394 protein-coding genes, 8 tRNA genes and 6 pseudogenes (1 of these 408 cut by a window edge) are annotated in these 427,946 nt (G+C 31.3%); 150 read left to right on the plus strand and 258 right to left on the minus strand.

The window, feature by feature from the left end; all coding sequences use genetic code 11:
* Together SM9_RS09500 and SM9_RS09505 are read left to right on the plus strand one after the other, a co-directional pair.
* Positions 1–187: the end of an AAA family ATPase gene (locus tag SM9_RS09500; protein WP_058739912.1), read on the plus strand. Its footprint begins 932 nt before the window's first position; the window shows 187 of its 1,119 coding nt (coding positions 933–1,119); its start codon lies off the left edge, out of view; its stop codon occupies positions 185–187.
* Positions 184–873 (plus strand): DUF4013 domain-containing protein, encoded by a 690-nt coding sequence (locus SM9_RS09505; protein ID WP_058739913.1) that lies wholly within the window; start codon positions 184–186, stop codon positions 871–873. The genes SM9_RS09500 and SM9_RS09505 overlap by 4 nt, the downstream gene beginning before the upstream one ends.
* Here the strand turns inward: SM9_RS09505 and hemA are convergent.
* From hemA to SM9_RS09520, 3 genes are read right to left on the minus strand one after another with little or no spacing between them, the layout of a single operon-like run.
* Positions 863–2,065: a glutamyl-tRNA reductase gene (gene hemA, locus SM9_RS09510; RefSeq protein WP_058739914.1), complete on the minus strand. Its 1,203-nt coding sequence runs from the start codon at positions 2,063–2,065 to the stop codon at positions 863–865. The genes SM9_RS09505 and hemA overlap by 11 nt on opposite strands.
* Positions 2,055–2,684 carry a precorrin-2 dehydrogenase/sirohydrochlorin ferrochelatase family protein gene (locus SM9_RS09515; protein ID WP_058739915.1) on the minus strand — a complete coding sequence of 210 codons (630 nt, stop codon included), beginning with the start codon at positions 2,682–2,684 and terminating at the stop codon, positions 2,055–2,057. Before SM9_RS09515 ends, hemA begins: the two co-directional genes overlap by 11 nt.
* Before the next feature lies 1 nt (position 2,685).
* Positions 2,686–3,168 (minus strand): methanogenesis marker 9 domain-containing protein, encoded by a 483-nt coding sequence (locus SM9_RS09520; protein WP_058739916.1) that lies wholly within the window; start codon positions 3,166–3,168, stop codon positions 2,686–2,688.
* A 150-nt stretch (positions 3,169–3,318) separates the two neighbouring features.
* On the opposite strand from SM9_RS09520, the gene SM9_RS09525 reads away from it, so the two are divergent.
* The gene (locus SM9_RS09525) at positions 3,319–3,756 is read left to right on the plus strand and encodes a hypothetical protein (RefSeq protein ID WP_058739917.1); all 438 of its coding nucleotides are present in this window, start codon (positions 3,319–3,321) and stop codon (positions 3,754–3,756) included.
* Entirely contained in the window at positions 3,756–4,421 is a 666-nt protein-coding gene (locus tag SM9_RS09530) for a M48 family metallopeptidase (protein WP_058739918.1), read from the plus strand. Before SM9_RS09525 ends, SM9_RS09530 begins: the two co-directional genes overlap by 1 nt.
* A gap of 10 nt (positions 4,422–4,431) precedes the next feature.
* Here SM9_RS09530 and atwA read toward each other — a convergent pair whose 3' ends face one another.
* From atwA to SM9_RS09585, 11 genes are all read right to left on the minus strand, one after another.
* Entirely contained in the window at positions 4,432–6,033 is a 1,602-nt protein-coding gene (gene atwA, locus SM9_RS09535; RefSeq protein WP_058739919.1) for a methyl coenzyme M reductase system, component A2, read from the minus strand.
* A 64-nt stretch (positions 6,034–6,097) separates the two neighbouring features.
* On the minus strand, positions 6,098–6,808 hold the full coding sequence (locus tag SM9_RS09540; RefSeq protein WP_058739920.1) for an MJ0144 family RNA dihydrouridine synthase-like protein: 711 nt from the start codon (positions 6,806–6,808) through the stop codon (positions 6,098–6,100).
* Between the two features lie 32 nt (positions 6,809–6,840).
* Positions 6,841–7,602 carry a GTP cyclohydrolase III gene (locus SM9_RS09545; RefSeq protein WP_058739921.1) on the minus strand — a complete coding sequence of 254 codons (762 nt, stop codon included), beginning with the start codon at positions 7,600–7,602 and terminating at the stop codon, positions 6,841–6,843.
* Between the two features lie 17 nt (positions 7,603–7,619).
* Positions 7,620–8,525: a 2-phospho-L-lactate transferase gene (cofD, locus tag SM9_RS12200; RefSeq protein ID WP_058739922.1), complete on the minus strand. Its 906-nt coding sequence runs from the start codon at positions 8,523–8,525 to the stop codon at positions 7,620–7,622.
* Between the two features lie 6 nt (positions 8,526–8,531).
* Complete coding sequence (locus tag SM9_RS12205) at positions 8,532–9,296, minus strand: coenzyme F420-0:L-glutamate ligase (RefSeq protein ID WP_058739923.1); 765 nt, start codon at positions 9,294–9,296, stop codon at positions 8,532–8,534.
* A 25-nt stretch (positions 9,297–9,321) separates the two neighbouring features.
* A complete protein-coding gene (locus SM9_RS09560; RefSeq protein ID WP_058739924.1) occupies positions 9,322–9,948 on the minus strand; it encodes an IMP cyclohydrolase in 627 nt (208 codons plus the stop codon).
* A gap of 14 nt (positions 9,949–9,962) precedes the next feature.
* The gene (locus tag SM9_RS09565) at positions 9,963–10,373 is read right to left on the minus strand and encodes an ExbD/TolR family protein (RefSeq protein ID WP_058739925.1); all 411 of its coding nucleotides are present in this window, start codon (positions 10,371–10,373) and stop codon (positions 9,963–9,965) included.
* A 9-nt stretch (positions 10,374–10,382) separates the two neighbouring features.
* Entirely contained in the window at positions 10,383–11,222 is an 840-nt protein-coding gene (locus SM9_RS09570) for a MotA/TolQ/ExbB proton channel family protein (RefSeq protein ID WP_058739926.1), read from the minus strand.
* An 87-nt stretch (positions 11,223–11,309) separates the two neighbouring features.
* Positions 11,310–11,945 (minus strand): ribonuclease HII, encoded by a 636-nt coding sequence (gene rnhB, locus SM9_RS09575; RefSeq protein WP_058739927.1) that lies wholly within the window; start codon positions 11,943–11,945, stop codon positions 11,310–11,312.
* A 41-nt stretch (positions 11,946–11,986) separates the two neighbouring features.
* Complete coding sequence (locus SM9_RS09580; protein WP_058739928.1) at positions 11,987–13,060, minus strand: rod shape-determining protein; 1,074 nt, start codon at positions 13,058–13,060, stop codon at positions 11,987–11,989.
* A gap of 2 nt (positions 13,061–13,062) precedes the next feature.
* Positions 13,063–13,701, minus strand: coding sequence for a hypothetical protein (locus SM9_RS09585; RefSeq protein ID WP_058739929.1), 639 nt, complete (start codon positions 13,699–13,701; stop codon positions 13,063–13,065).
* Positions 13,702–14,168: 467 nt separating this feature from the next.
* Here SM9_RS09585 and SM9_RS09590 point away from each other — a divergent pair, with 467 nt between their 5' ends.
* From SM9_RS09590 to SM9_RS09600, 3 genes are read left to right on the plus strand one after another with little or no spacing between them, the layout of a single operon-like run.
* Complete coding sequence (locus SM9_RS09590) at positions 14,169–15,329, plus strand: DUF515 domain-containing protein (protein WP_058739930.1); 1,161 nt, start codon at positions 14,169–14,171, stop codon at positions 15,327–15,329.
* Between the two features lie 36 nt (positions 15,330–15,365).
* On the plus strand, positions 15,366–16,088 hold the full coding sequence (locus tag SM9_RS09595; protein ID WP_058739931.1) for a class E sortase: 723 nt from the start codon (positions 15,366–15,368) through the stop codon (positions 16,086–16,088).
* Positions 16,089–16,442, plus strand: coding sequence for a dihydroneopterin aldolase family protein (locus tag SM9_RS09600; RefSeq protein ID WP_058739932.1), 354 nt, complete (start codon positions 16,089–16,091; stop codon positions 16,440–16,442).
* Here SM9_RS09600 and mfnA read toward each other — a convergent pair.
* Positions 16,439–17,599 carry a tyrosine decarboxylase MfnA gene (gene mfnA / locus SM9_RS09605; protein WP_058739933.1) on the minus strand — a complete coding sequence of 387 codons (1,161 nt, stop codon included), beginning with the start codon at positions 17,597–17,599 and terminating at the stop codon, positions 16,439–16,441. The genes SM9_RS09600 and mfnA overlap by 4 nt on opposite strands.
* Positions 17,600–17,648: 49 nt before the next feature.
* Positions 17,649–19,925: a phosphoenolpyruvate synthase gene (gene ppsA / locus SM9_RS09610; RefSeq protein ID WP_058739934.1), complete on the minus strand. Its 2,277-nt coding sequence runs from the start codon at positions 19,923–19,925 to the stop codon at positions 17,649–17,651.
* A gap of 585 nt (positions 19,926–20,510) precedes the next feature.
* Between ppsA and SM9_RS09615 the strand changes: the two genes are divergently transcribed.
* The 3 genes from SM9_RS09615 (at position 20,511) to SM9_RS09625 (ending at position 24,935) form a co-directional block, all read left to right on the plus strand.
* Positions 20,511–22,007, plus strand: coding sequence for a transposase (locus tag SM9_RS09615; protein WP_058739935.1), 1,497 nt, complete (start codon positions 20,511–20,513; stop codon positions 22,005–22,007).
* A gap of 126 nt (positions 22,008–22,133) precedes the next feature.
* Positions 22,134–23,357: a nucleotide sugar dehydrogenase gene (locus tag SM9_RS09620; RefSeq protein ID WP_058739936.1), complete on the plus strand. Its 1,224-nt coding sequence runs from the start codon at positions 22,134–22,136 to the stop codon at positions 23,355–23,357.
* Between the two features lie 363 nt (positions 23,358–23,720).
* Positions 23,721–24,935 (plus strand): coenzyme F420-0:L-glutamate ligase, encoded by a 1,215-nt coding sequence (locus SM9_RS09625; protein WP_232299122.1) that lies wholly within the window; start codon positions 23,721–23,723, stop codon positions 24,933–24,935.
* Between the two features lie 200 nt (positions 24,936–25,135).
* On the opposite strand, the gene metK is transcribed toward SM9_RS09625, so the two are convergent.
* The 3 genes from metK to SM9_RS09640 form a co-directional block, all read right to left on the minus strand.
* Positions 25,136–26,308: a methionine adenosyltransferase gene (gene metK, locus SM9_RS09630; RefSeq protein WP_058739938.1), complete on the minus strand. Its 1,173-nt coding sequence runs from the start codon at positions 26,306–26,308 to the stop codon at positions 25,136–25,138.
* 16 nt (positions 26,309–26,324) lie between these two features.
* On the minus strand, positions 26,325–27,575 hold the full coding sequence (locus tag SM9_RS09635) for an adenosylhomocysteinase (RefSeq protein WP_058739939.1): 1,251 nt from the start codon (positions 27,573–27,575) through the stop codon (positions 26,325–26,327).
* Between the two features lie 177 nt (positions 27,576–27,752).
* A complete protein-coding gene (locus SM9_RS09640; protein ID WP_058739940.1) occupies positions 27,753–29,057 on the minus strand; it encodes a UDP-glucose dehydrogenase family protein in 1,305 nt (434 codons plus the stop codon).
* Positions 29,058–29,125: 68 nt separating this feature from the next.
* Here SM9_RS09640 and SM9_RS09645 point away from each other — a divergent pair, with 68 nt between their 5' ends.
* On the plus strand, positions 29,126–29,734 hold the full coding sequence (locus SM9_RS09645; RefSeq protein ID WP_058739941.1) for a CatB-related O-acetyltransferase: 609 nt from the start codon (positions 29,126–29,128) through the stop codon (positions 29,732–29,734).
* Positions 29,735–29,736: 2 nt separating this feature from the next.
* Here SM9_RS09645 and rfbB (SM9_RS09650) read toward each other — a convergent pair whose 3' ends face one another.
* From rfbB (SM9_RS09650) to SM9_RS09685, 8 genes are all read right to left on the minus strand, one after another.
* Entirely contained in the window at positions 29,737–30,744 is a 1,008-nt protein-coding gene (rfbB, locus tag SM9_RS09650) for a dTDP-glucose 4,6-dehydratase (RefSeq protein WP_058739942.1), read from the minus strand.
* Positions 30,745–30,757: 13 nt separating this feature from the next.
* Positions 30,758–31,315: a dTDP-4-dehydrorhamnose 3,5-epimerase gene (gene rfbC, locus SM9_RS09655; RefSeq protein WP_058739943.1), complete on the minus strand. Its 558-nt coding sequence runs from the start codon at positions 31,313–31,315 to the stop codon at positions 30,758–30,760.
* 6 nt (positions 31,316–31,321) lie between these two features.
* On the minus strand, positions 31,322–32,188 hold the full coding sequence (rfbA, locus tag SM9_RS09660) for a glucose-1-phosphate thymidylyltransferase RfbA (RefSeq protein ID WP_058739944.1): 867 nt from the start codon (positions 32,186–32,188) through the stop codon (positions 31,322–31,324).
* A 243-nt stretch (positions 32,189–32,431) separates the two neighbouring features.
* On the minus strand, positions 32,432–33,376 hold the full coding sequence (locus tag SM9_RS09665) for a class I SAM-dependent methyltransferase (RefSeq protein WP_058739945.1): 945 nt from the start codon (positions 33,374–33,376) through the stop codon (positions 32,432–32,434).
* The gene (locus SM9_RS09670; RefSeq protein ID WP_157064725.1) at positions 33,373–34,782 is read right to left on the minus strand and encodes an alginate O-acetyltransferase AlgX-related protein; all 1,410 of its coding nucleotides are present in this window, start codon (positions 34,780–34,782) and stop codon (positions 33,373–33,375) included. The genes SM9_RS09665 and SM9_RS09670 overlap by 4 nt, the downstream gene beginning before the upstream one ends.
* 99 nt (positions 34,783–34,881) lie before the next feature.
* Entirely contained in the window at positions 34,882–35,484 is a 603-nt protein-coding gene (locus SM9_RS09675) for a class I SAM-dependent methyltransferase (RefSeq protein WP_058739947.1), read from the minus strand.
* A 28-nt stretch (positions 35,485–35,512) separates the two neighbouring features.
* Positions 35,513–36,901: a class I SAM-dependent methyltransferase gene (locus tag SM9_RS11765; RefSeq protein WP_198144372.1), complete on the minus strand. Its 1,389-nt coding sequence runs from the start codon at positions 36,899–36,901 to the stop codon at positions 35,513–35,515.
* A 93-nt stretch (positions 36,902–36,994) separates the two neighbouring features.
* On the minus strand, positions 36,995–42,307 hold the full coding sequence (locus SM9_RS09685) for a glycosyltransferase (RefSeq protein WP_058739948.1): 5,313 nt from the start codon (positions 42,305–42,307) through the stop codon (positions 36,995–36,997).
* 242 nt (positions 42,308–42,549) lie between these two features.
* Between SM9_RS09685 and SM9_RS09690 the strand changes: the two genes are divergently transcribed.
* Entirely contained in the window at positions 42,550–44,205 is a 1,656-nt protein-coding gene (locus SM9_RS09690; protein WP_058739949.1) for a glycosyltransferase family 4 protein, read from the plus strand.
* A gap of 16 nt (positions 44,206–44,221) precedes the next feature.
* Positions 44,222–45,628, plus strand: a complete 1,407-nt coding sequence (locus SM9_RS09695) for a glycosyltransferase (protein ID WP_058739950.1) — start codon at positions 44,222–44,224, stop codon at positions 45,626–45,628.
* A gap of 192 nt (positions 45,629–45,820) precedes the next feature.
* Here SM9_RS09695 and SM9_RS09700 read toward each other — a convergent pair whose 3' ends face one another.
* Entirely contained in the window at positions 45,821–46,333 is a 513-nt protein-coding gene (locus SM9_RS09700; RefSeq protein WP_058739951.1) for a hypothetical protein, read from the minus strand.
* Positions 46,334–46,342: 9 nt separating this feature from the next.
* The gene (locus tag SM9_RS09705; RefSeq protein ID WP_058739952.1) at positions 46,343–46,954 is read right to left on the minus strand and encodes a methyltransferase domain-containing protein; all 612 of its coding nucleotides are present in this window, start codon (positions 46,952–46,954) and stop codon (positions 46,343–46,345) included.
* A gap of 598 nt (positions 46,955–47,552) precedes the next feature.
* Here SM9_RS09705 and SM9_RS09710 point away from each other — a divergent pair.
* Complete coding sequence (locus SM9_RS09710; protein WP_058739953.1) at positions 47,553–48,914, plus strand: transposase; 1,362 nt, start codon at positions 47,553–47,555, stop codon at positions 48,912–48,914.
* A 369-nt stretch (positions 48,915–49,283) separates the two neighbouring features.
* Here the strand turns inward: SM9_RS09710 and SM9_RS09715 are convergent, their stop codons facing one another.
* The 4 genes from SM9_RS09715 to SM9_RS12215 form a co-directional block, all read right to left on the minus strand.
* On the minus strand, positions 49,284–49,610 hold the full coding sequence (locus SM9_RS09715; protein WP_198144374.1) for a transposase: 327 nt from the start codon (positions 49,608–49,610) through the stop codon (positions 49,284–49,286).
* A 287-nt stretch (positions 49,611–49,897) separates the two neighbouring features.
* Positions 49,898–50,104: a hypothetical protein gene (locus SM9_RS09720; protein ID WP_157064726.1), complete on the minus strand. Its 207-nt coding sequence runs from the start codon at positions 50,102–50,104 to the stop codon at positions 49,898–49,900.
* Between the two features lie 20 nt (positions 50,105–50,124).
* Entirely contained in the window at positions 50,125–50,334 is a 210-nt protein-coding gene (locus SM9_RS12210; protein WP_198144376.1) for a hypothetical protein, read from the minus strand.
* A gap of 41 nt (positions 50,335–50,375) precedes the next feature.
* Positions 50,376–50,732, minus strand: coding sequence for a hypothetical protein (locus SM9_RS12215; protein ID WP_058739957.1), 357 nt, complete (start codon positions 50,730–50,732; stop codon positions 50,376–50,378).
* A gap of 399 nt (positions 50,733–51,131) precedes the next feature.
* Between SM9_RS12215 and SM9_RS09735 the strand changes: the two genes are divergently transcribed.
* Positions 51,132–52,079, plus strand: a complete 948-nt coding sequence (locus SM9_RS09735) for a methyltransferase domain-containing protein (RefSeq protein ID WP_058739958.1) — start codon at positions 51,132–51,134, stop codon at positions 52,077–52,079.
* A gap of 325 nt (positions 52,080–52,404) precedes the next feature.
* Here the strand turns inward: SM9_RS09735 and SM9_RS09740 are convergent, their stop codons facing one another.
* Positions 52,405–52,641 (minus strand): hypothetical protein, encoded by a 237-nt coding sequence (locus SM9_RS09740; protein WP_232299123.1) that lies wholly within the window; start codon positions 52,639–52,641, stop codon positions 52,405–52,407.
* A gap of 933 nt (positions 52,642–53,574) precedes the next feature.
* Here SM9_RS09740 and SM9_RS12075 point away from each other — a divergent pair.
* Positions 53,575–53,842, plus strand: a pseudogene (locus SM9_RS12075) (IS5/IS1182 family transposase); the annotation flags it as partial.
* 17 nt (positions 53,843–53,859) lie between these two features.
* Here the strand turns inward: SM9_RS12075 and SM9_RS09750 are convergent.
* The 3 genes from SM9_RS09750 to SM9_RS12080 all read right to left on the minus strand — a co-directional run bounded on the left by SM9_RS09750 (position 53,860) and on the right by SM9_RS12080 (position 55,372).
* On the minus strand, positions 53,860–54,084 hold the full coding sequence (locus SM9_RS09750; protein ID WP_058739959.1) for a hypothetical protein: 225 nt from the start codon (positions 54,082–54,084) through the stop codon (positions 53,860–53,862).
* A 169-nt stretch (positions 54,085–54,253) separates the two neighbouring features.
* A complete protein-coding gene (locus SM9_RS09755) occupies positions 54,254–54,499 on the minus strand; it encodes a hypothetical protein (RefSeq protein WP_058739960.1) in 246 nt (81 codons plus the stop codon).
* Between the two features lie 729 nt (positions 54,500–55,228).
* A complete protein-coding gene (locus SM9_RS12080; RefSeq protein ID WP_157064727.1) occupies positions 55,229–55,372 on the minus strand; it encodes a hypothetical protein in 144 nt (47 codons plus the stop codon).
* Between the two features lie 334 nt (positions 55,373–55,706).
* Here SM9_RS12080 and SM9_RS11775 point away from each other — a divergent pair.
* Positions 55,707–55,984, plus strand: a pseudogene (locus SM9_RS11775) (transposase); the annotation flags it as partial.
* A gap of 303 nt (positions 55,985–56,287) precedes the next feature.
* Here the strand turns inward: SM9_RS11775 and SM9_RS09760 are convergent.
* From SM9_RS09760 to SM9_RS09775, 4 genes are all read right to left on the minus strand, one after another.
* Positions 56,288–56,896 carry a methyltransferase domain-containing protein gene (locus SM9_RS09760; protein WP_058739961.1) on the minus strand — a complete coding sequence of 203 codons (609 nt, stop codon included), beginning with the start codon at positions 56,894–56,896 and terminating at the stop codon, positions 56,288–56,290.
* Between the two features lie 15 nt (positions 56,897–56,911).
* Positions 56,912–57,427: a class I SAM-dependent methyltransferase gene (locus SM9_RS09765; protein ID WP_058739962.1), complete on the minus strand. Its 516-nt coding sequence runs from the start codon at positions 57,425–57,427 to the stop codon at positions 56,912–56,914.
* Between the two features lie 138 nt (positions 57,428–57,565).
* On the minus strand, positions 57,566–58,363 hold the full coding sequence (locus SM9_RS09770) for a transposase (RefSeq protein ID WP_058739963.1): 798 nt from the start codon (positions 58,361–58,363) through the stop codon (positions 57,566–57,568).
* A gap of 107 nt (positions 58,364–58,470) precedes the next feature.
* On the minus strand, positions 58,471–58,872 hold the full coding sequence (locus SM9_RS09775; protein WP_058739964.1) for a hypothetical protein: 402 nt from the start codon (positions 58,870–58,872) through the stop codon (positions 58,471–58,473).
* 572 nt (positions 58,873–59,444) lie between these two features.
* On the opposite strand from SM9_RS09775, the pseudogene SM9_RS11780 reads away from it, so the two are divergent.
* Positions 59,445–60,461, plus strand: a pseudogene (locus tag SM9_RS11780) (ISNCY-like element ISM1 family transposase); the annotation flags it as partial.
* A 566-nt stretch (positions 60,462–61,027) separates the two neighbouring features.
* Here SM9_RS11780 and SM9_RS09790 read toward each other — a convergent pair.
* The 6 genes from SM9_RS09790 to SM9_RS09815 are packed head-to-tail and all read right to left on the minus strand — an operon-like array spanning position 61,028 to position 72,256.
* Complete coding sequence (locus SM9_RS09790; RefSeq protein WP_058739965.1) at positions 61,028–63,226, minus strand: glycosyltransferase family 2 protein; 2,199 nt, start codon at positions 63,224–63,226, stop codon at positions 61,028–61,030.
* Positions 63,213–65,465 (minus strand): glycosyltransferase family 2 protein, encoded by a 2,253-nt coding sequence (locus SM9_RS09795; RefSeq protein ID WP_058739966.1) that lies wholly within the window; start codon positions 65,463–65,465, stop codon positions 63,213–63,215. Before SM9_RS09795 ends, SM9_RS09790 begins: the two co-directional genes overlap by 14 nt.
* Positions 65,466–65,471: 6 nt before the next feature.
* Positions 65,472–66,800, minus strand: a complete 1,329-nt coding sequence (locus tag SM9_RS09800; protein WP_058739967.1) for a glycosyltransferase family 2 protein — start codon at positions 66,798–66,800, stop codon at positions 65,472–65,474.
* Between the two features lie 10 nt (positions 66,801–66,810).
* Positions 66,811–67,617, minus strand: a complete 807-nt coding sequence (locus SM9_RS09805; protein WP_058739968.1) for an LbetaH domain-containing protein — start codon at positions 67,615–67,617, stop codon at positions 66,811–66,813.
* 14 nt (positions 67,618–67,631) lie between these two features.
* A complete protein-coding gene (locus tag SM9_RS09810; RefSeq protein ID WP_058739969.1) occupies positions 67,632–68,660 on the minus strand; it encodes an FkbM family methyltransferase in 1,029 nt (342 codons plus the stop codon).
* A complete protein-coding gene (locus SM9_RS09815) occupies positions 68,657–72,256 on the minus strand; it encodes a bifunctional glycosyltransferase/CDP-glycerol:glycerophosphate glycerophosphotransferase (protein ID WP_058739970.1) in 3,600 nt (1,199 codons plus the stop codon). The genes SM9_RS09810 and SM9_RS09815 overlap by 4 nt, the downstream gene beginning before the upstream one ends.
* A 162-nt stretch (positions 72,257–72,418) precedes the next feature.
* On the opposite strand from SM9_RS09815, the gene SM9_RS12225 reads away from it, so the two are divergent.
* The 6 genes from SM9_RS12225 to SM9_RS09840 all read left to right on the plus strand — a co-directional run bounded on the left by SM9_RS12225 (position 72,419) and on the right by SM9_RS09840 (position 75,507).
* On the plus strand, positions 72,419–72,709 hold the full coding sequence (locus SM9_RS12225; RefSeq protein ID WP_058739971.1) for a hypothetical protein: 291 nt from the start codon (positions 72,419–72,421) through the stop codon (positions 72,707–72,709).
* A 262-nt stretch (positions 72,710–72,971) separates the two neighbouring features.
* Entirely contained in the window at positions 72,972–73,115 is a 144-nt protein-coding gene (locus SM9_RS12085) for a hypothetical protein (protein ID WP_157064727.1), read from the plus strand.
* 402 nt (positions 73,116–73,517) lie between these two features.
* Positions 73,518–73,742 (plus strand): hypothetical protein, encoded by a 225-nt coding sequence (locus SM9_RS12090; protein WP_157064728.1) that lies wholly within the window; start codon positions 73,518–73,520, stop codon positions 73,740–73,742.
* Between the two features lie 100 nt (positions 73,743–73,842).
* Positions 73,843–74,088: a hypothetical protein gene (locus SM9_RS09825; protein WP_058739960.1), complete on the plus strand. Its 246-nt coding sequence runs from the start codon at positions 73,843–73,845 to the stop codon at positions 74,086–74,088.
* A gap of 303 nt (positions 74,089–74,391) precedes the next feature.
* Positions 74,392–75,105 carry a hypothetical protein gene (locus SM9_RS12430; RefSeq protein ID WP_232299124.1) on the plus strand — a complete coding sequence of 238 codons (714 nt, stop codon included), beginning with the start codon at positions 74,392–74,394 and terminating at the stop codon, positions 75,103–75,105.
* A gap of 69 nt (positions 75,106–75,174) precedes the next feature.
* The gene (locus SM9_RS09840) at positions 75,175–75,507 is read left to right on the plus strand and encodes a hypothetical protein (protein WP_058739972.1); all 333 of its coding nucleotides are present in this window, start codon (positions 75,175–75,177) and stop codon (positions 75,505–75,507) included.
* A 9-nt stretch (positions 75,508–75,516) separates the two neighbouring features.
* On the opposite strand, the gene SM9_RS11785 is transcribed toward SM9_RS09840, so the two are convergent.
* From SM9_RS11785 to rplJ, 3 genes are all read right to left on the minus strand, one after another.
* Positions 75,517–76,872 carry an ABC transporter ATP-binding protein gene (locus SM9_RS11785; protein ID WP_232299125.1) on the minus strand — a complete coding sequence of 452 codons (1,356 nt, stop codon included), beginning with the start codon at positions 76,870–76,872 and terminating at the stop codon, positions 75,517–75,519.
* 16 nt (positions 76,873–76,888) lie between these two features.
* Positions 76,889–77,656, minus strand: a complete 768-nt coding sequence (locus tag SM9_RS09850; protein WP_058739973.1) for an ABC transporter permease — start codon at positions 77,654–77,656, stop codon at positions 76,889–76,891.
* A gap of 78 nt (positions 77,657–77,734) precedes the next feature.
* A complete protein-coding gene (gene rplJ, locus SM9_RS09855; protein WP_058739974.1) occupies positions 77,735–78,217 on the minus strand; it encodes a 50S ribosomal protein L16 in 483 nt (160 codons plus the stop codon).
* A gap of 290 nt (positions 78,218–78,507) precedes the next feature.
* Here rplJ and SM9_RS09860 point away from each other — a divergent pair, with 290 nt between their 5' ends.
* Entirely contained in the window at positions 78,508–78,735 is a 228-nt protein-coding gene (locus SM9_RS09860; protein ID WP_058739975.1) for a KEOPS complex subunit Pcc1, read from the plus strand.
* Between the two features lie 196 nt (positions 78,736–78,931).
* Here the strand turns inward: SM9_RS09860 and SM9_RS12555 are convergent.
* Positions 78,932–80,155, minus strand: a pseudogene (locus SM9_RS12555) (IS4 family transposase).
* 429 nt (positions 80,156–80,584) lie between these two features.
* Here SM9_RS12555 and SM9_RS09875 point away from each other — a divergent pair.
* Together SM9_RS09875 and SM9_RS09880 are read left to right on the plus strand one after the other, a co-directional pair.
* A complete protein-coding gene (locus SM9_RS09875) occupies positions 80,585–80,809 on the plus strand; it encodes a KEOPS complex subunit Pcc1 (RefSeq protein WP_058739978.1) in 225 nt (74 codons plus the stop codon).
* Positions 80,810–81,761: 952 nt separating this feature from the next.
* Positions 81,762–82,856 (plus strand): LIM domain-containing protein, encoded by a 1,095-nt coding sequence (locus tag SM9_RS09880; RefSeq protein ID WP_058739979.1) that lies wholly within the window; start codon positions 81,762–81,764, stop codon positions 82,854–82,856.
* Here the strand turns inward: SM9_RS09880 and SM9_RS09885 are convergent.
* Positions 82,850–83,914 carry a nucleotidyltransferase family protein gene (locus tag SM9_RS09885; RefSeq protein ID WP_058739980.1) on the minus strand — a complete coding sequence of 355 codons (1,065 nt, stop codon included), beginning with the start codon at positions 83,912–83,914 and terminating at the stop codon, positions 82,850–82,852. The genes SM9_RS09880 and SM9_RS09885 overlap by 7 nt on opposite strands.
* A 180-nt stretch (positions 83,915–84,094) precedes the next feature.
* On the opposite strand from SM9_RS09885, the gene SM9_RS09890 reads away from it, so the two are divergent.
* The 5 genes from SM9_RS09890 (at position 84,095) to SM9_RS09905 (ending at position 88,621) form a co-directional block, all read left to right on the plus strand.
* Entirely contained in the window at positions 84,095–84,331 is a 237-nt protein-coding gene (locus SM9_RS09890; protein WP_058739981.1) for a DUF4062 domain-containing protein, read from the plus strand.
* 240 nt (positions 84,332–84,571) lie between these two features.
* Complete coding sequence (locus SM9_RS09895) at positions 84,572–85,540, plus strand: ATP-binding protein (protein ID WP_083495898.1); 969 nt, start codon at positions 84,572–84,574, stop codon at positions 85,538–85,540.
* 437 nt (positions 85,541–85,977) lie between these two features.
* A complete protein-coding gene (locus SM9_RS09900) occupies positions 85,978–87,219 on the plus strand; it encodes a dihydroorotase (RefSeq protein ID WP_058739982.1) in 1,242 nt (413 codons plus the stop codon).
* Positions 87,220–87,386: 167 nt separating this feature from the next.
* The gene (locus SM9_RS12435; protein ID WP_269744786.1) at positions 87,387–87,650 is read left to right on the plus strand and encodes an AAA family ATPase; all 264 of its coding nucleotides are present in this window, start codon (positions 87,387–87,389) and stop codon (positions 87,648–87,650) included.
* Positions 87,647–88,621 carry an ATP-binding protein gene (locus tag SM9_RS09905; RefSeq protein ID WP_269744787.1) on the plus strand — a complete coding sequence of 325 codons (975 nt, stop codon included), beginning with the start codon at positions 87,647–87,649 and terminating at the stop codon, positions 88,619–88,621. The genes SM9_RS12435 and SM9_RS09905 overlap by 4 nt, the downstream gene beginning before the upstream one ends.
* 31 nt (positions 88,622–88,652) lie before the next feature.
* On the opposite strand, the gene SM9_RS09910 is transcribed toward SM9_RS09905, so the two are convergent.
* From SM9_RS09910 to mcrB, 22 genes are all read right to left on the minus strand, one after another.
* On the minus strand, positions 88,653–89,891 hold the full coding sequence (locus SM9_RS09910; protein WP_058739983.1) for a 4Fe-4S binding protein: 1,239 nt from the start codon (positions 89,889–89,891) through the stop codon (positions 88,653–88,655).
* 20 nt (positions 89,892–89,911) lie between these two features.
* Positions 89,912–91,339 carry a Ni/Fe hydrogenase subunit alpha gene (locus tag SM9_RS09915; RefSeq protein WP_058739984.1) on the minus strand — a complete coding sequence of 476 codons (1,428 nt, stop codon included), beginning with the start codon at positions 91,337–91,339 and terminating at the stop codon, positions 89,912–89,914.
* Between the two features lies 1 nt (position 91,340).
* Positions 91,341–92,267: an NADH-quinone oxidoreductase subunit B family protein gene (locus SM9_RS09920; protein WP_058739985.1), complete on the minus strand. Its 927-nt coding sequence runs from the start codon at positions 92,265–92,267 to the stop codon at positions 91,341–91,343.
* A gap of 16 nt (positions 92,268–92,283) precedes the next feature.
* The gene (locus SM9_RS09925; RefSeq protein ID WP_058739986.1) at positions 92,284–92,709 is read right to left on the minus strand and encodes a hydrogenase iron-sulfur subunit; all 426 of its coding nucleotides are present in this window, start codon (positions 92,707–92,709) and stop codon (positions 92,284–92,286) included.
* A 297-nt stretch (positions 92,710–93,006) separates the two neighbouring features.
* Positions 93,007–94,257, minus strand: a complete 1,251-nt coding sequence (locus SM9_RS09930; protein ID WP_058740352.1) for a SufB/SufD family protein — start codon at positions 94,255–94,257, stop codon at positions 93,007–93,009.
* Positions 94,226–94,981, minus strand: coding sequence for an ABC transporter ATP-binding protein (locus tag SM9_RS09935; protein WP_058739987.1), 756 nt, complete (start codon positions 94,979–94,981; stop codon positions 94,226–94,228). Before SM9_RS09935 ends, SM9_RS09930 begins: the two co-directional genes overlap by 32 nt.
* Before the next feature lie 75 nt (positions 94,982–95,056).
* Positions 95,057–95,323, minus strand: coding sequence for a PRC-barrel domain-containing protein (locus SM9_RS09940; RefSeq protein WP_058739988.1), 267 nt, complete (start codon positions 95,321–95,323; stop codon positions 95,057–95,059).
* A gap of 59 nt (positions 95,324–95,382) precedes the next feature.
* Complete coding sequence (locus SM9_RS09945) at positions 95,383–95,973, minus strand: NTP transferase domain-containing protein (protein WP_058739989.1); 591 nt, start codon at positions 95,971–95,973, stop codon at positions 95,383–95,385.
* Between the two features lie 9 nt (positions 95,974–95,982).
* Positions 95,983–97,452 (minus strand): methanogenesis marker 14 protein, encoded by a 1,470-nt coding sequence (locus SM9_RS09950; RefSeq protein WP_058739990.1) that lies wholly within the window; start codon positions 97,450–97,452, stop codon positions 95,983–95,985.
* A 140-nt stretch (positions 97,453–97,592) separates the two neighbouring features.
* Positions 97,593–98,525 carry a tetrahydromethanopterin S-methyltransferase subunit H gene (gene mtrH / locus SM9_RS09955; RefSeq protein ID WP_058739991.1) on the minus strand — a complete coding sequence of 311 codons (933 nt, stop codon included), beginning with the start codon at positions 98,523–98,525 and terminating at the stop codon, positions 97,593–97,595.
* Positions 98,526–98,537: 12 nt separating this feature from the next.
* Positions 98,538–98,789: a tetrahydromethanopterin S-methyltransferase subunit MtrG gene (gene mtrG, locus SM9_RS09960; RefSeq protein WP_058739992.1), complete on the minus strand. Its 252-nt coding sequence runs from the start codon at positions 98,787–98,789 to the stop codon at positions 98,538–98,540.
* Between the two features lie 10 nt (positions 98,790–98,799).
* Positions 98,800–99,006 carry a tetrahydromethanopterin S-methyltransferase subunit F gene (locus SM9_RS09965; protein ID WP_058739993.1) on the minus strand — a complete coding sequence of 69 codons (207 nt, stop codon included), beginning with the start codon at positions 99,004–99,006 and terminating at the stop codon, positions 98,800–98,802.
* Between the two features lie 13 nt (positions 99,007–99,019).
* Positions 99,020–99,733, minus strand: coding sequence for a tetrahydromethanopterin S-methyltransferase subunit A (mtrA, locus tag SM9_RS09970; RefSeq protein ID WP_058739994.1), 714 nt, complete (start codon positions 99,731–99,733; stop codon positions 99,020–99,022).
* Positions 99,734–100,051 carry a tetrahydromethanopterin S-methyltransferase subunit MtrB gene (mtrB, locus tag SM9_RS09975; protein WP_058739995.1) on the minus strand — a complete coding sequence of 106 codons (318 nt, stop codon included), beginning with the start codon at positions 100,049–100,051 and terminating at the stop codon, positions 99,734–99,736.
* 12 nt (positions 100,052–100,063) lie between these two features.
* Positions 100,064–100,879: a tetrahydromethanopterin S-methyltransferase subunit MtrC gene (gene mtrC, locus SM9_RS09980; protein ID WP_083495899.1), complete on the minus strand. Its 816-nt coding sequence runs from the start codon at positions 100,877–100,879 to the stop codon at positions 100,064–100,066.
* Between the two features lies 1 nt (position 100,880).
* Complete coding sequence (mtrD, locus tag SM9_RS09985) at positions 100,881–101,582, minus strand: tetrahydromethanopterin S-methyltransferase subunit D (RefSeq protein ID WP_058739996.1); 702 nt, start codon at positions 101,580–101,582, stop codon at positions 100,881–100,883.
* A gap of 13 nt (positions 101,583–101,595) precedes the next feature.
* The gene (gene mtrE, locus SM9_RS09990; protein ID WP_058739997.1) at positions 101,596–102,489 is read right to left on the minus strand and encodes a tetrahydromethanopterin S-methyltransferase subunit E; all 894 of its coding nucleotides are present in this window, start codon (positions 102,487–102,489) and stop codon (positions 101,596–101,598) included.
* A 253-nt stretch (positions 102,490–102,742) separates the two neighbouring features.
* Entirely contained in the window at positions 102,743–104,398 is a 1,656-nt protein-coding gene (gene mcrA / locus SM9_RS09995; RefSeq protein WP_058739998.1) for a coenzyme-B sulfoethylthiotransferase subunit alpha, read from the minus strand.
* Positions 104,399–104,403: 5 nt separating this feature from the next.
* Complete coding sequence (gene mcrG, locus SM9_RS10000; RefSeq protein WP_058739999.1) at positions 104,404–105,162, minus strand: coenzyme-B sulfoethylthiotransferase subunit gamma; 759 nt, start codon at positions 105,160–105,162, stop codon at positions 104,404–104,406.
* A 2-nt stretch (positions 105,163–105,164) separates the two neighbouring features.
* The gene (gene mcrC, locus SM9_RS10005; protein ID WP_058740000.1) at positions 105,165–105,764 is read right to left on the minus strand and encodes a methyl-coenzyme M reductase I operon protein C; all 600 of its coding nucleotides are present in this window, start codon (positions 105,762–105,764) and stop codon (positions 105,165–105,167) included.
* 1 nt (position 105,765) lies between these two features.
* A complete protein-coding gene (gene mcrD, locus SM9_RS10010) occupies positions 105,766–106,221 on the minus strand; it encodes a methyl-coenzyme M reductase operon protein D (protein ID WP_058740001.1) in 456 nt (151 codons plus the stop codon).
* A 33-nt stretch (positions 106,222–106,254) separates the two neighbouring features.
* On the minus strand, positions 106,255–107,586 hold the full coding sequence (mcrB, locus tag SM9_RS10015) for a coenzyme-B sulfoethylthiotransferase subunit beta (protein WP_058740002.1): 1,332 nt from the start codon (positions 107,584–107,586) through the stop codon (positions 106,255–106,257).
* Positions 107,587–108,060: 474 nt separating this feature from the next.
* Here mcrB and mmp10 point away from each other — a divergent pair, with 474 nt between their 5' ends.
* Positions 108,061–109,305 (plus strand): methyl coenzyme M reductase-arginine methyltransferase Mmp10, encoded by a 1,245-nt coding sequence (mmp10, locus tag SM9_RS10020; protein WP_058740003.1) that lies wholly within the window; start codon positions 108,061–108,063, stop codon positions 109,303–109,305.
* 8 nt (positions 109,306–109,313) lie between these two features.
* On the opposite strand, the gene SM9_RS10025 is transcribed toward mmp10, so the two are convergent.
* Positions 109,314–110,237 (minus strand): methanogenesis marker 7 protein, encoded by a 924-nt coding sequence (locus SM9_RS10025; protein ID WP_058740004.1) that lies wholly within the window; start codon positions 110,235–110,237, stop codon positions 109,314–109,316.
* A gap of 51 nt (positions 110,238–110,288) precedes the next feature.
* Positions 110,289–110,807: a hypothetical protein gene (locus SM9_RS10030; protein WP_058740005.1), complete on the minus strand. Its 519-nt coding sequence runs from the start codon at positions 110,805–110,807 to the stop codon at positions 110,289–110,291.
* Positions 110,808–110,847: 40 nt separating this feature from the next.
* Between SM9_RS10030 and comB the strand changes: the two genes are divergently transcribed.
* The 5 genes from comB (at position 110,848) to SM9_RS10055 (ending at position 115,360) form a co-directional block, all read left to right on the plus strand.
* Positions 110,848–111,540 (plus strand): 2-phosphosulfolactate phosphatase, encoded by a 693-nt coding sequence (gene comB, locus SM9_RS10035; protein WP_058740006.1) that lies wholly within the window; start codon positions 110,848–110,850, stop codon positions 111,538–111,540.
* 51 nt (positions 111,541–111,591) lie between these two features.
* The gene (locus SM9_RS10040; RefSeq protein ID WP_058740007.1) at positions 111,592–112,752 is read left to right on the plus strand and encodes a TraB/GumN family protein; all 1,161 of its coding nucleotides are present in this window, start codon (positions 111,592–111,594) and stop codon (positions 112,750–112,752) included.
* A gap of 103 nt (positions 112,753–112,855) precedes the next feature.
* A complete protein-coding gene (locus SM9_RS10045) occupies positions 112,856–113,068 on the plus strand; it encodes a DUF1922 domain-containing protein (protein WP_058740008.1) in 213 nt (70 codons plus the stop codon).
* Between the two features lie 17 nt (positions 113,069–113,085).
* Positions 113,086–114,411 (plus strand): hemolysin family protein, encoded by a 1,326-nt coding sequence (locus tag SM9_RS10050; protein ID WP_058740009.1) that lies wholly within the window; start codon positions 113,086–113,088, stop codon positions 114,409–114,411.
* A gap of 1 nt (position 114,412) precedes the next feature.
* On the plus strand, positions 114,413–115,360 hold the full coding sequence (locus SM9_RS10055; protein WP_058740010.1) for a calcium/sodium antiporter: 948 nt from the start codon (positions 114,413–114,415) through the stop codon (positions 115,358–115,360).
* Here SM9_RS10055 and SM9_RS10060 read toward each other — a convergent pair.
* Positions 115,319–116,194 carry a TIGR00269 family protein gene (locus tag SM9_RS10060; RefSeq protein WP_058740011.1) on the minus strand — a complete coding sequence of 292 codons (876 nt, stop codon included), beginning with the start codon at positions 116,192–116,194 and terminating at the stop codon, positions 115,319–115,321. The genes SM9_RS10055 and SM9_RS10060 overlap by 42 nt on opposite strands.
* A gap of 49 nt (positions 116,195–116,243) precedes the next feature.
* Between SM9_RS10060 and SM9_RS10065 the strand changes: the two genes are divergently transcribed.
* A complete protein-coding gene (locus tag SM9_RS10065; RefSeq protein WP_058740012.1) occupies positions 116,244–116,549 on the plus strand; it encodes an MTH1187 family thiamine-binding protein in 306 nt (101 codons plus the stop codon).
* 17 nt (positions 116,550–116,566) lie between these two features.
* On the opposite strand, the gene SM9_RS10070 is transcribed toward SM9_RS10065, so the two are convergent.
* On the minus strand, positions 116,567–117,673 hold the full coding sequence (locus SM9_RS10070) for a DegT/DnrJ/EryC1/StrS family aminotransferase (RefSeq protein WP_058740013.1): 1,107 nt from the start codon (positions 117,671–117,673) through the stop codon (positions 116,567–116,569).
* 81 nt (positions 117,674–117,754) lie between these two features.
* On the opposite strand from SM9_RS10070, the gene SM9_RS10075 reads away from it, so the two are divergent.
* The 5 genes from SM9_RS10075 to cofG all read left to right on the plus strand — a co-directional run bounded on the left by SM9_RS10075 (position 117,755) and on the right by cofG (position 122,310).
* Positions 117,755–118,918, plus strand: a complete 1,164-nt coding sequence (locus SM9_RS10075) for a tRNA (guanine(10)-N(2))-dimethyltransferase (RefSeq protein ID WP_058740014.1) — start codon at positions 117,755–117,757, stop codon at positions 118,916–118,918.
* 194 nt (positions 118,919–119,112) lie between these two features.
* On the plus strand, positions 119,113–119,589 hold the full coding sequence (locus SM9_RS10080; protein WP_058740015.1) for an Lrp/AsnC family transcriptional regulator: 477 nt from the start codon (positions 119,113–119,115) through the stop codon (positions 119,587–119,589).
* Positions 119,590–119,817: 228 nt separating this feature from the next.
* Positions 119,818–120,756 (plus strand): GTP cyclohydrolase MptA, encoded by a 939-nt coding sequence (gene mptA, locus SM9_RS10085; protein WP_058740354.1) that lies wholly within the window; start codon positions 119,818–119,820, stop codon positions 120,754–120,756.
* 12 nt (positions 120,757–120,768) lie between these two features.
* Positions 120,769–121,209, plus strand: a complete 441-nt coding sequence (locus tag SM9_RS10090; RefSeq protein WP_058740016.1) for a DUF2120 family protein — start codon at positions 120,769–120,771, stop codon at positions 121,207–121,209.
* A 3-nt stretch (positions 121,210–121,212) separates the two neighbouring features.
* Entirely contained in the window at positions 121,213–122,310 is a 1,098-nt protein-coding gene (gene cofG / locus SM9_RS10095; RefSeq protein WP_058740017.1) for a 7,8-didemethyl-8-hydroxy-5-deazariboflavin synthase subunit CofG, read from the plus strand.
* On the opposite strand, the gene SM9_RS10100 is transcribed toward cofG, so the two are convergent.
* Positions 122,288–123,010 (minus strand): class I SAM-dependent methyltransferase, encoded by a 723-nt coding sequence (locus SM9_RS10100; RefSeq protein WP_058740018.1) that lies wholly within the window; start codon positions 123,008–123,010, stop codon positions 122,288–122,290. The two genes, cofG and SM9_RS10100, sit on opposite strands and share 23 nt — an antisense overlap.
* 255 nt (positions 123,011–123,265) lie before the next feature.
* Here SM9_RS10100 and psmB point away from each other — a divergent pair, with 255 nt between their 5' ends.
* The 5 genes from psmB to SM9_RS10125 all read left to right on the plus strand — a co-directional run bounded on the left by psmB (position 123,266) and on the right by SM9_RS10125 (position 128,433).
* Positions 123,266–123,880 (plus strand): archaeal proteasome endopeptidase complex subunit beta, encoded by a 615-nt coding sequence (psmB, locus tag SM9_RS10105; RefSeq protein WP_058740019.1) that lies wholly within the window; start codon positions 123,266–123,268, stop codon positions 123,878–123,880.
* Positions 123,881–124,014: 134 nt separating this feature from the next.
* On the plus strand, positions 124,015–125,928 hold the full coding sequence (locus SM9_RS10110; protein WP_058740020.1) for a beta-CASP ribonuclease aCPSF1: 1,914 nt from the start codon (positions 124,015–124,017) through the stop codon (positions 125,926–125,928).
* A gap of 78 nt (positions 125,929–126,006) precedes the next feature.
* Positions 126,007–127,026 (plus strand): phosphoribosylformylglycinamidine cyclo-ligase, encoded by a 1,020-nt coding sequence (gene purM / locus SM9_RS10115; protein ID WP_058740021.1) that lies wholly within the window; start codon positions 126,007–126,009, stop codon positions 127,024–127,026.
* A gap of 10 nt (positions 127,027–127,036) precedes the next feature.
* Positions 127,037–128,068 carry an L-sulfolactate dehydrogenase gene (comC, locus tag SM9_RS10120; protein ID WP_058740022.1) on the plus strand — a complete coding sequence of 344 codons (1,032 nt, stop codon included), beginning with the start codon at positions 127,037–127,039 and terminating at the stop codon, positions 128,066–128,068.
* Between the two features lie 89 nt (positions 128,069–128,157).
* Entirely contained in the window at positions 128,158–128,433 is a 276-nt protein-coding gene (locus SM9_RS10125) for a hypothetical protein (RefSeq protein WP_232299126.1), read from the plus strand.
* Positions 128,434–128,454: 21 nt separating this feature from the next.
* Here the strand turns inward: SM9_RS10125 and SM9_RS10130 are convergent, their stop codons facing one another.
* The 5 genes from SM9_RS10130 to SM9_RS10150 form a co-directional block, all read right to left on the minus strand.
* Positions 128,455–130,239 carry a DNA-directed DNA polymerase gene (locus SM9_RS10130; protein WP_058740024.1) on the minus strand — a complete coding sequence of 595 codons (1,785 nt, stop codon included), beginning with the start codon at positions 130,237–130,239 and terminating at the stop codon, positions 128,455–128,457.
* Positions 130,239–131,252, minus strand: a complete 1,014-nt coding sequence (locus SM9_RS10135) for an AI-2E family transporter (protein ID WP_058740025.1) — start codon at positions 131,250–131,252, stop codon at positions 130,239–130,241. The genes SM9_RS10130 and SM9_RS10135 overlap by 1 nt, the downstream gene beginning before the upstream one ends.
* A 10-nt stretch (positions 131,253–131,262) precedes the next feature.
* Positions 131,263–132,048: a dihydroorotate dehydrogenase electron transfer subunit gene (locus SM9_RS10140; RefSeq protein ID WP_058740026.1), complete on the minus strand. Its 786-nt coding sequence runs from the start codon at positions 132,046–132,048 to the stop codon at positions 131,263–131,265.
* 1 nt (position 132,049) lies between these two features.
* Entirely contained in the window at positions 132,050–132,961 is a 912-nt protein-coding gene (locus SM9_RS10145) for a dihydroorotate dehydrogenase (RefSeq protein ID WP_058740027.1), read from the minus strand.
* Between the two features lie 97 nt (positions 132,962–133,058).
* The gene (locus SM9_RS10150) at positions 133,059–133,592 is read right to left on the minus strand and encodes a hypothetical protein (RefSeq protein ID WP_058740028.1); all 534 of its coding nucleotides are present in this window, start codon (positions 133,590–133,592) and stop codon (positions 133,059–133,061) included.
* 80 nt (positions 133,593–133,672) lie between these two features.
* On the opposite strand from SM9_RS10150, the gene SM9_RS10155 reads away from it, so the two are divergent.
* Both SM9_RS10155 and SM9_RS10160 read left to right on the plus strand, forming a co-directional pair.
* A complete protein-coding gene (locus SM9_RS10155; protein WP_058740029.1) occupies positions 133,673–134,806 on the plus strand; it encodes an NOP5/NOP56 family protein in 1,134 nt (377 codons plus the stop codon).
* Between the two features lie 3 nt (positions 134,807–134,809).
* Entirely contained in the window at positions 134,810–135,451 is a 642-nt protein-coding gene (locus tag SM9_RS10160) for a fibrillarin-like rRNA/tRNA 2'-O-methyltransferase (protein WP_058740030.1), read from the plus strand.
* Positions 135,452–136,053: 602 nt separating this feature from the next.
* On the opposite strand, the gene SM9_RS10165 is transcribed toward SM9_RS10160, so the two are convergent.
* From SM9_RS10165 to SM9_RS10210, 10 genes are read right to left on the minus strand one after another with little or no spacing between them, the layout of a single operon-like run.
* Entirely contained in the window at positions 136,054–136,677 is a 624-nt protein-coding gene (locus tag SM9_RS10165; RefSeq protein ID WP_058740031.1) for a phosphopantothenoylcysteine decarboxylase domain-containing protein, read from the minus strand.
* A 32-nt stretch (positions 136,678–136,709) separates the two neighbouring features.
* A complete protein-coding gene (locus SM9_RS10170) occupies positions 136,710–137,219 on the minus strand; it encodes a flavoprotein (RefSeq protein ID WP_058740032.1) in 510 nt (169 codons plus the stop codon).
* A gap of 22 nt (positions 137,220–137,241) precedes the next feature.
* A complete protein-coding gene (locus SM9_RS10175) occupies positions 137,242–137,814 on the minus strand; it encodes a PsbP-related protein (RefSeq protein ID WP_058740033.1) in 573 nt (190 codons plus the stop codon).
* Positions 137,815–137,835: 21 nt separating this feature from the next.
* The gene (locus tag SM9_RS10180; protein ID WP_058740034.1) at positions 137,836–138,537 is read right to left on the minus strand and encodes a hypothetical protein; all 702 of its coding nucleotides are present in this window, start codon (positions 138,535–138,537) and stop codon (positions 137,836–137,838) included.
* 58 nt (positions 138,538–138,595) lie between these two features.
* Positions 138,596–139,405 carry a prephenate dehydratase gene (gene pheA, locus SM9_RS10185; protein WP_058740035.1) on the minus strand — a complete coding sequence of 270 codons (810 nt, stop codon included), beginning with the start codon at positions 139,403–139,405 and terminating at the stop codon, positions 138,596–138,598.
* A 49-nt stretch (positions 139,406–139,454) separates the two neighbouring features.
* The gene (locus SM9_RS10190) at positions 139,455–140,255 is read right to left on the minus strand and encodes a CBS domain-containing protein (RefSeq protein ID WP_058740036.1); all 801 of its coding nucleotides are present in this window, start codon (positions 140,253–140,255) and stop codon (positions 139,455–139,457) included.
* A 22-nt stretch (positions 140,256–140,277) separates the two neighbouring features.
* On the minus strand, positions 140,278–141,144 hold the full coding sequence (locus tag SM9_RS10195) for a CBS domain-containing protein (RefSeq protein ID WP_083495900.1): 867 nt from the start codon (positions 141,142–141,144) through the stop codon (positions 140,278–140,280).
* Positions 141,145–141,188: 44 nt separating this feature from the next.
* On the minus strand, positions 141,189–141,887 hold the full coding sequence (locus SM9_RS10200; RefSeq protein WP_058740038.1) for a 7-carboxy-7-deazaguanine synthase QueE: 699 nt from the start codon (positions 141,885–141,887) through the stop codon (positions 141,189–141,191).
* A gap of 2 nt (positions 141,888–141,889) precedes the next feature.
* A complete protein-coding gene (locus tag SM9_RS10205; RefSeq protein WP_058740039.1) occupies positions 141,890–142,411 on the minus strand; it encodes a 6-carboxytetrahydropterin synthase in 522 nt (173 codons plus the stop codon).
* Entirely contained in the window at positions 142,408–142,995 is a 588-nt protein-coding gene (locus SM9_RS10210) for a DUF366 family protein (RefSeq protein WP_058740040.1), read from the minus strand. The genes SM9_RS10205 and SM9_RS10210 overlap by 4 nt, the downstream gene beginning before the upstream one ends.
* Before the next feature lie 274 nt (positions 142,996–143,269).
* On the opposite strand from SM9_RS10210, the gene SM9_RS10215 reads away from it, so the two are divergent.
* Complete coding sequence (locus SM9_RS10215) at positions 143,270–144,340, plus strand: hypothetical protein (RefSeq protein WP_058740041.1); 1,071 nt, start codon at positions 143,270–143,272, stop codon at positions 144,338–144,340.
* Positions 144,341–144,539: 199 nt separating this feature from the next.
* The gene (gene cas4, locus SM9_RS10220) at positions 144,540–145,292 is read left to right on the plus strand and encodes a CRISPR-associated protein Cas4 (protein ID WP_232299127.1); all 753 of its coding nucleotides are present in this window, start codon (positions 144,540–144,542) and stop codon (positions 145,290–145,292) included.
* Positions 145,293–145,311: 19 nt separating this feature from the next.
* Here cas4 and SM9_RS10225 read toward each other — a convergent pair whose 3' ends face one another.
* The 20 genes from SM9_RS10225 to SM9_RS10320 all read right to left on the minus strand — a co-directional run bounded on the left by SM9_RS10225 (position 145,312) and on the right by SM9_RS10320 (position 157,558).
* Entirely contained in the window at positions 145,312–145,995 is a 684-nt protein-coding gene (locus SM9_RS10225) for an amino acid ABC transporter ATP-binding protein (RefSeq protein WP_058740043.1), read from the minus strand.
* Between the two features lie 10 nt (positions 145,996–146,005).
* The gene (locus tag SM9_RS10230; RefSeq protein WP_058740044.1) at positions 146,006–146,656 is read right to left on the minus strand and encodes an amino acid ABC transporter permease; all 651 of its coding nucleotides are present in this window, start codon (positions 146,654–146,656) and stop codon (positions 146,006–146,008) included.
* Between the two features lie 25 nt (positions 146,657–146,681).
* Entirely contained in the window at positions 146,682–147,518 is an 837-nt protein-coding gene (locus SM9_RS10235; RefSeq protein WP_058740045.1) for an amino acid ABC transporter substrate-binding protein, read from the minus strand.
* A 177-nt stretch (positions 147,519–147,695) separates the two neighbouring features.
* The gene (locus SM9_RS10240; RefSeq protein WP_058740046.1) at positions 147,696–148,355 is read right to left on the minus strand and encodes a DUF5612 domain-containing protein; all 660 of its coding nucleotides are present in this window, start codon (positions 148,353–148,355) and stop codon (positions 147,696–147,698) included.
* Entirely contained in the window at positions 148,348–148,611 is a 264-nt protein-coding gene (locus SM9_RS10245; RefSeq protein ID WP_058740047.1) for an energy-converting hydrogenase B subunit P, read from the minus strand. The genes SM9_RS10240 and SM9_RS10245 overlap by 8 nt, the downstream gene beginning before the upstream one ends.
* 11 nt (positions 148,612–148,622) lie before the next feature.
* Positions 148,623–149,621, minus strand: coding sequence for a respiratory chain complex I subunit 1 family protein (locus tag SM9_RS10250; protein ID WP_058740048.1), 999 nt, complete (start codon positions 149,619–149,621; stop codon positions 148,623–148,625).
* 4 nt (positions 149,622–149,625) lie between these two features.
* Positions 149,626–150,753: a hydrogenase large subunit gene (locus tag SM9_RS10255; protein ID WP_058740049.1), complete on the minus strand. Its 1,128-nt coding sequence runs from the start codon at positions 150,751–150,753 to the stop codon at positions 149,626–149,628.
* 8 nt (positions 150,754–150,761) lie between these two features.
* Complete coding sequence (locus SM9_RS10260; protein WP_058740050.1) at positions 150,762–151,208, minus strand: NADH-quinone oxidoreductase subunit B family protein; 447 nt, start codon at positions 151,206–151,208, stop codon at positions 150,762–150,764.
* Positions 151,209–151,700: a 4Fe-4S binding protein gene (locus tag SM9_RS10265; protein WP_058740051.1), complete on the minus strand. Its 492-nt coding sequence runs from the start codon at positions 151,698–151,700 to the stop codon at positions 151,209–151,211.
* The gene (locus SM9_RS10270; protein ID WP_058740052.1) at positions 151,701–153,101 is read right to left on the minus strand and encodes a 4Fe-4S binding protein; all 1,401 of its coding nucleotides are present in this window, start codon (positions 153,099–153,101) and stop codon (positions 151,701–151,703) included.
* Between the two features lie 11 nt (positions 153,102–153,112).
* Positions 153,113–153,364 (minus strand): hypothetical protein, encoded by a 252-nt coding sequence (locus SM9_RS10275; RefSeq protein ID WP_058740053.1) that lies wholly within the window; start codon positions 153,362–153,364, stop codon positions 153,113–153,115.
* Positions 153,361–153,834, minus strand: coding sequence for an MnhB domain-containing protein (locus SM9_RS10280; protein WP_058740054.1), 474 nt, complete (start codon positions 153,832–153,834; stop codon positions 153,361–153,363). Before SM9_RS10280 ends, SM9_RS10275 begins: the two co-directional genes overlap by 4 nt.
* Entirely contained in the window at positions 153,831–154,106 is a 276-nt protein-coding gene (locus tag SM9_RS10285; RefSeq protein ID WP_058740055.1) for a hypothetical protein, read from the minus strand. Before SM9_RS10285 ends, SM9_RS10280 begins: the two co-directional genes overlap by 4 nt.
* Complete coding sequence (locus tag SM9_RS10290) at positions 154,099–154,434, minus strand: hypothetical protein (RefSeq protein ID WP_058740056.1); 336 nt, start codon at positions 154,432–154,434, stop codon at positions 154,099–154,101. The genes SM9_RS10285 and SM9_RS10290 overlap by 8 nt, the downstream gene beginning before the upstream one ends.
* Complete coding sequence (gene ehbF / locus SM9_RS10295; RefSeq protein ID WP_058740057.1) at positions 154,431–155,888, minus strand: energy conserving hydrogenase EhbF; 1,458 nt, start codon at positions 155,886–155,888, stop codon at positions 154,431–154,433. The genes SM9_RS10290 and ehbF overlap by 4 nt, the downstream gene beginning before the upstream one ends.
* Positions 155,881–156,267, minus strand: a complete 387-nt coding sequence (locus SM9_RS10300; RefSeq protein WP_083495901.1) for a cation:proton antiporter subunit C — start codon at positions 156,265–156,267, stop codon at positions 155,881–155,883. Before SM9_RS10300 ends, ehbF begins: the two co-directional genes overlap by 8 nt.
* Entirely contained in the window at positions 156,267–156,500 is a 234-nt protein-coding gene (locus tag SM9_RS10305) for a DUF4040 domain-containing protein (RefSeq protein WP_058740059.1), read from the minus strand. Before SM9_RS10305 ends, SM9_RS10300 begins: the two co-directional genes overlap by 1 nt.
* A 1-nt stretch (position 156,501) precedes the next feature.
* Positions 156,502–156,930: a cation:proton antiporter gene (locus SM9_RS10310; RefSeq protein ID WP_058740060.1), complete on the minus strand. Its 429-nt coding sequence runs from the start codon at positions 156,928–156,930 to the stop codon at positions 156,502–156,504.
* Complete coding sequence (locus SM9_RS10315) at positions 156,927–157,190, minus strand: monovalent cation/H+ antiporter complex subunit F (RefSeq protein WP_058740061.1); 264 nt, start codon at positions 157,188–157,190, stop codon at positions 156,927–156,929. The genes SM9_RS10310 and SM9_RS10315 overlap by 4 nt, the downstream gene beginning before the upstream one ends.
* 53 nt (positions 157,191–157,243) lie before the next feature.
* Positions 157,244–157,558: a monovalent cation/H+ antiporter subunit E gene (locus tag SM9_RS10320; protein ID WP_058740062.1), complete on the minus strand. Its 315-nt coding sequence runs from the start codon at positions 157,556–157,558 to the stop codon at positions 157,244–157,246.
* A 379-nt stretch (positions 157,559–157,937) separates the two neighbouring features.
* Between SM9_RS10320 and SM9_RS10325 the strand changes: the two genes are divergently transcribed.
* The 5 genes from SM9_RS10325 to SM9_RS10340 all read left to right on the plus strand — a co-directional run bounded on the left by SM9_RS10325 (position 157,938) and on the right by SM9_RS10340 (position 163,095).
* A complete protein-coding gene (locus SM9_RS10325) occupies positions 157,938–158,156 on the plus strand; it encodes a hypothetical protein (protein ID WP_058740063.1) in 219 nt (72 codons plus the stop codon).
* 43 nt (positions 158,157–158,199) lie between these two features.
* Positions 158,200–158,364, plus strand: coding sequence for a hypothetical protein (locus SM9_RS12095; RefSeq protein WP_157064729.1), 165 nt, complete (start codon positions 158,200–158,202; stop codon positions 158,362–158,364).
* 495 nt (positions 158,365–158,859) lie between these two features.
* Positions 158,860–160,350, plus strand: coding sequence for a group II intron reverse transcriptase/maturase (gene ltrA / locus SM9_RS10330; RefSeq protein ID WP_232299202.1), 1,491 nt, complete (start codon positions 158,860–158,862; stop codon positions 160,348–160,350).
* A 462-nt stretch (positions 160,351–160,812) separates the two neighbouring features.
* Complete coding sequence (locus SM9_RS10335) at positions 160,813–161,952, plus strand: RNA-guided endonuclease InsQ/TnpB family protein (RefSeq protein WP_058740065.1); 1,140 nt, start codon at positions 160,813–160,815, stop codon at positions 161,950–161,952.
* Between the two features lie 174 nt (positions 161,953–162,126).
* Positions 162,127–163,095: an arsenic resistance protein gene (locus SM9_RS10340; protein ID WP_058740066.1), complete on the plus strand. Its 969-nt coding sequence runs from the start codon at positions 162,127–162,129 to the stop codon at positions 163,093–163,095.
* Here SM9_RS10340 and SM9_RS10345 read toward each other — a convergent pair.
* Together SM9_RS10345 and SM9_RS10350 are read right to left on the minus strand one after the other, a co-directional pair.
* A complete protein-coding gene (locus SM9_RS10345; RefSeq protein WP_058740067.1) occupies positions 163,085–163,405 on the minus strand; it encodes a DMT family transporter in 321 nt (106 codons plus the stop codon). The two genes, SM9_RS10340 and SM9_RS10345, sit on opposite strands and share 11 nt — an antisense overlap.
* An 18-nt stretch (positions 163,406–163,423) precedes the next feature.
* Positions 163,424–164,125, minus strand: a complete 702-nt coding sequence (locus SM9_RS10350) for a metal-dependent hydrolase (RefSeq protein WP_058740068.1) — start codon at positions 164,123–164,125, stop codon at positions 163,424–163,426.
* Between the two features lie 178 nt (positions 164,126–164,303).
* Here SM9_RS10350 and SM9_RS10355 point away from each other — a divergent pair, with 178 nt between their 5' ends.
* Positions 164,304–165,332 (plus strand): LytS/YhcK type 5TM receptor domain-containing protein, encoded by a 1,029-nt coding sequence (locus SM9_RS10355; protein ID WP_058740069.1) that lies wholly within the window; start codon positions 164,304–164,306, stop codon positions 165,330–165,332.
* Here SM9_RS10355 and SM9_RS10360 read toward each other — a convergent pair.
* Positions 165,317–166,057, minus strand: a complete 741-nt coding sequence (locus SM9_RS10360) for a M14 family metallopeptidase (protein ID WP_058740070.1) — start codon at positions 166,055–166,057, stop codon at positions 165,317–165,319. The genes SM9_RS10355 and SM9_RS10360 overlap by 16 nt on opposite strands.
* A 52-nt stretch (positions 166,058–166,109) precedes the next feature.
* Here SM9_RS10360 and SM9_RS10365 point away from each other — a divergent pair, with 52 nt between their 5' ends.
* Complete coding sequence (locus SM9_RS10365) at positions 166,110–168,029, plus strand: IGHMBP2 family helicase (protein WP_058740071.1); 1,920 nt, start codon at positions 166,110–166,112, stop codon at positions 168,027–168,029.
* A 264-nt stretch (positions 168,030–168,293) separates the two neighbouring features.
* Complete coding sequence (locus SM9_RS10370; protein WP_058740072.1) at positions 168,294–169,469, plus strand: argininosuccinate synthase; 1,176 nt, start codon at positions 168,294–168,296, stop codon at positions 169,467–169,469.
* A gap of 16 nt (positions 169,470–169,485) precedes the next feature.
* Here the strand turns inward: SM9_RS10370 and SM9_RS10375 are convergent, their stop codons facing one another.
* A complete protein-coding gene (locus SM9_RS10375) occupies positions 169,486–171,129 on the minus strand; it encodes a helicase C-terminal domain-containing protein (protein WP_058740073.1) in 1,644 nt (547 codons plus the stop codon).
* Between the two features lie 64 nt (positions 171,130–171,193).
* Between SM9_RS10375 and SM9_RS10380 the strand changes: the two genes are divergently transcribed.
* Positions 171,194–171,898 (plus strand): NAD-dependent protein deacylase, encoded by a 705-nt coding sequence (locus SM9_RS10380; protein ID WP_058740074.1) that lies wholly within the window; start codon positions 171,194–171,196, stop codon positions 171,896–171,898.
* On the opposite strand, the gene sfsA is transcribed toward SM9_RS10380, so the two are convergent.
* Both sfsA and SM9_RS10390 read right to left on the minus strand, forming a co-directional pair.
* A complete protein-coding gene (gene sfsA, locus SM9_RS10385; RefSeq protein ID WP_058740075.1) occupies positions 171,884–172,576 on the minus strand; it encodes a DNA/RNA nuclease SfsA in 693 nt (230 codons plus the stop codon). The genes SM9_RS10380 and sfsA overlap by 15 nt on opposite strands.
* A complete protein-coding gene (locus SM9_RS10390) occupies positions 172,563–174,083 on the minus strand; it encodes a bifunctional ADP-dependent NAD(P)H-hydrate dehydratase/NAD(P)H-hydrate epimerase (protein ID WP_058740076.1) in 1,521 nt (506 codons plus the stop codon). Before SM9_RS10390 ends, sfsA begins: the two co-directional genes overlap by 14 nt.
* A gap of 69 nt (positions 174,084–174,152) precedes the next feature.
* On the opposite strand from SM9_RS10390, the gene SM9_RS10395 reads away from it, so the two are divergent.
* Positions 174,153–175,289: an NAD-binding protein gene (locus SM9_RS10395; protein ID WP_058740077.1), complete on the plus strand. Its 1,137-nt coding sequence runs from the start codon at positions 174,153–174,155 to the stop codon at positions 175,287–175,289.
* Between the two features lie 5 nt (positions 175,290–175,294).
* Here the strand turns inward: SM9_RS10395 and fhcD are convergent, their stop codons facing one another.
* Both fhcD and SM9_RS10405 read right to left on the minus strand, forming a co-directional pair.
* The gene (fhcD, locus tag SM9_RS10400; protein WP_058740078.1) at positions 175,295–176,179 is read right to left on the minus strand and encodes a formylmethanofuran--tetrahydromethanopterin N-formyltransferase; all 885 of its coding nucleotides are present in this window, start codon (positions 176,177–176,179) and stop codon (positions 175,295–175,297) included.
* An 81-nt stretch (positions 176,180–176,260) separates the two neighbouring features.
* Positions 176,261–177,313 carry a UPF0104 family protein gene (locus SM9_RS10405; RefSeq protein ID WP_058740079.1) on the minus strand — a complete coding sequence of 351 codons (1,053 nt, stop codon included), beginning with the start codon at positions 177,311–177,313 and terminating at the stop codon, positions 176,261–176,263.
* A 78-nt stretch (positions 177,314–177,391) separates the two neighbouring features.
* On the opposite strand from SM9_RS10405, the gene SM9_RS10410 reads away from it, so the two are divergent.
* The gene (locus SM9_RS10410) at positions 177,392–178,825 is read left to right on the plus strand and encodes a TrkH family potassium uptake protein (RefSeq protein ID WP_058740080.1); all 1,434 of its coding nucleotides are present in this window, start codon (positions 177,392–177,394) and stop codon (positions 178,823–178,825) included.
* A gap of 54 nt (positions 178,826–178,879) precedes the next feature.
* Positions 178,880–179,530, plus strand: a complete 651-nt coding sequence (locus SM9_RS10415) for a potassium channel family protein (RefSeq protein ID WP_058740081.1) — start codon at positions 178,880–178,882, stop codon at positions 179,528–179,530.
* On the opposite strand, the gene SM9_RS10420 is transcribed toward SM9_RS10415, so the two are convergent.
* The 8 genes from SM9_RS10420 to SM9_RS10450 all read right to left on the minus strand — a co-directional run bounded on the left by SM9_RS10420 (position 179,531) and on the right by SM9_RS10450 (position 181,326).
* Positions 179,531–180,139, minus strand: a complete 609-nt coding sequence (locus SM9_RS10420) for an MBL fold metallo-hydrolase (protein ID WP_058740082.1) — start codon at positions 180,137–180,139, stop codon at positions 179,531–179,533.
* Between the two features lie 46 nt (positions 180,140–180,185).
* Positions 180,186–180,333 (minus strand) — tRNA-Trp (locus SM9_RS12100).
* A 49-nt stretch (positions 180,334–180,382) separates the two neighbouring features.
* The gene (gene hjc / locus SM9_RS10425) at positions 180,383–180,793 is read right to left on the minus strand and encodes a Holliday junction resolvase Hjc (RefSeq protein ID WP_058740355.1); all 411 of its coding nucleotides are present in this window, start codon (positions 180,791–180,793) and stop codon (positions 180,383–180,385) included.
* Between the two features lie 29 nt (positions 180,794–180,822).
* Positions 180,823–180,898, minus strand: a tRNA-His gene (locus SM9_RS10430).
* 37 nt (positions 180,899–180,935) lie between these two features.
* Positions 180,936–181,018 (minus strand) — tRNA-Leu (locus SM9_RS10435).
* 53 nt (positions 181,019–181,071) lie between these two features.
* Positions 181,072–181,146: transfer RNA gene (locus SM9_RS10440), tRNA-Glu, on the minus strand.
* Positions 181,147–181,173: 27 nt separating this feature from the next.
* Positions 181,174–181,247, minus strand: a tRNA-Ile gene (locus SM9_RS10445).
* 6 nt (positions 181,248–181,253) lie between these two features.
* Positions 181,254–181,326, minus strand: a tRNA-Asn gene (locus tag SM9_RS10450).
* A 206-nt stretch (positions 181,327–181,532) separates the two neighbouring features.
* On the opposite strand from SM9_RS10450, the gene SM9_RS10455 reads away from it, so the two are divergent.
* The 5 genes from SM9_RS10455 to SM9_RS10475 all read left to right on the plus strand — a co-directional run bounded on the left by SM9_RS10455 (position 181,533) and on the right by SM9_RS10475 (position 187,684).
* Positions 181,533–182,513 carry a radical SAM protein gene (locus tag SM9_RS10455; RefSeq protein ID WP_058740083.1) on the plus strand — a complete coding sequence of 327 codons (981 nt, stop codon included), beginning with the start codon at positions 181,533–181,535 and terminating at the stop codon, positions 182,511–182,513.
* A gap of 111 nt (positions 182,514–182,624) precedes the next feature.
* Complete coding sequence (gatB, locus tag SM9_RS10460) at positions 182,625–183,974, plus strand: Asp-tRNA(Asn)/Glu-tRNA(Gln) amidotransferase subunit GatB (RefSeq protein WP_058740084.1); 1,350 nt, start codon at positions 182,625–182,627, stop codon at positions 183,972–183,974.
* A 12-nt stretch (positions 183,975–183,986) separates the two neighbouring features.
* Positions 183,987–184,790: a CBS domain-containing ParB/RepB/Spo0J family partition protein gene (locus SM9_RS10465; RefSeq protein ID WP_058740085.1), complete on the plus strand. Its 804-nt coding sequence runs from the start codon at positions 183,987–183,989 to the stop codon at positions 184,788–184,790.
* Entirely contained in the window at positions 184,780–185,070 is a 291-nt protein-coding gene (gene hisE, locus SM9_RS10470) for a phosphoribosyl-ATP diphosphatase (RefSeq protein ID WP_058740086.1), read from the plus strand. Before SM9_RS10465 ends, hisE begins: the two co-directional genes overlap by 11 nt.
* Before the next feature lie 22 nt (positions 185,071–185,092).
* Positions 185,093–187,684 carry a bifunctional glycosyltransferase/CDP-glycerol:glycerophosphate glycerophosphotransferase gene (locus tag SM9_RS10475; RefSeq protein WP_083495903.1) on the plus strand — a complete coding sequence of 864 codons (2,592 nt, stop codon included), beginning with the start codon at positions 185,093–185,095 and terminating at the stop codon, positions 187,682–187,684.
* Here the strand turns inward: SM9_RS10475 and SM9_RS10480 are convergent.
* Together SM9_RS10480 and larB are read right to left on the minus strand one after the other, a co-directional pair.
* Positions 187,671–188,210 carry a GNAT family N-acetyltransferase gene (locus SM9_RS10480; RefSeq protein WP_058740087.1) on the minus strand — a complete coding sequence of 180 codons (540 nt, stop codon included), beginning with the start codon at positions 188,208–188,210 and terminating at the stop codon, positions 187,671–187,673. The genes SM9_RS10475 and SM9_RS10480 overlap by 14 nt on opposite strands.
* Position 188,211: 1 nt before the next feature.
* Positions 188,212–188,976, minus strand: coding sequence for a nickel pincer cofactor biosynthesis protein LarB (larB, locus tag SM9_RS10485; RefSeq protein WP_058740357.1), 765 nt, complete (start codon positions 188,974–188,976; stop codon positions 188,212–188,214).
* A gap of 67 nt (positions 188,977–189,043) precedes the next feature.
* On the opposite strand from larB, the gene hypF reads away from it, so the two are divergent.
* Positions 189,044–191,275: a carbamoyltransferase HypF gene (gene hypF, locus SM9_RS10490; protein WP_058740088.1), complete on the plus strand. Its 2,232-nt coding sequence runs from the start codon at positions 189,044–189,046 to the stop codon at positions 191,273–191,275.
* Positions 191,276–191,327: 52 nt separating this feature from the next.
* Here the strand turns inward: hypF and SM9_RS10495 are convergent, their stop codons facing one another.
* A complete protein-coding gene (locus SM9_RS10495; RefSeq protein WP_083495904.1) occupies positions 191,328–191,900 on the minus strand; it encodes an ArsR/SmtB family transcription factor in 573 nt (190 codons plus the stop codon).
* A 158-nt stretch (positions 191,901–192,058) separates the two neighbouring features.
* On the opposite strand from SM9_RS10495, the gene SM9_RS10500 reads away from it, so the two are divergent.
* Complete coding sequence (locus SM9_RS10500; protein ID WP_058740089.1) at positions 192,059–192,280, plus strand: hypothetical protein; 222 nt, start codon at positions 192,059–192,061, stop codon at positions 192,278–192,280.
* Between the two features lie 59 nt (positions 192,281–192,339).
* Here the strand turns inward: SM9_RS10500 and SM9_RS10505 are convergent, their stop codons facing one another.
* The gene (locus tag SM9_RS10505) at positions 192,340–193,548 is read right to left on the minus strand and encodes an RNA-guided endonuclease TnpB family protein (RefSeq protein WP_058740090.1); all 1,209 of its coding nucleotides are present in this window, start codon (positions 193,546–193,548) and stop codon (positions 192,340–192,342) included.
* A gap of 323 nt (positions 193,549–193,871) precedes the next feature.
* Here SM9_RS10505 and SM9_RS10510 point away from each other — a divergent pair, with 323 nt between their 5' ends.
* The 5 genes from SM9_RS10510 (at position 193,872) to dnaJ (ending at position 198,688) form a co-directional block, all read left to right on the plus strand.
* The gene (locus SM9_RS10510) at positions 193,872–194,135 is read left to right on the plus strand and encodes a hypothetical protein (RefSeq protein WP_058740091.1); all 264 of its coding nucleotides are present in this window, start codon (positions 193,872–193,874) and stop codon (positions 194,133–194,135) included.
* Between the two features lie 227 nt (positions 194,136–194,362).
* Complete coding sequence (locus tag SM9_RS10515) at positions 194,363–194,608, plus strand: hypothetical protein (RefSeq protein ID WP_058740092.1); 246 nt, start codon at positions 194,363–194,365, stop codon at positions 194,606–194,608.
* Between the two features lie 327 nt (positions 194,609–194,935).
* Entirely contained in the window at positions 194,936–195,487 is a 552-nt protein-coding gene (locus tag SM9_RS10520; protein WP_058740093.1) for a nucleotide exchange factor GrpE, read from the plus strand.
* A 46-nt stretch (positions 195,488–195,533) separates the two neighbouring features.
* On the plus strand, positions 195,534–197,417 hold the full coding sequence (gene dnaK / locus SM9_RS10525) for a molecular chaperone DnaK (RefSeq protein ID WP_058740094.1): 1,884 nt from the start codon (positions 195,534–195,536) through the stop codon (positions 197,415–197,417).
* Between the two features lie 128 nt (positions 197,418–197,545).
* Entirely contained in the window at positions 197,546–198,688 is a 1,143-nt protein-coding gene (gene dnaJ, locus SM9_RS10530) for a molecular chaperone DnaJ (RefSeq protein WP_058740095.1), read from the plus strand.
* 515 nt (positions 198,689–199,203) lie between these two features.
* On the opposite strand, the gene SM9_RS10535 is transcribed toward dnaJ, so the two are convergent.
* The 3 genes from SM9_RS10535 to SM9_RS10545 form a co-directional block, all read right to left on the minus strand.
* Complete coding sequence (locus tag SM9_RS10535; protein WP_157064731.1) at positions 199,204–199,431, minus strand: hypothetical protein; 228 nt, start codon at positions 199,429–199,431, stop codon at positions 199,204–199,206.
* Between the two features lie 647 nt (positions 199,432–200,078).
* Positions 200,079–202,529, minus strand: a complete 2,451-nt coding sequence (locus SM9_RS10540; protein ID WP_157064732.1) for a right-handed parallel beta-helix repeat-containing protein — start codon at positions 202,527–202,529, stop codon at positions 200,079–200,081.
* A 118-nt stretch (positions 202,530–202,647) separates the two neighbouring features.
* A complete protein-coding gene (locus SM9_RS10545; protein ID WP_058740098.1) occupies positions 202,648–208,419 on the minus strand; it encodes an Ig-like domain repeat protein in 5,772 nt (1,923 codons plus the stop codon).
* Between the two features lie 167 nt (positions 208,420–208,586).
* Here SM9_RS10545 and SM9_RS10550 point away from each other — a divergent pair, with 167 nt between their 5' ends.
* The 3 genes from SM9_RS10550 to SM9_RS10555 all read left to right on the plus strand — a co-directional run bounded on the left by SM9_RS10550 (position 208,587) and on the right by SM9_RS10555 (position 216,062).
* Entirely contained in the window at positions 208,587–215,495 is a 6,909-nt protein-coding gene (locus SM9_RS10550; RefSeq protein WP_058740099.1) for an Ig-like domain repeat protein, read from the plus strand.
* Between the two features lie 220 nt (positions 215,496–215,715).
* Positions 215,716–215,841 (plus strand): hypothetical protein, encoded by a 126-nt coding sequence (locus SM9_RS12535; RefSeq protein WP_269744788.1) that lies wholly within the window; start codon positions 215,716–215,718, stop codon positions 215,839–215,841.
* Positions 215,842–215,864: 23 nt separating this feature from the next.
* Positions 215,865–216,062 carry a hypothetical protein gene (locus tag SM9_RS10555; protein WP_058740100.1) on the plus strand — a complete coding sequence of 66 codons (198 nt, stop codon included), beginning with the start codon at positions 215,865–215,867 and terminating at the stop codon, positions 216,060–216,062.
* 91 nt (positions 216,063–216,153) lie between these two features.
* Here the strand turns inward: SM9_RS10555 and SM9_RS10560 are convergent, their stop codons facing one another.
* Positions 216,154–217,605, minus strand: a complete 1,452-nt coding sequence (locus SM9_RS10560) for a sodium-dependent transporter (protein WP_058740101.1) — start codon at positions 217,603–217,605, stop codon at positions 216,154–216,156.
* Positions 217,606–217,708: 103 nt separating this feature from the next.
* On the opposite strand from SM9_RS10560, the gene SM9_RS10565 reads away from it, so the two are divergent.
* Positions 217,709–218,086 carry a DUF4258 domain-containing protein gene (locus SM9_RS10565; protein ID WP_058740359.1) on the plus strand — a complete coding sequence of 126 codons (378 nt, stop codon included), beginning with the start codon at positions 217,709–217,711 and terminating at the stop codon, positions 218,084–218,086.
* A gap of 1 nt (position 218,087) precedes the next feature.
* Complete coding sequence (locus SM9_RS10570; RefSeq protein WP_058740102.1) at positions 218,088–218,777, plus strand: nitroreductase family protein; 690 nt, start codon at positions 218,088–218,090, stop codon at positions 218,775–218,777.
* 7 nt (positions 218,778–218,784) lie between these two features.
* Here the strand turns inward: SM9_RS10570 and SM9_RS10575 are convergent, their stop codons facing one another.
* The 21 genes and pseudogenes from SM9_RS10575 to SM9_RS10670 form a co-directional block, all read right to left on the minus strand.
* Positions 218,785–219,870 carry a CapA family protein gene (locus tag SM9_RS10575; RefSeq protein ID WP_058740103.1) on the minus strand — a complete coding sequence of 362 codons (1,086 nt, stop codon included), beginning with the start codon at positions 219,868–219,870 and terminating at the stop codon, positions 218,785–218,787.
* A gap of 3 nt (positions 219,871–219,873) precedes the next feature.
* Positions 219,874–221,418: a signal recognition particle-docking protein FtsY gene (ftsY, locus tag SM9_RS10580; protein ID WP_394326125.1), complete on the minus strand. Its 1,545-nt coding sequence runs from the start codon at positions 221,416–221,418 to the stop codon at positions 219,874–219,876.
* Between the two features lie 296 nt (positions 221,419–221,714).
* On the minus strand, positions 221,715–224,462 hold the full coding sequence (locus SM9_RS10585; RefSeq protein ID WP_058740105.1) for a hypothetical protein: 2,748 nt from the start codon (positions 224,460–224,462) through the stop codon (positions 221,715–221,717).
* Between the two features lie 69 nt (positions 224,463–224,531).
* Positions 224,532–226,793, minus strand: a complete 2,262-nt coding sequence (locus SM9_RS10590) for a collagen binding domain-containing protein (RefSeq protein ID WP_232299129.1) — start codon at positions 226,791–226,793, stop codon at positions 224,532–224,534.
* 134 nt (positions 226,794–226,927) lie between these two features.
* Complete coding sequence (pfdA, locus tag SM9_RS10595; RefSeq protein WP_058740107.1) at positions 226,928–227,359, minus strand: prefoldin subunit alpha; 432 nt, start codon at positions 227,357–227,359, stop codon at positions 226,928–226,930.
* 22 nt (positions 227,360–227,381) lie between these two features.
* Positions 227,382–227,606 (minus strand): 50S ribosomal protein L18Ae, encoded by a 225-nt coding sequence (gene rpl18a, locus SM9_RS10600; RefSeq protein ID WP_058740108.1) that lies wholly within the window; start codon positions 227,604–227,606, stop codon positions 227,382–227,384.
* A gap of 20 nt (positions 227,607–227,626) precedes the next feature.
* Positions 227,627–228,298 (minus strand): translation initiation factor IF-6, encoded by a 672-nt coding sequence (locus SM9_RS10605; protein ID WP_058740109.1) that lies wholly within the window; start codon positions 228,296–228,298, stop codon positions 227,627–227,629.
* 42 nt (positions 228,299–228,340) lie between these two features.
* A complete protein-coding gene (locus SM9_RS10610; RefSeq protein ID WP_058740110.1) occupies positions 228,341–228,586 on the minus strand; it encodes a 50S ribosomal protein L31e in 246 nt (81 codons plus the stop codon).
* An 11-nt stretch (positions 228,587–228,597) separates the two neighbouring features.
* Positions 228,598–228,753 (minus strand): 50S ribosomal protein L39e, encoded by a 156-nt coding sequence (locus SM9_RS10615; protein ID WP_004032463.1) that lies wholly within the window; start codon positions 228,751–228,753, stop codon positions 228,598–228,600.
* 29 nt (positions 228,754–228,782) lie between these two features.
* The gene (locus tag SM9_RS10620) at positions 228,783–229,364 is read right to left on the minus strand and encodes a DUF7411 family protein (RefSeq protein ID WP_058740111.1); all 582 of its coding nucleotides are present in this window, start codon (positions 229,362–229,364) and stop codon (positions 228,783–228,785) included.
* 5 nt (positions 229,365–229,369) lie between these two features.
* Entirely contained in the window at positions 229,370–229,735 is a 366-nt protein-coding gene (locus tag SM9_RS10625) for a DNA-binding protein (RefSeq protein WP_058740112.1), read from the minus strand.
* Between the two features lie 334 nt (positions 229,736–230,069).
* A pseudogene (locus SM9_RS10630) lies at positions 230,070–230,504 on the minus strand (30S ribosomal protein S19e); the annotation flags it as partial.
* A 98-nt stretch (positions 230,505–230,602) separates the two neighbouring features.
* Entirely contained in the window at positions 230,603–230,860 is a 258-nt protein-coding gene (locus SM9_RS10635) for a YhbY family RNA-binding protein (RefSeq protein WP_058740113.1), read from the minus strand.
* Positions 230,829–231,194 carry a ribonuclease P protein component 4 gene (locus SM9_RS10640; protein ID WP_058740114.1) on the minus strand — a complete coding sequence of 122 codons (366 nt, stop codon included), beginning with the start codon at positions 231,192–231,194 and terminating at the stop codon, positions 230,829–230,831. Before SM9_RS10640 ends, SM9_RS10635 begins: the two co-directional genes overlap by 32 nt.
* 305 nt (positions 231,195–231,499) lie before the next feature.
* Entirely contained in the window at positions 231,500–232,042 is a 543-nt protein-coding gene (locus SM9_RS10645; protein WP_058740115.1) for an adenylate kinase family protein, read from the minus strand.
* Positions 232,043–232,049: 7 nt separating this feature from the next.
* The gene (locus SM9_RS10650; RefSeq protein ID WP_058740116.1) at positions 232,050–233,144 is read right to left on the minus strand and encodes an OBG GTPase family GTP-binding protein; all 1,095 of its coding nucleotides are present in this window, start codon (positions 233,142–233,144) and stop codon (positions 232,050–232,052) included.
* A gap of 57 nt (positions 233,145–233,201) precedes the next feature.
* Positions 233,202–235,928, minus strand: a complete 2,727-nt coding sequence (locus SM9_RS10655; RefSeq protein WP_058740117.1) for an STT3 domain-containing protein — start codon at positions 235,926–235,928, stop codon at positions 233,202–233,204.
* A gap of 355 nt (positions 235,929–236,283) precedes the next feature.
* Positions 236,284–238,443, minus strand: a complete 2,160-nt coding sequence (gene topA, locus SM9_RS10660; RefSeq protein WP_058740118.1) for a DNA topoisomerase I — start codon at positions 238,441–238,443, stop codon at positions 236,284–236,286.
* Positions 238,444–238,608: 165 nt separating this feature from the next.
* Complete coding sequence (locus tag SM9_RS12230) at positions 238,609–238,755, minus strand: hypothetical protein (protein ID WP_198144379.1); 147 nt, start codon at positions 238,753–238,755, stop codon at positions 238,609–238,611.
* A gap of 43 nt (positions 238,756–238,798) precedes the next feature.
* Complete coding sequence (gene serB, locus SM9_RS10665; RefSeq protein ID WP_058740119.1) at positions 238,799–240,403, minus strand: phosphoserine phosphatase SerB; 1,605 nt, start codon at positions 240,401–240,403, stop codon at positions 238,799–238,801.
* Between the two features lie 12 nt (positions 240,404–240,415).
* Positions 240,416–240,961, minus strand: a complete 546-nt coding sequence (locus SM9_RS10670) for a TATA-box-binding protein (RefSeq protein ID WP_058740120.1) — start codon at positions 240,959–240,961, stop codon at positions 240,416–240,418.
* A gap of 180 nt (positions 240,962–241,141) precedes the next feature.
* On the opposite strand from SM9_RS10670, the gene cyaB reads away from it, so the two are divergent.
* From cyaB to fen, 5 genes are read left to right on the plus strand one after another with little or no spacing between them, the layout of a single operon-like run.
* Positions 241,142–241,684: a class IV adenylate cyclase gene (gene cyaB / locus SM9_RS10675; protein ID WP_058740121.1), complete on the plus strand. Its 543-nt coding sequence runs from the start codon at positions 241,142–241,144 to the stop codon at positions 241,682–241,684.
* Positions 241,685–241,735: 51 nt separating this feature from the next.
* Positions 241,736–242,905 (plus strand): homocitrate synthase family protein, encoded by a 1,170-nt coding sequence (locus SM9_RS10680; RefSeq protein ID WP_058740122.1) that lies wholly within the window; start codon positions 241,736–241,738, stop codon positions 242,903–242,905.
* A 9-nt stretch (positions 242,906–242,914) separates the two neighbouring features.
* Complete coding sequence (gene hacA, locus SM9_RS10685; protein WP_058740123.1) at positions 242,915–244,171, plus strand: homoaconitase large subunit; 1,257 nt, start codon at positions 242,915–242,917, stop codon at positions 244,169–244,171.
* A 5-nt stretch (positions 244,172–244,176) separates the two neighbouring features.
* Positions 244,177–244,740: a chorismate--pyruvate lyase family protein gene (locus SM9_RS10690; protein WP_058740124.1), complete on the plus strand. Its 564-nt coding sequence runs from the start codon at positions 244,177–244,179 to the stop codon at positions 244,738–244,740.
* 9 nt (positions 244,741–244,749) lie between these two features.
* Positions 244,750–245,733, plus strand: coding sequence for a flap endonuclease-1 (fen, locus tag SM9_RS10695; RefSeq protein WP_058740125.1), 984 nt, complete (start codon positions 244,750–244,752; stop codon positions 245,731–245,733).
* Here the strand turns inward: fen and SM9_RS10700 are convergent.
* Positions 245,730–246,380: a DUF2119 domain-containing protein gene (locus tag SM9_RS10700; protein ID WP_058740126.1), complete on the minus strand. Its 651-nt coding sequence runs from the start codon at positions 246,378–246,380 to the stop codon at positions 245,730–245,732. The two genes, fen and SM9_RS10700, sit on opposite strands and share 4 nt — an antisense overlap.
* Before the next feature lie 22 nt (positions 246,381–246,402).
* Positions 246,403–247,653 carry an adenosylhomocysteinase gene (locus SM9_RS10705; RefSeq protein WP_058740127.1) on the minus strand — a complete coding sequence of 417 codons (1,251 nt, stop codon included), beginning with the start codon at positions 247,651–247,653 and terminating at the stop codon, positions 246,403–246,405.
* A 165-nt stretch (positions 247,654–247,818) separates the two neighbouring features.
* Here SM9_RS10705 and SM9_RS10710 point away from each other — a divergent pair.
* The 5 genes from SM9_RS10710 (at position 247,819) to SM9_RS10730 (ending at position 253,331) form a co-directional block, all read left to right on the plus strand.
* A tRNA-Met gene (locus SM9_RS10710) sits at positions 247,819–247,929 on the plus strand.
* Positions 247,930–248,046: 117 nt separating this feature from the next.
* A complete protein-coding gene (locus SM9_RS10715; RefSeq protein WP_058740128.1) occupies positions 248,047–249,213 on the plus strand; it encodes an aldo/keto reductase in 1,167 nt (388 codons plus the stop codon).
* A 9-nt stretch (positions 249,214–249,222) separates the two neighbouring features.
* Positions 249,223–249,978, plus strand: coding sequence for a HesA/MoeB/ThiF family protein (locus tag SM9_RS10720; RefSeq protein ID WP_058740129.1), 756 nt, complete (start codon positions 249,223–249,225; stop codon positions 249,976–249,978).
* Positions 249,979–250,206: 228 nt separating this feature from the next.
* Positions 250,207–251,562 carry a type I glutamate--ammonia ligase gene (gene glnA / locus SM9_RS10725; protein WP_058740130.1) on the plus strand — a complete coding sequence of 452 codons (1,356 nt, stop codon included), beginning with the start codon at positions 250,207–250,209 and terminating at the stop codon, positions 251,560–251,562.
* An 86-nt stretch (positions 251,563–251,648) separates the two neighbouring features.
* Entirely contained in the window at positions 251,649–253,331 is a 1,683-nt protein-coding gene (locus SM9_RS10730; protein ID WP_058740131.1) for a DUF128 domain-containing protein, read from the plus strand.
* Position 253,332: 1 nt separating this feature from the next.
* On the opposite strand, the gene SM9_RS10735 is transcribed toward SM9_RS10730, so the two are convergent.
* The 9 genes from SM9_RS10735 to SM9_RS10775 all read right to left on the minus strand — a co-directional run bounded on the left by SM9_RS10735 (position 253,333) and on the right by SM9_RS10775 (position 260,408).
* Positions 253,333–253,626, minus strand: a complete 294-nt coding sequence (locus tag SM9_RS10735; protein WP_058740132.1) for a DUF2097 domain-containing protein — start codon at positions 253,624–253,626, stop codon at positions 253,333–253,335.
* Between the two features lie 96 nt (positions 253,627–253,722).
* Positions 253,723–254,016: a DUF2097 domain-containing protein gene (locus SM9_RS10740; protein WP_058740133.1), complete on the minus strand. Its 294-nt coding sequence runs from the start codon at positions 254,014–254,016 to the stop codon at positions 253,723–253,725.
* A 43-nt stretch (positions 254,017–254,059) separates the two neighbouring features.
* Positions 254,060–254,935, minus strand: coding sequence for a formylmethanofuran dehydrogenase subunit C (locus SM9_RS10745; RefSeq protein ID WP_058740134.1), 876 nt, complete (start codon positions 254,933–254,935; stop codon positions 254,060–254,062).
* A 5-nt stretch (positions 254,936–254,940) separates the two neighbouring features.
* Positions 254,941–256,653: a formylmethanofuran dehydrogenase subunit A gene (locus SM9_RS10750; RefSeq protein WP_083495932.1), complete on the minus strand. Its 1,713-nt coding sequence runs from the start codon at positions 256,651–256,653 to the stop codon at positions 254,941–254,943.
* A gap of 7 nt (positions 256,654–256,660) precedes the next feature.
* Positions 256,661–258,037 (minus strand): formylmethanofuran dehydrogenase subunit B, encoded by a 1,377-nt coding sequence (locus tag SM9_RS10755; RefSeq protein ID WP_058740136.1) that lies wholly within the window; start codon positions 258,035–258,037, stop codon positions 256,661–256,663.
* Positions 258,027–258,596, minus strand: a complete 570-nt coding sequence (locus SM9_RS10760) for a molybdopterin dinucleotide binding domain-containing protein (RefSeq protein WP_058740360.1) — start codon at positions 258,594–258,596, stop codon at positions 258,027–258,029. The genes SM9_RS10755 and SM9_RS10760 overlap by 11 nt, the downstream gene beginning before the upstream one ends.
* A gap of 11 nt (positions 258,597–258,607) precedes the next feature.
* Positions 258,608–258,838, minus strand: coding sequence for an ATP-binding protein (locus tag SM9_RS10765; RefSeq protein ID WP_058740137.1), 231 nt, complete (start codon positions 258,836–258,838; stop codon positions 258,608–258,610).
* 8 nt (positions 258,839–258,846) lie between these two features.
* Positions 258,847–259,944: a tungsten-dependent formylmethanofuran dehydrogenase subunit FwdF gene (gene fwdF, locus SM9_RS10770; protein WP_058740138.1), complete on the minus strand. Its 1,098-nt coding sequence runs from the start codon at positions 259,942–259,944 to the stop codon at positions 258,847–258,849.
* Between the two features lie 2 nt (positions 259,945–259,946).
* Positions 259,947–260,408, minus strand: a complete 462-nt coding sequence (locus SM9_RS10775) for a 4Fe-4S binding protein (RefSeq protein WP_083495906.1) — start codon at positions 260,406–260,408, stop codon at positions 259,947–259,949.
* Between the two features lie 399 nt (positions 260,409–260,807).
* Between SM9_RS10775 and mobB the strand changes: the two genes are divergently transcribed.
* Together mobB and moaA are read left to right on the plus strand one after the other, a co-directional pair.
* Positions 260,808–261,842: a molybdopterin-guanine dinucleotide biosynthesis protein B gene (mobB, locus tag SM9_RS10780; RefSeq protein WP_058740140.1), complete on the plus strand. Its 1,035-nt coding sequence runs from the start codon at positions 260,808–260,810 to the stop codon at positions 261,840–261,842.
* A gap of 2 nt (positions 261,843–261,844) precedes the next feature.
* Positions 261,845–262,777, plus strand: a complete 933-nt coding sequence (gene moaA / locus SM9_RS10785; protein ID WP_058740141.1) for a GTP 3',8-cyclase MoaA — start codon at positions 261,845–261,847, stop codon at positions 262,775–262,777.
* Here moaA and SM9_RS10790 read toward each other — a convergent pair.
* The 5 genes from SM9_RS10790 to SM9_RS10810 all read right to left on the minus strand — a co-directional run bounded on the left by SM9_RS10790 (position 262,774) and on the right by SM9_RS10810 (position 269,314).
* On the minus strand, positions 262,774–263,841 hold the full coding sequence (locus tag SM9_RS10790; protein WP_058740142.1) for an acyltransferase: 1,068 nt from the start codon (positions 263,839–263,841) through the stop codon (positions 262,774–262,776). The genes moaA and SM9_RS10790 overlap by 4 nt on opposite strands.
* A 67-nt stretch (positions 263,842–263,908) precedes the next feature.
* The gene (locus SM9_RS10795; protein ID WP_058740143.1) at positions 263,909–265,117 is read right to left on the minus strand and encodes a Coenzyme F420 hydrogenase/dehydrogenase, beta subunit C-terminal domain; all 1,209 of its coding nucleotides are present in this window, start codon (positions 265,115–265,117) and stop codon (positions 263,909–263,911) included.
* A 17-nt stretch (positions 265,118–265,134) separates the two neighbouring features.
* Positions 265,135–267,300: a formate dehydrogenase subunit alpha gene (gene fdhF / locus SM9_RS10800; protein WP_083495907.1), complete on the minus strand. Its 2,166-nt coding sequence runs from the start codon at positions 267,298–267,300 to the stop codon at positions 265,135–265,137.
* A gap of 76 nt (positions 267,301–267,376) precedes the next feature.
* Positions 267,377–268,168 (minus strand): formate/nitrite transporter family protein, encoded by a 792-nt coding sequence (locus tag SM9_RS10805; RefSeq protein WP_058740144.1) that lies wholly within the window; start codon positions 268,166–268,168, stop codon positions 267,377–267,379.
* 573 nt (positions 268,169–268,741) lie between these two features.
* Positions 268,742–269,314: an FmdE family protein gene (locus SM9_RS10810; RefSeq protein WP_058740145.1), complete on the minus strand. Its 573-nt coding sequence runs from the start codon at positions 269,312–269,314 to the stop codon at positions 268,742–268,744.
* 105 nt (positions 269,315–269,419) lie between these two features.
* On the opposite strand from SM9_RS10810, the gene fdhD reads away from it, so the two are divergent.
* Positions 269,420–270,169, plus strand: a complete 750-nt coding sequence (fdhD, locus tag SM9_RS10815) for a formate dehydrogenase accessory sulfurtransferase FdhD (protein ID WP_157064734.1) — start codon at positions 269,420–269,422, stop codon at positions 270,167–270,169.
* Positions 270,170–270,171: 2 nt separating this feature from the next.
* Here the strand turns inward: fdhD and hxlB are convergent, their stop codons facing one another.
* Complete coding sequence (gene hxlB, locus SM9_RS10820; protein ID WP_058740147.1) at positions 270,172–270,762, minus strand: 6-phospho-3-hexuloisomerase; 591 nt, start codon at positions 270,760–270,762, stop codon at positions 270,172–270,174.
* Positions 270,763–270,819: 57 nt separating this feature from the next.
* Here hxlB and SM9_RS10825 point away from each other — a divergent pair, with 57 nt between their 5' ends.
* The 7 genes from SM9_RS10825 to SM9_RS10855 all read left to right on the plus strand — a co-directional run bounded on the left by SM9_RS10825 (position 270,820) and on the right by SM9_RS10855 (position 279,723).
* Positions 270,820–271,689, plus strand: a complete 870-nt coding sequence (locus SM9_RS10825) for a LysR family transcriptional regulator (RefSeq protein WP_058740148.1) — start codon at positions 270,820–270,822, stop codon at positions 271,687–271,689.
* A 152-nt stretch (positions 271,690–271,841) separates the two neighbouring features.
* Entirely contained in the window at positions 271,842–272,756 is a 915-nt protein-coding gene (locus SM9_RS10830) for a carbohydrate kinase family protein (protein ID WP_058740149.1), read from the plus strand.
* Between the two features lie 73 nt (positions 272,757–272,829).
* On the plus strand, positions 272,830–273,654 hold the full coding sequence (locus SM9_RS10835) for an SPL family radical SAM protein (protein ID WP_232299130.1): 825 nt from the start codon (positions 272,830–272,832) through the stop codon (positions 273,652–273,654).
* A 141-nt stretch (positions 273,655–273,795) separates the two neighbouring features.
* Positions 273,796–275,094, plus strand: a complete 1,299-nt coding sequence (thiC, locus tag SM9_RS10840; RefSeq protein WP_058740150.1) for a phosphomethylpyrimidine synthase — start codon at positions 273,796–273,798, stop codon at positions 275,092–275,094.
* Positions 275,095–275,180: 86 nt separating this feature from the next.
* The gene (locus tag SM9_RS10845; protein WP_058740151.1) at positions 275,181–276,359 is read left to right on the plus strand and encodes a proteasome-activating nucleotidase; all 1,179 of its coding nucleotides are present in this window, start codon (positions 275,181–275,183) and stop codon (positions 276,357–276,359) included.
* Positions 276,360–276,445: 86 nt separating this feature from the next.
* Positions 276,446–278,029, plus strand: a complete 1,584-nt coding sequence (lysS, locus tag SM9_RS10850) for a lysine--tRNA ligase (protein WP_058740152.1) — start codon at positions 276,446–276,448, stop codon at positions 278,027–278,029.
* Between the two features lie 56 nt (positions 278,030–278,085).
* Complete coding sequence (locus SM9_RS10855) at positions 278,086–279,723, plus strand: hypothetical protein (RefSeq protein ID WP_058740153.1); 1,638 nt, start codon at positions 278,086–278,088, stop codon at positions 279,721–279,723.
* 443 nt (positions 279,724–280,166) lie between these two features.
* On the opposite strand, the gene SM9_RS10860 is transcribed toward SM9_RS10855, so the two are convergent.
* Entirely contained in the window at positions 280,167–280,784 is a 618-nt protein-coding gene (locus SM9_RS10860; protein ID WP_058740154.1) for a hypothetical protein, read from the minus strand.
* 975 nt (positions 280,785–281,759) lie between these two features.
* Between SM9_RS10860 and SM9_RS10865 the strand changes: the two genes are divergently transcribed.
* From SM9_RS10865 to SM9_RS10870, 3 genes are all read left to right on the plus strand, one after another.
* A complete protein-coding gene (locus SM9_RS10865; protein WP_058740155.1) occupies positions 281,760–282,068 on the plus strand; it encodes a zinc ribbon domain-containing protein in 309 nt (102 codons plus the stop codon).
* Complete coding sequence (locus SM9_RS12105) at positions 282,059–282,235, plus strand: hypothetical protein (protein WP_157064735.1); 177 nt, start codon at positions 282,059–282,061, stop codon at positions 282,233–282,235. Before SM9_RS10865 ends, SM9_RS12105 begins: the two co-directional genes overlap by 10 nt.
* Positions 282,236–282,394: 159 nt before the next feature.
* Entirely contained in the window at positions 282,395–282,661 is a 267-nt protein-coding gene (locus tag SM9_RS10870) for a hypothetical protein (protein WP_058740156.1), read from the plus strand.
* Between the two features lie 2 nt (positions 282,662–282,663).
* On the opposite strand, the gene SM9_RS12110 is transcribed toward SM9_RS10870, so the two are convergent.
* The 5 genes from SM9_RS12110 to SM9_RS10890 form a co-directional block, all read right to left on the minus strand.
* Positions 282,664–282,822 (minus strand): hypothetical protein, encoded by a 159-nt coding sequence (locus SM9_RS12110; protein ID WP_157064736.1) that lies wholly within the window; start codon positions 282,820–282,822, stop codon positions 282,664–282,666.
* Between the two features lie 61 nt (positions 282,823–282,883).
* Complete coding sequence (locus tag SM9_RS10875; protein ID WP_058740157.1) at positions 282,884–283,339, minus strand: hypothetical protein; 456 nt, start codon at positions 283,337–283,339, stop codon at positions 282,884–282,886.
* An 82-nt stretch (positions 283,340–283,421) separates the two neighbouring features.
* Complete coding sequence (locus SM9_RS10880) at positions 283,422–283,814, minus strand: hypothetical protein (RefSeq protein WP_058740158.1); 393 nt, start codon at positions 283,812–283,814, stop codon at positions 283,422–283,424.
* Entirely contained in the window at positions 283,792–284,283 is a 492-nt protein-coding gene (locus tag SM9_RS10885; protein WP_058740159.1) for a nucleoside deaminase, read from the minus strand. The genes SM9_RS10880 and SM9_RS10885 overlap by 23 nt, the downstream gene beginning before the upstream one ends.
* A gap of 38 nt (positions 284,284–284,321) precedes the next feature.
* The gene (locus tag SM9_RS10890; RefSeq protein WP_232299131.1) at positions 284,322–285,401 is read right to left on the minus strand and encodes a hypothetical protein; all 1,080 of its coding nucleotides are present in this window, start codon (positions 285,399–285,401) and stop codon (positions 284,322–284,324) included.
* A 216-nt stretch (positions 285,402–285,617) separates the two neighbouring features.
* Between SM9_RS10890 and polC the strand changes: the two genes are divergently transcribed.
* The 9 genes from polC (at position 285,618) to SM9_RS10935 (ending at position 295,239) form a co-directional block, all read left to right on the plus strand.
* Positions 285,618–288,914 (plus strand): DNA polymerase II large subunit, encoded by a 3,297-nt coding sequence (gene polC / locus SM9_RS10895; protein ID WP_058740160.1) that lies wholly within the window; start codon positions 285,618–285,620, stop codon positions 288,912–288,914.
* Between the two features lie 212 nt (positions 288,915–289,126).
* Entirely contained in the window at positions 289,127–291,445 is a 2,319-nt protein-coding gene (gene nrdD, locus SM9_RS10900) for an anaerobic ribonucleoside-triphosphate reductase (protein ID WP_058740161.1), read from the plus strand.
* Positions 291,446–291,563: 118 nt separating this feature from the next.
* Positions 291,564–291,833, plus strand: a complete 270-nt coding sequence (locus SM9_RS10905; protein ID WP_058740162.1) for a DUF7557 family protein — start codon at positions 291,564–291,566, stop codon at positions 291,831–291,833.
* Positions 291,823–292,029, plus strand: coding sequence for a type II toxin-antitoxin system RelE family toxin (locus SM9_RS10910; protein ID WP_058740163.1), 207 nt, complete (start codon positions 291,823–291,825; stop codon positions 292,027–292,029). The genes SM9_RS10905 and SM9_RS10910 overlap by 11 nt, the downstream gene beginning before the upstream one ends.
* A gap of 356 nt (positions 292,030–292,385) precedes the next feature.
* Entirely contained in the window at positions 292,386–292,676 is a 291-nt protein-coding gene (locus SM9_RS10915) for a 50S ribosomal protein L21e (protein ID WP_058740164.1), read from the plus strand.
* A 5-nt stretch (positions 292,677–292,681) separates the two neighbouring features.
* Positions 292,682–293,026, plus strand: a complete 345-nt coding sequence (locus SM9_RS10920) for an RNA polymerase Rpb4 family protein (RefSeq protein WP_058740165.1) — start codon at positions 292,682–292,684, stop codon at positions 293,024–293,026.
* A 111-nt stretch (positions 293,027–293,137) separates the two neighbouring features.
* Positions 293,138–293,773 (plus strand): DUF655 domain-containing protein, encoded by a 636-nt coding sequence (locus SM9_RS10925; protein WP_058740166.1) that lies wholly within the window; start codon positions 293,138–293,140, stop codon positions 293,771–293,773.
* A 10-nt stretch (positions 293,774–293,783) separates the two neighbouring features.
* On the plus strand, positions 293,784–294,656 hold the full coding sequence (rsmA, locus tag SM9_RS10930) for a 16S rRNA (adenine(1518)-N(6)/adenine(1519)-N(6))-dimethyltransferase RsmA (RefSeq protein ID WP_058740167.1): 873 nt from the start codon (positions 293,784–293,786) through the stop codon (positions 294,654–294,656).
* A gap of 1 nt (position 294,657) precedes the next feature.
* Positions 294,658–295,239: a HemK2/MTQ2 family protein methyltransferase gene (locus SM9_RS10935; RefSeq protein WP_058740168.1), complete on the plus strand. Its 582-nt coding sequence runs from the start codon at positions 294,658–294,660 to the stop codon at positions 295,237–295,239.
* Between the two features lie 20 nt (positions 295,240–295,259).
* On the opposite strand, the gene dapF is transcribed toward SM9_RS10935, so the two are convergent.
* Together dapF and lysA are read right to left on the minus strand one after the other, a co-directional pair.
* Entirely contained in the window at positions 295,260–296,120 is an 861-nt protein-coding gene (gene dapF, locus SM9_RS10940; protein ID WP_058740169.1) for a diaminopimelate epimerase, read from the minus strand.
* Positions 296,121–296,128: 8 nt separating this feature from the next.
* A complete protein-coding gene (lysA, locus tag SM9_RS10945) occupies positions 296,129–297,412 on the minus strand; it encodes a diaminopimelate decarboxylase (RefSeq protein ID WP_058740170.1) in 1,284 nt (427 codons plus the stop codon).
* Between the two features lie 132 nt (positions 297,413–297,544).
* Here lysA and SM9_RS10950 point away from each other — a divergent pair, with 132 nt between their 5' ends.
* Positions 297,545–297,949: an NUDIX hydrolase gene (locus SM9_RS10950; protein WP_058740171.1), complete on the plus strand. Its 405-nt coding sequence runs from the start codon at positions 297,545–297,547 to the stop codon at positions 297,947–297,949.
* Here the strand turns inward: SM9_RS10950 and SM9_RS10955 are convergent.
* The gene (locus SM9_RS10955) at positions 297,946–299,112 is read right to left on the minus strand and encodes an aspartate aminotransferase family protein (RefSeq protein WP_058740172.1); all 1,167 of its coding nucleotides are present in this window, start codon (positions 299,110–299,112) and stop codon (positions 297,946–297,948) included. The genes SM9_RS10950 and SM9_RS10955 overlap by 4 nt on opposite strands.
* Positions 299,113–299,176: 64 nt before the next feature.
* Between SM9_RS10955 and SM9_RS10960 the strand changes: the two genes are divergently transcribed.
* Positions 299,177–299,608 (plus strand): peptidylprolyl isomerase, encoded by a 432-nt coding sequence (locus tag SM9_RS10960; protein WP_058740173.1) that lies wholly within the window; start codon positions 299,177–299,179, stop codon positions 299,606–299,608.
* Positions 299,609–299,697: 89 nt separating this feature from the next.
* Here SM9_RS10960 and SM9_RS10965 read toward each other — a convergent pair whose 3' ends face one another.
* The 9 genes from SM9_RS10965 to SM9_RS11005 all read right to left on the minus strand — a co-directional run bounded on the left by SM9_RS10965 (position 299,698) and on the right by SM9_RS11005 (position 314,616).
* On the minus strand, positions 299,698–304,974 hold the full coding sequence (locus tag SM9_RS10965; RefSeq protein WP_058740174.1) for a right-handed parallel beta-helix repeat-containing protein: 5,277 nt from the start codon (positions 304,972–304,974) through the stop codon (positions 299,698–299,700).
* A 45-nt stretch (positions 304,975–305,019) separates the two neighbouring features.
* A complete protein-coding gene (locus SM9_RS10970) occupies positions 305,020–307,974 on the minus strand; it encodes a carboxypeptidase-like regulatory domain-containing protein (protein WP_058740175.1) in 2,955 nt (984 codons plus the stop codon).
* Between the two features lie 158 nt (positions 307,975–308,132).
* The gene (locus SM9_RS10975) at positions 308,133–309,494 is read right to left on the minus strand and encodes an MFS transporter (protein WP_232299132.1); all 1,362 of its coding nucleotides are present in this window, start codon (positions 309,492–309,494) and stop codon (positions 308,133–308,135) included.
* Positions 309,495–309,566: 72 nt separating this feature from the next.
* The gene (locus SM9_RS10980; RefSeq protein WP_058740177.1) at positions 309,567–310,472 is read right to left on the minus strand and encodes a DNA glycosylase; all 906 of its coding nucleotides are present in this window, start codon (positions 310,470–310,472) and stop codon (positions 309,567–309,569) included.
* A complete protein-coding gene (hisF, locus tag SM9_RS10985) occupies positions 310,469–311,293 on the minus strand; it encodes an imidazole glycerol phosphate synthase subunit HisF (protein ID WP_058740178.1) in 825 nt (274 codons plus the stop codon). Before hisF ends, SM9_RS10980 begins: the two co-directional genes overlap by 4 nt.
* Before the next feature lie 48 nt (positions 311,294–311,341).
* The gene (locus SM9_RS10990; protein WP_058740179.1) at positions 311,342–311,503 is read right to left on the minus strand and encodes a preprotein translocase subunit Sec61beta; all 162 of its coding nucleotides are present in this window, start codon (positions 311,501–311,503) and stop codon (positions 311,342–311,344) included.
* A 94-nt stretch (positions 311,504–311,597) separates the two neighbouring features.
* Positions 311,598–312,065 carry a cyclic pyranopterin monophosphate synthase MoaC gene (gene moaC / locus SM9_RS10995; protein WP_058740180.1) on the minus strand — a complete coding sequence of 156 codons (468 nt, stop codon included), beginning with the start codon at positions 312,063–312,065 and terminating at the stop codon, positions 311,598–311,600.
* A gap of 9 nt (positions 312,066–312,074) precedes the next feature.
* The gene (locus SM9_RS11000; RefSeq protein ID WP_058740181.1) at positions 312,075–313,268 is read right to left on the minus strand and encodes a tRNA pseudouridine(54/55) synthase Pus10; all 1,194 of its coding nucleotides are present in this window, start codon (positions 313,266–313,268) and stop codon (positions 312,075–312,077) included.
* 7 nt (positions 313,269–313,275) lie between these two features.
* The gene (locus tag SM9_RS11005; RefSeq protein ID WP_058740182.1) at positions 313,276–314,616 is read right to left on the minus strand and encodes a signal recognition particle protein Srp54; all 1,341 of its coding nucleotides are present in this window, start codon (positions 314,614–314,616) and stop codon (positions 313,276–313,278) included.
* An 82-nt stretch (positions 314,617–314,698) separates the two neighbouring features.
* Between SM9_RS11005 and hpt the strand changes: the two genes are divergently transcribed.
* The 8 genes from hpt to SM9_RS11045 all read left to right on the plus strand — a co-directional run bounded on the left by hpt (position 314,699) and on the right by SM9_RS11045 (position 319,125).
* Positions 314,699–315,268: a hypoxanthine/guanine phosphoribosyltransferase gene (gene hpt / locus SM9_RS11010; protein ID WP_058740183.1), complete on the plus strand. Its 570-nt coding sequence runs from the start codon at positions 314,699–314,701 to the stop codon at positions 315,266–315,268.
* A gap of 1 nt (position 315,269) precedes the next feature.
* Positions 315,270–316,268 carry a diphthamide biosynthesis enzyme Dph2 gene (gene dph2 / locus SM9_RS11015; protein ID WP_058740184.1) on the plus strand — a complete coding sequence of 333 codons (999 nt, stop codon included), beginning with the start codon at positions 315,270–315,272 and terminating at the stop codon, positions 316,266–316,268.
* A 76-nt stretch (positions 316,269–316,344) separates the two neighbouring features.
* Positions 316,345–316,914 (plus strand): exosome complex RNA-binding protein Csl4, encoded by a 570-nt coding sequence (locus SM9_RS11020; RefSeq protein ID WP_058740185.1) that lies wholly within the window; start codon positions 316,345–316,347, stop codon positions 316,912–316,914.
* Between the two features lie 15 nt (positions 316,915–316,929).
* Positions 316,930–317,205: a DNA-directed RNA polymerase subunit L gene (locus tag SM9_RS11025; protein ID WP_058740186.1), complete on the plus strand. Its 276-nt coding sequence runs from the start codon at positions 316,930–316,932 to the stop codon at positions 317,203–317,205.
* 33 nt (positions 317,206–317,238) lie between these two features.
* Positions 317,239–317,655, plus strand: a complete 417-nt coding sequence (locus SM9_RS11030) for an NUDIX domain-containing protein (protein WP_058740187.1) — start codon at positions 317,239–317,241, stop codon at positions 317,653–317,655.
* A gap of 85 nt (positions 317,656–317,740) precedes the next feature.
* Positions 317,741–318,052 carry a transcription factor S gene (locus SM9_RS11035; protein ID WP_058740188.1) on the plus strand — a complete coding sequence of 104 codons (312 nt, stop codon included), beginning with the start codon at positions 317,741–317,743 and terminating at the stop codon, positions 318,050–318,052.
* An 11-nt stretch (positions 318,053–318,063) separates the two neighbouring features.
* Positions 318,064–319,041, plus strand: a complete 978-nt coding sequence (locus SM9_RS11040) for a hypothetical protein (protein ID WP_058740189.1) — start codon at positions 318,064–318,066, stop codon at positions 319,039–319,041.
* Between the two features lie 10 nt (positions 319,042–319,051).
* Positions 319,052–319,125, plus strand: a tRNA-Arg gene (locus SM9_RS11045).
* Between the two features lie 17 nt (positions 319,126–319,142).
* On the opposite strand, the gene SM9_RS11050 is transcribed toward SM9_RS11045, so the two are convergent.
* On the minus strand, positions 319,143–320,972 hold the full coding sequence (locus SM9_RS11050; RefSeq protein WP_058740190.1) for a helicase C-terminal domain-containing protein: 1,830 nt from the start codon (positions 320,970–320,972) through the stop codon (positions 319,143–319,145).
* 76 nt (positions 320,973–321,048) lie between these two features.
* Between SM9_RS11050 and cobI the strand changes: the two genes are divergently transcribed.
* Positions 321,049–321,750: a precorrin-2 C(20)-methyltransferase gene (gene cobI, locus SM9_RS11055; RefSeq protein WP_058740191.1), complete on the plus strand. Its 702-nt coding sequence runs from the start codon at positions 321,049–321,051 to the stop codon at positions 321,748–321,750.
* Here cobI and SM9_RS11060 read toward each other — a convergent pair.
* Positions 321,747–322,517, minus strand: a complete 771-nt coding sequence (locus tag SM9_RS11060; protein ID WP_058740192.1) for a V4R domain-containing protein — start codon at positions 322,515–322,517, stop codon at positions 321,747–321,749. The two genes, cobI and SM9_RS11060, sit on opposite strands and share 4 nt — an antisense overlap.
* A 235-nt stretch (positions 322,518–322,752) precedes the next feature.
* On the opposite strand from SM9_RS11060, the gene SM9_RS11065 reads away from it, so the two are divergent.
* Together SM9_RS11065 and SM9_RS11070 are read left to right on the plus strand one after the other, a co-directional pair.
* Positions 322,753–323,979, plus strand: a complete 1,227-nt coding sequence (locus SM9_RS11065; protein WP_058740193.1) for an FprA family A-type flavoprotein — start codon at positions 322,753–322,755, stop codon at positions 323,977–323,979.
* A 24-nt stretch (positions 323,980–324,003) separates the two neighbouring features.
* Complete coding sequence (locus SM9_RS11070; protein WP_058740194.1) at positions 324,004–324,417, plus strand: ferritin-like domain-containing protein; 414 nt, start codon at positions 324,004–324,006, stop codon at positions 324,415–324,417.
* 70 nt (positions 324,418–324,487) lie between these two features.
* Here SM9_RS11070 and SM9_RS11075 read toward each other — a convergent pair whose 3' ends face one another.
* The 7 genes from SM9_RS11075 to ileS all read right to left on the minus strand — a co-directional run bounded on the left by SM9_RS11075 (position 324,488) and on the right by ileS (position 334,137).
* Positions 324,488–324,916, minus strand: a complete 429-nt coding sequence (locus SM9_RS11075; RefSeq protein WP_058740195.1) for a hypothetical protein — start codon at positions 324,914–324,916, stop codon at positions 324,488–324,490.
* Between the two features lie 5 nt (positions 324,917–324,921).
* Positions 324,922–325,392 (minus strand): hypothetical protein, encoded by a 471-nt coding sequence (locus SM9_RS11080; protein WP_058740196.1) that lies wholly within the window; start codon positions 325,390–325,392, stop codon positions 324,922–324,924.
* Positions 325,393–325,917: 525 nt separating this feature from the next.
* Complete coding sequence (locus SM9_RS11085; protein WP_058740197.1) at positions 325,918–326,190, minus strand: hypothetical protein; 273 nt, start codon at positions 326,188–326,190, stop codon at positions 325,918–325,920.
* A gap of 169 nt (positions 326,191–326,359) precedes the next feature.
* Complete coding sequence (locus tag SM9_RS11090; RefSeq protein ID WP_058740198.1) at positions 326,360–327,493, minus strand: site-2 protease family protein; 1,134 nt, start codon at positions 327,491–327,493, stop codon at positions 326,360–326,362.
* A 16-nt stretch (positions 327,494–327,509) separates the two neighbouring features.
* Positions 327,510–328,727 (minus strand): molybdopterin molybdotransferase MoeA, encoded by a 1,218-nt coding sequence (locus SM9_RS11095; RefSeq protein WP_058740199.1) that lies wholly within the window; start codon positions 328,725–328,727, stop codon positions 327,510–327,512.
* 21 nt (positions 328,728–328,748) lie between these two features.
* On the minus strand, positions 328,749–330,887 hold the full coding sequence (gene purL, locus SM9_RS11100) for a phosphoribosylformylglycinamidine synthase subunit PurL (RefSeq protein ID WP_058740200.1): 2,139 nt from the start codon (positions 330,885–330,887) through the stop codon (positions 328,749–328,751).
* A gap of 10 nt (positions 330,888–330,897) precedes the next feature.
* Positions 330,898–334,137, minus strand: a complete 3,240-nt coding sequence (ileS, locus tag SM9_RS11105) for an isoleucine--tRNA ligase (RefSeq protein WP_058740201.1) — start codon at positions 334,135–334,137, stop codon at positions 330,898–330,900.
* A gap of 223 nt (positions 334,138–334,360) precedes the next feature.
* Here ileS and SM9_RS11110 point away from each other — a divergent pair, with 223 nt between their 5' ends.
* Positions 334,361–335,029, plus strand: a complete 669-nt coding sequence (locus SM9_RS11110) for a DsbA family oxidoreductase (RefSeq protein ID WP_058740202.1) — start codon at positions 334,361–334,363, stop codon at positions 335,027–335,029.
* 230 nt (positions 335,030–335,259) lie between these two features.
* Complete coding sequence (locus tag SM9_RS11115) at positions 335,260–335,559, plus strand: DUF192 domain-containing protein (protein ID WP_058740203.1); 300 nt, start codon at positions 335,260–335,262, stop codon at positions 335,557–335,559.
* Here SM9_RS11115 and SM9_RS11120 read toward each other — a convergent pair.
* The 20 genes from SM9_RS11120 to SM9_RS11220 all read right to left on the minus strand — a co-directional run bounded on the left by SM9_RS11120 (position 335,545) and on the right by SM9_RS11220 (position 359,626).
* Positions 335,545–336,237, minus strand: coding sequence for a dihydromethanopterin reductase (acceptor) (locus SM9_RS11120; RefSeq protein WP_058740204.1), 693 nt, complete (start codon positions 336,235–336,237; stop codon positions 335,545–335,547). The two genes, SM9_RS11115 and SM9_RS11120, sit on opposite strands and share 15 nt — an antisense overlap.
* A gap of 6 nt (positions 336,238–336,243) precedes the next feature.
* A complete protein-coding gene (gene glyA / locus SM9_RS11125) occupies positions 336,244–337,512 on the minus strand; it encodes a serine hydroxymethyltransferase (protein ID WP_058740205.1) in 1,269 nt (422 codons plus the stop codon).
* A gap of 84 nt (positions 337,513–337,596) precedes the next feature.
* Complete coding sequence (locus SM9_RS11130; protein WP_083495908.1) at positions 337,597–338,721, minus strand: MFS transporter; 1,125 nt, start codon at positions 338,719–338,721, stop codon at positions 337,597–337,599.
* Between the two features lie 117 nt (positions 338,722–338,838).
* Positions 338,839–340,827 carry a CoB--CoM heterodisulfide reductase iron-sulfur subunit A family protein gene (locus SM9_RS11140; RefSeq protein ID WP_058740208.1) on the minus strand — a complete coding sequence of 663 codons (1,989 nt, stop codon included), beginning with the start codon at positions 340,825–340,827 and terminating at the stop codon, positions 338,839–338,841.
* Positions 340,828–341,082: 255 nt separating this feature from the next.
* The gene (locus SM9_RS11145) at positions 341,083–341,988 is read right to left on the minus strand and encodes an AEC family transporter (RefSeq protein WP_058740209.1); all 906 of its coding nucleotides are present in this window, start codon (positions 341,986–341,988) and stop codon (positions 341,083–341,085) included.
* 62 nt (positions 341,989–342,050) lie between these two features.
* Positions 342,051–342,986 (minus strand): DNA repair and recombination protein RadA, encoded by a 936-nt coding sequence (gene radA, locus SM9_RS11150; RefSeq protein ID WP_058740210.1) that lies wholly within the window; start codon positions 342,984–342,986, stop codon positions 342,051–342,053.
* 21 nt (positions 342,987–343,007) lie between these two features.
* On the minus strand, positions 343,008–345,617 hold the full coding sequence (locus SM9_RS11155) for an OB-fold nucleic acid binding domain-containing protein (RefSeq protein ID WP_232299133.1): 2,610 nt from the start codon (positions 345,615–345,617) through the stop codon (positions 343,008–343,010).
* A 148-nt stretch (positions 345,618–345,765) separates the two neighbouring features.
* Positions 345,766–347,169, minus strand: coding sequence for an undecaprenyl-phosphate glucose phosphotransferase (locus SM9_RS11160; protein WP_058740211.1), 1,404 nt, complete (start codon positions 347,167–347,169; stop codon positions 345,766–345,768).
* 50 nt (positions 347,170–347,219) lie between these two features.
* Positions 347,220–348,077 (minus strand): glycosyltransferase family 2 protein, encoded by an 858-nt coding sequence (locus SM9_RS11165; RefSeq protein ID WP_058740212.1) that lies wholly within the window; start codon positions 348,075–348,077, stop codon positions 347,220–347,222.
* A 6-nt stretch (positions 348,078–348,083) separates the two neighbouring features.
* A complete protein-coding gene (locus tag SM9_RS11170) occupies positions 348,084–349,040 on the minus strand; it encodes a glycosyltransferase family 2 protein (protein WP_058740364.1) in 957 nt (318 codons plus the stop codon).
* Between the two features lie 5 nt (positions 349,041–349,045).
* Positions 349,046–350,002 carry a glycosyltransferase family 2 protein gene (locus tag SM9_RS11175; protein WP_058740213.1) on the minus strand — a complete coding sequence of 319 codons (957 nt, stop codon included), beginning with the start codon at positions 350,000–350,002 and terminating at the stop codon, positions 349,046–349,048.
* A complete protein-coding gene (locus SM9_RS11180; RefSeq protein ID WP_058740214.1) occupies positions 349,989–351,080 on the minus strand; it encodes a CDP-glycerol glycerophosphotransferase family protein in 1,092 nt (363 codons plus the stop codon). Before SM9_RS11180 ends, SM9_RS11175 begins: the two co-directional genes overlap by 14 nt.
* A 4-nt stretch (positions 351,081–351,084) precedes the next feature.
* Complete coding sequence (locus tag SM9_RS11185; RefSeq protein WP_058740215.1) at positions 351,085–352,131, minus strand: glycosyltransferase family 2 protein; 1,047 nt, start codon at positions 352,129–352,131, stop codon at positions 351,085–351,087.
* A 1-nt stretch (position 352,132) separates the two neighbouring features.
* Positions 352,133–353,182 carry a glycosyltransferase family 2 protein gene (locus SM9_RS11190; protein ID WP_058740216.1) on the minus strand — a complete coding sequence of 350 codons (1,050 nt, stop codon included), beginning with the start codon at positions 353,180–353,182 and terminating at the stop codon, positions 352,133–352,135.
* Position 353,183: 1 nt separating this feature from the next.
* Positions 353,184–354,767, minus strand: a complete 1,584-nt coding sequence (locus tag SM9_RS11195) for a glycosyltransferase (protein WP_058740217.1) — start codon at positions 354,765–354,767, stop codon at positions 353,184–353,186.
* Complete coding sequence (locus tag SM9_RS11200) at positions 354,757–356,349, minus strand: glycosyltransferase family 2 protein (protein ID WP_058740218.1); 1,593 nt, start codon at positions 356,347–356,349, stop codon at positions 354,757–354,759. Before SM9_RS11200 ends, SM9_RS11195 begins: the two co-directional genes overlap by 11 nt.
* Complete coding sequence (locus tag SM9_RS11205) at positions 356,350–357,381, minus strand: glycosyltransferase domain-containing protein (protein WP_058740219.1); 1,032 nt, start codon at positions 357,379–357,381, stop codon at positions 356,350–356,352.
* A 74-nt stretch (positions 357,382–357,455) separates the two neighbouring features.
* Positions 357,456–357,734: a hypothetical protein gene (locus SM9_RS11210; RefSeq protein ID WP_394326118.1), complete on the minus strand. Its 279-nt coding sequence runs from the start codon at positions 357,732–357,734 to the stop codon at positions 357,456–357,458.
* Between the two features lie 4 nt (positions 357,735–357,738).
* Positions 357,739–358,008, minus strand: a complete 270-nt coding sequence (locus SM9_RS11215; protein ID WP_058740221.1) for a hypothetical protein — start codon at positions 358,006–358,008, stop codon at positions 357,739–357,741.
* A 91-nt stretch (positions 358,009–358,099) separates the two neighbouring features.
* A complete protein-coding gene (locus SM9_RS11220) occupies positions 358,100–359,626 on the minus strand; it encodes a glycosyltransferase (RefSeq protein ID WP_058740222.1) in 1,527 nt (508 codons plus the stop codon).
* Between the two features lie 48 nt (positions 359,627–359,674).
* On the opposite strand from SM9_RS11220, the gene SM9_RS11225 reads away from it, so the two are divergent.
* Positions 359,675–360,775, plus strand: a complete 1,101-nt coding sequence (locus SM9_RS11225; RefSeq protein ID WP_058740223.1) for a glycosyltransferase family 2 protein — start codon at positions 359,675–359,677, stop codon at positions 360,773–360,775.
* Here the strand turns inward: SM9_RS11225 and SM9_RS11230 are convergent.
* The 12 genes from SM9_RS11230 to rfbD all read right to left on the minus strand — a co-directional run bounded on the left by SM9_RS11230 (position 360,772) and on the right by rfbD (position 374,218).
* Positions 360,772–363,342, minus strand: a complete 2,571-nt coding sequence (locus tag SM9_RS11230) for a glycosyltransferase domain-containing protein (RefSeq protein WP_058740224.1) — start codon at positions 363,340–363,342, stop codon at positions 360,772–360,774. The genes SM9_RS11225 and SM9_RS11230 overlap by 4 nt on opposite strands.
* A gap of 4 nt (positions 363,343–363,346) precedes the next feature.
* Entirely contained in the window at positions 363,347–364,882 is a 1,536-nt protein-coding gene (locus tag SM9_RS11235) for a glycosyltransferase family 2 protein (protein ID WP_058740225.1), read from the minus strand.
* 7 nt (positions 364,883–364,889) lie between these two features.
* Entirely contained in the window at positions 364,890–366,314 is a 1,425-nt protein-coding gene (locus SM9_RS11240; protein ID WP_058740226.1) for a glycosyltransferase family 2 protein, read from the minus strand.
* Positions 366,311–367,444 (minus strand): glycosyltransferase family 2 protein, encoded by a 1,134-nt coding sequence (locus SM9_RS11245; protein WP_058740365.1) that lies wholly within the window; start codon positions 367,442–367,444, stop codon positions 366,311–366,313. Before SM9_RS11245 ends, SM9_RS11240 begins: the two co-directional genes overlap by 4 nt.
* A gap of 11 nt (positions 367,445–367,455) precedes the next feature.
* Positions 367,456–368,463 carry a dTDP-glucose 4,6-dehydratase gene (gene rfbB / locus SM9_RS11250; RefSeq protein WP_058740227.1) on the minus strand — a complete coding sequence of 336 codons (1,008 nt, stop codon included), beginning with the start codon at positions 368,461–368,463 and terminating at the stop codon, positions 367,456–367,458.
* A gap of 12 nt (positions 368,464–368,475) precedes the next feature.
* On the minus strand, positions 368,476–369,033 hold the full coding sequence (rfbC, locus tag SM9_RS11255) for a dTDP-4-dehydrorhamnose 3,5-epimerase (protein WP_058740228.1): 558 nt from the start codon (positions 369,031–369,033) through the stop codon (positions 368,476–368,478).
* A gap of 6 nt (positions 369,034–369,039) precedes the next feature.
* On the minus strand, positions 369,040–369,906 hold the full coding sequence (gene rfbA, locus SM9_RS11260; protein WP_058740229.1) for a glucose-1-phosphate thymidylyltransferase RfbA: 867 nt from the start codon (positions 369,904–369,906) through the stop codon (positions 369,040–369,042).
* 144 nt (positions 369,907–370,050) lie between these two features.
* The gene (locus tag SM9_RS11265) at positions 370,051–371,820 is read right to left on the minus strand and encodes an ABC transporter ATP-binding protein (RefSeq protein ID WP_058740230.1); all 1,770 of its coding nucleotides are present in this window, start codon (positions 371,818–371,820) and stop codon (positions 370,051–370,053) included.
* Positions 371,821–371,832: 12 nt separating this feature from the next.
* On the minus strand, positions 371,833–372,618 hold the full coding sequence (locus tag SM9_RS11270) for an ABC transporter permease (protein ID WP_058740231.1): 786 nt from the start codon (positions 372,616–372,618) through the stop codon (positions 371,833–371,835).
* Between the two features lie 85 nt (positions 372,619–372,703).
* Positions 372,704–372,940 (minus strand): barstar family protein, encoded by a 237-nt coding sequence (locus tag SM9_RS11275; RefSeq protein ID WP_058740232.1) that lies wholly within the window; start codon positions 372,938–372,940, stop codon positions 372,704–372,706.
* 3 nt (positions 372,941–372,943) lie between these two features.
* A complete protein-coding gene (locus SM9_RS11280) occupies positions 372,944–373,369 on the minus strand; it encodes a ribonuclease domain-containing protein (RefSeq protein ID WP_058740233.1) in 426 nt (141 codons plus the stop codon).
* A 9-nt stretch (positions 373,370–373,378) separates the two neighbouring features.
* Positions 373,379–374,218 (minus strand): dTDP-4-dehydrorhamnose reductase, encoded by an 840-nt coding sequence (rfbD, locus tag SM9_RS11285; RefSeq protein WP_058740234.1) that lies wholly within the window; start codon positions 374,216–374,218, stop codon positions 373,379–373,381.
* Positions 374,219–374,293: 75 nt separating this feature from the next.
* Here rfbD and SM9_RS11290 point away from each other — a divergent pair, with 75 nt between their 5' ends.
* Positions 374,294–375,526 (plus strand): nucleotide sugar dehydrogenase, encoded by a 1,233-nt coding sequence (locus SM9_RS11290; RefSeq protein WP_058740235.1) that lies wholly within the window; start codon positions 374,294–374,296, stop codon positions 375,524–375,526.
* On the opposite strand, the gene SM9_RS11295 is transcribed toward SM9_RS11290, so the two are convergent.
* Both SM9_RS11295 and SM9_RS11300 read right to left on the minus strand, forming a co-directional pair.
* Complete coding sequence (locus SM9_RS11295; protein WP_058740236.1) at positions 375,516–376,694, minus strand: DUF2264 domain-containing protein; 1,179 nt, start codon at positions 376,692–376,694, stop codon at positions 375,516–375,518. The two genes, SM9_RS11290 and SM9_RS11295, sit on opposite strands and share 11 nt — an antisense overlap.
* Before the next feature lie 9 nt (positions 376,695–376,703).
* Positions 376,704–377,912, minus strand: coding sequence for a DUF2264 domain-containing protein (locus tag SM9_RS11300; protein ID WP_058740237.1), 1,209 nt, complete (start codon positions 377,910–377,912; stop codon positions 376,704–376,706).
* A gap of 195 nt (positions 377,913–378,107) precedes the next feature.
* Between SM9_RS11300 and hacA (SM9_RS11305) the strand changes: the two genes are divergently transcribed.
* The 6 genes from hacA (SM9_RS11305) (at position 378,108) to mmp11 (ending at position 384,690) form a co-directional block, all read left to right on the plus strand.
* Entirely contained in the window at positions 378,108–379,355 is a 1,248-nt protein-coding gene (gene hacA, locus SM9_RS11305) for a homoaconitase large subunit (RefSeq protein ID WP_058740238.1), read from the plus strand.
* Positions 379,356–379,360: 5 nt separating this feature from the next.
* Positions 379,361–379,843 carry a 3-isopropylmalate dehydratase small subunit gene (locus SM9_RS11310; protein WP_058740239.1) on the plus strand — a complete coding sequence of 161 codons (483 nt, stop codon included), beginning with the start codon at positions 379,361–379,363 and terminating at the stop codon, positions 379,841–379,843.
* Entirely contained in the window at positions 379,815–380,828 is a 1,014-nt protein-coding gene (locus SM9_RS11315) for an isocitrate/isopropylmalate family dehydrogenase (RefSeq protein ID WP_058740240.1), read from the plus strand. Before SM9_RS11310 ends, SM9_RS11315 begins: the two co-directional genes overlap by 29 nt.
* 4 nt (positions 380,829–380,832) lie before the next feature.
* Complete coding sequence (locus SM9_RS11320) at positions 380,833–383,160, plus strand: glycosyltransferase (RefSeq protein WP_058740241.1); 2,328 nt, start codon at positions 380,833–380,835, stop codon at positions 383,158–383,160.
* 165 nt (positions 383,161–383,325) lie between these two features.
* Entirely contained in the window at positions 383,326–383,742 is a 417-nt protein-coding gene (ribH, locus tag SM9_RS11325) for a 6,7-dimethyl-8-ribityllumazine synthase (RefSeq protein WP_058740242.1), read from the plus strand.
* A gap of 9 nt (positions 383,743–383,751) precedes the next feature.
* A complete protein-coding gene (gene mmp11 / locus SM9_RS11330) occupies positions 383,752–384,690 on the plus strand; it encodes a methanogenesis marker protein 11 (RefSeq protein ID WP_058740243.1) in 939 nt (312 codons plus the stop codon).
* A gap of 27 nt (positions 384,691–384,717) precedes the next feature.
* Here the strand turns inward: mmp11 and SM9_RS11335 are convergent, their stop codons facing one another.
* The 5 genes and pseudogenes from SM9_RS11335 to SM9_RS11350 all read right to left on the minus strand — a co-directional run bounded on the left by SM9_RS11335 (position 384,718) and on the right by SM9_RS11350 (position 399,144).
* Entirely contained in the window at positions 384,718–386,427 is a 1,710-nt protein-coding gene (locus tag SM9_RS11335) for a glycosyltransferase (RefSeq protein ID WP_058740244.1), read from the minus strand.
* Between the two features lie 79 nt (positions 386,428–386,506).
* The gene (locus tag SM9_RS11340; RefSeq protein ID WP_058740245.1) at positions 386,507–391,996 is read right to left on the minus strand and encodes a C1 family peptidase; all 5,490 of its coding nucleotides are present in this window, start codon (positions 391,994–391,996) and stop codon (positions 386,507–386,509) included.
* A gap of 86 nt (positions 391,997–392,082) precedes the next feature.
* A pseudogene (locus SM9_RS11790) lies at positions 392,083–392,675 on the minus strand (ISNCY-like element ISM1 family transposase); the annotation flags it as partial.
* 108 nt (positions 392,676–392,783) lie between these two features.
* Positions 392,784–394,511 (minus strand): hypothetical protein, encoded by a 1,728-nt coding sequence (locus SM9_RS11345; protein WP_198144381.1) that lies wholly within the window; start codon positions 394,509–394,511, stop codon positions 392,784–392,786.
* 463 nt (positions 394,512–394,974) lie between these two features.
* A complete protein-coding gene (locus tag SM9_RS11350) occupies positions 394,975–399,144 on the minus strand; it encodes an Ig-like domain repeat protein (RefSeq protein WP_198144383.1) in 4,170 nt (1,389 codons plus the stop codon).
* A 211-nt stretch (positions 399,145–399,355) separates the two neighbouring features.
* Here SM9_RS11350 and SM9_RS11355 point away from each other — a divergent pair, with 211 nt between their 5' ends.
* Together SM9_RS11355 and SM9_RS11360 are read left to right on the plus strand one after the other, a co-directional pair.
* Positions 399,356–400,369: a putative glycoside hydrolase gene (locus tag SM9_RS11355; RefSeq protein ID WP_058740248.1), complete on the plus strand. Its 1,014-nt coding sequence runs from the start codon at positions 399,356–399,358 to the stop codon at positions 400,367–400,369.
* Positions 400,370–400,506: 137 nt separating this feature from the next.
* On the plus strand, positions 400,507–402,657 hold the full coding sequence (locus SM9_RS11360; RefSeq protein ID WP_058740249.1) for a Tex family protein: 2,151 nt from the start codon (positions 400,507–400,509) through the stop codon (positions 402,655–402,657).
* Positions 402,658–403,058: 401 nt separating this feature from the next.
* Here the strand turns inward: SM9_RS11360 and SM9_RS11365 are convergent, their stop codons facing one another.
* Both SM9_RS11365 and SM9_RS11370 read right to left on the minus strand, forming a co-directional pair.
* Complete coding sequence (locus SM9_RS11365) at positions 403,059–403,505, minus strand: transposase (RefSeq protein WP_232299136.1); 447 nt, start codon at positions 403,503–403,505, stop codon at positions 403,059–403,061.
* Between the two features lie 287 nt (positions 403,506–403,792).
* Positions 403,793–404,254, minus strand: a complete 462-nt coding sequence (locus tag SM9_RS11370) for a helix-turn-helix domain-containing protein (protein ID WP_058740251.1) — start codon at positions 404,252–404,254, stop codon at positions 403,793–403,795.
* A gap of 333 nt (positions 404,255–404,587) precedes the next feature.
* Between SM9_RS11370 and SM9_RS11375 the strand changes: the two genes are divergently transcribed.
* From SM9_RS11375 to SM9_RS11395, 5 genes are all read left to right on the plus strand, one after another.
* A complete protein-coding gene (locus SM9_RS11375; protein ID WP_058740252.1) occupies positions 404,588–405,670 on the plus strand; it encodes an acyltransferase in 1,083 nt (360 codons plus the stop codon).
* The gene (locus SM9_RS11380) at positions 405,667–407,160 is read left to right on the plus strand and encodes a DUF2142 domain-containing protein (protein ID WP_058740253.1); all 1,494 of its coding nucleotides are present in this window, start codon (positions 405,667–405,669) and stop codon (positions 407,158–407,160) included. Before SM9_RS11375 ends, SM9_RS11380 begins: the two co-directional genes overlap by 4 nt.
* A 123-nt stretch (positions 407,161–407,283) precedes the next feature.
* Positions 407,284–407,712, plus strand: coding sequence for a GtrA family protein (locus tag SM9_RS11385; RefSeq protein ID WP_058740254.1), 429 nt, complete (start codon positions 407,284–407,286; stop codon positions 407,710–407,712).
* A 104-nt stretch (positions 407,713–407,816) separates the two neighbouring features.
* The gene (purE, locus tag SM9_RS11390; protein WP_058740255.1) at positions 407,817–408,836 is read left to right on the plus strand and encodes a 5-(carboxyamino)imidazole ribonucleotide mutase; all 1,020 of its coding nucleotides are present in this window, start codon (positions 407,817–407,819) and stop codon (positions 408,834–408,836) included.
* Between the two features lie 8 nt (positions 408,837–408,844).
* Positions 408,845–410,101 (plus strand): UbiD family decarboxylase, encoded by a 1,257-nt coding sequence (locus SM9_RS11395; RefSeq protein WP_058740256.1) that lies wholly within the window; start codon positions 408,845–408,847, stop codon positions 410,099–410,101.
* 2 nt (positions 410,102–410,103) lie between these two features.
* Here SM9_RS11395 and amrS read toward each other — a convergent pair whose 3' ends face one another.
* From amrS to SM9_RS11430, 7 genes are all read right to left on the minus strand, one after another.
* On the minus strand, positions 410,104–410,976 hold the full coding sequence (gene amrS, locus SM9_RS11400) for an AmmeMemoRadiSam system radical SAM enzyme (protein WP_083495910.1): 873 nt from the start codon (positions 410,974–410,976) through the stop codon (positions 410,104–410,106).
* Positions 410,966–411,880 carry a thiamine-phosphate kinase gene (gene thiL / locus SM9_RS11405; protein WP_058740257.1) on the minus strand — a complete coding sequence of 305 codons (915 nt, stop codon included), beginning with the start codon at positions 411,878–411,880 and terminating at the stop codon, positions 410,966–410,968. The genes amrS and thiL overlap by 11 nt, the downstream gene beginning before the upstream one ends.
* A gap of 81 nt (positions 411,881–411,961) precedes the next feature.
* On the minus strand, positions 411,962–413,545 hold the full coding sequence (locus tag SM9_RS11410) for a hypothetical protein (RefSeq protein ID WP_058740258.1): 1,584 nt from the start codon (positions 413,543–413,545) through the stop codon (positions 411,962–411,964).
* A 423-nt stretch (positions 413,546–413,968) separates the two neighbouring features.
* Entirely contained in the window at positions 413,969–414,178 is a 210-nt protein-coding gene (locus tag SM9_RS11415) for a hypothetical protein (protein WP_058740259.1), read from the minus strand.
* Between the two features lie 204 nt (positions 414,179–414,382).
* On the minus strand, positions 414,383–414,871 hold the full coding sequence (gene cfbA, locus SM9_RS11420; RefSeq protein ID WP_058740260.1) for a sirohydrochlorin nickelochelatase: 489 nt from the start codon (positions 414,869–414,871) through the stop codon (positions 414,383–414,385).
* A gap of 87 nt (positions 414,872–414,958) precedes the next feature.
* Positions 414,959–415,861, minus strand: coding sequence for a sirohydrochlorin nickelochelatase (gene cfbA / locus SM9_RS11425; protein ID WP_058740261.1), 903 nt, complete (start codon positions 415,859–415,861; stop codon positions 414,959–414,961).
* 91 nt (positions 415,862–415,952) lie between these two features.
* The gene (locus SM9_RS11430) at positions 415,953–416,351 is read right to left on the minus strand and encodes a Zn-ribbon domain-containing OB-fold protein (protein ID WP_058740262.1); all 399 of its coding nucleotides are present in this window, start codon (positions 416,349–416,351) and stop codon (positions 415,953–415,955) included.
* Positions 416,352–416,501: 150 nt separating this feature from the next.
* On the opposite strand from SM9_RS11430, the gene SM9_RS11435 reads away from it, so the two are divergent.
* Together SM9_RS11435 and SM9_RS11440 are read left to right on the plus strand one after the other, a co-directional pair.
* A complete protein-coding gene (locus SM9_RS11435; RefSeq protein WP_058740263.1) occupies positions 416,502–417,452 on the plus strand; it encodes a hypothetical protein in 951 nt (316 codons plus the stop codon).
* The gene (locus tag SM9_RS11440; protein WP_058740264.1) at positions 417,445–418,320 is read left to right on the plus strand and encodes a hypothetical protein; all 876 of its coding nucleotides are present in this window, start codon (positions 417,445–417,447) and stop codon (positions 418,318–418,320) included. Before SM9_RS11435 ends, SM9_RS11440 begins: the two co-directional genes overlap by 8 nt.
* On the opposite strand, the gene SM9_RS11445 is transcribed toward SM9_RS11440, so the two are convergent.
* The 4 genes from SM9_RS11445 to SM9_RS11460 are packed head-to-tail and all read right to left on the minus strand — an operon-like array spanning position 418,317 to position 421,805.
* Positions 418,317–419,573, minus strand: coding sequence for a magnesium transporter (locus SM9_RS11445; RefSeq protein ID WP_058740265.1), 1,257 nt, complete (start codon positions 419,571–419,573; stop codon positions 418,317–418,319). The genes SM9_RS11440 and SM9_RS11445 overlap by 4 nt on opposite strands.
* A 41-nt stretch (positions 419,574–419,614) precedes the next feature.
* Positions 419,615–420,214 carry a potassium channel family protein gene (locus SM9_RS11450; protein WP_058740266.1) on the minus strand — a complete coding sequence of 200 codons (600 nt, stop codon included), beginning with the start codon at positions 420,212–420,214 and terminating at the stop codon, positions 419,615–419,617.
* 10 nt (positions 420,215–420,224) lie between these two features.
* Positions 420,225–421,298 carry a precorrin-3B C(17)-methyltransferase gene (gene cobJ / locus SM9_RS11455; RefSeq protein ID WP_058740267.1) on the minus strand — a complete coding sequence of 358 codons (1,074 nt, stop codon included), beginning with the start codon at positions 421,296–421,298 and terminating at the stop codon, positions 420,225–420,227.
* Between the two features lie 9 nt (positions 421,299–421,307).
* Entirely contained in the window at positions 421,308–421,805 is a 498-nt protein-coding gene (locus tag SM9_RS11460; protein WP_058740268.1) for a hypothetical protein, read from the minus strand.
* A 183-nt stretch (positions 421,806–421,988) separates the two neighbouring features.
* On the opposite strand from SM9_RS11460, the gene SM9_RS11465 reads away from it, so the two are divergent.
* Together SM9_RS11465 and SM9_RS11470 are read left to right on the plus strand one after the other, a co-directional pair.
* Complete coding sequence (locus SM9_RS11465; RefSeq protein WP_058740269.1) at positions 421,989–423,611, plus strand: DNA-directed DNA polymerase II small subunit; 1,623 nt, start codon at positions 421,989–421,991, stop codon at positions 423,609–423,611.
* Positions 423,612–423,620: 9 nt separating this feature from the next.
* Complete coding sequence (locus SM9_RS11470) at positions 423,621–424,196, plus strand: class II aldolase/adducin family protein (protein WP_058740270.1); 576 nt, start codon at positions 423,621–423,623, stop codon at positions 424,194–424,196.
* Here SM9_RS11470 and SM9_RS11475 read toward each other — a convergent pair.
* Positions 424,189–424,356, minus strand: a complete 168-nt coding sequence (locus SM9_RS11475; protein WP_058740271.1) for a hypothetical protein — start codon at positions 424,354–424,356, stop codon at positions 424,189–424,191. The genes SM9_RS11470 and SM9_RS11475 overlap by 8 nt on opposite strands.
* Before the next feature lie 144 nt (positions 424,357–424,500).
* Between SM9_RS11475 and SM9_RS11480 the strand changes: the two genes are divergently transcribed.
* A complete protein-coding gene (locus SM9_RS11480) occupies positions 424,501–424,749 on the plus strand; it encodes a UPF0147 family protein (RefSeq protein WP_058740272.1) in 249 nt (82 codons plus the stop codon).
* A 17-nt stretch (positions 424,750–424,766) separates the two neighbouring features.
* Here SM9_RS11480 and SM9_RS11485 read toward each other — a convergent pair whose 3' ends face one another.
* Positions 424,767–425,780, minus strand: a complete 1,014-nt coding sequence (locus SM9_RS11485; RefSeq protein ID WP_058740273.1) for a cobalt-precorrin 5A hydrolase — start codon at positions 425,778–425,780, stop codon at positions 424,767–424,769.
* On the minus strand, positions 425,777–426,751 hold the full coding sequence (locus tag SM9_RS11490) for a cobalamin biosynthesis protein (RefSeq protein WP_083495911.1): 975 nt from the start codon (positions 426,749–426,751) through the stop codon (positions 425,777–425,779). The genes SM9_RS11485 and SM9_RS11490 overlap by 4 nt, the downstream gene beginning before the upstream one ends.
* 68 nt (positions 426,752–426,819) lie before the next feature.
* On the opposite strand from SM9_RS11490, the gene SM9_RS11495 reads away from it, so the two are divergent.
* Positions 426,820–427,311: a DUF2299 domain-containing protein gene (locus tag SM9_RS11495; protein ID WP_058740274.1), complete on the plus strand. Its 492-nt coding sequence runs from the start codon at positions 426,820–426,822 to the stop codon at positions 427,309–427,311.
* The last annotated feature ends 635 nt before the right edge of the window (positions 427,312–427,946 follow it).

A 427,946-nucleotide genomic window follows, 5' to 3' on the forward strand; every position in this document is an offset into this window, starting at 1 on the left:
GAATATTGGGAAATTAGTTAAATTATCTAAAAATATGTCCGGAAGAGACATTAAAGAAAAGATACTTAAAACCGCACTCCATCATGCAATAGCTAATGATAAAGATATTGTTGATATGAGTGATATTGATTATGCTTTTGAATCAAGTAAAATCCGAACAGAAAATATAAAAGGAATGTTTGAATGAATTTATACGATAATGTTCACAATGCATTTAAATTTACCATAAAAAACTGGAAAGTCATTATATTATTGGGAATAATATTAAGTATTGGTGCTTCACTAACAGAAATGAAAACTGATAATTCAATTTTATTAACAATATCAATAATAATATCAACAATATTATTATTTTTTGAAGAATCATATCGTTATAAGATAATTGAAAATACTATTATGGGCGATAACAACCCACCTAAACCTGAATTTAATACTAGATTTTTAAAAGAAGGGATGATTGAATCTTCCATTTTGTTCATTTATACAGTCATTGCATTAGTAATATCCCAATTAATAGACATGATTAGTGATTTTTCAATCCAAACAATTTTATCTATTTTAGGAATTATAATATTTTTTTCAGTTATCGCATCAGGCATTAACAAAGCTCTGCATGACGGTAAATTTAAATCTGCATTCAACTTAATTGAAATATTTGCATTTTATAAAAATATAGGATTTAAAAATGCATTATTTTTAATTATTACCGGAACAATAAGTTATACATTAATTATAGAATGTGTCTTTGATTTTGGTAATTTAAATTTAACTGGTTTTATAGATATTATAATATCATTCTTTTTAAGTCCAATACTATTAGTGTTCCTGACCAGATTAATGGCTCTTTTTGGAAGAGAAGCCGTTAATGATTAAAATCAAATATATACTCTGCTGAGTTTAAAACATCCTTTTTATCTTCACATGCGGCGTTTTTTAAATTTTGTGAAATGTCAAAAAATATTTTATTCACAATGGAATTTGTTAAATTATTTAAAATTTTACTACTACCATCTACATCAGACAACTTTGAAGATGCTTTTTTTGTTTCACGTTGTCTTATTTCTTCCATAGACATTCTTAAACTAGATAGTAAATCTTCAACTTCCATTATTTTAAATGAATCTTTAAGTAAATGATATTCTTCGTTGATGATAATTTCGGCTTCATCGAATTCTTTCACACGAAGTTTTGTGTTATAATCCGCAATTTCGCGCAAATCATCAATATTAAACAGTTTAACATCCAATTCCTTAACATCATCAGAAATATCTCGAGGATTAGCAATATCAACCATCATTAAATCAGAATTAGTCAAACCAATATTTTCAAGCCTTTGTTTAGTTATTATTGAATGAGGTGCACTCGTAGCACTTATGACCAAATCAGCAGTTCTTAAATATTCATCGAGCTGTGAAAACAAAATTGCAGTTCCATCCAAATCCTCTGCAAGTTCAACTGCAACATAATAAGTCCTATTAGCTACAAAAATTGCATTCAAATCCTTTTCAGCAAGTGCTTTAGCTACCAATTTACCCATTTTTCCAGCACCAATGACCAGAACAGATTTACCTTTTAAATCACCCAAATGAGATTCTGCCAAATCAACAGCTGCAGAACCGATTGAAACAGAACCCTTATTGATATTGGTTTTATTCCTAACAACCTGCCCCACATGAATAGCTTTTGTAAAAATTAAGTCAAGAGATTTTCCGCAGTGGCGTTCCTTTGTAGCTTTAGCCTTGGAATCCTTTACCTGTCCCAATATCTGGTCTTCACCGACAATCATTGATTCCAGACCAGAGGTCATACGAAGCAAATGCATAACAGACGCATCACCATATTCAATTATAATGCTTTGATTTTCATGAGAAAGCAGATCATCATCCGGTGAAATATAATCATTGTGAATATAATATTCCTTACGATTGCAGGTGGAAATTTCAACATATTCATTGATGGAATACTTTTCCTGCAATTCATCAAATAAATCATCGATTTGTTTTGAAATATTCTCCATTGATTGAATATCTGCAATTTTATGGTCAACTCTTAAATTAAGTATCATCAAAATCCCCCTGTATTAACTCAAAAATAACTGATTTTGCTTCATCAATTTTTCTAGATTTAATTAATTCCTGAATCTCTTCATTTTCAAAAATTTCATATAAATAATCCCGTCTGTCCTTTTGATTGGAAACATATTCCTTTAAAAGTGAACGTGAATAATCCTGCAGTTCAATTTCTAAAATATCATCTTCAGTGATGATTGATTGTATTCTTTTTCTTAGTTGTTTTGCCATCAATGGACTTTTGCCATTGGTAAAAATAGAAATTTCAATATCTCCAATATTAAAACTTGTTGGAACAATTATATCCCCATTATCCGGAAAATCAGCACGATTTACTAATTTATCTTTAGATATATCTGCAACATAATCAGACAATTTTCTATCACCGCTTGCTATTACAACCAAATCTGACCAATCAACCAAATCATCCACATCATCAGTGGAATATAATTCAGCCCCATTTTTGGACAGTTCTTCATTGATTGAATTACCTGCAAGTTTTACAATTGCCCCATGATTTAAAAATTTATTTGCTCTTCTGGTTGCAACTTCACCAGTACCTAAAATAAATACTTTCAAAGCTGAAGTTTTTAAATAAAGAGCAGTCCAATCCATTTTAATCAGAATCTTGTAATGATTTTGCCTTAAGAACACTGACCGCTTTTCTCAAGTCATTATTACAATCAGTTAACACATTCATAGCTTCAAGTTTTGAAATGTTGAATGTTTCGGCAAGAGCTTCGGCTTTTGCATCCGGTGCTGGCTTTTGAACACCAATCAACTTTTCTGCAAGTTCTTTTTTCAAATCCAAATACTCATCATAACTCATTCCCATATTTCTTAAGGTCATATCCCTTAATGGACAAGGTTTAGATGGTTTGCAACACCAAATTAATGAGCCAAAACAAGTGCCTGCTCCTTCGCCCAATCTTGTATTTTTGCCAAATTCTGTTTTAATTTGAATATATTCCTGAGGAGTTAAGTTTACCTCCTCCAATGCATTTAAAACAGGACATGGCTTTACAGGAGGACAGCAGAAAGCAAGTCCCCTTATATCTCCACCTCTACATATATGAGATGGTGCATCTTCCCAAGTCATAATAATTCTCCATAAAAATATAATATTTTAATTTATCTTAATGGCAATATATAATACTTTGTAAAAATTGACCTGATTTAAGCAATCTTTTACTTTTGCAAAAATTACTATTATATATGGAAAACATATATTATTTTTGGAGATTATTTTATGAAATTATGGAATCCTGTTGCATTTTTTATTAGCTTAATTATGAGTATTGTAATGGCTTTAATCTTTTCATACCCTCAGGGAATGCCTGTTTGGTTATGTTTTGCATTATGGCCCGTGAGATGGCCTGTGGCATACTTTTTTGCTAACTTCATTTGTAATCCTTTAGGATTTAAACTGGCCGTTAAAGTTTTTAACTTTGATCCTCAAAAGGAATATGGTATCTGGAACCCTGTTCCATTCTTCATTAGCATGCAGATGAGTTTTATCATCCCCTTAATCTTTGCTGCAGGATTTGGAGGAATGAGCTTTGATGCATTCATCTATATGTGGCCAGTAAGATGGTTTGTAGCATACTGTTTAATTAACTTCATTGTTAGAAAGCTTGCATTTAAATTAGCAATTAAAGTATTCAATTATAATCCTGAGGCACATTAATGGAAATAAACGGAATAAACATTACAGTTCAAAGAAAAAATATCAAAAACATGTACCTTCGAGTGCTTCCGCCCGAAGGTAGTGTAAAAATTTCAGCGCCTTATTTTATAAGCGATGATGCAATAATCGAGTTTGTAAATTCCAGAATGGATTGGATTTTAGACAAGCAAGCTAAAATTAAAAATAAGGAGTATATTCCACCTTTAAAGTATGTAAACGGTGAAAAACACATGCTTTGGGGTGATGAATATAATCTGCAGTTAATATCCAATAACATCAAAACCGCTTTTGTAAAAGAAAATACTCTATATTTGCCCGTTTCAAAAAGAAGCAAACAAAAAAATCGCCAAAAGACCTTAGAAGACTTTTACAGAATAGAACTTCAAAAGGAAATAGCCAACATTTATGACAAGTGTACGGGAATTGTTGGAATGGAACCCTATGAAGTTAAGATTCGTAAAATGAAAAACTGGGGCAACTGCAAGCAAAACAAAATTATTACTCTTAACTTAAATTTAGCAAAAAAGCCTAAAATCTGTTTAGAATACGTTTTTATTCATGAATTATGTCATTTGATTGAATTCAATCATTCAAAAAATTTTAAAATACTGATGGATAAGAATTGCCCTAATTGGCGTGAAATAAAAAAAATATTGAATAGTTAAAAGAGAATAATTATCCTCTTTTAAGCATGTCTTCTTTTTCGTCCGGAGTGAGTTGATTAACGATATCTTCAGGAGTACCAATATCCAACAATTTTCCTCCTCTCATTAAAGCAGCCCTATCACAAACATCCAATACAAAGTCCATATCGTGAGAAATAATAATAAATGTTTGTTCTAATTCAGTACGTGCTTTTAATATTGAATCTGTAACAACTACACGAGTAATCGGATCCATTGTTCCTGTAGGTTCATCCAATACAATAAGCTTAGGTTCCTTGATTAATACCTGCGCAAGAGCTACCCTATGTTTTTCTCCCACACTTAACTCATCAGGATGCTTATCCAAAATGGATGTTGCAGTTGATTCATCAAATCCTACAGTAGTCAATGCATGAATTGCTTTGATTTTACCGAACTCTGCAGGAAGTTCTAAACTGATAGCATCAGTCAAGTTTCCTAAAATAGTTCTATGAGGATATAAGGAATATTCCTGGTGCAATAATCCGATATATGGCATGATACGTCCACGGTTAAGAGGTCCCACCTTTGTCATGTCAACCCATTCATCTTCACCAAGCCTGATTTCAATTTTACCGCTGCTTGGATCAGTCAGACCCATCAACATTCTTGTCGTGGTAGTCTTACCTGAACCGCTTAAACCTACAATACCGAATATTTCCTCTTTGTTAATGGTTAAGGTTACACCGTCAACAGCCTTGATAACTCCTCTTTCAATAGAGTAGTAATGTTTTTTAACGTCTTCCAATACAACTTCAGGTTCACCGAATTCTGGAATCTCCGGTTTTTCCGGAACAGGAACAGTGGCCATAAAGTTGTCTACAACAGTTTGTGGTTCCCCTTCCTCTTTGATTTCACCATTTTCAAACCATACAACCTTATCTGCAAGTTCTGTCATGACTTCTGGCCAGTGTGAAGTAATCAGCATTGTGATTCCTTCATCCTTTACACCTTCTTTTAAGGTATTGTGAAGTTTTACTGCAGTTTGTGGGTCTAGTGTACCTGTCGGTTCATCTGCTAAAAACATCATTGGGTCTTTAGCAAGCTGTCTTGCAAGCACAACTCTCTGTTTTTCCCCACCACTTAAATCACGTGCAATGTGTGTAATACGATGGTTCATTTGAACCATTTCTAATAAATCTAATGCTTTGTAGAGGCCTTCTTCATAATCGATTCCATCACCCATAGCTCTCATTACATTTTCAATTACAGTTTCTTCATCATATAATGCAAAGTTACGTTGCAACATGATGGAAATTCTTCTTTTTATCGCAGCGAATAATTTTCTGTCACAATTAAAGAAATCAACTTCCTGAACTGAAAGATCACATCCGCAACTGCATTTTTCACCATCTTTTGATGGCGGTTCAATAGTCAAACAGTTAGGACATACTGCAACATTCATTAACACTTTACCGGAATCTGGCTTATAATCAAGTGTTCCTCTGAGCATGTTGATTAAAACAGATTTTCCACTTCCACTACGACCTAAAATACCTAAGGTCTCTCCCTCATCAATTGTTAAGTTAATATCCTTTAAAACATCAACACCATTAAAAGATTTTGTAATGTTTTTAAGAGTTATAAAATTCATTGAACATCACCTATTGTATATACTAATAATAGTTTTAATTTTAAATATTAATAAGACTTTTGTTTTAAAAATTAGCAATATCAAAATTTAATGTTCCGGAAATTACTCCACGAGCTATTGAAAACCCATAAACTCCAGATCGATACATTTTTCTTATTTTTTCAGGAGAATCAATTGAATTATTTCCAATAACTTTAATATTCGTATTATTACAAACATTTTCCAGCAATTTCCAGTCTGCATCAAAAACATTGGGATCCATTGCGTCCAAATGCAGGTAATCTGCGCCGGCACTTTCTATTGCCCTTGCAATTTCTAATGTATCAATTCCTTCAACATTTGCACGTATCTTCACAGACACTTCACTTTCTGCATCATCAACAATTTTAGAGATAAAATCAACCAAATCAGGCCTTTTTAACATCTCCTGACCACAACCAATAGAAGTTATTTCTTCTTGACGGCAATGACAGTTTATTTCTATAATATCCAAATTATTTATTTTTGAAGCTTCAATTATTGGTTGGGGGATTGTTGAACGTACATTAGCACTGACCACCACATCAGGATGAACTTCCTTTATCAGATTTACTTCATTTTCTATATGGGGAATGATTTCATCCAGTTCAAAGTGAAATTCCTTTCTTCCCCTTTCAATGATTTTTTGAGATGCTTCTATAGTTTTTTCATCCAAACTATATCCGCCTAAAGTAACCGCATCAAAACCATATGGAATAACCTTGTTTAAGAACTTTGAATCCGTTATTCCTGCCATTGGTGCAACTACTTTTATTTAAAACACCCCAATCAGTATTCTTTTTCTACTACCCAAGTCCAAGGTTCATTATCACGTTCGCGTATTTCTTCAAGACCAATATCCGCCATATATGCTGCATCTTCGGCATTCTTGCCTCTTCCGATTCCGGCCTTAAGACCGATACCAATCTCTTCATCAATTTCAACCAGCATATCCTTAATCTCTTCTTCACTTAATCCGTTACATGGAGACATGAAGTTATCTCCACCAATGAAAAATAATAATGCTCCTTTTTTAATTAATTTAGTCATCAAGTAATGTTGAGCTTTATTGACCATGAAACTTGTATCAAAAGCAGATTCTATATCAGTTAAAGTTTCAGTTACACTATTAATATCAATATGTGCAGCTTGAACAAAGCTGTCTTCTTCAGAAACCAAACTATCAATAGCTAGAATTTCTTTTCTTTTTGAAGATTGTGCTCCGCCTTCTTTTTGAAGTGCAATAGTAGCTAATCTTTGAGCCTCATGAGGAGTTTCTGCAGCTCCAACACCCATACTTATAGTTATTGGATATCTGTTTCTGATTGATCTTTGAATTCTTAAATGATCCTCTTCATCCAAACCGTTTGAAATAGCTAGCAAATTGTCAAACCTTGTGAAAAAAACTAAACCTTTTTTATTTCCAAAATGATTATTCAAGTCTGCAAATAAATTTGCTTGTAACATTTGTAAATCTGATTCAGTACGTGGTCTTGGAGTCACTGTCCATGGACCATAATTGTCAATTTGTATCAAAGTCATTTGTATCATTACATTACCGCCTATTATTATACGATGCTATCCAAAATTTTTTTAGCCAAATTAATTTTAGCATCTGAACTATTCATTATAGTATTTGTAATTATTACTTTATTAATAATTTCGATTAAATTTTCTTTCAAATTTTCATCTTGTTCATCAATAACCAAAACATCTAAAAATTCCTGATACAATTTTGCAACACCAACTGATGAAACTTCAATATCCAAAGCTTTCATAAATTTGGATGCTGGTCCTGAAACTGAGTCATTTCCAATTATTGGTGAAACCGCAACAACAAAAGTATCTTTTAAAGCTTCTTTTACACCATCAAGAGAAAGTATTGGCAATATTGAAGTTATTGGATTTGATGGTCCAATTATTACCGCCTCGGAATTTTTGATTGCATCAATTACACCGTCAGCCGGTTTGACCTTTGAAAAAACAACATCCTTCACTTCAGGTTCTGACTGATGTTTAATTAAAAAATCGTGGAATTCCAATTCACCAATATCAGTTACAATTTTAATTTCAGAATTTTCATTGCTCATTGGAATAATTTTAGAATTAATACCCATATGTTTCGCTTGAATATTAACACTTTCTTCAAGCGAATGATTTTGCATCAATAGAGTCTTTTGTATTTTGGTAGCTCTGTCAATATCACCTATTCTAAGCAACTCTGGAGATGATAATTCTGCAAGTCTTTTATTGGTGATAAACGTATCGCCCTTAACGCCATACCATGTCTCGTCATTAATCATGTCAGCCATTGTGTATAAGACAGTATCAATGTCTGCAGACACATAAACTCCTGAAAAATAATCATTTTCCAAAGTATTAACTATGATAGACAAATCTTTAGTGTCAACAACTTCCTTAATTCCCTGTAACAATTTTGGAGTACCCGTCCCTCCAGATAAAACAGTGATCATAATAAACTACCTTCTAAATACATCAAATTCTTTTGGTCTGAGCAAAGGCCTAATATCTGAATCGGTTTTTCTTAAATGATTAAAAGCACTGAACCCAGAAATAATAACCACAGGAAGGCCCTCATCAGCCTGACCCATAATTAATGAAGCGGCACTAGCCAATTCATCAGCCGTTGCAATTTCTGTTGTTTCAAGTTCACGCCCATACAAATCTTTTTCACCAACTCTAACCCATAAAGGATTGATACCGCTGCATCCGATGGCAGTGCCTATTGCACCGATACGAAATGCTCTTCCCTGAGTATCAGTTATAATAACAGCCAAATCCTTTTCAAATTCAGATTCCAAAAATTCACGAATTTCTCTCGCTGATTGGTCAGGGTTTTCGGGAACTGGAGTTGCAAGACCATCTTCAACATTGGACTCATCAATTGCGGCATTTGCACAGACAAAACCCTGTTTTGTTTCGGTTACAATAAAATTTGGTCCGACTTCAACTATTTCCGTTGAATTTTGTAAAATTACTTCAACCAATTTAGGATCTTTTTTACAGATTTTTGCAACTTCCACAGCCTTATCAGATGGAACAATATCATCCAATTTAATAATGTTTCCTTCAGCCTTTGAAATTAATGTCTCAGCAATTAAAATAATATCCCCATCACATAAATCATAATCAGAATTTAAAATAGCTTCTTTAATTATTTTGGAAATATCATCACCAGATTTAACTAAAGGAATACCTTCTAAGCCAATTAACTTAATTTCCATAGTATCATCTTAAAAAAATAAAAAATTATGGATTATGAACTGCTATAGTCCATTCTCCATCAAAAACAGTAGCACAGGATGTTACCGGTTTTTTATAATTCGCAAAAGTGCCTTCATCAAAAATAAATTTGGCAGCTTCCTGAGAGGTCTTTGCTGAAAATTCAACAGAATCATGAACCTGACTGCCGTAAGTTGATATGAATACGGCTTCCCCATAAGGCACTTCTTCAACCAACAATTTTTTATCGTTAGCAATTCCAACATAACAAGCATATTCATCCTTTTTGTTTGTAGATGTTACAACACCTGCAATACGTGGAGTATGATAATCATCCTTTTCATAGTCCATAGTTAGTAAAGAATATGCTATTGCATCCTTGATATTCATTCCCAAAGATATTTTATCTGCAATTACATCAGTATGGGATCCATTTGATACAATCGCAGTATCACGAACAATACGCAGGCTATTGTAAGTGATATATGTATTTTCATAAATATCCTTTTCAAAACCTTCCTTTGGAACAACAGCTGCCCTATTATCAAATTTTATGCATTGCCTATTCGGAAATGACCTACTAGACACTCTGTATGCTGCAAAAGGTTTTCCATCACTATTCATTCCTATTGACAATATTCTACCAGTATACATACAATCTCTCCCTATTAGACTTTTGGACGTTGAACTGCTTGATCTGGAGAAATTCCATTAGGAGTATTGATGATAATTTCACCAGGTTTAATCGATATCTGTCCCTCATCCATAACCTTCGCCTGAACTCCAACAGCACCGCCGCTAATGGCATCTGAACGGTCAACACCATTAACAGTAACCTTATGCAAATTAGCAACAGGCACAATATAATACTCAGCATTACCTGATGTATCAGTTACATTAGGTTTACCGGTTGCACCACTGTCTGTAGCATCCATTGGTGCATCCACAGCTGAAAAATTACTAGTAACAACTAGAAAAATCATTATTGTAAATAAAATATCAATAAATGGAACTAAATTAATATTCGGTTTTTGATTATCCAAAAACCTTTTTTTATAAGATTTAACATCAATTGACATATCAACCACTTATTGTCTCAATTTACTTTCAGTAATTTCTGCATTCACATTACATTTTTCTAAAATAATATTAGAAATACTCTTATCCAACATACTCGGTTTAAATGAAACCTTGATATTTGCATAAGGATCTGAAATCAATCTTGTATTGACAACACCTTCTGCTTCCTGAAGTGCTGAAACAGCACATTCAACATTAGCTTCCACCCTAACTTTTACGACAGCAAAACCCCAGTTGGTCATTTTTGTAGCAAGCTCAATCTTATCCATTTCAGCTTCAATGAGACCTTGGATATAAGTATATAACGGTAAAAGAATAATAACAACCAAAAGACCCATAATGGTAGTGGTAAGTGCTACATAAATACCTTCAGCCATAGCAGCTGAGTTAGGGTTAACACCCAATGATTTGAAAGTCATCCAGATACCAATAACGGTACCGATTAACCCGATGAAAGGAGCTAGTTCAGTAATAGTTTTAATAGTGCTTAAACCTTTAGTCATTTTAGCAACTTCAACAATAAAGATTTGTTCCATACTTTCTTCAACTTCAGTTTTGTTCTTATAACCAATTTTTAAAGTTTCTGAAATAATCCTGGAAACAGGATTTTTAAATCTGTTAATTTGTTTTAGCGCTTCCACTGCACCTCCTCTTTCCATGGATGCAGTTACAACACCAAATATTTCAGTGGTGTCTACACGACTAATTTTTCTAAGATACGCAATTTTTCTAAGAGCGATAATAAGACCATAAATACCTATAAAAAGGATAATATATGTAATAATTCCTCCCTGAGTAAATATATCCATTATCCCATTAAAAACTGGCGTAATATATTCCATAACCATATTTTTCCTCTATATAAATTATATTAAAATAATCATTTATAAGAATAATATATTATTTCATATACTTAAAAATAGCTATTTATAAAATTAGATTAAAGTGGTTTGAACATCCTTAAGCTTTGCAACAGTTGACCATGACTTGCGAACAAAGACGGGCATTTCGTTATAGGTATAATTTGATAGAAATTTTTTTGTTGTTGGATCTGAAGGATATCCTGAGCCAATTCCACCAACATCTTCAAAGCATTTGTTGATTTCGGCGATTGCCTCATCCCTTGTTTGTTTTGCAATGATTGATGCTGCGCTTACTTCAATGTATTTGTCATCAGCCTTGTGTTCAGCTTTTACATGCTTTCCGGTTGCTCTTTGAAGCTTGTCCTGAAACCTTTGAGGCTTAACATCAACTGCATCAACAATAGCTTCATCAAAATCAAGTTTTTGAATAAGTTCCTGCATTCCTTTGCGCTCAATTTCATTTAAATTAACACCCTTAGCTCTTAAATTATCAATATCCTGTGCAGAATATACTACAGTATCAAAAACAAACATCTTTTTAAGTTTACGGGCCAGAACTTCCCTTCTTTGAGGAGTTAATTTTTTTGAGTCCTTGACACCCATATTGTCCAAAATAGCTTCCTTGCGTTTGTCAATTACAACGCCAGCAATAACAAGCGGGCCTAAAACAGAACCGCGTCCCGCCTCATCAATGCCTAAAATATCCATATTATCAAAAAAAAGTAAAAAAAAGAAATAATTTATTGGAATTATTTCATAGCTCTTAAACGTACTTCCGGTTCTAATGCAAGTGGTTCTGCTGCAACAATAGCAGTTCCTTTTGCAACCACAGTCATTGGATCGTCAGATATTTCGATTGGAATGGAAATTTCATCAAAAATTCTTTCTTTGATACCGCGAAGTCTTGAACTTCCACCAACTGCAACAGAGTTATTGTATACACCCATCATTAATTCCGGAGATAATCTTTCTAAAACTACATTCAAACCATCAATGATATCTTGCATGAATGGTTCTACTGCATCCGCCACGAGCATTGAGTCAATGACAACTTTTTTAGGCCTGTTAGTTTCTAGGGATTTTCCAATTACTTCTACGCTTAAGTTTTCAAGTTGTTCTGAACAGTGTACCATACCAACTTCCATTTTTGCAGATTCCGCATCATGAATACCAATTGCTACATCGTATTTTTCTGCTACAAGTTCGACAATCTTATTGTCGATGTCATCTCCACCACATCTAACGGTTTCTATATCATTAATACCACCGAGAGAAATGATAACAATATCAGTTGAACCTGCTCCGATATCAACAACCATTGTACCGTTTGGTTCAGCTATAGGAAGTCCGGCACCAATAGCTGCTGCAAGACCTTCACTAATAACAAGAATGTTTTGTGCACCTGCTTTTCTTCCAATTTCTTCAGCTGCATTCTTTTCCACTTCAGATGCGTCACCAGGAATACCAATAACTATTCTTCCAACACTTTCGCCTTCATTGATACCAATTTGCATTGCTTTAATGAGTAAAGCTTGTGCCTGTACAACGTTTTCAATTACACCTTTTTTAAGTGGTCTTACTGCAAGAATATCTTCAGGAGTTCTTCCCAACATTTTTTTAGCTTCTTCACCAACAGCTAAAACTTCACTTGGATCATCTTTTTTAACTGCAACAACTGATGGAATTTGGTATAAATCAAATTTATCGCCTGATGGTTTGGCTATAACAGTGTTTAAAGTTCCCAAATCTATCCCTAAACTATTACTAATAACTCTGGTATCAACAACTTCTTGTTCTTCCTCATCATTTCCGAAAATATTCATGACTAATCCTCCGTTATAATATCTTTAAAATCTATAACAAATATTTTATTAGATGTAGCAATACTTTGAACCTTTTCAACGTCTTCATCATTTTCTACTGAAATAAGTATTGTTGACAAAACAACCTCATTTGCATTATAAAATGGTTTTAAAGCAGATTTAATAAAACCGGGTAGTTTAACATCATCATTTATATCAACATCAATGAATCCTGTAGTTTGAGATTCCTGCAAAATCGCAAATGGAATTCTTGACTTTTCTATAACTGATACAGAATCCCTTATTGTATCATCAGGCGCAACAAAAGCCATTAGTTTGGAGCCTTCATTCAAGTAGAAGTGTGAAACCTTAATAAATGCTCCTCCCTTGGAAATGGAAACTCTGCCAAATTCTTCAATCTTTCGAGAGTTACCGTAAAGCATGATAAAATCAAACTTTTTACTTAATTTGCCTTCCTTTAATACAACATGTTCTCTGAATAGAATTTTTACGCTATTTTTGGATGCTATGGCCTTATAAGCTATATCATCTATCAAACCGACATTGCCTGCAACAATACACCATATATTATCATCAATTTTATCTTCATCAGAAGTAATCCTTGCTGCTTGTCTGAGAATGCGTATATTATCTTCTATCATCTAACTACTCACAATTATATTAATATAAGTTCCAAATACTTTTAATCAATAGTTAAATTAATTAAAAAACCCGATTTAGCTTTGAAAAAAATCGCTGAAATAAGGCACTATTAATTAAGGTCTAACAATATTAAATTACTTTAAATTATTATATATATTTTATCTTTAATTGAAATTTTTTTAATTTTTAAAGCAATATTTGGCAGCCCAATCAATTTTTTTAACTTGATAAAAATTACTTATTTTATAAAAAATAACCAAATATTAGTCAAAATAATTTAAATAAGTAATTATAATCTTTTATATAAGTTAAACTTAATAATCACAAGATTAATAATAATATTAAAGCTTTTTAGAAATTTTTTATAAAATTATTAAAAAAGCTTCCTAAGTATTTGGATACCTATCACAGCATTACCTCTTTAATCCAAATACTTAGTTTTTATTAAAGTTAATGAGGGTTTAGTATGATAAAACCAGACAAACCGAATTATCCGAAAGGATTCGGCGAACTTGATGATTTAAAAAATAATGAAATTCCAAGACCGAAACCAAAACAAGAAAAAGAATTAACAGCGATTGAAGTCTTCAACAATAAATTAGGTTCATTATTCAAAAACAGAAAATCTGAGGATATCAGTGATGAGAAAAAAAGAAAAATCGGAAAGATTATCACAACAATAATCATCCTGACACTAATAATTTCAGCATATTATTTTATTATTTATGAACCGACACAGCAGGAACTTAATGAAGCGAAAACCTCAAAATTAAATGAACTGCATTCCCTCTACAAAGGCCCAATGGCAGATGCAGGAAATGTTTATACATTAGAATCCAAAATAAATGATGCTAATAACATTTATGAAGTTCAATCAATAAACATTGTCAAGCTTGCAACAACGGACTGGAAAAAATTCCATATTAAAAGCATTCATGAAAATACAGATCAGTTTAACCGGACAATGGCAGTTTATGAAAATAATTCAAGAAACACAATAATGCCTGCCAGTGAAGCAATAGACTTTGTAAATTCAAACAATGTTGAAAAGTTATCTGAAGTCATATTTGAAAAGCCAAATACAGTATCAGTCCCGATAATGGTATCCCGCCTGCAGGCAGGAGCCGGACTTGTAAGCGTCGGAAGCATTGTTGACATCTACAAAAACAACAATGATACTTTCAATGACTCAGCAGATACGAACAAAAGCGAGGCCGATGTCAGTGGATGTACTGTATTATCAATAATGAGATACGAAGACAATGGCGAAATAGATTCACAATATTCTAAAGGAAATACAATTGTGGAAGGAAACAACACTAATCCAAATGAAAATACACAAACTTTTACTTCAAATGTTTTGGAGATGCTTAAAGGAGCAATTATTAAAGGATATGATGAAAAAACTACAATGGACATGTTAAAGGATTATGGTATTAAGCTATCAAATTATGAAAGACAGATTAACCTTGGAGATTTGGATGCGGAATATATGCTTTTAATCGAAGTACCGCAAGACAAGGTATCTTTTATAATAAATAATATGGACAGCATTGTCCTGACAATACCAACTACAAAAGCACCGTCATGGATGTCCACTGAAATCAATTCAACATATGCCGGATAGAAAAATTATATTAATAAAATTAACAAAAATGATACTATGGCAAAATCAGTTATTTCAACAGTTATTGTAATCATATGTATTATAATAATAGGTTTATATGCAGCAGGAGAAGTTAATTATTTTTCACAAAAAACCGTGAGTGAGAAAAATATAACCTCTCCAGTAGTATTGATTGAAAAAGTAGGAATTAATGAGAAAATAAATAATGTTAGTTTATCACAGGGAGTAATGCTTGATGAAAAATCAGGCATCCCAACACAGGGCGATGTTGTGCTGTTTGGACATAGAACACTTCAGGGCTCACCATTCCTAAGATTAAATGAAGTGAATAATGGAGATACCATAACATTGGAATGGCCGGGAATCGGTGAAGTCAAATATAGCGTAACGAACAAAAAGATAGTACCTGCAACATATAAATTGGAAACCAATCAAAGCGGAAACCATATTTTGTTGATTACTTGTGACCCAATTGGTTCTACAGAAAACAGATTGATTATTGAAGGTGAACAAACAAATGTTAGTGGAGTGAATGAAAAAATCATTTCAGACAATCCGCAGCAATCCAATGCATTTATAATTACAGGAATATTCTCGATTATTGGTCTTATAATATCATTTATTTATCCAAAGGACTCCAGACCTTATATTTTAGCCACTGTATTAATAATAACAATAATGCTTGTGTATTTCTGCTTTAATCCGATGTCTTCACAGTTTATTTATGACAATATTATCATTTTGAATGGTGGAATTTAAATGGACGTTAATGAAAAGTATTTCTCAAACATAACTTCCCGTGAAAGGGCAATATTTGAAGGTGGAATCAGCATGGGTGCACTATTCCATCAATTTGTTGGAACACCAGTCAATATCAAAACAAAAGAAGGATTGGAAAGAACAATCGAAGAGTCATTTAAACTTCAGCCGGCAATTGAGGATGTTGAAGTCAAAATCAACTTAAATGACAATACTGGCTTTGATTATATTTCACTTTCCGGAGATATGCTTGATGTTAGAATACATACTGTAGTGGATGACGTTAAAGCAATAATCAGAATAGAGTATATTGAAGAGTTGAATTATCCTTTAATGTATGTTGAAGAAATTTAGAATAACTCTTCCAAATCATTTAAAAATTCTTCTAAATGAGTTTTAGTTACATGGTTCATCAGAACAATCCTGATTGCTTTTGGACAGTTTGCAACTGAAACTTTCCACCCATTTATTTTTTCTAATTCTTTTGATAATTCATCCGGACTTTTTTTAGGATGGTTAAAAGCAACAATATTCAATTCGGGCTCGACTATAACATCATAACCTATTTTTTCAAGAGATTCTTTTAAAAAGAGAGTGTTTTGCATCAGTTGGTCTGCAAGTTCAGCATAACCGGAACGACCGAAATATTTTAAAAGTGCATATGTTGCAACAGTTGATGCTCCAAGTCTAGTTCCAACAATTGTTGATTGAGTTTTTACAGTCAAATATGGAGAATCTACTGCCATAACTTCAAGATATTCTTTTTTTCTAAAGATTATTCCTCCTGCAGGAATCGGTGCAAGACCCATTTTATGAGGATCTACTGTTATTGAACAGACTCCAGGAAGCTTAAAGTCAAACTCTGGAAAATCATAGCCAATATCCTTTAAAAAAGGTATTGAAAAGCCACCGAATGCAGCATCAACATGAAAATAGATATTGTTTTCATAAGCAATTTGAGATATTTCTTCAATTGGATCGATCAGTCCCAATTCAGTTGTACCAGCAATTGCTACAATCGCAACAGTATTATCAGTAATTTTATTTTTAACAGATTTAACATCGATTTTATAATTTTCATCCAAATCCGCTTCAATGATTTTCAGATTCATCATGTCCGCTGCCTTTTTAAATGAAAAATGAGCTGATCTTGGAAGGATTATTTCACCATTTTTAATTCCTTTATATTTTCTTGCATGATTTCTTGCAGCCCTTACAGCCATAATATTGGCTTCAGTTCCGCCAGTTACAATATTTCCATAAGCATTATCCAAGTTCAACAATTTACCAATGATTTTAATTGTTTTGTCTTCCGTGGCTTTTGTTCCCTTAAAAAGACCTGGATCTCCAAGGTTGCTGTCAAGAAATTTAGTGTAAACTTCCTTTGCAAAAGGATGTGCTTCTGTACACATTGATCCTAAAATACGGCCACTGGAATATTTTAAATCTTCATTTTGAATTGAATCCAATTCTTTTAAAATTTCATCTTTATCTATTGGCAAATCATTCATAAAATCATCTATTAATAATTAAAATTAAAAAAAGAAAAAAAGAAAAAATTTATTCTAGACGCTTACGGGCAGCTTCTAAAATAATTTTTTGTTCAGCTCTAGCTACGGTTTTTCTAACTTCAGCTACAGCATCAGCATTGGAACTAACAGAGGTAATTCCAAATTTAACGAGTTTTTCAACTATGTGTGGAACACTACCTGCTTGACCACAGATACTGCATGTTACACCTGCTTCAGCACATTTCTTAATAGTTCTTTCTATTAATTTCATTACTGCAGGGTGTTCTTCAGTATAGTGTTTAGCTACGAATTCATTGTTTCTGTCAACTGCAAGAGTGTATTGGGTTAAGTCATTAGTTCCTAAACTTACAAAGTCAACTCCAATAGCCAAGTAGTCTTCAATAGTCAATGCAGCTGCTGGGATTTCAACCATCATACCAAAGTCAACATCCTTGTGAGGTTCAAGGCCTACTTCAGAACATAATGCCTTAGCCTGGATTAATTCAGATGGGCTTTGTGATAATGGAATCATAATACCAATGTTTGTGTATCCTTGTTCGTGTAATTTTTTAATAGCTTTGAATTCACATTTAAGGATTTCAGGTTGATCCAATTCTCTCCTGATACCTCTCCAACCAAGCATTGGGTTGTGTTCTTCAGGTTCGTTTTCTCCACCTTCCAAGGTAATGAATTCATCTGTTGGTGCATCCAATGTTCTGTACCATACAGGTTTTGGATAGAATGCATCAGCTACAATCTGTACGTTTTCAGCAATTGTATTAATCAATTCATCTTCTTTACCGTCAGCGATGAATTTTCCAGGGTGAATTCCTGCAGTTAACATCAAGTGTTCGGTTCTTAAAAGTCCGACACCATCTGCACCTGTTGCTGCTGCACGTTCTGCTGCTTCAGGCATACTTACATTTGCTTTAACTTCAGTTACAGTTAAGATTGGTGCTTCAGCTGCTACTGCAGTTGCTTGAGGAGCTTCTTCTTCAACTTTTTTAATTCCTTCAAATACTAATCCTTTTTTACCGTCCAAGGTAACTCCAGTATTTTCTTTTAATGTTTTTGTAGCATCTCCGGTTCCTACAACACAAGGAATACCTAATTCACGGGAAATGATTGAAGCGTGACAGGTTACTCCACCTTCATCTGTTATGATACCGCTTGCCCTTCTCATAGCAGGCACCATATCAGGAGTGGTCATTGTTGTAACCATTACATCTCCTTCTTCGATTTTGTCTAATTCATCGATGTCTAAAACAATTTTTACATTACCTGTTGCGATACCTGGACTTGCACCTAAACCTCTAACGAGAACTTCACCTTCAACTCCAGCATCATCATCTGCTGCAGGAGCATCGCCGTCTAAGGTAGTGATTGGTCTAGCCTGGAGAAGGAATAGGTTATCTCTTTCAAATGCCCATTCGGTATCCATTGGTTCGCCGTAGTGAGCTTGCACTCTTTTACCCATTTCAGTCAATTCAATGAGTTCGTCATCAGATAAAACACGTTCCATTCTTAAGTTTTCAGGAACATTGACTTTTACACTGGTTCCGCTTTCATCATTAGTGTACATTACTTTCTTATCAGAAATGGTTACATTGATTATTTCATTGTTGGTTTTGTCAACCTGATAGTTATCAGGAGTTACATCTCCAGACACTACTGCTTCACCAAGACCCCATGATCCTTCGATTAAAGCAATTTCTTCACCGGTTGATGGGTTTACGGTAAACATTACACCAGCTTTATCTGCAATAGCCATTTTTTGAACAACAACAGCAATCAATACTTTTGAGTGTTCAAAGTTGTTTTCTTCACGGTAGAAAATAGCTCTTGCTTCAAATAATGATGCCCAACATTTTCTGATGTATTCGATTACTTCTTCATCACCACTTACGTGTAAGAAAGTATCTTGCTGACCTGCAAATGAAGCTTCAGGTAAATCTTCAGCGGTTGCTGATGATCTGATAGCCACATCAGTGTCATCTTCGCCTACTCTTTGACAGAGCTGATTGTAAGCTTCTTTAATAAACATTACCATATCCTCTGGAATAGGAGTTTCAATAATGATAGATTTAATTTCTTCAGCTGCAGATTGAAGAGCTTTTGTATCATTGATATCAATTTGATCTAGGATATCTAAAACTTTATCATTAATTCCAGAGTCTTCCATGAATTTTTCATAAGTTTCTGCTGTTACTACAAAACCCGGCGGGACAGGGATGCCTGCTTGAGTGAGTTCACCCAAATTAGCTCCTTTACCACCTGCAATTCCAATATCAGACTTATTTAAATCTTCAAATTTTTGTACGTACATGAAATATAACCTCTTGGTTTATAAAAATTGAAAAAGTTAAAACTTAGTCAATAATACTATTATTTTTAATTTCTATATTTAAAATACTTTGTTATGTTATTTTCAATTAAGAAATAGGATGAAAAAAAGTTATTGAATAGTTAAAGAAATGGTTGATTAAAATTGCATTAGTTATTATTGTTGCTATTATATTTTATCATTACTTGAATTTAAGTATATTTGTAAATAAAAAAAGAAAAAAATTTAGATAATATATGCATGTAATTAAGAACATTGTGATATTTCAAATCCATGCCCATAAAAAATAACATTTTCCCATAAATTTAAAACTATTTATAAGGGTGTCCGCCAAAATTAATTTTTGAATTTTGTGCAAAAAAATTTTAGCATTATTTTATACTATTTTTTAAATATTTTAATTCATTATTCTTAAATTTTAATTTTATATATTAAATTTTTGTTTTATTTGTTTTTAATTAATTATGAGTTTTTGTTTTGGATTTAACTGTTTTTTAAATAGTTAAGTTTATATACTTTGTTATACATATTTTATATTAGGTATAAGTTATTTTGGTGTTGTTGTTTATGGTTAAAAGAAAATTTGACAAGAATCAGACAAAATTAGGCATTAAGACATTAGATTGGAATGTTCCGAAGGATCATATTTCTCGTTTTGTCGTTGATTTTATTGAAGATGTTTTTCCTCTTTTGGAAATTGATGAACCTAAGAAAAAGAAAAGAAGAGAGCCTTTACCTCTAGATTCAATGTTAAAATTGCTTGTTTATGCTAAAATCCAGCATATTGATAGAACATCCATAATTGCGGATATGGCAAGGTACCATGATATTTTTAGGTTCGTTTGTGACGATATTAGACCATCTGAACGTTCAATTCAAAGGTATCGAAGAGAATACGGTCGTTATTTCGAAGTATTATTACAAATGACATTGAAAAAGGCATTTGATGAAGGTTTTACGGAATTTAATCACGTTGCTATTGATGGAACCATCAAAAAAGCATATAATTCCAACAACAACACAATCTCCAAAAAAGAAACCAAAATATTGGTTGATTACTACGAAGGACGCCCAGTTAGTCCTGAAAGCCTTGAAAAACTCCATAAACCTGCCCAAAGAATATTGGAAAAAAAGGACATGAGTGATGAAGATAAATTAGAACTATTGTATGGAATAGAAACACAATTCACATTCACAGGACAAGATAGAATACCAGTAAACGATATTGAAGCACGTTTTATGAAAGGAAAGAAAGGAAATTACATGGTTGCCTACAATATCCAATCTGCAGTCGATTACGACACCAAACTAATCTGCGCAATAAACGTCACACAAAGCCCAACAGACCATTATGAACTACCAGCAATCGCTAAAAAAGCAATACAAAACGTAAACACCAAACCAAAATACATAAGCGCAGATACAATATATTTAAATCAAATATCACTATCATACCTAGCAGATGAAAAAATAGAAGGATTAATACCAACAAGAAAACAATCAAAAGAAAAAATAGGAAAATTAAACGAAAATCCATACCATAAAGACCACTTTGAATACGATTATGAACAAGATGCATTTAAATGCCCAGAAAACCAATACTTACATTTCTACGCGAAATACACAGAACCACACAAAGATTCAAAAAAACCAGACAAAGTAAAAAGGATATACAACAATTACAATGCATGTAAAAACTGTAATGCACGAACAAAATGCTGTGCATCCTCACAAACACACAAAACAATCACAGAATACGGTTCAGAATTACAAAAAGCAATGAACCACAAAATGGAAAAACAAAAATATAAAGACGAATACGCAAAAAGATCAAGCGTTGAAGGACCATTCGGAATATTCAAAGAACAATTCCAAATAGAAAAAGAAGTAGTCGTCGGAATGATAAAAACAGAAGAAAGAATAAACCTAGATGCATTAGCATACAATCTAATCAGATTATACAACATAAAACAAGAAATAGAAAATACAACGGAAGATTTAGAAGATTTCTGTGAAAGTACATCCATTAAAAATCAATTACAACTCACAGCAACCATATTCTAAAAAAATAGGGTTCAAAACTAAAATTTAATTTTGGCGGACACCCATAAATATTAAAAAAATTAAATAAATACACATTTATATAAAAATATTCAGTTAAAATAAGTAAAACAAAAAAGAGGTTTAAAAATGAAAATCACAGTTGCAGGTGTTGGATATGTGGGACTTTCACTTGCTGTTTTACTTGCTCAAAAACATGAAGTTACAGCAATTACAACAACAGAATCAAAAGCAGAAAAACTTAATCAGTTCATTAGCCCTATTCAGGATGATGAAATAGAAAGATTTTTTAAAGAAGCTCGTGAAGGCAAACGTGAACTTAATCTTTATACAACCACCGACAAAGAAGCAGCATATAAAAGTGCAGAACTTGTTATTATAGCCACCCCAACGAATTATGATGATGTTAACCATTTCTTTGATACATCTGCTGTTGAAGATGCTATAGAATGGACCCTAAAAGTAAATCCTGATGTTTTAATGGTTATCAAATCAACAATTCCTGTTGGATATACTGAATCTGTTCGTGAAAAGTATGGGGTTAATAATATTATATTCTCTCCAGAATTCCTTCGTGAGTCAAAAGCGCTTTATGACAATCTCCACCCGAGCAGAATAGTCGTTGGATGCGATGATGAACAAAAAGAAGAAGGACAGATGTTTGCAGATTTACTTCTTGAAGGTGCAAGAGAAGAAGAAAAAAGAGCAGGAGTTACCGAACAGGACATTCCAATATTATTAGCTCATTTAACAGAAGCTGAAGCTATCAAGCTTTTTGCTAATACCTATCTTGCAGTAAGGGTGAGCTATTTTAATGAACTTGATACATATGCCCAGACCAAAGGCCTGGATACTCAGATGATTATAGATGGTGTCTGTATGGATCCACGTATTGGCGGACACTATAACAATCCATCATTTGGATATGGGGGATACTGCTTGCCTAAAGATACAAAACAGCTATTGGCAAACTATAAGGATGTTCCACAGACCATGATAAAAGCTGTTGTGAGCTCTAATGTGGTGCGTAAGGATTTCATTGCAAATCAGATTATTTCAAGAAATCCGAAAACAGTTGGAGTTTATAGACTCACTATGAAAAGTAATAGTGACAATTTCCGTGCATCTGCTATACAGGACGTTATGAAAAGCATAAGGGCAGAAGGAATTCCAATAATTATTTATGAACCAACATTAGATGATGGAAGTGAATTCTTCAGATCTGAAGTTGTAAATGATATTGACCGTTTCAAGAGTGAAAGTGATGTAATTCTTGCAAATCGTTTTGACTCAGACATACTTGGTGATGTTGAAGATAAGGTATATACAAGAGACCTATTTAGAAGAGATTGATAAAAATAATCTTTTTCAAACTGTGCTTAATTAATTAAGCACATTTTTTTGATTTTTATATGAACCATTTATTATATTACACAATTAACTTTAAAAGACAACCCCTGAATTAATCATTATTAGAATATTAAAAAATTAATTAGAGAATACAATTTTCAAGCAAAAATGACAACAGTCATGAAATTAATCATTAAATTATATAAATAATTTATTTTTTATTTTTAATATGAAAAAATAATGTATTCTAAATTTATAAAAAATTTAAATTCAGAATAATAAAATATATCACCCACATTATTTTTAGAAATAAAAAGCGAAGTAAATTTTTAAGTTTATATAATTTAAATTATAAAAACTAAATAGGTGAATCCAAGATTTGAGGAGTTATCAAAAATGAGAAATGTTGGTACTGTTGTACGTGGAATAAGGACACCTATTATTAAAGAAAACGACGATTTAGCAAGCATAGTCATTGATTCATTAATGGCTGCAAAAGAAAGTGAAGGATTCGAATTTAAAGACAAGGACATTGTTGCAATCACAGAAGCCGTTGTAGGAATTTCAGAAGGAAACTACGTAACCGTAGACGACATCGCAGAGGATTTAAAGGACAAATTCCCATCCAAAAAAATCGGTGTTGTAAACCCTATTTTAAGCAGGAACAGATTTTCAATAGTCCTTAAAGGTATTGCAAGAGGAATGGACAAAATCACATTATTAACATCATTTCCCGCAGACGAAGTTGGAAACGGCATATTAGACGAAAGAATTTTAGATGAAAGCAAATTCAACCTCGCAAGCGTAATATCCGAGAAAGAATACTATGAAACATTCGGTTCATGGATACACCCATTTACCGGAATCAACATGATCGACTTCTACAAGGAACTGATTGAAAGCGAAGACTGTGAAGTGGAATTCGTATTCTCCAATGACATAAAAACCATCCTAGATTACACAAATGATGTTTTAACCTGTGACATTCACACAAGAGAAAAAAGCACAAAATTATTAAAAGAAAAAGGAGCTAACGTTTACGGCCTCCACCAGGTATTAACAGAACCTATCGGAGATTCCGGATCCAATCCAGATTACGGACTTTTAGGATCAAACAAGGCAACCGAAGAAAAATTAAAACTATTCCCAAAAACCGGTGATGAACTGGTAATGGAAGTGCAAAAAAGACTAATCGATTTAACAGGAAAACAAATCGAAGTAATGGTTTATGGTGACGGAGCATTCAAAGACCCTGTAGGACACATCTGGGAGCTAGCAGACCCGGTAGTCTCACCAGCACACACACCAGGACTCGTAGGAACTCCAAACGAAATCAAACTAAAATATGTTTCAGACAATAAGTTCGCAGACCTAAAAGGAGACGAACTAAAAGAAGCAATAAAAAAAGAAATTAAACATAAAGACAAAGACCTGACTGGACAAATGATTACAGAAGGAACCACACCAAGAGTACTGACCGATTTAATCGGATCATTATGCGACCTCACAAGCGGTTCCGGAGACAAAGGAACACCAGTCATATTCATACAAGGATACTTTGACAATTTAGCAAACGACTAAATTTTCTAAAAAAAATCCTTTAATTTATTTTTTTTAAACACCACAATATAAATTAAATTTAACAGCCAAACATCAAAAATTTAATTTTAATAGCTAAAACATTAAAAATAGAAAAACTAAATCAATCATTGAATAAAAAAATATGAAAACCATCTACATAAAAAAAAGATAAAAAAAGAGACTTACTTTAAAAGTAAGCTTTATTGTTTAATGTATTTTTTCAAGTCTTCAACTTTGTCTGTTTTTTCCCATGGAAGACCTTCAATACCGAAGTGTCCGTATTTAGCGGTTTGTTTGTATTGAGTGTCTCTTAAACCTAAGGTTTCGATGATTCCGTCCGGAGTTAATCTGAAGTTTTCACGAACGATTTCTTCCATTTTTTTGGTTGTTTCAACACCAGTTCCGAAAGTGTCCACCATAACAGAAGTTGGCTCTGCAACACCGATTGCATAGGACAATTGAATTTCACATTTTTCAGCAAGTCCGCTTGCTACGATATTTTTAGCGATGTATCTTGCCATGTAGCATGCGCTTCTGTCTACTTTAGTGCAGTCTTTTCCGGAAAATGCTCCTCCACCATGTCTTGCATATCCACCATAGGTGTCTACAATGATTTTACGTCCGGTAAGACCTGCATCTCCATGAGGACCACCGATTTCGAACTTACCTGTTGGATTGATATGTTCTTTGGTGTTTTCTGTCATCAATTCCTGTGGAATTACTGCTTTGAATAATTTTTCGCGAATGTCTTCTTTTAATCCTTCCTGATTTTCAGACATTGACTCGTCATGCTGGGTTGACAATACAACAGCATCCAAGGAAATCACATTTCCTTTTTCATCATAGTTAACAGAGACTTGAGCTTTTCCATCAGGTCTTAAGTATGGAATTTCACCAGATTCCCTAAGTTCAGTCAATTTATTAGTTAATTTACGTGCCAAATCAATCGGGAAAGGCATCAATGAATCAGTCTCATTGGTTGCATAACCAAACATCATACCCTGATCTCCTGCACCGGTTTCATCTTCACCACGATCAACACCCTGATTAATATCAGGAGACTGTGAATGAAGCATGTTTACAACTTCACATTTATGACCATCAAATTCCAAATCAGGATTATCATAACCGATTTCAATGATAGTATCTCTAATAATTTTTTCAATATCATCATCAGATAACTGAGCAGTTGAAGTTATCTCACCAAATACCATACAGAAATCAGTTGTCACACAAGTCTCACAAGCAACATGTGAATTCTTATCCTGTGCCATGTATGCATCCAATATAGCATCAGAAATAATATCTGCAACCTTATCCGGATGTCCTTGAGTTACAGACTCAGAAGTAAAAGTTCTATAAATTTCACTCATTTATTTCACCTAAATTTTATGTTCCTTCTTGCCAGTTTGCCATGTAAGCTTTTTGTTTGTCTGTTAATGAGTCGATTTCAATGTCCATTGCTTGTAGTTTTAAGCTTGCTACATTGTAGTCGATTTCATCAGGTGCTTTGGTTACACCGACAGGTAAATCATTTTCAAGAATGTGTTTTGCGGATAGTGCTTGTACTGCAAAACTCATGTCCATGATTTCAGCAGGATGTCCTTGTCCACGTGCTGCAGATAAGTTTACTAAACGACCGTCTGCGAGCAAGTAGATTTTTCTTCCATCTTTAGTTGTAAACTCTTCGATACTTTCTCTTACTTCTTTTACTTCGGTTGAGATTGCTTCGAGGTCTTGTCTGTTGATTTCTACATTGAAGTGTCCGGAGTTTGCAAGCATGCATCCGTTTTTCATGTATTTAAAGTCATCACCAGAGATGATATCAGCGTTACCGGTTACAGTAATGATTAAGTCTGCTTGTTTTACTGCTTCTCTTATGGTCATTACTCTGTATCCGTCCATTCTTGCTTCTAATGCTCTGATTGGGTCGACTTCTGTTACGATTACGTCTGCTCCGAGTCCTGCTGCTCTGAGTGCGAGTCCTCTTCCGCACCATCCGTATCCGCAGACTACGACGGTTTTTCCTGCAATTACCATGTTAGTGGTTCCCATTATTGCGTCAAAGCTTGATTGACCAGTTCCGTAACGGTTATCGAATAAGTATTTGGTGTATGCGTCGTTTACTGCGATTACTGGGAATTTTAATGCGCCGTCTGCATGCATTGCCTGTAATCTATGTACTCCAGTTGTGGTTTCTTCACATGCTCCTTTGATGTGGCTTAGCAATTCTGTTCTTTCGTTGTGAAGTACCATAATCATGTCTGCTCCGTCATCGATGATTATGTCCGGTTTGTGGTCTAATACCATGTTAATGGTTTGGTAGTATTCTTCATCATCTTGTTCTCTCCAACCGTAAACATTTAATCCTAAGTCTGCAGCTCCAGCTACAGCATCATCATGAGTGGATAATGGGTTACAACCAGTCATTGCAACTTCAGCTCCACCAGCCATTAAAGTTAAACCTAAATTAATTGTCTTAGGTTCTAAGTGTAAACATGATCCAATAGTAATTCCTTTGAAAGGTCGAGTTTCCAAATATTCTTCTTTAATGTGTTCTAAAACAGGCATGTGTTTTTGAACCCATTCAATCTTTCTGACACCCTCAGGTGCAAGAGACATATCTTTAACTTTACTCATAAATAAATACCTCCAAAATAAAAAAATAGTTGTATATTTAATATATAATCAACCTATGAATACATTAATTTTTAAATTAAATAAAAGTATGCATTAATTATTTTAAATATATTTTCAATAACTTTAAAAAAATGTGAGAATTATTAGGAATATGAATCCCCCACTTATTGTAAACAATTAGCAACCAATTTGGAAAAGTTCAAATCCTTCATCTTCAATACGCTTAGAATAAATATTTCTCCCATCAAAAATAATTTTTTGATTTAATCTTTTTGAAAGTTCATCTAAATCCAAACTTCTAAATTCTTTCCATTCAGTTATTAATATTAATGCATCAGCATTATCCAACGCGTCATATTTTGATGAAGTAAAATCAATATTTTCATCATCAATTTCTCTTTTAAATGTTTCAATAGCCTTAGAATCATATGCTTTAATTTTTGCTCCCCTTTTTAAAAGTTCGCTGACAATAGTGATTGAAGGAGCACATCTAACATCATCAGTTTGGGGTTTGAATGCAAGTCCCCAAATAGCAAAGGTTAAATCACTCAAATCAGGACCAAATCTATTAATTATTTTATCAATAATAACCATTTTTTGAGTTTCGTTAACTTCATCGACCATAGACAATATCCTTGGAATATAACCTTTTTCAACTGAAGTATTAATTAAACCTTTAACATCTTTTGGAAAACAAGACCCCCCATAACCACAACCGGCATAAATAAACTTATATCCAATGCGCTTATCAGAACCAATACCTAAACGAACAGATTGTACATTAGCCCCTGTTTTTTCACAAATATTAGCTATTTCATTCATGAAAGATATTTTAGTTGCAAGCATTGCATTAGCAACATATTTAGTCATTTCGGCACTTTTTACATCCATAAAAATAAAACGGTCATGATTTGCAACAAAAGGTTCATATAATTCTTTTAAAACATTTGCCACTTTTTCATCTTCAGTCCCAATAATAACTCTATCAGGATGTAAACAGTCTTCAATTGCAACACCTTCCTTTAAAAATTCAGGATTTGAAGCAATATCAATATTAACGTTATTTAATTTATTTTCATTAATAATCTTTTTAACTTCAAAACCCGTACCTACAGGAACAGTAGACTTAGTGACAATTAAAGAATCTTTAGAAATAACCTCCGCAATTTGATTTGCAACAACATAAACAAAATCTAAATTAACACTACCATCATCTGCTTGAGGAGTACCTACAGCAATAAAAATGATATTTGAATTATCCAAAGCTTCTTTTAAATCTGTTGTAAAAAATAAATTATTTTTAGCTTGGTTATCAATAACCATTGTAGCTAAATGAGGTTCATAAATAGGAATAATGCCTTTTTTTAAGTTTTCAATTTTATCTTCATCAATATCCACACAATAAACTTTATTACCCATTTCAGCAAAACAAGTCCCAGTTACGAGTCCAACATAACCCGTTCCAATAACAGTCAAATTCATAATAGTATTTATGTGTTTAAATTATAAATAATTTTAGAAAATAATACTTGAAAAAATATGGTGATAAAATGAATGAAAATGAAAATAAGGTATTCTTTGAATCAGAAATTGACGAACTAATTGAATTAAAAGAAAAATTACATGAAAAATTTGAAAATATTAGCGAAAATGTGACTATAGGAGATTATACTTATGGTAACTTCGAAATAAGGGAATGGGATGATAAAACAAAATTAAACATTGGAAAATTTTGTTCAATAGCAAATGGAGTTATTTTTTTATTAGGTGGAGAGCATAGAAGTGATTTTATAACAACATACCCATTTAATGCATTATTAAAAAATTTTGAGTATATAGAAGGACATCCACATACAAAAGGAGATATAACTATTGGAAATGATGTATGGATTGGTAGTGAAGCAAAAATACTTTCAGGAGTTACAATTAATGATGGTTCTATAATTGGTGCTAATTCAATTGTGACAAAAGATGTCCCACCATATTCCATAGTTGCAGGAAATCCTGCAATTATAATAAAATACCGATTTGAAGAAGAAACAATTGAAAAATTACTTAAAATAAAGTGGTGGGATTTTGATGAAAAAGAAATTATAAATATAATACCATTATTACAATCAGAAGATATAAGCGAATTAATTAAAAGATATGGAAAATAATTTTATTTATTTCCATACATCTTTTCATAGTATTGTTGGTATTGGCCGCTTTTGACCTGATCCATCCAATCCTGATTATCAAGATACCATTGAATTGTTTCTTTAATTCCAGTTTCAAAGGTATATTTTGGTTCCCAACCAAGTTCATTGCGGATTTTATCAGCATCAATAGCATAACGGCGGTCGTGACCAAGACGGTCTGCAACAAACTCAATCAATGATTCATCTTTTCCTAATGCTTCAAGAATCAATTTTACAATTTGAATATTCTGTCTTTCGTTGTGCCCACCAATATTATAAACTTCACCAAGTTTTCCTTCATGCAAAACAAGATCTATAGCCTGGCAGTGGTCATATACATGCAACCAGTCACGAATGTTTTTACCGTCACCATAAATCGGTAATTTCTTATCTTCAAGCGCATTGGAAATCATTAAAGGTATTAACTTTTCAGGGAACTGATAAGGACCATAATTATTAGAACAGCGTGTAATATTTACAGGTAAATCAAAAGTCTCAAAGTATGCTCTTGTAATCAAGTCTCCACCAGCTTTGGAAGCAGAATAAGGACTATTAGGTTGTAAAGGAGTAGTTTCACAAAAATAACCTGTTTCGCCTAATGTTCCGTAAACCTCATCTGTTGAAATTTGAATGTATTTTTCAACACCAAATTCTTTTGCAGCATTTAACAAAACCTGAGTACCTAAAACATTTGACTTAATGAAAATCTCAGGATCAGTGATACTTCTGTCAACATGACTTTCAGCTGCAAAATTAATAACAAAATCAGATTTAGAAACCAAATCATCAACAAGTTCCTTATCGCGAATATCACCTTTAACAAAAGAGTAATTATCCATATCTTCAATATCTTTCAAATTCTCCAGGTTACCGCAATAAGTCAAAGCATCTAAATTAATAATATCATAATCGCAATACTTATCCAACATGTATTTGACAAAATTGCTTCCAATAAAACCTGCTCCACCAGTAATTAAAATAGTACTCATAAATATCTCACCATTAGTATTTGATTTGTGATTCTGCAAATGTTGGCCATTTTTCATCCTTTTCAGAAAATATCAACTCATCAATATCATCAATAGGCCAGTCAATACCAATATCAGGATCATTCCAAATAATTCCACCCTCATCATCACCATGATAAAATTCAGTACATTTGTATGCAAACTCAGCCTCATCAGACAAAACTACAAAACCATGAGCAAAACAAGGAGGAATATACAACTGCTTCTTATTCTCATCAGACAAAATAGCACCAAACCACTTACCATAAGTAGGAGAATCAGCTCTTAAATCAACACCAACATCAAACACTTCCCCTTTCAACACACGAACTAACTTACCCTGAGGATACTTTAACTGCAAATGAAGACCTCTTAAAACTCCTTTTGATGAAGAAGACTGATTATCCTGAACAAAAGTCAAATCATAACCCGCATCCTTAAAATCATTCTCATTATAAGTCTCCATAAAATAACCACGATTATCACCAAAAACCGCAGGCTCCACCAAAAACATACCTTCAATATCACACTCAGTAAATTTAAATTGACCCATAAATAATCACCTTTCCGCTAAACCAAATAAATATTGTCCATAATCAGTTTTCTTAAGCTCTTCAGCGGTTTCAAGTAATTGTTCTTTTGAAATATATCCTTTAAGAAAAGCAATTTCCTCAAGACAAGCAATGTATAAACTTTGTCTTTTTTGAACCGTTTCAATAAAATTAGCAGCTTCCAAAAGACCAGCATGAGTTCCAGTATCCAGCCAAGCCATTCCACGACCCAAAAGCTCAACTTTAAGCTTTCCACGATTCAAATACTCCTCATTAACAGAAGTGATTTCAACTTCACCCCTATCAGAAGGTTTAACATTTTTCGCAATCTCAATTACATCATTATCATAAAAATACAAACCCGGCACAATATAATTAGACTTTGGTTTTTCAGGCTTTTCCTCAACAGACAAAACATTCCAATCATCATCAAACTCAACAACACCAAAAGCTTCAGGATTATTAGTGTAATAACCAAAAATAACAGCACCCTCTTCAAGACTAGTTGCATGCTCTAAAATCTCAGAAAACCTATGGCCATGGAAAATATTATCCCCAAGAATCAAAGCAACATTATCATCACCAATAAAGTCCTCACCAACAATAAAAGCCTCAGCAAGACCATTAGGATGCTTCTGAACAGCATACTCAAAACTAATACCCAAAGAAGACCCATCACCCAACAAATCCCTATACATAGGCAAATCACGAGGAGTGGAAATAATCAAAATCTCCTTAATTCCAGCAAGCATAAGGACAGAAACCGGGTAATAAATCATAGGCTTATCATATAATGGCAACAACTGCTTAGAAACGGCTTTAGTAATAGGATACAAACGAGTTCCAGAACCACCAGCAAGTACAATACCTTTCATGAAAATCCACCTCACATACAATAAATAATTTTAACAAAAAATATTTGCTAAGTACTCTTATGAACTACATCATAAATTAATGTTTTCATAATTGTTTTTGAATTTTCAATGCAAAGATTTTTTTGAATTATATCTCCATATATGATTAACTCATATAAAACTATGAATCAAAATTTTTATCCATCTTAAGAATCCCATATATCTCACCAAAAAAATATTAATAATCATAACTCAAACCAATATTTAAAATTTTTTTATATCATTTATTTTTTTCTTTAGTTGAATATTTTCATAAATAATATGTCTAGCATCAAACTCAAATCTGTTCTTTTGAATGTTTTCACATATCTCATGAATATTATTAATTTGGATTTTTCTAAGTTCAATATCTTCTTTAATAAACTTATTCAATTCAAAAATTAAACCAAAAGTATTATCAAAATGAGCAGTTGGATAAAAAGCACTGAGCGTAAATGGAATTAAATTAAATTTAAACAAATTTTCTATAATTTTTAAAAAGGATATATCTGTGAAAACCCAAAGATGACCATCAAAAATATGATTATTAAAATCATTCACATAATTTGAATAATTATCTAAACAGGCTTTAACATTAGGATTTGGATATTGATCCAACTCTTTATTCCAAAAAATTATGGGATTATTAACATTAACCGAATCAATCATACTATCCAATACCAATCGTGGAGTATTAATTTCATCACCTCTTAAATACATATCAAATAAATCTGCAAATGATGAATTTTCTCGAAAATGATCAAATGTAAATTCTTTATTTGGAAGCAATAAACAAAGTTTGCCATTATCAGATAGTATTTTACTTATATCTATCAAATGTTGTATTGGATCTGGAACATGCTCTAAAACATGACTAGAAAATACATAATCAAATTTTTCGCCACTATCTTTAAATGTATCCTCATAAGATTCTTTAATAACATAATCAATATCAACAATACTATTAATAAATTCTTCATTAGAATTATACGATGAATATATACTTTTAACATCCTCAGTACTATTTATATCAGCATAATATACATTAAAATCAGATTTATGAAAAAAAGGTTTATTTAATGGACCAATTTCTAAAATTTTTCCATCATTTTTAATTTCATTTTTCATCCGATCATGTGCACGAACATCTAATGATAAATTGTTGTTCATAAACTATCACCAAAAATATTAATATTACTCCAAAAATATATTTTTTTGTTTTTTACCCAATCAGGAGTTGCTAAATTATCAATAAATCTTTCAACTCTTGCTTCTATAATAACATCAGGATTAATAAATTTTATTAAATTTTCATCAACAGTTGCATGGTCCCAACATAAAAATATATCTCGATAATAAAATGAAAAATACCATTTTAATAAATCAAAAGTTGAATCCCTAAATATTAATACAGATTTATCTGAGAAACTATATGGATTATACCAATGAAATGATTCTCGTTTATGATAAAATTTAAACTTATCGGGGATGGGAATGGAACTAAGAACAAGAGGTTTTAAAACTAAATTAAATTTCTCAGTAGGAATATTTTTAAGTTCCAATTGCTCTTTTTTTGAATATGACCAATTTTTATCCGAAAGTAAATCACTATCCCAAAATTCATTAATTTCTTTAACATTTGTGTCTAAAAGATTATTCCATGCCCCCATAGTTAATTTTTTATCCATATGATTTAAAAATTTAAATGAAAGAACATGACCTCCAAAATAATTAATATGAGTATCAAATTTAAAATAATGAAGATGATTTAAATAATCTTTAAAATCTATAATTTCTTTAACAGAATCCACATTACGTTTAATTTTATCAAAATGGAATGGAAGAAAATCTTTACATACTATACTTTTATCAGGAATGCAAAAAAAGAAGTACTCAATACCATTATCTTCAAATAATTCCTTTTTAAAATAATATTCCTCTAAAAAATGTGATTTATTAAATTTATTTTCATAAGTAAAATCAAAATGTTGTCTAATCTCATTATTTTCATCATTGATTAAGAATAAATAATTATCTTTACCCTTTAAGCAAAGTTTAAGATTTTGAGATAAAATTTCATCTATTGAAAAATTTTTAGTTAATACATTAGAAGAATCATATTTTAAATAAAAAATAAATGGATTAATATTAAAATTTTGTATATTAGGATTTTGACTTAAATAATAATTAGTATCAAAATTCGGATTAGGATTAAAACCTTTATGAACACCAACCTCTAAAAAATGAATAATCGGATTAACATCACTATCCAAACCATATTTTTCACAATAATACTCAGAATCAAAAAGATTTGAATTTAATATAATTAAATAATCTTCAACATCTTGAATATTTGAAAAATTCATATTAAATATTTCCTCAATAGATAAAAATTTAGTTAATCTATGTTCATCTAATCCATATTTAATATAATGAACAAAAGGATTAATGTTCTTCTCGTATATGTCAGGATATCTATTACAATAAAAATTAGTATCAAAATTCGGATTAGGATTAAAACCTTTATGAACACCAACCTCTAAAAAATGAATAATCGGATTAACATCACTATCCAAACCATATTTTTCACAATAATACTCAGAATCAAAAAGATTTGATTCATTTATAATTTTATAATCCTCAGAAAAATTCATAAAAACACAACTCATTTAATATTAATCAATATATTCATCCAAATTATTTAACTTATACTCTATATTATTTACTTTTTTTTCTAAATAATCACTGTTAAAATTAAGAATGCCCTTCTTCTTACAAACTAAACAATTATCAAACCAAGGTTTCGCATTTTCATTAATTGATATATGTAAAATGTCAAAATTTACATATTCAGCAATAGCTTTCATACCATTTTCATTAAATCTATAACCATCAAATCCAGAATCCCCATGTTTTGGACCATTACTTGGAACAATAATACAACAAAATCCTCCCGGCTTTAAAATTCTATCAATTTCATCCATAATAATCCAAAAAAAAGCCAAATGCTCAAATAATTGACCAGAAATTACTACATCATATGAACTATCAGGTATTTCATCCCAATGATAAATATTATTCACAAGAATATCAACATTATCCCCCGGATTAAAATCCAATCCAACATAATTCCAATTAAGTTTATCAAATAAAAATCGATAATTATAATTATTTCCAGAATTATCTAATGATCCAACATCCAAAATATTAATATTATCAAAATCATTCAAAAACTTATTTTTAAACCAATTCATTTTATCCATAGAAGATTTATGCATTTTAACACCACTATTAAAATAAACTAAATTAATTCCACAATTTACCTCTTACTTTAAATAAAAAACGTTTAATAGAAAATTTATCATTTACATTATCATTCTCTAGAGATAATTTATTAATATATTCTTTTTGATTATTATTCTCAATCCTATATTGAGATATTGACGCTTTAAGAGAATTAATAGACTTAATTAACATATTATTTTGTTCAAGCAAGTTTAAATAATCGTTCAATAAACTAACTTTTTCTCCATTTAATTTTTTATTTTCATTATATAAAATTACTTTAGTTTGAGTTAAAATATTATTCCTATTTAATAATTTTTCATTCTCCATAGATAACCCATCACATTTATCTAGCAAAACACACTTAGATTTAACTAAATCAACATTACGATTAGCCAACTTCTCATTTTCATCAACTAAATCATTATATTTATTTAACAAATCATTATTAGAATTAACTAAATCAACAATACGATTAGCCAACTTCTCATTTTCATCAACTAAATCATCACGTTGATTTAATACAATTTGCCTAGACTTAACCAAAGAAGAATTAATATTATTTAAAGTTTTATTAGTTTCCATAAGATTATTATTTTCATCAATAAATTTGATTTTTTCTTGAGTTAATTCTTTATTTAATAAAACAATAGAACTTTCTAATTCTGAAATTTTATCCATAGATAATATCATATTTCTCAAATAACTTTTTTCTAATAGAAAAGTAATATCACTTTTTTCAATTATATTATTTATTTTAGATTTTAAACTTGATTCATTTGGATAAATAATTCCCAATCCATTAAAAGCCATAATAGTAGAAAAAGATAAATCATTTTTAGATTCATGTAAAAAATCCTCAATGGCAGTCAAAACCCCATTTTTAGCACCATTTTCATAAATTGCATTATTTAAATTACAGTTTAATCCTCCTTTTTCTAATAATTCCGGTGTATCTGGTAACATGCCTTTTTTAGCATACTCATGCAAAAATTCTTTAGGAATTGTTTTGGGATTATAATAAAGATCACGCCTACCATATGGCCATCCCACATCATGTAAAATAATAATTGGAAATTTTTTCCCAATGAATTTTTTTTCAATTAATTTGAGTTCATTATATACAGTATACCAATTATGATCCCCATCAATTAATATTACATCATAATCATTAATTTCTTGAAGACAATTTAAACTTAAATCTTTAATTAATTTAAAATGGTCCCCATATTGATTTGAAAATTTATTTTCATCAAAAAGAGGGTGGGGATCAATTGTAATTAAATAAGAATTATTTTTAATACAATAACTCAAAATTTTTTCAGTGTTGATTCCATCTTCAGAACCTATTTCAACAATATTTTTAGGTTTTAACTCTTTAAATAAAGGTAAAACAATAATTTCCCACATACGTCGCATAAATATCACATTTAATCCTATTAAAACTATTAATCATAGGTTTTATCAAATAGAAATTATATAAAGTAAAAAAAATCTATTTAATCAATCCCCCCAATCAAAAATATTCTTATCTGCAATGTTATAAACAAAGGCATCTGAAATATGATAAATCTTTAAACATTTAACATATCGAATATAATCAGATAAAATATTAGATAAAGACAAATCTTCAAAAGAATTATTAACATCAAATTGGAATGAATCCAATACTTCAGATTTTAAATAAACACAGAATAAAGGTGCCCAATTTAATTCTAAGATTTTTCCATCATGATAATTTTCCATATTTATAATATTATCATAAAATATTGATGGCGTAATATCACATTTAAAATATGGATTAGCATATGGAACATGAGATTTAATATTTTTATCACCATCAGGCAAAATTTGCTGAGAAACAATCATACCAGAATCTGAAAGTTCATAAGCATATTTTTGCATGAATTCAATAGCCCCTTCCGTTAAAACTGCGTTAACATCCAATATTAATAAATCGAAGTTAACATCATGCAACCCCTGAAGTTTAGTAAACAAAGATGATTCATCAAAATCATCATCAACCAAAGATAAAACTTCTATACTATTATTCAATTCAAGATAATCCAAATATTCTTTTATAGAAGTATTTAAATCATTATCAATAACAACAATATCCAACATATCATCCAAATTTAATTTAAATAACCTATTAATTGCTTCATGAATATCGATTAAAGATTTAATATTATGAAGTATAACTTTAATTTTTTTATTTAATTGATAATAAGGCTTCTTAATAATCATGTTATTATTATGAATATTATGAGCATAATTTTTAAATAATTCCATCATTTTTTCATGATTTTTAGAAGAATAATCACTAATTCTATTTTTTGCGGCATCAAAATAATATTTTGAAAGAATAAAAGGAACAGAATATATTTTAAAATAATTAGAAATTTTTAAAACAAAATCCCAATCAACTAAACGATTTAAAGACTCGTTAAATCCACCCAACCTATTATACACTGTTTTCTTATGAGCAAGACAATTTAAATCTATATAATTTCCATTTAACAATAACGATTTATTAAATGATCCAAATCTAACTGCAAAAGGAGAATCGCCAAGATTCCTATAAAGAAATTGTCCAGAATAAATAGCATCAGCATCAGGTAATTCTAAAAAAGCACCCATAACAGCATCAATATAATTATATTCCCACTCATTATCAGAATCCAAATATAATATATAATCTCCATTAGCTTTACTCAAACCAATATTACGAGCAGCAGAAGAGCCACCATTAATTTTACTACATATAACTTTTACACGATCATCAGAAATAGATTTTAATACATCAACAGTATCATCAGTACTTGCATCATCAACGATAATTAATTCAAGATTTTTATATGATTGATTTAAAACTGTGCTGACAGCATTAAGAACAATATCCGCACGATTATAAACAGGCATGATAATAGAAACCAATGGTTTAAACTCATTATTTTGAGATTTATTTTTTAAATAATTAGCAATATTATCCATGATTAAAAAACATCTATTTTCATATTCTGTAAAAGGAGCATGAATTATTGGAGAAAGATATGAATTAACTAAAAATTGACTGAAATTTAGAATTGAATCATTTTTAATTTCAGAATTTAAAAACGGTTTATCATCAATAATTTCTTTAGATGAATTATCACCAGAAATTGAATAAAGTTCTGAAAAACAACGAGTAATATTAATAATCATATTTTTTATATTTTCATCAGGATAATGAAGTTTTCTTATAATCTCATAATATTTTTCTGACGAAAACAAATTGAAAAGCCCAGAATAAGAATACTGATTAAAATACATAGGAATATCATATGTATGATAATATTCATTAACTAAAGAACCAAAATTATTACTATCCAAAAGAACAGGAACACACATCTCCTTAGATTGGAAAATTACATCATAAAAACCTGAAAATTTATTAATAAGCACAACAAAATCCGGATTAATATCATGAGAAATATTTGAAAAGCGATTAATATCAAATAATCCATGATAAACACCATACTCATCCAAATTTGAATTATCTGATAAGAAATGCAAATCCAAATAATTATTTAAATCTTCTTTTTTAAGATTATCGATTAATTTGATGCCTATTTCATCAATATCCCCAACAAATAATAATGTTAAACTAATATTATCCTTATTAAATATATCAATAAGTTTATTATTTAATTTTGGAAAATCAATATATTTTACTACACCATTAGAATTATTTAAAAAGGGATTATAATCCATAGATTCATTTTTATCTATTATCAGATTAGAGTTACTTAATAATTCAGAAACATTAACCTGCCAATTACTCCAAATATTCCTAAAAATATTACTATTACACTTTTTGAAATCACAATGAATAAAACAAGAATTTCCATTAAAAGGACATATTAGATAATCATTATTACAATTTAATACCCGATTAATATTAAGCAAGTTACTAATATCCAATAAATCAAAAGAGTTATTTTTAAAATTAATTATATGAATAATATTGATATTTAATAAAAATAATATATTAAAATAAAAATCTCTAAATAGTTCATTTCTCAATTCATTATTTTCAATATTTAATTTTAAATCCCATTTTTGAATTAAATTAAAGTTATCCCAAAGTTTAAAACCATCACCATTAGAAGTTAAGAAATAACAATCATAATATAACAAAGAATAATAACCCATGTAATCTTTAAAAGAACAAAATTCTTCCTCAGTCAATATATATAGTATTCTATTAGACAAAGTATAATCTCTTTTATCCAAAATTGCCAAATCCAAATCACGTTTGAAATCCTCATAAACAGAAGATTTTAAAAATTTATTCAATTTTAATTCAGAACAAAAATCATTAACATGATTATCAAATAAATGATAGTTATCTTCAAAAAATACATTATCATGATAAATATAAGTAGAATCATCAATAACATGAAGACCTTTATGAATTGGTAAATAACAAGAACTATTCTTTGAATCAAAAACAAAAAACTTTTTATTGAATAAGAATTCTTTAGAAAAATTAAACTTAACATAAATACAAAAAGCATCTGAAATTGAAGAATATATTAAATCATGATTTGAAGATTTTCTTAAAAAAGTATTAATTCCATTGGTCACCAGCATATAATCATTATAATCAGATGCCTCTGAAAATGGAAAAATATCACTCATAAAATTAGAACATGGTGAAACAAAACCAATTTTTTGATTAGAATATGCTTTAACAATTAGTTTTGTTAACCAATTATAAGAAACTTCAGTATATGAATTTAACAAGACAAAATCACTATTTAAACCCAAAATGAATTCATCAATATCCTCAAATAAAATATCATCATTACTATAAATTATTTCTATATTTTCTTTAAATAATAACTCACAATCATTAAATTCTTTTTCAAACAAATTTTTATCTATAAAAATTATTAAATTAAATGAATTAAAAGTATTATTAAAAATAGATTCAATACAATCAAAAATTTTATCAGAATAATTATGAATAGGCAATATAATATATACATCATTATTTAAATTATCAATAATTCTGGAAATATCCTCATTTAAAAATTGATTATTTGAAAATGACCAGCAATTTGTCTTTAATCCCTTTTCTTTTCCAATTAAAAAATAATGGGTCAGAGGATTCCACAATTTTGTATCAACTAAATATTTAGTAGTATAATATTTATTTGAAAAACTAATTGAAGGATTTCTATAGTCAGTATAATAACCATATTTAGAATAATGATAAATTGGATTTAAATTTGCATCACGAACATCTTGATTTGTAGATAAATAATATTCAGAATCCAATAAATCAGATTTTTTAATAATGAATTCATTGATTTCGAAGTTATCCGCATCGATATTATCCTTAAAAAATGAAAATTCAATACCATATAATAAATAAAAAACAAAAGGATTTAAACCAAATTTATTAATAAACTCATCTTTTGGGGAAATATAATCTTTAAAGTCATTAAATGGAATACAATTTTCATCAACACCAAAAGTAAGATAATGATCAATAGGAGATAAACCACAATTTAAAACATCAGGATATGATCCTATATAAAATTCCTCATCAAAAAGTCCTGATTGCTCTACTATAGATTTACTTTGATTAACAAGAAAAGTGTTAAACGATGAAGAAATTTCATTATCATAATATTCCATCACTTTTTCATATAATAAATTAGATTTATTCCGTTTATTTGAATTTAATACATTTAACCAATTATCTATTAAATTTTTAATAGTATAATTCATTTTAACATCCTTTATCGCATTGTAAAGAATAGATTGTCTTAAATCAAAATTATTTATTAATTTCAGTAAATTTTCCTCCCACTGCTCCGTAGTATTATTCTCTACCAACATACCATTTTTTTCATGAATAATTGCTTTTGAATAGGGACCAACATCACTATAAATGGCTGGAACATTTAATGCCGTGTACTCCAAATATTTAAGTTCACTTTTACTTAAATTAATTTTATCCTCTTTGACTAAAGGCGCGATTGCAATATCCCAATCGACCGCATCTTGTAACCATGGAACAAAATCCGGATAATATGATTTATCCGAAGGAACTCTAATAATATTAATACCCTCAATATCTTCAGTTGTACCTTCGATAATCTCAAATATTACTTTTTTATCAGATAGACTACTTTGAATATTTTTAATTGCATCAATAATTATTTTTAAATCTTTAGTATGTGTTCTTGTACCCATATATCCAATTTTAATAATATGTGAATCATCATGCAATTTAGAATTAAAATCAAGTTCCCAATAATCAGATAATGCATTAGGAATAACGACAACATTATCATTAAAAGCATCCATTTGAATCTTCAAAACATCTGTGGAAACAGTAATACAATCAGCATTCTGAGCCAAAAAACGCATAGCTGGAATTTTATGAACAAATTTATGATAAATAGGAGATGATTTTTCCATATTAATAATATCATCATCAATTTCAAAAATTAATTTAACTCCAAATAATTTACATTTATCAACCAGTAATTTAGTAAACTCCCAATCAAGAACATCTCTTTGAACAATAACAATATCCAAAAGTAAAAAATCAGATTCTAAATCTTGTTTAAATTTAACAAAATCCCTTTCATCAATCACATAAGGTTCAAAATCTTTACAAATATTGCTAAATGGAGAAAAAATCCTAATATAATTACTAGCAATATAATTTCCTTGTGTAATTAATCCAACATTCTGCTTATAATCATTAACATATTCAAATTCAGAATATCTTTTTATTCTATTTTCATATCTCATAATAACTCCAATAATGATAATTTTTATTGTATAAATGTTAAAAATCCTAATAAAAAATTAATTTTATTATTAATATATTTTTATAAATTAAACTATAAATAGATATGTTAATATAATGAAATAATATAATTATAATCAATACGGACGATATTAAATTTTAAGGTATAAATAGATATGTTAATATAATGAAATAATATGATTATAATCAATACGGACGATATTAAATTTTAAGGAGGATAAAAATGAAAATAGGAAAACCCATTCAAAAAAAAATTCTGAAAAATAATAAAGAATATAATTTTTATAAAGAAGAATATGAAAAATATATTTTAAAATATCAAAATTTAATTAAAAATCTTGATGAAAAAAACAACAAAAAAATAGTAATGTATGAAAATTCTTTGTCAAAAATTAATGAATTAATGATAAAAACCGATAATCTTCAAAAACAATTACCTCTTCTTGAAAAAGCATTGGAAGAAATAAAAAATGTTGATAAAATATACAAAGTTAATGAATTAATTAATATTATTAACACACTAAAAATGAATGAAAAAATAGTAAAAGAAGAAAATAAATACCTAAAAAATACAATAAAAGAATTACGTGATACCAATAAAAAATATGAAGATAAGTTAAATAACTCAGAAAATTTACTAAATAAAGAAAATAATTTTTATAAAAAAGAATATGAAAATATTCTTAAAAGAGAAGAAGAATACCATAATATAATAAATAAACTGTTAGAAAATAATTTAATTAGTATCCAAGAAAAACAAAAGTTATATGAGAATATTATAAAAGAATATAAATTGCAAAAATTAAATATTGCATATGTACTATCCGGATTTCCAACACTTTCAGAAACATTTGTTATTAATGAACTCAGATGGTTAGTAAAACATGGATATAATGTGAAAGTTTTATGTTATAATAATCCACCAAACCCCATCAAATTAGATTTTAATTTAGAAGTCATACGTTTTGATAAAAGTGGAAATCCCGCTGAAAATTTAGAAAAATTATTAATCGAACATGATATAAACTTAATTCATTCCCATTTTGTATTTCCTACAGGAACATTATACACATATCCTATTGCAACCAAACTTAAAATTCCATTTACATTATTTGCACATGCATTTGATATTTTTGTTAAAGAAAATGATAAGAAAAATAATATTTCAGAAATTTCAAAATCAAAATATTGTAAAGGAATATTCACATTAAGTAACTATCATAAAAATTATTTAATGAGTCGTGATGTTCCAGAAAATAAGATTATATTAACAAGACAAGCTACAGAATACCAAATCCACCCATTAAAAGAAAAAAATAGAAAAATAAAAAAAATAGTGTCTATTTCAAGATTTGTTGAAAAAAAAGGAATAGATATTCTTATTGAAACTGCAAAAATACTTGAAAATGAAAATTATGAATTTTCTATATATGGATTTGGTATTTTAGAAGATGAACTAAAAAAACAAATTAAAAAATTAAAATTAAAAAATATTAAGGTTAAAGGAAGTTTAGAAAATCCTAAAGAAGTAAAAAAAGTATTTGATACATCAGATTTATTAGTATCTCCATGCAGAATTGCAAAAAATGGAGATCGAGATGGAATTCCAACAGTAATGTTTGAATCAATGGCATATGGAGTTCCTGTTTTAACAACTAATGTTTCAGCGATACCTGAAGTAATAATTGATGGTAAAAATGGATTCTTAGTAAAACCAAACAATCCTTATGAACTCGCTAGGAAAATTAGAGAAATAAACTCAAAAAGTCCAGAAGAAATTGTAAAAATAAGAAAAAACGCACAATTTGATGTTCAGAATATTTCAAGTATTAAAAAAACAATGACGACATTATTAAATACATGGTCTACTACAAACTAAATAAATAGTGATTAATATGTTTAAATACTTAAATAAATATACAAACACCAAGACAGAATATGAATTAAATAGAATAGGAGTTTTTATTAAAGATTATAGTGTTTCTGCTGATATTAGATTATTATATATTTTTAATGAAATTTCAAAAAAATATGGATACTCATTCAATATTATTGAAGGTAAAGATTTACTAGCTGTTGAAAAAGATTTATTGAATAATGAATTTTTTTTTGATACAATCATTATACAGCGAAATGCACTTGATCAAAACACAGACGTTAAATCAAACTTATTTGATTTAATAGTTAAATATTCTAAAAAAAATAAAATTAAAATTGTTTATGAAATAGACGATGATTTATTAAATATAGATAAAAGTAACCCAGGATATCAGTATTATATGAGTATAAAAAGTAAAATGGAATATTTAATTAAAAATTCAGATGTTGTTACAGTTTCGACAAAAACACTCCAAAAAACATTATATCCCCTTAACAAAAATATTATTGTCATACCAAATAGATTAATTGATTCTTGGTTTGATTTTGTCCCATCTAAAAAATTTAAAAATAAAAATCAAATAATTATTGGATATATGGGAACAATTTACCATTCATGGGATTTACCATTATTAGAGACTGCAATAAATAATGTTAAAAAATATTTTTTAAAGAAAAATAAAGAAGTAGTTTTTGAACTAGTGGGAGGTACTGATCAAGAGTTAAAATGGGCTAAAAAAATTGATGTTCCCCCAAAAAATAATCGATACATCAAATTTGTACCTTGGCTTAAAAGTATTGTAAATTGGGATATTGCTGTTGCACCATTAGAAGAAAGTGCAATTAATTACAATAAAAGTGAGCTTAAATATTTAGAATATACTGGACTTAATGTTCCTGGAATATACAGTGCAATAGGACCTTATAAAGAAAAAGTCGTTCATAAGAATACTGGATTATTAATCAAAAATAATACTCCTGAAGAATGGGAGAGAAATATTATACGACTTATTGAAGATAAAGAACTCCAAAAAAATATTTTAAAGAATTCTAAAAAAGATATTGAAGATAATTATTTAATAAATTTTTCTATAAACCAATGGATGGATATATTAACTGAAGATTATAATATTAAAAAGGATTCATCTAATAAATATCAAAGTACGATACAAAATATTAAAAATAAGTATTTGAATACTAATGAAAAATTAAAAATACTCGAAATAACCCATCAAAACAACCAAATTAATCCAAGTCAAATATTAACTAAAGAAAACTGGAAATATGAAAAAATTTTCTTTGAGAACGATATTGAAAATAATCATATTATGTATTTAGATAAATTAAAAACAATTGAAAATAATAGTGTTGATATAATAATTTCTCTTGAATTTTTTAAAATAATTCCTTTTTTTGGTTATTAATAACAGAATATGAAAGAATACTTAAAGATACTGGCCAGTTATTTATTACATTTTCAAATTCAAATCAACCAATTAAATTAACCCAAAATGGCATTGGAATCTTTGCAAAAAATAATAACTTAAAAATTATAAAATTAGAAGAAAAAAATGGAAAAACATTTATTATATTAAAAAAAATTAAATAATTATAATTTAATAATTAAACTTATAATTATGTCTCAAAGACTCAATGAGAAATATTACAGTATCAACAGTTTCATTATATGAAGAATAATCATATCCTGACACACTAATTGTGAAACGATGACCATATTGATCAAAAATAAAAGAAGAATCATTTATTATTGAATTGGAATCTTGACGTTGGAAAAAAACAGAATAAACAGTAGTATTTCCAATATTTAAAGTTCCATTACGCAAAATAGTCATATCAGAGTGATTTTCAAGATAATCCATCCGATGTTTATAGTCATTATCCTGACGTATATCGTCATAGGTAATTAGAACCCTACCAATTTCTGGATTATTTAATTTAACATATTGATCATCAGAACTTAATAAATCGAAATTTTTAGGAATTGAAAAAGTATAATCCTTAAAATTAACAGATGCACCACCAATAATATCTGAAGAATTTGAAATCAAAAATAAATTAACAGAACAGATTAAAATTATTACAATGATTAATAAATATCTTTTATCCATAGTTTACCCTTATTTTTTGATTACATCAATTATTTCATCAATTTTATTCTCTAAATTAAATATTCTATCATCCAAATTAGTTGATGGAATATCAAGAATTTCTTTTTTCTTAGCAACTAAACAAGTATCATGCCAAGGATTAGATTCTTCTGAATTATTTGTTGAAACATGAATAACTTCAAAATTAACATAATATGCCAAAGCTTTCATACCATCTTCAAAAAACCTATAAGAATCACTATCAGATGAACCATGAATAGGACCTGAACTTGGAGCAATAATACAACAAAAACCACCAGGTTTTAAAATCCTATCAATTTCGCTCATCGTTAACCAAAAAAATCCCAAATGTTCAAACAATTGACCTGAAATTACTACATCATAAGAATTATTTTCAATTTCTGGAAAATTATAAATATCATCGACTAAAATATCAACATTATTACCATTTTTAAAGTCAAGCCCTTCATATACCCATTTATTAATATTAAAAATTGATTTATAATTATAATTATTACCACTTGTGTCAAGAGATCCAATATCTAAAATTTTCAAATAATTTTTTTCATTAAGAAAATTTTCTTTAAACCATTTCATTTTTTCATAACTACTTTTATGCATAATATGAACCCAAACAAATATTTTAAAATAGCAACTTTCTCAATATATTTATTTAAGAAACATCATAAAATTTAGCATTATAAATTTAAAATGAACATGAGATAATAATTTAATATGAAATTCAAAAAATAATTCATTAAATTTAAAGCAATGAAATTTAATAAATAAATATACCATTATAGTAATATATATAGTTAGGACATATTTAAAATTAACTAAAATTAGGCAACCCTGTTAATTTAAGAAACTCAATATTGAATTTTTAATTATATTGTCTTATTTCTTTATTTTTTCTATTTATAATTTTTTATTTGATGTTTAATTGCGTTAACATATTTATTTTTTATATTAAGACCATATTATTAATTTTTTATTTTTTTCTTATTTTTCATTTTCTGGTAATTTTTCCATGTATATTCTTTTAATTTACTTTAAATTAAGTGTAATTATTTTAATAGTTTAAATTATTATTTTAAGTATTTTATATCTAATTTTAAGTATTTTTAATAGTTAATATTAAATATTATTAAATTATATTTTTATATATGATTATTCAATATTTTTTGTTTTGAATTTCGGGATTTGGGGGTTGTTTTTGATGATTAATTTCATGGAATATTGTGATGAAACTTGGGTAAACTTAAATAAATATGTTAATCGAAAATATAGAATTGATGATGGAAAAAATCATTTTGTTCGAAATCGAAAAACTAATCTGGAAAGTATAATCAAGTATCCTTTCTATGATTGTGGCCGAACAACTGCAATTGAAGCTATAAATTTTATTAGAAAAGAAAAAAAGGATAAAAATATGACATTAAGCAAATCTAACATTTCTCAAAGAAGAAAATTACTCGACCATGTTTGTTATGTGGATATGAATGAAGACTTTATTGATGGAATTTACAACGATTCAGAACGACCTGGCCTTTATAGGGGATATTCAATACTTGCAGGCGATACTAGCATTTGCGATGCACCAAATATTGGATACACAGAAAAACAACTAAAAGAATTAAATAATCCACATTTCAATAGATTGCGAAAGGAATTAATAAGATTTAGAGCATCCTGCATTGCAGATACACAAACAGATTTCATATTAACGGCCACAATAACTAACAGCAAAAAAATAGGCGAAGTAGAACTCGCAATACAACATTTAGACAACTTAAACCAAAGAATCGACATGACCAACACCATCACAACCTACGACAGAGGATACGACGCCCTTGAACTAATGCTCAAACATAAGAACATAAATTCATATTTTCTAATAAGATTAAAAGCAGATGACTTTATAAACGAACGAAAATATATGAAAACAAATGATGAAATAATAAACATCACCATAAATAGAATACGAACACAAAACTTTCACGATGAAGAATTAAAGAAACAAGCACGAGAAAAAAGAAGCACAGAAATAAGAATAACAGAAATAGAACTAACAACTAAAACAGGAAAAAAATACACAGAAATACTAGCAAGCAATTTACCCTTCGATAAATTCACTACCTCCGATTTAAAAGAATTATATAACAAAAGATGGAAAATAGAAACCAATTTCGACAGATTAAAAAACATAATACACATAGAAAACTTCAGCGGATACAACGAAGAAATCATACAACAAGACTTCTACGCCAACATATTCATGTTTAATTACCTCATGGCAATGAAACTCGATGCAGACCAAAAAATACAAGAAAAACAAAAAAATAAAAACCTAAAACACGAATATAAAACAAATCTCAATGTCTTATTCGGATTAATCAAATTAGACATGCCAGACTTATTATCGGATGACCCTAAGGAAAGAGAAAATGCTGTAAAACGAATATTGAATACCGCACAATCGAACTTAGTTGAAAAAAATAGAGTAAATGATAGGAATCCTGACAGAACAGCCAAAGATCCAAATAACAAATTCCCTCCAACTCAAAGAAGAGGTGAATAAAAAAATTAATTTCACAAAAATTTCTTAAATTAACAGGGTTGAAAATTAGGGAATAATAGAAACTTAATAAATTCATTATTCAATGTTTTTACAGAAAAATAATTTATTATCAGAGTTTGTCCAATAATTCAATTTTTTAAAATTTTGATTTGATTATGTTGGATTGATTGTTTGGGGTTCGAGGTGCATTTTTACACTTGAAATTGCACTTCGAAGTTATTTTTTTCAAAAAATGGGTGTTTTTTGATTGCTTTTTGGTGAAAAGGGTGATTGATTATTTAAGTTTTGAGATAGTGGGTGTTGTTTTTAATTGTTTGTTTTTTTGTTTAAATGAGTGTTGCATTTAATTTTTCATGTATTTTTTGTATGTTATGTGATTGAGCGTAGTGTTAGTTCTTTTTCTGCATTTTTTATACCGTTTCGGTTTAGTTTTTGGAAATTACGTGCATTTCTGAGTAATCCGAAGTGTGCTTCGTTTAGATTTGCTCTTTTTTTGTAGTATGCTTTTCCTTCAGTTGTTTGGTAATCTGCTTTCATTTTCCATCTTAAGTCGTTTGCGTGTTCAAAAATTTCTTTTACTCTGCTTTTTGTGCATTGATTTTTTACAGGACAAGTTTTACATTTGTTTGTAGAGTATACTCTCATTAATTCGCCGTTTAGTTTTCTATTATTTTTGTAGTGTAAGTGTTCACCCATGGGGCAGGTGAATGAGTCCGTTTTCCAATTATATGTAAAATTTACTTTGTGATATGGTTTTTCTCTATTCTTAGATCTGTTTTTGCTGCTTTCGTTTCGATCAGGAATTATTAATCTTATATCATTGTCATATGCATATTTTATTATATTATCGTCCATATATCCGTTATCTGCAACTAATACTTTGGGATTAATCCCATTTGTATTTTTATTTCATATAACATTTCAAATAGTTCTTTGGAGTCTGTTGGATTCTGTGTTAGATATTGGCCTACGACCATTCCATTTTAGCTGTCGACTGCTACCTGATAATTGTAATTAAAACCAATATTTTCTTTTTTATCCATCATCCACCTTGATTCAGGGTCAGTTAAACTAATAGTATGTTTTCCATCATAATTAGCTTTTAAAACATTCAATAAATCAATAACATAACACACATTATCAACACTAATTAAAGCAGTTTTAAGAAGAATCAAAGCATTTTTATTCAAATTATCATTTATTTCATTAATTAAATGATGTATATCTTCTTGTTTTTTATTTTCATTAAATTTTTGTGTATTTTGTACCAAATACTGTTTTTACACCAGTTTCCACCATAATCCAAAATTAAATTTTGCAAAAATTCAATTTCTTCAATTTTGATTACACGAAAATTATTAGAATTCGCTTTTACAATGGTTCCATCAACTGCAACACACTCACCATCAATTAAACCCAAATTAATACCTAAAATAATTGTATAATGGAAAAAAGCATTAATTAATAAACGATTATCTTGCAAAAACCTATGAATTGTTGATTTTTTAGGTTTCTTACATTTAGGATATAATTAACAGATTCATCATTGTTATTAATCCAATTAGCCAATTTTCTACTACTAAAACGATTATTATAAACACCATAAACATAAAATCCCAATAATTCATCAGAATAATATTCTTTTGGCCTTCCTTCATCATTATAATCATTTTTAAATAATAATGGAAAATCACGTTTAAAATTACTGACTAACTTTTTAACTGTAAATACAATATTATCATTATTCAAATTCTGTCCAGAGAAAGCATAAGTAAAAATTGCCTGTTCACAAGTTGCATTATCATAAACTAAACTCATAAATATCAAAACACCCAATCATTAAAAACAAAACCAAAACATTTAAGTGTCACAAAATACATAAAAGTAGAATGTGGGAATTGTTTTAGTTTTGTTGTGCTAATTAACTATCTATCTTCCCACATATTTATAATTAACTACTTTTTAAATAATTACAACTAAAATGAGTACTTAATCAAGCAAATATTTAATAAAAAAATAAAAAATTAGAAAAAATATTTATTGGACAGTTTCTACCAATGTATTTTTTTTCAATTATACAACAATTTTAGGGATTACTTTAAGTTTGATTGATGGTGAATGCATGCTGCTGATTGGAACTCTCATAATAAATTTTAAATATTAGTTTTAATAATGTATTAATGTTATTATTAATTATTGTTACTTTTGGTGAGTTATATGAAAAAAGATTTATCATTAGATAGTTCTTCTAGGGAAAAATTATTATCTGAAATTGATACAAATTCTAAAATTTTAGAAATTGGTCCTTTAAATAATCCTATGTTCAATAAAAAAGATGCTAATGTTAGTTATGCTGATATTAATAGTACTGAAGATATAAAAAAAGAATATTCTTTCCTTGGTCAACAAGATTTAGTCGATTCAATTGTACCTATTGATTTTGTAATTGAAGATTCTTATGAAAATACTTTTAAAAATACAGATATTCGATTTGATTATGTAGTTTCATCTCATGTCTTAGAACATATTCCTAATCCAATAGATCATTTATTAGATGTTAGTAAAATATTGAATTCAGGAGGTAAAGTTTGTTTTTTACTTCCAGATAAAGAATTTACATTTGATTATTATAGGGAAACTTCCTCAGTTGCTGATTTGTATGATGTTTATGTGAGGGGTGAAGCTAATAATACTCCTAGATTTTTACTTGATAATAAATTATTTCAAATTAATGAAAATTATGCTCCTGATTTTTGGGATAATGGTGCTAGTTCATATCCTAATCCAGATGTTGAGTCTATTTTGGATGAATATTTCAGTTTTATTGATGATTTCGATAATAATTATTTTTCCGGTCATTATTGGGTATTTACAGACCAATCGTTTTTACGGATATTAGGAAGTTTGTATATGTTAAACTTAATTCCATATAAACTTTTTTCATTTTATCCTACATCATATAATAGTAATACTTTTGGTTTAATTCTTGAATTAGATTATTCTATTCAAAATGACTCTGAACTTAGAAAAAATCAAATACATGAAATTTATGATATTCATAATCGCATAGGACAATTACGTTTTGAAAAAAAAGCAAATTCAATAATTCAAGAAAATATTCAATTAAAAGAAAAAATTAATAAAATTACTGATTTATTAAAATAACTTTTGATAGTGGAGATACAATAAATAATTTTTTTATATTTCTTCATTGTTATAAAGTTAAAACATTTTTCTGACTTTTCCATTTATTATTCTTTGAACATGAAGAAACCATGCCAAATTTAAGCAAATACCAAGTTATTTGTTTATTTTTCATAAATAAAGATTTTTAATCTTTATTTTTGATTTTGAAATATTATATTTCGTTTTAGTTCGAATTAAATCTCTTCTGCATATTTGTTTTTAAACACCACGTTTACTCCTAAATATTCATTTTCTAGATTTTGGCATGGTTGAAAAGCATTTTCAATTTTATTGCTAGTTTTTTCTATTTTATTATATTTAAATGAAAAATAAAGTTTTTATATCTTGAAGAGCTTGATTTTCTAATAATTTTATAAATAATTGGATGAAATTCTTTTTCACGATAAATTAAAGACTGAAATTCTTTATTTGAATCTTCATAATTTTCTAAATCAAATAAATATTTAATCATTTTTAATTGTCTGTAGTATTCTTCGTATTTTTCATCCGAAATATGGCATTTATCTTTAAAATCATTCAATTGCTTATTTAAACTTTTTTAGTATGAAAAATACATAATTGATGTTTAAAACCTAATTTTGGAATAATTAAAGAATATTTTTTATCTAAATCTGTGGTGATTGCAATTTTATTTTTATTTGCTGTTGATTCTTTTAAAAATTTTGTAATAGTCGTTTCATCTTCAGTATCATGAATAACATCGGCTACAATATAATTAAAAATCTAATCTAGAAGCATATGGCGATATTTCCAATTTCCATTGATTTTTATCCATTCAACATCAAAGACATAATATCCCGAGCAACGTCCCAAATCAAATTTTAAAATATTTTCATTAACAAAAAGCCAATTTTCTATAGTTTGGTGTGAAACACTGATTCCAAAAAACTTTTTAAATGATTTACAAACATTTTTTTAAATTTTTAAGATAAACTGAATTAAAAGTTCCGATTCACTTTTCAATTCATTGGTAAAATTGCTATTTTTATCAACAAGACTTGTTAAATCAGTTTGAAAGGTTTTACCACAACGTTACAATTATAACACTGAACTTTAATATGAGTCCGAATAATTTCCTTAAAAACTAATTTTCTATCTGTAAAACCATATTTAACAACATAATAACTTCCACAATGCAGACATCTAGCTAAACTCATTTTAAAATATAGAACATCTTTTTTAAAACTTAAATAAAATGATTTAAAAACTTTTTGACAAGAATTCATTAATTTCACAAAACGATAATCAGAAAGGACAAATCCATCATCAGAAACACAAAATATATATTGTTTAACATCCAAAATACTATTTAGAGTAATTATTTTTTGATTAGACATAATAAAAACTTTTAATTCAACTTTTTATTAAATTTAACTATTTTTAAAAAGAATTAAAAAATCAAAACATAATTCCATCAAAAATTTCTAATCAACAAAGTTTTTGAAAGAGTCTTAAAAACTTAAATAAATAAATATTTGTATTTAAAATCATATTTATACATATGTTCTTAGATTAGACATTTCATTTATTTTAAATGAACTAGAATCTAAAAAAGAACTGCGAAACTACTTTAAATTTCTGAAATTTTAACAGCAGATTAAGTTTACAAAATTTTTTCACAACATCCCAAAAACCTTTAAAAGAATTAAATAGAATATTAAATAATCAAAATAGAATTAGAAGAAGAAAAAAAGATATTTATTGTTTATACAAGACCAATTGGGCAAAGTTGAAAATTTTATGGGTTGAGGTATTTTGTGAGTAGGTTCTGCCAGAGATTGTTTGTTTGGATTTCTATTTCCTGTTGAAATATAACTTCTTCGTACCATTTTATTTCATTTAAGTCTAAAAATATGTCAATGCCTTGTGAGGTTATGAATCTTCTTTTATAGTATTCTTCCATTGTGTATTTGTAAAATCCTTCTATCAAATTGTTTGTTTTTGGAATTTTAGTATTTTCCATGTAATTAAATAGTTTGTCTTTGTCTTTTTCGAAATATTCTAAGTAATTGCTAATATCTTTGGGTAAATATTGTATTCTGTTGTATAATGTGTTGAATTTTCTATTTGACTGTGATATTGTGTCTGTTTAGAATATTTCTGAGATTTTTGTGCTGCATTTTTCATATAACTTATGTTGTTGTTTTAGTTTTTTGATGTCTTTTCTGTATTTTTTTGTTTTTGTTGTTAGATTCTTTTATTTTGTTTAAGGACGTGTTTCTTTTTTTATCCTTTTTTGAGGGCCTTTCGATTTGTCCTTTTCCTTTTAATTTTTCTTTGTTTATTCTTTTGGTATTTTTTGTTTTTAAATATTCTAAAGTGCCTTGTTTTCTTTTGATTTTGCGTTGTTGTTTCCAGGTGAATGTTTTTTGGTTCATTATTTTGTGGAAAACGCATAAGTGTTGTTCGACCCCTAATTCTTTTAATATATTGGGATATGCATTGACTCAGTCTGTTACAATTACTTCTTTTTTTAAATCAAGTAATATTAATGGATGTCTGGTATTGGGTGTTGTGGGGGTCGCTATAAACTGATACATCTTTTATTGAATATTTGATGAATATTTTTACAATATCTGAAGTGAATTCTTCATTTGGTATTTTTAAGTCATTGATTATAACCCGAGTATTTGCGTCTATTTAAGATAATTGTGTGTATTTTTGATTTTTATTTCCTATGAACTCTTCATCGAATCAACTCACTCCAGAACATTCTAGTTTTGTTTAATTTAATAGATTTAGAATGCCTTTTCATTTTGCTTGTGAATACTGTGAATATTTATTCTTTTTGTGTAAATAAACAGTTGATCTGTGTATTTTTTAATTTCCCATTGTTTTTGTAAGAGTTTGGCCTTATTTTTATATGATGTGTGTTCTATTGAATCAATATTGAGTATTAAATCCATTATGTAGATAGTGTAGTTGCAATGTCTCTCAACAATGCCATTTAAAGGTGTTGTTAGTGTTTTTCAACATTCACAGCATTTGTATCTTTGTTTATAAATTGGAAAGATCTTATTCATCTTCCAGAGCTTAATTTCATGTTTATGAAGCTTTCCACCACAAGGACAAGTCCTATCAGCCATATCATAGATAATTTTAACTTCTCAGGGCATAATAAATAATAAAAATAGTGCAATGATTGAAGGAACTTCTTGTGACAAGTAAATTTTTTCATATTTAAACCAAACAAAAGAATTAAATATCTTTTCGGCATAAACTTTATCTGTAGGAGTTTTATTTCGTTTCATAATATAATATATGCTCCTACAACCTATTTAAAACTTATTTAAGACCTAAAATTACTCATTTTTAACTATGCCAGATTATTATATCGAGCAATTAATATATTTGCCTTCATAAAAAGCGTTGTTTTAAAATTAAAAGAGGCATTATTAAATTAAAGGTATCCAAAACTTTATTAATAAAATCTGCCAAATATTGCATCAAATGACCTATAAATTTACAATTATTTATTGTTTTTCATATAAACATATAAAATAACTTAAATTGTTATAATATTAGTTTTAAATTAGTAATATCGTGTTTTAAAAAATATAAACACATAAAATTTTCAACTTTGCCCCAATTGACTTGTATTTTAATTTAACAGGAAAAAAACAAAAGAACATCCCAAAACATTAAATTTAAAATGGAGTTATTCATCATCTAAAGAATTTTATTGGATTTAACGCCACAGTTATCATTAATTACAATAGTATGAACAATGTTTCTATTTTAATCCATTCTGGAACACCAAATGATGCGAAACTTTTTGATAGAATAAGAAAAAACGTACAAAAAAGACGAATCATGCAAAAAAAGATACCATAATTTTTGATAAAGAATATTGCAGTTATAAAACTACTAATTAAGAATAAGCATATTTTTATGAGCCTTAATTATATCACAAGAATTTTGCTCAAAAACAGCCATACAACAATTATCGGAGAACTAAAAAATTCAGACACCTAACATTTTAATTAATAAATGTAAAAAAAATTACAAAAACCATGACAGTAATAATTAAATAATATTTAATAATAATATATAAATTAATACAAAATTAAAGAATGAATATTAACAAATAATTTATGTCAACACTCATTACATTAAAAAAAAATATTTGAAAATATTGAACATCAAAAGAAAATTTTTTCAATTTTTCATTTCACAATATTTTTTATTTTTTCTAATAAAGAATTTACATTATTTTCTATAATTTTACTCTTATCCATTTTTACATCAAGAGTACCCTGTTTTTTTGCAACCAAACATGCATCACACCAAGGTTTAGAATAATTTTCATTATTTATCGAAACATGAAGAATATCAAAATTTACATAATTAGCCAAACCCCTCATCCCATCTTCATAAAATCTATAGCAATCTACATCCTCAATCCCATGTTTTGGCCCACCACTTGGAGCAATAATACAACAAAAACCACCCGGTTTTAAAATTCTACTTATTTCACCCATTGTTAACCAAAAAAAACCTAAATGTTCAAACAATTGACCACAAATAACCACATCATAAGATTCATCAGCAATTTCCTGAATATTATATATATCGGCAGTAATAATATCAACATTTTTTCCTTTTCTAAAATCCAATCCATCATAAGACCAGTTAGGTTCATTAAAAATAGATTTATAGTTATAATTATTACCACTAGTATCTAATGAACCAATATCCAAAATATTTAAATAATTTCTTTTATCCAAAAAATTATTTTTAAACCAATTCATTTTATCATGACTACTTTTATGCATAATAACACCAAATAATTATTTTTTTGCTATCAAAATACTATCAAACCATGGTGAAGATTCTTCATTAACATTTGTATATACTTCCAAAATTGTTAAATCAACATACTTAGCTATTTCTTTCATACCATCAGAGGTGAATCTAAAACAATCTAAAGGATTTTTATGTACTGGACCAGAACTTGGAGCTATAATACAACAGTACCCTTCATTTTTTAGTATTCTTGATACTTCACCCATTGCTCTCCAAAAAAATTCCATATGTTCAAAAGCTTGTCCTGAAATAACAACATCAAAAGTTTCATTAGGTATTTCCTTCCAATTATATAAATCTGAAACAATTAAATCAACATTAGGACCCTCTTTTAAATCCATTCCAATATACTCCCAATTATCATTATCAAATATACTTCGATAGTTGAATGATGTTCCGCTCGAATCATATGATCCAATATCCAAAATCTTTAATACATCATTATTATTCAGATAGTTATTTTTAAATTTTTTCATCGACAAAAAAGAACTTCTATGCATTGATTCACCATTTAATATTTTATATATACATATATAATATTCGATGAATATAATATTTGCTTTTTAAGAGTCTGTAAAATTAGGCTTCTTTCAAATTATTTTTTTACACTTGAAATTTCACATCACTAAAAATTCATTCTAATTTGTTAGTGTAAAAAATTTAACTGATAATTTCATTTTTACCTGTTTTTTGAGGACATTTCTTTCAATCCATTTTAAGTCATCGAGTTTGATTTGTGTTACTGCTCCTGCGTATGTTCGGTAAATTCTTTTTATTTTTCCAGGAAATGTTACTTTGAACAGTAATTCAACAAGATTGTTTGTTTTTGGTATTTTTTTGTCTTTTGTGTATTTTAGTGCCTTATTTATTTTTTTAGAGAGTGTTTTGATGAAATTTTTTATAATTGGTGGTAATTCTTCTAATTTATCATATAATTGATTAAAGTATTTCATTGCTGTTTTAAAGGATTTTGCACGGAATATTTTCTTTATGGTTCCCTTATATTCTAGGTGTTCTTTGATTTTGGCTTTATATTCTCTTATTTTTTCTTTATTCTCACCTATTTCTCTTTTTAGTTTTTTTCTTTTTTCGAGGTTGTTTATTGCTTTTTTGTCAGATTTTTTAGGTCTTCCTCTTTTTAAGGGCATTTCGTTTTTTAATTCTTCTATTTTTGCTTCTTTTTTCTCATTTGCTTTTGTTAGTGATTCTATGCGTCTTTTTTTAGTGTTGATGTATGGATTTAGTTTTACCATTAGGTTTTGCATGATATGGAATGTGCAGAGTTGGTGTTTTGCATCCAAACTTTCTATTATTTCTGGATATGAACGATAACCATCAGTAATGATAGTTTCTAATTTTATTCCTCCTGTAGATTCTTTTAAGAATTTTTCAATATATTCTTTGCTGAATTGTTCTTTGCAAATTAAGTTCATCATTGATTATCATCTTAGTATGAATCTCAATTAAGGCTAATCTCACATAGATTTTCTTATTAATCTTTATGAATTCTTCATCATAGAATAATAACCACTTGATTTTATATTTAGTTTTTTAATTTGTTTAGTATTTCTTGTTTTTTATTATGGATGTATTGTGGTGATAATTCTTTTTCATGAAGATATATGCTTTGTCCGGAGATATTGAGGTTAAACTGTTCGTTTACCATTTCAGTTTTTGATTCGTATGATGAGCATGTAATTTTCGTACACATTAATCCCTGTTCTTTGATTTCCCCTGCATAATTACAGTATTTATCAATATAATCAGGCAACATTGTTGTCATGAATTTTTCCTTATTTTTAGAGGGATATTTGTAAGTTTGCTTATAAATTATGAATTTTTTATTTAATTTATATTCAACTAATCCATTTTTAACGTGTGTTCGAGCAAAATCCGGATCATACTCTCTATAATCAAAGTAAATGATAAATAATTTTGTATTCATTATTTCTGAGAATAAATCAACGATTTTGGGCGAAATGGTGTTGCAAATGTAGAGTAAATTTCCCTAACCAAATAAGTAATATTTAAATAAATCTTCAACACAATATATTTCTGTAGGCTGTTTATTTTTTGATTTCATATATAATAATTAGCCTACATTCAATTTAAATGTTCCTATAAACTTTAAATTAAAAAATAATACTTAGATAATTGTAGATAAATCAATAACTCGATATTCATAAAATATACATTGATTTAATTAGTTATGATGGAATATAGTTAATTCTACGAATAATGAGCCATATTTTATGAGTTAATTAAAAATAGATGGTATTTTATTCAAGCAAGGATATCATTTAATTGAAGTAAAATCAAATCATTTTGCCCTTATTTTTTATATAACAATTTAATATTAACTTAATAACATATTTAGTTTTAATAAATAGAATTAAGAAGAAATTAAATTAAATTCATCAGTTAAATTTTTTACACTAACCTAATTTTACTTTAATTTTAAAATTATTAGTTTAAAAATAGTTAAATACTTTAATAAGTGAGGACAAATAATATTTTATGCCCAATATAAATAAATCTATCCTTAATAGTAATTTAGAATTCATACAACTTAAACTTTTTGATTTTTCTAGCGAGAAAATTAATCAAGAAAAAATCATTTCAGAAAGATTAAATAAAGTACCATATTTTGAAAATACTAATTTAAAACTATTTTTAGATAAAAATAACACTTTTAAATAGGATAATTCAATTTATCCCAATTGTAGATCACATAAAATTATTAAAAAAAATACAATAACTAAAAATAAACAAAATATAAATGGAAAAACTACAGAATTTAAAGAACAGCAGCAACGCAAAATGTGGAAAAAAATTTGGAATAAAAAATAATCCATTAATTGAAGAACATGAACAATTTTTACAAGAAATTATGATTAAAATTTCATTAATAATAAAAATCAGATATCAATCACTTCGTAAAATAAGTAAATACTTCGAAATATTCCTTGGAATTCGAATATCACACCAAACAATCAATTGGTCAGACAAAAATCACGAAGAAAGAATCAACAACAAAGAATTCGAATATTCTGACTATTATTTATATGACGAGCAATTAAGGCTTAATGGAGTTAAACACTACAAATTAACTATATATGATGCAATACTCAATATTCTAGTCTCAGAACAAATTGTACGCCACAGAATACCTGAAAATACTAAAAAATTTATTCTAGATTCAACGACAAATAAACCATTTATTTGCTTAACAACCGATTTATTTCCAATGTACCGTAATGTGACATAGGAAATAAAAGTAAAACATCAATTATGCAAATTTCATCTATTTCAAACAATAAATCATAAATTAAAAGTGTATTTTCGACGAAACCAAATAAATGAAAAATCAAAAGACCATATTTACGAAAATGCAAATGAATTGAAAAATTGTTTCAGACAAAATTCAAAACAAGAAACAATCAATCAATTTAACAATATTTACAAAACTACAGAGCAATTCCCGTCGTATTAAAAGATTTCATTAGAAAACACACAATTATGCACTTTCACAGATAAGTAAAACACTTAAATGATGAAAATATAGAAAAAACATCAAATAAAGTAACTTATTCTTAATCTTTATTGCATGTTTAAAAGATTTAAACTTGAAGAACAAAAATTATTCTTGTTTCTATCATTTTAAAAGATTTTTATATTCTTTTACGATTTATTTGAATTTTTATTTGGCATATATATTCAATACCTGTGGGTTTTTCTTCCAATTTCTCTTAAAGACAATCTTCAATCGAAACACACATCAAAATGAGCCCAAGCAATAATTCACAAATATAGTGAAAAAGAGTCCACAAAATTCCCGGATTACTTTCGAACAAATAATTAAATAAACAACATGTTTAATAAAAATAACACAAATAAACTTAGGAATCAAATTCATAAGTTCAATGGATAACATACTCCAATTTATATTATAATCTTTTAAACCAAGAATAAACCCCACAAATATTAATATCAATGCTGAAAAATTATACTTCATAGTATTTAAGATTAAAGAAAAAAAATGACCAAATAAAATTAAAAAATTGTGACTTCATGCCGCATCCTCAAAAAATAAAAAAAAGTCATTTTTTAAATATATTATTAAAAAATCTTTTATTTAAAAGTTCATTATATTTTTTAAGAAGATACTTATTTCTATCTTCCAAAACCATAATTTTATTTGATTCATTTGAACTATTGAATTGATTGTATTTAAATGATACATTTAAATTATTATCTTTTTTTGCTAAAATTTTAACAGAATTATACAATTCTTTATTCAAATTAATATTATTATCAATTTTTTCAAAGTTTTTTTCTAAATCTTTTGAAAACAAAGCCAAATTACTAATTTCATTTTGGATTCTATCAATTTCTTTTAAATAAATATTATTTTCCAAAAATCCCAAATCAACTGAATCATTGCTTAAATTCAATTTATACTCCATTATAGAATTTGAATTCATAATTGCATTAAAACGTTTCAATGCATTATTTCTTTTTATAATACCAACATATGCATCAGTATTTAAAAAATTCATATCCTCAATTGCTAACTTAACCATTTTAAAATAATCTTCAGAATGAGAAGAACTAATATACATTGATAATTGAGTTATTTTAAAAATTGAAAAATCCTCCCTGAATTCATCAAAACAACCCTCATTTTCAAGAAAATTTTCAACATAATCGATAATTTTGAATATATCTGGAGCATTAGATGCAGTGTTATTAACAGAATTTGGATTAGATAACCTGTAATGATAAAAAAATTCTGGAACATAAGAAATTCTTTCTGCCCGAATCATTGATTGAACATGGAATGGTACATCATCAAAAGCAACATTCGTATGAAATCTAAAGTCATTATATTTATCCAAAAATTCTTTTTTATAAAATTTAGTCCAAGGTGCAAATGAACTCAAAAGAACATGCCTTTTTATAGCCCGATAATTAAATGTAAAATTATCAAAATCAACATCATTAAAAATTTTTTCAAATTCAAACCCTGGTTCATCATAATTTATAGGTTCACCATCCCTAAAACTAGCTATTTTAAATATTACAAAATCGGAATTATTTGAAATTGCATTATCATATAATTTTTCTAATGCATTTGGAGTTAAATAATCATCGGGATCAAAAAAGTAAATATAATCCCCTTTAGCATTATCCAATGCTTTATTTCTAGCAGCACCACAACCTTGATTTTCTTGATTGATGATTTTAATTCTATCATCATTCTTTGCAAAATCTTCCAACATTTTTAAAGAGTTATCCTTAGAACCATCATTAACACAAACTAGTTCAATATCTTTTAATGTTTGATTTAATAAACTATTAATTGATTCATCAAGGAATTCTTCTGCGTTATATACTGGAATAATTAAGGAAACTTTAATTTTATTGAAAAAAGAATCACAAGCATTTATAATTAATTCATCATCTTTAAAAACATCATGAACAATATTTTTAATTTCATTTTTATCTTCAGATGAATTCTCAGGAGATTTAAGATAATAAAATAATTGATTTTTATATTGATTAGATAAATTATCAAAACCTGAATTTTGTAATATTTCAAAAACTAACTTAAAGTGTTCAATATAATCATGTTTCTTTCGATGTGTATTTATTTTACCGAAATTATTGCCTGCAGAACGTAATGCATAAAAATCAACAGGAACCGTAGAAAAATTGTCTAATTTAGATAAAATTTCAGCAAAAAATACTGGATCCTGACCTCTAAGTAAATCAGGAAATTTAAAATTATTATCAATTATAAATTCTCTCTTGAAAATATTTTTATAAAAAGAGTAGGGTATACCATAATCTTCAGGTTTTAAAATTTCATGTTTGGAAAATCGCCTAAGATTTTTATTAATTATCAATTCACCATTTAAATCTATAACTTTAAGATTAGCAGAAATCATAGAAGTATCATCTTTAATAGCTACATCATACATTTGTTCTAATGCGGTTTTATCAATAAACATATCATCAGAATCTAAAAATGCAATATACTCACCATTAGTATGTATCATAGCATTATTTCTTGCAATGCCTGAACCTTGATTTTCTTGATTAAAAATTTTAATTTTTTCACCATATTTTGATTTATAATTTTTTAAAATTTTTAAAGAATTATCAGTTGATCCATCATTAATACATATGACCTCCAAATCTGTTAAAGTTTGATTAAATACACTATCTAATGACTCCCGAATCACTTTTTCATCATTATAAACTGGCATTATAACTGAAATTTTAATTTGATTCATAATAATCCTCCTTTACAGATTTTAAAACATCAGGATAATAATCAATAACCTGTTTAAGTTGTAAATCATTTCCACCATCAAAATTTGATGAATATAAAGTTTTTTCATTAATAATATTTAATTCTCTCGCCAAGTTAATATAAGTTAATTGAAACATATTATTTTTCACACATTTTATTTTAGTTTTATTTAAAATAGCCATAGCCCATACCCAAATATCATCAGCAGTAGGACATAATTTTTCAAATAATTCATTATTACAAACATCCTCATGTAAAGAATTCGGTGGAAATAATGATCCCGCACCATTTGTAGAAAGATTAATGAAAGAAGGTTTAGTTTCACCAACATTTAATTCCCAATCATTATAACTTTCAAAAGAGCCCTCCGTATTTAAAGAAACATTTCTTGATCTCTGGCAAATAATATACTTGGGATTTTTTTTATGCTCATCATACAATAATTCTAACCAATTTTTAGGATAAAATAAATCATCATCAGCAGTGACAATCAAATCATTTGGATATTCAGATAATGCTGGAATTAACTTTTTATAGGATTTAACATCTTTACACCACTTAATCTTTAAACCAAACTTTTTAAGATTTAAAACATTCGGAGGAATATCATTTTCACCATTAGGAAATTGATCAGAAGCTAACCACAAAACAACTTCATCAGGTTTAATACTTTGATTAAAAATTGAGAATATGCAATAATGAATATCATATAACCTTTCAGGAAACGAAGTTAATGAAACAATTAATTTTTTATCTCTTTTATGAGTTGTAACACCAAATTCATTAAAATTTTTAATTTTAGCATCCAATAACCGTTTATTAATCGATTTATGATAAGGATATACATCTTTATTTATTAAAACATTACCTTCATCAATACCATATAAAACAAAATAAAGTAATGGATTTAATTTAGAATTAATAATATTAATGTTAGAACTTTCATAAAATTTCCCATCGAATGAAACACTAGGATTTTTACCTTGATTATGGCCTATAGAAAGATAATGTAATAATGGATTAAAATTAAGAGTATAATTATATTTTGACCGATAATATTCATAATCAAATAAATCCCATTTTTCAATTAAATCAATACCTTTAAATAATTCATCAATCGAACAATTTTCAAATAATAATCTCAACATAATCAATTGAGAATTAATATTTATTAAAGCTTTATTAAAATTGTTTAAATTATCATACAATATTGACAAATTATCAAGAGTTTGTTTTTCATTCTTAATAGATATTGCAATTTTACTTGCTTCATGAAAATTTTTATTAGAGATTTCTTTAAATAATGAATTATACTCTTTATGAGGGCGAAGATTATCATTTTTTTCAAATTCAATAAATAAAAAATTGCAATCCTTTAAAAGATTGACACGATCTTCAAATACCAAATCACTATCAATAAATTGACTAATCCAATAATTTAAACGAGAAAGGCCAACATAAGTTAATTCCTCACCAACAGACAATAATAAATCATATAATTCAAAATAAGAATCATATAATCCTTTCAAATATGTTTTATTTCTTTCATAACTAACCGATTTTTCAATAGATGAATTTCGAATAACATACTCAAAAACTGGAAAATCAATGAAAGAAATCCCATGGGCATGTAAAAAATAGTTTGTAGAAAAAACCAAATCTTCACCAGGCACACCAATAGGAAATTGAATATTATTTTCTAATATTACTGATTTTTTATAAATTTTAGACATTATGGCCGGAGGATATATCAAAATTTTAAAATCTTCAAAAACATTATTAAGTTTAAAATCCTTTTCAAAGAAAATATGATTATTCTTTATACCATCATCATTTGTAACATAATAACCAGATACCAAATCCAAATCATTATTATAAATTTCTTGATACAATTTTTCACAAGCATCATGATAAAAAATATCATCCGAATCTAAAAACATTATATAATCAGATGTTGCATTTTGAATACCCACATTACGGGGTTGACCTCCAAATCCACTATTATCATTTAATAAAATACATTTAACATTATCATACTCAAGAGAATATTGTTTTATAATTTGTCTGGAGTTATCAGTCGAATAATCATCAACAAATATCAATTCAATATTTTCAAAACCAATAGATTGTTCTTTAATTGAATTAAATGAATCATGAATATAATTTTCAGAGTTATAAACTGGAATAATTATGGAAATTAAATATTTTTCACCATACATAAAACATCACCTCAATCCACTAATTTTTTTAATGATTTTAGAAATAATACTTTCATTTAGTTGATTTTTTAATTCCAAATTTTCATCCATTAAATAATCATTTTGTTGATTAAGATATTTAATCATGTCATTAAGATGCATCACCTCATCAGACGAATAATGATTAATTAATTTTTTGTTTGATAAACTTTTTTGTTTATAAAAATTCAAATAATATTCCAATTCTTCTGAATAATTGACTAACTGTGAAAAATTATTCTCTAAAATGAACAAATAATCTTTAATTAAATATTTTTCTGAATAAGAAATATCATCCAAATCATCTAATGACACATCACCATTATAATTATCTTGCATTAATTTAAATTCTGCATAATTTTCTGAAATCATAGAATGAATATAAAAAACAAGATAATAAAATGAAATTTTATTCAAGTCATGTGCTGAGATATTTAATGATTTTAAAAATAGTTTAATCTTTTCAAAATATTGTAGTTTAAATTCATCATCTATTTCATTTAATTTACGTTCAAATTCTTTAAAAGTAAATTCTATAAATTCTAATTTAAATTCATCAAAAAAGTTATTCTCCAATAAAAATTCTTTTATACCACACATCACATCATAAAAAACAATAGCTTCACTCGATGATACATATAAAGTTTGAAGTGAATCTTGACCTATCCTATTATAATGATAAAAAATTTTAGGAAAATAGGATATTCTTTTAGCCAACAACATGGATTTAACATGAAATTCAACATCATTATACAATTTATGATAAGGAAATTTAATGTTATTTTCAAAAATAAAAGAACTTTTATAAAATTTAGACCATATAACCCCAAAATATGCATTTAATACTTTATTTTTGACTAATTTATAATCAAATGATAATGATGAAAAATCTTTATTAGAATCCACACCTAAAAAATGAATTAAATCCATTGATTGATTATCTGGTAAATGTCTTACTGCATCAAATAAAACCAAATCAGAATGCAGATTAATGGCTTGATTATATAATTTTTCACAAGTATCCTTTTCAATCCAATCATCAGAATCTAAAAATAAAACAAAATCTCCAGTAACCTTTTCTAACGCCACATTCCTACTGAAACCTGCACCAGAATTTTCTTGATGAAAAATTTTAAATCTTTTATCACCATTCGAAAAATCTTTAAGAATTTTAAAAGAATTATCTGTTGACCCATCATCAATACAGATTATCTCTATATCTGACAATGTTTGGTTTTTAACAGACATTAAGCAATCAGTTAATAAACTCTCAGAATTATAAACTGGAATAATTATTGAAACTTTAGGATTGTTCATTCAAATCACATTAAATAGAGAACCTATCATGTTTTTTATTTCGTATAAATAATTTTTCAATAAAATCTAATTTTTCTTCAACTTTAAAGTTAGATAATAATGAAGAAACTTTATTAAAGTCCAATGTTTCACCAGGTTTTTGAGAATACACATATATTCCACTCACATACTCATCGACATTTTCGGAGTATTCATTTTCAAAGTTACCTACATAATCCTTTGTAAAAAATACTTCTTTTTTTAACAAATTAATTGGATTTCCACCATATAAATTATTAGACTCTAACTTAACATAAGATGGCACATAAGAATAATTATCAATAATAGATCCAGATCCAATATTTACTCCTTTACTCACATAAGACAAATGTCCCAGCCATACATGGTCCCCAATTAAAACACTGCCACTATGATTAACTCTTTTTTTAGTATTTATATCATAAACAATATGTGCATCAGAGGTTCTAATATTTGTACCACTACCGATTATACCTTCATCACCAATAATTAAATTTTGATGCTCTTGAACATTAATATTAATTGGAGGAGTCAAATTGTTATCCCTACCTATAAAAACAACAGAATTTTGAAAAATATGTAAATTAAAAGAGTAATTACTATTAGTACTTGATAAATAGATTAAAGAGTTGCTGCCCCCAAATAATATTGAGCAATCAACTAAATTCACATTATTTTCACAATATAATACATTTCCAGAACCGTGAAATGTAATTTTTGAACTAGACATATTAGGGTTTCCAGTAATCCTATTCTCTTTTAAAGATGAAAAATCATCAATACTTCTTACAATTTCCATAATAAACACTTCTTTTAATCATAAGCTCGACATTCCAATATTGTATCTGCAATAAATGTCCAAGGTTGTTCTTTAGATAAAATAAATTTATATCCCAAATCCAAATGATCAATCCAAGGTTTTATATCAAAAAAATCATCAACACTATGATAAATACTCAAAAATAAAATTGGCTTTTGAGTTTTTAATGTATTAATTGCTCCTTTAAGGAGATTTTTTTCTTCACCTTCAACATCTACCTTAATAAGACCAACATTTAAATTATTTTCTTCAACATAAGAATCAATCGTCATTGATTGAATTGAAAAAGAATTATCAAATTTTCGCCTATTTGAATCAGACGTTATTCCCTGATAATTATCTCCAGAGACATATAACTCCATTTCACCATTCTTATCACTTAATGAAGCTTGAACCGGTACAATATTAGTTATATTATTCAGTTTAATATTTTGAACCAGTTTTTCATAAGATTCTTGAAATGGTTCAAAAGCATAAACATTACTTGAAGTTAAATTTGATAAAGATATTGAGGAATCTCCAGTATAAGCACCAGCATCAATTATATCCTTATCTTTTAAGAATTCTTTATCTTTATCATTAAACGGGTCATTAGCAAAACAATGAATATTGAAATTATTATCAACAAATTCATAATCCAATATCTTATTTTCTGACATGCATTCTAATTCAAATTGAGAAAATCTATTTTGTTCTTCAACTTCAAAATTATTGAATAAAGTATCCCTTTTCATAAAATTAACAGCGATAGCACGTAAATATGCAAATCTAAAATAATTTTGTGATTCTTTAGGTAAATCTTTTATCATTTCAGATAATTTATCCCCAAAATCTTCTCGATAAAAATAATCTATATAATCCCAATCACAAAAACTTCCGGCATTTTTCTTAATCCTATTCTGATAAGAAATAAATTTAATTCTTTCTTTAAGTTCTTTATTTTCTTCTAGAAGCTTTTCATAATTTTCTTTATAAAAATTATATTGATTACTTTTAGATAATAATTTATTTTTAAAATTCATAATTTTATAATAGCCTCATAAACTCGCTTACAATTATTTTTATCATTAAACATATAAAAATTATCCACTCTTTTATTATATATCTCTTTCATATTACAATCAGTTTTCAAATATTCTTCAATTATATCAATTAATTCATCTTCATCTTTTGTAACTTCACCAAACCCCATTGTTTCATAGTTAAAATACCTGTTTTTAAAATTATAATCATCCCCATATTGATAGTAAACAATAGGCTTCTTATTATATGAAAAATCAAATGCTACACTTGAATAGTCTGTGATTAGTATAGAAGAATTATTGAATAATTCTTGATAGCGTGTTGATTCATCAAAAATAACTTCTTCTTTTTTATTAAATAAATCAATGAATTCATAAACTTTAGGATGAGGTTTGAAAATAATTTTATATCCATATTCTTTAGCTAAATTAACTAACTTTTCATTATTAATTAACGAATTAATTTTTTTAAAATACTCTGATTTATTAATTTGACTTTTATAAGTATATGATAAATTTTCTCTCCAAGAAGGCATTATTAAAATTTGTTTCTTATCTGAAATATTCTCCAAACCATCAAATCTTGGAAAGCCCAATACTTGAACAACACCATCATTATAATTATACTTATATTGATAGAATGAATTTCGTTCTATCTCCGAAACAGTTACTAAAAGTTCAATGTTTTTATCATATTTTTTTAGCCACATAGATATATCATCTTTAGTAACTCCATGCTGTAAGAATATTTTACCTGAATTTATCAACCCAGAATAATATTTAATATTTTTACCCCAAAATGGATTTAAAATATTTTCATCAGGATGGGATGAAATAATTTTATCTGCAAATAAATATATTAAACGTTGTTTAATAGAATAAAACGGAACAATATTATCCAAATTTTTTAATCTATTAAAATCATTTGAATCCTCACAAATAGTATAATACTTTTTAATTCGATCATTTTGTTTAATAGAATATTTATAAAGATGTTCTGCATTATCATCAGCCTGATGGCGTCTATCCATAAATAACCAAATTTTTTTATTTCTATAAAATGGGAACAATAACAGATATAAAAATCTAAAAATCAATGCAGAAGTCCAATAAGGACCTTTTTTAATGAAAATATTTTTTAAAACAGGAATTTCTGATTTAATCATGTTAAAATAATGATATCTTTTAATCACAAATCCTTTTCCATAGTATTTAATTAAATAATTATCCCAAATTGAATAGTTACTTACTTTAGACATTCTAGCATGACTTAAGAAATCCATTTCTAAATTGACAAAAACATCTTCTGATGAAGAATACTTAACATATAACCCAATAACAGATTGTTTATCTTCGGACAAGGGTACTTCAAAATCGAAATTAATAATTGATTCGGAAAATTCATCGGAAATACGATCTGAATACTCAATACATTTAGATGAATATTCAAAAATCTCATCATTAATTTCTTTAGTTAATACTATCTCAATTTTATTTTTATCAAAAAATGATTTGAACATTCCTGAAATATACAGAGTATTTCTTTTTATTTCAATTATATCTAACCAGAATTTATGTATAGATAAACGGTCAAGCAATATATCTCCAACATATATTACAACATCCCCATCTTCAATTTTTGTTGAAGTTTCAGAATCATATTTTGATTTTAAAAGATAGTTTTTAACATTTAATGTAACATTGCGATGTTTAAGAATTATTTCATCATCCAGAAACTTGGCAATATATTTAAGATTATTATAAAATTCCTCAGATTCATTATTCTTAGCTAATAACAATTGAACATTATTAGAATAAAATATCCACTGAATATCATAAATAATCATGTATTGAATAAACTTTGGGACAAGAGAATATTTTTCAAGAGAATAATTTATTAAATTAATAAAATAATTTTTTAGGCGATTATTATAAAAGTTTATACTCTTATTTGAAGTATCAATTGTAGAAGATTCATCGAAACGTTTTCTATAATTATATGCTCCTTTTTTAACAACACCATAAGCCATTTTTTCTAAAAGAATTTTATTTACCATTATTGAATCTTCAGAACTAACTAGATTAGTATCAAATTCAAACTTGTCAAAAAGTTCTGATTTAAAAAAGGCAGAAGATGCTGAAAGTTGAGGATAACACCAAAATTTATTCAAATCAACTACTTTATCTGTTTTATATTTATAATTTAACTTGTGATCTCCTTTTTGCCTTTCAAAAAATCTAATTGGAATAGAAACCAAATCTATATCATCAAAATGTTTTTCAAAAAAAGGAAAAACATATTCTAATGTATCTGCCCTCAATGTATCATCAGAATCTAAAAAATTTACGTATTTACCATTTATGTGTTTTAATCCTAAATTACGTGCACTGGCTTGGCCTTGATTTTCTTGATAGAAATATTTGATATTATCGGGATAATTATTCACATAATTAAGACAGATTTCAGAGGTTTTATCAGTGCTTCCATCATCGACTAAAATAAGTTCAACATTACTTTCAAAACCAAAACTTTGATTGATTACGGATTCGATAGCATCAGAAATATAATTTTCAACATTGTAACAGGCCATTACAATAGAAAACAATTTATATTTATCATTAATCACAAAATCGTCATAGTCAACTGAATTAATTAATAAATTTACACGATGCTTTATTTTTAAACTTAAATTATCTTTAATTTCATTATCTTGCAATAATTGAATTAACAATTCTTTAAGAGAATAAAAAAAAGATTTTCTATATTTATTTGAAGTTTGTGAATAACGCCACAACATTAAATGTATAAACCTGTTAGATACATTAACTTTATAGTCATGCCAATTGTTTGTTTCAATGAATTTTTCTATGATTAACTTAAAAATAGGCACTATATCAGAATAATCTTTATATTCTGTTTTTTCAACGGTAGAACCTTCACGATTGATTCTATAATAATATAATGTTTCATCAACAATAGAAACTTTATTTGCTTTAAGATATACATCATAAAAAAAAACTTCATCCTCAAAAATTAGATTTTCAGCAAATTTAATATTATGCTTTTTAATAAAAGAATTTTTATATAGTTTATTATATGGAGTTACTGAAATTTCACAGGTAAACTCCATTGTATCTTTATGGGAAAAAACATCTCTTTCAAAATCTTTGAAAATTCCTAAAGAATAATACCATAAACTATCATTAATTTCATTTGTTAATTCATCATATGATGCTACTTTACACATCACCAAATCAAGATTAGACTTTTTAGAAGAATTATATAATTTTTCAAGCATATCCTCTTTGATAAAATCATCACTATCAACAAAAGCAATATACTCACCAATTGCCTTATCAATACCAATATTTCGAGCAATACCCTGTCCTTCATTATCTTTATCAATAATTTTAATACGATTATCAATTTTTTGATAATTTTTAAGAATTTCTAATGAATTATCTGCAGACCCATCATTAATACATATAATTTCAATATTGCTTAATGTTTGATTAAGAACACTATCTAAACATTTTGGTAAAAATAATTCTGTATTATAAACAGGAATAATAACAGAAACTGCAATTGAATTCATTACTTACTATTTTATATGTATAAGTATTTAAAAGATAGGATTTAATCGACTCTTTCAAAAACTTTGTTGATTTGAAATTTTTTTATGAAATTTAGTTTTGAATTTTTAATTTTGTTTAAAAATAGTTAAATTTAATTAATAGGTGGAGTAAAAGTTCTTATTATGCCTAACCAAAAAACAAATACTCCAAATAGTATTTTAGATGTTAAACAATATATATTTTGCGATTCTAATGATGGATTTGTACTTTCAGATCCCCGTTTTGTGAAAATTTTTAAATCCTGCCAAAAGGCTCTGAAATCTTTTGATTTGAGTTTTAAGAAGGATATTCCTTATTTTAAAATGATTTTAGCTCGATGTCCATATTGTGGTACTCGTCATGACAAATTTGAAAATTTTATGGGTTTATATTTTTTAAAACAGGATATTACTAATTTAAAACTAATATTATAACAATTTAAGTTATTTTATAAGTTTATATGAAAAACAATAAATAATTGTAAATTTATAGGTCATTTGATGCAATATTTGGCAGATTTTATTAATAAAGTTTTGGATACCTTTAATTTAATAATGCCTCTTTTAATTTTAAAACAACGCTTTTTATGAAGGCAAATATATTAATTGCTCGATATAATAATCTGGCATAGTTAAAAATGAGTAATTTTAGGTCTTAAATAAGTTTTAAATAGGTTGTAGGAGCATATATTATATTATGAAACGAAATAAAACTCCTACAGATAAAGTTTATGCCGAAAAGATATTTAATTCATTTGTTTGGTTTAAATATGAAAAAATTTACTTGTCACAAGAAGTTCCTTCAATCATTGCACTATTTTTATTATTTATTATGCCCTGAGAAGTTAAAATTATCTATGATATGGCTGATAGGACTTGTCCTTGTGGTGGAAAGCTTCATAAACATGAAATTAAGCTCTGGAAGATGAATAAGATCTTTCCAATTTATAAACAAAGATACAAATGCTGTGAATGTTGAAAAACACTAACAACACCTTTAAATGGCATTGTTGAGAGACATTGCAACTACACTACCTACATAATGGATTTAATACTCAATATTGATTCAATAGAACACACATCATATAAAAATAAAGCCAAACTCTTACAAAAACAATGGAAATTAAAAATACACAGATCAACCGTTTATTTACACAAAAAGAATAAATATTCACAGTATTCACAAGCAAAATGAAAAGGCATTCTAAATCTATTAAATAAAACAAAACTAGAATGTTCTGGAGTGTACTGCTACGATGAAGAGTTCATAGGAAATAAAAATCAAAAATACACACAATTATCTTTAATAGATGCAAATACTCGTGTTATAATCAATGACTTAAAAATACCAAATGAAGAATTCACTTCTGATTTTGTAAAAATATTCATCAAATATTCACTAAAAGATCTATCAGTCTACAGCGACCCCCACAACACCCAATACCAGACATCCATTATTATTACCTGATTTAAAAAAAGAAGTAATCGTAACAGACTGAAACAATGCATATCCCAATATATTAAAAGAATTAGGAGTCGAACAACACTTATGCGTTTTCCACAAAATAATGAACCAAAAAACATTCACCTGGAAACAACAACGCAAAATCAAAAGAAAACAAGGCACTTTAGAATATTTAAAAACAAAAAATACCAAAAGAATAAACAAAGAAAAATTAAAAGGAAAAGGACAAATCGAAAGGCCCTCAAAAAAGGATAAAAAAAGAAACACGTCCTTAAACAAAATAAAAGAATCTAACAACAAAAACAAAAAAATACAGAAAAGACATCAAAAAACTAAAACAACAACATAAGTTATATGAAAAATGCAGCACAAAAATCTCAGAAATATTCTAAACAGACACAATATCACAGTCAAATAGAAAATTCAACACATTATACAACAGAATACAATATTTACCCAAAGATATTAGCAATTACTTAGAAAATTTCGAAAAAGACAAAGACAAACTATTTAATTACATGGAAAATACTAAAATCCCAAAAACAAACAATTTGATAGAAGGATTTTACAAATACACAATGGAAGAATACTATAAAAGAAGATTCATAACCTCACAAGGCATTGACATATTTTTAGACTTAAATGAAATAAAATGGTACGAAGAAGTTATATTCCAACAGGAAATAGAAATCCAAACAAACAATCTCTGGCAGAACCTACTCACAAAATACCTCAACCCATAAAATTTTCAACTTTGCCTCGTCATGTTGTTAAATATGGTTTTACAAAAAGAACGTTAGTATTTAAAGAAATTGGTAAAACTAAAGTGAAAGTTCAGAGTTATATTTGTAAACGATGTAGTAAAACATTTCAAACTGATTTAACAAGTCTTGTTGATAAAAACAGCAATTTTACGAATGAATTGAAAAGTGAATCTGAGCACTTAATTTCAGATTATTTGGGAAGCTTAAAAAATGTTTGTAAATCTTTTAAAAAGTTCTTTGGAATCACTGTTTCACATCAAACAATTGAAAATTGGCTTTTTGTTAATGAAAATATTTTAGAATTTGATTTAGATCGTTGTTCGGGATATTATGTCTTTGATGTAGAATGGTTAAAAATCAATGGAGAATGGAAATATCGTCATACACTATTAGATGCAATTTCTAATTGTATTGTAGCCGATGCAATTTATGATACAGAAGATGAAACTACTGTTAAAAAGTTTTTAAAAGAATCAACAGCAAATAAGAATAAAAAAGCAATTACTACAGATTTGGGTGGTAAATATCCTCAGATTATCCCAAAACTAGGTTTTAAACATCAATTATGTATTTTTCATGCTAAAAAAAGTTTAAATAAATAATTAAAAGTTTTTAAAGATAAATTTCATCTTTCTGAGGAAGAATTTAAAGAATGTCATCAACAATTGAAAATGATAAAAGATTTATTTGATTTAAATAATTATGATGAAGATGAAAAAGAATTGAAATCTTTAATTTTTCGTAAAGACGAATTTCATCCTGCAATTTATGAAATAATTAGAAAATCAATCACCCCAAGATATAAAAGCTTCATTTATCACTTAAAAGACAGACGAATTGAAAAAACAAGTAACAAAATTGAAAATGCCTTCCAAAAAACAATGTCAAAATCCAGAAAACGAACATTCAAGACCAAACGAGGAGTTTTAAAACGAATATATCGCAGAAATCTAATTTGGAATGACAATCGAAAAAAGGATTTTGAAAATCAACAAAGTTTTTGAAAGAGTCATTTAATCCAAATTAATATTTTTTAATTGTTCTTGTGATGCATCATTTGCTGCTTTTACATAAGCATCACATACTTTATTTACTTCACCCATCATCTTAATTTCACCATCATCAATCCAAATAGCTTTATTACATAATTCTCTTATTTGACTAACAGAATGTGAAACCAATAATACAGTAATCCCTGAATTAATTAAAGAACGGATTTTATCAGAACTTTTTCTTTGAAATTTAATATCCCCAACAGATAAAATTTCATCAATTATTAAAATATCTGGTTCAACAATAGTTGCGATTGAAAAACCAAGTTTAGCACGCATTCCAGAAGAATAAGTTTTTACATGATAATTAATTGCATCACCAAGTTCTGAAAATTCAACAATTTCATCATATTTTTCTTTAATGAAATCTTCAGAAAACCCTAAAAATGCACCATTTAAAAAAATATTTGCTTTACCCGTATAATTCATGTCAAAACCTGCACCTAATTCAAGTAAAGGTGCGATTCTACCTTTTGTTTCAATCGTTCCTTCAGTTGGATCATAAACTCTAGATAATAATTTAAGAAGAGTACTTTTTCCAGCACCATTAAATCCTATAATTCCTACACGGTCACCTCGAGGAATCTCAAAAGAAATATTTTTAAGTGCAGAAATAGTTTTAGTTTTCTCACGGTTGCGTTTAATCGTCCGTATAAAAAATTCTTTTAAAGTATCAATTTTATCTTTAGATAATTTATAATCCATAGATACATTATCCACCTTGATAACAGTTTCATTAGAATAATCTTCAACCAAATCAGATAATGCATCATCAACAGAAGATGAATCCAAATTTACATCTTCTAAAACATCATCTTGAAAAATATCTTCAGATTCCACATTCAAACTTTTTTCAAAATCAACAACATGACTAATAGAATCAGAAGAATCTTCAAAATTTTTTAAAATATCATCAGAATTAGAAATATTATTTGAATTTTCGTAAATATCCAAAGTATTCTTTAAATCATTAGTATCATCATTGAGAATTAATTTATTTTTTTTAGAATTATTATTTTGAAAATCTTTTTGTATTGAACCTGCAGATAATATTAAATTCAAATCTTGTTTTAATTGAATTTCTTCATCTTCAGGAATATCTAATTTTTTATTTTTAAGAGCATTAAAAATAAACTGAGCTTCATCATATAACTTTTCATCGACATCAAAAGAATAATTAATGCCATCCTTAGAATTTATATTTTCACCAACATCATTACCCATATTATAAGATGGATTATAATCACCAATACCATATTCATTTATGTTGTCATTTTTATCTATTTTAAACAATGATTTATTATTTTTTGAAGACATTTTAAAAACCAAACCATCATAATTCTAATAATAATTTTTTCTCATGAATTCTGAATACTAAAAATCCTACTGCAAAAAGCATAACGGAAAATATTGCTAAGTATAATAAAACAGAAATTTCTGGAAATACCCCATACATTACACAATCTCTAAAACAAATAATAGCAGCATACAATGGATTTAATGAAAAAATCATCTGAATATTAGCAGGTACAATTTCCATAGGATAAAATAATGCAGATGCATACATCAATAATAAAGTAAATATTGAATACATATGTCCAACATCAGAAAAATACGTATTAAATACTGCCAATATTAATCCAACACCAATTATCATTAAAAATAACAAAAATATTGGAATAATTGCAAAAATTGTAGTAATTTGAAATGGAGCACCAGTAATAGCCATAACCCCAAATAATATAACCAAAGATATTAAAAAATTTATAAATTCATAAGAAATTGATCCAATTGCAAACATATATCTTGGAACATAAATTTTTTTCAAAATAGATGCATTGCCCCTAATTGAATACATCGCACCTTGAGTTGCTGCAATAAAGAAATCAAAAATAACCCTACCTGATAAAAAATAAACTGGAAAATTTTTAATTTGAAATCTAAATAACACTGAAAAAATAGCTGTAAATATAAGCATTATACATAAAGGATTTATAAAACTCCAAACAACACCTAAAACTGAATCTTTATATTTGGAAGTTAAATCCCGTTTAACCAACTGTTTTAATAAAAATTTTTTTTCATTAATTGTATCAAACATATAATATACACTCTGTTAAAAGATAGTTAAAAATATTACGAAAAAAAAGTAGAAAAAAATAGAATTAAAAAAATAAATTTATTTAATTAATTCCTGACCTTTGTCGACAACAATTTTACAAGGTACAGGTAATTTCATACCTGCCCTTTTTAATGCTAATTTAGCATCTTCAAAGTTTTTCTCTTGGACATCAATAGTGATGATTTTTTGATCTTTTTTAACAATAGCTTCAACACTGATTGGTTTTCCAAAAGCATTTCTCATACCTGATTGTACCCTATCCGCACCTGCACCGGTTGCCATTGGGTTTTCCCTTACAATTTGATGAGGATATACTCTTAATTTTAAGTGGTATCCTAATCTTCCAGCTGCTCTTTGCATTAATCTGTTTGAAGCAATACGAGCTGCTTCTAAGGAGTTGTGTCTAATTTGAGCTGGTTTTTTAACAGCTAAACTGACTGAAACTGGAAATTCATCTTTTAAATTACCCATATCGTATTGCACGATTCTTGAATTTGGGGTTTTTCTAATATAATCTCTTCTTGTATAAGCACGAACCATAATAAATTCCTCCAAAATAAAAATTATATAATAAATAGAATACTTAAATTTATAATTTTAATCATTAATAAATGTTATCATATTTAATAAATTTTGTATAAAATTTTTATGAAATTAAAAAATTTAACTAAAAATTAATAAATGAAAATTTTAAATTAATTAATATGAGAAACTATATAGCAATCTTTTATTTATTCATAACTTTTTTTATTTTAATAATTTTAATGACAATTTATGGAATAAAAAATAGAAAATAAATTATATTAACTAACAGTACAAAAATAATATCAATGAAAGTTAAAAGCAAAATCGAATTGAAATTTAAGACATCAAAAGATGCTGAAATCATATATAATACCCTCGAAGTTGACAATGAAAACTTTTTAGATTCCAAAATAGAAAACAACACAATAACCTATGAAATAAACAATGAATCATTGACCACCACATTAGCAACAATTGATGATTTGATAGCTTGTGAAATTTTATCTGAAAAAATCACATCAATTGAAAAATAACTTTTTTAAAAAGACCATTCCTAGAAACTTAATATATTTTTGGATGAAATTTTTCATCATAATTGTTTTTTAATAACATTGTTATATTATTTTTGTATGGATAATTGATTTTTCGTAAGTTTTTTATATTATTTGAGAACAAAAAATTAAACAAGATTTAAAAACTCACTAATTTTCTTTGATGTTTAATTTTGGATTAGTGTGTTTTTTTCTTGTTTCCTGGATGTTTGTTATTAACATCCGGGGTTTTTCGTTCTTTTTCATCTTGATGTTCTTCGTATTGTGTTAGTTCTTTGGATGCTTCTTTTATTATAAAATCGATTATTTCTTCTCTTTTTGTTCTCGATTCAAATAGTATGTCAAAGAAGAATAAATAGATATTTCCTGTTATTTTTGCGAAATTCGACTGATAAATTATTTTTTTATCTTTATTTCTGGGTGTTCTTGTTATATTGTTTTCTGCGTGGTTTTTTATGGTTATTGCTAGGTTATAAATGAATATGTGTGCGTAAAAATCTTGTTCGATTATTGGTCTTCGTATTCCGCTGAAATCTTCGATTTCTATTAAATTTTTTAGTCTATCGAATCCTGTTTCTACTGTCCATCTTTTTGCATATAATTCTTTTAAATCTTCTGTTGAGAATTCTTCGGGTGTTAAATTTGTTGCTAGTATTTCTGGTTCTTTATTTCCAATATCTATTATTGCTATTCTTATTTCTAGTCGTCCCATTTTTCTTGCTTTTTCTTTTAAATTTTAATCGTTAAAATTGTTTAATCTATTGTTTGTCATGTTGATTTGTATTATTTCATCATTGGTTTTCATTTGTTTAATTTGATGTGCAAATACGTTTTTTGGTAGTCTTATTAAAAATTTTGAGTTCAAATCAATGTTTTTAGTCATTAATTCGATTGATGGATAACCTCGGTCATAAATTGTAATTAATTTTGTGATGTCAAATCTTTGTTTTAAGTTATTTAAATGTTCTATTGCTAAATTAATTTCATTTACTATTGTTTCAACTATTTTTACAGTTAAAATATGTTTGGAATGCACATCTAATACGCATGAAACTCTTGCACGAATTCTTTTTTCTTTTAACAAGTTTTCATCACCAACAGGAAATTCTTCACGCGTTAAAGTAACATTTGGAAGATCAACAATACTTTCATCACAAGCACTAACAATATATCCTTTAAATTTTGAAAATCCCAGAAATTTATTATATAATTCATCAATAAAACATTCACACATGTCAATAAAAACTTTAGGGTCAATAAACATTTTCTGTTTTCCAATTCCCTGGCTAGAAATCGTTTTAAAATCTTTCTTCAACCACCTATTAAAAAATCTAATAGTTTCAATATAACTAGTACAGCTCCTTTGGGAAAGAATAAATGCATTATATTCTTTTTTAGTCATTTTTCTACCCCTAATAAATCGATTATCTTCAGTAATATATCTTTTTGATATAAAACACTCAAAAAATCGAAAAAATTTTTGATAAACCTATCAAAAGAATACATAAAATAATCCCCCAATCTACTAAATTCATAATCAAAAAACTTTAATTACATATATAATTATATATGACTAATAATATTTAAAATAAACTATTAATAATTATTAAAATAAGATATAAGTAAATTAAAAGTAATTAAACAAGTATTAAAATAAATAATGATTGATTTAATTAAAATAAATAAAAATTAGATGTTTTAAATATTGAAAACATAGTTAAAAATAAGTTAAATCCTTAAGTTTCTAGGAATGATATCTAATAAATATTGCATAAAATTTTCATAAAATTAAAAAATAAATTTATTAACCAACAGCATAAAAATAATATCAATGAAAGTGAAAAGCAAAATCGAACTGAAATTTAAAACACAAAAAGATGCTGAAATCATCTACAAAACTCTTGAAGTTGACAATGAAAACTTTTTAGATTCAAAATTAGAAAATGACACCATCACATACACCATAGACAATGAATCTTTAACAACAACTCTTGCAACCATTGATGATTTGATTGCATGTGAAATATTATCCGAAAAAATCACTTCAATTAAATAATCTTTCTACATTATCTATGACAACAATATTATCAAAACGATCAATAAAATAACTTTAATCATCATAGCGATTACAATAAAATTCGTGGTTTAATGAGAAGCAATATCATTCAATCCACCATATTTCATTGTAATCAACTTTATCAAATTTTTAGCTTGATTTTTGTTTTTGAAAAATTTTATGCTTAATATGAAATATCATATTAATTTTTCTTTTATCCACATTTTCAATAGTGTTTGCTAGTTCTATGCATTTTTAAGCTAAATATATATTGAGTTTTTTGATGACAACAATTGCAAAAACATCAAATTAAGTCATTTTTATTCAATTTTACATTATTTGAAAGGATATCTAATATTTAATCCCCATCCTAATTATTTAGAGAAACTATATCACTTAAATGAATTATTTTCATCCAATAGGAACTTATAGCATTTTTAATTTCATGCCCACATACAACATAGAGAGAAACATATGCATTATATTTACTGCTTAATGAATATGCATAGAATGCAAATCTTACTAAATCATCATAAATTAGTCTTGAGTGTGAAATTCAAAAAATGATTTTTACTTTTTTAAAAAACCATATCTCGATTATAGCTGGAAGGTTCAATTTGCACACTTTAACAAGGGATATGTGCAACAACATTTATGCATGATAATTTTTTTTACAATGATTTTCCATAATCCTCAAAGGATTTTTTCCAATATTTATCCATATATTTTTAAAGGTATAATATCACTTTTTACTATTGAATACTATTAAATTTAAAAATAAAAATAAATAAATTATTTGTTATAAATAAAAAGAATTTTAATTTTTTAAATTAAAAAATAAATCCATAAAATATTATTTTACAAAAGCAATACTTACCTCATCAAAGACAAACATTATATAATTTAAAATAAAAATATTAATAATATATTAATTCATTGAGAGTGTAATATTATGGAATGTTATTATCATCCAAGTAGAGAAAGTGCAGATGTATGCGCTATTTGCGGTAAATCCATTTGTAAGGAATGTGGTTTGGAAATAGCCGGTAAAGTTTATTGTAAAGATTGTTTAGAAAAGATTGTAGGTCTCAGCATGGACAATGCTCCTAAACAAGAGCCTACCCCGGAACCTGCTCCGGAACCTGTCAGACTTGAAAAACCGGAATCACCTGAAAGCAAAATTGAAATGGCAAATCTGACCAGACAGCCTGAAGAAGTTCAGTTTTCCAATCAAAAGATAGCTGATGATTCCCCATACAAAATTAATGACAACATTCAATATGAGGGCAATGTTGAATCCACATATGATGACAACTATCAACCTAAAGTTTCTCTTCATGAGGCAATTGAAAGCAATCAAGTTCCAAAAGAACCCGTTCAGGACGTAAGACAGGAATATGTGCAGCAGGAACCTGTTTTAGGTGCAAGACAGGAATATGTCCAACAAGACACTATGATGCAGGAAGTTGTCCGCCAGCCTGCAAGCCAGGCAAGAAATGAGTATGATTATGTCCAACAACGTCCACAGGCTCCTCCGTCTGATGACTACATTTATCCGGATCATTCATATCAGCCTAAAGAGACTACAGCAAGACAAGCTGTTGAAGACAAGTATGAAAGATATTTGGATGACTTGTATTTCGATGAAGAGGAAGTTCCATTGAATGAACAGTTAGCTCGCGATGAAGCTCAATACGGTTCCCTGACCAGACACGAATATCAACCAAGAAACACTCATCAGGAAAGACAAGCTGCTGATGATGATTTAGACAGAAGAATTCGTGAAGAATTAGCTAGAAGAGAACAAAGCAAAGGTAAAGGCAAATCACACAGAGGAGAATCATTCCACAATATTAACTATGAGCAAGAAAAAGAACCATACAGCGCTCTCGATATTGTCTTAACAATAATATTGATAATTGTAATCCTAATCGTATTGTTCTACATATTATACCTATTCAAATTAAGCGCAACATATCCAACATTCATCGATGCGATTTATGGCCTTAGAAACCCCGGTTTACTAATCAATACTTTAACTCACTGAGATACATTCTCAGTGTTTACTTTCTCTTTGAATAACTCCAAAACCTCATCATTTTTATATTTTAATATTCTTATTTGGGACGGATATTTGTCAATAAAATCAGACATGTCTTTTTTTGTTATCGGATTTTCCAATATGCTTAAAATCCTTTCCTTAAAATGTGTTGAAAATCCTTGGGGAATTGCATCCATAACATCTTCTACAGTGTCAAATGTTTTTTTAGATTCTATCTGTGAAGCCAGTTTTTCATTAAGCATATTTAAAGAGCCCAAATCCATGTTATTTGCATTATCCACTATCTTATCTTCCAGACGCTTTCCAAAAATGATTGAGTCCTTATCCTTTTTTAGGACATCTATTGTCTTTTGGGGCATCATGTCAGCCACATCATCAAATTTTCCGCTCATTACTGCTTCACGTATCCGTGTGCCGCTTACGCCTTCAATTCTTTCAACAAATATAAATTTATTAGTGTAGTCAAATCCTATTTTTGACAAAGAATTGGCAAATGAGGTTATTACATAGTTGTCTTCCTTTAATTTATCCTTAAGTAAAATCTCACCGGTTGTCTTGTCAACAATTTTATATGGCTTTGGTGCTATGTGATGGCCCTGGTTGATTCTTTTCATGATTTCATCGAATCCTTCTACTGGATTGTATCCGCGGGGAATAAAATCAGTGTTCAGTGCCTTGAACATCTTACACAGACATAGAGAATATTGGCCTGATCCCATAAGTCCCATCGGAGGACCTTCAACTACAATGTCTGCCCCAAGTGAAACTGCAATTTCCGCTCTTTTTTGGCGAGGCAATATATATGGGATACCTCTCCCACTTCTTTCAAATAGTCCAGGCACAATAGCTACGAAAAGTGAGTCCTTAACCTTGGACCTTGCCGTTTTCATGCAATGATAATGACCGTTATGTAAAGGATTGTACTCTGTAAAATCGGCCACCAGTTTGACATCAGATGTGGCCTGGGAAGTTTTTTCCTCAATGTCCAAATACTCATAAAACAAATCCGTATCCCTTTTTGAAATTTCACTTAAAAGACTCATGATAGAAAATATAAAAGTCAAGATATTTAAATAATTACTTATAATTTCCAAACAATAAAACAAACCTTAATCAGATTTTTTAAATAATATTACTGATTGATTACAATTTTACTAGCTAATGCCAATATTGCTTTTTAAAAAAGCCAAATTTTATATTATGTCTCTATTATAACTATATTTATGGTTGTTAAAGTTTTTATCAGTAGTAATCAAACAGAATTTTCTGAAGAAAGAAAATTTCTTTATGATGAATTAAATAAAGATTCATTTTTTAATGAAACAATTAAATTATATGTATTTGAAGAAGATAAAGCAAGCTCATTACCATCTGATGAAGTATTTATTAATGAAATTGAGCAATCAGACATCTATATTGGATTAATTGGCCAACATTACGGAAATATCTATAAAGATTGAATTTCAGCAACAGAATATGAATATAATGTATATACTTCCAAAAAACATGATGATTATTTCTTTATTTATAAATGTGATACTAGAGATGAAAAATCACAAGCATTTCTTGATAGAATCAGACCATTAAACAAATATAAAAACTTTACAACTAAAGAAGAATTACTAAATGAAGTAAAAAAAGTTATTAAAGAATTTATTAATAATAAATTAGAAAGTACTGATTTCGATAGTGAAATTTTAATGGAATCAACAATTGATGATGTTGATAATGAAGCATTAGAATTATTCAAAAATGTTTTAGAAGATTCTAAAATAAAAGAATTGTTTGATGTTCGTGAATTAGATAAAATTTTAGAATATATTGGTGCTGGCAAAATTGATTATAATGATACATTTCATTTAAATAAAGCAGGAGCTTTATTTTTTGCAAAAGACATTACTAAATTTGATATTGAACATGAAATTAAAATGGTAAGGTTCAATGGAATTGAACCAGTCGATATCATTGATAAATTATTTTCATACAAATCATTTTTCAAATTAATTGAAGATTTTAATAATTTTTTTGATAGAAATACACGTTTAGGCGGTACAGTTAAAGGTTGGAAAAAAGTTTCCATACCCGAGTATCCTATTGAAGCTGTTCGTGAAGCATTTATTAATGCAATTGCCCATAGAGATTATACATTAACTGATGGATGTATCACTTTTTATATTTATGATGACCGCATTGAAATTGTTAGTCCTGGAAAATTACCTTTCCCTTTAACTGTTGAAAAATTAGGTATTGATATTGTTCCAAGACATAGAAACAAGAAAATTTGTAGAATACTTGAAAAAACAAAGTATATGGAGCATATTGGTACTGGAATAACTAGAATGAGACATGAAATGCATGAATTCAATTTACCCGAACCCGAATTTATAAATGAACATTATTTTAAAGTCATTCTTAGAGGTCCTAACGGTAAGTTAATACTTCCTAAAAATATAAAACAACATATTAAATCCAATTATTTAAATTTAAATAATCGCCAAATAACTGCATTAGAGAAAATGTTTAGTGAAAATATTAATTTTTCACATAAAAGCTATTCGGAATTTTTTGATATTTCTTCGACCACCAGTAAAAGAGATTTATCAGAATTATTAGAAAAAGAATTAATATATAGAAAGAAAATTAAAAATTCATATTGTTATTTCATATAGTCCATAATTATGGACTGTTATTTTTTATTTATTTAAATTAAATATTCCTTAAATTAAAGAAAATAATCAGTACCAAATTATTAAAATTATGAATCATATTTATAATTAAAATATAAGGTAAAATAAAAGTCCATTTTTCATAATTTTAAATTCCAAATATTATTCGTTTATTTTCATTTTTAATCACTAAAATTAATTATTGAATTATAGCACAAAACAAAAGTCCACAAAAATGGACTGATGTTTTTCATACAATTTAATCAAAAAAGTGATTAATTAAAATTAATCCTCACCTATCATATAATCAAATTATGCATCGCATTTTCAACTAAAATCTTGGATGGAATTAAAGTCCAATTAAACATCATCCATTCTACTAACAACATATTTCATTAAAAATAAAAAGTAATATTTATAATAAGCAATAATTAATTAATATGTTAGATTTAGTAATTAAAAACTCCAAATTAATTGGAAAGAACGGCGAGTATAACATCGGCGTCGATGAGGGAAAAATCAAAGAAATCACCAAAGAAAATCTTAAGGCAGATAATGTGATTGATATAAAATCAAATTATCTTCTTTCAGGTTTTATCGATCCGCATGTTCACTTTAGAGATCCGGGACTGACCGCAAAGGAAAACTTTAAGACAGGAAGCCTTGCAGCAGCACATGGAGGATTTGCTACTGTTATTGACATGCCGAACACATTGCCTAAAACAAATACATACAAAGCCCTTAAAGAAAAAATGGATATCGCATCCAAGAAGTCATGCGTCAACTTCTACCTGCAGGCTGGACATAACGATTTGGATGAAATGTGCAGGATGATGGAATTGAATCCAATATCATTTAAGGTATTCATGGATTTGGAAACAGATGAAAGTCTGGAAGAAATTTTCTCTAATTTAGGACAATTAAAAGATAACACATCATATAACGGGCTTGTAGCAACACACTGTGAAAAAAGAAGCATTGTAAGTGAAAAGACCGAAGAGCTTAAAGACTCAAATGACCCAATTGACTATTCTTATGCCAGACCATATACATCTGAAGATGAATCAGTGAAACAAACTATTGAGCTTGCAAGCAAAAACAATTTACGATTGCATATTTGTCACTTATCAAGTAAAAATGCATTAAATATTGCTCGTAAAAACAATATAAGTTATGAGTTTACACCTCACCACCTACTGCTTGACAACAGTGCATTCAATACCTACGGCACAATGGTCAAGACCAACCCTCCGCTAAGGCCTGAGGACAAAAGGGTGAAAATTTCAGACATCGATGAAAATTCAATAATCGGAACCGATCATGCACCACACACATTGGATGAAAAACAAAAAGGAGTGTTTACATCATCCCCGGGAATTCCATCACTTGAAACTGTGGTGAGCCTGCTTTTAACGGAAGTCAATAAAGGAAATCTTGACTTAAACCTTATTGAAAGGATATTTTCAACAAATGCTGCGAAGGTATTTGACCTGAAAACAAAAGGAGAAATTGCTGTTGGAAAGGATGCTGACTTTACTGTTCTTGACTTGAACCGTGAAGGGAAGTTCGACATTACAACATTCCAGACAAAAGCGGAATACTCACCATTTGACGGATGGGAATATAAAGGCGCTCCAGTCATGACAATAGTGGCAGGAAAAGTTGTCTTTGATAATGTTTAAACGCTTTTTAAAAACCTTATGATTAACCTCACCATATTATATTTAATTATGAATATTTCAGAAACTTATTTTATAAGATAAATTTTTACAAAAATAATGAAAAACTTATCTTATAGAATAAATTTATATTATAAAAAAGACAGAGCGTGAAATATAGATGTGTGCTTATGGTAAAGAGAAATTTATATATGGAAAGGATATTGAGATTAATTGATTTAGATGTAATTAAAATAATTACTGGAATAAGAAGATGTGGAAAATCTTATTTCTTAGATTTATTTATCAATGAATTAAAAAATAAAAACATTAAAGATGAAAACATAATCCATATAGATTTAGAACATCCGAAATATAATTATATTGAAAAAAGAAATGAACTGGATGAAATTTTAATCCCAAAACTTGAAGAAAACAATCAAAAAAATATTTGATAATAGATGAGATTCAAAATATTTCAGAATGGGAAAAAAGCATTAACGGATACTATAAAGCATACAATATAGACATATACATTACAGGATCTAACTCAAAACTATTATCAAAGGAATTAGCCACATTATTAACCGGAAGATATACAAAAATCAAAATGTATCCTTTTTCATTTAAAGAATTTTTGGATTATAAAAAAGAACTGAAGCATGAAATATTATTTAAAAATAAATTAAAAACAGATATTGAAAATTTATTTGATGAATATTTAGAATATGGGGGATTACCTTTAGCCATATCAGCAGACATTAAAGATAAGCAGGCAATTCTTCAAGATTTATATTCCTCAATATTTTTGCATGACATTATAGAAAGATATCAGATTAGAAATATTGGATTGTTAAATAGAATCACAAAATATCTTATAGAAAATACAGGAAATTTAATTTCTGCCAATTCAATTTATAAACATTTAAAACAGGAAAAACTGTCAATCACACCAAATACCATATACAATTATTTAGAATATTTGGAAAAAAGTTATTTCATATCAAAAGTAACACGAGAAGATGCCATTGGACTAAAGGAAATAAATAATTCTGAGAAATATTATCTGATAGATTCAGGGTTTTATAAATCTAATCTTGAAGAAAAACAACAAAAGAAAGGAAAACTTTTGGAAAACATTGTTTATCTGGAACTATTAAGGCTTAACTATAAGATTACAATAGGAAGAATAAAAGATTATGAAATAGATTTCATCATAAGAAAAAATAACAAAAAAGCGTATATTCAAGTTTCTTATGAAATAAAAAATGATGAAACACGAAAAAGAGAAATTAGACCATTGCTTAAACTAAAAGACAATTATCCGAAATATATAATAACAACAGATCGTGAAGATTACTCCCAAGACGGAATAATAAATATGAATGTAATAGAATTTTTAAAAGAATCTGAAAATATTATTTAGAAAAAAAGAAAATAAATAGGTGTTAAAACACCTATTTGTAACAAAGTGCATCTGCCGGACATGCTTCAATACATTGACCACATAAGGTACAGAATCCTGCAATTGGTAATTTAGGATTGTCTGTTTTGTGGAGCATGTCGTAAGGACAAGCACTGATACAGTCACCGCATGCATCACATTTGGATGGGTTGAATTCGATTCTGTCTCTGAGGACAGGTTCACCATCGATGGTTACTTCAATAGATCCAATGTTTAATGCGTTGTTTGAACAAACTGAAGCACAAGCTCCACATCTAATACAACTTGCAAAAGATGGATCTCCGCCAGTTTCTTCTAAGGATGGGCAACACATACCTGTTTTTGTTACAACACGAATAGCTTCTGTTGGACATTTGTTAGCACATGCACCAATAAAGTCACATTTTTCAACGTCACGGCCAATTCCTTCAGCATCCACAGGTGCACCTTCACCCCATTCAACATCAATTTCTAATGCGTCAACAGGACAGAGGTTTACACATAAGCTACATGCAGCACATACTTCCGGAATTTGAACAGTTAAATCTCCGCTGTTTGGTTTAATAAAGTCACCAGGACAAGCTTCGATACAAGTGTTACAACCGATACATTTTGAAGCAGCGAAATTGAAAGATTTGATTTCTTTTTCACGTTTAACAGGTTTTTTCTCGGAGATGAAGATTGCATTCCAAGGACAAGTTTGTGAACATAAACCACATCTGATACATTTGTCGTCATCGACAGTAATAGGAGTTCCGTATTCATCGAGGGAAATTGCGCCTACAGGACATGGTTCTACACAAGTTCCACATCCAACACAATCTGCGATGTAAACAGGTCCTTTACCGGATAAGTCTAAATCGTATTCTTTAGGTTCAACAACACCAGGAATTCCAATTACATCTACTGGGCAAATGTCAACACATTTTTGACACATTACACAGAAACCTTTTACTTCTTTTAATTTTTCTTCAGTAACAACAATTGTTTCTTGTGGACAGACTTCTTCACATTTACCACAGGAATCACATAAGATGGAGTTGAATACTAATCTTGCTTGTTCAATACCTTCAGCAATTTCGTAGTCTTCCACTTTAAGTGCACCATTTGGACAAACATCAGCACATTTTGGTTCGCCGCCACAAGTGTCACAGTGAATAATTGTAGTAGGTGTTAATTCAATAGCTGATGTAGGACATGTACCTTCACATGCACCACATTTAATACAGCCATCATCGTTAATTATAATCATTTACAAAAACCCCCTTAAATCTAGAATTTTTTAATGAGGTTTCCTTCACTGTCTACAATATTTACTTCAGCTAATCTCATTTGACTGTCCATGGTGTGAGTAGCACAGGATAAACATGGGTCGTATGCTCTGATAACCATTTCCATTAAGTTGAAGATTTCGTCGCCAACTTCCATACCTGGTTTGATGTAGTCTTGAGCTACTTTGTGAATACCCATTTCCATAGCAGGGTTGTTTTGGATAGTAGCTACAACAATGTTAGCTTTAGTGGTTAATCCATTGTCATCAGATTCGTAATGGTGGATTAAAGTACCACGAGGAGCTTCTACAATACCTACACCTTTACCTTCGGTTCTTTCTAATTCATCAGGGAATTTTTGACCAGATAAATCTTCTTCTAATGCGTTAGCAGCACATTCAGCAGATGCTAATAATTCAATGAGTCTAGCATAGTTGAATAATAATGGTGCTTGAGCATATCCGAAAGCATCACGGAAGTCTTTAAGAGCAGCTTGAGCTAATGGAGCTTCATCTGGCATTTTGTCACAAACGTTGATCCTAGATAATGGAGCAACTCTGTAAATACCTTCTGGGTATCCCATTTCTTTAATGTAAGGGAATTTTAACCAGGAGTAAGGTTTTACATGTTCTGCAACAATGTCAGTGTATTCTTCGTTACGGTATTCGAAGAGGTCACTTCCATCTTTGTCTTTGAATCTTACGTTACCGTTATATACATCCCAAGTTCCATCAGGTTTTACGAGACCACAGTGTCTGGTGTCACCGAAGTTACCTAAAGAAGAGATTAAGTCGATGTTTTCTTCAAATACAGGGAGAGCTAAGTCTAAAGTAGCTTGTGCTAATTCAACGTTGGTTTTTGCTCTTTGTAATAAGTCTTTTTGAGTTTCATCGTCTAATTCAGTTGAGATACCACCAGGAGTGGATGAAGTTGGGTGAATAGGACGACCACCGATTTTTCTAACGATTTCTAAACCGTTTCTTCTTATGTTAATAGCTTGAAGTGCTACTTCAGGCATATCTTTAATAACTTGGAAAACATTTCTAGTTTTTCTGGTTCCGTTAGGAATGATTAAATCCGGTGCTGCTAAGAAGTAGAAGTGAAGTGCGTGGGAGTGCATGTATGATCCCCAGTTCATAATTTCTCTCATTCTGTATGCAGTAGGTAAGATTTCATAATCATCGAAACCGAAAATTTGGTCAACTGCTTTTGCAGCTGCTAAGTGGTGTTGTACATCACAAATACCACAGATACGAGGTACGATCCTTGCTAATTCTTCAACAGGACGACCTTGTAAGAATTTTTCGAATCCTCTGAATTCCATAACATGTAATCTTGTTTCTTCAACATTTCCAGCATCGTCAAGGTGGACAGTAATTTTTGCGTGTCCTTCAATACGAGTAACAGGTTCCATAGTAAGTTTAACCATTTTATTCTCCTCCTTTTTGCATTTTCATTGGTACTAATGCTGCAGGTAATGTGTAAGTGTAGAAAGTACCTACAATATCGTCCAATTGATCAGCAACAGTTTCAGGGTCGACTGTTTTATCTTCGTTTACACCGTAGTCAGATGCAATTGCACTGATCATTTTTGCACCTTGGTCTAATACTTTAGAAGTAGGACCGTAACATCCTCTACATTGGATAGCAATGGAAGGACATTCTGCACCACATAATGATACGGTTGCAGGACCCATACAGACTAAACCTTGGGTAATTAAACATAAATCAGGTTCAGGTTTACCTAATTCAAATTGTCTTTTAATGAAGTCCATAGCTAAACCAGCAGGTGGTTTTTCTCTAGGACATACTTCACATAAGTTAGTAGCAGGTAATTCTATAGTTTCACCGTTTAATAAGGTTAAAACTGCTTCAGCCACTACGTCGGAACGTGGTGGACAACCTGGGATAATTAAATCAATATCCATAACTTCACTTAATGGTCTAACTCTGCTTTCTAAGTGAGGTACATCTTCATGAGGGATGATACCTTCAGGGTTAACAGTTGATACGGAGTTAATGTAAGCTTCTTCTTCTAATTCATCAACGGTCCATAAGTTTCCAAGACCTGGAATACCACCGTAGCAAGAACAAGTTCCGTAAGCGATAACCATCTTAGATTTTTCGTTTAACATTTCAGCTAATTCCCTGTTTTCGTCGTTTCTGATTCCACCTTCAACGATAATAATGTCCAATTCAGGTACTTCATCATATTTAGTATCCATGAGAACTGGAGAGAATTCGAAATCAGCTAATTCCATGATATCAATTAAAGATTCGTGGAAATCTGCAATTGATAAGTGGCAACCGGAACATCCGCCTAACCACATAGTTCCTATTTTTACTTTATCTGCCATAAATAACTCCTCCAATTTATCCTTCAACATTTAATTGGTCTTTTAATGGAGCTGGACCTAAATCTTTAATTCTGTTAACCATCATGTTAACAGCTTTAGAGAATTTTTCACCTTCGGATGCGGAAATCCAGTCGTGGTGTACTCTTTCTTTTCCAATTCCCATATCTTCAACCAATTTATAAATTAATCTCATTCTACGATCTAATTTATAGTTACCAGCGTCGTAGTGGCAGTCACCCATGTGGCATCCTGCTACAAATACACCGTCAGCACCTTCTTTAAATGCTTTTAAAACAAATTGTGGGTCAATTCTTCCAGAACACATTACACGAATAACTCTAATATTCGGTGGGTATTGCATACGTGCAGTACCAGCTGTGTCTGCTCCTCCATAGGAACACCAGTTGCAACAAAACATTACAATTTTTACATCATCAGCCATAGAGTTTTTCCTCCTCTATCAAATTTTTTTATTTTATTTTTTGTTTTGAAAAGATTTCTCCTTTCAAACTCCAATTTTAGAATTTTTTAAAAAATTTTAAAATCGTTTTTTAAGACAAAAAGTTTAGGTTTGCCTTAATTTCACAATTTATGTACTTTAATGAGCTAGCTCAGCATAACATTAATGTACTGATTATTATATTACTATAATAATTAATATAAAGGTTACTTAGAAAAAAAAGCCAAAAAGTTTATATACTATGAAACAAAATTTTTAAAAAAATAGAAAAAATGGAATTTACATTCCATCTACACTCATATCAATCATCATTTGAGTTTGAGCCGCCAATTCATCAGGAAGGCCAGTAATATCCATGTTTAAGAATCCCCTTACAATCATGGACTCTGCATCTTCTTCAGTAATACCTCTTGAAGTCAAATAATTGATTTCTTCTTCTGAAATTTTACCGACAGCAGCTTCGTGAGACATTTCAAGATTTGCAGAACTTGCTTCAAGTTCAGGAACAGCATATATCATACTGTCATCAGATAAAACTAAACCATGACATTCAAGGTGTCCTTTAACACCAGGAACAGTACCTGACAAATGCCCTCTGGAATAGATTTTGGATTCATCCTGAGATACCGCTCTTGAAATAACTTCTCCTCTAGCATTAGGAGCATTCAATAATACACGAGATCCAACATCAATAATAGAATCTTTCTTACCTCCCTGAATGGATTGGAAAATTGCTCTTGAATTTTTACCGTCACAATAAGCAGTAGGATAAGATTGGATAGTTGAAACAGGACTGGTTAAAATATAATTGTTAATGTAAGTTGAGTTATCCATTAGTTTAACACCAGTTCTAGGACGTACTTCAACCTGTTCAGCCCAATTGTGAACCATAGTAAAAGTAATTTTTGAACCTGGTTTCAAATACATTTCAGATACTCCGACATGCATTGCTGAAGCCACATCATCACCGGTTGCACATCCGGTAATAAGGTGAAGCTCTGAGTTTTCCTCAGCAATGATTACATTATGTGCTGTCTGCATAATATCCTCATCACTGATGAACATACATGCCTGAACAGGCATTACCTCTTTGGTTCCTGGAAGTGAACGTACAAAGTATCCGCTGGTAACACCACTTTCCTGTTCCCTTAAAGCAGTTTTAGCAGTATATTTATCAGCATCAGGTTTTACAACTTTCCAAAGATAATCATCTAACCAGCTATATTTATCAAGTGCAACTGCCATATTCATAACTTCAACAGAATTGGACATTGAGTTGTTGGTGAATACGTTAGTCTGGTCCATTTGCAAAAATGATCCTGAACGATTGTTTTCTTCAGTGTCAACACCAACTTTCAATAAGGTGTTTTTGGTTTTTTTGTCAACATCATCCAAATCATCAAGTAAATCCAAAGCATTTACATCTTCATCAGTGAAGTTTTCTATTGTAATATCTGCTCCGATTGCAGCTTTTTTATTAATTGCTTTTTCAGCATCACTATAAACATTGCGCACACTCAACACATCCATTAAATCCATTTTTCCTAATATCTTCAAGAATTTCAGTAGGGTTTCCTGAACAGGAAATTTTACCGTCCATCAATACGTGTGCCTTATCGGCACTGACAAAGTTTAAAATATATCCTAAATGAGTAATCAAAAGGCCACTTCTGACTCTGCTTCCTTGAGGCTTATCCTTATCAAGCAAAGTACCAATTTCAGAAGCAAGCAATTCAACATTTTCAATATCCACACCGGAATCCGGTTCATCAAACATGGTAAAATCAGGCATTTGGGCTAAAAGCTGCAAGATTTCAGACCTTTTAACTTCCCCACCGGAAAATCCGAAATTAACATCTCTATCCAGGAATTCATCGCTGAATTTGAGTTGAGTAGCCAATTCTTTCATTCTAGGGTTCAATTCCTCATCCATATCCTGATGGGATTCTATTTTAAGCAAGTCCCTTACAGATACACCTCTGATTGAAGGTGGAGTTTGGAAACTTACACCAATACCTAACTGTACACGTTCTGCAGTGGATAAATTTGTAATATCCTGACCTTTAAATTTAATAGTACCATTTACGACATTATATTGAGGAAATCCCAATATAGTTAAAAATAAAGTACTTTTTCCAGCACCATTTGGCCCTAAAAGAACATGGGTTTCTCCTTCTGCAATTGAAAGGTTTATATCTTTTAAAACCCTTTTTCCCCCGACTTCAACAGCCAAATTTTCAATTTCAAGTAACATAAAATATCACCTAATATTAATTAAATAACAATGTTTTATAATAAAGATTAAAAAAAATAGAAAATAACTGAAAAATTATTCAGTTACAATAATGAACTCACCGACTTTTTCCACTTTAGCGAAAGGAACTAACAATAAGTCTCCATTTCTTTTAGCACCTTTTACATGAATATTGCGATCTGCTTCTACACGGATTGCAATATCAACAATTTTACCTGTCTTTTCGTTGATAATAAGTTCATCCAAAACACCAAGTATACGAGCATTGTTGGTTGCTACCTGGTAGTTTCTAATTTCACTCCATAATTTTTCTTCTCTTTTAGGAATTTGTTTATTTTCCATCAAATCACCTGATAAATATAATTAAATTATTATGTATTATATATTATTTTTCATCATATTTAAAAGTATAATTTGTTTGCAACATCCGCATCTTGAAGCGTATTAATATTAAATGCAAGCTCCTGTCTATTAATAACCAATTGAGTCTCATCCTGCACTTCATTAATACTCTTTAAAATATTAACACCAACAGGAACCAAACCCTGATACTCATATTCATATACCATGCCCAAATCATTAAAAATATCTACAGGAATGAGTGTGGACAATGCAGGTTTGTCCTGATTAAAATAAGAATTTAAAATATAGTCAATGCATTCACCATAAATGAAAGGCAGATCCGCATTAATAAAAAGCAGTATGTCGTTTGGAGATTTGCCTTCAAAAAAATCCAAAATAAAAGACAAATCATGCAAATAGTCAACACCTGGAGTGTCTAGAATTTCATAATCAAAATCTCTTATGTAATCTCTGGTTTTTGGAGTGTTTGGACTAGTGGCAATAATTATTTTTTCAACTAATTTAGAGGAATTCAAATTGTCAAGTACATATTTAATTAATGGTTTATTGTGTAATTTAAAAAGAGGTTTTTCGACTGGAGTTTTGAGTCGTGTTCCTCTACCTCCAGCCATCACAATTGAATAAATCATAACAAACCACTAAGCGAATTTGCCGCCAGCCATTTTCATACGATCTTTCAATATGCATCTGCCACCTTGTTTACCTCCAATAGGAACTTTTGGAGTACCCATTGAATTCATACAACGTGCCATAATAGCAGAACCTAATGCAAGACCATCTTCAACAAAAACAACATTTTCAAATTTATCCTGAACAGCCTCTAAAATCAATTCAGGTTTGCGTCCCGTAATACCTGCCCTTCCAGTAATACCTAATGCAGAACCTGGAACAATAACATTTTCCTTAAATGCAACATCCAATACACGGGTAACAATGTTTGTACTTACATAATCCAAAGTGGAAAGTAAAGTACCTACACCATCCTCATCATAGAATTGTGCACCCAATTCCATCAGTTCCGGAAGTTTATCTCCATTGAAACCAACATCACAGCCTATTAATGTGGTACCTGCAGCATCAGCGGCAACAGGATTTACCGGAACAGTACCGAATCTGTCAACGTCCATAGGAACTTTTTGAATATTGATTAATTTATGAGCTTCCAATGCATTGGCTTCAGCTTTTTTCTTATCTCCTTTCTTAGCATCTTTTTCATTGTATAAATCTAAAGCTGCACCATTTTTCTTATCGATTTTACCTGAACCTCTAGCCAAGGAATCACTTACAACACCTGCCAAACCTAAAAAGTTTCCAACAGTGTTCGCATAAGGTTCATTATCGTTAACTATACGACCTGCCAAAGTGGAACCAAAATCCAGTGACACACAAGGATTTCTATAGTCAACATCTGTCCATTTAGCACCTAATTTAATACCTGCTGTTACAAGTTCACCTTCCATCTCATTTGCAACTGTTTCTTTTCCTTCAGGAGGAACAACACTTACAACAGCACCGTCAAAGAGAATGTTTTCCAAAAGGGAATGTTTTTGCAATCTTTCAGGAAGCTGTGAAATACCCATTGCAGGAGACATCTTACGTGGAGGAATATCCGCTTCAAGACAACCGTCAGCAAGAGCAATAATCAATTGACCTGCTTCCTCAGCAGTTGCAAAACCTGCAGTAACACCAGTAGATCTAACAACAAAATCCAAATCTTCGTCTTTATCGACATGACATTTCCTTAAAGCTTCCAAAACAGTATCACGAACAAGCTCAGTTACAGCCTCTTTGGAAAGTTCAATACCCCAAACAGTTTTACCGAAAACTTCCTCATTGGCTTTAGGCGGTCTGATGTCACGAGTCATTTTAACAGTTTTATTTAACAAATAAGACTCGCTGGTGTTCAAATTAGTAGCCATAACAATACATTTGGTAGTAGTGTTACCTAATTCAACAGAAGCTGTCACATAAAAAACATCAGGCTTCTTAACAGCACCAGGACTTGCGGGTCCTGCTCTTTGAGCTTTTAAATTTGCCAAATTACCTTCTTTAGAATGAGCAATAATAGGCTTAGGACCTTTATTAAAAATTTTACTTAAAAAAGACATTATTCAACCTCTCCAATATAAAGTTAAATAATAATCTATTATTAAGATAATATAAATTTTATTAAAATATTTTGAAAAAAAGTAGTGTAAAATAAAAAAAAGATTAGATGATAAAAATCATCTAATCAGGACCCCTATATCTATAATAATTTGTTAATTGGGTGGTCTTCTACAGGTTCAGTACCGATATCTTTTGCTGCTTCAGCAATCATGATATCAGCCATACCACAAGCAGGGAATGCGAGTCTTGCGTTTTCGATAGGTCCAAAGAGAACGAAGTCTCCTCCAGCCATTTGTTGAACAATGTTGGAACCTATATCACAGACAGGCCATGCTTCTTTGTGTTCTTTTTTGTATCCTCTTAACCAGTCCCATGCAGATGGAACGTTGTGGATACCTGATCCTACTGGGTATCCCCATTTAGCTTTTACTGCGAAAGAAGTTCTTACTGCAGGACCAGCACCTTGACCTAATGGAGTAACTGCTACGTCCATGAATGGTTTAGTAATACCACATTCATCAGCCATTTCAAGAATACCTTTGTCAATAACATCTCCACCGTCTTCCCAAATTTGGATTTTACCTTCTACACCAGGGTTCATTGGGTTGAAACCTAAGAGAATGGAAGCATCGATGTCGGAGTTTTTAACTGCTTCAATTTCTTCAGCTTCTGCAGCCATACTTAAAGAGTTGTATACAGCTCTTTCACATAATCCGACTTCTTGTACATATTCTACACCTGCAATTTTAGCAGAAGCTGCAGTTGAGTCAATAAGGAAAGGTTTGTCACAGATGTCTCCAACGAATTCTAAGTATTTTACCATAGCTTCCGGAGTAGCACCGAAAGTTTGTACAACACAAGGGTTTCCGGTTACATCAGACATTTCTTCCATTGTTTTAATTCTTTCTTCAGCAGCATCTTTATCAAAGATACCTTCTTTTTCATCACTAATAATGTTATGTCCGCCGTAAAAGATGGTTCCTGCTAAAACGGTAGGATATTCACCAGGTTGACCTCCCATTTTCATACCAGCAACATCAATGACGAGTTGTTCTTTATCAAATCTTAACATAAAATAATCCTCCTATAAAAGACTAGCTAATAATGTTTGGAACATTGATATAGCACCAAATTTTATAGATACAATCAATATAAATAATCCAAGTATAATACCATATAAAATACCAACATCTCTTCCTGTTTGTTGTCCTAAACGTTGGTAGTATTCACCAACAGTGAAATCAACTTTTTCTTCAGCATCATCTAATTTGCTAGCTAAATCGTTGAATTCGTCTGCTGATACCATTACTTGAGGTATTGAATTTTCTTCACTCATTTTAACACCTCTATAATCCACATGCTCTTGCAATGAAAGGAATAATAACTACTAAAAGGAGAGCAAAACAAATACCTATAGCAATTCCTTTTACTCTGGTTGCAAGTAATCCTGCGAAAAGTTTACCTTCCCTTGCAATAAGTTTTGAGCTGTATTCAGCTTCTTCGGAAGCTTTTTTAATTCCGCCTACGTTAGGTTTATTAGAAATTTGCACCATAAATTATTCCTCCTTATATCAAGAATAAAAATCCGATTACTAAAGTGAAGATTAAACCGATCATTATACCTTGGACTTTACCAGCATAATTACCTGCCATATTCCTTTGAACAGCACCGACCATATCAATTTTAGTATTGATATTTCTGATTCTTGCTTCAATAAGAGCAGTTTCAGCAGAAACAACTTTCATTGCTTCTCCTTCGTCTTCATCACCGTCATCATCATCTACGGAAATGACCATAGCTTCTTCTTCGAAAGCACCAGGATCTTTTTCTACACATTCATTAATTTTAGATTGGATAGTTCCAATATCTTCAGTATCGATTAAGTCAACAATTTCTAATTGTTGTTGGAATCTTTCAACACCATCTAATGGAACATTTTCTACAAATGGAATAGCACCAGTTGCGCCAATAATTTTCTTTTTATCCGGGTCAGCACCATTTTCATGTAATGCTTTGAAACTTTGACCGGTAATGTGTCCTTGCACTTCAGCACCAGCCAATATTAAGAAACGGATATTAGGATTAGAAATGATATTTGCTACAACTTTTTCAATTCCTAAGTTTTCTGTTTTACATGGGCCTGCAATAGCTGCTCCAGATAATTCAGCTTCAATGTGAGAAGCTAAAGTAGTTACTGCAACAGGACTTTCCGGATCACCTACAACGTAATCCCCACTGATAACAGGCCAGCCGTCTGCAGGAGCTTTTTTATCAGCCATCTAGATACCCCCGATTGATATTGCAGCGAATATGACAAATATAGCAATTAAGAATCCGTAAACAATGTTAGTTAATAAACCTGCAGTAACATAGGAACCTTCCCTTCCAGGGTAAGCTCCAGCAGGACTGGAATAAGGATCTAATGCAGCCATTAATTCATCTGCAGCTGCTTCTACTTTTGCAACACCTTCACCAACTTCATCCATAGATAGGAGAACAACTCCTGAACCTAAAGATGATCCGATTACCCCAGTTACAGGGTCATATGCGAAATTCATTTCAGGTACAATTTGTACCATAGGTAACATTTGAGCCATATTTAATTCCTCCTATTCATCTACTTTAGGCCATAAACCAGCCCATCTAGTTGATGCTGCGTCATTACATGAAGCTTGTACGAATGCTCTGAATGAAATAACCCAACCGATTAAACCTACTAAAGTGACTAAGAGAGCGCCTAATCCAGCACCGATGGTTGACATTAAACCTACAATAGTCATTGATAAGAATGCGGTTGAAGCAGCACATTTTAAAGTTCTTACTTGATCTTCGTTTGGTCCTAAACATGCGTTGAATGGGTGTTGGATAGCCATAGTACATAATATGAATAATACAGCAATGAATCCAGAAGCAACAACACTTTCATAAATAGGCATCATATTGAAACTACCTGCAATAGCTACAGAAAATGCAAAGATAGATATACATGCAGCACCAGCAATTTCAATAGTACATTGGAGCATGATAGGGATTTTCATACCTACAATTTTAGTTGCAACAATAGCAATAATAGCACCAATAATAACAGCAACAACGAAAGCTACAATAGGTCCTGCAATAGGCATTTTAAGAATAGTTGCTAAACTGAGACCAGTTAAAGCTGAAATAACACCAACAGATAATGACATGTAACCGATAGATGGTACACCAGTACCTAAACCGTAACTTGCTACTCTACGAATAGCATCTGATCCCCATACGATAGCGAGAACAGCACCAATTGCTGCAATAACTGGACCAATGATACCTCCTACGATACCACCTAAATAAATACAAATTAATCCACCAACGATACCTAAAGCTAATAACATAGTTGAGCTTACTGCACCTGCAGCTGCACCGTCAGCACTTCCACCAGCAGACATTTTATATACCTCCTGTTAAAATAACACAGAAAATTCCGAGAACGACAGATGCGATAGCACATGCGAGTGCACCAGTACCAATTCTTTTGAATTTAGGGTCGTGCATACCTTCAATAGTACCACCAATGTTATATGAAGCAATAACAGAGTTGATGAAGAAAACACCTACACCTAAAATAGCAGCTAAACCGATACTTACAGCAGGATCAGTTACAAAGGTACTATCATTAACAGCAGTGTTAATACCATAGTATACTAATCCACCACCGAAACCACCAAGGAGACCTCCTATAAGACCACTTACAAATGAAGTAGTAGGTACACCGTGACCTTCGGTACCAGGAGTTTTGTATGCTTCTTGGTTACGTTTGGTAATCCAGTCAACAGGTACTTTAGATGCTGCAGGTACTACACCTACACCAAAGATGTAGATAAAGTTAGCTATAAGCATAGTAATACCCATCATGATCATAGCACCTATTGCACCACTTATACATATTATATAAAATGGTTGACCAGACATAGATGCAGCAGTAATAAGACCAGTTAAACCTGCACCAGCAGCTAACATAGCAGTACCAGTACCTACACCGGTAGCTGTAGCCATTGCCGCAGGAGCCCCTCCTACAGGAATAAAGTGCACACCAGCACCAATCATAATACCGCCTATTGCGATGAATAAAATTAAACTAATTGGATCCATAATCGAAACCTCCTTATTCTTCCTCATATGGTCCGTATTTATTTCTTGCAAATACTTCTAATCTGTCATTCATAATAATTAATAAAATAACGATTATAATACCTACAATAATACCGCCAGTAATTCCAAATACTACTGTATTCCAGAAACTAAAGAATACAACGAGACCGAAACAGAAACCAGTTAATGGTCCACCGAATTTAGCACAGAAGTTTACAACATCCATAGAGTTTTTAGCACCTAATGGAGCTTTAGTAACGATATCCCCTTGAATAGCTACAGGAGTACCTCCACCAAATTCGAATTTTTGATATTCACTTTCTGCACCATAGTGAACATCCCCAGTTGAGGAACCGATAGCTCCTAAAGCAATACCCCAAAGCATAGCTAAAAGAGGTAATGGGAATACGTGTAATGGGCCAGACATACCAGTTGGAATAATCATTAAGTAAGAAATTCCAACAATACAAAAACTAGTTATAAATCCGTGACCTACAATAGGTCCTAAAGATTGTGATAATACATCCATAAATAATGGTTGTTCGAATTGTGATTGACCAACAATCCTACCCATGTGGGATGTAACAGTATAAATTGCGTGAACACAAGCAGCGACAGCAGCACCAATTGCAATAGCGATTACTGGGAATCCAGGAACCATACCAAACATTGAAATTAATATATATGCAATAGCACCAGCTACACCACACCAAACACCATAAGCGACCGGTTCACCAGAAGCCGCTTTGTTTATCATACGGTGTAAATGTCCCATTTGTGGAGCAAGTTGAACTTGTGAGTTAGGGTTACTTTGAGAACCGATATCAGATTCTAAGTCCTCTGCAGCCCCTCCGATAGTAGCAACTGCACCCATTAATGCAACAACACCTAATGTTACAGGGTCCATAATTTTTTTCCTCCATATTTTTTATTAAATTGATCATTTAATAAACGTGAAAAGAAACATTCTTTTTGAACATTTCATGAAGTGATTTTTATTCCATTAAAAATCACGAGTAATAAAAAAATTATTATTACTAAGTATAATTTTTTTAATATTAATATAAAAGTTTTACTAAATAATTTTAAGGTTTACTTAAATTTTTGAAGAAAAAATAAGTAGATGAAATTAATCATCTACCTATTTAGTGTTTATCTATCTATTTTGCTGGAGTGATTGCAGTTCTTTCACCTGCAGGTTCGAACTCTCTTAATGCACCTTTAGCAAATTCAGCACGTACTTGGCTGAAGTCGAAGCATAAGTTTTTGTCAGCAAATGCGATTTTGATTAATGGGTTGAAAGCCCAAGCGTCTCCACGAGCTGCGTGAGGAGCTTGTGCGATACCAGCGTATTCACCTTGGTGACCTACATTCATTGCGTAGTTAGGATAGTTTGGTCCTCTCATTTCGAGTGGTAATCCTTCATCGTTTCTGATGGAGAATACGTTAGCAGCACCACATTGATCTTGTAAATCGTATCCGTAGAATCCTAATCTGGAGTGTTGTTCTTTGTGTAAGTACATAGCTAAGTACCATGCACTTAAACCAGTTTGTGCATTACCAGTAGCGAATGCAGTGGAACAACCAGCAGCTGCGGAAATAACGGAAGCTCTTTGAGATCCACCGAAGTGGGTTTCAAGTAAAGCTGGGTATTCTTCGTATTGGTCTAATGCGTAGAATGCTACTTCAGTACCAACATCTAAAACAGTGTCCATGTTGTTAGGTGCGGAACATAAGTCGCCGTATTTGTCTTCGACGTAGTCTTTACCATAGTAGGTGAAGTCGTCTAATACATTATCAGTATATGCTGCAGTAGCATATTGAGTGAATCCTACACCACCAGACATGTAAGAACCTAACCAAATTTGGTCGTATAAAGCAGCACCTAAAGCTACTACTTCTAATGAGGTTTTTACAGGGTCATCAGGTGAGACTCTGGAAGCTTGACAGATATCTGCCATGAATCCGAATGGAACTCCACCAAGTTCGTTTTCTGCTCTTGCTCTTCTTACAGGTAAGTAAGTACCCATGTGAACAACTTCTGCGTGTTTGGATGCGTATGCGAAGTCACCAGTAGCTCCTTCACCAGCACATTGGTTGTATGCTGAAATCATTGACATACCAATTTGCATTGCAGACCATCTGGAAGTGGTACCACCGTCACAAACTCTTCCTACGATAGATGGAATTCTTACAGCTTGCCATACAGCTCCGCCAACTTCAGCTTTTAAAGCTTCAGCTTGTTCTTCAGGGAACTCTTTGTTGATGTCCAATACAAATGCAGAGTCAATTTCGTCTGCTAATTCGTCGTCACCAGTAAATACTTTAACATAGGAATCTTGTACTACTAATGGGTCGGTTTCTACCATGTGTTCTTGAACAACTGCTGCACCAGGCATAGCGTGGTTTACAGTTTCTAAGTAATTGGTAATAGTTTCAGGAGTAACTTCAATACCTAATCTTTTTTCAAGAACGTTGTGAGCAGTGTTTAAACCTACGATTACAGTTCTTCTAATGTCATCCCAAGCTTGTTGGATAGCTGCGTTGTTAATGAAGTGTAAATCGTCACCTTCAACGAAAGTATCAGTAGTAGATAATTGGTAAGACATTAAAGCTCTTTGACCTAAAGGAGTACCAATGTCTGGGTTGTACATTGGAATTCCTCTTTTCTCAGCGATTTCTTTACCTTCATTTACAAATGCAGTTTTTCTTTCAGATTGAGTCCAACCACCCATGTTATAGAATTGGGTTGTTTTTTCAGTTGGATCTTCACTGAATTTTTGTTTCATTGCATCTAAGAATTTTTTATCAGCCATGTTAATTACCATCCTGCGTTTGGATCAAATGCACCAAAGGATCTGGAAACGTGAATATTGTGTAATACTTCAACAGCTTCTTTATCATCTTTGTATGCTTCACCATCTATTCTGTAAATAGTGGTTTTTGCTTTTAATGTTTCTTCGTCTAATGGTTCACCTAAGACTACAGGTTCGTCTAAGTCGACACCAATTTGGTCTCTTACCATTTCAACATTACCGGTTTCTTTGTTGAATACTTGTCTTCTGAGCATATCAAACATTAAACCGTTTTCATCTAATCTTAAGGAGTGACCGTGTACACCTGCACCTCTAATACCAGTTCTTGCGGTATCGAAGTATTCAGTTTCTAATAAGATTTTGGATAATCTTTCGATATCTCTTTCTCTTGCTTCGATTACTTGTCTTCCTGATAATGTACCGGTATCAATTCCTCTCCATCTGCATAAGTAAGATCTAGCTCTTAAGTAAGGTTGAGCTGGAGCGAAGTACATGGAATCTACGAATTGAATGTATCTAATTCTGTCCCCTGCTTTTGCACCATCAATAGGGGTTACTAATTCTCTTACAATGTCGTCAGGCTCATCCATTTCATCTAATGGTGGGTGAACAGATTTGTATTCTTCACCTGGAGCTCTGTGACCTAATATTTTTACTACGTCTTCATCAGAGATTTCTCTTAACTTTTCTAACTCATGTTCAGGGTTACAAAAGTTTCTTCTATTTTGAGCAACCTGAGAAGTACCTGGATAAATTTGTACCATAATTATGCATCTCCTAATGCTAATTTAACTTTTCTAATAATTTCATCTAATTTTTCCTGTGAAATTGTTTCACCACGGATAACGCCTGTAACAATATCGTCAATAGTACCTTCGGTTTTAATATCTTCATCTTTTGGCATGACTTTAGAAGTTTTTACTCCAATTTTAGCAAAATCTTCATGGTCAACTGGTGATTCACATATGATAATACAGTGTTTATCAATGTTCCTTAGAATTAATCTTGCTTTGTAAATAATATGATTTGCTACTCCACCTAAATGAATAACCAATAACTTGAAATTATCCATCTGCTGAACTTCACGGTCAGTAAGACCGAATAATGTTCCACCAGCAGCAGGAGCATCATGAGGAACACCCGCACCAGCATTTAAAACCATAGTACTTGTTAAAACATTAGCTTCACGTAAACCAAAAGTAATTTCACAAACAGGTTTAGTAATGTGTCTACGTCCAGGAGACATAGCTACTGCACATACATCAGTACCACATTCAGCAAAAGTCCCCCTTTGAGCAAGACTTCCGCCTTTTCCCATACCGCTTGTTTCCCTACAATCAACTACGTGAGTACAACGTCCTATCATATTAATCAAGAGTATCCTTTTTAATAATTTTCACATGGTCTTCAAAACTTGAATATTGATCAGTCATTCCAACTAACTCATCTGGTAAATCTATGTCACCATACTTAATTCTATCAGAAACAGTTGGTTCCTTTCTGATATAATTAGTTCTAGATTGGTTTATATCAAAACCATAAGGAATATTCTTTTTGCAGACTTCCTCTATTTCTTTTATAGTAGATTCCATTGATAATTCAACAAAAATTCTACCTGTTTTAACTTGTAAAGCTACATCTTCACCATTTACAGTGATTACTCTACGTTCACGATATTGTGGAGGTAAAGTCTCTTCTGTTTTAGGGAATCTTGGACCATGAATAACAGTCCTTTTTACATCATCTATAGCTTCCAAGTCATTCAACAACTTTTCAGTTGTATCGCTTCCAAGAACTCTATGAGGAAATATTTCAATATCCATAGTAAAAACCCAAATTAGATTTGTTTAAATTAATTAGATGTCACCTTTAATTTCTTCAGCTGCTTCTGCAACAGCGTTGATAGGTTCTCTAAATTCATCAATTTGACTGTATACTTCTTTAATTAAACCAGAAGTTGCTTCTGGTGAAAAGAGTTGTGTTCCTGCATCTAAGGACATAGCAGCAGCTACACAAGGGATACAGAATCCTTTACTGTGTCTGGTTACAACGTGGTTACCGTTGAATAAACCAGGACCTCCTCCTCCGTAAATGGAGTGAGAGAAGAATGAGAATCCTACAGCTACACCTTCTGCTCTACCATAGTCGATACTTGGTAAACCAGTTGCGAATTCAATGTTGTCGTTGAAGTATAATAAAGTAGATGGTACACCTTGAGCAGCACGAGCAGCACCGATGTTAACCATGGTTGCAGCTACAGCACCAGCAGCAGCATATGCGTTCCATTTAGCTGCGTCGTCAGTGTTGTAAATAGAGAAGTCAGTTAAATCTTTTTGAGGAGCGATAACTCCGTCAGCTTCTGCACGAGCAATAGTACCTTGTACAATACTACCAACAGTACCTTCTTCTGCATTGTCTTTTACTAAATCCATTACTAAATTATCAGCGTTTAAACCTTGGTAAGCTAAACCTAATAAGTGTAATCTTTCATAAGTACCTACTGCATCACCCATTTCAAACATAGCAGTTTGTTCGAAGATTGATGCTAAAGCGGTTGCTTGGAAAGTGTTTTTCAAAGTAGCAGCAGCGAAGTCGTTTGCTTTTACACCTCTTAATGCATAACCTGCACCTTCGAGTTTTTGTGGAATGTCTAACATTGTTGCAATGTTAGATCCTTTGTAATCTACAGATTGAGGATATCTACCTAATACTGCAGCTTTTACGAAGTTTGCGTCGTAAATACTTACATCACATACATCGATAACAGATTGTACTAATGCAGTTGCGGTTGCTAAAGGAGCAACAGAGTATTCAGCAGCAACGTCAATTCTTTGAGTTGGTACTTGTACTAATAACCTTTTTCCTCCGGAAATTGGTTCTACAGTAGTGTCGTCACCTTCAGAAATTTGAATCATTTCTTTCATTTTTTCTGCGATTGCGCCTGAATTAGCTACAATATCGAGATCTAATTCTCTACCTAAGATTCTAGATTTGTCTCCACCAACAGCACCGGTTTTAACGGATTTTTCAAGTCCTTCTAAGTTTACTGCAACAGTTCTTTTAACACCTTTTACGATGTTTTGAATTGCAGGGTTTCTGAGTGGACTTATAGCTTCGATTGGTACGTCAGATGCAATTTCATTGCCTCTATCATCGAATAAATCGATTTTATCATCAAACTTTGCCATTTTTTCCCTCCTAAATAAATAGAGTTTAACTAATATACCACTCTCAATGGTTACAATTTTTCACCAAATTGAGTAAAGCTACAAAGCAAGTTTTTGCAAATAGCCAGCCATATGGTATACAAATTTATCTTTAATTAAGATATAATATAAAGATTACCCTCAGAAATTTTTAGAAAAGTTTATAAAGAATAATATCACAAAAGCGATTTAAGAAAAAAGAGATGAAAAGTAATACTTTTAAAAATTAATTTAATTTAGTTAAAATAAATATAAATAATAAATTTAAATTAATTTAATTAAAAATTAAGTATAATAATTTAAATTTAATTATAAATAATAAATTATAAGATTTAGGATAAACTAATAAATTTAAAAAATTAATACTTTTATTAATGTTTGTAATAAATAATACTTTTTTTAATACTTTTTCAAGACAAATCTATTTATATAATACAAAACACAAAATTTAAGATTATGCATGTAGTAGCAGATGTTGGAGGAATACCTGGAAAAGATTGTAACGGTTTTTGCAAATACTGTTACTTCAGGAAGGTAAAGGAAATTAAAGTTTTTGGCTGTGCACACTGTCTTCCAAATAAAGTCGGTTGTGAAAGATGTTCCAAAGGCGTAGCTGACTCCCAAAGTGAATTCAAAAGTCCCTTTGAAGTATTCAGCAATGTTCAAAACACAATAATGATGAATATGGGAATGGGTGAAGTAATAGCCGATATCAGCGGAGGCGGAGACATAAGCTGTTATCCACATTTAGAATCATTGACTGCGCAATTCAACCAATTTTCAATAAAGTCACACTTGGGATATAGCTGCGGCAAAGGAATTAGTGATAGAGAGATAGCTTCCAGACTGATAAATAATGGTGTTGAAGAGGCTACATTCACAGTATTTTCAACAGATCCGAAACTTAGACAGCAATGGGTTAGGGACAAACATCCCGAAGAGGCACTTAATGCATGCAGAATATTTTGTGAGAACATTAAACTGACTGGTGCTAGCGTAATCATACCCGGCGTTAATGATGGAGACGTGTTAAGACAGACGTGTGATGATTTGGAAAGCTGGGGTGCAAAAGGATTCATATTAATGAGATTTGCAAATACATTTAACGAAGGATTGATACTTGGAAATGAACCTATCCTAAAAGACCACGAATCCCAACCGGTAGAGGAATTTGGCCAACTAGTCAAAGATTTAAATAATGAATACAACTTCAGAATTACGGGAACACCACTATGCGATCCGGAAACCGGCGGACCATTTGCAATAGCTAAAGATGAAAATCAGATATTTTTACAGTTCATCAAACCGGTCACAGGTGAAGCAACAATAATCACCTCAAAAATAGCTGCACCATATATACAAAACATCTTCGATAAGCTTGAAGTTGAAAGTGTAAATGTAGTGGCTGTCGAAAAGGAAATAGCATGCCTCATCACCAAAGAAGATTTGGAAACACTTGATTTGAGTGAGATAAAAGATGCGGTTATACTTCCAGGCAGATCATTTGTTCACCAGCTTGACGCTGAAAGAATTTTAAGTGCTGATGGAATAGAACGCATTGTCGGACGTGGCCCTGATACATTAACTGTAGATGGAGAACTAAGCATTGACCTAACCGACGAAAATGTTATAGAACGAGAACTGGAAGACTTTAATGACTTGGTGGATGCGATTAATTTCTTCGGAATGAGAAGACTTTAAAAAAGAAATTAGTTTGAGTCCTCAATAAGAGAACTTTCACTATTAATCTTTACTAAAATGTAATCATACATTTTAGACTTTTTAATTTCTGCAATTTCAGATAACTTTTTACCGTCAATGACAATATTTTCAATCAGTTCATGGTATTTATCATAATTGATTTTTACACGTACACCATCAAGCTGAGTAGTTACCGGTGCAGGAGAGATTACATCCTTTATTTCAGGAATTTGATTTTCAATTGCATTTTTAACAACAATTGAAGGTACTAATGGCGGATCAAGATTCATTTCACGTTTTTTATTATTTAGAATTTCTTCAATTGTTTCAACCAAAGTATCCAATGCTCTGATATCAGGTCCTCTTCTTAATCTCCTAGGAATTCTTCCAAGACCGCCAACATAAGCATCAGCTCCAGGAAGTTCTTCTATTGGAATATCAGGTGCTCCAGTTACAATTACTGGAATGTTAATATCATCATATAAAAATGCTTTAGTTTTGATGCATGTCTCAAAACTTCCAAGTGCAAATACAGCAATGTCATGTTCTTCAATCAATTGTTTTTCCTCTTCAGAAATACCTGAAGTTCCCTTACCATCACCCCTAGCAAGACCAATCATATTATCTTTTGCACCATATTCACGCAAATATTCAGAAATGTCACATGCCGCATGAGGCAAATGATGTCTTGCAAGTGTAGGAGAAACAATAGCTATTTCAGAACCAGCCATAGGGGCTACACTAAGTTTTGCCAATAACTCTTCAGATTTCTCTTCTATCTTATTTACATCATTTAATGGAACGGCCATATTCAATACCAATTCCATTTGCATAATATTGTCTTGAAGAATGAATCCGCCCAAATCTTCAATCAATTCCTTGATTTCTTCACTTTTGTGAACTCCACCAGTAAATGTTAATGTTTCATACATTTTAATACTCTCACATAAAGTCTATAGTAATATTAATTTTTTAAATTTAATCTATATTAACTTTTCCAAAATGGAATACCGAGCTTCGATTCTTTCAAAAGGGTTTTTGGATACGACAGTGTGTGATGGAATTTCAACCAGTTGGGAGGTCTCATCTTTCACTTTATCTGCCAAATAATCAGGATAGATTACATAATCATAATTTTTTGAAGTTATTTCAAAACCAATGTTTAAAACCATATCCTTTAAAAAATTGGAATATACCTTTACTTTAACATGTGAATTTTCATGATTTTCCAAATACTTCACACAAAGATTATAGTTCTTAAAAAATTCTAAAATTTCCGCATCAGACAATTCATTTTTTAATTTGGAAACTTCTTTAATACTTTCAAATAACTGTGAAGGAGTATTTAACTTGATGGCCAATGAATTCATTTCAACTTTGCTTTCAGACAGTAAAATCGCCAAATCCCCATCTTCCAAATCAGGATTTTTATTGACTTTATAATCATTTATACCCGCAAGCATTACAACCTCTTCACACATTGGTGTTGTGACAATTCTCATAGTATAATATTATATAAAGCACATTAATATATAGTAAACTATGAAAGTAACACTAAGTTTTGAGGAAAGTATAAGCAGAGATGTTTCAATAATGATTGATGTTTTGCGTGCAAGTACCACCATAACTACTGCTTTAGATAAATTTAATCAAATCATCCCTTGTTTTACCCCAGAAGATGCATTTAAACTTAAAAAAGAAACAGGAGGAGTTATTGCAGGCGAACGTAAAGGAGCCAAAGTTGAAGGTTTCGATATTGGAAATTCACCAAATGCAATCTTAAACTTTAAAAGTGACTCAAAAATATTGATATTGACCACAAGCAACGGCACCAGAATACTTGAAAATATGAATTCCCAAGTATTGATAGGATGCTTGAATAATGCCGAAGCTGTGGCCGAGGCAAGTATCAAATTAGCAAAAGATCATATCGACCTGGTCATGGCAGGAGTTTGGGGAAAATTTGCAATTGAAGATTATTTGGCTGCAGGAGAGATAATTCACCAAATATCAAAAAAATGCAGTGACTGCGAAATAGATGAATATGCAAAATCCGCCATATTGGCAAGCAGGAATCCTAATCTGGTTAGAGATGCATTTTTTGATTCAACATCAGGACACAAGCTGAAAAATCTTGGATATGAAAATGACATAAGCTATGCATTATGCCAAAATTCAACTAAAAATGTTGGGTTATATAAGGGTAATAGTATAAATAAGATTAAGTTTAAATAATTGTAATTGATAAATTACATTTATATTTAATTTTTTAAGAGTGTTATATTAATGAGACGTGAATGTTTAACAATTATTGGTACGGCCCACGTATCTGCTGAAAGTGTTGAAGAAGTAAAAGATAAGATTTATGAGATTCAACCGGACAGAGTGGCAATTGAACTTGATTTAGCAAGATATACCAAGCTTAAAAACTCAATGATGGGAATAGAAGAAGACGACAGTATTTCAGTTACAAAAATAATTAAAGAAAACAAAGTGGGATTATTTTTAGTGACAACAGTGCTTAGTTATTTCCAATCAAAAATAGGTGAGGAAGTGGACGTTGCCCCAGGTTCAGAAATGGTTGGTGCAATTGAAGCCGCAGAGGATTTAGGAATACCACTAGCTTTGATTGACCGTAATATCAATACAACATTGGAACGTGCATTAAATAGAATGTCTTTTATTGATAAAATTAAATTTTTAATTGGATTGTTGACTACAGATACCGATGATGAAGAAATCGATATTGAAGAGTTAAAAAATCCCGATAAACTTGATGATTTGCTTGAAATGTTTAAAGATGAAGCACCAGGAATATATGAAGTATTAGTTCATGAAAGGGATGCTTATCTCGCAGGAAGCCTTTTGAGAATCCCTGAAGATAAAGTAGTGGCTGTTGTAGGTGCAGGCCATCAGCCAGGTATTAACAGATACCTTGACAATCCTGAAACAATACCACCACTTGAAGAACTGAATAAAATAATAGATAAAAAAGGAATCCCATGGACAAAAATAATACTTGCGCTAATACCAATTTTGTTTGTTGTGATATTTTTTCTGGCATTTCTTAATGGGATAAATATTACGTATAATATTTACCAATTTATTGGAATTAGTATGCTTATGGGATTTTTAGGTTCAATATTATCCGGATCAAAAATCCAGTCAGCAATTGTCGGAGGATTGGTTGCTCCATTAACTATTATCCACCCGCTTCTTGCAGCAGGATGGTTTTCAGGATTGACTGAAGCAAAATACAGAAAAGTAAGGCAAAGAGACATTAAGAATTTAGCACACTTTGATGGTTTCAGAGATTTATGGAACAATAATATTTTTAGAGTTTTGCTTGTTGTTATTGGAACAAACCTTGCAGTCAGTATAGCAACATTGGTTATTTTGCCATCACAAGTATTCATTCCACTATTTATGCAGATATTCGGTGGATAATCTCCATAAATTTTCAATTTTTTTAACTAAATTATAATTTAATAAAAAGTTTTTTATACTTATAAAAATAATCATTATATACTAAATTTTAAGGAATAATAATATGTATTATATATTTCGTTGTGACTGTGGAAGAGTTTTATATGCAAAGGAAGGTGTTGCGACCAGAAAATGTGTATGTGGAAAAACACTAAAAGTTAAAGGTCGAAGAATATTTAAAAAAGTAGAAACAAGAGAAGAAGCTTCCTATGCAGTCCAGAAAATGCAGGACGAAATATATGGAAACACTGGTTTTATTAAAGCCAGTGATTTATAATTTAAGGTCTGTTAAAAATGGCTGGAACAATATTAGAAATAGTAATAATTTTAATTTTAATAATACTTACAGGATATTTATCAATGGCAGAGCTTGCTGTTGTGTCGGTTAGAAAAGCAAAAATGCAAAAATACATCGATGAAGGTAATGAAAATGCACAAATAGTTTTGGATTTGCTCGAAGATCCGAATGAATTTTTATCAACTGTTCAAATTGGAATTTCACTCATTGGTGTATTAACTGGGGCTTTTGGTGGAGTAACACTTGCCGAACCTTTAGCCAAACTTATTTCATTTGTACCATACAACGGACCGATAAGTGTTATAATCGTCGTAGTGGTTACAACATATTTGACATTGGTTGTTGGAGAAATTGTACCTAAAGTAATTGCTTTAAATAATCCTGAAAGAGTTTCTCTCAAAGTTGCAAAAAGTATGATTATTCTCTCTAAAATATCAAAGCCAGTTAGTTTTATTCTTGCAAAATCAAGCAGTTTTCTTTTATGGTTAATGAGAATTGAAAATAGAAATGATGATACCGTTACAGAAGAAGAAATCGAATTAATGATTAAAGAAGGAAGAGAAGATGGAACCATTGAACAAGAGGAAGAAGATATCATTAAAAGGGTTTTCAAACTTGATGACCAGAAAGTTGAATCCATCATGACTCCACGTAATGAAATTATTTGGATTGATTTGGAAGATTCAAGAGATATCAATAAAGTTAAAATCATTGAAAGTAAAAGATCCATTTTCCCAATAGCTTCTGGAGAGCTAGATGATTTTATTGGAGTTGTTCAGGCAAAAGATATTCTTTCTTTAATGTTTAGTGATAAAGATTTTGATATTAACGCTATCGTTAAAGAGCCGTTAGTAGTATCCGAACATTTAGAAACATTGGAACTTCTAAGAGAATTTAAAGAAAACCAGGAATATGTGCATATGTCCCTTGTCGTTGATGAATTCGGTAGTGTTGAAGGATTGATTACATTAAACGATTTGCTTGAAGGGATTGTTGGAGACATACCTGGCATTGATGAAGATGATGATCCGATTGCTACCAAAAGGGATGAAAATACATGGTTAATTGACGGTAGATTCAGCATTGATAAATTTAAAGAATTATTTGAAATTGAAGAGTCATTTCCAGATGAAGAAGAAGATGGATATACTACTCTTGCAGGTTTTATTTTAAGTATCAGCGGTACTGTACCTGATGTTAATGACAAATACCAATGGGAAAGATTCTGCTTTGAAATTGTTGATTTAGATGGACATCAAATCGACAAAATTCTTGTAACTGATTTAGGTAAAGATTATACAACAACAGAAGAGGAAAAATAATATGGATTTTATTGGAATTGGAATACAGTTTATTTTATTGATTGTTGGATTTGTACTTTTGATTAAAGGATCAGACTTTTTTGTTGACGGATCAAGTAATATTGCATCAATATTAAAAATTCCTACACTAATTGTAGGTCTTACTATTGTTGCTTTTGGTACAAGCGCACCCGAAGCTGCAGTCAGTATTACCTCATCACTTTCAGGAAATAATGCATTAGCAGTAAGTAACGTTATAGGGAGTAACCTATTCAACATGATGCTGATTATAGGTTTATGTGCACTTCTAAGAGAACTTAAAATTGGTCGTGATGTATTAAACAAGGATTTGCCATTTCTTGTTGTGATAACCGCAATATTATCTGGATTCATCATTATTGGATGGAGCATTTCAAGAGTTGAAGGAATCATATTATTCTTATTAATCATTGGATATGTTTCATATCTTGTTTATAGTGCTAAAAACACCAAAGAAGCACAAATTGTTGAAAAACCAAAAATGAGTCTTTTAAGAAGTATAATCTACATTGTTGGTGGTGTGGCAGGTATCATAATCGGTGCGGATTTTGTAGTTGACAGTGCATCATATATAGCAATTGCATTCGGAATGAGTGAAACATTGGTAGGTTTAACTATTGTTGCTATAGGTACCTCTTTACCAGAACTTGTTACTTCACTTACTGCTTTAAAGAAAGAAGAAAATCAATTAATCATAGGGAATGTGATTGGTTCAAACATCTTCAATATTCTATTTGTACTTGGTGCAAGTAGCATAATAAGCCCAATCACAATAAATCCGAATATGATAGTAGATATCGCATTAATGCTTGGAGTTACAATATTATTCTTCATATTTGGTAAAACACAAGATAAATATGATAAAAAAGAAGGATTTATACTTGTAGCATTATTCATCGCATACATGGCTTTCGCAATCATGAGAAACTAGCTCTTTTATCTCACAGGCCTTACAAATATTGGATGAAGTTGGCTCGCCGCAAATTTCACATTCATTTAAGTTAGTGGAAATATCATTTTCAAAGACTAGAATCTTTTTAAATGATTCCATTATATTATTTTTTAAACCAGGATATTTATCTTCATTGACATTTAAAAATTCTTTAATTTTTGCTCTTAATGATAAATGGGAATAGGGACATTCTTCAAGATGAATATCAATATTATTTAGAACTGCCCATAATCCAACATCTTTTTCTGGAGTATTCCATAACGGTTTAATTCGTGGAACAAGTTTAGGATGGATAACATCAAGTTCCGGTCCAAATTTAGAAAATTTTATAGTATCACCTCTGGCAAAACTCATCAAAAATGATTGGATTTCATCATCCAAATTATGGCCAGTAGCAATTTTATCAGCACCTACATCATATGCGGTTTTATTTAAAATATTTCTTCTAAAGACACCACAAGGAATACATGCACTTTTAAAATCAGAATATATATCATCTAATGTAAAACCTTCTTCTTCATAAAATGATTTTTGAATTAATTCAACACCCAAATCCTTAGCGTTATTAACTGCAGCATCAATTCCATGGGATCTATAACCTTTTATCCCTTCATCTACACTTATAGCTACCAAATCAAAATCTAAAAATTCCTGATATCTTTTTAGAGCATGTAATGTTAAAACACTATCTTTTCCACCTGATAATGCAACAGCAATCATTTCATTTTCCTTAATTAATTCATAATCTCTAATCAGATTATTGATTCTAGTAAAAATCATTTCATTAAATTCATCATTGTCAAATTTTGCCATGACAAATGATTTATAATTAAATTAATAAATAATTTTTTGAAGTGATAATATGATAACTTGTGATTTTGCAATATTGCCTGTTGGATGTAATTCAACAGAATGTAAAGACTATGTAACTGCTGCAGTGCAAGTAGTAAAAGATTCTGGACTAAACTGTCAATTAACTGGCATGGGCACCCAAATTGAGGCTGAAAACTTAAAAGATTTGTATGACGTGATAGCTAAAGCCCAGGAAGCAGTTTTTGAAGTGGGAGTCGGAAGAGTTTATACAGTAATAAAAGTTGATGACAGAAGAGATATGGAAAATAGAACTTTAGATGCTAAAATAAAAACAGTAGAAGATATGTTAGACTAAAAGTCAAATTATGACTTTTAATCCATTTTTTTAGAAGCAGTTTTAACCGCTTCAATTACTAAATCCAAATCATCACTAGTCAATGATGGATGCACAGGCAAGGAAATTACACTGTTAGCAACTTTTTCGGCATTAGGACAATTTCCAGTGAATCCTAATTTTTGATAGATTGGTTGATTGTATAATGGTATAGGATAGTGAACGCCAGTGCCTATTCCTTCTTCAGTTAAAATATCAATCCAATCATCCCTGTTTCCTTTTTCAACACGTATTGTGTATTGGTGATATACATGTATTGAACCTTCTCTTGCATAAGGGGTGATAACTCCATCGACATCGGCTAAGCCTTCATTCAGATATGCTGCATTTTCGGCCCTTTTTTTGTTGAATTCATCAATTACATTTAATTGTGCAAGTCCAATAGCTGCAGAAATATCAGTCATTCTAAAGTTGTAGCCAATATCGTCATGATGGTATTTTACACGAGACCCATGAGCTCTGAATATATGTGCTTCCTCAACGAATTCCTCATTATCTGTAGTAATCATACCACCTTCGGAAGTGGTCATGTTTTTAGTTGGATAAAAACTGAAACATGCCATATCAGCTAAACTGCCTACCTTTTTTCCGTTATATGTTGCACCATGTGCCTGAGCTGCATCTTCAATTACAATCAAATCATGATCCTGTGCAATATCACAGATTGCATCCATTTCTGCAGATTGACCATACAACTGTACCGGCATTATGGCTTTTGTTTTATCAGTTATTAATGATTCAATGCTTTCCGGGTCTAATGTATATGTTTTTAAATCAATGTCACCGAAGACCGGTTTTGCTCCAGTGTAAACAATTGAATTTCCACTTGCAATGAAAGTAAATGGAGTGGTAATTACCTCATCACCATCACCAATTCCTGCAGCCAATAAAGCAACATGCAATGCTGCAGTACCGGAGTTAGTTGCAACACCATAATCTGCACCAACCCATGATGAAAATTCTTTTTCAAATTCTGAAACTTTTGGTCCTTGAGCAATCATTCCAGATTTCAAAACCTCAACTACATTATCTATTTCTTCTTGTCCAATTATCGGTTTTGCTATGGGAACTTTAATATCTGACACAATATCACCTTTTTAAACTATACTAATATTTAAATTTAATAATATTTAAAATATTAGTAATTAAGATTTAAAGTGATTAACTTGGACGATTATAAACTTAAAACAATAGAAGAAGGATTGACAAAAATTGAATTTCCTGAATATGAAAAAGTTTCATCAGACGCACCAGTTTTTTATAATCCACATATGGAGTTGAATAGAGACATATCTATTTTAGCACTCCAAACATTCCAAAAAGAACAGAACAGAGAAATAGATATCTGTGATTTATTCGGCGGAAGCGGAATACGTGGTGTTCGTTATAAAAATGAAATTGATGGTGTTGGACATGTATCAATAAACGACATAAGCGAACTTGCTAATGAATTTGAACAGCACAATGTTAATTTGAATAATCTTGAAGATATTTCAATACACAATCACGATGCAAGCATGTTTTTAAGGCAAAATCGTGGTAAATTTGATGTGATTGATATAGATCCATTTGGAACCCCATCACCATTTTTAGATTCAGCGGGCTATTGTGCTAGAAGAGAATCATTACTATGTGTGACTGCTACAGATACATCCGCATTATGCGGAACATATAAAGAACCATGCATTCGCAAATATAATTCCAAGCCATATAAAAGTGAATATTGTCATGAAACAGGGATTAGGATCCTTGCAGGTTTTTGTGCATTGACATTATCAAAATATGCAAAATGCATTGAAGTCTTATTGTCACACAGTACTGAACATTATATGAGATTATATCTGAAAGTTAAAAAAGGTTCAAAAAGAAGTGATGAATCATTGAAAAATATTGGATACATCAGCCATTGTAAGGAATGTTTATACAGAGAATGTAATAAAGGATTAGCCACATCAATTCCAGACACTTGTCCGGAATGCGGTGAAAAACTAATTCAGGCAGGACCATTATGGCTTGGCGAAATTCAAAATAAAGACTTCATATCAAAAATGATAAAAGAATCTGAAAATAAAAAATTAAATAGTCAAAATCAATTATTAAAATTATTAAATGCATGTTTGATAGAATCTGAATCTCCTGCAACTTTTTATGATGTTCACAGCATTTGCAGATCTTTAAAAATAAGTGCACCAAAATTAGATTTGATTTTTGATGAAATAAGAAACAATGGGTTTGAATGTGAAAAAACACATTTTAGCCCAATAGGAATTAAAACAAATGCTCCAATAAATAAAATAAAAAATATTTTAAAAAAATTAGAAAGTGAATAAACAATCATTAAAATAATTAAACATAAATAAAAAATAATAAGAAAAAAGAAAAAATAGAATTATAAAATATTAACATAAAAAAATTTAAATAAAAAATAAAACAGTATATAAAAAAATACATAATATTTAAATAATGCATAATATAAAATGATAATATATAATTATATTTTTAATTGTATAAGGAGGAGAAAATTATGGTTAAGGAAAAAGATAACATAGTAAAGCTAGATGATACTGATATTAAAATATTAAAAATCATCAACAAAGATGTTAGAACATCTTACAGGCAAATATCCAGAGATTTAGATGTATCTGTTGGTACTATCCACAACCGTATTGACAAAATGGTTAAAACTGGAGTAATTAAAAAATTCTCACCAGTAATCGATCATGAAAAATTAGGATTTGTATTGACAACCATTATTGGAGTAAGAGTTAAAGGAGGAAAACTCAAAAATTGGGAAGAGAAAACATTCTTCAATAAAAATGTTGTGGGAATCTATGATGTTACTGGAGAATATGATGCTTTTCTGATTGCTAAATTTAGAAATACAAATGAATTAAACTCATTTATTAAAGAATTACTTAAAGATCCAATTATAGAAAGAACATACACCCAAACCGTTCTTGATGTAATCAAAGAGGACATGGGTTCATCAAACATATTATAATACAGTAGATTTTCTACTGTACTATTCTATTTATTACCCGCACCATTAACAAAATTATATTTTTTTTAAGAAATTTTGAACATCACAATTAACTGTCTAATCAAATATTTAAAAAAACTAAATTTTTGTCTAAAAAAATAACTATTTTTTAGTTAAAATAATACTATCAAGTTTAAATATATTGAAAACAATATAGTTATTATCAAATATTAATTAGAGGTTATGAAATTGGCAATTTGTTTACCAGATACGCAAGATGATGCCCCAAATATTCCTATAAAACTAACTAGAGTAGGAGTAACCGGCGTTAAAAAACTCTTGCAACTTGAAAGACCAAATAAAAGGCCTATAATTCTATTACCAACATTTGATGCATTCGTTGATTTACCAAATAATCAAAAAGGAGTGCATATGTCAAGAAATCCTGAAGCTATCAGTGAAGTCTTAGACGGCATATCCAAAGATAAAGGTGTTGGTGTAGAATCATTATGTGCTCGTATAGTTGAAAAAATGATGGACAAACACGAATATGCAAGACGTGTTGAAATTTCCATGACTACTGACTACATGTTCATGCGTGAGTCTCCTGTAACAAAACATGAAACTCAGGAAATGGCAAATCTTAAAGCAAAAGCTGTTGGGTTAAGAGATGAAAAAGGAAACGTGGAAATCAGAAAAAGCATAGGTGCAGAGTTAATAGGAATGACAGTTTGTCCATGTGCTCAAGAGTCTGTTAGAGAATCCGATAAGAATAAATTATTAGAATTTTTAGATGAGGAAACTACACAAAAAGTGCTTGATACAGTAACTTTTGCATCCCACAACCAAAGGGGAATTGGAACTTTATTAATTGAAGTGCCTGAAGGATGGGAAGTAAAAGGAGAAGACATCATAGAAATCATCGAAAAATCAATGTCCTCACCTGTATGCGAACTTCTTAAAAGACCTGATGAAAATGCAACTGTTATGAATGCACATAGAAAACCTGTTTTTGTTGAAGATTGTGTTAGAAACATGATGGAAATGATTGCAGAGAAATACTCTGATTTGCCTGACGACACATTAATTACTTCACGTCAAGAAAACCAAGAAAGTATTCACAGACATAATGCATTTGCAGAAAAAGTAACTACAATGGGCGAATTGAAAAAAGAATTGAACATGTAAGGTCTTGGTGCGATGCAAAAGAAATATGAAATAGCAGGAAGTGTGATGGGTTTTTTTGACTCATTTAAAGGATCTGCTCCAGCAATAGATAATGATAAAATATTAATTGTTAGAAGCAGATCAAGAAAAATCTTACCAATCAATGAGCTCGAAGATAAAATTTCAGAGATTGGAAAAGAAATTGGGGGTGTTGAAGTTCCTGCAACATCCGACAAAATAGAACAAATCTTAAAATCAGGCGACAAACATATAAAAGAAAGTGAAGTGGCTACTGGAGATATTGATTTTAGAGGTTTTACAAGAGTAAAAAAAGAATTGGAATCAATGGGATTAGTAGTTGCTTATAAAGTTTATGAACTTCCTAGTTTTGATGTTATTATCGCAATTTGGGAAGATAAAAATGAACTTCCGCCATTATATGTTGAAGTAACTGTTTCTGAAAAAGAAGAGTGAAAAATGATTAATTATTCAAAAAAAGATATTCTTTCTGTATTGAATGCAAAAGGTTCAGACATTATAAAATTTATGGCTGAAGCAAAACAATATCGAAAGAATAATCTTATTACTTATTCTAAAAATATTTTTATTCCACTGACTGAAATATGTAGAAACGATTGTGGATATTGCAATTTTAAAAAAAATCCTGATGACCCGGAAGCCATCATTCTAAAAACAAAAGATGAAGTTCTCAATGATTTAAAAATAGCTGAAAAGTATGGGTGTAAGGAAGCATTATTTACATTCGGTGAAGATGCTGATGAAAATGAAGCTGTTTTAAAAAGATTGAATGAATTTGGCTATGACAATATAGTTGACTATACTTATGATATCTGCAAAATGACTTTAGATGAAACAAATTTGCTTCCACATTCAAACGGAGGAAACTTTTCTTATGATGCATTGAAAAAACTTAAGGAAGTTAATGCATCAATGGGGCTAATGCTTGAAAATTCATCAAAACGATTAATGCAACTGCCTGCCCATAAAAAAAGTCCTGGTAAAAATCCGGAACTCCGATTAGATACAATTAGCAATGCAGGAAAATTAAAAATCCCATATACTACTGGAATATTGATTGGTATTGGTGAGACTAAAGAAGAAATTGTTGAATCATTATTTAAAATCAGAGAAATCTTTGATAAATACGGACATATTCAGGAAATAATTATCCAAAATTTCACATCAACTCCAAATATTGAAATGTGCGATTGGCCAGAACCAAGCCTATTGGACATGATTCGTACAGTAACTGCTGCAACATTATTATTTTCAGATACTGATGTTAGCATTCAAGTCCCGCCAAACTTAAATTATGATACTGCACAAATCTTTTTATTATGTGGTGCTGATGACTGGGGCGGAGTATCACCGGTAAGTCAGGATTATGTAAATCCAACTTCCCCATGGCCAACATTAGATGTTTTAACTGAATTAACAGAAGATGCTGGTTTTAATTTAGTGGAAAGATTATGTATTTATGAGAAATATATAAATGATGAATGGTTAAATGATACTCTTTTAGAAAAATCAACTAATCTATTAAAGCATCAATAACTACATGCTCCACACCAGGAGCATATTTCTTAATTTTATTTATTTTTAAAAGTTCAACATCCCTATCGCCGGCTGCCTGCTTTATGCGTGAAATTGGTCTTGTTTCCAATAGCTTTTCAGGAACTGTTTCATGATAATGGATAATTCCTCCCTTATTCAAACTGTTTACAGCGACTTTAAGATAATGATGTGTAGTTTTAACATACCCCATCAAAATACGATCAGCATTATATTTCGGAGTTTCAACCAAACAGTCACCTAATACAGGAGTAATATTATCACATTTATTTAATTTGACATTTTCGCACAAATAATAATAAGAATTAGGATTTATTTCAATAGAAATTACTTTTCGGGCATTTGAATGAACACCGATAGGTATGGAAAAATATCCAATTCCAGCAAACATGTCCAGAACAGTTTCATTATCCCGAACTAATTTAGCAATTCTTAAGCGTTCATTGACATTACCCTTAGACCACATCACTTTTGATAAATCCAATTTAAACAGGCATTTATTTTCCTTGTTAATTGTTTCAGTTTCGCTGCCGAACAAAATTTTATAAACAGGTTCTCTTTTTGTGCCTTGAATATGGTCAATTTTCATGATTGTTTTAACATTATGTTTTTCAGCCAATTCTTCAAGATTGTCTGAATCATCATTTAAAATTAATATATCTCCTATTTTTTTATATTTCATTGAAAATCCCTAAATTATCAATAAACAAAAGCATTATTATTTTTAGATATGAAACTATTTAAAAATATTTATGAAAAATTATAATTTAATTACAAACATTAAGAAAACTTTATATACTTAGAATGGCTAATAATTAATTGTTAGTTTAAACTGACATATTGATTCTGATTTTAAATAAAATTAAATAATATTTTATTGACGATAACCTAAAAGTAGTTGAAATTATATTTTAAATACTTATAGAGGTGTTTTTAAATGGATGACAAAATTTTAGAAGGTACAACAACCGTAGGTATAACCTGTAAAGATGGTGTTGTATTTGCAAGCGAAAGAAGAGCTAGTATGGGTAACTTAGTAGCTCATAAAGTCGCAGAAAAAATATTTAAAATTGATGATCACATCGTAACAACCATAGCTGGTTCTGTTGGAGATGCACAAAGTCTAATGAAAATAATTGAAGCGGAAGTTTCACTTTATCAAATGAGAAACGACGATGCAATTAGCGTTAAAGCTGCAGCATCCTTGACTGCTAACATATTACGTTCCGGACCAATGTATGTTCAAACATTACTCGGTGGTATGGATGGAGATAAACCTTCACTTTACTCACTCGACCCAGCTGGTGGTATGATTGAAGATACTTACATATCAACCGGATCTGGTTCTATTGTAGCATACGGTGTTTTAGAAGACAGATTCCGCGATGATCTTACAACTGATGAAGGAATTGAAATAGCCATAAGAGCTATAAGAGCCGCTGCTGAACGTGACACATTCTCAGGTAATGGATATTTGGTCGCTAAAGTAGATAAAGACGGCTTTGAAATGTTAGATAATGAAAAAATTAATGAGATTCTTGAAAAAATATAAGCGATAACTAATTTTTCATAAACTAACTATTTTTTATATAAATCAGTGTACATAGTTTGTGAAGTTTGACTAATTATAGCTAAAAGCTTTTCACAGACTATTTTATTACACTAAACTTTTTTTGAAGGGATTATATGACTTCAGACATTTTAGATGAAATTAAAAAAGAAATTTTGGCTAAATTACCTAAAGATACACAGGTTACAAAAGTTGAATTTGAAGGACCTGAAGTGGTAGTTTATACAAAAAATCCACAAGTTATTACTGAAAACGGTGATCTAGTACGTTCACTTGCTAAAGAACTCAGAAAGAGAATTATTATTAGATCTGACAAAAGTGCTTTACTTGGCCCTGAAGAAACTATTAACAAAATACACGAAATTGTTCCCGAAGGTGCTGAAATTACAGACATCTACTTTGACACTGTAACTGGTGAAGTTGTAATTACTGCTAAAAAACCAGGACTTGTTATTGGTAAATATGGGGCTACTTCAAGAAATATTGTTAAAAATACTGGTTGGGCACCTAAAATTTTAAGAACTCCACCAATTAGTTCAGATGTTATTGGAAAAATAAGAACTACATTGAAAAACAGCAGTAAAGACAGAAAAAAATTATTACAAAGACTTGGACGTCAAATTCACCAGGGAAGCAAATATCCTAATGATTGGGCTAGAGTAACTTCTATGGGAGGATTTAAAGAAGTAGGACGTTCATCTATGCTTTTACAAACACCAAATAGTCGTGTATTATTAGATTGTGGTGTTAATGTGGCTGCACCAGATAATAAAACCGCATTTCCATATTTGAATGCACCAGAATTTTCAATAGAAGAATTGGATGCAGTCATTATTTCTCACGCTCACTTGGACCATTGTGGATTTGTACCATACCTTTATCACTACGGATATGAAGGACCGGTATATTGTACAACCCCAACAAGAGATTTGACTACATTACTGCAATTAGACCACATTGATATTGCTCAAAGAGAAGGAAATCCCTTACCTTTCAATGTAAAGCACATTCACAAAGCAATTAAAAATACCATTACACTTGATTATGGAGAAGTTACTGATATCTCCCCAGATATTAGATTAACATTACACAATGCAGGACACATTTTAGGTTCAGCAATTTCCCATATGCACATTGGTGACGGTGCACATAACCTTGTCTATACAGGGGACTTTAAATATGAACCATCAAGATTACTTGAACCTGCAACAATCAGATTCCCAAGAGCAGAAACTGTAATTATGGAAAGTACCTATGGTGGTAGGGAAGATGTTCAACCATCAAGAAACTCTGCAGAAAAAGAAATGATGAAAACCATCTATAAAACTTTAAAACGTGGAGGAAAAGTATTGGTACCGGTATTTGCAGTGGGAAGAGCACAAGAGCTAATGGTAGTTCTTGAAGAATACATGAGACATGGAATGATAGATGAAGTTCCTATTTACATTGACGGTATGATTTGGGAAGCTACTGCAATCCACACAGCCAGACCAGAATACTTGAGTAAAGATTTAAGAGACCAAATTTTCCACATGGGAAGAAATCCGTTTGTCTCAGATATGTTTAAAAAAGTACAAAACTACAATCAAAGAAAGGATATTGTTGAGAGTCCTCAACCAGCAATCATTTTATCAACTTCAGGTATGTTGACTGGAGGTAATTCAGTTGAATACTTCAAATGGTTATGTGAAGATGAAAGAAACACATTAATCTTTGTGGGATACCAATCCGAAGGATCTTTAGGTAGAAGAATCCAAAAAGGAAGAAAAGACGTACCTCTTGAAGATGATGATGGAAGAACTAAAGAATTCCATGTTAATATGGAAACCAAAACCATACATGGATTCAGTGGTCACTCTAACAGAAGACAATTAATGGAATATGTCAAAAGACTTAATCCAAGACCTGAAAAAGTCATTACTTGTCACGGAGACCCTAAAAAAGCTGTTGACTTAGCTTCATCAATCCATAGAAGTTATAAAATTGAAACAAGGACTCCAATTAATTTAGACTGTGTTAGAATTCATTAATAAAAATTATATACTAATTAATACAAATATTTAAATAATATAAATTAATTTTTTATAAAAAAATGCAATGGTGAATATATGGTTACTTATTCAGAATCTGGTGTTGATATTGATTTAGAGGCAAAAACTGTTTCACAAATAGCAGAAAAACTCCAATCAACATTAGAATGTAGAGATATAATTACTGATAGCGGCCATTATGCTGCTTTAGTTAAATTAGGTAATAAAGGTATTGCAATGAGTACCGACGGTGTTGGAAGTAAAATTTTAATAGCTGAAATGTTAAACAAATACGATACTGTGGGAATTGACTGTATTGCAATGGTTGTAAACGATATTTTATGTGTTGGTGCTGAACCAATAGCTTTAGTAGATTACCTTGCTGTTGAAAAACCTGATCCTCAAAGAGCAGCTGAAATCGCAGAAGGTCTTGTTAAAGGAGCTAATGAATCAAATATAGCAATTATTGGTGGAGAAACCGCTTCACTTCCAGGAATTATTAAAGATTTTGATTTGGCTGGAACTGGTATAGGATTTGTTGATATAGATAAAATCATAAGCGGTGCAGATATCGAACCGGGAAATGTTTTAATCGGTATTAACAGTAATGGTCTTCACTCAAATGGATACAGTTTAGCTAGAAAAGCAATTTTTGAAGATGCAGGATTGACTATTGATGATAAAATGCCTAATGGTGAAACTACTATCGGCGAAGAATTAATTAGGCCAACTGAACTATATGTTAAACCTATTGTAGCATTATTCGAAAAAGAATATAATATTAATGGATTAGCTCACATTACTGGTGGTGGATTCACAAACCTCAGACGTTTGAAAAAGGGAGTAGGTTATGAAATTACTGACTTACCTGAAACACCAGAAATATTCAAATTAATTTATGAACAGAATGTTGACATTAAAGAAATGTATAAAGTATTCAATATGGGAATAGGTTTTGTCGTTATCGCTGAAGAAGACGAAGCTGAAAAAATAATGGATACCTTAAAAGAATACTGCCAATGCCAAATTATTGGTAAGGTAACTGATGATGAAAAAATTGTTGTAAAAGCTTTCGAAGGCTCAACAATTGAGTATTAGGAGGGTAAATATGAAGATAATGAAGGATAACGAAATTGCTCTTGTAAAAGAAATATTGAAAAAATTAGGAGCAAGTGAAGAAGATTGCGAGTTAGTAGCAGAAGCTACAATCGATGCGGATTTAAAAGGATTTACATCCCACGGACTTGGAAGATTCCCACAATATTTGATTAGTATTGAAGCAGGAACCATCAACTTAGAAGACAATATTACTATTGAAAAAGAAACTCCTGCTATTGCATTAATCAATGGTAACAGTGGATTTGGACAAGCAGTATCCTATAAAGCAATGCAAATTGCTATTAAAAAAGCAAAAGAAGTAGGTATTGGTTGTGTTGGAGTTCACAATACAAATCACTTTGGAGTAACTGGATTTTACTCTGATTTAGCATTAAGAGAAAATGTTATTGGAATGGTTATTGCAAATACTGATCCGGCTATTGCACCATTAGGTGGAAAAGAAGCACTAATTGGTACAAATCCTATAGCAATCGGTATTCCTTCAGAAACATATATTACTGTAGATATGGCTACATCAGTTACTGCACGTGGAAAAATTATTGAATCAAGAAGAAAAGGATTAGATTTACCTGAAGGTTGGGCTTTAGATAAAGATGGAAATCCAACAACTGATCCTGAAGCTGCACTTGATGGAGGGTCAATTTTACCATTTGGTGGATTTAAAGGATATGCTCTTGCATTGATGGTTGAAATATTAACAGGACCATTAGTACAGGCAGGTTATGGTACAGGCGTTACAGGTACTGCTTCACCAACAAAAGATTGTACCAAAGGAGATTTATACATAGCAATAGATCCATCAAAATTTGGGGACTTCGGTGATTTTGTAGCAAATACTGAAGACTTTGTATCTCAAGTAAGAGCAACCGGTGAAACTGTTGCAATTCCAGGAGATTTAGAAGTAAAAAGAATTGCTGAAGCTGAAGAAAATGGAATTGAAATTGATGCTAAATTATACGAACAACTAAAAGGAATCTGTGATGATTTAGATATTGATATAGATTCTTATCTTGAAGATTAACTAAAATGTTTGAATATAGAGTAAAAGGAAGAAATCTGGCGAAAATAGTTTCCTATGGATATTTAATCATAGGGGCTCTGTTAATAATAGTGACTTTTGCACTTAACAATAATGAAGGAGCTCTTGCGTTAGCCCAAAGAGGAACTAGCATAATAGTGTTAATATTTGGGGACGTAATGTACTTTATTTTTGCCGGAACCATATATTTCCTATCAACCAAATATGAAAATGATAAAATGCTTTGGAAAATTTATATTGCCATTGCAATATTAAACTTCATCATTATCGGATTTAGTCCAATAATTTTAGCATTTTCAATATTGCTTGTCGTTGCAGGCAATGACATAAGAAAAGAATTGCAATAATTCTTTTTTACTTTTTTATAATTATTTTTTCACATATTTCGCATAAAAACCATCAGTATCAGCATAAATAGCTTTAAATCCATATTTTTCAGATTCTTTCATTGCATACTTAATATACTGTCTTCCCCAAGAAGTAATGGCTTTTGCACATTCAAATGAATACCACCTGAAACGCGGAAATCCATAAATACCATACATTGTATTTGCAAGTCTTTTAATAGCTTGTTGCTGTACATCCAATGCCTTTTTCTCAGTTGGATCATCACATGCCTTCATTTCTCGCTTTATCCTAAAGCGTTCCTGCAGTATCTTATCTATAACTGATGGAATAAAACCCTGTGGTGTTTTCATGAATTTCAAATCATGTTCTGGAGATACATTATATTCCCCAGAATCCTCAACATCATCTTCAACCAAAACATCCGGAGAAATGTTTTTAGAAATGATTATGCTTGGATACAGGCTCCTGAAATCAAATTGCACCAAGTTTTCATGCAACCCCTTGTCAGGTTCAAGAACAAAACCTCCTTCGTTATCTTCAGCATTTGCACGGTCGGTGAAATTTGAACCCTGCTTATTCGGCACAACCTCCTCATCAAAATATGCCTGTTTTACTAAAAACCATTCTGCTTGCTGGCCGGTTGCCATACGACTTACATCAAATAAAGGCTGGCCAATAATACGAGTCAATTCTAAGTTAAGAGGTAAAGTCTGCTCTGCAATTTTTAAAGTTGATACGACATCATCCAGAGAATAATCAAATAGATTATCCAATTCTTCACCACCATTATCCCAGAATTCCCATATCCTTTCTCCGGGAACATCAATTTTTTCTTCACCGAATAGTTCATAGTAGACTCTTTCCAAGGTATATCTCTCCAGAGTCATGTATCTCCTCATTACCAAGTATAAATCTACATGAATTAAACCTTTCATTGATGCTGCATTTGTAAATCCTCTTTTAATAAATCGTATATCAGAGCCATCCATTCCCAAATCCAAATCTACATCATTTATTTTTGCTCTGTCAATTAAATAGGGAAAATCAAAGTTATCTGAGTTATATCCGACAATAATATCCACATTGTTTTCTTTTATGATATCTGCAAATGTTTGTATCATTTCTTTTTCTGATGATACCTGACATACAAAATCATCCCTTTCAGGAGAGTTTTTCTTTGTTGAAATTACCTGGTTTATCCCAAAGTTACTTGCAACACCAATCATGATTATTTCATCTTCCTGAGAATCAGGCATTCCATGAGGATTTCTAACCTCCAAGTCAAAGCTAAGAATTCTAAAATCATTAAAATTTTCATCAACTCTTTGCAATGCTTTATCCAATTTTATTATTTCAACATCATGTTTTTCACTGTCAAGAGCAGAAAATGAATCTAACTTTTCACCGGACGCCTTTACTTTAGTCATAGGTATGACATCACGATCCATCAGATATCTCCTGTAAAATGGAATATCAAATTCCCTGATTTGCACTACACTATCCAAATCCCTTATTTCATCTCTGTGTTTGGATAGCTCCTGAGGATGAGTAAATGTTACCTTAATGAATGTTTTTTCTATTTGGAAATCTTTTTTATTTAATTTTTCTATCTTGACATTATCCAATAATTCATCCAAATCATCAATGCACTCATCAGGGTCATTACTATATACATACAAATAAGGTACAAATGAGTCATCTATTAAAATGACATTTTTATCACCATCTTTTGAAAATAAACGAATTACAGGCTTATCTTCATATGATATATAGTCAATATCTAAAATAACTACTTCCCTTTCCATTATTTAGACTCCTTCAATTCCTTTCTAAAACTATCCAAAACTGTAAATGTAATACCAAGTATTAGCGGCCCCACTATGAAACCCACTATCCCATAAACCAAAGGTCCGGATAAAAATCCTACCAGAAGAATCAACGGATGTATATCTGCATGATGTGAGGAAATCGCAGGTCTTATGTACATGTCCACCCAACTTAAGAAAAATCCAAACAGCAAAACAACAACTACTCTTGGATAATTGCCGTTCATAGCATCTATAATAGCTAAAGCCCAATAGATTGGCCATGGCCCAAATATAGGAATTAATTGTAAAATTCCCGTTATTACACCTAAAAATATCCCATAAGGATAACCCAATAGAGAATAACCTATGGCAGCAAAAATTCCAATAATTACTGATGTTAAAAAGTGACCATAAAAAATACTTTTTAGGACATTTTCTACAGATTTAACAGTTCTTTCGAAAAAATCAATTTGCTCATCAGGAACAAAAGACTTAATGAAATTAAAACATTTATCACCATCTTGAACAAAATAATAAACTGAACATATCAATATAAATAAATCTAGAGTAATGTTTGCAAAAGACCCTAATTTAGAAACCAGATAATTAAGCACATATTTTGCACCATCACCAATAGCCGGAACAATATTGTTTCCATCAAAAAATGGATTTTGTGGAATATACATTGATATCTGAGATATTGCATAGTTTATATCCAGATTTGGATTTGACATGAAAAAATCATTCAACATGCCAGATATCGCAAATGCAATATATGCCACAAGCAAAATCAATGGTACTAAAACTAAAAACATTGAAATAAATATGGAAATAGATTTGACTTTTAATTTAGATTGAATTTTTAAGGCTAATGGCCTTATACCATAAGCCAAAATCGCACCAAGAATAATCATGTTTAAAACTGGAAATATAAATATCAATGAAACTGCCAGCAAAAACAATACCAACATTATTGGAGGAGTAATATATTCTTTTAAATCTTTTTCCATAGTATCACAATTAATATTTTACACCTGATGCATCTCTTCTGTATTTTCCAAATTCGTCAATTAATTTTATTTGTTCACTGTCAAAAACAGGCCCTTCAACACATATTCTCCAACCAGTATTATCTACACAGCACTGACCACATACTCCAAGCGCACATTTCATATACCTTTCAAGAGAATAATCGGCAGGTATGTTTGCTTCTTCAAGGATATTGTATATTCCTATCATCATTATCTCAGGCCCGCAAACAAATGCATAATCATAGGATGTATCTTCAAGCAAACTTAATAGGCAGTTTGAGGCATAACCTTCAAAACCATATGACCCGTCATCAGTACATGGATGCAAGTTAACATCAAGACTTTCATAAGTATCCAAGAACAATAATTCATCTTTGGTTGTTGCGGCAAGCAAAACATCCACATCATTATCTTTAATTAATTCATAAGTTAAAGCAGTTACCGGAGCCATACCGACCCCACCACCAATGACTAATAATTTTTTATCTTTAAAGTCTGTTTTAAATCCATTACCATAACTGCCCCTAACTCCAATCATATCGCCAACTTCAAGCTCATGTAGTTTGGATGTAAACTCTCCAATATTTTTAACAGTAATTGAAAGTTCATTATCTCCAATATTGGATATGGACATTGGTTTTTCATCACTAACATTCCAAACCATTAAAAATTCGCCAGGATTCGCTTTAATGTCCGTGTCGAATTTGAAAGTTTTAATAGTTGGAGTTTCATCTATGATTTCCTTAATCTTTACCGCCTGTGGTGCTCTAATCATTTCAGTCACCTCCATGAGCAATACCAACCATTTCATCAATGGATGAATAACCTTTATCCTTCATGAATACTTCCAAGTCCGCATTGATTTTTGAGAAAACTTCAACGCCTTCATCCATTATAGCAGTACCAATTTGAACTGCCCTTGCGCCAGCAAAAATAAATTCAACAACATCCTCAAAATTATAAACTCCACCGACACCAATTATAGGCACGTCAACTGCCTCATAAACTGAATAAACATTACTTATTGCAATCGGCTTAATTGCTTTTCCGCTCATTCCACCAAATTTATTAAATAAAACCGGCCTTGCAAGATCTATGTTAATTTTCATTCCAGGACCTAAAGTATTGATTAAACTCAATGCATCAGCACCAGCATCTTCACAGGTCTTTGCAATTTCTGTAATATCAGTGACATTAGGAGTTAATTTAGCAATAATAGGAACTTCACTAGCATCCTTTGAAGCAGCCACAATTGTATGACTTAAATTACAATCTTGACCAATAGAAGCACCATAACCTTCCATAGCATGAGGACAAGAAATATTTAACTCAATCATATCAACCAAAGGATTGATCTGTTCTACTAAACTGCTGAATTCATCTGGAGTAGCACCATAAATGGATGCAATAACAACATTATCTTTCCTATTAATTTCTTTTAATTCTTCTTTAAAATTATCGACACCTGGATTTGATAAACCGATTGCATTAATGATACCACCATCAACACCAACTGTCGTAGGGTTTTTATACCCCGGATGTGGTTTTAAAGAGAATGATTTACTAACAACACCTGCAGCACCGGATTCCAAAATCCAATTCATGGAAGAAGCCGTACTTCCCATGATACCTGCAGCCAACATTAAAGGATTTCTAAAACGAATTCCACAAACATCAGTTTCTAACATGATTTTCCACCAAAATTTTTATTATAATTAAATCTTTATAAAACAAGTAATTTAAAATTAGTGGAAAAGAAAATATTAAAAAAAATATATGGGAAAATTACTTGTCATATTTTTCAAGCAATTGACGATAATTATCATTTTGGCGTTTTAAAGTGATTATTGTTGTTTTGTTAGATTTCATCATTTCATCTTTTTCTTTTAACAACAAATTAATGTTTTCATCTTGTTTTTCAATAATTTTGTCTTTTTGAGCAAGCAATCCTTCATAAGTTTTAGAAATTTTTCTAAGCTGGATTTCCAGGTTTTCAGTATTTTCCTTTACCTGTGTTTTATAATCATCAATTAATGACCTTAGATATTTTACCTGATCCTGCTTATCATCAATGATATCTTCTTTTTCTTTAATTTTTTTATCCAAATCATCAAGCTCTTTTATCTTAGCTTTTTCATTGTTGATTTCATTATCCAATTTATATTCAAGATTTTCCTTTTGATACTTCAGCTTAGTGGAATATAATTTCAATTTGTTAATTTCCTCTTTTTTGCTTTCAAGTTCCATGGTAAGCTCATCTATTTCTGCATCTTTTAATTCAATTGTTTCCTTTAAATCTCTAAAACTTTGTTTTGACATCAATAGAAATATTAAACTTTAAATAATTTAAAACTTTTCAAAGCCAATCTTTATTAGAAATAAAAAAATAACATAAAAACATGGAATGTTATGTAACTTACAGCATTAAAGGATTTTATGCATTTAATGAAAATAATGAATTGATTGGTGAAAAATTATTCAAAGAGGAAGAAATTCTTCAAAAGCTTATTGAAATTGACAATAAAGAAATTCCAACAGAAGAAAGTGAATTGATTAAAGAATTGTCCTCAAATTATGATACAATAATTATTGAATCAAATAAACGATCATCAGATTATTCCAATAGCAAGGTAAAAGTTAAAAATCCTAATCAGGGTGGAGATTATTTAAGAAGCGAATATAATTTGGATATTGATAATGACATCTATCAAAAATTAGCAATTTACAGAATGAAAAAAGCCCAGGCAGGAGAAGATAAACATTTAATTCAGGCAATCAATTCCATTGATGAAATTGATGAATCCATTTCTAAATTAATAGAAAGAATTCGTGAATGGTATGCACTATACTTCCCAGAGATGGATTTAATAAAAAATAATGAGACTTATATTAAATTAATTTATGAAAATAAAACAAAAGAAGAAATCATTAACGCTAAAAGTGATGCATTTCCTAGTGATATGCTAGATATTGAAGATGACATTAACCCCGAAGATTTGAACATAATGAATAACTATGCCAAATCAATTTATGAACTTCAACAAACAAGGAAAAATATTATAAATTATATCGATTCAAAAATGGATTCAATTGCACCAAATTTAAAGTTGCTTGTTGGTTCATCACTTGGAGCTAAATTGATATCCCATGCAGGAGGACTTAAAAGACTGGCTACCTATCCATCAAGTACTGTCCAAATCATGGGTGCTGAAAAAGCATTGTTTAGACATTTAAAAAGTGGAGATCGTCCCCCAAAATATGGTTTAATCTATCAACACCCACAGGTTCGGGGTGCAAAATGGTGGAATCGTGGAAAAATAGCCAGACTACTTGCAGGAAGGATATCACTTGCCGTTAGAAAAGATGTTTTTACACATGATTTTAATCCAGAAATATTTAATGAATTTAGTGATAGAGTTGAAGAAATAGAAAAAAATAATCCATTTCCAACTAAAACTACTAAAAAAAGAAAAGAAGAGAAACGAAAACCGAAAAATAAACGCAAAAAAGGTAAAAAAAGAAGGAGGCATTAGAAAATGGATGTTTTTTTAAAAGGTGATGAAGTAGCAACACGAAACCTGACACCAGGAATTAGTGTTTATGGAGAAGAGCTAATCACTGAAGATGTTGAATATAGATTATGGAATCCTCGAAGGTCAAAATTATCTGCTGCTATTTTAAATGGATTATCTTCCTTGAAAATTGAAAATGACTATAAAATATTATATCTTGGTGCATCAACCGGTACAACCGTTTCACATATTTCAGATATTGCATACAATGGGAAAATTTATGCAGTTGAATTTTCTCCAGTAACAGCCAAAAAGTTAACTAGACTGTCACGTCAAAGACCAAATATTTATCCCATACTCGCAGATGCGACAAAACCTAAAGAATATATGAACATTATTGAAAAAGTTGATTTTCTATATTGTGATGTTGCCCAACCCACACAGACAGAATTATTTATGAAAAATATGAATTTATTCTCAAAAGATGATGCATTAGGAATGATAACAATAAAAGCTAGAAGTATTGATGTTATACAGAAACCTAAAAAGATTTTTAAGCAAGAAGAAAAGAAATTGAAAGAAAAAGGTTTTAAAATTATTGAAAAAATAAAACTGGAACCTTACGAAAAAGACCATATAGCATTCCTAGTAGAGAAAAATTTTTAATAAAAAACAGTAAATCTAGACAACATATTTAGTGAAAAACTTCCTTAAAATTTTATTCAAAAATGTTAATAAATACCCAAAAAAGTATTACTTCAATAGCTTTATATACCATAAAATTAAATATAATATATGCTAATGCAAATAAAATAAAAGTTCACTAAATAATCCTTTAGGTAAATTCACTCTACTAATCACTTCATTTAAGTAAATCCTAAAGGATTGAACTTATTTTATCAATTAACCTTTTTTTATTGATTTTTGTTTTTAAGTTAAAATACTGTCTTTTTATCAAAAAAGTATTACTAAAAATTTATTTTTTTCCACATAAATAACATGATAAAAGCAATATTGACATTAACTTAACAGAGACATAATTTTAAAAAAATCACTAATTTTTAAATTAAGATTTAATGAAAAGAGAGCATAGAATACCATTAAGTTTTACCAAATCAAGAAAGGAAAAAAATCAAAGAACAAAAACAACTAATTTAAATGAATTCATACTTAATGAAAAATATGATTAATAAAAATAAATTAAAAATATTTATCGAAAAATCAATAATTTTAACTGTTGTTGGTAAAAAATAATAATAGCAATAAGCTCATCTACATGAAGTCCTATCAGAAATTATTTTCATTATGATTTTAGCAATTTCATCTTTGCTTGCAAGAGGAACAGACAAAACATCATCATCAATGATTAAAACCTCATTCATATCAGATCCAAAGTTACAGTCTTTGTGGGAAACATCATTTGCAATAACAATATCAGTTCCCGCATCATTAATCTGCTTTCTAGCACAATAAATTATCTCTTCACGAGTTATGTTAAATTCCGCTTTGAAACCAACCAGAAATATATCTGGATTAATCTTTTTAATATTACGAATAATTTTTATTGTGGGCTTTAAACTAATAGATAGAGAAGAATCAGAACTAATTTTTTTATTTTTTCGCCCTACAACTTCAAAATCTGAAATTGCTGCTGTTGAAATAAAAATATCAAAATCCTTTACCAAATCAAAAGTAACTTTAGCCATTTCTTTAGACGTTTCAACATGAATAACATTAAAAAGAGGAGAAATATCAACACTGACATGAGCTGCAATTAACGTGACATCTGCACCCAGAATATAGGCCTGTTTTGCAAGAGCCAAACCCATTTTACCTGAAGATCTATTGGTTATGCCCCTTACAGAGTCAAGTGGTTCAAAAGTTCCACCCAAACTTATTAAGACTTTCTTTCCACGAATAATAATCACTTCTTAGATATATTAATACATCTTAAAGATTCAAGCACAATATCTTCTGTTGAAGGGAATTTTGCTTTTCCTTCATCCATAACCGGAGGCATGAAATAAGCAGAACCTTCAGATTTAATTTTTTCAATATTATCTTCAATGGCTCTGAACATAGAATCATGCATTGAAGGAACAAATAAAATAGGAGTATCATGTCCATATGCAGTAATCAATAATGTGGAAATAGGATTATCAGCTATTTTATATGCAAATTTACTTATAGTATTTGCAGTAGCAGGGGCAACAAGAACCAAATCTTCCTGAGAATATTTGACATGTTCAATTTTTCCAGTCAGTTCAGTGACAACATCATTTCCCGTAGCAAATTCCATGGAATTTGGATGTAATATTTCACAAGCAGCCTCACTCATGAAACATTTTACTTCCTGACCTTGTCTTCTAAATTCTCTTGCCACCTTAACCGCCTGACTAGCGGCAACACTACCAGTAACACATAAAACAATCATGAAATACCTCAAAAATGAAAAATTAGTTGAATTGAATATGGCTCATAATATAATCTGCAGCCGCCAAGTTCGCTTCATACTTATCAACAGGAGCACTATACATTATGACATAAGCCTGATTACCTTTTTCAAACCATAAAGCCTTATGCTCTTTTACAAGACCATTACTGGAACTTGAAGTGTAAATATATTCTAATGCCTTATCATTATTTACAGCCACTTCACCTGAAGAAACCAGGGAAAAAGACTTATCTGCTTGAATGTTAGTATATGATTTATTAACAAATGAATTGAAGTCACCTGAAAATTCTTTTTTCTCAACATTAATATTGACCTGACCAACTTCAAGATTATCTACAGCACTTTTTTTAGAAATTGCAATAATAGAGTTATTAGAAGTCGCTTGAGACAATACCCAGTTTGAAGGGTAATTAACAGTAACTCCACCTTTTGACATGGTTTGCATAGTCACAGTTTCATTTGAAGCAGAACTAGAACTACTATGACTAACATCAACATTATTAAAAATAATGTATCCGAATACTGCAATAACAACTACAAGTATTACAACACCAATTATCGTAATTTTTTTCATAAATTCACCATAAATAAAATATTATGTAGGAGCTGCGCCCCCACCTTCGGAACTACTTCCACCTTGAGAACTACCTCCACCTTGAGAACTACTTCCACTATCAGAACTACTTCCACCATTATAAGATCCGGAACCAGAAGAACTGGAACTGGAACTAGAACTAGAACTAGACGAAGTATCCGTAGTAGTCTGTATTTGAGTGTTAGTAGCAGATGAAGAACTAGTATTAGATGCAGTATTATTGGATGCAGTGGCATTTACATTAATATCAGCTACATCAGGAAATGCTGTGTCAGTGACAATAGCTGAAGCATTGGTATCTGCAAAAGATGCAAAATCAAAAGAGAATACACCAAATCCAGCACCAACAGTAAAACCAAGAGCTAAAATTAAAATAGCTAAAAGTTTAAAAGTTCCGGAATCCATAGGAGCTTTTTCTTCTATTTGCTTATCTCCTTTCTTTGGATTAATAATATACTTTTGAACTAAATCCTCTTCTTCTTTTTTTTCATTTCTTGTAATTTTTTTATTTTTAGGAGAATCAGAAGGCTTACCTTGCATAGATCTAATTCTATTAGTGGCTTCTCTAGCATCTAAAGCATTTAACCGATCTTCATATTTAGAACGGAAATAAACATATTTTTCTCTAGATATTTTTCCATGAGCATAATCAGACTCTAAACTATCCATGATTTGCAAAAGTTTATCTCTATCATTAGACATGCCAACCCTCCTTAATTAATTTAATATTATTAATTATATTAAAACATTAATTTATAGTTTACCTAAATTCTGGATAAGAACCCAATACTTTAAAAAAATAAGTATCATCATCTATGTCCATGATAATTTTTTTAATAATATCATCCTTATAATGACCATAAAAATCTACAAAGAACAAATATTTACCCAAACCCTGCTTAGACGGTCTTGATTCAATTTTAGTTAAGTTAATATTATATTTTTCAAATATGCCCAGTATATTATACAAAGCACCAGGATGGTCTTCATAAATTGAAAAAATAATGGATGTTTTGTCATTACCTGTAGGAGCAGTCTCTTCTTTTGATAAAACTACAAAACGAGTGGCATTGTTATCGATATCCTGAATATTAGATTCAAGAATTTCCAAATCATAGAGTTCTGCACTTTTAACATGCCCTATTGCTGCTTTAGATTTATCTCCCACAATACTTTTTGCGGCACTGGCTGTACTGACCGTGTAATGAGGTTGAAGGCTATGTTTACTAATAAAACTTTGACATTGAGAAATAGCTTGTTGATGAGAATAAACATCTTCAATATCTTCAATTTTACTTCCAGGATTTACAATTAAATTCTGATTAATGGAAATAACAATCTCACCAATGATATTCAAGTCAAACTCATGGGCAAGAGAATCCAAGGTTATTCCAACAGGACCTTCAATAGAATTTTCAATAGGAACTATTCCTTTTGCACATTGACCTGATTCCACACTTTCCATAACTGCAGGAATAGTGCAAAATGGAACTAAATCATGTCCCAAAATTGATGCTGCTTCATGAGAAAATGTTCCTTTGGGACCTAAAAAAGAAACTATTTCTTTCATAACATCACCTATAAAAAAAGTTTAAAAAGTATAGCTAAAACTAGCTACACTATGCTTCTAATTTTGAAATTAGTCTTAAAATATCGGTTTGAGTTATTATACCAATAACTTTATCATCTTCGACAACAGGTAAACCATTGTATCCTGTTTCAATCATGATTTTTGAAACCTCAGTAATAGGAACATCTTTTGTTACTACACGAGGATTTCTAGACATGATATCTTCAACCAATACTTCTTTAATTTGAGATTTTTGATATTTTTCTGGAACTTTTTTTCTAAAGTCAATGAAAGCTCTCATTAAATCTTTAGATGTTATCATTCCAACCAAATCTTCATCATCTATAACTGGAAGTCTGCCCACTTTTGCATCAATGATAACTCTTCTAGCATGAACAAGTCTTTCAGACGGTGAAACTGAAGTAACGTCTTTAGACATGATATCTTTAGTACATACATTATCATATTCGCCATCAATAGCTAATGTAACAAAATCCGCTTTTGAAACAATACCTACCATTTTATCATCATCTATAACAGGCACAGATCCAATTCCATTTTCAAGCATGATATCAGCAACTTCAGCCAAACGCATGGATTGAGGAACTGAAATAATATCTTTAACCATTACAGATGAAACATGGAGCCTTGAAGCTGGCATACTTTCATATTTTGAAGAACCGAGCTTTTTAGCAATGTCTCTTTCTGAAACAATACCTACTAATTCTTTATTGTTAAGAACTGGTAGACGTGAGATTTTATTTTTTCTAAGTAACTTTAATGCATCACTAAGACTTTGGTCTTTATCAATGGTTATTAAAGTTGTAGACATTAAATTTTTAATTTGCATTGGTCTACCTCCCAATATATGTTTATAATTTTTTAACAGCTCTTAAAATATCTCTTTCAGTTATAATACCTATTACAACATCATCTTTAACTACTGGCACACCACCAATATTACTAATTTTAAATAATTCACAGATTTCACCAATAGTGTCTTCTGCTTCAACAATGATTGCATCCTTAACCATAATGTCGGAAACTTTAGTTTTTTCTAAAACTTCACTGGCAGCATTTGAATTTAAATTATCAAAGAATTCTTTTGCATTGAAGAAACGGATAAGGTCAGTTGAAGTTACGATTCCTAATAATTTTTTAGCTGCTTTGGAAATGTCTGCTTCCCCACCAACAATAGGAATTCTTCTTAATCCATTTCTAACCATAATTTTACATGCACTTTCAATAGGTGTGCCTGGAGTAGTGGTGAAAACTTTTGTACTCATATAATCTTGTGCAGTTCTATCATCTATTTCACCTGCGAGGGATAGTGCAATGTCTCTTTCAGTTACAATACCCACAAGATTTTCATCACCATCAACAATAGGAAGAGCACCTATTTGATTTGCAAGCATTACATCAACAACATCATAAATGGATGATTTTTCAGATAAACATATGACATCACGAGACATGATTTCACGTACAGGTTCATTGATAGCTGCTAAAAAGTTGTCAGAATATTTTTTCTCAATAATGTTAAATTTATTTCCTCCACCAAAGAAATCTAAAATATCCATTACAGTTACAATACCTAAAACTTTACCAGAACCAGGATCGGTGACTGGCAATCTTCTGAATTGGTGTTCCATCATTACTTTTGCAGTATCTTTAATACTTTTACTTGGAGGAATTGATATAACATCTTTAGATGCTATTTTCATTATATTTTCATTCATATATTCACCTCTAATATTATAATTATCGCCTGTATAAAATCATTTTACTCGATATTCAAAATCTTATGAATTTGAGGAATGGTGGAAACTTCAAAATATTTACCAACGACTTCAGAAAATTCAAATAAACAATTAGAAAGATTATTCCATTCGTTTAAAGGACTGGAAGGTTGGATAATAAATTGAACATTATTCTTATCAATAATTTCATTATCAATTTTTTCAATAACCTCTTCAAATGATTTTATTTTTAAGCATGGCAAAATAACTACTTTACAATATACATTTATAGATTTTTCTATTAATAAATTTAGTGATTTAATTTCATTTAAAAAAATATCTTCTTTAAAATCACCATCAAATTGTTCTTTTAGTTTAATATCTAACGAAACAATATCTAAATTATCAATCAAACCAATATTTGCCGGCAATGTACCGTTAGTCTCAAGCATTATATCGAGGTCCGTAAGTTTTGAAACTTCATTTATAAATTCCGGATATAATGATGGCTCACCACCGGTAAAAGATATAGTATGACAGTCAGGAGTTAAAATACTTTCGATTTTTGAGACGACTTCCTCAGGAGTCATAAGTGTTCCTTCCTTTTTAGAAATACTATTTTTTGTATCACAATAAGCACAATTTAAATTACAACCTGCGAAACGTACAAAAATTTGTCTTTGACCTATTAAAATACCCTCCCCCTGAAAAGAAGAAAATATCTCAATAATTGGAGCTTTCATAGTTATTCCACAAATTCTTTTTTATACTGTGCACCCTGTCCGATTCCTTCATTGACACAAACTGAAATATAATCCAGATTATCATAAGTTTCAGCCAATTTTCGTGAAAGTGTTTCTGCAAAGAATTTTGAAAGTTCTTCTGCGGATGTATAAGGAAGCGGCAGCAATACACAATCAACTGATGGAAGAGAATATCCTTTGCCGTCAATTTTAAATGATATTGTTTTTTGCTTTTTCAACTCAAAAATTGAATCAGTCTCTATGTCAAAATCTTTAAAGTCTATTAATTTATTATATACCGGAATTAAAACCCTGTGATCAAGTTCATCACAAATAGCTTTTGTATATTTTTTCACATCTTTAAAATCTACAACAAATTCAAATTTACCTGCCCTTTCACCTTCAATTTCAATATCAACAAAATATGAATGACCATGTATAAATCCACAGGATTCATGGCCCGGAATTACATGGGCAGATGAAAATCTTAAATTAGATTGAATACCATTTACTAAAATCTTCATAATAACACCTTAGTTTTACTAATATCCTTTTCAATTGTTTCTATTTCATCAATAAATCTATTAACAACATCAAATATTAAATCCTTCAAATTATTTTCATTAAAGACATTTCCATCATCAATATCATATAATCCGATGGTATCAACATCCCCTGGAGTTCCTTTATCTTCCAGATTAAGTGCAAAATGAATCTTTGCAGAACTTAAGGAAACACTTGCTATTGATATGCTTAGTTTTCTTCCATCTACAAAAATGTCATCGCCTTCACGAGTGGTTTTGACTCCTTTTTCTGTTAATATTTCTCTAAAAATCATTACAAGAAGTCTTTGACGAAGATAAGCGATTCTCATATTTGTTGGCTGTTGGTCAAAGAATTCACAAATGAAATTAACCATATTATTTGATTTGATTTCCAAACCCACATCAGCAAAATCCTTTAAGTTGTCCGGAGTGATATTGACCGGTCCAATCCATGTAACGATTGATGAACCGTATATTCCAAATTCCTGAAATGCCCATGAGGGATTGATTTGACTGCCATCATATTCAAAAATGTCTTCAACATGCTTATGAGTTATATTCATTTTAAAACCTATGTATAATTTATAAATTTAGTTAGTTACTTTCCAATAATAATATTTAGTTAAAGTTATATTTATTTATGGTTTAGTTAAATCCATTATTTTAATTAAAATAACAATTAAAAATCATGAAATTTAATGAAAAAAATACTATTTGGATAATGCTATTGTATTTTAATTGAATGAGAGTATTTTATGAAATAATATTAATTTACTTGTATATACTCAAAGATTTAAAATATTAAAAAAATAAAAAGATAATTAAGGAGTTATGTTTATGCAAGTTAGAACAAGAGATTTTATTTACACAACTGATGGAATGTATTTTGCATCAACCAATTATATCCATCCGGAAGATAGATACATCTCATTTTTAAGATATATCCCTGATGAAAATGGTGACCGTGAAAAAGACGGAATAAAATATAGAAAAGTAGGCTCAGAAGAAGCCTATTCATATTTACGTGAAAATTATCCGGATTACCTATATTTCTGTGACGTTACCAATGTAGAAATGATGGGTGTACCTCTCGATAAAGTTGAAAGAGTGATAAAACCTGAAAATAGGTTACTGGGTCTTAAAAAAACATTTGAATCTGGTGGAGAAGTCAAAAATCCCGAAATCATATCAAAATTAATGGACGTATGTGACTTTTTCCACTACATTGCAGGAATAGATTATGAAGACATGGGAATATCTGGATCAATATTACCTGGACTTCAAAAGGATGACGTATCCGACCTGGATTATGTAATTTATGGCCTTGATAACCACAGAAAAGCCATCGAAGCATTCAAAAAACACAGAAATGAAGAAGTATATATTGAAGAAGTGGACAAACACATCACATTAAACGGAATAACCGATGACTATTGGGATTTCGTATACAACAAAAGAATGAGCGATTCAAGTTTAACTCCAGAAGAATTCAAATGGTATGAAAACAGAAAGGCTAATCGCGGAACAATAGATGGTACCTTATTCGACATCCTAGCTACAAAAGGATACGAGGAAATTGAAGGAACTTGGGGAGATACTGTGTACGAACCTCAAGGAATAGCTAAAATAGAATGTGATATCGTTAGTGCACTTGGAGCATTTGACAATCCCTCATTATACACCATCGAAAATGTTGAAATCCTTGAAGGAGTTGAAAAGGATTTGAAAGAAGTTGTTTCATTTACTCACACATATGCAGGCGAAGTAGTTGACGGAGAACACGTTATTGCAAAAGGAAAAGTTGAAAAAGTAATAACTGAAGGAAAAGAAGATTATTTCAGACTTGTTGTTGGAACTACCCGCGAGGCTATAGACGAGTACCTCAAGTTAAAAATTCCACCAGCATGAAATAATTGCCTTAGGAAATAAAAATTAAACTATAATAATTTTATTTAACCAACATCACCATATTTTCTTATTTTATAAAAATTAAAAGAATTTAAAACCTCTATTTATTTATAATAGGATAAACAATCTATAATTACAAAATTCAAGAGGTTAAAAAATGATAAGCATATCTTCAATAAGATCACACATGTACTGTCCCATGAAACTGTATTTACAAACACATGTAGACACAGAAGAAAACAACAATATACAGTTAAACATTGAATTGAAAAAAATAAAAATTGATACACAGGATTTAGTGCAAAAAAATATGAGAAAACTGAAAAAAGAAATGAGTATTGCAGAAATTGAAGACACATTATCCGAAAACGTAGCCAACTATCTAGAAAGCACATTCATATCCATTCAAAATATGAATTTAGGGCTCACAACAGACCAGATTCTAGAAATAAACAATGAAACATATTTCAGCATTAAAAATTATGCTCTTAAAGCAAAACAATCAATGGAACTATTAGGAAAAAATGGATATGGAATTGTAGATATGTTTTTTCCCAATTGTATGTATTCATACCATTTGAAAGACACGAGATTAGAGGTTTCTGGATTATGTGACAAAATAGAAATTATCGATGGAAAGTATTATCCTATTTCAATTAAGCATTCAACACCGCCGATAAAAGGCGTCTGGGACCAGGATGCAATTGACTTGGCTGCAACAGCAATACTGATAGAAGAAGAATTTGAAACTGAGGTTTTTGTAGGATTTATAGATTATACAAAAATAAATGAAAGAAGACCAGTTGTGATGGACGTAAACCTGAGAAAAGCATTATTTGATATAATTAACGAAGTAAAAGAAATAGAATATGACAAAAAAGTGCCAACAGTGAAAATAAATGATAGAAAATGTGGAAATTGTGAATATAAAAATATATGTATAAAAGAATAGGGATTTTCCCTAATTCTTTTTAATCATAGAATTTTCCTAGGAAATCTTTCATTCTTTGATTATCTGAAGAAAATACATCTTCAGGAGTTCCTTCTTCAATTATAACTCCATCATCCATAAAAATTATTTTATCAGCAACATTACGTGCAAAAGTCATCTCGTGAGTAACGATAACCATAGTCATGTGTTCAGCCGCCAAATCCCTTATTACAACAAGAATCTCAGAAGTCAATTCAGGATCCAATGCGGAAGTAGGTTCATCGAAAAATAAAATATCCGGATTCATTGCAAGAGCACGAGCAATAGAAACCCTTTGTTGCTGTCCACCAGACAATTCATGAGGATAAGCATCTTCCTTATCTTCCAAGCCCATTTTTTTGAGCAATTCACGAGCGGATTTTAAAACCTCGGCCTTATCTCTTTTTTGAACTTTTAAGGGAGCATTAGTAATGTTTTTTAAAACAGAATGATGTGGGAATAAATTAAAATCTTGAAATACCAGCCCGAAAGCTCCGTCAAAATTAATGTCACCACTGTCTTCATGGTCTAATTTAGTTATGCAACGAAGTAATGTGGATTTACCTGAACCTGAAGGTCCGATAATACATAATACTTCACCCTTTTCAACATTAAGGGAAATATCTTTAAGCACAACATTATCATCGAAACTTTTTTTAAGATTTTTAACTTCTAATAAACTCATAATAATCCCCTTAATTTAAATAATTATAACGATTTTCAAGACGTCCCATTACAAATGCCACAAGTACATTGAATACATAATAGAATATACCTGCAACCAATAATGCTGCAATTGATGCATCAGCCGCTGCAATTTGTTTTGCAACAGTGAACATTTCCGGTACTGCAATTACAAATGATAATGATGTATCTTTTACAAGAGTAATTACTTCATTTGTTACTGAAGGAAGAATAATCCTAAACACTTGAGGCAGTATGATTGTGAAAAACGTTTGAAATTTACTATAACCTAACACTTGTGCAGCTTCATATTGGCCTTTAGGAATAGCTTCAATTCCTCCACGATAAATTTCAGCGAAATATGCAGCATAATTTAAGGAAAATGCAATAATTACTGCAATAAAACGATAATCGGGTGAAAGAGTTGCACCAAATATATAGTAAGGACCAAAGAATACAACAATTAACTGCAACATCAATGGAGTACCCCTCATGATAGAAATATAAACTTTCATTAGCCATCTAAGAGGTGCAAAACCACCCATTCTTCCAAATGCAATTAATAATCCTAATGGAAGTGAAAATAATAAAGTAAGTAGGAAAATTAAAATAGATGTAACCATACCATCCAATAATAATCCTACCATTGATTCTAACATCATATGCTATTATACCTCAAATCAAAATCTATTTTTTAATAAGAGAACCTGGAACACCATAAGATGAATAGTTTTCTGCAATTTTAGAAACAGTACCGTCAGCGTACATTTCATCTAAAGTTTTTTGTACTTGATCTTTTAATGCAGTGTTACCTAATTTAAATCCAATACCATACTGTTCAGATGAAATACTATCATTCAATATTTTTAATCCAGTATTGTTTCCGTTAGTAACTTGATATTGTGCTACACCAATATCCAATGCAACAGCATCACAAGCACCAGATTTTAAATCCATAATACCTGTATTATAATCTGCGACTTCAACTAATTTAGCAAAACTATCTCCAAGAGTTTTATTATCTCCTTTAAGAGCTGCCAATGCAGATGAATCTTTTTGTGTTTCTACAGTTTTACCTTTCAAATCAGCAAGAGAATTAATGCCAGAATCCTCTTTTACAACAACTACTTGTTTGTTGTCAATGTAAGCTTGAGACCAAGTATAATCTTTTTCCCTACCATTTATAGTAAATCCATTCCAAATACAATCAATAGTTCCAGAATTTAATTCAGCATCTTTTGCATCCCAGTCAATCGGTTGTTTTACCAAAGTCCAATTGTTTCTGTTACAGACTTCTTGTGCTAAATCTAAATCAAAACCTTGATATCCCCCTTTACCATCTGAGAAACCATATGGTGGAAACTCAGAATCAAAACCAACGATAAATGTATTATTATCATTGGTTACTCTAGTGGAATTATTATTTCCGCCATTTAAAAAGTCAAATATGCCTGCACTTGCAGAGCCCATGACCAAAAAGGCAATAAAAACTAAAGCCAAAATAAAACCTATTTTTTTATTCATTAAAAACACCAATTTATCATTATTAGAATAGAAATATCTTCTAGTCTATACAAATATTATATATTTTAATATATTTAATAGTATAAGATTGAACCTCTCCAGCTTAAAGAATCCGGAGAATTCATGCACAAAAATGTTAAATTAATACCAATGAATAAAAAATTATTAAAAAATAGATTAAAACTTAATATTTTCACCCAAACGTGAAATATCAAATACAGCAGTGTCTGCGATTGACATGACCGCCATAACACCTGCCTGAATAGGATCCGTCACAATCAAATCAGCATATTGTGTAACACTGCCCGGCATATTTAAACATATTACAGTCAAATTATTTTCTTTTTTAACCTGCTTAACAGATTCGGTGATTTCACCACCCATCAAAGAACCAGCAAGAACCAGTGCACTGACACGAGGCAAACGAGAAATAGCTTCAACAGCTTCGGCAATATTTTTTTCTCCAACCAAAGGAATGGTATCTATACTGATACGTTCACCACGTATATTATGCCGGTCTGCTTCCGATATAGCACCCATAGCCACTTGAGATACCTGGGCTCCCCCACCAACTATAATAATACGTTTTCCATAAATATCCAATTGAGAACCATGCAATTCAACAGATTGAACTTCAGAAATCTTTTCCAAATCCTCAATTAAACTGTCAATGTCGCCAACATGTTCAAGTTCCAAATTAATGGAACCCATGTTATTTTTTTCTATATAAAGATGAGTATAACGGATATTAACACCATAACTACTAATTACAGCAGTAATATCGTCCAAAACACCTTTTTTCTCATAAGTTATAATATTTATACTATAATCATTCATTTTGTGGCCTGATTTTGTCTAATTCAGCATGAGATTTTTTCCATAACCGTAAAAAGTTATCTTCACGACTAACTGGAATCACATCCAAACCCAAATCACGATGTTCACTAATCCATTCTTCATGAAATACCGGAATTTCAACTTTTATTGGTTCAGAGGTTTTATTTACTACTATAAGATTCCTATAAGGAAAATCCCACTCAACAATATAGCCTCCAAGACTTACCATATGATACGGCCTCATAACAAATTTCAAAATAATCACCTCTATAATAATCCAAGCACAATAGACAATATTCCAAGTAATGTAGCACCAAGTATTGTAGGTAAAAGCTGCCTATTTGTAAACACTGGAGTGAATGCGGAAAATATTCCCATCATCAATACAAATACCAAAACAACAATTATATTTAGAATTATTGTTGGAGAGAATATTGTTGCCGGAACACCAATGAATAATACAGAAAACAATATACCTAAAGTAAACATCAAAAATCCTCTTGTAATAAAGACAACAGAACGATATCTTGATGCATATTCCATATATGGTCCTTCAATAACATCACATTTTGCCTTAATTATTGAAAATGGATATTCATTCAAAACAATCATATATCCTATGAAAAATACAATAGCTGCAATTCCACCAGATACTGTGAATAAGAATGGTCCGTGAGCTTGCTGGTATGCTACGATATCATAAAGAAAAATACTTCTTGCAGCAGTTACCGGAGCAAATAAAGCCAGATATAATGGAAATGAACCATATGTAATCATTCTTAATGATCTTTTAGCACTTATATCCTCAATGAATGAGAGCGTAGTATTCGGATGAACTGCACCTTTTACCCTATCCGGGAAAGGCATTCTAACTGACATTATTGATTTGGATAAAGAACCCATCAACACATAACAAATTTCTTCAACCTTTAAAAGACCGACAATTGCAACCAGACTTGCAAGAGCAGGAATTGCAAATGCATAAGGAGTAAGAGCAATTAACATACATAAAACAACAATGAAACATATGATAGGCAATGCCTTATATAATCCAGGTACGGGTGAAGAAGGCTTTATATTTTCTTTAAACAAGAATTTAATTGGAGCCATTATCCCTGGACTGGTAACTGGAGGCCCTATCCTTTGTTGAATTCTAGCATGAACGTATTTTCTTTCAATTCCAGGCAATAATGTTGATATTATAAAACAAACGACAACAGTAATGATTACTGCTAGAATTGAATTTGTTAAAGTAGTTTCAAACATGATTCTATCTCCTTATAATTTCTATTGCCCTATCAGTACAGGTAAAACAAGGGTCACATTGTACAATACATAACTGTGCATCTGTGACATGGTCTCCAATACAGGCATATTGCATTGCTCCAATATTAGCCATTGATGGAGTTCTAATGATAGAGTGTCTTATTCTTCCACTTTCAAGTGCATATGAATGATAAAGAGTTCCTCTTGGAACTTCAATATAACTTTCAATAATGTCCGTGTCAAACATTTCCCAATCCCTGTTGACCACTTTTCCATCAGGAATATTTGCAATGGCTTGACGAATAATTTTAATGGATTCAAATGATTCTAATGCTCTCATCAATAAGTTTGATTTCACATCACCGTCAGGTTGAGTGACAACATTAAAATCAAAGTCATCATATTCAAACATTGTTGTTCTTAAATCTCTTGCAACACCTGTTGCCCTTAAGGAAGGTCCAGTAACAGCCAATCTAATAGCTTGCTTTGCAGGAAGAACACCTACACCTGTGACTCTTGAAATTAGAATAGAATCCGCCATGAATCTTTGAGCAAAATCTGTTAAACCTTCTTCCAATTTATCCAAATCATCTTTAAGTCTTTGTAATTTGGCTTCATCCAAATCACATCTTGGCCTTACACCACCAATAACAGAACAACCGTATTGAACTCTATTTCCCCCAATCATTGCAAGGAGTTCCATTACAATTTCCCTTAAGTAGAATACTCTCATGGAAAATGTTTCATGAGCTACTGTTTCACAACCGTGAGCCAAATAAAGGAAATGTGAATGCAATCTTTCAAGCTCCCCCATTATAATACGAATATAACGAGCTCTTTCAGGAATTTCAATATCAAGACCGATTTCTGCGGTTCTGCATGAATTCCATATATGTGAGTTTGAACATATTCCGCAAATTTTTTCAGTCAAAGCGTTGGCCTTCTCCACAGGCAAACCTTCCATAATTCTTTCAATACCTCTATGGTTAACACCAATTGTTATTTCAGCCTCTTGAACTATTTCATCTTCAACAAAAAGCCTTACTCTATAAGGTTCCAATGCAGCAGGGTGAACTGTACCCATTGGAATTTCTGTTTCAATAATATTGCTTCTCGGTACTTTTTCCTCCATTTAATCACCTAATCCGCATCTAATAATGTTGGTAATAATGATACTACCCCAGCCAAAACATCTTGAGGCCTTACTGCACATCCAGGAACTTTTGCAGCAACAGGTATGATGTTTTCAACCGGCCCTTCAATTTCTTCAGACGGAATATCACCATGAATATTTTTATATACCCCACCCATCAAAGCACAACTTCCAGCAGCTACAACCAATTTAGGATCAGGAATAGCTTCATAAATTGCTTCAAGAGGTTTTCTATTCAGGCTTGTAACAGGTCCTGTTACCACCAATACATCTGCCTCACGAGGATTCCATGTTAAGAAAACCTTATACTGTTCAGCATCAAATCTTGGAGATAATATTGAGTTTACAATTTCAATATCGCAACCGTTACAACCGCCAGTATAAACCAGCATTACGTGAATTGCTCTTGCTCTTGAAAAAGATTTAATACTCATTTATTCACCGTCCTCTCTATTTTTTAATATAGTTTTGTCTGAAAGATAAGTTGAAATAACTTTAAGTTTATCTTCTGAAATTTTAACTGGCTGTTTGATTAATTCATCAACATTAACTTCCTGATCTCCAACACAACTTGGATGAATTGTTCCTTTTTGTCCATAAAGTGAAAATACTGGACAAAAATCATGACAGTAATAACAAACAATACATTTTTCAAGATTAATTTCAGGTACTTGATCTTTAATCCAATCATCAGTTATTTTAACAGGAGATGTTAGATTTTTCATTTCAATAGCATTAGTCGGACAAACATTAGCACAACCAGCACATCCTATGCATGCAGATTCATCAACCCGATCATCCACTTCGACTGACAGAGTGGAGATTTGCTTTCTTAAATCCATATCGGTTACCCTATCAGCAGCAAAAAAGATTCTTTTAAAGTTAGTAAACGCTCCTTCCAAAGCTACTCTTAGCATACTTTTCATTTAAATACCCTCTATTGAATCTTTAAAATTTCTCTCGAAGATAAATGCATTAGCAGGACAACTGTTTTTACATGCTCCACAATATTCACATTTTTCTTCATTAACTATAAATTCACCATTAATCTCATCAATTGCATCATATGGACAAACCTTATGGCATAAACCACAATGCATACACAGTTTTTGGTCAATCAAATTGAATCCATCTGAAATTACCGATTTATACATTGTTGTTTTCGGAATTGCATCGACAGGACAGTGCACAGCACAGTTTTCACACAAGATACATTTTTCCAAGTTTACTGAAATTGTGCCCCTGTTCAAGGTTATTGCATCTTCCTGACATACTTCACAGCAGATTCCACAAGAAATACAGTCATCTGAAACACTTCCATCCCACTTAGCCACCATATATTGTCTTGCACCAATCAAATCACAAACTTGAACACATTTTCCACAGCTCACACAGAACCCAGAAATTGTTGGAAGCTCCTTGTCTTCAAATTCATCATAGACAAACATCTCTTCATCTTCATGCAATGTTTTGATTGGACAGTGACTAATGGCTATTTCATGAGTTGAATCAATATCCTTAGTCGGGTCATACCTTAAGCAGTTAAGTTCTTTTTTAAGTGAACCGTTCTCACATAAATCTGCACACAATCCACAATTAATACATGAAATAATGTAACCATTTGCCTTTTGATTAATCTTATTTACAATTAGCTTAAAGTTATCCATGGATATTGCATTGTTTGGACAAGCCTTCATACAATTTAAACAAAGAGTACATGATGCATTATTGATAATTTGGAATTTATTCATTGATCCGTTAGGACAGACATCATAACAAATTCTACATTCACTACAAATTCCTTCAGCCCTATCCTGAACTACTTTAATTGCACTTGTTGGACAATACTCAGAACATCTTCCACAAAATATACATTTATCAAAGTCAGTCCCCATGTATCCCCTTGATACTTCTTTAACATCATTGGATTTGAAAGGAAGATTATCATAATTTGGAATCAATACATTCATTGATTTGATAAATGTGATTTGTTTATCTCGGGTAAATTCAGCACCATCAACTCTTGAAGGACAGACCTCAGTACAAACTCCACAACGTGAGCATAATCCATAAACAATACCATCTTCTATATGAATATTGTTTGTAGGGCAGTTATACATACATATTCCACAGCCATTACATTTGGCCCTGTCTATAACATATCCTCCATAACTGTTAATGAAAATAGCATCATTTGGACAATTTTCATAACAAATTCCACAAGTAAGGCAGCTGAAAGCTTTACCGTTAATTAAACGAATCGCTTTAGTAGGACATTGTTTAATACATTCTCCTTTTCCATCACATGTATTAGTTGATAAAAACATTTAAACCCTCCTTAGCTACTCCTTGCGATTATAAATTTAGACAACAAAATACCTATCAAAGCTGAGGCAAAGCCGGTTGATAATGGGAAATAATCATAAAATGGAAATTCCCCCAATTGCCATGCCATGATTAATGCAGCTATTATGATAACCACATAAGAGGACGTCTTAAAAGCAGTGTCACTAATGTTACCTGTTTTAATTTGAGATCCTATTATCAAGCCCAAAATGAAACCGCAAACGATTGATCCTATAGCAATCATTTTTCCACATCCTCTTCAGTTAATTTTTTAAATCCGGCAAATGCAATAACTATTGCACTTAAACCCACAAATACTTTTAAACCTACAAAAATATTTAGGTAAGGAATAATACCTGCATTTGTATTGTCCGGATAATGGAAAATAGCTTGAATTGATGCAGGAATAATATTTAAAATATCTGCTCCTACATTATACAGGAAAAATCCTCCTGCAAATAAACCAACCAAACCTAAAATAATAAAGCCTAATGCTCCAATAGATTCAAATACTTCAATATAAGTATGTGAAAATTCTAAAGGAGAGTTACCTAACCCATAAGTAACAATAGACAATATAACTCCTGCTGCAATCATAGCTCCACCTTGGAAACCTCCACCAGGAGTTATATGACCTCCCAGAATTGTCATTATACCTAAACAAATCAAAATAATTGAAATTGGTAAAGATACTAATTTAAGAATTTGACTCATAGTTTGCCCCCTAATTTTTCTTTACCAATGATAAGTAAGACTACCAGTCCTGCAGTCAGCAATATAATTGATTCTCCTAATGTATCATAACCTCTGAAATCAAAAATTACTGCAGTTACCATGTTTGGTGCAATTTGAGTTCCTAAAGAATTATAAATATTACTTACACCAGGAGTAATCATAGTACTTATATGAAATACTGCATCAAATAAAGTAACAGCCAAAATTGCAGTTATGACAGCAGCAAATAAATTTCTAATATTATTAGACAAGAGTACCACCCCAATATAAGAATATTACAATCATTCCTAAGACAATGATTGCATAGAATAACATTTTCTCCAAAGAATCCTCTTGCTCAATTTTAAATTTAGGAATAAGAGGAATGGAAAAAATCAACACAATAGCTAGAATTAAAGTCACTAATCCTGCAAGTAACACGTTAATGTGCCTAAGCAATAATGAAGCAATTACAATTGAAACAATTAAAAATATTTCAGCAGTTAAACTTCCTGAAACATCCGCATTTGTTACAGGACCTGGTGAAAACAACTCTTTAAATTTTTTAACTACATTAAAGATTTGATCATAAAGCTTCATAGCAACATACCTCCAACATAATTAGAAATACCGTTTGTTACAATATCAGGGAAAATACCTAATGCAATAATTACTATTAATAAAATTGCCATTGCAAATACCATAGCTCTTGGAACATCATTGTCAACAACTTCTAAATCATGTGGTTTTGGACTTAAAAACATAGAGTAGAATGTTTTTACAAATACTACAAAGGTTGCTATACTAACCATTATAGTTAAAATGGACAATTCGGGATACCCACAATTTAAAGAAGCCTGAACAAGCATTAATTTAGATTGGAAACCACTTAATGGAGGTACTCCAGCCATAGCCAAACCTCCAATTAGCAGCATAATTCCAACTTTAGGATGGTATGCTAAAAGACCACCCAGTTTACGTGTGTCTACTTCATTGGTAGCATGCACAATAGCTCCAAATCCTATGAATAACAATGCAGTAATAACAATTTCATTTAAAGCTTGGAACAAACCAGCAGTTATTGCAAATTGAGTTCCAAGACCAATACCCAATCCTATGAAACCTAACTCTCCAACAGCTAAAAATCCAATCATACGTCTAAAGTCCGTTTGAGTTAAAGCCATAGATACACCTAAAATCATGGCGATTACTGAAAATAATACAATAAGGACTTCAAATATAGGCAACTGAGAATATATCCTAAACATCAATATTACAATAGAAATCATTGAAATTACTGTGAATGACTGGAGAAGTGCTGCTCCATGAGGTTCAGCTTTACTATAAATTCCAGATTTAATCGTATGGAACGGAGGCAATCCTGATGCATATAACCATCCGAAGAATATTAAAGCCAGTGAAGTTAAAAATACCGGAGAAGTCACATCCAATAGACCACTACGAATGATGGAAACGATATCTGTAACATTAACGGTACCTGTCATAGCTAATAGGAAGCCTATTCCTAAAAGCATCATAGGACTACCAATAGAACCTAAAATCATATATTTTAAAGCCATTTCAGTACTGTAGTCTATTGATGAGGCTGCTACAATACCTACCTGTGCAAGTGCCAATATTTCAAAGAACACAAACATATGGAAAATATCATCAGTCAATATTAAAGCAGTTACAGAAGCAGTACCCATAAATAACAAGAATAAATAGGAACCTGAAACTTTTTTATACTTGGTCAAGTAAATAAAGATGACCAGGAATGTTAAAATTCCAATCATTGCTATGAATATCTGTTGCATGAATGTAAATGAATAGGTAATTGCCGGATGATAAACAATATTTGTGACATTATCCACCATAGGCTGATAACCGCCAAAGAAATGCAATCCGTAATTTGATGCAATTGGAATAATCGGCAAAATGATTGCAACAACAAAAGCCAATACTTTAATTACTTTATTGAATTTTGAAAAAGCACTTAAAAGCAAAGCAGCCATCATAGGAACAATAACCATTAATGGAATTAATTCATTCATTGTATTCCTCCTGTTTTGATGTGTCAGCCAACATTACCTTAGTACTTAATGTTCCATACTTTTTATAAAGAACCATCACTAAAGCAAGCATTACTGCTAAAGTGGAAGCCCCAATTACAATACTTGTAAGTACTAAACCATAAGGAAGCGGATATGAAGCATTTGATGCGAACCAAGTTGGATCCATATTCGGCATCAAGATTGGGACAATACCTCCAGCCTTATAACCAATTCCAACAATGAATAAATTGGCTCCCTCTTCTATAAAGCTGATACCTATGATTTTTTTAATAATGTTATCTACAAAGATTGCAGCATAAAGACCTATTACAACTAAAGCAATAGATGTGAATAATATAGCAAGTTGAGTTTCAGCCATCATGCATCACCCCATTGTGTTTTTTTAACTGCCAACGCAATAAATACCGGTACAATAGCTGCACCAACAATAGCCTGAGTCAATGCAACATCAGGAGCAAGTAAAATTTGGAATAGCACTGCAAGAGCTCCTCCAGAAAATCCGGTCAATATTGCTGCTTTCAATAAATCCTTTTGAATGAGAGCAAGAATAGCACTTACAATAGTTATTATCATTAATATAAACTCTATCATCTTACTCCTCCTCAATAATTTCTAAAGTTGAAATTGTAAATCGATCATCAGTCTTAAGTTTTTCAGAATCCTTTTGTTCCAATTCCTGAACTTTAGACTTGTTTACAATGAATGGATTTGAATTATCCTCATCCTCTTCAACTACATTCAATTCAACATTATTCTCAACATCTTCACTTTTAAAGAATGCATTAGCTATTGCATGTGCTGTAAATGGTGCTAGAATAAAGTAAATTCCTGCAAGCAAATATTGGCCTAAACCAATCATTGCAATAACGCAAGCAATATCAAAAATACCTACAATATGAATTCTACCATATACAACATTTTTCATGTCTTTAGAAAGACTTATGAAACCAACAGCAGATACGATTACTAAAAATGCTGCAATTAATAGGAGAGCAGATTGTATATACTCCACAATCATCATTTATCGCCTCCCAAAACAACAGAAAAAGCAACAGTACCTACAAATCCAAAGAATATTAAAGCTAATGATATATCCCTATAAAAAGTGAGATTATACATTTCTCCAAAAACAAGTAATGCTACTGAAAACGCTACCACTACAACAGAACTTCCAAGCAATCCCATAGAGGTAGTTTTATAAGCACTTGCCCTTAGAGCTACAATCATCATAATGATGAGTGCTATAATCAAAATATATTTTGAAATAATCAATATGTCCATTAGTATCCCACTCGATTAATTAAATAAAAAGAAATGTTATTTAATACATAAATCTACTCTAACATTTTCTTAATATACTTTTCAAAAGGAATTATATCCTCTTTACTTCTTGGAGAAATAGCAGCTACTTTAATAATTTGATTTTCAGAATCTAAATCTACAGATAAAGTTCCTGGAGTTAAAGAAATACTATTTGCCAAAATTGTTTGTGAAACAGGTCTTTCTAAAACAGTTTCAACATCTATAACTACAGGATTAATATCTCTTCTCATTATTTTATTAAAAACAACATCAACGGTTGATTTAATAATTTCATAAATAAGGTCTAAGAAATAAATAATTCCATAACCAATTCTAGTCAAAAACATTAAACAAGCTCCATTTCATTTGAATTTAAAGTCAAAATCTTGACTATATAAACATACATTATTATTTATCATGATTATTTATTATAAATGTATGCTTTTGTTGAAAAAAATTTATAACAATGCCAATAAAAAATTAAAAAAATAATAAGAATTATCCAAATTTGATAAAGTATATGTTTAAAACAGATTAAATAATAAAATACCCTATAAAAAGAGAATAAGAAAAAAATAAAGAAAAAAACAATAAAAAAATTTATGATAATTAAATTATAATAAAAATAGAAATAAATAATTTTAAACAAGAATAAAGAAATTATAAAAAAAATATATAAGCAATTAAAGATATAAGAAATAATAATTAACTAAATGAGGTGATTACATGGCAAATCCAATACTCGCTGCAATTTTATCTTTTATTCTTCCAGGAATAGGTCAAATCTATGCTGGAGATACTCAAAAAGGTATTATATTTATTGTAGTTGCAATAGTTCTTGGACTTATTATAAGACTTATATTAAGACAATGGTTTGGTAAAATTATAGATTTAGCATACCACATTTACGCAGCTTATGATGCATACCAAATGGCCAAATACTAAATCTTTTCTTTTTTCTTTTTTATCTTTATAATGCAAGAATACCATGACCTCTTTAGGTCGGTGCGACGAGCAATTGCCTTTTAATTTGTTATACAATCTTGGATTGTATGTTAGTGTAGTCATTATGACTGATAATCCTGTTGTGCGGGTTATTCTCGCTCGAAACTGCATTATTGGTGACAATAATGTGGGTTGCATGAGAGTTTAAAGTCTAATCAATAACCATGCTCCGGGTTATTGAGGGCAAGAGAAAGATTAGTATCGGTTAACGTTATGTGAACTTTCGTTTGAAGTCTCGTTAAGAGGAACAATGTTTTATAAAAGGAGTTTAAATGATTCCATTGTGTTAACAAGCCAATTATAAGTCATACGCTTTTCGACCTTGGCGTATATAGGATACAACCTTTTAGTGCTTGTTCGGGGCATAGAAAGAACCTAACCTAATCGTGTCTAACAAAAGGTAAACTCGGTAAGTCTCATAAAGTCTAAAAAAAAAATTTTTTTAGTAGGGTGACCGTGAGGAAACTTGAATTCTTTATGAGATAAAGGATGTTAAGGAAGCAAAAGCCATTAATACTCGAAAGACAGCAGGAAACTGACAAATTTTAATAACTGTGAATGGATAGGCTGACTTTAACAGGTGAACAACATGTATATAAAACGAATATTTTTTGGTTTTATCCAAAGATTGGAGGTATAAATGATGAGTAATACACAAAATAATACGTTTGTGTCCACTACTTCAAACATTACTAACTGGTCTTCCATTAATTGGAAGAAAGCAGAAAAGTATGTAGATAAAATTCAAAAGCGGATATATCGTGCTGAAAGTGAAGGTGATTATCGAAAAGTAAGAGATTTACAACGTTTATTAGGACGTAGTGCCTATGTACAACTATTAGCAATTAGAAGAGTTACTCAAACTAATAAAGGTAAGAGAACTGCAGGTATTGACGGATTTAGAGCATTATCTGATAAACAGAGAATGGATTTATTTTATAAAATTCGTAACCGAAATATTAACTTACATAAGCCTAAACCGGCTTTACGTAAGTATATTGAGAAAAAGAATGGTAAAATGCGTCCGTTAAGTATCCCAGTTATTATGGATAGAATTTATCAAGAAATTCTTCGTATGGTATTGGAACCACAATGGGAGTTCCGCTTTGAACCGACAAGTTATGGTTTCCGCCCTAAAAGAAGTATCCATGATGCTGCAGAAAGAATATTTAATTATATTCATCCAGGCAATTGGGTTTACGTTTATGAGGGAGATTTCAAGTCGTGCTTTGATAATCTTGACCATGATTTTATTTTGGAACAAATCAAAGGATTTCCATATATTAAATTGATTGAAAGATTTCTTAAAGCAGGATATGTTGATAATAGTATGTTTTATCATACTGATAAAGGTACTCCTCAGGGAGGTTTATTGTCCCCCCTGTTGGCTAACATAGCCTTAAATGGGATGGAGGACTGTTTAAACATTTCCTACAAAGAAGTTACATACAATAGGAATGGTAAACCCTATACTACTTATAAAACTCATGGTAAATATCGTATGACTCGATATGCCGATGATTTTGTAATATTTGCAAAAACAGAGGAAGATATACTTGAAATTCCTAATATTCTTGAACCTTATTTAGTTAAAAGGGGCTTGACCCTTGCTGAAGACAAGACCAAAATTTCTCATCTACGTGATGGTTTTGATTTTTTAGGACTGAATTTCAGAGTACACTATAATAAAAAAGGACATAAAACTTTAATTAAACCTTCTAAAGATAGTATTAAGAAAGCCAGAAATAAAATATCGGACATTTACGAAATGATGAAAGGAAGCAATGTGGACAGTCTAATTGAGGTTGTTAATCCTGTTATCCGAGGAATTGCAAACTTTTGGAAACCCTACGTTTCCAAGGAAATATTTAGTCAAATGGATCATTACATTTGGATTAAAAACAATAAATTCCTCAAATGGCTCCATCCTAAGAAAAGTAAGAAATGGATTAAATCAAAATATTATCCTCCTTACGACGATGGAAGACACAAAGATAATTGGACGTTAACCGGCCCAAAGAACGGACAACATATTGTTAAAATGGCATGGTATCCCATCAAAAGACATACCATGATTAAATTTAACTATAGTCCATACGACGCTAGTAAATCAGATTATTTTGCGAATAGATAATTGTATAATCTTACAATTTCAGATAAAGGTTTGCTTGAGCCCATTGTGATGAAAGTCACACGATGGGTTCTGAGGAGAGAAGGAGGAGGCGACTCCTCTGACTTATCCTACGGGATGAATTGCACTGTTGTGTGTACTATCTTTTTTTAATAACTTTTATCATTTTTATTTCTTTATTTTGTGTTTTTATGGATGTTATTTTTTTTCAGTATACATTTTTTTTATGTTGATTGTAATATTGTTTTGAGTGTGAAAAATTGTTCTGAGTACGTTATTTGATTACTTACCAAATGCTCTTACTCTTTTTTTATATATAACTAATTTACAAAGGATATATTATGCAATATTAATTGTGGGTTTAAAAAAAAGAGTCAAAAAGATAAAAAAATTTTCTTTTAGTTTCTTTTTTTTGATTATGAATAATCAATAATGTAAAACTGTGAATAGGAGGTGGATTTTTTTATGGGTGATTTTATTCGAGGATTGGTTGTTAAACTTCATGTAACTCCCGAACAAGAAGTAGAATTTAAAAAGAACTATGGTTGTACTCGTAAAATCTATAATGAACTTTTAAACAAATACAAAGCCGAACATGGTGAGGATTCAACTGAAATTCCAACTCAAAAAGAATTAAATCAATTCTTAAAAGAAACTAAAAAAGAATTACCCTACCTGAAGGAAACAGAGTCCACCAGTCTTCAGCAGGCACGTGATGATTTGCATAAAAGTTTTAAAAATTGTCATAAAAGCAAAAGGCATAATCCTCCAGTTTATCATTCTAAAAAGAAAACACGACCTAGCTTCAGACAAACCGTCAGAAAAGATAAAAGACCGGTAGAAAACAACACATTAACATTAAGAAAACATGGGAAAGTAACATTCAGCACAAGCATAGAATATCTGGATTTACTAAACCACCCAGACACTAAATTCAACAGCATAACAGTATACTTTGATGGATTAAATCACTATGCATCATTCAACATAGAAACTAATCCGCCAGAACATCTAGAATTAACTGAAAAATATATTGGGTGTGATATTAATTCTAATAAAAATGGATGGTTAGTCACAAGCGAAATGCAGAAGGAATTTTTTGATGTTGATCATGAAAACCAAATGATCAAACACATCAACAAATTAATGTCACAATGCAGAAACATGAGCAGGCGATGGAAAAAACTACAAAAAAGACTACAAAAATGGTACAACAAAAGAACAAACCAATTAAATGACTACATTGAAAAATTAACTTACAATCTAGTCAAAAAATATGATATAATAGTCTTTGAAGAAAACTACTCTACTATCAAGATTTTAATTGGAGGGGAGGAAAACATGATATTTCCTCTATCGCGATTCATAAAAAGATTAAAAGACAAATTCCAACTCTACAAACCCGAAGCAGACGGCGTACAATTCGTAAAACCACACAACACAAGCAGAACATGCCGCCACTGCGGACACATAAACAAAGAGTTAAAAGTCAAAAAACGCAACTGGAAATGTCCAAAATGCGGAAAAATACTTGATAGGGACACAAACGCAGCAATTAATATTCTAAACCGCTGGTTCAACGGGAATAGCCTGAAAAAACATTAAAATTAACCCATCAAATGAAAAAAAAATTCAGGAATCCCCACCCTCTTTAAGGGTGGGGTGGTTCAATAACAATCGAATACAAAAAACCTAAACAAATAATCATCATTATAAAAATAATAAAATATTAAATACTTTAAAATACATATTTAGTCATACCTAAATAATGGTGTTTTGATGGATTTAATTGAAAAAATAGAACCAATAATTTTAATATTTGCAATAATAATTGGATTAATTTCCAGCAATATCCAGATTTTATCAAACAATACTGGAAATTTAATTAATTTATTCTTATGCATAATGTTGTATGGTTTATTTTTAGAAGTTCCTCTCAAAAATTTAAAAAAAAGCTTTACAAATATTAAATTTACATCAACGACTCTTATAATTAATTTTATATGGACACCATTATTTGGGTATTTTCTTGGAAACCTATTTTTAAATGGAAATATTGATATTTTCATCGGATTTTTTATGTTAATATTAACTCCATGTACAGATTGGTATTTAGTATTCACAAAAATGGCAAAAGGAGATTTAAATTTAAGTCTTTCACTGCTTCCAATCAATCTAATATTGCAGATTATCCTTCTGCCAGTCTATCTGATAATATTCTTTTCAAGCAACAACTCAATGAGTTATATTGATCTTGGATATTCAATATTGATAGTAATTGTAATACCATTTATCCTGGCCCAATTAACCAAAGTAATATTAAATGATGATATAACTGAAAAAGCATCAGACTTTTTTTCAAATTATCAAATCGTATTCCTTGCACTGGCCGTTTTTGCAATATTCAACAGTACAGGAGAATTATTATTCAAGAATTTGAATTCAGTGTTAACAATATTCATTCCATTAATAATCTTTTTTATAACAAATACAATTATAGATTTATTGCTGTGTGAAAAAATTAATTTCACATATGAAGAATATGCGAGCCTGACCATGACAACACTAGCACGCAATTCACCATTGGCGCTGGCCATTGCAATTAACTCATTTCCCGGACGTGAATTAATAGCGATTGCACTTGTAATAGGCCCATTGATTGAACTGCCTGTTTTATATATTGTTTCAAGATTCGTATTATACATCAAAAAATCAGGACTGTTCTTTACATGCAAAATTAATTTGTAGTCAGATTAAGACCAATAACGCCAGCCACAATTAATGCAATGAAAAATATCCTCAAAGCATCTGCTGACTCACCTAAAAACATCATTCCAAATACAATTACACCAACTGCACCAATGGCCGTCCAACAGGCATAAGCTGTCCCCATAGGAATTGATTTAAAAGAAATAGATAACAATACTAAACTTAAAATCATGAATATTACAAAAAGTGCTGTGTAAAAAATATTAGAGAAATTATTTGAGAATTTGAGAGCCAAAACCCATGCCATTTCAAAAAGGCCTGCAAATACCAGTATTATCCATGAATTCATGAATATGATATTTAGATTTTAATAGTTAATAAAATTTTCAAATAATTTGAATAGAAGTGGAATGCGGACAATTAAAGCTAAAATCACCAAAACACATATTGCACCAATTGCGAAGTTTTTATAATACTTTTTAGACGATACCGGAGCAAATAGCTTAACACCTGCTGGTGTTGTTGCATCCAAGACTACATGAGAGAACAATCCCAAAAATAAAGCTAAAACTATCTGAATATAAGTTATTTCAAAAGATTGTAAAACAACCACTGAAATAAAAAATAATGGAAGAAAAATTGGTAGTAACCTTTTGTTAAGGAATAGAAAACTTAATAGAGCTATTAAAATTGCAATTAAGTAGTTATTTGGAAGGATAGTTACATTAATTATTAATTCCCAAGCCCATATTAATATTAATGAAACAGCAGAAGCCAAAATTATAGTTCCAGGGATAGAATGTGTAAAACTTCTGTGTTCAGAAAAATAAAAGGTTACACCCAAAAATACAATAATTAAACCAATGAAATAAGGTAATTTTAGGATATATAATGATATAAAAATCAATAAACCTAAAATAATAATCTTATAAACATTTTCCTTTTTAAATTTATGGTCAAAATCCGGAATATTAGCACCAATAACGGCTAAAGCAATTATCAGAGGATTAAAAGAAAACATCAATGCCAATATCAATGCAAATAAAGAATGACCTTTATAGGAAGACATGTTTAATCCCACCTTATTTAATGAAAATCCCAATGGATTTCATATCATATTTAACTTAATTTAAATATAAGTAACTTATCCAAGAGCATTTGACAAGTAATAATTGAAATTACCCATATAAAAAGTATAATATAATGTAAATCAATAATATAACATATTGGATTATAGGTTTGGCAAAATGTTTGAAAAACAAAAAACTAAATTGAACAATTATAATAAAATTGTGATAATATTCACAGTATTATTAATTACAAATATTATTTTTTACATTTCATTATTGATTGTATTCTATAAGGACATAATTAATGGAATTACAAATTTCGGATTAATCAATAATATTTTCTTAATAGTATCTGCAATCATAATCTTAGGATTTATCTCGACGAGACTGCCCCAATTTAGAAAAAGAAATAAAGGTTCAATATATGAAATTGGATATTTAATTCTTTTTGGTATGGTAAGCATAGTTGTGTCTTATTTTAATAAAAGTACAGAATTTGATTATATTGTAATGCCACTTTTAGATATGTTTAAAGTTTTGTCAGTCATGTTAATATTAACTTTAATTGCAACAAAAACAAAAGCATTTAAAGGAGTTATTTCTGGAAAAATAAGTAAAAAAACAATTATTTATTGTTTTATAATATTTAGTATTTTAGGCATTCTTTCATCTATTTACTATGTTAATGTAGATGGAACCCCTTCTGATGTGAGAAATTTAATAATTATGATTAGTGGGTTGTTTGGTGGACCGTATGTTGGAATTCCTTCAGGCATAATAGCAGGATTATTTAAATATTCACAAGGTGGAGCCACTGCACTTCCATGTGCTGTTGCAACAGTCATTTGCGGAATTATCGGAAGTTTAATTCATGTTTGGAACAATGGGAAATTCCCTAAAACAAGGCATTCTGCAATATTAATGTTCTTATTCATAGGGTTTGATATGTTATTAATTGTCGTGTTAACACCACCATACATCTCAATAGCATATATCAGAAATATTTATATTCTCACAGTATTCGGATCAGTTATTGGAATGGTTTTGTTTTCAATGATTTTAAACGAAACAAAAACAAAAAACACTACAATTAACTATGAAGATTTGAAACTTAAAGAAATGGAAAACACCTTAGACGAATATGATGAAAGAATTGAAAATTTAGAAGAAGAAATTCGGGAATTAAAAAATCAAAATCCAAAATAAGCCAAAAAGCTTTTCATTTGCTTTAATGATCTTTCAAAACTTCCTTTTCCAATTGAAGCAAATGGAGATAAAACTTCACAAGTAATAGCTGGGATTCCCCTTAAATTACAAGTATCCTCAACAGCACCCTTATATTGTGAGCCTGCAATATCATATTTAATTACTTCACTTCCAACATCATGAGAAATATGTTCTGCAATCAAAACACTTTCAAAAGAAGGATTTCTAGATGAGAATACTGATTCAAATCCAGGATTACTATTATATGCAGTTGAGTGAAAATCACCGACACAATCTATTTTTAACTCACAAATAGCTCGCAAAATCTGATTGCTTAAAGAATTAGCCATGTGTGCTGCCCTGTTTAAATCGATTGAATTGAATGATCTCTCATTATTCATGGTAGAATTTGGAGAAGCAAATGGAATAACATAAACAGTATTGTTTAAATCCGTTTTAATCAGTTCATTTAATAATGTTAAATTAGCCAATTGTGGAGACAATTCATTTCCATGAATTCCTGATAAAACAAGAATTTTTTTACCGGAATTTCCAATTTTAAAAATAGGAGTTCCATAAACGCAAGATGACAAAACAAACTTGGAAAATTTGGTTAATTCTATTTTTTCAAAAATCTGTCTGTTTTTAGAGATATAACCTCTTGAAAGAAAAGAGACATAAGTCATTTCTACATTTTCAAAATCATCCACATAATCGAAATCCATATTTATTAATTAAATCAAAGTCTTATTTATTATTTTTACTTGTTGTGATGAAATGAAAAAATACATTAAAAAATTAATAAAGCTAATCAACTATGAAAGGGAAGCTGAAATAGAACTGATGGTATCTGAAATAGAGAATATGTCTGGTCAAAAAAGAGAAGAACTCGGAAGAGCCATCAACAAAGTCAAAGGAAAATACCTTGGAAAGGAATTGGGATTAAATATTGTGCAGTTCGGAAGGTCTGAAATTATCGATACTGAAATTAGTGTTGGAGATATGGTTTTAGTGAGCACTGGAAATCCTTTGCGAAGCGATTTGACAGGTACAGTTACCGAGAAAGGTGGGCGATTCATTAAAGTTGCATTTGATAGCAGAGTTCCAAAATGGGCTCTTAAAAAGAAAGTCAGGTTAGATTTATATGCAAATGACATTACATTCAGAAGAATGGAAGACAATTTAAAGCATCTGACATTGAAAGGAAAAAATGCTCTCGAATATTCCCTAAATAAAAGAGATCCCCAACCCAACAGAGACAATATCTATATCGACTACATTGACGAGTCATTAAATGAATCACAGAAATTGGCTGTTAAAAATAGCCTTACAAGTCAAAATTTCTTTTTAATACATGGTCCTTTCGGAACAGGAAAAACCAGAACACTGGTTGAATTGATATCACAGGAAGTAAGACAGAACAGAAAAGTTTTGGCCACAGCAGAAAGCAATGCCGCAGTTGATAATATTGTTGAAAGACTGGTTCTGAATAAAAAACTAAAAATAACAAGATTAGGACATCCACAGCGAGTATCTAAAGATAATATTACATATACATTAGCATACAAAGTCGAAAAACACTCACTTAACGATAAAATCAGGAGAATTCATAAAAAGATTGACAAATTGATTGAAAAAAGAAGCAACTTTACAAAGCCTACACCACAGTACAGAAGAGGATTTTCAGACCATGACATCCTGTATTATGCATCCAAGGGAAAAGGGGGTCGCGGAATAAGCGCTGAAAAAATGAAATCAATGGCTGATTGGCTTGATTACAATTTAGAAATAGATGAATTGCATGATGAAATTAAAAGAGTGGAAAACAAAATGATTAAAGACATTGTTGAAACAAGCGATGTAATTCTATCCACCAATTCTTCTGCAGCGCTTGACAGCATTGCAAGTACAAAATTCGATGTTGTCATTGTTGATGAAGCATCACAGGCCACAATTCCAAGCGTTCTGATTCCAATTGCAAAGGCAAGAAAGTTCATATTGGCAGGTGACCACAAGCAACTTCCGCCAACAATTATCAGCGACAGGGCATATGATTTACAGGACACACTGTTTGAATCTCTGATTGAAAAATACCCCCACAAATCACAATTATTGAATGTACAATACCGTATGAATAAAGTTCTTATGGAATTTCCAAACTCTGAATTTTATGACAATAACTTGAAAAGTGATACAAGTGTTAATAATATCACTTTAAAGGATATTTCTGATGTTGAAGATGATGATGCCCTGATGTTTATCGATACATGCAATATAGAAAAAAATCATGAAAAACACCTGAAAGATTCAAAATCAATTGTAAACCATATAGAAGCAAGAATCGCAATAAAAGTGGCGACGGATTATATAAAAGCCGGTATCAGTGAAAAAGACATTGGAATAATAAGTCCCTATGCTGATCAGGTGAAATTAATCTCTGAAAAAACCAACATTGAAGTGAAAACTGTTGACGGTTTTCAGGGCCGTGAAAAAGAAATCATAATTATTTCAACAGTTAGAAGCAATGAACACGGACAAATTGGATTTTTAAAAGATTTGAGAAGACTTAATGTTGCAATTACTCGTGCAAAAAGAAAATTAATCATAATTGGAAACAGCAATACTTTAAAATCCAATGCAACTTATGACAGATTAATAAATTTTGTTGATGATAAAAATTTGAAAGTAGTTATTTAGGCATACCTAAACTTTAAATATGATAAAGCAAATATAATTATATACAGAGACTGAAAGGTGAACCAAAAAATACCTTCAAACTCTGCTCTTAATTGGGAGCGTAATTTTTCAAAGCCCATATAACTTTTCAACCTCAATTATATCCCAATTAAGAGTATTCTTCTGTCAAAATCTTTTTTTAAAAAATACATTAATGATTATATACTATTAAAAACAAAAAATAATTGTTATTCATTTTTATAATAAATTATATATGGTGATTATATGGACAAAGTAGTCTTAGCATTCAGTGGTGGACTAGATACCTCTGTATGTGTTAAATTATTAGAAGAAAAATATGATGTGGAAGTAGTAACAGCCTGTGTAGATGTAGGACAGGGTGAAGAAGAAATTAAAAAAGCAGAATCCATGGCTGCTAAAGTAGGTACTGGAAACCATTACACAATTGATGCAAGAGAAGAATTTGCAAACGAATATGTTGCAAGAGGAATAAAAGCAAATGCTGAATATGAAGGATACCCATTAAGTACAGCACTTGCAAGACCTTTAATCGCTCAAAAAATTATAGAAGTTGCTGAAAAAGAAGGAGCAACAGCAATCGCACATGGTTGTACCGGAAAAGGAAACGACCAATTCAGATTTGAAGCTGTAATTCTTGCAATGTCTGATTTAGATGTTATTGCACCAATCAGAGAATTAAACCTAACAAGAACTGAAGAGCAAGCTTACGCTGAAGAAAAAGGTATCAAATTAAATTATGATAAAATTTACAGTATTGATGAAAACATTTGGGGAAGATCCATCGAAGGAGGAAACTTAGAAGACCCTGCAAACGAACCCCCTGAAGACATTTACGAATGGACCAAATCATGGAAAGATGCTAATGATGAACCTCAAAAAGTTACTATTGAATTTGAAGAAGGTGTTCCTGTAGCTATTGACGGTGAAATGATGCCTTTAATTGAATTGATTGAAAAAGCAAATAAAATTGCAGGGGACAATGGTATTGGAAGAGTAGACACCATTGAAAACAGAATGATTGGTCTTAAAAGTAGGGAAAATTACGAAGTTCCTGGAGCTAAATTATTAATTGCAGCCCACCAAGCATTGGAAGAACTCGTATTGACTACAGATGAATTAAGATTTGCAGAATACATGTCAACTCTTTATGCTGATTTAGTATACAGAGCATTATGGCAAGAACCTTTAAGAGAAGACTTAGACCAAGCAATTGACAACATGCAACAAAGAGTTAGTGGTGAAGTCACAATGAAACTCTTTAAAGGATCAATTCAACCATTAGTTAGAAAATCACCTTTCAGCTTACACAGCATCGAACAAATTACGTTTGAAGACAAAGATACCGATCAAAGAGAAGTTGAAGGTATGATTAAATACCACGGTTTGCAGGCTGCAAACTATCAAAAATTAAACAGATAGCTTTAAAGCTATCATTTTACTTATTTTTTAATGCTTCAATGAAATATTCATTGAAAAAACTTTTATTATAGTCAAACAGAAATTTAAAGTTTGAATCAATGATATACATGTCACAGTAATCATCTTTATCACGAATACCTCTACCATAAGCTTGCATTAATGCCATCACAGCCTGATAGAAATACCATGAAGAATCCAAAGACTTACGATATTTTACTTGCTCATTTAGTTGAGGATAAGGAATTTTAAATATTATCTGGAATCTGCATAAATCATCTTTCAGGTCAACACCATCTTTAATTGATGCGCCAATCAGTATTGCATCATCTTCAGTTTCATTGAATTCTCGCAATACCTCATTTCTAGTTTCTCCACCAACAAATAACAAATCATATTCCTTTAAATTATCCATAATCCAGAAAGCCTGTTCATTGCTCGAAGTATGAATAACCCCTTTCTGATTGGGATATCTGTTAATTATTTCTTTAATTTTTAAGATAGCCCTTTTATTTCTCCAATTTGGAACACCATTTCTGTAACCACTCATATTTCCAACAAATTCCTTAAAAATAGGTCTATTAGACACTTTAAATGGACTTTTTTCATAAATATAATAAGTATTGTCCGGATTGATATTATTCCATTGACAAAATTTTTCCATATCTCCCAATGTGCCTGTCAGAAATATCCTTGTATTTCCAAAGTCCAATAAATTTTGTGTAGCATCAGAAACAGAATAGGGCTTGAATTCAGCAGAAATATCCATTTTATTTTCCTTAATCTGTTTGAAATCAGGCAAATCTATAATCAAATCGCCACCTTCAAGACCCAGCCTAATGGAATTGAATTCTTTTAAGTCACTTTCCAAAATTTGTTTTTCGACATAGTCAACTTCAGAGTATTTGGATACATTGTTTTCAAATTCGTCTAACGTAACCTGAACATCCTTGCCAGTCCCTTCTATTTTTTCAATGTTTTCTCCGCATTTTTTCATTAGCTCACTGCACAGGTCAATCCAATATTGGGATTTATTTTTAATGTAGGAATAAGACTTTTCCTTTTTCATCAATGCCTCAAAAATATCAATACCGAATTTAGTTGAAATATATTCACGATTTAGTACATGTGAAGACAGCATCAGCATTTTACGCTCCAGATTATGTGCTTCATCCAAAATCAATAGCTGTCTTGAATCAAGAAGTTGATTGTCAACTCCCACACGATACATAAAATCATAATTTGTAATAACATTTTCAGCCTGTTTGGCCTTCCTAAATGCTATTTGATAATCGCAGTCCTTACATTTTGCCAGATTATATTCTGATTTAAGACAAAAATCACAGTTTCCCTTATAATTGCATTTATAATTTCCTTTCCCTTTAATTTCAACCAACATGTCCCCAAAATCGTGCAGATACTGTTCCTGAAGTTGTTTAGTCATGGTCAAAATATAAGAGTCTTCATACATATTGGCAAGAGTCGTTGCAATGGCTGATTTACCAATGCCTGTCCCTGCTTCCAGAATAATATTCTTATAGCCTTCACCAATAGCATGGTTAATTTTATTAATCAGTTTTATTTGGGTGTTTCTAGGATGGTGTCCGGTTAATGACCAATGAATCATCCAATCTAAGTTAGAATAATTGTTATTTTCATTCAATTTAATCCCACTCACAAGATATTCACAATAATGTTTATTAAAAATCATATTTAAAAATAATGTTATGTCAAAAATTAACGAATTGCAAGAGATAATTGATTCATCAGAAAATATTGTATTTTTTGGAGGAGCCGGAGTATCTACCGAAAGCGGGATTCCAGATTTCAGAAGTGCAGACGGAATATATTCCAAAACACCAGAAGAGCTGGTTTCGCATACATATTATCTTGAACACACAGAAGAATTCTTTAAGTTTTACAAGGAAAATCTTATTTTTGAAGATGCAAAGCCTAATCCGGCACATTATAAATTAGCGGAACTTGAAAATGAAGACAAAGTTAAAGCAATCATAACACAAAACATTGACGGACTTCATCAAAAAGCAGGTTCCAAAAATGTTTTAGAGCTTCATGGAAGCGTTTACAGAAATTATTGTCAGGTATGCAATAAGAGTTATGATTTGGACTACATTTTAAAATCAGATGGCGTTCCAAGATGTGAATGCGGAGGAATCATCAAACCAGATGTAGTGCTTTATGAAGAACCTTTGAATAATTCTATTTTGAGTTTTGCTGTTGATTACATATCCAACGCAGATACATTGATAATTGGAGGAACTTCACTTGTAGTCTATCCCGCAGCAGGTTTGATAAATTATTTCAACGGGAAAAATTTAGTATTAATTAACAAAAGTGAAACTCCATATGACAATTTAGCCACATTAGTAATTAATGATGCAATAGGCGAAACACTATCAAAAATCAGATAAGTCAAAACCAACAGCTTCCGGAATTAAATCAATTCCATCCAATCGATTATCGCACTTATAAACCAGAATTTCTACGCCATTTTCATATGCTTCATTCAGGGTTTTTGAAAATAATGGATCATTATCCCAGTTTGGCCTAAATGATTCTGCGAGAGGATGCTGAATCAGGAAAAAAACTGCTGTTCTAAAACCTTCTTTTTTAAGTTTTATCAATTCATTTAAATGTTTAGTTCCCCTTTCAGTTGGTGCATCGGGAAATCTTGCTTCAACACCAACGACCAATGTAACCCCCTTGACTTCAACAAAACATTTTTCACCATTTTTATTTGACAAGTATATATCTATTCTTGAATTATCAATCGTCTTTTCCCTTTGGTGAAAATCATAGCCGGAAAGTTCATTTATTTTATCATTTATGATTGCATCATATACAATTTCATTAGCTTGCTGAGAGTAAATTGACACCAAGTGGCCACGGTTTTCAACAAAAAGCAATGTGAATTTAGTCTTCCTCTTAGGATTATCAGAGGGTTTCAACCAAACAATCGCATCTTCAACAAGCAATTCCTTACAGCGTCCAGTGTTTGGCACATGAGCTATTTGAATTTCATTATTGACTTCCACTTCTGCAATAAATCGATTTGGTCTTTTTTTAAAAATTCCCTTAACATAATCCATTTTTAATCACATTTCCAATATATGAAACTAAATCACTGGCTGAAAACCCGTTTCCATTGATTTCATAAGCCTTATCCCCTGCAAGACCATTAATGAATACGCCCAAACAAGCACTGTCAAAAGAACTTAAGTCTTGTGAAAGCAAACTAACTACAATTCCTGCAAGTGCGTCACCTGTCCCACCTACAGTCATACCCGCATTGCCTGAACGATTTATTCTAAATTTTGATCCGGATAAAATTAAATCATTCTTACCTTTAACAATTACAGTACCATTGATATTTTTAGTAATCAACTGGAACTCAGTGATATTTTCATCAACCATTTTAAAGTCATAGCTATCCAAATCAAGCTTTAATTTTGAGTTGAAAAATTGATTAAACTCGGCCAAATGAGGAGTTAGAACAATATTATCTTTATTTTTAATTAAAGAAATATCGACCTGTTTTAGACCATCAGCATCCAAAACAATTGGTTTTTTGATTTTTGTAACCAAAACATTGAACAGCTTTGAGGTATCATCATTGATGCCTGAACCCGGACCAATCAATACTGCATCGACCTTATCTGCCAATTCCAAAATTTCATCCAAATGATTTAAAGACAAATAATCTCCGTCAAGTGATTTTACAATCAAATCCTCAGATGCAGATTTTACTGGAATTGCTGCACTTTCTGGTGTTGCAATATACACCAAATCGACACCTGCACCGAAAGCAGCTTTACCTGAAATAGCTGGTGCTCCATGATAATCCTTGCTTCCACCAACAATCAATACAGAACCATTATTTCCCTTGTGTGATGAGGCATCCCTGTTTTTAAGTCTTAAAAAGTCACCATAATTAACAAAGTATTCGGCCTCAAGAGGTATACCAATGTCTGCCGTTACAAGACCGCCGACAAGTTCCTCTTCAGCATCCCTTACACCTGTCTTGATTTTATGAAAACTTATTGTGTAATCTGGGACAACTGCAACATCATCAACACTTCCAGTCAACGGATCCATTCCTGATGGTACATCAATACTTATCTTAATCCCATTAGACTCGTTGATAACCCCAATAGCTTTTTTGATGTTTTCCTGCAGATTTCCCCTGATTCCTGTTCCCAATATGCCGTCAACAACAATGAAATCCTCATCTTCATCAAGCTTAAAGTCGTCAACATCCGTTAAATAGTGAATTGTCAATCTGGACAACCTAGGTTTCATATTCAATAAAATCTCAAGGTTAATTTTTGCTTCATTGGAGTGAATATTGTCCTTAAGCATATAGATATCCACATCATAACCCCTATTCAACAGATAACGCGCTGCCACAAAAGCATCACCACCATTTCCTCCGGAACCAGTGAACATTACAACTTTTACAGGTTTTGCAAATGTAAAAACAGCTATTTTTGCAACCTCTTCACCTAATGACTTACCTGCAGCTTCCATCAAACATAATCTAGACAAACCTAAGTATTCACAATTTGCATCCGTAACCATCATATCTATTGGGTCCATTTAATCACCATTAAATTAATTTAACATAATCACATATAAATAAACATATCTTTTAAAAAGGAACAAAATATGAGAAAAATAACATTTAAACTTATATCAAGATTTCATGAAAAATATATTACAACAGGAATATTATTAATATTATTGCTTTTTGCATACGGTATTATCGGTTCCCATTTCATTATGGGATTGAACTTTATTGATTCATTATATTATTCAGTTGTTACAATGGCAACAGTAGGGTATGGAGATTATATTCCCGTGACCGGAATTCAAAAAATTTTTGCAACTACCCTTGCTTTAGGAGGAGTTGGGCTCCTCGCTTATGTATTTAATGTTATTTTAACAAATTTCCAGGAAAAAATGGGAGAATATTCTAAAGGAGCAAGAAAAATGAGGGCTATACAAAATATGGATAATTATTATGTCCTTTGCGGTTATGGAAGAGTTGGAAAAGTTGTTTTAAAGGAATTGAATCAAAGGAAACAAAATGTAATCATTTTTGAAAAAGATTCTAAAATGACTGAAAATTTGGTTGAAGATGAAACAATTGTTGTTATAAACAAGGATGCTACAGAAGATGATTTAATAGCAAAGGTTGCCGGTGAAAATTGCAGAAGCGTTATTATAAGTACAGGAAGCGATGTCACAAACCTCTTTATAGTACTAACAATAAGGGAAACAAATCCTGATGCATGGATTGTATCAAGAGCAAGCAAATTAGAAAATATTGCTCGTTTAAGAAAAGCAGGTGCGGATAAGATTGTATCACCAGAAATAATTGGTGGAAAAGATTTGTATTTGGAATCTGCAAAGCCTCATCTTTTAAGGTTGACAGTACAGCACACCTCTGATGAAATTTTTGATGAATTTAAAATCATTGCAAAACACGGATGCACTCTTGAGAATATTGATTACCACATCCCAGGAATTGAAACACCATTGAACCGCGAAATAAAAACTATGAACATTAATGACGGTAAAAGATATAAAAAATACTTAAATTCAAATAAAGATGCAAAAGAAGCATTGGACAATTTGTACAAAAGCGTTAATAATGTCCATTCACACCTCATTTCAGGCCCAGATAGAAATACTTTTGAAAAATTAATTAAAGATTTAGAAAAACAGGAAAAAATAATTGGTAAAAACCTAACCAACGAAAAAATAATGGAAATAACAAAAAAAATAAATAAAGAGAGATAAACTCTCTAGAATAATTCTTGTAACTTGATTTGGTAAGGACCTAAGTTTCCACCGTAGTTACCAGCACCGATTTCAATAACACCAGGAACTTGGCAAGCAGCTTCGATACCTGCTTTCATAGCAGCTTTAACGGATTCTTCATCTACACCGTCAATAACGATTTCCATGTTTCCGAATACGTTTTCTGGTAATTCAGTTTCTACTTGATCTTTTAAAGTTACACATTCTTTTTCATTGGTAGATGCACTCATGAAAGAGTATTTGGAACCAGTTTTAGAACCGGAAGCAACCATACCACCAGAGAAAGGAGTAATTACACCAGGAACAGCGTGAATAGCATCAACAGCAGCTTCAGCAGCAACAATAGAAGCCATTTGACTGTCAGCCATGATGAAGAAGTTTCCACCAGCTACTCCATCTTTCCAGCCCATTTCATCTTCTACTAAGAATTCACCAGACATGATAGGAATTACGTGCATTTTTTTACCATTTACATCTTTTTCAGTTTCAAATCCGTCACCGAAGAATTTGAGTTGTTTTCCGGTTGGGAAGGATTCTTCACTTTCTAAAGCATTGAATGCAGCTGCAGTAGGAGCGGTTAAAACACATTGACCGATTCTGTCCATAATTTGTCCGCCTAAAGATTTTTTGGACATGTGACAAATCATGATTGCGTAACCAGGTCTTCCATCTGGAGATTCAGTTGGAGGAACGTATTGGTCAATACCTGCTTCTGCAGGACATCCGATAACTGAAGTAGCAAAACCAGTAGCTTCAGTAGCTGCAATTTTAGCTAAATGTTTAGTAGCAGCAGTAATAATCAATCTAGATACTTTAATTCCGAAACCTTCAGCAAAGGTATCTTGTATTTCTACGCCATTAATTTCCATAATTTCACCAATATATAATACAAAAAATAATTTTTTGCTATACTAAAATATCTAAAAATAAAATAAAATAAAGTTTTCTATTTAGTCATCTTCCTCTTCATCAGATATTTCTTTTGAATCTGATCCAAATGAGATTTTATCGAGAACTGATGAACCATAATGTGGCAAAATCACCATACCCAAAATTGTAGGCATCCAAAATGAAATTAGCCTTTCAATAACCGTAGCCCCTGCTGAAATGGATGCAGTGATACCTGCTGCGGTATAAAATATTATCATTATACCGTCAACTGCCCCAAGACCACCCGGAAGAAGAGGTATCATACCAGCAAGTGAAGCCAAAATGAATACTTCCCCGATAACTATCAGATTAACTGACGCACCGAATGCCAAAAATACAAAATATACTCTCAAAATTTCAAAAATCCAAATTAAAAAGGATAACGGCAATGCATAATACAATACTTTCTTGTTATGTATCACCATATTCATGGTGTCTTGAAAACCTTTTATTACTCCATGGATCTTTTCTTCCAGTTCATCAGAGTTTTTCTTATAAAACCTTCTGACAAGACCAATAATCCAGCCATCAACCCGTTTTCCAAAACCAGGATTGATACACATGTATATCAGCATTATCAAAAGTACAACAATTGCCGCAACAGCAACAACCATCAATGCAAGAAGACCTGGTGAAAAATTAAATGACAAAGCCATTCCGATAATCGTTAAAACAGCTAAAACTACAAATGGAAAAGTATCAAGTGCCCTGTCTGCAACAACAGCCGCAAAAGTCTCCTCCATAGGATAGTTTTCCTCACGGGACAATAAATATGCCCTTACAGGCTCTCCCCCACCTCGACCTGATGGAGTAATATTGTTAACTGCAAGACCAACCAATACCATGGGAAGGAGTTTGGATGTTTTAGATTCCATATTTGCAATTTCATTCAAGGATTTCCACCTTATAGTATACAATACAATGGTGAACAGTTGCATAATAATTGCAATAAGAATCAATCTTAAATCCGCTACTTTCAAAGCATTTATAACATCATTTATTCCTACAAAATAAAGCATTACAACAAGTATTAAAATACTTATTCCGAGAAAAATGATAGATTTTTTATCCATAATAATATTATTTTACTTAAAAATTTATATATATATTTATTCAAAATTAAACTTGTATTAAATTTTGAAGGCACATTTATGAGATATATTAATAAGACTGATTTGTTTATCATAGCAAGAAATTCAGGCATGCTGATGATAGGAATAGGAATCCTGTGTTTGGTTCCAATCATTGTTGACTTGATATATTTCGAATTCAATATTGTAGGATATGTAATACCTGCAATAATATCAGTCTGTGCCGGTTTTATTTGTATAAAAGTTTTCGATAAGTATTCAAATCACAAAATGCGATTAAAGCATGGTATGATTATTTCATCATTATCCTGGTTATGGGCATGTATTATCTGCGGACTCGTAATGTATTTCGTTACTGACATTAATATTATAGACGGCATGTTTGAAAGCATGTCTGCACTTACCGGAAGTGGAATTACAATATATTCAGATGTGGAAGTCCTGCCTCAAAGCATACTATTTTTTAGAGCCATACAACAATGGGTTGGGGGTCTTGGGGTTGTTGTTATGATTATAGCTATCTTAACAAAGCCCGGTACTTCATCTGCAAAATTATATCAGTCCGAAGCACGTGAAGACCGTATCAAACCATCAACCAAAGCAACACTTATCCAAACCATTAAAATTTATCTGATTTATACAGCAGCAGGAATAATTTTATATTTGCTTGCCGGAATGCCTGTTTTTGATTCAATCTGCAATACGTTCACCACCATATCAACAGGAGGTATGAGCATCAAAAATGCAAATATAGGATTTTATCAAAATGACGTAATCTATTTTATAACAATAGTATTGATGATTTTAGGTGCTACCAGCTTTTTAGTTCATTATAAAATTATTAAAACCCGTGGAAAATCATTGCTTCATGATTTGCAATTTAAAGTAATGATTACATTAATAGCTGCATCAACAATCATTTTGTATTTAGCATCGAATATCATTCCAATTGAACTGTTATTTACTGTTGTATCCGCCGTTACAACAACTGGAGCCAGTGTGCAACCTTCAACAGTGATGGGGACCTGGCCCCCATTCGTGCTTATTGTACTAATGACATTAATGACCATAGGCGGGTCTAGCGGATCTACAGTAGGTGCAATAAAACTGATACGAGTAATTACATTTTTTAAAGGAACCTACAAGCATTTGCGTGAAATATTATCTCCTGAAGGCAGAGTTGTCCCGCTTCAAATTTCCGGTCAAAAAATCCCTGACAAAGCAGTAGCTCAAAGTGGAAACTACATAACTCTTTATATGATTTGTATCTTGATAACCTGGGCATTAATATGCTTATGTGGACATGACCCAGTTGTTGGACTATTTTATACAATGTCAATTCAGGGAAATGTAGGTCTGGAAATTGGACAAATAACACAAGTACTTCAACCACAACTAAAACTTATAAGTATTTTTAACATGTGGATTGGAAGGCTGGAAATCTATCCTGTACTGATTACATTAAGAGCCATTTTTGAAATATTTAAAAGATAACTTTATTAATATAGAAAATACAATATTCATTATTTAAACATAAATGGTGATTAAATGTATATAATTATTATGGGACTTGAACGTGTAGGGTTATCCCTTGCAAACTTACTGATTGACGACGGATACGATTTAACATTAATCGATGACAATGAATCATTATGCAATGAAGCTGCCGCAGAACTTGATGCATTAGTTATCTGTGGAAACGGTACCAATTCAAAATTGCTTGAAGAAACAAACATTGAAGACGCTGATTTCTTTATTGCAACAACAGGAAATGACGAAGCAAACTTATTATCATGCATTCTAGTTAGAAAATATGATGTTCCAAACATCATTGCACGTGTAAGTAATCCTGACCATGAAGAAGCATTCAAGGCCGTTGGAATCGATAACGTAATCAGTCCTGAAATAACAGCAGCTGGATTTTTAGAAAAACAAGTTACAAGGCCAAACGTGGCAGATTTAATATCTCTTGGAGAAGGAGATGCGGAAATATTTGATATGACCATTACTAATGACAAAGTTGTCGGAAAACGTATCAAGGACATTTCCCCAACAAAAGATTTCATCATAATTGCGATGTATCAAAATGGAAAATTAGTAATTCCACAAAGCGATAATATCATCGCCCGTGGAGAAAAAGTTTCTGTTCTTGTAAAAAGAGGATCCTTTTCCAAAGTTTCTAAAAAACTTGAAAAATAATTAAAATTGACTGTATGATAATTTAACATGTTGACTTCCATTTCCTTCCACAATAGGTCCGTGTCCTGGAAGCAAGTTAACTACATCCAATTTTGTTAGTTTAAAAACAGATTCTTTTAAATCATCATAATTTCCGCCGATATCAAATCTTCCAACACCACCATGGGAAAATATGGTATCTCCGGAAATCAAATTAACACCATCCCACAGGCAGATTCCTCCAGCAGTGTGACCCGGAGTGTGAATGACTTTAAATCCTCTGATTTCATCCCCATCTTCCAACTCAGTGTCAACCCTCAAATTGCCTGGATTGTCAAATACGTTCATGGAAGTTCCCAAATCATCCTTATTTTTTATAGAAATCGCATCCAACCTATGAATTGCAATCTCTGCATTTTCAAAAAGGTGGTTTCCTCCCATATGGTCAAAATGACAATGAGTATTGACAACCAAAGAAATGTCTTCAGGTTTAACACCATGCTTTTCAAGCTGTGATGTCAAATAGTCATCGTAATAACCTGATCCTGTATCGACCAACATATCATCAATCAAATAGTAATTACAATCAATGTGATAACCTTGAATAAATACAATATTATTGGAATTCATAAAAATAGTTATTATAAAAAGTAGTAAAAAAAGTTTAGTATAAAAATGGGGTCACAGGGATTTGAACCCCGATCCTGGGATTTCTCTTGCCTCAGTACTCCAATTGATCATCACAACAAGTACTGTTCAGTTACGCGTATATTTCTTCAAAGACAACTGGAGTCCCAGATGATGCCTGGTTACACTATAACCCCACACATAACATTCAATAATTAATATATTTTAATTAGTATATAAAGTTTATTATTCAAATTTCATTTGCTTATCAATGCCAGCAATTTCATCTATTTCCAAACCTTTTTCTAAGGCAAAGTCTTTTTCAACCTTATAATTACCGTTTCTTGTTCTTTCAGTGTTTTCAGGTTCTAAAAATAGCCATTTAGTATATTTGAATTTGACTCCTATATATGATTTGGCACCAAAAATATTAGAAAATTCCAAAAGAGCATCTATTTGATCTCCATCAATGTAAATCTTGTCTTTTGTTGTTGTTTTTACTTCAATGGCCAAGTATAATTTACCATTTCCTGCAACAACATCCGGCAAAGGTCTTTTAGTAGCTCCTCCAGAGGCGGGAGCTCTCATAGCTGCAAAATTTCTCTCCCAAAGTTTATGCACTAAATCTCTTTCTTCAGCAGAACCTTTCTTTGCCAAAAATAACACCAAAAAAATAAGTTTATAAATGGGGCCGGGGCCGAGATTCGAACCCGAGTCCCGGGATCCACAGTCCCGGAGGATGACCGCCTACCCTACCCCGGCAATTAAATATATGAATTAAATAAAAAAATTTGTAAGATGCGGGAGCAGGGATTTGAACCCTGGTAGACCTGCGTCAACAGGTCCTAAGCCTGTCCCCTTTGGCCTCTCGGGCACCCCCGCTTATAAACGAAAGTGAATCAGAAACCATTAAAAATCTTAACAAGTTTTTTAAATGCTCCGGCCGGGATTCGAACCCGAGTCTTCGGCTCGAAAGGCCGAAATGATTGGCCGGACTACACCACCGGAGCATACAAATGAATAAAAGTTTAGTAACATGGGCCCAATGGGGTTCGAACCCATGGCCTTCCGGTTATGAGCCGGACGCTCTACCTGGCTAAGCTATGGGCCCTAAAAGCGCCATCGACAGGGCTCGAACCTGTGACCAATCGGTTAACAGCCGAACGCTCTACCTACTGAGCTACGATGGCATATGATAACCCACCATCTTAACCAAATATTACCCATGTTTAAAAATCAAAAGACTTTAAACAGTATTTTATCATATATTTTTACTAGTATATAAAACTTATGTTTTTTCCACACATTTTATGATAAAAACAAAAATCATACGAAAAACACTATTAATTAGTTAGGACAAACTAATATATAAATTTAATTGCAATAGTTGAAAATTATGGATTCCAATATATTCGATTTAATCAAAGATGCCAATGATTTGACCTTGAAAAAACATGGCGATTTAGTTACATTAGAGCGTGCAGTGTTTTTATCATGGTGGTGCGACAAGGGAGACTGTGCATTCTGTTACATGTCTACCCAAAAGGATAAAATCAAAGATCCAAGAAAGGCAAGGCGAAATGTAAGTAACATTTATGCAGAGGCTGAAATGTGCAAACGCCTGAACTGGAATATTGAATTTCTATCTGGAGGATACAAGTCATTCACCACACAGGAAATAAAAGAAATTGCCACAAAAATTAAATATATTACCGGCGATGGTGTTTGGCTGAATACTGGAATCACTGATGAATTGGAAGAATACGGATCTGAAATCAAAGGAATAACAGGTGCCGTTGAGGTAGCAAATCCCCAAATTCATAATAATGTATGTCCAAGTAAAAGCCTAAATGATATCAGCAGCATGCTGGATACTGCAGGAGATTTAGGATTCAAAAAGGCAATAACCATCATATTAGGCCTTGGCGAAACATTGGATGATGTAGAATATGTAACTGACTACATTCGAGAACATGAAATCGATAGAGTAATTTTTTACTCACTCAATCCCCACAAAGAAACCATCTATGCAGACAAATCACAACCCGCATCACTTTATTATGCTCAGGTAGTTGCAAGAGTGCGTTTGGAATTTCCAGAAATTGAAATAATATGCGGAACATGGATTGATAACCTCGCCAACATTGGAATTTTAATATTAAGCGGAGCCAATGGAATAACAAAATTCCCTCTTTTTAAAATGTTTGGAACAAAATATGGAAAAAGAGTTGAAGAAGAAGTCAAATGGGCTGGAAGACAATTAAAAGGAACATTTACCGATAAATCAAAATTAGGCGAAATGAAAAGTGATGTTTCACCGGATTTGGATAAATTTATTAAAAGATATATTAAAGAATCTCTGAAAAATAAATACTAAAAGACTAATTTTCGATAATCTTTATAAACTCCATATTATATATATTATAATAATATAAATTTTTTTAAAAAAATTTCCAAAGGAGGAGTTAATATTAGCGACGATTTTAGTATGATGTGTGGACTTGAAATCCACGTACAATTAGAAACGGAATCAAAATTATTCTGTGATTGCCCAACAAATTTTAATGAGGCACCAATCAATCAAAACATATGTCCAATTTGTTTAAATCAGCCGGGGGCTAAACCACACCCGACCAATCAACATGCAATAGAAAATGCATTGATGATTGCTTTAATGTTGAACTGTAAGATAGACCAAGGTTTTACATATTTCATGAGAAAGCATTACGATTATCCTGATTTATCTTCAGGATATCAAAGAACATCCGTACCTATAGGTTATGAAGGAGAATTGAATGGAATCCGAATTAGGGAAATCCACATTGAAGAAGACCCTGGTCAATACAAACCTGACAGAGGTATTGTTAACTTTAACCGTTCAGGAATTCCTTTAGTGGAAATTGTTACAGAACCTGATATCACATCTCCTGAAGAAGCTAGAAACTTTTTAAAAGAAATCATTCGTGTTTTACAATACAGCGGTGCTGCACGTGGAGAAAATTCAATGAAAGCAGACGTTAACATTTCATTAAATGGTGGAAATAGAGTGGAAATGAAAAACGTTAACTCCATCAAAGGTGCATACAGAGCATTGAAATTTGAAATTGTAAGACAAAAAAATCTCATCAAAAGAGGTGTTGAAATCCAACAGGAAACTCGTGCTTACATTGAAAGCCAAATGATTACCACAAGAATGAGATTAAAAGAAGATGCTGACGATTATAGATTTATCCCAGACCCGGATTTACCTCCAATGGAAATTCCAGATGAATTGATTCAAAAAGTAGCAGACATCATGCCTGAAGCTCCTCACCACAAAGTGGAAAGATTCGTTAAAGATTATGGAATTGATGAGGAATCCGCTAAGGTATTGACCTCAGAGCTTGACTTGGCAATAGCTTATGAAGAAGTTGTAAAAGAAATTGATCCAGTATTTGCTGCTAAATGGATGAGAGATGAACTTAAAAGAGTATTATCATACAACAAATTAGATTATGCTGACAGCGGAATTACTGTTGAACATTTAGTTGAATTCCTAAACATGCTTCAAAATAAAGAAATCACAACAAAAGCAGGCCAAAGAATAATCGAACAAATGCCAAACAATGAAAAATCTCCTAAAGAAATTGCTGAGGAATTAGGATTGCTTGGTGTTGTCAAAGACGATGAAGTGTTGGCTGCAGTCAAACAGGCTATTGATGAAAATCCTAAAGCAGTGCAGGATTATCACGATGGTCAGAAAGCTTCACTCAATTTCCTTGTTGGTCAGGTCATGAGATTGACTCGTGGAAAAGCTGATCCTGGTGAAACTGTAAAGCTTTTAAAAGAAAATTTATAAAGGAGTATTATCATGGCAGAAAAAAAATCATTTGTAAAAGATTACATGACAAAAAATGTTATCAGTGTTTCTCCAGATACTCCAACGGAACAGATTATCACTTTGATGAAGGAAAGTCACCACAACAGTTATCCTGTTGTTGAAAATAACAAACTTGTAGGAATGGTAACAGCATTCGATATTGTAGCTAAAGATTGGCAAGATTACGTTAGTGGAATAATGAGTACTAAACTGGTTGTCGCTAATGAAAACTTATCCATTAATGATGCATCTCGCGTAATGTTTAGACGTGGAATATCAAGAATGCCTGTTGTTGATGAAAATGGAGTATTAGTGGGCATAATAACTAATACAGATATGGTTCGTTCACATATTGAAAGATCAACACCAAATAAAGTGGAATACTTTAAGAATACCATGGAACAGTTATACGGTATCAAAACCACACTGAAAAGAATGAAAGTTCCAACTGACAAGTTAAGACCTACACAGGATAGAGTTTATGCAGACGAACTTGAAGGAAGAAGTTATGAATTAAAAATGGGATTGGCTGAACCTGCAATTGTTGTAAAGACAGGAGAGAGATGGATTTTAGTTGACGGACACCACAGAGCTGTAGCTTCAAAACAGATGGGATGTGAAACCGTAGACTCATATGTTGTGGATTTAGGCCAGGACATCAAGTTAGGTATGGAAAAAACCGCAGACAAAGCAGGAATTCGGAAATTTGAAGACATCAATATTATTGATGATGACAAACACCCATTGATTGCTATTACAGAAAGTATCCAGGACAGTGAAGCACATGGCGAATGAACAAATAATCAGAGAAGTATGGGAAGTCCTTGAAAGCAGAAGGGACAATCCAATTGATTCATACACATCAAAAATAATGCAGGACAGCGATAAAAAAGCAGAAGATAAAATACTTGAAAAAGTCGCTGAAGAGGCAGGAGAAGTATTAATAGCTAGTAAAAACGATGAAAATCTTGTTTACGAATCTGTTGATTTGATTTTCCATACATTATTATTGCTCGTTTATAAAGGTGTTGAAATAGACGAATTGTTTGAAGAATTTGAAAGAAGAAGAAAATAAATATTTTTTGGTTGGCTATTAAATGGATAAATTCAAGTTTTCTGTAGTTATTGCTGCATATAATTCAGATTTATGGATTTCAAAAACAATTAATAGCTTAATTGACCAAACACTTGATTTTAAAAAAAATATCCAAATCATCATCGTCAATGATGCCAGTACAGATAATACGGACAAAATTTGCAATAGATTCAAAGCAAAATATCCGAAAAATATTAAGTACATAGTTAATGATGAAAATTTAGGTCCATCAGAAACCAGAAACATTGGTCTTAAGCATGCTACAGGAAAATACATTAATTTTTTAGACAGTGATGATTATGTCACATCAACTACTTTTAGAGCCATTTTGAACTTTTTCAATGAACATGAAGATGTTGTCGATATGGTTTCAATACCGATACATTTTTTTGGTGAAAAAAAAGGAGAGCATATTCTCAACTTCAAATATGACAAAAATAAGGTCGTTAACCTATTTGAACATCCAAATCACATACAATTGTCATCATCATCATGTTTTTTTAAAAGAGAGGCAATTGGAGATTTGAAATTCAATTCAAACATTTCGGTATCTGAAGATGTTGTTTTTATAAATCAGATGCTTTTAAAAAATCCCAATATTGGTTTTTGTGTTGGCGGCAAGTATTATTATAGAAAAAGAGAAGAAAAATCCTCCCTTATCGATAATTCTTCCATCAAAAAGGATTATTTCAATGATCGTGCTAAATATTATTTCAAATTCTTAATTGACAAAAGCATTGAGGAATACGGTGAAGTTCCATTATTTATCCAATACACCATAATGTATGATTTACAGTGGATGTTTGCTATCTCATCAGTCAATAAAATTCTAACGATAGTGGAAATCAAACAGCTGAGAAAACAGCTTCATGAAATTATTCAATATATTGACGATAAAGTAATATATGACCAAAATGATTTGACAGATATTTTAAAGGCAAACATATTATTTTTCAAATACAAAAATCAGAAAAATACTCCAGAATATAAAGAATTAGAAAATACTGTAGTCAAAAAACTAAAGTTGAATACAGTTTATATTGATATCTATGAAATCGTAGATAATACATTATATGTTTTAGGAGATTTGCACACAATATTAAAAAATACTGTTGATGTTTATGTTAACGATGAAAAAATTGAATTGAATGAATTGAAATTCCCACAAAGAGATAAATACAGTTTAAGCTATAAATATGCAACCAATTATTCCTTTGAATTTGAAATTCCATTGGACATTGAAAAGGAATATGAAATAAAATTTAAATCTAATAATCTTGATTTGTATGTGGATTTCTCCAGACCTTGTAATTTTTCAACGGTTGTTGGCTATGCAAAAACCAAAGATTACTTGTCTTCACTGGAAGGTAAATGCATCAAAATTAAAAGAAAAACCACTGTTGGTTGGATAAAAAAAGAATTTAAAACCATTTCAGGGATGCTTAGAAAACAGGAAAAAGGATATAAAACTGGTGTGCCTTTAAGAGTAATGTATATAATTGCATATCCTTTCCTTAGAAACAAAAGAATATGGCTATTTATGGATTTGCCTGCAATGGCAGATGATAACGGAAGAGAAATCTTTTCATATGCGCAAGACAAAGACCCGAACATTAAAAAATATTTTGTTTTACGAAAAGACAGTAAAGATTTAGATGATATGAAAAAAATAGGTAATGTTTTACATTTTAAATCTATAAAACATCGTTTTATTGCATTGTTTGCTGAAAAAATCATTACTTCACACCCCGACAACAACATCATTTACCCATTCTGGGGAAATTATCCCTATTTTGCGGGACTATTGAAATCCCAAACAATATTTTTACAGCACGGGATCACCAAAGACAATGTTTCATCCTGGTTAAACAAATATGATAAGCATCTGGCAATTTTTTTGACCGTTTCAAAGCTCGAATATAAATCAATTTTTGAATATCCTTACAATTATAAAAGAGAAACAGTCAAGTTGCTCGGTTTTCCTAGGTTTGACAAGCTTGAAAAAAAAGAGGATTCAAGAGAAATTTTAATTATGCCTTCATGGAGAAGATATCTTAAATTTAAATCCAATGAAGTTATTTTAAACTCACAATTTTTTAAAAGATTCAATTCATTGATAAATAATGAAAAATTAATTGAAGCTGCTGAAAAATACAATTATACAATTGTTTTTAAACCCCACCCGAATGTTTATGATTTTATAGATTTATTTGACAGAAATCCGCGAGTTAAAATAGACTATGAACACGAAAAATATAAAAAAGTATTTAATCATAGCTCCCTTTTAATTACAGATTACTCCTCTGTTGCATTTGATTTTGCATATTTGAACAAGCCGGTTTTATATTATCATTACAGTGAAGACTATCACTTCAACTTGAAGGAAAGTTATTTCAATTATGAAACTATGGGCTTTGGTGAGGTTTGCAAAAGCGAAGATGAACTTGTTAACGAAATCATTGAATACATGAAAACCAATTGTGAGATAAAAGAAGAATATGTAAAGCGCATCAAAGCATATTTCCTGTTCAATGACAAGAACAATTCAATGAGAGTTTATGATGCCATAAGAAGGCTCCCTAGGAAACAATGAACTCCATATTGTACATTCCCCTTTTTAGGAAGGATTTTTTATTAAAGACCTTAAAGCCTATTTTTTCATACAAAGCCTTTGCACCGGTATTTCTAAAATCAGCATCCAAAATTACTCTTTTATAGTTATTTTTACGGGCATAATCCAAAACATCATGAATTACCTTGCTTCCGTATCCTTTTGAGCGGTGATTTTTATCTATGGCAATTTCTGCAATATACAAATCACCCTTTTTAATGTCGCACAATACAAAATGATCCAGGATACCAACTATCAACAGCCTTAATGAATTGATACGAGATTTTGGCTTTTTGTCATGAGTATAGCAAGTCAGCATCCCTATTATTTCATCATTATCATAGATTAATTTTATGCAGTCATCCTGCTTTATGCTTTTTTCAATTGTCGAAATGGCCTTTTGTTTGTTTTTAAAAAGCATGTCAAAAGTCCTGAAGTCGACTTCATACCTGTATTCTGCAATCAGTTTTGAATCATGAATTTCAGGATTAAAAATCACATATTCCATATTATCTACTCTTTACAATAGTTAATGCAAATACAGCTGCCCCAAATCCGTTGTCAATGTTCACCACAGCAATGCCGGGTGCACATGACTGAAGCATTGAATCAAGTGCAACACGACCGCCTTCACCTACGCCATATCCGACAGACGTTGGAACGGCAATTACAGGTATGTCAACAAGACCCGCAACAACTGACGGCAGCGCCCCTTCCATTCCGGCACATACAATCAACACATCAACACCTTCCCGCATCATATATGCAATTTGCGGGAAAAGCCTGTGGATTCCGGCAACCCCTATATCATAGGAGGTTATTGCTTCGCATCCCCCTTCCTCAACGATTACCTTTGCTTCTTCTGCAATGTTTATGTCTGAAGTTCCAGCAGTTATAATTCCAATTTTAGCCACAGGTTCAGTTTTGCTTTCATCAACCCTTATGACTAAAATTTGAGCCTTTTTATTGTAGTCAAAAATTAAATCTGGAAAATCCAAGTCATCCAATAACCTTTCATATCTTTCAAAAGACAGTTTTGTAATTATTAAGTTTTGAGGGTCTTCACTTTCAAAGTAACTTTTAATGATTAAAAGCAGGTCATCATAGTCCTTGCTTGGTGCAAAAACAGCCTCTGGAAAACCGGTTCTGTCCTGACGTTTGGAGTCGAACCTGGCAATTTCATCAAATTCCAGTATTGTCTGTGATTTTATCAGGTTTTCTGCAGTTTTTATATCAATTTCCTCATTGATTAATTTTTCAAGTATTTCCCTCATAATAATTATTAAGATTGAAGACATTAAAAAAACTTATTAAAAATTAAGCCCAAATACTATAATATTTATGACAGCAAAAAAGATTTTAACTCAAGGAATTGTTCAGGGTGTCGGCTTTAGACCATATGTATATAGATTAGCCACTGATTTGAATTTGAATGGCTATGTCAGAAATTTGGGAAATGTGGTTGAAATCATCCTTGAAGGAAATGATATTGACTTGTTTATTGAAAGGCTTCAAAATGAATTGCCTCCAATAGCTAGAATTGACTCCATCAAAGTCCTTGACATTGATGAAAAGGATTATGATGATTTTAAGATTGTTGAAAGTTCAGATTCATATTCCGGAGTAAGTGTAATTCCACCGGACATTGCAATCTGCGACAGCTGTCTTGGAGAAATCAGAAACCCTCAAGACAGACGCTACAAATATCCTTTCAATGCATGCACAGACTGCGGACCCAGATTTACCGTAATCGACAGCGTTCCATATGACAGGGACAAGACATCAATGGATGAGTTTCCCCTTTGTGATGAGTGTTTGGTTGAGTACAGAAATCCCCTTGACAGACGTTATCATGGCGAGGCGATATGCTGCAGCGACTGCGGACCTCAAATGGCAATATATAATGGGAATTCCATGATTGAATCAGATAATCCCATCAAGTTAGGTGCCGACAAGTTAAAAGAAGGTAAAATCTTAGCAATAAAAGGTATTGGTGGAACACATCTTGTTGTTGATGCATATAATGATAATGCAATAACAGAATTAAGATCAAGATTAAACAGGCCAAACCAGGCTTTTGCTGTTATGAGCAGTGATTTGAATGCCATAAAGAGGTATGCGAAATTATCTGCTAGAGAAATCGAAACCATCACTTCCAACAAAAGGCCAATTGTTATTTTAAAGAAAAATGATAATTATAACTTCCCGGAAAGCCTATCACCAGGCCTTCACAACATTGGAGTAATGCTTCCATACTCCCCGATGCATTATCTTCTCTTTGATGAAGGAGAAATTGACACCTATGTTATGACTTCCGCAAACATCCCAGGCGAGCCAATGATGATTGACAATGAAGAAATCATCAACGGCATCAGCGACTATTCATTGATTCATAACCGTAATATCCTAAACCGATGCGATGATTCGGTAATCAGGTTCAGAAATGATGAGCTTTCATTCATTCGCCGTTCAAGAGGATATACTCCGGAGCCATACACGATAAATTATGATGTAAATGACTTGAATGTCTTATCCTTAGGTCCGGAACTTGATGTTACATTTTGTCTTGCAACTGAAGGCATTGCATACCCATCACAGCATATCGGAAATACCAATAAAGTAAAGACACTTGATTTCCTTAAAAGTTCTATCAAGCATATGAAAAGAATAACAAAGATATGCAATATAGATGCAGTTGCATGTGATTTACACCCACAATTTTTCACAACGAAATTGGCTTATGAATTTGGAGTTGATGTAATCCCAGTCCAGCACCATCATGCACATGCTGTCGCCCTTGCAAACGACCATGAAGTTGATGAGATGATTGTAATAGCTGCAGACGGAACCGGATATGGCGATGACCACACAAGCTGGGGAGGAGAAATTCTCTACACTGACATTAAAGATTATGAGAGAATGGCTCACCTGGAAAGACAGAAGATGCCTGGCGGAGACCTTGCAACAAGGTACCCAATCAGAATGCTTTTAAGCATCTTAAAAGATGAAAAGATGATTAAAAATTATGTAAAGCATTTCAAATATGGAGAAATCGAAATCAAAAATATATTCAGACAGCTTGATGCAGGAATCAATGTAGGAGTGACCACAAGTACTGGAAGAGTTCTTGATTCAGTTTCAGCAGCTTTGGAAATATGCAATGAAAGAACATATGAAGGTGAAGCATCAATGAAGCTTGAATCAGCAGCATATTATTCAACAAATGATTTAGAATTGCCTTTGATTATTGAAGATAACGTTTTAAATACCTCTGAAATTCTTCGTGAGGTTGTTAATTTATATTCAAAAGGATATAAAAAATCAGACATTGCCTGCGCCGCTCAAAAAACAATAGCTGAAGGGTTAAGCGAGCTTGCAATCCAATCCGCAGACAAGAAAGGACTTGAAGATATTGGAGCAACAGGTGGAGTGTTTTATAATGAAGCAATTACTGATGCAGTGAAAAATTATATTGAATCCAAGGAGTATAATTTCCTGCAACATAAAAACACATGCTGCGGAGACGGTTCAGTTAGCCTAGGTCAGGCAATTGTTGCAAAAATTAAAAAATAGACAATACAAATAAAAAAAGATAAAAAAAGTTATAACTAATACAAATTATCAATTATCTGCTTCTTAGAGTTCTCTCAAGGATATATTCAGCTCTTGCCTTTAAATTATCATATAATCTGATTTGATTTTTTAATTCCTCTAAGGCTTCCATTTGACCATTATCCAATCTTTTTTCTATATCCAATAACTTGGACCATTCATCACCTGAAGGCAATTGCAGAGTGTCGCGAGTGTCCTGGAAATTTACATCAAATGAATTCTTATTTATAGTAATCTGTATAGTCACTTCATTGTCAAGATCATAATATTTACGCGGTCTTCCCCTCAAAATCTTTTTATAAGAAGAATTCAATATCCCCACATCTTCCATAGCCCTCAAGTGAGCGATAACTGCCTTTTGACCGACATTAAGTTCATTTGAGATTTCACTTACAAACATCGGTTCCCTTCTTAAGAGGTCTATTATATCTCTTCTTGTTTTACAGCCCATTACATCTAAAATATCTTCTTTATCTATTTCTCCAAGATCACTACCGTAATTTCCCCTGATTTCTATACCATCAGAAGAAGAATTACCTTTATTTTGAAACTTGGTATTTTTTTTAATTTCATTTGTATCAGTCATGATTATACATTATATCAAAACATTTATATAACTTTTTGTTACTATAATATTTGAAAAATTAATATACCAATTTCATTTTTTCACATAGCCGCACTTCAACAATTTATATTTATTACATATTGAAAAATTAGTAATACAGAATTTTCCAAGGTGAGAAAATGGCACATCAAAATATCGATAAGTTCTTCAAAGTATCAGCAATACTTTTTGGACAGCAATTTGTTGATGCTTTTGGACTGAATTATAATATAATTAGATTATATAGAAATGAACTGAATAGTTTAAATGGAAAAAACTATTTTACAGATTTGGTGTTTGAAACACGGGAAGGAATATTGTTGAATTTTGAATTTCAAGATGTGAAAATTAAAAAAAAATGATTTAAAAAGATATATGGAATTTGAACTACCTCGACATATAGATGTCGAGGATTCTTACTTCACGGGCCAGTACTTTCCCACGAAAGTAGAATTACCGTGCTATCCCCCCAGTTCCTGAGGTTCACAAATGTTTCATCCATTAAAAGCCTTAATCCTTCTTTTTTGATGTTTTTTGCGGCGTTGATGTCTCGGTCATGGTGTGTTTGGCAATGTGGACATGTCCATTCTTTTTTGTCGCCTAAGTCTTTGCAGTAGTATCCGCATTGGCTGCAAATTTTGCTTGAAGGAAACCATTTGCTTATTTGGATGAATTTTTTTCCATACCACTCGCATTTGTATTTTATCATTTCTACTAGTTTTTTCCATGATATGCTTTGTAGGCGTGAGCTTAAATCTGTATTTTGGAATAGTTCTTTGATGTCTAGGCTCTCCATGCAGATTATGTCGTAGTTTTTTACTATGTAGTGGCTTAATTTGTGGTATGCATCATTTATTCTGTTTGTTTTTCTTTGTATCCATTTGCCTAGTGTTTTTAGTATTTTATTGTAGCGGTTGCTGTTGTATTTTTTTCGGGATAAGACTCGATAGTATTTTTTGATCATTTTATCCTCGTGTGTGGTGTCTAAATTGGTTATCTTTAGTCCGTTGCTGAGGGTGGCTAGTGTTCGTATGCCTAGATCAATTCCTACTGCTTTGTCTGTCTTTTCCATGGGTTGTTTTTCTGTTTCGATGTTGAAAACTGCGTAGTAATGGTTGTGTTCTTTTTTGATGGTTACGTTGTTGATTTTGGATTCTTTTAGTAATTGTTTATATTGTGGGCTGGTACGGTAATGTACTTCTCCCAATACAGGTAAAACAATTATGCTACTGGTTATTTTGATATTATTATTGTTTTGTATTCTGAATCCGTTTTTTGGATTTTTTTTGGATTTGAATTTTGGATAATTGGAATTTTTTTTAAAAAATCCATTAAATGAGCGTATTAAGTCACGATAGACTTGCTGCAATGTGCTAGATTCGCTTTCATATAAAAATGAATATTCCTTTTTCAACATTGTTAACATTGTATTGAATGTGGTTTGATTGCATTTTAGCTTTGTATAACCATGTTGTTTAAATAATTCAAAGGTTTTTTGGTATTCTGTTAATAAATTATTCCAGACAAATCTAACATTGCCCAGACTCCGATTAAATTTATCCACCATAACCTTATCAGGATACAACTTAACCTTTAAACCTTCATTAACAATATTACACTCACCTAACATGATAAAACACATCAAATATCTATTTTATATTTCAATTAATTTTGAACACAAAATATAATATATCAACCGACAATATATAAAGAATAACCAAGAGCATTTGATAACTAATGCCCTTTTTGTGCAATCATCCTCGACTTAAAGAAGTCGAGGTATTCTTGCACCATTTAGATAAAAATTACATATTAAGGGAATTACTAAATTTATTCCCATATTATTTAATTTTATTACAAAACCAAATCAAAATTAGCCCACCAAAAAAGTTCAATTTCAATTATAATACCAATTACAATACCATAAAGCAAAACTCAAAAAAGGAGATAACAATGAATGAGAACACCGATGAAATATATGAAAAAGTAATGAACAGTGGAATACTGGAACAGGGAATAAAAATAGGAATGAAAAAAGGAAGAGAAATAGGAAGAGAAGAAGGAATAGAAAAAGGAATAAAAGAAGGAATAGAAGAAGGAAGAGAAGAAGGAATAAAAGAAGGAAGAGAAGAAGGAAGAAAAGAAGGAAGAGAAGAAGGAATAAAAGAAGGAAGATTTAATCTAGCAATCGAATTAAAAAATACTTTATTGAATTGACTAAGCCATCGAACTAAGTGGATTCACCAGAAAAGAACTAGAAAACGAAACATTAACACCAAAACAAACAAAAATTTAACATAATAGGAGAATTAGCAAAAAAAATTCCCCTACCATTTAATTTTTATATCAAAAAACAAATCAAAATTAACCCACCAAAAAAGTTCAATTTCAATTATAATACCAATTACAATACCATAAAGCAAAACTCAAAAAAGGAGATAACAATGAATGAGAACACTGATGAAATATATGAAAAAGTAATGAACAGTGGAATACTGGAACAGGGAATAAAAATAGGAATGGAAAAAGGAAGAGAAATAGGAAGGGAAGAAGGAATAGAAAAAGGAATAAAAGAAGGAAGATTTAATCTAGCAATCGAATTAAAAAATACATTAGGAATTGACAAAGCCATCGAACTAAGCGGATTCACAAGAAAAGAACTAGAAAACGAAACATTAACCACAGAATAATCAATATAACTTATTTTTAAATTATTAAAAATAAATTCCTAATCTTTTAAATGTAATATATTATTAGAAAATTATTTTTTCAAAAAAGTTAATTCAAATAATCGAAACCTTTATATAACCTTTTGTTACTATAATAATGTAGGAGAAAGATAACTTTTTGTTACTTTAATATTTGGTTTCAAAAACTCGGAGTAATAACTCTTAAAAGATGAACCATTTTCCTATATGTCCATAAATTCCTAAAAACCGAATTGTCAAAGTACAAAAATAGTAATTCTCTGCAATGAGTTATTACAAAGAGTTTTTAATAAACAATAGGGTGAGTTAATGGTAGACAAGAAAAAAGAAAAAGAAGTAGAAGAAAGCGAAAGTCTTCAAGAAAAATATGATGAACTTCTTGAGGAGTTAGCCAAAAAGGATGAGGAGATTGAATCCCTTAAGGAAGATCTCGAAAAGCAAGAAGGCGAAACTCAAGAATATGTATCACTATCTCAAAGGCTTCAGGCAGATTTTGAAAACTTCAAAAAAATAACTGATAAAAGGAATGCTGAAGTTGTAAAATTTGCAAATGAAAATCTCATAAAAGAATTCATCGATTGTTACGAAGACCTCGAAAGATCCCTAACAATTGAAAAGGATGAAGATTTCAGAGAAGGTGTTGAACTCATATACAATAAATTCAAAGACATCCTAACAAAAGAAGGCGTTGAAGAAATCCCTGCAAAAGGCGAAAAGTTCGACTTGAACAAACATGAAGCATTGATGGTTCAGGAAAGCGAAGACGTCGAAAACGGATATATTATAGATGAGTTGATGAAAGGATACACATATAAAGACAAAGTTTTAAAATACTCAAAAGTAATCGTTTGTAAAAAATAATCATGTTTATTAAATTATAATTAAATTAAAAAAATTGGTGATAATTATGTCAGATAATAAAAAAGAAAAAATTATTGGTATTGATTTAGGTACAAGTAACTCAGCAGCATCCGTGCTTGTAGGAGGAAAACCAACCACTATCCCTTCAGCAGAAGGTGCAAGCCAATACGGTAAATCCTTCCCAAGTTATGTTGCATTTACTGAAGACGGTCAAATGTTAGTCGGTGAACCAGCAAGAAGACAAGCTGTAACCAACCCAGAAAACACCATCAGTGCAATCAAAAGATTGATGGGTACCGACAAAAAAGTAACTGCTAACGGAAAACAGTATTCCCCACAGGAAATCTCAGCATTCATCTTGCAAAAAATCAAAAAGGACGCTGAAACCTTCCTCGGAGAACCTATTGAAAAAGCTGTTATTACCGTACCGGCTTACTTTGACGACAACCAAAGGACTGCAACCAAAGACGCAGGTACCATTGCTGGTCTTGATGTAGTAAGACTCGTAAACGAACCAACCGCAGCAAGTTTAGCTTACGGTTTAGACAAACAGGATGACGATGACATCAACATCATGGTATACGATTTAGGTGGAGGTACCTTAGACGTAACCATCATGGAATTCGGTGGAGGAGTATTTGAAGTAAAATCCACTAGCGGGGACACTCAACTCGGTGGTACTGATATGGATAATGTATTGCTCAACTACTTAGCTGATGAATTCAAAGCAAAAGAAGGTATTGACTTAAGAGATAACGATCAGGCAGTACAAAGATTAAGAGAAGCTGCTGAAAAAGCAAAAATCGAATTGTCCACTACTTTAACCACCGAAGTAAACTTGCCATTCATTGCAATGGGATCTGACGGAACTCCTAAAAACTTAATCGAAAGTTTAACCCGAGCTAAATTAGAAGAGTTAGTTGATGGAATCATTCAAAAATCAGGTAAACCAATGCAACAAGCATTAGATGATGCAAAAATGAGCAAAAGTGAAATTGATAAAATCATTTTAGTCGGTGGACCTACCAGAATGCCATGCGTACAGGCATATGTTGAAAAATTCATTGGTAAACCAGTTGAAAGAGGAATAGACCCAATGGAATGTGTATCCATGGGAGCATCCATCCAAGGAGGAGTATTAGCTGGAGAAATTAAAGATTTAGTATTATTAGATGTAACTCCTTTATCCTTAGGTATTGAAACTCTCGGTGGAGTATCAACAACCTTAATCGAAAGGAACACTACAATCCCAACCAAAAAAAGCCAAATCTTTTCAACTGCAGCAGACAATCAACCTTCCGTAGACATCAACGTACTTCAAGGTGAAAGAAGAATGGCTGCTGACAACACTTCCCTCGGACGTTTCCAATTGGTCGGAATTCCACCTGCACCAAGAGGTGTTCCACAAATTGAAGTAACATTCGATATTGACGCAAACGGTATTATCAATGTTACTGCAAAAGACAAAGGAACCGGAAAAGAGCAAGCTATTACAATTACTTCTTCAACCAAATTATCTGATGAAGAGATTGAACAAAAAATCAAAGAAGCAGAAATGAATGCTGAAGCAGATAAGAAAAAACAAGAAGAAATTGAAATCAGAAACAATGCAGACTCATTAATTTACACATCTGAAAAAACATTAGAAGAACTTGGAGATAAAGTATCCGAAGATGAAAAATCAAATGTTGAAAAATTAGTTGGTGAATTAAGAGAAATCATAGCCGGAGACGATGTTGACGCTATCAAGTCAAAAACCGAAGAATTAGAAAAAGTAGTCCAAGAAATTGGTGCAAAAATCTATCAGCAAGCACAGGCTGAAGCACAGGCTCAGCAAGCTGCCGGCCAAGATCCAAATGCTGGCGCTCAAGATGCTCCAAATGATGATGACGACACAATTGACGCAGACTACAAAGTAAAAGATGATTAGATTTATTGAATAAATGTTTTATCTCAAAAGTAGTTATCAGAATCAGAATCAATAAAAATAAACTAACAGAGAGATGAAACATTTTTATTTTTTTATCTAATTTTTTAAATAAATTTTAAGGTGAATAAATGGCAGACAAACGAGATTACTATGAAGTCCTTGGAGTCGATAAAACAGCTGATGAAAAGGAAATTAAAAAGGCTTATCGTAAATTAGCTATGAAATACCATCCTGATGTAAGCGAAGAAGAAGGCTCTGAAGAAAAATTCAAAGAAATCAGTGAAGCTTATGCAGTTTTGTCTGATGATGAAAAACGTCAAAGATACGATCAATTCGGTCATGCAGGAATGGAAGGATACACTGCTGAAGACTTCTATCAAAATGTCAACTTTGATGACATATTCCAAGGATTTGATATTGGCAATATCTTCGATTTATTCGGTTTTGGTGGAGGTTCACGCTCAAGAGGAAGAACTGGTCCACAAAGAGGATCAGATATTTATACAGATGTCCACATTACTCTTGAAGAAGCATTCAACGGTTGTGAAAAGGAGATTAAAGTCACAAGAAGCGAGCTTTGTCCAACATGTAACGGTTCAAAATCAAAGCCTGGCCATGACCCTGAAACCTGTCCGACATGTAAAGGTACCGGTCAAATAAAAGAAGTAAGCAACACCTTCCTCGGACAAATGGTGAACGTGAGACCATGTCGCCAATGTGGAGGAACAGGTAAAATAATTACTGACCCATGTGACGATTGTCATGGAAAAGGAAGTGTTAGAAAAACCAAAACAATTAAACTCGAAATACCTGAAGGTGTGAATGAAGGAAACCACCTAAGAGTATCTGGTGAAGGAAACTGTGGTGAAAAAGCAGGCCTTGAAGGAGACTTAATAGTATCCGTCCACATCAAGCATCACAAAACATTCGAACGCGAAGGAGACCACCTATACATCGAACAGCAAATAAGTTTTCCGCAGGCAGCATTGGGTGACATCATAAGCATACCAACAATTGAAGGTAAGGAAGTAGAGTTTAAAATAACGCCGGGAACCCAAAGCGGAACAGTATTCAAATTAAAAGGTCAAGGAATGACTTCTGTAAGACATTCTGCAAGAGGAAACCTTTATGTTACTGTAACTGTTGTTGTTCCTAAAAAATTAAATTCAAAACAAAAAGACTTATTGACTCAATTTGCCGAAGTCAGCGGCGAAGAAATAAAGCACGTTGAAAAAGGCTTAAAAGATAAATTCAAAGAGGTATTTAATTAGCTACTCTTCCACATAGCTAATTATCCCACTCTTTTTTATAATTTTAATCAAAATATAGCATTACCCCAAATATTATTAAATTAATGAAAAATCAATTAAAGGAATGTATATAATATCATTCCCAAATTCAATACTATTTGTTCTATTAGATATCAATATTCCAAAATCAGAGCAATATTCATTTTGTGCTCGGGTTAATTGGCTTTTCGTTTTCTTTTTACCAACATCTACTCAATAGGAATTACATCATCGAAATTTTTCAATGAAATCAACACCCTTTTTATTTGAAAAATAAAAAAGACATGAAGTTAAAAGATTCATCACACAATCTCTTTAATGTGGATACAACCATATTCTCAGCAAGAACCGCATAACATTTCTCATGATTTAAGTCATATCTACCTATACGATAATTAATTGCAGATTTAAGACAAGGTGTAGAAAAAAATGATGTTAGGCTTATTTAGGATTTTACCTGCAGACCCATATGCATTGATACTAAAAATAAGCTGAGACTATTCTAAAGCATTTAAAATATTATTAACTGTTCTAATATTTAGATTAAGGCTTTGAGCCAATGCAGATTTAGATGTAGTTCCAGGTTTTTTAACTGCCAAATATGAAATCAATCTTAATATAGTATCATTAGATATCTTATTGAATAATGCAAAATATTTTAAATCTTCCTGTACGATTTTTTTAATTAAATCATTTGTTAAACGATGAGTGTAAACTTCATTCATATTAAGATAAAATAGAAATGCACCACTATGCAAAAATTTTTTTAATTCTATTTCAGGATTATTTTTTAATCTATAGCATATTTCCAAATATTTTTAATTTGAGTTACTAAAAATCACATACCAAAAAACATTTAATTTAGTTAGATTGTAAAAAAATACTCATTTAGCATTGAGTATTGATATGTATATAATTTAGACAATAATGGTCCAAACTTTGCGAAAAACACTATAATTTATGTTTTTTAAATGATTATAAACTAAAATATCAGTTCATTGTTTTGCATAATATTTTATTAATTTTTCTTTAGAAGTCCTAATTAAACATTATTATTTATTTTTTTAAATTACTAAGTATGAAAATACAATATCCATTATAAATATGTTATGTACTATAGTACAATACTTTTTATAAGTATATTATGTAGTGTACTGCAATACAAAATTTTCTTTCTAATTTCAAAAAATTATTCTATGCATTTTAATAAAAATTATGCATAATAAAATACCTAATCATTAGTAAATTAATTCAAATAATTAACTACATTATTAATAATAATTAAGAAATATGGAAAATTAGTAAATTTAAATTATACAATATATATGAAAATGCATAAATTTTAAAAAAAGAATATTGAAAAGATGAATGATTAATATTCATCATCCTTTCTAGATTTACGTTTATAACCTACGAACAATAATGCTAAAGCAATAAATCCTAAAAGTGCTGGTAATACTAGACTTTGAGGATTTTTAACAATATTATCCAATATTTCATAGGCTTTTGCAACAGAATTTGCACTTGCAGGATTTTCAGATCCCACACTTTCAACATTTGATGAAGTAGAAGATTTTTCTGAACTTGCAGCTGAATCTTCACCGGTATTTGACGGTGAGTCAGTAGTTGTGTTAACTAAAATTGAATTTTGACCACCATAGGAATTTGTATTTGTGGAACCTGAATCCGTATTTGAAGTAACATTATTCTGTTTGGTTTCAGACAAACTTACTCCCTCATTATACTCTGTCACTCCACCATTATCAACACGAGTACCGTTTATATGCTGTGTTTCATCATAATGATACGGGTTCGGGGTTGACTGGTCTCCAGGATTTCCATTGGTATTGCTTCCGGAATCCTCAACATATTCATCTCCAGGATTTTCAACAGGTTCACTCGGATTTTCAATCGGCTCGTCACCAGGATTTACCATGTCCTCTTGCTGTCTAGGCCTGTCACCAGGATTTACATCATCATTATCCCTAGGCCTGTCACCAGGATTATCGCCGGACGGATTGTCATTTTCCTCATCACCAGGATTGACCGCATTTTCATTGAAATCATCTGAGAATGTATTGTCATTGTTCCTGTCATTAGGATTTGTTGGTACATTCGGCTTATCCGTATTTGTGGAACTTCCATTGTAAAACGGATTATTGTCAAATCCGGGATTATCGTTTTTACCAGGTACATCTGAAGCATCAATGTTATTGGTTCTGTTGTTGACATTTTCAGGAGTTACATAAGTCGTATTTTCTCCACCGTCAACTTCATTCATATGCCTATAGTTAACCCAATACTCATATTCGCTCAATACCTTATTGTTGTAATAGGTATCTCCGCTGTGAGAGCCGGGACCTTCCTTATATCCCTCATAGCTTGAATCAGGAATTCCTTCCTTGGATGAAACGACAATATTGTCTGTGATTACAGACCCAACAGAATCATAGAGATATACTGCAACTGTTGAATTGCTGAAAACCACATTGTCCTTAATGACAAAAGTATGTTCCCCTTCAAGCTTTTGGCGGTAACTTATACCATATAAATTGTCATTATCGCCGACCGGAGCGATAGAAGATACCGCAATAGTATTGTTTACTATATAGTCATTGTCATCCTGAACCTCAATACCTGCCACCAATGCCCAGGAATCCTCACCTGCAAGACCTGTTACATTGATACGGTTATTGACCAATTTTAAAGAAGTCGAACCGCAATAATTGGTGGAATATATTCCCAAATTAGGTCCATTAGATATTGAATAGATATCATTATCATCAATTGTAACATTGCTTAGAGGTCCTGTCAATTGAATAGGATAAGCGGTACCTGCCTTGTATACACCACCCTGAGTCTTTACAGAGAAATTGTTTGATTTAATAAGCATGTTATCCACATTATAGATATCAAGTCCGTAAAGATAGTTCGGCACACCGATAGCAGTTGCGAAATCCTCCATCTCAAAGGTATTGTTTGCATAAAGAATGTTTTTACCATTTTTTATGATTATTCCGTCCAATGTAGGGTCTGCCGTTAATGTTGCTCTGTTGACATCTACAAATACATAATTGTTTGTAATGTTGAGGTTTTCAGTGTTTAAAACAGCAATTCCTGCAACAGAGTCCCCAATCATCAATCCGCTATCATGGTCAACCGTACGCAATGGAAAAGATGAAATAAGAGTATTACCGTCAAGCAAAGTATTGTTTGTGTAATACAGCCAGATTCCAAAGTTATCATTGCCCTGAGCATTGTTTGCAACAAAACAGATGGTATTGTTAATCAGGCGGGTTGTGCTGATATAATTGGATTTCTTACCGTTGACATGAATCCCGTAAGCTTCAGTGTTTTTCGGTGCAGTATAATCCAAAACGACATTTTGAATGGTCGCATTGTCTGATTGAATCATTATTGCAGATCCGTCATTGTCCTCAAATGACTCGGTTAGAACCAATGTGATGTTTTCTATTGTGACGTTTTGAGCTTTGACATTAAAAGCAATATTTTCCAAAACAACACCATCATTTGCCGTAAATACAGTATTTGGAGCTTCAATTGTTAAAACACCATAATCCTTAAGGTTTTCTGTAAAAACATAAGTTGCATTGGAAAACTCTTCAGTCATCACATTATCCATATCAAAGTAGTCATAGACATTAGCATCATCAATATTGTTGACCGGAGATATCTCCAATGTAGAATTCACATCCTTGACATCTTCAGCAGATATTGGAGCCAACATTAATGCAAACAACAACAATATTAACAATAATTTACTGCCTAACCTTATATTTTCACCTCCTTTGCAGTGAATCAATCTCCCAAAATAAAATTTTAAAAGACATTTAAAGGTTTGTAAAAAATAGTTTATAAAAGTAATGCCTAATTGTGAAAAAAGAAAAAAAAGTTGAGAAGTTTATGTAAACTTCTCATGTTTAAGCTGTTACGGTTACAGTATTAGAGATTCTTGCTTGTCCGTAAGAAGCAGTAATAATGTATTTTCCAGCTTGCAAGTTAATGTTTAATTTTGCAACACCATTAGCATCGGTTGTACGTTGATACATTACACCGTTGATGTTGAACTCTATTTTTTGGTTAGCGTATGCTTTACCTTGACCGTCAACTAATTTTGCTTCGTAAGCACCAGATTGACCGTATTTCTTGGTAAGGTCATTACCAGTTAATGTTGGTAAAACAGTAACATTGTGAGCAACCTTACATCCTTTATACTCAGCAGTAATAATGTAAGTTTTAGGAGGCAAGTTGATGCTAAGTTTTACATGACCTGTTGCATTGGTTGTACGGTTGTAGAATACACCGTTGATGTTGTAGGTGACAATTTCACCAGCTTTAGCAGGGTTACCATTATCATCTAAAACTTTCAAGACATACTGACTGTCATTGCGGAAGTATTTCACAAGATCAGAATCCTCAGTAAATCTAGGCAATACAGTAATAGTATTTGTTACACTTTCATTGGTAACAGGGTTTGTAGTCTTAATAGAGTATGTACCCGGTACCAAATTAATGTTCATTCCAGCCTTACCGTTTGCATCGGTGGTTCTGGTATAAGTAATATCATTTAATCCAAAAGTAACATCCTTATTAGCCAAAGCATTACCATCACTATCAGTGAATACAGCTTCAAATCTATCAGGTGCCTTTTCAATTTTAGTTAAATTCTCACTAACAACAGTAATGATTTCTTTTTCAACAGTTACGGTCTTATTAGCAGTAGCAGGTTTGTATTTATCATCCCCAGTGTATGTAACTGTGACTGTGTGATTTCCAGGAGCCAATTCAGGTAAATCAATTGATGCTTTACCGTCTTTTACAGGAGCATAATAACCTTTACCGTCAACATCAACCAACATGTAACCGGTTGCATCTTTTGGCAATTCAACGTTAACTGCATCATCAGAAACGTTAATGTCTGCTTTTGGATTAACTGGTTCAGGTGTTGGTTCTTCATCCTCAGGAACAGTTACACTAGCAGGTTTGCTTGCATTGGTGTATTTGTCATCACCAGCATATGTTACAGTTGCAGGGTAGTTTCCTTCATCTAAACCGATTACGTTTACTGTTGCTTTACCGTCTTTTACAGGAGCATAGTAACCTTGACCGTTTACATCAACCAATACGTTACCTGTAGCGTCTTTTGGTAAAGTTACTTCAATGGTTGTGTTTGTAACTTTAACAGTCATTTCAGGAGTTACAGGTTCAGGGATTGGTTCGTCTTCTTCAGGAATGCTTACAGCAACGCTGCTTGTGTTTGCTTTGTAGTTATCATCACCAGTGTATGTTACTGTAGCAGTGTAGTTACCGGCATCTAAGCCAGCAACATCAACAGTTGCCTTACCGTCAGTTACTTTTGCATAGTATCCTTTACCGTCAATATCAACTAATACATATCCTGTTGCATCTTTAGGCAATTCAACAGTAATTGTGGAATTGGTTGAATCAACAGTCATGCTAGCATCTTCAGGTTCAATTTCTTCCTCTTTAGGAACACTGATTTTAACAGTAGTCTCATCTTCTGTGAAATTATCATCACCGACATAAGTTACGGTTGCAGTGTAGTTTTCACCTGCTTCCAGGCCTTTAACATCGATTATTGCTTGACCGTCTTTGATTTCTGCATAGTAAGTTGTACCGTCAACGTCTACTATTACACCACCTGTTGCGTCTTTGTTAACAGTAACAGTTACAGTGGTGTTTTCTGCAGTTGCTTTGAGTTCAGGGTCTTTTGGTTCAACTATTGGTTCAGCAGGGATACTTATTTCAACAGTAGTTTCATCTTCTGTGAAATTATCATCACCAGTGTAGGTTACAGTTGCTGTGTAGTCTTTGCCTGCTTCCAGGCCTTTAACATCGATTATTGCTTGACCGTCTTTGATTTCTGCATAGTAAGTTGTACCGTCAACGTCTACTATTACACCACCTGTTGCGTCTTTGTTAACAGTAACAGTTACAGTTGTGTTTTCTGCAGTTGCTTTGAGTTCAGGGTCTTTTGGTTCAATTACTGGTTCTTCTGGAATATTTAATGGAACTTCAAAGGAAGCATTGTTATAGTTGTCATCACCTAAGTATGTTACTTCAGCAGTGTAATTTCCAGGTTCTAAATTAGGAATTGAAATAACTGCTTCACCATCTTTTACAGGAGCATAATAACCGGTTCCATTAACATCAGCTAAAACATAACCAGTTGCATCTTCAGGTAAATCTAGGGTGATTGTTGATTTTTCGGCATCAGCAACAACGTCTGGAATGATTATAGCATCAGCTTTAGTAATTTCCAATTTTTCAGTATCGTTTACTGCTTCTGTATAATTGTCATCTTCAACATATGTTACGCTAACATCATATATGTTTACTGGTAAAAGCGGTAAAATAAATTCTTCACCAATGACAACATCTTCATAAGTTTCATCGCCTACTTTAACAGTCACTTTACCTTCACAGTTGTTTGATGTTACAGTAATGGATGCATTTTCAAATACAGTTCCATTATTGATATTAACACTTAATTCAGGAGTTACTTTACTAATTTCTAATTTTTCAGTATCGTTTACTGCTTCTGTATAAACATCATCTTCATTGTATGTTACAGTAACATCATAAATTTCCGCAGGTAATAATGGTAAAATAAATTCTTCACCAATGACTACATCTTCATAAGTTTCATCGCCTACTTTAACGGTTACATTGCCTTTGCAGTTGTTTGATGTTACAGTAATGGATGCATTTTCAAATACTGTAGCATTATTAATATTGACACTTAATTCAGGAGTTACTTTAGATACTTCAAAATCAGCTGCAATAATGCTAGTTGCATAGGTACCGTCACTGTTATATTTAGCTTCTACTTCGTAGTTACCAGCACCTAAAGCACCAATGTTCCATGAAGCAGCACCATCAGCAATTGTTGCATTATATTCATTTTTATAATTAACATCTTTTCCTGTAACGGTAAATGTAATGTTTTGACCGTCTAAAGTAGAATTAATATTTGCAGTGAAAGTAATATTGTCTAAAGTGGTGAATGTGTCATTTGTTTCAAATGTTAAATTAGCATCTTCTAATTTTTGGTTGATTGCATAAACTTTGTTTTCTGCAGTGTAGAAGTAAATGTTACCTTCATTATCCATTGCACAGTTTTTGACTGCAGAATTGGATTCAGTGTCAACCATCCATTTTTTATTACCTTCATCATCAAATGCATAGAACTTACCGTCATCACTACCTACATAGATGATACCATTAGCATCAGTCATGATTGTGGAAGCAGTAGATCCGATATCATAAACTTCACTTTCAGTCAAATCAGCTAAGGAATATTTGTATAAAGTACCTAATGAGTTAACGGAGTATAAAGCCTTGTTGGTAGTACTTATAGCCATTCTGGAACCAGTTCCGCCAGTTACAGCCTGGGTTTTTGTAACTCCATTTGTGGAATCTGCTTTTGAAATGCTGTCACTTGTAAAGAAATAGACATTTCCGTTAGAGTCTGCTACAGGAGTTCCAACAATACCTGGAGCACTGATTGAATTTATTTTATTATTGGAAACATCATATATAATAAAACTATCAGAAGAAGTAGCCCATGCTTTATTATTAGCAACAATAACATTTAAAAGAGGAGGAAAATGGTGTTGGTCACTATAATCATAAGAGTTATGATATGAGAAATCAGTCTCACTGAACTCTCTATTATATGTGTAAAATGCAAGATATCCATCAGAAATACAAATATAATTAATTTCATTGTTTTCTATAACATAAACACAATGGAAATTAGTACCCGTAAGGTCGGGATAAGTCCTTGATTCAAAACGAACTTTAAATTCTCCAGGACTATTGTAATCTTCCGGAAGAATATAAAATGCTTCATAATTATTACCCATATTTGATGTATGCGCATAGCCCATAACATTAATAATATTTTCAGAAGAAATAGCAATATTGTAACAATTTAATTTAAGGTTCTCCATCTGAGGATAGTCAGCCTGTTTCACAAGCATATATTTTTCAACAGTACCTTCATTATTTAAAAAATCTATTCTATTTATTTGACCAATTGTTAAGTATCCATCTTTATCAATCACTAACGAAAAAATATCCGCATAACTCTTATTCCAAGACAATATTCCATTTGAAACACCTCCATAAGGTGATTCCATAGAATTGGAAGAATCAAAACCATCCATAGACCATTGTGGAGTATCTTGACTGTCACCAATTAATTCAACATCATCGACAGATAGGCCAAGCAATTCATTATTAAAAATATTTGATTGTTGATTGCCTAAATTAGCATACTCAGAAGGAGTATAAAATGTATTGTTGTGTGCTGCAATATAACTTGCATTATTTGATACATAAGCAATATTTACATCATTACTATGTGCTTCAACATCAACAAAAGTATTATATGCTATTCCAAACACAGGATTTCCTAATGTAACATTTTCATCCCAAGTATGATTATCATCAATATATTCGCCTTCACGAACTGCAATAGCTTTACCTGTTGTAGCAGTATTATTTATAAATGTACTGTAATATAAATGGAAATATCCTGCATCCATAGCAGATATAGCTCCACCATAACCTGCAGAATCCAAATTATGATTATTTTTAAAAATACAATTATCAACAGTTACATTATAAGTACTACCATAAGATAATGCTCCAATTGCACCGCCACCATTATTAGTAGTACAATTATTTCCTTCAAAAGTAGAATCTGAAACATTTAATATACTATATGTGTATATTGCGCCACCATTCCATCCTGCAACATTATTTTTGAATGATGAATTTACAATATTCGTTGTTGCATTTGAAAATGAAAGAACAGCACCTGCCCACTTATCAGCACCGTTATTTTCAAAAATTGAATTTTGTATATCCATATATCCACAATTGTTAATTGCACCAGGAGCATATGACCCATAATTATTTGTAAATCTACAATCACTAATTGACATTCTTGCATTATTTACTGTTGAGCTAGAAGATGAGTAAAAATTAGTAATTGTTCCAAAACTTAAAACATTATTAGTAAAATTACAATTTGTAATATCACCAGCACCCTGTCTTAAATAAATTATGGATTGTTTATTTCCGGTACCATTAATATTATTAAAATTACAATTTTCACATGCATAATTCCCATTACCTGCAAAATACATTAAAACACCACTAGTAAAAAAATTAGGGTTTTGAAGGTTAATATTTTGAAAATTAAGATTTTTAAAAGTAATGTTTAATCCATTTGTTGTTGTGGAAAATGGAATATAATTAACAGTTACAACATTGTTACTTGAAGAACCACCAATATAAGAACCAGATAATCCTTCAATAATTACATTTTTATTTATTGAAATTTGACCTTTTGTACTTGGTGGAGTTATACCCCCACTAACGTAAATTGTATCATATTGAGTAGCATTTGTACATGCACTCTTTAAATTCGACCACGTAGAAACAGTAACTGTTGATGTTGAAGGTGCTGACAATAAATCACCACTGTCAACTTCATCAGTACCATTAATTTCACTAGCACTCACAATGTCACAAGGTGCAGATACATCACTATCCACACCAACGGCATCATCAGTACCATTAATTTCACTAGCGCTTACAGCACTTACACTGCAAAGCACTATTAACATTATTGAAATAAACAATAACTTTTTTTGCATGAGTTTCCCCCATTATTTTTTTTACGAAAATATTTTCATGTATCCAATAACAAATAAAAATTATAAAAAATTAAGCTTTCTTGAATACATTATTTTAATATATTAGTAAACTAATATTTATAATTAATATAATTGAAAAAAAAAACAATTACATTGGAGATAAAAAAATGAAAAAAACAATTATTTTCATAATGATTCTGATAATTTTATTCACATTACCACACGTTAGTGCCATTGATGAGAATTCTACGGATTTGATTAGTGCAACTAATGATGATGAGCTAATTTCAAGCGATAATGAATATATTGACTATGATGATCCAGATACTGAATTTATATTGGAGATTAATGATACAAAAGATTATGAAACGACTGGAAATATAACGTTTTACATATATTTTAATGGAACACTCTCATTTGGACCTGAAATTTATGATTTTATAAAAGAACCGATAACAATATATGAAAACAATAAAAATGTAGGAACAGTACCGGTAAATCAAATAAACTACACAACATTTAATCAAGATGGAAATAATGTTTTTAATGCAACATTTACATGCCAGATTCAAAACAAGACACAAATAAGACTACATTACACTGCATGGGATACAAATACATTGACAATTGAAAAAATATTGGAACCCGAAATAAAAGCATTGACAACACAAGCAATCATCATCAGAGACAAAAACGGAATAAAATATACTTCAAATAACACATGGAACAATTCAATCAAATATTTAGAAAAGGCAATTAATGTGGCCAGTGCAAACGATGAAATAATATTAACAAATATAAACATACAAACAACACCCATATTTACAAATCCAACCCAATCAAGTACCATTAATGTAAATAAAAACCTAAAAATAATCGGAAATAATGCAGCAATTAATGCGAACAAAAACAGTCATTTATTTGAAATAAATTCCAATGTAACATTCATTAATATGACATTTACTAATTTTTCAAGTTATTTATTCAAAAACCACGGCAATTTAACTTTTATAAATTGTACATTTAAAGATTCTTACACAAGATTCATAAACAATACTGGAAACTTAATAATATTAAATTCAACATTCAAAAACATGAAAGAATACTATTCAAATGCGCAAATATCCTTACTTAAAGATTACTATACCGAAATTGGGCTAATATATAACACTGGAAACTTACAAATCGACAATTCAGTATTTGATAACTTTGATTATCCAAAAGAAATAGAAATAGATAATTTTACAATTAAAGAGCTTGGAGTGATATATAATCTCAATAGTGCAACAATAACAAACACAAATTTTACAAACATTAATACAAGAGCAATAAACAATACCGGAAACTTAAAACTTGAAAAAACATTATTTGAAAACATAACAACAAATACTTTAAAGATATTAATAAATACATCAGAATTCAATAAAATCTCTGAAAACACAATCTATCAATCATATACCGGATACAGAGAAAAAACAACATATACAACTTATGAAAGTAAAAATTATTTCTTAAATGGTGGTGCAGTATATAACACAAATAACCTGACTATTAGTGAGTCCCAATTCAGAAATATAATCTCATATTACGGCGGAGCAATATTCAATGAAGGAAATGCGACAGTAAATAGTACAAATTTCATCAATACTGAAAGTTCTGGAGGAATGGGTGGAGCAATATTCAACAATGCAAAAATGACTCTTGAAAATACCACAATAAATAATTCCAAAGCAAATTTAAATAACATTCAAATTGGAAAAAATACATTTATACAAATTACCCATGGTGGAGCAATATACAATAACCAAACATTAACACTTGACAATTCAATCATAACACAATCAACTGCAGCGTATGGTGGAGCAATAGCAAACAACGGACAAATAATTATAAACAACACAATATTAGATAAAAATTATGCAAATAATGAAGGATATACTGGTATGAATTATGGTGAGACAATATTCAACGATGAAAATGGAAATTGCATTATACATAATTCAAATATAAAAAATACAATAGCAAAAAGAACATCAATAGGTGGCGGTGGTGCATATGGAACGTATGGTGGGATAATATATAATTTAGGAGATTTAACAATATCAAAAACAATATTTGATAATATGTCTGGAAAATATGAAGATTTTTCATCAGTTGTAGGTGGATCATTTACTATTTTTAATTATGGAAAAATGAATGTGACAAATAATTACTTTATTAACTCTCCACACAAAGAACACCGTTGGAGTTCTATAGGATATCTAAGTGCATACACTTACGCATACACAAACAATCCAAATAATGCATACATGAGCAATAACTACTACTGCCTGAACGCAGACCCATATACAATCGACACCAATTTCCCGGTCAACGACTATTTCATATTAGCATTCGATCCGGACTATTATGCTCTTAATTTAAATGAAGTGAGAAACATCACATTAAAACTGAAACTTGCAAGCGGAAAAGAATTCAGCAACTACGAACTTTTACCAAAAGCAAATGTAACAATATACACTTATGATGAAAACGGAAATAAAATCAACTTCACAAAAGAATTAACGAACGGACAGGTAACATTTCCATACAATTACACATCAACGAAAGGAAGATATATCATTTCAGCAGAAATGGGCGGGGGCAAATGCATTGCAGAAATCGATGTCGGGAAAAACAAAAGCTACATGGACATTAAGGCAGCAGACATTTACTATGAAGATAATGCAATATTTATAATGAACGTAACCGGAAACTTAACCAACCAGCCAACGGGAAACGTTTCAATAATTCTGGACGGTAAAAAATACACTGCAGAGATAAACAACACAAAAGCAAATCTAACAATCCCTAACATGCAGGCAAAAACATATGACTTAATCATACGCTATGAGGGAGATGAAGACTACTTCAAATACATTCACCATCAGAATTTCACAGTATACAAAAAACCAACCGGCATGACACTGCAAATACCTGACGTCTATTATGGCGAGCGAGCTATTGGAAGAATTTTTTTAAACACAAGCAAATATTCCGTTAAAGATGGACATATCTACATTACCGATGAGAATAATCAAACAACCGTTAACCAGATTGCAATCAGAAACAACACTTATGTAAGGTTAACCAATTTTGCAAGCGGAGATTTAAAAATAACAGTCGAACTGATTGGAAATGAAAACTACGAATCATCAAACGCAACAGTAATTTTCAAGATTAAAAAATATGAAACAAACCTCACAATAAATGCATCAGACATTAATGCGGGTGAAAGTGAAACGATTACAGTCACGCTCACACCGGAAGGTGAAGTTGCAGGAGAGGCCAATCTGACAATAAACAATAAAACAGAAACAATCTATCTAAAAAACGGAAACAATACCGTTACATTGGAAAACCTCACAGGAGGATCATACAACATTACGATATTCTTCGCTGGAGATAAAAAATACGCAAACTCAACAGTAACAACCACAATAAGCGTTAAAAAACATGACACAACAATGGATGTGACTGTTGAAGAGGATAAAATCACAGTAAAAGTCAATCCGTCAAATGCAACCGGAACAGTAAACTTATATATTAACAATCAATTGCAGCAATTAAACCTGACCAATGGAACTGCAACATTTGCTCCAAACTACAACAGATTCAACAACAGCATATTCGTCTACTACGAAGGAGATGACTACTATAACTACACTACATTCAACACAACATATGAAAACAACAAATTGGCAAATCTTACAGGTTATGACGTATTGACTTATGACGGAGAAAGCGGAACAATCTATGTAACGTTAACTGATGAAAGCGGATACGGAATTGCCGGAAAAAACATTACAATAAGCATTAACAACAAAAAATACACTCATACAACCAATCAATCAGGAATAGCGGCACTGACACTGACACTTCCGATTGGAAATTACACAATAACATCAAAATATAATAATTACACAGCAGAAAATACTTTCACAGTGCTTAAAAATATAAACATGACCACTGTAGGAGATATTGAAGTATACGACAACGAAACATTCCAGTACTACGTCAAATTAACTGACGGAAGAAACAACAATATCAAAAATGCAGAGGTTACATTCACTGTTAACGGCCAAAAATACATCAACAAAACTAATAATAACGGTATTGCAAGAATATTTTTAACACTAAACAAAGGAAACTACACAATAACCGCCAAATACAAAACAGAAACCTTAACAAATAAAATTAATGTTCGGGAAAACGACAACTACACAATAACCGCAAATGATTTGGAAATGCATTATCGTGACGGATCCGCATTCAACATAACACTGAAAGACGGAAACGGCAACACACTAAGCGGCAGAATAATCACATTCACAATCAATAATAACACATACCAAAGAACAACAGATAAAAATGGTGTTGCATCACTTAAAATAAACTTAGCACCTGGAACACATGAAATAAAAACAACCTACATCAATACATCAACTACCAATAAAATATTGATTAAAGACTATCCAGTTATCATCACTGGTGAAGATGTGGAAATGTATTACCGTGACGGTACCAAATACACTGTCAGCCTAAAAGACACAAGAGGAATCGCATTAACTAACGTAAACGTAATATTTACTGTTGATGGTGAAAGCTACACAAGAACTACTAATAAAGATGGTATCGCATCCATTGCAATCAACCTGCCGGAAGGAACATACACAATAACAGCAACTTATAAAAATGCATCAACAACCAACAAAATCGTTGTTAAAGATTATGCACCAGTAATTACAGGAAACGATGTGGAAATGTATTATCGTGACGGAACAAACTACACAATAACCCTGAAAAATACTAAAGGATCCCCACTAATCAATGTCGATGTAACATTCACAATAGACGGTGAAAACTACACAAGAGCAACAAACAAAGATGGAATTGCATCCATTACAATCAACCTACCAGAAGGAGTTTATTCAATAACAGCAACATACAGAAATGTTTCAACAACCAATAAAATTATTGTTAAAGACTACGAACCTGTAATAACAGGCAGTGACGTGGAAATGTATTATCGTGATGGAACAAACTACACAATCACATTGAAAAATACTCAGGGAACTCCGATTTCCAATGTTGATGTGATTTTCAATATCAACAACAGAAACTACACCAGAATAACTGATTCCAATGGTATTGCAAGAATAACAATCAACTTACCGGCAGGAACATACACTATAAAAGCAACATATAAAAACGCTTCAACAACCAACAAAGTTACTGTTAAAGACTACGAACCTGTAATCGTAGGTAATGACGTTGAATTGTATTATCGTGACGGCACAAACTACACAATCACATTGAAAAACAGCAAAGGAGATATCTTATCAAATAGGATTGTTACCTTTAATATCAACAACAGGGACTACAACAGAACTACCAACAGCAACGGTGAAGCGTCAGTGACAATTAACCTGCCTGCAGGAACATACACAATAAAAGTCACATATGCTAACGCTTCAACAACAAATAAAATCACAGTAAAAGAATATGCACCAGTAATAACCGGAAATGATATCGAAATGTACTACAGAGACGGTACTAACTACACAATCACATTGAAAAACAGTAAAGGAGATATCCTATCAAACAAAGTGGTTACATTCAATGTTGATGGTGATGACTATAACAGAACTACTAACAGCAATGGTGAAGCGTCAGTGACAATTAACCTGCCAGCAGGAACATACACAATAAAAACAACATATAAAAATGTATCAATAACAAACAGGATTACAGTGAAAGAATATCCTCCAGTATTAACAACTGAGGACTTGGAAATGTATTTCCATGACAATTCAACATTTAAAGCAACCTTAACCAATACAAACGGTGATGTATTAACAAACAGGAAAGTTACATTCACAATTGGAAATGAAACATACACGGGAACTACTAATAATCAGGGTGTAGCATCTATTGCAATTAATTTGGCTCCTGGAAACTACACAATAAAAACAGCATACCAAAACTTAACTAAAACAAACAACATTGAAATCAGGACAAACTATAATCTTGAAACTAAAGATTTAGTCATGATTTACAAGGACGGATCAAGGTTTACTGCAAAACTGACTGACAAAAACGGTAACACTCTTAAAAATGCAACAGTTTTATTTACAATCAACGGACAGTCATACACAAGAAAAACCAATGATGAAGGAATAGCATCAATTGCAATCAATTTAAACAGCGGAATACATACAATCACAACAAGATACCAGGAAGAGTTTAAAACAAACAATATAACAATCAAAGCTACAGTTGAAGCAAAAGATGTTGTTAAAGTCTATAGAAACGCAACCCAGTATTATGCGAAATTCACTGACAATGCTGGAAAAGTACTTAAAAATACGCAGGTCACATTCAACATCAATGGTGTCTATTACACAAGAACAACTAATGAATCTGGTGTTGCAAAGCTAAACCTAAACCTCCAACAAGGAAAATATATACTAACAGCAATCAACCCAATAACCGGAGAAAACGCAGCAAACAACATCACAATACTGCCAACAATAACAGAAAACAGAGACATTACAAAATACTACAAGAACGCGACACAGTACACTGTCAAACTAATAAAACCTGATGGAAGCATTGCAGGAGCAGGAGAAAAAGTAACATTCAACATAAACGGAGTATACTACGAAAGAACAACCAACGAATCAGGAATCGCAAAAATGAACATAAACTTAAACCCTGGAGATTATATAATAACCGCTGAATATGCTGGTTGTAAAGTATCAAACAAAATCAAAGTACTTCCAACAATAAAAGCACAGGATTTAACCAAAAAATACGGCACACCAAATCCATTTACAGCAACATTACTTGACGGTGAAGGAAAACCACTGGCAAACGAAAAAGTAACATTCAACATCAACGGAGTATTCTACACAAGAACAACCGATGCTGACGGTATTGCAAAACTCAACATTAACTTGCAGGCCGGAAAATACATAATAACCTCAAGCTACAACGGACTGAATGTGGCAAACACCGTAACCGTACAAAGCTAAAAACATCTATAACCATCACCAATCCATAACTTTAATGAAAGATACAATTTGATGGTGAATTGGTATCTTTCAGCCCACACCAATTGATGAAACATTTCTCCTTTATTAAAATATTGCTTTAACGAAGTAAAATTTTTTTTAAAGAATAATATTGCTTTAATTTGAACTATAAGATTTATATGGATTGTTAATTAATATTATAATAACTCAGGCGATTATAATGAAAAAATTACACAATCATATAGATATTTCAACAAAATATGCTTTCATCAAATTAAGCGAAATAATACATGATTACTTCATACTAGATGAGGAATATATCCATCCGGTAGAAACAGAAGTATAACACTAAACAAAAGAAATCTAAGAATGGACATAGCATATATTAGAAGTGGAAATATCATCAACAACATTGAAAATCAAAGTTACTTCACAGACACCAAAAAATTGGAAATAATAGCTGAATATGCAAAATTTGTCCTAATCAATAACGATTCGCTAATAGATTCAATCATAATAATCAAAATTGATCCAAAATATTATAAAAAAGAGATACCTCTTAAATAAACGCTGATACTGCGACCATACTACATATACAAAACATCTGAGGAAATACTTGAAAGATTAAATAAGATAACAGGTAAAATAAAAAAAAGAGTTAGTTGGTTGCTTTATATCTGGTTAAAGCAAAACTAACAACTAAAACTGCCACAATAATAATGGCATCAATCATCAATTCGAAAGGTGCTGCATTACCAAATAGCTTGATAATACCGATTACCCAAATTACGATTAAAAATATAGGCAAAATATATTTAATAACTGTTTTCCACAATGTTCCAACTTTTAATATACCATTTTCATTTAAAATTGGTATGAACTTGTCCAAGCCGTAGAACCATGCGAATATGATACATTGAACACCGATGAGAATCAATATTCCAAACTCATTTACAAAACTGTCAATGATTCCAACCAGATAGCTGCTTATTCCTGTAGTCAGCATCAATGAGAATATACATCCAATAATGGACAATATTGTTGCTGCTTTTTTACGGGACATGTTTAATTTGATTGCAAGTGAATTGAGCATTGGTTCCAAAAATCCTAAAGCTGATGTTATTCCTGCAAATAAAATTGCTAAAAACAGTAATGGTGCAAGCACACGTCCAATTGGCCCCATAATATTGAATATCATAGGGAAAACAATGAATATAAGACCTGTACCTTCAGTAATTAGCTGTATCATCGGCGTTCCGGCTGTATGAGACATATATCCCAAAATTGAAAATACACCGAATGCGGTACATACTTCAAAAAGGGAGTTTGATGCAACAACAATTAAAACATTATCTGTCAAACGAGAGTTTTTAGGTAAATAGCTAGCATAAGTTACAGCAATAGCCTGACCCATACTCAATGAAAAGATTATCTGTGCAAATGCCGCAAGCCAAATGTTAACATCAAGTAATTTTGACCAGTCAGGTGTCAAAAGAGTATTGATACCTATTCCGGCACCAGGCAATGTTAATGCATAAATAATGATAAATCCCATTATGACAAATAATGAAGGAATGAGGACTTTTGAAAATTTACCTATTCCCTGATCAACATCTTTGTGGGAAATGAACCATAATACAACCCACAATAATGCTACACATATAGTTGTTGGGATTAGTAAAAATCCTGCTGACTCTAAATTAGAGCTTCCACCAACAGTATGGGTGAAATATGATACAGTATCCGTTCCCCATCCGAATGTGAAACTAGATAAAAGATATACCAAGTCCCAGCTCAATATAACCATATAATAAATAACTACTATAAAAACAAAAGATACTAAAATCCAGGCAATAACTTCATATTTTGGGTTGATTTTTTTCAAAATATTGGAAAACGAGTCCTTAAAACTGAAACCGACTGCATATTCCAATATCAAAAAAGGAATACCCATTATGGCTATTGCGATTAAATATGGGATAAAAAATGATCCTCCACCATTAGAATAAAGCACATAACTAAAACGCCAGATGTTACCTAAACCAACTGCCGCCCCAATCATTGCAAAAATAAATGATAAAGATGAATCCCATTGACCATGTTCACTCATAATAATAATATATGTTTATTCATTATTTAAATAATTAATAATAAAATTTAGATAGATTTGAAAATCAATATATTTATTTAATCTATAAATCAACCTTAATATGATGAAAGTTTTTGACAAATTTATTCTTGGGGATACTGAAAGTATAGACTGGTGCTTTGAAAATACTCATTTCAATCAAAGACTCGCCCAAAATGGAATTAAAAGAGAATATATTGTCGATACGGTAATGTATGAAGAGCCATTGAGATATGAAAAAAGCGGAAATGATGAATATGAGGTAATATATGAAGCGCCAGCAAACAAGGATTACAAAGAGCTTAAGCTAATATTTGCATGTCATGGAAACACAATTGACCTTGTTACAATAATGCCTAACTTTCAAACAGCAACCAATCGCCAGAAGAAGAAATACCAATCAGACAAAAGAAAGGATATTGAAAAAAAGCGTTTGAAAGCTATAGCAAAAAGGAAATGGTAAAATGGACTTGTCAGACCAGATTTATAAAAGAAAATCCTGCAGAAAATATAGTGATGATGAAATTGACATGAGTGCAATCAGAGAGTTTATGGATAACGTAAAGCCATTGGACTCAAAAATCAACTATTCATATGAAATTTTGACAAAAGATGAGCTCAACATACGAACCAGATGGAATGCACCATATTACTTAGCATTATATTCCCAGAAAAAAGAAAATTATGGTGTTAATATCGGATTCATATTTCAGCAGCTCAGCCTATTTCTTCAAAGCCTGGATATTGGAAGCTGCTGGGTTGGCATGGCATCAATCAAAGAAAACAAACCGGATTTTGTAATCACAATAGCTTTTGGAAAATCAAATGACCTGACCAGAGACATTTCACAGTTCAAAAGAAAAGGATTATCAGAAATCTCAGATAGTGAAGATGAAAGGCTAATACCTGCACAGCTGGCACCGTCAGCCGTCAACTCACAGCCATGGTATTTCAAGCACACAGATGATGGATTTGATGTCTATAAGGTCAGACACAACATCGTGAAAAGAAAGATACTTGGAAAATGGAATGATGTTGATATAGGAATAGCACTATCCCATTTATATGTTTCAAATCCCGATACTTTTGAATTTAAATTTGAAAATAAAAAAGATTTGAAAGGATATGAATATATCGGACCATTGAAAATTTAAAAGAGGATTATTTATTATCCTCTGTTAAATTAAATACTAATTTTCCTGTTCCGTTTTCAGTGATGTTTAACTGGTCACACTGTGGAGATAAACTCTGAAGGAAAGACTTTCCGCTTTCAGGTGACATCAGGTAAGGCAAATATCCGCTGAGAGTAACCGGATAAACAGTCAATACACCGGTATCATTAACCAGATCTATTCGAACCATATAATCATTCAATGTTGATTCTGTTCCCAAATCGAACATGAAGTTTCCTAAACTGTAGCAGATTGGTTTTCCCTTATACATTTCAATTCCCTGAGGCACATGAGGGTGAGCTCCAATTACAATGTCTGCACCATTGTCAATAAGTTCATGGGCTATTTTTTCCTGATCCTGATTTGGAGACATTGAATATTCATTTCCAAAATGGAGTGATGCAATTATAAAGTCTGAACCGTTTCCACGAGCATCAGAAATCTGTTTTTGAGCATCAGCTGAATCGTATGCAGAATAGCCCGGTGAAGATCCGTTTGCATAAGGCAGCGCCTCATAGCCGTATTCTGCAAAATTGTTTGAATCCATATAATTAAGTACAGTAATGTTGCGCCCGTTAATATCTTTTGATACGGCCTTATGAGCATCATCTTCATTATCACCTGCACCCACTGTAGTTATGCCTGCATCATTGAGATATTTGATTGTATCATGCATTCCATCAATACCATAATCACATACATGGTTGTTTGCAAGTGTTGCAATGGTATTGTTGTTTGCCTTTGCAAGAGGAACGTAACTAGGATCACATTTCAATGGAACATCACCTTTAACTGCATTTTCAGAATTTGTTGCTGCATTTTCAAAGTTGATTATAAGCAAATCAACATTTGATGATACATTGGAAACACCTGCAAATGGGGATTTGTCCATACTTAAAACACCTGCCATGTTACGTGCAAACATTACGTCTCCTGTAACCGCTATTGAAGCATTTCCCTTTGCCTGGGCAGGTTGAATCTGACCATTGTTGGTCAAAAAAGTTGCTGATGCTGCAATTATAAGTAAAACAACTAAAATAGCAACAAGAGCAATTATCAATTTATTTACTTTCATTGTTTATTCCTCAACAGCCACCTCATCCTCACTGAATAGCTGATTTAGCATCCAGTCAGCATCATATTCCATGATGTCATCATATCCCTGACCCATACCCAAGAACATGATAGGTTTTTTGATTACATAACCAATAGATAATGATGCACCACCTTTACTGTCTGCATCGGCCTTGGTCAGGATTACACCGTCAATGTCAATAGCTTCATTGAATTTTACCGCCTGTTGGGTTGCATCGTTACCCGTCAATGCATCACCTACAAAGATGACCAAATCAGGATTGGAAACCCTTTTGATTTTTTTCATTTCATCCATAAGGTTTGTATTAGTCTGCATTCTTCCAGCAGTATCAATCAATACCAATTCTTTTCCTTGTGCTTTTGCATGTTCAACTGCATCATATGCAACTGCTGCAGGATCTGATCCCTTCTGGTGCTTTATGATTTTTACTCCAACATTGTCTGCATGATGAGTAACCTGTTCGATAGCTCCTGCACGGAATGTGTCTGAAGCCGCAATGACTGGAGTGTATCCTTTCTTCAAGTAGTAATTAGCCAATTTACCAATAGTTGTTGTTTTTCCAGTTCCGTTAATACCGACAAACATCACTACCAATGGCTCTCCCTGAGCTTTTTTCTCTTCAATCATTTCGGTCATGGATTTTCCCGGAACATCAATGATTTCTGCAACTGCATTTCTTAAAGCATTGTAAGTGTATTCTGTGATGTCACTGCTTCTTTTGATTTTACGGCCGACAAGATCATCCTTTACAGAATCGACAACTTCAGTAGCCACTTCCATTGCAACGTCCCCTTCCAAAAGGCCCATTTCAAGTTCCCATAATGTGTCTTCAACATGTTTTTCTGAAATGGTCTTTTCACGAACGAATGAGAATAATCCTCCACTTCCTTCAGGAGAATCATCATCTTTATTCTTGTTTCTTGACCAGAAGTGTGATTTTTCTTCTTTTTCTTCTTCATCATCAGAAGTTTCCTCTTCTTTTTTATCGTCCTTTTTATCTCTGGACCAGAAATGAGATTTTTTTTCCTCTTTTACAGGTTCTTCAGCAGAAACTTCCTCATCAACAGATTCAACCTCATCAGGAACTTCCTCTTCGACGGACTCACCATCAGATTCAACCTCATCAGAAACTTCTTCTGCTTTTTTATCTTCAGAGTCTTCTTTTTTATCGTCTTTCCTACCCCAAGACCAGAAGCGAGATTTTTTCTCTTCTTTAACAGGTTCCTCAACGATTTCTTCTTCATCCTGAGATTCAACCTCCACAGGAGATTCATCCCCAACAACCTCATCGACAGATTGCTCTTCATCAGAAGTTTCATCTTCTTTTTTATCGTCCTTTTTGCCCCTAGACCAGAAATGAGATTTTTTCTCTTCGGCCAGTTTCTCTTCACCGGAAGTTTCTTCATCGGATTCAATCAATTTGGACTCATCAACACTCTCTTCTTTTTTCTTGCGTCCAAAAGAGAAAAATGAACGTTTTTTACCTTCTTCCTCTTGAAGATTGTCTTCTTGTTTTGCTTCTTCAATAAGCTCTTCTTCTAATTTATCACTTGTTCGTGACAATTTCTTTTTCAATGATTCAAACAAAATTAACCCAACCTTTTAGTTTTATTAAAAGTGTTTAATTATAACTTATTTATATTTTTTATAGTATTTAAAAGAAATTTAAAATCAGATTAATGAAACGAAATAAAATCAATTAAATAAAAAATAGCTTTGATTATTATAATAGTAACTCTTGTAAATATAAAAATAATAAAAAAAGAAATTAGTTAAATTAATAACTAATTTTAAAATGTAAAATTTAAATAGGTTTATCTAGATTAAGACATTTTTAAACTGTTAAAATTGATGAAGTTTGTAACACCCCATCTAAACATGACAACACCTCTTGCACCGCCGTCCAGGGAAGCCTGCGCATCACCAGTCAACTCTGAAACAGACAGTCTTGTAATATCATCATCAGACCTGTATGCCTGAAGTCCGCTCCATACCTGCGCACCGTTTGAATTGTCAACAAACCATTTAGTCGTGCTTTTAATCCAAGCAGTGCCTTGATTGTAATTACCCTTATAAATCATAGGAAGAACGAAGTCCAAATATTTTGTCAAAGTTGAATAATCCTGACCGTCATAGTAAAGCATATTATTCGGTTCAGGCATTAATGCAGCAGAAACCAAACAGTTAGGATTGATGGATTTAACTGCATCAACAGCAGTCTTTACAAAATAATTAATGGATTCAGCAGCCTTTGGGAAATTATAAGCGGTTCCGCCGAATCTCAAATAGTCAAAGTGAACACCGCTTACGCCGGCTACGCTTGCATAGTATTTTGCCTGATTGACCTTTGAGTTGATTAGATCATAGTTATATGTTCCGTCCTTGTTTGATATTCCGTGCCATCCTCCGTCATAAGCTATCTGCATCCAGATATGGACTTTTATTCCATAGTTGTTTGCCTGCCTAATCCGGGAGGCAACACTGCTTTCCCCATAAGCTGTAAATGCATATGAATGAAGGAAAATGTGCTGTGTTCCCTGAGAAGCCAAGCTTGCAAGGTTTAAGTCATACATATTGCTATATAATACCCAATATCCGTAGCCGTATGCAATCTGTGAGGTTATTGCCAATTTTGCAGAGCCTGAAGATGGAGCATAAGTCTTGTCTCCTGCAAATGAGTATTGAACATCATATGAGCCTTCAGCATAATCATCAATGTCAATATGCACCACACCATCTGAATCTGTTTTTTGATTATATGTTTTAGATCCAATTTTAACGGTAATTTCACGATTAGGCAATACTTTGTCTGCCTTTAATTCAAGGTTATATGTAATTCCTGAATTTTTATGGAAAGTTGAACCTGTAAGAACAGTCAAGGTAGTTTTGACTCTTGAATTTACTGTCAAAATTGATGAATTTGAACAAGGTAAAAACTCATCATTACCCGCATAATAATATTTTATGGAATATTTTCCTGCATTTAAATTAATAGTTATGTTTACAAGACCATTCTCGTTAGTTTCACGAGTATAATTTACTCCATTAATTTCAATAATTACCTTTTCATTAGGCAATACGATGGAATCGACATACAAACATGCAAATAGCTGATCACCACATCCTTCATTTACCTGAAAAGTCATTGGGACTATAAGGGTTTTTGTATTTTCTATGACTGAAATTTTAGAGAAGTTTGATGTGAATTTATATCCAGTTCCATTATAAAAAATCCTGGCATTATAAATTCCTCCTGAAACATCAACATTGAATTTTGCAACACCATTGTCATCTGTCACTGCTGAGAGAACTTTTGAGCCAATTCCCATATAAACAGTCTGATTTGCAAATTCTTTATTGTTTTTATCATACAATTTTATTTCATAGTCATTATTCATTAAAATCAAAGCATCTTCACATACAATTTTTACCTTGATGCCACCATATGTTTCAACTGTTGATTTAGCTGATGAAGCTCCATAGACTGAATTTGCATCATGAGTAAATGTTAATGAATAGTTTCCCTGCTTCAAATTCAAATTGAAACATGCTACACCATCATCATCAGTAACAGTAGAATATTTGTTATTGCCAATGACCAAATCAATTGTCTCGCCGCTGACACCATAATTCAACTTGTTGGTTAATCTGGCCTTTATCGTATCATCATCATTCTGTTGGAAAACATAGTTTTGTGTAGTCAGTTTTGTCTCGGAATTTGCATTGACAACAATTGTGTTTGAAGTTAGCTCACCTGTAAGCAAATTGTTGGCTGTAATGATATATTTTCCAGCAGGTAAATTTATGTTGAGTTTTGCATTACCGTTTTTGTCAGCCAAACGAGTATAAAATACTCCATTGACATTGAACTCAACATTTGTAAATCCCATACGATTACCCGAATAATCTCTGACGGTTACCCAGTATTGATGGCTGTCTCTGTAAATCTTATTCAGATTGCTTCCGTTGATGGTTGAAAGAACACGAATATAATTTGAAAATGAGAATCCGTCACGTGGATTGTATGCTGTCAATATGTAATTTCCAGAATTCAGATTAATGTTTAATTTTGCAACACCGTTCTGATTGGTGTGACGAGTATAGAACACACCGTTAATGTTGAACGTTACTTCCTCATTATCCAAAACCTCGCCATCACTTCCCAAAAAAGTGGCAAAGTATTGAGAATCATTTTTGTAATATTTAACCAAATCATTTCCACTTATTGTAGGCAAAACATTTACATTAACAGATTTGTTTGAAGGAGAATACTGGTTATTTCCTAAAAAATATATATTTGCCAAGTATTTTCCGGGAATCAGATTTATGGCTATTGAAGCCTTTCCATCATCGTTAGTGGTTCTAGTATAATTCTGATTATTGATACTGAATACCAAATCACAATCCGGCAAAGGATTATCATTTAAATCATTTAACTCTGCACTTAAACGTGTTCCATTTTTATAATACATAGATATATCATTTGCATCTATATTGACATCCTCTAATGTTGAAGTAGAATTTTCATCAGCACATACTAAAGACATGCTTAAAAATAATACTAGAACCATAGAGAACAGATAATATTTCCTAATAAAAAAACCCCCACAATTTTTTAAATAATAAAATAAATTAAGCGATTAAGCCTCATTTTTAACAGTAATTTTGTTGTTTATATTATATTCATCATAGGATGAAGTTACGATATATTCACCATCCGCCAAATTGACAATTAGATTGGCAATTCCTTCGCTGTCGGTTACATTTGTGTATATGACGCCATTAATATTAAAATCTATGCTTTGATTTGCATAAGGTTTACCTTGTCCGTCAATTAATCTTGCCTTGAAGTTTGTTGCATTTGTATGACTTACAGCATCATCTGCAAACAATACCGGAAGGATAGTTACTATATTAGTATACTTTAATGAATTATATTCCGCAGTTACGACATAAGATCCCGGCTGCAATCTTAAATTGAGATTTGCATAACCTGATTCATTAGTGGTTCTTGTATAGAATACACCATTGATGTTGAATTTAACATCAGCATTCGCTAAAGGATTGCCGACATTATCCAATACCTTGATTGAATATGCAGAATCATTTCTGTAATACTTTGTTATGTCATGGCCGTCAACCAAAACAGGCAAAACCTTAACATTGTTACTGTGCTGTTCGCCGTTGTTCGGATTAATTGCAGTTAAAATATAATCTCCAGGATTTAAATTTATATTCAATTTAGCCTGACCATTGTTATCGGTTGTTCTTGTGTAAAATACACCATTAATATTAAATTGAACACCAACATTAACCAAAGGTTTTCCAGATGCATCCAAGAATTTAGCATAATATTGAGTGTCGTTTCTGTACATTTTTACAATGTCATTTCCTGAAATAGTATGTAAAACATTAACGTTCGCTGTTGTGCTGTTTTTACCAAAAGCACCAGCATAACTTGCAGAGACAGTATAATTTCCTGAATTTAAATTTAATGCAATTGAAGCCAATCCATTGTCATTTGTGGTTTTTACATAGTCAACACCATTGACATTTATAGTGACATTTTGGCCAGAAATTCCATCATTGTTTACATCCTTCAAGTATACATTGAACCTTTCAGAACCTTTATAATATTTTTTAACATCATTTGCTGAAATTAAAGCACCATATTCATTTACTTTTAATTTAATGCTATTGACAAAATTATTATTAAGTGAATATACCAAATCAGATTTTCCGGATTTAACTGCCTTGAGTGAAAGGGTGATGAAATTTTGACTGTTACAATCATTCAAATACCATGTTACAACGCGGGGAGCGGCATCATAAGTAAATGTTCCTTTTGAAAGGGTGGCTGTGTTGAAATCAAAGCCTTCGGGAATAGCGAATCTAACAACAGGATTTGATTTTGCAATATAATTTACTTGATAAGTTAAATCTATTTTTTCTCCAACTATGTATGATTTGACCGGAGACAATAACTTAAAGATTTCAACAGCACTGTTTGAAAAGACATGGGTCCCTAAACCTAATTTGCCGGGAGTAGCCGGAAGAGAAGACCTGGAAATATAATTATTAAAGAAATAAATATTATCTGCCAGGGATGAAGTTGACCTTCCAACACCCGCACCGTTGTCATTTGATGCATACACATCAACACTATAGGATAATCCGTTAGATGACTCGGACAGTTTCCAATGGTAAGTCATGAGATTTCTTCTGTTGACCCCATAGGAATCAGTATAACCTATCCTAATTGCTTCATCAACAGGACTTGCAGCAGTGTTGAATGTTGATTTTTGAGAATATGAGTATACGTTAGGACATACCACAAACTGTCCAGGCTCCAATTTTCCGGTATGATGTAAGTTTGCAAATGCAACACCATAAGTTCCATCGTTTGCCTTGATTACAAAATGACCCATGGAATATCTGGCGAGGATGTTGTGAATTCTTGAAAGATAACTGTCTGAAATTTGATTGTTTACAACCATTTCACTGGCAATGCTTTCAATTTGTCTGAATACACTGCCGTCAGTTATACCACCATTACCAATGAGCCATCCGTTAGATGTTACAATCGAATGGACAAAATAGCCATCAGGATTTTTATATTGCTTTACATATTCGATATCTCCCCATTTACCGCTTTCAACAATGATATCAAGAGCATTTGTTGCATCCCGCCTATGGGAGATAACGCCTTCATTATCGCTTACATGAAGAACAATAGAGCTGCACTCACTTAATTCAATCAAATCATCATCACTGTTTGTTTCCATATCAACAATTGGAGAACCGTCAGCATACTGTTCTACAATTACATCATCATTTATTTGTGTTTCTTGAGCAACTGTTCCATTTATCGAATCATCAGCTGAAACAAATGAAATGCTCAACAGAAAAACAATTGTTAAAATAAAAATAAAAAATTTTGAATATTTTTTAATTTAAAACACCTCATAAGAAAATTATGTTAGAAGTGATAAAAATATATTGCTAAAAAAAGAAAAAAGAAAAGAGTTATAAGTAATTAATATCCGGTTACGCTACCCTGAGCTGCAGCTTGAATTTGTTGAGCCTGACCTTGAAGATTTGCCAAAATGTCAGTGACTTGCTGTAAGTTAGCCAACATTTTATCTAAGCTGTCTTCCAAATCTTTTTTCTGCCCAGCAATAATTTTCTTAGCGCCTTCAGCATCTTTTTTAATAGCGTATCCTGCACCAATACTTATAATAATTTCATCAGTGTCTTTGAGTTCCCCTTTAATGAAAGAACCAGCACCCACAGGTACAAAAGCCTCAACAGACTTTTCACCATTCAAATCATCTAAAGTGTTGGATAATGCATCGACTTCACCAATGGAAGCTTGAATTAATTCGATTTGCTGGCGAATTAAATCTGCTTGTTGATTGTATGCATTAATTTCATTAATGAGTTCATTCATTTTTTGCTGATCTTCCATAATAACACCTCTTAAAGTGCGATTATAAAATTTCTTTTACAATTGGGTCTACAACATCTTCAGGAGCAATTTCAGTGATTTCAGAAATTTTAATTTGGTTTCTGTTAATACCGTGTTTGCTTCCGAAACGTTCATAAATTTTTTGTTTAATATCAGCTTCACTGGTAGCTTTATATTCTTTTACAAATTTATGAAAATCATCACCCATTACAAAAGTACCTTTAACTCTGTAAATTTTAGTTATCATATTAATCCCTCAGATTGTAATTATAAATCATCTAAAAAGCCTAATGCCTCTTCAACTCTAGCCATTTCAGGACCAGTACTGTCTTTAGCAACAATTGCCCCATTTGAATTAGCAATGGAACATGCGCCAACTAAAGAAATACCTCTTCCAACAGTACCGACGTCTCCTTCAACACCAAATACTTTACGAGAAAAGTCAACTTCACTTTCAACAGCCGTGCTACTAATTAAAAATCCCTTGTTGGTTACGGATATCAATGATCCGATAATGTCACTTCCAACCATGGAGGTTGCTTCAACATCAACATCCAATGTGGATTCAATAGTGTTAATAGCATCTTCAGACAGGAACGGACTTACGATAGCACCATTGTCATTGGCCGCAACAATATTTCCAACTGCAGTATAATTGCCAGGAATTGCTGCCACTTCAAGACCTAATTCCTTAAACTGTTCAACTTCTCTATCCAAAACATGTGGGGAAACAACAATACCTTTGGAATTGGCTACAGATAAAGATCCAATAAGGCTACTTCCAGAAACAGAAGACTTAACAGCAGGAACCTCCAAAGTTTCCTCAACCAATTTGACTTTTTCGTCAATTAAGTTATAAGGAACAATAGCAACATCATCAGTTACCTGAATGAAAACTCCAATATTAGGATTTCCTACAACATCGATTCTTCTTAACATATTGTCACCTCACTTGTCAAGTATTTGAAAAAAGTACAATAGCTATTCTGCTAAAGTAGCTTCTACAACACCATCATCATCTTTAACTGCTTTTACAGTAATTTTAGAAGGTATTTTTTGAATACCTCTTGCCCAAATTACATGATTGATAGATTCATCAAGTTTGACTTCTTCTGCTTTCATGTGTTTGGTTAAGAAATTTTTAACTTCCCTAATAGCTCTAGGAGCTCTGATAGTCCTTTTGACATTTTTTACATTTCTAAGTGGAATAGTGTAAACTCTTTCCATGATAAATCCCCCTATAATTTAAGGCTGTTTCTTCTCCAATGTCTAGGTTTAGGTCTGTATCTAAGTTTACGATTAGTTTTAGCATAAGCCCAGATTGGAATTCTCCTATTTTGTTTGTTTGCTTTTGCCATCCTTAATTTTTTAGCTAATGGTTTATTTCTACTCATTTTTTCACCTGTGAATAAAGTATAATAAATTATTTATATCCTATAACTCGAGTTTGATAATGTTCCGGAAATATGTCTAGAGAATTTCCTCCCTTCTCATCAATCAAAGTCCTTATTTCAACCTCATAATCTGAGCTGTTATCCTTATTGCTCTTTTCATGAGATATTTCAAATAGATTAGATGTTATTAATTTAACAGATTTGTGACCAAAACTATCCAAATTAATGTATTGAACATTCTTTCTATCTTCAAGGCTCCTTATCTGATTGATATTGAGTTTTGGAGTTCTGTCATCCCTTCTTGTACCGTCGGCAATAATATCATATCTATCAGCAACTTCTTCAATAACTGTTTCATGAATAAACTTTATTCCATCATTTGGAAAGCCATCATTCATAATCATGTCACAGGTCTTATCTAAAATCTCAAAATCCAAATCCAAGACTTTATGATTGAAACCCAATGATTCTGCTGATTTGCTGGCAGGAATATATGAATCATAAACACCGAAATTTGCAGTGCATAATTCAACATCAAGACCTAATCTTTTAAGCATTACTGCCATGAAAGATGAATCCTTACCACCACTATACAATACAGCCGCTTTCATGAGTACTATTTCCTTGTAATTTTAATCTCCCTTTTTTGACCAGCAATTTGTCTTAAAAGAACTTTTAACTGATCATCAGTGACTTTTCCTCTTAAACTACCCGCCTGAGCAGATTGAATCAATTGAAGTTCAATTTGATTAACAAGTTCCGGTTTGGTTAATTTAAGATTAGCCAATCTGTTACGAGCTTCAGAAGTCATAATCTGACCTAAAATCTGTTTTTTCTGAGCTTCAAATTTTGCCTGTGCCTCTTGCTGTTGCATTTGTTGAGCAGCAACCTGTTGCTGTTGCGCTTGTTGCTGTTGTGCAGCAGCTTGCTGTGCTTGCAACTCAGCCATTCTTTTTTGACGAATTTCATCAAGATCGCTCATATCAAACTCTCCAATATAAATTTTAATTATCCGTTATAAGTTCAGAATATAATTATTTTCTCCTTAAAGATGAAAGTAGTGAATCAACAGCATTATCTAAATCTTCTTTGTTTAATGAAGAAATTGATTCAAATACTGGTTTGGAATGTCTTTCTTTTACATCATCACTAAATTCTTTAATTGCTTTTGATATGTGTTCATGTCCTGCGTCAATTTTAGAAATTGCATTAATGAACTCATCTTTATCAGCATCTTCGATTTTGGAATTTTCTTTTATTGCTGAACTTAATCTGTTAAGAAAATTAGAATGAATTTCAGATTCAGATTGGTTACTAAATTTTGCAAGTTCAGGAATATCTTTAATGATTTCACCAGCGGTTTTATCTAAAAAGGATCTTCCTTTAGGAGAAACAACTCTTCCTCCTTCAACTTTTTCAACTAAACCTGCGTCTTCTAATTGGTGAAGAGCATTTCTAATGATAGCTCCACTACCTTTTCTAAATACTTCAGGAGTTACACCACGGTCTTTTTTACCACCGTAGAAAGTTCTTAAACTCATTACTCCAACAGGTCCATCCATGTACACTCTTCTAATGATAGATGCACATCTTACATACCACCAATCAGCATTTTCTGGTTTTCTTTCTTTGTGAACACCAGTTTTAACAAAATTGGACCATGCAGGGGAATTGATTTTATCATTTTCTTTAAATTCTTCTGCGACTTTTTTAATTAATAAATCTGCAGGTACATCAAATACAGTAGTCATATTAATTCTCCAATATTTTATTAAATAATTGTCCTCTTAATCCACTGTAAATTTAAGACCTAAAAAATAGGGCCTGTAACTCTAAATTTAAGTAATTCTTAAGGCTTTTTTTTGTAAATTACAGCAACATGTCCTCTAACATCGATTAATTTACATCGAGTTTTTTCGACAATCTCTGCAATATAAGTATCTTTATCTCTAGCGATATTTTTTGCAAATTTAAGTTTGACAATTTCATTAGCCTTAAGCTGGCGTTTGATTTCTTCAATGACATTGTCATTGACACCACTTTTACCAATGTTAATTGTCATCGCGGAAAGAGCTCTATTCATCATTTCTTTTTTGGATTGACTCATATCTAGCTCTCCTTTTATTTTTCTTTTCCTTACTGTAAGGAATTCTCATAACATGGCCACATTCTCCACAAAAAATGTTGACTTTCTCGTCAACGAGCCGGACGGACGAATTATGACCATAGTAAAGGAACTTACCGCAATTCCGACAATACCTTCTAGACCATTTTTCCGGAATTTTGGTATTGTACTTTGTGGACAATCTTCTAGCTAATTCAACATATCGATCAGACCGTTCGGGATGGGTGATGAATTCCATCTCAGCACGCTCAAAAAGAATGTTCATTCTTTCAATAGCTATATCAATCATCCATTTAGGTCTTTTTCCTCTACTCAAAAATATCCTCCTTAATTGTCGGATATAATATTCAAAAATTGAATTAAAATGATTTGCGCAAATTAAAACAAAAACCATAGTTAAATGATAACCTTAGGTTAACATGAATATTAAAAATAAATATGAATTTCAACATTAATAAATGTTATGCAAAACCTGAAAAATATCAAAAAATCTGTTGAAAAATACATGAAATTAAATGAAAAGTAACTTTCATAATCTGAAATGAAAGTATTGAAACTGCAATTAAAATAATGCTAAACTATATTATTTAAAAAGACCATGATAATAAAATAAAAATAAACCTATTGATGTGTGAGTAGCCAATCCATGAAATCAATTTCACCAAAAGTTAGTTCTTTTTTATTGTTGACAACATCTAAAAGTATTGAAACAACATCATCAACATCCAAATTGCTGACATCCAATTCATATACATTATTTTCATAAATATCTAAACTTTCAGCCGAACATACGCCCAATGCTTCAGCTTCAAGATTTTCATGAATTTTAGCATCCGAATAATTTCTTAAAGCCAATCTTTCTTTTAAAATTTCAGGCCTGCATCTCAATATAATCAACTTATCGGCACCTGAGCACAGATGAGACAAATGACCTTCAACAATAAGATTATCTGTTTTTGAAATAATATCTAAAAGAAGTTCGTTTAAAGCATCAATATCGATGACCTTATATCCTTTATCTTCATCAATGCCTAAAACTAAATTGTTAGAAATAGCTAAGTCATTAACTTTAACTAATTCCCAATTTAATTTCCCGGCCAATATTTCGCTGACGGTGGTCTTTCCAGTGCATGGAGTTCCACTGATAAAAATAATATTGGACATAAATATCTTATTTTTTTAATATGATTCTTAAAACATCCTCATCATCCAAAACATGATCAGGCCCAACCTTTTGACCCGGAAACTTGACTGATGTTCCCCATACTTTTGCATGACGGAAGTTTTTAACGAATTCTCTGTGAAGTTTTCCACAAGCATCTATTACGGTAGAACCCTTTTTGATAACCAACGGATCTTCCATATCTGCTTTTCTTCCTTGAGGTTTAAGATAAACCCTAACCAAATCCAAATTATCAAATATCAAATCCTTTAACTCGTCAATATTTGTCTTTTTATCTGCAGAAATAGGAATGAACTCCGGAATGTACTTTTTAAGTTCTTCCAAGTAATTTTCATCAACTAAATCGACCTTATTCAATAAAATCAGCATAGGAACATATGTTTTATTCCTGTCCAAAACATCAATGAACTGGTCAATAGTCACATCGTCCCTGAACAGAACATCGGCATTATGCATTCCATACTCATTAATGATAGATCTTATAGTCTTTTCATCCAAGTGAGTTAAAGGACAAGTTGATGAAACCTTTACACCACCGAGCTTTTTTCTGTTGACTGTAACGTCAGGTGGGCGTTCATTAGGTCTTATACCAATATTTCTTAGTTCTTTTAAAATAACATCCAAATGCTGTGGATTTAAAGTATCTAAAACAATTAAAATCAAATCTGCTGTTCTTGCAACAGACAGTATTTCTTTTCCTCTTCCTTTACCGCTACTTGCTCCAGTGATAATTCCAGGAATATCAAAAACTTGTATCTTTGCATTCTTATGTTCCATGACACCGGGAACAATATCTAAAGTTGTAAATTGATAAGCACCAACCTTACTTTCAGCATTAGTAATTTCATTCAATAATGTAGATTTACCAACAGACGGAAATCCCACAAGCACAACTGTTGCATCACCAGTTTTTTTCATGTGAAACCCCTGACCCTTATGGCCAGAGCTGCTGCGTTGAAGAGATTCCTCCTTCAATCTTGAAAGTTTAGCTTTTAATTTTCCAATATGGTGTGAAGTAGCTTTATTATATGGTGTCTTTTGAATTTCTTCCTCAATGTCTTTAATTTTATCCTCAATACCCATTAAATCACCATATTAATTTTAAAATATAAAAAAAGAGATTGGAAAAAATATTCCAATCTATCTGTTTGTTGTGTTAGTAGAGGCGGATCCTCCACCAGCAACAGTATTGTTAAAGTTCACTTGCCACAATGATACACCGTTTTCCATATGAACCATTGTGAATACATTTTGATTTGCACCACCCAACAAGTATAATTGAGTAAACATGGAATTGGCCAATTTGTTATCAATCAATATTGGAGTGTATACATTACTCTCACCCATCAGGAACAATGTGTAGTTTGCATTTTCCACATTTCCGACAGATTCGTTTTTAACCAGATATCCATCCTCAATTACCATGATATTGGAAATATTCAATGGGTTATATGTAGAACCGTTAATAACAATTTCACTGTTATTGTATGTAGACAATGCTTCAGTGTATGCAGTTGTTGAATTGTTTCCTTGTCCTCTTTCAATAACTGCATTTACAAGTAAACCAGACTGGTTAAGTAACGGAAGTTTACCAACGGAGTTAGGTTCAACAGTTACCTGTTTGGTAGGCACATAGTAGTTGTAGTTTTGAGAACTTTGGTTTGTAAAGTTCCAGTCACCGAAGTAACTCCACCAACCCGCTTTTTGAAGCATATCTGAACTTGCAACAAACATTACAGGACGTGGATTTGCAGGGTGAGTGCCGTTTACAACTTGTTGAGCCTGTTCATTAGTCAAATGATAATTATTGACTAATGTATCGGTAGCGTTCTGTGCAGTCATAGGTAAAATTTCTTTAAGAATTTCAGTTGTTTTACCATAATCTCCGGTGAAATTATATAAATCTTCTTGAGGTTTAGTACCTGAACTATCAAGCATTCTGAAGATACCTGCAGAATATTCTAAATCGCTCGTCGTCATCGCCTGACCCAGCCAGTATGCACGGTCACCTGACTGAGAACCTCCATCGAATGTTACTTGTCTATCAGCAGCAATCTCAAAGAGGTAACCGAAGTCCCACCAGGATGTAATTACAGTATTGTTTTCTGTATTCTCATTAATCCAAGTCATTGCATTCCACATCGGATCGCTAGTACCCGGAACTACTTGATTTGAAGTTACATATGCACCGCAAACCGTAGGTGATACTAAAGCAAGAACAACAAGCACGACAGCTATGTAATTCTTGATAGGAACACGGGTAGTGTCTGCAGACTTGTTTTGTTTGAGATAAATTGAAGCTAATCCAACAGCTAATAATACAACCAACAATATTAATCCATACATTAAATTGATTTGAGTTAATGGATAAGCTGCAAGAGCTGCACAAAGAATAACAATAACAGCCAGTAATTTATCATTCTTCAATTTATTCTTAAAGTAATCAGTTACATAACCTACAAATATACCAGTCATCAATCCAAATGGCAATACAATAGTAGTAATGAACCTTGAACCTCTAGTAACTGCTAAAATAGTAATTACTGTCCAAACCAAAAACAAACAAGCATATAAAATAGTAATACGTTTGGTTTGAGAAATTTCATCTTGAGTGCTGCCAAATGAAGTTAACTGACCAAGAGATAATTTGAATTTTTTACTGTCATCAATTTTTTTAGAAGCGGAAACTCTATTCGCCTTGCTTGGTTTTGCATTAGTAGTTTTTGGTTTAGTGACATTTCTGAGTTTGAATACTCTGGAAACCAATATATATAATACAATCAAACCGGCGAATAATACAGATATTCCACCAATACCGTTTACTACACCATTGGAATTAGCTAAGAATGCTGAACCCATTCCAGCACCAAGCAGGTTTGGCATTTGCATCTCTGCAACAGAAATAAGTACGTTAGGGAAACCACCAACAACTGTACCGGCAGATTGCAATGAAAGTAATCCAAACAAGGTACCGAAAATTCCTAATACGCCATCAATACCTCTGAAAGCGGCAAGTCCTATAAAACCAATAACCAAAAGCAAAATAATTGACAGCACTTCTTTCTGGCGAATAAACCATATCAGCTTATTGGAGTACTGTTCTTGATTATTCTCTCCGACATTAAATATAAAGCATGCAATTAAATATACTACAGCAAATATTCCCATTAAACCGACGTAAAAGATATAACCCGTCCATGATATGGAGAACAGTCCTATTGAAATAATAGATAAAATTGCATAAATTACTTTCAAAGCCAGATTATCCGTTCGTATACATTCAACAAAGAAGAATATGAAGAATAGCGAGAATATGTAATAAAACATATCTGTATCGAAAAATCCTGGGAATGTGTGTGCAAAGTAGTTTGGAGCCAATGCAATAATTAATGTGGCGGTGATTGCACCAAAATCATTGGTTAATCTTCTAGCAAAAATAAATGCAGGAATAACTGCCAAAGATGCTATAATTGCACCAGTCCAAAATGCAACTTCCCTAATGCCATGAGATCCGAAGTACTGATTAGCAATATCATGTAAAAATGACGTTATATATACAATACCAAACTCATAATCGATTACATTACCATCAGGCGCATACCTATGCATATCCATCTGTGTACCATTACCATAATCTATATCTCCAACATGGCCATTATTTACATAATTTTCCGTCAACCTTAAGTTATAATATGAATCCATTTCACTAAAATAAGGAAGACCGGAGGAATCAACATAATCCCCTTTTATTTCATTAGGAAGAATATTGAGGTCGGCCGCAGGAGCTCTTAATGCAAAAACAACAGCTAAAAGAATCATTATAATGACAATTGATTTAGCTACTGTTATTATTGTTTGTCTATTCATTAAAATCCTCTATTTCAGTTTTATTTTAAATTAAAAATTAATTATAAGAGTAATTGAACAATATAACAAAAAAGTTATATATTCTTAGGTTATGCACTAAAGTGCAAGATTACTAAGCAATCCCCCTGTTCAAGGGTTAACAATTAATAAACCAAATATTATTTAGTTAATTAACAAATAATGCAATTTTAATTCGAAGAATTAAATTATATCGCATATGATAAAAATATTATGATACATAGATATCGAAAATATTTCTATTAATGTATATATATTATTTTTAACATTATTAAGTATTTGCATATAATTTAAAATAATTGAAAAAAAAGTCAAATTTAAAAAAATAAAAATTAAGTTATTTTTTAAGTTTATATTTCAACTCATCCAATGCACATGTAAATCTGCATCTAGGAAAACCTTTGCAACCTACAAAGTCACCATAACGTCCGGAACGTTTAATCAAATCTCTTCCACACTCAGGACATTTGCCAAGAACTTCAATTTGCTCAGGTTCAAGGTGTTCCTTACCGCAATTGGAATCCAGACAAGCATGCTTAGGCGGTTTGCTTCCAAATGAAATTATAGGCAATCCGCATTTATCACATGTTTTCTTCAAGAACCGTGCACCCTTAGGGATTGAGTAGGTATTATTACAGTCAGGATAATTGGAACAACCAACAAAATAGCTTTTGTTTTTAGGAGAGTACCTTTTAATAAGATTTCCACCACATTTACACTTACCTACAATATTACTTTCCTGATAAGCATCATAAAGTTTGGATCCTATTTCATCAGTATTCTTATCGATATCAACTAGAATCTCTTTAACATCCTTTTCTCCCTCATTAATAACACTATCTTTTGTTGTTTTTTCCTTATTAATACCTTCAAGCTTATCTTCCAAGTCTCTAGTCAATTCTTCACTAGTCAAATTGTTACAATAGCTGCTTAATGTATCAATAAGATTCTTACCCAACTGATTAACAGATATCTTATTGCCGTCTATATATTTACGGTCATAGAGCTTGTCAATGATATCGGCACGAGTAGCCTTTGTACCAAGTTCCCTTTTTTCCAATTCCTTAATTAAAGAAGCCTGATTATAACGGGCAGGAGGTTTAGTCTCTTTTTCATCAGAAATAAGTTCCTTAACACTCATTGAATCTCCCTCCTTAACCTCAGGGAATTTTTCATCATCGATTTTTCTGAACGGATAATGTTCCATCCATCCCTTATGGGTAACTCTTCTGCGTCTGAAGCGGAACTTTTCGCCCTCAATGTCTAAGGTAGTGCTCATTGATTCGAATTTTGCGGCTTCGAAAAATACAGAAATAAAGCGATAAACAATCAAATCATATATTTTTTGCTCATCTTTAGACAATCCTGACGGAAGAATTCCTGTAGGATGTATAGCAGGGTGTGCTTCATCATCCTTTTTACCGTTGTTAGGTTTTAATTTAGCAGGCAATTGAGAAATGTGTTTTCTATAATCATTATTTTGAGCCAATTGTTTGAAAATAGATGGGAAATCAAGGCTTTCAGGTAATTTTTGGGATGAAGTACGTGGATAAGATGTATAACCTGAACTGTAAAGGTTTTGGGCAATGACCTGAGTTCTTTTAGGAGTAAATCCAAATACATTATATGCTTCAGACTGCAATCCTCCCAAATTGAATGGAACCGGAGGTCTTGTAGTTGAATTGGAAAAATCAATATTATCTACAGTAGCATCCTTTCCCTGACATTTATTGAATATTTCCTCAGCCCTTTCACGGTCAAAAATGTTTCCATCAACATGCTTGATTTCAATATCTTCAAAATCTAGAATGGCTCTGATAACCCAGTAAGGTTCAGGGACAAATTCTTCAATTTCTTTTTCACGATCTACCAAAATAGATAATGTGGGAGTTTGAACACGACCTACAGATAATTTTAAAAATCGTTTTTTAGATTTGCGAACCGCATTTGATAGAGCAATGGAAATATTCATTCCAAAATAATAATCCAGAATATGGCGAGCAATACCGTTGTCCACCTGATGCATATCTATATTGATTTTATTTTCATAAGCATCAATTATGTCTTTTTTAGTTAAAGTTGAAAATTTCATACGAGAAGCTTTAGATAATGAATCTTCACCACAAGCATATTTTAAAGCATTATATCCAATCAAAGTACCTTCAACATCGTAATCGCATGCATGGACATAAGAATCAGCACCTTTACCAAACTTTTGAATAGCCCTTACATAATCACGAGTGTATCCACTAGTTTTCTTATTGACCTCATATGCAGGTGCCCAGTGCAAGTTGAATGAGATGCTACTTTTAGAAGTATTTGGGATTAATGAGTATAAATGACCAACACCTGATAAAACAGTTATATCTTTTGAATCTCTGTTCAATGTCCAATATTTAATTTTTTTATTGTATAAATTTTTTTTAGCCTTAGAAGACAATGCTTTTGCTATTTTTTCAGCAGAACTAGGCTTCTCACAAATAATTACTTCATGCATTCTAACAATTACCCCATATAATTTTCTCAATATATAGATAAAATATAGAATAAATTATCATATATAAAAATTTCTATGAAAAAGATGCTGTAAAAAAATGTGTATAATTCATCACAAACTATAAAAAATAAATTTAAATAAATATTAAAAAAAGCGTTTACATTACTATAAATCTTCACGATAAAAAGAATAAAACTCAGCACAGTAATCACAGATAGGATATTTACCATTACGATAATATGCCAATTCAGAGTTATTCATGTCAAATTTCTTACCGCATAAAAAACAAGTTTCAATTTTTTCTTCAGACATGTTTAACCTCTTAAAAAAAGTAAAAAAATATAAATTAAAATATTTAATTTATATTATATTTTTGTAAAAGCAAGAGCTCTTCAGTAGATAATTTTCCACCTTGTTTGAATTTTTCAAAGATTTCTTCAGCTCTTTCTTTTTCTTCACGGTTTTTATTAGCACCAGAAGAAGGTTTTTTATCAGATCTTCTTTTTCTAGGTTTACCAGAACCTAATTTCTTGTTAATAACATGAATATCACTTAATACAGCTTTAAATTCTTCATGTTTTGCTGAAGCATTATTACGTGCTTCGATGAATTTTTTATGTGCATCGTCAGCAGCGGTTCTGATATCATCAGTTTTTCTGAAGTAAGTTAACATTTCTTCGTGAGCAGCTTGTGCTTTTTCGGAAAGTGAAATAACTTTTTCATGCTCTTCTTCGGATAATTTTCTTAATTCCTGAGCTTCTTCCTTAACTGATTCATCTTCTTGGATATCCATTAACTGTTTTCTTAAATCATTTGCATTTTTAACAAGTTGATTTTCTTTTTTGATATCTAAAACGCGAGTTTCAATAATTTTATCAATCTTTTTAATTTCATTTTCGATTTTTACTTTGTCACGTTTACCGGAAGACCATTCGAGATTTTTAATTTGATTATTAGCATCGTTACGAGCTTTTTTAGCTTCTTCAACAGCTTTATTAATCTCATTACGTTCGTTTCTGAATTCAATAGCTTTGTTTAAGTTCTCTTTTAATGATGCGTTTAATTCATCACGGATTTTACGTTGTTCTTTAGCTATTTTGTTGAATTCTTCCCTTTCTTCAGCAATTTTAGCGATTTCAGCTTCTTTTTCGTCTTTTTGTTTTCTTACACCTTCCATAGTGTCAGCGAGAACAAATTCAGATTTTGGAAGATCATTTTTAGGTTTTTCAGCTTCAGTTTTTTCTTCTTCTTTAGTTTCTTCAACTTCAGCTTCTTCTACTTCTTCAACTTCATCGTTTTCAACAGCGTCGTTTTCAGTATCATCAGTGGTTATTTGATTAAGAATTTCATCTAAGACTTTAGTTAAGTCTTTTTCATCTACAACAACATCAGCTATTTCTTTTACAGAATCTTTAGCATTGAATGCAATTCCGCAACCAGCTGATTCAATCATGGAAATGTCGTTAGCGCCATCTCCAACTGCAACTACATCCTCTAAAGAAATACCTGCATTTTCGACATGATCATTTAATACATCTAATTTAGTACCAGATACTAAAGGACCAGTCACTTCACCAGTTAATTTACCATCTTCGACTGTGAAACTATTGGTATAGACTGCATCAATACCAAGTTTTTCTTTAATTTTATCAGCCACTACATCAAAACTACCACTAATGATAGCTACATCAATATCTTCGTCTTTTAAACGTGCGATAGTTTCACTAGCACCATCCATCAATGGAAGTTCGTCTGCGACTTTCTCAATATCTTCGATAGAGGTTCCTTCAAGAAGTTGGACTCTGTCTTTAATAGAAGTTTCAAAGTCTATTTCACCTTGCATAGCTTTTTCAGTAATTTCAGCTATTTTATCTTCAACATTTGCTAATTTTCCTATCTCATCTATTGCTTCACCATCAATAATAACATTATCTAAGTCAAATACTACAAGTTTAATCAATAATACCACCAATTATATTAAATCTAGCTCACTTAATCTATCGTAAGCTCTTTCGACGCCTAATTTAGCGTCGCTTTTTGTTTTTGCTCCAGTACAAACAACTTTACCGGAACCAAACAATAATAGCACAACTTTAGGATCAGATAATCTGTATACTAAACCAGGAAATTGTTCAGGTTCATATTCGGTATCCTCAAGTTCTAAAGCTACTGCTTCTAAATTTAATGTGGATTGCAAATTTGCAGATGCCACAATATTTTGAATTTTAATTTCAAATTCGTGAGGAATTTCTGTATCTACTTCCCTCATCAAATCTACAGTTTTCTTGATTGCCAATTTGGAATCATCTATAGATTTTGCTCCAGTACAAACAAGCTTACCAGAGCTGAAGATTAACGCTGCGGTTTTAGGATCTTTAAGTTTGAAAACTAATCCCGGAAACTGTTCACGATTAAAATTAACCCCTTCTAAAGCTTGGGACACATCAGTCAGGACAATGTCCTTGCCAATGCTTGCGGAAGCTACAATGTTTTCTATTTTAATGTCAACATCGGTCAAATTAAAACCTCCAATTAAGTTTTTAAAAGTAGTAAGTAAAAATTAAGAAAACAAAAATTTAAATTTTTACTAATAAAATATTTCATTTAAATAGTATATAAAGTTATGTTTATTTAAATAAAAATATCAAAAATATTAAAATTAAAAAATTTTAAATATTAAATTAATGGGGAAATTGAAATGATAGAAGTTGAAGTTAAAGCAAAAATTAAAAATTTTAAAGATATGGAAAAAAAGTTGGAAAATCTTGGAGCTACAAAAACTAAAAAAGAATTTCAAGAAGATATCTATTTTAACAGTCCAATAGTGGATTTTGCAAATACCGATGAAGCCTTAAGAATAAGAACAACTAAAGAAAATAACGATGAAAATATATTCATAACATATAAAGGACCAAAAATAGATTCCAAAAGCAAAACACGTGAAGAAATTGAAATTGGAATAGAAGATAGTGAAAAGTGCAGCAAGATTTTTCAACATTTGGGATTTACAAAGGTAAGGGCAGTCAAAAAAGACAGACAATACTATTCATACAAAAACTTTGAGATAAGTTTAGATGACATTGAAGGTTTGGACCCGTATATGGAAATAGAAATTGCTCTTGAAGATGGAAATAACCATACAGAAGCTCAAAATAAAATTTTTGATTTATTTTCAAAATTGGGAGTTAATGATGGATTTGAAAGAACATCCTATCTGGAACTTTTAGAAAAATTATATTAATATCAAAAGAAAATACTATAATAATTATAATTATATAAAGAAGTGAGATAATTGCAATATTTTATAAGTCATTACAATAAAGAATGTGAAATAACTTTCCCAGAAGATTTTATAATTTATGATACTACTCTAAGAGATGGAGAACAGACCCCCGGTGTTTGTTTCAGTTTTGAAGAAAAATTAGAAATTGCCCGTAAACTTGACCAATTTAAAATCAACCAAATTGAAGCAGGTTTTCCAATAGTTTCTGAAAGAGAAAGAGAAAGCGTAACTGCAATAGCAAAAGAAGGTTTGGATGCAGATATTCTAGCATTGACCAGAACAAAGCCAGAAGACATAGATGCTGCTCTAGACTGTGATGTAGATGGTATCATTACTTTTGTTGGAACTTCAGACATACATCTAGACCACAAAATGCACATTACACGCCAAGATGCAATCAATTTATGTGAAACTGCAGTTGATTATGCAAAAGACCACGGTTTATATGTTGCATTTTCAGCAGAAGACGCAACAAGAACAGATATTGAATTCTTGAAAAGAATCTATTCAAAAGCCCAGGAATGCGGTGCAGACAGAGTTCATATTGCTGATACCACAGGTGCTATCACCCCACAGGGAATTGATTACTTGGTCAGAGAACTTGTAAAAGATTTAAACATTAATATTGCTCTTCACTGCCACAATGATTTTGGTTTAGCGGTCATTAACTCAATTACCGGAGTGTTGGCTGGAGCAAAAGGTATCTCAACCACAGTCAATGGAATTGGTGAAAGAGCAGGAAATGCTTCACTTGAAGAGTTAATTATGGCTTTAAAAATATTATATGGAAAAGATTTGGGATTCAAAACCAAATACATTACCGAATTATCAAATATCGTATCTCAGGCAAGCGGATTACCAATTCCATACAACAAACCAGTTGTGGGAAACAATGTATTCAGACATGAATCCGGAATTCATGTTGATGCAGTAATTGAAGAGCCTTTATGCTATGAACCATATGTACCTGAATTGGTTGGCCAGAAAAGACAACTTGTTTTAGGAAAGCATTCAGGATGCAGAGCTGTTAGGGCTAAATTAAATGAATGTGAACTTGATGTTAGTGATGAACAACTTATTGAAATTGTAAGACAAGTTAAAAAATCCAGAGAAGAAGGAAAATACATCAACGATCAGGTGTTCAAGGACATAGTTAAAAAAACCAGCAAAAAAGAATAGGTCATGACTATGAATATTACTGAAAAAATCTTATCAAAAAAAGCTGGTCATGAAGTAACCCCAGGCGAAATAATAGAAATTCCAGTTGACCTCGCAATGTCTCATGACGGAACTTCACCGCCAGCAATAAAAACCTTTGAAAAAGTGGCAGATAAGGTATGGAATCCAGAAAAAATTGCAATAATTTTTGACCACAATGTTCCGGCAAATACAATTGGATCTGCAGAATTTCAAAAGGTCTGCCGAGAATTCATAAAAAAGCAGAAAATAAGTAAAAATTATATTCACGGAGAAGGAATATGCCACCAGGTAGTTCCGGAAATGGGATTGGTTGAACCTGGAAAAGTAATAGTTGGTGCTGATTCACATACTTGTACATATGGTGCTTTTGGAGCATTTTCCACAGGTATGGGTGCAACAGATTTAGCAATGGTCTGGGCTACTGGAAAAACATGGTTCATGGTTCCACAAGCCATTAAAATGGAAGTTACTGGAGAATTGAATCCTTACATTGCACCTAAAGATATAATTTTAAACATTATTGGTGAAATAGGAATTGCTGGTGCAACATATAAAACTGCAGAGTTTTGTGGCGACATCATTGAAAACATGGGTGTTGAAGGAAGAGCAACCATGTGTAATATGGCAATTGAAATGGGTGCAAAAAACGGAATAATGGAACCGAATAAAGAAGTGATTGATTACATATGCAAAAGAACTTCTAAAAAAGAAAGTGAACTCAATATCGTGAAATCAGACAAAGATGCTGTTTATGAAAAAGAAATGCATTTTGATGTGACTGACATGGAACCTCAAATCGCATGTCCAAATGATGTAGATAATGTATGCGACATTTCCAAAATTGAGGGAACAGCAATAGACCAATGTTTAATCGGTTCATGTACAAACGGCAGATTATCCGATTTGAAAGATGCATATGAAATCTTGAAAGACCAAAAAATTAACGATAATATTAGATTATTAATATTGCCAGCATCACGTGAAATATACAAACAAGCAATGAACCTAGGATATATTGAAGCATTTATTGATGCTGGAGCTATAATTTGTAATCCCGGATGTGGACCATGTCTTGGAGGACATATGGGAGTATTATCCGAAGGTGAAGTTTGTATATCCACAACAAATAGGAATTTCAAAGGAAGAATGGGGGATCCAAAATCTTCAGTCTACCTTTCAAATTCAAAAGTTGTAGCTGCTTCTGCAATTGAAGGAGTTATAACAAATCCAAAAGATTTGATGTGAATAAAATGCCAATGAATAAAAATGAAGCCAATAAGAGACTTATTGAAAAAATAAATACTGTTGAAGATTCATATCCAAAAAACTTTTCAAACACACAAAAAATACTATTGACAACCGATGGTTCAATAACAGCAATATTAGATGTATTATATGGAAAAATTACACTATCAACACTTGAACAACATTTTGAAGATGCAACAGAAGAAACTGCAAAATTAATTAATGCAGAAGCTGGGGATTTGATTAATTTTAGGGAAGTTATAATGCATAAAGATGATGAAAATCTAATCTATGCAATATCTTATATCCCACTAAAAAGATTGACTGATGAAATATGCTCTGACCTTGTTAGAGCAGATATACCAATCGGTAGAATTCTTAAAAATTACAATATCGAATCAAGAAGAGAAATTAACAACATATATATTGAAAAACCAAATAAAACACTACAGGAACTATTTAATACAACAGAAGATATGCTAGCAAGAGACTATGCAATCATACATAAAAATGAAATATTAATGTGGATTAAAGAAGTGTTCCCAGTAAGCAAATTTACTAACATATAGGTGGTATTGATGGGTGTAAAACTTAAAGATATAATCGAACCTAAAAAAATAGACTTCAAAGACCTTGAAGGCAGAGCCGTTTCCATAGATGCATTCAATACACTATATCAATTTTTATCAACGATAAGGCAAAGGGACGGGCAGCCATTATGCGATGAAAATGGAAATATAACCTCCCATTTAAGTGGAATTCTATATAGAAATTCATCAATGGTTGAAAAGGGAATAAAGCCAATTTATGTTTTTGATGGAAAAGCACCTGAACTTAAAAGTGACACCCAAACCAAAAGAAGAGAAATAAGGGATGAAGCTGAAAAAATTTATAAAGAAGCCCTAAAAAGTGGAGACACAGAAAAGGCACGAAAATATGCAATGAGATCTTCAAAATTATCCCCAGAAATTATTGAATCATCCAAAAGATTATTGACTTTAATGGGAATACCATATGTTGAAGCAAAAGGGGAAGGAGAAGCCCAAGCAGCATATCTTGTTGAAAAAGGTGATGCGTATGCTGTAGCTTCACAAGATTATGACTGTTTATTATTCGGAGCAAAAAGAGTTGTAAGAAATCTTGCAGTTAATTCAAACTTGGGAAATCTGGAATACTATGAGTTAAGACATGTATTGCACGAATTGAATATTACTCGTGAAGAGTTAATTGAAATGGGAATACTGATTGGAACCGATTTCTGTGATGGCCTAAAAGGAGTAGGTGCTAAAACTGCACTGAAGTTAGCTAAAAAAGATCAACTTCAGGAAAAACTAGATGAACTTCAAAAAGAAAGTTCACATGATTTGAATGAAGTAAAAGACATATTTTTAAACCATAATGTAAATACTGACTATAAAATCAAATGGAACAAGCCAGATAAAGAAGGACTTGTTGAATTTTTATGTTATGAACATGGATTTTCGGAAAGCCGTGTTGTAAAAGCTTCAGATAAGCTTAAAAATTTAAGTTCATCACAGGGAAGCCTTGACGCATGGTTTTAATAAGGAGGAAAATCCTCCCCAAATACTTTTTTTGCATAATTCATAGCCAACTTAACTTGAGTTTTATACTTTTTCATCATTGCATATTCAAAGTCCATCCTAGTTTCACACTTAGTAATTAGCCTAAGCAAATCCATATATCTCTCGATTGCCAAATCCATATCAAAATCGTATTTTTTCATTATTTCAGGAGTCAACTTTTCAATGCATGGAAACTCCAAAGTTTTGCAAACGGTATCTGTTGAAAAATAAGTCATTCTAATCAATGGTGAAACAGATGATACCAAAACATGATTTCCCGCAGGAATCAATGGAGGAACACCAGTTCGTTTATAGCGATCCATTGATGTCAATTTATCATAATGGCTTAAATCAAAGCAATGAAGTTCTGTATAAAAATCCGGCTCAAAATAGTTAATTAACTTTAAAATCCTTTGACCCAAATCCGATTCATAATATTCCTTTTTAATTGTGGACATATACTTTGTTTTATCAAAATTATAAAAATAAAACTGACCAGAGGACAAATCTTCTTGTTTGAGTTTTTTAATAAATTTTATAGAGGTTTTTCCCTCGTTTCCATGTACTCCACCTAAAAAAAGTTTAGTGGGACCTTTACCATTATCAATATATTTAAAAAAAGACATGAAAAATAAAAAATGGAAGGAATTATGTTCCTTCTTGCCAGTTCGCCATGTAAGCTTTTTGTTTATCTGTTAATGAGTCGATTTCAATGCCCATTGCTTGTAATTTTAAACTTGCAACATTGTAGTCAATTTCATCAGGTGCTTTGGTTACACCGACAGGCAAATCGTTTTCGAGAATGTGTTTTGCGGATAATGCTTGTACTGCAAAACTCATGTCCATGATTTCAGCAGGGTGTCCTTGTCCGCGTGCTGCTGATAAGTTTACTAAACGACCATCAGCTAAAAGATAAATTTTACGTCCGTCTTTGGTTGTGAATTCTTCGATACTTTCTCTTACTTCTTTAACTTCGGTTGAGATTGCTTCGAGGTCTGGTCTGTTGATTTCCACGTTGAAGTGTCCGGAGTTTGCAAGCATACATCCGTCTTTCATGTATTTGAAGTCGTCACCGCAGATGATATCAGCATTACCGGTTACAGTTATGATTAAGTCTGCTTGTTTTACTGCTTCGCGGATTGTCATTACTCTGTATCCGTCCATTCTTGCTTCTAATGCTCTGATTGGATCAACTTCTGTTACGATTACATCAGCACCTAAACCTGCTGCACGTAAAGCTAATCCTCTTCCACACCATCCGTATCCGCAGACTACGACGGTTTTTCCTGCAATTACCATGTTGGTGGTTCCCATTATTGCATCAAAACTTGATTGGCCAGTTCCGTAACGGTTATCGAATAAGTATTTGGTGTATGCATCGTTTACTGCGATTACTGGGAATTTTAATGCTCCGTCTGCATGCATTGCTTGTAATCTGTGCACACCAGTTGTGGTTTCTTCACATGCGCCTTTAATGTGGCTTAACAATTCTGTTCTTTCGTTGTGAAGTACCATAATCATGTCTGCTCCGTCATCGATGATTATGTCAGGTTTGTGATCAAGTACCATATTAATGGTTTGGTAATATTCTTCGTCGTCTTGTTCTCTCCAACCATAAACGTTTAAACCTAAATCTGCAGCTCCAGCCACAGCATCATCATGAGTGGATAATGGGTTGCATCCAGTCATTGCGACTTCAGCTCCACCAGCCATTAAAGTTAAACCTAAATTAATTGTTTTAGGTTCTAAATGTAAACATGATCCAATAGTAATTCCTTTGAAAGGTTGAGTTTCTAAATATTCTTCTTTAATGTGTTCTAAAACAGGCATGTGTTTTTGAACCCATTCAATTTTTCTGACACCCTCTGGTGCAAGAGACATATCCTTAACTTTACTCATAAAATATCTCCATATAATTTTTATACATTAATAAATGTGTATATCCTTTTAAATATATGTTACCATTAAATTAAAAAAATTGAAAAATTGAAAAAACAAGCAAAAATGTTGTAAAAAAGGAAAACTTTAAATGTAACATTGAACTAATATATGTATGTTATTTATGCCGGGGTGGCTCAGCTGGTTAGAGCGCACGGCTCATAGGGTATAAAAAGCAGTGCTCTGACTAATACCTGGGATACCGTGAGGCCACGGGTTCGAATCCCGTTCCCGGCATCTTAAATCCCAGGTATACATTTTTAAAAACTTTTTTTATTAATTTCAATTTAAAAACATATATTTTATATACTTATTTTAAAAAAAATATCCTTGTTAAGCTAATGAGGGTATGAAATGTTATATAATGAACTTGGAAAAAGCGGACTTAAAGTTTCAAGATTAGGTTTTGGAACTATGAGACTGCCGACAGTAAACTCCAATGCAGACATTGATGAAGTTGAAGCTACTAAAATGCTCAAATATGGAATAGAAAATGGAATCAACTTAATTGACACCGCATATCCTTACCACAGTAAGGAGCTGGACGGTAACGGTAACAGTGAAAAATTCATTGGTAAATTTTTAAAGGAAAACAGTTATAGGGATGAAATAATACTTTCCACAAAGTCTCCATCATGGCTGATGGAAGAAAAATCTGATTTTGATAAATATCTTGACATACAACTGGAAAAATTACAGACGGATTATATTGATATATACCTGCTTCATTCCTTGACTGAACCAGATTGGTTTAAGGTTAAAGATTTGGATGTTTTAGACTTTTTAGATGACTGTCTCAGCAGCGGTAAGGTAAAGCATGTAGGGTTCTCATCCCATATTGAAGTAGATTACCTAATTGAAATTTTAGACGAATATCCCAAATGGGAAGTTGTCCTAACCCAAATGAACTATCTGGATGAATATTACCAATCAGGAATTATGGGACTTGACTATCTAAAACAGATAAATGTTGGAAGCATGATTATGGAACCTCTTCGTGGAGGAAGACTGGTCAATAATATCCCGGCAGAAGTTCAAAAATTATGGGATATGGCAGAAGTTAAAAGAACCCCTGTAGAATGGGCTTTGCAATACTTATGGAACAGGGACGATGCTGATTGTGTTTTAAGTGGTATGACTAGCTTGGAGCAAGTTAAAGACAATATCAGAATTGCTTCAACAGAAGACATCATCAGTGAAAACGATCAGGAATTAATAAGAGAAGTTGCAAGAACATACAGGACATTTTTAGGAAACAGATGTACAAGATGCGGATACTGTATGCCTTGTCCACATGGTGTTGATATCATAAACTGCTTAACCGAATACAATATTGCACATATGATGAATGATCCAAAGGCCAGTGCAATGCAGTATTTCTCATTGATTGATGATGATTCAAGAGCAGACAGCTGCATTGACTGTAAGGAGTGTATTCCATTTTGTACTCAAATGTTAGATATTCCAAAAGAACTGCAAAAGGTATATGAGTACTTCGGCAGTGAATTTGATCATTTTTAAGGTGAAAATATGCCAACAAGATATATAGGTGACGGATACTGGGAAATAGCTTCACGTCAAATGAGTATTGTTACAAGAAGCGAACAGCAAAGATTCAAAGATGCTAAAATTTCTGTTATTGGCTGTGGAGGTATTGGAGGTCAAAGCATCGAAATGTTAGCGAGAATGGGTATTGGTGAACTTATTGTTGTTGATGAAGATGCATTTGACATTTCAAATCTTAACAGGCAAACATTAGCAAACTTATCTGAAGTCGGATTGGACAAAAGTGCAGTTGCAGCCGAAAAAGTTCGTTTAATAAACCCATACGTTAAGATTACAAGTTACAGTGAACATGTGGATGAAACTAATATTGATAAGATTATTTCAGATTCAGATATAGTTATTGATGCTCTGGACAATGTCTTAACAAGAGTAATCGTTTCAAGAAAAGCAAAAGAAAAAGGAATTCCATATATTCACGGCGCAATTCACGGAACATTAGGCCAATTAACAACATTTTTACCAGACGGCGAAAGAACTTATGAAGAAATGTTTAATTTGCCGTCAAAAGGAAAAGAGCTTACACCAGAAGTTTTGGATGAACTTTCAAATGTTACATCAGGAGTTCCGCCAGTCATTGGCCCAACACCAAATTTAATCGGATGCCTTCAAGGGATGGAAGCCTTTAAAATTATTACAGGAGTGGGGAAAGTTACTGCTGCACCGGAAATATTAACTTTTGACCTGTTGAATCTTAATTCATTTTCAATAGAAGAAATTTAAACATACCCCACATTTTCTTATTTTTTTACAATTAATTTTAAACAAAATAATAATATATAATTTTAATTCTAAACAAAAAATAGTATAATTGAAATAATCTTACAGATTATTATACTATAAAATATAAAATAATTAATATCTTTTCAAAAGATTTATATAACATAAAATGGAAAAATTTTTTTATATAGGAATATATTTTCCGATTAATAAAGTTTCGGAGTAGATTTAATGAGTGACATCAGTGAAGAAAAAATCCAACTAATAACAGAACAAATGAAAGAGGACAACATCAAATTTATTCGTTTACAATTCGTAGATATCAATGGAACAGTTAAAAATATTGTTATTCCATTTAATGGAGAAGATATGGCCGAATTATTCAATGAAGGAATGTTATTTGATGGTTCATCTATTGCCGGATTTGTAGGAATAAATGATAGTGATTTAGTCTTAAAACCAGATATTGATACATATTCAAGATTATCCTGGAGGCCTGAAGAATCCGCAACATGCAGATTTATCTGTGACGTATGGACTCCTGAGAAAAAACCGTTTGCAGGAGACCCTAGAGGAGTGCTTAAAAAATCATTATCCCATATTGCTGAAATGGGTTTAAAATACAACATAGGACCTGAACCAGAATTTTTCATTGTAGACATTGATGAAAACGGATATCCGATGCCATACGACCAAGCAGGATACTTTGATGTTGAGCCTTTAGACAAAGGACCTGACTTCAGAAGAGAGTTAACATTGAATTTGGAAGAGCTGGATTTTGAAGTTGAAGCATCCCACCACGAGGTAGCACCTGGTCAAAACGAAATTGCTTTCAAATTCAAAGACGCTTTGAAAACAGCAGATGCTGTAATTACATTCAAACAAGCAATAAAAGCTATCGTAGATAATATGGCTACATTTGACCAGATGGATTACAGAGTAACATTCATGCCTAAACCATTCTTTGGAGTGAGCGGTAGTGGAATGCACTGTCACCAATCCGTATTCAAAGGAGACAGAAACTTATTTTCAGACCCTAATTCAGAAACAGGCCTTTCAAAAGATGCAATGCATTTTATGGGAGGATTACTGAAACATGCCCCAGCAATTACTGCAATCACCAACCCAATCGTAAACTCATACAAACGTCTGGTACCTGGTTATGAAGCACCAGTATACAGAGCATATGGTTTTAAAAATAGATCAACATTAATAAGAATTCCTGCAGCTCGTGGAAAAGCTACACGTATTGAATACAGAGCTCCAGACCCAGCATGTAACCCATACCTCGCATTTGCAGTAATGCTAGAAGCAGGAGTGGACGGAATCGTTAATAAAATTGACCCTGGAGAACCTACTGAAATCAACATTTATGAATTAAATGAAGAGGAAAGAGAATCAATGGGAATTAAAGTATTGCCAACTAGTTTATGGGAAGCATACCATTCCCTTGAAGAAGACCCACTCATATTAAATGCTTTAGGAAGCCATGTAAGTGAAAAATTCCTAGAACTCAAATATAAAGAATGGGACGAATACAGAGTACAGGTATTCGGATATGAACAAAGAAAATATTTAGATATTTAAATCTAAATATTATTTTTATTTTTAAATATGATGATTTTTAACAAGTTAAAAATGATTATATTTGATTTTTATTTAGGAGCTACTTCATGTCAGAATCAGAACGCCGAATGATTGAAATTTTAAGAATTTTAAACAAACAGAACAAACCTACAGGCTCTAAATTAATAGCTGACGAATTAAAGGAAAAGGGTTTTAATTTAGGTGAACGTGCCGTAAGATACCACATGCAGATATTGGATGAAAAGGGCTATACTGAAAGAATGGGTTATTCTGGACGTCGCATTACAGATTTGGGGCGTGAAAAGCTAGAAAAAGGATTGGTTTATGATCAAGTAGATTTCATTTATTCAAAATTTGAAGAATTGATATATTTAACTGACTTCAACTATATGAACAAAAAAGGAAATGTTGTTGTCAATAGCTCAACCATATATAACGAAGAAAGCTACAATATACTCAAAGATATTATTGCAAGTGGCCTTTCTGTAAGCCCTTACGTCAATATAAATGAGGTCAAAAGTACAGGCAACATGGAACTAAAAACCATATGTGGAACAACAATTGATGGAATATTATTGAATGAAGGTATTGCATCCCAACCAGTATATGGAGGAATAGTTCAAATCGAAGATAATCATCCAATTTCATTCAATGAACTGATTTCCTATAAAAAAACTTCAGTAACGCCATTGGATGCATTCATAGCTCCAAAAATGACATCAGTATTGGATGTTATAAATGAAGGAAGCGGACATATTCCGGCAAACTTCAGATTGATACCAAGTGTTGCCAAAGAAAAAACAATGCAAATACTATCCAAACTAAAAAAGCTTGGTATAGGCGGAATACTTGCAATTTCTGATGATGGAGAAAACATTTTGGGATTGCCTGTCGATAAGGGAATGATGGGTATTGCAATAATAGGGGGAATAACTCCATTTTGTGCAATACAAGAATTAGGCTATGACATTGATATTAAAATAGGCGAACAGCTAGAAAACTTTGACAAATTAAAGCCTATCACCCACAATATAAACTATAATCTGAAAGGAATTTCTAAAAATAAAGAATCAAACATTCAGTTTATACTTTCAAAGTCATGGAACCTAATCCAACAGGTCGATTTGGATATTGAAAAGCAAAACGGAAATATAATAGCAAACATTTCTTATGTTAACAAGGACGATTTGGACGAAGCAATGAAAGTGATGGAAGAAAGTTATGAGAAAAACATGAAATACTTGAATCCACACTACCAAATCATATCCCACCCGGAAGATGACAAAAAAGTGGGAATTGCCACAGTATGCAGCTTAAGCATTGATGGACTATTAATCAAAAACGGAATCAAATCCACACCAAAATATGGAGGTTTACTTGAACTAACCGAACCGCCATTATTTATTGATTTAATTTCCTATACAGGTTCAACTATTGACCCTCACAAAATTTTCATTGCAAAGGATATGACTGCTATAACAACAGAAATGGGTCCTAAAAGAGTCCTTGCAAGTATAAAAGAAATACCTTATGTATCAAGAGACTACAGTGTTTACTTCCTCGACAAATTATCAACATTAGGATTTCCAATCTATAAAATAGGCAAACCTAGAGAATTGACATATAATGCAAAAGCAGAAAACTATAACTTTGGTGTTGTAACCGGAAGCGGCCTTAATACGATTGCAGCCATCAAAGAAAAAGGAATAAATATCGAAGTAAAAGCAGATACAAAATTATTACCGTTTGAAAATATGGATAGACTGTAGATTAAACTACAGTTACTTCCACAATTTCACCATCATCCTGAGGAGTATGGGTAAATTCAATCAAATCCTCCTTTATTTCAAGGACATCAATTTCAATTGTAGGATCAAGATGTGTCTGGTCAAGAGACATCAGCATTTTAAACCCCGGTTTTCCAAAATACTCTGAAAAATCCATATTCAATATTTCGCCTTCAGCAAAAATTCTATTATACGAAATTTCAAGATTATCATGAATTTTTACATTTTCTTTTAAGTAATTTACAGCTTCATCTACAGATAATGATAATTCTTTCATAGAATTCACCTCTTACTTATAGTTATATTTCATGATATATATAATTGTTCGTAAGATATAAAACAAAATTAAAAATTAATAAAAAAAAGAGTTATTTTAGAAATCAATTTCAATAATAACTTCTTTATCACCAGAAATATGATTCATTTCTAATAAATCATCATAAATCTCTTTAAAATCAATTTCAACAGCCTGGTTTAATATTTCACCATTTAATTGTAAATTAACTCTGAGTCCTTCGCCAGTTTCTTCATCCTCTTCAAGAACACTTAAAACTTCACCCGGAGCAAAAATACGATTGTAAGAAATTTCTAAAGTATCGCCTACTTTTACATTGTTTCTAACATATTCTATTGCATCATCAACACTCATTAAAAGCTCTTCTGCCATATAACCACCTTACAATCAAAAAATAAAAAAAGAGAGAAAGGAATTATAAATTCCTGTATTCTCTGATTGAAGTATATTCGTCGTCTAATTCTCCGTAAGTAGATAATTTTTCTTTGTTTGCTTCAGCATCTAAGTATAAATTACCTTTACCGTTAAGACCAATATCTCCAGTATATTTAATGTATTTACCTGGGAATACAACACCACTGTCTTCAGGGTCTTCTACGATACCTTCAAGAACAAATCCTTCAAGTAATCTTCCTAAGAATCCGTGAATAACGATGGTACCGTTTTTCATTTGTCCACCAGGCCAACGGTTTACATCACCGTCAATTTCAATAATACCTTTGGTCATGTGAATACCAGCTAAGATATCACAGTTACCTTTAACGTGGATTTTACCACCAGTTAAACATTCACCACATTGTTTACCAGCGTTACCGCCAACAACGATTTCTCCACCAGTCATACCTCTCCATTCACCAATGTAAGAAGCACCAGTGAATTCTTTGGTATTACCAGTGATTTCAAGGTAACCGCCAGACATTTCTCTTCCAGCGTGAGCAGCTGCATCACCATTAACGAGAATGGATCCGCCACTCATTTCAGCACCTACGTGAAGGTCGACACTGCTGTTACAGACAATGTCACCAGCACTCATTTTACAACCAATGTATTTAACTCTGTTTAAGTCCCCGTTAAGAATCATTTTAACATCAGCAGGTCCTTCAGCTTCACCTTCAACAGTGATGTCGAAGAAGTCTGTGATTGGGAATCTTGAGTTTCCAATAGGAACTTCATATTTTGCGAAATCAGCTTCAGTCCAGGAGTAAATTTCATCCGGAATTAATTCATCGAATTCTAAAGCGATTGAAGAAGTTTTTATTTGATCAAATGTAATTGTTTTCAAACTAAACACCCCATTTATTTTTCAACATCTACTCTAATTGGGTTAGATACATAATGGTCGTGTACTGGATAGTTTTCCCATTTTACTGAGTAGTATTGGGTGAAGAACGGCATGATATCGTCGATAACTTTTTGTTCTTGTGCTTCGTATCCTTTTACGTTAACCCAAATGTTTTGACTTTCTTTAACTTTAACAATTTCTTTGTCTTTTACTAAGATTTGACCATCTTTAATAGTGTAGTCAGCAACATTGAAACCTTTTTCGATTTCAGCATATTGTCTGGATGGATCAATATCATTAGGATTTATGTCATATACAGCAATATCTGCTCTGTAACCAGGAGTGAGTTCTCCTCTGTCTTCAAATCCGTAGATTTTAGCAGGTCCAGCTCTTGAGATAACTGCAATGTCGTAGAAATCGTATTCTCTGTCAAGAGTAGGTAAGGTTGTTCTTTTTTCTACCCATTTGTGAACTTCTCTGTTTTCAATCATTTCAGTTCTTCTTTGGTTACTCATTAACCAAGAGATGATTCTAGGATATCTAGTGAAAGGTCCAGCGTTAGGGTGGTCAGTGGTTAAACATACTTTCCATGGGTCGTCTATGTGTAAGAACAATTCAAGACCAATAGCCCATTGTAAAGAGTTAACAGGGCTTTTACCTGAGTAAATACATGGAATGATACCTGCTGCAGTTTCACATTCAATATCTTTGTTGGTCCATTTTAAACCAGATAATTTGAATAAGTCGTATTCCATTGGTGCGTCTGCAGTCATGGTAGTAGTTTCATCTAAAGTTACTTGACCTACATCACATGTAACATGGTCGTTTTTGTTAATGTATTTAGCAATTTCTTCTGCACCTGATGCAGCATCTCTCCAACTGTTTCCAGTGTATGCGTGGAATTGGAGGTGGCATAAGTGCATAATTTGATCCCTGATAGTTGCTTTAGAACTTTTCTTAATGTTTTTAACAGCATCCATAGTTTCAATGGTTGTTGGAACATTACCTGGGTGTCCTAAATCGTTAGGGTGAATGTGTATAGAGTGAGGTAAGTTTAACATTTCGTTAGCTTTAGCTAAAGCTTGGATAACTTCTTTGGAAGTTACATCGAAGTATGGTGCTTTATCGTTTACACCATGTACGTTCATACCCCATCCCCATGCTTCACTACCACATGGGTTTACGATTTTAATTCCGTAACCTTTTGAGATTTTTAACCATGCAGAAATAAATGCGGATAAGTCTTCAATATTATTTTCTTTTGCATATTCCATTACAAACCAGTTGTTACCGAATAATGGCATAGCTGGAATATCTATGTTAGGAATAGTTGCGATTTCTTCGTGAGTGTGTTTTGCTTCAAGAGGAGGCATAGCTGCTTCTACAACAGTACCGTAACCTAATCTTGAGTATCTGTAACCGGTTGCAGGACAACTTGGGATAGAGAAACCAGATTCGGATCTTAATACTTTAGTTTTTTGAGTAACACCTCTTCTGGAATCTTCAGGTCTGTATAATCTTCCAACTACTAATTTTGGACCTGCAACGTGAGCGTGAGGGTCAACACCTGCTGGCATGACTATTTTATCGGTAACGTCTAAGACTTTTGCATCGGAAGAAACTTCGTCTACAATAATTCCGTCTTTGAACATGACATCTTTTTTCTCCCCGTTAATTTCATTAGCTGGGTCGTAGACAATACCATTTTTAAGAATATATTCCATTATATCACCTTTAGAGTGCGTTTGGATTTGGCACATATTTTGGAGCTACGTTTGGCTCTTCTCTGAGTTTCATTACTCTTTCTTTCAATTCACGGACAATCCATTCGTCATCACGACAGGTTTCTGGTTTGTCGATAGCTTTTTTCATGAAAATAGGAACTCCATCCATACGATAACTGGTACCAGCACATTCTACACCGATGAATGAACCTGGTAATACAACATCTGCGAGTTCGGTAGATGGTCCCCAGTGAATATCGATTTGAATAACAGGAATGTTAGCTAAGTGTTGGTTTGCTCCATTAGGGAAGTGAGCACCAGGGTCAGCTGCAATAACCATGAAACAATCTGGTTCTTTCCTTACTAATAAATCGATAGTGTTGGTTTCTCCTAACATGTATCTAGGATATCCTCTACAGTAGTCAACACCGAAAGCGAAACCACATTCGAATGCCATGAAAATGTTGAAACCGTTTACGTTAAAGTGTCCTCTCATTGGAGTAAGACCCCATTTACTGTATTTGTTTAAGTCTTGAACCATTTTAATAGCAATATCGATGTTTCTTTGTTTGGATAATGTGTGAGTTAATCCTAAACCGAAGAATAAAACACCAAATTCAGCACTTTTCATTTCTTCAGCTAATTCGTAAATGTCTTCTTTAGGAATTCCAGAGATAACATCTTGGTATAATTCTTTTCCTCTTAATACAGCCCTAATAGCGTTGTAGAAACCGTAGTCACCGTTTTGTTCGAATCCAATCCATTTGTCAGAACATTTTGCAGTGTCTGAGAATTTTGGATCCATGGTGATAACAGTTCTGTCGAATCTTCCTCTTTGTCTGAAGTATCCACGACAGAATACAGCGTATCTTGCCATATGTCTTGGGTGAGAGTTCATTGCGTTACTTCCGGAGTAAGCAATTACGTCTGCTCTGTTTTGTACTTCTCCTAAAGTTTGGATAGGGTAACCTGCGTTTTGTACCGCTTGTAGGGAAGGACCGTGACAGATAGTTGCTTGGTTATCTAATACTGCACCAATATATTCACCTAAAGCTACTCCTTCTTTCATACATTCAGTTGAAGTTTCGGACCAACCGTAGAATACTGGTCTTACTGAGTTTGCAATGTATTCAGCAGCTTTATCTAAAGCAGTATCCCAATCTACTTCCATAAGTTCTCCATTTTCATCCCTAATCATTGGAACAAGTAATCTTTGGTCCATATCTTCCATGATTTTACTTGCACCGAGTCTGCATGCGTGTCTTACAGCAACTACATGATTGTCTTTTACTAAGTAATCTAAATCATCACAGTTACATCCACAAAATGCACAGGTACAATTTTCTACAATGTAATCGTAATCAGTTACAGGTGGTTCATAAGTCATGATCAATCAACTCCTCCCATTTACGTCCTTTGTAAACTGGTAATTCTCCTAATGATTCCATGTTTTCAACAGTGTCATCATCAGTTTCGTCAACATATTTTTTGTATACCCATCTCATTAAGTCTGCCATGAGTAATACTTTTCTGTCTGTTTTTTCAACAGTACATTTAATTCCTTTGTATGTAGGGTCAGAACAGCAGTAAGTGTCGTGACTTACAACAGTGTTAGCCCAAGGTCCTTTACAAATAAATACAGTACCTTCGTGAGGTGCGTCTCTTGATACAGCACAGTTTACAACAACTTCACCAAAGTCAGTTTTTACTAAAACGGTATCCCAGTTGTTTACACCTAATTTTGCCATATCTCTTGGATCCATATAACAGGTTCCTGAAGCATTTTTATATTCTTCTTTTAAAGTAGAACCTCTTTTCTTACATGCACCCTGATAGATGTCAGATCCAGTGTTTAACATACATTTGAGTACATCTGTATTTCCTTCACCTGTAATTTTTACATCAGGTACTACTGGTTTTTCTAAATAAGTATTAGCGTAATGCACAATTATTCCCCCTATTCTAACCATATAGCATTTACTGGGCAAAACATTTGACAGGTTCCACATAATTCACATTTATCTGGACTGAAAAGTTTAATAAACCCATTTTCTACCATGATAACTACTTCTTCAGTTTTAGCACCATTACCACCAGCATTTTCTGGGCTAATAGCTGCGTTAACAGGACAAGCAATTACACAAATTCCGCATCCTAAACAATTATCTTGATTTACTTTAAGTTCCATCGAATCACCTAGTCTTTAATTGCATTTAAAGCATCTGTCCAAGTTGCTGAATTGGTTGGAGTGTGATCAATATCAGTTCTTTTTACAGTTATTGCACCGTTAGGACATGCTTTTGCACATGCTTTACATTTGATACAGTAATCAGGTTGTGCAACAATGTGATCTAATCTTGAACCTGGACCAGTTGAAACTGGGAATGCTAATGCATTACATTTACAAATATCTACACAAGCACCACATGCTTGACATTTTTCTTGGTCAACTTCAATTGTACCTTCAAATGGTTTTTTAGCTTTAGCTGCATCAGTTGGGCAGACTCCTTCACACCATCCGCAGTAAACACAGAGTTCACTGTCAATGACTGAGTTACCTTTAACAACAGCTTTTGAAAGGTCAATATCGTATTCACCGTATGAACAAATTCTACATAATGCTTTGATAGCGTTAGTAGGACATGCTTTTTTACATACTAAACAGTAAACACATTTGTCGGTGTTGATTTCGATAGATTCTTTACCAGTTTCTTTATCAACAATAATTGCTTCTGCAGGACATAATTCTTCACATACACCACAGTAAATACAATCATCATCATTTACTTCAATTTCACCGGTTACTAAATCAGCACGGTCTGGTAATGTTCTGTCAATTACGATAGCATCACGTGGACATGCAATTTCACATCTTTTACAATAGACACATTCGTCATCGTCGATTTCTGAAAATGCGTTGTAGTGAGGATATGCTTCAATTTCTCTGATTGGTACTCCATCAATAGTTAATACTAATGCGTCAACAGGACATAATCCGCTACACATACCACATAATACACATTTGTCTTCATTAATACTAATTCTTTGAACATCAAATTCGTCATGGAAATTCTGTGCGATTTTTTCATGACCACTGAAGTAGACATTATTAGCTACTTGAACACGAGAGTCAATAGCAATCTCATTCAATGTAATTGCGCCAACAGGACAAGTAGACTCACAAATTCCACATCCGATACAGACATGATCTTTGAAAGATAAATTTCTTACTTCCTCCGCTGACCTTGTAATGTCAAAGTTATTGTCATTAACTTCTTTCAAATTTCTTATCATTATTAAATCTCCAAAATTTTAATTGAATCAGTTGGGCACTCATCTTTACATAGCTGACAACCACAACACAGTACGGAGTTTGTATGTGCTTTTAATGATTCTAATTTAATAGCTTTCATAGAACACACATTTACACATAAGCCGCAACCAATACAGGAATCTTCAATAATTGCTTCATAGTTCTTCTCTCGGCAAATATTCACAATTTTTCGACTCTGTTCTGGTTCATCAAATACCGCATTGGTCATTATTAAAAAATCCCTGGGAGTTAATTCAGTAATAGTTCTTGCAACATCAATTGAATTCCAGGACAAGTTCCTGCCGTTCAAATAATGTGATACAGTAGATCTATCAATGCCTAACTCATCAGCAATTGCCTGGTGACTTTCACCTGCTTCTTTTAATTTAACCGCAGCGAGATATTTCAGACCAGATGCAATATGCTTTGGCATTTGAACCACCATGTGTAATGATAACACATATGTTCATCTATATAAATATACTTGCCTACTAGATTAAAGTCGAAATACTTAAATATAACTGTGGGAATACTACACTTTTTAAAAATCAAATATTTATTAAATTAAATTAAAAATTATAAGACAAAATAAAAATAATTAATTTTTTAAAATCAAAAATAATAATCATTTATAAAATGAATAATTAAATTTAAAGTCAATAATTTTAAATAATTACTCATTTTTGAAAAAAATTAGTAATACTATAATATAATGAAAGTATTACAAAAATGGCAAAAACATGCTAATTTTTTTAGGTTTACCTAAAATGTGTAGTAACTACACATATCAATCTATTAATAATTTAAAAAATATAATAATATAATATTGAAAGGGGATTATGAAATGAAAATCGTGTCAATTGTGGGGAGAAAAAATACAGGTAAGACTTCGCTAACGGTGAAAGTTATCGAGGAACTTACAAATAGAGGATATAATGTTGCATCAGTAAAGCATTCACATCACTCTATAGAAATGGATAAGGAAAATACCGATACTTGGAAACATAAACAAGCAGGAGCAAATTTGGTTGTTGGTGTAGGGTCAACCACTTTTTTCAATTCAAGAAATGAACATGACTTGAATAGAATATTATATCTGCTTAAGCACTTTGATGATTTTGACTTTGTAATTATAGAAGGATATAAAGCATACAACTATCCGAAAATTGCTACTTCAAGTGATGTCGTTGACAAATACACAATCAAACAGGTGGATTCATTTACAATAACCGAAAAGGGAGTGAGTGAACTTGCTGATTTGATTGAAGAGAAAGGTCATGACATCGTCGACACATTATTTAAAAGAAACTGCGGATATAATGATGGCGAGTCAATAGCCAATGAAATCCGCAAAGGAAATATCAAAACTGATGAGTTAGATGATGTTGTCAGTTACCTGTCCATTGACGGCAAAGTAATTGGGCTGAACAGATTCGTAAGTGATTATTTCAAACAGGTAAACCTTGGAATCATCAACACATTGAACATTAAAGATTATGGCGTTGAAGACATAGGAAAAATAGAACTGGTAATAAACAATGAAAGTAAAATAAACAACAACCACCCAAACGGCGAAATTTTCATCAATCAAAAACCCCTGGAAATAAACGGATTTGTAATGGACATCATTTCAAATTCCATTAAAGGAATGATAAACTCCCTCAAGACAGATGAAGACATTGAAAAGATTACTGTTGAAATTAAAGGCATTGAAAACAGCGAACTTTATAATGCAGATATTGATTTGAAAATTAATGATAATAACTTGGACATCAATAAATTCACCTGCGGAATCCTTAAAGAAAGCGTTTTTGCTATGATTAGCACATTGAAAGTTGATGAAGAGATTAATGAAATAAAAATTGATGTGGAAGTATAATCATGAGCGAAAGAGTAGTAAAAGACAAATATGACAGGCCGATACTTTCACTAAGAATTACATTGACAAACAGATGCAATGTCAACTGCATCTACTGCCACCACGACGGCATGAGATCATCCAAAAATGAGATGACACCCGATGAAATTTATAAAATCTGTCAGATTGCAAAAAGAATTGGCGTCAGAAAGATTAGGCTTTCAGGTGGAGAGCCACTGATTAGAAAGGATATAGTTGAAATCGTGTCAAAAATCAACAGTATAGGATTTAATGACATTTCAATAACGACAAATGGAATATTGCTTGAAAAATATGCAAAAGACCTGAAAGAGGCAGGGCTTGATAGAGTAAACGTAAGTCTTGATACATTAAACCCTGAAACCTACGAATTCATAACAAAAAAAGACTATCTTGAAGCTGCCAAAAAAGGAATTTTGAAAAGTGTTGAAGTAGGGCTTTATCCAGTTAAAATCAATATGGTCATTATGAGAGACATTAACGAGCATGAAATAAAGGATATGTTCAACTTTTGTAAAGACAATAACATGGTTCTTCAATTGATAGAACTGATTGAAAGTGAAAACTGTGATGACGATAAATTCTCTGCCGAATACCATTATAAGTTAGATATGGTTGAGGAAAGATTATCTGATATAGCTGACGAAGTAAGAGAACGTGAATTTATGCAGGGTCGTCGTAAATATTACATTAACGGTGGAGAAATCGAGGTAGTTAAGCCTGTAGATAACTCTAAATTTTGTGCAAATTGCACCAGATTAAGAGTAACTCCTGATGGAAAAATTAAACCTTGCCTGCTTAGAAACGACAATCTTGTCGATATTATCACAGACATCAGAAACAATGAAAGTGATGAAAAATTAGAAGAAATCTTTTTGAAAGGTATAGACAAACGTGAACCTTTCAATACTGATTAAGTAACAAACTCTTTCATATGTGGTATCTTTTCCAATATTGCAATTATACTCCATGATATGAATAAAGTAAGAACAAACAGGAGTAAAGACCATAATTTGAAACGACCGTTAAATGAAGCGTAAATAACGCCATTAACCAAATATAAAACAATTAAATGGAAAAGATAAATACCATAACTACATTTTGCAAGAGAATGAACACAATTAATTAAAATATTTTTTAATTTATGAAATTTAAAAAAATGCAAATTTAATTTATGAAAATTTTTAAAAAGAATAAAAATCCCAATAGATTCCACAGCAGGAAAGATTGAATATCTATTCCATTCAACAATAACTTGAGAATTTGAATAAATAAAACTAAATAACATCGAAAGTGAAACTGATAAAAATATGCAACATAAAGCAAAATAAGGATTATTTAAAATTTTTCTATTAGTGATTCTTAAATAATATCCAGCAATAACAAAACCAATAGGGCTTGAGAGATAAATTAAATAATTAGGTAATTTATGCAAAGGATCGAAAAATAAAAATGAAGATAATATCCAAATAATCATAAAATATTCCAATTCATTTTGAGAAGCATTTAATACAAATAAATTATAAATAGGAATAGTCAAATAAACACCTAAAATCATCCAGAAATACCAATAATGAGTAAATATACCTTGGGACGTGAAAATAAAATTAATTATTTCAGTGAAACTATTAAATGGAGGTATATTAAAATACAAGAACTTATAACAACCTAAAAATAATATTAAAGAAACAACAGTCCAAAATATAAACGGTTTAATGATTCTTGGAATTTTTTTAATTAAGAAAGACTTGATATTCCATTTCCGAGATAATAATAAAGCACCCGTCAACATTAAAAATAAATCAACACCACATTTAAAAAAATTTATATCAAAATTGTATATCCACCAATTTAAAGATGGACCTAAATCAAATTGTGGAATAATAGATACGCAAGTAAAAGCAGAAACATGAATTACTAAAACAGATATTATAGCAAAAGACCGGATAAAATCAAAATAAACAATACGGTTATTATTCATAATTCTCAACAATTATTTTTAAAATTTAAAAAAAATAAGAAAAAATAAATAAAGCAAAATGCTTTATCTATAATTTTTTAGCTTTTGAGATGTGTTCAGTGAATGGGATTCTGTCGTCAGTGTCGAATCCAGGGATGTATCCGTAAACTTCTCTTACTTTGTTGTTTACAGTACTCCATACTTTGGATACAGGAATTTCACAAGGACAGACATCACTACATTGACCACAGTTGGTACATGCATCAACCATGTGAACCATACGGGTTAAGTGGAAGAATGGTGCTGCAGGAGTGTATCCACCAGGTACCCATTCAGGACCTTCAGCTTCAAGACAACAGTCTTCACAGAAACATAAAGGACATGCTTCACGGCAACCGTAACATTTCATACATTTGGAGAATTCTTCATCATATTTGTGGAATACATCAATGATGTCTCCAGTGGTGTCAGCAAAGTCAACTTCTTTTTTAGCGTTGGAAGCTTTGAGCATGAAGTTGTTGATGTTTTCTCTGATTTTGATACCTTTTTCGATTGGTTCAGCAACTTCAATTAAACCTGCGTCAATAACATCAGCTAAGATTTCAGAACCTTTGTCGGTGAATACTTCTACGAAAGTAGCTTTACCAGCTAATTCACCAATAACTCCCCAGTTACCTAATGCTAAGTCAGCATTGGATGGGATTTTTAAGCTACATCTTTGACAGTTTTCTCTTCTACCCATGCCGTCTTCTTCTAAGTCTTCGATACCGAATCCTTTTTCTTCTCCGTCAGCAGTTTCCATGATGAGTTTACCTTTAGAGATTTCTTCTTTAACAACATCTTTAGGATCTAATTCGTAAACTTCTTTGATCATGTTCATGGTTGGTACAGGTGGTAAGGTACCTCCACAGTTTACACCAATCATGATGATGTTATCTCCGATGATTTTTCCTCTTTTGATTAATTCTCTGATGGTCATTGCATCACATGGTTTACATGATACTGCAATTTTCATGTCTCTGCATCCGTCTAAGTATTTGTAAACGAATTTTGCTAAGTTTAAAGTACCACAGTGAATGGAACCAGCGGTTTTGAGAATGTCTTCAGGTTCGGTTACTAAACATGGTACTGCGTCATATAAATCATGACCTTCTTCTACTCCAACAACTGCATCGACTGTTCCGCTTTCTAATAAGTGTTTCATGATGGTAGTTACAACTCCACCATATTCTCCTTTAGCTTTGATGTCGTCGTTAGCAGAGTAAGCATAGTACATTTTTTCAATATTAGCGCTCATTTAAATCTACTCCCCATTTATTTTCCTACTTGTACAGTGGTAGTTGATATATCTTCAGCTTTTACTTCAGTATCAGTACCATATTTGTAGAGTTCGTTTTTAATTTCGACTTTTTCATCGAATTTTTCAACTTCAATAGCACAAGCTTTTAATTCAACCATTTTAGATTTAGGGTCGAAAGAATCAGAGTTAGTTAATACGTTTGCAGCACATTCAGCGAAGTGCATAGGAATGTTTACAATACCTTCTCTGATATCATCAGTTACACGTGCAGGAATAGCAATTTCTCCTCTTCTTGAGAATGCTCTTACAACTTCACCGTTGATGATTCCTCTTTCTTCTGCATCTTTAGTGTTGATTTCGATGAATCCAGTTTTAACTTCGTTAGATAAGGTTTCACATCTTCTGGTCATTGCAGCGTGATAGTGGAACAATACTCTAGTGGTAGTTAATAATAATGGATATTCTTCATCTACAGTTTCAACTGGTCCTTTGTGTTCTAATGCTTGGAAGACACCTAAACCATCAGGGTGTGCAAATTTGTCTTTGTGCATTAATGGTTGACATGGGTCGTCTTCAGATGGGCAAGGCCAGTGAAGTGCTTCAGGAGTGTCTAATCTTTCACGGTTCATACCAGCCATGATAGGAGCACATTCTCTGATTTCTTCGAAGATTTCTTCAGCAGATTCGTAGTGGAATAATTCTCTTGGAACACCCATTCTAACTGCGATTTCTTCCATGATTTTCCAGTCTACCCATGCGCCTTCAGGTGGTTCTTGAGCTTTGTGTAAGCATTGAACTCTTCTTTCACCACTGGTGAATGTACCTTCTTGTTCACCCCAACCTGCTGCAGGTAAAACAACATCAGCACATTGTGCGGTATCAGTTAAGAAACATTCTTGTACAACTAACATTTCTAAGTTTTCAAGTGCTGCTTTGGTGTGTGCAACATCTGCATCAGATAATACAGGGTCTTCCCCGTGGATGTATAATACTTTTAAGTCACCAGCGTGAGCTGCATTCATCATTTCAACTAAAGTTAAACCTGGTTTGGTAGGTAAGTTAACTTCATATCCGTATCCACTGTAGTAGTCATTGAACCATGCAGTAGTTTCTTCGTCTGCAACTTTTCTGTATCCAACGTAGTCAGAAGGTAATGCACCCATATCACAAGCACCTTGTACGTTGTTTTGTCCTCTTAATGGGTTTACACCAGTACCTTGTCTACCAATGTTACCGGTTAACATTGCTAAGTTAGCAGTGGACATAACGTTATCTGCACCGTGGGAGTGTTCAGTAATACCTAATGAGTATACGATAGCCGCTTTGTCAGCAGATGCGTATTCAACAGCTAAGTGTTCAATTACTTCAGGTTTGATACCGGTAATTTCAGAAGCCATATCTAAATCGTATTTTTGTACGACTTCTTTCATTTCTTCGTAACCTTTGGTTCTGTTTGCAATGAATTCATCATCTTGTAATCCTTTGTCGATGATTACTTTAATCATTGCGTTCATTAAAGCTACGTCAGTACCAGTTTCAAATTGTACGTATTCATCTGCGATTTTTGCAGTAGGAGTGAATCTTGGGTCTAATACAACTAATTTAGCACCGTTTTGTTTAGCTTGGATCATTTTACGACCAAACAATGGGTGTGCTTCCATGTTGTTGGAACCAATACAGAATATGTAGTCTGCTTCTTTAATACTGTCGAAACCGTTTGTCATAGCACCGGAACCGAATGTAGTAGCTAAACCAGCTACAGTAGGTCCGTGACAAATACGTGCACAGTGGTCTACGTTTTGAGTACCACAAGCTACTCTTGCTAATTTTTGAGTAATGTAAATGTTTTCGTTAGGTGAACGAGCACATGCGTAGAATCCAACTTTGTTTGGATCTTCATCTGAAACTTCTTTGAGTTTGTTAGCAACTAAATCTAAAGCTTCATCCCAGGAAGCTTCTCTGAATTCGCCATTTTCTTTTATTAACGGAGTAGTTAATCTGTCTTCTCTGTTAATAAATTGATATCCAAAGTTACCTTTTGGACATACTTTACCCTCGTTTACAGGGTGTCTTTTGAAAGGTTCTACCCCAATAATTTTGCCGTCTTTAACTACGAAATTAATACCACAACCGGTACCACAGTATGGGCAAATAGATGGGACATATTTAATCTCAACCATTTTATAATCTCCAAAATTTTTATATCAAATAAAAAATTTTTAAGAAGCAATAATGCTTCTTAAATAGTTTTCACACTTATTCTTTGAGATAAGTGTACCAGTATATACAAGCTACGAAGATAGCTCCACCAACTATGTTTCCTAAAGTTACAGGAATTAAGTTGTTCATAATCATTGTAGACCAAGTTACGCCTTTTGCACCTAAGAACATACCTAAAGGTATGAAGAACATGTTTGCAACACTGTGCTCAAATCCTATGGTAACGAAAGCCATAATTGGGAACCAGATACCTACGATTTTACCGATGATATCATCAGATGCGTTAGCTAACCATACAGCTAAACATACTAACCAGTTACAACCGATAGCTCTGATGAATGCTTGATCCCAAGCTAAACCTACTTTTGCAGTAGCTACAGCAGTTGCTTTAGTTGCAAATGCTGATTCAGCAGGGAAGAGACCGCCCATGTAAGCGAGTACAAATGCAACGAATAATGCACCAACAAAGTTGAATACCCAACTTAATACCCAGTTTTTAGCGAGACCGCCAACAGAAGCGGAACCGTCTAATACACCGAGGGCCATGAACATTACATTTCCGGTAAATAATTCAGATCCTGCGAGAACAACGATAATCAAACCTACAGGGAACACTGCACCGAATACGAATTTTTCTAAACCTACAGGTGCGCCTGCGGCTAACATTCCTGCACTAGCAATTTCAGCTAGTAATCCTCCGAATGCGATATAAGCTCCTGCTAAAAAGGAGAGTAAAATCACATTTACAATATTTGCTGAGTTTTTAGCTCCAGCAGTTGCAGATATTGCTTTTGCAGTATCTACTGGACTTTTAAAAGATGAACTCATAATCTCAACCTCTTTTTATCCCCTTATAAATTAATTTATACCATAATACATAGAATCTGCCAAACAGATTAATCCATTGTATTATGGTTATTATATATTGCATTCATATAATAAAAAGGCTTTGTCATTCGATGCCAAAAGAAATATTTAAATAATATTAAATGAAAAAATATAAAGTTAATGATAAATCATGATAGACTCTTTTTCATATCGATGAATTTTTTCTATATTTTAGGAATACCTAAATAAATGGTAATTAGAATTAATAAAAAAGACTTAAATTGAATTAAAAAATAAAATAAAGTAAATAAAAGAAACTAACATTATAAAAAATAATATTGTTCGAATAAATATGAACAAAATATAATGAAAAATATTACCATATATACTACATTATTTATAAAAAAATTCATAAATATCATTTATTTTTAAATAAAACCATAAAAAAGAATATTTAATAAAAAAATAAATGGATTTGTAAAAAAATAAAAAATAAATAAAAATTAATATTATAAAAGTAATAAAACGATTTAACAAACATCAAATAAGTATTTCAAGAACTTAGAAAAATAATTAATCATCATCAATTACTTCATAGTATGCTCCATCAGCACAGGATTTGCATACAATTTCACCATCAACAATTAAATGATATCCGTCAGCTACTCTATCGCCACAAAGAGAACAGAATTCACTTGTATGTAATTTTCCAGGCATTTGCGATTCATTAAATTTTATTTTAACTTTTTGTACTTCAAATAATTCTTCGGGAGGTGTGACATTAAACCTTTCAATCATGTCTTCACGAGTTTCTTTTTTCTTATTTTTTCTATTTGCATCAGCATCAATGATTCTTAAGGCTTCACCTGTATCCATATTATAAAAAGTTGCGGCAAATTTTCCATAATATGCTTGTTTAAGAGAGCGTTTGCCCATCGAACATTTAGTAACTGCCTGAACTGCATCCGCCATACATCGATCAATCTCTAAAATAACAATTAAATTTTTATGACGAGTATTTAATTCCATACCCATTAATTCCAAACCATACATTGCAAGTTTAGTACCAATGGCTATTCCACCACAAATCTCACCATGGAATTCACCAGCAATTTGTAACTGTTCTTCATAATCTTTTTGATTCATAAGTATCACACAAAAAATTGATTTTTACTTAATTATATATTTATTATTTAACATTTATTTTATATAGCACATAATCAATATTATAATATAACAGGAGTTATAATCATGAAAATTGAAGAGATTGATGCAATATCATTTAAGAAGAACAAAGCAAAAGAAGTTAAGGAGAATGTCGTTCAGGATGAAACCATTACCTTAACCATTAATAATGACATTAGCCGTAGCTTGTCCGCGATTGAAGATTCCCTAAAAGAATTTGCTGTCGGATATATGTTTAATGAGAATATGGTTGATTCATTGGATGCTATAAAAGACATTAAAATAGAAGGAAATCAAATCTATGCTGAAATTGATGATACACTACTTAAAACCAATGAAACCGTTTTATGTTCCGATTCTGCAGGAGGCTGGAGAAGCAAAATAAAAACCGTAAAAGAAGTGGAATCTGATTTTCAGGTATCTGTCCATGAACTGATTGATAGGATTGAAGAATTGAAGAACAATGCTGAAATCTGGCAGGCTACAGGCGGGACACATGTTGCAGGAATTGTATACAAAGACCAGTTTATTGTAAAAGAAGATGTTAGCCGTCATGTTGCAGTGGATAAGGTTATTGGATACGGCCTATTGCATGACTTTGACTTGTCAAACTCATATGTGATTTACAGCGGCAGAATGCCTGCAGATATGGTCATTAAAATGACACGTGTAGGAGTTCCCATTTTAGCGTCAAATGCTGCACCTGCAAACTCAGGATATAACATTGCAAAAAAAGGAAATGTCACATTAGTAGGATTCCTACGTGGTGAAAGGTGTAATGTTTATAATAATCAAAATAGAGTAATTTTCGATTGAAATTACTCTAATACAGTATGTCTTGCTTTTAAATCACTTTCAGTTTGATGCATCTTTTCCATTAACTCAGAGACTATAGCATCCAAAAATACAAGGGTGGTTAATTCAAAAGCAGTTCCCAACGGAGTCAAAGAAGTATAGTTACCATAAATTTGACGTTTCATATAATTTTCATCATCAACTTCTTTTTTAGTCCTACCTTTAACCAGAAGACAGCAGTCAGCCAATTGACCTAAAGTTGATTCAGTGTATGATGTAACTGCTAAAACTTTTGAACCTCTTTTTTTAGCAATAGTTGCAGCAGAAACAATAGTATTTGTTTCACCAGATCCAGATATTGCTACAATACAATCATCCTCATAAATAGCTGGTGAAATAGTTTCTCCAACAACATATGCGCTTACTCCCAAATGCATTAATCTCATTGCAAATGCTTTAGCGGCAAGCCCAGACCTTCCAGCACCAGTTACAAAAACATTTTTTGATTCTATGATAATATTTTCAAATTTATCCAGTTCTTCTTCATCCAAAAATTCTTCAGCACTGACAATGTTTCCTATAATCGCTTTAATTGAACTTTTCATTAATTCCATCATATCATTCCTAAAAACACTAGATTAAATATATGAAAATACTTTAATATATAATTAATGAAACTTGAAAGCAAAGGACTGATTAGCTTAGAGATAAATGGTGAAATTTATGGTTATAAATTATATCAAAGTTTGGAGTCGTTAAACAGAACCCATTCACAGCGAAAATCTGCCAAGGAACTAAATATTTCACATACTGTTTTCAATAGAAGAATACTTAAAGCTGAATCAAAATTAGGAATTAAGTTAACTCAAAAGAAAGGCAATGGCAGTATCCTCACAAATGACGGATTGAGACTTTTGGAGGAATACCGCAAATACTTAATTCAAATTGCTGAACCGAACAACATCAATATTGCCGGAGGACACATCAGTTCAAGCCTTTTAGAAAGTATCGACTTGCCGTTCAACATTAACGTTTATAGCAGCAGTGACGAAGACGCATTCAAATTGGCAAAAAGAGGAGTGGTAGATTTATTGACATTGGATGACCCTTTAATTGCTTATGAACGTGACATAAACTTTATTCCAATAGCCTATGACTATCTTGTCCTGATTTCAAGTCCCGGTTCAAAAAAAATCACCAGCATCAAAGACCTTGACAATTTGGATTTTGTCAAAGTGGAAGGTTCTGCTCAAAGGCTTGCATGGAACAGTCTTGAACATTATGATTTGAATTACAATATCAAATATAGAGTTAATTCACAGTTTGATGCATTCAAATTAGTAAAGAATTCCAAAAACTTACATAGTTTCCTGAATGCAAGTTATTTTAATGGAAATGAAATATTAAAGTTTGATACTAGACATGTTATCAGTTTAGTTAAAGTTAACGATGATGACCCGAAAACTGATGATTTAATTAATTATTTATTGACTAAAGCTCAAAAAGATATCGAAAATCAGGGTTTTATACCCATGGATTAATACTTCTCACACGCTCTCACCAACATTATTTATACTCCAAAAACATAATGTATATTACACCTCATTTCTTAAATTGTAAATTTCATAAACTTGTGAAATTTTATAAAATATATAAATAATACTTAAAATAAAAATTACAAAAGGCGATAATTATGGTTAAAAACACAGATTTACTTGCAATTGGTCATGCGGCTCACGATTATATCATTAGAGTTCCTTCATTTCCAAAAGCCAACTTTTCATCCCCAATAACTGACATGAAAACTTTTAACGGTGGAGCAGCAGCAAATGTTGCTTGTGTTGGAGCTAATCTTGGATTGAACACTGCTTTAGTTTCAGCTGTTGGTGGGGATTTCAAGAAAACTGAATACTTCGAACATATGGAAAACTTAGGAATTGATACGGAATCATTGATAATAGTTCCTGGTGAAAAAACACCAACAGCATTTGTATTAACTGATGACAACTCTGATCAGATTAGTTATTTCTATTGGGGTGCTGCAAAGGAATTTGCTGAAAGCAAAGCACCAGCAAATGTTATTAAAAGTACTGAAGCTGTGCATTTAGCAACAGGTGACCCTGAATTCAATTGGAAATGTTCAGAAGAAGCTAAAAATGAAGATTTGCTTGTTTCATTTGACCCTGGTCAAGACCTTGGAATGTACGATACCAAAAAATTAAAAGATGTTATTGAAAACACAACAATACTTTTTGGAAATCATCATGAAATTGAAAGAATTTTAGATGCATTAGAAACTGATTTGACTGGTTTGAGAGAATTAGGTCCTAAAATAATTGTTAAAACATGTGGAGCTAACGGAAGTGAAATTTATTCCAGCGAAGACAAAGTAATAATTGATGCTATTGATGTTGATGTCGTCGACCCTACAGGTGCCGGAGACTCATATAGAGCAGGATTTTTATCAAGATTCCTGAATGGGGAATCATTAGAGGAATCTGCTAAATTCGCATCAGCAGTTTCATCATTTATCATCGAACATCAAGGATGTCAAACCAACATGCCTAGTTTTGATGATGCATTTGAAAGAATGAATGAGTTTTACTAAAACTCATCATCCACTTTTTTTGATAATTATGCACTATCGCCAAGTTAAGAGTATACTATCACCGAAAAATGGAATGAATCTTTATCGTGGCTGCTCTCACGGCTGCATTTATTGTGATTCAAGAAGTTCTGTTTATCAGATGAATCATGAATTTGAAGATATTGAAGTTAAGGAAAATGCTTTAGATTTGCTCAAAAAATCACTTAAAAACAAACGTCAAAAGGTTATGATTGGAACAGGTTCCATGGCAGATCCATACATGCCCATTGAAAAAGGACTTGAATACACCAGAAGCGCTTTAAAACTAATTTACAAATATGGCCATGGATTTACATGCATTACAAAATCAGATTTGATTTTAAGAGATATTGATTTGCTTAAAAAAATCAATGAAAATACTAAAGCAGTAGTTCAGATGACCCTGACAACATCCGATGAAGAGTTATGCAGAATTCTGGAGCCTAATGTCTGCACAACAAAAAGACGTGCGGAAGTCTTAAAAAGATTGAATGAAAACAATATCCCGACTGTCGTCTGGCTATGTCCCATTTTACCTTTCATTAATGATAATGAAAAAAACATTAATCAAATATTAGATTATTGTATTGAAAGCGATGTTAAGGGAATAATATGTTTTGAAATGGGCATGACCTTACGTGATGGAAACAGACAATATTTCTATAAAAAACTGGATGAAGATTTTCCGGGAGTGAAAGAAAAATATATTACTCATTTTAAAAGCAATTATCATATTCCCAGTCCAAATAATGCTAAATTAATGAAGATTTTTAATAAAAGAACTTCAGATGCTGGAATCATGAATAATGCAAGTGAAATTTTTAATTATCTATATGAATTTCCAGACAAAAATACGACAAAACAGTCAGTATTATTTTAAAACCTACTTTAAAATTATCAATTTATATGTATTTTGAATCAATCAATTTAAATATTATTAACACAAAAGAATTAATATCAAACAAAAATGATTATTGAATCAAATTATATTGAGTTAATTAAAAAATAATTGAGTGGTAGTATGACACAAATAAGTGATGCAAAAAAAGGTATTTTAACTGATGAAATGAAACATGTTGCAAAAATAGAAAATGTTTCAGAAGATTTTATCTTAAAATCAGTAGCTGAAGGAACTATTGTTATCCCAAGTAACGTTAACAGAGACATTGAAGCAGCAGGTATTGGTGCAGGACTTAGAACAAAAGTTAATGCAACAGTTGGAACTTCAACAGATATCGTGAACTTTGATGAAGAAGTTGAAAAAGCACAAATTGCAATCGACAACGGTGCAGACTGTTTAATGGAATTAAGTATTGGTGGAGACTTAGATGTAATAAGAAGAAGAGTGCTTGACATGTCCCCACTTCCAGTAGGATCAGTACCAGTATACCAGGCTGCAATCGAAACCATTAGAGAAGAAGGTTCCGTTGTATACATGGACGAAGACAAATTATTTAAAACTATTGAAAAACAAGCAAAAGACGGAATTGACTTCATGGCAGTCCACAGTAGTATCAACATTGAAACCTTAACAAGACTCAAAAGACAAGGCCGTGTAACCGGACTCGTTTCCAGAGGAGGATCATTCATGTCCGGATGGATTGTTGAAAATGAACAGGAAAATCCATTATACGAGAACTTCGATTATGTTTTAGAAATTGCAAAAGAACATGATGTTGTTCTTTCACTTGCAAACGGTATGAGAGCAGGATCAATTGCTGATTCAACAGACAGAGCACAAATACAAGAATTAATCATTTTAGGAGAATTAATCGACAGATCACGTGAAGCTGGAGTACAATGTATGATTGAAGGACCAGGACACATCCCAATCAATGAAATTCCAACAAACGTAATGATTCAAAAGAAAATGTGTTCAAACGCACCTTTCTACATGTTAGGACCTATTGTGTGTGATGTAGCACCAGGTTACGACCACATCGTATCCTCAATCGGAGCAGCATCATCTGCAAAAGCTGGAGCAGATTTCATATGTTATGTAACTCCTGCAGAACACTTGGCTTTACCTTCTCCGGAAGACGTGAAAGAAGGAGTTATAGCTACAAAAATTGGAGCTTACGCTGGAGACTTAGCTTCAGGACAAATTGATGGTTCACAAGATTTAGCAATGGCCGAAGCAAGAAAAAGATTAGATTGGGAAGCACAATATGAATGCGCAATGTTCCCAGCAGCTGCACGTGCAAAAAGAGATGAAAGACCTCCTGAAGAAGAAGACACATGTACCATGTGTGGAAATTACTGTGCAGTAAAAATCGTTAACGAATGGTTAGATCAATCTGACTCTGACTTAATCAAATAGATTTATCAATCTATTTTTTCTTTTTATTTTTATATATTTTAAATTATATATCACCATATGAGAACTTATTTTTGCAAGGTGATATGATGGGCGAAAGTGAAGAAGTATTGCTTGAAAAAATCAGAACTCTTGAAGATGAAAATAAAATTCTGAAAGAGGAAAATACTGAAAGCACTAAAAAATTAAGAAACCTAGAAACAAAAGAATTAAAGCAGAATGTCAGCAATCGTCAACTGGAAGGAAAAATTAAAGAATTGAAAGGAGAAATCAAATCCTTTAAAAAAACACCATTGATTCTTGCTACAATAACCGAAGTCTTTGATGACAATAGAGTAGGAATCAGAGGCCATGTCGGCCATGACTTTGTTGTGACATATCCAGGCTCAATTGATAAAGACAAAGTCATTGCCGGAGCAAGAGTTTCCCTAAATCAGGATAGTTTAGCAGTTGTTGAAGTATTGCCTTCCAAAAAAGAAGCGGACATAATGGCAATGGAAATTGAAGAAAAACCTGACATTAACTATAATGATATTGGAGGGCTTGAAAATGCGATTGTTGAAATAAAGGAAACCGTAGAACTTCCAATAAAAAAACCTGAACTTTTTGAAGAAATCGGAATCGACCCACCAAAAGGAATACTTTTATACGGCCCTCCGGGAACCGGTAAAACATTACTTGCAAAGGCAGTGGCAAACCAGACAAATGCAACATTCATAAAACTTGTGGCATCAGAATTTGTCAATAAATTCCTTGGAGAAGGAGCAAGATACGTCAGACAGGTATTTGAACTTGCAAAGGAAAAATCACCAGCAATCATATTCATTGATGAAATTGATGCAATAGGAACAAAAAGAACCCATGGAACACAGGGTGCTGACAGAGAAGTTCAAAGAACATTAATGCAATTGCTTTCAGAACTGGATGGATTCGAATCCCGAGGAAATGTTGGAATAATAGCTGCAACAAACAGACCGGACATACTGGATGATGCATTGATAAGACCCGGAAGGTTTGACAGGACTATTGAAGTCCCGCTTCCAAACAAAAATGGAAGAATAAACATTCTTAAAATTCATACAGAAAAAATGAAAATCGATGAAAACATAGATTTTGAGTCAATAAGTGAGTTAACGGAAGGTTTTTCAGGAGCAGATTTGAAAGCAGCATGTACAGAAGCCGGAATGTTTGCAATAAGAAATGAACGTAAAAAAGTTATCTCAAAGGATTTCATGGATGCTATTGATAAAATTATAAATCAAATTTAACTAATATTATTTATATAATAAAAACAAAAATTATGATAGTATAACTTATTTTATGATAATTTTTTTATTGAATAACGGTGAATTAGATGACACATTGGATTGAAAATATAGCTAATGAATTAAGTAAAAGGGATGTTGAAGAACATGTTATAGCTAGTGGAACTTCAATATCCGGTTCAATACACATTGGAAACTCTTGTGACATATTTATAGCAAATGCAATAGGCAAGAAATTAAGAGAAAAAGGTAAAAAAGCAAAAACCATATGGATTGCAGATGACCACGACCCTTTAAGAAAAGTACCCTATCCACTTCCTGAAGATTATGACAAATACCTGGGAATGCCATACTCAACAATTCCATGTCCTGACGGATGCTGTGACAACTTCGTAGAACACTTTGAAAAACCATTATTAAATGTTATTGAAGATTACGGTATAGAAATGGAAACTAAATCAGGATTTGAAATGTACAAAAGTGGAGTTTACAATGATTACATAAGAACCGCATTCGAAAATGTTGAAAGAATTAAAGAAATCTTCAACGAATACAGAAGAGAACCTTTAGGAGATGACTGGTTACCATACAACCCAATCTGTGATGAATGTGGTCGTGTCAATACAACTTATGCTTATGATTATGATGGAGATACCGTTAAATACAGATGTGACTGTGGCCATGAAGGTGAAATGGACATCAAATCTGGAAACGGTAAATTAACCTGGAGAGTTGAATGGGCGGCAAGATGGAAAATATTCGGAACCACCTGCGAACCATTCGGTAAAGACCATGCTGCAAGCGGTGGATCATACGATGTAAGTAGCGTCATTTCAGAAGAAATCTTTAACTACCCTGCACCTTATCCAGTTCCATATGAATGGATTACTCTTGATGGTGAAGCAATGAGTAAATCCCATGGAGTATTCTTTGCACCTGAAGAATGGTTGAAAATTGGTCCTGCTGAAAGTCTTAACTACTACCTATTCAGATCAAAACCAATGAAAGCTAAAGACTTCTCACCAAAAATGCCATTTTTAGATTTCATTGATCAATTTGATAAAGTTGAAAAGGTTTTCTATGATGAAGAAGAAGCTCCATCTGAAAAAGAGGATAAGAAATTCAGAGAAATTTATGAAATCGCTCAAATCAATGTTGGTGAGCCACTTCCATTCAGACCACCATTCAGATTCCTAGTAAATGCATATCAAATTGCAGGCGATGATTTGGAAAAGATATTTGGAATCCTAAAAAGAAATTCACAGTTATCCAAAAGCTTTGAAGATAAGGAATTTAGTGATTTAACCGAAACTGAATTGGCACAATACAGACAACGTGTCGATAATGTAAAATACTGGTTAGATACCTATGCACCAAAATTCGTTAAATTCCAGGTTCAGGAAAAAAGCGTTCCTAAATTACCATTGACTGAAGAACAAGATCAGTTCTTAGCAGATTTGGCAACATTAATTGAAACAAGAGAATTCAGTGATGCAGCTGAATTGCATGATGCAATGTATGAAATATTAGAAATACAAGAGTTAAAACCACAAAAAGGTTTCCAAGCAATATATAAAATGATTCTTGGTCAAAAACAAGGCCCTAGGGCAGCATCATTCTTGTTATCCCTAGACAAAGATTTTGTTGTTAAAAGATTACGTAAAGAAGCTTAAATCAAGTTTAGCATTGAACCTTACGATATTTATACTATGAGGTTCAATCTATTAATATGTCAATAGAAGGATATGATGTAAGAGACTCACCAAAGCTTAAGCGATTTTGTCTAGAGCGAAATTTAGGGGACCATACCGTACGTAAATATTATGTTAATTTAAAAAGATATGTTAATTTTTGCAATAAAACATTAGAAGAGTTACTCGAGGAAGCAGATGAAGAAGAAGATAGAGTTACTCGCCAAGGAAGAAGGAAAATTCGGGAAAGACTAATAGATTTTCGGGTTTATCTCAAAGAAAATTATGCTACAAATACTGTTTTAACTAATATGACATGTGTTACAACATTCTACAAACATTTTGACATAACTATTCCTGAATTACCTCGAATGGTTTATAACGAATCTCCCAACAGTTCTATCGAATTTAAAGACCTTCCCACTATTGATGACATTAAAACAGCAATTGAAAATTCAAAAAATCCTAAACACAAAGCACTTTATCTTTTTATGGCATGTAACGGAACTTCACGTAATGAAATATCAAAATTCAAGTACTCACAATTTCTTTCAGCAATACAAGAATATTTCCCTGATGTTGAAACACCTCAAGATATTGTTAATGCATTAGATGGAAAATGCGACGAACTAGACATTATTCCCATTTTTAAAATGTATCGAGAAAAAACAAGATATCATTATTATACAGCAATCAGCCCAGAATGTGTGCAATTTTGCATAAATTACATTAAACAACAAGGATTGGGATTAAAAGAAGATACTCCCTTTTTCCAATTATCCGCAGATGGAGTATCTGGAGCATTTAAATTAATGAACAATAAAATGAAATGGGGAAAAAAAGGTTCTATCGACTTTTTTTCACCACACAGAATAAGAAAATTCAATGCCAGTGCCATAGAAGATACAGATTTTGCTAACTATATTCAAGGAAGAAAACCAAACAAAATAAGAGAGACATACTTTAAAAAAGACATTGAAAATGTCCGTGAAGAATATAAAAAACATATGCACAAATTCAACATTTATGCCCACTATGACGTAATGATTAATAGCGAAGCCTACAAAAAGATGAAAAAACAAATTGAAGACGAACGAAGAAAACATGAAGATGAAAACAAAAAATTAAGAAAAGAATACGAACACAAAATAAATCAATTAGAACTTCAAAATTCATTATTATCTGGGCAAATTAATAATATTGAAACACAAATGATTGGTTTAGTAAGAGCAAATGAATATAGGGCATTTATAAAATATGTTAGAGAAGATGATTTTGCAAAAGAACATGGTTTGATGGATTATGCTATTGATATATATGAATCCAGAATATCAAACGATGAAAATTTTCATCCGAGTATAGAAGACATGGATATTATTATTAATCAAGCATATAACCGAAAAATAAATGATAATAGGTTAAATGCAAAATTATTAAGTCAGACCAGCCAAGATTATGGGGAAATTTATAGTTATATTGAATCTAAAGCTAACGAGTATCTCGATAGAAGAGGATTTGAGTTAATCCCAGCATTAAGACAAGTATTAAATAATAGATTAAAGGAATATGCATTAGAAATTGATGAAAATATGGCAGTTAGAGATAATTGGGAAGATTTAATAGATGATAGGAGAATATCCCGTATTGTTGCAGAAGTTACCAAATCAATAATGTAGTTTATATTAAATAATGGAGGATAATCTGAAATATAACGTCCATAATTCTCCATTTAATTAGAACCAAAAGCAATATTCATTAACCATTCCAATTATATCATTACTTTTCATTACTAACCCAAAAGTTAAGTGAAGATGTTTTTGCTTGGAGTTTTTGAATTCTAAGGAAGTATTAACGATTACTCCAACGATTTAGGACTTTGACTTGTTATCTTTCAAGAAATATGCTAGATGAAGTGAAAAAATAGTGATTAGAACCATAGCTATTGAATAATTAAAAAGATGATTAATTAAACTGATACTTTATTTGTTTCTATTTAATTTTATAAGGTCGTGGTTTTATTTAATTGATTATTAAATTAATTGGTGGAAATACTTTCGCTTTAAAAAAGAAATAAAAAAGGATTTAAATCAATTCAGAAAAAATCCCTTTTTAAATTATTTTATACTGTATTGTTTGATAAATCTTCTACTGTATTGTCAGGAGTAAAATCATTATTCTCTATTGGAGCTACAGTATCATCAATACTTGGGCTGGAATCTCTTAATCCTGTTTCTTCACAATGACATAGTGCTGTTTCTGCTAACGGATGTGTAATCTCATTTGCAGGTATCCATTTACCACACTCTGCACATGGACAATATTTATCAGGCAATACTTCATCTATTTCCTGGGATACACCGCATTCATCTGTTATAAAATGTGTAATAACACTATGTACAGTACCATCAGAATCAAAACCAGGATAAACAGATAAAATATAATCTAAATGGGGTGAACTATCTGCTCCATATGTATAATGTTCTAACATTCCCATTATTGTATTAGCAACGAAATATTCAGAAACATGTTCTAAACTATCATCAAGATTATCTATGTGATTTATTATTGGATTGTTTTCAATAGGTTTAATATCTTTATTAGTATCTCCAATAATACTATTTGAACCTGTATTATCCACATCAGAATTATTAGCAGGGTTATAATGTGTCATTACGGAAAATACACCTGAACAAACACAAACAAGCAATATTAAACCAATAATTACTTTTTTAATCATTTTATTATCACCATCATCTTTTTTTATCTTTCAGTAAACATCAATACTTTAAATATTTTTCCCCCATAATGTAAAGTATAAAATATTTTACAAATACATATTAATTTTTCATCATATATAAATTATACAGTTAAACAATTAAAATCATCATAATTAAACAATTTAAATCAATTAGATATAAAACCACCAAAAACATATAAAAAAATTTAAAAAATAAAAAAATATATTTATAACCAAGTTATGCTGACATATGTAATTATTGAATTAGATAAAAATAATATTTTTTGACAAAATCTGTTCTATTGCAACATAAATTCCCATCATAACCTAACAAACAATAAGTTTTGAATTATATGGTGCAAGAAATTTAGTGCCATTAAATAACACCCAAAACCCCATAATAATTTAAGATGCTCTTTTATTTTATTATTAAAATAATCAAATTATAGAACAGAAAAAATTAAAGGAAAATAGCAAAAAATAATTAATATGAACACTGTAATACCAGAAATAAAAGAACACATGAGGAGACAAATTAAAGTAAAAAAGTAGGTTGCTGAAAGAAAATATTATCGATAAAACATGAAAAACACTATCTTAATTTAGTAATGATGAAATTAAGAGATGTTCCGGATCTTCGAATTAAATTGTTTCGCAAGTGCGAATAAGGCGAAAGATCGTCATATTCGATAAAACACAAAATGAAGCTATAACATTCATTCTTATTTTTACCTTATTTCGCTGTCCTACTGTCCACAATCAAAAAACCACATAAACAGGCAATTAGGCAGGCAGTTCCGGCCACAATCAATAAAAAAACACATAAAAATATATGAAAAGAAGGTATCTATAAAGTTATCTTTTTGATTTTTACTCTTTTTATGCTAATTTTATAGAAATGGCCAACTTATCTGATACAAAATTTTATTAAGAAAATAGAATAATAATTATTAATAAAGTGTATATGGTGCAATTATGAAGTGTCCAAAATGTAAAGAAGAAATTGAGGATAATTCAATGTATTGTCCGAATTGTGGTGATAAATTAAACCTAAACAATACAATGTATTGTCCGAATTGTGGTGAATTGACAGAATCTGATAAAAAGTTCTGTAGCAATTGTGGATATAATTTCGTGAATATTTCTCCTCGTACTCCAGCATTTATTTTTGGAATGATTGGTTCAGGAATTGGGCTGTTAATAGCTCTCATTCTCACAGTAACCACATTTGCTTATGGAGTTTTTCAAATAGGCATGATTGGTGGATATTTTTATTGTATATAGCTCCGATTATTGGATTAATAAGTACATGGCATCTTCAAAAAGACCGTCAGCTTGGTGCAATTGGAATGATTATATCAGCTGTTTTATTTTTCTTATACATACTTATAGGCTGGTTATCCTGTTTCTTTGTAGGTTTAGGTGCTTTATTGGTATTATTAAAAAAATAAACTCTTTTTCTTTTTATTTTCTTTTAATTAGATATATGTAGTGTTTTAAGTTATTTTCTTTCAAGTTACGTCTCCAATGATTGTTATCTATTATTGGGTTTTTAGAATTGGGCAGTGATTTTTATAAAAAGATAAATAGAAATATAAATTGGTGATATAATGGATGTAGATAAATTATGCGAGAATTTTGAGATTATAAATTTTACGAACACATATATTAATCGCTGTAAAAAATTTAAAGATTACAATTCCCTTGATGAATATGTAAAAGACATAATTATTTGTTTAATGGATATTTTTCCATATTATGATTTAGAAATGTCAAAAGAAGATGTAAAGGTGGAAATAAAAGATATTGAACACTCATTTAATGTTGAAATACCTGCATATGATTATGCAATTGATTTAGGGTATGGTTGTGGTTAATTTTATTTAATTATTCCAGCCTTTAACAATGCCTGATACTCCCTACCAATCATCCCGCGCAAAGTATCAGAAATAGTAGAATCAAACAATACAAAATTAATTTCTTCAAGTTTTTGGACGTCTTCAGATGATACACGGAATGTTAATCTTCTATCTTTCATATTAATGATTTAGAATTCTAATGTTTAAAAGAAAAAAATAAGAAGTTGTTAATAAAACAACTCATACAAAATGCTCAATAAACTTCTGAAGCACATCGGCCGGGTCTTCAATACCATAAACTTTTTTGATAAATGCTTCTTGGTCTAATTTGCCAACATCACAATTAGTGCTAGTACAAATAAACAACTGTTCATAAGCCATTGCACTAGGCTGTTTATCATCATGCCATGGGCAGATGTAATGGTCATATGGCTTATGCTTGTTATTGTAATGATTAACTAGATATTTATCATCCAGTAGTTCGGCGGCCAATTCGCGCATATCTATTGTATGTAATTCATTTGAAATGAATTTTCCATCATTTAACTCTAGCTTTTGCGGATATTCAAAGTAAAATTCATCTTCTTTCAAGATATCCAAACAATCAGATTCACTGAGTTTTTCCTTTAAATCTGCATAGAAGTTTTTGTAACTGCCTTCACCACTATCTATTGTTGCATGTTTGCCGGCAGACATTATTGGAAATATAAATTTTCCTCCTTCCTGGTTAACTGGATTACTTCCTATTGCACTCTTTGCAATTTTGTAATAGTTTCCATTATGAAGTTTTACCCAAGCTTCTAAATTCTTTTTTTATTAAAATTTCATCATCGGAACTGACTATCTGATAATCAAGTTTTTTAAATATTTCTAAAGCCAAATCCTCTTCATCCAAAGATGCATAAGATGCACTGAATTCCAAATCAATTGCTATTTTTTCCAGTTGCTTGATTAGTTTATATGACAATTCTTCACGATTTTTTAAAGAATTAATGAATAAACTATTAATTTCAATAGAATCAGCATCATAAACTTTAAAGCTGGCACATCCAACAGTAGATGTGTAGTTAACTAACAGTAGAACTACCTGAGGTTCATCCAAAACACATCCGAAAGATCTGCAAAAATCAATGAATCTTTCATCCATCTCATCGGTTACAATAATTTCCATCATTAACCTCCGTAGTGTTTCCTACCTTTGCAAGTTCTTCATCCCAGATTTCAGAATTATTGCATGTGAATTTTAAAAATAAGTCTCTGCAACGAATATCATCCAAAACAACAATTTCAACATCATTTATTTTAAGAAAATTTTCTGCTCCCATAAGTGTAGTGTTTTCACCAATGACAACTTTCGGAATATTATATAATATTATTGCACCGGAACACATCGGACAGGGAGAAAGAGTTGTGTACAATGTACATTTTCTGTAATCTTCATAATTTAAACGGCCTGCATTTTCAATAGCATCCATTTCAGCATGCAAAATTACAGAATCATTTTGAATTAGTCTATTGTGACCTTGTGAAATCACTTCACCATCTTTAACAAGGACAGAACCTATTGGAAGACCGCCCTCTTCTAAAGATTTTTGAGCTTCCATAATAGCTAATTCCATAAAATAAGCATCATCTTTCATAAAAAAAATAAATTATAGATGATTATTTAATAATCATCTTATTTGAATCTGTTAAACAATCCGCCTTTGTTAGATTGTTTTTCAGCATCTTCTTTAAGTTTATCAATTTGGTGTCTTAAATCTGAGATAGTTTTTTGAGATTCATTGGATAACTTATCATAATTACTTTGTTTGATTTTCAAATCAGATTTAAGTGAGACAATTTCCTCTTTTAATTTGTCAATAGATTTTTTAGATTGCTCATCCACTTCTTCTTTATAATTACCCATTTCAATGAGTTTATTCCTTAAATCATCAATTTCGGATTTAAGTTCTTCATTTTGTTTTTTAGAATCTTCCAATTCCTCATTAGAAGTTTTTAAATTATCTCTTAATTTTTGATTTGTATCTTCCAAATCTTCAACATTTGATGCTTTTAAAGTACTGATTTGGTCTTTTAAAGATTTGATTTTTTCTTCGTACTCTTCTTTAATTGTATCTAATTCAGATTGTAATCTGTCAGTTCTTGCTTTATTAACTGCACTATCTGCACCTAATTCACCAATACGATTACTTAAATCTTCATTAATGTCAAGCTGATTATAATATTTTCTTGAAGTTTTATCCAAAGCACTCGTCAATTCATTTTTAAGAGATTTTAATTTAGAGTTTTCCTTTTTAAGATCAGGAATAATAGTATTAGTCAAGTAATTTAATTCATTTGATTGATTTTGTAATTTGGATTCTTTTTCTTTTAAATCTTTTTTCAATTTAGAAATTTCAGAATCATCTTTTTTAACTACAGGTTCCTCTTCAACCGCATCAGCAACTTCATCAACAGTCTCTTCCTCAACAGGTTTTTCCACCTTAGGTTCAACTTCAGGTTTTTCCTCAACAGGTTTTTCCACCTTAGGTTCAACTTCAGGTTTTTCCTCAACAGGTTTTTCCACCTTAGGTTCAACTTCAGGTTTTTCCTCAACAGGTTTTTCGACCTTAGGTTCAACTTTAGGTTTTTGTTTAATACTTTCTTTTTTTACATCAACAGTAGTTGAAGAGTCAGCTTTAGACTTATTACCTAATTTAGTAAAATCTAATTTTATTTTATTTCCATATAATTTATTTACAGGTTCTTCAGACATTTTTTATCACCACTTAAAGCAATGAAAAATAATTTAAATTCGACAGTCTATGTAAAATAAAAGTTTCTTTTTTAATATATTTAAATTTTTATCAAATTGATAATTTTAATATAAATACAGTTCATTTTTTCACAAATATGCATCTCCCCAAATTTAATATAGTTCGAAATATACATATAATAACTAACTAATTTTTAAAAAAACCACGGCGATATTATGGATTATTTTGATAGATTAGAAGCTGAAACTCACAAATTATACAAGATAGCTAATGAGGCTCGCTCTAAAGGACTGGATGTTGAAACAAAAACAGAAGTTCCTTTAGCAAAGGATTTAGCTGAACGGGTAGAAGGGCTTGTAGGTCCTGAAGGAGTAGCTAAACGTATAAAAGAATTAGAAAAAGATATGTCAAGAGAAGAAGTTGCTTTTGAAATAGCAGCAGAAATTGCATCTGCAAAATTTGAATTGACTGGAGAAAAGGCAGATTACGATGAAGAGCAAAGATGCGATCAGGGATTAAGAACAGCTCTTGCAATATTGACTGAAGGGGTAGTGGCTGCACCGCTCGAAGGTATTTCACAAGTCAAAATCAAAAATAATTTCGATTCAACAAAATATATTGCCGTATACTTCGCAGGACCTATCAGAAGCGCTGGAGGTACTGCTGCAGCACTTGCCGTATTGCTTGGAGATAAAATTAGAAGAGCTATAGAAATTGATGAATTCAAACCTATAGAGGATGAAATAGAGCGTTATGTGGAAGAAGTAGAACTTTACGAATCAGAAGTTACCAATCTCCAGTATTCACCAACACCGGAAGAAGTAAGATTTGCAGCAAACCACATACCCGTTGAAGTTACAGGCGAACAGACTGATGCAGTTGAAGTATCACACAGAGATTTGGAACGTGTTGAAACAAACAATATTCGTGGTGGAGCATTACTGGCTATGGTTGAAGGGGTTATCCAGAAATCCAAAAAAATCCATAAGATTTCAAATAATCTTGGACTTAACTGGGAATGGCTTACAGAGTATTCAAAACCTAAAAAAGAAGAATCTTCTGATTCATCCGAAGAGTCCGAAATTGTCCACGAACCTAAATACATTCAGGATATTATTGGTGGAAGACCTGTTTTAGGACATCCTTCTGAAAAGGGAGGATTTAGATTAAGATATGGAAGATCCAGAAATACAGGTCTTGCTACAATGGGTGTTCACCCCGCCACAATGGCATTGCTTGAATTTTTGGCTGTTGGAACACAACTTAAAATCGAATATCCCGGTAAAGGAAATTGTGTAGTTCCGGTAGATTCAATTGAGGCTCCTACAGTCAAGCTCAAAAATGGTGATGTTGTCATTATCAACAGCGTTAAGCAAGCACGTGAGCTTAAAAAGGATGTTGTTGAAATATTGTTCTTAGGAGACATGCTTGTTGCATTTGGTGAGTTTTTAAGAAACAATCAGCCATTATATCCATCAGGATGGTGTGAAGAATGGTGGATTGGACTTTTAAAGGAAAGTGAAAATTACTCTGAAGATGACAATCTTGATTTAGGTCGTTTAGAATATGATTATTTGCCTGCTAAAGAAGCCTTTGAACTATCTAAAAAGTATGACATTCCACTTCATCCAAAATATACATACTGCTATAATGATGTAACTATCGAAGATTTGAATGCACTATATGATCTGCTGATGGAGTGCAAGGATACCTACAGCATTGATGAAGGAATTAAATTAAAGTTATCCTATCCTAAAAGGACACTTGAAATGATAGGTGTGCCACATATTGTTCGTGACAATCAAATAATTATAGATGCTGATAACTCATATGCACTTCTTGCAACACTGATAGATAGACTACCTAAAAAGGACACAACTATTGAAGCCTTAAACGAAATATCAAATATTGAAATAAAAAACAAGGCTCCGGCATATATCGGTACCCGTGTAGGAAGGCCTGAAAAATCAAAAGAAAGACTAATGAAACCTGCACCACATGGACTGTTCCCAATTGGAAACTATGGTGGATCTCAAAGGCTCGTTGCCAATGCCGCCAAAAAAGGTACAATACAGGTCGAATTATCAAGAAGAAAATGTACAAATCCCAACTGTAGATTAATGTCATTCAGTTCAATCTGTCCTAAATGTGGTGCCCCAACAGAAATTGGAAAGCCTGAAAATAAAAAAATCAACCTGGCATCAATGCTTAAAAAAGCATCAGACAATGTTAACGTGAGAAAAGTTGATAAGTTTAAGGCTGTTGTAGGTATGATTTCCGAATCCAAGCTTCCGGAGCCATTGGAAAAAGGAATACTTAGGGCTAAAAATGAAGTGTTTACCTTTAAGGATGGTACAATACGTCACGATTCAACAGATTTACCTCTGACCCATTTTATACCAAAAGAAATTGGAGTCAGCGTTGAAAAGCTTCTTGAAATGGGCTATGAGCATGACTGTTATGGAAAACCTATAGAAAACGAGGACCAAATCATTGAACTCAAGGTTCAGGACGTTGTTATTTCAAACAATTGTGCTGAATATCTGGTAAATACCGCACATTTCATTGATGATGAATTGACCAAATTTTATGGAATGGAAATCTTCTACAATGTAAAAACCAAAACTGACTTGATTGGACATTTGATTGCAGGACTTGCTCCACACACATCCGCCGGAGTATTGGGACGTATAGTTGGATTTACAAAGGCATTAGGCTGTTACGCCCACCCTTATTTCCACTCAGCAAAACGTAGAAACTGCGACAGTGACGAAGATGCTGTGATGCTGCTTTTGGATGCATTGATTAACTTTTCAAAAACATACTTGCCTAATACCAGAGGAGGAAGTATGGATGCTCCATTGGTTTTATCTTCAAGAATTGACCCTGAAGAAATTGATGACGAATCCCACAACCTAGACATCTATGAACGCTTTCCTGTCGAGTTTTATGACAGAACAAAAGATCCGCTCAAACCTGCAGAAGTTCTGGATTTGATTGATAATGTTGAAATGCATTTGGGAACTCCCGAGCAATATGAGGGATTGATGTTTTCCCACCATACCTCAAGCATTCATGCAGGTCCGACATTATGTCTTTACAAAAGACTGCCTTCCATGAAGGAAAAAGTGGAAGCTCAAATTGAACTTGCTGAAAAAATCAGAGCAGTTGACCAAAGGGATGTTGTGGAAAGAGTATTGTCCTCCCACTTCCTGCCGGACATTATGGGTAACTCAAGAGCATTTTCCAAACAGAAAGTAAGATGTACAAAATGCAATTCAAAATACAGAAGAATCCCATTGACTGGAAAATGTACAAAATGTGGCGGAAATCTGATTCTTTCAGTATCAAAAGGATCAGTTCAAAAATATCTCGGAATTTCACAGGATTTAGTAAATAGATACCCTGTATCACCATACTTAAAACAACGTTTGGAAATCCAGGAATTCGGTATTAATTCACTGTTTGAAAGTGATAAATCAAAGCAAAGTTCTTTAGATGTATTTTTCTAAGGAATGACATTACTTGTCAAATGCTCTAGGACAAGTCAAAATTAATATATAAAATAAAATTCATAATATAATCTTGTAAAAATATTGTTCGTATAAAGACGAACAATATATATACAACAACTGACCAATATTATAATTAAGTGATTAGTATAGACAGAGTGCTCTGTCACTTATTTTTACTAATCGAAAATAAATGGAAAATGGTGTGTTAAATGGAAAAAAGTTCAGAAATAGGAAATAATTTAAATAAATCCGTTAAAATCAATGTAGAAAAAAATAACGGAATTAAAGAAAGATTCAGCTATGAAAAATTATTAAAATCATTAGTTATGGTCGAAACTCCATTCTTTGAATCTGATAAAATTGTAGCTACTGTCGTATCCCAATTATATGATGGAATCACTACAAAAGAAATTAAAAAAATAGTTTATGAATGTTTAGAAGACATTGACGGTGAAATTGCTAACAAATACTTAGCAAGTACCCAATTAAAAGTACGTACTTCAAGAGATACTATTGAAGCATTCGATTTATCAAAAATCGCTAATACTTTAATTGAAGAAACCGGGGCAAGCCAAGAAACAGCTTTTGAAATAGCTACCGAAACTTGGAAAGAACTTAAAAAATTAAATGTCGAATACTTAACTGCTCCAATGATAAGGGAAATCGTCAACACAAAATTAGTTGAATACGGACTTGAAGATTTAAGAAGCCGTTACACCCGTTTAGGTATTCCTGTTTACAACATTACCTCTTTAATCGAAAACGGTAACAGAGATAATGCAAACATGATTCACAACCCTGAAAGTATCCACAAACATGTGGCAGACGAAGCATTGAAACAATATGCATTATTAAAAATGCTTCCAGCAAACTTGGCTGATGCACACATGTCCGGAGACATTCACATTCACGACTTAGAATTCTTCGCAGGAAGACCATTAAACTGTATGCAACACGATATCAGAACTTTCATCAAATACGGACTTAAAGTAGACGGTACCGGGGACCACACATCCATTGCAGGTGCACCAAACCACATGGAAACTTTAATGAACCACACTGGTGAAATCATGCTTGCAGCACAACAAAACATGTCCGGTGGACAAGGAATGTCTCTCTGGAATGTATTTGTAGCTCCATTTGCAAGAGGCAGAACCTACGATGAAATCAAACAGTCCGTGCAAATGCTTGTTTACAACCTGAACATGGCTTACGCAGCTCGTGGATCACAAGTACCATTTACAAGTATGGCATTGGAATTCGGTGTTCCTAATTTCTTAAAAGATGAAACCGCTTACGGACCAAAAGGTAAAGTAGTAGGAACATACGGAGACTTTGAAGAAGAAACCAGATTAATCCAAAGAGCATTCACTGAAACATTACTCGCAGGAGATAATGAAGGAAAACCTCACTTATTCCCAAATACAATTTATACCTTACGTGAAGAAACAATGACCAGTGAATACGAAGAAGACATCCGTTTAGTTCACGAATTATCTGCGAAATACGGTTCATCATACTTTGTAAACATGTTAGCTGACTACAGAGGAGATATGGCTAACTACATGGGATGCAGAACCTGTTTACAAGACAACTGGACTGGTGACTGGGACCAAGACTGTTTAAGAACAGGTAACTTAGCATACGTAACATTAAACCTTCCAAGAATCGGATACCAATCAAGAGATGAATCCCAAGTATTTGAATACTTAGATGAATACATGGATTTAGCAACCGAAACATTAATGCTTAGAAGAGAACAAGGTTTAAAATGTTTAAATGACTTCCACATTTTACCATTCTTAAAACAAAAAGTAGCTGAAGATTCATACTACAGAATCCAGAACTCAACATTATCATTTGGTTTTGTCGGACTTAACGAAATGTTACTTTCATTATTCGGCGAAGGTATTGAAAACCCAGATGCAAACAAATTCGGTATCAAATGTCTCGAATACATTAATGAAAGAGCAAACAAATTAAAAGAAGAAACTGGACTCAGATGGTCTGTATTACAAACCCCTGCTGAATCTACTGCTTACAGATTTGCAACTCTCGATAAAAAACAATTCGGAGACCAAGTCATTGTACAAGGTGACGGTAATGCTAACTACTACACCAACTCATCTCATGTGCCAGTAGATACCTCCGCATCATTAATTGAAAAAATCAAAATAGAAGAGCAATACCACCCATTAACTCCAGGTGGACACATCTTCCATGCATTCATGGGTGAATCATACTCAGATCCAGATTCATTAATGAGCTTAACCAATAAGATTGCAAGAAAATCAGACATAGGTTTCTGGGCTTACAGTTCCGCATTAAGTTTCTGTTTAAAATGTAAAACATTGATGAAAGGATTAAATAATGTTTGTCCTACCTGTGGTGAAAGTGAAGATGTAGAATGGTATGACAGAATTACTGGATACGTACAACAAGTAGGTCGTGCAAAATCTGCATCAGGTGGTTGGAACCCAGGTAAACGTCAAGAATTAATTGACAGAAGAAGATTTGAAGATAACTAAATTTAGTTATCTTTCACACCATTTTTTTAACACCTTTACCATCACTAAAGAATTTAAATATATAAAATACTACAAGTTTACAAAAATTATTTATAGTATACTGAGTATACTATATTGTATGATGACCAAAACCATAAAAATTTCAGAAGGAACACATCAAAAATTATCAGAATTCGCATCAAAAAGAGATACATTTGATGATGTTATAAACTTTTTAATCAATTATTATATTAATAATGAAGAATTTACAAACAAAGAAGCAGAATTTTATAATAATGAAATAGACAACTTTGAAAAAGGAAACTTAGATAATGTAACTGAATTAACATTAAAAGATTTAGAAAAAAGAATATTAAAATTAGAAATGAGAATGAATAATGAAATATAAATTATTTGAACACAAAAAAGCAAAAAGATTTCTTAAAAAACATGCAAAAGATGAAAAATTATTGTTAAGAATTAATAAAAAATACCTAGAAATTTTAAAAAATCCTTATGAATCAGAATTTATAGAATTAACAAGTAACAAATATCCAAAATGCCAAAGAGCTAGAGTAGGTAACTACAGAATAATATTATGTTAGTGAATCAAAAAAACAGATTGAAATAATAGATATAATACCACGTAAAAATAAATATAGGTTATTTTGAAATTTTTCAAAATAAATGATATTATAAAGTATATAAAATTTAATATGGGATTATACTTCAAAAAAATTGAATTAAAATAAAAATTAAAACCAACATATTAAATTTGGCTCTTTCAAAAACTAAAAGTATATTAATATCTTCAAATATAAATTATACTATTATCATATCACTGATGATAATTTATTTTCACACTCTATGTTACTAGTATTTATGGGCTTTTTTGATACTAGGTAGCTGATAACATAGACTTAATTAATACCCAGTGCATTAATAAATCGAGGTAATTAAAATGCAAAGATCAAGAGGATTTAAAAGCAGATCAAGAAAAAAATTAACTAAAGTTGAAAGAAAAGGTAGAACTAACCCAATCACTAACAGATTCCAAAAATTCGAAGAAGGGGATTTAGTTCACATTATTATTAACCCAAGTATTCAAAAAGGTCAACCACATTCCAGATTCCATGGTAAAACTGGACAAATTATTGGTAAAAAAGGTAAAGCTTACTTAGTAGCTTTAAAAGAAGGAAATAAAGCAAAAGAATTAATTGTTAGACCTGACCACTTAAAATTACAAAACTGATTTAAATGATTGGTAAAAACATCATTAAAAAAGAGGAAATTACAGGAGTTGAAGTTAAAGAAACTCTTGAAGAATTTTCTCAAGATTATGAATTAAATTACGAGCAAAATGTAACTTTAAATCATCTTGCCAGATTTCCAAGATTTTCTCTTGAAGACTCACAAAAAATCATTGATGAACTTGAAAACAAAATCGGCTTAAGACATAAGGTTGCAGTGCACATCGTTGATTTAATTCCACAAGATTTATCTGATTTAAGATTAATATTTGCAAAAGAGCCAACTCAAGTAAGCAAAGAAGAAATGGAACAAATACTTGAAATCTTAAATCAATATTTCCCAGAAGAATAGTGTGATACTATTCTTTTGATAACTTTTTTTAACTAACTTATTTTAGATATATTTATTACTATTAAACATTAAATTAAATATTAGATTTTTAAAAAATAGTGAAGTGATATTATGGATAAAAGAAATAATAAAAGAAAAAACCCACCTCAAAAAACTGAGGACAATGCAGTGATACTTGATTATCTTAGTTTAGGATATGTTCAGTCTGATATGTCTAAGTTTAAGGGTAAAGCTATTGCTCAAGCTATTGGTACTGATTACTTCACTTTATTAGAATTAGCACCTAAAAGAGGTGTTGATTTAGAGATTCAAGATACCGTCTATATTGGAAAAGGAAAAAGAGACAAAATTTATAGAGTCCTTGGAAAATTAGACTTTGAAAATTTAACCGCTACAAGTAGAATAGAACTCGAATATGCAATTAAAGATATTGTCATATCCAGAGAAGAAGAATTCGTTGACTTTTTCAACACTGCAGGTCCTGTTAATACAAGATTACACAAATTAGAGTTAATTCCTGGAATTGGTAAAAAATACATGTGGGACATTATCGAAGAGCGTAAGAAAAAAGAGTTTGAAAGCTTTGAAGATATAAGTGAAAGAGTTCCTGCATTATCTGATCCTGTTGCTATGATTGTTAACCGCGTAAAACAAGAATTAGATACTACAACAGTTAAGAAAGGTAAACAAAAATATTATTTATTCACACCTATTCCTAGAAGCCCTCAAAACAGGAATAAACGATAAAAGTGATAACTTGAATAGTAAAGGTAACGAATCCTTATCTAAAGCAACAAAATCTATTCTTAATAAATACAGAATAAGATTAAACAAAAATCTTGGACAAAATTACTTAATTGACAATAATAAACGCAATCAAATAATTAATTTTGGAGATATATCTAAAGAGGATATTGTTTTAGAAATTGGTGCAGGAATCGGTACGCTTACAATAGAACTAGCTAAAAAAGCTAAAAAAGTAATAGCTATTGAACAAGATTCCAATATTTGTAAAATATTGAATCAACGTTTAAAAGACGAAAAAATTGATAATGTAGAGCTTATAAATGATGATGCATTGAAAATTGAATTTCCAAAGTTCAATAAGATAGTATCCAATCTACCTTATCAAATATCATCACCCATTACCTTTAAATTTTTAGATTATGATTTTGACTTAGCCATCCTGATGTATCAAAAGGAATTTGGCGAAAGAATGAACGGTGAAGTTGGAAGCAAAAACTATTCAAGGCTTTCAGCAATGCTTTATTTTAAATGTGATGTCAAATTGTTAAGTGATGTCAGTTGCGAGAGCTTTATACCTAAACCGAAGGTAGATTCCGTTGTCATGGGATTGACGCCAAAAGAATCAAAAATAGATTCAAAAGATTTCAACGTTTATTCTAAATTTACAAAGGCGTTATTCCAGCATAGAAACAAAAAAATTAGAAATGCACTGATTGATTCAAGACATATCGTCAGCAATCTTGATAAAAAGGAAATTAAAAAAAGACTTAACGACATAGATGATGAAAGAATAAATGACTACTTAACCAAAAGAGTCGTTGTACTTAGTCCTGAAGAGATTTTATTTATTTCAAAAGAGCTTAACCCTATTTTTAATGATTAATATGGATTTTATAATTGATACTCACGAAAATGTTTACATACCTGCGGAAGACAGTTATCTTCTTGCTGAAAATTTAGAGATAAAAAATGGACAAAGTGTTTTAGAGATTGGTACTGGCACTGGAATTGTAGCAATGTATGCATCCAAACTAACTGACAAAGTAACCGCAACAGACATTAATTTTGATGCTATAACCTTAGCAGAATCAAATTTTAAAGCAAATAACATTGATAACATAGAATTGCTTTTTGGAAATCTTTTTGAACCTGTAAAAAATAGAAAGTTTGATGTAATTTTATTCAATACTCCATATCTACCTACTGATGAAGGTGATGTTATAGATAGCAATTTAAATTATGCATTCGATGGTGGATTAAATGGAAGAAAAGTTATTGATCTTTTTTTAAATGAAGTGAAAAATCATTTAAATGATGGTGGAATTGTCCAGCTGATTCAGTCTTCATTTTCGGATAATGATGAAACACTAAACATGCTTGATGAACTTGGTTTCATAGCAGAAATTGCAAAAAAAGAACATTATTTTTTTGAAGATATTGTATTGATAAATGCTTATCTAATTTAAATATTAAAAAAGGAGAATAATTAGAATTCTCCATCAAAAACAAGTTTTGCAGGACCTTTCATGAAAGCTCCCAATTCACCATTTTCCTCATAGACATCAAAGTTTAAATCTCCACCAGGTAAATGTAGCAATATATTTTCATCAAATAATCCTAATTTATAACCGGAAATTGCTGTTGAGGTTGCGCCAGTACCGCATGCAAGAGTTACTCCTGCACCACGTTCCCAGGTAATCATCCTACCTTCATTTTTGCTTATGACTTCAACAAAGTGTACATTGATTTTTTCAGGAAAAACTTCATGTGCTTCAATAGCCGGACCATATTTATTAATGTCAATGGAATCAACATCATCGACGAAGATTATTGCATGAGGATTTCCTACACTAATGGCTGTAACATTGAATTTAGTGTCAATGACATCCAATTGGCCGTCAATAAATTCATCTTCATCACTAGTCATTGGAATTTCAGGAGTTTTGAAAGTTGATGTGCCCATATCTACCTTAAACAAAACAGGCTCATCATTTTCTAGAGTTATTTCAATGGTTTTAATCCCGGCTCTTGTTTCAACAGTCATTTTTTCCTGTTTTAAAATACCTTTTCTATAAACAAAATCACCAAAGCATCTTATACCATTACCACACATTTCAGCTTCGCTTCCATCTGGATTGAACATTCTGTATCCAATGTCTGCAACATCAGACGGTTCTACAAACAATACTCCATCTCCACCTACACCGAAGTTTCTGTGGCATAATATTCTGCAAGCTTCCGGCTTATCGCTTTCGGGAATTACTTCACCTTTTGATTCGTCAATTATAGGGAAGTCATTTCCAATACCATGCATTTTTGAAAATTTTAATCCTTTTAAATCAAGCATGATATCACTTATTTTAAATGATCAGGAATTATTTGCTGCGCATATAAATCTTCAAATGATTGTCTTTCACGTACTATTTGGCATTTTCCATCAGTTACCAATATTTCTGATGCCAATGGTCTTGAGTTGTAGTTTGAAGACATTGTAAAACCATATGCTCCTGCATTCATTATTCCTAAGACATCTCCTTCTTCAACATCAGGCATTGGCCTGTCACGTGCAAACAAGTCTCCGGATTCACAGACATTACCTGCAATGTCGACTTCCTGAGTATTAGGAGCATCCATTTTGCTTGCATCTACAATGTGGTGGTATGAATCATACATTGCAGGTCTGAGGAGTGTGTGGAAACCTGCATCTACACCGATGAATTTTCTGTAACTTTGTTTGACGCTGTTTACGGTTACTAAAAGCACACTTGCATCACCAACAAGGAATCTTCCAGGTTCGAGATACATTGTAGGTGAACCCATATCGAACTCTTCCAGTTTTTCCTTGAATAATCCTATATTGACTTCTGCGAATTTGTCCAAGTCCACGATTTTTTCTTCAGGAGTGTATGGAATACCTACTCCACCACCGAAATCAACAAATTCAAAGTCAATTCCAACATCCTGATGGACTTTTCCTGCAATATCCATAGTAGATTCAATAGCTAATTTGAATGGTTCAGGGTCTAAAATACCTGAACCTATATGAGAATGCATACCAACTGGATTGAATCCTAAATCTTTTGCCTGTTGATAAACTTCACTAGCTTCAGAATCCATAATACCAAATTTACTCATGACTCCTCCGGTGATACAGTGATCATGGTGTCCTGCACCGACCATCGGGTTGACCCTAAATGAAATTTTAACTCCTTCAGGATCGATGATTTTAGCTAACCTGTTGAGTGCTGAAACAGAGTCAATATTTAAAACAGCACCTTCTTCATGAACGAATTTCAATTCTTCATTGGTAATGTTGTTACCTGTAAAAAGAATTCTTTGACCGTCGAAACCTAATTTTTTAGCAGTGTAAACTTCACCAGGAGAAACTGCATCAATGCAGCATCCTTCGCTTTCCAAAATTTTCATTACAGCTAGGTTTGTATTAGCTTTACATGCATAAAATACTTTGAAATCAGGATAATATTTAGAAAATGCACTATAAAATCTGTTATAGTTATCTCTAATCCTATTTTCATCAATAACATATGTTGGAGTTCCAAATTCTTCTGCAATATCTACTGCATCAGCTCCACCTATATCCAAATGGTTTTTTTCATTGACTTTAATATTTAAATCCATAATATAAACTCCTAAAAAAGTTTTATTATAGTTATAGGTTTATATTAGATATTATTTAAAACTAGTGAAGGAAAGGATTTTGCCAACCATTTAATTAATTAAAAAAAATAAATTAAATTTAAAGGTGATAAAATGGAAAAACCTTACGGATTGACAATGAGAGGCATAGTAAAAAACGATGATGGAAAAATTTTAGTCCTGAGAAGACATCCGAAATCAAAAACAAATCCTCACAAATGGGAACTGCCCGGTGGAAAAATAGAAAAATGCGAATTTTTTGATGAAGCATTGATTCGTGAAATCCGGGAAGAAACCGGTCTTGACATTAAAGTTGGAGACTTTGGAGAAGCAGTTCAGGATGATTATCCTCACAAAAGAACAGTGCAGTTAATAATGTATGCAAAAGACATTTCAGGTGAAGTCAAAATAAGCGATGAGCATGATGATTGGATGTGGGCTGGTGTTGAAGAGATTAAATCTCTGGATATTACATCATCTCTTGAAAAAATAATAGAAAAAAAGAATAGTGAACTTTAGAGTGTTTCATCTAAAGCTTTTACAAATTCATCAATTTCTTCTTTTTTGATTATTAATGGTGGAACTAGTCTTAAGACATTTCCAGCAGTACAGTTGATTAAAAATCCTTTTTCACGGAGTTTATCAACATATTCTGCACCAGGTTGTGTCAATTCAATACCGACCATCAATCCGCAGCCTCTTACTTCTTTAATGATATCATGATTTTCCTGAAGTTTTTCTAATTCTTCTTTTAGGTATTGGCCCATTTCTTTTGAATTAGTTAACAAATCATCATCATAGATAACATCCAAAACTGCATTAGCTGCAGCACATACCAATGGTCCCCCACCGAATGTGGTTCCGTGATCTCCAGGTACAAATGCGCTGGCCACTTCATCAGTTGCAAGAATACCACCCATTGGAACTCCTCCTCCAATAGCTTTTGCCATAGTCATTATATCAGGTTTTACATCAAACAATTCATGGGCAAATAATGTTCCACATCTTCCAAATCCTGTTTGCACTTCATCGACTATGAAAACAATATTATTTTCCTTACATATTTTGGAGATTTCCTTAAGGTAGTCCATATCAGGAATATTGACTCCACCTTCACCTTGAACAGGCTCCACAATAATTGCAGCAGTATTATCTGTAATAGCTTCTTTTATTGCATCTATATTATTGTATGGCACATTAATAAATCCTTTTGGCAATATTGCTTTGAATGGTTCGTGATAATGTTCATGCCCAGTTGCTGCAAGTGTTGTAACCGTTCTTCCGTGAAATGATTCTATAGTTGATATTACTTCACTTTTTCCAGTGTATTTTACAGCTAACTTTATAGCTCCTTCATTTGCTTCAGCACCACTGTTTGCATAAAATATTCTATCAAAACTTGTTAATTCGATTAATTTTTTAGCATAGATTAATGCAGGTTCATTATAGTAAATACTTGACACATGAATAAGCTTTTCTGCCTGATCTTGAATAGCTTTAACGAGTTTTGGATGATTGTGACCTAAGGCATTAACGGCAATTCCAGCAAACATATCTATATATTCATTTCCATCAATATCTGTTACTTTTACACCATCCCCATGATCCAATACGATTGGTTGTCTTGTGAATGTGTTAATAAAATAATTATCTTCAATTTCAATAAGTTCTTTAGTATTCATAATAATCACTAATAATTATATAAATAATGATATTTATATTATAATTATAAAAAAAGGTGATTAAATGAAAGTCGCAATAATTGAAACTGATAAAGGAGTAATTGAATTAGAATTATTCCCAAATGAAGCTCCAGGAACTGTAGCTAACTTCGAAAAATTGATTAACGAAGGATTTTATGATGGATTAACTTTCCATAGAGTAATTCCCAACTTTGTAATACAAGGCGGATGCCCTAATGGAAATGGAACAGGCGGACCAGGTTATACCATCAAATGTGAAACTGAAGGAAATCCTCACAAACATGGAACTGGTGCTTTATCAATGGCACATGCAGGTAAAGACACTGGTGGAAGCCAATTCTTTATTACTCACTCACCACAACCTCACTTAGACGGAGTTCATACTGTATTCGGTCAAGTAATTAAAGGCCAAGATGTGGTTAATGCAATTGAACAAGGCGACCACATGAACAAATTATATGTCGAAGAAAGATAGTTACCAAACTATCTTTTAACTATTTTTACACCAAAATAAAAAAAAGAATAGAGAAAATAAGTTCTCTATTTTGTTCAACAGCCATTTCCTCATGCAATAATAACATCTTTAACAAGCCTAATTGAAGCTTTAACAAAACTATCAAAAATCTTATTAATACCTATTTCCTGCATTTTTTCAGGAGCCATATGCTGATTTGCTAAAGGATTAACAGAATTTTTAATTATAAGATTTAATCCCTCACCATACGCTACAGCACTTACACCATCATTGATACCGCTTAAAAGTCTTGAAGCAAACTGACTATAGTCATGATTATCAACAGAATATGATATTGCATTGGCTAAACCTCCTATAGTACCTGCAACAGTACCTACAAGCATATTAATGTAATGGGCTGCCGCAATTTCAGCATATGAAACTCCACAACTAACACCAGCAGTAACTAATGTAATAGCCAATGTAATACTAGTTTCAATTAAATCCTGTTGCCATGCAGGTCTTGGGAAATGATCAGTTACACTAGGATATGACTTAACTGAAACTATTGAAACTGCAGCCTCCTGATTATAGACATCAACATTGCTTTTGCTACTATATCCCTTATTATTTGAAAAATCACTAGCAACAATACTTAAAGTACCTTTATTATAAATTGCTCCTGCATATTTAGCATAGTTATTAGCGAATGTGGAATTATAAATAAGGACTGAACCTTCATTAACAATAGCTCCACCATAATCACTTTTCACATTATAATCAACCTTATTATTATTCATATGAGAATTGAAAATACTGACAGTACCCTTATTATAAATTGCAATGTTAAATCCCTGAATCGTTAGATTATTGATAAATACAGAAGACCTTTTTTTCGTTACTAAAAATTGAGTCTCATCTTTATCATCAGGATTTTGAACAAATATTGTAGCGCCATTACCATTTAAAATCAGATTACCGTAATTGAAATCAAACAATATTTTTGAATTAGGTATTGCACCGTATTGCTTGTTTACAAAGGATACATTAATAACATCATAATTATCATTGCTATTAACTACAACAGATAATTTATATAAATCGGAAACATCATTTACAACTAAATTATAAATAGTTTCGTTGAGACTGTCCCTGTATAAAACTAATCCATCATTTTTTGTAATGATATTAGATTTAGAGAGTCCATTACAGCCAATAACTTTGACAACAGCATTTTCATCCAAGTATATTGGATTATCATCACCATTATACCATGCTAAATTGGACAATCGGGTATTTCCACTGAATGAACAGTTATAGAATTGAGCAAATGAAGAAACCCCTTTACCAAAGTATGCTCCACCATAAGAAGCACGATTATTGGTGAACGTTGTATTGTAAACATATGATGAGTCATAATTTCTTATCGCCCCACCAAATTCGGATTCAGCATTTTGATAGAAATAATGTATCCGATTATCCTTAAATGTACAGTTAATAATAATTAACTTACCATAATTGACAATAGCATCATTAAAACCGGATATAGTTAAGTTAATCAAAGTTAATGAACCATATTTTGGAACAAAAGCAAAATGATTGTCACTTTTATCTGAACTACCAGACAATTTGATTTCAGCACCATTACCATTTATAACTACAGACCTACTTCCAATATCAAATAAGAAACCATGACGGATATGGTAATTGTCCTTTTTACCGCCCTTTGTAGCAAATGTCGCTTTAGAATTATAAGAACGGAAGTCATTTTTGAACGCTACATTATTATAATCAGATGAAGAAATAGTATATGTTTTTTTATCTAAATTAAAAACAAATGAAGAACTATTGGAATTAAAAATACTTTCCCTATTATCTTTTGCTAACTTAAGAACATTATTATAAGTATAGGTAGCAGTCCTATTGACATTGAAAGATGAATATGGTCTATAATCAAGACAGGATCCTGCTTCAAAGTTATTATTTAGGTCTTTTGTGAGTTTATTGAAGTTATCCCTATTCTTATCATAAAGAACAACCATACTTCCATCAACAGCATGAATAGTATCATAATCAGTTTTGAAATCGCATAAGACAAAATTCGTTAATGAACCTGGTTCCGCATATAAAACCGCTGCCGGCATATCATCCTGATACGTGTAAACAGATGCGCCATGCCTATTATCATTTTTGTCAAAAACACAATTTATGAAGGTAGCTGTATTTTTATTATAGATAACACTTCCCTGAGTTGTGGTTGCCCAGAAAGATGCATCATTTTTAACAAAACTAACTCCATTACAGTATACTTCACCATTATTTACAAATACACGTTTAAAACGTGTAAAAGTAAGATTATTTACTGAAATTTTAGTTCCTTTTTCTAAAGTAATAAATCCATTTTTATAGTTATCATCAATTGTAGCACCATTACCGTTAATATATAGAGCACCATGAGTTAAGTGAATATAATAACTCCATTCCTTGTCTTTATAAAAACCACTGGCAAGTTTATACGTATCCTTCTTAAGGTTGATTATTATAATGTCTGCCCTGAAATCATTACCGGATATTTTTTTAAGAACATTTTCAAATTCGCCATTATTTGAGACCGTCACATTATAAATAATACTTGATTCTCCATTCGGGAAAATATAACGACGAAGATTATCTCCAATATTACTATAAATAACATTACTTGCTTTATTGAAAGTTTCATTAGTATGTAATGGTATTAAAGAACCATAACTCGTTTTATTTAAAATTGCAGGTGTTTGAGAATATTTATTAAGCACCTTGATGTTAATGGTGTAAACTTCCTTATTGTTATGTAACACCTTAACGGCATAATCACCTGCTTTAACATTTAATTGACAATATGCAATATCATCAGTAATATTGGCATTGAAAGTATAGCTTCCAACCTTAAATATCACACTGCCATTTTTTAATTTTTCTGAAGCGAATTTAACTGAAAAAATATCGTTTATATTATATGTAGCATTTCTTGACACTATTTTAAGCTGATTAGTGAAAGATTCACCAGTAACCTTATTGATTGATTTAACAGTGTAAACACCTGGCTGTAAATTACTTATGGAAGTTAACTGAGCAACACCATTACTAGAAACCTTAGCTTTATATTCAACCTTATTAATTTCAAAAGCAACTTCGCTACCCTTATTTAGATAATTGCCATTTGAATCTTTAAATACTGCAGTGAAAGTCTTATTATCACCCTGAACTTTAGTCATGTCTTTTCCATAAACACTGATTTTACCAACAGCCAAATTATATGTTAAAGTTTCAGAATCAACAGTAGCAGTAATCTTATGAGTTCCCTCCTCATTAGGAACAAATATGACTTCTAAAGAATTGCCAGCAATATTTTTAGTTGTGAAAGTGCCTTTTTTATCTGAAGATAACTTGATTGTGGAAAATTCATAGTTAGATACACCTGATGTGAAAGTAACTTTTATAGTGCTATCAACACCAACATATCCTTTTGAATCACCAGAAATACTAACTTTATTTGGATTGCCATCAGAATGTTTTTCATTACGACCAATTGTGTGATATTCCATCAATTTCTCATTATTAAATGAAGGAGAATTAGTTCCCCACCAATTTTGTTGAATAGATGAATATTTTCCACTGTTGAAAACATCTTTTCCTTGACCTGATGCATCATTGCCTAAAAATACATTATTATTTATAGTTAAAGAAGCAGATTTTGAATCTGTATAGATTGCTCCTCCACGCCCATCAGTAGCTTTATTGGAACTGAAATAGGTATTGATAATAGACATTGTGCATTTATTGTTGACATAAATTGCTCCACCTTCTTTAGCATGATTGGATATGAATACTGAATTTTTAATGCTATCCAATAAATCTGTATAAATAGCACCACCTAAATTTTCAGCCCAATTATCTATAAAAGTACAATTATCAACAGTAAGTTTATTTTTACACCTTACTGCTCCACCATAACGTTTTTCTTTACCACCGGTTGCATAATTATTTTTAAATGTTGAATTAATTAATATGATATTTGTTGATCCGCTATCACTGAATATAGCTCCACCATCACCAGCCGTAGCGGAGTTAGCTATAAATGTGGAATTGATGAAAGACACATCACCAGATTTTTTATTAATATAAATAGCCCCACCAAAATCGCGGGTAACCTTATTTCCATTAAAATTAATATTACATACATTAGATGAAATGTAATCGGTGTATACTGCACCACCATGATCCTTAGCAGTGTTATTTATGAAAAATACATTTGGACCAAATTGAATATAATTGGTATATACTGCTCCGCCTTTAGCATCGGCAGTATTTCTTGTGAATGTTGAATTTTCAATATGTGTCCATTTAGAGGAATAAATAGCTCCACCTTCACCGGATTTAGCAGCATTATCAGTAAAGGTTGAAGTTGAAATAACTACATTTGAACTATCTGAATAAATGGCACCACCCTTAAGAGCAGAGTTTTTAGTGAAGGATGAATTTTTAACTACAATATTTGCATATGAAAAAATTGCCCCACCTAAATCATCAGCAGCATTATTTGTAAACTGACATCTTTCAACATATACCGCATCACCAGAATAAATTGCACCACCATATGTTGGATGCTTAACATCCATTTTAGATAATTTATTGGAGATAAATTTTGTGTTAATTACTTTAACTATTTTATCAGAATAAACAGCAGCCCCATCAATTAAAGCCGTGTTACCTTCAAAATAACAATTTTCAATAATTAAATTTCCCCTAGAATAAATCGCTCCACCACTACCACCTGAAACTCCGCAATTAATGAATTTGGAATTTTTAACAGTAAGTGTGTTTTCTCTCACACCATTATAAATCGCTCCACCATCAGATGCAGTATTGGCCATAAAAGTACAGTTATTGATTGTGTATTCCGCAGTTCCTCTAATATATATGGCTCCAAAACCTAATCGCATATTTTTATTATTTTTTATTACCAGATTTTCTAAAGTAATCTTTCCACTTGATGAATCAAATAGATAAGTATATTTTAAATTAGAACAGTCAATTGTATGGCCTTGTCCATTGATTGTCAAGCTTTTACCAATTGATATTCCGGAATCCCCGCTTACAGAATAATCCTGACTTAACTTTATAACTGCCCCATTTGAGGCTTTATTTATTTGATTTTGAAGTTCATTAAATGAACCTGAACTTAAGTTATCATCTTGTTGAATAGATAATTGAACATCATCATTTGAAATAGCTACAAAATCAGCATCTACTGATTGCGTATCATTTAAATCAATAGCGCTGACGCTAGAAATTGAACATAAAACAAATAATATCATTAATCCAATCATTATGTTTTTTATCTTCATGTTTCCTCTCCTTAAAGTATAATCATTTATCTTTTAACGACTCCATTAACTTGAAATAGTAATTTTATTTGAAATATTTAAAGTATTATAACTTGAAGTAATGATATATTGACCAGGCATTAAATTAATGTTTAAACGGGCAATACCTTCATCGTCACTGATACGTGTGTAAAGTACACCATTAATATTTAAATTAACGTTAGCATTAGCTAATGCATCACCAGTGCCATCCAATACCTTAACTTCGAATTTAGATCCGTCACGATACTTCATAGATAAGTCTTTAGCTTCCAGGGTAGGCAATACATTAATGTAATTAGAAGCCTTTACCCCATTATACTCTGCAGTTATAACATAATTTCCAGGAGCAAGGTTAATATTTAACTTAACATGACCTGAAGCATTGGAATAACGTGTATAAAATACTCCATTAATATTGAATGTTGCACTTACATTAGCACCTACAGGATTACCTTCATTATCCAAAAGCCTGATGGAATACTGTGAATCATTTTTATAGTATTTAACCAAATCATCATTTTCAGAGATTGGAGATAAAACTGTGATAACATTGGAATACATTTCATTAGTTTTAGGATTGGTTGCTGTGATTATGTAATCACCCGGATTTAAATTAATATTCAAACGAGCAACACCTGAAGCATTTGTATTACGAGTATACATTACCCCGTTAATGTTGAAAGTCACTGCAGTATTATTAGGCAAAGTCTTACCATTAGAATCCATGAATTTAGCATAGTACTGAGTTCCATTGCGGAACATCTTTTCAATATCAGATCCTTCGACAGTACTTTTAATTTTAACCGTAGAATAGGCTTTGGAAGAATTGAATTCTGTAGTTACATCATAATCTCCACCAGACAATCCCAATGCTATTGAAGTAACTCCTTTACTATCAGTGACTCTTGTATACTCAACGTCATTAATATTTATTTTAACGGTAGCATTAGCTATCGGTGAAGCAGTATTATCTGTTAATGTAATAATGAAACGTTCAGAACCTTTATAATATTTTTCCACATCCGGTGCAGTGATTACAGGATAATGTTCATCAACCTGAAGTAAAATAACAGATTCGGAATAACTATAAATAGAATCTCCCGAATATTTTAAATTAATCAAATAATAATCCGGAATTAATTTATCAACTATGACACTTGCAACACCATTTTTAACATCTGCAACATACTCTGTACCATTTAAATCAAAATATATTTTACCCTTTGCATCAGAAGGATAAATAGTTGCAGATAAATTAAAAGCATTGATTCCTATGATTGGTACGTTATGTGGAAACATCATAGTATCAATTTTATTAACATTAAAACTATATGAATCTCCTCCACCACAATCAGGATAATCGTTGAAAATCACATAACCTGAATAAACACCAACATTTAAATTAGGAATGGTTAAATTTGCACTATTATTAACAATCTTTGCGGAATATTTCTTATTATTCAATGTAATATTGAGAATTTTGCCATCAAATGTTTGATTAAGACCATATATGTCAAAAAACATGTTTAAAGTATCACCATAAACAATATCAGAAACATCTATATATACATCAACCAATTCCTGAATACAGAAATCATCACAAGTAGTTTGATTGTCTATAGTAACTGAATCCTCCCCATAAACTGCAATAGTGTTACTTCCATCAACCGCATTATTATTTTTAAAAGTAGAATTCACAATATTTAATTTTTCATCAACATACAATGCTCCACCACTAATTTTTGCGTTGTTATTTAATAATGTGGAATTAATAATCTCTCCATCTTCAATAAATATAGCACCACCTTTTTCAGCAATATTTTGAGTAAATGTAGAGTTTGCAATAAATGCATAAAATTCACTGTAAATAGCACCACCAATTTTATTTGCAGAATTATTTGAACAAATAGAATTATAAAAATTTAATTCCCCTTCAACTAAAATTGCACCACCAGCATTAGCGGTATTATTTGAAAAAGAGGAATCGAATACATCCAAAACGATATAATCATCGATAAATATAGCACCACCAGCATCAGCATTATTACTTATGAATTCAGAATCATGTATTTCAGCATCTCCGCCTGCAAAATAAATGGAACCACCACTTTCATTAGCAAAATTAGTATCGAATGAACATTCGGATACATTTAAACCACTGGCATCACTAAATATAGCACCACCATCAGTAGCTTGATTGTTAGTGAAATGAATATTTTTTAATGTACCGAAAAGTCCATCCCAATAAATTGCACCTCCTTCATCAGCAGCATTGTTATTGAAAGTAGTATTTTCAATCAAACCTTCTTTTCCTACCCATATTATTGAACCACCAGTTTCAGCGGAATTATCTGCAAAATAACAGCCAGAGATATATCCATAATTAGCCTTCCAATATATCGTACTTCCAGAATCCGCACTATTATTTAAAAAAGTGGAATCGTACAAATGACCTTCATTACCTAACCAGTCAATAACCTCACCGTCAAAAACATTATTGTTTTCAAAAATACAGTTTTGAATTGTACCATTGTTTCCGCCCCATAGAATTACACTATGATAATTGTCCAAAGTCCAATTAACAAATTTAATATTTTTCAAAACAACATTATTTCCATAAGCAACAAATGCATTAGACATGTTAGATCCATTTCCATCAAAGAAATGTCCATGCCCATCTATAGTCACATTATCAAAAACATATATTCCATAAGTTTCATTAGTCTGTGAACAATAATAATCCTTGTTTAAATTAATTACATCTCCCGGTTTTGCATTTTCAATTATTTTTTCAAGTTCATCCAATGTATTTCCACCATTAAGAGAACTTTCTAATTTATCAGATTCATCAGCGACATTAACACTAATTTCATCATGATTTAAAGTGTTATTTTTATCATTATCCAAAGCTGACACACATGTCATAGAGCATAATAATGATAGCGCTAAAAACACGATTAAAACATGTTTTATTTTCATTAATTGACCTCCAATATTTTAAAATTTTATACATATAAAAATATATAACAATAATTATAAATGTTTTACCAAAACTCAGTTTATTTATTATAATTGTTCAAAAAGATACATATGACATTTTAATATATAACAAATATCTAATTTTAAAAAAAATGAGATTAATTAGTTGATTTTATACCAACTAATGAAGCAAAAACTGATGCAATGCATAGAACCACACAAATCAGGCATGTTATTTGACAACTGCTTATCAGTAATGGATAATACTGTTCAATAATAGGAACATTTCCCATTACAAAAGCAAATACCAATGTCAATATTCCCATACTCATTGCCTGGCCAACAGTACGCATCGTTGCAACAGCAGCTGAAGCAACGGATGTATCTTTAGGAGGAACCGAACCCATTATCACATTCGTATTTGGTGGTGAAAAAAGTCCAAATCCAATACCATAAATTATCATAGATAATATTAAAAACTCAAGAGGAGATTGACCGTTTAAAGATGAGAATAAAAATAATGAAATCGTTCCCAATGCCATTCCAATAGCTGCCAGAATTTGTGGAACATACTTATCAGATAATCTTCCGGCTATTGGCGCAAGCACCACCTGACATAGCGGTGCAACAAGCAGTATTAAACCTGCAGTCTGTGAATCAAATCCCTTAATATACTGCAAATGATAATTTAGTATTGTCGTTACTGCATATGTTGCCAAGTAGGCACACAGTGATGCGAAATTGGCGGATAAAAACTTGTGATTTTTGAAAAAATTAATGTTAAATACCGGATATGACTGTCTTAGCTCAATTAATCCAAATATTATTAAGATCAGGATTCCTAAAATAGTCAATACAATTCCCAATTGAGTATTCAGTATAGTGAACCCATACATGAAAAGAACCATACCTATTCCATATGTTAATGAACCTTTAATATCCAGTGGAATGCCTTTAAATGAAATCCATTCCTCATCAATTTTGGTTAAAAGTAAAGCCAATATTACAAATAAGAATGGTACTCCAAACAATACTACAGATCTCCATCCAAGATTGTAATTTAATATTCCACCAAGAACAGGAGATAATGACAGCCCAACATAAACACCAGTGATGTTAATGCCTAATGCCTTACCTCTTTCTTCAGGAGGAAATGCAGATACAATCATTGCCATTGAAGTAACATTAATAAAAGCAAGTGAAATTCCTAAAATAAACCTACAAGCAAGGAATTGTTCCTGTGTTGTTACAAGCACATTAACAATTGAAATTATAATAAATAAAATAATACTCATATTTGTGACTTTTTTAAGGCCAAATTTAGCAGAAATTTGGCCTGCTGGAACCGACAGAACTGCCACAACCAATAAAAATATAATAGTAACCCAATTTTGAATAATATTGCTCATTCCATACTCACTGGCAATACTTGGAATTACAATAGTCACTGCATTGACTGCAAAAACTGTGAAAAATGACAATACTGTACAAATCAATAAAAGAAGATTTTTTGACTCCATTATTATATAAAAAAGAAATGATTATATATAAATATTTCTATATCTATTTAAAGATTAAATGATTATTATGCTTTATTTTTTAAGTTTATCCATTAATCCACTCATTCTGGCATAATGGAACATGTACAATTGGACATATCCAGCATAGTCTCCGAATTCATCCATTCCAAATTCACGTACTTTTTCTACTTTAATGTCCTTTCCATCAAAATACAAATAAGATACAATTCTTTTAATCCATACATCACTTGGAAAAGCCTGCCTAAATCCAAATCCATAAAGTAAAATACAATCTGCAACTTTTGGACCTACACCAGGAACTTCCAAAATTGTTTCAAATGCTTCATCATAGGACATCTTATAAATATCTGAAAGGTCTATTTCAAGTGTAAAAATATCACTAGCCTTTCTCATATATGGTGCCCTATAACCGACACCACAAGATTTTAAATTATTATTTTTAATATTTCCTTCATTTAAAAGCTCTTCATCATCATCCAAATATAATTCCTTAAAATTACTTGGATTTGGAAAAGAATAATAATCATTGAAATTTCGACCCCATTTTAATTTCATATCGTCAATAGACTTTGTCCAACGTTTGATTGAATTGTTGGCCGAACAGATTGATGAAATTATACATTCAAAAGGATCTTTAGCCTGAAACAATCTTAATCCATTGCAGAATTTAGACATGTCTTTAAGCTCATCATAGCTATCGAGATATTTATAAAACTTATCCAAATCAAAGTCCAAATCATAAATTTTTTTAACATTTTCAATAGCTGTCTTTTCAGATACATTTCCAGTGTAAGTAAAATCCACGTATTCATCAGTTTGTTTTACATTAAAAATAGAAGGCTCACCATCAATACAGACTAAATCACTATAAGAATCATCAATGTATTTCCATGGAGGCTGTGAAGTCTGACCGGAAACCTGAGTCAGTTCCAAATCAATAGGGGCTTTTATAATCATAATCTAACAGCCACATTATTTTCTTTCAAGTATTCTTTTACCTCACCAATTGAATATTGATTGAAGTGAAAAATACTTGCTGCAAGAGCTGCACTTACATCTGTCTTTTCGAAAACATCTAAAATATCTTTAGGCTCACCAACACCACCACTGGCAATGACAGGAATATCAACTGCATCATTGATTGCCTTATTTAATTCAATGTCATATCCGGCCTGAGTTCCATCCCCATCCATACTGGTTAAAAGGATTTCACCTGCACCGCGATCCTGACACTCACATGCCCAAGCTATTGCATCCATTCCAGTGAATTCACGTCCGCCATAGATGCTGCAGTCAAACCAGCAATATCCTTTATCGGTTTCAATAACTATTTTATCCTTTGCGTCATCAGGATGTGAAACATATCTTCTTTTTGCATCGATTCCAATGACAACAGCCTGGGAACCGACAACCTTAGAAGCTTCAGTCAGTAAACTAGGATTTTTAATAGCTGCCGTATTAGTTGAGCATTTATCAGCTCCAGCCTTTAACATCTTAATATAATCGTCAACTTTTCTTATTCCCCCACCTACACAGATTGGCATGAACACATTTTCAGTTAATCTGTCAATTACATCTGCCATGGTAGCACGTCTTTCATGTGAAGCTGTAATATCCAAAACAACAACTTCATCAGCACCTTCCTCATAATAACGAGTTGCAAGTTCAACAGGATTACCTGCATATTTTATTTCTTTAAATTCAACACCTTTTACAACACGTCCTTCAGGAACCTGTAAATCACAATCTAAACAAGGAATAATTCTTTTAGTTAACATAATATCAAATATAAAAAAAGTAGTAATTGTTTTAAAAAAACAATAATATTAAGCTGAATATCTTAAAACAAAACAAAATATAGCTAAAATAACAGTTAAAACTACAACATGTTCAGGAGAAAGTTTTGGACCAACACTTTCTTCATCAAAGTACCTTACCAAACCTGCACCGGTTTGAGGCATGCTAATCTTATTATCTTTTTTTGCCATAATATCTCCTTTTTAATTAATTTATAAAAATAACTGATATTAACTATTTTTTTCATAGTATATAATATTTGTCAATTATAAAAATTTGAAAAAATTAGATTTTTTCTTTTTTAAGAACCTTGATTTCACTTATTTTTGTATCAGGATACTGGCCATCCTCATCCTTTTCAACAGCCTTAACCATGTCCCATATTGTTAATAAAGATACACTAACACCAGTGATAGCTTCCATTTCCACACCGGTTTTTCCTAAAGTATTAACAGCACAGGTACATGTAATAAATGTAGGATTAACATCAAAATCAATTTCAATTCCAGTTAGGCTTAACGGATGGCATAACGGGATTATTGATGAAGTGTTTTTAACTGCCTGTATTCCTGCAATCTGAGCAGTTGTCAAAACATTACCTTTCTTTATTTCTTCAGCCTGAATCATTTTGATTGTACTTTCATCAAGAAATATTTTTCCAGAAGCAATAGCCCTTCTTTTTTGATCTGGCTTTGCACCTACTTCAACCATGTGTACTCCACTGTCTGTTAAATGTGTAAATTCCTCACCCATATTATCGCCTTATTTTTCACTTACTTCAATTACATCCAATTGCTTGCAAAATGCCTTAATGCCTAACTTGTCTGCTACATTAGGCTGTGATCTTCCTTCATCACCTGAAATTAATTCTTTAATGTACAATCCACCCTCAGTCTTAATTGTCATTTCAAAATGAGTATCATCAATTACTTCACATGACAAATCCAAAACATGCTTGATACGTACCTTATCTGCACGTCTGTGGGAAACCCTTATTGGAGTTTGCTGATGAATTTCATCCAATTGGGACAAAATAGCCAAATCTCCTTTATTATACGGAGATTCACACTCAACCAATGCCTTATAAACTTTATATGCATCAGGAGATGATACCTTAATTTCAGCTTTTCTATTCCTATGAGTAAATTTTAGATTATGATATTGAGTTTTACCCTCGTTAATTTCATTAATTTCAGCTTCGAGTTTAGGCAAATCTATTTTTCTTATTTTAGGCTCTTTTATTTCAAGAACAAAGGGTCTTCCCGAACCCAGCATCAACACATCAATATCTTCTCTTCCTGCACCATGGAATTTGGCTTCATATCCATTAGTAGCCTTTAAAATATGCTCGGAAATTAACTCTTCTACTGAACATGGATATTGCTTACCTGTAAAATTACATTCCTCACAGCCCCTACCTTTGCATTTTCCGCAAGGCCATTTTGTTTGAGGAATTCCACGAATCAACTTATTGTATTTGCCTTCGATGAAAAGAGGGTTTATTTGAATACGAACCTTAGGTTCCTTGATTAAGTTAACATTTACAATAATGTCCTGCTTTTCAAAATTAACTTCTTTTTTAAGTTCCTGTTCTAGCCTTTTACCAATTATTCTGTTGATTTCCTTTTTGATTGGCTCAACATCCAAATTCATCTCTTCTATGAACTTTTCATCACGTTTTTTAAGTTCCTTATCTATGCGTGATCCGACAATGAATGAATCAAATTGAACTTTTAGGAAATCCATCTTATCATAAATCTTATCAAACAATTCATCATCGATTTTATTGAAAATATTAGCACAGATAATGCATTCATCCTCATTTAATTCCAAATCCAATGATTCTGCTCTTGAAACATTATCTTCACCATCAATTGTCTTTGAAAGCATACGTCCAAGGCAATGCTTACATATCTTGGCATCTGTTTTTTCTAAAATTTCTTCAACTAGCTGCATATTAATCTTATTTCATGAATTGACCCATCATACGGTTCATTGCACCGCCACCTAAACGACCACCACGTTTTCCAATTCCTTTCATGGTCTTTTTAGTGTTATTGTAATATTTCAATAGGTCTTTAACTTCAGATTCTTCAACACCTGCTCCACGAGCAATTCTTTGAACTCTGGACTGTTTGATGATTTTAGGATTTTCCATTTCTTCCTGGGTCATTGATGACATCATGATTTTGTATAATTCTATTTTATCTTCAGTCATCTTTGATGCTTCCTTAGAAATCTTATTGCCCATACCCGGAATCATGTTCAATACCTGTTGCATGGGACCCATCTTATTCATCATTTCAAACTGGTTTTTCATATCAACAAGAGTGAATTTACCTTTCAGCATGTTGTTCATGGTTTTTTCTGCAATGTCCTCATCGATATTTTCTTCAGCCTTTTCAATTAGACTTTTGATATCTCCCATTCCAAGCAGTCTGGAGATAAACCTTTCTGGGTCAAATAATTCAAAGTCATCAATTCTCTCACCGGTACCTATGAATTTAATTGGAGCTCCGGTTTCAGCGACAGCAGACATTGCACCCCCACCTTTTGCCGAACCGTCCAATTTTGTAATGATTATTGATCCTATGTCAGTTGCTTGTGAAAATGCTCTTGCTTGTTCACCAGCTTGCTGACCAATAGTACCATCAATAACAAGGATAGCTTCAGTAGGGTTGATTATATCATCCAATTGATCCATTTCTGCAATCAAATCAGATTCCTCTTTGTGTCTACCTGCAGTATCGAAAATAATGACTTTACGATTTTTAAATTCTTTTAAACCTTTTTCAGCCAAATCAAGAGCATCCTTATTATTAGGATCACCGTAAAGCGGTACATCCATCTCTTCTGTTAACTGCCTTAATTGTTCATAAGCAGCAGGTCTCCATGTGTCCGTACATACGACAGCAGGATTGAAACCCTTTTTCTGCAAATATCTACATAATTTACCGATAGTGGTTGTTTTACCACTACCCTGAAGTCCCAAGAATAATATTTTATAAGGTCTTTCGTTAATATCCAAACCGGCAGCTTCACTGCCCAAAAGATTTACCATTTCTTCATAGATGATTGTTATAACATGTTCTCTTGGAGTGATTCCTTTTGGAGGTTCTTCCTCAAGAGCCCTTTCTTCAATTTTTTTAGATAAATCTAATACTAAAGCGATATTAACATCAGATTGAATTAATGCACGTTGAATATCTTTAACAACTTCTTTTATTGTTTTTTTATCAATAACGGACATTCCCACTAATTTTTTCATTGTATTAGTGAGATTTTCACCTAAATTTCCAAGCATATTATCACTTTTAAATAAATTTATTAATTATATTAAGATATATTTATATTTATATTAAGTTTTAAAATTTTTGTGTGAGACTATGTTAGAAGAAGTAAAAAAATCATTGGAGTCTTCCCCTATTGTAAAAAAAGGAGATTATAACTATTTTGTTAATCCCATAAGTGACGGTGTTCCAGCAATGGACCCGAAAATGTTAAGAGAATTATCTTTAGTAGTTCACAAACATGCGGACTTGGATATTGATAAAATTGTTGCTGTTGAAGCAATGGGAATACATTTGGCAACTGCACTGTCCCTTGCAACAGATATTCCATTTGTTGTAATCCGTAAAAGGCAATACGGTCTTGAAGGAGAAAAGCAGGTATATCAAAAAACAGGATACGGTTCATCAAACCTTTATATCAATGACTTGCATCCTGGCGAAAAAATTCTGCTTATCGATGATGTAGTAAGTACCGGCGGAACATTGATTGCCCTTATCAAAACTTTAGAGGACTTAGGTTTGGAAATTAAATCAACAGTAGCCGTTATCGAAAAAGGAGAAGGAAAGGAAATTGTTGAAAAGGAAACCGGTGTGGAAGTGCTTTCCATAATAAAACTTGATGTCATTGATGGAAAAGTAGTTATCGAAAAAACAATTGAAGATTAAAATGTCACTATACAATATGGATTTAGATAAGGTAATCCGTAAAATCAATTCCAAAAATGTTAGAAATGTAGGCCTTCAGTTTCCGGAAGGCCTTAAAATGCAGGCTGTCAGTATTGCACGTGAAATCGAAGAGGAATGTGATGTTAATGTAATCATATCCGGTGATCCCTGCTTTGGAGCATGTGATGTAAGCGACTATAAGATGAAGGATTCAGTTGATTTGATAGTTCATTTTGGCCATACCCCACTGCCCATCAGATATGAAGTGCCGACAGTGTTTATAGAGGCATTTTCCAATATTGATGTTAAAAAAGATTTAAAGAAATGCCTTGAAAGCCTAAAGGACTATTCAAGAATAGCTTTGGTTACAACAACACAACACCTGCATTTATTAAATGAAATGAAAGACTTTCTAGAGGACAACGGCAAGGAAGTTGTTCTTGGATCTTCTAAAAGCACAAGAAAAGGGCAGGTACTGGGATGCAATTTTTCATCAATAAAAAATTTGGATGCTGATGTTTTCTTATTCATCGGAAGCGGAAACTTCCACCCTCTTGGAATATATTTATTTACAAAATCTCCCGTCTATGCCCTTGACCCGTACAACAATGAATTAAGGGAAATGACTGATTATGCCGATAGAATTTTAAGAATACGCTTTGCAAGAATTACAAAGGCACGTGAAGCCAAAAAATGGGGAATAATTGTATCCTCAAAAGAAGGCCAATACAGGCTTGAACTTGCAAAGCAAATCAAGAAGCTCCTGAAAGATAGTGGAATGGAGGGATTTGTAATAATGGTAGATAATGTAAATCCTGATGTGCTATTACCATATTTCGATTTGGATGCATTTGTAGTTACTGCATGTCCAAGAATAGCTATTGACGATTCTCAAATGTATAAAAAACCATTAATTACTCCACAGGAACTTGAAATAGTGCTGAACAAAAGAGAATGGGAAAACTATCAATTGGATGAAATACTTTTTAGAAGACGATGATGCACTAAAAATTTAAATATAAACAATTAATAAAGATATTATATTAATGAAATTTTTCTTACTTTGGTGATTTAATATGGGCGAAAACGAAGAGAAAATTGTAATGCCAGGAGATAAATTAGGAATAATTGAACAGTATGTACCTGGAGAAGGTACTTATGATGACGATGGAGAAATTAAATCATCAGTACTAGGAAATGTTAAAATTAACCAAAAAAAGAGAATTATCTCAGTTGACTCAAAATTTGGAAAACCTGCTCTTTTGAAAAAAGGTGATATTGTATATGGCCAAATTACTGACATTAAACCGCAAAGGGCAAATATCAATATTGAATGTATCAAAGACAATCCTAGACCTTTAGCATTGCCATATATGGGAGCAATCCATATTTCCCAAGCTAAAAAGGATTATTTAGAAAAATTAGGGGATGCATTTAGAATAGGCGATATAGTCCAAGCTAAAGTAGTTAAAATAACTGGAGATAATGTTGATTTAAGTACTGTAGATAAAGATTGTGGTGTCCTAAAAGCGATGTGTACTCGATGCAGAGATTATATGCACACCACCAATAAAAAAGACGAAGTTCAATGTAACTCATGTAATAGAAAAGAAAAACGTAAAGTTTCAACAAACTATGTAAATTAAAATTAGGTAGATAATATGGATAATATTAAAATTCTTAATAAAACTGCTAATGAAATAGAATTTGAAATTGAAGACGAAAGTCATGGTGTATGCAATGCACTCAGACATATTTTAATGCAAGATGAAGATGTTGAATATGCAGTTTACAACATTGACCACCCACTTACTGGAAAACCAATAATGACCATTAAAACAAAAGAAGGAAATCCAAAAGATGCATTAAAAAGAGCTGCTGAACAACTTAAGGCAGATAGTGAATCATTCAAACAACTTATTGAAGAAAACTTATAACTTCAATATCTTTTACTTTTTTATGTGATTAATATGGGAAAATACCGAAATCCCAGCTTAACGACAGACATTTTTATTTTTGATGATGATTTAAATTTTATACTAATTAAACGTAAAAATGAACCATATAAAGACTACTGGGCACTGCCAGGTGGTTTTGTAGATTATGGGGAATGCGTTGAAGATGCGGCAATAAGAGAAGCTTTAGAAGAAACCAGCATTAATGTTGAACTAAAAGAACTTGTTGGAGTATATTCTGACCCTTCAAGAGATCCTCGAGGACATACTGTAAGCATAACCTACACTGCAAGAGGAAATATGAAAAAAATGAATGCTGCAGATGATGCATGTGACATAGGCCTTTTTAAACAGGAGGATTTGGAAAAAATAAACCTTGCTTTTGACCATGCAAAAATTATTAAGGATTGCCTAAAATCTATTATAATGTAAATATTAATATTAAAAAAAAGTATATATTTAAATAATTTAAAATAAAAATCTTAATTTGATATAAATAAAATAAGAGGTTGATAAAATGGAATTTTGCCCAGAATGTGGAGCAATGTTACTTCCTAACGATAATAAACTTAAATGCAGTTGCGGATATACAAAAGATTTATCTTCAGACAACAACGAATACTCCGTTTCACAAAAAGTGAAAGGTAAACAAGGTGTTGTTAATATGGGTGAAGTTGAAGATATGAGATCCCAAATAACAGAAGTATGTCCCGAATGTGGTCATGATAAAGCTTATTATGAATTAAAACAAACCAGAAGTGCTGATGAAGCACCTACAAGATTCTTTGAATGTGCTAAATGTGGACACAAATGGAGAGATTATGATTAAGAGGAAGCATTATGAAAGATTCTAAAGATAAAGAAAATAGAATTTCCAATCTGAAAAACATGTTTGATCATATGAACGATGATGAAACTGAAGAAAAAGCAGAGGAAAAAAAGGACGAATTAGATGACATTGAAGAAGATGAAGAGTTAATTAACTTCCTCAATGAAGGAATGGAAGAGTATGAACTTGATGATGAATATATCTACCGTCCAGGAAAAGATTCTATTGAAGCAGTTAATTTAGAAAATGATGCTGAAATCGATGAAAACTTCATTATTGAAACTGATATTAACGAAAAAATTGACAAGGAATCACAAGTAGTAAATAAAGCATCAGGATATGAAGATGCAATTAATGAAAATTTTGATAATATGGTTAACTTTAAAATAGGCGAAAAGCCAATTTTAGCCATAGTAAGTTTAATTTTAGGAATTATATTTATAATAGCTTCAGTTATAGTATTTAACTCCGGAACTGACAGAATTGTAGATAATGTAGTTTCCGGTGAAAATAACTTTTTAGTAGTTCTTTTAATAATTATTGGAGCATTGTTAATTATCTATGGATTATTTAAAATATTAAATGTTAAAAATCCATTTGATAGTATGTTTGATTCAATGAATGAGGATGAAGAACCAGATGAAAAATTGCAAAAAGCTGAAGAAAAACCAGAAGAGCCAACTATTCCTAAAAGTAATATTCCATTAGACAAAGAATCCTATAAAATTGGTGAATTTGATATGGATGAGCTTAAAAGTAGTCTCAAAAAATCTTTTTCTAAAACTGTCAACAAACCTGAAAAAACACACGAAGAAGTAGAAGAAGAAATTGATGTTGAAAATCTTCCTCCTGCACGTGAAAAAGACCCTGATGATAAAGGATTAATAAAAGAAGAAATTGAAGAAAGAGACTATGAGCAAGCACAGCTTGACGGCGAGTCCATTGATGAGATTTTTGCTGATGTTGAAGATTTGAAAGATGAAAAATAATTTTTTTATTGGGCCTGTGGTCTAGTCAGGAATGACACAGGACTTCGGATCCTGAAATCGGGGGTTCAAATCCCTCCAGGTCCGCTATTATTTTATTTAAACTATTTTTTAACCCTAACTAAAGCTTCCTTAAAAAAGTCTGGTACTAACGACCTGTAAATTGGGCTTTTAAGAACCATATTAATATCTGAATCTAAAATATAAGTGTAGCAATAGTCATCTTCTGCACGCATGCCCCTACCATAAGCCTGCATCAATGTCATGACAGTCTTATATGCATACCATTTCTGGTCTGTTTTTCTTCTCATGTTAATCTGTTTGTCTCCAAGATAAGGGAAAGGAATCTTATAGATTACCTGAAATCTGCACTTATCATAAGGCAAATCAACACCTTCACTCATTGACGGGGAAACAAGAACCAACGGATTTTCATCCTTTTCAAAATAATTCAATATTCTCTCACGATTATCAGAATTATGGGAAATCAATCTTGAGTTAATCAGATTATTATTGATGTAATGTTGGCACTTATAGCTGTTGGTATGAATCAGTCCCTTTTCGTCCTTATGCTTTTCAAGTATTTCCTTTAAGATAGGGATAGTTTTAGGAGCAGTCTTTTTAATCCTATTTTTGGACATTTTACCTGCAGGATTTAAAATTATAGGTCTTTTTTCTTTAGTGAATGGACTGTCAACCTTGATATGATATACTTCATCAGGGGATAGACCCAACCATTTAGCAAATAGATTACTGGACAGGATAGTTGCACTCATGAAAATTACAACATCCCCATATTTTAAAAGACTATCCTTTGCGTAATGATGAACCCTTAACGGCTTGAAAGAAACACCATTTTCATCACTGTCTATAACCCAATTTTTAGGTTCATTTTCAAGGTTTTTCTTAAGTGTCTTGAGTCTGGAAATTGTAGATCGAATCCTATCAGCCTTATTTTTAGATAAATCCTTAATTTCAATGTCTTCATATGATTCACTGATAGCTGAAATTTCTAAAAGCCAATCTTCAAGTTCACCGTCCTGAAGAGTCTCTTTGGATATGACTTTGCTTATATCTTTTTCCAAACGGTGATTATACAGGTTGACTTCCATTGTATTCATCAGTTTAGACTCGATATTGTGAGCTTCGTCTAAAATGAGAAGTGAACGGGTTCCAAAATGTTTTACATAGTTTAACTCTGCAATGGCATAGTCATAATTCATTAAAGTGATTGGTGAGTTGACAGCATTAGCCTTCTGCTGCCAGTAATGACAATGACCAGCTGACTGGTAAAATACAGCGCCACCAAATGAATCCTCAAATGCAAGTTCCGCATCCAAAGTCGGGTTTTTGGCAACACCGAATGCACAAAAGAAATTGCTTGAAGTAGGAGAGGTTTTACAGGCCCCCATATCACATGTAACATCAAGGCCATCATGCAAGCACGAAAAGTTAGACCTTCCCTTAACAAGAGGAAACTCAAATTCATTGCTGTACTGGGATTGAAGCTGTTTTGTCATGGTCAGAATATAAGCAGAACCATACATTTTTGCAAGCGTAGTTGCAATTGCAGATTTACCTGTACCTGTTCCAGCTTCCAAAATAATATACTTATAGCCTTGCTTAATTGCATCATCAATATCTTGAATAATCTCAAATTGACCAACCCTTGGCTCGTCAAACGGAAAGTTCTCAATTATCTCCTCATCAATATTGGGATATTGCTCCTTAAGTTCAAAAAATCTATTGACCTGCATCTTATGGTCTTCTATAGAATAGACTTCAGGAATCTCATCATCTAAAATAGAAGACGTTCTAGGTTGAGCGAAACTAAATAAATCTCTAGAAGGCTTTTTTTCACTAGATTTCTTATTACTACAAATACAATTGCTTTTAAGCATACCACAATTTGGACAAAACATAGAATTTGACATTAAAAATATATTAGTATAGCATGCTATAAATAAATTATATAAGAGCATTTGATAAGAAATATTTATAAGTGATAATATGGCTGAAAGAGGAAAATTATATGGAATTGGTGTTGGACCTGGAGATACTGAATTATTAACTTTAAAAGCTGTTAGAATATTGGAATCCGTACCGGTAGTTTTTTCACCAAAATCCTCAAAAGAAAAGGAAAGTATAGCACTTTCAATCGTCAAACCAGTGATTGAAGGTAGGGATGACTATAAAAAATTAATGCTAGTAGAACCAATATTTCCTATGATTGAAGACAAAGAAGAACTTGAAAAGGTCTGGACATCAGCTTCCGAGATGATTGCACAATATCTAGATACAGGACGCGATGTTGCATTCATAACCCTTGGTGACCCTTCAATTTTTAGTACTTACTCATATGTTCAAAAGAAACTGAAAGGAGCCTATGATATTGAAACCGTTCCTGGAATCACTTCATTTACAGCCTGTGCTGCTGCTCGTAATGAAGCATTGGTTGAACAAAATGATATTTTATCTGTTGTTCCTAAAATTGATGACAGATTAAATGATGTAATGGAATACAGCAATGCGATAGCTTTAATGAAAGCATCAAGAAACATGCGCAAACTGGAATTGAAAATTGAAAACAACAAACGCACTACAGACATATATTCCGTTCAAAACTGTACCCGAGAAAATGAAAAAATAATTGATGGCTTTTCAAAGGATAAACCTTATCTTACTACAACCATCATAAAACTGGATGATTAATTCGTATTGAGAGTTAATGGTTCAACTTCAAAAACACATTTGCCATCACCCATAGTATAACATTGAATTTCAATTACGCTTACAGGTGAATTGAAGTATTCAGAAAACAATGCTTCAAAGATACCAGTATCTAAAAAGCATGCAGGTTTTCCTGTTTTTGGCAACAGTTCACATTCAAAACAGTCTTTAGAAGTGATTTTTATTATATCACCTATTTCAAATGAGACCCTTCCCAAACCCTTGTTTTTCCAAAATTTAGCAATATTGTCCAAGAATATTTCCAGATTATCATCATATAATAAATCGAATAATGATTTGCCGATTTGATTACCCGTTGCCTGCAGGACAGGATCTATATTTATTCCCTCCTGGATAAGCATTGACCTTAAAGTATGGAATAATAAGACAGTGAAATCACCATCATCATTAATGATATTATTAATTAAGTAATCTTTTTGGGTTTCTTCAAGCTCTTTTTGTTCAGATAAGTTAACGGAACCCAAATATTTTGAATTAATGTAAAAAATCTTTTTTCTATTATCCTCAGGATGAATTTTATATGACACTATTCCCAATTCTCTTAAGCTTTTCAAGTGTACAGAAACAGTAGATTTGGATTTACCAGTATTTGAGACAATTTCATCAAATTCCATTTCACTATCCCTTAACATTTCCAAAATAGTGAGTTTTACTGGACTTTTAACTACATTAACACCTATATTGTTTTCAGAATTGGAGAATATTTGAATTGGTTTTTCATCACCCATTAATTTACACCTCTTAACTTTATTTTAAATTTTTAACTTAATATAATTAACTAAAATTATATTAAAAATTGAATAAATGCTATGATAAAAAATCAATAAATTTCTCAACTGTTCAATTAATCAAACGAACTATTCATTAAAACAAAATCTATATATAGTTAACATTTACATAGATATATTTAATCTATATGTTTATTCGTATGGATTGAAACAAAATTAATATGAGGAATATAATATGAAAGCTAACGCTCAAAAAATAGCCGAAGGAGTATACTGGATTGGTGTTCTTGACTGGGATTTAAGAAGCTACCACGGATACACCTTAGATGGAACCACTTACAATGCATACATTGTATTTGGAGAAGACAAAGCAGCAATCATTGATAATGCTTACCCTGGAAAAACCGCTGAAATGATGGCACGTATCGATGATGCATTCGCACAAGAAGGAAGAGATGTAAAAGTTGACTACATCATCCAAAACCACGTTGAAAAAGACCACTCCGGTGTTTTATATGACTTACACAAAAGATTCCCTGAAGCACCAATCTACTGTACAGAAATTGCAGTAAAAGGACTTTTAAAACACTACCCTAAATTAGAAGGTGCAGAATTCATTACTGTTGGAACCGGCGACACATTAGATGTTGGTGGAAGAACCTTAGCATTTTTAGATGCTTTCTTGCTCCACTGGCCGGACAGCATGTTTACCTTACTTGCTGATGACACTGGAATTTTATTCCCTAACGACGCATTCGGTCAACACTTATGTTACACCAAAAGATTCAGTGACGAAATCCCTGAATACGTATTAATGGATGCTGCTCAAAAATTCTACGCAAACTTAATTACCCCACTTTCAAAATTAGTACTTAAAAAATTAAATGAAGTTGTAGAATTAGGATTACTCGATCAAATCAAAGTAATTGCACCATCCCACGGTCAAATCTGGACTGACCCAATGCAAATTATCGGAGCATACCAAAACTGGGCAACTGGTGTATGTGAAGACAAAATCACAATCATCTACGATACAATGCACTACTCAACCCAAACCATGGCTCACGAAATCGCTGAAGGTGCAATTTCCGAAGGATACGATGTTGAAATCTTCTTCTTACACGAAGATGAAAGATCAGAAATCGTTAAAAGTATCTTAACCAGTAAAGGAGTTGCAATCGGTGACCCTACAATCAACGATGTACCATACCCAAGTATCGGAGACATCATGTACTACTTAAAAGGTCTCTTATTCAACAGAACCGGTATTGAAAGAAAAGCTGTTACCTTTGGTTCCATGGGTGGAAGAGGAGGAGCTCCTGCTAAACTCGCTGAAGAATTAGGTAACTGTGGATTTGATATTGTAGACACTCAAGAAATTTACTTCATCCCAACCGAAGATGAAAACGAAGCAAGCTACGAATTAGGTAAAAAATTAGCACAAGCTTGTAAAGAATTATAATTTAATTAATGGAGATGTATTATTATGGTAAAATACGAACATGAAATTGGTATTACAAAAGGAACTCCTGTAGAAAAATTTGTTGCAGGAAACTTTGAAGGAGAAACTAACGAAGTAGGTATCTACTTAGCAATGTCCAGACAAGCTTCCAGAGCAGGTTACGGAGAATTAGCTGAAGTATTCAAAAGATTAGCATGGGAAGAAGCTGAACATGCTGCAAGATTCTGTGAAATGAACGGAATTATTAAAGATGACCTCAAAGCAAACATTGAATGGATGATGGGCGGAGAAAAAATGGCTAACGCTGAAAAAAGAGAAGCTTCTGAAAAAGCTCAAGAAGCTGGAATCGAAACCGCTGCTGATTTCTTCAGAGAAAGTTCCAAAGACGAAGGTCGTCACTACAAAATCTTAGAAGGTATTTTAGAAAGATACTTCTAAATTGGAAGAATTTATTTTCTTTCAATTTTTCTTATTTTTTACACCAACAACCAAAGCCTTTAAAAAAATATTATTTCATCCCATTCAAACCTTTTAATTTCTTATTCTCTTCCAAAAGATGTTCAATCTGCAAATCCTTCTCATCCAACTGCTGACTCGTTTCATCCAACAGCTGATTTAGTTCTTTTATTTGTAATTCTGACCTTTCCTTATAGATCAATCCTTCATAATCATTACTGTATAACGATTTAGATATCATAATTAACATCTCCTTACAAAAATCCTCATCATCCCTAAAATGAAATTTAATCATACTTTTAAGAATCTGATGCAAATCCAACTCAACAGTAAAATCAATTTGCCCAATCTCAGCAAACAACAGTGACAATTTTTCCATGGTATCTTTTGCATGATTTTCATCTACAAATATTGCAATGTAAGCAAAATACATCAATTCATTTAAGGATAGTTTTTGGTTATTTTCTATTTTATCATTCAATATTTTTATTCTTTTTGAAATTTTTCAAAAGTTACTCTATTCACCCTCAATTTGAATGTCTGGTCATGGGACTCACAAAGAATGCTTTCTCCTCCCAAGTCCATATTCGTCATGACAACTGAATTGGATGGAATATTGTTTTGATGTATCAAACCGATTTTATAATCATATATTGCATCAATCTTATTTTCTATAGGATATGTTTGATGCTCAACATTAATCGTTGATGTACAAGTTATATTATCTTTTGGATCAATTAATTGAGCACAATCCATTTCCAAAGGCCTGTTAGTTGCAGTCAACATATTCAAATCCAATTTTCGTTTGTATTTACCTGGAAAATCAAATGCTTCATGGACAGCTTCAGGATATTCATTTACAAAAAACCTAAAACTATGATCACGAGGATTATGGTTAGGTTCCACCATCATCTTATCCACAAGTGTTTCCAGCTTAATCTTTCCATCATTTTTCATAATTTCATATCACCAGTCTGTTTTTTTAAACCTCGAGGAAAAAAATTAAATCATACATATGCAGTATTCTATTTATTAAATAAAATATATAAATTAAATATGTCAACAAAGAACAATTTAACCTTATTTTTAAATATAACCTATTAAAATCAATATTATAATAAAACAGTGAATTATAACCAACATAAAGTTAACTCAAAAAAAGAAACAAACTCCATAACGAACATACAGAACTACTAAAAGAAAAAATAAAATTAAAAAACATTAAAAATAAAAGACTACTACTTCAATGAAAGTCAAACCTCAAAGAAATTCTATCCTCACTCAAAAATATGAAAAAAAATAATAACAACATACAAAGAATTAAACCTAACTCGTAACCGTACAAAACTAAACACTTTCAACCATCAACATTTTTTAAATACATGCTAAAAAATTGTTAAATAAAAACCCAAAAAATAGTAAACACATACTCAAAAATTAAAAATAATCTTTAAGGATGAAAAAATAATTATTTTCATCCTTTTATTTGCTATTTAATCTTTTTAAGTTGTCAATTTCTTTCAAAAGATGCTCAATTTCTAAATCTTTATCACCCATTTGTTTTTCAGCAAATTCCCTATACTGTTCTAATTGCTTATCCTTATCACCCATTTGTTTTTCAGCAAATTCCATATATTTTTGCATTTGCTGGTCTTTTTGTTCCATTTTTAACTCTAATTCTTTCATTCTCAATTCTGCACTTTCTTTATAGGTTAATGCTTCATAATCTTTCTCATACAAAGGTCTGGTTAGCATGGTTAACATCTCCTTACATTAATCATCATTATCATTGGAATGGAATCTTATTTGATGTGATGAAGAATTATTTCAACACGAGACTTATATAGTTAATTTTTGTAAATAGTGTTGTTAATTCCTTCATGCTTTCTATTTTAATTGGTTATTTTCTATTTTATAATAAAGCTTAAAGGAAACTTGCCACTAAACTGAATACAATAATCATTGCCATAATCACAGAAATTGAATTTACCAATGGCTTGTACTGATTTTCCGGAAGTTTATAGCTGAGTAAAATCTCAAGCATCTTTCCTCCGTCCAAAGGTTTCATTGGAAGCAAATTGAATGTACCTATTCCTAAGTTTAAAACAAACATCCATTGGAATAATTCTGCTAATCCAAAGTATATCCAAGGTAATGAGCCAAATGCATTGTTATTTAGTTCATAATGCTTAGCTGCCTGAATACCAAAGTAACCTACGGATTCATTGTTTGGATTTTTATCAAGCGTTATCGTATACGAGCCCTGATTCGTGCCGACAGTAACATTATCCCCTGGCTTGAATGATCCGACAACATTCAAATAGCTATCTGAATTGTCAACAGTATGGTTGTCTATTGACTCGATTACCATTCCTTCTTTTAAATATTGACTAGCTGGAGAATCGCTTACTACACGATTGATTTCTATACCGTTTTCAGAAAAATTGGCAGGAATTGCATATGATGAAATCACCAAAAACAAAACCAAAGCAATTGCGGCAAGGGACATGTTTGCAATTGAACCTGCAGCATAAACCCTAAGCTGAGATAATTTTGAAGATGCTTTCAATTCCTCTTCATCAGGCTCTACAAATGCACCGGGAATTATGGCAAACAACAATAAACCAATTGATTTGATGTTTATTTTCTCACTGACTGCAAGAATTCCATGGGAAAACTCATGAACAATCAAAACAGTAGCAAGTCCTATCAGACCATATCCTAAAGGAACATAGATTGACGAACCGGGCATTTCAACTCCAGGAATCACAAGAGACACGGAAGGTGTTGTTGAAATAGTTTCCAGTGACGATACTAAAAGCCATGCCATTGCAATCATTGCACCGAAAGCTACAAAAATACCGACCGTCATGAAATACTTCCAGAAGCGTGGAGAAATATTGGCAATACGACTGATAAGACCTCTTAACTTATCAGTTCTCCACATTATCACTGGAAATTCAATTGAAAATCCATGAGTGGATAATCTATTATTAAATATTAAAGCCACCGTCCAGATGACAAAGAAAGCTATCACATAATAATAAATCCCATTCATTAAAACACCACATTAACTACCAAAGTAGTGAATCGAAAAAGACAACGTCAACTATATCGCCTTTCTGATATCCTTCATCATTTTCATCAATGATGATATAGCTGTTCGCCTCTACCATTGAGCGAATAATTCCTGAACCTCTGTTCAGGATATGCCTTGCATGAGTATCATCTGAAAATGCACGGATAAAATCAGTTCTTCCAAGCTGAGAAGGTATTTTTAACTGGGCTTCCCTTTTTACAATATGGAAATCAAATTCCCTTGCCTGCATCTTGAATAAATATTTACGTGCAAACATATCAAACTGAGACATTGCAGCTACAGGCTGACCTGAAAATGTAAATATCATCTTATCATTGATTACACCGGCACCAAATGGCTTGCCCGGTCTTATTGCAACACCATGGAATAGAACTTCTCCCAAATCATCAACAACGTCAAGTACAACATCACCTTTACTGATAGCTGTTCCACCAGTAGTCATTATGACATCATAGTCTTTAGTTGCCTTTAAGACTTCTTCTCGAACCTCATCAAAAGTATCGCCAGCATGTGAAATGCTTACCAAAGCACCGGCATCCTCAATCATTGCCTTTATGGCGTATTTATTGGAATTGATGATTTTAGCCTTGTCAATTTCTTCCTTTGTAGGTTCAACAAGCTCATTACCTGTAATAATCAGCTTGATTTTCGGCTTTCTGTAAACTTCAACGCTGTCATAACCTGCTGAAGCAATCAGTCCCATCTCCTGATATCTGATAAAAGTATCTTTGGATAGGATTTTCTCCCCTTTCCTGATGTCTTCAGCTTTTGGAGAAACGTTTTCACCAGGAGTAACCTGAGAATAGATAGTTAACTCATCCCCATCTGTTGTAGTGTATTCCTTCATCAATACTGCATCCGCCCCTTCAGGAATGGGTGCGCCTGTAGCTATGACAATAGCTTCCCCCTCATTAATAGTTTTGTCACAGAAATCTCCTGCACCTATAGCATCAACTATCCTTAAAGTTTTAGGATTGGATTGTGATGCACCAAAAGTGTTTTCTCCCTTAAGTGCAAATCCATCCATTGCAGACTTATCGAATGGAGGTGAGTTATGATATGCCATGATATCCTCAGCCAAAACCCTTTTGTGAGCTTCAAATAATGGAACTTCTTCAGTGCCCATGACTTTTTGATGATTATCAATAAGCTTTAAAGCATTTCCTAAAGATTCCAATTTAGATAAAAACATATAAACACCAACCAACCAAATTTATGCCATATATTTTTCAATTACGCCATAATATGAATCTTTAAGTTCATCAATTGTAAATTCATTGTCATTGATTTTCAAGACATTTCCTTTAACTTCACCGATGACTTCTACAGGAACATCCATTTTAGACAATATTTCCTCACATGCATCAGCTTTAACTGTCAGCAAATATCTTCCATGACTTTCTGAGTAAAGCAATTGATTTTCATCCAATTCATCACTGGTCAATTCTACTTCACAACCTTTATCTGAAGATATTACCATTTCTGAAAGTGCAATAGCTAAACCACCTGCTGATACATCATGTATTGCAGTTATGTCATTATCTTCATCTTCATCCAAGAGGTTTAAAATTGTTTTAGCATTGGCAACTTCATCATCAATTCTGATTCTTGGAGCAACACCTTTTTCCAGATTGTGAATTGTACGGTGATATTCAGAACCTGTTAACTCATCATAGGTCTTACCAATCAATAGGATTTTGTCTCCTTCGTTTTTAAAGTCCATAGTTCTGATGTTTTCAATGTTTTCAACACCGATAACACCAACTGCAGGAGTCGGATTGATTTTGATTCCTTCAGTTTCATTGTAGAAACTTACATTACCGCTGATGACAGGTGCATCGAATTTTTCAGCCACTAAACTCATGCCTTCAATAGCTCTTTTGAACTGCCATAAAATATCAGGCTTTTCAGGATTTCCGAAGTTAAGACAGTCCACTACAGCATAAGGAGTAGCCCCCATTGAAACTACATTACGGATAGCTTCTGCAACACATCCTGCTGCTCCGTTAAATGGAGAGAGTTTGGTGTGAATTGTATTTGAGTCTGTGGTAAGTGCAATAGCTGTTTCATCATCAATTCTTAATACTGCTGCATCATCACCCGGCTTTACAACAGTCCTTACCTGAACCTCATGATCATATTGTTTGTAAACCCAGCTTTTGGAAGCAATATTTGGTGAAGACAGCAATTTAAGTAAAGATTCCTTAACTGGAGGATGTACAACTTCAACAGGTTCCAAGTCTTCTGGGATTTCTTCCAAAGGCCTGTTTAGTGAAGGCGGATCTGCCAATAGGATTGTTGGCAAGTCTGCAATTTCATCACCATCATCTGAAATGACCATATTGTTACCTTCTCTTACCTCACCGATTACAGCGGACACTATTTCATGCTTATCACAGATTTCTTTAGCTTTTTCAACATCATTAGGGTTTAAAACGAATACCATTCTTTCCTGGGATTCTGACAACATTATTTCATATGGAGTCATACCGGTTTCCCTTAATGGAATTGAACGTAAGTCTACAAATGCCGCATTGTCTGATTCATCTACAAGCTCTGAAATACAGCATGTGAGACCTCCACCACCTAAATCCTTAACACCACTTACATCGATTTCCTCTAATATTTCAAGTGATGCTTCAAGCACTCTTTTTTTAGTGAACGGATCTGCAACCTGTACAGCAGGCCTGTCTTCAGTTTCAGAGTCAGACGTTAACTCTTCTGAAGCGAATGTTACACCGTGAATTCCGTCACGTCCTGTGGTTCCGCCCATAAGGAAGAATACATCCCCAACATAAGGTGCCTGACCGCGTACAATCTTATCCTTTTCAACAAGACCTACACACATTACGTTTACTAAAGGATTTGTTCTAAATGATTCATCAAATTCTATTTCACCGGCAACGGTTGGAACACCGACACGGTTACCGTAATCTGAAATTCCCTTTACGACATGTTCGAATAAATATCTTGATTTTTCATCTTCTAATGGTCCGAATCTTAAGGAATCTAGAAGAGCAATAGGCATTGCACCCATTGAAATGATATCTCTTAAAATACCACCAATACCTGTTCCAGCCCCACCATAAGGTTCAATAGCTGATGGATGGTTGTGTGATTCCATTCCTACTGCAAGAGCATATTTATCAGTTACTGACACTAATCCTGCATCGTCACCCGGACCTAAAATGATATTTTCTCCTTCAGTCGGGAAAGTACCTAAAATTGGCCTACTGCTTTTGTATGAACAGTGCTCGGAAAACATTACATCCAACATGCCTTCCTCTAGCTCATTCATTTTCCTACCAAGAATACCTTCAATATATTCTACTTCAGAATCTGTTAAAGTCATTTAAAACACCTTAGATATTTTTTATGGATATGACTACTTTTTCGCCTTCTATATCCCATTCTTTTTCATAATCACTATCTTTATCGCAAATTTCACTATCCACAATCGTTAAGCTTTTTGCTCTAACTTCATGTGAGATAAACTCAGATTGTGGAGTGATTAAATCTTTAAAATCAGAAGTTGTCTCAACACAAACATCGATGTTTGCTTCCACATCCAAATCCATGTCTTTTCTCATGTCCTGAACTCTTCTTATGAGTTCACGAGCCATAGCTTCCTGTTTGATTTCAGGAGTTATATTTGTATTTACAAATACATTTCCACCTTCAAATTCTGATGAAACAAAGTCATCTGGAAGTTCTGAATCAAATAATACATCATCAGCAGATAATTCATGTCCTTCAATGCTAATGCTTCCGTTGGCTTCAAGGTCTGCTTTGATTTGGTTACCGTCACCCTGTTTTAACGCAGCCATTACCTTACCCATATCTCCTTTAAGTCTTGGACCTAAGGTCTTGAGGTTAGGTTTTGCATTGAATGATAACTTTTCAAATTCACTGGCACATAAAACATCTTTTGTATTGGACTGATCTTTAATGATATCAGTTAACTCTTCAATAGCTTTTAAAACATCTTCATCCTGAGATACAACAGTAATATCTGAAACAGGCCATCTGAGTTTGTATTGTGCAATGTCACGTGCCCTTATGGATGCATCTATTACCTCACGCACAACATCCATTTTGCTTTCAAGCTCTTCATCAATTGCATCCTCATCGTAACCCCAATCATTCATGTGAATACTTTCAGGCGCATCAGAATTTACTCCTTTTACAAGATTGTCATAGATTTCTTCAGACACATGAGGAGCAATAGGACATAATACAAAGATTAGTTTGGTAAGTGCAGTGTATAAACTGTAATATGCACCTAATTTATCAGGATCATCACTTTCAACCCATGTTCTTCCACGAATAAGCCTTACATACCAGCGGCTTAAGTCTTCAAGTATAAAGTTATTTATCTTTCTTGTAGCCTTATGGAAGAATAGTTTATCAAAATCATCGGCTACATCTTTTACCAGAGTATTTGCTTTTGATATAATCCATCTGTCTTCAGGCCTTAAGATAATGTCATCTTCAGTTACATCCATTGGGTTAAAGTTATCTAAAGACATGTAGGTTGTTGAGAATACATAAACATTCCATAAGATGTTGAACATCTTGTTAATGTTCAATAATTCATCCCATACGAACTTCAAGTCGTCCCATGGTTTTGAAGCCCATAACAGGTAGAACCTTAAAACATCTGCACCGTATTTTTCAATTACCTCTTCAGGAGATACTACATTACCTAATGATTTGGACATTTTGTTTCCTTTTTCATCTAAAACAAATCCGTGCATCAATACTTTTTTATATGGACTCCTACCCATTGAAATTACTCCTGTTCCGAGTTGAGAATAGAACCATCCTCTGGTTTGGTCATGCCCTTCTGTGATAAAGTCATATGGATACCAGTCTTCGAATTTTTCCTTTTCTTCAGGATAGTATAGTGAAGCCCATCCTGCCACACCGGAGTCAATCCATACATCCAATACGTCAGGAATTCTTTTGATAGCTTTTCCGCAGCCGTCACATTTCACTTCAACTTCATCAACATATGGCCTGTGGATGAGTTCAGCGTCACTGACATTGATTTCATTTAGCGCTTCGGATTTAAGTTCGTCAAGTGAACCGATTACCTTTAGCTCGCCGCAGTCAGGACATTCCCATATAGGAATTGGAATACCCCAATATCTTTGTCTTGAAATTGTCCAGTCACGTGCATTATCTACCCAATCATGGAATCTGCCTTCTCCAGCCCATTTAGGTACCCATTCGACTTTTGCAATTTCATCCAACATTTGCTGTTTGATTTCAGTGACTTTCAAGAACCATTGTTTGGTTGCACGATATATGATTGGAGTTTTACATCTCCAGCAAACACCGTATCTGTGCTCGATGGTTTCCACTCTGTACATCAAGTTTTTAGCCTGTAAGTCTTCAATGATTTGCTGGTTTTCTTCTTTAGTGAATTTACCATTGTATTTACCCGCATCTTCAGTGAAACATCCGTCTTCACCCACAGGACAGAATATTGGAAGTCCGTTAGCCTGACCTACTTCAAAGTCGTCCGGACCGTGTCCCGGTGCGGTGTGAACTAAACCTGTACCTTCGCCTAACTCTACATGGTCTCCAGGCAATATTGTATGAACCTTTTCAATTTCTGAGTCAAATTCCATCTGTTTTGGAATTTCATCAGCCAAAATATAATCATAAGCCATACCTATTAACTCTTGACCTTTAACTGTTTTGATTATTTCATACATTACTTCTTTTTCTTCGATGACTTGGTCTTCTTCGTCTTCTTTTTCAGCAGGGATTTTAGTCTTATGGATTTTGACCTGTTTTCCTAAAACATCTTCCATCAGATTTTCAGCCAAAATATAGGTTTCTCCATCTTTTGAAACATAAACATAATCAAATTCAGGATTTGCACAGATTGCAAGGTTTGCAGGCAATGTCCATGGAGTTGTTGTCCAAACAAGGAAATAGGTATTTTCTTCACCAGTCACCGGAAACTTAATGAATATGGAAGGGTCAACCTTTTCTTCATATTCAATTTCTGCAGCTGCAAGAGCGGTTCCACAGTGAGGACACCAGCTAATTACCCTCTGGTCGTTTACAAGCAAATCCTGTTCGTTTGCTCTTTTAAGTGTCCACCATGATGATTCCATATACTTTGGATCCAAGGTCATGTATGGATCATCCCAATCCATCCAAACACCCAATTGGTCGAATTGCTCTTCCATTGCCACTTTGTTTTCCATTGCAAATTCTCTACATTTATCTACAAAAGCGGCTATTCCAATTTTTTCTTCGATATCCTGTTTGGACTGGATATCCATTAAATGTTCCACTTTGTTTTCAATTGGAAGACCGTGCATATCCCATCCGGCCTGGCGTCTTAGGCTGAATCCGTTCATGGATTTGAAACGTAAGTACGTATCTTTAATTGTCTTGTTCCAGGCTGTACCTAAGTGTATTCTTCCGCTACAGTAAGGTGGACCATCTAAAAATGAGTATCTAGGACCATTTTCTCTAAGTTTGTTTACTTTTGAAAATGTATCCTCATCTTTCCAGAATTTTTGAATCTTTTTTTCTAATTTTTTATGTTCATATGACTTGTCTGCCTCTTTTATTGGCATGATAAAATTCTCCATAAAATCAATTTATGTCGTCTATTAAAATGAAAAAGTGACTGTATCACTAATGCTATAAGGGTAACGATTTCCCTTTAAACAATTTTGATTTCCATATTTTCAACATGCAAATCAATTAGTTTATAATATATATCTTTATATAAGAATTAATAAATAAATGTTATGAAATATTAGTTTTTTAGAAAAAATTTTTGAAAAAGGGATTAAAATGAAAATTATATACTGGAGTGACTTTAACTGTCCGTATTCATACATCGGTTATACAAGGCTTAGAAAGGCTATTGATGAATTGGGATTAAAGATTGAAATGGAAATGAAAGCATTCGAACTTGAAGAGGAACTTGAAGAAAATGTTGTTGTGCCAATGCGCAATCATTATGCAAGAAAATACGGAATACCTGAGTTTGAAGCGACAAAACAGCTTAATGAAATTGATGAAATAGGCCATGAGGAAGGCCTGGATTTGGACTATTCCAATGCAGAGATTTCACCATCAAAAGACGCTCACAGATTATTGAAACTTACAATGAGCAAAAACGATCCCCAATTAGTTGAAAATATTATAGAAAAACTATATAGGGCTTTTTTATGTGAAAACAAAACATTAAACGATAAGAATCTGTTAATTGAAATCGCATCATCTGAAGGAATTGATACAAAAGAAGTCCGCGATATGCTTGAAAGCGATGCATATAAAGTGGAAGTTGAAATTGACAAGGAAGATGCCAAACTGAATAGGGTATATGCCGTGCCATGCTATTTTATTGAAAACGGAGATGAAATTCTAGCAATTCCCGGAGCACTTACATGCGAAGAATTCAAAAATGCACTCCAGGATTTGAAAAGCGGTGAAATCGAATCAAAAACTTTTGAATGATGTAGATAGCACCAGATGATTTTTATGAATTGAAAATTAAAAGCAATTAAATTAAAAACTTGATATATAATTTCATGATAAATCCCTGAAACCTACTTTAAAATTAATGAAAAATTAATTATTTGACCACTTAAATTTTTCCAAGATATTGAAAAATTACATCATGAAAACAAAATTGCTTTTAAAAATAAGTTAAATTTAATATAAAGAAATATTATAAGCTATATCCTATGATAGAAATAAAATATGCTGATAATTATATAAAAAGACTATTAGGATTAATGTTTAAAAAAGATATTGATTATGGATTATTATTTATTTTAAAATATGGGTCCAGTATCCATACATGTTTCATGAACTTTACGATAGATGTGTATTTTTTAGATGAAAACAAAATAATTTTTGAGAAAGTCACACTTAAACCATGGAAATTCTACAAGCCATCAAAAAAAGCAAAATATATCTTAGAAACAAAAAAGAATCATATTAATTTAAAAAAAGGTGAAAAACTAGAGTTAAACAAACTCTAAAAGATCTTTTGGATGTTCAAATATCTGAATATCATCAATTTCAGCGAGCTTACGGGTATTTTCAATGTCAATATCGCGCATATACATGGTTATGATTTTTCCTTCAGAAATCGCATCATAAGGACAGGTATTCCTGCACTGTCCGCATCCGACACATTTTGTCAAATCAATTTCATCATGAGGAATGATTGCACCTTCAGGACATACCAATGCTGCAACACACTCATCACAGTTTTGACATTTGGTGGTTTCCATTTTTGAAGGTAAAACTGTGTCAATTGGTCCCGGATGAATATCAACTGGAACCATAAAAGTCTTAACAGCACCTTTACCTGCCTGTGCAACGGCATTAGTCACCAAAGTATCAGCTATACCGTGAACAATCTTAGAAACTGTATTTGCTGTTGCCGGAGATACAATCAACAAATCATATTTACCAAGTGAGAGTCTGCCTGTTATAGGATATGAAAATTTTTGGTTGGAATCTGTTGCAAGTTCCCTGTATTTGCCACCAGTCAATCTGGTAACCCTTTCGTATAGACCATACATCTTCAATACGTCTTCAGCAGCACCTGAAAGAAATATTGTGACTTCATGGTCTTTAGCTAATTTTTCAGCTACCCGAACAGATTCATTTAGTAAATGACCTGCACCTGTAAAAGCAAACCCTATTCTCATAGTAATCTATAATGCATGATATTGGTAAGCATCCCTGTCAGAGAATGCATAATCCAAGGTTACGTATTGGTTCATGAATTCAGCAACTTCATCAGCGATGTTTTCCTTATCGACTGCAACACGTTTAATGAATTCAGCGACTTCAGACATTTCTTTTTCTTTCAATCCTCTTCTGGTAATTTCCTGAGTTCCTATTCTGATACCGGACGGATTATCGGAATTATCTCTGTCATCACCAGGTAAAAGGTTTTTGTTTAAGACAACATTATTGTCAGCAAGCTCTTTTGCAATGTCTGATGCTGATCTGATTGAACTTAAATCAACAGCGATTTGGTGGGATTGAGTGAATCCTTGATCTTCACATAATACGTCAAATCCTAATTCATACATTGCCTGACCTAATGCCTGAGCGTTTTTAATGGTCTGTTTTGCATAAGCTTCTCCGAATTCCAACATTTCAGCAGTTGCAATACCTAAACCAAGCAAATGGTGTAAATGGTGGTTACTTACAACACCCGGAAATACTGCATTGTCAATTAACTCTTCGTTTTCTTTGTTTGAAAGGATAATTCCACCTTGTGGACCAGGGAATGTTTTGTGGGTACTTCCCATCATTACGTCTGCTCCTTCCTTAAGAGGTTGTTGGAATTGGCCTCCCGCAATAAGACCTAATACGTGAGCTCCATCATACATAATAGTTGCTCCAACTTCATCAGCTGCTTCACGAGCTTCTTTGATAGGATGTGGGAATAGGAATAAGCTTCCTCCGAACAATACTATTTTTGGTTTTTCTTCGAGGATTTTTTTGTTCATTGCATCAATGTCAATGTTCATGATATCTTTGTTTAAAGGATGGAAAACAGTTTTAAGTCCGCGAATACCTGCAGCACTTACATCAGCATGAGAAATGTGTCCTCCTGATGGAACTTCCAAAGCCATTACTTTTTCACCAGGTTTTGCAAATCCAAAGAATGCTGCCAAGTTTGCTGTTACACCTGAAACAGGCTGAACATTTGCATATTCACAGTCATATACTTTGCATGAAAGTTTTTTGGTCATGTCTTCCACTTGGTCGACATACTGACATCCTTCATAGAATCTTTGAAAAGCTTGTCCTTCTGCATATCTGTGAGCAAAATCTGTTGCCAATGCTTCAGTAACTTCTACACTGGTTACATTTTCAGAAGCAATCAAATTAATACTGTTTCTCATATATTGAGTATGTTCTTTTGCAATTTCTTCAAATTTTAAAATTTCATCATGATAATTAGTCATTTACTACACCTAATCTAAATTAAAAAAATATGATTTAAGATATGTTTATAATACAATATAAGTATTTATGAAAAAATTAAATTTTCAGCTATATTTCAAATTGATTTTTAAAAAAAATATAACATAAAAAAGAATAACGAATGCAACAATTAGAAATATTGTGCCTGCAGGAAATATAGACATTACACCAAATCCGTCAACCAAAAATCCTCCAATAGCAATTCCCATAGCGATTCCACCATTCAATATGCTTAAAAATATTCCGTTTGCAAGCTCCAAATCATCTTCAAGCACTGAAGTTTCAATGTATTGTATCAGGTTGTATCCCATGCCATCAAGTATGCCAAATATTAAAATCAGTATTAACACTAAAATCAGATAATCTGATGAAAAATACATTAGAACAAAAATCAAAGCACAAACTACTTGAAATATAATTAATGTTAACTTATCCCTTATTACAATCAATTTGCCTCCAAGCCATGTTCCGAAGATTGAAAACAATCCATAAGTGAATAGGAAAACACTTAACTTATAGGTATAAATATGTGTAACATTCTGCAGGAAGTACGGAAGGTAATTGTAGACTATGCTTGCACCAATTGGCATCATAATAATTCCTACGGAAGCTAATATGAATTGCCTGGACTTCAATAATGAAAAAGGTATTTCATGACTTTCATATCTGCCGGGAATTCTTGGGAAAAATATGATAATCAAAAGCAATGTTAAAAAGTTAAATGCAAAAATCCATGACATCGCCGTCTGATATCCAAATACTGTACCCAAAGCTGTCGTAATAGGCAATCCTACAATACTTCCAACTGATATTCCAAGTAATATTTTTGTAATGTAATCCTGCTTTTCGCCTTCAGGAGCTATCTCTTCACATACGGTTAATGCAATGGATATAAAAGCAGGATAGAAAGCTGCAGACAATATTCTAAAAAATGATGCAATTAGAATGTTATTTATAAAAATAATAACGATATTAGAAACTGCAAAAATTGACAAAATGCTAACAAATGTCGATTTTCTTTCAAATCTGGAAAACAGCATCGGTGTGAACAATCCAAAAATCGCGATAGCAAATGTGAAAGAACTAACATACAATCCTGAAATTGAAATGGATGTGTTGAAAAATTGTGAAATTTCAGAAATAATACCTATAATGCTTAAAGGAGTGTTAATACCTAAAGAAGAAAGCATTAATATATAAAAGTAGTTTTGGATTATTTTTCATTAAAAATAGATATTAGATGAAACAATATAAAAAAGTTTGTAAAAAAAGTAAAAAAAGAAATAGAGATTAAAAAATCTCTAAATCTATTTACCTATGTCTTCAAGAGCAGCACTGATTTGTGCCATAATTTGATCAGTTTTGAAGTGTTGTTGATCCATTGCACCGGAAGGACATGCACCTACACAGGTACCGCATCCTTTACATAATGCAGTGTTGATTTCTGCGTGGTTGGAACCAGCGTCACCAACAATGGTAATAGCACCGAATGGACATAATTCGACACAAACTTCACAAGCACCACAAATAACTTCATCAGTACGTGCGACAATAGGTTCGATTTCTACTTCACCTTTAGCCATAGGGATAGCTGCTCTGGATGCTGCAGCTGAACCTTGTGCTACAGAGTCAGGAATATCTTTAGGACCTTGAGCTACACCAGCAATGTAAACACCGTCAGTTAAGGTGTCAACAGGTCTGAGTTTAGGGTGAGCTTCCATGTAGAATCCGTCTGCAGATCTGGAAAGACCTAAGGTTTGTCTGAGTTCGTCGGATCCTGCGGAGTGTTCGAGACCAACGCTTAATACAACTAAATCATAAGTGTATTCAGTTACTTTACCGAGTAAAGTGTCTTCTGCTCTGATAGTTAAGGTTAAGTCATCGTTTTCTAAGATTTGAGCAGGCCTGCCTCTAATGAATTCAATTCCGTATTTTTCTTGAGAGGTTTTGTAGAACTCTTCGTATCCTTTACCGAATGAACGGATATCCATGTAGTAACAGGTTACTTCAGTGTCAGGTTCGTGGTCAATACATAATTGAGCGTTTTTCATGGAGTACATACAACATACTCTGGAACAGTAAGGTTTACCGATTTGCTCATCTCTGGAACCGACACAGTGGATGAATGCAACACGTTTAGGTTCAATACCATCTGAAGGTTTGATAACGTGTCCACCAGTAGGACCTGATGCGTTAATCATTCTTTCAATTTCCATTGCAGTAATTACGTTAGTGTAACGGCCGTATCCGTATTGGTAGATTCCGGATGGGTCGAATGGGTCGTAACCGATTGCTGCGATAATAGTACCAACTTCTAATTCAATTTTAGAAGGTTTTTGGTTGTGATCGATTGCATCTGGACCACATGCTTGTACACATAAGTTACATTCGATACAGTAGTCTTTATCAATAGTTGCACATAATGGTACAGCTTGAGGGAATGGAATGTAAGCAGCTTTTACCATACCTACACCTTCGTCGTAGTAGTTAGGTATTTCGATAGGACAAGCTTCTTGACATGCTCCACATCCAGTACATAAATCTTCATCTACATATCTTGCTTTTTTCTCTACAGTTACTTTGAAGTTTCCAATATATCCGTCTACTTCAGTTACTTCTGCATAAGAAATTAATTCGATGTTTTCATGTTTGGAACAGTCTACCATTTTAGGTGCTAAAATACACATTGAACAGTCGAGAGTAGGGAATGTTTTATCTAATTGTCCCATTCTTCCACCGATGGTTGGGTTTCTTTCTACCATGTAGGTTTTGAATCCCATATCACCTAAATCTAAAGCGGTTTGGATACCAGCTACTCCACCACCAATAACTAATGCTTTGTTATCTACAGGCACTTTGGTAGCTTCTAATGGTTCAAGTAATCTTGCTTTTGCAACAGCCATACGAGTTAAGTCTTTAGCTTTTTCAGTTGCTTCTTCAGGTTGGTTCATGTGTACCCAGGAGTCTTGTTCTCTTAAGTTAGCAAATTCAAATAAGAATTTGTTTAATCCTGCTTCTTCTACACATCTACGGAAAGTAGGTTCGTGAAGACGAGGGGAACAAGCTGCTACAACAACTCTGTTTAAGTTTTTCTCTTTGATGTCCTCTTGGATCATAGCTTGACCAGGGTCGGAACACATGTATTTGTAATCGGTTGCGTGAACTACGCCAGGTAAAGTCTTAGCGTATTCAGCTACGGAAGGACAGTCTACTACTCCACCGACGTTAACACCACAGTGACAGACGTAAACACCTATCCTTAATTCTTCATTATTATCTCTTATTTCTTCTGCCATAATTTTCACCTTGTACAAGTGTGCGAAATTATCTAACATAGAGTTAGATATTAAATATGTAGTATGAACACATTTATAAAGCTTTCTGAAAACATATTGGAGTAAAGTATATATATGATGAGATAAAATATTTCTAAAAATCAAATGATTTAAAAAATAAAGCTTTTTAAAAGCTTATTTATTCTAATAAAAAATTTCATCAATAATTTTTAGGAATACAAAAATTTAAAATCATAAAAATATGGCAAAAATGAGCTATAATAACATCAAAATTACAGGTAAGGTAACTAGTGAAATTACAGTATTAATCAGTATGCAATCTGAAGTTAATTCATAGTCCAATTTATAAGTAATAGCCAACACTAAAGATAACATTCCTGAAGGCATTGCAGCTTCAATGATAGGAATCTTGAATTGCAAGTCCAAAAGACCCAAGTGAGAAACAATAAAAGATGCAATCAACGGAAAGATTAAAAGTTTCATGATTGAAGTAAAGATAATCATGTTTTTAGAACGTTTGATTCCACCAAAATCAATAGAAATACCTAATGATAACATAATTAACGGTATTGTACCATTACCAAGATAATTAACAGTATTTTCCAATACAGGGCCGATAGAAATATGGGTTATATTTAATAAAATTCCAAGGATAATGGCCCATAAAGGCGGGAAAAATGCAATTTTTTTAACAGCAGTCTTTGGAGATCCTCCAAATTTTAAAACCAATGCAAAAGATAAAATTAAAAATATGACACTTGTTGCCATATCACAAAATATAGCCCTTAAAAATCCTTCGCTTCCATAAACTCCAATACTAATAGGATATCCCATAAATCCAGTATTAGCAATCATAATTGTTACCAAAACACTCCAAAGCATTTTATCTGAAAGATTGAATCTCTTTAAAATGAAATATGAAATGATTCCAGTTACAAAAGATGATGCCAAAATAACAAAAGGAAGAATTCCTAAAGAGGATATCATTGATAAATCTGCAGTATAAAGTGCAGAAAAAATCATGCTTGGAAGCATAATGTAAATCACTATATTATTTAAAGTATCAACATTATCAACAGATAAAAAATCAATGCGCTTGAGGATATAACCTAAAGCAATCATTATAATGATAGATAAAATAGTAATTTGTATAGCGTCCATTATTAAAAGTAGATATTTATATTATTTAAAATTAAAGGAAAAAGAAAAATAGAAGAAGATATTTAATCAACAATACCTTCATTAGTAATTTTGAATACACATTCACCTTCAGGTAAATGAGGGCTGTCGACTAAACGAGCAATTCTTTTACCTGCAAGTCCTTTTTTAAGCCAAATCCTATAAGTAGAAGCATGTCCTAAAACATGTCCACCAATAGCTTTAGTAGGACTTCCAAAGAATGAATCCGGTTTAGCCTGAACCTGATTTGTAATAAATACTGCAACATTATATGTGTTAGCAATTTGTTGAAGTGAATGTAAATGTTGATTTAATTTTTGTTGTCTTACAGCTAAAGATTCCCTACCAACATATTCCGCTCTGAAGTGAGCCATTAATGAATCCACAATAACCAATTTAACATTGGTACCATTTTGAATTAATTCATTAATCTTATCTACCATCAATATTTGGTGTGAAGAATTGAAAGCCCGTGCAACATGAATCCTTTGTAAAACATCTTCTAAATCCAATTCAAAACCATTAGCAATTTGTTTAATCCTTTCTGGACGGAATGTATTTTCAGTATCAACAAAAACACAATCTCCATCAAGACCACCCAATTCTTCAGGCAATTGAACAGTTACAGCTAATTCATGAGAGATTTGACTTTTACCTGATCCGAATTCACCAAATACTTCGGTGATAGCTTGAGTTTCTATACCACCAGCAATTAAATCATTGAACCCTTTACTTCCTACAGAAATGTGGCCCACATCTTTTCTTCTTTCATCAACTTCCAATGCAGTTTCAAAACCTATGTCTTCAGCTTTACGTGCAGCTTCAATAACTTTTTCTGCAACACCTTCACCAATTTCTGCTTTAACTGATAATTCTTTAGGAGTAGCGGTTGCTAATCTCATCATATCTGCGAAACCTGCATCTCTTAATTTTTCTGCTGTCTTTTCACCGACACTTGGTAAATCTTCTAATTCCACCATAATAATCCATCCTTATTTTATTTAGTAATATTTTTGTAAAATTTTTCTTGGGTTGAGTTTTCTAACTTCATTATATTCATCATAGCTAACATTTGCAATAATTTCTACAGTGAGACCTTCTAAGTCTTCAATTCTTCCATCTAAAGCTCCAGGATCATCAGTAACTATATTGATAATTTCTTCCCTAGGCATTTCTAATAAATCTTCAACTAAATTATCAAAGAATGTAACACCTATATCACCAGTATCATCAACTAAAGTTGTTGGAATCATAAGAGTGGTTCTTGGTTCATCAAATGTTTCACCACAGAAATCACACATTGTTTCTCCATCAAGTTCAACATCACCAATAGTATTAGAACAATGCGGACATTTTCTGAGAAGTAATCTTTCAGAGACAATATCCTGAAGAGTTCCGGTAACACGAACGTTAACATCATTATCTTCTATTGCTTCAATTTCTTTTGGAACATAAATTGCTTCTTTGAGTTCATCAAATGAAGGTAAGTTCATTAACTCTTCATCGCTTGGTTTAACAATAGCAGTAGATTCAGCAATATTTAAAGTCAATTGGTCATTATATAAATCTATCCTAGGATTTTGAATTTTAATAGCTTCTCCTTCATCAAATTCTCTTTTAGCATTTTCTCCCCACAATGATACTCTGATAGCTTGAGAATTATCAGCAATTTCTATATTTCTTAGTAAGTATTTACTACCGTCATCTCTTTCTAATTCACGAACATCAAATACCTCAAAGATTCTTCCAACAACATAAATATTTTCATCATATTCGTCTAAATCTGAAATTTCACGATATTCATAAATCATTTTTTCTAATGTCTCGAATGATGGTAAAAATTTAGCTTGATCTTCTGATAAACTAATAACTCTTGAAGATGAGCCAATGTTTAAACTAATTGAATCCATGCTAAATCTTACTCTTGCATTTTCAAGCAGATATGCATTTCCAACATCCAAATCAACATTGGTTTTGTCATCCCATAATGATAATTGAATTACTTCAGTACCATCAGAAAATGATGCTGAACGAACTTTACCTTGAGAACCATCGGATGGTCTTTCAAAAGTCCTTATATCGCCGACAGACATTATCCTACCCATTACATCAACATCAATATTCTCTTCATCACCCAATACAACTTGTTCGATTTGCATTGGCTGTAATTTCTCTTTGATATTGTTGAAAATTAATTCATCATCTTCTGATAAGTTTTTAGGATTGACAGATATTTGAGTTGAGAAATTTGTATTAATAGAATGACCCTCTTCAGTATATTCATCATAGACAACAGTTCCACCAATTAATTTTACAATATCTCCTTTTTTAATTTCAATATCTGCACTTTCTCCCCATAAAGTGACCCTAATGGACCCAGTATCATCTGTAATATTGAAATTTCTTAATTGGCCTTCACTTTTATCAGATTTTCTAATGAATTTTCTGATATCCTGCAACTTAGTTACAACACCAATTATTGAAATATCACTGTCTCCGTCATCCAAATCACCGATTTTTGAAACCTCATGCTCAAATTCTGGAACATCAAAGTCCCCTTTAATTATTCTTCCATCCCAATGACTTAAAGATTTTTCATCGTTTCTTTCTCTTACTTGAGCTTGAAGAATTTTTACGGTATCGCCATCGTTTAATTCAAGAGATTGAATTAAATCAACATTATTATTCCATAAAGTATATGAGATTGTTCCAGATGCATCCTGAAGTTCCAATGATGCAACTTTTCCATCCTTACCATTCTTATTATATGTTCTAACAGGAGGAATTCTAGTAATTCTTGCAATAACATTTACTGTTGTATTGGCCTGAACATCTTTGATTGGAGTAATTTCTTCAGTATATGTTGGATAATCTGAAGGATCAGCATCAACTGCTTTTTCAAAAACAGATCTAGGTCTCATTGAAGCTTCAAGACCAGAATAACCATCTTTAATATCAACTCCACCAACATGGACAATATCTCCTTCAGAAATATTTTTTAAATGTTTGATGTTTTCTGTCCATAGGACAACACGAATTTTTCCTGTTTTATCTTCAACATCAACATTACACACTTTTCCAGAGTTTCCTTTACGTGTTTTAAATGATCTTGGATTGCTGATTGTTTTAACAACACCAGTGAAAGATTTGTCTTTATCACCATCTTCCAGTAATCCAATATTGTCGCTGGAATATTCTTCCCTTTCGGTTAAAATTTCGTTTTCGCTTTCAACATATCTGCCAACAATTTGATCAGCGAAAGTTTCTTCATTCATAAAAGATACATCTGAATTTTCTTTTTTGAGTTTATTCATTTCATCCAAAAATTCATCTTCACTCATATAATCTTTAATCTGATTATATTTTTCTAAAAGTTCGTTAGTCATTACAACTTTTTCAAATGAAGAATCTGCATCATCAATAGAATCTTCAGATTTTGAAATATCAGCTGCACCAATATGATTCTTAACAACTTCTTTTGCAATGTCTACCTCATCCATAAAAGGCAAATCTTCAAAATTTGGACGAATTTGCTCTATTTCATTTAAAAATTCTTCTTCAGAGAGTATATCTTTGACTTTATTGTATTGTTCTAAAATTTCTTTTTCCATACCAAACCCCTCATAAGAAAGTTAATTATTATTTTGTATTTTACTATAATATAAGTAATGTGGGAGAGCATTTGACAAGTAATATTTTATAGAAAAATTACTTAAAATGCATTAAATTTTAAATAAATAAATATAAAAGTGATGATTCTTAATATGCATTAGGATTTTTCTTTACAACGGTTTTAATCATTATACCTAAATCCAAACCCATGTGCCAGTTTTCTACATATTCTATATCAAATTCTATACGTTTTTTGATTGAAGTATCTCCCCTACAACCATGGATTTGAGCCCAACCAGTAATACCTGGCCTAACCTGATGCTTAACCATATATTTAGGAATTTCTTTTCTGAATTCATCAACAAAATATGGCCTTTCAGGTCTTGGACCTACAACACTCATTTCACCTTTCAATACATTGAAAAATTGAGGCAACTCATCGATACTTGTCTTTCTTATAATGTCCCCAACCTTAGTTTTTCTAGGATCATCTTTTGTAGTCCATTCTGATTTCTCATCGCTAGGGCTTTGAACCCTCATGCTTCTAAATTTATACATATTAAAAGGTTCACCATGATAGCCTATTCTTTCCTGCTTGAAAATAATGGGCCCCGGAGAAGTCAGCTTAATTGCAATAGCTGTGATAATCATTATTGGAGAGGTTATAATTATAGCTATAATAGCAATAATATAATCAGAAAGATATTTTATAGTTTTATTAAATGCATCATCCAAAGGAACATACCTTATATTAATAATCGGAATATCTTCAATCATGTCAACTGATGGCTGAGCAGGAAAATACCTTATATAATCAGGAATGATTTCAGCTTTTATTCCCACGCGTTCACAGCTTTCCACCAACTCATTGATTTTATAATAGTATTTTAATGGAATAGCTAAAACGACACGGTCAAAATTATTGTTTTCCAAAATTTCATCCAAGTCTTTAAATGATCCAATAATTTTGCTTCCTTCAATTTCCATTCCGACATGATTACTTCTTCCCAAAAATCCACTAATGTCAAAACCCAAATAAGGATTATTTCTAATTTTACGTGCAAAAGTAAAAGCCAAATCATTATCCCCAACAATAAGAATATGTTTAAGGTTTTTATTGTCCGTGCGTATTTTTTTAAGAAAGCTTCTGATTATGAATCTTTCTATTATACCAAATACAGTACCGATGACCCCCAAAAGGAACAACATGATTCTTGAGAAATTAGGTTGATTTAAAACAAATAATATAGCAACCAAAACTACAAAAGCTACAATATTCACTTTAATTATCTGGTTAGCTTCAGAAAAAATCGTTCTATAAGTTCTACGCGGTTTATATAATCCAAATGAGAAATAAAGGATAATATAAACAGGAATGACAACAAATATCAGAAAGAACAAATAACTTTGGATAGGCAAATGCCCTCCAATAGGTCCAAAAATTGTTGTTTTAAAACGCATCCACCATGAAATAGCTAAAGATAATGATATAACAAGCATATCTATTAAAACCATTGCATAATTTAGCCACTTTTGATTTTCTCTTATCATACATTAACCACGAAAATTAGTTAATATATTATATGAATTTTATTTAATATTTAATTTTTCTTTTTAAATATATTTAAAAAAAGTTTTAAAATGCACAATATAAAAATTCCAAAATAAACAAATAAATTAGTAAAAATATTCGATTCGCAAGATAGATGCTTTTTATAATAGACATACATTGCACGATAGAATTCATAAATTAGCTTTGGTCTTTGTTTTTTGCTACTGGCCCCTTTTAAATGAGTAATCTTATCTTTTCCATAATAAATTATTTTCCATCCTGCCTGTTTAATCCTATAACAGAAGTCTATATCTTCACCATACATAAAAAAGGTCTCATCTAAAAGGCCTATATCGTCCAATACTTTCTTACGGGTAAATATAAATGCCCCAGTCAAGCAATCGATTTCATAAACACCATCATCATCCAAATCATCCAAATTATAATCATCAGCAACACTATTGGTTGGAATATGAAACAATCTGAAAAATGAATTTTTTACATTTGGAAAACTTCTTTTACATGCCTTATCTAAAGTATTATCCTCCAAAAGAACCTGACATCCACAGGCTCCCACATCAGAGTTATTCTCCATATAATGATAAATATTTTCTAATGTATTTTTCCAGACAATAGTGTCTGAATTTAAAAGCAGTACGTATTTAGAATCAACAATCCTTAATGCCTGGTTGTTGCCTGCTGCAAAACCATTGTTGTGTTCTGACGCAATAAATTTAACCCTCCCATCAAAATATTTCCTCAGTTTTGATAAACTGTCGTCCTTGGATGCATTATCCACAATAATGATTTCCACATCAAAGGGATAGGAATAATCTAAAATTGAATTAACAGTATTTTTAGTTAATTCAAAGGTTCCGTAATTTACTATAACAACAGACAAATCCATATTAATTCACTTTTTTAAAAATTTTAATGTGTTTATGATTAGTTTGTATTCCAACCTGAAATAATTTTTTAAATTTGATTTTTTAAAATTAACCTTATTTACTTTGGATTTAGTGTTTAATCCTTCTTTAAGACCTTTTAAATAAGTTGGACCGAATCCTTTCCTTAAAAAGAATAGATATTTTATTAAAAATCCAAAAAATAGAAATATAAAATTTATTATCTTTAATGGGATAGGAAGATTCTTATAAACTGTCCATACATTATTTCTAGCGGCTATTTTTACCTTAAACTCATTATATCTGCTGCCACTTGTTGCACTTCCAATATGATAAACGATAGCATCAGGATCCAATAGATTCCTATAGCCATAAATTTGTGAACGGATAGCCAAATCAACATCTTCCATATATGCAAAATAATTATCGTCAAATAATCCAATTTCATCAAAAACACATTTTTTATATAATGCCGCTCCTGCACAGCTAGAAAATATTTCATTTACCTGAGAATAATTATCCGAATCCTGATTTTCACCAATCTTTTTAGTCCACCCAAGAAGGTTGTATTCATCTCCTGCATCATCAATAAGCTTTTTATTATCAGCCTGAAGCATTTTCGCCTGTACCGAAAAAACGTTTTCATCCCGAATTAGGTCCACCATCGATTTGATTGAATCCTTTTGAATTTCAGTATCATTGTTTAAAGAAAAAACATAATCATATTTGGCTTTTGAGATTCCCTGATTGACTGCAGGGGCAAATCCTAAATTTTCATCATTTTTTATAACAACAACAGGAAAATTAAAAGAGTTATTTTGAATATAATCCAAACTGGAATCAGTGGATCCATTATCAATAATGATTACTTCTCCAATGAATTCACTATCATGATTAAGTGACTTGAAATAATTTTCTAAGAATTTAACACCATTATAATTAGGCGTGACAACTGAAACTTTCATATTATCTAAATTGAATTTTTGAATTTTTTCCACAATATATAATATAGTTTAGGATTTAATAAAAATAACTTAATTTTAATGGTGAATTTTTTATCGCCTTTAAACTTGGAGAGCTTTTTAAACAAATCCAACTCGTTCATTTTTTTTATTACTTCACCATAATCATAATCATTGTAAAAAAAGTAGTTCATATTGCCAAAAATAGCTCTTGGAATTCTTGATGTATAAATTAATTCCGCCAAATCGCTACGATTTTGATTTTTAAAAAATAAAGCCAAATCCTCCAAGACCAGAATGTAATCGAAACGTTTAAGTTTTGAAGTACTTATTAATGAATCATGATGCTGAATATAATAATATGTTATTTCATTGGAAATTTTTATTGAATTGCCGTAGCTTAAAGCCTTTATTGCAAAATCTGTGTCTTCACCATAAGTGACATCCTCACGGAATTTAAGATTATGTTTTTTAATTATATCCGTTTTATAAGACAACTGTACGAAATTGAAAGGAACTTTCATCTCCAGCTCCAGTCTGATGAAATCATTAGCATCGATTTCTTCAAATTTATAATAATGGATGTTAGATAAATTATCGTTTTCTTTTTTTACCATCTGAGTTAAACTAAAGTCATAGCCTTCATTATATAATTGGGATAAATGATTTGTTAAAATATAGTCATCACCATCAACAAACACAATATATTCACCGCGAGCAAGCGAAATTCCCTTATTTCTTGCCGAACTTACGCCCGCATTTTCCTGATGAATTATCTGATGGGGCAGACTCAATCCCTCAAAGGTTTTTTCAACAATGTTTAAAGTATCATCTGTTGAGCCGTCATCAATTACTATTACCTCATAACCATTGAAATTTTGATTGATAATTGAATCCAATGTCGCTTTGATATAATTAGCTTCATTAAAGACTGGCAAAATCACACTAACTTTAATATTCTCCATTCTTTTCACCTTCCTTTAATGCAAAATCCACAACACGTTTGGATGAATTGCCGTCGATTTCATCGAATTGTGTTTTTAAAAAGGAATCCAAATTTGAATTATCAACACCTTTTTCAATGCATTCAATTAACTCTTCTGTTGTATGAACAATTGGACCTGGGAGATCATTTTTATAATTCAGATAAAAACCACGTTCGTTAGACAGATAATTATCCAAATCATAAGCAAAAAATACAATTGGTTTGTTTAATAGGCCAAACTCTATCATTATTGATGAATAATCAGTGATTAAAATATCAGCTAATAACATCAATTCCTGCTCATTTTTATAATCGCTGCAGTCAATATAATCCCCTTCAATTTTTATATCTGATGAATAAAACTTATTTATCTTAGGATGGAGTCTTAAAATCAATGTGTAATCATCAGATAATCTTTCATTGAATTTAGCCAAATCCAAATAATTAAAGACATTGTTGAATTTTTCATTTTCTCTGAAAGTAGGAGCATATAAAATGATTTTTTTATTTGAATCCAAATTGTACCTTTTATAAAAATTCTTCTTCAATTCATCCACATCATGATTTTCAAAATAATAGTCTGCCCTTGGAAGGCCTAAAGACCTTATTTTAGATTTGTCAATCTGAAAAGCTTCACTATAAAAATCTTCAATATTTTTTGAAGTAACGATTAAATAATCAGTATTTTGAGAAATCATTTTAAGCATTGAAGCGTTTTCCACACTCCCACCAAATTTCTTAAATGCACCAGGGGCATGCCATAATTGAATAACTAAGGTTTTTTTATTAAAATTCATGAAGGCAAAAGGAAAAAAATTATCATTTAAAAAGATATATTTGGATGTTGCTAATTTTTTTAAAGAGTTAACTGACAATTTATCCTTATAATAGAAATTGAATTTGAAATTTCCTCTTTTTTCAAATTCATTTTTAATATATTCCAGATTGCCGCTGAAAGATTCATTGGAATCTATGATAAAAGAAATCAGGTTATCATCTATAGAAAATCTGGTGAAAACATTGAATATCTTTCCAAAAATTTTATGTTTCAAAAACATTAGTTTACCTCCTAGTTTTTAATAAATTACCAGATAGGTACTTTAAGATTCCACGATATCTTTTAATATTATTAATATTCTTGACAATACCTTCATAATCATCTTCCAAAATAGGTTTGGTTAAATTATTATAAATTCTTTCATTAAATCCTGGAAGAACTTTAACATCTTTTTTAAGAAGTTCATTGGCTGATGAAACCAGTTCCAATTTTTCACTATCAGGAATGTCACTCATAATTAAGCTTGTAATCCAATAGACAAAATGCATATTAAAAATATCCGTATAATATCTGCATAAGTTAGAATCAATTAAAAATTCCTCAATCTTATAATATCCTTCAACCATTTTACCCAAATATTTTTTATTCCTAATATGAATTGTTGATTTGTCACCTTCAACATTACGAATGAAATAATTGTAGCTGTAAAAATCATCCAAATAAACAGTGCATGAAGATTTGAACAATGAGACAATGAAGAAATAAAAATCCTCTGCAAGCATTGACTCTAAAAATCGAATATCATTTTCAATCAGGAAATCTTTTTTAAATAACTTACACCAAATAGCTGGATCTATAGTAAAAAGGCGTGTGTCTTCAGCAATGTCATTTATTACGATATTTTCACCACGAAATACCGTTTCCACTTTCACTTTTTCTTCAGGAAATACCTTATAATAATTTGTAATTACCATATCCGCATCATTTTCAATAGCGGCATTATAAAGAACTTCAAATGCCTGAGGAACATATGTATCATCATGATCAGAAAAAATAACATAATCAGAATCAGCCAAATTTAATCCAAAATTACGGCCTTTTCCTGGAAATCCGTCATTTTCATCTAAAAATATTGATTTTACATTTGAAAAACCATCATTAAATAAATGGAGTAAATATAAAGTATACTCATCATCCGAACAGTCATCTACAAAAATAACTTCAATATTTTCAAAACCTATGCTTTGATACATTATTGAATCAAAAAAAGCATTTAGAAATAATCCTGAGTTATATGTTGGAACAATTACACTTACTTTATATTTAGCCATACTATCTTACCAATTTATTTTTAATTCTTGAAAATAAACTTCTATTATTCATGTTTTCCTGTATTTTATTTAATCTATTCGATTCCAAAACCGCTTCATCAAATTGTTTATTTAATATTAAATCCACTAATTTATCATATCTTTTTTTAAAGTAAGGGTCTTCGGAGTAATAATCATTAAATATGTCATAAGCCTTGACAAATAATTCTTTTTTATCAGTATCATCAATTCTGGACAAAACAATTGTATACAGCCATGATGTAAGATGGCTTTTAAAGATTATCTTACCATATGAGGTTTTATTTAAATTGACAAGCATCTCGTCAATTTTATAATAACCGTTTAAAATAGCCTCGATATATTTTCGATTCCTTACATGAATTGTGGATTTATCCTTTTCACTATCTCTTATTTTGTAGTTATAAGAATAAAAATCATTAAGATAAATTATTCCATTTGCCTTGATGCATGAATATGATGCAACATAAACATCTTCAGCCAGCATTCCCTCTAAAAAATAAATATCATTTTCTATTAAAAAATCCCTTCTAAATAATCTTGTCCAAATTGCAGCAGGAACCCTGAACAAGTTTTTGTCCTCATCAATGCTTAAAACTTGAATTTCACCGGAATCCTTATAAATGGATTTGAAAGGAACTGATTTATCTGGATAAACTTGATTAAAATTAGAAATCAGCATGTCATTTTCACCTATTTTATCGTACATTACCTCAAAAGCGTTATCGACGTATGTATCATCATGATCCGAGAAAATAACATAATCGGCACTTGCCAGTTTTAGACCAATGTTTCTACCCGTTCCGGGAAAGCCGGAATTTGTACTTAAAAACTCAACCTTTACATTATCATAAGATTTCTCAAATTCTTTTAATAAATCTAAAGTATAGCTATCATTTGAATTGTCATCAACAAAAATAACTTCAATATTTTCAAATCCAATACTTTGAGACTTAATAGATTCTAAAAACTCATTTAAGAAATCTCCAGTATTATAAGTTGAAATAATAACCGAAATTTTATAATTTAACATATTAATCCGTTAATTTAGCAAATAATGATATATATTCATCACACATTTCATCCAATTCTTTAAACTTGATTTTTGAAATATTGGAAAGTTTGTTTTCATAATCATTATGGTTTATATTAATAATTAAGTTATATATCTCTTTTATATTTGTATAATCGACAAGCCATCCGGCATCATTTGAATTGATTCTTTCTTTTAAAGCTCCCAAATCACTTGCTATGACCGGTAACCCTGCCATCCAGGATTCTGTTAGAGTATACGAATAAGTTTCTGGACAAGTGGACAATATTAATGAAAATGAAGGTTTGATTTCCCCCACAATTCTATTAAAATCCTCACGTTTATATCTTCCATGGTTAATTCCATAACTGTTTAAATTAGGAATGGTGGTTCCCATAAAGTGGAATTCCATCTTATTATTTTTATCATAATCTTTTAGTTGTTTTATAATTAATGAACCCTTATGCGGTGAAATATGACCTGGAATTAGAATTTTTATTGGATTTGAAGTTAACTTTGCTTCATAAGAAGATTTATCTATTTTCAAACCATGCTCAATTACTTTAAAATTATCCAAATCCGGATAAATTTCATTATATAAATCGATGACACTTTGAGTTGGAGCAACATTAACATATGAATTTTTCAAAAGATTCATACATTCTTCGCGCCACCTTTTAAGTATGAATTCATTGGATATATCTGAATTATGAGATATTCCGCTGCAATTTTGGCAATTAAACTTGCAATATTGGCAATCGCTATCCACTAAATGAATGGATGGACAGATATAATAGAAATCATGTAGATTAACAACAAATGGAATTGATTTTTTTATGATGACATTGATTAAATCAAAACTATGATTAATTAAATGATTAATATGAACCAAATCTATTCTTAATTTTGAAAGGATTTCTTCATAAATGATGGCCAAATCATCATTGGAAAATAGCTTATCAAAATTGCCTAGTGAAATGAAATTATCATCATTATCTATAACTGAAAAATTAGTTTTAAAAGAAATTTTATAATTAGCAATCTTTTCTAGATTATCATTAAACCACCATAATTCAAAATCTTCACCATCAGAAGTTAATATAAAAGCATTATACTCATCAGGCAAATTATCAATAATATCCATATTTAAAAAGCCTGTACCCCCAACAGTGCCTATCTTCTCATGCAAAACAAAAAGAATACTTTTTTTATCAGGTATGTAAAATTCTGACAAATCTTTATTTTCGACTTCGATCCGCCTATTTTCATTAATTCCATATAAAGCATAGTGAATTAATGGATTGATATCAACATCACAATAGTGATTTTGATAAAAAACACCGTCAAAAGTATCATTAGGTTTTTTCCCCTCACTATAACCAAAAAAAATGTAATGCAATAAAGGATCCATTCCGGATGAAGCAACTTTCGGATACTTTTCTAAATAGAATTTATCATCAAATAATTTATTTTTGCGAATAGCCTTATATCCTTTAATAATTTCAGAAGCCTTAGATTTATCCTTGACTTTATAGGAAATATATTTGCTTGGAAATTTAGCAAAAATTTTATTTTTAAAACTCATAATCATCCATTATTATAATTTCAAGTTTTTCTAAAAATTCAGATACAAAATCATCAACAATATTAATATTGTATTTTCCATTTGAATTTAAATCATTTAAAGAAACTACAATATCATAACCGTCAGTACTTAAATCAGAATTATTTACAATAACTTTAACAATATCTCCACGAGCTATAATATTTTCTAAATCATAATTATCTGTAAATGAAAGCAAAATATCAGCAGAATTTCCTATATAATGGTTTCCCATATCCGAAATTATTTCAACAGTAAAATCCAAATTATTGAAATCTTTTGAAATTTCAGAAATTAACTCCAAATTACTATCATCTTCATTAATTATGGTAATTTTAAGATTTTTTTCTGTGAAAAACTTTTTAGCATGAAGTTTGTCAATGAATAAAGATTTTGATAGATACTGCCCCCATTTGTTCCAAAATACAGAGTAGTTATGCTTATCATTTTTAAAATAGCTTTTACTTTTTACACGAGTACTTGATTCATGATGGAATAATAAAGCATTTCCTGCAAATAAAGTTTTATAACCATTTTTATGTAATTTCAAACAAAAATCAACATCTTCAAGGCCATAAACATATTCCTCATCAAGTCCTGAAAGCTCATCATAAACTTTTTTATCAATTAAGTTAACGGCACCGGTTACTGCTATACAGAGATTGTTTCTAGTAAGTGATGAATCAAAAATATCCAATTTAGAATCTGACTTATTTACTGCATATAAACAGCAGGGATACATTCTTTCAGCAAAAATATCACCACTATGCTGTATTCTATAGGACGATTCCCTATTTGTATTATAATAAAATGGAAAAATAAGTTTAGCACCTACAGAAGCAACATCATTATAAACAATAGTGCCCACCAGTTCATTTAACCATCCATAAGTAGGCTCTATATCATTATTTAATAAAAGCAAATAATCCCCATTGGCAATATCTGCCGCATCATTATTTCCTTTAGAAAAATTGACATTAACATCATTTTCAATAATTTTTATCGGCAAATCGAGGCTTTTCAAATATTTAACTGAATCATCTTTCGATGCATTATCAACAACAATAATTTCATAATTAGAATAATTAGTTTTAGAATCAAAATCTTTGAATAAACGTTTTAAATGGTTTAAACCATCCCTGTTTAAAATTATAATTGACACCAATGGTTCTTCATCAAATTCATAATTAGATAAAAAGGCCAGATTTGTTTCACAAATTTCCTCTTTTCTTCTTATTGCATACGCTTGCTGAATTAATTTACCTTCTGATTTACCATAAGCAATATAATGGAATAAAGGATTTAAATCTGCTTGTTTTACATCAGGATACGTATTTAAATAAAAATCCGGGTCAAAATTAAGAGACGGCAATTTACCTTCCCGATAACCTTTTGTCAAATAGTGGGTTAACGGATCACCTGAAACATCATCATATTTTTTATTATAAAAATCCTCATCAAATAATCCTGAATTACTAATTTTTGCAAAGTATTTATGATTTTTTAAAGATGATTTTAAATTAAAATTTGATGAAACAAGCATATTAACAATATTTCTACCCATTCAATCACCGTTATTTCTAAAATTTCTAAGTTTTTTGGTTAATTTCCACGAACTGGAATTCCGAATAGCATTAATTTCTCTGTCCCAATGATTTCTTACTTGGTTTAATGCTTCAGCTTCATCTCTTAGAGCATCAATATCATTGAAAAGTAAATTAATTTCTTCCTTTGTTAAAGTATTTTTTTCATTAATGTTTCCTTCAAGAGATCTGATTAAATTTCTACTGGTAATATAATCATCCAATTCAACCTCATGGTGATAATCATCAACTTTTGTCCAGTAATCATTAATCCAGATGTATTCTGATGCAACTGATGGATGAAAATTATTTTTCCACATCAAATATGTGAAGCTTAGCTGGTCCTGATTAGTATAATTAATTATTTCTTTCCACCATTGCTCCATTAATGAAACGATTTCAGGATTATTATGTTTTCTAAAAATCGCTCCAAGTGAAGGCAAACCATAGTGCAGAGGCATTCCTTCATTTCTATATTTTTCAACCTGTTTTGAAATTGTATAATTTGAATAGCGAGGAAATTGAATTGAGCTTAAAGCTTCATCAAAGATGCAATCACGTTCTGGATGAACAACAGTCAACATGGATGAATTAATGTATTTATAAACATATTCTCGGATACTTCCAACAAGTTTAAAAGACCCATCAATCCAGAAACTGTATTCATTGTCTGGAAAATACTTATTTGGAAATATTTTGTATTGTTTTGCAATTCTATTATCATCCAAAGTAGACGGTTCCATTTGAATAATTTCCCATGTTTTAGAAGTTAAGTCAGGATTTTGTGTGAAACATACATATCTTGTATTATCATCCACAAATTCAGGTTCTTTTAATGAATCATAGCCTCCTGTGAATGCAGTATAAACAACTAGTTCATTATCCTTAATATCTTCAATCAATTCATCGTTAACTTCAAGAGTAGGTTGAAATAACTCACTTAAAATAAAGCTATCAACATTTGATTCATATCTAGTTCTGACTACTTCATAAGGATTTAAATTATCATTCATAAAAATCAGCAATTAATAAATTGTATATTTAATATCTTTTTGATATTAATTAAATTTATCTAAAAAATTATAATTTAGTGGAAAAACTTTAAAATTCCAGGTAATGACTCAACCATAGCCTGAATACCTAAAATGAAAATAGCAAGTCCACCAATGAAGTTTATATGGCGTGCATACTTAATAGCAACTTTAGTACCGAATGTACCAATTAAAAGCCAACAAGTTACTGCAATTAAACTTAAAATAGCTAATCCTATAGGGTTAACACCGGCACCGACACCCTGAGCCGCTAAAATAAGGTTTTCAATATTTCCAAAAATAAGTAAACCTATAAAAGGTTTTAATTCATCCATCAAATTATTCACCCCTTATAGATTCAATCATAGCCTGTGCACCTAAAACGAAAATAATAAAACCACCGAAGAAGTCTATAAAATCAACATAAGGTAGTGCAATTTGAGTTCCAAAAGTTCCAATAGCTAACCAACAAATTACAACTATAATACTGAAAATCCCTAATTTAAGAGGATTAACACCAGCTACAACTCCCTGTGAAGAAAGCACCAAGTTTTCAATATTTCCAAATATTATCAATCCCACAAATGGTAAATATTGATCCAAAAACATTACATCACCATTTCCCTCATCGGAATATTACTTCCGAATTAATTCATTTCCATTGAATAATGTTAACATTTAAAAATATATAAAACTATCCTTATTTTGTTAAAACAATATCCCATTCATTAATTCTATCATCAATCATATAATCAGATAAAACCTTGTTTAAAGCATTGCCACGAATAGTTTTTCTTAAAGATTCATCCAAAATCAGTTTTTCAATTTTTTCTATCCATTCTTCATCATTTGAAGCTAAAAAACCATCAATACCATCACTTACAACATTATTGTAGACACACATGTCAGAATACACCCCCGGAAGACCCAAAATAGCCAATTCAATGAATTTTAATTCACTTTTACACTGGTTAAATGGTGAATTTTCAAGTGGAACAACAGCAATATCCCAATCAATGGTTTCAGATAACCACCCCATGAATTTTTTGAAATTCATATTGTCTGGAGGCAAATCTATTGGTTTAAACCACTCTTCTTCAACATTATCCGAAGCATTAAAACCACCAATCACTTCAAAGTCAAAATCATATTTTTCCTTTAATCTTAAAATTACATCTTTTATTAAGAACAAATCTTTAGAATGAGTCAATGTACCATAATATCCTAATTTAAGTTTACCTTCTTTTTTAATATCTTCCTTAATATCAAAAACAGAATCCACATAATAATTTGGAATGATAACAGTTTTATTTTCATCAAACTTTGATGCCAAAGTTGGTGTGGTGACTGTAATAACATCTGATGCGTCAATAAAATCCTTAATAGATTTAGAAACCCTATTTACATATTCATAAGATGGACTATTCTTTTCAACACCCAATAAATCATCATCAGTTTCATAAACTAATTTAATACCATATTTTTGACATTTTTCGCGCAAAATATCTAAAAAGGGCAATATTCTTTGAACTACAACTACATCAAACAGCTTACATCTTAAAATATTGTCAATATCCATCATCACAAAACTATCCATACCATACATGAAAAATGTGAATTTTTCACTTTCAGACAATTTTGAAAACAATGCATGTAACCTTATATACGGACATGGAGCAAGATTTTCAAAAGGATCATTTGTAAAAACTCCAACACGTATCCTCCCCGTTTCAATAGGATTTTCACGTTGAATATAAGGAATCAATGTTCGTTTGTCATGAATATAAAAAGAATTTGAAACAGTTTTCTCAACCTTTGATTTTTCATTGGAAAAATATTGTTCAAAAAGGTCCGTTTCAAGTGTATCTATATAGCCATTATCCAATATATTAACCTGATTCTTTTTATAAAAACCCTCTAAAACATAATCTAAAACAGGATTTTCTGCTCCATATGTGTTTTTATAAAATTCCAAATTGAAAACATCACTTACATATGATTGCTGAATATCTAATGAATCATTTACCCCATAATATAAATAATGAAGAATATAATCCAAATCGTTTAAATTTCCATGAACCTCTCTGTATTTGGCTCCATCAATTATGGCTAAACTTTTAATACGAGAATATGCTTTTTGATATTTGGAAATTTTTTGAGGATTGCCCTTTGATTTGAATGCAATATAAGCCTTAGGATTGTTTTTAATAGATTTAGAAAAAAACATTGTTTCAACTCTTAATTATATATAATACCTTTACATAAAAATAAATTTATGTCATATAAAGTAACTGTTATTATTCCATCATACAATAGTGTTGAATTTTTAGACTCAACAATAGATTCAATAAAATCACAAACAATAGGTTTTGAAAATATAGAACTGATTATAATCGATGATTATTCAACAGATTCCACACAGGAATTAATTAACAGATACTGTGAAGAATATGAAAATATTAAAACTTTCGAGTCTGGTAAAAAAACAGGTACCCCTGGAAGAGCAAGAAACATTGGAATAGCTAACAGTGAATCTGACTATATTATGTTCATAGACCATGATGACAATTATCTTCCGGATACTGTTGAAAAGTTATATAATGCAATTACGGTAAATTCAAGTGATGTTGCTATTGGTAAATTTCAGACTTTCGGTGAAAATTATTTTGTAACGGAAGATTGGATTACGGAAGATGTGATTTTAAATTCGATTGATGAAAATTTGCTCTTCTTTTCAATAAATGGGATTTGGAGAATGATATTTCCAAAAGAATTCCTATTACAACATGACATAACATTTCCCGAAGGAGTGTTTGCAGAAGATTTAACTTTCATGATTGATACATTTGTTAACGCTGAAAAAATTGTATTTATCAATGATGTTGTTTATAATTTCCGGTTAAGAACCGGAGATAACTCATCAACTAGCCTTTCAAAAGGAATGCATTACTTAAATGGATTGATTGATGGTTATTTATACACAGTTGATGTCTTAGAAAAAAACAATGCATGCAAATATTATGATACAATATTTAATCAGCATTTGTCTGTATGGCTCAGTGATGTTGCATTAAGCGAAACAATATCTTTGGAAGATAAAAAAGTATTAGTTGAAAAATCAGCCCCATTATTTAAAAAATTAAAAAATATTGAGCCATTTCCAGAAAACAATGCGATAAAAAGCATTATTAATCAAATAGTTAAAGACAATCTTGATGAGGCATTTATGCAAATGGGAGATTATCAGTTATTTACAAATAGAATACATAATCTGGAAGTAGAATTAAATCAAAAGACCGCGCAAGTTGCAAGACTTCAAACTACTAAGGGCTGGTTTAAATACAAAATAAATAATATAAAAGAAAGATTATTTTAATCTTCCACTATTTTTTTAAAAATATTGTCCCATTGGATTAAACGGGATTTTAAATTGTAATTTTTAAAAATATCATCTCGGGCATTATTTACCATACCATTTCTTAAAATAGGGTCTTCTATTAACAAAGATAATTTATCTACCCATTCATCTTCATTATTTGCTAAATATCCAGTGACTCCATCTTCAATTGCATCATTATATACATTCATATCACTTGCAACTACAGGAATGCCCAAAGCTGCAAATTCAATGTATTTTAATTCACTTTTGCATTTGTTGAATTCTGTGTTTACTAACGGAATTATACCAATATCCCAATCAGAATTTTTACCGAGCCAATCATAAAATGTATGCATTGACATTGGATAATAAGGTATTTTTTTAATGGAATACCAGTCGGAATTCTCGTCGATTGATGCACCAGCAATTTCAAATTGAACTTGAACACCCTTTTTAGAAAATATATCTTTCAATCTCAATATTACATTATGAATTAACTCTAAGTCATTTTCATGAGTTAAAGTTCCAAAATATCCAATTTTAATAAATTTATTTCCTCTAAAAGTAAAAGGCCTTAACGGCAAATAATCATTGACATAATAATTTTTAATAATTTCAATGTTATCAATTTCCAGTTTATCAAAACGTTTTTTTAACTCAGAAGTACTTACAACAACCTGATCAGAGTTACTAACAAGTTTTTTAATATTATCGAAATTGCCCATAATATAATTATAGGCAGGATTAGCGGGATTAATATCTAGAAAATCATCGTCAGTTTCATATATAATTTTAATATTATGTTTTTTAGCTTTCTTTAGAATTTGATTTGAATATGGATTAACCCTTTGGATAACTATAACATCAAAAATATGGGCATTTATCATGTTATCAATATCCAAAAGTGGCATTATCTCCTGACCATAAATAAAGAAGTGATATCCTCCTTTTTCAGCCAGCTTTGAAAATGGAGTATGAATTCTGATGAACGGACAAGCATTCATATTATCATAGTTATCTTCTAAAAATACACCAACTTTAATTGTATTTGTTTTAAATTCTTCATTACTGACAATATAATCAATCAAAACCTTGGAATCAGTTATATATTTATTTTTACTTAATTCTTTTTTAATACGATTTTTTGCAAATTTATCCAACTGTAAATGAATATTTTCATTCAAATTAGCTAAAAAATGAGGGTATTTACGATTAAACCTGAATTTAAATTTATAACCTCTTCTTAAATAATGCAGCAAAGGATCTTCATCACCGATATCATTGAGGCTCATATAATAATACATGTCGAAAATAGAATCAACATATTTAATTTTATCATCAATGGAGTCTGTTTTACTGCCTTTTTCAATGAAATGTAATATCGGATTAAGACAAGGATGTATTTGACTATATTGGGCTTCATTAATAAGATCCAACTTTTTAAGGGCATTATATTCTTCAAGTTCTTGAGTTACATTAATTTTAGAATTTTTCGCTGATTTAAAGTAATGATTGTTTTTAAATCGACGAGCATAATCTCCTGCAACCCTTAAAGGTTTAGTTAACTTTAAAGAATTTGAATTAATAAATTCATTGTATTCATTTTGTAAAAAACCGATTCTGCCTGCAGTGTCAATTCTATAACCTGCCATTCCTTTCACATCATTAACAAGCAAATATAATTCTTCACGAGATAATTCTATAGTGTCACCCAATTCCATATTTTCAACTTCAACACCTATTTTAGCTCTTAAATTATCACTTGTAATTGGTGTTGTCAAAACAATCTTATGATGGTAATCTCCACTTTCCTTAGCCCAATATTCATTATCCCAATAGTAAATGTGGCTTACTGACGGATGAAAATCATTTTTCCATGAAACATATGCAAAGCTAAGTTGATCCTGGTTAGTGTATTTAATATTTTCATCCCACCAGTCTTCCATCACCTTAATGACCTCAGGATGGTTGTGCTGTCTGAATAATGCACCCATAACCCCCAATCCATAATGCTTTGGAAAACCTTGGGATTTGTAATATTCAATTTGTTCTTCCATTACAGCCCTAGGGTAACGGGGAATAATCTTAGAAGCTTTATATTCCTCATAAATACAATCTCTTTCAGTATGAACTGGTACCAACATTTTAGAATTAGCTCTGATATTTTTATAAATATATTCACGAATGCTTCCTTTAATCTTGAATGTTCCGTCAAGCCAAAAACTATACTTATAATCTTTCAGGTATTTGTGGGGGAGTAATTTATATTTTTTAGCTTTTCTGTTATTATCCAAAACAGATTCTTCCATAGGGATAATTTTCCATAAGTCGGATGTTAACTCAGGGTTATCTGTAAAACAAATATAATCGCAGTTATCGTCAATTACTTCAGGATATTTTAAAGTGTCATAATCTCCTGTAAATGCGGTATAAATAACAATTTTATTGTTTCTAATATCTTCAATAGTTTCTTCAGCTGAATCAGTAGAATGATCGAATAGCGGCCTATTAATATGTTCCTTTGAAACCTCTTGATAAGTTTCATAAATTTCATCATAACCCATAATATCACAAATACTTTTCTTCGATTATATTCATTAATTCATTAGCATAATCATTGCTTTTTTCCAGACAAATATCATATCTTGAATCGTCTTCATTAGAAATTAAAACTTTAATGATGTTCAATCTTGAAATTATCTTATCAACATCATACTCCTTATTATTGGATATCAAGATATCGCAATCCTCACCAATGGCAAGATTATTTAAATTTGGAATTAGTTTAACGTTAAAATCCCTATTATTTAAATCTTTTACCAACTTAGATATAAATTCATCATTTTTAGAAATGATAGAAATATCAATTTTTTTATCTGTTATAAAATGATTTTGATTAATTTTATCAATAAATATTTCTTTGAAGAGATAATCTCCCCATTTATTGTAAAAATACATTATGTTTTCATAATTAAGCCTATTTTTTTCATCTTCATCTTCAACACGTGTAGCTGACTCATGATGAAACAATAATGCGAAAGGATTGAATATTGATTTGTAATGATTTTTATGTAATTTGAATGCGAAATCAATATCCTCATAACCATAGAAATAATTTTCATCAAGCCCTCCTAAATTTTCATAAACCTCTTTAGGAACCAAAAGGCAAGCAGCAGTATTTGAAATAACCTCTTTTTGGTGATTTACTTCATTTGAAAATATTAATGTGGAAAATATGTTGCTGTGATATGGTCCATAAACATAAGGTGTTCTCTCCTCCCTAAATTTTACACCTGCATGCTGAATGGAAAATGATTTTTCTTGATTTTTCATGTCTTCATAATAAGGAAATATTAATTTAGCTCCAACTGAGCCTACATTATCATTATTTAAAATGCAGCCAACCATTTCATTTAACCAACCGTATGTAGGTTCAATATCATTATTTAATAAAAGTAAATATTCACCATTAGCAATTTTAGCCGCATCATTGTTTCCTTTAGAAAAACTGACATTTTCTTTATTTTCAATTAATGTAATTGGTAAATTTAAACTTTTTAAATATTCAACAGACCCATCATTTGATGCATTATCAACAACTATGATTTCATAATTAGAATAATTTGTTTTAGAATCAAAATCTGTAAATAGCCTCTTCAAATGATGCAAACCATTTCTAGTTAAAATAATAATGGACACCAATGGCTCTTCATCGAATTCATAATTGGATAAAAAATTCATGTTAGTATCTATAATTTTTTGTTTTCTTAACTCAAATGGACTTTTATCCATAGTAAATCCTTCATTATCATTGTCAATATAGTGAATCAAAGGATTTAAATTATTTTGTTCTATTTCAGGATATTCATAAAGGTATCTTTTAAGATTGAATGTTGGTGAAGGACTTTTATATTCACTAGCACCATAAAATAAATAATGGAGTAATGGATCCATTCCTGACTTTTTTACATGAGGATAAGCCTTTAAGTAATAATTTTTATCAAACAAACCAGATTCCATTATCTTATCATAGCTTTCCTGATAAAGTTTTGCCTTTTTTACATTGAATTTTGATTTTATTAAGAAATCCTTGAAAGTTACCATAATTACACTACTTTAAAAAATTAAATCTACTTTTTTTATTTTTTTGCTTTGTCTCAGTTATAATATTCTTTTTTTCAATAATACTTCTTTCTTTTAAAGCAAAAAAATCAGCTAATTCAGCTTTAGTTAAAAATTCTAAATCAAAGTCTATCATTAATTTATCATCATTTAAATCCACATCAAGAATAAAATTAGGGTCTAATGTTAAAAAATATTGATAATCGTCATTAATTGAATTATTGGAATTGGAGTCAATAACTTTGATATTGTTTATTCTGGATTTAACAAAATCCCCTTCTAAAGGGTCGAAACGAATAGATGAAATATTAGAATAATCGCTTAAATCAAAGTTTAATCTGTTATTTTTCATTTTAGGAGAATAACTAACATTTATTTTATCATCCTCATTAAAACCGTTGCCAGCATCTATATATAAATTGGCTGAAGTTTCAACTTTAGATAAATGATTGAAATATTTATATTTAGCAAGAAAAGTTTCTGCATCATAATTATTTAAATTTAAAATATCATCTTTGTAAAAATTCCAATTAGGGAATGAATTAAGGAAATTTTCAACATCTGACCTAGTGATATTAGATGAAATTGATTGAAGTTTTTTTACAAAAGATATTTCATCACTAATTTCCCAATCATAATAATAAATCCAAAACATTACATCATTAATAAAGTTAATAGCTAATAAATTAATATTATTGTTTTTAAATTCATATAGCTGAGAAATTACATTACACAAGTCATATACATTATTTTTAGAAATTTTTTCAGTTATTGAATCCATATTTTTTCTGTAATAATAAGTTGAATCTTTACTGTAGAAAATAGCTTTTGCATTTAATAAAACATTACATGTTACATAATTATCTTCATAAAAACCTTCTGAATACTTTAATAAATAAAATAAACTTTTGTGATAAATTTTATTCCATGCTGAAGTTAAAAAGAATAATTTTGGAAAGTCATTAATATCATCTATTAACATATTCTCTTTAAAATCGGGATGGTGAATGTTATTTGTCTGAACAACATTTTTTCCATCATATGTTTCCCAATTATAAATTAACAAATCCACATTAAATTCATTTATCTTATCTAAAGCATCTTTAAAAGTATTTAATGAAATAAAATCATCACTGTCAATAAATGTAAGATAATCTGATGTGGCATGACTTATTCCAATGTTTCTACTTTCGCCCAATCCTTTATTAACTTCATTATTAATTATTTTAAAAGAAGGATATTTATCCACATATTCCATGACAATATCCATACTGTTATCCTGTGTTTTATCATTGACTATAATAACTTCAATATTTTCTATTCCTATAGTCTGATTAACAATTGAATCCAAACACTGTCTAATATAAGATTCAACATTATAAACAGGTATAATAACACTTAAAGCTGTTTTCATAATTTCACAATTTTGCTAAATTTATTTTTTATGGAATTTTCATTCAATTTTTCTTTTAACTGATTATTTTCATCAGTTAACATATCAATTTGTTTTTTATATTCATTTGATAATGTTTTATAATGCTTGGATAAAATCTCATAACAAATTTTTTCATAATACAGGTCAAACTCTTTATAGTTTTCAGCCAGTAAAATTGATTTATGAAATGCTCTATCCTCATAATGCCAATTTTGACTATAAACAACCTCATTTAAAGAAAAATCATTATATTTATCCTTCATTTCCAAGAGAAACTGGTCTTTAAATTGAATATCCAATCTTAAATAAATGAATTTTAAATTTACAATAATAAACATTAACCATTCATTTTTTACTTCAATATAAATATTAGAATCAATCAATATCTGTTTTGTAGATTTTAATACATTAAAAATATCAAAAGAGCCTTCATCACCAATATTTGAAATAGATTCATCACGGATACGGTAAAAATAAAGATATTTAGGTAAAACTGAAACTTTTTCAGCTTTTAAAAATACCTTATAAAAAAACTCCAAATCTTCATAATATGAACCATATAAGAATTTTGCATCCAATTCTCTTAAAAACGAAGTTTTATAAAGTTTATTGAAAGGAGAATGAGATATCTTAAATAAAATATCTAAAACATTATTATAATTAAAGTTGGAAGTTATTAATGAATCGGGAATAATCTCCAGTTTAGAATTTTGACTTTCACTAATTTTTTTTGTATCTTCATCAAAAAATTTAAATTTAAACATTGTAATATCTGAATTAAAACCTTTAACATGATCATATAATAGTTCTAAAGCATTTTCTTCCAGCCAGTCATCAGAATCAACAAAAATGACATAATCCCCTTGAACATGTTCGATTCCAGTGTTACGTGCACCGCTTAATCCCTGATTTTCTTGATTGATTATTTTAAATCTAGAATCTGATACTGCATAACCTTCAAGAATGCCTAAGGATAAATCTGTAGAACCATCATTGACACATATTACTTCAAAATCTTTGAATGTTTGATTGACAAGACTATCCAAACATTTTCTAAGATAATTTGCAACATTATAAACCGGCAGAACTACTGAAATCTTTACATCCATAATTACACCCATTATCTGTTTCCATACATTTTTTCGTAGTATTGTTGGTATTGGCCGCTTTTGACTTGGTTCATCCAATCCTGATTATCAAGATACCATTGAATTGTTTCTTTTATGCCTGTTTCAAAGGTGTATTTTGGTTCCCATCCAAGTTCGTTGCGTATTTTATCCGCGTCTATTGCATATCTGCGGTCATGACCAAGACGGTCAGCAACATATTCAATCAATGATTCATCTTTTCCTAATGCTTCAAGAATCAGTTTGACAATTTGAATGTTTTGCCTTTCGTTGTGACCACCGATGTTGTAGACTTCACCAAGCTTTCCTTCATGCAAAACAAGATCAATTGCCTGGCAGTGGTCATATACATGAAGCCAGTCACGAATGTTTTTACCATCACCATAAATAGGCAATTTCTTATTTTCAAGTGCATTGGAAATCATCAAAGGTATCAATTTTTCAGGAAACTGATAAGGACCGTAATTATTTGAACATCGTGTAATGTTGATTGGTAGGTCAAAAGTTTCAAAGTATGCTCTTGTAATTAAGTCTCCACCTGCTTTAGAAGCGGAATAAGGACTGTTAGGCTGTAACGGAGTAGTTTCACAAAAATAGCCTGTTTCGCCAAGTGTTCCGTAAACTTCATCTGTTGAAATCTGAATGTATTTTTCAACACCACAATCTTTGGCAGCATTTAATAAAACCTGAGTGCCAAGCACATTAGACTTAATGAAAATTTCAGGATCAGTAATGCTTCTGTCAACATGACTTTCAGCGGCAAAATTAATAACAAAATCAGATTTGGAAACTAAATCATTCACCAGATCCTTATCACGAATATCACCCTTTACAAAAGTGTAATTATCCATATCTTCAATATCTTTCAAGTTTTCTAAGTTACCACAGTAAGTCAATGCATCCAAATTAACAATATCATAATCAGAATACTTATCCAACATATATTTGACGAAATTACTTCCGATGAACCCTGCCCCACCAGTAATTAAAATAGTACTCATAAATATTCCACCTTAATATTTGATTTGTGATTCAGCAAGCGTTGGCCATTTTTCATCCTTTTCAGAAAATATTAACTCATCAATTTCATCAATAGGCCAGTCAATACCAATATCTGGATCATTCCATATTATTCCGCCTTCATCTTCACCATGATAAAATTCAGTGCATTTGTATGCAAACTCTGCTTCATCAGATAAAACCACAAAACCATGAGCAAAGCAAGGAGGAATATACAATTGTTTCTTGTTTTCATCAGATAAAATAGCACCAAACCATTCACCATAAGTTGGAGAGTCAGCTCTTAAATCAACACCAACATCAAAGACTTCCCCTTTCAAAACCCTAACAAGTTTACCTTGAGGGTATTTTAACTGTAAATGGAGACCTCTAAGCACACCATTTGATGAAGAAGACTGATTATCCTGAACAAATGTCAAATCATAACCTGCATCCTTAAAATCATTCTCATTATAAGTCTCCATAAAATAACCACGATTATCACCAAAAACCGCAGGCTCCACAATAAACATACCTTCAATATCACATTCTGTAAATTTAAATTGACCCATAATTAATCACCTCTTCGCTAAATTAAATAAATATTGTCCATAATCAGTTTTTTTAAGCTCTTCAGCTGTTTTAAGTAATTGTTCTTTTGAAATATAACCTTTAAGATATGCAATTTCTTCAAGACAAGCAATATACAAACTTTGTCTTTTTTGAACCGTTTCAATAAAATTAGCGGCTTCTAAAAGACCTGTATGAGTTCCAGTATCCAGCCAAGCCATTCCACGACCTAAAAGCTCTACTTTAAGTTTTCCACGATTTAAATACTCTTCGTTAACTGATGTGATTTCAACTTCTCCTCTTTCAGAAGGCTTAACATTTTTTGCGATTTCAATTACATCATTATCATAGAAGTATAATCCTGGTACGATATAATTTGATTTAGGATGTTCAGGTTTTTCTTCAACAGATAAAACATTCCAATCATCATCAAACTCAACAACACCAAAAGCCTCAGGATTATTAGTATAATAACCAAAAATAACTGCTCCATCCTCAAGATTAGTTGCACGCTCTAAAATTTCAGTAAACCTATGGCCATGGAAAATGTTATCCCCTAAAATCAAAGCAACATTATCATCACCAATAAAATCCTCACCAACAATAAAAGCTTCAGCAAGACCATTAGGATGCTCTTGAACAGCATACTCAAAACTAATACCCAATGAAGAGCCATCACCCAACAAATCCTTATACATAGGCAAATCACGAGGAGTGGAAATAATCAAAATCTCCTTAATTCCAGCAAGCATAAGAACAGAAATCGGATAATAAATCATAGGTTTATCATATAATGGTAATAACTGCTTAGAAACAGCCTTAGTAATAGGATACAAACGAGTTCCAGAACCACCAGCAAGTACAATACCTTTCATAAAAATCACTTTAATATTTAAATATGATTAATATTTTATAACTAATAATTAATTAAAATAACTATTTGAAAAAATAAAATATTAAAAAATTAAATTATGAAATTAAAATTCATCTTAATAAATAATAAAAAAAGTTTTAAAGAATTATTGTAATTGTAAACCACTTAATTCTTCTTCAGATGCTTTTTTAGCTGCTTCAATGTAAGCATCACAAACATAATCAACATCCCCATCCATTACAAGTTTACCATGATCAAGCCAAATAGCACGAGTACATAATTCACGAATATTATCAGTTGCATGAGATACAAGTAGTACTGTTACACCAGACCCCATCATTGATTTAAGTTTATCTCCACTTTTTTTCTGGAATTTTACATCTCCCACCGATAATACTTCATCCAATATTAAAACATCGGGTTCTACTATGGTTGCAACTGAAAAACCTAATTTTGCTACCATACCTGAAGAGTAATTTTTAATTGGAATATCTATGAAATCCTCCAATTCTGAAAATTCCAAGATTTCTTCATATTTACTTTCTAAAAACTCTCTTGAATAACCTAAAATAGCACCATTTAAAAATACATTTTCACGACCACTATAATTATGATCAAATCCCGCACCTAACTCAAGTAGAGGAGCAATAGTACCATAAGTATGAATTTCACCAGAAGTTGGTTTTAAAACACCAGATAATATTTTTAATATAGTACTTTTACCAGCACCATTAAAACCAATAATACCAACCCGTTCACCCTTATGAACAGAAAAAGAAACATTATCAAGAGCTTTAAATTTATTTTTAGGTTTTAATTCTCTTTTAACCCATTTAATACAATATTCTTTAAGATTATCCACTTTTTCTTGAGGTTTTTTGAATTCCATTGATACATTATCAACATCTATAACAATATCCTGATTCATTAACTGATAGTATTCATCATCCCCCAGTTCTGAACCCCAAACATTAGTTGTTTCATCAAATAAGTTAGGAGGGCTGTCAAAATCTTTGTCATGAACTTCAACATAAAAATTAGGAGTAACACCAAAGTTTTCATTATACCCCGACAATGCCTTTAAACCTTCGCTAGTGCATTTTAAAACTAACCTAATAGCTGCTGAACCTTTTCCTCGCACAGATGGATGCCAAATTAATGTTTTTTCATCAAATTCATCTTCATACAACTCTTCATCAACATCATCATCTGTTAATTTATTAATTTTAGATGCTTTGAAATAATATCTTAAGATTTCAAGGCCTTCAGGAATATTAATTTTAACTTCTTGACGTTTTGTTGATACCCCATTGACATTTCTAAAGTAAAGAGAATACCTGAATTCATCTCCAACAGCTAATTGAATAGGTTCTTCTTCAGTCGGGAAATAAGTATTGGTTTCACCTGAAGTCAATAAATATCTTTTAATATCAAAAACCAACCTTACACGTACAAAATCAAAGAATAATAAACCACCATTTTTGTTTATATTTTCAGGAAATTCAAATTTGATTTGAAAATCATCCCCTTTAACATCCTCCCCCAAAACTTCTTCTAAAGGAATTGTAACACTACGGTCTGCAGGGTAAATATCAGCATTAATAAAAGAATAAATTTCAAATTCTTTTTCACCAATCATAAGTGTAATTAATGGAGGTTCTATTTCTATTGGTCTTTGAGAAGATTCCTTGTGAAAATCATGCTCAATAACAACTTCAGAAACTCTAGCATCATCAGGAATATTAAAATTAAAATCACTTATTGTAAATACCCCAGGTTTTTGTCCAGGAGATACATATGTAGATGCAACATCATCCCAATCATCAAGCATTATATTATCTAAATTTTCCCATTTGGACTTTTCATCGTCTTCCTTTTGAGAAATTCTTTTTGGATATCTTAATTGAATAGTCATCTTTTTATCTCCTTAAATATTAAGTATAAATTCATCTTGGTATTTTTTAAATAAAAATATTCCAATAACAAGTGCAATAATGGATGTAATTATTAAATAAATGAAAAATTTCATTTCGGGAAAAGTACCTGCCAAAACTATATCTCTGAAACATTTTACTCCAGCATATAACGGATTTATTTTAAATAATATCAGATATTGCTCAGGAATCATTTCAATAGGATAGAATAATGGAGTCATAAATGACAATAGCATTATCAAAACACCGTACAAATATTTAATATCTGTAAAAAATGTTGTAGCAGTAGCCAAAATCAAACCAACACCCATTGTTAATAACAATAAGAAAAACAATGGAATCGGTGAGTAAAGAAGTGACCAGTAAAATGGTGCACCTGTTGCAACCATCACAGCGACAAGCACTATAAGAGATATTAAAAAGTTTATAAATTCCGAACATACAATTCCTACTGCAAACATATATTTTGGAACATAAATTTTTTTAATAATTTCTGAATTACCTTTAATTGAATCCATTGCTCCAGTAGTTGCATTGGCAAATAAATCAAAAACCAATTTACCACTCAATAAATAAACTGGGAAATTAGGAATTGATCCACCGAAAAATTGTGAAAACACCATAGTTAAAACAATCATAGATAATAATGGATTAAAAAAACTCCAAAACAAACCTAAAGTAGAATCCTTATATTTTCCGCTAATATCCCTTTTAATTAATTCTGTAAGTAAAAATGAATACTTATTAAAATTTCTTAAGTGCTTATTTCTTTCAAACATTAAAAATCTAACTCACATATTTATATTAAATTTATAATAAGTTAATTTATTATAATTTTATGAAATATAATATAAAAAACTTACTTTAAACGAATTTTATTATTAAATTCTCATTATCATTATTTGCATCATCAAAAGTATCTAAAATGCATTCTTTTACATCAACAACATTAATGATATGAATTTCACAATTCAAATCACATAAACAATCATAAAGTGCATCTAAATTTTCACCATAATAATCTGGAAAATCTAAAGCTTTTTTTATATATTTATGACCATCACGAGCTATTAATTTTCCATCAAGTTCATAAACGTTCAATTTTTATACCTCTTTAAATGTTTTATAATGGTCAGATGTATAATACACTTGAAATGTATCACTATTATAAATTATTCTTTCAGGTCCTCTTGAAGTACCATTTGCATTAATATCACATTCAATGTATTTAGCCGAAGTTTTAGGAAGTACATCTTCCCTATTACCAAATACATCACCGCCAATACTTTTACCCGGAGCATATTTATTTAAAGGACCTCCAGACCATCCTAAATCCCTAGCTTGATTTTTTGTAATATAATTACTAGGTAATTTATGAAATTCTTTAATATATGCTGCCACTTCATCAACAGTACAATATTGGCCATCTTCCACTACCTTAACATCTTTTTGAGCAAAAGATCCTGATAAGAAAAGGCCTCCCAATAATGCTATAATTGCAAAAACAATTATTAACATCCTTTTATCCATTTAATCCACCTACTTTATGATATCAATATATTCTTTAATAGCTTCTTTATAACTTCTTAAAGGTTTAAATCCATTATCAATCCATTTTTTATTATTTAAAACAGAATAAGAAGGTCTTGGAGCAGGTCTTGCAAATTCAGATGCAGTGACTGGAGTAACCTTAACATCAACATCTGCAATTTCAAAAATATATTTTGCAAAGTCAAACCAGGAACAACTGTCAGAATTAGTCAAATGATAAATCCCGTAATATTCTGTTTCAATTAATTTGGCAATGGCTTTTGCCAAATCCAAAGTATATGTAGGACAACCAACTTCATCCGTAACAACAGTTATTTCAGGATGAATTTTAGCTAATTCCAACATTGTTTTAGGAAAATTACCCCCATTTACTCCATATAACCAAGCAGTCCTTATGATAAAGAAATTATCTATTGTTTCTTGAATTCCAATTTCACCTTCAAGTTTACTTTTTCCATAAACACTGATTGGATCAATTTCATCGTCTTCAACCCAAGGCCTTGTATTTTTACCATTAAATACATAATCCGTGCTCACATGAACAAGAGGACAATTTACTTCCTTACATCCCAAAGCCAAATTTTTTGGACCTTCACCATTAACGGCAAATGCCAAATCAACATTTTCTTCACAGCCATCAACATTAGTATAAGCGGCAGAATTAATTACAACATCAGGATTTTTTTCCTTAATAAATGAAATAACATGTTCTTTATTAGTTATATCCAATGATGAAGAAGTAGTTAATATCAATTCATGTTTAGCATCTAAAACTTCTATTAAATCATGCCCCAACATACCATTAGAACCAGTAATTAAAATCTTCATTTTTATCCCCAAAAATTTTATTATATAAATTAAATATATCAATATTAATATTTAAAATTTCAAGGGGTGTTTAATATGAAAGTATGTATTATTGGACAAGGTTATATCGGACTTCCAACTGCCGCATTATTTGCAAGAAATCATTGTGAAGTCGTTGGAGTTGATGTTAACGAAAAAATGATTGAAAATTTAAATAATGGAATCATTCACATTGAAGAGCCTGGAATATCTGATATAATAAAACAAGCTTTAAAAAATAAAGTTTATAAAGCTTCCCTAAAACCTGAAAAAGCAGATGCATTCATAATAACCGTCCCTACACCATATATCGCAGATAATTATAGCTGTGATTTAAGCTATGTCATTAGTGCATGCGAATCAATCATTCCATTTTTAGAAAAAGATAATATAGTTATTGTTGAATCAACAATAGCTCCAATGTCAACTGACGATATTGTAAAACCTATTTTTGAAAAAGAAGGATTTACTATAGGTGAGGATTTATACCTTGCCCATTGCCCCGAAAGAGTTCTGCCCGGAAAAATTATAGAAGAATTAATTCATAATGACCGTATTATCGGAGGAATAACACCAAAATGCAGTCAAAAGGCCAGCGAAGTATATGGTCAATTTGTAGAGGGTGAATTAATGTTAACTGAAGCAAAAACTGCTGAATTATCAAAATGTATGGAAAACACTTTTAGAGATGTCAACATCGCATTAGCTAATGAACTCACAAAAATTTGTGCTGAAATTGGTGTTAATGCATTAGATGTAATAAAAATGGCAAATAAACATCCAAGAGTCAACTTACATACACCAGGACCAGGTGTTGGCGGTCACTGCCTTGCAATTGATCCTTATTTTATTTATGCAAAAGCTCCTGAAACTGCTAAGTTAATTAAGCTTGCAAGAGACACCAATAATTCCATGCCGGAATTTGTATGTGATAATGTAAGAAAAATAATAACTAAAGGAAAAATTGCAATATTAGGTGTTTCCTATAAAGGGAATACTGGTGATGACAGAGAAAGTCCATCATATGAGATTATAGACAATTTAAAGAAAAATTATGAAATATCAATTCATGACCCTCATATAGACAAACCAAATTTTGTTAGCTTTAAAGAAGCTGTAACCGATGCTGACTTAATTTTAATATTATGTGACCATAATGAGTTTAAAAACCTAGATTATACATTAATACATGAAGATACAGTAATTTTTGATACAAAAAATATAATCTACAAGGTTCCAGATAAGATTAAACTTTACAATTATGGAAACTTATACGAACTTAATCTTTAATGTACATATTTGAGTCTATATCCTTTCCGCTCCAAGCCTTTAGTGAAGTCCATTCCGCACTTGGAGCTGACCAAAATCTATCCTTTTCAGGTAAACCCAAAGGCAGAAATCCAGTTGTGCATAAATACATACTACCAGTATTACTATAATCTTCAGCCACATTTGGCTGATTTCCATTAAATCCAAATCGTAACCATCCATCATTATCAAAATTAGCATTATCCGAAAATTGATTTTGAATTACAGAAGTTAATGCACATCTAATCTGTTCAGGCTTTACATCCTCATTATATAAACCAAACAAACATGCCTGACCCAAAGCCTGAAAAACAGCAGTTCTATATAACATTGACCTACCAACTACAGGATATGTTCCTTCAGGAGATATAAGCCTTTCCAAGTGTCCTGCATAATGCCTTAACCTATGTAAATGAGCATCTAAAAAAGTATATTCGCCAATGCCATGCTTTCTTAAAACTGAAAGTATGTCAGTAAGCATTGGATGAATGACATAACTATTATAATAATCAAAATGGAAATTGGGACCATCGCCATAATAGGAATCACCACAATACCATTCATTCATATAGACATTTACACCATGCATTAATCTGAACTCATCATATTCCCCAGTAGTTTCAAGTAAAAAAGCTTCAATCATTGATGGAAATAAAATCCAATTGTTAATCCATGGTTCAATAGAACGAGTTTGTTTTAACGCATCAACAATCATTTCTTGATTGTCATGATTAATGTTATCCCAAAGTTGAGTTTTAGCCCTAAGCAATCCCTCTACCAAATGTGCAGAATCAACTAACGGCTGATACGGTTGATTAAAAATTAAATAATCGGGTGAATCTGGATTACATATATTGACTAATCCTTTAGTGGTTAACTCTATATATTTGGCCCTTAATTTACCTTCATAAGAATTATCAGCACCTAATTCTAGCCAAGGAGCAATACCACATACAGTACGACCTACTGCCTCCAAATGTGCAAATTTAGCTCTTTCATTCTTGACGGCATTAACCGGCATATTTTTTTTAAGAGTTTCATTTGCAGCATTTGTTAATACCGGATTAATGATTTTAGATAATGTATCGACCCAAATTTTCCGGTCATTATTTGAATTAAAATTTTTAGAAAAAAATGATTTAAAACCCATAAAAATCCATTAAAAGTTTATTGGTTGATCATTGCCTATCACATGCCCGTTCCAAGCTTTAAGAGATGACCATTCTTCAAAGTCATCTGTCCAAAATGGATCATTGGAATCAAGCCCTAAAGGTAAAAATACAGAACAACATAAGTATAAACTTCCAGTATTAATATCTGTCTCTGCAATATCTACCTGATGACCATTTAAACCAGTTATTAACCATCCACCATTAGAGAAATTTTGATTTCCATCAAATAAATTTCTTAAAACTTTAGTCAATGCTGCTCTAACTTGAGATACTTCAATATTTCTTGGTAAAATTCTAAGTAAAGCAACTTGAGATAAAGTATGGAAAATACCAGATCTATAACTAATTGATTTACCTACAATAGGATAAGTACCATCTGGAGAAATACATCTTTCTAATTGGGATGCTAGTCTTGATGATCTCATTAATTGAACATCCAAAAATTCTCCATCCGGTAATCCATATTTTCTCATTACCATTAAAATATCGTTAAGCATTGGATGAATAAAAATACTATTATAATAATTTGAAGCAAAATCTGCCCCATCCCTATAAATTGCATCTCCAACATACCATTCATCCCTAAATTTATGAACAGCATATACCAAACGTTCTTTATCACACTCGCCAGTGAATTCTAAAAGTGCTGCCTCAATAATTGAAGTGTATAAAAGCCAATGATTGTCATATGGAGCTATAATTCTTGAATTTTTAAATTCATCCATAATTTTTGCCTGTACATCCATCGGTAGATTAAGCCAAATTTGATTTTTAGAACGAAGTAAACCTTGAGCAAATAAAGCCATATCCACTAATGATTGTTTAGGTTCATTATAAAATATATAATCATTTTTATTTGGATTAACTGCTACACTAATAGCTTCAATTGTTAAATTAATATATTTATCACGAAGTCTACCTTCTTCAGATTCTGAAGGTCCAAGCTCTAACCATGGAGCTATACCATTAAATACACGTGCAAATGCTTCAAGATAAGCAAATTTACCACCTTCAGAACTACTTGACTCTAAAAGCATATTTTTCCTTAAAGAATCTTTCCTAAGATTTATTAATACCGGTAAAGCTATTTTTTGTAAAGTTTCAACCCAAAAAATTCTATCTTCCCAAACTGGAACCTGTTCTTCCATAACAGGAATTTCTTCTTCTTTTTTAAATCTTCCAAAAAACTTGCTCATGAAATTTATTTTGTTCTACATATTATATAAATGTATGATTATTTTTACTAACAAAAATTCGTTGATTGATTAAAAAATTAAGTATTTTTTTATTAAATTCAATGCTAATTAATTTAATCTTAAAAATAACTATTTTCCAAAATTTAAATAGAATGTTAAACAAAATATAATTTATTACTATGAGGTTTTGTTAATATGTCAAGTACAATGTCTGAAAAAATATTGGCTAGAGCATCAGGTAAAGATAAAGTTGAGGCCGGAGATATTATTATTGCAAATATTGATGTTGCAATGACACATGATTTAACTGGACCTCTCGCCGTTGAATCTTTTGAAAAAATTGGTGCAGATAAAGTTTGGGATTCGTCCAAAATTGTAATTCCATTTGACCATCAGGTTCCAGCAGATTCTATAGACTCAGCTAATAATCATATAATCATGAGAAATTTTGTAAAAAAGCAAAATATTGAAAATTTTTATGATATAAATGCGGGAGTATGTCATCAAATACTACCGGAACTAGGCCATGTAGTACCAGGAGACGTTATTGTCGGAGCTGATTCACATACCTGTACACATGGAGCTTTAGGTGCCTTTTCAACAGGAATTGGTTCAACCGATATGGCAATGGTTTTTGCTGAAGGAAATTTATGGTTTAAGGTTCCTGAAACTAACCGTTTTGAAATAACTGGTACTCTAAAAGACAATGTTTACGCAAAAGATGTAATTTTAAATATAATAGGCCAAGTTGGTGCTGACGGTTCCACATATAAAGCCTGTGAGTTTGCAGGTCAAACCGTTAGTGATATGAGTGTTTCAGACAGAATGGTTTTATGTAATATGGCAATTGAAATGGGTGGGAAAACAGGTTTGGTAGAACCTGATAAAAAAACAATTGAATATGTAGAAAAAAGGTCAAATAAGCCATATAAAATTTTCAAAACAGATTTAAATGCTTCTTCTTTAAATATTATTGACATTGATGTTAACAATTTAGAGCCTCAGGTAGCCTGTCCAAACAATGTTGATAATGTAAAGCCCGTAAGCGAAGTTGACCAGGAAATAGATCAAGTATTTTTAGGTTCATGCACCAATGGAAGAATCAGTGACTTGAGAGATGCTGCAAAAATTCTTAAAGGAAAACAAATAGCTAAAGAAACTAGAATGCTTGTTATTCCAGCATCAAAAGAAGTTTACTCAAAAGCTTTGGATGAAGGATTAATAAGAATATTTGTTGATGCAGGAGCCTTGGTTTCTGCTCCTTGTTGTGGTCCATGTCTTGGAGGACATACAGGAATTATCGGACCTGGAGAAGTAAGCCTATCAACATCAAACAGGAATTTTAAAGGAAGACAAGGTTCTCCTGACGGAAAAGTTTATTTATCTTCTGCTGCAGTTGCTGCTGCATCTGCAATTGAAGGAAGAATTGTTGCACCGGAGTGATTAATATGAAAGGAACGGCATGGAAATTTGGAAATGACATTGATACAGACATTATTCTTCCAGGAAGATATTTGATTTATACTGATGAAGAAAGATTATCTCAACATTGTATGGAAGGATTAGACGATGAATTTAATGAAAAATGTAAAAAAGGAGATTTTATTGTAGCGGGCAAAAATTTTGGTTGCGGATCTTCCCGTGAACATGCGCCTATTGCAATTAAAGGTGTTGGGATTTCAGCAGTGCTAGCTGAGTCATTTGCCAGAATTTTTTATAGAAACGCTACAAATGTTGGTGTTCCGCTTCTTGAAGCTCCAGGAATTACTGATTTAGTGGAAAATGGAGATGAAATAGAAGTTGATATGGATAATGGAATTATTAAATCTGAAAGTGGAGAAAAAATAACATTTAAAAAATTACCTCCATTCATGTTAGAAATATTGGAAAAAGGTGGGTTAATTGAATACCTCAAAGACAAAAGAGAATAAATATACAATTGCCGTTGTTCCAGGTGATGGAATAGGTACCGAAGTTATGGATGCAACAATTTCCGTTTTGAATGAATTAGATATTGAATTCAACTACATTTATGCTGAAGCAGGTGATGCCTGCCTGGAAAAAACTGGCAGTGCGCTTCCTCAAGAAACACTTGATATTGTTAGAGATGCTGATGCTTGTTTATTTGGTGCAGCAGGTGAAACTGCAGCAGATGTTATTGTTAAATTGCGTCAGGAAATGAAAATGTTTGCTAATTTAAGACCTGTGAAAGCATATCCAAATACAAATTCATTATCTGAAGACATTGATTTTATGATTGTTCGTGAAAACACCGAAGGATTGTACATTGCAGATAAAGAAGAGTTCACTGATGATGGTGCTACTGCAAAGCGTGTCATCACCCGTGAAGCAGAAGAGCGCATCATTGATTATGCGTTCCAATATGCAAAAGACAATAATAAGTCCAAGGTTACTGGCGTTCACAAAGCAAATGTTTTAAAGAAAAGTGATGGTTTATTTAAAGAAATCTTTTATGAAGTTGGAGAAAGATATCCTGATATAGAAAAAGAAGACTTTTATGTAGATGCAACCGCAATGTATCTCATTACACAACCGGAAAGCTTCGAAGTTATCGTTACAACCAACTTGTTTGGAGATATTTTATCTGATGAAGGTGCTGGTCTTGTAGGTGGGCTTGGATTGATTCCATCAGCAAATATTGGAAATTATGGTGCTTTATTTGAGCCTGTTCATGGTTCCGCTCCAGATATTGCAGGTAAAGGGATTGCAAATCCAATAGCCATGATGTTATCTGCAGTTATGATGCTAAGATACCTGGGTGAAAGTGAATCTGCACAAAAGCTAGACAATGCTATTTTAAAATTATTAACTGAAGCTAAAGTCTTGACTGGAGATTTAGGCGGAAATGCAACTACAAATGATGTTGCAAATGAAATAATTAAATTATTAAGATGATAAAATGATTAAAGAATCAGACTTGAAAGATGGTATAAGTGCCATCATACCAACATACAAAGGAGAAAAATACATTAATAAACTTCTTGATTCTTTAATAAATCAAAGTATAGATTTTAACTTATTTGAAGCAATATTTATTGTGAACGGAGAACTTGATTCAACACCAGACATTATTAAAAAATATCAAACCGCGAATCCTGAAGTTAATATTATATTAACAGAAAGTGAAAAAGGAGTTTGTAATGCTCGTAATAAAGGTATTGAATTAGCTTCAATGAAATATTCTATTTTTATTGATGATGATGACTTCATAAGTGAAAACTACTTTGAAGAATTATACAAATTTGTCAAGCCAAATAGAATTGTTCTTGGAACTTTTTATGACATTGATGAAGATACGGGTAAGGTCATGGACTCATATATGACTCCACAACTTCTTAAAAATTCAGGAATTATAGAAAATCCCTATAAAACAATTAAAGATGCAATAGTGATTACAACAAATAAAATTATTCCAACTATTAACGTTAAAAATTCAAATTTTAATCCAGAACTAACCAATGGTGTAGATATTGCATATTATGCAAACTTTTATCCGGATAATGATTTTGAGTTTTATGTTGTTGATAAAAGCATTGGCGCAAATTATTATAGACTATGGAGAGAAGGTTCAATATCCAGACAGGATATGTCCTATGAATTTAATATTGACAATCGCTTGAAAGTAATTGAAAACATTAATAAAGGCCTTAAAAAAGCAAAGAATCAGGAAATGAGAAGCTTTATTGAAAGTTTAACAGGCGGACAAGTAGTCAAAATAAACGAATACTTAAATAAATATCCTAAAGAATATAATAATGTTTTAAAGGACATATTGGAATATGATTATGAATTTTTCCCATATAAATATTTAAATGAAGATTTATCGAAATTAAATAACGATGAAAGGAAATTAATTATTTCTTATGCATTTTCACCGACTAATACGACCACAAGTAATGTTGTTGCAAAGAAAATATTATCTGATAAAAAGAATGTTGATATTATTTGTGCTAGTTTAGATGATATGCCAAAAGATTTTACACTTGAAAAAATCGTTTTAGAATATATTGTTAATAAGTTTACAGTAACTTCAAATTTCTCAACGGAATGGGACAACATTTTAAATTTTGTAAATGAGGGAATGAAATTAATTAAAGATTATGGGGAAATCTATAGCAGAGCGAATTTTGTCCATTCACATTTTTTAGCTTTAGAGTATAAAATAAAAAACCCAAAAACTTACTGGAAAGCTGAATTCTCTGACCCGTTAATATACACTTTTGGAAATAGGCATTTGAGCGGAAAATTAACTGATGAAGAATACATTTCAAGAATAAATAAAATTTTAAAAGAAAAGAATTTAGAACCTATAAGCAGTGAAAACGACATTAATTGTGTCTGCGAATATTTAACATTTATTTTTGCAGATGAAATAATATTTACAAATGAAAGTCAAAAAGATGTTATGATAGATTCATTGCCTTTTAAAGTGGATATAGATGAAAAATATATAATTTCACCTCATCCAACATTAGATGAAAAATATTATCATATTAAAAAAAGCAATTACTCTTTAGATAAAAATTATGTTAATTTCGCATACTTTGGAGTGATATTTCCAAACAGATCATTTGAAGATTTTATCAATGCCTTTGAAAATATAAGTGAAAAATTTAAAGATAAAATTAGATTGCACTTATTTACTCCAAATAGAACTTTATTTGAACAACTTTTAACTAAAGATTTGCTTGAAAAAACCACATTCAATCAAAATATTGATTATCTGGAATTTTTAAATCTATCAAAAAAATTTGATGTGCTTATTGCTGAAGACAGCTATACAAAAGGACATTTCATTAAAAATCCATACCTTCCATCAAAAATATCTGATTATAAAGGCTCAGATACAACAATTTGGGCAATATGTGAGAAAAATAGTGAAATGTCAAAATTAGACATCAAATATAAATCATATATCAATGATTTGTGTGGAAATACAGATACATTAAATTCAATAATGTGTGAAAAGACCAATGAAGAAATAGAACCATTTACAATTGATGAAAAAGAATACAATAAACAACGAACTGTTCATTTAACTCAAAAGATTGCTGAATTGATTGATGTCTGTGAGTCCGAATTTAAAAAAGATGAAATGTATTTAGCTAAAATTAATGAACTAACAACGAGAATTCAAAATTTAGAAAAAGAAAACTCGGAAATTTTAAATTCGAATAGTTGGAAAGTTACAAAAAATTTCAGAAAAATTGGAAAAAAATTTAAATAATTTAAAAATGTTATATTAATTATAATTTAAGGAGATATTATTATGAGAAAATTTTCTAGAATGCAATTAGCAGCACTTTTTATTATACTTATTATGGTATTAAGTGGGGTTGCTGGTTTTTTACTTTTTATATTCGCATAAATTATATTAATGGAGGACTTAAATATGGTAAAATACAAAATAGCTGCAGTAGTTGCAGAATTTAATTATGATATTACACAAATGATGTTGGAATTAGCAACAGCTGAAGCTAAAAATAGAGATTGTGAAATTACAAAAGTAGTTGCTGTTCCTGGTGTATTTGATATGCCACTTGTTATTAAAAAATTATTACAGAAAGATGAATATGATGCAATTATCACTTTAGGTGCAGTCATTGAAGGAGCAACTGACCACGATCAAATCGTAGCACAGCATGCTTCCCGTAAAATAGCTGATTTAGCACTTGAATATGATACTCCTGTTGCATTAGGAATCACCGGTCCAGGTATGACAAGATTAGATGCACACAGACGTGTCAAAAATGCAAAAAGTGCAGTTGAAGCAGCTATTAAAATGTGTGATAGATTAAAAGAAATTTAAGATGATTGTATGGAAATTTTAAAACCTGAAGAGTTAAAAGAAAAATTTTCTGATCCTTGGGTTGCACCATATGAAAAAGTGCTAACCATGGTTGATGGAGATAAGGTTGAAATTGTCGAGTATCATCCATGTATTTCAGGATCCCACTGGTTATTACATCAATATAAAAATAATTCCGAATTGATTGATGATGCTTACCGTGACGGAAATAAACATGTTTATTCCTGCCATGTAGGCTCTGCTCCTCTCGACTTAAAAGCTAGTTTTAATGCAGCCGGAATTGATGAAATCAAAATTGTTGATGATGAGGTTAAAGTCACTCATGCAGGTCTTGCGGGTGCAGGCGTAGGTGCTGGAATGTGTAGAGGAATGGGTAAAGGCGTTAAATATATAGAGCTCATTAAATCTGGTGGAGGTTCAAAAGAAGGTAGAGCAACAGTAGTAACACCTAAACTTGAAAAAGTCGTCATAGGTGTTGACGATACTGATGTAAAAGATGCCGGTGCAACATGGACAATGGCTCATAATCTAGGTGTTGAATTGGCTAGCGAAGGTTTTGAATACTTGGATCATATAATTGTTCAGTTATATCCACACAACCCACATAAAACTCAAAACTGCGTTTCAATCGCTTTAACATTTGCTGTTGAAAGTGACAAAAAAGAAGCTTTAATTAATAGAGTTATTGAAATTCTTAAAAGAGACACTTTATCCGATAAAACTGCAATAGCTATTTTGGAAGGTCTTGAAATACCAAAAAAATTAAGAGAATACTCAATCGCTACAAAATCCGGTATGATGGACATTGAAACTGCAGAAGCTACTGCAAAAGAATTAGATATAGACTTGATTGCAGTTACTGGTGAACAAGGTAAAGTAGGTGCTCTTGCAGCTTTAGGTCTTTACAACGATGTTGAAGAAGCAGTTAAAGCATATGATAAAAAATAAGGGAAAATTCTCTTATTTATCTATTTTTTAAGTATTAGCTGATTTACTAAAATCTATATTTATAAATCCATTCTTTTCAAATCTTTTTGAAGAGGAACCATTCACATCATCGAATTTTAATTGAATTAAATGATTTTCATATGTAAAATTCTTATTTTCAATCGTTGAATTGACATAACCAATACTGCCCACATAGGAATCATCCGCCATAATGGAATAGCTTTCATTTTCTAAAAAAACACCTGTGGAATTAGATATTGATACATTATCCACTATTAACTCATAAGACCATGACCCGGATTGTCTTGAAGAAATCATGTATTTCTCATCATAAGATACATTATTTTCTTTTATATTGTGAGAAACTACTGACTTATCAAAGACATCAATCAGCCTACTGTTTTGAATAATGTCACCATCATCAACATGAAGTGCATTTTTTACATCAAGAGGCAGTCTTAATATATCAGGTTCAAAGTCTCTTGTTTCATTTATTACATAAAGGTCATTATCTATAAGAACCGTATCATTTACTTTAATTCCAAGCGTCATCATTGCATCTGATGGCATCCGTATTACATTAGATTCATTTTCAATTGCAGTGTCCACAGTGTATGGACCTCTAACTGAAATTGAATTGTCATTTCTATGGTCAGTGAAAATTATTAAATTTCGGGAATTGGGTTCTATTGAAATAGTACCATTATCAAAAGTAGCGGCACCTAAAAATGTTGAAAGCATCAAAAGCAAAATGATGAGTGAAATAATTAGTGGAAAATGAACTTTAATAAAAGATTTTAATAAATTTCCCCCACGAGTTTTTCTATACATGCTAATGGATTGAATTATAACTTTAGCAAAATAATAGATTGATAAAAGTATGCCCACAACAGAAATTATAACTCCTACAGATAAAGGAATGAATTTAACAAAGAATATGGTAAACAAACCTAAAATAACTAAAGATAAACCAACGATTGACATACGAATATAATACCCAATATCATCAATCATAGTAACCCTACCATACTTATTAGCACGGTTCATAATTGTTCTTACAACTTCATTAGCCATGATATTTAAATCAGCTAAAGGAGACATATCATGTTCTATTGCACCAATGTCGACCTCCATAATGGAAATGCCCAATACATCAGCATCAATAACAATACCAACATCCACACCATAATCCTTTTCAAAATGAATTTTCTTTAAAATTTCCTTACGTGCAGCAAACTGACCGCTTAAAGGCTGTTCAAATGAAATCTCTGGAAAAAAAAAGTTTAAAAGTGGTTTTGCAGTAAGTTCAGTGACACGGCCACTTTCACGTGCAAATTTTGTCTTAGTAATATCTGTTTTACCCATTAAAATAGGTTTAATCATTGATTCAACTTTTTTACTAGTTAAATTATGAATATCTGCATCAATAAATGCTATAATATCACATTCAGCATATTTATAGCCCGTAAATAGAGCTTCACCCTTACCTTTATTAACTTCATGATTAATTACAATAGCACCGGCATTAGAAGCTTCTTCAGCGGTATTATCTGATGATCCGTCATTGACTACTATAATTTCATCAACACATGAAACCTTTTTAATTACTTCCACTACCCTAGCTACTGTATTTTCTTCATTAAAAGCAGGTATGATTACAGAAACCTTTTGATATTTAGGTTTTGATGATTTTATACCCGCAAGCAAAAAAGTAAGAAGTACAAATAACCAAGACAAATTATTCACCAATTATTAATTTATTATTTATAATATATTTTTTTAATACTATAAATGTTTATTATTAACATAGAAAAAATTAATTCTTAATTTCAATAGTATTAGATTCACATAATCCATTGAACATAGTAGTTATTATATATTTACCTGCCGGTAAATTAATATTTAAGTTTGCTATACCATTTGTATCTGTGATTCTTGTGTAAAATACACCATTAATATTAAAATTAACACTTTGATTAGGGCATGGGGTTCCATATCCATCAAGTATTGTAGCCTTGAATTTTGTACCATCCCTATAACTCATTGTAACGTCATTTGCTTTTATGATACTTAAAACAGTGATTGTGTTAGATACTTTTGAATCTCCGTACTGTGCAGTAATTATATATTTTCCAGGAATTAAATTAATAGCTAAGCTAGCTACACCTTCAGAATTGGTTAATCGAGTATAAAATACTCCATTAATGTTGAATGTTACATTAACACCCGCCATAGAAGATCCTTTTTCATCTACAAGTTTAACAGAATATCTGGAAGCATTTCTATAATATTTAACCAAATCATTATTTTCAACCAAACGTGACAAGACAGTGATATGGCTAGCAGAATTTTCACCTGTGACGGGATTAGTTACAGTTAATATATAATTACCGGAGTCTAAATTAATATTTAACCTAACATCACCATTTGAATCTGTTGTTCGATAATAAAAGACACCATTGATATTCATCATGACCTCTTTATTTGCAATCGGATTGCCATCAAAATCACGAATTGTTGTACTGAATTGAGATGAATTTTTATAATATTTAGTTAAATTATAAGAATCGACACTGGATTTTATGTTAACATATATTTCACAAGAAGAATTAATATAATTACCTTTACCCTCAAATTCCAAGTTTACTAAATAATTACCTGAATTAAGACCCATATTTAATGAAATAAAACCATTTTCATTTGTATGTCTTGTATACTTTAAGCCATTGACATAAATATTAATTGATTCATTAGATAAAATATTGTTATTTGAATCAGCCAGCATTGCGATTAATTTTGTACCGTCATGATAATACATTGAAATATTATCCGCTTTAATAACAGTATTAATTGAATCGATAGTGAATTTTTCATTAAGCAATATTGTTTTATATGTAGATTTATTGAATAATGCTTCAACAGAATAATCTCCCAAATTCAAATTATTTAAAACTAGAATGCCTTCACCACCAATAGTTTTAACATTATAATTCTGATTATTTATTTTTAAATTAACGGTTTCATTTAGATTTTTAGATAATCTTACATTAATAGATACATTATTAATATTTTTTTCGATATTTACATCCATATTTATCTCATTTAGATAAACTTTGAATGTTATTTCATTATCTGCCCCATTATAATTAGAATTACCATTGAAAATAATACTGGCCACATATTCTCCTACATCCAAACTATAAGGTAGCACAAATTCCTTATTAGAATTTATTTGATATTCTTTACCATCAATTATTAAAGTAAGAATTTCATCAATTTGATGATTTAGACCTGTGAAATAGTTTTTTACAATTATATCATTAGAATAAAGAGTATTAGAAATGTTAATCATTAGTGAAGGATCAATCTTATTAATATTAACACTAACATTTTTATTTACAGGTTTATAATTGTTATTTCCAGCATAATGAATATTAATAGGATATTTGGAAGCATTTAAAATAACTGGAACAGAAAATTCACCATTTGATTTAAACAAATAATCAACATTGTTAATAGTTAATATAACATTTTCGTTTAATTTTAAGTTATTAATACCAATTAAATCAACAGTTGTCTTAATATATTCTCCATAATTAATATCAAATGTGTCAACATCAAGTTTAGGTGTGGCCTTATCCACAAATACATTAATTTTTTGAGAATTTGAATAATAATTACTGTTACCCTCGAAATTCAAGACACATTCCCAAATTCCTGCATTCAATAAAACTGGAAGTTGATAGAGAGAATTTGCATTAATTAAATAAAGTTTATTATCAATATTTAAAGTTATTTCATGATTAAAAGTATTATTTATAATTAAATAATCACCATAAGTTATATTTTCAATATTAATATTTAAATTAATATTTGATTTATTAATCTGGAATGCTTTAGAGGTATTTACTTTATTGAAGTTATCATTTCCTTCAAAAATTAAGTAAGCTACATAATTAGATGCATTTAATAAAACAGGAATTGTAAATTTAGAATTAGAATTTACTTCATAAACTATATCCCCCATATTTAATTTTAACTTTTCATTGATTTGATTACCTTTCATATCAGTTAAAGAAGTAATAAGAGTTGTTTTTTCACCATATGTGCCATTTGAAACCAACAATCCAATATTGAAATTATTTTTTGATATTGTGAAATTTTCTATATTTTTAATAGAATTATAATTTTTATTTCCATTGAAAATAATATTAGCACTATATTTAGAAGCATTTAATTGAATTGGAAGTGTATAATCATTGTTTGAATTGAAAGAATATTTTTTATTATCAATAATTAAATCAATATTTTCATTTAGTTTAGAATCGTTAATTCCAGTTAATTTAACATTAACAATCACATCCTCACCATATTTAACACTATTAATACTGGATTCTAAAAGAGGATTAGCTTTTAATACCTCAACATTGCCGGTAATGTTTTTACTGTTGAATTTTTCACTACCCCGATAATAAATAAAAATATTATAAGATGATGCATCTAAAATAGCTGGAAGAGTAAATAATCCATTAGCATTAATAGAATAATTAATACCATTAATATTTAAAATAAGTTTTTCATTAATTAATTTAGAATTAAAGATTAATGAAGTATTGAAAATTAAGTTATTTCCGTAATAAACATTTTCAACATTAAAACTTAAATCAGCATCATATTTTAAAACAGAAACATTATTGAAAGTTTTAGCGGAACAATATTTTGATGTTTCACCATAATATACATTTATATTATAAAAACCCGCTTTAAATACATCAGGAATTAAAAAATATGAATTGGAAGAAATATTATAAGATTTATTTTCTATAGTTAAAACAACAGTATCATTGATTAAAATGCCATTATCATCAATTAATGAAACAAAAACATTGAACTTATCACCATAATAAATATCATCGACATTTAAAGTTAAATAAAGAGGATGCTTGGAAAGATTAATCTTTAACTCATCATTTGAAGCTAAATAATGAACATTATTTACATAATTTGCAGTTAAATTATTAATTCCATGTTTTAAATTAGTGAATGATGAACTAGCAAATCCATTGTTAACAGTTTTATTGTATTTTACACCATTACATTCAAAAATAACATAACCCTCATTAACCAAATGACCATATTGATCCTTAACCTCTGCAGTTAAATCAACAGAATTGTCATATCTTGAAACCTCGCTTAATACAGTAGTGGTCGTTAAATTGAAAACTGAGAATGCTTTAATACAAGCCACTTGAGAATTATAAAAGTGGCCTCTTTCAGACATGTTAATCTCATAATCATAAAAGTCAATCCAGTCAACACCATTATAACTTATAAATGAAGTGTTTGGTTTATAGTGAGTTCTAGTTAAGGATACTTTCTCAGAAATTGGAATCCATGCTTCAGATGAAGTGGATAATTTAATAATTATTTTAAATAAATCATTTTTATAAATTGGTATGAATTCATCAAAATTAATTGTGAAATAACCTGGAAGTGAGGTACCATTCTGTGTTAGTTTCAACTCGTTGTTGACATATATTTCAACTGTATAATTTGATTCAATATTGAAATAGGTTGAAAATGCAGCCAAAATTTCATCAGATGTGGCATTGAAATTATTCTGATACCACATAGTGCTTTGATTTGTTAAAAAATAATCTGTTATACCCGAAACGTCATATTGATAGTTTTTATTATATTTAACAGTATCATTTAAAATAAAAGTGAATGAAGCATCATTTTGACCTACTCCCGCACAGCCAGTATCATAATATGATACATAAAAGTATCCGTTATCACCCCAATCAGGTCCCCAACTATTTTTACATATCCATGCACCATCTCCGGGAGGAGAAGTTTTGAATTTGCTTTTAGAATAATTATCATCCCAACCTACAATTACAATAGCATGATTAAGATTAGTTGGAATTGAACAATAATAACTATTAGATCTCATATATAAACCCGAATAATAAATTCCAGTAAATACCCCACCATAATTTAAAATTGCATACTTAATTGCATCATTATCCGTATAACTTAATCTAGGAAGATAAACAATGTTTTGTACATGCATAACACTATCCATTAATGGAGATAAAAGAGTATTTAAAATATATTTATCATCGGATTCATTAACTGGACCCATCCAACTTGCAAAATAACTTGGAACCATATTATTATATCCACCATTATTTGTCATCATATTACGTCCATAATCAGAAAATAATGCCATTAAATTTTTCATGTTTTCTTCAGAAAAATCATATTCCACACCAGTAGCCTTTAAAATACAAGATTCCAATGCCGCAATTCCTGCAAATGCCCAGCAATTACCATCAGTTCCTTGATTTTTAACAGAAGAAACAAGTCCGTATTTTCTTAAATCATAACTAGAAGGTATGGAACCAGCATACGGAGTATAACTCATTTGAGTATAATTAAATCTTTCAAAATTAATATTATAAAAATCCAACTTAGTTAATTCACAATTGATGAATTTGTTATTAATGAAATTCTCATTATTATTGACAACACTAAAAACATTGTTCTTATTAAAAATATTATTTTCCATCATGAATGAAGAAATATCACAATATATGGCTTCACCTTCAATGGCTGAATTGTTAAAAAAGTTGGATGATGAAACACTGAGATTTCCATACATTTTATAAATGGCACCACCCTGATAAACAGCAGAGTTATTAATTGCAGTTATATTAATAAGTAACATATTAGTGTTCAAATCACAAATAGCTCCACCTAATTTAGCACTATTGTTTATAAAATAAGAATTCGAAATATTTAAAGTAGATGAGAAAGAATAAATGGCTCCCCCATAATCAGATGAAGAATCTCTAAAAATTACATTATCAGAAATTAATTCACCAGTGTTATAGATAGAAGCTCCTTTTAAAGTTAAATCATTGAATTTTAATAAACCTGAATTTAAAAAAGCATTTCCTGAGTTTTTAAATGAAATAATGGTATTTTCACTACTTTCACCATTAAATGAATTATAATTAGAAATGGATTTCGAACTATCTAAAACATATTCACCATTGGCCAGATAAATATTTGAATTTTCTTTAATTCTATTAGATGTTAAATATTTATAAGGATTATCTATTGAACCATTTCCATTATCCTGAGATAAAGAAGAATCAAAATAAATATTTGAATATGAATCATCACTTGAGGCAGATAAAACAGAATCTGAAGATGTTATATTGTCTTCTGCACAAGTAAAAGGAATTGCTAATAATCCTATGAATAAAATTATAAAAATTATTTTATTATTTAACATGTAATTCACTAATTAATATATTTATAAAAAACATGTTAATATAATTTTTATATGATGAATGAGTGGCAAAAATATTTAATTTCTTGTCATGACGTTTTATTGATTATAATTCTGTATTTTTTAATTGTTAGAATTCCATTTTTAGTCTTGTATAATTTATTTATTATTTAGGGATTGGTTTGTCTGTAGTAATTTTTGACTTTGTTGGATGTTTTCTCGATATTTTTATCATCAAAGCATGTATATCTCTTTGGAATTGATTGATTATGTATTTTCTTATGAAATCTTTTAATACAACTTGTATGACACTGTAATTTTGTAAATAATGTTTAAAATATTCTATTGATTATTTTGTTGATTTTAGCCTAAAACAATTTTTCTTTTACAATAGACTTTTAATTTGTGATGTATTGTTTGGAACAAATGAAATGTACATAATTTTATTGTTTGGTGTGATATTCAAATTCCCGGAATATTTCATAGTATTTACTTATTTTACGAAGTAAGTGATATCCAATTTTCATTATTCTGGAATTTTATCCATAATATCTTGTAAAAATTGCTTATGTTCACAATTAATGGATTATTTTTTTCCACATTTTTTGCACTGATACTGCTGTTCTTTAAATTATATAGTTTTTCCATTGATATTTTGTTTATTTTTAGTTATTGTACTTTTTAATAATTTTATAAGCAAACAATCAGGACAATTAGAATGAATTTTAGTGATATGAAATTTCAAGTGTAAAAAAAATAATTTGAAAGAATCCTATAAAATTTTACAGACTCAATTTTTTAAAATATTATGAATACCTTTTTTTTCAATTATAGAAATAATACCTGCAATAGCTAAAACTTCAAATGTAGCAAAAATAGCTTGACAATTAGATGAATAGGCCCTAGTATATTCACAATAACCTAAAAATGATGAAAACCAACAGAGACCAAATAGTTGTACTGCAAATGTTCCCAATAACAATATTTCAAAAAGAAATACTAAAGAAAGATTTTTTGATTTGAATCTATTCAATATTAAATTAATACCTGTTAAAATGAATGAAATAACAGATATGATTACAATAATTATTGAAATTAATTGATAAAAGTGAATACTTGCTTTTGCAAAATTCCATTCAAAATTATCCTGTGAATATTCGCTTTTAGTAAATATATTCATGTGTAAAAATGATTCGACATCTTTAACCTGATTATTTTCTCCAAAAGTCAGTGACGGAAGCATTATATCAACATTACACTTCTGAATATCTCGACCTAAATCTTTATATAAAATGGATGTTTTAAGTAATAAGAAGAATAAATCTTTTAAATCAAAAATTTCACCAACAGATCTTCCGACAGCATATTTGGATATGAATATTTTATCAGATTTATTTAAATCACCATTTTTAAAAGCATCATTAAGTTCGGCATTTACTTTATGGAAAAAATCACTTGTTGATTTTTCATCAGCATATAAACCAGAAGCTGCCAGTGCATCCCTTAAACTCCAGGCATTTGTATCTCCATTAAGTTTATTTTCTTTTAAATTTCCCTGTGCCCAGCCGGAATGAACCCAGTTATTAAATAAGTCTGGTCTACTTTGTAATGTAGGAGAAGCATTCCATGCCTTATCAATTGTGGAATAAGTGACCCAGTAAATATCAGAGTTATTTTTATCATCTATTAATAAAAGATTATGGAAAAATTCACCCAATTCTCCTTCAGTTCTTGTATTGATATCATACACCCCAAATTTTTCATGATTAACCTCAGAATAAGCAAAAGTGCATCCTACAAATATAAAAATAGGAATAATAGATATAACAATGATTTTATAATATTTTTTTACATTGAAACTTTTATTTTTAACAACAGGTCCCAAATTAAGAATCAGAACAAGAAATATTGAAGCTAAAAATAAAATTAAAATTCCAACACCATCTTCTTTGAGGTAATAATTAAAAGTAAATATAATTCCCAATAGAATACCCCAAATCAGTAGACTTCGATTAGAACTATCCTCAGAAATTACCTTATTCATGAAAATAAATAAAGAAGACAAAAACAAAATTAAAAATGGAGCAATAGCAGCATTTCTATAAACTCTACCGCTAATAAAAAGATCCATACCACAAGGCAAAAATATTATGAATAAATATATTAATGCTAAAATAATCTTATTTTTAGTCAAATAATTATAAACAGCATATACTATTAAAATTCCACCTAATATCCATACTAACGAAAGAACAAAACCATAAGGCAACCCAATTACATTAACAAACTTTAAAAAGAGAGAATAACTAATGGTTTTACTTAACGAATGAATATTCCAATTAGCAAAGTATTGGCCCAAATGAGCATTATTAATTAATAGCAATTCATCAAGTTGATTTGTAAGCAAATACCAATAAGGAAAAAAATTCCCAATGTAAAGGCGCAATACTGTAAGTAAAGACACGATAAAAATAATCAAATAAGAACTAATTTGGTTAATTTTACCTATAAATTCCATGATAAATAGTAAGTTTAAATAAATATTTAAAATTTTTTAAAATCAAAATTATGAGTCTGAAAAATTTTATAGGCTTCTTTCAAATTATTTTTTTACAATTGAAATTATTAATATCACTCATTGTACAACAGGATTTAAAACAAAAACACAACTACAAAGACTGAGTGAAGATAATGTTGTTCAACACCCCAGTATCTAAAAAAAGCAATAAAAAGAAAGACAAATCAAAAAAAATATAAAAAATCACAAACACTATCAAATACAGGACAACAAAAACTTGAAATAGGTGCAAAAGAAGAGCAAAAAACACTCTAGAATTTTGTTCTGTCTAACACCATATAAATAAATCATACAAGACTAAAAATGGAATTCTAACATTTTTAGATTATCAATGAAAAATTGGACTGAAAAACATTAAAAATCAAATAAGCCTATAAAATTTTACAGACCAAAAAAATAGAAATTAAGTGCTTTTAATCACGATAGTATTAGAAGCACTTAATCCGTTGAATATGGTTGTTATTATATATTTTCCTGATTGTAAGTTAATATTTAAATTTGCTACACCTGTTGAATCAGAAATTCTTGTATAAAACACACCATTAATGTTGAAAGTAACTGCCTGATTAGGATATGGGTTTCCATTACCATCCAAGATTGTAGCCTTGAATTTTGTACCATCCCTATAATTCATAGTAATGTCATTTGCTTTTATGATACTTAAAACAGTGATTGTGTTAGATACCTTTGAGTATCCATACTGTGCAGTAATTGTATACTTTCCAGGAATTAAATTAATAGCTAAACTAGCTACACCATCAGAATTAGTTAAACGGTCATAAAATACCCCATTGATGTTAAACGTTACAGTAACTCCCGCAATAGGAGATCCCTTATCATCAAGAACTTTAACAGAATATCTTGATGCATTTCTATAATATTTAACCAAATCATTGTTTTCAACCAATCTTGACAAGACAGTTATGTTATTTGCTGCTTTTTCACCAGTTACGGGATTATACACAGTCAATACATATTTTCCAGGAATCAAATTAAGATTTAATCTAGCAATACCATCAGAGTTGGTTTTTCTAGTATAAAAAACACCATTAATATTCATTTTCACATCAACATCAACAACTTTATTACCATCATAATCCAAAATTGTTGCATAAAAATGAGTTCCATTTCTATAATATTTAACAACATCAGATGATATGACAGTCGATTTGACTGTTATATTTCTAGAAATCGTTGAATTCACATATTTTCCATCACCAGAATATGAAACCACAACATTATAATTACCGCTGTTTAAATTTATAGCTAATGATGCAGAACCGTCATCTTTAGTTGTTCTTTTATTTTCAACACCATTAAGAAGAATAGTTATGTTTTGGTTTGATAATGGATTGTTATTTTTATCTTTTAAAGTAACATAGAATCTAGAGTTATCATGATAATACATTACCAAATCATCAGCTTCCAATTTTGTTTTGATATAATCTACACTAAAGTTACCGCTATCAGAAGCATTCTGATAATAATCATTAGAAAATGAAGCTTTAACTCCATATTCTCCATAATCCAAACCAGATAATGATAATGAAGCCATACCATTGGTTGATTTAACATTATAAGATTTAGAATTTACTTTAACGACAACAGTTTCATTAATTGATTTTGAAAGTTTTACTGTAATATTGACAGAATCAACATCGGTTTTTAAAATATTTAAACTCATAGATAAAGGTATCTTACTTACAATGAAACTTGTAGTTGCAGATTCATTATTATAAGAAGCTATAGCAACATATTTACCCGGATTAAATAAATCGTTTATTGATGTTTTTGTATTTGAAACAAGTGAATAGGTTTTAGATCCAATTTTTACATTAACATATCCGGATACATTTAACCCGTTTTGAGTTAATGTATTATCGATGCCCAGTTTATCTCCGTAATAAATATCTGAAATGCTTATTTTCAAATAAGTGATTATATTATCTGCATTAATAATATTTGAAACGAGAGAATTAGAATAATAACTATCTTCATAACTTGCTAAAATATTATAACTTCCTTCAGATTTCAGCTGAGTTTTAATTGTTGCTTTTCCATTTACAACAGAAGCCGTGTAATTTTTAGAGTCAATTGTAAAAGTTACCTTACCCTGATTAATTAAACTGCCTGAAGCATCTTTAACAGTAGCCACAATATCAAATGAAGAATTGATATTAACAACTTTCGGATAGTTAAGATAAATATTAGAAGTTAATTGATTAGAAGTGAATGCCTTTATACATGCCACCTGTGAATCATATGTATGGCCATATTCCGGCATGTCGGCTTTATAATTAAATAAATCAATCCAATTTTTACCATCAATACTGAAAAATGAAACACCTTCTGAGTAAAGAATCCTATTTGATCTGACCTTTTCTGAAATAGGAACTGATGCAAGATTATCAGTTGAAATTTTCAAAACGATAGTGAATGTATCGCCTGTTTTTAAAGGAATATTCTGATTTAGATTAAAAGTATAATATCCGGCATCCGCTTTTCCGTTTTGAGTGAGCTTTAATGCATTATTAACATAAATTTGAGCTGTCCATTCAGATGTTGCATTAAAATAGGTAGAAAATGCATTTAAAAGTTCATTACCTGTTGCATTGAAAGTATTTTTATACCAAACAGTATCTTTACCTGTAATTAAATAATCAGTGATTCCAATAATATCATACTGATAATTTTTATCATAATGAACTGTGTCATTTAAAATAATGGTATATGTGGATTTATCATAATCTCCAAGTCTTGCACATTTTGTATCATAATATGAAACATAGAAATAACCGTTATTTCCCCATGTCTCACCCCAGCTATTTTTACATATCCAGGCTCCGTCTCCAGGAGGAGAAGTTTTAAAATTGCTCCTGGAATAATTATCATCCCATCCGACAATTGTTACTGCATGATTTGGTCCTGTTGTACCCGGGTAATAATAATTATTCGATTTCATATATGAAACAGAATAATAAACACCTGTAGCTACAGCACCATACTTAATAAGAGCTTCTTTAATAGCATCATTATCTGTATAATCACTGCGTGTTAAGTAAATAATATTTTGAACATGAATAGTACTGTTTAAAACAGGAGATAAAACAGACCAATCACTGAATGTTTCTAAATCTTCTTGTATAGCACCTAACCAGCTTACAAGATAACCAACACCCATATCATCATATCCACCTTTATTAGTTGTTAGCTGCCAACCATAATCAGAATAAAGCGCCATGACATTTTTCATGTTCTCTTCAGACAAGTCAAAACTTTGTGTAGATGCCTTTAAAATACATGATTCCAAAGCTGCAAGAGAAGTAAATGCCCAGCAATTACCGCTACCTTTTTGATTTTTAACTGAAGTTACCTGGTTATAATCTCTCAAATCATATTTTGAAGGTAAAACTCCATTAAATGAAAAATCGCCAACAAATTGTACGTAATTTCCGTTTCCTATAACTAAATCATATCCCAAACTTTTATAATAATTTTTTTCTTTTGAAGCCTTGTTATTATTATATGTATTTGAGGTTACACTTTCATTTATATTTAAAATCGTGTAAATCGCTCCGCCTTCATAAGTTGCTTCATTGGAATTGAATTTAGATGATTTGATTGAAACTTCTGATGAATTATCTATAAAAAGAGCACCGCCGCTTAATGCTTTGTTTGAGTCGAATGAAGATGATGAAACAGTTATTGTACCATACATTTTATAAATAGCTCCACCCTGATAATTAACTATATTATTATTAGCATTTATTGAATCAATAATCGAATTGGAATTCAAATCACATATTGCTCCTCCAAAAGTTGCATTACATGATGTGAAATTAGATTTCTTAACATTTAATGTAGATTCCTTTGCATAAATAGCCCCACCGGCATTCGTCAAAGTATAGCAATTATTAAATAATGTGTTTATTACAGTTAAATCCGAATTGCTTTCACTGGCTATCGCACCACCATATTTATAAGCATAGTTACTATCAAAAGTAGAGTCTATGACTTTTAAATTTGTATTGGATGAATATATAGCCCCACCATATGTAGCATGATTATTCCTAAAGGTAGATGACTCAATCAATACATTTCCTTTAGAAGAGTATATTGCACCGCCAAATACATTATCATAACTTCCCTTATATGCACCATTATTATTTTCAAAAATAACATTAGATGCTGTGAAATTTTTATTATTATAAATTGTTAAACCGTTTAATGTAATATCAGAAATGAATAAAGAATCTTGAGAATAAATCTGTAGAGAATAGCTTTTAATAATCGTGTTTGAAGAATCCTGACCTATAATTGTTAAATTATTAAAATATTTCGTTCCATCCAAAGTATATTCCCCACTTGCAAAATAAGCGACACTATCATCAGACAATCTATTATATGTTAAATAATTATAAGGGCTTGATTTCGAACCGTTTCCATCAATTGATGCATGTGAATCAAAATAAATATTTGATGAAGTTAATACATCATTATTATCATTTAATGCTAGCTGATCATCATTTAAAGTTACATTATCACTAGCAAAAGATATTGGAACTAGCACCATGAATAAAATAAAAAATATAAAAAATTTTTTAAAATGTTTCATCATTTCACCTCATGAATATATAATTATAAATTATTATTTTCATTATTTATTAATTTATTTTAAATTATATTTTTGTAAAAAAAGTTAAAAAAACAAAAAAGAATATAAAAGAGAATAAAAAAACAGATTAATTAAGGAGATATAGGGAGGACTATTTATTTATAAAAAATTGTTAATTTTATTATTAACACTTTCTGTTGTTTTTTCTGTTGCAGTTGTTTCAGCAATTGATGCAAATTCATCGGACAATCACCACATAATTCAAAATGATTCAAGTGTTAATTATGAAAATCAAGAAATAAACCATCCGCCAAAAAATCACCACCCGCCAAAGCATGACTTTAGACCTGATGAAAAATCCGTTTCAAAAGATTTCGATTTCTTTGGACTTTTTACTATTTTTAAAGATAATAAAAAACATGGATATTGGGTCTTGTCAGAAGACATGAAAAAGGTCGATTTGGATAAGCTTTCCAAAAATGGAGTTAATATAATATTTTTAAACTCTTATGCATTTACCGAACATGGACAAAGAGATGTTTTAGACTGGATTAAACAGGCTAATGACCATGGAATAGAAGTTCATATATGGATGCAAATATTTAATACGGGCGACTGGATATCTCCATTGAAAAATGGTACTCCAGATACTGCATACTTTAACTACAAAATAGAAGAAGCCAAGTATTATGCAGGTCTTGATGGAGTGAGCGGACTGCAAATGGATTACATAAGATATGAAGGAGATGCTTATAAATATCCTAATGGAACCGCTGCAATAACTCAATTTGTTAAAAGTTTTTCAGAATCTGTTAAAAAGGTAGATCCAAGTTTAACCGTATCTGCAACAGTAATGCCTGAAGAGAATGCAAGCTATTATTATGGGCAGGACATTACAACAATAGGAAAATATGTTGATGTCATAGTTCCTATGATGTATAAGGGAAATTATCAGCAGAACAGTTCATGGATACAAAATACAACAGAGTGGTTTGTAAATAATTCTGGAGACGCTAAAATATGGATTGGTCTTCAAACATACAAATCCGATTTCAATGTAACCAAAACCCCAGTAAAAGAATTAATGAATGATCAAAAATTTGCTTTTGATAATGGTGCTAATGGAGTAATATACTTCAGATGGGGGCTAAACGAAGAACTTGAAAATGAAAAATTAAACTGATTCTACAAATAATCTAAATTAAATTTTTAGATTATTAATTTTTATTAAATACTTTTTTTAATCTTTTTTAATATAACAGGAAATTATTTATCTTAAAAGTTCGAAAAAATAATTAGAATTATTGAAGGTTTTAATCAATGATAAATCAAACACTGGAAAAAGAATTAAATCTCAAAAATTGGCAAGTGAAAAAAGTAATAAAACTGATTGATGAAGGAAATACAATCCCATTCATTGCAAGATATAGAAAAGATGTAACAGGTTCACTTAACGATGAAGTATTAAGAAAATTCGATGAAAGATTAAAATATCTTAGAAATCTTGAAGAAAAAAAAACTAAAATTATCGAAAGAATTCGTAGTCTGGATAAATTAAACGAACAGCTTAAAAACGATATTTTAAATGCAAAAACATTAGTTGAACTTGAGGATTTATACAGACCATATAAAAGTAAAAAACATACAAGAGCTACAGTTGCTAAAGAAAAAGGTCTGGAAGCATTGGCCAATATTATTTTAAAGCAGGACACTGAAAAACCTATTTTGGAAATAGCTAAAAAATATATTAACCCAAAAAAAGATGTAAACACTGCTGAAGAAGCAATTGAAGGTGCAAAAGATATTATCGCTGAGATAATATCAGACAATTCTCTTTTTAGAAAAAAAATAAGGCAGAATACTTTTTATACTGGTAAAATTGAATGTAAAGTAAAAAATAAAGATATTTCATCACAATATGAAGATTATTATGAGTATTTTGAAGATTTAAGAAAGATTCCTCCTCACAGAATTCTTGCCATCAACAGGGCTGAAAAAGAAGGTGTTATTAGAGCAAAAGTTACACTTGAAATAGATGATATCATCATTTATTTAAAAAGACATATTCTTAAAAATAAATCCAAAATTGCTGAAAAAATAAAATATAATCCCAATACAACTCCAATTATCTCAGATGCTATAAATGATTCCTATAAACGATTAATAGCACCTGCAATTGAGCGGGAAATTAGAAGTTTTCTAACTAAAAAAGCGGAAGAAAAATCAATTAAAGTATTTGCACAAAACTTAAATCAGCTTTTAATGGAATCTCCATTGGCCGGAAAAACCATTCTTGGATGGGATCCTGCTTTTAAAACAGGATGTAAACTAGCAATTATTGATGAGACTGGGAAAGTACTTGAAACTGCATTGATTTATCCGACAGAACCGCAAAATAAAGTAGCTGAATCTAAAAAAGTAGTTCGTGATTTAATTAAAAAACATGACATTGATGTCATTGCAATAGGTAATGGAACAGCATCAAGAGAATCAGAAGAGATTGTATCGGATATCATAAAAGATACTGATGTTGAATACATTATTGTAAATGAAGCAGGAGCATCTGTTTATTCAGCAAGCAAATTGGCTGATGAAGAGTTTCCTGATTTTTCAGAAGGTGAACGCAGTGCAGTCAGTATTGCCCGAAGACTTCAAGATCCACTAGCCGAACTTGTAAAAATCGACCCGAAATCTATTGGGGTGGGCCAATACCAGCATGATATGAATCAAAAGCAATTAACAGAATCACTGAGTGGTGTTGTTGAAAAAGTAGTAAATGAAGTCGGTGTTGATTTAAATACCGCATCTCCTAGCCTACTTAACTATGTTTCAGGGCTCAATAAAACCACATCCAAAAATATTATAGAATATAGGGATAAAAATGGCAGCTTTAAAAACAGAAAAGAACTGCTTAATGTTAAAAAATTAGGAAAAAAGACTTTTGAGCAATGTGCGGGTTTTGTAAAAATCGATAATCCGGAATATCCTCTCGACAATACAACGATACACCCTGAATCATATGATGCAACATTAAAACTTTTAAAAGGATTAGGTTACTCTTTAGATGATATTGGTAAGGAAAATTTAAAATTAGACAATTTAAAACTGGATGAAATATCTAAAGATTATGATATCGGTGTTGAAACTCTAAAGGACATCATTCATGAACTTAAAAAGCCCGGTCGTGACCCACGTGACGATATGCCAAAACCAAAATTAAGGAAAAATGTTTTGTCTATTGAAGATTTGGAGGAAGGCATGATTTTAGAGGGAACTGTTAGAAACATAGTTGATTTTGGTGCATTTGTTGACATTGGAGTTCATCAGGATGGTTTAGTCCATAAATCACAGCTGGCAAACAAATTTGTTAAACATCCTCTCGACATTGTTAATGTTGGTGAAATAGTTAATGTTAAGGTTCTGGATGTTGACATCAAAAGAAATAGGATTCAATTGTCAATGAAAATTTAATATAACATTTGTAGTAAAAAAACGAAATTATAATAAATATATTCACTTAACAAATTGATGTCAGGTATTTTTCTTTAAAATTTTTTTGTAGTGAATCGCCTCGACATTTATCATTAAAGATATTATGAGATTCTTCTATTAACATTTCTTTTGATTCGATTATTATGCCTTTATAGTACTTTACCAAATTATTATGTTGGATTTGGTAAAAATTCTTGGGCTGTTACACTTTTAGTAGTATAAGGATTACCAAGCTATCCCCGGATTACTTTCCGGTTTGTTAATTTTATTAACAATTATACTTAAGTAATATAAATATAAGTAATTTTATGATTAATATAAATCATATTACTTTATATATTTTGTTTTTTTCAGAGCAATTTTTCAATATGAAATCAATTTCAATAAAAATCATTTATCAAAAAAATTAAGTAAATAACTATAATATATTTTTTGTGGATGTCCCAAACACTTTCGACTGGATCAAACCATGGAGAATATTCAGGTATGTATAATAGATATATATTCAATGCTTCTGCTATGTCTTGTGCAAAATCAGAGAGGTGTGCTCGTGCATTGTCCAAGAATATGACAATACGTGGCTTATTTTGGAAAATTTGATAAATTTCTAAATCTTTTATCATCTGATAGATATAATCTTTTTTTGTTTTCTTTATTTTATCGAGATTTTCAGTTGATTCTCTTTTGCAATGTTTTCCTAATTTTCTAGCAAGAATTGATGATTTATCTCGTTTATTTCTTTTCATTAATCTTAAAATTTTTCCAGTGAAATCATCGTTATTTTCATCATTATTTTCAATAATTTTTCTTATATCTTTTTTTGACAAATCATAATTGTTTATTATATAATTTAATAATTTTATATCCTGTTCTTCATGTGAATAGAAATTTCTTATTTTGAATAAAGATTTACCAAATTCAAATTCATTTAAATTTTTTATATCGAACAATAAAGATTCGCAATTAAACCCTAATATTCCTAAAAAATTCACGGAATATGATTTAGCCGTTATTTGTGCTGTATTTTCTTCACCTTCGGGATAAATAGTTTTTCTAGTCCCAATTCATGTTTTTATTGTAGATTCATCTAGTGCAATGACAATGTCATGTATTGTTATTTTTGCAAAATTAATGTTTTTTTTAAGATTTCTTCTCCATTTTCTGGCGCTTCTCTAAATTTAGGTCTCGGTTTGCCGTAATTAAATCCTAATTGTCTTACAATATTGCAAACATGGGGCAGACTGAATTTGATTCCGAAATCATCTTTTAAAATCCTTTGAGCATCTGTCATTGTTAGATTTTCACATTCAATCAGAATTTGTTTGAATTGTACTTTATTTTCTTCTGATAATTTTGATGGTTTTCCACCACTAAAATTAGAAATTAAACCATCTAAACCGTTTTTTTCGCAAGCTTTAGCCCATCTATTTATTGATCTATAACTAACTCTAAGAATTTCACCCGTTTCTTTATGATTATGTCCTGTGGATATTAATTTCATTGCTATCAAGCGTTGATAATATCTTATTGGATAATCAAGAGATTCTAAAGCTTCATCTAATTCCTCTTCACTCATCACATTAAATATGTCAATTTTACTTTTTTAGGCATAATATATTATATGTCTAAATAGTATATAAAAGACATGACAAAAGTTAGTTAAGTTACTATATATTCTAAATTTATTCTATTTACTTATTTGTTCCTAATCAAATGAAACATGCAAACATTGATGAAATAAATTTAGAAATAACATAGTTCGGCATTAATTATTGAAAGACTAGTTTTTGGCAAACAAAACTGAGTCAAAAAAAGATGGAATTATGTTAAATACTATAATAATATAAATAACTTAAAAAAATATATTATATTAAGAAAATAATTTAGAATATAAAATAAGGGATTTTTTATGGGCAATAAAATCAGATATATGTACATAGATATTTTAAAAACTGTCGCAATTTTTGCAATAATAATAAGTCATGTGTGCATTATTGGAAGACAAGCCGCAATTTTAAATATACCTTTTACTCACTTTCAACACATCGGAAAAGTTGGTGTCCCATTATTTTTAATGATATCTGGTGCATTACTTTTAAATAGAAATTATCCTTCGATTAAAGAATTTATTTGCAAAAAAATGTTAAGAATAATTCCACCATACATTTTTTGGATGTTAATTGCATTAATGGTTATTGGATTCCTAAATCACGTTCCTTTTAATTATGATGGGTTAATTTTTTATATAAACAATTTTTTTAATTTAGGAGTAAATTGGTACTTCTGGATGGTAATTGGAGTATTTTTAGCTATTCCTATTATAAATGAATTTATTAAAAATAAAAAAATTGAAGGGGCAAAATATTTTTCTTTAATATTTATAATATCATCAATCATATACCAAATATGCATTTTATTTAACTGGACTAGTTTTCTCGATTTAAGCTTCTTTATAACACCAATTGGATATGTAATTTTAGGTTACTATTTAGCAAATAGAGAATATAAACTTTCAAGTAATGCCTTAATTATAATTGGACTAATTGTATTTCTCTCAATATTTATTATAAGACTTTATCAGCCAATTCCATATAAAATTCTATATTTATTTATGGTGAATAATACAATTCATTTAGATTCATTTTTAGATATTAGTCTAATAGGTATACTTGAATCAACAAGCATATTTATTTTAATTAAAGCAATTGACGACAGTAAAAAAGGATTTGGAAAAAAAATAAAAGGATTTTTTGAAATTAATGTAGTTAAAAAAATAATACTAAGCATTAGTAAATCAAGTTATGGTATGTATTTAACGCATATATATTTAGTAATGATTGTTTTCCACTATTTTGACTTACTCCCATTATCCGGAACAAAAATGGCATTATTAATAGCTATTTTAAGTATAATTACTATTATTTTAGCACATATTTCAGTATTAATTGTATCAAAAATACCTAAACTTAAAATATTATCAGGATATTCATGATAGACTATAAAGACTACTTAAATAACTATAAATCATTAATAATTTTATTAATATCAATTATTATTTTAAACATTATTATATTCAATGAAGCTAATTTTAAATCTTCATTTTTCATTTTTACTGTTATTTACACGACAATAAGTGGAATTATTTCATTATATTACTATGAAAAAACAAAAAATATAGAACAAACCGTATTTCTAATTATTATATTATTTGGATTATTGTGTGTATTCCTATCCCCGATTAACAGTGTATCTGATGAGGGAGAACATTTCATGAGATCTGAAATAACATCTCATGGAGATTTCTTTCCAAAATACATCACACAGAACAATAAAAATGGATTTATGAGTATTGATTCACTAGCCCATATGCCAATGGATAAAACATTCCTTGAAACTGATTCCTGGAATAGTCAACCAATAAATACGACTCCACATTTAGTTAACTCAGCATTTGAACAAAATCCATTTTATGTATATCTTGCACAGGCCATAGGAATTAATCTAGCAAAATTACTAAATTTAAATCAAATAAGTATGTTGTGGGCTGGAAGACTTTTTAATTTATTGCTATATGCTTCATTTACATTTATAGCTATTAAAAAAACTCCTATCCTAAAAGTACCAATGGCAGTTGTTGCAACATTTCCACTAGCAATAGTTCAAGCCGCATCATTCAGTAGTGATTCTTTTATATTTAGTTTTTCATTTATAGTAATAGCTTATCTTTTATACATGTATAAAGCAAAAGAAGGAAGTTTAACAAAAAAAGAAATTGGGATTTTCACGATTTTAGTTATTATTCTTGGATTTTCAAAAGTAACATTAGGTGGATTTGCATTATTAATACTGATTGTTCCAAAAAGTAATTTTAAAAATCCTAAAGACAAATATTTAGGATTTTTATCAATATTTATAATATTAATAACCTTAATTATTTGGGCTAAATTTTATGCTGTTGGAAGCATATCACATTCATGGAGAGCTTCTTTATTTACACAAAAAAATGTAAATGCCAATAATCAAATAAAATATTTATTATCAGATATAAATGGTTTAATTACTTTTTTAAAAATTGGAAATCAAATTCCAGTGCAAATTAATGCACTATCGAAACTTTATACAAACTATGATAATTTTCCATTGTTTAATATAATATACGCATTATTTTTCATCGTATTCTCCATATTTTATCAGTTGGAAGATAAAATTAAGAGAAATACACGTATAATAACTGCTTTCACCTTGTTAATCATTATTTTTGGAACATATCTGGTTCAATATTTAACTTGGGCTCCTGTCGGTGCTAAAGATTTAATTGAATCTGGAGTTGTTCCTAGATACTTTTTACCTGTATTTGTATTAATTCCATTTATTATAAACTATAAAAATTCAAAAATTAAAAATAGTGAAATTTTAATTATAACGTGCATTGTGATATTCTTATGTAGTATGTTTACATTTATGGCCGGAATAATATATTAATGATTTAAAGATATTAACTAGATGTTTAAGTACTTTAAATATCAAAATTAATAAATAAAATAAATTAAAAACATTAATATAAACTACAATTATAAATGTTTATTTACTTATTTAGGTGATTTAATGAAAGATTTGGCCAAAAAATTATTTGTTGATAAAACAGACCATGTTTTCTTACAATTCTTTAGATTCATTTTTGTTGGTGGTACAGCATTTTTAATTGACTTTTTTATATATTTCGCATTGGTGGAATTTGTTAATGTAAACTACTTAATTGCCGCTACAATAGCATTTTTCATATCTGTCCTTGCAAATTACTATTTATCAACATCTTGGGTCTTTAATCAAAGCCAAATTGAGAATAGGGCCGTGGAATTCAATATTTTTTTAGCTATAAGTATTGTTGGTTGGATATTTACAGAAATACTTCTCTATATATTCACAGACTTATGGTCAATTAATTATTTATGGTCTAAAATCATTGCATCTATATTGGTTTTATTCTGGAACTTTTCAGCACGTCGCGTAATGTTTTATGGGAAAAAATTATGATTTACTATTTTTAAAACATCACCATTTTATTACACAAAAAAATAATCTTAAATATTAATAAAAGTCATATTATTAACTAATATTAATTTTATGAAGGTAATTTAATGGTTCCAAAAGTGATGATTATATTAGGTAGTGGTTCTGATATTGCTATTGCTGAGAAAAGTATGGATATTTTAGAAAAATTAGAAATTCCATATAGTTTAAAAATAGCATCAGCCCACAGAACATTAAACCTTGTTCGTGAATTAGTAAAACAGGGCACTGATGCAGGAATTGAAGTTTTTATAGGAATTGCCGGTCTTGCAGCCCATTTACCTGGAGTAATCGCGGCATACACTCCAAGACCAGTTATTGGTGTTCCTGTTGATGTAAAAACAGGCGGTATTGATGCTCTTGACTCATGTGTTCAAATGCCTTATCCTTCACCTATTGCAACCGTCGGAATTGATAGGGGAGATAACGGTGCGATTTTAGCCGCTCAGTTTATTGGTATTCATGATGAAGAGGTTCGCCAGAAAGTCATTGAATTAAGAAAAGAGTATAAAAAAAAGGTTTTTGACAGCAATAAAATTGTAGATGAAATTGAAGATAAAAAATTCCTTGTTAAAGATTTTCTAAAAGTTGAAAACTTAAAAATTAAAAAGGAAAAACTTGAAATTAACAAGTCAAACATTGAAGAAGATGCAGATGTTGCAATAATAGCTGGAAGACAATCCGATTTAATAGTTGCTAAAAAAGTAAGTGCAACATTGGATAGGCTTAAAATAAGCTATAATATGAAAGTCGTATGTCCGATAAGGTCAAACGAAAAATTTAAAAGTTATGTTGCCTCTGTTGAAAACTCCAAAATATTCATTGGAATCAGTTCAAACTCATCTCAAGTTACAGGAGCCTTGGTTGGTCTGACAGACAGACCAGTAATTGGAGTTCCATGTGAAAATGAGCTTGGAAGAGAACATATGCTTACAACAGTTAATATGCCTCCTGGAGTACCTGTTGCAACTGTAGGTATTAACAATGGACGTAATGCGGGTGTTTTAGCTGGTGAAATACTTTCAATTAAAGATACTAATACTATTGAAGTTTTAACAAAATTAAAAGATAAAAAAATTAACTTATAGGGATTGAAATGAAAATCAATGATGAAAACATAATTGAAATAACAGAAGAATTATCTTCAGAATATGAAGTGTCACGCGTTTTAAGAAATTATCCAAAGGACACAGTTATCATAAATAATGTTAAAGGATTTGACATGCCAGTTATTTCAGGCATATGTAATACCCGTGCAAAAATAGCTGAATCAATTAACTGTGAAGTCTCTGAAATTACTGAAAAGATTATAGAAGCTAGTGATAATCCTATTAAAGTTGATAAATTTACTGATTTCAGTGAATATGACACTTTAGAAATTGATCTGGATAAAATACCTATATTAACCCATTATAAAAGAGATGGTGGAAAATACATTACCGCAGGTGTTGTATTTGCACGTGACCCTGTAAGCGGAATTCAAAATGCATCAATACACAGAATGATGGTGCTGGACAATAAAAGACTTGTAATTAGGATTGTTCCAAGAAATCTTTACACATATTTCCAAAATGCTCAAAAAGAAGGTAAGGACTTGGAAATAGCAATAGCCATTGGAATGGATCCGGCAATATTGCTTGCAAGTACAACTTCAATTCCTATAGATTATAATGAAATGGATGTTGCCAATGCATTCAAAGATGGTGAATTGACATTAATTAAATGTGGAGATTTGGAAGTGCCACAGGCAGACATTATTTTAGAAGGTAAAATTTCCGTGACAGAAACTGTTCGTGAAGGTCCATTTGTCGATTTGACCGATACTTATGATATTATTCGTGACCAGCCAGTGATTAACTTGGAAAAAATGCATATTAAAAAAGATAATCCATGTTATCATGCAATTATCCCAGCAGGATTTGAACATAAATTATTGCAAGGTCTTCCTCAGGAACCTAGAATATTTAAATCCGTTAAAAATGCAGTTCCTACAGTGGAAAATGTTGTTTTAACTGAAGGAGGATGCTGTTGGTTACATGCTGCTGTTTCTATTAACAAACAAACAGAAGGTGATGGTAAAAATGCAATAATGGCCGCATTATCTGCTCATCCATCATTAAAGCATTGTGTTGTTGTAGATACAGATGTTAATGTGTTTGATGCTGAAGATGTTGAGTATGCAATAGCTACACGTGTAAAAGGTGATAGAGACATTATGATTGTTCCTAATGTTCGTGGTTCTTCACTTGATCCTGTAGCCGAAAGTGATGGTACTACAACAAAAATCGGTGTTGATGCAACAAAATCTTTAAAAACTATAGAAAAATTCGAAAGAGTAAGTTTTGGGGAATGAATCTAAATATTTCCCAAATAAACATTTTTTATTCCTTTTTTTATTGCAATTTCACGAGCCTTATATAGAATTTTCTTATCTGTAGGTTCAATGTCTCTCATTTTATAGTATGGAAATGCTCTTGAAAAGTGCAATGGAACATCAACAGATAATTCATCTGCAACAAAATCACATAACTGTTCTATTTCTTGTAATGAATCATTATAATCATTAATTAATAGATTTGTAATTTCCAGGTGTTTGCCTGCCAAATATATATTTCTTAAATTATCCAAAACTATGTCTAAATCAGCACCACATACTTTTTTATAGAATTTTTCAGACATTGATTTCAGGTCTATGTTAAAAGCATCCACAAAAGTTAAGATTTCTTGAAGGGAATTAGTTGACATGTAACCGTTACTTACATAAATCACTTTCAGATTTTTTGACTTTGCAAGTAAAGAAGTTTTTTTGTTAAATGGTAAGTGTATCGTAGGTTCATTATATGTCCAAGCAATTGACTTACAATTATATTTTAATGCATTTTCCACGATGGTTTCTGGAAGTATTTTAATTCCATTACCAAACTTTTCATATTCATGTGAGATTATATAGTTCTGGCAGTGCAAACATGTCATGTTACACCCAAAACCTCCAATCGAATAGGTAAAAGTACCTGGCATGAAATGATTTAAAGGCTTTTTTTCAACAGGATCCGGACTTAAGGAAGATACAATCCCATAACTTAAATCAAAAAGCTCTCCATTTACATTTTTATGTTGTTTGCAAATCCCAACACTGCCATCAGCTATTTTACAATAATTTGCGCAAATCTCACATCTAATCTTTTGTGTCTTGGAGCTTTTTTTATATAAATTTTGACTAACTAACATAATGATTATATCCCCTATTGTCGATTTCTTTTATTTCACCATTGCTTAATGTAATCTGTATTTTATTTGAATTGTTAACTTCACCAATAACCTTAAAATCAATATCCAAATCATCAACATCACTAACGGTAAAAACCAATTCAAAATCTTCACCTACATGTAAAATCAGTTCAAGATAATCAAGTTCTAATTTGGATGAGATTTCTTTAAATTCATCGGATATTTCAAGCTTATCTTCATGAATCATGAAACCGAGCGAATCCCTTTTCATTTCATATAATTCTGATGCCAGTCCATCAGTAATATCTGTTGCGGAAGTAGCTCCTGCATCTTTAATAATTTTACCTTCTTTTAATCTTGCCAAGGGTTTTAATGATTTATCAGTATAAATATTATCTTCATTTAAATTAAACCCCAATGCGGCAAGGCCAATATCTCCAGTGATGCAAAGAAAATCCCCTTCATTGGCCGTGTTTTTAAGTAAAGGATTATCACATAAACCTAATGCCGTGCCGGAAATAATTATTTCCGATGCCTCATTTGTATCTCCACCAATTAACGGAATATTATAATAGTTGCAAGCATTGATAACTCCATCAATTATCTCTTTAAAATGTTCAACTTCCAGGTCTTTTGGAAGGGCTATTGATAGCAAGAAACCTAAAGGATCAGCACCCATAGCTGCAAGGTCACTAACATTAACAGTGACTGATTTAAAACCCATCTGAAAATAAGACATCCTACTGGGAAAATGTTTTGATGCTATAAGCATATCACATGTAGAAATAAGATTTGTATCACTGAATCTTGTAACAGCAGTATCATCAGCAACAATATCTTCTGATTTAGATAAAATATAGTTAATTAATTCTTTTTCACCAATATCCGAGACCTTTAAAGCCATGTATATTAGTATTAATTTTTAAATAAATAAATTTTAAGAAAAAAAATAAAGTAATGTGAAAAATCACATTTACTTAAATGCCTATTCCACAATTGTAATAGTATTCATACTAAGTATAGATGAATAATATTCATCATCAATAGTACCGAATAAGAAATTATCCTTAAATCCTACTGGGAGTTGCTGGCCGATTTGTACAAGACCGTTTGCATCAGGATATGCACCATAAGTAGTGCCGTTGAAGTAAAGAATACCATAATGCTCACCGGTTATAGGATTACCTGAATTTTTCTCATGTAAGTAGAATTGAATAGGTTGACCGTATTTAACTTCAGAACTTACCAATTTTACAGTTGGAGTAATTCTTACTTTAATAAGGTTGGATAATTTACAGTTTTCAAATTCTGCTGTGATAACATAATTACCTGGCCTTAAATTAATAGTTAATGATGCGGTACCGTTTTCATCACTGGTTCTGGTATACATTACACCATTGATATTGAATTTAACTTCTTTATTTTTAGCTAAAGTACCATTATCTTCATAAAGAGCTACAGTATATTTTTCACTAGCATTATACTCCATGGAGATATTTCCACCGGTGTTTGAATTTTTAACTTCAATTTTATTTAAAACTTCAACAGTGTTTGACATTTGTTCTGTAGTAACAGGATTAATAGCTGTTAATGTGTATTTTCCAGAATTCAAATTAATGTTTAACTTTGCAGTACCGTTTTCATTTGTAGATCTGGTATACATTACACCATTAATGTTAAATGTAACATCAGCATTAGCTAAAGGATTACCTTGACTGTCTGTGAAATTAGCGTAATACTGAGTACCATTCCTATAATATTTTTTAATATCTTCACCGTAAATAGTTGGTAAAATTGTAATATTATTAGAAACTTTAAGATTATTTGGGCCTATAGCTGTAATGATGTATTTGCCGGAATTTAAATTAATGTTTAATTTAGCAATGCCTGAGGCATTGGATTTACGTTCATACATTACACCATTAATGTTAAATGTAACATCAGCATTAGCTAAAGGATTACCTTGGCCATCTAAAACAGTGAGATAATATTGAGTGCCATTTTTATAAGATTTAACAACATCATCAGCATTTAAAGTTGATAAAACAGTGATGTTATTGATAACACTTTCATTAGTTACGGGATTGGTTACTTTAAGATCATAATTTCCTGGTTCCAAATTAATTGAAAAATAGATGAAACCGGAGGAATTAGTAGTTCTATTATAATTTCTACCATTAATCTCAATTGGAATTGTTTGGTTAACTAATGGATTACCATCTACATCTAAAAAGCCAGCAGTATATTGGGTATCATTTTTATAATATTTTACTAAATCGCTTGATGTGATTGATGAACCAGTAGTATTAGTTGAATCATCAGTTGAATTACCAGCCACATCAGTTGAATTACCAGCCACATCAGTTGAATTTCCAGATACATCTGTTGCAGGAGCATCTTCACTTAAACTTTCTTCATTAATAGTATCTGCAGAAATAACATCAACAGAATTTAAATCTGTAGATATTAAATCTGCATTATTATCGACTGTATCATTCGCACTAATTGCAGAAATTGATAAAACCGTTAATAAAATTATTGTAATAAAAAAAATATTTTTAAACTTCATAAAAATCACATGTTAAATTATGATGTAATATGTTTTATACTAATATATATATAAAATTTTTCTTCAAAATGAAAAAAACTATTCTAATTTAATTCCATTTTCCAAAGTATAACAAAATGTTTGCACAATAAGTTTCATATAAAAAATAAACGTATATTCATTATCCTTAAGATTGACCTTTTCAATATAGGTTGAAAATCCTCCGCACCATCCTTCCTCTTTTTGTTTAAATGCATCGGCATCAAATCTTTTTTTGGTTAATGCATAATAATAATTAACATCCCATTATTGCCAGTCAGCTAATAATGAGTTTATCTGTGTTAACCTTTCTATCAGGACAACACCAACAGTTAATTCAATGAATACATCATTTCAGAAAGTTTATCTATTAAAATTAAATCTGAGCAAATAATATTATTTTCATCATAAGGACAATTTAGCTACTTGCGCTTTATAAGAATATAATTTAACAAGCTTTTCTTTAAAATATTTGGATGAATCTGATAAATCAATTTGTTCAGGAACATTAGTTATCTTGTCAATGCAAGTTCCATTAGGATTAATTCTTAAACGAACTAAAACAAAAACGACATCTTTGGTTGCATTTATTGTTAATATCCATATTAATGGCATTGAAAAGCATAGGTTCTTTTTGAGGAACTATAAAAATGATTTTATCCTCAATGACAAATTTTCTTTTAATATTTGATAATTTTTTTCCGATTGAACCCATTAAATATCCCGTTAAAAACAATTATTTAATTAAAATTATTCTTAAATATTTAATTTTTTTCTATATGGGTATTTAAATTGAAAAAAAAACAAAAAAAGAGAACATTATAAATGTTCTGAAATTCTATCCTTTATGATATCATATAACCTTGTATCAATACCAAGAGGGTCTGTTAAGATTATTTCACCATCAAACTCAAAACTTTCCTCTTCATCATGATGATGGTGATGATGATGTCCGTGACCATGTCCATGGTCGTGGCCGTGATGGTGATGATGATGATGATGACCGTGTGCATCTTCTTCCTTAAAATCACTTTCAATTCCAAGCAATCCTGGAATATCCCTTTTTGTATGTAATCCATGAGCGACAAATACAGGAACTACAATAATTCTTTCTAAATCGTTTTCTTTAGTTAATTTATTAATAGTTTCAGGAATTCCCGGTTTTCTAATTTCCATAAATCCATATTCAACTGCTACATTTGGGAATTCTTCTCTATACATATCAGTGTAAGCTTTAATTACTTCTTCACCATCATCTAATCTGCTTCCATGGCTTAAAAGTAAAATACCAGTTTTTTCATCAATCATAATAACAACTCATTTTTTATTACTACTATTTTATAATTAAAAATATTTAAAGTTTGTTTAATCAATGAAAAAGTGGTAGTTAATAATTTATAAAGAATTATTAACTTTTTTAATTAAAATATCTATTAAAATATCATCGGCCTTAATTGGCTCAGGATACAATATTTCACCATCGAAATTTATAGTTGTTAAGTCATGATGGTGATGATGCTCATGATGATGTCCGTGATCATGGTCATGATGGTGATGATGGGAATGACCCTCTTTTAAACCTAAAATAGTTGGAATGTCATTTGTTGTATGAACACCCGGAGCTATGAAAACAGGCACAACTATTAATCTATCAACATCATTTTTACTAAGTAAAACATCAATTGCATCTGGAATGCTAGGCTCAGCTAATTCCATGAACCCAAAATTACAAGGATAATCTGTTGTTTTTTCAAATTTAGTGAATAATGTGGAAATAAACTCTTTGTTATATTTTAGTCTACTTCCATGAGAGACTAGTAAAATTCCAGTTTTAGCATCCTCATCCAATTCAGATTCTTTTAATACTTCATCAATTCTTTTATCAATAAACTTCAGCAAATCATCATCTGGGCCAATAGCTGATAATAGTTCTATTTCTCCGTCAAAATCAACATCATCAGCAATTGATAAATAATGTTCATCAGGGTAATTTCCATCAGGACATCTAGGATCTTCTTCTAATGGGTCCAATCCCAAAAGAATAGGAATATCAATATTGGTATGAATTCCAGGAGCTAAAAAAACAGGAAGTGCTATAATCTTATTTAAATCTTCAACTTCATTTTTTAAATTTTCAACTGCACCCGCAATACTCGGCTCAGATACTTTCATATATCCAACTTCTGTTGGAAAATCAGTTTTTTTAATAAATTTATCTTTAATATCATTAAAAGTTACTTCACCATAAGGTAAACTACTTCCATGACTAATAAGTAATACTCCAAAATTATTTGACATAATAATATTATTAAAAAAAGTATTATTTAAAAGTAATTATTAAAAAAAGTAGAAAAAATATAAGGAAAGTATTACTTTCCAAAAAAATAGCCTATTTAACTGGTTTAAATTTAAATCCGTAAGAAATTACACCATCAGGACCATCTTCAGAAATTCTTCTAAAGACCATTTCTACAGAATCACCAATTTCAATATCATCAACGTCACAATCCACTAATTGTGAAGTCAACTTAGCACCTTCATCCAATTCAATTACTGCAACGGCATAAGGTGCCATTTTTTTGAAATCATCAGGAGGTGATCTAATAACAGAATAAGTATATATTTTTCCTTTACCTGAAAATTGGAAAGGCTCTAATTTTCCTTTTCTTCTACAATTTGGACAAACAACACGAGAAGGGAAAAATACATCTCCGCACTCATTACATTTTGAACCAACAAGACTATATCTTTGTTGTATATGACGCCACATTCTAACAGTATCTGACATGGTATCCTCCAAATATTTTTTAATTATTACTACATTTAATCGATATAATATAAAAAATTAACTTATAAATTTCTATTTATAAAAGATTAAAAAAAACACACAGTCGCACTTCAACAATTAATATTAAAAATATTATTCTAATTTTATTCCATGTATTCTAAAATAGACAACAAAGGAAATATTATTACAGGAACTACAGTTATTTTAATTGTTTCAATAATGTTGATTGTTATTTTTATTGTTAACAGTATAAACTATATGGAAAATGAAAATATCAATTCCATTTCAAATGATAATTTCAAATACATCATTAAAGACTACAATAATAATTTGGAACAGCTTGGCCGAGATTCAATAGCTGAAGAAACTGAAAAACTGTATCATGCACACATTATTCATGACAGCAGAAAAGACATTAAAAAAATATTAAACAATAAATTAAAAGAGGTAAATAAAGAATATAAAGAAAAATATGGGATAAATATAAGGTCAGAAGTTCTATCTGTAGAAAGTACTGACAGTCCATGGAAAGTACTATTTAAAGTACGGATAAAGGCTGATAAAGATACTAATCAATTCGATGGGATTTTAGAAAGCAACTCTTCAATTGAAGGATTGAAAGATCCTCTGCCATATGCAAAATTACCTAAAATTTACAATAATATCAACAATGACGGGAAAAAAATTCATTATTTTCAAGCATTGGCACAGTATCTGAGATTGCATAATGTAGACTCATATGAATCATATATTCTGGCAACATCCCCTTTATTTATAAAAAAATGTCCGTATGATCCTTATATTCATCATGGAGATGGAAATACATTAAAAGAATGTTTAAAACAAGGATATTTCCATGAAAGTGCAGACGGTAGCTGCTACTTATGCAGATTAGACGGAAAAGGCGTTTGTCCACACTATGGAATGGAAGTTTTTATACAGACACACACCCCACTAACTAACGAGAGTGTATCCTGCTCAGACCATGTTGTATTTCATGACAGATACACAGGAGAAAAATTAAACAAATATGACATCAATAGCTTGATTTTGGATTCATCACATGCTAAAAAATATGGGCTGGTGCATGAAGATGGATAACAAAGGAAATTTTACACTTGAAATAGTAGTGGTGGGAATAGTCATATTATTGATTTTAGGTATCACTTCACTAGCATCTGAAATTTCACAAGAAAAAATTTCAAAGAATGTAGAAAACAGCAATATTGAAAAAACGATTAATGAAGTAGTCGATACATTAATAAATGATCCTGGAACTCCAATAAATTGGGAAGACTTTAAACCTAAAAGAGTTGGTCTAGCAATAATTAATGTAGATGAAAAAGTAATTCCAAATAGCGTTTCATACTTTAAATTATTGGAACTTGGTAGAGATTACGATAAGTTAGTAAAAAGAAAAATTTTTGATAATAAATTTTCATCATCCATGGAACTGAAACCATATGAGACATCAATTTCAAGTGTAAAAATTGGGTCAAATGATATTGAAAGTAATAAAGTTTATAGTGTCAATAGAGTTGTAAAATGCGATTTTTTCAAAAAATATACGGTTTGTGATTTCCAACAGGATAGTAAATGTAATCACAACCATAATCAAAAAGATTACAGCTGCAGCTACTTCAAAATCTTTAAGGGAAATTTAAAAAAGATGGATTATTATCTACTGTTTAATGAAAGTGAAAACTTGGAATATGACTATTATATAGACAACACCCATTTCAAAAGTCATGATGCCAATAAAATTACAAAAACAAAAATCTATTTAAACAACGAATTAAGTGAGATGTTTGAAGCAAATGAATCAACTTCAATAATATTTATTCATTTAGATAAAAAAGACGCAAAATCTGTTTTAGTTGCAGTTCCAAAGGATTTTGATAAAAATAAGCTAGATTACAATTATTTTACAACACAAACATGCGAATTCATATTGAAAGTTTGGGACTAAATTAACGCACCTAGAATTAAAAGTGAAACGGAAATCAATGTAAGGCTAGAAATCATATCTGTTAAACTAGTTGAAATAGGAATTACAATATTATCTGGGTCTAAATCCCTATTATATGAGGTGATTGAAATGAAATAAACAACAAATATCATTAATGTAAGTAATATTAAACCTGCAATCAGGGAAATTAGAATTATATTTGCAAAACCGACTCCAATTAATCCTAAAATTTGTGTTGAATCTTCTGCAATGAATCCGATTAGAGGAAACATGACAACTGCCAAGATATAACAAATTAAGAAATTATGAATACTTTCACCAGCAGGTCTTTTTAATGGTTCAATTAAACCATAGTGAAGACCTGATGAAAGTCTAGCACTCAATATGCTGATTAGGCTTCCACTTACTCCGGAGAATAAAGGTAACAATGTAAGTAAACTGTGATTTGTAAGCAATGTTTCTATAGAACTGTTTAATATTCCTCCTGCTGAAACACCCAGGAATGAACTTACAAGTAAAACAGGAGCTGACTGTGAAAAAATCTTTTTAGATTCTTCAGACCTCTTAATAACATAGATACATGAAATAATAATTAAAATGATTATTATTATAAAAGCAATATTTTTAATCAGGAAACTTTGATTAAAAAATGTTAAAATAAATACAGATGCAATAATAGCTGGTAAAGTAAACAAATCTCCAACAGCAGCAATAATGGGTGTTGTTACATTATCAGGATCCCAGCCATGACTAAAACTCCTAAATGAAATAAACATTGTGAATGGAAGCATTATTAAATTTGATATAATCGCCGCAATACATGAAATCAATATGAAATCCATTAATGAAATGGAATCATAATTAAATAATATACAGAATAACTTGGCTATAATAGCTAAAAATAAGGATAAAAATAATGTTAAAGCAAAAGATGAAACGATATTATCATTCAATTCCTTGGAAAATTCGAATTTTGGAGATATCATACCAATATGCAAATTAGTTGATAGTCTGGATGCTAAAGAACCAAAAATATTTCCTCTCATACCAATAGCCCCAGGAATAATAACTATTAAACCTGGAAAAGTTTCAAGGAAAAAGGTCATGTTTCCTAAAATAAGTCCAGCAAACAAATCTCCTAATGCACAAATCAATAGGGCGATAAAACTTTCTTTGATAATAGAATCATGCTCTTTAAAGAATGCTGGAAATGTAGATAGTGAACTGCGAATCTTCTTCTTTTTTGTTTTCATGCATATCACTACCCATTGTCATATTATCACTTCTTAAAGTATTAATCTTCATCTTCTAATTCTTCTGGAATATCTTCCAATGAACAAGCTGCAGATGCCAATTTTCTTAACAGTTCCGCACCTTCGTCAGTTCCTTTTAATAATAAAATATCATTTGCAAGAATCATTGTATTTTTATCCGGTCCATAAATCCATGATTCTCCTCTTCTAATTGCGATTACACGCATTCCTGTACGATTAGCTAAAAATAATTCTCCCAAAGTTTTATTAGATAAATCTGACTCTTCCACTACACCTAATCTTACCATCATTTTGTCAGATTCTTCCATAACTATCTTAAATACAGGATGTGGTTTAATGCCTTTAATAACTAAATCTGCTAAATCTTTTGCAGCATTTGCCATACTTTCAGCAGCTTCAGCAATTTCTAAAAGTGCTGTTAATCTTTCGGCATCTTCATATGTTCTTGCTGCTACCAATGATTCCTTTTTAATTTCATAATTCATCGCATTAACCCTATTTTCTAAAGTTAATACTTCTTCAGCAGCATCAACACTATTAAATAAAACTGCTGAATAGGCCAAGTCTACCATTAACTCGGACATATTTTTCATTTCAATTAAAAGATTTTTAATCGACATAAAATTCCCTCTATAAATCTCTTGGATTATTATTTAATAAACATGCTCTTCTTAATTTTAATAAAGTTTTTTTCTTTTTCTTTAAATCATCCACTTCTTCTAAAATTTCTTCTAAAGGTCCTCTGATACAATTTACAGCATCTTTTTGATGAGGCCAATGGCAATCTTTACAGTTCCATACATTTTTACCCTTTATCCATTCCCCACCAGTTGATGAATCACCGCACGGGTAAAACGGACAATAACAGAAATCACAATACTGTCCATCCCAATGACATGGATAATATTCGCATTCACGATTAGGACCATGGCTAATTTCACCATTTAAAAATTTCTCATAATGATTCCTTGAAAGTTCGTGGATTGGAGATCTTATTACATAACCTCTTGGTGTTATTAATTTGGAATCTTGAATATAAGTTAAATCATTTCCAACGATTAATGTGCAGGACATATTGACAAGATCTTCAGTTAAATCCTTAACCTTAACAATAGATTCTTTTGCTGGTTCATAAGTACTATCTACAATACCAATTAAAGCATCTTCACCTTTTATATCTAAAACACATTTCTTAAATCTTCTAAAAGGTTCTTTACGAGTCTTACTAATAGGATTATAAATAGCAACTATTAAATTAGCTTCTAGAGCAAATCTTAACTTTTTTTCTATTTCAGATAATGGAGTTAAAATATTGCTTAAACTAATAGCTGCAAAATCATTTAACGGAGCTCCTAATTTAGATGACGTATAATTAAGTGCAGAAACACCCGGATAAACTTTCACTTCAACATCATCATATTTTGAAATAATTTGATATAAAACATTAGCCATTCCAAATACTCCAGGGTCTCCTGAACTAACTAATGAAACTGTTTGGCCTTCCATACTTTTTTGAATAGCAACTTCAGCTCTAGCTATCTCATCGCCCATTCCTTTCTTTAGGATTTCTTTGCCTTCAATTAAGTCCTCAATTTGGTTAATATATTTTTTATAACCAATTATTACATCTGAATCTTCAATAGCTTTTATAGCTCCTAAAGTCATATTTTCTCTATTTTGGCCAATTCCTATAACATTAATCATATAATTCACTTAAAATAATTTTAATACTGAATCTACTTTCATTTTATCTGTATCTACAACTAATTCACCATTTTTATATGAAGCAACAGATGAAACTATCACCTTATATGATGGATTTTGACTTATAACAATTTGTCCTGAAGTTGAATTTGGCGCAGCATAACCTAATGCTTCAATAGTAATGTTTATTGAATCACTTTTCTTAGCATCATCATAAGTTGATGCATTCATTGAATCAACATTAACACCATCAACATTCGACAGCTGCTCCATTTTAAGCGCAACATCCTTGTGATTAGTAAAATTGACTGGAGTTGGATCCTTAATTAGCACCTCATTAACAGCTTGAGGACTGAATACACTGGATATCTTGGAAACCTGCATATCAATAAGTCCCCTAACATCTGGAGCTTCAGCTGTGACAATCGTATATGAACTAAATAATCCTACTTCAAAAAATATTATAAATAATACAATTACTAGTAATATTCTTAGTATTTTTCCCATTATTATCACATCTTGCTATATAATATATTAATTCTATTTTTAATCTATAATAAAGATAACTAATTAATAAGTTTAAATTTTCCCATAAAAATAACCAAATTTTAATAAATTACCTCATCAAACAATATAACCTATTCATTTTCTCAAAGTTTATAAGCATTGAAAATAAAAATTTTAACTAATATGACAAATAATATTTTACTTAAATTTGCAAAAAAAGGAATTAATTTATCGCCTGATGCTTATGAAAAAGTGATGAAATCAGACAATCCTCTAAATTTTGCTTCAGATTTAATCGTTAAATTAAAAAGCAGTGATTTCAAGCCTGTAGACTTAATATCAATAAGTGGTAAAACTGTTGATGAAATTACAGGAAACATAGACGATGATGTTAAAAGTGAAGCTGCAGAACCAACTCCTGAAGTAAATAATAAAACAGATAAAAATCCTGATTCCATTACAAAAAAGTCAGAACTGAAAAGCGATGATAAAAAAGACACTAAAAGCGAAGGAATAATAAAAATAGATGAATCCGAAAAAATTGAAGATGCAAAAATTGAATTTAAAAGAAATTTAGAAAATATTGACGTCGAGTATGATTTTGAGGTATTGCAGGACAGTTCCAAAAAATCATATACCAGTGGAGAAATAGGCGACTTAATTACCTATTTCCAGTCAAGATATGAAAAATTAAGTAAAATATTAAAGCAAAGGCCAGACTTGAAGATGACAACAAAAGTTGCAGATATAGAAGATGGTCAGACCACATTAAATTTAATTCTAATGGTTAAGGAAATCAGATCCACTAAAAACGGACATAAGTTTGTAGAATTCGAAGATGATACTGGATCTATTTCTATATTATTTTCAAATAAAAATGAGGAATTATTTGCAGATGCTGAAAAACTTGTTAGAGATGAGGTTGTGGGTGTTATTGCAAATAAGGATGGTGACTTTGTAATTGCAAATCAGTTAATTTATCCTGGCGTGTTAAGAGTTCAGGAAAAGGATATGGATTTTGGAGTAGTGTTCTTATCCGATGTTCACATAGGAAGTCTAACATTTCTGGAAGATGCATTCCAAAAATTCATCGACTGGATTAACTGTGAATATGGAAATGAAGAGCAAAGAAAAGTTGCTGAAGACATTAAATATTTAATTATTGCAGGAGATATTGTTGACGGTATTGGTGTTTATCCAAACCAGGACAAAGAACTGTCAATAAAAGACATTAGAGAACAATATGATGAAGCTGCAAGATTTTTGGGTAATATCAGAAGTGACATTAAGATAATTATTACTCCAGGAAACCACGATGCTTCAAGGCTTGCAGAGCCTCAGCCAGCCGTTCCTGAAGAATATGCAAAATCATTATATCAGTTAAATAATGTTGAATTTGTAAGTAATCCTGCTGTTGTATCTCTTGATGGTATTAATGTCCTGATTTACCATGGTGAAAGTTTCAATGAATTGCCTATGGCCATTAAAGGTTTATCCTATGAAAAAAATGAGGAAATGATGGTTGAACTTTTAAGAAAAAGACATTTAGCTCCTATTTATGGAGAAAGAACTCCATTGGCTTCTGAACTGGAAGACTACTTGGTTATTGAACATGTTCCTGACATTTTCCATACAGGACACATTCACATTAACTCCTATAAAAAATATAATGGAATTCATTTAATTAACTCAGGTACTTTCCAGACCCAGACAGAATATCAAAAAATTAAAAACATTGAGCCAACTCCTGCCCAAGTTCCTATAATACACAAAGGTAACTATAAACTTTTCAGATTTATTGATTAAAGTGATAAAATGTATGATGATGTTTCAAAATTAATAGAAGTATGTAATAATCTTTATGACAAACAGCTGGTTTCAGGTAAATCAGGAAATGTAAGTATTAGACTTGGCGATTATATCGCTATTACTCCTACTTTAAAATCCATAAATGGACTGGATGAAGAAGATATTGTTTTAGTTGACTTCAATTTCAATACTTTAAGTAATGGAAAGCCATCTTCTGAAGTTGGTATGCATTTAGAAATTTATAAAAAAAGACCAGATGTTAATACAATCATACATACGCATGCACCTTATGCAACAGGATTTGCCTTTAGTGATAAAAAAATCAAAAGACTTGAAGGATTTGGTCAAATTAAAAAACCGTACATTGCAAGTATAGAATATGAAAAGCCTGGTACTGAAAATCTTGCATTAAGCGCATCTAATGCTATAAAAGAAGAAGACGTATTAATTTTAAAAAATCATGGTGTGATATGTGTCGGTGAAAATTTAAAAGAAACTGAATCACTTGCTGTTTTCATTGAAGAATCTGCAAAAACTCAATTTGTTTCATTAATGTTAAATTCAGTGAAAGATATTATATAATATCTTCATCTGAATTTTTGTTTTTTCTAGCTTCGTAACCTTCATTAATCATTTTTAATATTAATCCAGATAATGAAGTATCTTCACGAATAGCCATAATTTTAAGTTCTTTTTTTAAATCACTTGGTAAATTTATTGTGGTTTTGCTTACATCTGACATATTATATAGATTTATTTATTAACTTAATATATATTTTTCTATAAAAAATATTCGAATTAACACAAACTATTTAATATAAGAATTAACATATATTTTTATAATATTTTACAACTATTTTTAATTTAGTATGTGAGGAGGAGTTTTATGAGTAATCAAAATATTGACGAAGTATGTGAAATACTAGAATACATCATGAATGAAAATAGTGTTCCACGTAATATTAGAGAGGCAGCTAATGAATCTAATAAACTCTTAAAAGATGAAGAAAAAGATCAATCAGTAAGAATAAGTACTGTTTTAGGAAAATTAGATGAAATTAGTAACGATCCAAATATCCCTGTTCACGCAAGAACTTTAATATGGGAAGTATTATCTAAATTAGAAGCTATCTAATTTAAATAATTATTTTTTTATTTTGACAACGCCACTGAAACTGTAACACCATCAAAAGCTGTTTTTTTATATATTAATTTAGAATCAAAGCCTGCAGTAATTAATGCAGATGGCTCACAAACACCATAAATACCAAATTTAGACATTACAAATTCCGACTTTTGAACATCTTCTGATCTGAATAACTTTAACCTATCCAAATCAACGAAATTGATAGGTATATCTAAACTTTTTGATAATTCCAGTAATCCTGATTCATCCTTTTTTATTTCAGCAGATGATAACATGTTTATTCTTGATTTATGAATATTCAATTCATTTAAAACTTTATTAACAGCTTTATTTATTTCATTACATGTTTTACCTCGCCTGCATCCAATGCCAAATACAATTTTTCTAGGTTTTAGAATTATTTTATGATTATCACACTCAGCTTCTATTTCACCATTTTTTATTCTGCTGGAAAAATATATTGACACATCCATTTCAAGTGTATTATTATTCAGATAATCATACAGATAATCATTTTTTGCATTAGCATTTACTGTAAAAGAAACTTTTTTTCCATCTAAAATCGATTTATTAAAGTGCAATATCTCTTTTGTATTATCTATTGATAAATATAAATCTTTAGCAAGAACATCTATTCCTAACTTTTTATTCACATCAGTTGAAGTTGTTATAACTGCTGTTGCATCAATCAGATCAGCAATCTTTAAAGTTAACTTATTTGCTCCGCCGAGATGACCTGAAAGCATACTGATAACAAAATTTCCATTATCATCAACATTTAATATTGCAGGATCTGTAGTTTTTGATTTAATCAAGTGGGATATGCTTCTTATCAATATGCCAGAAGCCATAATAGCAATTATAGAGTCATATTCATAAAATAACAAATTAAAAGTATTTTTAACATCTTTATGATAAACATCACATTTAATTATCGTGGAATCACTATCCAATAATTTTTTTAGTTTAATGGATAATTCATAACCTTTTTTTGAAACTGATATAATCGCTACGTTCATATTATCACATAAATTATTGTTATTAATAATAATACAATTACTGTAAATAATGCAATGGTTAAAGACGTTAATTTAATTGCCTTTGAAATATCTAAAACATTAATTTCATATGTATCATCACCTAAAATATAGGTATCTTTTTTTACCAATTGTATATCTAGCGCTCCTGCAGTTGGAGCCATAGTGTAACCGGAATTAGGACTAGGACATTTTCTGGCATCACGTTTCATAATTATATATGCATTTTTTCCATTATATCCTAATAAATAAGCTGAAATAATAACCAATACACCAGATATTCTTGATGGAATATAGTTTAAGAAATCATCTAACTTTGCCGGGAAAAAACCAATGTCAATCAGTTCATCTGTTGTATATCCAAGCATTGCATCAAGTGTATTAGATATCCGATAAATAAATGGAATTAATAATAATATTATAAAATCATTAATATTGAAAATAATGAATATAATAGAACCTAATGCGAAATAAAATATTGGAGCAATATAAGAATCAGTGATATTTTCTGTCATGCTTTCTATCGTTGCTGAAACAATAAAACTTTCAGTTAATTTATCTGTATCACGACTGACTAAATATGAAACAGATTGTCTTGCTTTGTTTATATCATATTTTAAATCATTTTCAATATTTTTTGCAGTTGATATCAACATATTTATTGAAAATGTAGATGACAGAAATATGGAAAATATCACAAAAAACAAATTATCATTTATAGAACAAATCAACATTATCATTACTAACAAAGCACAACAGCAAATGACAGTAAACAGTGTTGTAAAAAATCCAGATAATCTATTTTTATATTTAATAAATATATTTTTAAAAAAACTGATAAATTTACCTATAATAACTACAGGATGAATTTTTGTTGGAAGCTCACCATAAATTAAATCAACTAATAAACTTAAAATTAATGTTATTAAAATAAAATGATAAACTTCTAACATAATAATATATTATTTATAATAAAAAAATAAATATTTTATTATTTATTTATAGTAATCGAAGTGATATAATGATTGAAGAAGAAACAATAAAAAATTGGATAGTCGATGAAGGAATATTCAGAGAAAAAAAATTTGATGATAATGCAGATTTTCATTATATTATAGAATTTCCAAAGGACAATATAATGGATGTTGTTAAACCAAAAGGTAAAGATTTTATTCTTATTGCTTGTGCAACACAGGTTTCACCACAACATCTAGACTTGATGAACAACAGCACTCCAAAACAAAGAAGTGATTTTCTTTTAGATGTTAATATGGGAATTAATCAATTTTTAGTTGATTGTCAATTAGCTATCGATCAAAATACTAATTTATTACAGCAATATGTTATTACATATCAGATTTTTGAAGATGGTATCAGTAAAAATAATCTCTTTGATGCATTAAAAAGAGTTTTCAAGTCAAAAATTCAATGTGTATGGATAATAGAAAGGACTTTTGGTACTATTAATGATACTTCTGTCAAACCATCTAATGAAAATTCAATGTTCATCTAGAGAGACAGACATGCATTTCAAGTGAAACCCAAACGAAGGTATATTTTGGATGAAGAGGTATATTTCAAGTGAAAAAACACTTGAAAATGACCTTAATTTTTTTTGCTTTAAATTTAATATAAATCGATAATATTTCTTATTTTTTAATTTAGACTTAATTTTCAAAAATAAAATTTTTATTTACACTTGAAATCCATGTCTTGATTTTGCGGCGCTGCAAAAAATGCAATACACTTGAAATACACCTCTCACTCTCTATGATAAATCATGATAATTATACAAATTTCTTTTTCATTTAGACCATTAGCCGATGTTTTGTGTGTATTATGCTTTAATTTTACATTTGAAATACTACTCTTTTAATTGAAATGGTACTCCATTTATTTAAAAATAAAAAATTGTTAATTAAATGTTATATTAAAAATAAACCTTTTTTAATTAGAATTTATAATGAAATCGTTCTTATTAATCTTTTTTATGTAAAATTAATAATATTTATGTATTTAATTTTTTACATTGTACTCAACTTTATAACATCTTGATAATTTTTTAATGAAAAACTTTATTTAATAGCTTGTTTAAATATTAACACTGGAAATTGTACTTATGTAATTTTTCTATTTTTTGTAAATTTT

The sequence above is a fragment of the Methanobrevibacter millerae genome, assembly GCF_001477655.1.
GTDB lineage: Archaea > Methanobacteriota > Methanobacteria > Methanobacteriales > Methanobacteriaceae > Methanocatella > Methanocatella millerae_A.

Excerpts from the sequence above, each read along its gene's own strand:
- SM9_RS09505 (WP_058739913.1), top strand. The coding sequence starts at position 184 with ATGAATTTATACGATAATGTTCACAATGCATTTAAATTTACCATAAAA.
- hemA (WP_058739914.1), bottom strand. The coding sequence starts at position 2,065 with ATGATACTTAATTTAAGAGTTGACCATAAAATTGCAGATATTCAATCA.
- SM9_RS09515 (WP_058739915.1), bottom strand. The coding sequence starts at position 2,684 with ATGGATTGGACTGCTCTTTATTTAAAAACTTCAGCTTTGAAAGTATTT.
- SM9_RS09520 (WP_058739916.1), bottom strand. The coding sequence starts at position 3,168 with ATGACTTGGGAAGATGCACCATCTCATATATGTAGAGGTGGAGATATA.
- SM9_RS09525 (WP_058739917.1), top strand. The coding sequence starts at position 3,319 with ATGAAATTATGGAATCCTGTTGCATTTTTTATTAGCTTAATTATGAGT.
- SM9_RS09530 (WP_058739918.1), top strand. The coding sequence starts at position 3,756 with ATGGAAATAAACGGAATAAACATTACAGTTCAAAGAAAAAATATCAAA.
- atwA (WP_058739919.1), bottom strand. The coding sequence starts at position 6,033 with ATGAATTTTATAACTCTTAAAAACATTACAAAATCTTTTAATGGTGTT.
- SM9_RS09540 (WP_058739920.1), bottom strand. The coding sequence starts at position 6,808 with ATGGCAGGAATAACGGATTCAAAGTTCTTAAACAAGGTTATTCCATAT.
- SM9_RS09545 (WP_058739921.1), bottom strand. The coding sequence starts at position 7,602 with ATGATACAAATGACTTTGATACAAATTGACAATTATGGTCCATGGACA.
- cofD (WP_058739922.1), bottom strand. The coding sequence starts at position 8,525 with ATGATCACTGTTTTATCTGGAGGGACGGGTACTCCAAAATTGTTACAG.
- SM9_RS12205 (WP_058739923.1), bottom strand. The coding sequence starts at position 9,296 with ATGGAAATTAAGTTAATTGGCTTAGAAGGTATTCCTTTAGTTAAATCT.
- SM9_RS09560 (WP_058739924.1), bottom strand. The coding sequence starts at position 9,948 with ATGTATACTGGTAGAATATTGTCAATAGGAATGAATAGTGATGGAAAA.
- SM9_RS09565 (WP_058739925.1), bottom strand. The coding sequence starts at position 10,373 with ATGTCAATTGATGTTAAATCTTATAAAAAAAGGTTTTTGGATAATCAA.
- SM9_RS09570 (WP_058739926.1), bottom strand. The coding sequence starts at position 11,222 with ATGGTTATGGAATATATTACGCCAGTTTTTAATGGGATAATGGATATA.
- rnhB (WP_058739927.1), bottom strand. The coding sequence starts at position 11,945 with ATGGATATTTTAGGCATTGATGAGGCGGGACGCGGTTCTGTTTTAGGC.
- SM9_RS09580 (WP_058739928.1), bottom strand. The coding sequence starts at position 13,060 with ATGAATATTTTCGGAAATGATGAGGAAGAACAAGAAGTTGTTGATACC.
- SM9_RS09585 (WP_058739929.1), bottom strand. The coding sequence starts at position 13,701 with ATGATAGAAGATAATATACGCATTCTCAGACAAGCAGCAAGGATTACT.
- SM9_RS09590 (WP_058739930.1), top strand. The coding sequence starts at position 14,169 with ATGATAAAACCAGACAAACCGAATTATCCGAAAGGATTCGGCGAACTT.
- SM9_RS09595 (WP_058739931.1), top strand. The coding sequence starts at position 15,366 with ATGGCAAAATCAGTTATTTCAACAGTTATTGTAATCATATGTATTATA.
- SM9_RS09600 (WP_058739932.1), top strand. The coding sequence starts at position 16,089 with ATGGACGTTAATGAAAAGTATTTCTCAAACATAACTTCCCGTGAAAGG.
- mfnA (WP_058739933.1), bottom strand. The coding sequence starts at position 17,599 with ATGAATGATTTGCCAATAGATAAAGATGAAATTTTAAAAGAATTGGAT.
- ppsA (WP_058739934.1), bottom strand. The coding sequence starts at position 19,925 with ATGTACGTACAAAAATTTGAAGATTTAAATAAGTCTGATATTGGAATT.
- SM9_RS09615 (WP_058739935.1), top strand. The coding sequence starts at position 20,511 with ATGGTTAAAAGAAAATTTGACAAGAATCAGACAAAATTAGGCATTAAG.
- SM9_RS09620 (WP_058739936.1), top strand. The coding sequence starts at position 22,134 with ATGAAAATCACAGTTGCAGGTGTTGGATATGTGGGACTTTCACTTGCT.
- metK (WP_058739938.1), bottom strand. The coding sequence starts at position 26,308 with ATGAGTGAAATTTATAGAACTTTTACTTCTGAGTCTGTAACTCAAGGA.
- SM9_RS09635 (WP_058739939.1), bottom strand. The coding sequence starts at position 27,575 with ATGAGTAAAGTTAAAGATATGTCTCTTGCACCTGAGGGTGTCAGAAAG.
- SM9_RS09640 (WP_058739940.1), bottom strand. The coding sequence starts at position 29,057 with ATGAATTTGACTGTTATTGGAACGGGTTATGTTGGACTCGTAACTGGG.
- SM9_RS09645 (WP_058739941.1), top strand. The coding sequence starts at position 29,126 with ATGAATGAAAATGAAAATAAGGTATTCTTTGAATCAGAAATTGACGAA.
- rfbB (WP_058739942.1), bottom strand. The coding sequence starts at position 30,744 with ATGAGTACTATTTTAATTACTGGTGGAGCAGGTTTTATTGGAAGCAAT.
- rfbC (WP_058739943.1), bottom strand. The coding sequence starts at position 31,315 with ATGGGTCAATTTAAATTTACTGAGTGTGATATTGAAGGTATGTTTTTG.
- rfbA (WP_058739944.1), bottom strand. The coding sequence starts at position 32,188 with ATGAAAGGTATTGTACTTGCTGGTGGTTCTGGAACTCGTTTGTATCCT.
- SM9_RS09665 (WP_058739945.1), bottom strand. The coding sequence starts at position 33,376 with ATGAACAACAATTTATCATTAGATGTTCGTGCACATGATCGGATGAAA.
- SM9_RS09675 (WP_058739947.1), bottom strand. The coding sequence starts at position 35,484 with ATGCATAAATCTTCTATGGATAAAATGAATTGGTTTAAAAATAAGTTT.
- SM9_RS11765 (WP_198144372.1), bottom strand. The coding sequence starts at position 36,901 with ATGTGGGAAATTATTGTTTTACCTTTATTTAAAGAGTTAAAACCTAAA.
- SM9_RS09685 (WP_058739948.1), bottom strand. The coding sequence starts at position 42,307 with ATGAGATATGAAAATAGAATAAAAAGATATTCTGAATTTGAATATGTT.
- SM9_RS09690 (WP_058739949.1), top strand. The coding sequence starts at position 42,550 with ATGAAAATAGGAAAACCCATTCAAAAAAAAATTCTGAAAAATAATAAA.
- SM9_RS09695 (WP_058739950.1), top strand. The coding sequence starts at position 44,222 with ATGTTTAAATACTTAAATAAATATACAAACACCAAGACAGAATATGAA.
- SM9_RS09700 (WP_058739951.1), bottom strand. The coding sequence starts at position 46,333 with ATGGATAAAAGATATTTATTAATCATTGTAATAATTTTAATCTGTTCT.
- SM9_RS09705 (WP_058739952.1), bottom strand. The coding sequence starts at position 46,954 with ATGCATAAAAGTAGTTATGAAAAAATGAAATGGTTTAAAGAAAATTTT.
- SM9_RS09710 (WP_058739953.1), top strand. The coding sequence starts at position 47,553 with ATGATTAATTTCATGGAATATTGTGATGAAACTTGGGTAAACTTAAAT.
- SM9_RS09715 (WP_198144374.1), bottom strand. The coding sequence starts at position 49,610 with ATGGGTGAACACTTACACTACAAAAATAATAGAAAACTAAACGGCGAA.
- SM9_RS12215 (WP_058739957.1), bottom strand. The coding sequence starts at position 50,732 with ATGAGTTTAGTTTATGATAATGCAACTTGTGAACAGGCAATTTTTACT.
- SM9_RS09735 (WP_058739958.1), top strand. The coding sequence starts at position 51,132 with ATGAAAAAAGATTTATCATTAGATAGTTCTTCTAGGGAAAAATTATTA.
- SM9_RS09750 (WP_058739959.1), bottom strand. The coding sequence starts at position 54,084 with ATGGAAAATACTAAAATTCCAAAAACAAACAATTTGATAGAAGGATTT.
- SM9_RS09755 (WP_058739960.1), bottom strand. The coding sequence starts at position 54,499 with ATGAACCAAAAAACATTCACCTGGAAACAACAACGCAAAATCAAAAGA.
- SM9_RS12080 (WP_157064727.1), bottom strand. The coding sequence starts at position 55,372 with ATGAAACGAAATAAAACTCCTACAGATAAAGTTTATGCCGAAAAGATA.
- SM9_RS09760 (WP_058739961.1), bottom strand. The coding sequence starts at position 56,896 with ATGCATAAAAGTAGTCATGATAAAATGAATTGGTTTAAAAATAATTTT.
- SM9_RS09765 (WP_058739962.1), bottom strand. The coding sequence starts at position 57,427 with ATGCATAGAAGTTCTTTTTTGTCGATGAAAAAATTTAAAAATAACTAT.
- SM9_RS09770 (WP_058739963.1), bottom strand. The coding sequence starts at position 58,363 with ATGATGAACTTAATTTGCAAAGAACAATTCAGCAAAGAATATATTGAA.
- SM9_RS09775 (WP_058739964.1), bottom strand. The coding sequence starts at position 58,872 with ATGAATACAAAATTATTTATCATTTACTTTGATTATAGAGAGTATGAT.
- SM9_RS09790 (WP_058739965.1), bottom strand. The coding sequence starts at position 63,226 with ATGAATCAAATTAAAATTTCAGTTATAATGCCAGTTTATAATGATGAA.
- SM9_RS09795 (WP_058739966.1), bottom strand. The coding sequence starts at position 65,465 with ATGTATGGTGAAAAATATTTAATTTCCATAATTATTCCAGTTTATAAC.
- SM9_RS09800 (WP_058739967.1), bottom strand. The coding sequence starts at position 66,800 with ATGAACAATCCTAAAGTTTCAATAATTATTCCAGTTTATAATTCTGAG.
- SM9_RS09805 (WP_058739968.1), bottom strand. The coding sequence starts at position 67,617 with ATGGAAATTGTAAGAAGTATTGATGATTTTTCATCTTTAAAAGAGAAT.
- SM9_RS09810 (WP_058739969.1), bottom strand. The coding sequence starts at position 68,660 with ATGAATTTTAAAAATAAATTATTATCTAAAAGTAATCAATATAATTTT.
- SM9_RS09815 (WP_058739970.1), bottom strand. The coding sequence starts at position 72,256 with ATGAATTCAATTGCAGTTTCTGTTATTATTCCTGTTTATAATACAGAA.
- SM9_RS12225 (WP_058739971.1), top strand. The coding sequence starts at position 72,419 with ATGCCTAACCAAAAAACAAATACTCCAAATAGTATTTTAGATGTTAAA.
- SM9_RS12085 (WP_157064727.1), top strand. The coding sequence starts at position 72,972 with ATGAAACGAAATAAAACTCCTACAGATAAAGTTTATGCCGAAAAGATA.
- SM9_RS09825 (WP_058739960.1), top strand. The coding sequence starts at position 73,843 with ATGAACCAAAAAACATTCACCTGGAAACAACAACGCAAAATCAAAAGA.
- SM9_RS12430 (WP_232299124.1), top strand. The coding sequence starts at position 74,392 with ATGGTACGAAGAAGTTATATTCCAACAGGAAATAGAAATCCAAACAAA.
- SM9_RS09840 (WP_058739972.1), top strand. The coding sequence starts at position 75,175 with ATGATAAAAGATTTATTTGATTTAAATAATTATGATGAAGATGAAAAA.
- SM9_RS11785 (WP_232299125.1), bottom strand. The coding sequence starts at position 76,872 with ATGTCTTCAAAAAATAATAAATCATTGTTTAAAATAGATAAAAATGAC.
- SM9_RS09850 (WP_058739973.1), bottom strand. The coding sequence starts at position 77,656 with ATGTTTGATACAATTAATGAAAAAAAATTTTTATTAAAACAGTTGGTT.
- rplJ (WP_058739974.1), bottom strand. The coding sequence starts at position 78,217 with ATGGTTCGTGCTTATACAAGAAGAGATTATATTAGAAAAACCCCAAAT.
- SM9_RS09860 (WP_058739975.1), top strand. The coding sequence starts at position 78,508 with ATGAAAGTTAAAAGCAAAATCGAATTGAAATTTAAGACATCAAAAGAT.
- SM9_RS09875 (WP_058739978.1), top strand. The coding sequence starts at position 80,585 with ATGAAAGTGAAAAGCAAAATCGAACTGAAATTTAAAACACAAAAAGAT.
- SM9_RS09880 (WP_058739979.1), top strand. The coding sequence starts at position 81,762 with ATGGAATGTTATTATCATCCAAGTAGAGAAAGTGCAGATGTATGCGCT.
- SM9_RS09885 (WP_058739980.1), bottom strand. The coding sequence starts at position 83,914 with ATGAGTCTTTTAAGTGAAATTTCAAAAAGGGATACGGATTTGTTTTAT.
- SM9_RS09890 (WP_058739981.1), top strand. The coding sequence starts at position 84,095 with ATGGTTGTTAAAGTTTTTATCAGTAGTAATCAAACAGAATTTTCTGAA.
- SM9_RS09895 (WP_083495898.1), top strand. The coding sequence starts at position 84,572 with ATGGAATCAACAATTGATGATGTTGATAATGAAGCATTAGAATTATTC.
- SM9_RS09900 (WP_058739982.1), top strand. The coding sequence starts at position 85,978 with ATGTTAGATTTAGTAATTAAAAACTCCAAATTAATTGGAAAGAACGGC.
- SM9_RS12435 (WP_269744786.1), top strand. The coding sequence starts at position 87,387 with ATGGTAAAGAGAAATTTATATATGGAAAGGATATTGAGATTAATTGAT.
- SM9_RS09910 (WP_058739983.1), bottom strand. The coding sequence starts at position 89,891 with ATGATTATAATTAACGATGATGGCTGTATTAAATGTGGTGCATGTGAA.
- SM9_RS09915 (WP_058739984.1), bottom strand. The coding sequence starts at position 91,339 with ATGGTTAAACTTACTATGGAACCTGTTACTCGTATTGAAGGACACGCA.
- SM9_RS09920 (WP_058739985.1), bottom strand. The coding sequence starts at position 92,267 with ATGGCAGATAAAGTAAAAATAGGAACTATGTGGTTAGGCGGATGTTCC.
- SM9_RS09925 (WP_058739986.1), bottom strand. The coding sequence starts at position 92,709 with ATGGCTGATGATGTAAAAATTGTAATGTTTTGTTGCAACTGGTGTTCC.
- SM9_RS09930 (WP_058740352.1), bottom strand. The coding sequence starts at position 94,257 with ATGGATGTGTTGAGTGTGCGCAATGTTTATAGTGATGCTGAAAAAGCA.
- SM9_RS09935 (WP_058739987.1), bottom strand. The coding sequence starts at position 94,981 with ATGTTACTTGAAATTGAAAATTTGGCTGTTGAAGTCGGGGGAAAAAGG.
- SM9_RS09940 (WP_058739988.1), bottom strand. The coding sequence starts at position 95,323 with ATGGAAAATAAACAAATTCCTAAAAGAGAAGAAAAATTATGGAGTGAA.
- SM9_RS09945 (WP_058739989.1), bottom strand. The coding sequence starts at position 95,973 with ATGATTTATTCAATTGTGATGGCTGGAGGTAGAGGAACACGACTCAAA.
- SM9_RS09950 (WP_058739990.1), bottom strand. The coding sequence starts at position 97,452 with ATGTCTTTTTTAAGTAAAATTTTTAATAAAGGTCCTAAGCCTATTATT.
- mtrH (WP_058739991.1), bottom strand. The coding sequence starts at position 98,525 with ATGTTAAGATTTGATAAAGAACAACTCGTCATTGATGTTGCTGGTATG.
- mtrG (WP_058739992.1), bottom strand. The coding sequence starts at position 98,789 with ATGAGTGAAGAAAATTCAATACCTCAAGTAATGGTATCAGCAGACGAA.
- SM9_RS09965 (WP_058739993.1), bottom strand. The coding sequence starts at position 99,006 with ATGGTGCAAATTTCTAATAAACCTAACGTAGGCGGAATTAAAAAAGCT.
- mtrA (WP_058739994.1), bottom strand. The coding sequence starts at position 99,733 with ATGGCTGATAAAAAAGCTCCTGCAGACGGCTGGCCTGTTATCAGTGGG.
- mtrB (WP_058739995.1), bottom strand. The coding sequence starts at position 100,051 with ATGGCTCAAATGTTACCTATGGTACAAATTGTACCTGAAATGAATTTC.
- mtrC (WP_083495899.1), bottom strand. The coding sequence starts at position 100,879 with ATGTCTGCTGGTGGAAGTGCTGACGGTGCAGCTGCAGGTGCAGTAAGC.
- mtrD (WP_058739996.1), bottom strand. The coding sequence starts at position 101,582 with ATGGATCCAATTAGTTTAATTTTATTCATCGCAATAGGCGGTATTATG.
- mtrE (WP_058739997.1), bottom strand. The coding sequence starts at position 102,489 with ATGGACCCTGTAACATTAGGTGTTGTTGCATTAATGGGTGCAGTTGCT.
- mcrA (WP_058739998.1), bottom strand. The coding sequence starts at position 104,398 with ATGGCTGATAAAAAATTCTTAGATGCAATGAAACAAAAATTCAGTGAA.
- mcrG (WP_058739999.1), bottom strand. The coding sequence starts at position 105,162 with ATGGTACAAATTTATCCAGGTACTTCTCAGGTTGCTCAAAATAGAAGA.
- mcrC (WP_058740000.1), bottom strand. The coding sequence starts at position 105,764 with ATGATAGGACGTTGTACTCACGTAGTTGATTGTAGGGAAACAAGCGGT.
- mcrD (WP_058740001.1), bottom strand. The coding sequence starts at position 106,221 with ATGGATATTGAAATATTTCCTCATAGAGTTCTTGGAAGCGATACAACT.
- mcrB (WP_058740002.1), bottom strand. The coding sequence starts at position 107,586 with ATGGCAAAGTTTGATGATAAAATCGATTTATTCGATGATAGAGGCAAT.
- mmp10 (WP_058740003.1), top strand. The coding sequence starts at position 108,061 with ATGCATGTAGTAGCAGATGTTGGAGGAATACCTGGAAAAGATTGTAAC.
- SM9_RS10025 (WP_058740004.1), bottom strand. The coding sequence starts at position 110,237 with ATGTATGAAACATTAACATTTACTGGTGGAGTTCACAAAAGTGAAGAA.
- SM9_RS10030 (WP_058740005.1), bottom strand. The coding sequence starts at position 110,807 with ATGAGAATTGTCACAACACCAATGTGTGAAGAGGTTGTAATGCTTGCG.
- comB (WP_058740006.1), top strand. The coding sequence starts at position 110,848 with ATGAAAGTAACACTAAGTTTTGAGGAAAGTATAAGCAGAGATGTTTCA.
- SM9_RS10040 (WP_058740007.1), top strand. The coding sequence starts at position 111,592 with ATGAGACGTGAATGTTTAACAATTATTGGTACGGCCCACGTATCTGCT.
- SM9_RS10045 (WP_058740008.1), top strand. The coding sequence starts at position 112,856 with ATGTATTATATATTTCGTTGTGACTGTGGAAGAGTTTTATATGCAAAG.
- SM9_RS10050 (WP_058740009.1), top strand. The coding sequence starts at position 113,086 with ATGGCTGGAACAATATTAGAAATAGTAATAATTTTAATTTTAATAATA.
- SM9_RS10055 (WP_058740010.1), top strand. The coding sequence starts at position 114,413 with ATGGATTTTATTGGAATTGGAATACAGTTTATTTTATTGATTGTTGGA.
- SM9_RS10060 (WP_058740011.1), bottom strand. The coding sequence starts at position 116,194 with ATGGCAAAATTTGACAATGATGAATTTAATGAAATGATTTTTACTAGA.
- SM9_RS10065 (WP_058740012.1), top strand. The coding sequence starts at position 116,244 with ATGATAACTTGTGATTTTGCAATATTGCCTGTTGGATGTAATTCAACA.
- SM9_RS10080 (WP_058740015.1), top strand. The coding sequence starts at position 119,113 with ATGGTTAAGGAAAAAGATAACATAGTAAAGCTAGATGATACTGATATT.
- SM9_RS10090 (WP_058740016.1), top strand. The coding sequence starts at position 120,769 with ATGCAAAAGAAATATGAAATAGCAGGAAGTGTGATGGGTTTTTTTGAC.
- cofG (WP_058740017.1), top strand. The coding sequence starts at position 121,213 with ATGATTAATTATTCAAAAAAAGATATTCTTTCTGTATTGAATGCAAAA.
- SM9_RS10100 (WP_058740018.1), bottom strand. The coding sequence starts at position 123,010 with ATGAAATATAAAAAAATAGGAGATATATTAATTTTAAATGATGATTCA.
- psmB (WP_058740019.1), top strand. The coding sequence starts at position 123,266 with ATGGATGACAAAATTTTAGAAGGTACAACAACCGTAGGTATAACCTGT.
- SM9_RS10110 (WP_058740020.1), top strand. The coding sequence starts at position 124,015 with ATGACTTCAGACATTTTAGATGAAATTAAAAAAGAAATTTTGGCTAAA.
- purM (WP_058740021.1), top strand. The coding sequence starts at position 126,007 with ATGGTTACTTATTCAGAATCTGGTGTTGATATTGATTTAGAGGCAAAA.
- comC (WP_058740022.1), top strand. The coding sequence starts at position 127,037 with ATGAAGATAATGAAGGATAACGAAATTGCTCTTGTAAAAGAAATATTG.
- SM9_RS10130 (WP_058740024.1), bottom strand. The coding sequence starts at position 130,239 with ATGGAAAGGGAAGTAGTTATTTTAGATATTGACTATATATCATATGAA.
- SM9_RS10135 (WP_058740025.1), bottom strand. The coding sequence starts at position 131,252 with ATGGAAAAAGATTTAAAAGAATATATTACTCCTCCAATAATGTTGGTA.
- SM9_RS10140 (WP_058740026.1), bottom strand. The coding sequence starts at position 132,048 with ATGATTAGAGCACCACAGGCGGTAAAGATTAAGGAAATCATAGATGAA.
- SM9_RS10145 (WP_058740027.1), bottom strand. The coding sequence starts at position 132,961 with ATGTTAGAAACTGATGTTTGTGGAATTCGTTTTAGAAATCCTTTAATG.
- SM9_RS10150 (WP_058740028.1), bottom strand. The coding sequence starts at position 133,592 with ATGTCAAAACAAAGTTTTAGAGATTTAAAGGAAACAATTGAATTAAAA.
- SM9_RS10155 (WP_058740029.1), top strand. The coding sequence starts at position 133,673 with ATGGAATGTTATGTAACTTACAGCATTAAAGGATTTTATGCATTTAAT.
- SM9_RS10160 (WP_058740030.1), top strand. The coding sequence starts at position 134,810 with ATGGATGTTTTTTTAAAAGGTGATGAAGTAGCAACACGAAACCTGACA.
- SM9_RS10170 (WP_058740032.1), bottom strand. The coding sequence starts at position 137,219 with ATGATTGTTTTATGTGTTACTGGTAGTGTTGCCGCTAGTCAGGCGGTT.
- SM9_RS10175 (WP_058740033.1), bottom strand. The coding sequence starts at position 137,814 with ATGAAAAAAATTACGATAATTGGTGTTGTAATACTTGTAGTTGTTATT.
- SM9_RS10180 (WP_058740034.1), bottom strand. The coding sequence starts at position 138,537 with ATGTCTAATGATAGAGATAAACTTTTGCAAATCATGGATAGTTTAGAG.
- pheA (WP_058740035.1), bottom strand. The coding sequence starts at position 139,405 with ATGAAAGAAATAGTTTCTTTTTTAGGTCCCAAAGGAACATTTTCTCAT.
- SM9_RS10190 (WP_058740036.1), bottom strand. The coding sequence starts at position 140,255 with ATGCAAATTAAAAATTTAATGTCTACAACTTTAATAACCATTGATAAA.
- SM9_RS10195 (WP_083495900.1), bottom strand. The coding sequence starts at position 141,144 with ATGAATGAAAATATAATGAAAATAGCATCTAAAGATGTTATATCAATT.
- SM9_RS10200 (WP_058740038.1), bottom strand. The coding sequence starts at position 141,887 with ATGAAAGCTCCAATTATTGAGATATTTTCTTCTTTTCAGGGGGAGGGT.
- SM9_RS10205 (WP_058740039.1), bottom strand. The coding sequence starts at position 142,411 with ATGAAGATTTTAGTAAATGGTATTCAATCTAATTTAAGATTTTCATCT.
- SM9_RS10210 (WP_058740040.1), bottom strand. The coding sequence starts at position 142,995 with ATGAATATAACTCATAAGCATGTTGAAGACATTTTTGAATATGATGGC.
- SM9_RS10215 (WP_058740041.1), top strand. The coding sequence starts at position 143,270 with ATGCAAGTTAGAACAAGAGATTTTATTTACACAACTGATGGAATGTAT.
- cas4 (WP_232299127.1), top strand. The coding sequence starts at position 144,540 with ATGAAACTGTATTTACAAACACATGTAGACACAGAAGAAAACAACAAT.
- SM9_RS10225 (WP_058740043.1), bottom strand. The coding sequence starts at position 145,995 with ATGAGTTTATTAGAAGTTAAAAATCTTAAAAAAAGTTTCGATGATAAT.
- SM9_RS10230 (WP_058740044.1), bottom strand. The coding sequence starts at position 146,656 with ATGATGTTAGAATCAATGGTAGGATTATTATTGGATGGTATGGTTACA.
- SM9_RS10235 (WP_058740045.1), bottom strand. The coding sequence starts at position 147,518 with ATGAATAAAAAAATAGGTTTTATTTTGGCTTTAGTTTTTATTGCCTTT.
- SM9_RS10240 (WP_058740046.1), bottom strand. The coding sequence starts at position 148,355 with ATGAATGATTATAGTATAAATATTATAACTTATGAGAAAAAAGGTGTT.
- SM9_RS10250 (WP_058740048.1), bottom strand. The coding sequence starts at position 149,621 with ATGTTTGAAACTACTTTAACAAATTCAATTCTAGCAGTAATCATTACT.
- SM9_RS10255 (WP_058740049.1), bottom strand. The coding sequence starts at position 150,753 with ATGGAGGAAAAAGTACCGAGAAGCAATATTATTGAAACAGAAATTCCA.
- SM9_RS10260 (WP_058740050.1), bottom strand. The coding sequence starts at position 151,208 with ATGAGTATTAAATCTTTTTCAAGAGCAAGAGCAATTCACGTAATGCTG.
- SM9_RS10265 (WP_058740051.1), bottom strand. The coding sequence starts at position 151,700 with ATGAAAAGTATGCTAAGAGTAGCTTTGGAAGGAGCGTTTACTAACTTT.
- SM9_RS10270 (WP_058740052.1), bottom strand. The coding sequence starts at position 153,101 with ATGTTTTTATCAACTAATACATGTGATGGAAAAGGAGAATGTATTAAA.
- SM9_RS10275 (WP_058740053.1), bottom strand. The coding sequence starts at position 153,364 with ATGATTGCTATAGGATCAATCGTTTGCGGTTTCATTTTGGGCTTGATA.
- SM9_RS10280 (WP_058740054.1), bottom strand. The coding sequence starts at position 153,834 with ATGAGTCAAATTCTTAAATTAGTATCTTTACCAATTTCAATTATTTTG.
- SM9_RS10290 (WP_058740056.1), bottom strand. The coding sequence starts at position 154,434 with ATGAAGCTTTATGATCAAATCTTTAATGTAGTTAAAAAATTTAAAGAG.
- ehbF (WP_058740057.1), bottom strand. The coding sequence starts at position 155,888 with ATGAATGAATTAATTCCATTAATGGTTATTGTTCCTATGATGGCTGCT.
- SM9_RS10300 (WP_083495901.1), bottom strand. The coding sequence starts at position 156,267 with ATGGCTGAAACTCAACTTGCTATATTATTCACATCTATTGCTTTAGTT.
- SM9_RS10305 (WP_058740059.1), bottom strand. The coding sequence starts at position 156,500 with ATGATAGAGTTTATATTAATGATAATAACTATTGTAAGTGCTATTCTT.
- SM9_RS10310 (WP_058740060.1), bottom strand. The coding sequence starts at position 156,930 with ATGATGATTGTGGAGTATATACAATCTGCTCTCCTATTAATTGCAGCA.
- SM9_RS10315 (WP_058740061.1), bottom strand. The coding sequence starts at position 157,190 with ATGGACATATTGATTATTTCAAAATATATTTTGATTATAGCACTCATC.
- SM9_RS10320 (WP_058740062.1), bottom strand. The coding sequence starts at position 157,558 with ATGTTTTTGACTAGAATTGGTTATGGAATTATTTATTTCTTAGACCTT.
- SM9_RS10325 (WP_058740063.1), top strand. The coding sequence starts at position 157,938 with ATGGCAAATCCAATACTCGCTGCAATTTTATCTTTTATTCTTCCAGGA.
- SM9_RS12095 (WP_157064729.1), top strand. The coding sequence starts at position 158,200 with ATGACCTCTTTAGGTCGGTGCGACGAGCAATTGCCTTTTAATTTGTTA.
- ltrA (WP_232299202.1), top strand. The coding sequence starts at position 158,860 with ATGAGTAATACACAAAATAATACGTTTGTGTCCACTACTTCAAACATT.
- SM9_RS10335 (WP_058740065.1), top strand. The coding sequence starts at position 160,813 with ATGGGTGATTTTATTCGAGGATTGGTTGTTAAACTTCATGTAACTCCC.
- SM9_RS10340 (WP_058740066.1), top strand. The coding sequence starts at position 162,127 with ATGGATTTAATTGAAAAAATAGAACCAATAATTTTAATATTTGCAATA.
- SM9_RS10345 (WP_058740067.1), bottom strand. The coding sequence starts at position 163,405 with ATGAATTCATGGATAATACTGGTATTTGCAGGCCTTTTTGAAATGGCA.
- SM9_RS10350 (WP_058740068.1), bottom strand. The coding sequence starts at position 164,125 with ATGTCTTCCTATAAAGGTCATTCTTTATTTGCATTGATATTGGCATTG.
- SM9_RS10355 (WP_058740069.1), top strand. The coding sequence starts at position 164,304 with ATGTTTGAAAAACAAAAAACTAAATTGAACAATTATAATAAAATTGTG.
- SM9_RS10360 (WP_058740070.1), bottom strand. The coding sequence starts at position 166,057 with ATGGATTTCGATTATGTGGATGATTTTGAAAATGTAGAAATGACTTAT.
- SM9_RS10365 (WP_058740071.1), top strand. The coding sequence starts at position 166,110 with ATGAAAAAATACATTAAAAAATTAATAAAGCTAATCAACTATGAAAGG.
- SM9_RS10370 (WP_058740072.1), top strand. The coding sequence starts at position 168,294 with ATGGACAAAGTAGTCTTAGCATTCAGTGGTGGACTAGATACCTCTGTA.
- SM9_RS10380 (WP_058740074.1), top strand. The coding sequence starts at position 171,194 with ATGTCAAAAATTAACGAATTGCAAGAGATAATTGATTCATCAGAAAAT.
- sfsA (WP_058740075.1), bottom strand. The coding sequence starts at position 172,576 with ATGGATTATGTTAAGGGAATTTTTAAAAAAAGACCAAATCGATTTATT.
- SM9_RS10390 (WP_058740076.1), bottom strand. The coding sequence starts at position 174,083 with ATGGACCCAATAGATATGATGGTTACGGATGCAAATTGTGAATACTTA.
- SM9_RS10395 (WP_058740077.1), top strand. The coding sequence starts at position 174,153 with ATGAGAAAAATAACATTTAAACTTATATCAAGATTTCATGAAAAATAT.
- fhcD (WP_058740078.1), bottom strand. The coding sequence starts at position 176,179 with ATGGAAATTAATGGCGTAGAAATACAAGATACCTTTGCTGAAGGTTTC.
- SM9_RS10405 (WP_058740079.1), bottom strand. The coding sequence starts at position 177,313 with ATGGATAAAAAATCTATCATTTTTCTCGGAATAAGTATTTTAATACTT.
- SM9_RS10410 (WP_058740080.1), top strand. The coding sequence starts at position 177,392 with ATGAGATATATTAATAAGACTGATTTGTTTATCATAGCAAGAAATTCA.
- SM9_RS10415 (WP_058740081.1), top strand. The coding sequence starts at position 178,880 with ATGTATATAATTATTATGGGACTTGAACGTGTAGGGTTATCCCTTGCA.
- SM9_RS10420 (WP_058740082.1), bottom strand. The coding sequence starts at position 180,139 with ATGAATTCCAATAATATTGTATTTATTCAAGGTTATCACATTGATTGT.
- SM9_RS10455 (WP_058740083.1), top strand. The coding sequence starts at position 181,533 with ATGGATTCCAATATATTCGATTTAATCAAAGATGCCAATGATTTGACC.
- gatB (WP_058740084.1), top strand. The coding sequence starts at position 182,625 with ATGATGTGTGGACTTGAAATCCACGTACAATTAGAAACGGAATCAAAA.
- SM9_RS10465 (WP_058740085.1), top strand. The coding sequence starts at position 183,987 with ATGGCAGAAAAAAAATCATTTGTAAAAGATTACATGACAAAAAATGTT.
- hisE (WP_058740086.1), top strand. The coding sequence starts at position 184,780 with ATGGCGAATGAACAAATAATCAGAGAAGTATGGGAAGTCCTTGAAAGC.
- SM9_RS10475 (WP_083495903.1), top strand. The coding sequence starts at position 185,093 with ATGGATAAATTCAAGTTTTCTGTAGTTATTGCTGCATATAATTCAGAT.
- SM9_RS10480 (WP_058740087.1), bottom strand. The coding sequence starts at position 188,210 with ATGGAATATGTGATTTTTAATCCTGAAATTCATGATTCAAAACTGATT.
- larB (WP_058740357.1), bottom strand. The coding sequence starts at position 188,976 with ATGAGGGAAATACTTGAAAAATTAATCAATGAGGAAATTGATATAAAA.
- hypF (WP_058740088.1), top strand. The coding sequence starts at position 189,044 with ATGACAGCAAAAAAGATTTTAACTCAAGGAATTGTTCAGGGTGTCGGC.
- SM9_RS10495 (WP_083495904.1), bottom strand. The coding sequence starts at position 191,900 with ATGACTGATACAAATGAAATTAAAAAAAATACCAAGTTTCAAAATAAA.
- SM9_RS10500 (WP_058740089.1), top strand. The coding sequence starts at position 192,059 with ATGGCACATCAAAATATCGATAAGTTCTTCAAAGTATCAGCAATACTT.
- SM9_RS10505 (WP_058740090.1), bottom strand. The coding sequence starts at position 193,548 with ATGTTAGGTGAGTGTAATATTGTTAATGAAGGTTTAAAGGTTAAGTTG.
- SM9_RS10510 (WP_058740091.1), top strand. The coding sequence starts at position 193,872 with ATGAATGAGAACACCGATGAAATATATGAAAAAGTAATGAACAGTGGA.
- SM9_RS10515 (WP_058740092.1), top strand. The coding sequence starts at position 194,363 with ATGAATGAGAACACTGATGAAATATATGAAAAAGTAATGAACAGTGGA.
- SM9_RS10520 (WP_058740093.1), top strand. The coding sequence starts at position 194,936 with ATGGTAGACAAGAAAAAAGAAAAAGAAGTAGAAGAAAGCGAAAGTCTT.
- dnaK (WP_058740094.1), top strand. The coding sequence starts at position 195,534 with ATGTCAGATAATAAAAAAGAAAAAATTATTGGTATTGATTTAGGTACA.
- dnaJ (WP_058740095.1), top strand. The coding sequence starts at position 197,546 with ATGGCAGACAAACGAGATTACTATGAAGTCCTTGGAGTCGATAAAACA.
- SM9_RS10535 (WP_157064731.1), bottom strand. The coding sequence starts at position 199,431 with ATGAATGAAGTTTACACTCATCGTTTAACAAATGATTTAATTAAAAAA.
- SM9_RS10545 (WP_058740098.1), bottom strand. The coding sequence starts at position 208,419 with ATGCAAAAAAAGTTATTGTTTATTTCAATAATGTTAATAGTGCTTTGC.
- SM9_RS10550 (WP_058740099.1), top strand. The coding sequence starts at position 208,587 with ATGAAAAAAACAATTATTTTCATAATGATTCTGATAATTTTATTCACA.
- SM9_RS12535 (WP_269744788.1), top strand. The coding sequence starts at position 215,716 with ATGAAAAAATTACACAATCATATAGATATTTCAACAAAATATGCTTTC.
- SM9_RS10555 (WP_058740100.1), top strand. The coding sequence starts at position 215,865 with ATGGACATAGCATATATTAGAAGTGGAAATATCATCAACAACATTGAA.
- SM9_RS10560 (WP_058740101.1), bottom strand. The coding sequence starts at position 217,605 with ATGAGTGAACATGGTCAATGGGATTCATCTTTATCATTTATTTTTGCA.
- SM9_RS10565 (WP_058740359.1), top strand. The coding sequence starts at position 217,709 with ATGAAAGTTTTTGACAAATTTATTCTTGGGGATACTGAAAGTATAGAC.
- SM9_RS10570 (WP_058740102.1), top strand. The coding sequence starts at position 218,088 with ATGGACTTGTCAGACCAGATTTATAAAAGAAAATCCTGCAGAAAATAT.
- SM9_RS10575 (WP_058740103.1), bottom strand. The coding sequence starts at position 219,870 with ATGAAAGTAAATAAATTGATAATTGCTCTTGTTGCTATTTTAGTTGTT.
- SM9_RS10585 (WP_058740105.1), bottom strand. The coding sequence starts at position 224,462 with ATGGTTCTAGTATTATTTTTAAGCATGTCTTTAGTATGTGCTGATGAA.
- pfdA (WP_058740107.1), bottom strand. The coding sequence starts at position 227,359 with ATGGAAGATCAGCAAAAAATGAATGAACTCATTAATGAAATTAATGCA.
- rpl18a (WP_058740108.1), bottom strand. The coding sequence starts at position 227,606 with ATGATAACTAAAATTTACAGAGTTAAAGGTACTTTTGTAATGGGTGAT.
- SM9_RS10605 (WP_058740109.1), bottom strand. The coding sequence starts at position 228,298 with ATGTTAAGAAGAATCGATGTTGTAGGAAATCCTAATATTGGAGTTTTC.
- SM9_RS10610 (WP_058740110.1), bottom strand. The coding sequence starts at position 228,586 with ATGGAAAGAGTTTACACTATTCCACTTAGAAATGTAAAAAATGTCAAA.
- SM9_RS10615 (WP_004032463.1), bottom strand. The coding sequence starts at position 228,753 with ATGAGTAGAAATAAACCATTAGCTAAAAAATTAAGGATGGCAAAAGCA.
- SM9_RS10620 (WP_058740111.1), bottom strand. The coding sequence starts at position 229,364 with ATGAAAGCGGCTGTATTGTATAGTGGTGGTAAGGATTCATCTTTCATG.
- SM9_RS10625 (WP_058740112.1), bottom strand. The coding sequence starts at position 229,735 with ATGAGCGATCTTGATGAAATTCGTCAAAAAAGAATGGCTGAGTTGCAA.
- SM9_RS10635 (WP_058740113.1), bottom strand. The coding sequence starts at position 230,860 with ATGAGTCAATCCAAAAAAGAAATGATGAATAGAGCTCTTTCCGCGATG.
- SM9_RS10645 (WP_058740115.1), bottom strand. The coding sequence starts at position 232,042 with ATGTCCAATATTATTTTTATCAGTGGAACTCCATGCACTGGAAAGACC.
- SM9_RS10650 (WP_058740116.1), bottom strand. The coding sequence starts at position 233,144 with ATGGGTATTGAGGATAAAATTAAAGACATTGAGGAAGAAATTCAAAAG.
- SM9_RS10655 (WP_058740117.1), bottom strand. The coding sequence starts at position 235,928 with ATGAATAGACAAACAATAATAACAGTAGCTAAATCAATTGTCATTATA.
- topA (WP_058740118.1), bottom strand. The coding sequence starts at position 238,443 with ATGCATGAAGTAATTATTTGTGAGAAGCCTAGTTCTGCTGAAAAAATA.
- SM9_RS12230 (WP_198144379.1), bottom strand. The coding sequence starts at position 238,755 with ATGTCTGAAGAAAAAATTGAAACTTGTTTTTTATGCGGTAAGAAATTT.
- cyaB (WP_058740121.1), top strand. The coding sequence starts at position 241,142 with ATGATAGAAGTTGAAGTTAAAGCAAAAATTAAAAATTTTAAAGATATG.
- hacA (WP_058740123.1), top strand. The coding sequence starts at position 242,915 with ATGAATATTACTGAAAAAATCTTATCAAAAAAAGCTGGTCATGAAGTA.
- SM9_RS10690 (WP_058740124.1), top strand. The coding sequence starts at position 244,177 with ATGCCAATGAATAAAAATGAAGCCAATAAGAGACTTATTGAAAAAATA.
- fen (WP_058740125.1), top strand. The coding sequence starts at position 244,750 with ATGGGTGTAAAACTTAAAGATATAATCGAACCTAAAAAAATAGACTTC.
- SM9_RS10700 (WP_058740126.1), bottom strand. The coding sequence starts at position 246,380 with ATGTCTTTTTTTAAATATATTGATAATGGTAAAGGTCCCACTAAACTT.
- SM9_RS10705 (WP_058740127.1), bottom strand. The coding sequence starts at position 247,653 with ATGAGTAAAGTTAAGGATATGTCTCTTGCACCAGAGGGTGTCAGAAAA.
- SM9_RS10715 (WP_058740128.1), top strand. The coding sequence starts at position 248,047 with ATGTTATATAATGAACTTGGAAAAAGCGGACTTAAAGTTTCAAGATTA.
- SM9_RS10720 (WP_058740129.1), top strand. The coding sequence starts at position 249,223 with ATGCCAACAAGATATATAGGTGACGGATACTGGGAAATAGCTTCACGT.
- glnA (WP_058740130.1), top strand. The coding sequence starts at position 250,207 with ATGAGTGACATCAGTGAAGAAAAAATCCAACTAATAACAGAACAAATG.
- SM9_RS10730 (WP_058740131.1), top strand. The coding sequence starts at position 251,649 with ATGTCAGAATCAGAACGCCGAATGATTGAAATTTTAAGAATTTTAAAC.
- SM9_RS10735 (WP_058740132.1), bottom strand. The coding sequence starts at position 253,626 with ATGAAAGAATTATCATTATCTGTAGATGAAGCTGTAAATTACTTAAAA.
- SM9_RS10740 (WP_058740133.1), bottom strand. The coding sequence starts at position 254,016 with ATGGCAGAAGAGCTTTTAATGAGTGTTGATGATGCAATAGAATATGTT.
- SM9_RS10755 (WP_058740136.1), bottom strand. The coding sequence starts at position 258,037 with ATGACTTATGAACCACCTGTAACTGATTACGATTACATTGTAGAAAAT.
- SM9_RS10765 (WP_058740137.1), bottom strand. The coding sequence starts at position 258,838 with ATGGAACTTAAAGTAAATCAAGATAATTGTTTAGGATGCGGAATTTGT.
- fwdF (WP_058740138.1), bottom strand. The coding sequence starts at position 259,944 with ATGATAAGAAATTTGAAAGAAGTTAATGACAATAACTTTGACATTACA.
- SM9_RS10775 (WP_083495906.1), bottom strand. The coding sequence starts at position 260,408 with ATGGTGGTTCAAATGCCAAAGCATATTGCATCTGGTCTGAAATATCTC.
- mobB (WP_058740140.1), top strand. The coding sequence starts at position 260,808 with ATGAAAATCGTGTCAATTGTGGGGAGAAAAAATACAGGTAAGACTTCG.
- moaA (WP_058740141.1), top strand. The coding sequence starts at position 261,845 with ATGAGCGAAAGAGTAGTAAAAGACAAATATGACAGGCCGATACTTTCA.
- SM9_RS10790 (WP_058740142.1), bottom strand. The coding sequence starts at position 263,841 with ATGAATAATAACCGTATTGTTTATTTTGATTTTATCCGGTCTTTTGCT.
- SM9_RS10795 (WP_058740143.1), bottom strand. The coding sequence starts at position 265,117 with ATGAGCGCTAATATTGAAAAAATGTACTATGCTTACTCTGCTAACGAC.
- fdhF (WP_083495907.1), bottom strand. The coding sequence starts at position 267,300 with ATGGTTGAGATTAAATATGTCCCATCTATTTGCCCATACTGTGGTACC.
- SM9_RS10805 (WP_058740144.1), bottom strand. The coding sequence starts at position 268,168 with ATGAGTTCATCTTTTAAAAGTCCAGTAGATACTGCAAAAGCAATATCT.
- SM9_RS10810 (WP_058740145.1), bottom strand. The coding sequence starts at position 269,314 with ATGAATCAAAAAGATTATGAAGAACAGTTACAAATTGCTGGTGAATTC.
- fdhD (WP_157064734.1), top strand. The coding sequence starts at position 269,420 with ATGAAAATTGAAGAGATTGATGCAATATCATTTAAGAAGAACAAAGCA.
- hxlB (WP_058740147.1), bottom strand. The coding sequence starts at position 270,762 with ATGGAATTAATGAAAAGTTCAATTAAAGCGATTATAGGAAACATTGTC.
- SM9_RS10825 (WP_058740148.1), top strand. The coding sequence starts at position 270,820 with ATGAAACTTGAAAGCAAAGGACTGATTAGCTTAGAGATAAATGGTGAA.
- SM9_RS10830 (WP_058740149.1), top strand. The coding sequence starts at position 271,842 with ATGGTTAAAAACACAGATTTACTTGCAATTGGTCATGCGGCTCACGAT.
- SM9_RS10835 (WP_232299130.1), top strand. The coding sequence starts at position 272,830 with ATGAATCTTTATCGTGGCTGCTCTCACGGCTGCATTTATTGTGATTCA.
- thiC (WP_058740150.1), top strand. The coding sequence starts at position 273,796 with ATGACACAAATAAGTGATGCAAAAAAAGGTATTTTAACTGATGAAATG.
- SM9_RS10845 (WP_058740151.1), top strand. The coding sequence starts at position 275,181 with ATGGGCGAAAGTGAAGAAGTATTGCTTGAAAAAATCAGAACTCTTGAA.
- lysS (WP_058740152.1), top strand. The coding sequence starts at position 276,446 with ATGACACATTGGATTGAAAATATAGCTAATGAATTAAGTAAAAGGGAT.
- SM9_RS10855 (WP_058740153.1), top strand. The coding sequence starts at position 278,086 with ATGTCAATAGAAGGATATGATGTAAGAGACTCACCAAAGCTTAAGCGA.
- SM9_RS10860 (WP_058740154.1), bottom strand. The coding sequence starts at position 280,784 with ATGATTAAAAAAGTAATTATTGGTTTAATATTGCTTGTTTGTGTTTGT.
- SM9_RS10865 (WP_058740155.1), top strand. The coding sequence starts at position 281,760 with ATGAAGTGTCCAAAATGTAAAGAAGAAATTGAGGATAATTCAATGTAT.
- SM9_RS10870 (WP_058740156.1), top strand. The coding sequence starts at position 282,395 with ATGGATGTAGATAAATTATGCGAGAATTTTGAGATTATAAATTTTACG.
- SM9_RS12110 (WP_157064736.1), bottom strand. The coding sequence starts at position 282,822 with ATGAAAGATAGAAGATTAACATTCCGTGTATCATCTGAAGACGTCCAA.
- SM9_RS10875 (WP_058740157.1), bottom strand. The coding sequence starts at position 283,339 with ATGTCTGCCGGCAAACATGCAACAATAGATAGTGGTGAAGGCAGTTAC.
- SM9_RS10880 (WP_058740158.1), bottom strand. The coding sequence starts at position 283,814 with ATGGAAATTATTGTAACCGATGAGATGGATGAAAGATTCATTGATTTT.
- SM9_RS10885 (WP_058740159.1), bottom strand. The coding sequence starts at position 284,283 with ATGAAAGATGATGCTTATTTTATGGAATTAGCTATTATGGAAGCTCAA.
- SM9_RS10890 (WP_232299131.1), bottom strand. The coding sequence starts at position 285,401 with ATGTCTGAAGAACCTGTAAATAAATTATATGGAAATAAAATAAAATTA.
- polC (WP_058740160.1), top strand. The coding sequence starts at position 285,618 with ATGGATTATTTTGATAGATTAGAAGCTGAAACTCACAAATTATACAAG.
- nrdD (WP_058740161.1), top strand. The coding sequence starts at position 289,127 with ATGGAAAAAAGTTCAGAAATAGGAAATAATTTAAATAAATCCGTTAAA.
- SM9_RS10905 (WP_058740162.1), top strand. The coding sequence starts at position 291,564 with ATGATGACCAAAACCATAAAAATTTCAGAAGGAACACATCAAAAATTA.
- SM9_RS10910 (WP_058740163.1), top strand. The coding sequence starts at position 291,823 with ATGAAATATAAATTATTTGAACACAAAAAAGCAAAAAGATTTCTTAAA.
- SM9_RS10915 (WP_058740164.1), top strand. The coding sequence starts at position 292,386 with ATGCAAAGATCAAGAGGATTTAAAAGCAGATCAAGAAAAAAATTAACT.
- SM9_RS10920 (WP_058740165.1), top strand. The coding sequence starts at position 292,682 with ATGATTGGTAAAAACATCATTAAAAAAGAGGAAATTACAGGAGTTGAA.
- SM9_RS10925 (WP_058740166.1), top strand. The coding sequence starts at position 293,138 with ATGGATAAAAGAAATAATAAAAGAAAAAACCCACCTCAAAAAACTGAG.
- SM9_RS10935 (WP_058740168.1), top strand. The coding sequence starts at position 294,658 with ATGGATTTTATAATTGATACTCACGAAAATGTTTACATACCTGCGGAA.
- dapF (WP_058740169.1), bottom strand. The coding sequence starts at position 296,120 with ATGCTTGATTTAAAAGGATTAAAATTTTCAAAAATGCATGGTATTGGA.
- lysA (WP_058740170.1), bottom strand. The coding sequence starts at position 297,412 with ATGGATTTAAATATTAAAGTCAATGAAAAAAACCATTTGGATATAGGT.
- SM9_RS10950 (WP_058740171.1), top strand. The coding sequence starts at position 297,545 with ATGGAAAAACCTTACGGATTGACAATGAGAGGCATAGTAAAAAACGAT.
- SM9_RS10955 (WP_058740172.1), bottom strand. The coding sequence starts at position 299,112 with ATGAATACTAAAGAACTTATTGAAATTGAAGATAATTATTTTATTAAC.
- SM9_RS10960 (WP_058740173.1), top strand. The coding sequence starts at position 299,177 with ATGAAAGTCGCAATAATTGAAACTGATAAAGGAGTAATTGAATTAGAA.
- SM9_RS10965 (WP_058740174.1), bottom strand. The coding sequence starts at position 304,974 with ATGAAGATAAAAAACATAATGATTGGATTAATGATATTATTTGTTTTA.
- SM9_RS10970 (WP_058740175.1), bottom strand. The coding sequence starts at position 307,974 with ATGAAAATAAAACATGTTTTAATCGTGTTTTTAGCGCTATCATTATTA.
- SM9_RS10975 (WP_232299132.1), bottom strand. The coding sequence starts at position 309,494 with ATGGAGTCAAAAAATCTTCTTTTATTGATTTGTACAGTATTGTCATTT.
- SM9_RS10980 (WP_058740177.1), bottom strand. The coding sequence starts at position 310,472 with ATGATTATAAAAGCCCCTATTGATTTGGAACTGACTCAGGTTTCCGGT.
- hisF (WP_058740178.1), bottom strand. The coding sequence starts at position 311,293 with ATGTTAACTAAAAGAATTATTCCTTGTTTAGATTGTGATTTACAGGTT.
- SM9_RS10990 (WP_058740179.1), bottom strand. The coding sequence starts at position 311,503 with ATGGCAAAAAAAGATAATAAGATTAGCATGCCTCAAACCGGTGCAGGT.
- moaC (WP_058740180.1), bottom strand. The coding sequence starts at position 312,065 with ATGGGTGAGGAATTTACACATTTAACAGACAGTGGAGTACACATGGTT.
- SM9_RS11000 (WP_058740181.1), bottom strand. The coding sequence starts at position 313,268 with ATGCAGCTAGTTGAAGAAATTTTAGAAAAAACAGATGCCAAGATATGT.
- SM9_RS11005 (WP_058740182.1), bottom strand. The coding sequence starts at position 314,616 with ATGCTTGGAAATTTAGGTGAAAATCTCACTAATACAATGAAAAAATTA.
- hpt (WP_058740183.1), top strand. The coding sequence starts at position 314,699 with ATGTTAGAAGAAGTAAAAAAATCATTGGAGTCTTCCCCTATTGTAAAA.
- dph2 (WP_058740184.1), top strand. The coding sequence starts at position 315,270 with ATGTCACTATACAATATGGATTTAGATAAGGTAATCCGTAAAATCAAT.
- SM9_RS11020 (WP_058740185.1), top strand. The coding sequence starts at position 316,345 with ATGGGCGAAAACGAAGAGAAAATTGTAATGCCAGGAGATAAATTAGGA.
- SM9_RS11025 (WP_058740186.1), top strand. The coding sequence starts at position 316,930 with ATGGATAATATTAAAATTCTTAATAAAACTGCTAATGAAATAGAATTT.
- SM9_RS11030 (WP_058740187.1), top strand. The coding sequence starts at position 317,239 with ATGGGAAAATACCGAAATCCCAGCTTAACGACAGACATTTTTATTTTT.
- SM9_RS11035 (WP_058740188.1), top strand. The coding sequence starts at position 317,741 with ATGGAATTTTGCCCAGAATGTGGAGCAATGTTACTTCCTAACGATAAT.
- SM9_RS11040 (WP_058740189.1), top strand. The coding sequence starts at position 318,064 with ATGAAAGATTCTAAAGATAAAGAAAATAGAATTTCCAATCTGAAAAAC.
- SM9_RS11050 (WP_058740190.1), bottom strand. The coding sequence starts at position 320,972 with ATGTCAAATTCTATGTTTTGTCCAAATTGTGGTATGCTTAAAAGCAAT.
- cobI (WP_058740191.1), top strand. The coding sequence starts at position 321,049 with ATGGCTGAAAGAGGAAAATTATATGGAATTGGTGTTGGACCTGGAGAT.
- SM9_RS11060 (WP_058740192.1), bottom strand. The coding sequence starts at position 322,517 with ATGGGTGATGAAAAACCAATTCAAATATTCTCCAATTCTGAAAACAAT.
- SM9_RS11065 (WP_058740193.1), top strand. The coding sequence starts at position 322,753 with ATGAAAGCTAACGCTCAAAAAATAGCCGAAGGAGTATACTGGATTGGT.
- SM9_RS11070 (WP_058740194.1), top strand. The coding sequence starts at position 324,004 with ATGGTAAAATACGAACATGAAATTGGTATTACAAAAGGAACTCCTGTA.
- SM9_RS11080 (WP_058740196.1), bottom strand. The coding sequence starts at position 325,392 with ATGAAAAATGATGGAAAGATTAAGCTGGAAACACTTGTGGATAAGATG.
- SM9_RS11085 (WP_058740197.1), bottom strand. The coding sequence starts at position 326,190 with ATGCTAACCAGACCTTTGTATGAGAAAGATTATGAAGCATTAACCTAT.
- SM9_RS11090 (WP_058740198.1), bottom strand. The coding sequence starts at position 327,493 with ATGAATGGGATTTATTATTATGTGATAGCTTTCTTTGTCATCTGGACG.
- SM9_RS11095 (WP_058740199.1), bottom strand. The coding sequence starts at position 328,727 with ATGTTTTTATCTAAATTGGAATCTTTAGGAAATGCTTTAAAGCTTATT.
- purL (WP_058740200.1), bottom strand. The coding sequence starts at position 330,887 with ATGACTTTAACAGATTCTGAAGTAGAATATATTGAAGGTATTCTTGGT.
- ileS (WP_058740201.1), bottom strand. The coding sequence starts at position 334,137 with ATGCCAATAAAAGAGGCAGACAAGTCATATGAACATAAAAAATTAGAA.
- SM9_RS11110 (WP_058740202.1), top strand. The coding sequence starts at position 334,361 with ATGAAAATTATATACTGGAGTGACTTTAACTGTCCGTATTCATACATC.
- SM9_RS11115 (WP_058740203.1), top strand. The coding sequence starts at position 335,260 with ATGATAGAAATAAAATATGCTGATAATTATATAAAAAGACTATTAGGA.
- SM9_RS11120 (WP_058740204.1), bottom strand. The coding sequence starts at position 336,237 with ATGAGAATAGGGTTTGCTTTTACAGGTGCAGGTCATTTACTAAATGAA.
- glyA (WP_058740205.1), bottom strand. The coding sequence starts at position 337,512 with ATGACTAATTATCATGATGAAATTTTAAAATTTGAAGAAATTGCAAAA.
- SM9_RS11130 (WP_083495908.1), bottom strand. The coding sequence starts at position 338,721 with ATGCTTTCTTCTTTAGGTATTAACACTCCTTTAAGCATTATAGGTATT.
- SM9_RS11140 (WP_058740208.1), bottom strand. The coding sequence starts at position 340,827 with ATGGCAGAAGAAATAAGAGATAATAATGAAGAATTAAGGATAGGTGTT.
- SM9_RS11145 (WP_058740209.1), bottom strand. The coding sequence starts at position 341,988 with ATGGACGCTATACAAATTACTATTTTATCTATCATTATAATGATTGCT.
- radA (WP_058740210.1), bottom strand. The coding sequence starts at position 342,986 with ATGGTGGAATTAGAAGATTTACCAAGTGTCGGTGAAAAGACAGCAGAA.
- SM9_RS11155 (WP_232299133.1), bottom strand. The coding sequence starts at position 345,617 with ATGGAAAAAGAAATTTTAGAACAATACAATAAAGTCAAAGATATACTC.
- SM9_RS11160 (WP_058740211.1), bottom strand. The coding sequence starts at position 347,169 with ATGATAAGAGAAAATCAAAAGTGGCTAAATTATGCAATGGTTTTAATA.
- SM9_RS11165 (WP_058740212.1), bottom strand. The coding sequence starts at position 348,077 with ATGGATTTGTCTGTTGTTATAGTAAATTACGGAACCTTTGAATTAACT.
- SM9_RS11170 (WP_058740364.1), bottom strand. The coding sequence starts at position 349,040 with ATGAAAGTTTCAGTTGTCACGCCTAATTATAATGGTGTTAAATTCTTA.
- SM9_RS11175 (WP_058740213.1), bottom strand. The coding sequence starts at position 350,002 with ATGGAGAATATTAAAGTTAGTGTGATTTTGCCAGTCTTTAATGAAGCT.
- SM9_RS11180 (WP_058740214.1), bottom strand. The coding sequence starts at position 351,080 with ATGTTTTTGAAACATAAAATTTTTGGAAAGATATTCAATGTTTTCACC.
- SM9_RS11185 (WP_058740215.1), bottom strand. The coding sequence starts at position 352,131 with ATGGCTAAATATAAAGTAAGTGTAATTGTTCCAACATATAACTCAGGA.
- SM9_RS11190 (WP_058740216.1), bottom strand. The coding sequence starts at position 353,182 with ATGTTAAATTATAAAATTTCGGTTATTATTTCAACTTATAATACTGGA.
- SM9_RS11195 (WP_058740217.1), bottom strand. The coding sequence starts at position 354,767 with ATGAGTTTTAAAAATAAAATTTTTGCTAAATTTCCAAGCAAATATATT.
- SM9_RS11200 (WP_058740218.1), bottom strand. The coding sequence starts at position 356,349 with ATGGGTAGAAATATTGTTAATATGCTTGTTTCATCAAATTTTAATTTA.
- SM9_RS11205 (WP_058740219.1), bottom strand. The coding sequence starts at position 357,381 with ATGAATGATAATTTAAATCCTTATGAAGTAGTCAGAACTAGATATGAA.
- SM9_RS11210 (WP_394326118.1), bottom strand. The coding sequence starts at position 357,734 with ATGGATGAATTAAAACCTTTTATAGGTTTACTTATTTTTGGAAATATT.
- SM9_RS11215 (WP_058740221.1), bottom strand. The coding sequence starts at position 358,008 with ATGTTTTTGGATCAATATTTACCATTTGTGGGATTGATAATATTTGGA.
- SM9_RS11220 (WP_058740222.1), bottom strand. The coding sequence starts at position 359,626 with ATGTTTTTTTCTAAATCTATTAAAAACAATCCTAAGGCTTATATTGCA.
- SM9_RS11225 (WP_058740223.1), top strand. The coding sequence starts at position 359,675 with ATGTCATATAAAGTAACTGTTATTATTCCATCATACAATAGTGTTGAA.
- SM9_RS11230 (WP_058740224.1), bottom strand. The coding sequence starts at position 363,342 with ATGGGTTATGATGAAATTTATGAAACTTATCAAGAGGTTTCAAAGGAA.
- SM9_RS11235 (WP_058740225.1), bottom strand. The coding sequence starts at position 364,882 with ATGGTAACTTTCAAGGATTTCTTAATAAAATCAAAATTCAATGTAAAA.
- SM9_RS11240 (WP_058740226.1), bottom strand. The coding sequence starts at position 366,314 with ATGAAAACAGCTTTAAGTGTTATTATACCTGTTTATAATGTTGAATCT.
- SM9_RS11245 (WP_058740365.1), bottom strand. The coding sequence starts at position 367,444 with ATGGATGTAAAGATTTCAGTAGTTCTGCCGGTTTATAATGTTGCAAAT.
- rfbB (WP_058740227.1), bottom strand. The coding sequence starts at position 368,463 with ATGAGTACTATTTTAATTACTGGTGGGGCAGGGTTCATCGGAAGTAAT.
- rfbC (WP_058740228.1), bottom strand. The coding sequence starts at position 369,033 with ATGGGTCAATTTAAATTTACAGAATGTGATATTGAAGGTATGTTTATT.
- rfbA (WP_058740229.1), bottom strand. The coding sequence starts at position 369,906 with ATGAAAGGTATTGTACTTGCTGGTGGTTCTGGAACTCGTTTGTATCCT.
- SM9_RS11265 (WP_058740230.1), bottom strand. The coding sequence starts at position 371,820 with ATGACTATTCAATTAAGATATCCAAAAAGAATTTCTCAAAAGGAAGAC.
- SM9_RS11270 (WP_058740231.1), bottom strand. The coding sequence starts at position 372,618 with ATGTTTGAAAGAAATAAGCACTTAAGAAATTTTAATAAGTATTCATTT.
- SM9_RS11280 (WP_058740233.1), bottom strand. The coding sequence starts at position 373,369 with ATGGATAAAAGGATGTTAATAATTGTTTTTGCAATTATAGCATTATTG.
- rfbD (WP_058740234.1), bottom strand. The coding sequence starts at position 374,218 with ATGAAGATTTTAATTACTGGTTCTAATGGTATGTTGGGGCATGATTTA.
- SM9_RS11290 (WP_058740235.1), top strand. The coding sequence starts at position 374,294 with ATGAAAGTATGTATTATTGGACAAGGTTATATCGGACTTCCAACTGCC.
- SM9_RS11295 (WP_058740236.1), bottom strand. The coding sequence starts at position 376,694 with ATGGGTTTTAAATCATTTTTTTCTAAAAATTTTAATTCAAATAATGAC.
- SM9_RS11300 (WP_058740237.1), bottom strand. The coding sequence starts at position 377,912 with ATGAGCAAGTTTTTTGGAAGATTTAAAAAAGAAGAAGAAATTCCTGTT.
- hacA (WP_058740238.1), top strand. The coding sequence starts at position 378,108 with ATGTCAAGTACAATGTCTGAAAAAATATTGGCTAGAGCATCAGGTAAA.
- SM9_RS11310 (WP_058740239.1), top strand. The coding sequence starts at position 379,361 with ATGAAAGGAACGGCATGGAAATTTGGAAATGACATTGATACAGACATT.
- SM9_RS11320 (WP_058740241.1), top strand. The coding sequence starts at position 380,833 with ATGATTAAAGAATCAGACTTGAAAGATGGTATAAGTGCCATCATACCA.
- ribH (WP_058740242.1), top strand. The coding sequence starts at position 383,326 with ATGGTAAAATACAAAATAGCTGCAGTAGTTGCAGAATTTAATTATGAT.
- mmp11 (WP_058740243.1), top strand. The coding sequence starts at position 383,752 with ATGGAAATTTTAAAACCTGAAGAGTTAAAAGAAAAATTTTCTGATCCT.
- SM9_RS11340 (WP_058740245.1), bottom strand. The coding sequence starts at position 391,996 with ATGTTAAATAATAAAATAATTTTTATAATTTTATTCATAGGATTATTA.
- SM9_RS11345 (WP_198144381.1), bottom strand. The coding sequence starts at position 394,511 with ATGGAATTTATAGGTAAAATTAACCAAATTAGTTCTTATTTGATTATT.
- SM9_RS11350 (WP_198144383.1), bottom strand. The coding sequence starts at position 399,144 with ATGGTGCTAGTTCCAATATCTTTTGCTAGTGATAATGTAACTTTAAAT.
- SM9_RS11360 (WP_058740249.1), top strand. The coding sequence starts at position 400,507 with ATGATAAATCAAACACTGGAAAAAGAATTAAATCTCAAAAATTGGCAA.
- SM9_RS11370 (WP_058740251.1), bottom strand. The coding sequence starts at position 404,254 with ATGAGTGAAGAGGAATTAGATGAAGCTTTAGAATCTCTTGATTATCCA.
- SM9_RS11375 (WP_058740252.1), top strand. The coding sequence starts at position 404,588 with ATGGGCAATAAAATCAGATATATGTACATAGATATTTTAAAAACTGTC.
- SM9_RS11380 (WP_058740253.1), top strand. The coding sequence starts at position 405,667 with ATGATAGACTATAAAGACTACTTAAATAACTATAAATCATTAATAATT.
- SM9_RS11385 (WP_058740254.1), top strand. The coding sequence starts at position 407,284 with ATGAAAGATTTGGCCAAAAAATTATTTGTTGATAAAACAGACCATGTT.
- purE (WP_058740255.1), top strand. The coding sequence starts at position 407,817 with ATGGTTCCAAAAGTGATGATTATATTAGGTAGTGGTTCTGATATTGCT.
- SM9_RS11395 (WP_058740256.1), top strand. The coding sequence starts at position 408,845 with ATGAAAATCAATGATGAAAACATAATTGAAATAACAGAAGAATTATCT.
- amrS (WP_083495910.1), bottom strand. The coding sequence starts at position 410,976 with ATGTTAGTTAGTCAAAATTTATATAAAAAAAGCTCCAAGACACAAAAG.
- thiL (WP_058740257.1), bottom strand. The coding sequence starts at position 411,880 with ATGGCTTTAAAGGTCTCGGATATTGGTGAAAAAGAATTAATTAACTAT.
- SM9_RS11410 (WP_058740258.1), bottom strand. The coding sequence starts at position 413,545 with ATGAAGTTTAAAAATATTTTTTTTATTACAATAATTTTATTAACGGTT.
- SM9_RS11415 (WP_058740259.1), bottom strand. The coding sequence starts at position 414,178 with ATGCCATTAATATGGATATTAACAATAAATGCAACCAAAGATGTCGTT.
- cfbA (WP_058740260.1), bottom strand. The coding sequence starts at position 414,871 with ATGATTGATGAAAAAACTGGTATTTTACTTTTAAGCCATGGAAGCAGA.
- cfbA (WP_058740261.1), bottom strand. The coding sequence starts at position 415,861 with ATGTCAAATAATTTTGGAGTATTACTTATTAGTCATGGAAGTAGTTTA.
- SM9_RS11430 (WP_058740262.1), bottom strand. The coding sequence starts at position 416,351 with ATGTCAGATACTGTTAGAATGTGGCGTCATATACAACAAAGATATAGT.
- SM9_RS11435 (WP_058740263.1), top strand. The coding sequence starts at position 416,502 with ATGTATTCTAAAATAGACAACAAAGGAAATATTATTACAGGAACTACA.
- SM9_RS11440 (WP_058740264.1), top strand. The coding sequence starts at position 417,445 with ATGGATAACAAAGGAAATTTTACACTTGAAATAGTAGTGGTGGGAATA.
- SM9_RS11445 (WP_058740265.1), bottom strand. The coding sequence starts at position 419,573 with ATGAAAACAAAAAAGAAGAAGATTCGCAGTTCACTATCTACATTTCCA.
- SM9_RS11450 (WP_058740266.1), bottom strand. The coding sequence starts at position 420,214 with ATGTCGATTAAAAATCTTTTAATTGAAATGAAAAATATGTCCGAGTTA.
- cobJ (WP_058740267.1), bottom strand. The coding sequence starts at position 421,298 with ATGATTAATGTTATAGGAATTGGCCAAAATAGAGAAAATATGACTTTA.
- SM9_RS11460 (WP_058740268.1), bottom strand. The coding sequence starts at position 421,805 with ATGGGAAAAATACTAAGAATATTACTAGTAATTGTATTATTTATAATA.
- SM9_RS11465 (WP_058740269.1), top strand. The coding sequence starts at position 421,989 with ATGACAAATAATATTTTACTTAAATTTGCAAAAAAAGGAATTAATTTA.
- SM9_RS11470 (WP_058740270.1), top strand. The coding sequence starts at position 423,621 with ATGTATGATGATGTTTCAAAATTAATAGAAGTATGTAATAATCTTTAT.
- SM9_RS11475 (WP_058740271.1), bottom strand. The coding sequence starts at position 424,356 with ATGTCAGATGTAAGCAAAACCACAATAAATTTACCAAGTGATTTAAAA.
- SM9_RS11480 (WP_058740272.1), top strand. The coding sequence starts at position 424,501 with ATGAGTAATCAAAATATTGACGAAGTATGTGAAATACTAGAATACATC.
- SM9_RS11485 (WP_058740273.1), bottom strand. The coding sequence starts at position 425,780 with ATGAACGTAGCGATTATATCAGTTTCAAAAAAAGGTTATGAATTATCC.
- SM9_RS11490 (WP_083495911.1), bottom strand. The coding sequence starts at position 426,751 with ATGTTAGAAGTTTATCATTTTATTTTAATAACATTAATTTTAAGTTTA.
- SM9_RS11495 (WP_058740274.1), top strand. The coding sequence starts at position 426,820 with ATGATTGAAGAAGAAACAATAAAAAATTGGATAGTCGATGAAGGAATA.